A 461,373-nucleotide genomic window follows, 5' to 3' on the forward strand; every position below is an offset into this window, starting at 1 on the left:
ATCAAGCCATTCCTCTTGATCCGAAACCATCGTTGCCATCTCCGTTGACCCCTGCCTCCCCGCCGCCAGCAAACGATCGGGAAAGGCACTAATGGGTTGGAGCGTAATTTCTTGATTCTCTTGATCTGGCTGGGCCAAATAAACGATCCCCCACTCTGCCCCAACGCCTTGGGCTAACAATTGCAACTGCCCTTGGCACAGGGACAAATACTCTGGGCTAACTGGCAACAGTTGCGGTAATGTCGTCATGAATTTCATCCTCCCAAGCCGCAATCCCTAGGGGATATTTCCCAGGAAACCTTGATAAATCAGGGGTTTTGACAAAAAACTTAATTCTTTTTTTACTTTTGGATTGATCGCCTACCTTCATTGGATTGTAGTAGATTTCTTAATACAAAAAATCCAACCCATCGCGAAAACCAGTCAATCTTCACTTGATTTTTTTCAATGGAGCCGATATACTTTGCTCGACATTCTGTAACTCCTGTTACAGCTGTTCTAAAAAAGTAAAGAAGAGGAGGTACTGGGTTGGCAAGAAAGCGTAAACGCAAGAGTCGGCGTCGGCAAGAAGGAAGAAAAATTTTAGAGATTGTCCCACAATATAATATCGAAAGCGGTGATGACAAACCCGTGACTGCAGCCCGCAAGCATATCGCTGCGAATGGGATTATGCCCCCAGCAGTCGTTGTAGTTAAGCGTAATGAGCATACCACTGATCGGTACTTTTGGGCAGAAAAAGGATTATTTGGTGCCCAATATGTAGAGGAGAATCACTTTTTATTCCCCAGTCTACGGGTGCTTTGTAGCAACGCCGATGAAGAAGTATCTGAAAAAGCGACTGTTTCTAGCAAAGCTTAAAGTTCCTTCAAAAATATATCACTTAACCTAACGTTTAGGTGATCTCTAATCCCCTTCTATCAATTTCAATACTCCCTAGTCCCACCCATTTTCGGGTCGGGGCTATTTTTGTCGCGTTTTTGCCATGGTGTTAATGGATAGCTCAATTAGTTTTGTTGGGGACATTTCCTAAGCTTCATGGAGCTGGTAAGGCATCACCTGACGCAGTTGGATCAACTCATCTCGGTGGGCGGTCACCGTAATTAATTGGGTAGGAGTCTCGGTAATCGGTGTTTGTGTGGTGATCTGTAAAATAACTTTTTCTACCTTCCCTGCCTTACGCCAGTAAAAGAGACCTGCCAAGGGAGCCAGGAGACAAATACCAAGGAAGGCAAAGCCAATATTGGGATAGAGCAGTGCTAAGACCAGGGCAATACAAACTAAACCGAGGGCTGCTAATAGGCTCAAAAAAACAGCAATAAAACCACTGGGAGGAACAAAGCCTTCATAGGTGACAATATTATTGACACCATCAACGGTGGTAATCCGATAGGCTCGCTGTTCGAAGTAGGTTTGGAGACGCTCAAAGATGGATTCTTCAGGCTCTTTTGCCAATAGCTCTACTTGTTCGGTGCGATCTTTGATGGAAGCGCGAATGAAGAAAAACAGACCGACCATCAAGAGCAATGTAAGGAGGAGGGTCGAGGTGATTACGGATTGTTCTAACACGGTTTTTACAAGGAGGGCTTGAAGATTCACTGCATATAAATGTATATCGATCATGCTATATTTTGGAAAGTCTCCGGGAAAACCATGAAAAAAATTCGGGTTGTTCTAATTGAAGATCATGATTTAACGCGCATCGGGCTAAGAACTTCTCTACAACAATGTGCGGACATTGAACTTTTAGCAGAGGCGGCCAATGGAGCGGATGGATTGCGTTTGTTAGAAGAGATTCATCCTGATTTAGCGATTGTGGATATTGGTTTGCCTGAGCTTGATGGGATTGAGTTGACCCGAATTTTGAAACAGGAAAAGCTCAAGGATCAGTCCCACGAGGCGCAAACAAAGGTTTTGATTTTGACGTTGCAGGATGATGATGCGGCTGTTTTAGCGGCCTTTGCGGCAGGGGCTGATTCCTATTGTATGAAGGATATTACGTTTGATCACTTGGTAGAGGCGGTCAAAACGACAGACTCAGGCAATAGTTGGATTGATCCGGCGATCGCCCGCATTGTCCTCAATCAAGTGCAAGGGGGAGAATCCCTTTCTGGCTCTACAGTTACGATTCAAGCGACTTCCCCAGAAGATCAACAACTCCTAGAAAGCTGTCCCCTAACGGATCGAGAATTGGAAGTACTCCAATTGATTGTTGATGGTTGCAGCAACTCCGAAATTGCCGAGCATTTATTTATCACCGTGGGTACCGTTAAAACCCATGTCCGCAATATTCTCAATAAGCTTTGTGCCGATGACCGTACCCAGGCTGCTGTGCGTGCCCTTCGTTCTGGTCTGGTCGGTTAAAAAGCGCCTTGGCGGAGATTCATCAAATTATTCAAAATGTCGCAGTTGCAAACAGATAGGACTGTCCGAGTCAAAAATTATGCTTTAAGTTTAGGATTTCATTTGGTGGGCATTGCCGATGCTACCGTGGACAATGCTCACAATCAACAGCAGTTACAGGCTTGGTTGGCGGCAGGGTATCAAGCGGAAATGGTCTGGATGACTAACCTGAAACGCCAGGATATCCAAGCCTGTTTACCAGGGGTGCAGTCGGTCATTTGTGTGGCCCTCAACTATTACACACCCCATGCCCATTCTGAGGCACCAGGCGTAGGCAAGATTTCCCGGTACGGCTGGGGCCGAGATTACCATCGTGTCTTAGGCAAACGTCTAAAAGCTTTCTGCCAGTGGCTCACCAACGAATTTCCGGAGGAACACCACCGTTTCTATGTGGATACCGGGCCTGTCCAGGATAAGGTTTGGGCAGAACGAGCTGGCCTCGGTTGGATTGCCAAAAATAGCAATGTCATTACCAGAGAGTACGGTAGTTGGGTCTTTTTGGGGGAGGTCCTCACCACTTTAGCTTTGACGCCGGATCAGCCCCATACAAAGCATTGTGGTACCTGTACCCGTTGTATCGAGGCTTGTCCAACCGGGGCGATCGCCGCTCCCTTTACCGTTGATGCGAACCGTTGCATCGCCTATCACACCATCGAAAATCGAGCCGAACAACTGCCCCCTCACATTGCCCCACACCTACAGAATTGGGTGGCAGGTTGTGATATCTGTCAGGATGTCTGCCCCTGGAACCAGCGCTTTGCCCAACCCACCAATATTGAAGATTTTCAGCCTTACCCCAAACACCTTGCACCAAAGTTAGCCGAACTTGCCACCTTATCCGAAACAGAATGGGATCAAAGACTCACAGGATCGGCGCTGCGGCGTATTAAACCAGCCATGTGGCGACGCAATGCCCAGGCAAACCTTGACCATCAACCATAGAAAAAACCTCCCCCATAACATGGAGAAGGCGGGACGCTATTTAAGCACACACAATCAAATCAGAAATTAAAGTTCCTATTGACCCATTTGCGCAGCGACTTCTGCGGCAAAGTCTTCTTCTTTTTTCTCAATGCCTTCGCCCAGGACGAACCGTTGGAAACGACGAATTTGGATATTTTCACCAATGGTGGCGATTGACTGCTTCACAAGCTCTTCAACCGTCATATTCTGATCACGAATGTAAGGCTGATCCATCAAAGAAAGCTCTTTTAGGCGCTTAGCAATGCGGCCTTCAACAATTTTTTCTTTGATATTATCGGGTTTACCGGCCAGGTCATCGCGACCCATTTCAATCTCGCGCTCTTTGTCGGCAATTTCAGTCGGAATGTCATCGACTTTCACATACTGAACATTAGGACAAGCAGCGATTTGCATCGCAATCCCTTTGGCCAGATCTTTGAAGATATCACCACGGGCAACGAAATCCGTTTCGCAGTTCACTTCTACGAGAACACCAATGCCACCACCGGTGTGAATATAGCTTTCGATCAGTCCTTCGGCTGCTACCCGACCTGCTTTTTTCTCAGCAGAGGTAATCCCTTTCTGACGGAGCCACTCAATCGCTTTAGTGATGTCCCCATTGGTTTCACCAAGCGCTTTTTTGCAATCCATCATCCCTGCGCCAGTTTTATCGCGCAGTTCCTTGACAAGCTTTGCAGAAATTTGTGCCATGTTGCTGTTCACCAAAAAATTATCAGGTCAATTCAAGAAGATATTACGCTTATTCAGACTCAGATGCATCGGTCTCATCGGCGTACTCATCGATTGCTTCATCGAAGTCTCCGTAGTCACCGTTATCATCAACGGGCTGACCGTGGCGACCAGCATAAATTGCATCGGCCAATTTACCCACAATCAATTTAATAGAACGAATTGCATCGTCGTTGGCCGGAATTGGCAAATCAACGGTTTGGGGATCGCAGTTGGTATCTAGGAGAGAAACAATGGGAATCCCTAATTTTTGGCATTCTTGGATGGCATTGTGCTCCCGACGTTGGTCAATGATCACCACAATGTCAGGGATTTTGCGCATATTCTTAATGCCGCCGAGGTATTTTTGCAGCTTGTCCAGTTCGCGACGAAGCATGGAGGCTTCTTTTTTCGGACGGCGAGCAAGGTTGCCGCTTTCTTCGAGGGCTTCTAATTCTTTGAGACGCTCAACACGAGTTTTAATAGTTTCCCAGTTGGTGAGCATTCCCCCCAGCCAACGCTGGTTGATGTAGAAAGCGCCACAGCGTTTTGCTTCTTGGGCAATGATGCCAGCGGCCTGACGTTTGGTGCCGACAAAAAGGACGTGCTTACCGTTTTCTGAAGCTTCCTTCATGTAGGTGTAGGCTTGTTCAACGAGTTGCGCAGTTTGAACCAGGTCAATGATGTGGACACCGTTACGGGATGTGTAGATGTAAGGTGCCATTCTGGGGTTCCAGCGGCGGGTTTGGTGTCCAAAGTGGACACCAGATTCTAGTAGCTCAGCGAGAGATACAACGGGCATATTCTGTTTACTCCTTTTCGGGTTAAACCTTCATCTGGGGACATTTCATCTGTGCGAAACACCCGAAAGAATCCCAGATGTGCGAGTTTTAAACAACCTTATCAGGGTAGCATAGCTCCGCATTTGAGGGGAGAGGTCTATGGAGAACAGGTTTGGGATGCGTGACAAAAACGACTTAAGGCGATCGCCAACAGCCATTATTTCACCTAGCCTTAGTGTTTGCGTTGGGGATTTGTGGAAAACGAAGGGGCACCCTTGGAATCATGGCCGTCGTCTTTGGGGGCGATCGCCAGAGAACTTCCCATAATGAAAGGTAACGTTACATTGCTTTTTGTTACAAAAAACCGTTTGAGTTTTCAGTTTTTCGGCGGAATTCAATTGATTTCAGCCATTGTGCCGTAATGATTTCAGGGAGTTTTAAATATTGTTAATGTCCCCCAACATCCTTGGAAAGTAGGCCCTATCATTTACATCAATGCTTTTTGCCCAATGGGTTTTAGAGCAGTCCTAAATCACTGGAAACCTTGCAAGCTGGTGATTCGCTCACAGCTTATCTATTTGAATACATCTATTTAGATAGAACCTTTATTACGTCGATTGTCTAGAGAGGAGAATCCTCATGGCAGTAAAGGTTGATAAGGATCCGGTACCAACTTCCTTTGAGAAGTGGGGCAAACCGGGTCACTTTGACCGAACTCTGGCACGGGGTCCAAAAACCACCACCTGGATTTGGAACCTCCATGCTGATGCACATGATTTCGATAGCCAAACAAGTGATCTCGAAGATATTTCGCGCAAAATCTTTAGCGCCCACTTCGGTCACCTTGCTGTAGTCTTTGTTTGGCTCAGCGGCATGTACTTCCATGGCGCAAAATTTTCTAACTATGAAGCTTGGTTAAATAACCCCACTGTTATTAAGCCAAGTGCACAAGTGGTTTGGCCCGTTGTGGGTCAAGGCATTCTGAACGGAGACGTCGGTGGCGGCTTCAGCGGTATTCAAATTACCTCTGGCCTGTTTTACCTCTGGCGTGCTGCTGGTTTTACCAACTCTTATCAACTCTATGTGACTGCCATTGGCGGTCTTGTTATGGCAGCCCTAATGGTGTTTGCCGGTTGGTTCCACTACCATAAAGCAGCTCCGAAACTGGAATGGTTCCAGAATGCTGAAGCCATGATGAATCACCACCTATCCGTATTGTTAGGTTGTGGTTCTTTGGGCTGGACTGGCCACTTGATCCACGTTTCTTTACCGGTAAACAAGCTCCTAGATTCTGGTGTGGCTGCAAAGGATATTCCTTTACCCCACGAGTTCTTTGATGCTTCGGTAATGGCGGAACTGTATCCCAGCTTTGCCCAGGGTCTGAAGCCTTTCTTTACCTTAGATTGGGCTGCATACTCTGATTTCTTAACCTTTAAGGGTGGCTTGAATCCCACTACTGGTAGCCTCTGGCTTTCTGATGTGGCTCACCACCATTTGGCGATCGCTGTTCTCTTCATCATCGCGGGTCACATGTACCGGACTGGTTTCGGTATTGGCCACAGCATGAAAGAGATCCTCGAAGCCCACAAAGGCCCTTTCACTGGCGAAGGTCACAAAGGTCTTTACGAAATTCTAACCACCTCTTGGCACGCTCAATTGGCGGTTAACCTCGCGCTGCTTGGTTCTTTAACCATCGTCATCGCGCACCACATGTACTCCATGCCTCCCTATCCTTACATGGCAACAGATTACGGCACCCAGCTGTCTCTGTTCACTCACCACACTTGGATTGGCGGCTTCCTCATTGTTGGTGCTGGTGCCCACGGCGCAATTTTCATGGTTCGCGATTACGACCCCGCTAAGAACGTTAACAACCTCTTAGACCGCGTAATTCGTCACCGTGACGCGATCATTTCTCACCTCAACTGGGTTTGTATTTTCCTTGGCTTCCACAGCTTTGGTCTCTATATTCACAATGACACCATGCGTGCGTTGGGTCGTCCCCAAGATATGTTCTCTGATTCTGCGATTCAGTTGCAGCCTATCTTCGCGCAGTGGATTCAAAACATCCATACCCTTGCTCCCGGTGGCACCGCTCCCAATGCGATCGCCTCTGCGAGTCAAGTTTTCGGTGGTGACGTAGTGGCAATCGGCAACAAAGTTGCCCTGATGCCCATCACCCTCGGTACTGCTGACTTCATGGTTCACCATATCCATGCGTTTACCATCCACGTCACTGTACTTATTCTGCTGAAGGGTCTTCTCTATTCCCGCAGCTCCCGTCTCGTACCCGATAAGGGTCAACTGGGCTTCCGCTTCCCCTGTGACGGTCCTGGTCGTGGTGGTACTTGCCAAGTTTCTGGTTGGGACCATGTCTTCCTTGGCCTGTTCTGGATGTACAACTCCCTCTCCATCGTGATTTTCCACTTTAGCTGGAAGATGCAATCCGATGTTTGGGGCACAATCCTCCCAGACGGTAGCGTATCCCACGTCACTGGTGGTAACTTTGCCACAAGCGCAATTACCATTAACGGCTGGCTCCGTGACTTCCTCTGGGCACAGTCTTCTCAGGTGATCAACTCCTACGGTTCTGCACTGTCGGCTTACGGCATCATGTTCCTGGCGGGTCACTTTGTGTTTGCCTTCAGTCTCATGTTCCTCTTCAGTGGACGTGGCTATTGGCAAGAACTCATCGAGTCCATCGTTTGGGCACACAATAAGCTCAAGTTGGCTCCTGCAATTCAACCCCGTGCTTTGAGCATCGTTCAAGGTCGTGCGGTTGGTGTTGCTCACTATCTCCTCGGTGGGATCGTGACAACCTGGGCCTTCTTCCTAGCGAGAAGCTTGTCCATCGGTTAACTCTGAAATGGTTTACCGATCGCCAATTTCAGGGGGAGTTGTAAGAGTTGTATTTCACTCGATTCACCTTCCCTCCCAATTGGCTCCTAGTATCTTTCCCTGCGGGAAAATACAGAGGTTACATTTGAAGACCTCACCCTCATTTGTTTAACGAGGAGAACCTCAAGCATAGTTATGGCAACTAAATTTCCAAAATTTAGCCAAGACCTTGCTCAAGATCCCACTACGCGTCGGATTTGGTACGGAATCGCTACAGCACATGATTTCGAGACCCACGACGGGATGACTGAGGAGAATCTTTACCAAAAGATCTTTGCTTCCCACTTCGGTCACCTCGCAATCATCTTCCTGTGGACTTCCGGCACCCTCTTCCACGTTGCTTGGCAAGGCAATTTCGAGCAGTGGATCAAAGATCCCCTGAACGTCCGTCCCATCGCCCATGCGATCTGGGATCCCCACTTTGGTCAAGGCGCAATTGATGCCTTTACCCAAGCGGGCGCTTCTAACCCTGTAAACATTGCATATTCTGGGGTTTACCATTGGTTCTACACCATTGGGATGACCACCAATGCTGACCTCTACCAAGGCGCAGTATTCCTTCTGATCCTCTCTTCTCTGTTTTTGTTCGCAGGCTGGCTGCACTTGCAACCCAAGTTCCGTCCTAGTCTTGCGTGGTTCAAGGATGCTGAATCTCGCCTCAACCACCACTTAGCTGGTTTGTTTGGTGTCAGTTCTTTGGCTTGGACAGGTCACCTGGTACACGTTGCAATTCCTGAGTCTCGCGGTGTTCATGTTGGCTGGGATAACTTCCTTTCTGTGAAGCCTCACCCCGCTGGTTTGATGCCCTTCTTCACTGGGAACTGGGGTGTGTATGCGCAAAACCCTGATACTGCGGGTCATGTGTTTGGCACATCCCAAGGTGCAGGTACTGCGATTCTGACCTTCCTTGGTGGTTTCCACCCCCAAACTGAGTCTCTCTGGTTGACTGACATTGCCCATCACCACTTGGCGATTGCCGTGCTGTTTATCATCGCGGGTCACATGTATCGCACCAAGTTCGGGATTGGTCACAGCATCAAAGAGATCCTCAATGCCCACCAGCCCCCCAGTGGTAAGCTCGGTGCCGGTCACAAAGGTCTTTACGATACCGTTAACAACTCCCTCCACTTCCAGTTGGGTCTGGCGCTTGCTTCCTTGGGTGTAATCACCTCCTTGGTGGCACAGCACATGTACTCTCTGCCTTCCTACGCGTTCATCGCCAAGGATTACACTACCCAGGCAGCCCTATACACCCACCACCAGTACATCGCTGGTTTCTTGATGGTCGGTGCGTTTGCCCACGGTGCGATCTTCTTCGTCCGTGACTACGATCCCGAAGCGAACAAAGACAACGTTCTTTATCGCATGCTGGAGCACAAGGAAGCCCTGATCTCCCACCTCAGCTGGGTATCTCTCTTCCTCGGTTTCCACACCCTCGGACTCTATGTCCACAACGATGTAGTAGTTGCCTTCGGTACCCCTGAAAAGCAAATCCTTATCGAACCTGTCTTTGCTCAGTTTGTCCAAGCGGCTTCTGGTAAAGCACTCTACGGCTTTGATGTACTTCTTTCCAACGCTGATAGCATCGCTTCCAATGCAAGTGCGGCTTATCTTCCCGGCTGGTTAGACGCCATCAACAGCGGTTCTAACTCTCTCTTCCTCAACATTGGTCCTGGTGACTTCCTCGTTCACCATGCGATCGCCCTCGGTCTCCACACCACCACTCTTATTCTTGTGAAAGGTGCGTTGGATGCCCGTGGTTCTAAGCTGATGCCCGATAAGAAAGACTTCGGCTACAGCTTCCCCTGTGATGGCCCCGGTCGTGGCGGTACTTGTGATATCTCCGCTTGGGATGCCTTCTACCTCGCAATGTTCTGGATGCTGAACACCCTGGGCTGGTTGACCTTCTACTGGCACTGGAAGCACCTCGGCATTTGGCAAGGTAACGTTGCTCAGTTCAACGAAAACTCCACCTACCTGATGGGCTGGTTCCGTGACTACCTCTGGGCGAACTCCGCACAGTTGATCAACGGCTACAACCCCTACGGTGTAAACAATCTCTCCGTCTGGGCTTGGATGTTCCTCTTCGGACACCTTGTTTGGGCAACTGGTTTCATGTTCCTCATCTCTTGGCGTGGTTACTGGCAAGAGCTGATCGAAACCATCGTTTGGGCCCACGAGCGCACTCCCCTGGCGAACATTGTTCGTTGGAAGGACAAGCCCGTTGCGCTCTCCATCGTTCAGGCTCGTTTGGTTGGTTTAGCTCACTTCACGGTGGGTTACGTCCTCACCTACGCGGCCTTCCTGATTGCTTCGACGTCAGGTAAGTTTGGTTAATTAAGTTCTTCTGAAAATTAACCTGCTAAAATCTCACCCCTTGTCTTTTAGGCAGGGGGTTTTCGCTTTGCGATGAAAAAAACCCTAGGACAATGGGCCAAATATCCTAGAAAAGGCGGAAATAGTTTGTTTCTGCACAAAGGAAGGAAAAAATAACGCTATGCTGGACACAAACTTGGCAAGCTTAGAATTTTTATGGCGAGTGAGAAAAAATCTGGGTTAGGAATGTTTGGGGGGGTCTACACCCCTTCTATTTTGACCATCCTTGGGGTGATCATGTACCTCCGGTTTGGTTGGGTTGTGGGTAATGCAGGATTGTTAGGCTCCCTCGCCATTGTTACCCTCGCCAATGCCATTACCTTTTTAACGGCCCTTTCGATCTGTGCGATCGCCACGGATAAGGTGGTTCGTGTGGGGGGCGCTTACTACATGATTAGTCGCTCTTTGGGACTAGAAACCGGCGGGGCGGTGGGAATCCCGTTGTATTTCGCCCAGGCCTTTTCGGTGGCCCTCTACACCATTGGTTTCGCAGAGAGTGTTGTCCAAGTTTTTGGCGGCTTAAATCAGCTTTATGTGGCTTTGATTGTGACGATTTTGGTGGGAGTTTTAGCCCTTACGTCCGCCAGCATTGCCATTAAAGCCCAGTACTTCATTATGGCGGCGATCGCCCTTTCTCTTGTTTCCTTGGTTCTGGGTCGCCCCTTGTCCGAAGCTGGAGATATTCTCCTATGGGGTTCTAGCGCTGAGGTGACAGTCCCCTTTTGGACGGTTTTCGCGGTATTTTTTCCGGCAGTTACGGGGATTATGTCTGGCGTAAATATGTCCGGTGATCTCAAGGATCCGATTAAAGCAATTCCCATTGGTACTCTGGCTGCCGTGGGTACTGGCTATGTTATTTACATGCTCATTCCGTTGCTGTTGGCCCAACGGGGAGATACAGCTAGCCTCATTGAGGATCCCCTGGTGATGCAACGCTTGTCTGTTTGGGGGCCAGCAATTTTATTGGGGGTCTGGGGAGCAACGCTCAGTAGCGCAATTGGGAGTATCCTCGGTGCCCCTAGGGTTTTACAAGCCCTCGCCCGGGATGGCGTGTTGCCGCCATGGTTAGGTTTTCTGGGATCTGGTAGTGGGTCGGAGGATGAGCCGCGTATTGGCACCATTGTCACTTTGGGGGTGGCGATCGCCGCTGTTTGTATTGGTGATCTCAACATCATTGCGCCGGTGTTGACGATGTTTTTCTTGACCACCTATCTCGTCCTCAATATTTCCGCTGGTATTGAAACGCTCCTCCAAAGTCCTTCCTTCCGACCGACCTTTAGGGTGCACTGGGCGCTTTCTCTGTTGGGGGCTGTGGGCTGCCTTGGGGTGATGTTTTTAATTAATACGATCGCCACGGTCGTTGCAGCCTTGATCGTGACGATCATTTACTTTTGGCTACAGCGGCGGGAACTCCAAGTCACCTGGGGAGATGTTCGGCGTGGTTTGTGGATGGCCCTGATTAGTAAAGCGATTTATCAAGTGGCGGGAGCTGAAGATAGCAAAAACTGGCGGCCTCACCTCCTGGTGCTTTCTGGGGCACCCCGAAAACGTTGGTCTTTAATCGAGCTAGCAGATGGTTTTAGTCACAATCGGGCCTTGATGACGGTGGCCACAGTGCTCCCCGAAGGTTCCCGTGATCCTGGCCAACAGGTGAAAATGGAAACCACAATCCGTGATTATTTGGCCAAACGGGGTGTGAAAGCTTTGGTGCGCCTCAGTACCGCAGATGATCCCTTTGTTGGCGCCTTAAATTTAATTGAAACCTATGGCCTAGGAGATTTAACCCCCAACACGGTTTTGCTGGGCAGTACAGAATCACCTGAACGATTTGCCGCCTACTGTCATCTTTTGCAGCAGGTTCACATTGCCCAACGCAATATTATTATCTTCCATGAAAATCCAGAGCGGGTTTTTGGTCGTAAAAAACGGATTGATATCTGGTGGGGCGGGGTTCAGAGCAATGGCGGCTTAATGTTGATGCTGGCTTATTTGCTCCGTACCGATATCCGGTGGCGCAGTGCCCAGATTTACCTCAAGCTGGTGGTACAGGATGCCACAGCCGCCCAGGCCGCCCGTTTAAACCTAGAGTCCCTGATTAGTAGTGCCCGCATCAAAGCAGAACCAATGGTTATTATCGCTGGCGATCACTCCTTTGAAGATATCCTGTACCAATCCTCTGCGAGTGCAGATCTTGTTTTCCTTGGCATGGCCCGCCCCCACGAGCCCGCCGATTTCCAGGATTATTACAAAAGCCTTTCCCAACGGGCCCAGAACCTACCAAGCACCGTGTTTGTTCTCGCCGCCCCAGATTTTGCCTTTGCAGAAGTGGTGGGCGCTCCCCGAAAAGTGGGCACTTAAGTCTCTAAAATAATTTTTTGGCTAGTTGCGTATTAACGACATATTTTCAAAAGAAAAATAGCTTTTGTGTGACATTCAAGCAACTTTGCCCCGACAATGGGAACAATTCTGACCAATAGCAAAATTCAGTATGTCTGAGCGGAAAATTACAGTATCTTTTTCAACGCTGCTGTTGATTGTCGGGGCAGTGCTATTGCTATTTTTACTCTGGCAATTACGTAGTCTACTGGTTGTGCTCATGATTGCTGTCGTCATTGCAGCGACCCTTGCACCAGTGATTACCATCGCTGAATCTTTCCGGGTGCCCCGCTGGCTGGCAGTGATCGGTGTGTACCTCGGCTTGATCTCAATTCTCACGGGGGTAGTTTTACTCATTGGCCCCACGGTAGTTGATCAAATTCAAAAGTTGATCCGGAAGCTACCCCTGTATTTAGAAATTGTTGGGGTTTTGGTTCAATCCTGGGCCGTGCGCTTGGGCATGACAGAGCCACAAGTTTTAGAACAATTGAACCGTCTTTTTGATTTGCAAGCGTTGACAGCCTGGGCCTTCCGTTCTTCCCAAGAGCTGCTGATTCGTTCCTACGGCATTACGCGGGGGGTCATTGGGGGCATTTTAAGCTTGATTCTGGCGTTTATGCTCTCTGGTTATATGCTGTCTGGTTCTGACAAATTAATTAAAGGCTTTGTCAGTCTTTTTCCGGCTCCCTGGGATGAACAACTTCTGGAACAGGTGCAGCCCATGAGCGAGCGGATGGGAAGTTATATTCAAGGTCGGATCGTGGTTTCGGGGATTCTCGGCATTGTCATCACCATTGGCCTAAGGCTGCTGGGGATTTCAGAATTAGCCCTCGGTTTGGGGGTGATCGCGGCGGTGACAAATTTAATTCCGTTTTTTGGGCCTGTGCTAGGTGCTGTGCCGGCTTTAATTGTGGCGATCGCCCAGGGAGGATGGACATTTTTATCCGTCCTACTGCTTTTTACCTTGATCCAAAACCTCGAAACCTATGTATTAGATCCGTTATTAGTCGGTTCTTCGGTCAAAGTGAACCCGCTTTATCAGTTGTTGGCGGTTTTGGGAGGGGCCCAGGTGCTGGGAATTTTAGGCGCGGTGATTGTGCCACCCTGGGTTGCGGGAGCCGCTGTACTGCTCGATAATCTTTACCTCAAAACAAAACCATTACCCGTGTCCCTCACCTCAACGGCGACTCCGTCCCTGTCCGACAGCCATAAATCTGAGAAAAATCAAGTCTAGGCAGCAATTATTTTGGCGTTCTCTGACAAATTTGCTCTCCCTTGTTCTATTTTTAAAGTTTTGAAACGGAAAAATTGTTGAAATCTATGTAAATTAATGCTTTCAGCGATCCATATTGAGCAAAGAACGCTTAGAATAATGCAGGAAAACCTTGCAACAAGATAAGTTTGACCCGCAACAGTGCAAAATATCTCTTCTGGGATTCTTGTTTTGCCTGGTTTTTTTACCTATACTTCTCACAATATCTAAAATTCAGGAGATTTTTAATGAATAAAGGCGAATTAGTCGATTTAGTCGCTGAGAAAGCTGGTATCAGCAAAAAGCAGGCAGATTCTGTGATTAGTGCCACCGTAGAGGCAATCATGGAAACCGTTGCCAATGGTGACAAAGTAACCCTCGTCGGTTTTGGCTCCTTTGAACCCCGCCACCGCAAAGCGAGAGAAGGTCGCAATCCCAAGACCAACGAAAAAATGCAAATTCCAGCAACCACAGTGCCCGCATTTTCTGCTGGTAAACAGTTTAAGGAAATGGTTGCCCCTAAATAGAAGTTGGCTTTGGTCGGACAAACTAAAAATGTGTACGGAGGCTTAGATGGTCACAACGTTGACTCTCTGGGCTTTTTTATTTTTTGACTGATCGATATTACTGCGTTGTTAAGCCGCCAATAAACGCTTGAGGGTTGTGGCCACTTGTTCTTGTTCTGGGATGCTGAGGTCGGGGAACATAGGCAAAGACAGCACCTGGTGAGAACATTGCTCAGCAATGGGAAAGGCTCCGGATTGGTAGCCAAAGGTTGCAAACACGGGCTGGAGATGTAGGGGTTTGGGATAGTACACCATCGCAATGATGCCCTCGGCTTGTAGCTGGCTACGGAGGGTATCGCGATCGCCGGCTTGAACGAGGATCGTGTATTGGTTCCAGACATGGGTTCCACCAGGGGTCGCTTGGGGGAGTTGAATGCCTTCGATCCCAGCCAGCAATTCATGGTAACGGTGGGCGATCGCCTGACGTTGTTGATTCCAAAGGTCGAGGTGACGCAATTTAACGGCGAGAATCGTGGCTTGCACCGCGTCTAACCGACTATTTACCCCCAGCACTTCATGTTGATAGCGGACCTTGGAGCCGTGTTCCCGGAGCATTTTGATCTGCCCATGGAGATCAGGATTGTTGGTCGTCACAGCACCACCATCGCCACAACCGCCTAAATTTTTCGTCGGAAAAAAGCTAAAACAGCCAGCATCTCCCCAGGCTCCCACTTGGCGATCGCCCCATTTTGCTCCCGTGGCCTGGGCACAATCTTCAACGATAAACAGGCTATGTTTTTGGGCAATTTCCCCAAGACGGGTCATATCCACAGGTTGTCCAAATAAATGAACGGGGATCACGGCCTTGGTACGGGAAGTAATGGCCGCTTCTAGTTGATCGAGGTCGAGGTTGAAGGTTGCAGCGGTAATATCAACAAAGACAGGGGTTGCGCCACACATGGCAATGGCTTCTGCAGTGGCGATAAAAGTAAAAGTAGAGGTGATCACCTCATCGCCAACGCCAATCCCAAGGGCTTTTAGGGCCAGATAAAGGGCATCGGTGCCGGAGTTGCAGCCGATGGCAGAGTTAACTTGGTGATAAGCGGCAAAATGTTTTTCGAATTCGCTTACTGCTGTCCCCCCGATATAGCGACCGGAACTGAGCACTTCCAAGACGGCGGCATTGGTTTCATCGGCAATGGTTGCATACTGGCGCCCTAGATCAACGGGAGGAATTTGGCTCATGGGTGACGGTGATTTTTTGGGTAGGAATTCGCATAAAAGCGTAAATATAAATGTTATAGGTTATGGGAGTGAAAAAAAAAAGCGCATGGGTGAATTTATTGCCTTAGATCCGGGAGATTTGGGCTGGGCGTTGGGACTAATTGCCTTGGCGATCGCCCTGGCCCGGTGGCAAAAGTTGGGGCTAGAGGGGCAGCTTTTACTCGCAACGGGACGGACAATTTTGCAATTGTTGGTGGTGGGCTATGCCCTGGAAATGGTCTTTGCCTTGGCGCACCCATTGGCGGTGTTAGGGATTGTTTTGGTGATGTTGACTATTGCGGCGATCGCCGCGAAAAATCGGATTAATGATCGGGTTAAATTGCCGTTGATCTGGGGATCAATTTTTATCAGTTTCAGTGTGCCGTTGGCGTATACCCTACTGGTGATTGTGCAGCCGGAGACTTGGTATGACCCCCAGTATTTGATTCCGTTGGCAGGGATGGTCTTGGGGAACGCGATGAATAGTGCTTCCCTGGCGGGAGAACGGCTCAGCAGTCGGATTAAAACCAGTCGTTTGGAAATCGAAACCCAGCTTTGTCTCGGTGCAACTCCCAAACAGGCGATCGCCAGCTACCGTACCGAAGCGATCCGCGCCAGCCTAATCCCGACGATCAATTCTATGATGGTAGTAGGTTTAGTGAGTTTGCCGGGGATGTTTACGGGGCAAGTCTTATCGGGCATTGATCCGCTTAATGCTGCCTCCTATCAAATTTTGATTCTCTTTTTGATTGTGACCATTAACCTCATCTGTACTTCCCTGGTAACCGAGGGCCTTTATCGGCAATTTTTTAACCCCACTGCCCAGCTCACCCTCTAAGTTTTGCTCCTTACCAATCCTTGCTAGACTGAATTTCCATATTTGCCGCGATCCATCTCTCACGGAAAAACGACCATGTTTGCTGCTGCCGCTGCCCGCCCGACAACACCCGCCATTCCCCAAGACCTCTTTGGGGCGATCGCCGATCTCAAACAAGACCTCAACGCCATCATCCTCGCCCACTACTACCAAGAAAATGACATCCAAGACATTGCCGACTACATTGGTGATTCCTTGGGATTAGCCCGCCAAGCCGCCGAAACCGATGCCGAAGTGATTGTCTTCGCCGGGGTACATTTCATGGCAGAAACTGCCAAAATTCTCAATCCCAATAAACTTGTGCTTCTGCCCGATCTCGATGCCGGTTGTTCCCTCGCCGACAGTTGCCCCCCCGCCGAATTCGCCCAATTTAAAGCCAAGCACCCAGACCACATCGTCATTTCTTATATCAACTGCACCGCCGAGATCAAGGCGATGAGCGATATTATCTGCACCAGCTCCAACGCCGTCAAAATCGTCAACCAAATTCCTGCCGACCAACCGATCATTTTTGCCCCGGATAAAAACCTCGGTCGTTACGTGAGTGAACAAACCGGACGGGATCTCCTCCTCTGGCAGGGCAGTTGCATTGTCCACGAAACCTTTTCCGAAAAACGTATCATCGAACTCAAACTCGAACATCCCGACGCGGAGGTGCTCGCTCACCCTGAATGCGAAACTCCTGTGTTAAACCATGCTGACTTTATCGGCTCCACGACCGCCCTACTAAAACGCTCCCAAGAGAGTGCCAGCCAGACTTTCATTGTCGCCACCGAACCGGGCATCATCCATCAAATGGAAAAGGCCAGCCCCAGTAAAACTTTTATCCCGGCCCCTTCTACCAGTAACTGTGCCTGCAATGAATGCCCCCATATGCGCCTTAACACCCTAGAAAAACTTTATTTGGCCATGAAACATAAAGCCCCGGAAATCACTCTTAGCCCCGACATTGCGACGGCTGCCTTGAAACCGATTCAGAAAATGCTAGAGATGAGTGTCTAGAACAAAGGCGTTAGTCGCGGCAAAATAGACGGTAGCAAATTGACAAAAATCCTTTAGAGTAAATTACATTCCCTATTTGGGAAGTAAAACATTTGTAAATCTGTGTAAGTCAAGCAAAAAGATTGCCCATTCCCTTGCTATAAATTGGAATGATAGTAATGGGATGTACTTTCTTAGAGAATCGTGGTTTTTCCCCGATTTTTACGCAAAGATAGTGAAGTGATTGGCCCCCTTGTCCCGGAATTTTCCAAGAAACCTATGAGTATTGATCAAATTGTTGAACAAGCCCTAAAAGACGGCTATCTCACCCCGAGCATGGAAGCGGAAGTTGGACGCATTTGCGATATGTCCTCTGAGCTTTCCATTGAGGAATATATGGCGCTAGATCGCCTGATGGGGGCTTTGCTCACGGGGGAAGTGATTGCTGTCCCCCGGAAACAATTCATCAATGTTATGGAGGAGCTAGTTATTAGCCGCTCCATTGCCCGGGTCGCTGAGATCGAGGCGAGTAGCACCCAAAGTTTGGATGTAGGGGATATTGCGGCCTATGCCCTAAACCGTTTGCCACCGCTCTACGCAACGACGGAAGAGGGAGCGAACTATCAGCGTCAAAAGGCCCGTGAGGAATTGCAGGGTTTAATTAATGAACAGGTGGATGCAGCCCTGTCTCGCTATCTAGACCGACCGGACTTTTTCCCTGAGCGCCAGGCGATCGCCTCTCCGAACCAAGACAAGAGCATGTTAGCCCAGGTTAGTAAGCTCCTGGAAGGCTATGCACCGGGCTTTGAACAGGAAGAGAATGTGTTTTCCTAGGACTGGGGGCTGACACTTAGAGCTAGGGGCTGGAACTTTTTTCTGGGCCGTAGGGTCTTTGCAAGAAGAAGTCCCGTTATGAGTTCTTTGTGAAGAGAGCATGAACCGATCCCTTTCTATCCCCATTCCTTCCCAGCAGGGAGTCGTTCCCAAAAGTGGTGTGTCTCCGGAAAAACTCTCTAACTATGATTTAATTCTCCGTTGCCAGGCGGGTAGTAAGCCTGAGCGGGCTGCTTTCGTGGAATTATTAAAACGTTACCAGTCCCATGTGGATCGACTCCTCTACCACCTCGCTCCGGATTGGCAGGATCGGTCTGATTTATCCCAGGAAGTTTGGATTCGGGTTTATCGCAATCTTCAGCGTTTGAATGATCCCCAAAAATTTAAGGGTTGGCTGAGTCGAATTATTACAAACCTCTTCTATGACGAGCTACGCAAACGTAAACGGGTTCGTCGTCCCCTCTCGTTGGACAATCCGTTTCAGACCCAGGATGGAGAAGTGGCTTGGGATGTGGCTTCTGATGATCCCAGCCCCGATGATGATCTGGCAACCCAGGAATTTTACGAACATTTACGGGAGGCGATCGCCGAACTACCAGAAGTCTTTCGCACAACAATCGTGCTGCGGGAAATTGAAGGGCTCGCCTACGAAGAAATTGCGGAAATCACCGGGGTTTCTCTCGGCACCGTCAAGTCAAGGATCGCCCGGGCCCGGGCCAAGTTACAGGAAATGCTCCAGCCCTATTTGGCAGACTAGATAATGAAAGCTTTTCTCAGCGGCAAACCGATGGCGATCGCCGAAGAGGGGGTGACCTAGAAATGAAAAAAAACCACACTTCTCACCAACACCACACCGATTCTGAAACTCCTATGGGCCATAATTTTGAGCAGTTCCAGCGCCTGAGCGCCTATTTTGATGGGGAGGCCACCCCAGCAGAACGCAAGGAAATTCAGCACCTCCTGGATACTGACCCCCAGGTCAAACAGCAATATCAACAGCTACGGCAACTCAAACAAGCACTACAGTTGCTGCCCATTCCCACCAGCATTTCAGCCCAATATCTCGGTCAACGGGTATTGGCGCGGTTGCGTCGTTCCCAGTTACGCACCCTTTCCCTCTGGGGCAGTGGGGCGATCGCCGCTCTCTTCGTGGCTGGGGTTATGGGTCAGATGCCGCGCCTTAACCTTGATCGCTTTGCTAAAAATGACCCCGATCAGCAACCCACCGCTGCCCTAGTCGAAACGCCTCCCCAGGGAGAAGAAGCCCTTGTGGTCGCTCTGAATCGCCCAGTTCTCCAAATTCCCAAACTGGCCACCACAGAGTCGCCCTAATGTTTCGGCTGATGTTAAGTTTTGCCCACATCGTCCATGGTGAGCTGCCTCGCCGTGGATTTTTGTTTGGGGGGAATTTCGATGTAAAAAAAGCATTATTTTTTTTCTTTTTTCCATCACAAAACCAGGATTCTGTCTTCTGATAGACAGACAACACAAAAAATAAACATGACCATAAAAAGTTTTTACTTTAACCCCTTGGCAGGTTGTAACAAAAATTCATATAATCGGAGGCGAACGCAATAATAAGTATTTTTTCCTAGTCCTATGGATAGCTTGCAAATCCCGTGGCTCACTACGGCGATCGCCTTTCCGCTTTTGGCCGCCCTTGTCATTCCCCTCATCCCCGACAAAGAAGGTAAAACCATCCGCTGGTATACCCTAGGCGTTGCCCTCACCGATTTTGCCCTTTTAGTCACTGCTTTTTGGCAAAACTACGATCTCGGTCGCACAGAATTTCAACTCACTGAAAATTTTGCATGGATTCCCCAATTGGGGTTGAACTGGTCCCTAGGCGTTGACGGTTTGTCAATGCCTTTAATTATTTTGGCGACCCTGATCACCACCTTGGCGACCCTCGCGGCCTGGAACGTCACCAAGAAGCCGAAACTCTTTGCGGGCCTCATCCTCGTGATGCTGAGTGCACAAATCGGTGTTTTTGCCGTCCAGGATTTGCTGCTGTTCTTTATTATGTGGGAATTAGAGCTAGTTCCTGTGTATCTGCTCATTTCCATTTGGGGCGGAAAAAAACGCCTCTATGCGGCCACTAAATTTATTCTCTACACGGCCCTAGGTTCTGTTTTCATCCTCGCGTCTACCTTAGCCCTTGCTTTCTATGGCGGTGACGTGACCTTTGATATGCAAGCCCTGGGATTAAAGGATTATCCGCTGGCGTTAGAATTACTGGCCTATGCTGGATTTCTCATTGGCTTTGGCGTTAAATTACCTATCTTCCCCCTCCACACTTGGCTACCGGATGCCCATAGTGAAGCGTCTGCGCCGGTCTCCATGATCCTTGCTGGTGTGCTCTTAAAAATGGGTGGCTATGGTTTGATTCGGTTAAACATGGAAATGTTGCCGGATGCCCATATTCGTTTTGCTCCCCTGCTGATTGTTCTAGGGATTGTCAACATTGTTTATGGGGCGCTGACCGCCTTTGGACAGACCAACTTAAAGCGACGTTTGGCTTCGTCTTCTATCTCCCACATGGGTTTTGTCCTCGTTGGGATTGCTTCATTCACCGATTTGGGAATGAATGGTGCCGTGTTACAGATGTTGTCCCATGGTTTCATTGCGGCGGCCCTGTTCTTCCTGTCTGGGGTCACCTATGAACGAACCCATACTTTAATGATGGACGAAATGAGCGGTATTGCGCGGTTGATGCCCAAAACCTTTGCGATGTTTACGGCGGCGGCGATGGCGTCTTTGGCACTACCAGGGATGAGTGGTTTCGTCAGTGAACTGACCGTCTTCCTCGGTTTAAGCAATAGTGATGCCTATAGCTATGGCTTTAAGGCGATCGCCATTTTCTTAACGGCGGTTGGGGTGATTTTAACGCCCATTTACCTGCTTTCAATGCTGCGGGAAGTATTCTACGGCAAAGGCTCCCAGGCTCCACTTAGTCTTGCGGCGGGGGAAGATGCCAAACCGAGAGAAATCTTTGTGGCAGTTTGTTTGCTGGCTCCGATTATTACCATTGGCCTTTATCCAAAACTGGCAACGACTACCTATGATCTCAAAACCGTTGAGGTCGCCTCGAAGGTACGGGCCGCTTTACCGTTGTATGCAGAGCAACTTCCCCAAAATGGCGATCGCCAAGCGCAAATGGGTTTAAGCTCGCAAATGCCGGCCCTGATTGCCCCTCGTTTTTAGCAATCATTGGATGCTTTCCATTGATAAGCTCCTTGGGTTAGCACCATAAATTTAGGAAAATAATCTGAAACGGATGGGCTCTAAGTAGCCCATTTTTTTGTCCGAATAAATGCTGCTCAGACTACATATTCTCTAGAGCCATTTAATCTGCCAAAATTTCTGGTCTGCCGTGCGCTGTTCCTTTTCTGTGAGCCAAGCGGGCATCGGACGATAGGTGCCAAAAAGCCGATCCCACCAATCAACACCGATCCCAAAATTATGGTGCCACTGATTGTATTTATGGTGAACGTAATGGACGGGCATCGGTAGCCAAAAACATTTAACCGGGTTGTCATGTTGCAATTGGTGGGCGAAGGCAGCAAAGGCCGCGTAGAAAAAACAGCCCAGAAACCAACTGATTCCTAGGGTCAGAGAATGGAGAAAAAAAGGCAACATCACAACATTAATCCCGAAAACATAGTTGCGAAACTCCCAAAGAAAACCCTGGCCAGTACCGCCAACATGATGTTTGGCATGGCCTTGGCCCAGTTTAGGAAAAATTCGCTTCAGGGGATGCTTGGGGGAAGCATGGAAAATTCGGTGAATCCAATATTCCAGAAAACTACCGAAGATAAAGGCCAGGCTGAAGATGAGTAAAGGCAACAAAATTTCCATAGGTCACACTTGCAGTTCACGCAAAACTTCAATAGAGTAAACAGGCTATGTTGGCTACAACCCTTGCGGTTCGCCATGATTGGGCCAGGGAACATTTGTGAACTTTTGTATTATAGTTGTCTCGGCAAACCTTTGGGTCTCAACAGTGAAGGCCGTAATTTTTTTTTCGTCACGAATCAATGGCTAAATTTTTTTGGGCAGACCGCATTCTCCGCAAAATCTTAAAAAATTTCAGTTGGTTGCTCTGTGGTCAAATTCTGACGGCGATCATCAACTTCTGCTATCTCAGTCTCACGGCCCATGCCCTTGGGGTTGAGACTTTTGGGAGGTTAATTTTACTCCGGGCTTACATTGAGCTTTTGATTGGCTTGACAACTTTTCAGTCATGGCAAGCGTTAATTCGTTATGGCGCTGATTATGTAAAGAATAAGGATTCTAAGGGTTTATGCGAGTTATTTAAATTAACCACTGGCCTGGATCTTCTGGGTTCTTTGGGGGGGTATCTAGTTGCTGTTGCGGCGGCGCCGTGGGTCGGGCCAATCGTGGGATGGGAGCCGCAGACGATCCATGCTGTGCAGCAAGCCAGTATTTTGATGCTTTGTACCCTTGGCTCAACCCCTATTGGTTTACTGCGACTCGATGATCGCTTTGATCTACTCGCGGCCCAACAATTGGTGCCACCGCTTACGCGTCTTGTGGGCACTCTCATTGCCCTCTGGCTCGATGCTCCTTTGATGGGCTATCTTCTGGCTTGGTTATGTGGGGAGGCACTTAATGGTCTTTCGCTATTGGCTTTGGGTTTGTGGCAAGCCCATAAAAAGCAAATTTTGCGTCGTTTGGATTGGTCTTTGCCGGATTTTTTGTTTGGCGATCGCCGTGTTCTAAAATTTTGCTTTGTTTCTAATCTGAATTCTTCTTTACCCCTGGCGATCACCCTGAGTCCGTTGATTGTCGGCGCGGTGGCAACCCCCAGCGCTGTGGCCTTGTTTCGGGCTGGCTACGAATTTTCGACCCCTTTCCGAGAACTCGCTTTAATTTTTACTCAGTCGGTTTATCCTGAATTAGCCCACTTGAGTGCCCAAGGACGCTGGCGCAAATTTCAAAAGCTGCTGTGGAAACTAGGGCGGGTGCTCCAGGGGATTGGTTTTATTTTGCTAATTGCCATTCTGTTGGGGGGTAAAGGGTTACTCTACTACGCGATGGGGGAAGAGTTTACGGCGGCCTATGGCACCTTAGTTTTGCTGATTACCGGCGGTATTTTGATGATGGGGAACTATCTGCTTGAACCAGCCCTGTTTGCGATGGAAATGCCCCATATCTCACTGCGAAATAATGCCACCGCCATTCTTCTTTTCTATCTGCCGTTACTGGTGGTTTTGGCTTACTATTACGGAGCTTTGGGGGCAGGCATGGCGACTCTCATTGCCAATGGTGTTGGGTTTTCACTGAATTTATTCTGTACGTGGCGGGAAGTGCAACGACGTTCGACACCAACGCCGGAATATTTAACCCGTTGATCGGATTTGGGTTTCTAAATAACGAACCCATTGTTCACTGGGATCAAGTTGCGTCTCTCGATTTTGGTTTTGCTTTTGGATATTGTTTTGCAGCCGTTGGCGATCGCCTTTAGAGTCGATCAACTGAGCTAGCTGCTGGATAAAATCTGCTCCGTCTTCAGGTTGAAACAAACAACCATTGACCCCAGGCTCAATCAGATTCCGTGCCCAGTCACAGTCCGGGGCTAAAACGGGGGTCCCCACATAGAGGGATTCTTGCACTGTCCGGCCAAAAGTTTCTTTAAGGGAAGCAGTCACATGAAGATCCACGTTCGCTAAGAGGGCTGGCACCTGCTCGTGGGGCACCTCGCCCAGGATCACCGTCGGTAAGCTTTGGGCAAATTCACTATTGGCGATCGCCTCTGCTAATTCTCCCCGGCCTGCTACCAGTAGTGTGAAATTTTCAGTAATGTTTGCTCGACCAAGTTCCGGTAAATGCTTCAGAATAAAAGCCCAATTTTTATCGGGAGACAGTCGCCCCAAAAAAAGAATTTTGACCCGCTGATCCAGGTCTGGTAAGCCATAATGCTGCTGAAAAAAATTGGTCTGTTTTAGGGCTTGGGGATTCGCAATTTTCGGCGGGCCAATCACGGGCATATAAACCACATTTTCTAGTTGCCATTGCTTTAGGCGCTGTTCAATAAAATGACTGCCTACCAGAGTGACAGAACATTTGCCATAGAGCCGACGGGTTAGGGCTAAAGCGGCCCATTTCGCTGGCCCAATTAACCAAGCCGGGGCATAGTCCTGGAGATAATCGACAAAATTCGTCCGGTAACAGCCGATATAGGGAATATTTCGCGCTTGGGCATAATCCCACCCCGGTAAGGCGAAAAGCGTCGTCCAAAGCCGTTCTGGTTCTTCGACTTGAATCAAATCTGGCTGGAATTCCTCTAATGCGGTTTCAATGTGTCTTAAACTGCTCCGCTTGGGATTGCGTTCCTGGGGAATCCCCAACCAGGCCACACTGGGCAACGGCACAATTGCGACATTTGCAAACAAATCGCCCACATAATCAGCCCAACGGGGATAAATAGCGGCGACTTCCTGGTAACTGGAAACAAAACAGAGCACCTGATGTCCCTGGGCAGATAGGACTTTTAAACGTTCAAATAGCGTGATGCTCACCCCATCGTGGGAAGGCAAAAAGGTGCTCGAAATAATCGCAATTTTCATCGCCACCCTTTAGAGGCTATTGGCCAGGGCCGTGACATCACTATCAGCGATCGCCAACTGCCATTCCCCCAAACCGTTGAGGGTACCCGCCAGATACTGCTGACGACAGGCTTGCCGCTGAATTTTACCGCTAGAAGTTTTGGGGATACTGCCCGTTCGCAAGAGGACAATACCGTAAACTTCCACCGTATGTTCTTCGTAAACAGCCTGGCGAACTGCCCCAACAATTTCCTCTAGATCAAAGTGACGGACATAGCTCCGTTCCAATTCTTGAACCACCACCAGTCGTTCTTCATCGGCGGCCTCCACGGAAAAAGCCGCACCCGCACAGGGACGCAGAGCTGGGTGACATTGCTCCACAGTCAGCTCAATATCCTGGGGATAACGGTAACGGCCCCAAAGAATCATTACGTCCTTCGTACGTCCGGTAATAAAGAGTTCGCCATCTTTTAAAAAGCCGAGATCCCCCGTACGGAGATAGGGGCCTTGGTTATCCACATAGGCTTGGAAGGTTTCTTTTGTGATTTCTGGCCGTTCCCAGTAGCCTTTACCAATCCCTTTACCTGCGGCCCAAATTTCGCCCACTTGGCCTTCGGGAAGTTTGGTTTTGGTTTCCGGGTCAACGATAATCACCTCGTCGTCAAGCCATGTCCAGCCACAACTGACAATGCCCCGACTGCCATCGGTACTGATGATCGCTTGGTTTTGTTCGAGGGCTTCGGGGGCCATATATTGCACCACTGGCGCTTTTTCCTTGGAGCCGCCACTGATGAACAGAGTCGCTTCGGCCATGCCATAGCAAGGATAAAAGGCTTCGCGACGAAACCCGCAAGGGGCGAAGGTCTGGGCAAACTTTTCGAGGGTACTGGCCCGGACAGTTTCAGCGCCACTATAGGCCACATCCCAAGAGTTGAGATCGAGGGTTTTGAGTTGTTCTGGGGTGACTTGGCGAGCAACCAAATCATAGGCAAAGTTCGGGCCACCACTGGTGGTGATGCGGTGCTGGGAGATGATCTCTAGCCACCGGACAGGCTTTTGTACTAGCTCGATGGGAGACATCAGAAAGGCCTCAAAGTTGCCGTAGAAGGGCTGGAGAACACCGCCGATCAAGCCCATATCGTGAAACATGGGGAGCCAACTGGCCATCCGGGTTTCGGGACTGTGGCTAAAGGATTTGTAGATCACGGCGGAGTTATGGAGCACATTACCATGGGTGACCATCACGCCTTTGGGTTTCCCTGTGGAGCCGGAGGTGTATTGCAAAAAGGCGAGGGTGTCGTCGGTAATGTTGGGGGCTTGCCAGTCTGCTGCGAGATCTGCGGGAATTTCATCCATCGCAATTACTTTGACTTGGCTAAATTTGCGCACAAGACCAGCGGCCTGGCGGGGGGCTTTAGTGAGTTTCTTTTGGAAATAGTCAATGAGGGCGCGGGTTGTGAGGATTCCCTTGGCCTGACAATCTTCTACCCGTTCCATGAGCTTTTCGAGGGCATCATCACTGCGACTGGGGTTAATGGTGACGGCGATCGCCCCGGCATAGAGACAAGCGTAAAAACTAGCAACAAATTCGAGGCCCGCCGAGTAGGGGAACACTAACAAAATGCGATTGCCCGGTTCGATAAAGTTTTGCAAATGGGCGGCGATCGCCTTTACCTGGTGCTCTAGTTGGGCATAGGTCAGGGTTGTGAGGTTATCTTCGCCTGAAATAAAGTGATAGGCGGTGCGGTCGGGGGTGCTGTCAACGCGGTGACGAAGCAGATCAACAATGGTTTTCGCAGAATGGGTCATGGTGGGCGATCCCATGGGGTCAGGGTAAAGGAAAGGGATAAAGATTTAGTGTTGGCGGGCGCGGGCCACCAGTCGATCAAAATACCATTGCAGGACGGGGGCCAGCAGGCTATGGAGGCGATAAAGTAGTTGCATTTCCAAGCCAGGGGTAATAACGAATTGTTGTCGCTGAATACCCCGGAGAATGGTGGCGGCAACCCGTTCTGCTGTCCACATTTGGGCGGTCTCTGTAATTAACTTGGTTTCCGGCGGTTTTGTCAAATTTTCGGCGGCCAGTTGGGGGGTATCGGTATCGGGCGGATAGGCGATCGCCACCTGAATCCCCTGGGACTTTAATTCTCCCCGGAGAGATTCGGCCAGACCCCGCAGGGCAAATTTACTCGGACTGTAGGGGGTATAGCCAAACAAACCCACTAGACCCGCTCCAGAGGAAATCATCACAATTTGGCCCTGGTTTTGGGCACTCATTGCTGGGAGGGCAGCGCGAATCGCATACAACGTGCCGAAATAATTTACCGTCATGGTTTGTTCAAAAATCTCCAGGGGCAGTTCCTGAAAATAACCGGGGTGGGCCATGCCCGCTGAGGTGATTAATAAATCCGGCGCTCCAAATTTTTCCATGGCTGTGGCGATCGCCTGTTCAATTTCCAACCGTTGGGCCACATCCGCCGTGAGGGTTAAACATTGCTGCTGGGCATCGGTAAAAGCTTCTTGAATCTGAGTTTGCGCTACCTGGAGCTTAGTGGGACTGCGGGCAATGATTGAAAGATTGACATTCCCCTGTTGAGCTAACTGACAGGCGATCGCCAAACCAATCCCACTCGATCCCCCCGTAATAATTGCGTGTCGCATCTATTCAGCCTCGATTTCAGCCAGAAATTGCTGACCGACTTCCGCAAAAATTGCGAGGGCTTTGTCTAAATGTTCCTGGGTGTGGGTCGCCATCACACTGGTCCGGAGGGCGGCTTTATTACGAGGCACCGCCGGATACACCGCTGCATTCACATAAACTCCCGCCTCTAGCAGCGCCTTACAGAATTGCATACATTTAAAATCATCGCCAATGTGTACCGTAATAATCGGCGTTTGGGCGGTACCCACAGTAAACCCAAGGGACTGTAACCCCCGTTGCCAATATTGGGCATTTTCATGGAGCTTTTGCACCCGCCAGGGTTCGGCGATCAAAATATCCAAGGCCGTGGCAGCCGCAGCCAAGGAGGTGGGGGGTATAGAAGCCGAAAATAACATTGACCGCCCGTTAAAACGAATCCAATCAATCACCTTTGCTTCGGCGGCGACCCAACCGCCAATGGAAGCCAAACTCTTGGAAAAAGTGCCGCAAAGAATATCACTGCTGCCGATTATCCCGAAATGCTCCTCCGTCCCCCGGCCCGTTTTTCCCAAAACACCCAGAGCATGGGCATCATCTACTGCGAGGGTAGCCCCATGGCGATCGCATAATTTCCGAATTTCTGGTAGGGGCGCAATATCCCCCGTCATTGAATACAGACCATCAATCGTGACCATTGTCGCGGACTCTGGCGTCACCTGGATCAATTTTTGTTCTAAATCTTGCAGGTCATTGTGCTGGTATTGAACTACCCGGCAGCGACTCATAAACGCCCCATCGTAAATGCAAGCATGGGCCTCACTGTCGAGGATCATCGTTGTATTTTCGTTCATCAAGGCAGAAATAAAGCCTAAATTCGCCTGATATCCCGTGGTAAAGACTAGAGCATCCTCATGACCGACGAAGGCGGCAAGTTTTCGCTCAAATTCTCGGTGTTGGCGGGTCGAACCATTGAGCAATCGTGATCCCGTTAAACTCGGCCCTTCTTCTAGAGCGGCCTTGGCAGTGGCTTCTCGTACTCGGACATCGGCAGTCAGCCCCAGATAATTATTGGAGCCCAACATAATTAGTTGTCGCCCTTCAAAAATACAGGTGGCCCCTTCATTGCGTTCAAGGGCTCGGAAATAGGGCAGTAGATCATTGGCTCGCAATTGATCCGGCAGGTTAAACTCCCTGGCTTTATCGAGGACATTGCGGCTTGGTTTATAAGCGAGGCGCAACCGTTGGTCGAGATCAATGCCCTCTGCTTCTAGCTGAGTCGCTTGGGGGAGATGTCCGTTTTGGTGATGTTGGGATTCTTGGGGGAGATTAGCTAGAGTCAGGATATCTTGGGCGAGTTGGGCAACGGTAAGATCCTCAAAAAATTTTTCAAGGGGCACTGTTAAGTCGAATTTTTGCTCGATGTAATGCTTGATTTCAACAACTTGCACGGAATCTAGGCCCAAAGCGGCGATGGGTTGATCGTCTTGGATAGTATCAAGGGGCAACGAGAGGGCTTGGGCCAATTGTTCGCGGAGGGGTTTAATTAAGTCAGTGGTCGGCTGGGAGGGTTGTTGTTTCTGGGGAGGATTAAAACTTTGGGCGGAAGCATGATCTACTTCACCCAGGACGCTGCGGCCCACAACCATCAACTCATCGGCCAGAAACGCTTGACGGCAACGGTGTCGTTGGATTTTACCGCTGGACGTTTTCGGGATACTACCGGTTTTAATCAGGATGATGCCATAGGTTTGTAGTTCATGGTTTGCGGCGATCGCCTGACGGATTTTTTGGGCGATCGCCTCGACATCCAGATTTCGGAGAAAAGTTCGTTTTACCTCTTGCACCAGCATTAGGCGTTCTGTACCGTCAATTTCTACCGTGAAGGCCGCCCCGCAATTTTCCCGGAGAGCTGGGTGGGATTGTTGGGCCGTGAGCTCGATGTCGTGGGGATAGTGATTTTTTCCCCGGACGATAATTAAATCCTTGAGGCGACCGGTAATGAACAGTTCTCCTGCGGCGATAAAACCGAGATCACCAGTGCGCAGGAAAGATTTTTGGTGGTGATTGAGAGTTGCCGTAAAGGTTTCTTGGGTGGCAATGGGGGCATTCCAATAACCCTGGGCGACACTGTCCCCCCGCACCCACACTTCCCCAGTCGTCCCTTCAGGACAAGGGGCAAAAGATTCCGGATCAACGATCGCCACCTGGGTGTCATGGTAGGGTTGGCCACAACTGACAAATAGATTTTCTGACTCTGCCGATGAATTGGTGGTAATCGGCGCTCGTTTTTTGTCACCCCCTGTGATGAAGAGGGTCGCTTCGGCCATGCCATAGCAGGGATAAAAGGCCTCTGGCCGGAAACCACAGGGGGCAAATTTTTGACTGAATTTGTCGAGGGTCACCGCTCGCACTGGTTCCGCACCGCTGTAAGCAAGATTCCAACTGCTTAAATCCAGATCGGCTAGATCACTGTCCGTCAGGCGATCAACACATAGATCATAGGCAAAATTTGGCCCACCGCTGGTCGTAGCCTGATACTTGGCGATCGCCTGGAGCCAGCGACGAGGATTAGTTAAAAACGCCACCGGAGGCATCAAAATACTGGGAAAGCCCACGTAAAGCGGCTGGAGTACATGGCCAATGAGACCCATATCATGGAAAAGGGGCAGCCAACCGACCCCGATACTCTTTTCGCTATGGCCAAAGGCGGTTTGAATCAGTCGCTGGTTGTGAAGGATATTCCGGTGGGAAACCATCACGCCCTTTGGTGTCCCCGTAGAGCCAGAAGTGTATTGCAGAAATGCTAGATCATCCCCCTGAATTGCCTGGGGCTTGAAGCCTTGGGGAGCTTGTTCTAAAGTATCCGTCGCCAAAAAGGTTAGATCCTGAAACGGTTCTGCTTGGGCAAATCTTTGTTGAATATCTCCTAACAAAGCCTCGGTGGTCAGGGCAAGTTCGGCCTGGGCATTATCGGCGATCGCCAACAGGCGCGATAATTTTTGGTTGCGCTTCGGCGGATAGACAGGCACCGCAATCACCCCGGCATAAAGACACCCCAGAAATGCTGTGATAAACGCCAACCCAGACGGATACAGCAACAATGCCCGTTCCCCACGCCAGGGGGCCAGATGGGAGGCGATCACCTTTGCCTGGGTTGCTAATTCTTGATAGGTAAGGTGACCAGATTCAGTTTCTCCATTTTCTAAAAAAACATAGGCTTGGGCATTGGGTTGGCTGCGTGCCCGCTCATTGAGGATATCGAGCAACGATGCTTGTGCCTGGATAGAATGCTGGAGAAACGTCATAAAGCAGTAAATCAAAAGCTAAGGGGACGCAACAGTTTGTGGAGCCTGACCTTAAGGAATAATAAAGGAGTTTTCTAATTTTGTTATGCAGAAATATAGCCTAATGTTGTCAATCCCGGTATTTTTGCCCCAGTATTTAGAGCATTGAGAATGAGAATTACCAGTCCCATTTTCACAACCTCAAGTCAATGGGCACAGCTCCTCCGGTTGAATCAGTATCGGCCAGACAGCGGCTCAATCACCGGGAAAGACCATAGGCGATCGCCGATCGCCCCCTAGGTGCCGTAAAATCATAGCGCTAATGGGCTAGAAAAACGAGACAGGGCATTTTCCGACTTGAACTCGCCAGTATCTAGTCGGGAAACGGCTAGGGGATATTTTTTGTATGGACGTAACTGGATTCGAACCAGTGACCCCATCGATGTCAACGATGTACTCTAACCAACTGAGCTATACGTCCGGGTTGCAAACAGTATATAAATGTAGCACTAGCATTTAAGAATATGCAAGCATCTCGGCAAAGAAAAACAGAAGGATTGCTTTATCAGGGATGTTTGATTAAAATGGCATCGATTATTCAGGCTATCGAGTCCCCTTACGATCTTTGAGTCAATCTTTAGATATTCCGACCCTTGACACCCTGGCACAGGAGCTAGCTGCCATTCAACAAACTGGCTCTAAGCGCATTGCTCTTCTCGGTTCTCGGCATGTCCCGATTACCCACCAGCACCTGATCGAAATGATGAGCTATGCCCTAGCCCTAGGGGGAAATCGAATTATCACCTCCGGCGCAACGGGGACAAACTCAGCGGCGATTAAGGGTGTAATGCGGGCTGATTCGAGCCTTTTAACTGTAATTCTGCCCCAGAGCCTCGAAAAGCAACCCCGTGAATCCCGTGTGGAACTCGAAAAGGTCGTGCATTTGGTCGAACATCCCGAGAATGATGAACTTTCTCTGGGAGAAGCCAGCAGCCTGTGTAATAGTGAAATTATCTCCCGCTGCCAACAACTAATCTGTTTTGCGTTCCATGACAGTGACACCCTCCTGCAAACCTGCCAAGAAGCAGAAGAACAGCGAAAACTTGTCACCCTCTTCTATTTCGATTAATTTTTTGTGCTACCCATTTGCCCAGTTGTTTAGGATTAATCCATGAATCTGTCTGTTTCTGCTGTCCTTATCTATTCGTTGATCGGCGCGGTATTTCTGGTTTATCTACCCTATGGGGTGGTGGGCTATGCGCGGGTTAAACTGGCTGGTCAAATGAGCGATCGCCTGGAGATGTTTCGGCGGCCTAGGGCAACGGTAGATCTATTGCCAGATTATGCGCAGCGGGCCAATTGGGCGCACCAAAATGCTTTTGAAGCGTTGGCGGTTTATGGTGTTGCTTGTTTGTCTGCGTTGGTAACGGGGGTGGATTCTCCCTGGGCAAAAATTGCGGCGATCGCCTTTTTGGTGGCGAGAACCCTCTACCCGTTGTTTTATATCCTCAACATTCCGGTGTTGCGTTCGATGATGTTTGCCGTGGGGAATATCGCCAACATTACGCTTTTTGCCTTGAGTGCGATCGCCGTCCAGAGCCTCTAGGAAAATCCCCAGAGCCTCGCACAACGTTTACAGGCCAATGTGAACCTTGAAATTTTTATCTGTTGAATTCAGCTAAGTATCTTTATGGCTTCTACAAATTCCTTTGATGTGGTGAGTGATTTTGATCGTCAGGAAGTGGTCAATACCATTGATCAAGCTCTCCGGGACATCAACACGCGCTATGACCTCAAGGATACCAAGACTACCATTGAGCTGGGAGAAAACACCATCACAATTAATACTGCCAGCGATTTTACCCTCGATGCAGTGCAAACTATCCTGGTCACTAAGGCCGTTAAACGGAACCTGTCACCGAAGCTTTTTGATTATGGCGAGGCAGAATCCGCCAGTGGTGGCCGCGTGCGCCAAGTGATCACCCTGCGCCAGGGCATTTCTAAGGATGATGCGAAGAAAATCACCAAGATGGTCAAAACAGATTTTAAAAAAGTGCAGGCTTCGATCCAAGGGGATGCTGTCCGCATTTCGAGCAAGTCAAAGGATGACCTCCAGGCAGTAATGCAGGCGGTGCGAGATTTGGATTTCCCGATGCCGATTCAGTTTACGAACTATCGCTAATAACCCAAGCCCGTAACGCTGAGAAATTCTAGATTGTAATAGGACAAAACATAGGCGATCGCCAACAATAGACCGCTGGCAAAGTGAAACTTGACCGCAAAAAATTTGCAGTTACTCACCTTGTCGGGTTGGTCATGGTTCAGGCGGACATGGTTGATCAGGCTCAGGGCAAAGGGGGCACTGGCAAACGTGAGGAGCATCCAGGGTGACCAAGTGCCGACAGCCACCAATAGGCAGGTCAAAACTAAAACGGCTCCCAAACTGTAGGTCAATACCTGCGCCCCTTGGTAGGTGCCGAGGCGGACAATGGGTGATTTTTTCCCGGCGGCTAGGTCATCTTCGGCCTGGTGAAAATGGGAGCAAAACAAAATAATACTCGTCGTCAAAGCAACCCAAGTCGAGGCCCAGACCGCATTGAGCGTGAAGGTTTGGGCTTGGCTATAAAAGACTCCCAACCCCGTAATCCAATAGGCGAGAAAACAGACAAACTCGCCAATGCCGAGATAACCCAACCGAAACGGTGGCCCCTGGTAGGTATAGGCGATCGCCGTTGCCAGGAGCAACAAATTAAACACCATCCAATCCTGCTGCAGATAGCTGATTAAGGCAATTCCGGTGATTCCCAGACCCAAAAAACCGAGGGCAATGCCAAAAACCAGTTGGCGATCGCCCGTGAGATTGACCACCGAAGTCGCTTTATTGACATCAATGCCCGTGTCCGCGTCGAACACATCATTACTCAGGTTCATCCAAGCAATTAAGCAAATTGCCGCCCCCAGGAAAAGCCCAAACCGCACCGGGTTAAACACCCCAAATTCCCCATAGGCCGCTGCCGTTGTCACGATCACAGGGGTCACCGCCACCGTATAAATGGGGGGTTTAATCGCCGCAAGCCAAAGACGACGGGTAGCTTTCGGACTAGAGGTGGGTGGGTTTTCCGTGAGCATTAGTGATTAAATGAGCCAATTCTTCAGAAAAGTGTACCTTAACCTTTCCGCAAGGGGGGAGGAGCGAAGCAATGCCCCAATACACTTTAGCTGTGAAAATCTGCTTGCAAATGTTGGGCATAAAAATTTTTAGAAAGACCCTAAAGAACCCCTTTAGAACTAGGGATCGTTGCCGCCCGACGGGGGTCAATTTCTAGGGCCATACGCATCGCCCGGGCAAAGGCTTTAAAGGTCGCTTCAATGATGTGGTGGGAATTAATACCGTCTAGTTGGCGCACGTGGATCGTCATTTGGGCATGGTTGACGATCGCCACAAAAAATTCCCGTACCAATTGGGTATCGTAGGTGCCGACCCGTTCCGTGGGGATTTCTAAACCATAGCTGAGGTGGGGCCGACCAGAAAAATCTAAGGCGACCTGTACTAGGGCTTCATCGAGGGGCGCGACAAAATGACCAAACCGCTGAATCCCTTTGCGCTCACCAATGGCTTTGGCGATCGCCATCCCCAGGGTAATGCCCACATCCTCGTTGGTGTGGTGGTCGTCAATCTCGTAATCCCCTTGGGCCTGGATGTGTAGATCCAATAGACCATGGGAACAGAGCTGATGCAGCATGTGATCGAGGAATGGCACCCCAGTATTCACCTCACACTTGCCAGTTCCATCCAGATTGACCGTTACTTTCACATTGGTTTCACCCGTCACCCGGGCAACGGTGGCAATCCGGGGGGACTCAGAAGAAGCAGGCATCATTAGAATATAACTAGGTTCAAATTCGCTAAGCTATTCTAGCTTAAGGTTGAAACCATTTAGGGAAACCCATACTGAAGACGAGACAGACTACACCATGGACAACAACAACTTCCTGCAACAAATGCTGATGATTGGGATTGGGACCACCTCGATCGTCGCCGAAAAAGTCAAAGAAGCCAGTGACCAGTGGGTAAAAGAAGGGACGATCAACCCAGAGCAGGCCAAAACAATGCTCGATGACATGATGAACCAACTCAAACTCGAACAGGGCAATGCAGAGGCTTATTTCGAGCGGCAGGTGCGGAATATTTTGCGGGATCTTGGGGTACCTCGTCAGTCGGAAATGGATGAACTGCGCGGTCGCATTGATCGTTTAGAGCGGCAGGTGCGCGAACTGGAAAATAAGCAGTGGCGATAGGCCCGGTAAGATAGGAAAGCAATGCACACTGTTTGTAAATCTGGGAGTGAATGAACATCCATGCGAGAAATTTGGCTTAGTTTTGGGGTCATCGTTATCTGTGGGGTTATGTTAATCTTGTCTGCGGTCTTTAATGGGGCCAGTCAAACGGCGATCGCCGCTGAACTCGACTCGACCAGTCCAGTGGTACAAATTGCCGCCAATCCCACCGAGGAACTCAAAGATATGGATATTGATTTATCAAAAGCAGTCACAACCGAATCCGGCCTCCAGTACATCGATGAAGTTGTCGGTGAAGGGGCATCCCCCATGGAAGGGGAAATGGTGACGGTTCATTACACTGGCAAACTGACAAACGGCGACGTGTTTGACAGCTCCGTCAAGCGCAATGAACCCTTTTCTTTTGTGATCGGTGTTGGGCAAGTGATTAAAGGTTGGGACGAAGGTGTCATTACCATGAAGCCTGGTGGTAAGCGCACGCTGATTATTCCCGCGGAACTGGGCTATGGTTCCCGTGGTGCTGGTGGTGTGATCCCCCCCAATGCAACTTTGATCTTTGATGTGGAATTGCTTGGTATTCGCTAGGCTAACCACGATTAATAATGCTACAAAAATCCCCCATGCCAAACGGAAAATGGGGGGTTATTTTTTTGAATTGGCGGTAATGATCAAACGCAAATTTATTCTGTGACGACGGCTGGCGGCAAAATGACTTTCGTGGCGAGACCAAGCCGTTGTAGGAGCCAGATGGCCCACCAGGTAACATCGATTTCCCACCAGCGCCAACCGGCTTTCGCCACATTGGGATAGGCATGGTGGTTGTTATGCCAGCCTTCGCCATAGGTGAGAATTGCCGCCCACCAGAGATTACGGGAATTATCGTCGCTTGCGTGACTGCGGTAGCCCCACACATGGGTGACAGAGTTGATAAACCAGGTGCTATGCCATAGCAACACCGCCCGCACCAGCATCCCATACACGACCCAAGACCAACCGCCGAGGAGATAAAGGGCGATCGCCAAGGGAATTTGTAGCAACAGAAAATTGCGGTTTAGCCAACGATAAAAGGGCTGTTTCGCGAGATCCTGGGCATAGCGGCTGTATTGATCAGCATCAAAAAATTGTTGATCGGGGTAGAAAATCCAGAGCATATGGCTCCACCAAAAACCCCGTTTTGCGGAATAGGGGTCTTTAACTTTATCTTCTGTGTGGGCATGGTGTAACCGGTGGCCCGCCACCCAAAAAATAGGGCCACCCTGGAGAGCCAGGGCACCGATAAACGCCAGGGTATATTCCAGCCATTGCGGGACTTTGAAACTGCGGTGGCTCAGTAGGCGATGGTAACCGAGGCAAATACCGATGCTGCCAAAGAGCCAGTGGAGAAACAGACAAACGGCGATCGCCGACCAAGAAAAAAAGAAGGGGGCCAAACCAAGGGCCAGGAGATGAACCGCGCCGAAAAAGAACACAGCAACCCAGTCTAGGGTTGGTTTTTGGGGGAGTTGTTGCACAGATTGGGTCATGAATTCTCAAACAATAGAACAAGACAATGGGGCGAACCCGGTTGATGATCCGCCCCAGGGGAAACGGTGGCGATCGCTAAATCGCCTTGGAGAAAGTTTTTTCGGTTTTATGTTGTAGGTAGGTGTCAAACACCGCCGCAATATTGCGGATTAAGAGCCGACCGCTGGGCGTCACCTGGAAGCCATCCCCGGAACGGTGAATCAACCCGTCGGCTTCCAAATCATTTAAAGCACTCAATTCGGCTTGGAAATAGTCGTTAAAGTCCAAATCAAAGCCCAGGTGATATTTGTTCTCCAGCGCCGGGGCCGACAGGCGAAACTGGCACATTAATTCCATAATCACGGTGCGGCGAATCAGGTCATCCTGGGTGAGTTGGACACCCTTTTCGATGGGGAGAACCCGTTGATCAATGGCTGCGTAAAAATCTTTCAAGCGTTTGTGGTTTTGGACATACACATCCTGGAGCATACTGATCGAAGTCATGCCAAACCCTAAAAGATCTGATTCCGGCTTCGTGGTGTAGCCTTGGAAATTCCGGTGCAATTCCCCGGCCTGTTGGGCGATCGCCAATTCATCGTTGGGCTTCGCAAAGTGATCCATGCCGATGAACACATAACCGTGGTAGGTGAGGTTGGCGATCGTCATCTTGAGGATTTCCAGCTTTTCGGCGGTGGGGGGCATCGCAGCTTCGGGCATCCGTTTTTGCAGAGGTTTCAACCAGGGCACATAGGCAAAGCTAAAGACGGCGATGCGGTCGGGGTTTAGTTGGATCGTTTTCTGGACAGTTTCCGTAAACGTCGCCAGGGTCTGGTAGGGCAAACCGTAGATCAGATCCACATTGACGCTTTCAAAACCCGCCTCCCGAATCCAGGCCATCACCTCAAAGAGTTTTTCCTCCGGTTGGATGCGATTTACCGCCGCTTGCACCTGGGGATTAAAATCCTGGATGCCGAAGCTGATCCGCTTAAAACCCAGTTGACGCAGGGCAAAAATATACTCGCGACTCACCTCGCAGGGGTTGATCTCGATGGAAATCTCCGCATCGGGCGCAAATTGAAAATTGTCCTGGAGAGTTTGCCACAGGCGCGTCACTTGCTCCAAGTTTAAATAATTGGGCGTGCCGCCACCCCAGTGGAGTTGTTGCACCAGGCGATCGCCTTGGACGAGGGGGGCAACCTGTTGAATGTGACGAATCAGGTAGTCCAGATAGGTAGCCGCCGCCGGTTTGTACTGGGTAATGATCGTATTGCAGCCACAGAAATAGCAGGGCTTTTCACAAAAGGGAATGTGGCAGTAGAGGGAAAGGGGCGTTTTTTTATAATTCCCCATGGCGATCGCCTGGCGGAAAAGATCCCCCTCAAAATCAGGGGTTAATTCCGTTGCGGGAGGGTAACTGGTGTAGCGGGGAACCGCTTGATTATATTTTTGGAGGAGCTGTCCATTAAAGCGGACATTTTGACAGGCTAAATTCATCGGAAAAAGAGATTAATTAAAGTTGATTTTTCAAAAAAAATCCCCTAGCACTTCTAATCTCAGTGAGAAATAATGCTTTCAAACGATACTTAAAAGCGCTCGGAGAAACTCGTAGGAATAGAGGATTAAAACTGGTTCTAGGAAGACGCAATAAGGGCCGGATCATCGGGCTGGCGATCGCGGTTTTCGGTACTGCCCGGGCGGTCTTGGCGAGTTAACAAATCAAAGGTGTGTTCGCCGATGGCAGCCTTTACGTCTGGCTCCAACTCGTGCATCACATCCCGGTTGAGGGCAAAGGCATAATTGGCTTCGTTGATAATCTTTTGGATGGTTTCTTCGTCTAAATTCAACCGATCCAGGGCGTCTCGATACTGCAACTTGAAATTGCGGCGATCGCCTGGGGTCGGCCAATGGTCAAATTCATAAAATCTGGTGCCTTGGCCATCGGGTAACTCTAAAGCCGAGCGGATAATATTCTTTAAACTCTGACCCCCAGACAGATCCCCCATATAGCGCACATAGGCATGGGCAATCAGGAGCAGCGGATCAGTGGCGGCCAGTTCTTGTAAGCGCGCTTGGTAGACTTTACCCGCCGGGAGTAGTTCCAGTTGCCTGTGCCAATGCTCACCGTAGTAAAAGGCAAGATCCTCTTCCAGATGGGGCACTCGGTTCAACTCCGGGAAATAGATTTCCCCTAGAATTTCGTGGTCTTTGTACTGTTCAAAAGCCGTCTCCAGGGTGTAATAGACCGCATACAAATTGGCCATCAATTTCCGGAGGGGTTGCCGCTCCACAATGCCCTTCAAAAAACACTTCATAAAAGCTGTATTTTCTGAGAGGGTATGGGAGGTTTGGGTACCAAAGCGGAGGCGTTGGGATAGGGTCGTCATGGCTGCTCCATGGGGTAAATAAGCGGAAAAATGCTGAGGGGAATTTTTAGTGAACCTCGGCCCGTAGGGCTTCGGCATCCACAGGCTTGGTGAAGAAGATCAAAGCCATATGCCAAACGATGTTGGTGATCCAGGGGATTTTTTGGAAAAACTGAATCACTTTGGGGTTGCCGTTGGTGGCGATCGCCTTGAGGTGTTCATTGGCGGCGGCGCAGGCTTCTAAACGGGGGAAAAACTGCGGATGGTTTGTGTCGAGCACTTCCGGGAAAGCCCGTAGAGACGTTTCGTTGGTGTTGCGAATCACATCCCGATTGTATTGGTGGGCATCAAGGCCAATCATCTCGTAAAAATCAGACCGTTCCAGGGTTGTCAGGGAATGGGTGACAAATACCGTTAACAAGAAAAAGCGCGACCACAAGCGAGATTGCCAAGTTTTCCAGAGGGATTTTTGCGATCGCAATAGGGCTTTAAAAAAGTCTCCGTGGCGGTTTTCGTCCTGGCACCAGCTTTCAAAATACTTAAACAGCGGATAAATATTGTGTTCTGGGTGTTTCTCCAGGTAACGATACACGAGGATATAGCGCCAATAGCCGATCTTTTCTGACAGGTAAACGGTATAAATCACCCACTCCGGCGGAAAGAAAGTATAGGTTCGTTTTTGGGTGAGATATTTCAGGTCTAAACAGAGACCAAAATCCACCATTGATTTGTTGATAAATCCCGCATGGCGTGCCTCGTCCCGGGCCAGCAGGTGAAAAGCTTCGGCCAAAATCGGGCTGCGATCGCGGAGGCGACGGGACAGTTCTTTAAATAAAAGAAAGCCAGAAAACTCAGAAGTACAAGAACGTTCTAAAAAGTCAATGAAAATACTGCGGGTTTTCTCGTCGAAATGATCCCAAGATTGCTCAAAACTTTCGTCACGGATGAAATGATTACGGTTATAATCGGCGCGCAATTCTTCGAGGGCAGCCAAAATTTCTTCTTCGTGGGAAGAGAGCACCATGTTGGCAATTTTATCAAAATCCGTGGTGTAAAAGCGGGGTGTTAGGAGGGTTTCTTGAACTGGTTTTTTAACCCCTGGTCTGAGAAGTTCTGGACTTGGCTGGTCAGTGAGCGTAACCATAGGCTGATTAAAAGGTGTTTTTTAAATCTTTCTGGGACTTATCTTTTCGGAATTATCCTGAAGTTTCAAGAGGGTTTCTCCGGCTAGCCTATAGTTACCTGGGGTAAAAAAATATTGCCTTTGTTAGGATTCCGGGGACATTGAAGAAATGTTAAAGTTTTAGCAATGAAGTATGTTTGGCCAATGACTGACCCCAACCCTTGTAATGATGTTAATTTCCAATGTCCGATCCAATTTGTGGTGGATTTGTTGGGAAATAAATGGTCAATTTTAGTGTTGCGGGAGCTTTTTACAGGCGATCGCCGCACCAATGAACTGCTCAAGGCTTTACCGGGGATCAGTACCAAAACGTTAATGGTACGCCTGCGAGAACTAGAAGCCCATGGCCTGGTGGAACGGCGCATTTACGCAGAGATTCCCCCCCGGGTGGAATATTCGTTAACAGCAAAGGGACGAGAAATTCAGCCTGTGATGACCGCCCTCCATCAAGTTGGCTCCCAATGGTTGGAACAAGAGACTTGCGTTTGTCCTTTGCAGGGGGAAATAGATTCGGTGCAATCGGCTTAATTTTTTAGGACAATTCAAAGAGTTCAGCCACGGTCACAAAGCGATAGCCAGCTTCGGTCAACTGACTCAAAATCAAATCTGTCGCTTCTACGGTGCGTTGGCGATCGCCGCCACCATCGTGCATCAAAACAATCGATCCGGGTTGTACAGCCCCAATGACCCGTGCCGCAATGTCCACAGGACTAGCCTCAATTTCCCAATCAAAAGAATCCACATCCCAAATCACGAGGCGTTTCTGTTGTTGATGGAGATAAAGGGGAAGCAGGAGAAAACGACGACCCCAGGGCGGCCGAAAATCGATCTGGCCCGTGACCCCCAAATTCCGCAGCAGTTGATCCGTTTTGTCCACTTCGTTGGTGATGTAGTCCCAGGAACGGAAGGCCATGTATTTGTGTTCGTAGGAATGGTTACTCAGTTCATGGCCAGCGGCGATGGTTTGGCGGACGGTGTCTGGATAGAGTTCGATATTTTGCCCCACCACATAGAAGGTGGCCTTCGCTTGGTAGTCGTCGAGAATCTCTAAAATCGCTTCGGTATAGGGCGGTGCCGGGCCATCATCATAGGTCAAAGCAACAACTTTCTCTGGGGTGGCGACTTGGTACAGGCCAAAAAAGCTAATCTGTCTGATCAAAGGCAACGCATTTCGCACCAAGATCAAGGCGATCGCCGTGACGAAAAATAAACGAATGACCTTCTGCCAAGCCTTGGGGCGCAGGGGAACAAAACGAACAGCTTTCACAATGGGTACCGCAGGAAAGAAGTGAGCACCTACCTAGCCAAGATAGGCTGCTTTAACCCGTTCATCGGTGAGTAGATCCCGGGCGTTGCCGCTAATTTTAAGGTAACCCGCTTCTAAAACATAGGCGCGATCGCTACATTCGAGGGCCAAACTCGCATTTTGTTCGACTAAAAGAATCGTGGTGCCATCGGCGTGGAGTTGTTGAATTACCTGAAAAATTTCCTTCACAATTTGGGGCGCTAAACCAAGACTCGGTTCATCAAGGAGTAAAAGTTTTGGCCGCCCCATCACCGCCCTGGCGATCGCCAACATTTGTTGTTCCCCACCGCTGAGGGTGCCCGCAATTTGATTTTTCCGTTCTGCGAGGCGCGGGAAAATGGCAAATTGTTTTTCGAGATCCGCCTTAATCCCTAACCGATCCTGGCGCGTGTAGGCCCCCAATTCCAAATTCGTTAAAACTGTTTGCCGCGCTAAAATTCGTCTTCCCTCTGGACTATGGGCAATGCCCGCCCTGACAACGGCATGGGGGGCACTTTTGGTGATCTCGGTGCCATGATACAAAATTCGACCTTGGCGGAGATTGACCAGCCGCGAAATGGCCTTGAGGGTAGTGGTTTTTCCTGCCCCATTTGCGCCGATCAGGGTGACAATTTCCCCGGCATTGACCGTTAAGTGGATATTTTTCAGGGCTTCGATACCACCATAATTGACTGAGACATCAATGAGTTCCAACATTTACTCATCCCCCAAATACGCTTCAATCACCGCTGGATCTGCCTTTACGTCCTCTGGTAAACCGAGGGCAATCAGTTCGCCAAAGTCCAACACCGCCAGGCGATCGCACAGTCCCATCACCAGGGGAATATGGTGCTCAATCAACAGAATCGTCAGGTCAAATTGCGCCCGAATTTGTCGAATCAAATCACTCAAAGCGCCTTTTTCGTTGGGGTTCATCCCGGCAGCGGGTTCATCGAGGAGTAAAAGCTGGGGTTCTAGGGCCAAGGCGCGGGCAATTTCTAAACGCCGCTGATCACCATAGGAAAAATTTTTTGCCTGTTGACGGTATTTTCCAGTTAAGCCCACCAAATCTAGCAATTCCTTCGCCCGGTCGTAGGTTTCTTGCTCAGCTTTTTTCGCTTTGGGTAAACCTAAAATACCTTCAAAAATATTGTTTTTTTGGTGCAGATGACGGGCGATCGCCACATTTTCGAGGGCCGACAAATTTCCAAACAAGCGCAGATTCTGAAACGTCCGCGCAATACCAGAGGCCGCAATTTGGTGGGGAGCCAGACCGTGAATCTTGCGGCCTTGGTACAGAATGTTTCCTTGGGAAGGGGGAATCATCCCGGTCAACAGATTAAAAAAAGTTGTTTTGCCCGCCCCATTCGGCCCAATCAAGCCGAAAATTTCCCCTGGGGCCACCTGAAAAGACACATCATGCACCGCCACCAGGCCCCCGAAGCGCCGGGTCAAATGTTGAACGTTGAGGATGGGGATGGCTAAATCCGGCATAGGCTCGACCGATTAAATCAAGCTTATTTTAGCGGCATCTAGGGGTGAAATTAACGGGATTATTGAGTCGGCGATCGCCAAAAATCTCCCCAGGTGATTGGTCTACCTTATGAAAAATATGTGCCATTCTCATTTATCTAAATGGATTGTTTTGGTTTACTATGATCCCTCAGTAGTCACCTCGTTTTGACATCGGACGATCGAACAGTGAAAAAACTTATTCGCGGCCTGGACAAATTTAAGCAAAGCTATGTTGCGAGCCACCAGGATCTTTTTGAACAACTTTCCCACGGCCAAAAGCCCCGCGTTCTGTTCATTTGTTGCTCCGACTCCCGTGTTGACCCGGCGCTGATTACCCAAACGGATATTGGTGAAATCTTCGTCATCCGCAATGCCGGAAATATTATTCCTCCCTATGGTGCGGCCAATGGTGGCGAAGGGGGCACCCTAGAATATGCTCTCCAAGGCCTCGATATTCGGCAAATTATTGTCTGTGGCCATTCCCACTGTGGCGCGATGAAAGGGCTGCTTAAATTAAATAAACTCCAAGCCGATATGCCTTTGGTTTACGACTGGCTCAAGCACGCCGAAGCCACCCGTCGCCTCGTCCGGGATACTTACCCCCACTGCGAAGGGGAAGAACTGGTCGAAACCCTCGTTGCGGAAAATGTCCTTGTTCAGATTGATAATCTCAAAACCTATCCCGTGGTGCGATCGCGGCTCCACCAGGGCAAACTGAAAATCTATGGCTGGATCTACAACATCGAAAATGGCGAAGTGTTAGCCTACGACGAAACAAAACACGCCTACGTGAAGCCAGACTATAGCCTCATCGACGAAACCCCCTTAACGGAGCGCGAAGCCCTAGAAGGTTGCCCACTTCCCTACACCGTCGCTTCTGGCCAGAGTTTAGCGGGTTGGTACGGCGAAACTGATACCTTCTCCGTGAGTGGTTAGGCTGCCATTGCCGTTGCTCTTTTTTTCTCACAAACAAATTTAATTGAGCAAAACTGAAAAACAATGATGGCTTTGTTGGTTTAAAGTTGGGACTATTCAAGCTCTCTTCATGTCTCAATGTCCTAGCTGTCAATTTCAACATACCGTTAAAAATCACAGTATTCTGCACTTTACCATTATTGACAATGTGTTTTTCGAATCACTATTCTACATATAGTGCTTTAATACAAGTTAATGCACTTTCAACGGAGTGTTATTATGAGCAGGTGACACTCTGCTAACACTACCTGTGGAATGTCGGTTATATTGTCAACATCTATCTTACTGTTTGGGACGCATATTGTTTAATAAAACAATAGCTAAAAAACACCCAGCTATTCCACCAACCAACATGTAGATAAATTGTTTTTGCTCAGTTTCTTGATCATTAGAAACTCTTATTTGTTTCCAGCTTAATCCAGTATCTCGCTCTCTTGATCTAAGAATTGTACATTGTATATCTCCGCTAGGTGGACATTGACGGTAAAGACCTACTCCTGGAACTCTTTCGACTCTTGTATAGCTTACAGGTTCAACTAGTAAAAGACCTGCTATAGCTCCTACTATAGTTGCTGTGCTAATAATTCCAAAACTCCAGTTTATTTTTGGTAAGCTATCTAAGCTCTTGTCTTTATTTACCAGATCTAAATCATTACGTTTTTTGTTGATTTCAAATTCATTTTTTTTGCCCATGAAATTACAAGAAATACATCTGTAAATTTCGCCAGAACATAACGTACTTGCAATACTAATACTTTTGCCGTAGCACGTGGGACATTTTAATTCTTGATGATTCATTTAAGTAAGGGTGAAAATTGTATGGATTTCTTTGACTATTAATTGTTTTTACATACACTAAGTTTTTTGCTGAAAATTGTATACTACTTGGTGATACTTCTTGTGGTGGATTTTAATGTCTTACGTTAGTAGAAATTTCCCTCAACTCATTGAAGATAGCTTTTGAGACGGGCAAATTAATCAAGATTGCGGATCCCAGACAAGATTTCTTGACGAATCAACCCAAGTATAACAACTTCATCCGCGATAATCAGTCGTTGTAGTTCTGAAACTTGAGGCAACAGCTCAGACGGTTCTTTTCGACGTAAAGCCAGGGACCAAACTGAAGTATCAACGATCGTTTGCATCTCTATCGTCGTTGTGTTTTGTAGCTATAGTTGGGATCGTATTCAATCGTTCCAAAAAGCTCGATTAATTTGAGGCGCTTACGCCGCTGAATATATTCTTTGAGGGCAATTTCAACAAGGGCATCGGGCGGTGTTTGATTGCCGAGGGCGAGAGCTTCTTTCAAAAGAGCATCATCAATATTCAAAGCTACAGTCATTCCAGTTGCCTTCAGTTAAATTAAATTCACTCTGTTATTTTTTTTGCCAATCGTCTCTCGAAAAATGCCTGGCTTCTTGTCATGTCTGTGAAATCATTGATGATTTCTAGTGTATCAAGTCCTTTGATAAAGGCGATCGCCGAACTCCAGCTAATAAAAAAGACGGTGCCCATTAACACACCGCCTTGCAAAAATTATGGACTCCAGTTTGAACGATTAGCGAATCTCTGGGGCACGCAGAACCGCAACATCTAAACTAGGTGCCTGTGCCGTCTGCCGAAGACTTGGCACCGATTGGCGCAGGATCGCCGTTAGATTTTCTGTGGTAGAAGCATAGATCTGGGTCACAGCCTTCGGATACAGACCAATCCCAATAATCGGAATCAACAAGCACGCAATCACAAAGACTTCGCGAGGCTCGGCATCGATCAGTTTTTCATGCTCCACAAGCTCTTTGTTTTCTGGGCCGTAGAGGATTTCTCGCAACATCGAAAGCAGATAGATCGGCGTTAAAATGACGCCCACTGCCGCGAGGAAAACAATGATCACCCGGAAAGTAGGGCTATAGGCATCACTGGTGGCGAAACCGACGAATACCATTAATTCAGCAACAAACCCACTCATCCCCGGCAGCGCCAAGGAAGCCATCGAGCAGGTCGTCCACATCGCAAAAATTTTCTTCATTTTTTTGCCGACCCCACCCATTTCATCGAGCATCAGGGTGTGGGTACGGTCATAGGTGGCACCAACCATAAAGAAGAGACTTGCCCCAATGAGCCCATGGGAAATCATCTGTAACATTGCACCACTCGTCCCCAAATCGGTGAACGAAGCCATCCCAATTAGCACAAAGCCCATGTGGGAAATGGAGGAATAGGCGATTTTTCGTTTGAGATTACGTTGGGCAAAGGAAGTGAGGGCCGCATAAACGATATTGACGACTCCGAGGATCACGAGCACTGGGCCAAACAGGGCATGGGCATCGGGGAGCATCCCCGCATTCATCCGCAGTAGGGCATAGCCGCCCATTTTTAGGAGAATTCCGGCGAGGAGCATGTGGGCCGGGGCCGTGGCTTCACCGTGGGCATCGGGGAGCCAGGTATGCAGAGGGAAAATCGGTAACTTTACCCCATAGGCGATAAGCAGGCCACCATAAAGCAGCAGTTGGAGGTTAATGCCAAAGTCTTTCTGGGCGATCGCCGTCATATCAAAGGTGACCGTATCCCCATAAAAGGCCATGGTCAGGGCGGCAATCAGAATAAATAACGAACCGCCAGCGGTGTAGAGGATGAATTTCGTTGCGGCATAGAGCCGTTTTTTGCCACCCCAAATGGACAGAATCAGGTAAACCGGAACCAGTTCTAGTTCCCAGGTAAAGAAAAACAGCAGCATATCCTGCACGGCGAAGACAGCGATTTGACCGCCATACATCAGCAGCATCAGGAAATAAAATAGCTTTGGCTTAAAGCTTACGGGCCAGGCCGCCAAGATCGCCAAAGTTGTGATAAAACCCGTGAGAAGAATCAAGGGCATGGAAAGGCCATCGGCCCCCACTGACCACCGCAGATCGATTGCTTCGACCCAGGTGTAGCTTTCTACCAGTTGCAGATTCGGGTTACCAAAATCGTAGCCCGTGTAAAAGGCCGTCACGATGATCAAAAAGTCAATTAAGCCAATGGTCAAGGCATACCAGCGCACTGTTTTCCCATCTTTGTCGGGGATGAGGGGCAAAAATAATGCCGCAATAATGGGAAATAAAATAATCGTGGATAACCACGGAAAATTTGCAAAGTTCATACAAACTCAAAAAAATTAATGGCTGTTTCTTAAAAAATGCAATATTTATAAATCATTAACGCAGAATAAAGGCGATCGCCAAGCAGAATGCTTTACCCTGTACCATCTTCAAAAAAGTGGGACAGAAGATCTAACGCCTCTAACGTTACTTGTACCATTCCCAAATTTTCTTGACCGACTCTCCGGGGGAACTGCAATACTCCTTAACTTTGACCCCCCCTAAGGTGAAGATCCCCTAGCAATTCAGCCTTGGCATTCCCAAACGCAGCCAGAAAATGCTAGAAATGCTCACTTCTTAACTTTTTATCAGTAGCTTGACCATGACCAACCCTAGTTCTAACCCACAACTCCAGGCCGTCAGTCCCACGGTGTTTGCCCAGCGCGTCGCCACGACCGAATCTTTGCAACTCATTGATGTGCGTGAGCCCGATGAGCTAGAGATTGTCGCCCTCCCAGGCTTTACCAATTTACCCCTGAGTCAATTTGAACAATGGGCTGCCCGCATTGCTGTGGACTTTGACCCCCAGGCAGAAACCTATGTGCTTTGTCACCATGGTGTGCGTTCGGCGCAAATGTGTTATTGGCTGCAACAACAAGGTTTTACCCAAGTGATCAATATTGAAGGTGGGATTCACCTTTACACCCTCTCTGTGGATCAAAGCCTACCGCGCTACTAGGGAAGAATGAGCTATACTAACCCAAACTTAGACCTTAAATCTTTCTTAAGTTAAGCCAAGTTTTTTTACTATTTTTTTATATTTCTTAGTTATTGAAAGCACTACTGTCGGCGTATGGTTGCTCAGAAAATTCTTAATCCCCGTCACCAAAATATTTTTCGAGCAACGGTCAACCATTACATTTCCACAGCGGAACCCGTAGGCTCCAAAACCCTTGTGGAGGAATATGACTTTCAGGTCAGTTCTGCCACCATTCGTAATGTGATGGGCAAGTTGGAAAAGGCAGGTTTTTTGTATCAACCCCACATCTCGGCGGGACGGGTCCCCTCTGATTCCGGCTATCGCTTCTATGTGGACGAACTCGTCACTCCTAATTCCCAGACCCGTAAACGAGCGAGCCAAACGTTACAGGAACAGACCGCTGCAGAGTATTGGGGACTAGATGCGACCCTCCAGCGGGCAACGCAAATCCTGGCGACGTTAAGTGGTTATATTGCTCTAATCACGGTGCCCCATCAAAACCATGCTCGCCTACGCTATCTACAGTTACTCCCCCTGGGGGATCAGAAGGTGATGATGATTGTGGTGACGGATAGTTATCAACCCCAATCGTTGTCCTTGACCCTGGACTGTGACCCCGATGAGCTAGAGATTCTATCGAATTTTTTGAATCACCATCTCCAGGGGCGATCGCTCCAAGAAATTGCCAGCCTTGATCCCCAGGCTTTAGACGAAGACTTTCACCATTGTCAGCTGTTATTGGAGACGATTTTGGGTAAGATTGCCCAGATTGTGCCCAATACGATTGCGACGCCGATTCTAGTACGGGGCATTTCGGAAGTGCTGCGGCAACCTGAGTTTTCCCAAATTGAGCAGTTACAAACCCTATTGCACTTGCTAGAGGCGAAACAAGAACAGCTACTCCCGGTGGTTTTTAATGGTTTACCAGGCGATCGCCCGACGCTCATTCACATCGGCACCGAAAATCCCCTAGAACCCATGAAAACCTGCGCCCTTATTTCCACATATTATTACCAAGAAAAAACGCCCGTTGGTAGTGTTGCGGTGCTTGGCCCGACGCGGATGTTCTATGAAAATGCGATCGCCTTAGTTGAAGCCACAGCAGATTATCTTTCTGAGAATTTAAAAGCCGCTTTTTAAGGTTTAAGAATCGTAGGAAATAAAGATCAAATAATTCAATTTTTTGTTTTTTTTGTTGATGGCGATCGCCACAATCTTTTTAGGGGAGTACCCATAGGGGATTTCATGGACTTTGACTTAGATATTCTTCTCTTTGCCCTAGTGTTGAGTATTGACTGTTTTTCCGTCGCCCTCGCACTAGGAGTACGCCATTTTTCCCGCAAGCGGGCCTTATTTTTTGCGCTCAGTTCAGGTTTCTCCGGTGGCGGTGCTATTTCCCTCGGTTTTCTCCTGGGTAATTTCGCCCAATACATCACTTTCTATGATCAAGGAATTGCTTTTATTCTCTTGATCCTTATCGGTGTTCACATGTGCTACAACGCCTACCGAGAAATGCAGAAGCTCCCAGATGATAAGGATGAACCCAGAAAAATTCATGGTCTTTGGAAAATTCTTTTGGTCTCTAGCATTTCCAGTGTTGATTCTTTGGGGGTTGGTATTTCCCTTGGTTTAATGGGCAAACCCTTAATTCCCTATTCCCTGGGGATCGGGATTTCCGCTTTTTTTGCTACTTATGTGGGCTTATTTTGCGCACAATTAATTTCTAGTCAATTGAAGGAAAAGGTAGAGTTTTTTGGCGGTGGTATTTTGATTGCCATGGGCCTTAAAATGCTCTCAATATAATGATTATTTAGGCCCGATTTTTATAAATCTAAAGTCATCGTTTTCCAAGTAAAAAGCAGATTATTATTTCGCTCAGTCTCACGAGAATTTGGATTTATTTATAGACAATTACTTTTTGGGAAGAATTTTTTTAATAATTTTGTGGAACTCGGAAACAATGAAAAAACTATGATAAATCGACCCACGATTTTTCGTTTATAGTAATAAATGCATTCTTTTCGGGTTGGTGATCGCCACGGCATTTATGGGTTTTGAATTAGACATTATTATTTTCGCCCTTGTCCTCAGTATTGACTCCTTTTCCGCTGCCTTAGCCCTTGGTATTCGTCACTTTTCTGGAAAACGGGCTTTATTTTTTGCGCTCAGTTCGGGGCTTTCTGAAGGGGTGGCGATCGCCCTCGGCTTCATTTTGGGACGTTTTGCCCAGACTATAATTATGGCCTACGATCATTGGGTGGCCTTTGCCCTATTGGTTTTGGTGGGTGGACATATGTGCTACAACGCTTACCAAGAAATGCGAGCCAAGCCAGGCGATGACGATGGTGAATCCGTCAAAATCCATAGCCTGTGGAAAATTTTGTTTATTTCTAGTATCACCAGCATCGACTCTTTGGGGGTGGGCGTTTCCCTCGGCCTCATTGGTAAACCGCTTGTGCCTTACTCCCTCAGCATTGGCTTGGCTGCTTTTTGCGCTACCTATGGGGGCTTATTTTGTGCCAGACTCATTTCCGGGCACTTAGGCGAAAAGGTAGAATTTTTTGGCGGCGGAGTTTTGATCGCCTTGGGCATTAAGATGCTGTCAATCTAATCTATTCCGAATACACTACAAAAGCCCTTCTAATTGACGTCGAATGCGGTCTAATTCTGTATCCGACAAATCGTTTTCTGACGCTGTGGTTTGCTCTGCTGGCTGTTGCTTTCCCTCTGGATCCCAAGCTAAATCTGTCACATTCGCTTCGGGGGGCGTGGCCAATTCGCCAGCGGCAACGTGCTGCCAATCATAATCTGCATCCCGACAAAACTCGATAATGTCTTCTTCATCCATGGCTTCGATGGAGACGGGCGGGAAATCCTGGGCCTCCAACATTAGCCCAAACCGGGTGGCGTCATCTTCATCTTCAAACATTAAAATCTTGTTGCGATCGCCAGTTTGGAGTGTGTGAATCCCTTCATTTTCTGTCCGGGCATTAAACAGCAAGACATACACGCGACTCATGGATTTTCTCCTTAGATGCTTACTAATCGGCTCCTTTTGGGGGAGGGTGATCAAATTGTTTATGATAAGGTAACGGGAAATTTCGCTCAAACCCTTTAAAATGGTACCGCTCGATTGGCAAATTGCGAATCTTCCCATGTTCAACCATGGTTTATTTTTGCTTGGTATCGATCTTAAAGGTGGCGATCGATCGCCATCGCTGTTTCAGGGCCTTTTTGCTTAACAAGCCTTCACAAAACAGCAGTAGTGGAACTTTCCTGGAATCTTTTCTTTCATAGAGCCTAGACGCTCACTTGATCAAGGGAGCCTCTGACGGTATAACCCAACTGGGGAGGGGGACAGCCATGACAAAATTTTATGCACCGACCATTATTGGGGCAACAACGCTCCTGACCATTGCCGCTGGTCTTGGTGGTATTCAAGGGGCGATCGCCGGCCCGGAAACCTTTACGATCGCCGCTAACGGAGCCATTACCTCCAATGAAGTCTTTAACGGGACAATCACCGGCCAGGCTGGGGGGCCAACCAATAGTAACTTTTGTGGCTGGATTGCCAATCGCCCCAACCACACCTTTCGCATTAATGGCAATGGCCTGATGTCTCTCAATCTCAGCGTCGTCGATCCTAACGGTGGCGTTTCCAGACCCTTTACGCTTCTGATCAAAAATGCCGATGATCCCAGTGCAGATCCATTCTGTGCGATCGCCGATCCTTTTAGCGGAATTCCTGCCGAAATTGGCGGTGTTTGGAATCCAGGCCGCTACCAAGTCTTTATCGGCAACTTTGAACAGGCTGGTAATGCAGGTCGCGCTCCCTACGTTTTACAAATTTCCCAGTAGCATCAACAACCGTCGGTTCCCCAAAATAATCCTCTAAAAAACTAATTAAAAAATTGCCCTCCTCTCTTAATTTTGAAAGGGGGGCAGTTTTTATGGTCTTAACCGAATTTTCGTGTTTTAGCGTTTTACCGCAGGCTCAAAGCTCGGTACCACAAGATCACGATTTTGCTTCGTGAGTTGGTTGTAGAGTCGTTCCGTATTGGGGAAGTTTGCCGCCGGTAAAGTCGGGAAGCGACGGAAGGGTACCGTATCCTCACCGAAGTTATCGAGGTACTCCATGCTGTTAACCATCGCGCCGATAAAGGCTTTCAGACCTTGGGAAGCAAGGATTTGGTTATACTTGCGGATTTCCTGCTGATCTAAGGGAGCTCGACCAAGGAAGTGCTTCGTTCCCATTTCAATCACCTTCGTGTTGGGGTAGGGAGTATAGAATTCCTTCTGGTACAGCTCAGAACAACCCAGACCTTCGATGAATTCCTTCATGTTGATCTCGCGGTTGCCCAGCTTACTTTCGAGGGCAGTAAATTGCGCATCGACAACATAGGGTTCGATGTCCCGCTCAAAGATCTGACGGTAAGCCGCGGCGATCGCCGTTTTCAGTTCGACCTTGTTGAAGGTATCCGTGAGTTTAAAGGCCTTCGTTTGCTGACGTTGAACGTTAACCCCTTGCTTGAGGCGAGCATCCACATCCGTCACCGGTAGATTCTTCGTGCTAGAAGTGCCCAACTCAATAAAGCGAGCTGTCTTCTCAACCTGAACCTTAGCTCCCACATCTTCACGGAGCGCACCGGGGCGAGTCTGACGCAGCGAATAGCCACCGGGAGTGAGATAGCGTTCGTAGGGAACTGTATCTTCACCGAAAGCTTCTTCGTACTCTTTACTGTCAATGATCGCATCAACGAGGGCATAGAAACCTTTTTTCGCACAGGTATCAAAGTAGCTGTTGATTTCTTGGCGACCATAGGTGGGACGACCCAACAGACGACGGTGGATGTATTCCACAGCCTTGGTTACGTATAGAGAAGACCAGTAAGTATTCCGGAAAACATCAGATTTTGCCAAGGCCCGGATGAATTCCCGCAGGGTAATTTCACCATTTTCGAGCTTGATCTCTGCCACTTTCTGGCGTTGGCCAGCATAGACCATCCGACCAAAGACCTGACGGTAAGCAGCTTCAATGACCTTTTGGGTCGCACTTTCCGAGAAACTAACGTTGGTAGTCTTACCTGATGGTAATTCGTTATTGAGACGGAATACTTTAGCTCCAAGGCTGCCGGGTTGCGTAGCGCGGGCGCGGGGATTACCCAGTTGGTTGTTAATGCCAGGGCCACGGTGAATCAAGATCCGCCGGGTATCTTTATTAAAGGGAGCAGGGCTGGCGCTGGGACTCCGGGTTGCTTTCGGGAAGATTGCCCCGAACTGAATTTCTAAGGCATCGTTACCAGAGCCATATACGTGCTGATCCGGTAGGGGCTGATTGTAGCTGGCGAAGGTCGTAATAAATTGAGGGACTTTGCGGAAAGGTGCGCTGTATTTGAACAGATCCTGTTGCATGCCCCAGTTACGACATTCCTGGGCTTCTTGGCCTAAACCACGGAGGTAAGGGACGGTTTCTTCCCCGAAATAATCGGCATATTCTTGGGAATCGACCAAAGCATCGACCAGGGCCGCTAAACCACCGCTAGAGACAATAGCAAAGTATTCTTGGACTTCTTCGCGGGAAGAGGGGCCACGACCGAGAATGTGACGGAAAGCAAGTTCTAAAGCTCGGCTGTTGATAAAAGGTTCAAAAAATTGCTTCCGATAAAGGGGAGATTTCGCCAAGCGACGGACAAATTCCTTCATGGAAATGTCGCCATTTTTCACTTGGGATTCAAGGTAAGAAATGGATTGGCTGTAGGCCCGTGTAATGTCTCGTTCAAAGATTTGGCGATAGGCGGCTTTGACGACTGAGTTTTTCTCTAGGGCAGACAAGCCAGGCTTCATCACGAACTTCTGACGCTTTTCGGCGGCGTTGAAGTAGCTCTGGGGCAGTTGTAAACCCTGGGCATCGATGGAAGGCCGTTGGCGCAATTTATCGTTGGGAACTTGGGTCTGCATCTCGGTGATTAACACATCGAAATACTGAACCACGGTTTCTTGGGCTTCGCGATCGCCCCGGAACAGATCCAAAGAAGCCGCTTTCATTTCCTGGATCGCCACGATGGTCGCCGGAATGGAGCAGGCATTCTCGATGACTTCTTTTAGACCACGGGTGTTGACCACGAGGATACTCGGATCACCGGCCACAATGGCATAGGTAGTGTAGCGGAGGAACCAAGCCATATCCCGCAGGGACTTGGTCATGTTGCGGGGGCCGTAACGGGAAACACTGATTGGCCGGAAACCAGCGGGAATCTTACCGCCACCAGAACCGAGAAACAAATTTTTGACACCACCAAAGATCCCTGTGGCACCACTGGCATCCCCGACGGCCATGGAAACGCCGAGATCGCTGTCATCGGTATCGGTTTCCGGTTGGTCGAGGTAAGCAAGGGGGGATCCACCGGCAAAAATCCGGTTCGCGGCACGGGAGACGATGAGCTGGGAACTCAGTTTAATCGCTTGGGCGATCGCCAAACGCTTGAGTCCAGAGTCATAAAACGTTTTCAGTGCCGTTAGTTCTCCAGATTCCAGGTAGCGATCCTGTTGCTCTGCCTGGGAAATGTTGGAGAGGGGAACGGTTTGATATAACTGGGGGCGAGCTAAAGAGCTTCCACCGCTGGCCTTAATCGTCATGGATTTTCAACTATCTCCAATCAAAAATGTTCAATTTATAGCGAAATTGGGGAGAAAGTCAGCAAGAGTTTTCGGGTTCCCTTTGGCGATCGCTTCTCCCAAATGCTTTATTAAATGAGATGTTTATCAGTTAGCTAGACTTTAGGGTAGAACGTTTCCGGCCCGGACACGAAATTTATTAAGAAGTATGTCAAAAATTCAGAAAAACTGGGGATCAAGGTTGCACAATGTGACCTGTACTGTTTTCAAGCCAGTTAATCTATTTGCGACCTTCTCCCTATGACTCACCCTAGCGATCGCCAACAAGCCGTCCGAAATCTCTACAATACCTATCCTTTTCCGCCGGAGCCGCTGTTGGATGAACCGCCCCCAGGGTATAACTGGCGTTGGCATTGGCAGGCCGCCTATAACTTTTGCACTGGACGTAAACCGAGCACCGATAAAATTCGCATCCTCGATGCTGGTTGTGGCACGGGAGTCGGTACGGAATATTTAATTCATTTAAACCCAGCCGCTGAAATTGTCGGCATTGACCTCAGTGAAGGGGCCTTAGAAGTTGCCGAAAAACGCTGTCAACAGTCTGGGGTACGCGATCGCCACACCGCACCAGTCACCTTTAAGCGTTTACCTATTGAGCAAGCAACGGAACTAGAGGGGGAATTTGATCTAATTAATTGCGTCGGCGTCTTGCACCATATGCCCGACCCAATTCAGGGAATTCAAGCCCTCGCGCAAAAACTAGCCCCCGGCGGCATTTTCCATATTTTTGTCTATGCGGAGTTGGGCCGTTGGGAAATTCAACTGATGCAAGAGGCGATCGCCATTTTGCAGGCCGATAAGCGCGGCGACTATATTGACGGAGTTAAAGTAGGCCGCCAAATTTTCGCAAACCTACCAGAAAATAATCGCCTCGTTCAATACGACAAAGAACGCTGGTCTCTAGAAAATCACCGGGATGCATCCTTTGCAGATATGTATGTTCATCCCCAGGAAGTGGACTACAACATCAAGACTTTATTTGAACTCATCGATGCGTCAGGCTTAGAATTTGTTGGTTTTTCTAATCCACAGTTTTGGGATCTAGAGCGACTCGTGGGCAAGGAACCAGAGTTAATCGAGCGGGCAAAAAACTTAGATGAACGTTCCCGTTATCGTTTAATCGAATTGTTGGATACCACCATCAGTCATTACGAATTTTTCCTCTGCAAACCGCCCCTGGCAAAAATGGATTGGTCTGACGATCAAACTCTTACCGAAGCAACAGCAGAGGTTCATCCTTGTCTGAACGGTTGGCCTAGCCAGTCTCTCTTTGACTACGACTACCAACTCGTTAGCCTCAACGACACTGAGTTTCAGTTTATGCAGGCTTGCGACGGCACAAAAACGATTGGTGAAATTTCCCAAGCTCTGGGAGTCGGACTCGATCTAGGGCGATCGCTCCAGGCCAGACAATTGATTATGCTGACACCTAAAATATAAGCAGTGAAGGATGCCTAAAAAGATTCGTGAGTTAAAAAAACTCTTGCGTCGGGCTGGATTTACGATGCGACCTGGCAAAGGAAGTCATACCAACTGGACACATCCAAAATATGCAGGCAGGATCACCTTAGCCGGAAAAGATGGAACAGACGCAAAGCCCTATCAGGAACAAACTATTCTAGATGCCATTCAACAGGTTAACGAAGCAAAAGACGATGGATAAACTCAAATATCAAATGGTAATTCAGTGGAGTGACCCTGATAATTGTTATCTGGTTGGCTTTCCGGATTTTATTGGTCAAACCTGGCGTACCCATGGTGAGAGTTATCAAGAAGCTGTTCAAAATGGTGTTGAATGCCTAGAAAGCTTAATTGAAGACTACGAAGCGGCAGGAGAAACTTTACCAAAGCCCACCGCTGTCTTGGTTGCAGCCTAACCGAAAACCCGGTGTTCGAGGGAGGGCATTTGACGGCGCACTTGGGCTAGGCGATTTGGATTAATTTCGGCGATCGCCACCCCTGGGTGAACACCCGCATCATTCAGCACAGTTCCCCAAGGATCGACGATCATTGCATGGCCGTGGGAATAACGCATGCCGTAATGGTTGCCTGTCTGCGCTGGCGCGATTACATAACAGGTATTTTCAATGGCTCTGGCTTGAATCAAGGTCTGCCAGTGATCTTTGCCGGTATAGGCTGTAAATGCGGCGGGAATGCAAAGAATATCGGCTCCTTGCTTTGATAAAGAACGATATAGCTCCGGAAAGCGCACATCATAACAAACGGATAAACCGATTTTGCCCAACTCCGGCGAAGCAAAGATTTGGGGGAGCGTATCGCCCGCCTGGACTGTGCTTGATTCTTTGTAGGTATTTCCGTCGGGCAAATTCACATCAAACAAATGCACCTTGTGATAGCGGGCCAATTCTTGGCCATCAGGGGAAATCAGCAGGGCCGTGTTAAAGACTTTATTGTCACCGCCAGGCACCGGAAACCCACCACCCAGGAGGGTGATTTGAAATCTCTGGGCCATAGTCTTGAGAAATTTTTCGCTTTTTTGGGCAATGACATCGGCTTGGGCAAGCTTAGCGGCTTCTTCGCCGAGGAAAGAAAAATTTTCCGGAAGCGTCACAAGTTTCGCCCCCTGGTTGACAGCCAACTGAATCAAGTCTTCTGCTTCGCCCAAGTTGTGGTCTAAGTCGGGCTTACTGGTCATTTGGATCGCTGCCGCGAGATAGGATTTCATATGGCCTGAGATGTTTTTAGAAATAGGGATCTGGGAAAACCGTCAACCAGAAGTTTTGATGGTTAAACTGGTTTAATACCATAGCAGAATCTTTCCCCACCAACATGGGGCGATCGCTTCGAGACGGGCTTTGCAGCATACCTTTCTTGAGTGGATGATCAAAAACGGTGGGGGCTGTGAATCATTGGCATGGAAATCTTGCGGCGATCGCATTACCAAAGCACAGATGTCTCGGTTTGAAAACCTTTAGCGCAGAAAATTTTGCCCATGGTGAACATTTTCAGAAAAGATCAGTTAACCTATTAGCATCAAGTTTCTGGATAGCCCTTGACAAAGGTTGCATCCCACCTGGAGTAGTTTTTGCGACTGGCGATGCTAGAGGCGATCGCCATCCATCAGTCGCTTTACTTGGGCACTAGAATATTTGTACTTAACAAAAACCTATGGGTGGGCGAAGTTTACAGATTTTGCTATAACCATGTGGGCAATAAAAGACAAATTCACTAAAATGGCTAAGGATTTGCTCCAAGCTATCTCGTCGGAGAAGCTCATTACAGATTTTGACTAGTTTTAGAGACGGAATAAAACCCCCAAAAGGTAGCAGGAAAGTTCCCATCTACTAGTACAATCAAAACCCACAGTTTTTTCTATCAAACATAGCCTTTGGTAGGGAAAACCTTGACTTCGACAGAATCATTCTGTTTGCTAGAAGTCCCCATTGAATGTCCATTTAGTTGCTTTTTTAAACGAACAAGAGGAAATAGGCATGACCCAAGCGACGAACCCCGTACTGGATCAGACTCGGAATGAGGGTGATATTGATTACAGTGCCCTTGCGGAAGCGCAAATTAAAGAAGGTACCGACTATGTAGAACTTACCCTCCCCACGAAAAAAAGTCGGAAAGCAAAAACCAGTCGTCGTAAGGAAACTGCCACCAAGAAAAAACCCTACACCGAAGACTCGATTCGGATTTACCTCCAAGAAATTGGCCGGATTCGTCTGCTGCGGGCTGAAGAAGAAATTGAGCTGGCCCGGAAAATTGCTGATTTGCTCGAACTAGAGCGGATGCGGGAACAACTCACCGAGCATGAGTCTCGCGTTCCTACGGACAAAGAGTGGGCCGAAGCCGCTGGGATGCCCCTCAAAGATTTTCGGCGTCGCTTGTTCCATGGTCGCCGTGCCAAAGACAAAATGGTGCAATCAAACCTCCGTCTGGTGGTCTCCATTGCGAAAAAATATATGAACCGCGGCCTTTCGTTTCAGGACTTGATCCAAGAGGGTTCTTTGGGTCTGATCCGTGCCGCCGAAAAGTTTGACCACGAAAAAGGTTATAAGTTCTCCACCTACGCGACCTGGTGGATTCGTCAGGCCATTACGCGGGCGATCGCCGATCAATCTCGCACCATTCGTCTGCCTGTTCACCTCTACGAAACCATTTCCCGCATCAAAAAGACCACCAAGATCCTCTCCCAGGAATTAGGCCGCAAACCCACCGAGGAAGAGATTGCTGAGCGCATGGAAATGACCATCGAAAAACTGCGCTTCATCGCCAAGTCTGCCCAGTTACCGATTTCCCTCGAAACGCCGATTGGTAAAGAAGAAGATTCTCGCTTGGGTGACTTTATCGAAGCCGATGGGGAAACCCCCGAGGATCAAGTCTCCAAGAGCCTGCTGCGGGAAGATTTGGAAAATGTACTCGATACCCTCAGTGCCCGTGAGCGTGATGTTCTCCGCCTTCGTTATGGCCTCGATGATGGCCGCATGAAAACCCTCGAAGAAATCGGCCAAATTTTTAACGTAACCCGTGAACGGATTCGCCAGATCGAAGCAAAAGCGCTGCGTAAACTGCGTCACCCCAACCGCAACAGCATCCTGAAAGAATATATCCGCTAGGCCATATTCAGCCTCAATCTTTAAAAGCTGAATACTGAGGACATAAAATTTTAGAATTACCCTGCCAGTCGGTGGGGTTTTTTATTGCTCAATTTTCCTGGAAAAATATTCTGTAAAAAAACCGTAAAAATTTGGATAGTTCACAGTAGCATAGCGGCAACAGCAGTTTAGTGAGTTCCCATGGCAAGCTCTCCTCTGACGATCACGATTGATCCGGCATACGATATTCTTCGCTCGGAAAAACAACCCCTCAGTTATTTTTTTAATCCCAAATCTGTTGCTGTCATTGGTGCCACGGATAAAGAGGGTAGCGTGGGGCGGACGTTGCTCTGGAATTTGATTAGTCATCCCTTTGGCGGGACGGTCTATCCGGTAAACCCGAAGCGCAATAGTGTGTTGGGGATTAAAGCCTACGACAATATTTCCGCAGTCCCCGAAACGGTGGAGTTAGTAGTGATTGCAATTCCAGCACAGTTTGTGCCCCAAGTGGTGCGCGAATGCGTTGATGTGGGGGTAAAAGCCGCAATTATTATCTCGGCGGGCTTTAAGGAAATTGGTGAGAAAGGGAAGGCGCTGGAAAAAGAAATTATGGCGATCGCCGCTGGGAAGTTGCGGATTATTGGGCCGAACTGTTTGGGGTTAATGAATCCCCATAGTGGGTTAAATGCCACCTTTGCCCATGCGATGGCGCAACCGGGTCATGTGGGGTTTATCAGCCAGAGTGGGGCGTTTTGTACAGCGGTGTTGGACTGGAGTTTTCCGGAGAATGTGGGCTTTAGTGCTTTTATTTCGCTGGGGTCGATGCTGGATGTGAACTGGGGTGATTTGATTACCTACCTCGGCGATGACCCGAACACCAAAAGCATTGTGATTTATATGGAGTCGGTGGGTGATGCCCGGTCGTTCCTTTCGGCAGCGCGGGAGGTGGCGATCGCCAAGCCGATTATTGTGATTAAGGCGGGACGGACGGAGGCGGCAGCAAAGGCTTCAGCTTCCCATACGGGTTCCTTGGCGGGGAGTGATGCGGTGTTGGATGCGGCTTTTCGACGCTGTGGGGTGTTGCGGGTGGATCGCATTTCAGAATTGTTTAATTTGGCGGAAATTCTCGCGAAACAGCCCCGCTTACCGAAAAAACCGAAACTAACGATTATCACCAATGCAGGGGGGCCGGGAGTTTTAGCGACCGATGCGATTATTCAGCGGGGCGGAGAACTGTCGGAATTAGCCCCCGAAACGATCGCCGCCTTGGATGAATTTTTACCGAGCCACTGGAGCCACAGTAATCCGATTGATATTTTGGGGGACGCGGAACCGGAACGCTATGCCAAAACCCTCGATGTGGCGATCGCTGACCCGAACAGTGCCGGATTTTTGGTGATCCTGACCCCCCAAGCGATGACTGACCCCACCGCTACGGCGATCGCCCTACAAAAATGTATCGAAAAAACTGATAAACCCGTCCTTGCCAGTTGGATGGGGGGCAACGAAGTGACCGAGGGGGAACTGTTTTTAAATCGCTCCCAAGTGCCCACCTACCGTTATCCCGATTCCGCCGCCTATTTATTCCAATTGTTGTGGCGCTATAAATACACCCTCGAAGGCATCTACGAAACACCGACCCTCGCCCCCGATACTGATGGGATTATTGATCGCCATAATGTCAAAGTGATCCTTGATTCGATTCGCGCCGAAGGTCGGACACTCCTCACGGAATCCGAGTCGAAGAAAGTGTTAGCCGCCTACGGCATTCCCATTGTCGCGACGGGCAATGCCAGCACCCCAGAAATGGCGATCGCCCTTGCCGATGAAATTGGCTACCCAGTGGTTTTGAAACTACTCTCCACCACGATCACCCATAAAACCGATGTGGGGGGCGTGGAACTCAATTTAAACAGTGCGGCGAGTGTCGAGCGTGCCTTTGAGCGGATTGGCCAGAGCGTCACCGAAAAAGTCGGTGCAGAGCATTTCCACGGGGTGACGGTACAACCGATGCTTAACCTCAAGGATGGCTACGAACTCATCCTCGGCAGCAGTATCGATGGGCAGTTTGGGCCAGTGATGGTCTTTGGCACGGGGGGACAACTCGTGGAAGTTTTTCAGGATCGGGCGATCGCCTTACCGCCGTTGAACAGTACCCTCGCCCGCCGTACGATGGAGCAAACCAAAATTTATAAAGCCCTCAAGGGAGTCCGGGGTCGAAAAGCCGTTAATTTAGACGAATTAGAGCAAATTTTAATCCGTTTTAGCCGTTTAATCGTCGAGCAACCCTGGATCAAAGAAATGGACATTAATCCCCTCTTTGCCTCGGGCGATCGCCTTGTTGCCCTCGATGCGCGGCTTGTGTTGCATCCCCTCGACTTAGCCGAAAAAGATTTACCCAAACCTGCCATTCGCCCCTACCCGCTGCAGTACGAAAAACCCTGGACAAGCGCCGATGGACGGGAGTTTATGATTCGTCCGATCCGCCCCGAAGATGAACCGATGCTGGTTAAATTTCACCAAACTCTATCTGAACAAAGTGTTTATTTCCGTTATTTTCACCTCGTCACCCTGCAAAGTCGCATCGCCCACGAACGGTTAACGCGGCTTTGTTTCATTGATTACGACCGGGAAATGGCGCTGGTTGCCGAATACACCGACCCTGATACACAAGAAAAAGAAGTCTATGCTGTGGCCCGTTTGAGTCAACTCCACGGCACCACGGAGGGAGAATTTGCGATGATTGTCAGTGACCCGATCCAACGCCAAGGACTTGGTACCGAATTACTCCGGCGTCTGGTGGAAATTGGTCGCAATGAAGGGCTGACTGCCATTACCGCCGACATTCTCTCAGAAAATAAAGGGATGCAGCGGGTTTCAGAAAAAGCTGGTTTTACCCTCAAGCGCCAAAACTTTGAAGTGGTTAAAGCGACTCTACAACTCAATTAAACAAAGACTATGACCCGTTTTTTCTTAGTTATTGCCCCCATCCTTGCTGGTCTCGCCGTTGCTGCTGGTGCCTTTGCCAGCCATGGCCTTAAAGGAACCCTCGACGCCAATGCCCTTGATATTTGGGAAACTGCCGCTAAATACCAAATGTATCAGGCGATCGCCTTACTGCTGGTGGGCCTATTTTCTGTCCAGGGGGCGTTCCCCCAAAGTTGGCTCAATGGGGCTGGCATTGCCTTTATTGTCGGGATTGTGCTCTTTTCCGGTAGCCTCTATGCCTTGAGTTTAAGTGGAGTGAAAATCTTGGGGGCCATTACACCACTCGGTGGGGCAGCATTTTTGATTGGCTGGATCTGTTTGGCGATCGCCGGTTGGCAGTTAAGCCGCTAAAGAATTTTGGCAAAGCGATTAAGTTTGGACAGATTTTGCGAATTTGCTGTAACTTCGCTCTCAATTCCTCGCTAAGATTCAAGGAACTACGAATTTCTTTAGCAATAGGAGCACCTGGCTGTGTATGGAGCCGACCCCAATGATCCGCATCCCATGGCAGGATTCCCACAGATTTGTTTTATCCGCAACACGGTGACAAATCCGAATATCATCATCGGCGATTACACTTACTACGACGATCCGGAGGATTCAGAAAACTTTGAACGCAATGTTTTGTATCACTTTCCCTTCATTGGCGATCGCCTAATCATCGGTAAATTTTGCGCCTTGGCCAGGGGGGTCAAGTTCATCATGAACGGGGGCAACCACAAAATCGATGGTTTTTCTACCTATCCGTTTCAGATTTTTGGCAATGGTTGGGACAAACTCGCCCTGCAACCTAGTGACTTTCCCTACAAAGGCGATACGGTCATCGGTAATGATGTTTGGATTGGCTACGAAGCCGTGATGATGCCCGGTGTGCACGTGGGAGATGGTGCGATTATTGCCGCCAAATCAGTCGTGGTTAACGATGTCCCTCCTTACACCATTGTGGGTGGTAACCCTGCTAAATGTATTCGACAACGCTTTACCGATGAAGTGATTAAAACCTTACTATCAGTCGCTTGGTGGGATTGGGAGATCGAGAAAATTACCCGCAATTTAGAAAAAATTGTCGCAGCGGATTTAGATGCTCTGCTCAAGTGCGAATAACGGAATCTTTATATAGCTTCTACAATCGTCATGCTCGCTGCAAAAGTTTAGACACAGCTCACGAGCTTCATCATCAAAACTATTGACACTCTTGCCTGAGCTTTCAAAATAAAACCAACAAAAAACCCTGCTAATTTTCTCTATGTTGAAGCAGGGCATCGCAGATTGCAGATAGCTTGAGATTTTAAATTCTATTTAACGGCCACCGACGACAACATTTTTAATGCGCAAGTGCGGGCCGCCAACGCTGACAGGTAAACCTCCTTGGCCACCTTTACCACAGCCGCCGTTGGTATAGAGGGTGTCGTTACCGATCGCCTCAATGTCCTTTAAGGTTTGGAAGACGTTCCCAGAGAGGGTGACATCACTAACAGGTTCGGCGATTTTACCATCACGGATCATGTAGCCTTCCGCCGCCGCAAAGGTAAACATTTCCCCATTGGTTTGACCACCGATCATCCGCACCGCATAGACTCCTTCTTGGATATCTTGGATCATTTCTGCAAAGGGCGTATCGCCCGGTTCAATTGCCGTATTGGTCATGCGCACCAGGGGCGGATAACCAGCTTGAATGGCGCGGGCATTCCCTGTGGGCGCTTCACTCATTTTCCCTGCGGTTTCCCGGGAGTGGAGTCGCTGGGTGAGCACACCGTCTTTGATTAAATATTTGCGTTGGCCGGGCACTCCTTCGTCATCGTATTTCATCGTGCCGGGCAGATCAGGGAGGGTGGCATCATCGATCACATTTAGTTGGGAAATGCCGAGGGGTTTGCCGATGGTCAGGAGTTCCTGCATCCGGGGATTTTCGTAGACAAAATCGGCTTCGGATAGGTGGCCAAAGGCTTCGTGAATAAAGACCCCTGCGAGGTAAGGATCCAGAACAACGGTATATTGTCCGCCTTTGACGGGCTTGGCTTCTAGTTGACGGATCGCTCGTTCTGCTGCGCCTTTAACACGCTCTTCGATTCCAATGAGCGCATCGAAATCACAGCGGGAATTAATCGATTCAAAGCCCTGGCGCACGACACCATTTTCTCCCCTGGCGATCGCCCCAAATCGGCCATTGACATCGAGGCGTTCTTGGATGATGCAACTGCCATTGGAATTGACGAAGTAGGTGGTGACGAAACTATCGCTAATGCTGGCCATCGTCGTTTGAATCCGGGGATCATAAGCCAGCAAAATTTGGTTGTATTTCGCCAACAAATCTCGTTTTTCCTTGAGGGAAATGGTGCGGGGGTCGGTTTTAATCTCTACTGGTACATAGTCCTCGATGGCCCCACTGGGAGCCAGTTGGGTCGATTCTTTGCCCACAAGTTTCGCCTGGGAAACCGCTTCGGCAACGCGATCGCCTAATTCGGCAAGGCCATTGAACGTGACAAAACTCCAACCCCCCTGGTGACAGGCCCGAATCCCGCCGGCGAGGGCAAAACTACGGTTACTGCCGTCGAACTGCGCCCCCCGGAAGGCCAGACTGGTAGATTCACTCTGCTGCACCCGAATTTCTAGGTAGTCCACAGCCTCTTGATGGGTGGCGATCGCCCCCTTGAGGGCATCGGTAATTTGTTGCATGGTGAGGGTCGTCATCGATCTTTACTCCTTAATTTCAGCCGCAATCGTTAAATCTTCTAGGTTCCAGAGGGGGCCACCCAGGGCCGAATGTTGTACCCCTTCAATTTTGTCACGCACCGCCGCGAGGGAATAATTGTTTACCAGATGGATAAACGGTAAATATTCCGCTGCAAGTTCTTGGGTTTTAGCATAAATCTCCTTGCGTTTGTCGAGATCCAGCTCCTGGGCCCCTTGGATGTAGAGATCCGCAATTTCCTGTTCCCAGTCATTGATCAGCCGATCCGTCAGGGGGGTAGTGCCTGGCCGCGCCGCTTGGTTAAACATATGCAAATTCCCCTCCGGGAACCACACATTCGCGCCCCCATTGGGTTCATTCCCTCCTGTCAAGCCCAACAAGAAACAATCCCAATCGAGGGAGTTGCTCAACTTATCAACGAGGATATTAAAACCAATCGGACTGTAGTCCACCTGCATTCCCAAGGCTTCGAGATCTTGCTCAATTTGAGTCGCCATTGCTTCGCGAATTTTGTTGCCCGCATTGGTAATCAAGGAAAAACGCACGGGATTATTGTCGGCATCGATTAATTGTCCCTGGGCGTTGTAGGAAAAGCCCGCTTCTTCGAGGAGCGCCTTGGCCCTGTCTGGGTCATAATCGTAGGTTTTTATTTGATCATTATAGAAAGGAGATTGTACCGAAATCGGCGAATGTTGCACTTCCCCCAAACCCCGGTAAATATTGTTCACCATGCGCTGGCGATCAATGCCATAGGCCACAGCCTGGCGAAACTTCAGATTGTTAAACCATTTCGACTTGATGGGATCGACGAGGGGTTTGCCGTCCCGCTTCCCGGTATTGAGGTTAAAGGAAATGAAACTGGTGCCGTAGGCTTCACCGCCATTGTAGATGGTAAATTTACCCCGGTCTTCTTCCCGTTTCAGGAGCGAAAAATAATCTGGGCTGACCCCTGTAACATCCAAGTCACCAGACCGAAATTGCAGCAAAGTGGTGTCGGTGTTGGGGACGATTTGCCAAACGATTTGATCTACGTAGGGTTTGGGGGTTTGCCAGTAGTAGGGGTTGGGCTGGAAGATTAAGCGCTGACCCACGGCATAGTTAATTAACTGGTAGGGGCCGCTGGAAACCAGGTCTTGGGGAGGCGTACTGACGCCCCAGGTACCCAAAAAGAGCGGATTACCTTCGCTGTCGGTCTGCTCAACGCTTTCGCGGAGGACGTGTTCTGGCAGAATTTCCAGGGCCGTATTGTTGAGGAAAGGCGCAAAGGGTTCGGTGATGGTGAATTTCACCTGGCGATCGCCTACTTTTTCCACCGTCGGCAAGGTTCCGGCAACGCCCACCCGGAGGCCATCACGGGAATTGGTGGGGATTTTTTCATTGAGATAAATCTGGTTGTAGCTAAAGACCACATCATCAACGGTGAGCGGTTCCCCGTCAGACCATTGCAGGTTGTCCCGCAGGGTAAAGGTCAAGCTGAGTTGGTCTTCAGAAAATTCCCAGGATTCGGCAAGCCGTGGCTCCGTTTCCCCCGTGACGGGGTTTTCTGAAACTAAGCCTTCATAGGTAAGGCCAAAAATACTGGGGGACTCTGCCGAGAGGGCCGGGTTAAAGGTTTTCGGGTCACTGAGGACGCTGATCACAATTTGGTTGTCCCCTGCCCCGGTGGCGTTACTGGCTTGGGGATTACAGGCGGTGAGGACAGAGGGCAAAGTCAAGGAAAAGGCGATCGCCGCCACAAATGCCCAAAACCGCTGTAACCGAAATAATTTAGAAAGTTTCAAGACTTTATTCTTCTTCATTGCGCTGCGCCCCATCTAAACGCCCTAGTTCATACACCCCACAGCCAGCACAGGCCATCACTCCCAAACTGATTGCCCAACTGTGGCCGAGGCTCCACTCCACCCCAAAATTACACCCTGCGCCAAATAATAAAAAAGGCACAATGCTCAAGAGCGAGGCCGAAAAAGCACTCTTGGATTCACGAATTTCTTTGTCCTTCTCAAATTCTTCTTCGGAAAAATAGAGCGCTCGCTCGGCCCAATTCATCCAGCGTTCCAGACCATTCAAGATCCCTTCCCGCAACGGAGCAATGCCAATGTAGAGGGCAAAGGCCCAGAGGCAAGCGCCGGCGATCGTGCTGGCTTCGATGGGAATAATAAAGGGGAAAAATTCACGCAACATAGGGGGAGTAAGGGCGACAACTGTGTTTAAAGATTGTATCGATTGTGGTGGCCTTCGGCATCCTCCCCCCATCATCTGTTGCGGCAATGGCGATCGCCCTGGAACCTTAAACCATCTCCAAAGGGGGAATTTCCGAGCGCTGCATCGTCGCCTCTAACTGCACCTCTGCCATATCCGCTTCTACCGCTGCCATCAGTTGCTCCCGGAGGTCAGGCATCACAGCCAAGGCCCTTGTCCAGTCTGGAATGCGGTATACAGCTGGCTCGTGCATATATTTATCAAAGGCTAAAGGAATGATCTGTTCAAAGCTTTCGACGGTCATTTCCTCCCGGTGGCGATCGTAGGGAATACCGTTACAGGTCGCATCGACAAAATATTGACGGATCATATCCTGGGCGACGCGGCGGAACTTCACCTGGAGCGCGATTTGGTGCCCTTCAGAGAAAACAATTGATTCGGTTTCCGTCAGAGTGCGCAGAATAGAGGACAAAATTTCGGTACACATTTTCTGTAGCCCTTCCTGGGGATTGTTGCCCACGGCTTTGTGTTTGTGGTCAAAGAACCCCAGATCCACCTGGGCCACCCGTTTCGGCGCTACGTTGCGATAAACCTCTGCCAATAACCCCACTTCAATGCCCCAGTCACAGGGAACGCGCAAATTTAAGGCCAAATCAGCGGTCATGGCAAATTCGCCGGCGAGGGGATAGCGATAGGACTTGAGGTAGTGGAGGTAGGCATTGCGCCCCAGGACATCTTCGAGGGTTGCCAACAGAGGCGCAACAAAGAGACGCACAACCCGGCCATTCATCGCCCGGTTTTCGAGGCCGAGACGGGTGTAGTAGGCTTTGTTGTAGGCAATACCAAATTCTGGTTCCACGATGGGATAAAACAGCTTGGCCACCAGGGAACGGTCAAAGGTGACAATGTCGGCATCATGGAGGGCGATCGCCCGGGCATCTAGGGACGCCAGACCAAGGCCCAGCCATACCGCCCAGCCCTTGCCCATGTAGTCAAGGAGATTGAGATTTTGGTGGGCGAGCTTTTCTAAGATGCCGCGAATTCGGGCTCCATTCGTCCAAATGACGTTGACCTTTTGGGGCAATTCACGAAAAAACGTCACGGCATGGTGATACTGTTCGACGGTTTCGGCGTGGAGACAAACGTTAACCGTCTGGATGTAGGCACAGCCTTTTAAATGTTCTTTGATCCGGGTAAGGGCAGGCCGTTGAAGTTCTTCATAAAGTGAGGGAATGAGTAACGCCATGGGGCAAATTTCACGAAGATTCATCAGGCGTTTTTCGAGGTAGTCCAGATCGGCATCAAGATCATGGATGGTGGTGATGAATTCTTGGCAAAAGTCCATTGCTAGTCACCTAAATAAAAAGAAAATCTTAAAATTCGCCTTTAAATTAACCCAATTTTTTGGGAGTGGCCGTATCTAAAGCGACGTAAAAATCACTACAATGTCATCCGCATTTGTTGATAGGCTGAGATTTAACTTGAATAAAGGATGAGTCAGCCGTTTTTTCGTCCCCAAGAAAATACTGAAAAAACAGATCAATCGAGTTTTTAAAAATGATGTCTGTTGATCCTGTAATCACGAGGCTCTGGGGTTTAAAAAAACGACGTGGGCTTGTCCCCGATGAGTGAAATTAGCGTGTTTGTCTTGTTACTCCTATGACCATTCCCCAGATTGCAGGTCTTGGCGATCGCCTTGATGAATTTTTTGCGACCCTATATCCTGATCATCCGCCTGCAGCATTAGTTGCGCGTTTGGAGCAGGTACTTGCGCCCCATGTGACGGCGACGACGAAAAATGAAGAGTTATGGGATCAAAGCACGGCCCTGATGATTACCTACGGGGATAGCCTGTACCAAGCCAATACTGACAATGGCCCCAACCCCCTCCAGGTACTTTTGACTTTTCTGCGGGAACGGCTCCAGGGAGTAATTAGCGGTGTGCATATTCTGCCGTTTTTCCCCTACAGTTCCGATGATGGTTTTGCGGTAATCGATTACCGCCAGGTCAATCCACAGTTGGGCAGTTGGCAAGATATCGAGGCGATCGCCAAAGAATTTGAAGTGATGGCCGATCTGGTGATCAACCATGTCTCAAGTGAATCAGACTGGTTTCGGCAATTCCTCGCCCAGGAAAAACCCGGTTGTGACTATTTCATTGAGGTGCCCCCAGATACCGATACCCAGTTAGTGGTGCGCCCCCGCAGTAGCCCGCTCCTGAGTCAATTTGCCACGACAAAAGGCGATCGCCACGTGTGGACCACCTTTAGCCGCGATCAAGTAGATGTCAACTTTGCTAACCCCGACGTCCTCTTTGAATTTATCGATATCCTCTTGGGTTACTGTCAGCACGGCATCCGCTTTATTCGCCTTGATGCGGTGGGCTTTCTCTGGAAAAAATTACAAACCGCCTGCATTCACCTGCGGGAAACCCATCTGGTGATCCAATTGATCCGGGAAATCCTTGCTGTCACCTACCCACGCACCGTGGTGATTACCGAAACCAACGTCCCCAACCGGGAAAACCTCAGCTATTTCGGCAAGGGCAACGAGGCCCACATGATCTACAATTTCAGCCTGCCGCCTTTGCTCCTCAATGCGCTGATTCGGGGCGAAGCCCGGCACCTCAAAACCTGGATGAAAAGTATGCCCCCGGCCCAGGATGGTTGTGCCTACTTTAATTTCACCGCCTCCCACGATGGCATTGGCCTCCGCCCCGCCGAAGGTCTGCTAGAAGGCAAAGAATTCGATCAATTGATCCAAACCATGGCCGAATTTGGGGCCAGAATTAGCTATCGTAGTCTGCCCAACGGCACCGAAAAACCCTATGAACTGAATATTTCTTTATTCGATGCCCTCAAAGGCACAATCACAGGCCCCGACCCCTGGCAGCGGCAACGATTCCTCTGTTCCCAGGCGATCATGATGTCTTTAGAGGGGGTGCCCGCTTTTTATATCCATAGTTTTTTAGCGACCCCTAATGATGATGCCAAGGTGGCGATGACAAACCATAACCGCAGCATTAACCGTCACCAATGGGACTATGACCGACTCCAGAAAAAACTCGCTGACCCTGATTCTGACCAAGCTTGGGTATTAGAGGCACTGACAAAACTCATCCAAATCCGTTGCCAACAGCCTGCTTTCCATCCTAATGCGACCCAATATACCCTTGATTTCCAAAGTCCGGCAGTATTTGGTTTTTGGCGTCAGAGCCGCGATCGCCGCCAGAGTATTTTCTGTTTATTTAACCTAGGCGATCGCCCCACCACTATCCCGGTGGCAAGCCTAAACCTGATTTGCACCGACGACTGGCAGGATCTGTTGGGTCAAGTTGTGTTAGAAGAAGGCACAACGGACATTTCCCTAGCCCCCTATCAAACTGCGTGGATTACCAATGTTCCTCTGCTTCACTGATCTCGACGGCACCCTCCTCAACCACGATGACTATCGCTACGATGCGGCGATCCCGACGATCCAGACCTTGAAAAAAGCGGGAATTCCCATTATTCCCACCACCAGCAAAACGAAGGCGGAAGTGCTTGAACTGCGCGAAGCCCTCGGGTTAAAGGATCCGTTTATTGTGGAGAATGGCAGTGGCATTGTCCTCGAATCTGACGATCCACGGTTTGATTTTTCGGCATTGGATCTAGAGATTACGACCGAGGCAAACCTAACCACCATTACCCTCGGCATTTCCTACGCCCAAGCGCGACAATCCCTCCAGAATTTGGCCCAACAGATCGGGGAACCCTTAACGGGGTTTGGGGATTTAAGTCTGGAAGCATTACAGGATCTCACGCAATTGCCCTTAGAAGCGTTAAGACAGGCGGGCGATCGCCAATTTAGTGAACCTTTTTTGCGACCCCAGACGGATTTAGGGCAACTAGAATCCTTAGCGACAAAAGCTGGCCTGCAAATCCTGGTGGGGAACCGTTTCTGTCATCTTCTGGGGGCGGAAGCCGGAAAAGGGCGCGCCGTGCAACTCCTCCAGCAGGCATGGCAAAAAGCCCATCCCGATCAACCGCCCGTCAAAACCCTCGGCCTGGGGGATAGTCCCAATGATTTGTCTTTACTAGAAGCTGTGGATGTGGCGATCACCGTGCCGGGGCCCCAGGGGGTCAACCCTAAACTGGTATCCCAAATTGAAACAAAGGGCTGGTTCGTAGCTCCAGAGCCCGGCGCTCAGGGGTGGGCCAGAGCCGTGACAGCCCAACTTAATTCTCCGTTTGGCATGGCGGCACCTTAATTAAATTTGCCAAAAAATCATCATTTTCTCCGATTAGGCGATCGCCAACCATTTGCTAGGCTATTCCCGGACATTGCCAAAATACCGCCTATGTTTTTGTTTTTGAAGCAACTGACCAGTTGGGACCGCTGGAATCAATTCCTGGTGAGTCTCTCGATTTTGGCTTTTTTGCCCTTACAGTTTCCCCAGGTGATCAGCAACGCAGCGGTCATTGGTACAGGAAATCCAGCGGCGATCACCACCCTGGGTGTAATTCCTGTGGGTGGTTATGCAGCCGGAATTTTAGGTAATTTGCTGCTGATGAATTTTCTTGCTGGGCAACGGGAATTTTGGGGCACCACCGTCCAGGCCGTCGGGATCGTCACCGCCGACATTGTGATCTTTCAACTGTTTCAGGTGGGTTTCATTCCGGGGTGGTTATTTTGGCCGGCGACTCTGTTTTTGCTAGTGGGGATGGTGCTGAACTACGGCCATTTTCTCGTTGGCGATCGCCCCAGTTGGCAGGCGCAATTTTGGCCCCAATGGCGACGCATTTTACAGTGGCTCGGCATTGCTCTACTCCCCGCATTGGTTGTGCTCCAACTCCACGATGCTTTTTTCCCAAATCTCCCAGAATGGCCAGGGGGCCTTGGAGCGGCATTCCTCTTGAGTGGCTTGATGGTGCAACTAATTCAACGGCAAACCGTAAGCCTACCCAACTTTTTTCAATACCAAAACCGCTGGCGACGGGGGGTAATGGCCCAGAGCACTTGGCTGAAAAGCTGGCTGCGGCGGGGCTGGCGCGGTTTGGCGGGCTGGACGGCAAATCTGTTGTTTATGTTTAACTCCCTGGCTCAGTTTGTGAACTGCTTAATTTATCCCGATGATCTGGCGGCCCTCTCCCTCACAACCCAAGTGCTGTTTGTGGTGGGGAATTTGTTGATGTTGTCCCGCTCCGGCACCCTCCTCATTGCCGGGAAAGACCGGATTTGGTGTGCCAGTACCCTCTGGGATCTGTTGATGCGGGTCGGGATTTTTGCCTGCTTACTCCAGGCTGGCCTCCTCAGCTTGCCGTTATTTTGCGTATTTTGTGGGGCGATCGCCATTTATTTAAGCTTCATTTTTTTGATGACCAAGCGAGTTTACCCAAGCTCTTCCCTGGCAGATACCGCCATTTTTCTGCTATTTGGTCGTTCTCCCCAATGGCAGCCCATTGAAAGTTAAGCCATTGAGATGAAGTGTTCGCCATAACCCAGCAATTACAATAACCTGTGTCCCAACCGTTCTCGGCCAAAGCCCCGTAAAGATCCAGCAAGGCCCAGAAGTGGGGTAAACTTTTAACCCAGTAAACCCAGACAATACAGGGAGACAATCTTGGGCATTGAACTGCGCAGCTATGTTTATCTCGATAGCCTGCAACCGCAACACGCATCCTACATTGGTACAGTCGCCCTTGGATTTCTACCTTTACCAGGAGACTCATCCCTCTGGATTGAAGTGTCCCCAGGCATTGAAATCAACCGCATCACCGATGTGGCCCTTAAATCCACCTCCGTGCGCCCAGGGGTACAGTTTGTCGAACGTTTGTATGGGTTACTCGAAATTCACTCGCCCCGCCAAGGGGAGACCAAGGCCGCAGGCCAAGCAATCCTCGATTCCCTTGGGGTAACGGCCAAGGATTGCCTCAAACCGGAGGTGGTCTCTAGCCAAATTATTCGTAATATTGATGCCCACCAGGCCCAATTGGTAAACCGGAATCGACGGGGGCAAATGTTGCTGGCGGGCCAAACCCTCTATGTCCTGGAAGTGCAGCCCGCAGCCTATGCGGCCCTCGCAGCTAATGAGGCGGAAAAATATGCCCAGATTAATATTTTGCAGGTGACGGCGGTGGGGAGTTTTGGCCGGGTCTATCTTGGGGGTGAAGAACGGGACATTATTGCCGGTTCCCAGGCCGCCCTTGCGGCGATCGCCTATGCCCCTGGCCGACCCCAATCAACCCAGCGTCAAGAATAATTCTGAAACGAACCATGGCATCTCAACCGCTCAATATCCTCAAACAAGGCACCCTGGCATGGCTCCAATGGCGGCAAGCCCACCCCACCGTGATTCCTGACTTGAGCCACGCCAATCTCAGTCGCCTCAACTTGCGGGGAATCGATCTCAGTCGCTGTAATTTGTCCCAGTGTCTCTTTGACCACAGTCGCTTAATTGCCGCTAACCTCCAACAAGCTGACTTGAGTGGTGCCCAGGGGGAATCTCTGCAGCTTGTGGATGCCAATTTGCAGTCTGCCAACGCCAGTAATGGCCACTTTGCCAATAGTAATTTTTCGGGGGCCGACCTCAGTTTTGCTAACTTGATCGGGGCGGACTTGCGCCAATGCTGTTTGCAAGGGGTTAATTTCTACCACACCAATTTGATCGGGGCCAATCTCCGCTACAGCAGCCTCCTAGGGGCAAACCTCAGCCAAGCCCAACTGCATCGCGCTAATTTAAGCGAAACGAACCTGAATGAAGTGAGTTTCAATGAAGCCGATCTCAGCCAAGCCAATTTATTCGAGGCAGAAGTCGGCAAGGGACAGCTTTATAAAGTCAAACTTGTGGGTGCAGATTTGACCCAAGCCCACCTCCACCACAGTTACCTGTTTGGGGCAAATCTCCAGGGGGCGACCCTCCGTAAAACCGATGTACGCTGGAGCAATCTGGCCTATAGCAATCTGGTGGGGGCAGATCTAGAAGGGGTCAATCTGGTGGGGGCAGATCTCAGTCATAGTGATCTGACCGGGGCGTCTTTGGTGGGGGCAAATCTGCGGGGTTGTCTGCTCCAGGGGGCAAATCTCCAGGGTTGCAACTTAGAAAATGCTGACCTAGAAGGGGTTGCTTTGGGACGGGTCAATTTGCAGGGGGCGATCATGCCCGATGGCCAACGGCGTTGTTCAATCCGGTGCTGTCCCGCTGAGGAAAGCTGGAGCATTAAGAACTTAAGCTAGGATAAATGTAGTCCCTGCGGAGTCGAGATCTATGGCTGAATCTGGCGATCGCCTTGGTGAGAATCGTCTACGACAATTACGTCTTTACCTCTATTTGGTGCCGATTCTGGGTTTTGTTCCGGCATTATGGCAGCTCTATGGATCCAAAGGCGATCGCCGTGAACAACAGATTAGTCGCCAGGCGATTATGCTAATGCTGAGCTGGCTAAGCCTCTACCTGGGGTTAGGCTGGGGGAGTGACCATCTGGCGGGAATCGGCGGGTTTCGGATGATGTATCTCAATGCCCTGCTGACGTCTGGATATTTTCTCGGTTGCTTTGTTTTGATGGTACGTGTTTGGCAAAAATCCGCTAAAACACCCCCAACAAGCACTGATCAGATGGCCGACAATTTCGAGGAATATTTTCTGAAGTAAAACTCACCAAAAGTGGAACCTCTGGTTTAGCATAGCTATCAAAGTATTTCGTCCCGCAATTTTTAGTGTGGTCTTTCCGGTGTGAGGAAACCTGTGCCTGCAACAAAATCGTCCCTAGCAAATCAACGTCTATCGGCCAAAGCAACCCAAAACCAAAAAAACGCTAAAGCTAACCCTTTTCAGAAGTCGCCCACAAAAAAACGGCGGCCCCTTTCGACCTGGCACTGGTTAATGATTTGGTGTGGTTTGACGGGCGTTTCAATTGTGTCTGCTACGGCGGGTGCTTTACTGGCGGTGTCCCTCTCCTCAACCCCCCTGCGCCAAACGCCCCTCGCCCCGGAAGAACTCAGCGTCTTCTCCCAGGATGAGGCGATCGCCAAACAATCCCTCCGTTTACCGGAACTGACGCGCCCCGTAAATATTCTGCTGTTGGGGACAAAAGTGCTCACCTCTGAAGTGGATGATGGCACCAATGAAGACCTCGGTTACCATGCCCTCGTGAATTCCTTTGAAGGGCTGGCCGATACGATGTTGCTATTGCGCTTTGACCCCGCCGACAAACAAATCTCTATCCTCTCCATTCCCCGGGACACCCAGGCCAACATCGAAGGCTATGGTCTCTCGAAAATCAACCATGCCAATGCCTACGGTGGTGCTGTCCTTTCCGCTAAAACCGTTGGGGATCTTCTGGGTGGCGTCGAAATTGACCGCTATATCCGCGTCAACGTCCAGGGCATTGGCAAACTCATTGATGCCCTCGGTGGGGTCACAGTCTACGTCCCGAAGGACATGAAATACCAGGACGATAGTCAGCGTCTCTACATCAACCTCAAGGAAGGAGAACAGCACCTCAATGGCGACGAAGCCCTCCAATTTTTGCGGTTCCGCTATGACGAATATGGCGATATTGGCCGTGTTCAGCGCCAACAGACCCTAATCCGTGCCGTTCTAGAGCAAGGTTTAACTCCCAGTAACTTGGTGAAATTTCCCCAGGTCATGTCGATTATTCAATCCCATATTGATACGAATATGAGCGTGCAAGAACTGATTGCCCTCGCTGGCTTTGGTTCTCAGATCGAGCGCAGTAATATTCAGATGGTGATGCTCCCAGGGGAATTTAGCGGCGACGGCAGAAACGGCAGCACAAGCTATTGGTTACCCCACCGCAGCCGCATTAGTCGGGTGATGGCCCAGCACTTTGACATCCAGACCGATTACGCCAGCAATTTAGACTTTCTCTCCCCTGGGGATGTGCGCATTGCAATCCAAGACAGTACCGGGAATTCCCAAGCCGTGCGATCGCTTCTCCAGCGTTTAAACGAAGCGGGTTACAGTCGAGTTAGTATCGCCCAGGACTGGTCAGAACCGTTGGAAAACACGCGCATCGTCGCCCAAAAGGGAGATGATCTAGCGGCTTCCGAAATTCGCGCAAACCTAGGATTTGGGGAAGTGCGGGTGGAAAGTACCGGAGTATTAAACTCTGATATCACGATTCAACTGGGCCGCGACTGGCTCACCCTCGCAAATAATCTCCCCGGTCAAACCACAGTCAATTAGAGCGATTCAACGATCTTAATTGTGGCTGCTGCCGTCGTTGCCTTTTGGCGGGCTTCGGTAGCATCTTTCCCCTTGGCGAGGGCGACCCCCATGCGACGGTAGGGACGAGAATCAGGCTTACCAAATAAACGGAGGTCTGTGTCTGGGATAGCCAAGGCTGCCGCAACGCCAGTAAAAATAATTTGATCGCTATTTTTCTCAGCTAAAATCACCGCACTGGCCGCCGGACTCAGTAATTCAATGGTGGGAATAGGTAGACCCAAGATCGCCCGGAGATGGAGTTCAAATTCATTCAGGTTTTGGGAAATGAGCGTTACCATGCCCGTATCGTGGGGCCGGGGAGACAATTCCGAAAAAATCACTTCGTCTTTGGTGATAAAAAATTCGACCCCAAAAATGCCAGCGCCACCGAGTTTATCGGTAACTTTCCGGGCAATGTCCTGGGCATCTTTCACTTGGGCTGCGGTTAAACCAACGGGCTGCCAGGATTCTTGGTAATCACCCCGCTCTTGGCGGTGGGCGATCGCCGGACAAAAGAGGGTTTCTCCTGCCCATTGGCGGATGGTGAGGAGGGTGATTTCTACCTCGAAATCGATAAATTCTTCGATGATAATTTTGGCGGTGTCACCCCTGGCCCCCTCAATGGCGTAATTCCAGGCCGTTTCTAATTCGTCGGCAGTTTGTACCACGGATTGCCCTTTACCAGAGGAGGACATTACGGGCTTGATCACGTTGGGAAAGCCGATGTCCTGGGCGACGGTTTTGAGTTCTGCGAGGTTGGTGGCATAGGCATATTTGGCGGTACGCAGGCCTAATTCTTCGCTGGCAAGATCCCGGATGCGATCGCGGTTCATGGTGAAGTTAGTGGCGGCGGCGGTGGGAATGACAGTGTAGCCTTGCTGTTCTAATTCGATGAGTTTTTCGGTGCGGATGGCTTCTACTTCCGGCACGATCAGATCCGGTTGATGTTTTTTGATCGCCGCTTCGAGGGCTACCCCATCAAGCATAGAGATGACTTCCCGTTGGTCGGCCACCTGCATTGCCGGGGCGTTGTCATAGCGATCCACAGCGATCACGGTATTGCCTAAACGTTGGGCGGCGATTGCCACTTCTTTACCCAGTTCCCCAGAGCCCAACAACATGATTTTTTTCGGTAATGCGATCGCCATTTTTTCACCTATTGCCAAGAACAAAACAGAGATATCATACCGTTTTTAGCTGTACACGCGCCCCCGCCAGGCCTTGGGTTTTTGTCGGGCTGAGAGAAAAATCCGTGCCACCGCAAAGGGATCGGCGAAGGGAGATAACCAAAATAGCCATGCACTTTTACCGATGCTAAATTGGCGATCGTAGGAGCCGGAAATGGCCAACAGCATCCCGAAGCGCACCAGGAGCAAAAAGACATTTAAGCCCAACCAACCAGACAAAAAGGGGTTGCTTAAACCTTCTTCGATGCCCCCAAACAAAAGCATCGTCAAGGGAATCGGTAGGCCTTGCACCATGGTCAGCAGCCACAGTTGTCCCCAGAGTTCTGTCCGGGAGGTGGCATCTTTTAAATCGAGCGATCGCCCCCACTCATCCCAGGTTTCTCGCATCCCTTCGTACATTCTGACTTTAATAATTTTCGCCCCATCCAGGAAGCCCACCTTATACCCAGCCTTGGCAATATTGCGCGCCAGGGTCACATCATCGCAAAACGATCCCGCCGCCGAGCGGTAGCCCCCTACTTTTTCTAAAACCTCGCGGCGACAGAGAAAACATTGCCCATTAGCCATCACACTGTCTTGATCTGGTTGGCGAATCCCCGCCACATCAAAGCGAAACAGCAAGGTCATCAATAGCGCTGGCTGTAACCACCACTCCCCAGGCGATCGCAAAATAAACTGGGGCGAGAGGGACACTAAATCAAACCCCTCCTCTTCAGCGGCCTGGAGAACACTGGCGATCATGCCTCGCTGCGGTTGGGTATCGGCATCGACTCCCAAAATCCACTCACTGTCTGGGGAACTGTGCTCAAAGCCCCAATTTAACGCCCAGGGACGGCCCACCCAACCCGGAGGAAGGGGATCATCCGTCAGTAGGCGAAAGCGTGGATCCGTTGCAGCTTTGGCTAAAACCTTTTCCCTGGTGCCATCGGTGGAATTACTATCAACGACGAGGATTTCTCGCACTTCATAGCTTTGCTGACTTAGCCCATCCAGGCAGGGTTGAATCCGTTCTACTTCGTTGAGGCTCGGCACCACCACTGTGACAGCGGCTAAATTATCAGAATTTGAAGCTTGGGGAGTCAAAGGCGATCGCCGCACCGCCCCCTTCATTAACCGTGCCAGGACAACTAAAGCCCCACTACCCTGAATGAGCAAGCCAAACAGACAAAGACCACCGATCCATACCGGGGAAAAATCCATAACTCAAGTAATTTCCAGCTAAAAATAAACACAAAAAACCCCCAATTTTAGAGGATGGGGGCAATACGAAAAAAATAGTTAACGACCGGCGCCCACGGGCATTTTCTCAGTCGTGGCATCCACCATCGGCAGCGTTGTCGTTGCTTGGCTTGCTTTGGGGATACTGAAGTACAGCACAGTAACCGGTGCCAAGCCCAGCAGGATTCCCAACAAAATCGGTGGATAAATGCCGCCACCAATGCTCATCATCGTCGCAAAGCCAAAATTCAAAAGATACATGGCGAAGGGCAACATCAACTGTTCCCGGGACAGCTCAAGGGGTTGTTTGCCCCAAAACAGACTGGCAATGCCCATAAACACACAACCGGTTCCAAACCAACCGGAGAAATTTTCGTAGGGCATCCCGAAAAATGGCCCAACCACTTCCCATTCCCAGAAAGGTACAGTAGTTTGGCTCATCCCCGGATCTAGAACAAAATCCCAAGAGGTGAGCAGCAAAGCGCCAAGGGCGATCGCCGCTAAAGAATAAATCCACCGGGGTAAGTTATATTTCTGCAAACCCACCCGCGCGATCAGAAAACTACTAAAGCCCAGATAGAACCAAGACAGAGGAATGGTAAACGGGACTAACCCCGCAATCTTATAGCCCAAACCGCTGGTGTAGTGATAAGCCCCAAACGGAAACCCCGTACTGGTGCCCATTAGTTCCGCTGATACCGACACTGCTAGCGCTGGAATGAGAAAAGACAATAAATATTTTTTCCCCAGCAGGCGATAGGCATAGACAGTGACCGCAGCCATCCCCAGGAGCATGTACATCACACCACCATTGGCCATCGAGAGACGAAAAGCAACCTGGCCAAAATCGGGCAAGCTGGCAATGAAGTCGGCATTTGGTAAAACAAGCAGTAAGCCCGCTAAACCAAAGGCCATGGCCAACCCATGACCCCACAATAAATATTCTTCTGGCTTGAGCCTAATTTTCATAACTGGCGCTGACCTCCTGGCGTCCCTGGGGCGCAAAATTGAACTGAGAAGCGATTGACACTCCCCATAGTTTACAAAAAATTGTAAATAAATCTGTAGATTGGTTACAAAATAACCACTCGTATCGCTCTTATCTGTAATACCCTTGATCTAACCACGTTTTTTGGGTGAAGAAGAGCTTTCCGAAATGTCTGTAGTCTGTAGATTAACCCGTAAATCTTTATTTTCAGTTGGTGCAATGACATGAAACGAATTCTTGTGATCGATGATGATCCTATCTTGCAAAAGATCCTGGAAAATTTACTCACGCAAGCTGGATATCTCGTCGCGGTCGTTCTGTCTGGAAAGCAGGGACTCGATATTTGGCTGGAATTTCAACCGGATCTAATCGTTTCTGATGTGCGTATGCCAGAAATGGATGGTTTTGAATTCTGCCGGTATATTCGTTCTCAACCGACAGGACAGTTGATTCCTTTTCTATTTTTGTCGAGTCAGACTGATGTAGAGGCGCGCGTTGAGGGTCATTTTTCAGGGGCCGACGACTATATCGCCAAACCCTTTGAAATGAAGGAATTACTCGCAAAGATTGAGCGCCAGCTAGCCAGAATAGAGAACATTCGCGCAGAAATGCAACGGCTCGCTGCCCAGGCTAACGTTGAGCAGATGAAGCAAGCCCCAGAACCACTCCCGTTAACCCCCGCCGAGATGCGTGTTTTTTGGGAGGCAGTTCAAGGTTGGACCAATAAGCAAATCAGCGAGCATCTTTATGTCAGTCCGCGCACTGTCCAGACGCACCTCAGTAGTATTTTGAATAAATTAAACCTTGAAAATCGGTCTCAATTGGTGCGGTTTGCCTATGAAAATGGCTATGAAAAACCAGCAAATCATTCCGAGGAAAGCTAATGGGACAGGTTTATGAGTTGGCGGTGTTGCAGCGGGCGATCGCCACTGATCCAGACCGCTGGCGTCCCCTTGTGTTTACCAATGGCTGTTTTGATCTGCTCCACGTGGGCCATGTCCGTTATCTAACCGCTGCGAAACAACTGGGCAAAACTTTGGTGATTGGCTTAAATAGCGATCGCTCCGTGGCAGGCCTTAAACCCCAACCCGACCATTTACCCGATCGTCCCATCATCCCCGAAGCCCAACGCGCTGAACTTTTGACCGCTCTCGCTGTTGTGGATGCCGTCGTGTTATTTGATGAACCCACCGCCACCCAAACCATCGCTGCCCTACAACCAGATATTTATGTTAAGGGGGGTGATTACACGCCAGAAACACTCCCGGAAGCGCCTACCGTCAAGGCCTACGGCGGCAAAATTGAGCTGATCCAGATTGAAATTCCGACCTCCACCAGTGGCATTATCCAAAAGATTCTTAAACAAGAGTCAATATTTCCTACTGTGTCCTGTGATAGTCTGGTTTGATGGTGATTTCCGTCCCACTGGGTAAAGCTTTATCGCTCTGCTTGACTCAATAGTAGATTTCGACGGCGATCGCCCACGCACTACATCCATCACAATTTTTTGACGAAACACATTGGGGAGACACAGTTTACATGGAGGCAACCAGCGATTTACTGCAAGAATTTTCGGCATTATCGGCGAAAAAGCAGCTAGAACAAATCCCCCAACTGATTGACCAAGGGGATGCTGGTTTTGCTTGCTTGAGAGAATTTTTGATGGCGCAACAGGGCCAGGCGGCAACCCCTGTCATGGGGAAAATTTGCCAGGTGCTCACCCAGAATCAAACCGCCGAAAATTTATTGTTCATGCAGCAAGAATTTCCGGAGGGGGTCGTTGAACTCAAGTCAGCGCGAGAGATTGATTACCAGATTATTCAAGACAAATTGATCGAAGAGGAGTTTCTGGAAGCGGATATTTTAACCCTCCAGAAAATGTGTGAACTGGCAGGAGAATCTGCTATGAAACGAAAATGGCTCTACTTTACGGAGGTAGAGCGGTTTCCCGACGAGGATCTGCTCACCCTCGATCAGCTGTGGCAGGTTTATTCTGGCGGGAAATTTGGTTTTTCGGTACAGCGTAAATTATGGAATTCCCTCGGTAAAGACTTCAATGCCCTCTGGGAAAAAATTGCCTGGCGAGATGGGCGAACCTGGGCGCGTTATCCCAAAGCATTTATTTGGAATCTGGATGCACCCAGGGGACATCTGCCCACCTCCAACCAGTTACGGGGCGCAAAAACGATCCTCGCGCTGTTCCAACATCCCGTGTGGACAAAGGACTAGGATTTCACTGAACCCGCTAAAATTCCCCGTACGAAATAGCGTTGTAGGCTGAAGAAAACGCCGAGGGGAACGATCATCGAGATAAAGGCTCCGGCAGTGAGTAGGTGCCAATCCTGACCCCGTGACCCGACTAAATTACTCAGTTGGATCGTGACGGGGGCAACGTCATTTGTGGTGCCTAAATAAACTAGGGCGATGAGCAAATCATTCCACACCCACAGAAATTGAAAGACCGCAAAGGAGGCGATCGCCGGCATCGAGAGGGGGACGATTAATTTCGTAAAAATCTTCAGGTGGGACGCGCCATCCACCGCCGCCGCTTCGATTAAATCCTTTGGTAGTTCGCCGATATAATTCCGCAGAAGATAAATCCCTAAGGGTAAGCCATAGCCCGCATGGGCGAGCCACACCCCCAGAAAACTGTTGGACAAGCCGAAATCTCGATAAGCCCGCAGAATCGGAATCAGGGTCGTTTGTAGCGGGACAACCAGCAAACAAACCACCACGATAAATAAAAATTGTCGCCCCGGAAATTTCATCCAGGCAAAGGCATAGGCGGCAAAACAGGCGATCGCAATCGGAATTACCGTCGCGGGAATGGCGATCGTCAAGCTATTAAAAAAGGCCTGTCCCATCCCCTCCGCTTGGAGCACATCCACATAATTTCCAATGTGATATTGGGTTAGTTCAAAGGGATGTTGAAAAATTGTCCACCAGCCCGTTTCCAGCATTGCATCCCGTCGCCGAAAGGAGCTAATGAGTAACCCCACCGACGGCAATGTCCAGATAAAAGCGATCACCAATAACGAAATATGAATCGGTGTTTTTTGCCAAAATTGAGTTTGCTTTTGCTGTGCCATTAGCGTAATTTCTCCTGTGTTCTAAACCGTCGAATATTACTGATCATTACCGGAATAATTAAGATTAAAAGCACGATGGCGATCGCACTACCACGCCCAAAATTTCGATAATTAAACATCTCTTTAATCATGCGACTGGCAATCACTTCCGTGCCATAGTTCCCCCCCGTCATCACAAAAACAATATCAAATACTTTCAAGACCAAAATAATAATCGTGGTACTGACAACGAGAATCGTGGAACGGATCATTGGGATCGTAATTCGCCAAAAAATTTGCCAACTATTCGCCCCATCAATCCGCGCCGCTTCGATCACTTCTTCGGGAATACCTTTGACTGCTGAAGATAAAATCACCATTGCAAAGCCCGTATAGAGCCAGATCATAATTGCAATCAAAGCAAAATTATTCACCGATTGTTCGACAATCCAGCCCACGGGTTCAAAGCCAAAATTCACCAACAGCGCATTTAAAACACCAATTTGATCATCCCCAGCGGGTTTGTAGGCGTACATAAATTTCCAGATGACACTCGCCCCCACAAAGGAGATTGCCATCGGCAAGAAAATCAAGGATTTAATAATTGGTTCATAGCGCACTTTGTCAACCAGTACGGCAATAATTAATCCCAAACTGACGCTGACACCTGTAACCAAAACAAGCCAAAGCAAATTATTTTTAAACGCAATTAACATTGCCCGGTCAGTGAAGGCAAAAGTATAGTTTTTGAGTCCGACAAAATTTTGCGATCGCCCATCTAGAAAACTCAAATAAAAAGTTTGCACCGTCGGCAAAATTAAATAGGCAGAAAGCAATAATAATGCCGGAGAAATATACACCCACGGCAACAGTCGCTGATTCCAGGGTTTCGGTAGGGCATTAATCGCAATATTCGCTAAATAAAACAGCCCAATCACACCGCCACAACCAATGGCGATCGCCAAGACCACGTTCAGTAGACGCGTCCAGAATTCCATCATGACCTCCATGAAATACTTACAGTCTCGGTTAAAGAAGGATTCAGGGGAATCGAAGTCCCCCTTTGAAGGGGGATTTAGGGGAATGTTACTCAGGCCAACTGTTTTCAATATTGGTTAAAACCGTTTCGGCATCTGCGCCACCGACATAGTCCACCATGCCTGACCAGAACGTCCCCGTTCCTACCGCCCCCGGCATCATATCCGACGCATCAAAGCGGATCACTTCCGCATTCCCCAAAATCTCTGCTTGTTTACGGCTTAAATCTGTGGGATATAGAGCCAAATCGATGCCCTGCCGGGGCGAAAGATAGCCCCCTAGTCCTGCGGCTACCTCGTGGGGCGTTTTACTGGCGAGATATTCCATCAATTGCCGCGCTTCCGGGGTGTCATTAAACATTGCGAACACATCCCCCGCAACGAGGATCGGCAAACCTTGCTCTGGATTAATCTGCGGCAGTGGGAACACATCCACATCCTCATCAAGATTAATGTCCGTCGGTAAAAATGCCTCAATAAAGTTCCCCTGCTTGTGTAGGTAGCAGTTGGGATCGTCGCCAAACAGTCCTTGAATCGAATCTCCGAAAGGCGTACTTAAGGCACTCACTACGCCACCATAGACATAATCTTCGTTGCGGACAATGTCGCCGAAAATGTTGACTGCATTTTCTACCGCCGGATCATTAAAGGGAATTTCGTGGTTAATCCATTGGTCATAGACGTTGGGACCTGCGGTGCGTAGCATAATTTCTTCGACCCAATCGGTGCCGACCCACCCCGTAGCATCACCACTTTCCATGCCGATACACCAGGGGGTTTTGCCTTCGGAAACAATGCGATCGCTCAAGGCCAACATTTCATCCCAAGTGGTCGGAATCTCGTAGTTATTCGCCGCAAACTGCTGCGGGTTATACCAAACCAAACTTTTGACCGAAGCCCGGTACCATACCCCATAGGGCACATTCTCTACACTGCCGAGCTGAATCCACGACTCATCATAGGCCGCCTGCAAATCCTCAAGGCTCATAAATTCCGTAAGGGGAACCAGCCGACCTTCCCGCGCGAAATCCGCCATCAGCCCCGGTTGAGGAAACATCGCTAAATCAGGTGGATTACCAGAATCGACCCGAATCGGTAGGGTCGTCGCAAAAGTATCTGTGCCTTCGTAAACCACTTCAATGCCAGTTTCTTCGGTAAAGGGAGCTAGTGCTGCCTCAATTTTTTCCTGTTGCTCCCCGATCATCACCCCGAAAACGGTGACTTGTTTGGTGTCACTGACTGTACTGTCTCCAGAGGTTGTTTGTTCGCCAACACAACCTGTTAAAACGAGTGCGGAACCAAGTGCGAGGGAAGTAAGCTTAAGTGGAGATTTTTTTTGTAAAAAAAACATTCATAAAAGTTGAATTCAGCAAATAAATTAAAAGAGAAGTTTTATTTTGAATGGGGTTTAAGCGCCCCAAAAATAGCAGATGATTTTATGCAATAACGGTTTCCATTTCGCGATCAAAAAGATACAAGCGTTGGACATTCCATAACACATCAAGGGTTTCTCCCTGTTTAACCGTAGCACGGGGGTCAAAGCGCGCGACGAATTCCCCTTGTTCAGCCGTTGTGAGATAAACAATGAGTTCATTGCCCATCATTTCAATCATATTGATCGTCGCTTGCACAGCGACAGTGGGAATATCAGGGGGTAAATATTGGGGATGATAAATATCTTCAGGACGAATCCCTAGGGTAAGGGGCCGATCCTTGAACGTCACGCCACCATCGACTATAAATTGCGGTAAATACTTTTGAATTGAAATTAAGTTTTCCCCCAGTTTGAGACAGGGTTCCCCTTCATTGGTGGTTTGTTCGACGTCAAAAAAGTTCATCGCGGGACTGCCAATAAATCCAGCGACAAACAAATTATTGGGATTGTTATAGAGATTGCCGGGACTATCGACCTGCTGCAAAATCCCATCCTTCATCACGGCAATGCGATCGCCCATGGTCATCGCTTCCACTTGGTCGTGGGTGACGTAGATAAAGGTGGTGTTGAGGTCTTGGTGGAGTTTACTAATCTCTTTACGGGCCTGGACACGCAATTTTGCATCAAGGTTAGAAAGGGGTTCATCCATTAGAAAGACGGCGGGTTTACGGACGATTGCCCGCCCCACGGCGACCCGTTGCCGCTGTCCCCCAGAAAGTTCTTTGGGTTTGCGTTGTAATAGTCTTTCGATGCCTAATTGGGCAGCGGCACTCTGGACACGCTTGTTAATTTCGGTTTGATCAACTCCCTGCAATTGCAGACTGAACGCCATATTTTCATAGACGCTCATGTGGGGATAGAGGGCGTAGGATTGGAACACCATCGCAATGTCGCGATCTTTAGGGGAGAGGTGATTGACCCGGCGATCGCCAATGCAAATTTGCCCATCGGTAATCGATTCAAGACCCGCCAGCAACCGGAGAGAAGTCGTTTTCCCACAGCCGGACGGCCCCACAAATACTAAGAATTCACCATCTTCGATGGCAAGGTTGAGGTTGTTGACGGCGACAAAATCATCAAATCGCTTCGTCACTTGCTCGAACGTTACGCTAGCCATAGAAAGTTTTGGATTGACAACAATTATTCCCCATTAAAGCGAATAATCCTTCAATTTCCCAAAACTAAAACCACATCATTGGGGCTGTTCGGCTTGCAATTGTCCCATAAACCACTGGGCCACCTGGGCATTGCCGTCTGAGGCAACACGTTCTAGGGCTTCTTCTAATAACGCTTTCGGTAAGTCCTTTAAAACCTGAGATGTTTCAACGGATTCATAGCGTCCAGCCCCATTTAAAACTAAGAGAAAAAACCGTTGAGCCTGGATATCAATCACCCAATATTCAGGGATACCTAACGCAGCGTAAATTTCTTTTTTACGGTCTAAATCATGGAAAATTGTCGTGTCAGAAATTTCACCCACTAAATCTGGCACGCGCCATTCATCTAAGTTTAAATAACGGCGATCACCTTGTTTCCACACAGGATGATTTTTTCCAAGATACAAAACCAAGTCAGGCGCAGCGGCAATTTTTTTTGAGATTTTTTCCAGTTGACAGCCGCCCATTAAATGTCCTGTATTTTCTGAATTGAACGCAAACCAAAAACCAATGAGTAAAGTAAATAGATTATTTACTGAAGCGTGATTAATTCCTTCTGCGCCCATTTCAATTAATAATGAATTTTGATAAAAATACAGCTTTTGTTTATTAAGATCATCGGTGGGCAAATCCCGCTGTTGTTGGTACGCTTCCCACTGGGACGGAACCCAGGGGGCGATCGCCTCTTTCTGGCGGGCATTCTTCATCGAAGCAACCATCGGTTATCCTCCAGAGCATTGATTAGCTCCATTGTAAGATCTGAATTTCGTGCCATCCTTTTAAACTAGGGGGATACAAACTCGATTCAGTCAAAATATATGAGCGCAGATTTTCGCATTGAAAAAGATTCCATGGGCGATCGCCAAATCCCCCACGACGCCTACTATGGCATCCAAACCCTGAGGGCGACGGAAAATTTTCCGATCAGCGGCATTAAACCCCTCCCTACCTATATCGATGCTTGCGTTCTGATCAAAAAAGCGACGGCGATCGCTAATGCGGAACTCGGTTGTATTGAAGCCCAGATGTCCGAGGCAATTGTAAAAGCCTGTGATGAAGTGTTGCAGGGGGCATTACGAGAGCAATTCGTCGTCGATGTGTACCAAGCGGGGGCTGGCACCTCCCACCACATGAATGTTAACGAAGTCTTGGCGAACCGTGCCCTCGAACTTCTCGGCGGCGAAAAGGGCGATTACCAAACCGTTAGCCCCAACGATCATGTGAACTACGGGCAATCCACCAATGATGTGATTCCCACGGCGATCCGCATCGGTGGGTTATTAGCCCTCGAACATTGTTTATATCCAGCTCTCTCTGGGGCGATCGCCACTTTGGATAATAAAGCAGAAGAATTTGCCCACATCGTCAAATCTGGACGCACCCACATGCAGGATGCCGTTCCCGTCCGGCTTGGGGAAGGATTCCGCGCTTGGGCAGAAATTTTAACCGCCCACATGGGGCGCATCGAAACCGCCGCCAAAGATTTAACGGTTTTAGGTTTAGGCGGTAGTGCTTCCGGCACAGGTTTAAACACTCACCCACAATACCGTTTCCGCGTCGCAGAAATTTTAAGTGAACTGATCGGGCAACCTTTGACCTCCGCCCCCCACCTGATGGCAGCGATGCAAAGTATGTCGCCCTTTGTGAATGTGTCCGGTGCGTTGCGTAACCTTGCTCAGGATCTTGTGAAAATCTCCCACGATCTGCGTCTGATGGATTCTGGCCCCAACACTGGCTTTAAGGAAATTCAACTGCCCCCTGTGCAACCCGGTTCCTCGATTATGCCCGGTAAGTACAATCCCGTCATGGCGGAAATGACTTCTATGGTGTGCTTTCAGGTGATGGGCTATGATACGGCGATCGCCTTTGCCGCCCAAGCAGGTCAATTAGAACTTAACGTGATGATGCCCCTGATTGCCTACGATTTAATCCACAGCATCGAAATTCTCGGCAACACCATCAAAGCCCTCAGTGACAAATGTATTGCAGGCATCACCGCCAACGAACAACGCTGTCACAACTACGCTGAAAGCAGTCTGTCCCTTGTAACAGCCCTTAATACCCATATCGGTTATCTCAACGCTGCCGATGTCGCCAAGGAATCCTTGCAAACGGGCAAAACCCTCCGGCAAATTGTCCTCGAACGGGGCTTAATGGATGAGGCGACCCTAGCCCAAGTTCTCGACCTCGAAAAAATGAGTCAATTACCCAGCAATTCATAGGATATAAAAAGGCGATCGCCTCAGGCAAAAAGGAAGGCGATCGCCACTCTAAACCAATGCACTTCAGTAAGATAGATTTAGGTTTTGTTGTGAAGAGGAAATACCATGGTCGCAACACCAATTAGAACAAATATTCCTAAACCAGTGGGAGAACAGCGGGTCGCATTTCATAACCTCAGTTGGGATGACTATCTCAAAATTTTTCAAGCATTACCCCAAGACCGTCATTCCCGCCTCTCCTTTTGTAATGGAACGTTAGAAATCACCGCGCCTTTAGAAGATCACGAATTTGCCCTACGACTCATTGAACTCTTTATTCGACTCCTTGTCCTTGAAATGGGATTAAAAATGAAGACAATGGGTTCAACAACCATAAATCGTAAGGATGTAAAAAAAGGAGCAGAGCCCGACTGTGCCTACTACATTCAAAATCAGCCCCAGGTTGCAGGACGTAATGTTGATTTTGACAAAGATCCGCCGCCCGATCTCATCGCAGAAGTGGATATCACCAACACAGATATTAATAAAAATCAACTTTATGCAGCCATGGGCGTTCCTGAATTCTGGCGATACAATGGCGAAACTCTACGCATATTCACGCTAAACAATGGCGAATATGAAGAATGTGAAACCAGTCCATTATTCTCGATTGTGCAGAAAGAAGATTTATATCGTTTTCTCGCTGAATCAGTTGAGGATGAGATGGAAGCAATGCGTAATTTTCAAGCTTTCTTAAAACAGAAAATGACAGATGAAGACAATTAAAAAGGCGATTTAAAAATCAGTTTTTAGCCACATAAAAAAATGGGCCAGCCCGAAGACTAACCCAAATTGTTCAATGATTTTCAGGTTTTAGATTGCCATTATTGATCCTTCATCCAATTATCATCAATCATCGCATCATCATCAATCACAGGTGCTTTTCCCTGGACATCCGACGGGATCGGCGTATCATCAGAAATCAATTCATCGCCAGAGATAATATCCTTACGGTTTGATTTTCCTTCCGTAAAGGCCCGCGCTGTTTGATCATCGAGAATTTCGCTGCCATCAAGATCATCATAGGAACGACTCGACAACCCAGCACCATTGTCATTGGTCACGACATTGCTGTATCCATTGGGAGACCGTGAAGTTCCTTCGTCTACGAAATCATTTTGACTCGCAAACCCCGTTCCGGCTGGAATCAAGCGACCGATAATCACGTTTTCCTTGAGGCCCCGTAACCAGTCAGATTTTCCTTCAATGGCTGCTTCGGTGAGTACCCGTGTGGTCTCTTGGAAGGAAGCCGCAGAAATAAAGCTATCGGTGTTCAAGGACGCTTTGGTAATCCCTAGGAGCACTGGAGTATAACGGGCCGGTGCACCACCAGTAATGGACATGGCTTCGTTAACTTGTTCTACTTGACGTAGTTCAATTAACTCCCCTGGCAACATTGTGGTATCGCCACCGTCATCGATGCGAACCTTTGCCGTCATCTGACGCACGATCACCTCGATGTGTTTGTCAGAAATGTCAATGCCCTGGGACTGGTAAACCCGCTGCACTTCTTCTACCAAGAACCGTTGAGATTCCCGGAGACCAATCAAAGCCGCTTCGTATATCCCCTTACTCTCAGCGTAGTAATCAAAGAAAATTTCCAGGATTTCGTGGGGATTATTCAAGCCGTCAGTGAGGGGTTCTGCTGGGCCAACCCGTTGACCATCAACTACCATCACACTTTGGTTGAGGCTAACCGGATACTCGCTAATGACACCGTCATCTTCGATGACTTTGACATCCACGGTTTCGTCGTCGAGGTATTCGACTTGGCAGGTGCCAGGGCGACGGGCGAGCACTGCGGCTTCCTTGGGTTTCCGGGCTTCGAGGAGTTCTTCGATCCGGGGGAGACCCTGGATGATGTCCCCAGTTTTTGCCCGCTCAAAGACGAGTAGAACGAGATTGTCACCCCGTTGCACAAGGTCACCTTCGTCGATGTGCAGGACTGCGCCACCAGACACACGGTAGGGCCGGGCGTGACGGAGGACAATTTCTTTGTCGCTGACTTTGAGGACTTGGGCAGAATCTTCGATCACGACGCCTTCGGCAATTTCGGTGCCAGCAACCACCAGGGTATTTTCTTTCACCTTGGCTTTGCCGTCGATGGCGAGGGTTTGGCGATCGCTATCACGCACAATCAACAAACGGCGGATCGCTTCTTGGCCAGAACGGATCCCTCGAACCTCACCGGGTTCTTTACATTGAATTTCCGTGCGGGCCACCACTGCGCCAGGGGCAATTTCCTGGCCATCTTCGACCATGAGTCGGGTCTGGACTTGCCCACCAAAGGGATCACTATCGGAATCACGGCGGAGAATCAAGGACTCAAGAATCACTAGCTGGAGACGTTTTACTTCGTCATCGGTGGGATCATCTTGCAGTTCAATGTCCGCATAGAGGTTCGCGAGGACATCTTCATCTTCCCCTTCAATGGCACCAATTTCGATAATCAGCTGGGTGCTCAGGAGAGAAACACCATCAACGGATTTCACCCGTTCGCCATCTTTAAAGAATAAGCGCTGGACAGCATGGAGTTCGATATTCCGGCCTGCGCCCTGTTCGTTAATGGAACCTTGGGACGGTTCAACGGGGGTATCCTCGACTTGGAATTCCTCGACGGGACGGACAAGGAGCGCGACCCCTTCGGTGCTGATCACTTTTTCGCCGTAGCTCAGCTTGTCGATGGTCACCCCAGGGATCACCTCTTCACCGGGCTGGATCAGTTGTTCGTGATATTTATCGGCGATCGCCTCTTCGGTCAGGTGCAATTCACCCGGCTTAATAATCACTTCCCGGAGAATGTCATTCTTTTCGATGACCTCTGCGACCCCAGCCGACTGAGAGAAAATATCCTTAACGACTTCTGTGCCCGCTTCGACGTACTGGCCATCTTCGACGATACGCAGAGAGCTATCCTTGTTTACCTCGTGGGTTTCCTCTGGGATCCAAAGGAGTGTGCCCCCTTTCAGCACTTCGTAGCCCTGTTTTTTCGTGCCCTTGGCCACTTCTACACCAGAGTATTTGATGATGCCTCCGGTGGTTGTCCGGTAGCGGTCATCAATAAGTTCAGCGATGTTGGCGTTGTTTTGCACCTTCGTGCCGGGGGCTGTTTTCAGGAGGAACTGATCCCCTTTAGAGGTTTCAATGATGTATTGTTCTGAGCCGCCCCCAGTTTCGTGGAGTACCTTCGCCTCATCTAGGAGTACCGAAGCGGTGACAATTTCAATCTCTCGGCTGTTGGGAATGAGTCGTACAACACCACCGGAGAGGGAAACTAATTTTGTTTCAGCGAGGATATCACCCACATTGACATGGGTGCCGTTTTCAACGACGGGTTCAGCCCCAGCCGGCAGATTATAAACATCCCCAGCTAAAACCCACATCAAACCACTTCTTTGGGCGGAGCGGGTTGTGTTGCCTTGACGATCCGTTTTTTCTTCGGCAATGAGGTTATCAAAGAGAACTTCCCCAGCCAGATCGGAGGAAACGTCTTTGGTCGCTCTCTCGGTGGATTTTTGGGTTTTCTGACCCGCACCAACTTCAACGAGCAGATCGCCTTTCTTGACGGAAGCTCCTTCTGCCACCAAGACAAAGGAACCCGGTGAAAGCGCATGGCTTACCATTTTGCCATTGTCGCTGGGCTTCAACACCAGAGTACCGGCTACTTCTACCTGCTCTACTTCATCCCCGTGGGGCGTCCGCATCCGCCGCGTGCTGAGGCCATCTTTAAATTGAATCGTGCCAGCTTTGGAGGCTTTGATCGTCCGGGCGGCTTCCTTGGTAAATACCCCCCCGGTGTGGAAAGTCCGCATGGTTAACTGGGTGCCAGGCTCCCCAATGGATTGGGCCGCAATAATCCCGACGGCCTCTCCCATATCGACCATGTGACCGTGGGCAAGGCTCCAACCATAGCACTTGCGACAGACGGAACGGGCCGCTTCACAGGTTAAAGGCGATCGCACTTCCACTTCAGCTACCGTAGTCGCAATTTTCTTCGCCAGATCAGCATCAATATCTTGATTTCGTTGGGCAATGACTTCCCCAGTTTTGGGATCAACCACATCGGCATTGAGTACCCGACCAAAGAGGCGGTCTTCGAGGGAAATCTGTTCGCGCTCACCATCGGTCATGGCGCGGAGTTTGAGACCCCGGGCGGTGCCGCAGTCTTCTTCGCGAACAATCACATCCTGGGAAACATCCACCAGACGACGGGTTAGGTAACCGGAGTCAGCAGTCCGCAGTGCCGTATCTACCAGACCTTTCCGCGCACCATAGGAGGAAATAATGTATTCCGTGACTGTGAGACCTTCCCGGAAGTTGGTTTTAATCGGCAAGTCAATAATTTCCCCTTGGGGATCCGCCATCAAGCCGCGCATCCCGACCAACTGACGCACCTGGGAGAGATTACCCCGGGCACCACTAAAGGCCATCATGTAAACGGAGTTGAGGGGATTGGTTTCCCGGAAGTTTTTGACCACTTCATCTTTAAGGGATTCAGAGGTGCTGTTCCAGGTGTCAATAACCTTTTGGAAACGCTCAACCTCAGTGATTTCACCACGGGAGTAACGAGCTTCTGTGGTCTTAATCTCCTGTTCGGCACTGTCTAACATCTGCCGCTTGATGGGCGGTACCTGGAGGTCATCGACACTAATCGAGACACCAGCCTGGGTTGCGTAACGAAAACCAAGGGTCTTCAGTTCGTCGGCCATGGTGGCACAGTGGGCAGAACCAAAACTCGTGTAGGCCCAGGACATCAGCTTTTTCAGACGTCCTTTATCGATGATGCGGTTGTAAAAAACGGCGGGTTTTTCCTTGGTCATGGTTTTTTGTGATCTCTGGTGTTAATAACTTAAGAAGAAAAACTTAAAGAAAGCAAAAGGCGATCGCCCTTTTCTTTCCGTTTACAGTCACCTTATACAGGTAGTCCTTCTGGGAGCGTCCGCTCGGTTAGATCAAGGGCATCTTGGATCGTCTTGTTGTAGATGATTCGTCCCGGCGTTGTGCGGATAAACTGGCTAATCATTTCACCCTCTGCCGTTTCCCGAACCTTCCGTTCACGGTAAATTTTCAAAATAGAACCATCCTCTAACGTTTCAGATTCCAACACCCGATCATCCGCCTCATTGGTCTCAACATCGCCGAGGTAGCGCAACCATACATAGGCATGCAAATCCACATCCCCTTGCTCATAGGCCCGCAACGCATCATCCATACTGCTAAAGTAGCGTCCCGCACCCCGCTGTGCCCCTGGATTTTCCGCCGTCAAATAATAACAACCTAAAACCATGTCCTGGGAAGGAGCCACAATGGGTTTACCCGTAGCGGGCGAAAGAATATTATGGCAAGCCAGCATCAACAGACGAGCCTCAGCTTGGGCCTCCAAAGACAAAGGCACGTGCACCGCCATTTGGTCGCCATCAAAGTCAGCGTTAAACGCAGGACAAACCAACGGGTGCAACTGAATCGCGCGACCCTCCACGAGAATCGGTTCAAAAGCCTGAATCCCTAGTCGATGTAGCGTTGGTGCCCGGTTGAGTAGTACAGGGTGACCCGTAATTACTTCAGCGAGCACATCCCAAACACTTTCATCCCCCCGTTGAATCAGCTTCTTTGCCGCCTTAATATTGCTGACAATAGTGCTCTTAATCAGTCGCTGAATCACAAAAGGCTGGAACAGTTCAATGGCCATCTCACGGGGCAGACCACACTGATAAATTTTCAGCTTTGGCCCAACCACGATGACAGAACGACCAGAATAGTCAACCCGTTTCCCAAGGAGGTTTTGCCGGAAACGACCTTGCTTCCCTTCAATAATGTCCGATAAAGACTTGAGGGGACGGTTATTCGCTCCGACAACTGTCCGACCACGACGACCATTGTCAATTAGCGCATCCACCGCCTCTTGCAGCATCCGTTTTTCGTTGCGGACGATAATTTCCGGCGCCAGAATTTCTTGTAATCGAGCGAGACGGTTGTTTCGATTGATAACGCGACGATAAAGATCATTCAAATCGGAGGTGGCAAAGCGGCCCCCATCGAGCTGCACCATGGGACGCAGATCCGGTGGAATGACAGGAATGCTGTTCAGAACCATCCATTCAGGGCGTGCCCCAGTCGCAATAAAGTTATCAATAACGCGCAAACGTTTAATTAACTTCGCTCGTTTTTGACCTTTAGAATTAGCAATGCCTTCCCGTAGTTCCTCAGCAACCGCCTCTAACTCAAGCTCTTGCAGCAAACGCTCAATCGCCTCGGCCCCAATGCCAACTTCCACATCCTCTAACTGAGAATCTTCGCTGTAGAGTTGCTCTTCAATTTCTAACCACTGATCTTCCGTCAATAGTTGCTTATAGCTGAGGTTAGTCGCATTACCCGGATCGAGGACGACATAGGCATTGAAATAAACAATCTGCTCCACATCCCGCAGTGCCATATCCAGCAAAATGCTGAGGTAGCTGGGGATCCCCTTGAGATACCAAACATGGGTAACTGCCGCAGCGAGCTTGATGTACCCCATGCGATGACGACGCACCCGAGATTCAGTGACCTCTACGCCACAACGCTCACAGACAATCCCCCGGTGTCTAACCCGCTTATATTTACCACAGTGGCATTCCCAGTCCTTGGCCGGGCCAAAAATTCGCTCACAAAATAAACCATCCATTTCCGGTTTTAACGTCCGGTAGTTAATGGTTTCTGGTTTTGTGACCTCGCCGACGGTTTGACCATTTGGTAAAGTCCGCTCTCCCCACTGGCGTACCCGTTCAGGAGAAGCAATACCAATTTTGACGTAATCGAAATGTTGCTCTTGTTGACTTTTCATGCCCGTAACTGCTCTTTAAAAACGACTCGACGAATAAAATTTGGCCTATGCAAGCTTAAAAAAGCATGGGGCACATTTGGCAAAATGCTGGCCCCACTACTTTTAAGGATGCTTACTCTGCTGCCTCTTCTACTAAATCCTCTTGATCTTCATTGGTGACTGACTCATAGGTAGGCCGATTAGGGGCGCGACGTTGATTGTCCATCATCAAATCTACTTCCACATCACGACTGGTACCATCATCGGCTGCTTCCACTTTATGAACAGCAATGTCGAGACCCAGGGATTGTAATTCTCGCATTAGAACTTTGAAAGATTCGGGAGTACCTGGGCGAGGAATCGGCTTCCCTTTAACAATCGCATTTAAGGCTTCGTTACGTCCTTGCATATCATCGGATTTCACCGTGAGTAACTCTTGGAGAGTATAGGCGGCTCCATAAGCTTCGAGAGCCCAAACCTCCATTTCCCCGAAGCGCTGACCACCCTGCTGGGCTTTACCACCAAGGGGCTGCTGCGTCACCAGAGAGTACGGCCCCGTAGAACGTGCGTGGATCTTATCGTCAACCAAGTGAACAAGCTTAAGCATGTACGCTTTACCGACAGTCACGGCTCGATCAAAGGATTCCCCAGTCCGACCATCGTAGACTTGGATTTTGCCAGGTTCATCTTCATTAAAGACCCAGTCTTTGTTTGGCTTTTTCGCTGCTTCGCGAATTTTGCCATGTACGGTTTCCCGTGATGCTTCAGCTCCGTGCATTTCGTCGAAAGGCATCATCTTAAAGCGAGCATTGAGATGTTCGCCGGCCCAGCCTAGGAGACATTCAAAAACCTGGCCTACGTTCATCCGGGAGGGAACCCCTAGGGGATTGAGCACAATGTCGACAGGGGAACCATCGGGTAAGTAAGGCATATCCTCAATCGGGAGAATCCGAGAAATAATCCCCTTATTCCCGTGGCGGCCTGCCATTTTATCCCCAACTTGGATTTTTCGTTTTTGAGCCACGTAGACCCGAACCACCATATTGGCACCCGGGGGTAATTCATCGCCCTGCTCACGGGTAAAGACGCGGACATCAACTACACGTCCCTTTTCACCGTTGGGAACGCGGAGGGAGTTATCCCGTACATCCCGTGCCTTCTCCCCGAAAATTGCCCGTAGGAGTTTCTCCTCTGGTGGCTGATCGGACTCCCCTTTCGGAGTGACTTTACCAACCAAAATGTCACCAGATTCTACCCAAGCACCAATGCGAATAATCCCTTGTTCATCGAGGTGACGCAGGGCATCTTCCCCAACGTTGGGAATTTCACGGGTAATCTCTTCAGGCCCCAACTTTGTTTGACGGGCTTCAATTTCGAATTTTTCAATGTGGATACTGGTATACACATCGTCATAGACAAGGCGCTCACTGATGAGGATTGCGTCTTCGTAGTTGTAGCCTTCCCAGGGCATATAGGCGATGGTCACATTTTGACCGAGGGCAATTTCACCACCTTCAGTTGCGGAGCCATCCGCGAGAACCTGACCAGCGACAACATCTTCACCAATGTCTACAAGGGGACGCTGATTAAGACAAGTATCTTGGTTAGAACGCTGATATTTTTGCAGAGGATAAACAATTTCAGCGGCGTCCTCGGTGCCTTCACCGGTTGGTTGCACGCGGATTACGGTAGCGTCAACGAAGGTAACAACACCATCACACCGGGACACAATAACCATCCCAGAGTCACGGGCTGCTTGTGCCTCCAGACCGGTGCCAACAAGGGGACGTTCTGGTCTGAGGAGGGGAACAGCCTGCCGTTGCATGTTAGAACCCATCAGGGCACGGTTTGCGTCATCGTGCTCTAGGAAGGGAATCAGTGAGGTTGCAACAGAGACGATTTGTAGGGGCGAAACTGCCACATAGTCCACTTGTTCGGGAGTGGTGGTCGAGAATTCGCGACGATAACGCACGGGAACTGTTTCACCGAGAATGTTACCGTCTTCATCCCGTGGTACATCGCCGGGGGCAACCCGCAGATCGTCTTCTTCGCCTGCTGTGAGGTAAACAGAGCCTTGGTCAAAGAGGATTTTGCCGTTTTCGACTTTGTAATAGGGCGTTTCGATAAAGCCATATTCATTAACGCGGGCATAGGTTGCTAGGGAACCGATGAGACCAGCGTTGGGACCTTCTGGGGTTTCTACAGGGCAAATCCGACCATACTGGGTGGGGTGAATATCTCGCACAGCAAAGCCGGCCCGTTCACGGGTTAAACCACCAGGGCCGAGGGCGGATAGACGCCGTTTGTGGGTCAACTCAGCGAGTGGATTGGTTTGATCCATAAACTGAGAAAGCTGGGAGGAGCCGAAAAATTCCTTAATCGCCGCAACAAGGGGTTTTGGGTTAACCAAGGAGGCTGGTGTTAGGGTGTCGGCTTCACTGACAGTCATGCGTTCACGAATGATGCGTTCAAGACGGTTTAGACCAACACGTACTTGGTTTTGTAGGAGTTCCCCCACGGACCGGACACGACGGTTGCCCAGGTGATCGATGTCGTCAATGTTTCCGGTATCGAATTCTAGGTTAATAAGATAATCAATCGCCGAGAGGATATCGGTGGGGGTAAGTACCCGTACGGTATCGGGGATGTTGAGCCGTAACTTTTTATTGATTTTGTAACGACCGACTTTACCCAAGTCGTAGCGCTTGTTGTCGAAGAAACGGGATTCTAATAGCTGCTGACCACCGCTGACCGTGGGAGGCTCACCGGGGCGGAGCTTGCGATAGAGTTCGAGGAGTGCTTCTTCTTCGCTGGGATTGCCTTCTTTTTCGAGGGTTTTTTGATAGAAGTCAGCATGGCGCAAGGCGTCAAGGATTTCGCTGTCGGATAGACCCATGGCCTTGAGGAGTACCTGGGCTGAAAGCTTACGGGTTTTATCAATCCGCACCCAGACAATGTTGTTTTTGTCTGTCTCAAATTTCAACCATGCCCCACGGTTAGGAATGAGGGATGCGGAGTAGGTGCGACGACCATGTTTATCGACTTCGGATTTGTAATAAACCCCAGGCGATCGCACAATTTGGTTGACGATTACCCGTTCTGCACCATTGATGATGAAGGTACCACGGTCTGTCATCAGAGGCAGATCCCCAATGAAGACTTCCTGTTCTTTGATTTCGCCAGTTTCTTTGTTGATGAGGCGGGTGGGCACATACATCTGGACACCATAGGTGCTATCCCGACTCTTGGCCTCACTCATGCTGTACTTGGGTTCTTTGAGACGGTATTTTTCCCCAATGAAGTGCAGCTCTAATTTGCCGGTATAGTCGGTGATGGGCGAGAAACTGTTGAGCTCCTCAATTAACCCTTTTTCAAGGAACCAACGAAAGCTTGACCGTTGAATATCAATTAGATCAGGAAGCAGGCTTTGGGTGATATGAGTCATAGGTATTATCTTGGGTCGGGATAACTGGGAGGCAATGGTGCAGCAGATGGCAGGCGATCGCCTTGGGTTAGGTAGAGAGTTTGTGTAGAAGTCAAAAGGCCCTTCAATGATAGTCCGGGACAAAGGCTCCTACAGCAGAATGCGACCTTCTCTGATCCCTAGGTTGACCCCTAAGGTGACGAGAATGCCGACAAAATAAAAAAGATATTTAGAAATGCAGCCGAAACAGCTGGCGGGCATTAGCTGTCGTTTGTTGGGCAAGGGTTTCCAAAGAAGTTTCCCGTAATTGGGCAAGGTATTCTGCCACATGGCGGACAAAGGCTGGTTCATTTCGCTTTCCCCGTTTGGGTACAGGGGCAAGAAAAGGACAATCTGTTTCGATCAAAAGGCGATCATCGGGCACTAGACGAGCGGAATCCCTGACCTGTTCAGCATTTTTAAAAGTCACCACACCACTAAAGCTAACGAAAAAACCAAGGTCAAGAAACCATTGAGTTTCTTCGGGGGTGCCACTCCAACAATGCATTACACCGCGCACGGGTTGATCATTCGCCTGAAACTCTTTGAGGATTGCTAACAATTCTGCCGCTGCATCACGACAGTGAATGATCACCGGCAAATCGAGTTCCGCCGCCAGCTCAAGTTGCGCCCTGAGTACTTTTTCCTGGTGACGGTGATTTTCCGCCTTAAAAAAGTCTAGGCCCATTTCCCCAAGGGCAACGATCCGCGAATCACTCTGGGCCAAGGCCTTGATTTCTGCAGCCATGGTCTCTGTCCACTTATCTGCATCGAGGGGATGCAGGCCGACAGAAAATTTTAGCTCCGGAAACCGATCAACCAGGGCTTGAATTTCAGTGAACTCTTGGGGTTCGACGCAGGAATGAACCAAGTGGGCAACACCAGCGGCACGCCAACGACTGGCGATCGCCTCGATATCTTCTTGGAAAACATCGAAGTTGATGTGCACATGGGTGTCAACAAGTTGCATGGTAAAAGTGACAGCGGCTCCTTCAAATGATTAGCAAATAGGGAAAACCCCAGAGAACGCGACCGCTCTCTCGTCCTAGGCGGCCACTTGTCCAGTTGCTTGTTTAAATTCCTTTGCGAGCCGTGCCTTTTTCCGGGCAGCCGTATTGTGATGGTAAACTCCCCGTTTTACAGCCTTATCAATTTTGCTGTAGGTTGCAGAGAGATATTTTTGTGCTTCTGCCTGGGCATCTGCAGAGGGAGCCGCTGCATATTGTTCAATCGCTTGGAGGCACTTTTTGGTGAGGGTCTTGACCGCAGACTTATAGGATTTGTTGCGGAGACGATTACGTTCAGCAGTTTGGATACGCTTAATCGCAGATTTAATATTAGCCACAGTGGTCTAGGTTAATTTAGGTGGACAGATAAATATAGATGATCAAAAATCTCATTGTAGCAAAAGTTGCCCCACTGAGATCAATCACCGCAGAATTTAGGTTAGGAGTTGGAAGTCTCTAATTTCAGAGGTGAAATTCTACCACGAAAACTGAGGATAAGCGCGGAATGGCTGCCATTGGTTAGGAAAATTCAGTAGAATGAGACAAGATTTTAAGCAATGAGTGATTGATATTTTCTATGCTGCGCATTCTCTATCAGCAGACTGATGCCCCTTCTGAGTTACAACGTATTGCGAACCGCACCTCCCATGATGTAGCTCTAACCCAAGAGGCGGCGGTGAAAGAGATTGTCACAGCGGTGAAAAATAATGGCGATCGCGCGTTGGTTGATTTCACGGCAAAATTTGATCGCCAAACCCTCACCCCCGAAAAATTAAGGGTTTCTGCCGCCGAGCTAGATGCGGCCTACCAACAAATTGATCGTCCCCTGCTAGAGGCGATCCAACTAGCCAGTCGCCAAATCGAAGCCTTTCACCGCCAACGGGTACCCAAATCTTGGGTGCAGTTTGGCCAAAATGATGTGGTTTTAGGTAAACGTTATACGGCTGTGGATCGAGCGGGTCTATATGTGCCAGGGGGCCGCGCGGCCTATCCGAGCACGGTGCTGATGAATGCGATTCCAGCAAAGGTGGCTGGTGTGCCAAAAATTGTGATGGTGACGCCCCCAGGGCCAGATCTCAAAATCAATCCGGCGGTTTTGGTTGCGGCCCAGGAAGCAGGCATTGAGGAAATTTATCGCGTTGGGGGAGCCCAGGCGATCGCCGCCCTCGCCTACGGTACCGAAACAATTCCGGCAGTGGATGTGATTACTGGGCCGGGGAATATTTTCGTCACCCTTGCTAAAAAAATGGTCTACGGTCGCGTGGGGATCGATTCCTTGGCAGGGCCTTCGGAAGTGCTGGTGATTGCAGATAATAGTGCGAACCCGACCCATGTGGCGGCAGATTTGCTCGCCCAGGCAGAACACGACCCCCTAGCAGCGGCGATCCTCCTTACCCCTGACCAAGAATTCGCCGAACAGGTACAAGCAGCGGTAGCCCAACAGTTAGAAAATCACCCCCGTCAAGAGTTAACCGAAAAGGCGATCGCCCACTATGGCCTCGTGGTGGTGGTAGATTCCCTGGAGAAAGCAGCGGAACTCTCTAACCTTTTTGCCCCAGAACACCTCGAACTGGAAGTGGCAGAACCCTGGGAACTATTACCCTTAATTCGCCATGCTGGCGCGATTTTCCTGGGCCACTCAACCCCGGAAGCGGTGGGAGATTATCTCGCCGGGCCAAACCATACTCTACCGACGGCTGGGGCAGCCCGTTATGCCTCGGCTCTGGGGGTAGAAACTTTTATGAAGCACTCCAGTATTATTCAATATTCTGCCAAGGCACTCCAAAACGTTGCCAGCGCCGTACAAACCCTGGCCGAAGCCGAAGGTCTGCCCTCCCATGGGGATTCCGTGCGGTTGCGGACCCAGAAAGGTCAATCTCTAGATCCCTAACCCCAGAAATTTGCGGAGATACAGGCCCCATTGGGCGGCTAATTCAATTTGGGTAAAGGGAATTTCGAGGGTTCCTTGATCCTGGGTTTCGAGTAATAAAAAGGCTTTTCCCTGGCGAGGTAATTTTTCTGGATCGTCTAAGCGATCAATCACTTGTTGATCAACACGTAGGGCAATTTTTTGGATCGAGGCGATCGCCACCGTTTGCAGATCCACCATGCCTCGCCGGGTCGCTTTACCGTAGGTAATCTGACCATTGCGGTAACCCAGAATCGAATACAGATCATATTTCGCTTGATCAAAACCTTCTGCCCACCGTTGATAGGCCTCAATTTTTTGGTATTCGGCCCAACCAGCCCAGGCTAGCCCGATAAATAGCGCCAATAGCGGCAGCCACAATAATCCCCTTTCCATAAATGATTCACACAGAAATTTTGTTTACGATTTTGCTGCTTTGGTTTCGATGAAACGACGTAAACTGAGCAGCGTTACTGTCTGACCCAAATTTAACGGTAACAGAGAAACGCCTTCTAAATGGGACTGGAGCCAGCCATCATCCCAAGACCACCCATGAAAACCGTCAATCCCCTGGCGCAATAGGAAGCGAATCCCGTGGTCATGGAGCGTCTCAACGGTGTGGTGAATCGGCACAACCCCAATCTGGGTCGTAAAGGTCGTCCCCGTTGTCAATTGGGCGGGCAGCTCCGGCCAGCGCTGCAACCAGAGCCATTGTTTAAGTTGTTGGGGTTGGGTTAGGCTCTCGCGGATGGTCTGGCTAGAAGCGTTGATTTCGAGGCGAATGTTACTCTGCTGAAACTGTCCAAACATGCAAAAATTCTGGGCCTTCTCAAGGGAATGCCTATGATTATAACGAGGGATGCTCTGGCCATTGGAAACAAACGACCCCAAGCGCGCGTCTTTAAAGACTGACCTATGTAAATCAGTTTTTCAGTTTAATTATTCAGTAAAGGGATATTTGCCATGTCTACTACTTCAATCTCTCCTGGGAAAACCGGCACCATTACTTGTTTGAGTGCCTTGCTCTTGAGTACGGCGATCGCCCCCTTTGCTGCACTAAATCCAGCCCAGGCCCAGCTTTTTCCACGCCAGTCGAACCGCAACACGACCATTCAACGCCAGGGCCAATATTACGGCCAAACGATCACCATTGCGCGGGGGACGAGTATTCCGGTGATGTACCCTGACGCCGAGCGCATTCTCGTGTCTTCTGAAGAAACCCTTGATTTGACCGTGGAAGTAGCCGCCAACCTGCGGGATCGCAATGGCCAGATTTTAATTCCCTATGGCACAGAAATTGAAGGACAAATTCGACCCGTGCGGGGCGGTTCCCAATTTATTGCTGAACGCTTAATTTTTGATAATAACGACACCCAGCGTATCTATGCTGAATCCCGGGTCAATGACCGAGTTGAAAATATTAACCAAGGTGCCGATGGCGGTGATCTCCTAGAAGGGGCAGCGATCGGGGCTGGGGCGGCAGCGATTATTGCTTTACTCACAGGCGATCGCAGCATTGATTTCGGCGAAATTCTCCTGGGTGGCGGCCTCGGTGCCCTCGGGGGGTGGTTGCTTGGCGGTAATAGCAGCGGTGAAGTAATCGCCTTTGATGCTGACCGTGACCTGGATTTAATCCTCAGCAGTGCCCTAAGCATCGAGCCTTACAACTATCGCACCCCCCAAACCGTGCGCAATGACGATTTTTACTGGGAGTAACTTACTGGGAATAACTGACTTTTGTCAGCCCTGGGGCAGTCCGGTATGATGGATCGAATTCTGACTTTTATCCTGTTGTAACTGTTTTTATGGATATCAACGCCTTTATCCATCAGAGTGCGGGCAATTGGTTCGCCCAGCGCACATTTTATCAAGCCCATCACCCGGAGCCTGATAATGGCAAAGCCAACTTAGCCTTTGAGCTACTGCCCCTCGATCACCCTGAAGTGAGTCGTTTTGCAACGGCGATCGCCCAGGCTCCCAATGAACATTGGCGTGTCTTCCAGAGCAGTTGGGACACCTCCGTAGATTGGGGCAAACCGAAAGCGATTGGCAGTTCTTTATTTGCCTTTGTGATTAATCCCGACCAGCCGACCCAAGGGCAAGCCTTCAGCCTGGATGAGCGTACCTTTGCCCAGGGTCGGTATCGCCTTGGGGAAGATCAAATTCTGATCGTTACCCTGGAAGCGGGAGAAGTGAAAATTATCGAGCGGCAATGGTTTGGCAATGAAAATCTCCGCCTCAGAACCAACATCGTCACGAATAAAACAGGCGTTTTACAGACTGCTTTTTACTCAGAAATTCGTCGGATCATTGAACCCGAAAAAAGTGCAGAAGTCACCGCTGAAGCCAGTAATTAACGAACGCTTTTAGTGCTCGAAAACATTGTCATAAAAAGCAAGATCTAAACTAATAAAGGTGGGGAGACAACGGAGACATTCTTCCATCAGGGGCCAACGGTTTTCGCGCTGGAGCATGGCCATCAACTTGTGCATCATCGGAATGAGATAGCGCACATCGTTTGAGGCGTATTTGAGCTGTTCCACGCTGAGGGCCGCCACATTTCCCCAGTCAGAGCTTTGGGCTGATTTGTCTAGTTCGACGCCCATTAATTCTTTGACCAATGCTTTGAGACCGTGGCTAGAAGTGTAGGTGCGGCCCAATTTGCTGGCAATCTTAGTGCAAAAAAAAGGCCGAGTTTCGATGCCAAAGACATGGCGTAGTTGGGCAAGATCAAATCGTGCAAAATGAAAAACTTTTGTGATTTCAGGGGCTTCCATTAGGGCTTTTAAGTTGGGAGCGGCGGTCTGACCCTGGGCAATGCGAATCGCACTGACATAGCCAGCATCATCACAGAGTTGCACCAGACAAAGGCGATCGCGGTGGGGATTGAGGCCCATGGTTTCGGTATCAACGGCGATCGCCCCAGATTTGAGGTAGCGTTCTAAAATTTCGGGGCTGAGGTCTTGGTCAAAAAGTGCAAATTGATCCATGGTTTCGGTCTAAGTTTAAAATAAAAAAATGACGCAGTCGTTCTAGGGTCGCCCGCTAAAAGGAGGAACCTGGTTGGGCGAGGAAGGCCAATTCGGCCTCGGTGCTGGTGCGGCCCAAAATTTGATTGCGGTGGGGGAAACGCCCAAATCGCTGAATAACGTCAAAGTGGCGCTGGGCATATTCTAAAAAATCGCTGCCCATTTCAGTATTTTTTCCCAGTTGACAAAACAAGGCGAGAGATTGGCATTGATCATCAAGATTTTCGCTGTGCTCAAAAGGAAGGTAGAGAAATACCCGTTGAATTGGCAAAAGATCTTGATCAAATTTCTGGGCGATCGCCTGTTTCGCTAGGGTTAATGCTTGGGGATCTGTGGCGAAGGCTTGGGGATCACCACGAAAGAGATTGCGGGGCACTTGATCAAAAAGCAAAATTAAAGCCAAGCAAGATTCGGGGGCATCACGCCAGGTACTAAATTCTGCGGCGATCGCCCGTTGGTATAAGGGCCCTAGGGTTTCAGCAACGGCATTGTCAAATGCTTGGTTTTTGCGGAACCATTCTTTGCGGGGTTGACCATAATCCGGCGCATCAGGTCGGCCAAACCAAAAATTTAAGACCGTTTGCCAGGGTTCCGCCATCGATAACCGTGCCTCCCACTGAAAATATGCCAGAATCTTACCATTAATGTAAGCAAGGAGAGAGGGTGTGCCGTTCTATCAAAGTTGCGATCGCCTCACGGAACTAGGACAGCAAATTTTACAGACGACCTGGCGCAAATTTCCCAGCCTGAGTCCTGAACAAATTGCCCTAACGTGGTTGGTCTATGACAATCCGGTGGTGGTCAATACCGATGGTGCCCTTTCCCCAGAAGCTTTTTGGGAGCACCCAGTCCGGGGGTTTCAATATCGGGGTGATGTGCGCCTTTATCCGGCGAGTGTGGTGAAACTTTTTTATTTAGTGGCGATCCACGAATGGCTAGAGGGACGAATGCTCCAGGACAGCACCGAGCTAGAGCGGGCGATCCAGGACATGATCGTTGAGTCGAGTAATGATGCCACCAGCTACATTGTCGATAGCCTGACAGGGACAACCAGCGGCCCAGAACTCCCCCCGGAACCCCTGCAAACCTGGAGCCACCAGCGAAATATTATCAATCGCTATTATCAGTCTCTCGGCTGGGAAGAGCTGACGCCGATCAATGTCAACCAGAAGCCTTGGAGCAATGGCCCCTATGGTCGCGAACGGCAGTTTTTGGGGCCAAACTACGAAAATCGCAATCTGCTCACCACCAATGCGATCGCCCGGTTGTTCCATAGCATTATGGGCGGCGTCGCCGTCTCCCGGGAGCGCTGCCAAAGTATGATCCGTGTATTAAACCGTTCCCTTGATCCGGCAGATCTCCAGGAATTTGACGAAGAAAATCAAGTAACAGGCTTCTTGGGGGAAATACTCCCGGACGGTAGTCAACTGTGGTCGAAGGCGGGTTGGACGAGTCGTGCTCGCCATGATGCGGCCTATATCGAAGTGCCGGGGCAGCAACCCTATTTATTGGTTGTGTTCACAGAAGGGGAAGCCAATGCAAAAAATCGCGCCATTCTCCCTTTCCTTTCCCAGAAAATCCTGGGGGCGATCGCCAAGATTTAACACACCTGAATGGTGGTCTCAAGGGAGACGGTGCCTGAAAGGGAATTCGTAATCAAACAATTGGCTTCTGCTTTATAGAGGAGGCGATCGCCCTTGGCGGGGTCACTCTCCGGGGGGATCATGAGGGTTGCGGTAATTTGGTAATGGGTAAATTGGGTCAAACGATCCGCTTTTTCTAGGGTGCCCGCCACGGAACAATGCAAAGATTCCCAAGCAAAATTAGAGGCCCGGGCTGTCCCCCGAAAGCTGAGGATAAAACAATCGGCGATCGCCGCTACCAATAAAGTTTCTGGCGACCAATATCCTGCTGGCCCACCGAATTCTACAGGAGGAGCAGACTCCATGGCGTTCAGGCCAGTACTTTCGAGGGTGACGTTGCTAGTGTTGCTTGCCCTAGCCTGGACGGCGTAATAGTGGGGAAGAGGTTGGCTCGTCATTTTTTACTAAAAAATTATGTATCGATACAATCATGGTAGCGGTGATTTTCTGGGATGCTCTATTGGGGCTGTAATTTGGCCGTGAGTTCCTGGCGTAGTCGGTGCAAAATAGAGTCTCGATCCAAAGATTCAATGATGTTTTTAACGACGACTTTCGGATCAGCGTCCCCCCAGGAACCACCATTGGCTAAATAGGTTTGGGTGCTTTTGCCGATAATTTGGGTCGTGAGTCCGGCGATCGCCCCCTGGGTCACCGCCACAGAAAGATAAGGCATGACCGATAATCCTCCCGTAAGTGGCGCACTAACCCCCAGGGCGGTTTTCAGGGAGCTGAGGCCAAGATTTGCCAGCACTTCCCCAAGGCTAATGCCGCCCATACTCAAGACAATTTTCTGGAGGAGGGCGATCGCCTCCCGTTGGTTTAAGGGCAAACCATACCACTGGGCCAAACGAATAATTAGGGCCACATCTACCACCGCCCCACTAAATACATCCACGACTGTCACGGGATTTAAAGCCACAGCAACCGCTTTGGTGAGCATCGCCCGTTCAATGAGGCGATCCGCTGCCTGGGCGCGCAATAGAAGTTTGCGTTGGGTCAGTTGGCCATGGAGCCGATCCACAAAGAGCATAGAATTGAGCGCTAAAAGGGCTTTTCCCTCCCGGTCGAGGATTTCAAGAATTTTCAACTTGAGATCAATTACATTCGCGGTGCCCCGTTCTCGGAGAATGTGGCGTTGTCCCGTGGCATCGGTAGTGATTTTGGTGATGAGAGGAGCCGCTGAAACCATGACAATTTCTGCGGGGGAGAGCAATTCTTTCACCCGGCGATCACATATAGTTTGGTAAATCAAATCTCGGTCAGTGCTGGGGTATTGATCTACCTTGTTAAAAACCAAGATCATCGGCTTGCCCACATCCCGGAGCTGGGACAAGGCTTCAAACTCGACCCGTGACATATCCCCAGCGATGACAAACAGCAATAAATCCATTTGCTTGGCAATCAGTTTAGCGAGCTGTTCGCGGGTTTCGCCGTTCACTTCGTCAATACCTGGGGTATCGATCAACTCTAAACGTCCTTGACCTTCCCGAAAAAAAGTCGCCCGTTGAATTTCGCTATTGGCGATCGCCTCCGTCTGCAATGTCCAAGGCACCTGCTGAATATCCGTCGTGACACCATGGAGGGCCCCGGTCTGAAAAACCTCTTTCCCTAACAGTGCATTTAAGACCGAGGATTTGCCGCGTCCCACCAAACCAAAGGCCGCGATTTGCAGACGAGTTTGTTCTAATTTATCCAGCATCTGTGAAAGCTGGGCAATTTCCCCCTCTAAACCCTGTTGTTCTGTCTGGGTGAGATCCAGATGTTGCAATGCCTGGCGGAGTACATCCTGGGCGTGTTGGTAATTGATTTCCGTTTGAATCTCTGAAAAGTTGGCGATCGCCCCTTCCAAATCCGTCTGTGACCAGTCCACCATCGCTTTAATACAACTTTTCCATGACTATCTAGGGACAATCTCAGTTATTCAAACACATCTTTCAACGCTGTTCTGGCCGCCAAATGATTTCTCGTAGAAGTCAAAATTTCCACCTCCCGCCGCAATCTTTCCTGGGTGTCTTGTAATTCCAAGAGGGCTTGTTGCTCCTCCGCAACGCCATACAAACTACCCGCAATCCAAAAAGACAATTCCCGTGGCAGATCCGGCAATTCCTCCGGTAGCTCTAGATCTTGGCCGGCGAGCTTAGCCGATAAACCCACCACATCCATTAACACCTGTTTTGCATCCACCGCCAAAGAAGATAAATTGCCTGTCGTTGGATCATCTTCGATCCATTCCACCAAACCGACCCGGTAGGGCTTTTCACGGACATAATCTAAAACCCGAAATCGCTGTTGGCCAATCGTCAACATTTTCATTCGGCCATCGGGTAATTTTTCACAGTGGACAATTTCTGCGCAACAACCCACATTGGCGATCGTGCCATCCACAGGATTGACCATTAATACCCCAAAACGTCGATCATGCTCCAAAATCGTGTTCATCATAATGCGGTACCGAAACTCAAACACATGGAGCGGTAAAGGCCGCGATGGAAACAGCACCAATTCCGGTAACGGGAAAAGCGGTAGTTCTCGGACAGCAACGGAAAAAGAGGTCATGGGCGGTGACAAATACGATCTGTTTATACTGTAGCGGATATACAAAACCTAAGGGAAACGGAAAGGGTCTTCCCCGAAATAAATTCAGAAAAGACCCAGATTGAATATCATTCAAAGATGACTTTTTTAAGGTTGAAAAATATTGGCCTTAGCCTAGAGTTTCACTTCGATATCTACCCCAGCCGGTAGGTCGAGCTTCATCAAAGCATCGATGGTTTTAGAAGAGGGCTGGTAAATGTCAATAATGCGACGGTGAGTCCGGGTCTCGAAGTGCTCCCGGGAATCTTTATCGACGTGGGGAGAGCGGAGCACACAATAAATTTTACGTTTCGTGGGAAGAGGAATTGGGCCGATCGCCGTTGCGTTGGTACGGTTAGCGGTATCAACAATTTTTTCGCAAGATGTGTCGAGTAAGCGACGGTCAAATGCTTTCAAACGAATCCGGATTTTTTGCTGTTGCAGAGTTGCCATTGTTTTTATTTGTCAAGGTGCAGGATAGATTACAAATCACACGTCGAAAAAGCGGCTGTGTAATTTTACCAAGCTAGGTTTTGAGTCTGAATGGGGAGTAGGCGTATGGTTTAAACCCGCTCCCCACCAGTGAATTCAGCCGTTAAGCTTACTTCAGGATCTTAGAAACGGTACCAGCACCGATAGTGCGGCCACCTTCACGGATCGCAAAACGCATCCCTTGCTCAATGGCAATGGGGTTGATGAGTTCTACGGTCATCTTGATGCGATCGCCAGGCATAACCATTTCAGCGCTAGAGCCATCATCGGCGGTGAAAGCAGAGATGGTACCAGTTACGTCAGTTGTCCGGACGTAGAACTGAGGACGATAGTTGGGGAAGAAAGGCGTGTGACGACCACCTTCTTCTTTAGTCAAAACGTAAACCTCAGCTTCGAAGTTGGTATGGGGGGTGATAGAACCGGGCTTAGCAAGGACCATGCCGCGCTCGATATCATCTTTTTGTACACCACGGAGGAGTACACCAACGTTGTCCCCAGCCATCCCTTCATCGAGGGTCTTCTGGAACATTTCAACACCAGTAACGGTGGTGCTGCGGGTGTCTCTAATCCCAACGATTTCGATGGTTTCGCCAACTTTAACGCGACCACGCTCGATCCGACCGGTGGCAACGGTACCACGACCAGTAATGGAGAAGACGTCTTCTACGGCCATCAAGAAAGGCTTGTCAACATCCCGCTCAGGCAGGGGCATGTATTCGTCAACGCTGTCCATCAGGGCCAAAATTTTGTCAACCCACTTGTCTTCGCCACGCTTGACGTTGGGGTTAGCAACGAGGGCTTCTACTGCCTTGAGCGCAGAACCAGTGGTGATCGGAATATCATCGCCAGGGAAGTCATATTCACTGAGCAATTCACGAACTTCAAGTTCAACCAACTCAAGGAGTTCTTCGTCATCAACTTGGTCTTCTTTGTTCAAGAAAACAACAAGGCTAGGTACACCAACCTGCTTGGCCAAGAGGATGTGTTCACGGGTCTGGGGCATCGGGCCATCGGCTGCAGAAACCACAAGGATACCGCCATCCATCTGTGCTGCACCAGTGATCATGTTTTTCACATAGTCAGCATGACCAGGGCAGTCAACGTGAGCATAGTGACGATTTTCTGTCTCGTACTCTACGTGGGCAGTGTTGATGGTGATACCACGCGCTTTTTCTTCAGGAGCCGCGTCGATATCTTCATAGCTCTTCGCTTTACCGCCACCTTGAGCCGCTAAGGCCATAGTGATCGCTGCGGTTAGCGTTGTTTTACCGTGGTCAACGTGGCCAACAGTACCAATATTGGCGTGGTCTTTGTTTCTTTCAAACTTAGCGCGTGCCATGAGTTTCGTTATTCCTTAATCGTTAAAAGTTTGCGTTCCCTTTGTTTTTTGCGATGATGGCTTCAGCCACATGGCGAGGCACCTCATCGTAGTTGCTGAATTCCATCGAAAAGATACCACGTCCTTGGGTTTTTGAACGGATATCGGTAGCGTAACCAAACATTTCTGCCAGTGGAACCTTTGCAGAAACCTTAGCCAGGCCTTCTTCGGAATTCATACCTTGGATGTTGCCCCGACGGGCATTGAGGTCACCCATGATGTCACCAAGGAATTCCTCAGGGACTTCGACCTCAACCTGCATGACAGGTTCTAGCACCACGGGAGAGGCCTGGTCAACGGCATTACGGATTGCGATAGAACCGGCAATCTTAAACGCCATCTCTGAGGAATCCACGTCGTGGAAAGAGCCATCAAGCAGGGTGGCTTTGAGATCAATCATCGGGTAGCCTGCGATGATACCAGATTCGCATGCTTCTTTCATCCCCTGTTCTACAGACGGGATGTATTCACGCGGAATGGCACCACCAACAATCTTTGATTCAAACGCAAAGCCACTGCCTTCATCTCCAGGTTCAATCTGGATGACAACATGGCCGTATTGGCCTTTGCCGCCACTCTGACGGATAAATTTACCTTCGGCATCTGCTTTCTGGCGAATTGTCTCCCGGTAGGCGACTTGGGGTTGACCGACATCTGCCTCAACTTTGAATTCTCGCAGCATGCGGTCCACAAGGATTTCGAGGTGAAGTTCTCCCATCCCTGCGATTACTGTTTGGTTGGTCTCCGGATCGACACTGACACGAAAGGTCGGGTCTTCATCGGATAGGGCTTGGAGCGCTTTAGAGAGCTTCTCCATATCTTGTTTGGTCTTCGGCTCGACGGCGACGGAAATGACAGGTTCTGGAATGTAGAGGGATTCGAGGATGATCGGGTCATTTGCCTCGCAGAGGGTGTCACCAGTCATTGTGTCACGCATGCCGATGACGGCACCGAGATCGCCGGCACGAAGTTCGTCAACTTCAATCCGTTCATTGGATTTGAGGACAATTAGACGAGAAATTCGTTCTTTTTGGTCTTTTGTGGAGTTGTAGACATAGCTGCCTTTTTCGATAACGCCGGAGTAGACACGGATAAAACTGAGTCTACCGTAGGGATCAGAGGCGATCTTAAAGGCCAAAGCGGCAAAGGGGGCTTCGTCATCGGCTGGGCGATCGCCTAGGGTGCCATCGGGGAGTTCCCCTTGGATGGGGGGGACATCTAGGGGGGAGGGCAGGTAATCGACAACGGCATCAAGGAGGAGTTGTACACCTTTGTTTTTAAAGGCAGAGCCACACAGCAAGGGAACAATCGTCCCGGCAATGGTTCCTTGCCGGAGTGCGGCCATGATTTCTGCTTCGGTAAAGGCTTCTCCTTCTAAATATTTTTCCAGGAGGCTTTCGTCACTTTCGGCGATCGCCTCGATCATAATCGTGCGATATTCAGCGGCTTTATCTTGTAATGCTGCGGGAATTTCTGTGATTTCAATGTCCTGACCAATATCATCTTTGTAGATATGGGCCCGCATTTTCACCAGGTCAATGATGCCTTGAAATTCGCTTTCGCTACCAATGGGAATCTGAATCGCGATGGCATTGGCTTTGAGGCGATCGCGGATTTGCTCATAAACTTTAAAGAAATTTGCGCCGGTGCGATCCATCTTATTGACGAAGGCAATCCGGGGCACGCGGTACCGGTCAGCCTGACGCCAAACGGTTTCTGATTGGGGTTGCACACCACCAACGGAACAAAAAACTGCGATTACACCATCGAGCACCCGCATCGAGCGCTCTACTTCAATAGTGAAATCAACGTGTCCAGGGGTGTCAATAATATTAACTTTGTGGTTACGCCAGCTCGTGCTGATCGCGGCAGCGGTAATTGTAATGCCCCGCTCCCGTTCTTGTTCCATCCAGTCGGTCACTGCGTTGCCATCGTGAACCTCTCCGATCTTGTGGACAATCCCGGAGTAGAACAAAATTCTTTCAGTTGTCGTGGTTTTACCCGCATCAATATGCGCGGCAATGCCAATGTTACGGACTTGTTCTAGGGCGATGCTACGTGGCACGATGACCTCCTGCAAACTGATTTTCTAAAGGCGATCGCACAATCAAAAAAAATCTCTTTAAAGTGTGCACGCCGAAAAATGATGATGAAAACAGTTGCTTAATACTTCTTAGCAATGGCGACTCATTATTATAGTCTTGCTGTTTCGTTTCGTCTAGCACCGGGGGATTTTTTGTTGTGAAAAACAAACTGAAATCTTCCCCGGCATAGATTGTTTTTAGTAGCGGTAGTGGGCAAAAGCCTTGTTCGCTTCCGCCATCCGGTGGGTATCTTCCCGCTTCTTGATGGCGCCGCCCGTTTCGTTGGCTGCATCCATCAATTCGTTGGCAAGCTTGATCGCCATGCTTTTACCGGAGCGTTGCCGAGCATAGCCGATTAACCAACGGAGGGCCAAAGCAGTACCCCGGCCTTGGCGGACTTCCATGGGCACCTGGTAGGTTGCGCCACCAACACGACGGGCCTTAACTTCCACGAGGGGAGTCAGGTTACGGATTGCTGTTTCAAAGACTTCGATGGGATCGCTGCCAGTTCTTTCTTTGATGATGTCGAGGGCATCGTAAACAATCCGTGCTGCCAAGGATTTTTTGCCGCTTTTCATCACACGGCGGATAGTCATGCTGAGAAGACGGTTGTTGTACACGGCATCAGGCGGCACAACACGCTTTTTAGTAACTGAGCGACGAGACATACTTTTCTATGCTTTTACAGATAGAGGGTTTTCTTAGGGTGGTTGCGCTAGGTGGCCTAGGCGCGATTTTTAAAATAGGGGCAGCAATTTTATATAAAGGGAACACTCCACCAGTAGTCGTGAGCTTTGGGAGGTTCGCAACAAGCTTAAATAAATTCAATGGAGAATCTAAATTCTAGGAAAAATTGGCGATCGCAACTCTTGCCAATCATTCAACCGGATAGATTACTCTTTAGGACGCTTAGCACCATATTTGGAGCGGCCTTGTTTCCGATCCTTAACGCCAGTCGCGTCGAGGGTACCACGGACAATGTGATAACGGACACCAGGTAAATCCTTCACACGACCGCCCCGGATGAGGACGACGGAGTGTTCTTGGAGGTTGTGACCGATGCCAGGAATGTAAGCGGTTACTTCAAAGCCAGAAGTCAAACGTACACGAGCCACCTTCCGAAGCGCAGAGTTCGGCTTCTTGGGGGTAGTGGTATACACACGGGTGCAAACGCCACGACGCTGGGGGCATTGCTTAAGAGCGGGGGACTTAGTCTTTTTCTTGAGCTTGTAGCGCTCTGAACGAATAAGCTGTTGGATAGTTGGCATGGACAATTGCCCTACGCGGATGGTTTAACGTAGGTCATTAACATTGACAAATTACAATCTTAGTGACAAAGATCGGCTACTGTCAAGGTTCTTTCTGAAAGGACTGACCACAGTTGCAGGTTTTGATTGTGTGGGGATTTTTAAACCGAAAGCTTCCCCCCATTAAATCTTCGGAGTAGTCAATGCTGAGGTCTTTGAGCTGCTCGACATCATTGTGATTAATCAAGATGTTGATATTGCGGATCGTTTCTTGGCGATCGCCGCTCTGGGGTTCAGCATCTAGAGAAAATTGGTAGATGTAGTCTAAACAGCCGCCAGACTGCACAGTGATCCGGAGATAACTATCAGTCGCTTGACGACTACGCTGGATACGTTTAATTTCTTGGGCGGCGCTCGGAGTGATTTGAATCATTTCAAAAAAAGAAAAGCCAATGGTAACCAAGCTCTACTGGCGAGCATAGTCATCCTGGAAGCGAATAATATCATCTTCGCCCAGGTACTCACCATTCTGCACTTCGATCAAGATCAAGGGCACAACGCCAGGATTTTGGAGGCGATGCTTGGTACAGGCCGGGACGTAGGTGGATTGGTTTGGGGTCAGGAGTTCAGTTTTGTCGCCACATTCAACGTGGGCCGTTCCAGACACAACGATCCAATGTTCACTACGATGGTGGTGCATCTGGAGACTGAGGCGATGACCGGGTTTCACTTCGATGCGTTTGATTTTGTAGCCTGGCCCTTCATCGAGAATCGTAAAAGTACCCCAGGGTCGAGAATCAGTGGGGCATGGTTGAGTTGGGGCCGTGGTGGTAGAGCTGCTGGATTGTCCCGTCAAGATCATGGGCACTCAAAAACCGTAGATGACAACATAAATACTTGCCTCCCATTATGCGTCAGGGACGGCAATTGTGTTGAAACCAATTCTGGAGAAGTTGCCGACATTCCATTGCTGCGATCCCACCAAGAACTGGGAAAGAATGATTAGAAAAGGGAGCATCGGGAAAATTAGCCATACTGCGTAGAGCGCCTGCTTTCGGATCATCAGCACCATAAACGACTTGCTTAAGACGGCTGTGAATCATCGCTCCGGCACACATGGGACAGGGTTCGAGGGTGACATAGAGGGTGCAGTCCTGGAGATGCCAATCTTGGCGCATCTGGCTGGCAGCACGGATCACCAGCATTTCGGCGTGGGCGGTGGGATCTTGGGTTTTTTCTTTACGATTACCACTCTGGGCAAGGCATTGATTTTTGCCATCAACAATCACAGCACCGACGGGGATTTCTCCGGATTGTCCGGCAACTTTTGCGAGGGCGATCGCCTTTTGCATCCAGTGATAATGGCGTTGATATTCTACTTGGGTAATCACTGGCGTAGTAATACGTTTAGTTCGCCTTTTTGTTCAAGGGCAAATAAATCTGTGCAACCGCCGATGTGGGCATTGTTAATGAAAATCTGGGGGACAGTACGCTTGCCATTGGCCCGCTCTGCCATTTTTTTACGGGCAATCTCATCCCCATCAATTTTGTATTCCGTGAAATGTACCCCTTTAAAAAAGAGCAACATTTTCGCTGCAATGCAGTAGGGACAAGTCCGCCAAGTATAAATTTCAACCTTGGCATGAATCCCCGTTGCTTTTTTTCCAAATAGCGACTTTAGGCAATCAAACATTTTTTGACATTCTCCCATACCCTTAATTATTGCTCTGCCGCCAATTATGCCCATTCACACTCAACATAGGACTGACAAAGTCAATGGACTTAAGGTTAAACTTTAGAATACTTTAAACACTGCTGATCCTAAGGGAAAATTCTATCTGAGCCATGCGAGCGAGTGGCATGATGACCGGATCGATATATTTCTAGATCAGCCACAATATATTTTTAATCACCTTTCTCTGGACATTAACTCAACAGCAAAACTATGAGCACTTCAACCCTCACCCGTGACTACAAGGTCGCCGATATTAATTTGGCAAGCTGGGGCCGCAAGGAAATTGCGATCGCCGAAGGCGAAATGCCCGCCCTCATGACCATCCGGAAAAAATACAGTGCAAGCAAGCCCTTAGCTGGGGCAAAGATTATTGGCTGTATCCACATGACCATTCAGACGGCGGTGCTGATTGAAACCCTGGTCGAACTGGGGGCCGAAGTGCGTTGGTCATCTTGTAATATTTTCTCTACCCAAGACCATGCCGCAGCGGCGATCGCCGAGGCAGGCGTACCCGTCTTTGCGTGGAAAGGGGAAACCGAAGAAGAATACATGTGGTGCATTGAGCAGACCTGCCGCACCCCTGACGGCGAACTTTGGGATGCCAATATGATCCTCGACGATGGTGGTGACCTGACAGGCTACATCCACACTACCTATCCCGAAATGCTCTCCCGCATCCATGGCGTCACCGAAGAGACCACCACTGGCGTCCATCGTCTCTACGAAATGCTCGAAAAGGGCGAACTAAAAATCCCCGCCATTAACGTTAACGACTCCGTTACCAAAGCGAAAAACGACAACAAGTATGGGTGCCGCCACAGCTTAAACGATGCGATTAAACGCGCCACTGACCACCTCCTCGCCGGGAAAAAAGCCCTGGTGATTGGGTATGGCGATGTGGGCAAAGGCTCGGCTGCGTCCCTCCGTCAGGAAGGCATGATCGTCAAGGTCACTGAAGTTGACCCCATCTGCGCGATGCAGGCTTGTATGGATGGATTTGAAGTGGTTTCACCCTTCGTTAACGGCATCAACAATGGGCCAGAAAGCATCAATAAAGATCTCTTGGCGAATACGGATCTCTTGGTGACGGCCACCGGTAACTTTAATGTTTGCGATGCCAACATGCTCGCTGCCCTAAAGCCCAGTGCAGTGGTTTGCAACATTGGTCACTTTGATAATGAGATTGACACTGCTTACATGCGGAAAAACTGGCAGTGGGAAGAAATCAAGCCCCAAGTCCATAAGGTTTATCGTAGTGATGACCCCCAGGACTTTTTGATTCTCTTGGCGGAAGGTCGTTTGGTTAACCTGGGGAATGCGACGGGGCACCCCTCCCGGATTATGGATGGTTCGTTTGCTAACCAAGTTCTCGCGCAAATGTTCTTGTTCGAGCGCCAGTTTGCTAACCAAGATCCCAGTGAACGCAAGATTACGGTTGAGGTGTTACCGAAGCATCTTGATGAGGAAGTGGCTCGCTACATGGTGCAAGGTTTTGGCGGCGTGATCACCCAACTCACCCAAACCCAAGCGGATTACATCCATGTGCCTGTGGCAGGGCCTTTCAAAACGGAAAGCTATAAGTACTAAAGCTTGATTTCTTTTTAACTTGAATAACCATGACAGGGGTTGACCCAGATCAACCCCTTTTTGAGGGCGGGTTTTAACCTAAAAATGTATTGATCACTTTGCCCGTGAGCGTTTTTTGCCACCAGGGAGTATTGGTTTGGGGACAGTGGAGATTTTCGTGGTTAACCTGCCAGGTTTTGCTGGGGTCAAAGAGGATTAGGGGTTGGCAATTTTCGGGAGTAATCGCCTTTATTTCCTGACCTAAGCATTTCTGGGGATTGGTACTGAGGGCTTGCCAAAGTTGGAGGGGTTGCCATTCTTGGGAGACAACAAAATTTTGCCAGAGGATTGGCAGGGCAATTTCTAAACCAATCACACCGGGAGGGGCTTCGGCAAAGCTGACGGTTTTTTCTTCGTAGAGATAGGGTTGGTGGTCAATGGCGATCGCCTCAAGGACCCCAGTTTTCACGCCCTCGATTAAAGCCTGTTGATCTTCGGGATTACCAAGGGGTGGATCTAGGCGGAGATTCGGGTCATAGGTACTGAGGGCCTTCGTATTCCAGAGCAGATGCATCCAAGAAACACTGGCAGTAATTGGCAATCCTCGCTGTTTGGCTTCCGCAATTAAGGCGACCCCCCGGGCGGTGGAGATGCGCATAAGATGGACAGGGGTTTTCAGTTCGGCCACCAGTTCACAGATCGAGGCGATCGCCGTGGTTTCTACTGAGACTAATTCCTCCACGAGGCCATAGGCTAAACTCACTTTGCCGTAGCGGGCCGTTCCCCCGTTATGGAGGGCTAAATTTTGCGGGTAGAGGGCGATGGGTCGGTGATGGGGGCGTAAATATTCAAGGGTACGCCGCAGCAGAAGCCAATTGCTTAGTGCTTGGCCGTCGCTAAATCCGGCAATGTTTGCGGTCGCGAGTTCTCCTAATTCCGTGAGACTTTCCCCTTGGCATTTTTTCGTCAGGGCAGCCCAGGGTAAAAAATTTGGTTTGGGGCCGGGTAATTGCTGGATGAGTTGTTGAAAGCTTTGCAGTTGGCCAAGATTATCGAGGGGAGGCTGAGTCTTCGGCAAAATCCCCATTTGGGTAAACCCCCCGGCGAGGGCACCTTGGGCGAGTTGCTTTAATGTTTCACGGGCTTCGTACCCAGGTTCACTACTGTGGCTATAAAGATCCACTAAACCGGGCACCAAGATCAGGTCTTCGGCTTCGATGGATTCTACTGCGGCGGGGAGATCTGACAATTGGGGGGCGATCGCCTGGAGCTGACCATCCTTAAACCAGACATCTTGGCGATGATCCAAGTTGGCCACGGGATCCAGAACCCGCACCTGCCGTAAAACAACGTTATCCATTGCCGCGCTTACCACCGAAATATTCCCCTTCCATGAAAATCCGTCCCCCATTCTACTGTTTCTGCCCCAAATCCCCCTGGACTTTGTGAAATTCAACAACATTTACGACAAAAGCGAATCGGTCTCACTATGATGATTTTGTGGTGATTTTGGAGTGAATCAAAAATGAGTGCATTGCGAGTGGGCATTGCGGGGCCAGTGGGGTCAGGGAAAACAGCCCTTTTGGATGCCCTATGTAAGGCCCTACGCGACCAATATGCGATCGCCGTCGTCACCAATGACATTTACACCAAAGAAGACGCCCAGTTTTTAACCCGCTCCGGCGCACTCCCCCCAGAACGCATTATGGGAGTTGAAACAGGAGGCTGTCCCCACACGGCGATCCGCGAAGATGCGTCCCTCAATTTGGCGGCGATCGCCGAACTCGAAGAAAAATTTCAGCCCTTGACCCTGATGTTCGTTGAAAGTGGGGGCGATAATCTGGCGGCGACCTTTAGCCCGGAACTCGTGGATGTGACGATCTATGTGATTGACGTGGCCGCAGGCGACAAAATTCCCCGTAAAGGTGGCCCTGGAATCACCAAATCGGATCTGTTGGTCATTAACAAAATCGATTTAGCCCCAGCAGTGGGCGCTGACCTAGACGTGATGGATCGCGATGCAAAAAAAATGCGGGGGGATAAGCCCTTTATTTTCACCAATCTCAAGACCCAAACTGGCTTAGAAGCGGTGCTTGATTTCATCAAAAAACATATTCTTGAGTAGTGTAAAAAACAAAATAATACTAATTTAAAGAACTAATTTTTTTGTCTTCCAAATGAATTTATAAGTATTTTTAAAATTGCTTTTGATGGCATTTTCACATAATCATCCAACTCAAACAATGGTGGCTTTTTAGGCGATTTGAAAAGTAAAAGAAGCCTCTTCTAATAATGTCTTACTTTTTTGCCTGGTTTATCGGTTTTTGGTTCATTCTCTTTGGGGGAATGCTCCTCAAAGCAACTATTGGTCAGCAACTACGTCCTTTGCTGAGCTACCGTAAGCCTCCCCTGGGCCAAATTCGCCCTGGTGAGAAAATTTATTTTCAGGGACAATATAGCGTTGGCAAAAGTATTCTTTCTCCCTTAACAAAAACGACCTGTCTAAGATGGCAATTGACGGTGATAGAAACGCGAGGAAAACAGTCGAGACGCCTCATCGATCAAACTTCTCAAAGCACTTTTTTTGTCGCCGATCAACAACAAATCCTAGAAGTGCTCCCCCGTCAGCAACGCTCTGGCACGGCGATCGCCATCGGGAAAAGTCGAGTTGTGCTGTCGTCTCCCCAGCAGGAACTGGATAACTACGTGGGCCTCGGCAAATGCCATTACCAAGTGCAGCAAAACATTTTCATGCCCCTCAAAGATCCCCAGGCGATCGCCTTTTTAGAAGCGAATCACATTAACCCCAGAGGCCCCCTAGGAAATCATCGGGGGCTGGTTTTGCGGGAATACATTTGGGTGGCGGGGGATCCGGTTTATATCTATGGCAAGCTGATCCGGCGCGATCGCCAGCACAAAATCCTCATCCCTTGGGTGATTACCCACCAACCCCGCGCCCGTATCGTGATCATTTTGGGGAGCTTAGGGCTAATTGGTTTGGGTTTATTAATTGCAGGGATTACGGTGATTCTTCAGGGGGGGTTGCCGCTTTAGGGGGAAGCTGCACCCAGAGGCTCCGGGGTACCGCCGCAAACTGGGCCGTGGTTATTTCCTCTAGCAATTCTCCGTCTAAGAGTAGAGCCTGGGGCGACATGGTGGTTACTGTTAACTCGGCGGTGCGCCAAGATTGGATATGGGGATGATCAGCGGGATTGTCTTGGAGAGCTGCCTGGAACAATTCGTAGGACGCACTGAGCAAACCAAAAAGCTCTCCCTCGTCAGCCATGGTGAGAACGGTGACATCGAGTAGGGCATCTTGACCTGATGCCCCGCCTGTTCCCTGGGCCAAAATCGAGGTACTGGGCGCTAAGTTCGCTACGGTGATCGCGAGCACGTCGTCAAAGGTTTGTTGGCGATCGCCAAAATCGAGGGTCGCCTGGAAGGGTTGCAGCTTTTGCAGTTGTTGTACTGCCGTGGACAAATAGGCAAAGAAACCAAACCGTTGTTTACTATCCCGGTCAGTTTCGCCAATGGTCGCCGCCTCTAGGCCAATCCCAGCCAAAAGAATCATCGGTTGACCATTGCAGGTGGCGCAGTCGATCTGTTGGGGCTGTCCCTGCAAAATCACATCACAGGCTTGGTCGATAGCTGTGGGAATATCTAAGGCCGCCGCGAAGGCATTGGCCGTCCCCCGGGGAATAACGGCCAGGGGAATATTACTGTGCATCAAAACTGTCGCCACCGCTGAAACAGTGCCGTCGCCCCCAGACGCAATGATGAGATCAGCTCCCTGGGCGATCGCCGTTTCTGCCAAGGCCGTCGCACTTTCTTCGGGGGAGGTAAATTGAACCTCAAGCTCAACCTGATCGAGGAGCTTGGCTCGAATTTGTTCCAGTTCCTGGGGGGCATGGCCCGCACCGGATACCGGATTAAAAATGAGATGCACTTTTTTCATAGCGTTCTACGAGGGGATATGAAAAGTTCGCCCTAGACTTCCTAGAGTACCGTGGCGATCGCCGCTTGGAGTTGTTCCTGGGCGAGGTCAGTAATGATAAAAACCTCCTGGACCGATTTTCCCTTGCGGGCAATGACCTTAAAGCCCCCTTGCAATGGCACAGACACCCGCAGTTTCAACCGGGGAATATTGCCTCTGGTTCGACTGAGAGCTCCTGGGGTGATCGTGCGAATCCCCTCACAGTTAACTAATTTTTCGAGCACTGGGATCAACCCCTCAATGTGGGTCGAATGATTCCAAACGAGTCTTCCTTTTTCCTCTGATGCCATCTATGCCGCCTCAAGGGGAGCCATGGTCAAACCTTCCCGTCGCAATTGTTGGTGATAAAGTTCCGCTGGTTCCTGGGGGCCGACCCAGACAATGGCCTGACCATCGAAATGCACTTGATTGGTTAAATTCCAAGCTTGATCCGCCGTCATATTCGGGATGTAGGTCATTAAACAATGGGCAACATGCTCAAAGGTGTTGAAATCATCGTTGAGGACAATCACCTTAAAGTTTGGGTAAGGCTTACGGACTGTTTGGCGATCGCTTTCTTTGAGAATGCCGGGAGCAGGGGCCATGGTAACCGAATCAATCCTTTGGGATAGACGAAGAACGTTAAAACAAATGTGTAAAAAAATTTATGACAGAAGCATTTGGTTTAGTAACCAGAATCACTTCCTCTGGGGGCAAAAGTTGCGCCGATAATGCCCTTTATTCTAGAGAGAACCCCCCTGCTTGACAAGATGTGGGTGGCCCATTGACTCGGTTGGCGACATTTCTCAGAAAAAAGTTAACGTAAAACCTTGCGCTTTCAAAAATTCGGTGCTACATTGTATAACTGTGTTGAAAAGCACGACGGGTCGTTAGCTCAGCGGTAGAGCACTCGGCTTTTAACCGATTGGCCCAGAGTTCGAATCTCTGACGACCCATTTTTTAGGAAGTCCTGCAAGCATCATGTTTGTGGGACTTCCCATTTTTTGCTCTACATGGCCTTTGGGAAAGGTTCCGGTATGATGGGCTGTGTTTGTGTTTTGAGTAAGCTATGGTTTGGCAGCGTCCGGATAATCGGTTCTTCGATCAACTGCGTCCCTTTAAGTTTGAGCTAGATTTCACAAAATTTGCCCAGGCTTCTGTTTTAACAAGCTGTGGCGATACCAAGGTTTTATGCACGGTTTCCGTGGCGGAAGGGGTGCCGCTATTTTTACGGGATAGTGGCCAAGGCTGGCTCACCGCAGAATATCGGATGATGCCCGGCGCAACCCCAGAACGGCAACGGCGCGAGTTTATGAAATTATCGGGGCGCACCCAGGAAATTCAACGCCTGATCGGCCGCAGTTTACGGGCGGCAATCGATCTCAAGGCTTTGGGCGAGCGGACAATTACCATCGATGCGGATGTGCTCCAGGCCGATGGGGGAACACGGACCACGGCAATCACAGGGGGTTATGTGGGCTTGGCGATCGCCTGTGAGCGTTTAGTCAAGGCAGGCATCCTAGGGAAATCGCCGATTATTGCCCCAGTGGCGGCCATTTCCGTGGGTCTCATCGCCGGGCAAGCTTACCTCGATTTGAATTACCTCGAAGATGTGGCGGCGGATGTGGATTTCAATGTGGTGATGATCGGCGGCCAGGCGTTAAATCTCATCGAAGTGCAGGGCACCGCCGAGGCAGGCAGTTATAACCGCGCCCAACTGAATCAAATTCTCGATATTGCAGAAAAAGGGATTCAAACCATTATGACCCTACAAACAAAAGCCATTCACTAATGGATTTTTTGGGAAAAGGCGATCACTTATTTTTGACCCTACTTTGGATTCTGTAGTTGTTGCCGGAGAGCTTGAACTGCTTCTAGCCAGGGAGCCTGTTGCTGCTGGCCGTAGAGGGAATGGGCATAGTCCAACAGGGGCATCGCGGCGGCACGTTGATTATTTCTGATCAGAAGTTGGGCCGCTGCAAAGTAGGCATTGGCGTAGGTTGGATCCCGCTCACTACTGGCCCGAAAAGCGGCGAGGGCTTCCGAAAAATCCCCCCGCTGGGTGAGCAAACGTCCCTGGAGATAATGCACAGCGGCGAGGTTCGGCTGATTTTGCAAGAGATCTTGGATCAAGGGTTGGGCTGCTTCGGGGCGATCGCCGGCGAGGTACAGCTCCGCCAGTTGGATGGTAGCGTCAGGAAAATTGGGAGCCAGTTCACGGGCCCTTTGCCACGCTTGGATCGCGGCATCCCGGTTGCCCTGGTGACGCTGAATTAAGCCGAGATTGTAATGGGCGATCGCCAAATTAGGATCTAAAGATAAAGCCCGCCGCAGATAGGTTTCTGCCTGGGGCCAATTTTGACTATCAATGAGCACTCCCCCTAGATTGCCATAGGCCACCGCAAAATTAGGCTGAAGGGCAATGGTTTCGCTAAAAGCCTGGGCTGCGCCTGGTAAATCACCCCGTTGCCCCAGGGCTAAACCCAGATTGTAATGGGCCTGCCACAGGAGCGGATCAAGGGCGATCGCCTGTTGAAATTGCGCGATCGCCCCGTCTAAATTTCCCCGTTGGATGAGGGCTAATCCCTCACTGAGCTTAGCTTTGGCTGCCGGAGTTGTTGGGGTAATGCTCGGCCATGCTTGCGGCACTGAAGTCTGGGGAACGTCTTGGGCGATCGCCCCTCCCCTCGGCCAACCCACCAAGATCAGCGCGATCAAAACATTGCGAAGCGTAAACAAATTCAGCACAGATTTACAGATATTTATCCAACTTAAACTTAAACGCAAAATACCTTACGAGACATATCAGTTTTACGCGGCAGGCTGCCAAACGGCGTTAGGCTTACCACTAGGGCGTATCTTGTCCCTCTTACCCAAGAAGATTAGCTTTTCCCATAAGTTCCAGCGTTTTTCAGCGGATCATCTCCTACTTCCCCGCAAATATTGCCCCATTGCGCCCCCTGCTTCAATCACGAGACGAGAAAATCATGACCAGAACGACCGAAAATATCCGTAACATCGCGATCATTGGCCCCTATTCTGCGGGTAAAACCACCCTCCTCGAAAGCCTACTTTTTCTCACCCAAGCCACTACTCGCAAAGGCCGCATCGAAGACAAAAATACCGTTGGCGACAGTAGCCCCGAGGCCCGTGACCATACTATGAGCGTCGAACTGTCCATCGCCAGCACAAAATATCAAGATATCGAACTGACCTTTCTCGATTGCCCCGGCTCCATTGAATTTCTCCAGGAAACTTACAATGCCCTTGTGGGCGTCGGCACCGCTGTGATTGTTTGTGAGCCAGAAACCGAAAGAATTCTCACTCTGTCGCCCCTGTTTAAATTCCTCGACGATTGGAATATTCCCCACATCGTTTTTATCAACAAAATGGATCGGGCCAAGAATAACTTCCTCGATGTCCTCGCTGCCCTCCAGGAAGCCTCGAACCGTCCCTTGGTGCCCCAACAGTACCCCATCCGCAAGGATCAGCAAACCCTCCTGGGCTACATCGACTTAGTTTCAGAACAAGCCTATCACTACCATCCCGACTGTCCAGCAGATCCAGTCCCTTTCCCGGAAGAACTGCACATTGAAGAAAAGATCACCAGGGAAGAAATGCTAGAAACCCTGGCCGACTTTGATGATGAACTTTTAGCAATGCTCCTGGAAGAAGTAGCCCCTTCTTCAGAAGAAATTCTCCAGGATCTCCGCAAGGAACTCAGCGCAGATCAAATTGTGCCCGTGGTGTTTGGGATTGCCAGCGAAGATTATGGTGTCCGACCACTCCTCGATATTTTGGTGCAGGAGGCCCCGGCCCCTGTGGATACCACCGCCCGTCGGGAACTCAAAGCTTCCCCCCAGGAAACCGTTGTGCAGGTTTTAAAGAACTTCTATACGCCCCAGGGTGGAAAACTATCCCTAGTGCGGGTTTGGCAAGGGGAACTCCAGGAAGGGATGCTCCTCAATGGTCTCCGACCAGCGGGAATTTACCAACTGATGGGACACCAACAAAAGCCGATCCAAAGGGCGATTACCGGAGAAATTGTTGCCCTGGCTCGCCTGGAGGATGTCAAGGTCGGCGAAACCCTCAGTAGTGGTGATAAACCCCTGAAGCCGCTCCGGACAGCCACGGTGATGCAACCGGTTTATGCTTTGGCGATCGCCCCAGAAAATCGCAAAGATGAAGTCAAGCTGAGTAATGCCCTCAACAAACTAGTCGATGAAGATCCATCCCTGGCCTGGGAACAACATGGTGACACCCACGAAGTCATCCTCTGGGGCCAAGGGGATATCCATCTCCAGGTGGCCCTCGAACGTCTCCGCCGCAAATATAACCTACCGATGACGACCCATTTACCACGGGTGCCCTACAAAGAAACAATCCGCCATGGTGGTAGCTCCCATGGTCGTTACAAACACCAAACCGGGGGCCATGGGGCCTTTGGGGATGTGTACCTCGAAATTAAACCGCTCAATCGGGGCACGGGTTTTCAATTCCACGAAACCATCGTCGGTGGCGTTGTCCCCAGACAGTACATTCCTGGGGTGGAAATGGGAGTGCGGGAATACTTAACTCAGGGGCCTTTGGGTTTCCCGGTGGTGGATGTGGATGTGACCCTCACCAACGGTTCGTATCATGCCGTAGACAGTTCTGAGCAGGCTTTTAAACAAGCGGCGCGCATTGCGATGACGGAAGGGATGCCCCTCTGTGATCCTCAGTTGCTAGAGCCTATTCTGCTGATCAATATCTATATTCCCAATGAATTTACCTCCAACGCCTTGCAGCTCATCAGCAGTAAACGGGGTCAAATTCTCGGCTACGAAAGTTTGACCGATTGGCGCGGTTGGGACCACATTACGGGTTATTTCCCCCTCGCTGAAATGCACAATTTAATCATCGAACTGCGATCGCTCACCTTTGGGGTCGGCTTTTTTGATTGGCAATATGACCACCTCCAGGAGGTACCGGATAAAGTTTCGGAGCAGGTCTTGGCAACCCTAAAAGATCATTAAATCTAATTATTGCCAAAAAGTTATTGCCAAAAAGTAATGAATCCCTGGTGTGTGTGGCATTGGGGATTCTTTTTGGGGGCGATCGCCTCTGGGGATCTCGCTATACTAAAACAAAGTTCCGTAACCCCTGGAGGTACGCCCCATGTGCATTTGCGTGGACTGTGAATATGTTGACCGCTGCGAAACCTACCATGTCGTTGAAACCCAGCACCAACAACCCCACCTGACCGACCAGCCTGATTTTTCGCCCATCGAACCGACGATCAACGTCAATATCCGCTCCGAAGGGGAAATGATCGAAATGGAATGGGATGTGGTGGGTTGCGCGAGTTTTTCCCAAGAAAAAGGAAAATGGGCACGGCTCCGACCGGGGGAGGCAATTCCCACTTGAACAATCGCTTAACCCTTGGCAAAAGTCCACGGGTTTTCTCCAGTAAAATATGGGCGTGAACATCGCTGTGAGGAAACATCCGATGAAGATAAAGGGTTTTGTTTGGGCCTGTGCCTTGGCGGGAATGCTCCTACCGGGGTCAAAGGCGATCGCCCAGGCCAATATGAAAAATGGCTTTCTCAATGTTCAGATGCGAGAAGCCCTCTGCGGGCAAAACTGGCCCCGGGCGATCCAAGTCCTCGACACCATGAAGCGCATTAGTCCCAAAGATCGGTCTAGTCTGGAGCGATACCGGTCTTTCCTCGTAAATTTCCGCAATAACAATACCCGCATTGCCGCTTGGCCCGCGTCTGATTATTGTGCGGGGACGGTGGAGACGCTGCCGAATCCCAATGCAACCAACCCCAACTCCAGTTCAGGCAGCAACCCCAACATGCGCACCGATACGGTGCCGACTTTTTAGGGTTATTTAAGTTAGCAAAATCAATCGTTAGTTTTTTTGGGCGATCGCCTCAAAATGGGTTTCGGCACCATGGGCGAAAATAATTGTGCTGTAGAGGTGCCAGGCCGGATCCCAATAGGTATCTTGGTGAGTTTCCTGGCGGAATAGATTCACCTGAGGTTGGATTTTGCGCAACAGTTCCGGAAAGTCACGGGCATTATTCGCAAAACTTTTAAAGTCTGACCATTTTCGACTATGGCTAAGATGCTCAGCAAGACGATGTTGCAGTTGATTCCAGTTGCGGCGGTTACTGAGCTGTTCGATGGGATTTTGGGTGGCTTCGAGAAAAGATAATCCCTGCTGGAATTGGTAATGCTGGTCATTTAGCCGGAGAATTAGTTGGCGATCGCCCCAATGTAAATCGCAAAATTGGGCATAATCAAGGACTTTTGTTTTGTAATAGGGTTTGCCGCGACCGTCTTTTTCTAGGGATTTTTCAAAAATTGGCAACATGCCCGTTACCCATTGGGAAATTTCTGGCCAAGGCACTGTGTATTCAACGGTCTGCTGGGTTTCATCAAGGCCCCGGAACACCAGATGGGGATCGAGTTGCTCAATAGTCTGGACTTGGATCACCTGAATATTTTGCAACTGGGCCAAAGAGAGACAAAAACTGAGAATATTGCCTTGGATGAGGGCTTTCTTTAAAAAACGCAGTTCCCCCAGGGCACCTGTGCGAAATAAACGCCAAGATTTCAGGGGCAGCTGCAATCCCGCCGAGTAGGCATCGGTGCGTAATATCGTCGCGAAATATTGGGCGGCCGTTTTCTTTTGTTTGGGGCTAATGGGCTCTAACACTATCAGGCCATAGGCTTCTCCGCCGGGGGCGGCCTTCTCCTGGGCGATCGCCGCCTGGGTGAGAGCTAATTCCCGTGCTTCGAGCCGGGCCAAACCTTGCCGCGCTTGGGTGACCACCTTGGGCACAGAAACGCCTTTGAGTAACCGTCGATAACCTTTTTCGGCCTTCTGCCATTGTTCCGTTGCTTCACACCAGCGGGCCACATACAAACGAAACCAGGGATTTTTAGGGTCTACCTTTTGCCATTGCAACAGCAGTTGGCGCATCTGGCCATAGTCCTTTGCCGCAAGGGCGACCTGAATTTGTTTGAGGATCGGAACAGACTGAACCATGGCAACATAAAAAAGGCGATCGCCTCTGACATTCCCTTCATTCTAGCCACTCTCCCCCACAAAAAAAGGGGCATAATTGCCCCATTTCCAAAAATGAACTTTGCAAAAATTGCCAAATAATATTTAGGCCATCCGAGAGTAGTATTCCACCACGAGTAGCTCGTTAATTTGGAGTGCAACCCATTCCCGTTCGATGATGCCGTTAACCTTACCGGTTAGAGTTGGCTTATCAAATTCCAAGTGGCTGGGAATATTCGCTAAACCAGGAAATTCCATGTTCGCTTCGACCAATTTCCGAGAGCGATCGCGGTCACGCACGGTGATCACATCTCCAGGACGACATTGGTAACTCGGAATATCCACAACCCGGCCATTAACCAAGATGTGACCATGGTTTACCAACTGGCGCGCCCCAGGAATGGTACCAGCCATCCCCAGACGGAAGACAGTATTATCCAAGCGCATTTCTAACAATTGCAGAATGGTCTGTCCCGTAGAACCAGTCGTCCGCCGCGCTTTACGCACATAACGAATGAGCTGTTTCTCAGATACACCATAGTTGAAGCGTAGCTTTTGCTTCTCTTCCAAACGAATTGCATATTCAGAACGCTTGCGGCGACCCTGGCCATGCTGTCCCGGGGGATATTCCCGACGGGCGCTTTTACGGGTTAAACCCGGTAGTTCTCCGAGTCTACGGGTGATGCGTAGACGTGCTCCACGATAACGAGCCATAAGGTTTTCTTTCTCCTTACAAGTAAAAAATGGATGTAGAAATAAAGACCTCAAACCGCTTACTACGGCTCTTTTTGAGATTTTTACCCACGGGAGGGAGGTCGAAACTTGACGTCCCACGGGCTGTAAACATTCCAAAGTTCGACTGTCTTTCCAATAGAGACAATCGAGGATTTTAGAAAATTCCACAATTTAACAAGCATATCATGCTCCCACTCGAAACAGTGAATAAATTGCCTTTTCGGGGCGATCGCCAGAGGTGAATGCTTGTCGAAACCTAAAAACTATGATTTACTTGTAAGAGTGCCCAAACGGGGGTGTGGCGGAATGGTAGACGCTGCGGACTTAAAATCCGTTGACAGTAAAATGTCGTGAGAGTTCAAGTCTCTCTACCCCCATCAAAAGTCAAATTCGTACTTTCAGATTAATATTTGTGTCACGACCCTCAGTGCTTTTCAAAGGAAACTGGGCCGATTCTGAGCTGTACGGTATCAGATAAATCACTGGACAATGTGATCCGATGAAGTTCAAATAATTCCAAGAACGAAATATTTTAGAAACGCTCAATACTACCGAGAAATACAGGTTCTACCCGAATGGCCTTGATGCTAGAAGGGCGAACAACCATAAATTCTCCCTGCATATTCTTAATCGGCACATTGATAAAGTCGTCGGCCTCAGCCTTGGGAATTAGAACACTGCTGTACCATTTTTGAAATTCTTTGATGTCGCTAAAGCGAACTTCCTCGCGGTGACCACCTTCGATCAGGAAAAAAATAGCGTATTCGTCTGCTTGTCTGGGCATAGGGTCTTGTACTCAGCAGGGGTCAAATTCAGGAAAACCAAAGGGTAATTGATTCTTGACCTAGTGTATCTCAGGTTGTGGGATCTGCCATAGGGCTGTGTTTCTCATTGGCAGTACATATTGATGTTTTCACCGGTTTCGGCGAGGAAGGTGAGGGCTCGGAAGCGGAGTGCGACCAGTTCGTTGTAGAGGGGGTTGAGTTTGCACAGGGGCGGAATACTAAATAAAACGCGCCCTAAAAGGCTCACATCGCGGGCAAAGGGACATTGGGCGGGAATCAAGCGACAGACAAGGTGAGCGGCTTCGGGGGTCGTGAATTCGATGGCATTGAGCCAAAATCGTAGGGATTGGAATAAATCAAAGCGTCGGTTGCGAAAAAGGCCAGAATAATGAAGATGATGACGATTACTAGGAGAAGAGTGCATTGAGATGAGCCCTTGATAAAAATGATGGGTGTGCGGAGCGATGATGGGAAAATTTGGTGTAGGGGATTTTGGGGCGATCGCCAAACAAATGCCGACTTGTTTCAGGGGTTAACTCTATTTTAGTATCGATAAATTGGCTTGGAAAAAACGTGATTGAATTGACAATTTTCCGGCAAATCGAGATTTTTTCTGGGATTCTCCGCTGTTTTTTGAACTTTAAGCGCGTTTTGAGGTCTGGGGTTTGATGTTCTCGCCTGAGGCGATCGCCGTTGTGTTGCCTGCCCTGTGGATTTCCCTCAAGGTGGCCGGATTCGCCACGATTTTATCGACGTTTTTTGGGGGAGGGTTGGCCTATGGCGTTGTGCGCTATCAGTTCTGGGGGAAATTTTGGCTAGAGGCGATCGCCACTTTACCCTTGGTGATGCCGCCCACCGTCGTTGGCTTCTATTTACTACAACTCTTGAGTCAACAGGGTTTACTGGGATTCTGGTTAGCTCGATGGTTTCAAATTCGCCTAATTTTTTCCTGGCAGGGGGCCACCATCGCAGCGACGGTCATGGCTCTGCCACTTATGTTTAAAACCACCAAAGCAGCCCTACAAAGCGTCAATCCTATTTATTTGGAGGCAGCGGCGACCCTGGGGCAATCGGAATGGCAAATTTTTTGGCGGGTGTGGCTGCCGTTAGCAAACCGTGGCGTTTTAGTGGGAATTTTGCTGAGTTTTACCCGGGCCCTCGGTGAATTTGGCGCAACCCTGATGGTAGCTGGCAATATCCCTGGGTTAACCCAAACGATGCCCATGGCCATTTATGAAGCGGTGCAAACGGGCGATCAGACCCTTGCGGCCATATTTGTGGCGATTTTGACGGGGATTTCTTTCCTCAGCCTATTAATGACCCAATACCTAGAATCTCGTACCGCGACTAAACCACAGTTTTTCCGGTAGTAATCCCTTGGGGAAGAAGAGAAAAAATTTATGATTTTTCTGGTCAAAGTGACTTAAAGATGCTAGATTTGTGTGAGTGTCTAAACCGCTTGCGGGTGTAGTTTAGTGGTAAAACCTCAGCCTTCCAAGCTGATGATAGGGGTTCGATTCCCCTCACCCGCTTAGTTTACAGAAAACCGAAAGCTGCCATTGTCCGAGAAGGAATTCTGGGTTAGATAATTTATGTTGGCCCAGACTAAATTTTGCAACTAGGCAGGGCCAAACTCAACCTACTTGCCGCTATAGGAAGCCATGGGTTCTTTGATAAAGCGAATGTAGAAGTGTCGAAAAGTAGACTTGAGAATGCGGGGCAGGGCAAAGTCGATGGGCATCAGGGCTTCGGGGAGTTTCCAATCGGCGATCGCCAACTGTTGCGGCGTCGCTAGGGGAAAGTGAATGTTTGCCAGATCACTACAGAGTCCTAGTTCCATGGATTTCGCCACCGTCGGCACTAATTCCGGTTCAACGCCTAAAATATCCACCATCGCCCGGTCTAGGGCAAAAACGTCCGTAGAAGCCCCCAATACGCCCAATTGCTTCGGTTCGCCACCACTGGGGCCATTGCCTTCGTGACCAATAATCCCATCAAGGATCGTCAAATCCGGGGCGATCGCCTGGGCCGTTTCGATGAGCATCGTTGCAAACTGTTCGGGATCTTTGCCCGCTTCCATGTGCCACCAAGCTTTCATTTTCCCAGGCACACAGCCAAACAAATTTTTCACGCCCAAAGTCAGGGTGAGTTGCACGTGGGATTTTACCTTGGGCAGATTAATCACCACATCCGCCTCCATCGCTTCCTTCGAGAGGCGTAAATTTTGGTAGTTGTCCCCTTCCGTGCGGTACCGTTTGCCGTGGAATTCCACCAGGGGAATCCCCAACTCTTCGAGCAAGGGTAAATAGCCGTTATTTTTCGCGACTCCCTGGGCCGACCCAAAAGCCGGACTGTCACCAATAAAGGGTTTGCCGCCTGCTTCTAAAACCATCTGGGCGACGCAGTAAACCACTTCCTTACGGGTAATGCATTCTTTGGTCGGCCGTGCCCCGGTGAGCATATTCGGTTTTAGCAAAACGCGATCGCCTGGTTTCACAAAAGCCGCCATCCCCCCCCAAGGCTCCAGCAAAGTTTCAAGGGATTGGCGCAGTTCGGGCAGTTCGTAGGCTTGGGCCGCAAGTAAGCTAACGGTAGACATGGCAAATGAACGGAGATAATGGGCGACAAAAAAGCATTCCCCATAGATTAACGTAGGAAATGCCAGGACGTTATGTTTATCTCAGCAGTAATAACGGTAATGCCGGAAATTTTGCCAATTATTTACCGAGGGTCAGCTCATCTTTATTCCCCAAAATGCCCTGGGGCCGCCATACCATCAGCACCATCAAAATTAGACCAATCACCATAATCCGTAATGCGCCGAGGCGGGCATCGTCCACCAAATTTAACTGGGGCAACACAAACCGCGTCAGGGAGTCGTAGGCAAAGAAAATGAGCGCACCAATTAAAGTACCGGGATTCGTGCCAGCACCGCCCAACACCACAATTGTCCAAGCGTTGAAGGTGACTAACGGATCAAAATTAGCCGGATAAACATTGGTCAACTGCCACGCATAAAAAGAACCCGCTCCACCGGCGATCGCCCCACCGAGCATAAAGGCCTGCAACTTATACCAAAAAACATTTTTACCAAGGGCACGGGGGATTTCCTCATCTTCGCGAATCGCCTTCAGCACCCGACCCCAGGGGGATTGCACCAGATATTCCAGACCGGCATAAACCAAAGTCAAGGCGACCACCGACAGCAACATCAGCCCTGCTTTGTAGTTGTAATTTTGGAGGGCAATGCAGCCGTTGATAAACAAACTGGTGATGATGCCGCTCCCAAGGATGCCCCAGACAATCACCCCTAAACCAGATTTTTCCTGTTTTTTGAGTTTTTTCCAGCGCCAGCGCAACCCCCGCCACAGTTGCCATGCCGCAAAAATTGCAATGATCGTCAACCAAAAGATCAAAGAAATCTTACCCACCTGATTCGGTCGAAAACTTCCCAGGGGCAACGGATAACCCTGCACCCCAAAGGCTCCCCTGGTTAACCATTCTTCGTTGAGGGCCACCAACCGCACCAATTCAGACACCCCAATGGTCACAATTGCCAAATAATCTTCCCGCAGCCGCAGGGTTGAGAGGCCAATGAGCAGCCCCAGTAAAGCCGCGACCCCAGCCCCAATGGCGAGAGAAAGCAGTAAGGGCACGCCTTGGCTGGAGAGTAAAACTGTGGCATAGGCACCGACGGTCATAAAAGCCACATGACCAAAGTTAATCAGGCCCGTAAAGCCCCATTGCAAATTGAGGCCCAGACAAAAAATGCCGTAGGTTGCCGCTGAGATGGTGAGATAGACGAGATAGCCGACCATAGTGATTTGTGATTTTTTTTATAGGGATGGAGATTAAAAAGCTTGTTTTAAGAAGACGAAGGAAAGCCTCAAACTGCCCCATCATATAGCATCCATTCCCCCCGGTTTGTAAACTGGGCACCGGGTTGATCAATGGCGATCGCCCCCCAATGATTTTGATCCGGCTCCCCCAAAAATAACGACCAAGGTTGCGGGGCTGGGGTAATGAGTTGGGGTGTGGGTTTTAGGTGCACTTCAACGGCGTCTAATCCCCCCTGTAAGCCTAAACCGGTGCCCTTTAGGTAGGCTTCTTTTGCTGTCCAGAGTTGTAAAAAGGCCGATTGTCGCGCTGTTTCTGGGAGCTGTCGCAGGAAATCAAATTCTGCTGCCGTAAAAAATCGTTTTGCAAGCCCTAAAATGTCACTTTTTCGTCTTTTTGCTTCTAAATCCACCCCTAAGTGACCTTGGGGAATATCCAAGCTAACGGCACAAAGGGCTAATTTTTTTGTGTGGGATAAATTAAACGCAATGTCCGGCAACAGCGGTTTCCCGTGGTCACCATAATCAAAGGCGATCGCCCTGGGATCTCGCTGGAGATAAAACCCAAGGATTTGCCTTAAACCAGCCCGTGCCAGAATAAAACGCCGTTGCAAGTCTAGGAATTTAAACTCCTTGGCTCGCCGTTGTTCGTCATCGCTCAAGAGCCACCACAGTGCCTTCGACTGTCCCAGTTTTTCCAGGGAAATTAACCAATATTCCACCGACACTGCCATGGACGGTCTATCAAAAACTCAGTTTAGAGAGGGCCTGATCGCGGCTATCCCGTACCGAAGCCGCAGAGCGATGCAATTGTGCCAGTTCAGCATCGGTCAAAGGGATCTCAACAATTGCTTCTACGCCCCGGCACCCCAACCGACAGGGCACCCCCAAGAACAAATCCGTCAAACCATACTGACCTTGAAGATAAACCGAGGCAGGTAACAGACGAGATTGATCCTGAATGAGGGACTCAATCATGTGACAAACAGACGAAGCCGGAGCATAGAAAGCACTGCCCGTTTTAAGGAGGGACACAATCTCTGCGCCACCATTCTGGGTGCGTTCGATCAATCCTTGAATTTTAGTGGCATCCATCAACTCAGTAATTGGGATACCACTCACCGTACAGTAGTGGGGTAATGGCACCATCAAATCCCCATGGCCCCCAAGGACGAGGGTTGAAACATCCCCAGTACTGACCCCTAGTTCCATCGCAATAAAGGCGCGTAAACGGGCTGAATCTAGGACGCCCCCCATCCCCAACACATGGTTCATTGGCAAACCCGTCACTTTCCAGGTGAGGTAGGTCATCACATCCATCGGGTTTGTCACCACGATAAAAATGGCTTGGGGGCTGCGCTCCATGGCTTCCCTTGCGGCATGGACAACGATCTTGGCATTGTAATGGAGCAGATCTTCTCGGCTCATGCCGGGTTTGCGGGCCAGCCCAGCGGTAATCACCACGATGTCGGAACCTGTTGTATCAGCATAATCATTGGTGCCGAGAATGGTTTTATGGTGCCCTTCTAAACCCTGGGCTTCGTATAAATCAAGGGCGATGCCTTGGGGTAGACCTTCAACAATATCGAGCAAGACCACATCGGCGAGGTTTTTTTCGATGACCCGTTGGGCTAGGGTACTACCGACTTTCCCGGCACCGATCACCGTCACTTGGGGTGCTTTACAGGAAATGGAAGGGACGGCGATCGCAGACATGGGACTATTCCAAATTTAGACAGCTTCGAGTTGATCGAGACGGAGCCAAACACTGGGGGTTGGGGTATAGAAACGCACAAAGGCGTATTCATCGTCGAGATCGAGAATTTCGCCTTGGCTTCCGAAAAAGTAGGCGGGTAAACGGGAATCACTCGCTTTCGCTTCGAGGCTATTGGTGAATTGTTCTTTAATCACCCGCACAAGGCTTCCTTTCTTTAGTTTAGCCGCCATAATTTTTGCTTCTCTCCTAATTGTGATGAATTTTATTTTAGAGGTTAATGGGGTTGAACTTCCCCAGAGAAATTGTTGATCTTTTCAAACTCAAACGCCCCCGCCAGGGAGCCCCAGAGGATTTCATCGGTGACCGGATCACGACCGCGATCGATACTGATCAAGGCGTTATCGGTGATTTCAAAGCTGTTATCGAGGTAGCTCTCTTTGTTATAACGCACAACCCGGCAGCCTTTTCCGGCCTGGACAGTACCCTTAAAGCTCGTCCCACTCCAGGTGACGATCATGTCGCAACCGGGCATCGGGTCTAGATCAGCCATGTCAAAGTGCTGCATCATGGCAGGGTTGCGGGCAGCACCCATATATTTGGTTTTGGCGTCATCTTTGGGTTTGTAATGCACCAGTTCCATGTGGTCATCGACGGGTTTGATGTGAAACAGGCGCAAACGATAGGGGGCAGAGGTATCGGAGCTGTAGGCCTGTTCGAGGTAGAGGCCATAGCCATCGAAAAATTGATTGGGCAGGGGGCGCATACAAACTTTGATGTGAGCCCAGAGGGGCGGATTGGCGAGGGCCTGGGCTTCGTTAGAAAACTCCCCTGCCATCCAGCGGGCAAGGGTATGGGCATCGGTAGAGTGGGACATAGGAAATTGCTTTGATAATTTGATAAATGGTTTGGTAAAGGATTTTCTAAAAAGATTGGGGTCAGCTTTGGGGGCTGATTGTCTAAGCTTAGGAAAAAGGGGGACAGCTAGGCAACATTCGTCGTCTTGACTTTCCCCAGCAGAAATTGACGGCTTAGGTGGGGCGATCGCCCCTTGGGGAGTGCGGCATCCTCCCTTTCCTTTTCGTCGACCATCTCAGACAATAAAACATCTTGAGGTTTAATTTTTGCAATCGTTACATCGTTACCCGTCCAAATAAGCCCCCGTACACCAATAAGATTTAGGAAGTGAATGGTCAAAGCAATTGAACAGGTTCGTCGAGATTTAGCCACCATTAGTGAGCGGGTAGTGGGGGTACGTGAAGCCCTGACCAGCGCCTATGGCGATTACCTCAATTGCCTCGGAGATAGCCTCAAACGTCAATTGGTTCTCGCCAGTTACCAACTCTGCACCCAGATTTATCCCCAAAAGTTTTTGCAACTTTCCCATAGTCAGCGGCAAGCTCTACAACAGGAACTACGTCAATTGGGAATTGATCTCCAGACACGCCTACACACCCTCCTAACGGAGCCAGAGGATCAGCCGAGTGAAGCGGAATCAGAAGTCATGGCCGAATTTTTTGTTGATGCTGGCGATATGGAAAATAGCGAGGATCTTGATCAAGAATTGTTTGAAGTTTTTGAAAGCCTCGATCAGGCGATCGCCACCGATGAGCCGCCAGAAGACAAAATAGATAAAGATGATCAACTGCCAGCCCAACTCGAAGACAAAGAAAAGCGGCGGGAATTGTCCCAGTTGGCAGAGCGCATCGCCGATAGTTTGGCCGAAATGATGCAGGGGCCTGCGGTAGAAGTCTCCACTGATGAAAATAGCCCAGATTATTGGCTCGAATGGTGCAAAACCACTGAAAAACGTATTCGTCGCACCCTTAACCAAGTCTCCCAAACGGTTAATCACCAGCTCCAGGACGCCAAGATTCTCCCGGAAAATATCCCAACCACCGTCCTCGATATGGCGATCCAAGCCGATAATCAACAGCATGGCGGTCAGATGCCAAGCCATTTAGTAAACGTCGTCATTGAAGCTGAACTGGGTAAGAAAAAGAAGAAGAGGAAGCACCGTACCCACCTGACGGCTGTGCACCTCAAAGTTTCAGAAGTTGAGTTTACGGAACCGGAAGTTTCGGCCCAGCGCCGCCGTCTCCGGGAACAAGTTGATAAGCTCCGTAATTTGCAAAAGTATTACCAAAAGGCAAAACAGGATTTGGCGATCGCCGAAGCAGAGGCCGCCTGGCGCGCCAGTTGGTACGAAAATTCCTAGGCGACCGGGGCGAATTTCCAGCTCAATTCCTGGCCAGCCCAAAGGGGCACAAGACTTGATTCCGGAAAAGGCAGCGCGTCGGGAATCTGCCAAGGGGTTTTCGTTAAGGTGATTCTTTCCGTATTACGGGGCAGTTGGTAAAAATCTGGCCCATAGAAACTGGCAAAGCCTTCAAGTTTATCCAGGGCGTCTGCTGCTTCAAACACCGTGGCGTATAGCTCTAGGGCATGGAGCGCCGAATAACACCCCGCACAGCCACAGTCACTTTCTTTGCGATCGCGGCCATGGGGCGCACTATCGGTGCCGAGGAAAAACTTTGGATTGCCAGAGGTTGCCGCTTCTAAAAGTGCTTCCCGGTGGGTCTCTCGTTTCAAGATCGGTAAACAGTAGAAATGGGGCCGAATGCCGCCCTGGAAAATACTGTTGCGATTGAACAGCAAATGTTGGGGTGTAATCGTCGCCGCCACTTTTTCATCGCTCGCCAGGACAAATTCCACCGCATCTTTGGTGGTGATGTGCTCTAAAACAATGCGTAGCTGCGGAAAGCGTTCCTTCAAGGGACGGAGATAGGTTTCGATAAAAACTTTTTCCCGGTCAAACACATCCACCCGATGATCGGTCACCTCTCCATGGAGTAGCAGGGGTAGATCAACCGTTTGCATCGCCTCAAACACCGCATCACATTTGCGGATATCTGTGACGCCAAGGTCAGAGTTGGTTGTGGCACCAGCGGGATAATATTTCACCGCTTTCACAAACCCGGATTCTTTCGCGGCCTGAATTTCAGCAGGACTGGTATTGTCCGTGAGGTAGAGGGTCATCAGGGGTTCAAAGGTTCGCCCTGGGGGAATGGCAGCCAAAATGCGATCGCGATAGGCAGCGGCCTCAGCAACGGTACGCACGGGGGGCTTGAGGTTGGGCATCACAATGGCCCGGGCAAATTGGCGCACCGTATCGGGCAAAACAGCCTTGAGCGCTTCTCCGTCGCGGAGGTGCAAATGCCAGTCATCGGGGCGAGTGAAGGTGAGTGTTTCCATTATTTCAAGATAAATTGGTCAAAAAAGGGGGAAAAGCGGCGATTTAACGCTAAAAACTAGATTTTAGGCTTCAAGGCAGCGGGTAAACAACGACGTAGCAGTTCGGGGGTAATCAAACCCTGGGGATAAAAAATTGTCCCCAGCAGCAAAAGCAAACCGAAAAAGATCAGCCGCGCATCTCCTAGACCCCGCAGCACTTCTGGGAGGGCCGTGAGGACAATGCCCCCCAGAATCGGCCCTAAAAAAGTACGACTGCCCCCGACCAACACAAAGGCTAGGTAGGTGATGCTGGCATCAAAGGTACCCTGGCGCGCATTCCAGGTGTTGAGAAAATGGGCGGCGATCGCCCCGACAACACCCGCTAAAATTGCCCCCAGCACAAATGCCAAGACCTTATATTGAGTTGGGTTAATGCCCATGGCACTGGCGGCGAGTTCGTCCTCACGGATGGCGTTAAAGGCGCGGCCTACTTTGGTATTTTCTAGACGCCACACCAAAACGCCCACGATGATTAGCAATGGCCCCACCAACCACAGATAACCGAGGGGACTGCGAAAGGGTTGGGGAATGCCAAAAATCCCCACAGCGCCCCCGGTAATTGGCAAATTTAGCGACAATACCCGGACAATTTCCACTAAGGCGATGGTGGCGATCGCCAAATAAATCCCCCGCAACCGCAACACAGGCACGCCAATGATCAGAGCAACTATTCCAGAGGCTAACCCCGCCAAGACCATTTCCCCCAGGAGCCAAGGCAGTGGAAAGATAGTCCCCGTAAAGGCGATCGCCTGGGTCGAGAGGATCGCCGCAATGTAACCCCCCAGGGCATAGAAACCCGGTGTCGCCAAAGAAAGCTGCCCCGCCATCAGTGGTAGGTAAACCGAGATCCCCAACAGTGCCCCCAGAAGCGTAGAAACGATCAAATAGCCATAGGTACTCAAAAATGCCGCCATCTCACACCTTTTGAATCGTTTTTTGGCCCAATAACCCCTGGGGCCGGAGCAGCAACATCCCAAACAGTAACGCAAAGGCGATCGCCTCCCGATACCCTGAAAAATCCGCTGGAATGAACGCTTCTGCCATGCCGATAATTAAACCGCCCAGCACCGCTCCCGGAATATTTCCCAAACCCCCTAGAACAATTACGCCTAATCCCTTCAAACCATAGCTAATGCCAAAATAAGGCCCCGCAATGCTCACGCTAGAACCCACCAATGTTCCCGCCAGTCCTGCCAAGGCACCGCTCACAAAAAACGTCACCCGCACCACCTGTTCCGTATTAATCCCCAAGAGACTGGCGGTTGTGCTATCCTCTGCCACCGCTTGGATCGCTTTCCCAAATTTCGTTCGGGTCATGCCGTAGGTCAACAGGGTCACAACCAGTGCGGACACCGTCAAGATAATGAGCTGTACTGTCCGGATCAGAATCGGTCGCTCTGGAGAGCCAAAGTTAATCGACTCCGGCAAACCACCGTAAATATCCGCTGGAAACGTATAAATCTCTGCGCCCACCAACAGCTGAATCCCATTCACAATCACCACGGCAGCCCCCAGACTGGAGACCAAACTCAGGAGGGGATCGGCGCCCCGGAGGCGTAAAGGACGAAACGCGAGCCATTCTACTAACATCGAAACGCAGCCCGCGAAACCGCAGCCAATTAACAACGCCAAACCAAAGGGTAGGGCAAAGGGTAATTTCACCTGGGCCAAGAAGCCATTGAAGCCAAATTGTCCCCCAGCAAAGAGATAAGTGAAGTAAGCGCCTAGGGTAAAAATCGCTCCGTGGGCAAAGTTAATAATGCCAAGAATCGAAAAAACGAGGGTATAACCCAGGGCAAAAATCGCGTAGACACTACCAATGGAAAGACCATTGAGAAGTTGCTGGAGGAACAGGGTAAGATCCATGTTGTCAGGCGAAGAACGGCACGGTGGTTTCTAAATAGTAATACCACCAATGGGAAAGTCCTGCCCCATTCTCAACGCCATCATCCTGAGTAACCCCTAGCAAATAACGGCGATCGCCAAAAGCACCCGTATCAAAGCATGATTTGGATTCCGATAATCATTGGCTGTGGCACAGCAGGCATTATTTGTTTCACCTGGCAGCAGCGCCAAAAGCAACAAGTCCGACAAATGCTTTACTCCTACGGTGAACATCCCAGTGACGAGCTTCTCTTTGCGCCCCTTTCTTCCCTCCGCCGGGAACTAAAAAGCCTCTACGAAGAAAAACAAGAACTCCAGGCAGAGTTAGACCAATGGTATCGGGTGATCGAAAATGCCCCCTTTGGGTATCTGCGGGTTGACATGGATAATCAACTCATTTTGTGCAATCCAAAGGCCCGACAGCTCCTGTGCTTGAATCGTTGGCAGCCAGGGCAAATTCGTCTCTTGCTGGAATTAGTCCGCTCCTATGAGTTAGACCAGCTCATCGAAACCACCCGCAGCGCTCGCACCGCCCAAAGCCAGGAATGGGAATTTTTTCCGAGCCATGACGCCCAAACCCGTGCTGAAGGCCCCAACCAACCGATACACCTGCGGGGAAGCACTATCCCTTTAAGTCGTGGCGATGTGGCGGTTTTTTTAGAAAACCAAGAGCCGATTCACATCCTGAAACGTTCCCAAGAAAAATTACTGTCTGATCTGACCCACGAATTACGGACGCCCCTAACGGCGATGCGGCTCCTCGCAGAAACCCTAGAACAGCGCCTAACGGGCTTGGAATTGAAATGGGCTGGTCAAATTCTTAAGGAAATTAATCGTTTGTTTTACCTTGTCCAGGACTGGCTAGAACTGAGTCGACTAGAGTCCCACCCCCACCAAGTTTTGAGCTACCAAACCTTTGATCTGGTGCAGTTGATTAACGATGCTTGGGAAACCCTCACCCCCCTCGCCCAACAAAAACAAGTCACGCGACAATATCAGGGGCCAGACACATTAAAAATGACCGCCGATGGCGATCGCCTGACTCAGGTTTTTCTCAATCTTTTTGACAATGGCATTAAATACAATCCCGTTGGGGAGGCCATTTTTGTTACTGTATCTCCCCCTGAAGTCGATTCAGACTTCGTTACCGTAGAAGTGATCGATCAAGGCGTTGGCTTTGATCCAGAAGACTTGCCATTTGTGTTTGAGCGCTTGTACCGGGGCGACCAAGCAAGAACAAGACCGGGAGATAATACCGATTTGCGCCAGGGGAGTGGGCTAGGCTTAGCGATCGTGCAGCAAATTATTACTGCCCACGGCGGCTCAATTACCGCCCGCAATCACCCCAAATATCGAGGCGCTTGGCTAACCTTCACCCTACCGCTGCAACTGCCTAATGAGGATCTTGATATTTAATTTTCTCCCACAGGATCGTGAATAGATAAACAACGATCAAGAAATAAATTTGCACTGGCATATGATCTTCCCCCACATATCTGAACTAGATGGTGTCTCTCTGTGCTGGACAGAGACAATCAACTGCAGCGAAAAGTTGCATTCCGAAGCACCAACTTTCCCGGTGGTTAATCTTTATGCCACAGGTAAAATTGTTTTTTTGTTCCCCATAATCCGAAATTACAACTGGAAATTACGCTAAGTCCTCAGATTTTTCCCAAAGGGATCAACCTGAGACTATTGTTCGCTTTTCTTTACAGCTTTAATATTCCCATTCTTCGCTTTTTACACACACATTCAATGAAAATAAAAGCCAAAATTAGGCCGTATTTTCCCGAACCAATTAAGATCTAAAATAGATCGACCCACTTAAGGGGGACTCCCCAAGGCAGCACCTAAATGGCATTCTGCTTGGGCTTAAGGGGTTATTACTCTGTGTAGAAAACTAAAGTTTCAAAAAATTTAATTATCCCTATCCAATTTCATCCTAACATCTAACCCCCCCCTCCATTCAAGGGGGAATTTCCAGGGTAAGGTCTTTTGAGGGGCTAATGAAACTCATTTATGCCCACAATGATCACCCTTGTTCCTAGGAAAAATATCGTTCATTTGTACCCAATTATGAGGGTAAATCAATAGATTTTGGCGCGGTTGTCCTGGGCAACAATCCGTAAACTTCTATGGCAGACCCTGATTTTTGAAATATTTTCTGTATCATTAAATACAAACATTGCAGTGATTAGGCTGGCTAATCATCTATGCTCTGTATCTCAAATACTCGTCTCGGAGAAAATCCTGATGCAACGCACCCCTTCCCTTGATTTATCTAGTATTCGCTACTGCCCCAACACAACGGAACACCCCTTTGATACGGCTTTTGCTCCGGCCCAAGCAAACAGTGATTGGGTTAAGTTAGCCCAAACCCCTGAGGCGATCGCCGAAGAAGAATATGCGCTTTTGTTATGTCCCCACGGAGAACAATCCTGGGTCGCTTGGCTCCCGTCCCAAGGGGAAGTTATGCTCCACCAAGATCAACTGTGTCGCTTGATTTAGGGCCAGACTGATCGGCGAGTTTCCCTCCGAATGACAACGGTTTTTCTTGGCCACGGTGATGGCGCAAAATAAAATCGGTTGTCCTTAGCGTTTCCCTGTACAATTGCAGCCAACAAGGGCGATCGCCCCCAGGCAATTTCAGGTAATAGCAGGATTTATGAGCAGTTCGGAAAAGGTTTCGGTCGGGATTGTCGGCGCGTCGGGCTATGGTGGTATGCAACTCGTCCGTCTGCTGAGTGATCATCCCCAAGTGGAGCTGACCTATCTAGGGGGCAACAGCAGTGCCGGAAAACCCTACGCAGAACTTTATCCCCATGTCGGCCACCGCATCAAAATGATCGTTGAGCCCATTGATCTCGATGTGATTGCCAGCCGTTGCCAGGTGGTTTTTCTCGGTTTGCCCAATGGCTTGGCCTGTGACCTTGCCCCCCAACTGATCGAACGGGGCTGCAAAGTCCTTGACCTCTCAGCTGACTATCGCTTCAAGGATCTCGACACCTATCAGGCTTGGTATAAAACAGAACGCACCGACCAAGATACGAATGCGATCGCCGTTTATGGTCTGCCAGAACTTTACCGGGATGACATTCGCCGCGCCCAACTGGTGGGTTGTCCTGGTTGTTATGTTACTGCCAGCCTCTTAGCCCTGGCGCCCCTTTTCAAACAGGGCTTGATTCAGCCAGAAACCGCAATTATTGATGCCAAATCCGGCACATCCGGCGGGGGTCGCCAAGGGAAAATAAATTTACTCTTAGCCGAAGCCGATGCTTCCCTGGGAGCCTATGGAGTAGCCTCCCACCGTCACACTCCAGAAATTGAACAAATTTGTAGCAAACTCGCCAGCCAAGATATTCGCGTGCAATTTACGCCCCACCTCATCCCGATGCCCAGGGGTATTCTGGCGACGGTCTACGCAACCCTCCGGGATCCGGGTTTGGTGCGCGATGATTTACTGACCATTTACAGCGCCTTTTATCGAGCAGCTCCCTGTGTAGAAGTTCTACCCAACGGTGTCTATCCCCAGACGAAGTGGGCCTGTGGCACAAACCTCTGCTATTTGGGAATTGAGGTAGACCACCGTACGGGCCGCGTCATTGTGATGTCCGCCATTGATAATCTCCTGAAAGGACAGTCGGGCCAAGCCGTCCAGTGTATGAATATCATGCTGGGCTGGGAGGAAACGGCGGGCTTACCGCAGTTGGCGTTTTATCCTTAAATTTTTCCTTGTAAAACGTCAAAAATTGGACAGGGTTTCTGGGACTGAAATGAACTTTGGTGGGGTTTAAAGGTACTCCAGGAAAAGGGAGCTTGTTTGGCCGCAGAAAGCCACAGGAGTCGTTTGGCGCGGGTCATGGCCACATACAGCAGTCGGTATTCTTCTTCGGTTTTAAGCTGTTGGGCTTCTTGCCAAAGAGTCGCAATCGTCGCTGGCGATCGCCCCTGGTCTTGGCCATGAACAAAATGACGGATTTGGGCCCGGGCCACCTGCGCCAGGTTGTAATCACCAAGGAATTGCGCCCCACTAGGCACCCAACTCATGCCGGGAATTTCAGAATCGTGTAAAAAAGGAATAAAGACATAGTCCCAATCTAAGCCCTTCGCCTTGTGCATGGTGATCACCGTAATTTGCTGCGGGCGAGTGTAGCGGGCGTCGGTGTCGAGTTCAATGCCTTCAAAACCATCCCGGAGGAGCATCTCAAACACTTCGAGGCTCTGGCGTAGATTTTTTTGGCCCTGGGTTTGCTGGGCGATGCGTTCGGCGAGTTTTTGCACCGTGGCGAGTTCGACATCGCGATAGTCTAGGGTCATCGCCAAAAAGGGTAAGAGTTGGTAGTGGGGCAGTTGCCAGCGGGCCTGGAGCAGTTGAACACAGAGGGTTTGGGCGGCCTGGGCGAGGCCAGAGGAGAGGTGCGGATCGAGGGGGCCTGGATAGAGAAATTTTTCGGGATAGGTGGCGAGACGGGCTAAATCCTGGGTAGGAATTTTTTGGCGATCGCCTAAAACATCGAGGGCACCCTTCAGGCAGTCAGGAGAGTGGGGCCGTTCCAGAAACCGCAGAATTTGATAAAGCTCTAGCACCAGATGGTTGGCATCATTACCGCTGCGGGCGTCATAAAGGCGAATCGTCGTTGGCTGAAATCGCGCCCTTAATTGCTCAATGACAAATTTGGCCTGACGTTGTTTGCGCACGAGAATTGCTGCACTGTGGTCTGGATTTTCGGTTAATAAAGTTTCGAGGCGATCGCCAAGTTGTTGCACCGTCGCGTAAATATCCTGGGGGTAATGGCGTTCTACTCCTGCCCCAGTGGGATCAGGATTGGCATTTTGTTGGGGGTCATGGCTGGGCACCGGGAAAATTTCTTGCCAGCGAAACGCAAACCGATCCGGCGGCGACAGGGTGTGGCTGGCCCAGTGGAGCATCTGATTCGCCGCAGTGATAATTGGCAGGCTAGAGCGGCCCGCGTAGTGAATTTCGGCACAGTTTACGGCCTGACAAAAGCGATTGAAATAAAACGGGTCAGCGGGGGTAAAGGTGGAATTGATCGCCTGATTTGGATCGCCCACCCGCACGAGGTTACATTCTCCAGATTCGGGAGCTGTGGCCAGGAGGCGAATCAATTGCTCTTGGAGGGGGCTAGAATCCTGGGCCTCGTCTTCAAAAATCCCGTAAATTTGTCCCTGCCAATATTGCTGTAACTCCGGCTGTTGCAGCACCCGGATGGCCCCTAACACCAGATCGTCGTAGTCAAGGACATTGTTCTCCTGGAGCAGTTGTTGGTAATTCTGATAAATGCCAGCGGCGATCGCCAAGGATTGGTAGGGATCGTCCAGGATTTTTCCCAGTTTGGCTACGGCCTGGGGCGAGAGATTAGAACTTTTACTTTCATGGATCACCGTATGGGCAAGGTCTGGCAAAATTTCTGTTCTGAGGGCAAAACGGCGGCGCAATTGCTCCGTTTTTTCCTGATCAGAGCGTGCCCCCTGACAAAGACGTTCATATTGTTCCCCATGGGCTTGAAGCCACTGCTCAACGGCGGCGCGGAGGATTGGGTGATTCGCAGGAATATCCTGGAGAGAAAGGCTATCTAGATCGACGCCAGAAACCTCCGGGTGCCGACTGGCAATTTGCAAGGCTAAACCATGGATTGTTTGTACCGAAAAACCCACGATAGGTAACTGGGCGGCCTTGAGGTGGGTCAGAATTTTTTGCTTAATCCCCTCGGCTGCGGCTCGCGTAAAGGTCACAATGACTAACTGTTGGCCGTGGTGCAAAGACTGCCGGGCAAGGGTGAGGACAGCGGCGACGGCTAGGGCATGGGATTTTCCGGAACCGGGAACGGCGGCGATCGCCATTTCTCCAGACCGCCATTGGGCCAACGCATCTTGGCCAGGGCGGAGGCCAGCGGCCAGTTGCGTTAAAAATTGCTGTTGATGCACACTAAGGTGGTTCATGGGTCTCACTTACTGCCTGGAATTTTTGTAGCGGAACGAACAAAATAGCGGGATTTTAAATTAGTTTTCGTTATCAGTAGTTATTTTTTGCATTAGTAAAAACATTAAATAAGAAATCATAATGTCGTGTTAACCAGAGATTTGCCCAGCGGTGCCTAAAGGTGGTCACAGTAAGCGCCTGGAAGAATTTTTGGGATGACGGAGAGGGGGATTTCCTGTCAATTCAGCCTCGGATTGTCGCTGAAGGCCAACTTTTTTCGGAAATTCATGGGCTATAAAACATAGAGCAATTTATCTGATGAACCTGCAATGTGACGCGGCACCTAAAACCCAGTTTCAGATTATCTCTGCTAAACAATGGGTGCTGTCTGTGATTTTTAGCTTTTCTTTTATTCTGTATGCATTTACCGAAATTCACAGGATTATTATCTACTTTGGGCGCTTCCCTGGTGATGGGCCTCGGCGCGGCAGCCGTTAACCTCGCTCCCTTTCAAACTAAGGCGATCGCCACCAGTGCCGACCCAGTCAAAACAGTGAGCCTCAACGCCCAACGGGAAACCCTAGCCGAAAATCCCCTGTGCCGTTTAGCGAGTACCCTGGATAAGGCCCCGGAAGCACAACTCGTGGCCGATACAAACCCGGAACAACTCACGCCCCAGGTCTCTAAGTGGTGGGCCTTTAATTTATTTCAGCGATTTACCCAAAGTCTGGGCCTCGATTCTTTACTTCAGTTAGAAGTGCCGCTGGCCGCTGCCCCCCTCGTCGCGGTGGTGCCTACGCCGGAAGCAATACCCCAAGCTGCTGCTGAGTCTGGGGCACAGCTGATTAGCTACGACGCAGACCGCCCCGCCACCAACCCCCAAAGCCATCAACTTTGGCTCCAAAATAAGCCCGTTGCCACCATTCGCTCCCAACAGGAGGCCGAACGGTTGGCCCAACGCCTTGAACAACTGGTGGCGATGGCGGAATTTCAAGCCACGGCGATCGCCCCGACGTTACATGAAGACAAACCGGCGATCGCCTTTGGTGATGACATTCTTTTAGTTGTGGACGAAAAAATTACCCATGAGGACGTTCTCAACCATGAGATCCTCGCCATTCAGTGGGCGAATAATCTTCGCCTCGCCCTCGGTGTGCCAGCTCTAGATATGGTCACTGCCCAGCAGCAAATGTACCAGCTCGAAGAAACAGGTCAATCCCTCGAAGGACTAGCCTCCTGGTATGGCCCCTACTTTCACGGTCGCCTGACGGCCAATGGGGAAACCTACGACCAATACGCTTTGACGGCGGCCCACCCTTCAATGCCCCTGAATACCTACCTCAAGGTCACCAACCTCAACAATGACCGGAGTGTAATCATCCGCCTCAATGACCGTGGCCCCTATATTCCGCCCCGGAGCCTGGATCTATCCCTTGGTGCCGCCCGCTGTCTCAATAGCGTGGAAACGGGTGTCATTCCCTACAAGGCCACGATCATGGAACAAAAATCGCCCGAACCAGAGGCGATCGCCCCTGATATGATCTAGGTCTATCTTGAGTGCTGCCTAGGCCCGTTCCCTGACCATGCCAATTATTGAAGTCGATTCCCTCAGTAAAATTTATCCCGTCGCCCTCAAGCAACCCGGTTTTAAGGGAACCCTCAAACACTTTTTCCAGCGGCAATACCGACAAATTAAAGCCGTTGAGGAGATCACCTTTAACATTGAACCCGGCGAAATTGTGGGCTTTTTGGGGCCAAACGGGGCCGGCAAAACCACGACCCTCAAAATGCTCACGGGGCTAATTTATCCTTCCACGGGGGTAGTACGTGTGGCAGGGGCGATTCCTTTCCAGCGGCAGCGGGCGTTTCTCAAGCAGATCAGCCTAGTCATGGGGCAAAAACAACAGCTCCTTTGGGATTTGCCTGCCCTCGATTCCCTCCGCATCAATGCCGCCGTTTATGACATTCCCGAATCTGTTTTTGAGGAACGCCTAGCAGAACTCAGCGCGATGCTCTCCCTAGAAGGGAAGCTGACCCAACCCATGCGCAAACTCTCCCTAGGAGAACGGATGAAGGCGGAACTCCTGGCCGCCCTATTGCACCATCCCCAGGTGCTCTTTTTGGATGAGCCGACCCTCGGTTTAGATGTAAATGCCCAGGTGGCGGTACGGGACTTTCTGCGGGAATATAACCAGCGTTACGGGGCGACAATTCTTTTAACCAGCCACTATATGGCGGATATTACGGCCCTCTGTGAGCGGGTATTGCTCATCTACCAGGGAAAACTGATCTACGATGGCAATTTAGAAAAGTTACTGGATCGCTTTGCGCCCTATCGAGAAGTGCGGGTCGAATTAACAGAAACCTATTCCCGCGAAGCCCTGAGTTTTTTTGGGGAAGTGGAACACATCGATGGTCAAGCGGTACGTTTTTTGGTAAAGCGAGAAAATTTGACCCAGAGCATCGCCAAAATCTTAGAAAATTTGCCCGTAGCGGATCTCAGCGTCAATGATCCCCCCGTTGAAGAAGTAATTGGCCGGGTGTTTAGTGAAGGCATCGTCGCCTAGGGGCAAAGTACAGCATTTTTTCGGTGATATTTTCAAAAAGGCGATCGCCTTTTTGATTTCTAGAAAACAAAGGGCTTAGGGCAGTAACCCAGAGACTAAATTTTTCTAACGTTCCCCCCCATCGGCCAAAGGGTGAAACCTACCATAGGAGTAGAAGTAGCGACCACTACCGTAAGGGTCAGCCTTTTCCCAGCATTACTACCTATGACTATTGCATCTCCAGGCGATCGCCATCTGCCCTATGCAGGGTTGACGGCCGAACAAGTTCAGGCGAATCGTGCCGAATATGGCGCCAATGTTTTAACACCGCCCCAACGGCGTCCCTGGTGGCAACTTTTTTTAGAGAAATTTACTGATCCGGTGATTCGCATTCTGATGATCGCGGCGGCGATCGCCCTTGCGGTGGGGGTGTTGCGGGGCGAATATGCCGAAGGTCTGGGGATTATTGTCGCGATCTTGTTGGCTACCGTCGTTGCTTTTTTTAATGAGTTTAAAGCGAACCAAGAATTTGCCCTCCTCAACCATGTTTACGATCAAGTCATGGTCAAGGTAATTCGCGAGGCCCAGTATCACAGTCTGCCGCGCCAGGATTTGGTGGTGGGCGACATTATCTACATCGAACAGGGCCATGAAGTTCCCGCCGATGCCAAAATTCTTGAAAGCGTTTCCCTTCACATTGATCAAGCAAAACTCACGGGGGAATCAGAACCCGTTAACAAATCAGCCCAAGCGGATCCTTTCCAAGTAGAAGCCGAGCAGTCCGCTTACCCGTTTAATTGTGTCTACCGCAGTACCATCGTCACCCAAGGCCATGGTTTTTGTGAGGTCATTGCCGTTGGCGATCGCACTGAAATTGGTAAGTTAGCCCAAGCGGTGGCCACCGTTGAAGATGATCCCAATACGCCCCTCAATCAACAACTCGAAACCCTGAGTAAAGCAATTGGGGTGGTGGGCTTAACTGTCGCCATCTTGACGTTTATTGCCCTATTGATCCGGGGTCTCCTCACCCAAGAACTGAGGCTAACAGGCTCCCAGGGTTACGTGATGGCCTGTTTACTGGGGGCGATCGCCATGATGTCAGCACCCGTGTGGCTGCCGGTGCTCGAAGATGGCCAAGAACTACTCGAACGCTTGGGGAAGTTACCCGAAGTTTTCGCTGTTCCAGCCCCGGCGGCCCTAAAAAATACCCCCTTGATGTTGCTTGGAGGTAGCCTCTGGTTAGGGGGAAGTCTCGGCTATGGTGTTGCTACCCACTGGCTATCCCCCACAGTGAGAGAATGGCTTCCCCTAGATGTGGGGCTGGCCCTCCTCAATTACTTCATGGTGGCCGTGACGATTATCGTGGTAGCTGTGCCAGAAGGACTGGCCATGAGTGTCACCTTGTCTTTGGCCTACAGTATGCGCCGCATGACTGCCGAAAATAATCTGGTGCGGCGGATGCATGCCTGTGAAACCATTGGCGCAACCACCGTGATCTGCTCCGATAAAACCGGGACATTGACCTGTAATCAAATGCATGTCCATGAAACCTGTATCCCTGGACTGGTGGAGGCTGAACCGGCGCAGGCCACCCATGTTCGTCAGGTGCTCGCCGAGGCGATCGCCGCCAACAGTACCGCCGACCTAGAGTACGCCACCCAAGCGCTGCCCACGGTCATTGGGAACGCCACAGAGGGAGCCCTTTTACTCTGGCTCGATCAACAAAACCTTGACTACCTCGACTACCGTTACAATTTTGACCTCAGTTCCCAGGGGGCATTTTCTGCCGAAAAAAAGTACATGACCAGCCTCGGCAAATCGCCCATTTTGCAGGAGGAAGTTCTCTACGTTAAAGGCGCTCCAGAAGTCGTACTCAAACGCTGTGATTATCAATTAAGTGCTGGTGGGGTTATGCCCCTCACCGAACGGGCTGCCATTATCAAAACGCTCCAAGACTACCAAAGCCGGGGGATGCGGACCCTGGGTTTTGCCTACCGTCCCCTGGGGGATCTCAAGCATTTTAAAATCACTGAAATCGAACGGCACCTGGTATGGCTTGGTTTTTTTGCGATTATTGACCCCCTGCGGGACGATGTCCCCGCCGCCGTTAAAGCCTGTCTCCGTGCCGGCATTCAGGTCAAAATTGTTACCGGTGATAGTCCCCAAACGGCGAGGGAAATTGGCCGACAAATTGGCCTCTGGCACCAAACCGAAGAGGTTAACTTTAAAGCCTTGCACCTGACGGGGCCGGAGTTTGCCGCCATGGATGATGACACCGCACGGGAAGCCGTGAAGTCCTTAAAGATCCTCTCCCGCGCTTGCCCCCTAGATAAATTACGCTTGGTGAAGTTGCTCCAACAATCGGGAGAAGTGGTTGGTGTGACGGGAGATGGGACGAATGATGCGGCGGCCCTCAAACAGGCGCAAGTGGGGCTTGCTATGGGAAGTGGTACGGCGATCGCCAAGGAAGCCAGTGACATTATTCTTTTAGATGATTCCTTTAGCAGCATTGTGAATGCGGTGCTCTGGGGGCGATCGCTCTATGAAAATATTCAAAAATTTCTTCTCTTTCAGCTCACCATTAACGTGGTAGCCCTGGGGACAGCTCTTTTGGGGCCATTTATTGGCATTGAGCTTCCCCTAACGGTGACCCAAATGCTGTGGGTCAATTTGATTATGGATACCTTTGCCGCCCTGGCCTTAGCCACGGAACCGCCCAATCCAGAAGTCCTAGGGCGATCGCCCCGTCAAGCCGAGGCATTTATCATCACCGGGGCCATGGCCAAACAAATTGCCTTCTTAGGGTGTGGATTTCTGGTGCTGATGGTAGGCATTTTGGAGTATGAAATGCGCGATGGCACCATCAATACCTACGAGCTTTCCGTCTTTTTTGCGATTTTCGTCTTTCTGCAACTGTGGAATTTATTTAATGCCCGCTGTTTTGGCCTCTCGATTTCTGCGTTTACAGGGCTCTCAAAAAATCCAGCTTTTAGCGCGATTATTGCCACCATTTTTATCGGTCAAGTGGCCATGGTGCAGTGGGGGAGCAGTGCCTTTCGTACCGTCCCCCTGGCCTGCCGCGATTGGCTGTGGATTATCGGAGGAACCTCTTTTGTGTTGTGGTTCGGGGAAATTTGGCGCAAAGGGCAAGGCTCGTCTCAATAATTTTGACTACTGCCGCCAGCCAAACCAGCTCCGCCACCGTTGGAAGCGATCACCCTGGCGTTTTTGGGCCATGTGCTGCGCTAATTCTGCCCGTTGGGCGGGGGTGAGCACTTCACGAATGTCTAACATCTGCCGGAAATGGAGATCTGCTAAATCTTGGCGTAGGTTTGTAATGGTACGGTGTTGGGCCTCTAATTGATTGCGGGAAGTCGTGCTATTGCGCATTAATGTCCGCATGGTATTTTTTGCCTGTTGAATTGCTGCCCGTTTGGCCCCCATTTGGCTACGGTAATTGGCGCGGATTCCTTGGATTTGTTGTCTCTGGGCGGTACTGAGGTCAAGCCGATCAACGAGATCTGCTTCCCGCTCATCCCCTTGGCTCATGAGGACTGGTGCTGGGGCAACGGTGAAGTGGGTGTCTTTCGTGGTTGAGTCGGCGATCGCCATTTCCCCTGTCAACGAGAGGGCCACCGCAGAAGCCATTAATACTTGTTTTTTAAACATGATTAAAATTCATCTCCAAAACTAATCACAGATTCCGCTAGGACGGCATTAGCCCAGTGTTGAAATTTAGGAATGTTTTGCGAAGCACTAGGGATCAGTATTGACAACAAAATCAACGTACTCGTAGGACAGTTCCTGTTCCTGGTAAAGGTGCTCCCCAAAGGAATAAGACCAGCTTTCTTCAAGAAAAGCCTCCAGTTCTTCATCGGCTCCCCCGGCGATCGCCTTTGGCTGGGGTTGTTCAACTCTCCCCCAATACTGTTGCGGCATCACTTCCGGCAGCGACCCAAATTCCTGGTGCAGTTGTCCATGGCCAACCACGAGCACAAGCCCGGCAGCAATCACTGTCGGAATCCACCATTTCCCCTGGGACGAAGCTGTCAGGTTTGACGGTTCTGTTTGGTTGAGTCGCGCCAAAAGCCTTTCTTCATGATCCCCTGGTGGCGGTGGACCGTAGGGTTCATGGTTCTTTAAAAACCGGATTAAGTTGTCATGGTCATGGAAATTCATAGACTGACTCCTTGGGTTTCTAAAAACTGACGCAGCGATCGCCGGGCATGGTGGAGGCGAGATTTCACCGTTCCTGGCGGAATCCCAAGAATTTCAGCCACCTCCTTTTGGGGCAAATCCTTGAGATCATGGAGCACCAAGACCGCCCGGTGTTCCAAGCTTAGCGACTGCAAACCTCGCTGCACCAAATCTTGATAATAAATTTGACTCAGCCCCTCCGGCCCCGGATCTGCTACCGCACCAATTTGCGCCTCTAAGCCTGTGATTAAGGTCATCTGCTTCGCAAAGCGTCGCCGTTGATCCGTCGCCACATTCCAAGTAATGCGGTACAACCAGGTGGCAAAATAGTCCGGATTTTTGAGGCGCGGGAGCCCCTGCCAGGCCTTTAAAAAAACCTCTTGAACTAAATCATCCAAGAGCGCCACCCCACAGAGTTGATACAGGGTAGACCGTACCTTTTGGTGATAGCGTCGGTACAGGATTCGGAAACTTTGGCGATCGCGCCGCCCCCGAATAGACCCTATTTTCCCTTGGCAAAGACAAACCAATTCCCTATCCGAAATGGCAGTAGGGTGGTCAACAGCTTGATCGGGCATATCCCTCTCCAGTCATCGCACGTCTTTTTAGACTGAACCTTTACCCAAAAAGTTCAACCGGCTCAAAAAAAACTTGAACCAAGGTATTGCCAAATCCAAAAACTGTGGCTACAATGTTAAACCGTTGGAACACAACGCGCCACACAATCCTCAGTAGCTCAGCGGTAGAGCGGTCGACTGTTAATCGATTGGTCGCAAGTTCGAATCTTGCCTGGGGAGTACAAAAATTAAATCAATCGATAATCTCGCTAATCGAACCATGGAACTGCGGCTTTCATCGGTTTAAGTCAGGATTCACAAAAAACTGTAGGCTGCTGTTCTGCTTTATGGCTTCAGTGGGATTTATGCTGAATTTGAAGGATAAGGGTAGTCTAGTAGAAGGTTTTTGATTTCCGCCTACAGCACGATGACATCACCCTCTTCCCAACGCCTCAAACCGAAATCCTTTGCGGATTTAGTGGCCCAATTGCGTAATTTTCCCAAACCCCAAAGCGAAGATTCTGTACTGCTGCGGGCCTTGGTACAGCTATTGGTGGTTGTCGGCATTATTGCGACGGATGTGGCCTCAGAAGGAAACATGATCTGGTTTGGCTGGCCGATCAGTATTTTAGCGGTACCCTTAACGCTCCTGGGGGGAGTCTGGAGTTGGCAAAACCGTCAGAAGGCGAATGTGGGGGCAAAATTTTTTATTGCCATTGGCATGTTGGGCATGCTGTTGCTCTTTTTCCGGAATCTGTATGCCAATTTAAACGATACGCGTTTGGTGCTGGCAGAGCTCCTCATTCAACTGCAAATTCTTCACAGCTTCGATTTGCCCCGCCGAAAGGATCTGGGTTATTCGATGGTGATCGGCCTTATTTTGTTGGGGGTGGCAGGCACTGTTTCTCAAACGCTAACCTTTGCGCCCTGGTTAATTCTATTTTTGGCGATCGCCCTCCCTGTTCTAGTTTTAGATTACCGTTCACGCCTTGGCCTAGCTGGCTTGGAGACGATCCTTTGGCCGCAGCGCTCCAGTGCCCGTAAAGGTCGCGCTGACCTCCTGAGAAATTCTCCCCTGTCACCCAAACGCCTGGGCGCAATTTTGGGGATCACCTTGGTATTGGGCTTGGGACTCTTTAGCATCATGCCCCGTTTTCCTGGCTATCAACTCAGCACCTTGCCTGTGAGTTTGCCCGCCGATGCCCCTGAAAATGAACGTTTTAGTCCGACTAACCTTAGCCTCGTCAATCCCGGTTATGAGAATCCTGGCAGCGAAGGAAATGAAAACGCCGATGGTGCGACCTTTGGGAATAGTCCGGGTACTGGGGCAGGCACGGGTGAAGGCAGTAGTCCCAGCGAAGGTCAAGGGGAACTCGATAAAACTCAGTATTACGGTTTCAATAGCAAAATCAACCAAAATCTCCGGGGTGAGATGGAAAAGGTGCTGGTGATGCGGGTGCGATCGCAGGCTCCTGGTTTTTGGCGCGTGATGTCCTTTGACCGTTACACAGGCCAGGGCTGGGAAGTCACCAATGCCGATGATTTGCAACTCACGGAGCGTTCCCGCTGGGCAGGACGTTTTTTCCTAACGCCTTTTATCCCCAACCCAGTGGAAAAGAAAAAAATTATCCAGAGCTATACCGCCGTTTTGTCTTTGCCGAACATTGTCCCGGCGATGCAGTATCCGACGGAGCTTTATTTTCCCACGGCGGAGATTGGTCAAGATCCAGAGGGCAATTTGCGATCGCCTTTGGGACTTTTAGAAGGTCTAACCTATACCGTTGTTTCTAAAGTACCCTACCGTAACCGGACGGAATTGGCGGCAGCAGGGACAGATTATCCGCCCTTTGTCACCGAGAAATATCTAGATGTCCCCCCAGAGATAAAAGCGGAGGTACGGGCCGTTGCCGAGGAAATTCTCTCCCAGGCCAATAGCCCCATCACTTCCCCCTACGAAAAGGCCCTCTATCTCGCCCAAGGTTTGAAACAACGCTTCCCCCAAGCCCAAGAAATTCCGTTCTTCGCAAACGATGAAGATCTCGTTGAAGCTTTCTTGTTCAAATACAAGGGGGGCTATGCCGACCATTACGCCACAGTCCTTACAATCATGCTGCGTTCTATTGGGATTCCGGCCCGGTTTGCAACGGGATTTGATCAAGGGGATTTCAATCCATTTACGGGCTATTACCTCGTCCACAATACCGATGCCCATGCTGTTACAGAAGCCTATTTTCCGGGCCAGGGTTGGTTTGCGTTCAATCCACTGCCGGGTTATGAAGTTGTACCGCCTTCCTTTGAGGATGGTGGTGCTTTTGGCGTATTGAGATCATTTTGGCGTTGGGTTGCGGGTTGGGTGCCGTCGCCGATTCTTGGCTTCTTTGAAGGGTTATGGTTTACCACCCTGAAAATACTAGGCTACGTGGTTTCGCGGTTGTGGGGCTTTGTTTCCAGTGGCCTCGTTGGGGCCATTACGGGGACGATCGCCGTTGCTGTCGCCAGCATGGGCGGTTGGTTTGTCATTAAACAAATTCGCAACTGGTTTCAACGACGCCGCTTTGCTCGATTACCAATGATGGAACAGCTCTACCAACAAATGCTCCTGCTGCTCCAAAACAAAGGGCACCAAAAACAACGTACCCAAACCCCCTGGGAGTTTTTGCGGACGATTCAACCGCAATATCGTCCTGAAACCTTAGAAATTTTGACGGAACTGACCGAAGCCTATGTCAACTGGCGCTATGGTGAGCAACCTGCCAATACAGACTACCTCCGGCAGCAACTCAAACGTCTACGACGTTCCTTTTATCGAGGTCAATCCTAAAACGGAGAGGGGGGGATTCGAACCCCCGACTGAGTTGCCCCAGTAACGGTTTTCGAGACCGCCGCATTCAACCACTCTGCCACCTCTCCAGGGGCCTAAACTATTCTAAGCACAATTCAGGGTCTTGGCTAGTCCGATTGCCATAAAGAACCCAAAAGTTATTTACACCCAAAATAGACGGGAAAAAACCTAAAGAAGTTAAAAAGATTACATTTCCCCAATGATCCCCGCGCTAGGTTAGCAATACCCTCCGATTGCTTATCAAGCTAGACCGTCCTCACCCAGTGGCGGTTTTTTATTGTCCAAGGGCTGGCCCCCCCGACCGGAAAATTAAGGCACAATAGTTAAACGTTGCCCGCCCTCACCTTTTATTTCTCCATGAGTCAGCCCCACATCGTCATTATCGGCGGCGGTTTCGCCGGACTCTATACGGCGCTCCGTCTGTTGCAATTTCCCTGGGAGACCTCCCAGCGGCCAGACATTACCTTAATCGATCGCCAGGATCACTTTGTCTTTAGTCCCCTCCTCTACGAGCTGATCACGGAGGAAATGCAACCCTGGGAAGTGGCCCCCACCTACACGGAATTGTTGCGCCATGGCCCGGTGAAATTTGTCCAAACTCAAGTACAAACCGTTGACCCGGAGCAAAAAACCGTCGTCTGCGGCGATCGCCAAATCACCTATGACTACCTCGTCATTGCTGCTGGGGGCGCAACAAAATTTGTGGATTTACCTGGCATCAAGGAATACGCTCTGCCCTTTAAAACCCTCAATGATGCTCTCCGCCTCAAGGAAAAATTACGGGCTTTGGAAACCAGTGCGGCGGAAAAAATTCGCATTGCCATCGTTGGGGGTGGCTACAGTGGCGTGGAATTAGCCTGTAAATTAGCGGATCGCTTAGGCGATCGCGGCCGGTTACGGATCATTGATCGTGGCGATGAAATCCTCAAAAATGCGCCTCAATTTAACCAATTAGCCGCTAAGGAAGCCCTGGAAGCACGGGGAATTTGGGTAGACTATGCCACGGAAGTCACCGAAGTCACCGCCGATAGCCTGAGCCTGCGCTACAAAGGGGAAGTAGATACCATTCCCGCTGATCTCGTTTTGTGGACTGGCGGAACGGCGATCGCCCCTTGGGTAAAAGATCTCGCCCTGCCCCACGCAGACAATGGCAAACTTGATGTCAATGCCCAACTCCAGATCCAGAACCACCCGAACATTTTCGCTCTTGGGGATGTCGCCCAAGCAGAAGACAATTTACCGATGACGGCCCAGGTGGCGATTCAACAGGCCGATGTCTGCGCCTGGAATTTGCGGGGCTTGATTACAAATAAGCCTCTTTTGCCGTTTAAGTTCTTTAATCTCGGTGAAATGCTCACCCTAGGCGAAAATAATGCCACCCTCAGCGGTTTGGGCCTAGAACTCGAAGGCAATCTCGCCCATGTCGCCCGTCGCTTGGTCTATCTCTACCGTTTGCCGACCTGGGAACATCAAGTGCAGGTGGGCCTCAATTGGCTCGTGCAACCCCTCGCAAAATTATTGGCTCAGTAGACGAAACAAGCAAAATGATGGCAACACAACCAAAGGTTATTTTTTTCGATGCGGTGGGGACGCTCTTTGGCGTCAAGGATGGGGTCGGGGCGACCTATGCCAAAATTGCCCAACGTCACGGGGTAACGGCGGATCCGGAGCGTTTAGAACAGGGGTTTCGTCACTCCTTTAAGCGTAAACCTGCCCCGGCATTTCCAAATATTGATGCTGAGTTGATCCCGAAACAGGAATTTCTGTGGTGGGAGGCGATCGCCCAGGAAACGTTTACTGCTACCGGAGTGATTGAACAGTTTCTTGATTTTCGTGCTTTTTTTACGGATTTGTACCAGCATTTTGCGACAGCGGAACCCTGGTTTATTTTCGCGGAAACCTTGGCTTCGGTGCAGACTTGGCACGCCCAGGGCATTGAGTTGGGTTTAATTTCAAATTTTGACTCCCGCCTGTTGCAGGTGTTAGATGCCTTAGAACTAGCCTCCTATTTCCAGAGTGTGACCATTTCCTCCCTAACCGGAGCAGCGAAACCAGACCCCAAAATTTTCCAAGCAGCCCTCGCTAAACATAGTTGTCAGCCAGAAGAAGCGCTCCACATCGGCGACAGTCGCCTGGAAGATTACGAAGCAGCAAAACGGTTGGGAATGCAGGCGCACCTCATCGAACGGGATCAGCCTTTTCCTTACAGTCGTCAGCCTTAACTCCCACTCCCCCCTCTAACTCCCCTCAAGGGACACCCCTCTAACTCCCCTCAAGGGGAGAATGTTGGTTAATAGGTTTGCCAGACGCGGGACAGGGCTGGTGGTTGCGGGGAATAGAGCGATCGCCAATTTTGCCAAAGGGAGATAAACCAGCGTTTTACTTCCGTGCTGGAGGGGCCCCGGTAGCGACAGAGCACGCCTTTGGGTAATTGTGTGATCCCGCCCAAGCCCTGCTGAATGGTGGCCATGGTTCGTCGTAACTCCGTAATTTGGGCCTCGCTAATCTCTAAACCCACCAAAGCCAGGCTTCCCACCACCGGCTGATTATTCAGGCCATTCCAGGCAGCAAAGACTTCTGGATTTCCCGGTAGCCATTGGCGATCGCCCCAGAGCAGTTCATCATCTTGCCAAATTTCTGTCAGCCCCCGCCAGTTACCAGAGATGAATTTTTCGCCCCGGGCCGTGCGCCCAAACCGAAGAACTTCCCAGCCACACCACACCGCACCGGGAGCCAGATTGACCCGCAGGCTCTGGTGATATTCTGCCCCGTCGAAAATAATCATTTCTTGGGGAAAGTATTCCAAAATGCTGCCCGGAGCCTGGTTAATAATGCCGTCCTGTTGCGCCGTTTCCCCGTTAGTACGATAAAGTTTGTTGGCCGCCGCCGTTGTGAGGAAAACATGACTTTCTGGCTTCAGTTCGAGATCCAGAGATAGGCGATCGCCGCCGACAATGCCCCCTGCCGTGTGGAGCAAGACCGTGTGACACACTCGATTTCCTTCCGGATAAAAAGGCCGCTGGATGCGAAACGGCGCTTGGGTAAAACAGCGTTGCATTTCCGTCTTGCCCTGGCGTTGCCCGTAAATTAAGCCCACCTTGCCGTGCCAGGGCTGCGCTTTGTGAATCACCTGTTGTTGATCTTGCATTTTTGTCTGAAATTGATGGGATTAGGGGGACTAAAAATTGCTGCCAAAACAGCCCCCAACAGCAGTCTATTTTCCCGATCATCCCACTGATCCGGGCAGGCCCAACGGCGATCGCCAAATATTTTGTTCCTAAAACAATGGAGCAAACAAACCTCAAGAATCCTAATCACACTTCCGCCCCCGTATAGTTGCCGCTCACAGACAGATGCTTTATCTTTGAAAAAATTTTACGAATTTCCCATTCTTTCAGAAACATAAGGAGTCCCTATGTACATCGTCCAGATTGCTTCGGAATGCGCCCCCGTCGCGAAGGTAGGTGGACTTGGAGATGTGGTTTACGGACTCAGTCGCGAGCTTAGTCTGCGCGGTCATTGTGTCGAAATCATTTTGCCCAAATATGATTGTCTCCGTTACGACCACATTTGGGGGATGCACGAAGCCTATCGGGATCTTTGGGTACCCTGGTTTGGCGGTGCGATCCACTGCACCGTTTTCTATGGCTGGGTCCATGGCCAACAATGTTTCTTTATCGAACCCCACTCCGGTGATAACTTTTTCAGTCGGGGCTTTTTTTATGGGGCCTTAGACGACCACATGCGCTTTGCCTTTTTTAGTAAAGCGGCCCTCGAATTTTTACAAAAATCCAACAAACGCCCCGATATTATCCACTGCCATGATTGGCAAACAGGTCTGGTTCCGGTGATGCTCTTTGAAATGTACAAGTGGCATGGCCTGTGGAATCAGCGGGTGTGTTACACCATCCACAACTTTAAGCACCAAGGTATCGCGGGCGCTGACGTCCTGTGGGCGACGGGTCTCAATAACGAGGGCTACTATTTCCACTACGATCGCCTCCGGGATAACTTTAATCCCTTTGCCTTAAATTGCATGAAAGGGGGCATCGTCTATGCCAATGCAGTGACGACCGTTTCTCCCCACCACGCCTGGGAAGCCCACTACACCGATATTGGTTGTGGTCTGAGCCATACCCTCCATCTCCACCAAGACAAGTTTAAGGGAATTCTCAACGGCATCGACTACAGCACTTGGAACCCAGAAGTAGACCACAATATCGAGCTGCAATACAGTTGGGATAGCCTCGAAAATAAAGCGAAAAACAAAAAAGCCCTACGCGATCGCCTATTACTTGAAGACAATGACCGACCGATCATCGCCTACATTGGCCGTCTCGATGACCAAAAAGGCGTTCATCTCGTTCACCATGCCATGTACTACGCCTTGAATCGGGGAGCCCAATTTGTCCTCCTTGGTTCTGCCACCGAAGGCTCGATCAACTCCTGGTTCTGGCACGAGAAATTCCACCTCAACGACAACCCCAACTGTCACATCGAGCTGGGCTTTAACGCCGAACTGTCCCACATGATCTATGCCGGGGCTGATATGCTTGTCGTCCCCAGTAACTACGAACCCTGCGGTCTGACCCAACTCATCGCCCTGAAGTATGGTGTGGTGCCCATTGTCCGTGGTGTCGGTGGCCTCGTGAGTACCGTGTTTGACCGGGATCATGATGATAAACATCCCCCCGAAGAACGCAATGGTTATGTCTTTTACCAAACGGATAACCACGCCCTCGAATCCGCCATGGAACGGGCCATTGGTTTATACACCGTGTACCCAGAGGAGTTCCGGAAGCTGCAAATCCAGGGGATGAAATATGACTATTCCTGGAACAACCCCGGCAATGAATACATCGATCTCTACGAGTTTATCCGCGCCTAAGGGGGCTGATCAAAAGCGTTTCGAGGTTTGACGACGAAAACCCACCTGGGAAGTTTGTCCCCAAAGCCTGAACCGAGGTTCCTAACAATTCCCAGGGAAGTCGTTACCATGGTAGGCAAGTTTTTCCTTTGTCCGTGCCTATGGATGCCTTTAGCCCCTATCCGCCTGAGTGGATCAAAAATGCCAGTCACGCCCTCAGTTTCCATTGTCCCAGCTGTGAAGCACTCCCCCATGATGCGAAACGGGCTTGGTTAAATCGCTATGCCCCCGTGACTGATGCGCTGCACCGTCGCCGCTGGCAGGAGTTTTATGAATGTCAATGTGGCACCGTTTGGTGGGCCTGGAGTAGCGATCGCCCTCCATCTCGTTACCAAACAGATGACCGGGGTGAAAATGACGAATTTCGCCAGGGCTTGTTTTAGAGGAATCGTGAAAGTTTGTTCCGGGGCGATCGCCGCTTGCCGAGGGATACCCCTTACCATGATAATGTTGGCTACCCATCACACTGGGGACGCAAACGCCAACGGAACACCATGCAGTTTTCAAAGATTCTCATCGCCAATCGCGGAGAAGTTGCCCTACGCATTATCCACACCTGTCAGGAGCTCGGCATTGCCACAGTTGCCGTCCACTCCACCGTAGATCGCCAAGCCCTCCACGTTCAGCTCGCCGATGAGAGCATTTGCATTGGCCCGCCCCAGAGCAGCAAAAGCTATCTCAACATTCCCAATATTATCGCTGCGGCCCTCAGCAGTAACGCCGACGCAATTCACCCAGGCTACGGTTTCCTCGCCGAAAATGCCAAGTTTGCAGAAATTTGTGCCGACCACCAAATCACCTTTATTGGCCCTTCCCCAGAAGCAATGATCGCCATGGGGGACAAATCCACTGCCAAAAAAACGATGCAGGCGGCAAAAGTCCCCACCGTACCCGGTAGTGCTGGGTTGGTGGCCTCCGAAGAACAAGCCCTAGAAATCGCCCAACAAATTGGCTACCCCGTGATGATCAAAGCCACGGCGGGTGGTGGTGGCCGGGGGATGCGCCTTGTGCCCAGCGCCGAAGAATTGCCCCGTTTGTACCGAGCGGCCCAGGGGGAAGCAGAAGCAGCCTTTGGGAATGGCGGCGTTTACATCGAAAAATTTATTGAACGGCCCCGCCACATCGAATTTCAGATCCTCGCGGATCAGTACGGCAATGTAATTCACCTCGGCGAACGGGATTGTTCGATCCAGCGACGACACCAAAAACTTCTCGAAGAAGCGCCCAGCGCGATCCTCACCCCCAGACTGCGGGACAAAATGGGGAAAGCAGCGGTCAAAGCGGCGAAATCCATTGATTATGTCGGGGCGGGAACAGTGGAATTCCTCGTGGATAAGAATGGGGATTTCTACTTTATGGAAATGAATACCCGCATTCAGGTGGAACACCCGGTCACAGAGATGGTGACGGGACTAGATCTGATCGCCGAGCAAATTAAAGTTGCCCAAGGCGATCGCCTCAGTTTGAATCAAAATCAAGTGAACTTAACTGGTCATGCCATCGAGTGCCGGATTAATGCCGAGGATCCCGACCATGATTTCCGACCGACCCCAGGCAAAATCAGTGGCTATCTTCCCCCCGGTGGCCCTGGGGTACGGATGGATTCCCACGTTTACACCGACTATGAAATTTCCCCCTACTACGATTCTTTGATCGGTAAATTAATCGTTTGGGGGCCCGACCGAGACACCGCCATTCGCCGCATGAAGCGGGCACTCCGAGAATGTGCGATTACTGGAGTATCGACCACCATTAGCTTCCACCAAAAGATTTTGAATCACCCGGCTTTTTTGGCGGCCGATGTCGATACAAACTTTATCCAGCAGCACATGTTGCCCTAGGGGCGATCGCAAATAGTCTCTAACCTTGAGGGCAATCCCCATAAGCGACGATTGGGGAAGTGCCCTTACTTTTTCGCGATGACTTGCACCAAAGTCTGGTCTTGGTCTGCGTAGATCATGATTTGGGAAGCGCGCTCTTGCTTTTGAAAGCCAAACATCGATTGCCCGTTGACGTCCATGGTCATTTCTTGAGTCCAACCGTTTTTGGCCATTTCTGCGGTGTATTTGTCTTTGACAGCGGCTACACTTTCATTAGTAACAAAGGTGACAGAAACCCCTTCCGGTAAATCCATCGCCATTCTAATTTCCGCATTTTTATCGAAATAAATGTCCTTGGGGAAGGTGTCGGGGAGTTTGACATTGTCGCCGCTGCTGACAGACAGATTCCCTTCGTTGGTTTTGATATCGACGGATTCTTTGGACATATCGATATCGACTTTTTCGCCGGAGCCAGCTTCAATCGCTTTTTCAAAAATTATTTCCTGAACCATACCGCAGCCACCGAGGCTGAGGGCACAGAGGAAGAAGGCAGGGAGAATCAACTTTTTCACGGCTTTTGTCCTTAAATTTTGTTTGTTGATCATTGGCTTGTGGTACTTGCCATGGCCCTTTGGGTTATGTGCTTTGGTTTTAAGGGCAATGGTCAAAACAAACCGCCAATAGTAATTTATAGTGGGCACCCAGGCAGACTGATGCAGTTTCGGAAAATCCCAGGCCATTGTCCCTATTTTCAATGGGTTCGGTAAAAATCAAGGTCGCAGTTAAGTTAAATTAAGTCTTAACGCAATGAATTTTTGGTGAATGCGATGTCTTGGTTAGCTGTGACAAGTTTGGGGCTCAATCTGCTGTTGGGCGCGATGACTTTATTTTTTATTTTCCGCATTGTGCTCACTTGGTATCCCCAGGCGGAATTAACGAAACTGCCCTTTAGCTTGGTGGTATTGCCGACGGAACCGCTTTTGGCCCCGACCAGAAAGCTGGTGCCGCCCCTGGGAGGCATTGATATTTCTCCGGTGATTTGGGTCGGGATCGTCACCCTCCTGCGGGAGGTACTCTTGGGTCAGCAGGGTCTATTGGTGATGCTATTGCGTTAGGTGGATTGAAGGGGCGAGCCGTTGGAACCCCAGGCTTTTGATCCACGTCTAGCGAGGTAATGCTGGAATCAAAAAAGGATATTCGATATGTGGCGACGGTGCTTATTGGCGTTAACGGGGGCTTGGGGGATGGGACTGGCGATCGCCCCGGTGATGGCCCAACCGTTACCAAAACAAGCCATTTTTGAAAATCTCCAGTTGCGCCCTAATTTTGCCCCCAATCCCCAGCTATTACGGGGGGTCAGTGGGGGAAGTGAACCCGCCGCAGAATTTTTAGGAATCGAGGATACCCCCACGGGGTCTTGTGTTGGCTTTATCGATAACCATGCCGACCATCGCCTCAGCCTCATGACATTTTTTAATGATTTAGAACTGAGCGTTGAAAGTGCCGGAGATACGGTGCTCGTGGTCAAAGGCCCCGGTGGTGTATGGTGCAATGACGATGCGGTGGGTCAAAATCCGGCAATTCGCGGCGAATGGCAAAAAGGACTGTATCAAGTCTGGGTTGGCTCCCGGGGACAACGGCAATATTATCCCTATATTTTAGAAATTCACCATCGGAAGTAGTTGATCCCTAAGTTGGGAGATCAGGTAATGGGGGATAATGGAAACATTATCTTGATGTTGCACTAGAGAAAACATTGTGGCTATCGGAATTGGTTTACTTGGCTTAGGAACGGTTGGCACGGGCACCGCAGAAATTTTGCTGTCGCCCCAAGGCCGCCACCCGCTGTTGGGGGAAGTGGTTTTGAAACGGGCAGGGGTGCGCTCCCTAGACAAGCCCCGCAACATTGATTTACCAGCGGGTTGCCTAACCACTGATCTAGAGGCCATCGTCAAAGATCCAGAGATTCAGGTGGTGGTTGAGTTGTTGGGCGGCCTGGAGCCAGCGCGGACTCTCATCCTGGCGGCGATCGCCAATGGGAAACATGTGGTCACCGCCAACAAAGCAGTGATTGCCAAATATGGCGAAGAAATTTACACCGCAGCGAACAAAGCGGGGGTCTATGTGCTCCTTGAGGCGGCGGTGGGCGGTGGCATTCCGATCATCAAACCCCTCAAGCAATCTTTAGGAGTGAACCGCATTACCCGTGTCATTGGCATTATCAATGGCACCACCAACTATATCCTCACCCAGATGGCCCAGCACGGGGCGGACTTTGGGGAAGTATTAGCGGAAGCCCAAAAATTGGGTTATGCCGAAGCCGATCCCAGTGCCGATGTGGATGGGGGCGACGCGGCGGACAAAATTGCGATTCTTGCTTCCTTGGCCTTTGGGGGACGAATTCGGCGCGAAGATGTCTACTGCGAAGGGATTCGTTCCATTAGTGCGGCAGATATCAGTTTTGCGAAAAAGCTCGGTTTTGTGATCAAATTATTGGCGATCGCCGAACGACCAGACCTCGAAGAAGATGCCCTACAGTTGCGCGTTCACCCGACTTTAGTACCAGAAGATCATCCCATCGCCAGCGTCAATGGTGTCTTTAATGCGATCCTCGTGGAAGGGGAACCCCTCGGCCAGGTAATGTTTTATGGCCCTGGGGCTGGGGCTGGGGCAACGGCCAGCGCCGTAGTTTCTGACATTGTCCATGTGGTGGGTCTGTTGCATTCTGACCAGGTGATCCAAAAACTCAACCCTCTCCTGGGCTGCACCCACGAGCATTACAGCAAAATTTTGCCCATTGATACCCTAAAAACGCGTTTTTATGCGCGCTTTTTGTCGCGGGATTTGCCCGGTGTGATCGGCGATCTGGGGACTTGCTTTGGGCAGCACCAAGTGAGCTTGGAATCAGTCGTGCAGATTGGTCTTCAGGATGATTGCGCTGAGATCGTCGTCGTGACCCATGATGTCCATGAGGCAAATTTCCGGGAAGCCATGCGAGAAATCGAAGGCCTAGAGGCGATCAAGGAAGTGCCGAGTATTCTCCGCGTCCTTTAGTAATCATTCAACTGCAAAATTCTTGATCCTCCACATTTCTGGAGGATTTTTTATAGCATGTTGTTTAATGCGATGATCAATCGCTTTTCATCTTCTACGGCTCCAAAGAGCAATTACGGAAGAGAAAATAATAGTGAAAATCTCCTCGGATTAAAGGCATTCTAGCGAGATTGTGTATCAATAAAAATTTAAAGCACTGTGATCTGGGGAAGTTCCAGATCACAGTGCTTTTACTATAAATATATTTTCTTGTCAAATATTATTGCTTTTTAATACTAATTTTTTTTGCCCTTCTGAACCAGTAGAAATAGAGATAACAAAGATAGCTAAAACCCATGGCTAATTTGTTGAAACCTTCAAATAGGAAAAAAACATGTCTAATAAAAAAGAAAGTTGGGTTAAAGATGACGGACGAGTCGTTGGAAAAGATACTACGCGCTACTTCAGCGACGGTTCTTCGAAGACGACTCACCAAAAAGCCTTCAATCATCTTGGCTTTAATCATGCCACAGAGATTACAGGCGAAACACATAATCATGCTGATGGTACCAGTACCCACCGAAGCCGTTAGATGATTTTGCTGGGGTGGTAGACTCTTCTGCCACCCCTTTTTTCCTTATTCAATTTTTCATCATGAAAAAATTATTTATGTTGTCATTAGCCTTACTAGAATTACTTGTGGCGAGCACTGCTGAAGCTGTCCCTCTTACTTCGGGACAAGTACCGAATGTCGTTCCACGCCACGCTTCTTCGCCTGTGCACTATAATCGCATCCAGCCACGAGGCTGGACGAGCCTAAGTCACTGGGGAGAGGCGATCGCAATCGGCACTGATGGATTCATTGAGATGAAAGACCTCAAGATGACTTGTGAAGTGGATGGTCAACGCCAAACTATTGTTAGTGGCCTGAGCAATGTTGGTGCTGGCCGCTACCTCATCGACCCTTGGTATGGAGGTGATAATCAAGGAGCGATTACGATTACTAAGACTCCGGAAGGTTATCTGAAAATCCCGGTCAAACAGGGACACATTTCTCACTGGTGGAGTAGCAAACGGCCCAGAATTATCAATGGCCGCAATTGCCGCGTCGAATCCACCATCAAAGCAAGCCCAGGGGTCTATTTTTCAATTGGGGGCGATTGGTGGATCGATCAAAGTAGCGGTTGGGCCGGAGATATGGTTAATAATGTCTATATGGGAAGATCTTCCTGGTTCGACTACAATGGAGGTTGGCAGGAAGTAGTGTTTCAATAAGAAATAAAACTCTGTTCTCAGGAATGATTTAATTTGATTAAATCATTCCATTGTCAAAAACAAAAACAATCTTAATTTTCACAAGCGTAAGAAAAAATATAAAACCCCATGAATTTTGTTCTATAGACTGAGTTTCGTCGACAAAAAAATATTTAAAAAACACAAACATCAAAGCCGTCTCCAGCACAAAAAACAATGTTCTATTTAACCAAATTAGGTTGTCAAGAGTTTGAAAAAATAATCAATCAAACCATAAGCAAAAATCCAGAAGATATCAATAACAGAGAAGGTTTTTGTAATGATTTAGAAGAAAAGTTAAGAGAAGAGTTTGATATCAAAAAAGGAGCCAGCTCTTTTACCCTCAACAAATTTCTCTTCAATGGTGGTTACGTAAATGAGTATGTTGCAAAAGCGCTAGCTAAAAAATACAGTTTAGAGCTCAAGCAGCATTTCTTCCACAAACAAGACAGCTTAGATCTAAAGAATAATCCATTCGTCTTAAAGGTAGAAGAAGAAATCTATGATAATAATCCTTCAGAAGAAGATGTCAGAACAAAAGGGGAAATAAGAATCCTTTACGATGAAACAAAAGAAAGCAAAGAGGAGAAAATTTTTGCTGAAGATAGAATAGAGCTAATCAATAAATATGTTTGCATCAAACGGGATAATGTTTTAAGGAAGATGGAGAATGGCGAGATTCAAGAATTGTCATATGTCTCTATTATTTATCCTGGTAGCTACTATGTCGAAAAAGCATGTAGTAAAGATGGTGCTGTCACTCTCCCCATCGACTTTGAAGCAGGAAAAGTTTTATTGGTGTCCGAATATCGTCATGTTCAACGTCATCGTCTAGAAAGAGTGACCATGACCGAAGTACCGAGAGGATTTCGAGAACCTCAGGATAAAAATTCTCGGAATACGTCAACAAGAGAAATGAGAGAAGAAACACCTACAAAGTCAGAAACAATTAAAGAAGAAGACCTAATTTTTTTAAAAAAAGTTGTTCCAGATAGTGGAAAATTATGTGACACAGTCGATCTTTATTTGCTTGAAACCAGCCAAGAAAATATTGATAATAATCAAACAATTTTGCGGGTTAGTATTCTGGATTGTTTTTGGGTAGATATTGAAAAATTTTATGCATCCATTGTAAATAAAAAACCGATTAAAATAGACAGTTACTTTGCAGAACAAAAACAGGAAATTGATTTATATATAGAATGCTCTTTTACGATTCAAGTTGCTTTCTTGGCATTGCCAGAAATTTTCAAAAAGCTCTATGACTTAAATAAACGTGATTTAATAACGGGACTTCGTTTGGTCTTGGGATTAAGGTAAACTCTGTTATGTTTACAAGTTCAGATTTCTGGAAGCTATGATCCAATGGCGATCGCCTAATTATTCACTATTCTCCGCCGCTAGAATTACATCAGCATAAATATCCGCCACTGCCCACTCAAATTCAATACTGGGAATCACCAGCGTATCGTCAACACCAAAATCTCGATACCCCCACATTTCTCCCGTTTGCCGTTGATAAAGTTCTACATAAATATGCTCAGAATCAAGCAAAATATATTCCTCTAGGCTGGGAATTTGTCGATAATATTTCAACTTTTCTTTGCTGTCATAACTTGAAGTGCTGGGCGATAAAACTTCAACAATTACTTTCGGATACTGAATCCATTTACGGGCTTTGAGATCTTCCGGATGACAACTGACCACCAGATCCGGATAAAAATAACGCCGATTCGCTTTGCCTTGCACTTTCACATCAGATACATTTACTCGGCAACCTCGCTTTTTCAAATGAGGCCGTAAGAGGCTATAAAAATTGAGTGCAATATCATTATGGGGTAAAGTACCTCCGGTCATTGCAATAACTTCACCATCAATATATTCATAGCGAAGTTCCTGCCGTTCTTCCCACTGGAGATATGCCGCAGCAGTCATTTTTTCTGGAAACTTAGGTGTTGCAATCATCGTTATTTTCCTCATTCTAAGCTGAGTCACTTAGTGAAAAACTAGCGGCCCATTTTTTGCTTCATTTGCCGAATTTGTTCGTCCATTTCCCACTTTTGGAACTGGGCTTCGAGGGGATCGGTGGCACTGTTGTAGGTTTGGCGATCGCCACTGGTACCACTAAAACTCTCCCAACTGCTGGTGTAGGCATCCTCCACCTTTTGAGACGCTTGCAGTTCATCCATTTTTTGCTTCACTTCCTGGCGTTTCTGCTGGAGCTGCACCAAAAGAGACTGGGCCTGTTCAATGCGTTTTTTGGTGCCTTGCATTTTGCCCCAGAGTTGATTCCCCTGGCGGAGGAGGGCCGCTTCCCTGGCCTTGGCGGCGCTGGCGAGATCCGGTCTCCGACCCGCTTCGGCCTGTTGTACCCGCTGGTGCCAATGTTGGATATCCTGGGCCACCTGGGCGATCTGTTGCTCCACCTGGGTCAGTTGCCGTTGTAGATCCTGGGTGAGGCGGTTGGCTTCTCGTTCTTGTTCTTGGAGTTGCTCGGCGATCGCCTGGAGTTCTAACTGGGGATGTGCCTTGAGAAATTCCTCTAATCGCGTCTCAAAAAACTGCCCAACTTCGCTAAAAAGACCCATAATTCCGCCGTTTTCACAATTGCTGACTTTAGGTTAGCTTTTTTTAGGGAGGTCTGCTACAATCATTTATCGTCACGCCAGGAGAGATGGCTGAGTGGTCGAAAGCAGCACATTGCTAATGTGCCGAGTCGTGTACGCGGCTCCGAGGGTTCGAATCCCTCTCTCTCCGTACCAAAATCAACTAGATATATTCCCCTGTATTTCCCGCAACTCCCTACGATTGACGGGATTTTTTAGTATTTACCCGGTGCCTTGGGCTTTCAGAAGAAATGTGTGGAGTTCTATCGATTTATAAATTCCCCAGGGGCGATCGCCAGAAAATCAAAGGGAATTCGCTATTTATTAAAGACAGATCATCCCGTTGTCCGTTGAAGGATTTTTCCCATGAAACCGACCCACAAGTTTCAGGTCAAAGCCGTTTTACCCCCTGTCCTGGAACCCCTACGCCGCCTCGCCCATAACATCCACTGGGATTGGAATGTCGCCGCAAAAAGTCTCTTTGTTCGCCTCGATCCAGACCTATGGCAGCAGACGAGCCACAATCCGGTGGCGATGTTGGGTCGCGTTGACCAAGCCCGCCTCGATGAACTAGCCAAGGATGATGGTTTTATCGCCCACATGGAACGGGCCATTGAACAGCTCGATGACTACCTCCAACAACACACTTGGTACCACAAAGCACGGGGCGAAACCAAAGGCAAAGAATGCTATGCCTATTTCTGTGCGGAGTATGGCCTCAGCTACTGCCTGCCGATCTATTCCGGGGGGTTGGGGATTCTTGCGGGGGATCACCTCAAATCCGCCAGTGATCTCGGTTTACCCCTAGTGGCCGTTGGTTTACTGTACCAGGAGGGGTATTTCGCCCAGTATCTCAACCATGACGGCTGGCAACAGGAAGAATATCCGATCAATGATTTCTACAATATGCCCCTCCATTTAGAAAAAGATGACCAGGGAAATGAACTGATCATTGAGGTGGAATTTCCGGGGCGGATGATCTACGCACGGGTTTGGCGCATCGATGTGGGGACGGTGCCCCTCTATATGTTAGATACCAACATTGAGCAGAATACCAACCCCTATGACCATGACATTACCGATGAACTGTATGGAGGCGATCGCGATCTCCGGCTCCACCAAGAGATCCTCCTGGGTATCGGCGGCGTGCGCATGCTCGAAAAACTAGGCTACAAACCGACGGTCTATCACATGAACGAAGGCCACAGCGCCTTTTTGATCCTGGAGCGTATCCGCAAACTCATGCAAGAGCAGGGCTTAACCTTCCGCCATGCCCAACAGTTTGCCCTCTCGACCCAAATGTTTACGACCCATACCCCGGTTTCTGCTGGGTTTGATCTCTTTTCCCCGGAGCAAACCCTGCATTATGTGGGTCACTATGCCGAAAAATTTGGCCTCTCCCCAGACCGCTTCCTGGGCCTGGGTCGGGAAAATACTGGGGATCTAGAAGCGCCCTTTAATATGGCGATCTTTGCCCTCAAACACAGTGCTTTTATCAATGGTGTGAGTCAACTCCATGGCCAAGTTTCCCGGGAAATGTTCCATAGCTTGTGGCCTGATTTTCCCCGCGACGAAGTGGGGATTACCTCGATCACGAATGGTGTCCATGCCCGCAGCGTCACCGCCCCCGCCACCCAAGATCTCTACGACCGCTACCTTGCCCCCACCTGGGATGAAGCCCCCGCCGAAAGCCATATCTGGGAAAAAGTGAGCACCATTCCCAACGAAGAACTGTGGCGTAACCACGAGCGTCAACGCTCCGATTTGGTTGTCTATATTCGACAGCACCTCGCCAAGCAACTGCAAAAACAAGGGGCCACTGAAGCGGCGATCGCCAAAGCCCGCCAGGTACTCAAGCCCAACCTCCTGACCATTGGCTTTGCCCGTCGCTTTGCCACCTACAAACGGGCTAACCTCTTTTTGTATGACATTGAACGCATTAAAAAAATTATCCTCGGCAATCCAGAGCGTCAAGTGCAATTTGTCATTGCCGGGAAAGCCCACCCAAAAGATATTCCGGGGAAAGAACTAATCCGCAACATCATCCATACCGTCCAGGAAGAAGGCCTCGAAGATTACGTCGTCTTTTTACCCAATTACAATATTCACATTGCCCGCAAAATGGTGTCTGGGTGCGATGTGTGGCTTAATACCCCCCGACGACCCCGGGAAGCGTCTGGTACTTCCGGGATGAAAGCGGCGATGAATGGCTTGCCGAATTTAAGCGTCCTTGATGGTTGGTGGGATGAGGCCGACTACACTCGCACCGGTTGGGCGATCGGCCACGGGGAAATTTACGATGATCAAGATTACCAAGACCGGGTAGAAGCCAGTGCCCTATATGAACTGCTAGAAAAAGAAATTGTGCCCTTATTCTATACGCGCAACAGTTTCGATGTCCCCGAAGGTTGGGTCAATAAAATGAAGGAGGCCATTCGCCTCAATTGCCCCATGTTTAATACATCGCGGATGCTCCGGGACTATGCCCAGAAGGCTTATTTTAAATTGAGCGATCGCCATTTTGAACTCAGCGACAATCACTACCAAGCCGTCCAAGAACTCGCCGATTGGAAATCCCAACTCTTTAAAGCCTGGTACAATATCCGCGTCGAAGCCTTTGATGTCGGGGAGTCCGCCGAAATCGACATTCAACAGCCCGTTCATGTTAAAGCAATCCTCGATCTCGCGGCCCTGACCCCAGACGATCTGGCTGTGCAAATTTACCTCGGCACTATCAATGACCAGGACGAACTCATTAACGGCGAAAGTTACGCTATGACCTTCCAGGGCCTGACCACCGATCAAAAAGCAATCTACCAAGGCGTCGTGCAATACAAAAAAAGTGGCTACCAAGGCATGGCCCTACGCATCCTCCCCCACCACCCTCACCTAGATGATGCCACCGAACCCCGGCTCATCCGTTGGGCCTAGGACAAACCGTCCAAGAGACGATGCCAATGGCAATTTACCCCTATACTGGGGAAGAACTTTCCCTGAGAGAGTTTACGTTTCTTAAAATTATCGGGCAATCATTAAAGCCCGAATGCCTTGTGAGACAATAGTCTAAGCTATTAAACTAAGCAAGAATCCATTTATTAAAACAGCAATAATATGAGCGTCGTTAGTCAAGTTATCCTGAGAGCCGATGACGAACTCCGCTATCCCAGCAGCGGTGAACTCTCGGGGATTAAAAACTTTTTAGCCACTGGGGCGGTACGGATCCGCATTGCGGAGGCCCTTGCCGACAACGAAAAGAAAATCGTTGACCAAGCCCAAAAGCAACTGTTTAGCATCCACCCAGAATATCGAACCTCGGGCGGGAATGCAGCCACCACGAAGCAATATAACCAATGTCTGCGGGACTACGGTTGGTACCTACGTCTGGTCACCTACGGTATCCTCGCTGGCGACAAAGATCCCATTGAAAGGATTGGTTTAATCGGGGTGAAGGAAATGTACAACGCCCTCGGTGTACCGGTGCCTGGGATGGTTGATGCGATTCGCTGCCTCAAGGATGCCGCCCTTGGTGTGCTTGATTCAGAGGAAGCAAGAATTGCTGCTCCTTATTTTGACTTCATTACCCAAGCAATGTCCTAGGGTTGAGTTCTGGGATTGCGGTCTAATTCAATTCAATTATTCCGTCAGGGATCAGGGTTGTTTGCGCACCCTGATTTTTTATTGCTTTCGAGCCACCCCTCTGCTCCCTTCAAGGGGAGAATGGCATCCTCCGGCCTGACGGCCACCTCCCTCAAGGGAGAATTCCTTCCGGCTTTCGGGCAGTTTCCCCAGGGAATTACCCCTTCCGGCTTTCAGCCACCTTCCCCAGGGAAGGATGGTTGTTGGGTATCCTAGCAATTGACAGATTTGTCCGTGGGTAAAGAATAGAGATGACAGCATCACGAACCCAAGATTATGGTTTTCCTTGGATTTCCTTGGGACTTTTTTGTTTGGCCTATGGGGTGTTTGGTTGGCTGGTGGGGGAAATGATTCCCGCGTGGCAGGCATGGCTCTTAGGGCATCAGACATGGTTTTTCTGGCCTATTGATCAGGCGATCGCCTTGAAGATGGCCTGGGGATTTGGCGGGGGACTCGTGCTGCTTTTGATGGTGGTCTTAGTGGCTCCCCTACGAATCATGCAATTGTTATTTGGGACTTGGTTGCGCTCCGATGCCAAGGCCTTTACGTCGGTCTTAGCCTGGGCCTTTGCGGCGGTCTTGATTATTTGTTGGCTAGAGCAATTTGTCCGCTTTTTTGTGTTGCTTTCAGCGGGGATTTTGTGTCACTTAGATTTACAGATTCGCGGTTATCGGGTGTGGCAGGTGTTCCTCATTCTCAGTGGGATGGGCCTGGGGAGTTTTGCCTTGGGGGGATATTTATTTTCTCAGTTTCAAATTGAGATCGCCCAATTCTGGTCTATTTTCCAAGCCGCTTAGATATTTTCCCTGGGAAGTCAATTTTTTATTTGCGACCTTTCTCCAGGGAAGAGATCTCTCTATCCTATGGCATCTCCCCAAGGGGAAATTGGTTTAGGCTTGGGCAAGAATCGGCGGAATGCAGGGTTTGCCGCTGGGGGTGGCGAGGCTGGGGCTTGAGGTTTCGGTGCGACAGTGAATTTCGGCAGCGAGAATTGGGGGTTCAAAGGAGGCGATCGCCGCTTCAACGGTTTGGAAAGTCACCCCTTGGGCGAGAATTGGCGGAATGCAGGGTTTGCCACTGGGGCTACTCACCAAGACGGGGGTCGAGTCCGTGCGGGGTTGGATGGTGGCGGCCAGGATCGGCGGTTCTAGGGTATCCGGGACGGTGTGATCCTTCAGGCTTGCTGTTTCTGCTGGGGCCGGATTTTTTGCCGCTGCAAGTTGCGTTTCCAGGGTGGCAATTTTGCCTTGATACTCTTGCTGTAAGGTGGCGATCGCCTCCCGCAACCGTTGCTCATGGTTGGTTTCGCTGGTTTGTAGATCCCGTCGCAGTTGACTCAGTTCTGTTTCTAAAGTGCCCAGCCGATTCAGGTCATCTTTTTTGACGAGGTAAAACGCCCCCGCACCAACACCACAACCAATCACAAAGGGAATAATCCACATAATTTCAATACACTCCAGGCAAAACCACTAAAAAAACAGATCGATTGTGACCTTTTTGCTGTATTTCAAGGCAATCGGCTTTTGATTTTAGCGAATTTTTCTGGATTTAGGCTGATTCGCTCGCATTCAACCCCTGTAAAGCTTGCATTAACCCCTTTTGACTGGCCATGCCATAGACATAATTGAGGTAACTTTGGAAAGCTTGGGCATCCTCCGGATTAAGGGCGATCGCCCCCAAAAGATCAAGGCTCGTGGTGCCATCGGTGGGCGGCGTAATCACAACCAAATCTGGATCGAGGGGATGATCATATTGCCAGAACTGTTTAATATCAATGGTTTCCGGGTTCTGTTGCGGTTGGACTGTCTCAAGTTCAGCCTGGTCATGGCTGGGTAAATTGGTCGCAGTTGCCGTGGCGAAATGTTGCCGTCGGTAGTCCCGGAGTGCATCGAGGATTTGTTGTTTGGTGCGGCCCCGCAGTTGAAAAATCACAAAGGGATCTTCGTTAAAGCGATCGCCGAGTTGATAATAAACCGCGCCAATGTGCTTACAGGGGTTGGCTTTATCGGGGCAAGTACAGCGGGAGTGGATATCTGCCAGGGTAAAGGGAAACAAATTCAAACCATTTGCCGTGAAGACCTGCTCAATGGCCACCGGCATTTCCCCGGCTAGCAGTTGGGCCGAAAAGAGTGCCTTTTGGGCTAAACTTTCCACCACATAGCCCCAAGCTTCGTCACTAAAGGGGTCTAGTTTTAAAGAAACGCGGTAGGGTTCTGGTTCGCTCCCTTGCACGAGGGCGATCGCCTGGGCTTCGACGAAATCAATTTGCAGCACATTACCCGCTTTGGCATAGATGCGCGCCCGTTCGAGGCGTTTTTTAAAGCGGTAAGAATCCAGTAATTCTAGCCACCGTTGTACCCACCAACGCTGTTGATCGAGGGTTTCTACCATGATCTAATGTTCCTCTGAGAATATGCGCACATCACCTTTTTCTCTCCCAATCGTTTCCCAAGAAAAGGGCTACGGATTCAAATTGCGGGATTTGTAAAACGTTTCCAGACTATCTTGATCCCCCACAAAGCGCCAATGCCAAGGCTCGTAGGCGATGCCCTGGGGATTATCTCGCGGGAAAGACAACTCAAAACTATAACGGGCGGCATTATTTTGGAGCCACTGAAACGCCGCTGTATTTTCAAAATTTTCCTGGAGGTGGGTCGCTGGCAAATTTCCATCCCCCAGATCAATGGCATAGCCCGTATGGTGTTCACTGTAGCGGGGGGGCGCACTCACCTCGGCCCGTTTGGTAGTGTCCTGGGCGCGCTGTTCTTTAATGTCAAAAAATAAATATTGTTGCTCTTCGATGGTGCGAAAGGCTGAGAGTAACGCTAAGTTGATCCCGGCTTGTCTCGCATCAGCCTGCATTTGAAGAAACTTTTCGGCGGCGGCGGGGCGTAATTTCAAGCGACCATCGGCACTCACGGCGACCAGTTCACTGACCTCGGCTTCGGGGTAGGGAAAATGACCGAGAATTTGTTCGCTGGTTTCGGTATCATTGCTGCCTGATTCGGACGGAGAAACATCGCTGGCAAGATCCTCTGGGGCAGCGGGATCTGGGGTGGCCTGGAAAAACTGGCGCGAGGCGATCGCCCCAAACCCGACAATGAGGATTCCCCCCAACCCCAACAAGAGGCGTTGCTTGGGGCTAGATCCTGTGGTTTTTTCGCTTTGTTCTGGATCTTCATCCCGCACGACCTCAGGAATATCAATGTCATCCAGGACAGAGAGGTCATCAAATTCTTCGGACACGCTCAATTCCTACCGCTGCACTCCCTAAATATTTTGTGGTTCTATCTTATGTTGCTTTTTGAAGAATAGGAAAGTTCTCCGGCACAATCATCATCTGGTGTTAGGCTCAAACAAGGATCAAAGGTTAGGGACTCTATGGCAGAATTGCTGCTGCAATTGGCGCTCATCTACGGCAAGTTGGGGCTAGGCATTGGGGGCGGTTGGCTCCTGGGGAAATATCTCCCTGCATCCCTGGGGCACAATCTGGGCAAAGGTCTGTTTTGGTTTGGCATTCCCTTGAGTGTGTTTGGCTTTGTGCGCCAGGTGGATTTGACAGGCACTCTCTGGTTTGCGCCGGTCGTTGCTTGGTTGGCAATGGGACTCTGTTTTGGGGTGGCTTGGCTCTGGTTGCGTTACCGTACCCCCGATTTATCGCTCCCCTCCCAGGGCAGTTTCCTGTTGGTTTCGAGCATTGGCAATACGGGCTATCTGGGCTATCCGATCAGTTTGGCGATCGCCGGGCCAGAAACCTTTGCCTGGGCTTTGTTCTACGACTTACTGGGCAGTCTGTTGTGGGGCTATGGGGTCGGGGTGATGGTGGCCACCTACTACGGCCAGGGGGAAAATCAAACTTGGGGGACGCGCCTGAAAAATATGGGTACCCAGGTAGGCATCAACCCTTCCCTCTGGAGTTTGGTGTTGGGTTTGGCCTGTAAGCCGCTCGTTTTTCCGGAACCTTTGGAATGGAGTTTAGAAATCGCTTCCTGGGTAGTCATTGGTTTGGCGATCATCTTGATCGGGATGCGCCTAGGGGAATTGGAACCGGGGCAAGAAATACCGCCAGTGCGCAGTAGTCTTTTGATCAAAATGGCGATCGCCCCGTTCCTGTTCGGCTTGATCTTGCCCTTTTTTAATCTGCCTAACGTCATTTGCCTGGTGTTGGTGTTGCAGATCGCGATGCCGCCCGCCTTTGCCACCCTGATCGTCAGCGAAACCTATGCCCTTGATCGCCAGTTAGCTGTTAGTTCCCTGGCCACTGGCACCCTACTTTTGTTGGGAACACTGCCCATTTGGCTCTTGTGGTTTCGTTAGCTGAGTGTGCGACATTGCCCTTGGTGCCGCAAGAGATGATCACACAGCACGAGGGCGACCATCGCTTCCACCATCGGTACGGCACGGGGTAACACGCAGGGATCATGGCGGCCTTTCGCGGCGAGGGTTGCTTCTTCACCGGCTCGTGTGGCTGTCTGTTGTTCTTTCCCAATGGTTGCGGTGGGTTTAAAGGCGACCCGCAGGACAATGTTTTCGCCGTTGGAAATGCCCCCTTGGATACCGCCAGAACGGTTGGTTTTAGTGCGAATCTGGCCCTGGTCATCCACGGTAAATTCATCGTTGTGTTCTTGGCCCGTGAGCAAAGTTCCCGCAAAGCCAGAACCAATTTCAAAACCTTTGCTGGCCGGGAGCGACATGGCTCCCTTCGCCAAATCTGCCTCGAGCTTATCAAATACAGGCATCCCCAAACCGACGGGCACCTTGCGAGCCACACATTCAACCACCCCCCCGATGGAATCCTTTTGCTTGCGAATCTCATCGATCAGGGCAATCATTTTTTCCGCCGCCGCCGCATCGGGACAACGAACAATATTGCTTTCTACTTGCGCAAGGGTGACTTGATTCGGGTCAATATCAACGGCTTCACAGTCTTTGATCCGCTTGACATAGCCGATAATTTCTACCCCGGCTACCTGCTGGAGGATTTTTTTGGCGATCGCCCCCGCTGCCACCCGACCGATAGTTTCCCTCGCCGAAGAGCGACCACCCCCTTCATAGTTGCGAATGCCATACTTCGCATCGTAGGTAAAATCCGCGTGGGAAGGACGATATTTTTCCTTCATCTCCGAATAATCCTTGGAACGTTGATCTTTATTGCGCACCAAAATTGAAATGGGCGTTCCCGTTGTTTTTCCCTCAAAGACCCCAGACATAATCTCACAGCGGTCGGCTTCGTTCCGGGGGGTTGTAATGCGACTTTGGCCCGGACGACGGCGGTCTAATTCCGCCTGGATTTCCGCTTCAGAAATTTCCACGAGGGGCGGACAACCATCAATCACGACGCCAACGCCACCCCCATGGGATTCACCGTAGGTTGTAATCCGAAATAAATGTCCGAAGCTGTTGCCCATAGGTCTGATCGCAATGATGAAAGAGAAAGATTTGTGCCGAAATTTCAGAAAATTTCGAGACTGTATTGTAACCCAGTTCCCCAACCCTACCGCCTGTCATAACGTTAATTCCCCTCACTAGCCCAGAATAATTTTTCTGGGGAACGACCGCAGTTTCCTATAATTTTTCCAGTTCTATCTCTCCCCACCCATTGCCCATGGCTTCCCGTAGTAAAGCTCTCCAGTACTACATCTTGGTGCGTTTGCTCCTGGCTCCCTTGATGTTGTTAACCATTATCACCGTCGTTTTTCTGCTGCTCCGGGCCACCCCAGGCGATCCCGCTGATGCAATCCTCGGCAACCGTGCCCCTGAAGCGACCAAAGTCCTACTCCGGGAACAACTAGGCTTAGATCTGCCCCTCTGGCTACAGTATGTCCGTTACCTCGGCAGCCTATTGCAATTTGACTTGGGGACATCCCTCACCAGTCGCGGCTTACCGGTGTGGGAGGTGATTCAGCAGCATTTTCCCGCAACCGTAGAATTAACCTTGTTTGGCATGATTGTTGCGGTGGTGGTGGGGGCTGGCGTGGGGATGATTGCGGCCTCCCGCCAAGGCACTTGGTTTGATGTGGGCGGGCGATTATTCGGGATTGTCACCTACGCACTGCCTTTGTTCTGGATGGGAATGGTGGTGCAACTCATTTTTTCGGTGCAGTTGGGGTGGTTTCCCCTGGGGACACGCTTTCCGTTGGATGTGCCCCCCCCGCCCACCTTGTCGGGCCTCTATACCCTCGATAGTCTGCTCACGGGAAGTTTTTTGCAACTCAGAACAGCTTTGTACTATTTGGTGTTGCCCTGCTGTACGTTGGGAATCCTCTTGAGTGGTATTTTTGAGCGCATTGTGCGGGTTAATCTGCGCCAAACGTTGCAATCGGACTATGTCGAAGCGGCGCGGGCCAGGGGTATTCCTGAACGAAAAATTCTCTGGAACCATGCCCTGAAAAATGCTCTGATTCCAGTGATCACGGTCTTGGGTTTAACCTTCGCGGCTTTGTTGGGAGGAGCGGTTTTAACGGAAGTGACATTTTCCTGGCCAGGTTTGGGGAATCGTCTTTATGAGGCAATTTCCCTGCGGGATTATCCAACGGTCCAGGGGATTATGGTGTTTTTCGGGGCGATTGTGGTGGTAGTCAGTCTGGTGATTGATATTGTGAATGCATTGATCGACCCACGGATTCGTTACTAACTAGCCCCAGAGGAAGCGCAATGACCAAAAGGGCAGCAGCAACACAAGGATCAGCCAATCCCAATGGTGGAAGCGCAGTTGATGCCAACGGACAAGGTGCTGGTTTGGACTGGTGAAGCCCCGGATATCCATTGCCGTTGCCATTTGTTCGGCCCGCATTAGGAGATTTTCGAGGAGTTTTTCGGAGACCATCAGCCACAGTTGGGCACTCTGTTTGAACCCTAGGGTCTTCCAGGCGATCGCCCTTGTGCGGACTGAACGCGTTAAATTCTGAATTTCCTCCAACACGAGGGGAATAAACCGGAGCGAGAGGGTCAGGGTGAGCAAAATTTCTGTCACCGGAACCTTGAGTCGGCGCAGCGGCCCCAGGAGAAACTCTAAACCCGTGGTAATTTCTTCCGCTGCCGTGGTCAACAGATAGAGATTGGTGCTGTAGAGCAACGTGAAAATTTGTGTACTGAGCTTAATGCCCAGATCGAGTTTGAGGCGCGTGACGGAGATAAATTTAAACTGCCACACCACATATTCATAGTTTTGCTGAATATCTAGATCCTCTGCCGGTAAACGGGGCTGATGATCAAGCACCAAGCCATCGGGGGTGATTAATGTAACCCCAAACAACACCAAACAAAAAATTAACAGCAACCCCATCTGCTGTTTCCAGACCCGCAGGGGAATTAATGCCGTTAGGGTGATCGCGATTAATAACCCCACCAAACCCAAGCGCCACAGGTTGTTCGCCAAAATCGGCCCAATCAAAAAACTCATCAACCAAGCGAGTTTCACCCGGGGGTCTAGTCGGTGAAGCCAGGTTTGGGGCTGCTCCAGATATAACCCAATGGGCAGCGATCGCATCAAATCCATCGTGGTGAAAATTCCGTAAAAAAATCAACTTCCATTATGTAATAAGCCTTAAAATTTCCCGCCCTCAGAAGGGAGTATGCTGGATCCTAGGGATAAAAGCCCATTTGAAAAACCCCGTTAACAGTCGTCCCATGATTAGAAAAATTCTCTTCGCTGATTCTGGCACTGGGCAAGTCCAGGATATGTTGAAAAACTTGCTCAAGCTCCCTGCCTTCAAAGACACTAGCATTAATATTCTCCATGTTGTGAAGGAAGAGCTGACTCCCGACATCGAACAAAAAGGCTACGAAACCGGTGGTAAGCTCCTCGCCCAAGCGATCCAAGACCTCAAGCTCGATCCTGGCAACGTCAACACCATCCTGCGCCAAGGGGATCCTAAAGACGTGGTCTGCAAAGTCGCCGATGAGATTGATGCCGACCTAATTTTGATGGGCTCCCGGGGACTCAAACGGCTACAGTCGATCCTCGCTAATTCTGTGAGTCAATACGTCTTCCAGCTCACCAACCGGCCGATGCTCCTGGTTAAGGATGACATCTATGTGCGCACGGTCAAAAAAGTTATGGTCGCCATCGATAAGTCCGATGCGGCGATGTATGGTTTGGATCTAGCCCTGCAAATGCTGCGGGACTATAGTGGCTGCGAACTGCTACTCCTGCGGGTTAACCCTGATTTACCAGGGAATCTTTCCCTTTCCCAAGCAGAAATGGACGCGAATCCGGCCCTCGCCCCAGCGATTCAACGGGCTAAACAAATGGGCATTGCGTACAAAACGTTAGTCGTTGGGGGTCGTCCTGGGGCCACGATCTGTAATGTCGCCAAAGACCAAAACATTGACTTGTTAATCCTCGGTTCCCCAGACCGCCGTCCTTCCATTGCTAAGAGTATGCCTGACCTGGATCGCTTGCTGGGCACGTCTCTATCGGACTATGTGCGGGTCAATGCGCCTTGTCCTGTGCTCTTAGCTCGGACTGATGCCAGCTAAAAAGAAACCCGATTCACAGCCATAAAAAAGGGGGCGATCGCCAAGGATCTGTCCCCCATTGTTTTTTATCGTGTTTTTTTAAAATGGTTTTTCTTAGGAAGCCGTTTTGTTGGTCTGGATATAAAGGATCAACAAAAAAACGGTGGGTACGAGTACAAAAAGAATCGTTGCAATGAAACCGAGATCGTTAACTTGCATTGAATAATCGCCTCTTCATCGAGCTAGATCACAATGATATCAAGAATATCACCTCTAGCTCCTTACCAGGGGCGATCGCCACGGGGATTCCCAAAGAATATCTTCCTAAACAAAAAACCAAAGAGGCTGCCCTTAGGGTTTGGTTTTTACAACAACATCCCCATGGGCCAAGGTTTGGCAAGCAAGGCGATAGCTGGGGGACTTACGCTTGAGACGCCGCTTCTCAAAATCAGTCTTGGGCGACAGGTTTTCCATCCCCTCCAGAATCTCGACAATGCAGGTTCCGCATTGGCCAACACCACCGCAATTCATCAATTTTCCGCCGAAAGTGTACAAATCCACGCCATTTTGCAGGGCTTTTTCCCGTAAATTTGCACCATCTGCCGCAATCACGTCCTTATTTGCCGGAACGTAGGTGATATTAGCCATGAACCCTCCTGTGTTGAATAAATGATCAATTCTATTTTAACAAGGTTAAGTTTTTATAAGAAAAATTACGAACCCAACGCTGTTTTCTCGATCCTAAGGCCTCTCCCTTGGGCAAATCAAAGCGGGTATGATAATCCAGAGCGACATCACCCCTCACCCATCTGTAATTTCCATGGAAGAACTGCTTTATCTCGAAGTCCCTACCCCCGACACTGACAAAGTTTGCCATTGGCTACAGACCAGTTGGCAACCCCGACACGGAGAGAAGCAGCAGACCCCCACAGGCATTCGCCTAGTCGCCAATGGGGCCGAACTCTCGATTTTCACCTGGAATGTGCAGCGTACCACCTACTTAAAAGTATTTGCCTGGGCGTCAGGATTTCCCCAGCCCCAGAGTCTTTGTCGCCAACTCAAATCAGATTTAGAACAGGCTTTCCCCAATCAGTACCCAGCCCCCCCTGAAATTCAGCCAGGCCAATCCATTTTTGACGCTTTGGCCGCAGATTATCCGAAAACAGTCGAATATTTCCAGAAATTTCCCCAGGGAGAGTTTGACTTGCAGCGGGCCTATTGGTGGGAAAAACGCTGGCGGGAAACGGTGAAAAATCCCCAAGCGCCCCAATCCGTTATTTTTGAAAAAAATCAGCCCGCCGATCCCCAGTTCGCCCAATATGATTTGGTTTACATTGGTGGCGCTTTAGGGGTGATCCATGCTGCCGTTATGGCACGACTGGGTTACAAGGTGTTGCTAATTGAGCGGTTGCCCTTTGGGCGGATGAACCGAGAGTGGAATATTTCTCGCAGTGAACTCCAAAGCCTGATTAATCTGGGCTTGTTTGATGAAACAGAAATTGAAACCTTAGTTGCCCGTGAATATAAAAACGGATTTAACAAGTTTTTTGATGGGAATAATCCGCCCCACCTCAAGGCGAATATTCTCTACACGCCGACGGTGCTGAATATTGCCGTAGCTTCGGAACTGTTGCTCGAAAAATGTGGTGAAAAACTACGGGCTGCTGGGGGCGAAATTTGGGATCAGACGGAATTTGTGCGGGCAGATATTGGCCGAGAACGGGCGCAGATTTTCACGAAATCATTGGCGACCGGGGAAGAAAAAATTGTTCAGGCGCGGCTGCTGATGGATGCGATGGGGACGGCTTCTCCCATTGCGGCGCAGTTGAACCAGGGACGTCCTTTTGATAGCGTTTGTCCGACAGTAGGGGCCGTGGTAAAGGGGTTTGATCCGGCGGTGTGGGATAGCGAATATGGGGATGTTTTAAATTCCCATGGGGATATTTCCCGGGGCAGACAGTTAATTTGGGAATTGTTTCCGGGTCAGGGGGACGAGATGACCATTTATCTGTTCCATTACCACGAGGTAAACCCAGAGAATCCGGGGTCTTTGTTGGAAATGTACGAAGACTTTTTCAGCATTTTGCCGGAGTATCGCCGCTGTGACATGGCACAACTCACCTTTGAGAAGGCGACGTTTGGTTATATTCCGGGTTATTTCAATGTGGGCGCAGGCGATCGCCAAGTGGCCTTTGATCGACTCCTCGCCATTGGGGATGCGGCTTCCCTCCAGTCTCCGCTGGTCTTTACGGGGTTTGGTTCCCTGGTACGCAATTTAGACCGTCTGACAAAACTGCTGGATATTGCTCTCCAAAAAGATCTCCTCGACCAGCAGAATTTGAGCAAGATCCGCGCCTACCAAAGTAATATTGCGGTGACTTGGCTCTTTTCTAAGGGGATGATGGTGCCGACGGGGATGAAGTTACCGCCCCAACGGATCAATGCCATGTTGAATACCTTCTTTGGGCTTTTAGCGGATTCCCCCCCAGAGGTGGCCGAGACCTTTATTAAAGACCGCACCAGTTGGCTGATGTTCAATAAGCTGGCCCTGGTTGCCGCCCGCCAAAATCCGGCATTGCTGGTGTGGATTTGGCAAATGGCTGGGGCGAAGGACTTTATCCGCTGGGTCGGTGCTTATTTTGCCTTTAGTTTTGATGCGGTGTTGAGTCTGCTGTTGATGGGTTGGTTACCCCAGTGGCTCGAAAACTCGGAAGCTTGGCTATCGGAAAAATACCCTTCCCTCTGGCTGAGTCTGCTCAGTTTGAAATATCGGCTCACCGTCGGCACCTAAAATGTTATTGACCTTGGCAACGGATTAGCGGCATTTACGATGATTACAGTGCAAGTGGGCGATCGCCTTTTTGAAAATATTACGGGGATCATTTTTGATAAAGATGGCACCCTCGCCGACTCCCAAAACTACCTGCGGGAACTGGCCCAAAAACGCGCCCGGTTGATCGATGCCCAAATTCCTGGGGTGGGAGAACCGCTCCTGATGGCCTTTGGGATGGTGGATGGAGTGCTGGACCCGACGGGCTTAATGGCGGTGGGCAGTCACCCAGAAAATGCGATCGCCGCCGCTGCCTACATTGCCGAAACGGGGCGCAGTTGGTTTGAGGCCCTTGACATTGCCAAAAAAGCCTTTGCCGAAGCAGAAGAAATCCTTGGCGATCGCAGCGACACCTCACCGCTGTTTACCGGCAGCCTAGAGGTGCTGAAATTTTGCCACGATGCCGGGTTGAGGCTGGGCATTCTCTCCATGGACAGCACCGCCAATGTGGAAATTTTTGTGGAAACCTACCAGTTGCAAGACTATATTCAGTTAAAAATGGGCGCAGAATTTGGCCTCAAACCCGATCCAGCCTTATTTTTGCAAGCCTGTGCAACCTTAGGCACTGAGCCACGTCAAACCCTAATGATTGGCGATGCCCCAGGGGATATTCAAATGGCCAAGGCGGCAGGGGCCGCGGGCACCGTGGGAATTTGTTGGGGAGATGCTACCCAAGCGCACCTAGAAACAGCGGATGTGGCGATCGCCAACCTCGATGAAGTGAAAATTTTGCGGGGCTAAAACCAATGCACGGGAATCGACGACAGTTTTTAACCTATGGGGGCTTGGCCCTAGGGAGTTTACTTATTTCGCGTGGGATTATTGCAAAATCTCAGGCGATCGCTAATCCTGCACCGACTGCACTTAATGCCCCAGCCCCAGGGGAGACGCGCCTGGTGGTGATTAGCGACCTGAACAGCGCCTATGGTTCCACGGATTATCTGTCCCAAGTGAAACGGGCGATCGCCTTGATTCCCGATTGGCAACCGGATCTAGTGCTCTGTGCAGGCGATATGGTCGCAGGCCAAAAAAGCAGCCTCACCCCAGCCCAGCTCGCCGCCATGTGGCAAGCCTTTGAACGATACATTGCCCAACCCCTGCGCCAAGCAAACATTCCCTTCGCCTTCACCCTAGGAAACCACGATGCTTCCGGCTCCCTGCGCAATGGGCAATACGCCTTTGCCGCAGATCGTCAGGCGGCCAGTCAATATTGGCGCAACCCTGCCCATACTCCGACCCTAGACTTTGTTGACCGTCGTCATTTCCCTTTCTATTACAGCTTTACCCAAAACAATATTTTTTATTCTGTGTGGGATGCTTCCACCGCCCGCATTAGTCCAGCACAGTTGGCTTGGATCGAAGCCAGTCTTGCCAGTGACCAAGCCCAACGGAGTCGTTTACGGTTCGCTCTAGGCCATTTATCCCTTTATCCTGTCGCTTCGGGCAGCCGCTCAGAACCAGGAAATTATCTCCATGATGGCGATCGCCTCCAGGCTCTGCTCGAAAAATACAACGTCCACACCTACATCAGCGGTCACCAACACGCTTACTATCCCGCTCACCGGGGGCAATTGGAACTGCTCCATACAGGTGCTTTAGGAGATGGGCCGCGTTCTCTAGTTCAAGGCAATCTTTCCCCCTACCGGAGCCTCACGATGATTGATATTCCCAGGGGCGGCACAAACTTGCGCTACACCACCTACAACATGGATCGCCTGACTGTGGTTGATCACGGCACTTTACCTGGCAGTTTGAATACTCCGAGGGGACATTTGCAACGCCGCGATTTACGGGCCACTTGAGCAAGATGTCTGGCGATCGCCAACCTGGATGCGCTAAAAATTACCTAGATTGTTGGGATTTGAGGAGAAAAACAAATGCAAGTTTGGTTAACGAGTGTTGTCGTCCTGTTTATCGCAGTGCAAATTTTTCAGCTAATCAAAGGATTTTTTGTGCCCTTGCCTTTCTACATTTTGGGGGGCGCTTTTTTGGCGATCGCCTCCAACTATGACAAAGGCATCATGACCGTCTTCAAATCAAAGGAATCACCCGACGACCAAAGCAACACCAAATCCTAATCGCTAAGGCAATCTGCGCGAAAAACTTATGTTAGCTTGAAGGCAAGGCAAGCGGTAAAGCCCCAGGTGAGAAAAAACCATGACCCCACAAACATTGGCAAAACCCATTTCCCCCGAAGCCTATTTAGCCCAAGAGGAACAGGCAAGCGATCGCCACGAATATATCCAAGGAGTGATTAAACCCATGGCTGGTGGGACACCAACACACCATAAACTCGCGTTCAATACGGCGATTACTTTAAAAATTGCCCTCAAAAAACAAGCCTATGAAATCTTCCATGCAGATCAGCGACTCTGGATTCCTTCCCAGCAAATTTATACCTATCCCGATGTGATGGTCACTGGCAAGCCCTTGGTATTGCAAGAGGGGCGAAAAGATACCGTTTTAAATGCCTGCCTCATTGCAGAAGTGCTTTCCCCTGCGACAAAAAACTATGACCGCAGCGAAAAGTTCCATTACTATCGCTCTATCCCAGAGTTTCAAGACTATCTGCTCATCGAACCGGAGCAGTTATTTGTGGAGCATTACCATCGCCAAGGCCCGAAACAATGGAGCCTCACGGAATATACGGCCATTGATGAAGTGATTCACCTTGTTTCTATCGACTGCGATCTGGCCCTAGCCGACATTTACGAAGACATCGAATTGTAATTTTGCTTATTCGCCATGGCAAATGTGTGGGAATGCGGTAAGTTAGGCGATCGCCACCAATCATCAAACTAATGCAAAGTCTTAAGGACGGGAACTTAACGCTGTCATAGCCCTCTAAGATGGAACTAGGTAACTATGCGCAGCCCCGAACGAAAATTCCCATGAACAGCAGCACCCCTTGGATCCTTTTGGGAACAGTCCTCCTCCTCGGCTCCGGCACCCCCGGACTGTCCCAGACCGCCCCTGAAACAAGCAATAACGCCGCCAACGCGATCCAACGGTATAACGCAGGGGTTGATGCCCTCACCCAAGGGAATTTTGAAGGGGCGATCGCCGAATTTTCATCGGCCATTAACCTCGACGAATCTGACCCCGACGCCTACTACAATCGCGGCTATAGCTACCATGTCCTCGGAAACTATCAGGCCGCCTACGATGACTACAGCCAGGCGATCCAGCTCAAACCCGAATTTGCCGACGCCTACGGGAACCGCTGTTACGCTGCCTATTTGCTCGACAACTATGAACAGGCGATCGCCGATTGTGACCAAGCGATTATCCTCAAAAATAACAATCCAGATTTTTTCATTAACCGGGGCAACGCCTACGACGATCTCGCGCTCCAGGCCCGCAACGCCAACCAAACCGAACTCGCCAACGGTTACCATGCCAAGGCGATCGCCGACTACAATGCAGCTCTGACCCTCCGACCCAACTATTTCAAGGCCTACTACAATCGCGCCCTGGCCCACAACCGTTTTGAAAATCACACCGCCGCCCTCCAGGACTACACCGCTAGCATTACTGGCAATCCTGAATTCGCCGAAGCCTACTACAACCGCGCCATTACCCACTACAAACTCGATAATCTCGAACAGGCGATCGCCGATATGACCCAAGCCGTCTCCCTTTTCGAGCAGCAAAACCAAGCCACAAACCAAACCCAAGCCCTCAAAATTCTCGAAAGCCTCCAAGGTCAGCTCTGAAATTCCCCAATCGCTCCGATAAAATAAAGGGCAAATATTGTTAACAATCGTGGCGCAACCTAATATATATAGATTGTCGGGCCACACCAAGGAGAATCAAAAAACGCATGGGTAGAGTAGTCGGCATCGATCTAGGAACCACAAATTCCGTCGTTGCAGTGATGGAAGGCGGCAAACCCCTTGTCATTGCAAATTCCGAAGGAGCCAGAACCACCCCCTCCGTCGTTGGCTTTAACAAGGATGGCGAACTCCTCGTCGGCCAAATGGCGCGCCGTCAAGCCGTACTCAACCCCCAAAACACCTACTACGGCGTCAAACGTTTCATGGGTCGCCGCTACAGCGAACTCACCCCCGAATCCAAACAAGTCCCCTATACCATTCGCCGCACCGAAACCGATACCGTCAAAATTCGTTGTCCCCGTCTCCGCCAAGAATTCGCCCCCGAAGAAATTTCTGCCAAAATTATTCGCCGCCTTGCCGACGAAGCCGAACGTTACCTCGGTGAACCCGTCACAGGCGCCGTGATCACCGTACCCGCCTACTTCAACGATGCCCAACGCCAGGCAACCCGTGATGCCGGACGTATTGCCGGTCTTGAAGTGCTGCGAATTATCAACGAACCCACCGCCGCCGCCCTTGCCTATGGCCTAGAACAACAAGGCAGTTCCTCCATCCTCGTCTTTGACCTGGGGGGCGGGACCTTTGATGTCTCCGTCCTAGAAGTGGGCGATGGTGTTTTTGAAGTGAAAGCCACCAGTGGCGATACCCAGCTTGGTGGGAATGATTTCGATAAAAAAATTGTTGATTGGCTCGCTGAAAAATTCCTCGAAGCGGAAAATATTGATCTCCGCAAAGACCGCCAATCCCTCCAACGACTCACGGAAGCTGCTGAGAAAGCCAAAATTGAACTGTCTGGGGTCACCGTCACTGAGATCAATCTTCCCTTTATTACCGCCACCGAGGAAGGCCCGAAGCACCTCGAAACCCAACTCGACCGTGCCACCTTTGAGGGCCTTTGTGGAGAATTGATCAGTCGTTTGCGTCGCCCCATTAAACGTGCCCTCCAGGATGCAGGCATTAGCCCTGTGCAAATTCGAGAAGTAGTTCTTGTGGGGGGTTCTACCCGTATTCCCCTCGTGCAGGGTCTCGTGCGGAGTTTCATTGACCGCGAACCCAATCAAAACGTCAACCCCGATGAAGTAGTGGCAGTGGGGGCAGCGATCCAAGCGGGGATCCTCGGTGGAGAAGTCAAAGACATTTTGCTGCTTGATGTAACGCCTCTGTCCTTAGGGCTAGAAACCATCGGTGGTGTGACGAAAAAGTTGATTCCCCGGAATACGACCATTCCGGTGCGGCGTTCAGATATTTTTTCGACGGGAGAAAATAACCAAACCGTTGTCGAGATTCATGTGGTTCAGGGGGAACGGGAAATGGCCCAGGGGAATAAATCCCTCGGTCGTTTTAAGTTAACGGGAATTCCGCCAGCGCCCCGTGGAATTCCCCAGGTGCAGGTGTCCTTTGATATTGATGCAAACGGTATTTTGCAGGTGTCGGCGCGGGATAAAACCACCGGACGGGAACAGAGTATTACGATCCAGGGTTCTTCGACGTTAACGGACAGTGAAGTGAACCGGATGATGCGGGATGCAGAGCAATTTGCCCAAGAGGATCGAGAGCGACGGGAGAAGGTTGAAAAACGCAACCGGGCCAAAGCTTTAACGGATCAAGCCCAACGCAGATTGAAGGAAGTCACCCTTGATTTTGGTAGCCAGTTTGCGAGTTATTATCGTCGCCGCATTGAGAGTTTGTCCCAGGAAATTTTAGAGAGCCTCAAACAAAATGACGATCGCCGTTTGGATCGCGCCCAGGCGGATTTACAGGATGCGTTGTATGAGCTTAACCGCGAGGTGCGTCTCCAGTATGACCAAGGGGAAGATGATTCTTTCTTTGACACGATTAAGAAAACCTTGATCGGTGACGATGAGGATGATCTGTACTATGATTCCCGTTCTAACTACCGACCAGGGGCTGGCTACCCACCCCAGCGGGGCTATGATGCGCCACCACCCCAACGCAACTATGACTATGCCCCCCGGCCACCCCAAAGACCGCAACCGACCCGCAATTATGACTATGGAGCTGCCCAACCGCGCCAAAATTATGGGGGCGATCGCCCACTAGATGACCGCTATGGGAATGGTACTGCCCCCCGTCGTCCCGTGGAACCACCCGCTTCTCGCCCACCCCGGCCTACCAGTCGCGATCCCTACGAACAACGGAACGTCTCCCGCAAGTATTACAGCCAAGGCCAAGGGCGCAATATCCCCTACGAAAATGATTGGGACGAGGACGATGAATGGTTCTAGACAGTTGTTTTACTTCGTAATTCCGGCATAATAAACATCACATCTGGGAACAGTGCGCCATTATCTAAGGAGAGAATTCCTCACTCTGTCGCCTAAATATGAACAATTTGCGTAACTATTATGAAATTTTAGGCGTTCCTCGTAATGCCTCTAGTGATGAGATTAAGCGCTCCTTTCGACGGTTAGCGCGGCGCTATCATCCGGATGTCAACCCAGGGGATAAGGTAGCAGAAGAAAAGTTTAAGGATCTCAACGAGGCCTACGAAGTGCTGTCCGATGATGGGCGGCGATCGCAGTATGACCAGTTCACCCGGGCCATGGGGGGAAAATACAGTCGCCCTGGTTTTAATCGCACCAATCGACCCCAGCGCAACGATTTTAGCCAGTTCGCCAATATTGGCAGTGTCAATCCCTTTGGGCCAAAAGACCGACAGCAGACCACCGCCCGGGTTCGGAGCAATAGCTACGAAGATTTTCGCCCCGGCACCACAAAAACAACTAAAGTGGCTACCCCAAAATCCCCTGCCAAACGGGATGTGGAAGCACGTCTCACCCTGCCCCTAGAGAAAGCCTATCGGGGGGGACGGGAACGGATTCGCCTCGAAGATGGGCGATCGCTCGAAGTTGATATGCCGCCCCACATGGTCGATGGCCAGCGCATTCGGTTGCGTAATCAGGGTATCAATGGCGGTAACTTATATCTCAAAATTACTGTGGCCCCCCATCCTTTCTTTGAAGTGCAAGGCGCTGATATTTACTGTCAAGTGCCCCTCAGCCCCAGCGAAGCTATTTTGGGTGGTTCCATCGAAATTCCGACCATTGACGGCTTAGTAAAAATGACTGTGCCCAAGGGGGTTAAACCGGGTCAGCGATTACGTTTGGCGAATAAAGGGTATCCCCGTAGCTCCGGCTCTCGTGGTGATCAACTAGTAGAAGTCCAGCTCGTTTTACCACCAGAAATTACCGAAGAAGAGCGGGCTTTGTACGAAAAACTACGGGAAGTCGAAAGTTTTAATCCCCGCAAAAATATTTATCAGTATTCGTAAATTTGTAAAATGCTCAATCAAGGCTGGGTCTACCGGGATCGCGTGAAGCCCTCCCAAACGGGCCTAGCGGTCTTGGATTTTTATGCAGAATTTTATCGCCATTCAACGCGACAAGAATGGGCGAAACGAATTGAAAATCAACAAATTTTTGTAGACGGCAAACCGGCCACTGCCACACAACGTTTAGCAAAGAATCAACGGCTAGAGTATCATCGCCCCCCTTGGGAAGAGCCAGATGTGCCGTTAAATTTCCAAATTTTGCACCAAGACCCCCATTTTTGGATCATCGATAAACCAGTGGGTTTACCGGTGCTGCCCGCGGGAAATTTTTTAGAAAATACGTTGTTAGCGCAACTCAAAAGGCAATTTCCTGACGAAACACCAGTGCCGATTCATCGCTTGGGACGGGGGACTTCTGGGTTGATGATCCTGGGGCGATCGCCTTTGGGGCGACAATCCCTAACACGCCAATTACGAGAACATCAAATCACAAAAATTTATCGGGCCGTCATTCCAGCAGGTGATTATCCTGATCAAATCACCATCACCACACCCATCGGCAAAGTCTTTCATCCTAGCCTGGGGACAATCTTTGCCGCCACAGCAGATGGTTTATCTGCCCATAGTGAAATGCGAGTTCTAGAACGTCTAGCAAAAGTTTCACGGGTTGAGGTGCAAATTTTCACTGGACGCCCCCATCAAATCCGGATTCACATGGCAGCAATGGGCTTTCCCCTAGTCGGCGATCGCCTTTATCTTCCAGGGGGCTTACCGGCTATTCACAAAGATGCCAATCACAGTCCTTTGCCAGGGGATTGTGGTTATTCTCTTAATGCTTATTACCTAAAGTTTCAACATCCCCACCAGGACAAACCAATCGATTTTTTCTCGCAGCTTCAGGCGTCTTGTCTAGATTTCTGATTGCAATTGCACAGCCAAGGGAGTGAGCTGGATCGTTTCAAAAGGCATATCAATCCCTGCTGCGGTTAAAGCGGTAAAAACTTTTTCTCGGAGGGCAAAGCGTTCGGGAATATGGGTGCGCTCATTGCGTAACCAAACCTGAAGTTGGAGTGCCACATTATAGTCATTGAGAGCCGTTACCACCACTTTAGCGGGCGGTGTGTCGGTAAATATGCTGCGATCATCGACCAAAGACAAGAGGATCTGTCGTACCCGCTCTAGATTTTCATGGACAGCGACGGTGACATCAATATCGAGGCGTAACTGCGGAAAATTAGTGTAGGAGATCACCGTTGAATTGATCACGACAGAATTAGGCACCGCTAACATCCGGCCATCAACGGTCACAATGCGCGTGCTCCTTAGGGTGATTGTTTCGACGCGGCCATAGAGGCCATTAATTTCCACGAGGTCATCAATCACAAAGGGCCGATCCCAAAAAATGAGCAGCCCAGAAATCAAGTTAGAAAGGGCATCCCGGGCAGCAAAACCGACCGTTAATCCCACAAGTCCCAGGCTGGTGACGATTGCGGCCATGTTAATCCCAACTGCGTTGAGGGCTTGGATCGCGCCAAAGGTCAAAATGGCGTAGCGAACGAGGGTTCTTAAGAAACTGGCGGAGGTTTTATCGAGTTTTGATTTTTTGAAGGACGCATAGAGGGGCACATCAACAATCTTCCAAAGGCAGTAGAACACCGCGAAGGTAATGAGGGCAACGACGAGGTTGATCAGGCCCCGGGCAATTTGGTCACCGATAACCTCTAGGTTAAAAACGTTTTGGAGGCGATTGGCGATGCTGGTGAACAGGGTTGACATGGTGCTGCGTAGTGGCAATGACTTTAGTGTAATGGGGCGATCGCCTCTCAAGAAACGGACAGAAAAGATTATTTGCAGCTTTAGTTTCCGCAAGCCTTGTCTTTTTTAAGAACGGTGCTATATAATCAAAAAGTGATTAAGCAATAAATCGATTGAGCGATTTGCTTAGTCCCCAGTACTTTAAACTGGTACATGCAATTATGACTACACTTCTACAACAGCAAGGCTCTGCCAATCTTTGGGAGCGCTTTTGCCAATGGGTCACCAGCACAGAAAATCGTTTCTATGTAGGCTGGTTTGGGGTTTTAATGATTCCCACGCTGTTAACCGCAACGATTTGTTTTGTCCTGGCATTTGTCGCCGCGCCCCCGGTTGATATTGACGGGATTCGCGAACCGGTTTCTGGCTCTTTGCTGTATGGCAACAATATTATTACCGCTGCCGTTGTGCCGAGTTCTAATGCCATCGGTCTGCACTTTTACCCCATTTGGGATGCGGCGAATCTGGCTGAGTGGCTTTACAACGGTGGCCCCTACCAACTAATTGTGTTCCACTTTCTGCTTGGCATCTTTGCCTATATGGGGCGGGAATGGGAACTGTCCTACCGCTTGGGGATGCGTCCGTGGATTGCGGTTGCCTATTCTGCTCCGGTGGCGGCGGCGACGGCGGTACTCTTGGTTTATTCAATTGGCCAAGGATCTTTTTCGGATGGATTACCGTTGGGCATCTCTGGCACCTTTAACTTTATGTTTGTGTTGCAAGCTGAGCATAATGTGTTGATGCATCCTTTCCATATGCTGGGGGTTGCAGGTGTCTTTGGTGGTGCATTGTTTTCTGCAATGCACGGTTCCCTCGTGACTTCTTCTTTGATTCGGGAGACCACAGAAACGGAGTCCCAGAATAGTGGCTATCGCTTTGGCCAAGAGGAAGAAACTTACAATATTGTGGCGGCCCATGGTTATTTCGGACGTTTGATCTTCCAATATGCTTCTTTTAATAATAGTCGCGCCCTCCACTTTTTCCTTGCTGCTTGGCCAGTGATTGGTATCTGGTTTGCCTCTTTAGCAGTGGCTTGTTTTGCCTTTAACTTGAACGGGTTTAATTTCAACCAATCTCTGTTAGATTCCCAAGGACGGGTGATCAATACTTGGGCGGATATCCTCAATCGGGCAAATCTGGGGATTGAGGCCATGCACGAACGTAATGTTCATAATTTCCCCCTCGATTTAGCAGCCGGAGATCAAGCGCCTGTCGCCCTCCAAGCCCCGGCAATTAATGGCTAACTGGAACTTTGAATTTGGGATTGCAGTGGCATGATGATTGCTTTGAATAATCTTGGTTTGCTCTGAATCCTGAACGAAAAATATACTCTAAATGCTCTTAGCCTCTGCCATTAAAGTAGAGGCTTTTCTTGAATTTTAAGAAGATTTAATTATTAATCCTACAAAGCGAATTTTTCCTGAGAAATTAACTAAACTATTGAATAAAAAACGGAAAAATACAATGAAAACTTTGCGTTTTATTCTTAAAAACAAACAATTCAATGTGCAAATGAGCAGTGGTCAAAAGTCCTCACATTTTCTGATCGGCATTCTCATTAGTGCCTTGGCGATCGCCACCTTGGTTTGGCCCATTGTCCCTGTGCAAGCAGCCCCCAATCCTCCTGATTTTGCCCGTGCGGTGCAAGCCATCGAAGATCTCGACCAAATGCGCTCTGAGTTGGCCAAAACCATTGACCCGACTGCAGACATCACGCCGCAAACCATGCAGGAAGTTTGTAAACCAGTGGGGATGAAAGCGAGGCAACTGAGTCAAGACAATGGTTGGCAAGTCAAGCAGGTGGCTAAAAAATATCGCAATCCAGACCATGCCCCCCAAAATCTCCAGGAAACCATGGCGATCGCCAAATTTACGCAACACCCCGAACTCCTGAGCTATAGCCAAATCCAAGGCGATCGCCTCCACTACTACCGCCGCATTAATGTCGAAAGCAGTTGTCTCGCCTGCCACGGCCCGAAGGACAATCGCCCCAATTTCATCAAAGCCAAATATTTAGATGATCTCGCCTACGACTTCAAAGCTGGCGACCTACGGGGACTGTATTCCGTCATTATTCCTAGCCTAGAAGCGGCCCAGACTAACCCTGAGTAAACCCCTCACCCCAGATTCAGCCAATGTTTTTTCTTAAAAAAGGATTGATTCTCCTCAGCCTAAGCTTGTTTCTCTTGGTGAGTAGCGGCGTTTGGGCAAGACCCAGTTTCGCCAGTATCCGCCAACAGGAAGAAGCCTCTGGACAAATCCTTTATCAGTCTCGCCAATCCATCCAAGACAATCACGGTCAAACTTGGCAGGTGGTGCTGTTTAAACGGGTTAAAGATGGTCGTGTTGATACCGTTGACCTACGCCTTGTGGCCTACCCCGGCCAGGCGACTTTTATCCATCCGGGTTCTTTGAATTTATCTGCTCCCAATCAAGCGATCCTCACAGCACCAGATCAATTTGCCACCGAAGCCCCTGCGCCCAATGTGGGTCAATTTGATTTAAAAGAGATTTTGCCCCAGTTGCCCACCGATCAAAAAGTTCAACTTAGCTTGCCCCTCAAGGAACAGACGACCATCGAGATTCCCCCGGCAGTTCTCTTGGAGTGGCGACTTATGGCCTAGGCTGAAATTTTTGTACAGGTAAACAACTCCGGACAAAGGGGAGGTCTGGGGAGACTTCGTAGCGACGATTACTTTTTTATCTTGGTTTTGCCTTTTATATTGTCTTTATGAACTTTATGAATTCTTAGAATTCACAGCATCTTAAACATTTGATGAAGTCACCTTGGCTTAGTAGTGGTAAATTTCAACTTCAGTGGGGACAAAGCTCGACACCAGCGAACCTCTCCTTGCTGGACGACATAGATGGTTGTCCTACGCTTGATTCAAAAAGGTGTGACGGATAAAAACTGACTATGGCAACTGTATTCCCCCAAGAACGACGTTTTTTAGAATTAGCCCTTGCCCAGGCGATCGCCCGCCATCAGTTGACCGTCGTTTACCAGCCCCAAGTCAATCCTCAAACAACGATGGTGACGGGATTTGAAGCCCTACTCCGGTGGGATCACCCCCAGTTCGGTTCGATTTCTCCCACGGTATTTATCCCCATTGCCGAAGAAGTGGGTCTGATCCACGAGCTTGGGGACTGGGTCTTGCAGCGGGCCATAAAACAGTTAAAAAAATGGCATCAACAGTCCCAGCAAACCTTTCGGATGGCCGTTAATATTTCGGTACATCAGGTCACGGCTCCTCACTTCTTTGAGCGGCTCCAGAATCTCTTGGTGTCCCATCAAGTTGCGCCCCAACATCTAGAGCTAGAGATCACGGAGTCAGTTTTGATTGAGGATTTTCAAAATATCTGCGCCGTTTTAGCATCACTGCAAAAATTAGGTGTCAAGATTGCCATTGATGACTTCGGTACAGGCTATGCTTCTTTTAATTACACCAGGTTGTTTGGCTGGGATACCCTGAAGTTAGACCGCTGCTTCATTAAAAATTTACATTGCAATAAAGTGAATTCGGCGATCACCAAAAATCTCATTAATATGTCCCATGATCTGGGGTTTAAGGTGGTTGCTGAGGGCATCGAACATCCAGAAGAATTGGCAATGCTCAAGCAGTTTTGTTGTGATGAAGTTCAGGGATATTACTTTAGTCGCCCCCTCATGCCAGCTCTACTCGAAATTCAGCAGATTACGGGTGGTCATTTGATGCCTGGGGCGAGCGCCTATTTAGCTGCCTGAGTTAAACATAGATCCGTTGCTGTAAAGCCTCGTGACAGATCACTTGTTCGATTAAGTGTGACGGTGATTACTCAAAATTGATCAGCAAAATTTTTCAGAGAATATAGATTCAGCGGCAAGATCACGGCAATGTGCATCGGTAAATGGTAACGCCCACTATGATTTGATTAGGCTGAAATCGTGCTGGGCGATGATTTCATGCTTTTTCCCAGGAAGAGATCTACGTTGATGTCTAGGAGCGTCGGGAATAGGAAATGTTTAAGCTTGGGACAATTAGCCAATTTTTTTCGCTGTTGTATTTGGGATTAATGCCTGGGGCAATCGCCGCGCCGCCGGATGCGAGTCAAATTGTCTCCCTCACGGGCGATCGCCTCATGATGCAGCAGGGTAGTCACCGTCAACAAGCAGCCCAGGTGGGCGATCGCCTCGAAAACCACAGCCAAAGTTTGATCGTGCCGGGTAATAACCACTCCTTTGCGCGTCTTGTCCTTGTGGGCGATCGCCAAACCTATGACGGACTGCTTTTACAAACTGGCCCCGCCCCCCAACAGACCCAATATCGGTTTCCCTGTGTGGTTGAAGGGGGCACCATCACCCTGAGTTGGCAAAAAGGTCAGCAACGGGGCTGTGCTGAAGGTCTCCGCATTCGCCCAAACCCTGAGGGGCGATCGCCGACCCAACGTCTCAAAATCTTTGCCTATCAAATGCTGCTTTCGCCCGCCGCTGCCAGTGCTATCCCCACCGATTCAGAACTCGTCATTCAGCCCAGTGGAGAGACACCGATCTGTGTTCGCGTCACAACCCAAGACAAGCGCCAAATCGTTGAAGTGTTGTGGGGCGAAATTATCCTCAGCAGCCCCAATCACCCCCAGGGTCTAAAAATCCGTAAGGGGACGCAATACGACCAAGGCGAACTTCAGTTTTTTGATCCGGATACTCGTCTCGCAAGCCCCGCAATGCAAGCATTCTTTTCGGCTGCAGCTTGGTCAAATGCAGCAACTTCTACACCTTTGTCCGGCGAGATTCAAAATCACATTGACGTGATCCGCACGGCTTTTGCCACAGCACAGTGAAAAAGATTCACTTTAGTCCTCGGCATTTTGACCATACTGAAACAACATAAAAACTTCATCAAATTTTCTTTTTTATTTCAACACTTTTAAGTTATTCTTCGGCAAAACCAAATAAATCAGTCAAGCTGAATCTTCTCTTTGGGAAAATCAGTGGTCAAAAAAATTTCATAGAAAAATTTGTGAATAAATCTGCGCCCATATCTGACTAAAGGCTCTTTAGTCAAGCATTTAAGGATTTTTTGGTTTTTGTGATGCCGGGGCCAACATCTTCATTATTTCTTCAATAAAAGGCCTAAATCGCTTCTCTAACTCTTCATGGAAATAGCGATGATCGTCTGCAATTAATGGGTAATTTATACCAAGCAAATCAAAGCAAAACTAAATCGCTATTTATTTATATGCATTGATAATCAACTTTTTGCTCCCCTCAATTGAGAAGACCCATCTCTTCCCATCCCCTACTAGCAAATTTTTGTTTGAGGAATTTTTAAGTGAACAATCAAGTTTGGCGATCGCCAAAGTGCAAAACCCCCAGAAAAAATACAATCCGTAAGCTCGCTAGTCCCTTGGTGATTGCGGGCCTCATGGCCGCCGGTCAATTCCAGCTCATCCCCCAGGCGATCGCAATTGGCACAGCAGCAGATACAGACATCATTAACAAAGCCACCGCGACTTACAATGATCCTGCAAATCCAGGGGTTCCTCTAAACGCAGAATCTAATACTGTCACTGTTACCGTTGCAGAGGTCGCAGGTTTAACTAACGTTCCCGCAGGGATTGTTGATGAAAATGGCGGTAGTATCAACTCCAATGACATTGTCAATTACGACTTTTTATTGACAAATACAGGAAACGCGACAAATGATATCGAGATTCCATTCGCTGCCATCACAAACCCTGATGGAAATCTAAGCGTTACTGGTTTTCTCGTTGACCTCAACAATGATGGGGATTTCGATGATACTGGTGAAAGTAATTCAGGAAATCCGTTTACAACTGACGTCACAGCGACAGGTATTGCAGCTGATGCTTCTGTTAAGGTTCGTGTTATCACCACTGTAAATTCCAGCCTGGGAGCAAGTGAGCCTGTCGCGATCCAACTTGGTAATACCCCGCCTAATGATAATAGTGCTGGGACTCAAAACCAGTCCTATGATGCTGATGGTACAGTTGATGATGTTTTCACAACCGCAACTACACCAGTTAATGGACAAAGAGAAGCTGCAGCCCTCCAAAGTAGCGCAACCTCTCAGTCTGTTACACCATTAGCATTAGCGACAGTTCTCAAAACCCGTGCTGCCTATAATCCAGCAACTCCAGCGACAACCGATGACACAATTACCTATCGTTTAGATTTTCGGGTTGAAAGTAGTTCTCCCAATTCTTCCTTTACCCCAGCGAACCTAGAAGGTACAACCATTCAGCTTTCTACTGCGGCTAATGGTTCTAACCCTGTCGATGTACAGCGCATTCTCGTCTCTGATGCGATTCCTGAGAATACAGAACTGACAAATACCCCACCAACTGCTCCGGTAGGCTGGAAAGTTGTTTATAGTACGAGTGCGACCACAACTCGAACAGTTGGTGGGAGTACAGCTACTGCCCCCGCAGCTGCAGTCTGGCAAACAGTGGCTCCAGCTAGTTTGGCATCAGTCGAACGGATTGGTTGGATTTATGTTGGTCCGAGTAATGTTGCTGACAGTACAGTTTCTGGCCCAACTCTTGCAGCTGGTAGTACCACCACTGGCGATGCGAATGGTTTCCGTTTCCAAGTTGTTACCAGTGGTCTAACAGCAGGTGGAACGATCGCCAACATTGCCCAAGCCTTCGGTGAAACGGTTGGTGATCCGAACAACGAAGTTGTTTACGATGAATCTGGTGACCAAAACCCGAACAACTTTAACGACGATGACACACCTCCAGATCCCACCGGGACGAACTATGATCCTGTAAATGATACTGGTGTCGCAGATCCCGCTAACCAAGACACAGATAACAACAACAACAACACAGGTACTGGCCCAGAAGGTGAAGCAAATGTCTTAGCGATTACACCTCCAGGGGCAATCCTAAACGGCCCGCTAAATCAACCTGGCGCTGTTGGCCCGACAAACAACAACGATGACTTTGTCAATAAGTCTAGTCTTGCTATTGAAGGCGGCGGCACCCAAACAGCAACTCCAGGACAAACCTTCAATCCGGCACCAGTTGTTTTTAACAATACCTTCCAGAACCCATCAAGCAACGCTGGAGAATTAGACACAGTTCGTCTACTTCCCCTTGCCCCGAATAATACTGCCGTTCCAGCCACAACTCCCGCGCAAGAAGCGACAGATATTCCTGATGGCACTCGTGTAACGATTACAGTGGGTTCCAGTAGTGCTGCTTATGATTATGACGATGCTACTGGTTACACATATGTCGCCAGCTCTGGGACTGGGCCGAACTTTGATGGGACAGCAAACACCCTAAAATTTGACAATATCAGTCCTGGAGTTTCCATCAACTACACAGTCACCATTGATCTACCGGCAGGTTCCCAATTGTCTGCGGATCGTTTCAGTGCAAACGGTGTAAGTCGTGCCGGTTATTCTGTTCCAGTTGTTGCTTTTGTCGATAACAATAATTCTGGCGCATTTGAGTTCTCAACAACGCCTTCGTCAAATAATGACAACGTTTTCAACATCAAGATTGACCGCTTGTACCTTGGCCACCTCGCCTTATTAAAAGAACAGCGAGTGCTGGATACGGATGGCACAACAGAAATTGAAACGTGGACAACTGACCCAATTAATGATGTTGAACCTGGGCAATTCATTGAGTACCGTATTTCCTACGTAAATTTCTCAACACCCTCTACTACAGGTTCATCTGGAAACGTCACTCTTGGCATCAGTAATTTGGTGATTACGGAGGATGGCACAACTGGAACCTTTGTTGCTGGTGGTGCTGGAACTGCGAATAACTGGGCCTTACCATTATCGACTCCCTCAACGACTCACCAACAGAATACTTCTGCAACTCTAGGAACACTACAGTATTTCAATGGTGTGACTAATCTGGGCAATTTAGACCCAGCAGATGGAGCGACGGTAACACGCTACGTCAATAGTGTTGGCACTTTGACACCTGACACAGCAGTGACACCGGGTACTGCTTCGACTTACCAAGGCAGCTTCATTTTCCGTCGTGTTTTGAACTAATTCTCTATGCCCTCAAGTTTCCATGCTTCGATTACTACCGTCGAGGCATGGACAGGGGGCTACTGTAAAAATTTCATGTTGCTAGTAGACAAAGGTCTTTTGACGATGAAACGTTCCTCCCTACCTTTCTTTGGAGTTGGTCTCGCTCTTACTCTGAGTTTTGCTCCCCTTCATATTTCTCCTCTGACTCCCCAGCCTGTCCTCGCCCAAACCCAGCAAAACCTTGATGTTGAGCTAGCTGGCCACCTGCGGGTAATCGAAAAAAATTGGCGTGGTGAACAAAAAGTTGCCTGGCGTAGCCTAGAGGGTGGTTTTATGCGGCCCGCCCCCAGGGTCAAACCCGGTGACACCATTCGCTACACTGTCAGCGGCAACAATCGCACCGAACAACCCATTTCCGGTCTCGTCCTTACCGATGATCTGCCCGCCAATACCGTCTATGTGATGGGGTCAGCAGCCTCTGTGGGTGGCGCAACAATCACTTACAGCATCGATGGTGGCAAAACCTACAGTGCCAACCCGACGATTCGCGTCACCTTGCCCGATGGTCGTGTGGAAACACGCCCGGCCCCAGCGGAACGCTATACCCATGTGCGTTGGACCTTCCAAAATGCTGTCCCTGCAAGGGCTAGCGTGAATGGCCAGTACCAAGTCCGCGTTCAATAAACGTCAAACATTCACTGGTCTTTACTTTTTTGGAGGCCTTCGTCGGCCAGAGTCTTTTTAATGCCTAATTTTCTTGACCATTCACGACTAATCCTCAAGCGATCGCCAGCGGCGATCGCCCTAGTTAGCGTTGGCTTGAATTTAGGTATGCCTTTGGTTTTGGCCCAGTCCCCAGAGACGACAGACACCGTTACCCTCTTTAACCGGGCCGGAGCCAGTTATCAGACGGGTGATACGACTTTTAGCGTCAACACCAATCAAATCGTCCTTGATTTTGACAATTCGCGACTGCTTACAGATCCCTTGGGTCGAGTGGTCGGTTGTGCCGGGGAACCCCTCGCCGACTACCGTGGCTTTTTGATCGCGTTATACGAAGCAACTGGCCCTTTACAAACAGAGCTTGGCCCTTTACTCGTCCTTGAGCCTTCCCCTACTGGCATTCCGCCTTTCCCCCCAGGCATCGTGAATGTTAACCCTGAGAATAAAAACCCTTTTGACTTAGGCGAAACCGAGGCTCTAGGAAACCCAGACTTGCGGGGCCAGTTTAATTTCTTACTACGCAATGACCAGATTGCTGTTGATGCTACATATATTTTGCTGATTCGGCCACCGCTTGGCTCGTTCCTGGATGAGCGCCGGATCCAAATTCGGATTACAGCAGTTGCGCCAAATTCTTTTACCTATGTAGCCAACGCCCTCGATGGTCTTCCCCTGAGTCTGGATAATCCTTCGATGATGAATCAGGAGATCACCATTCCCCGTGCCGAAAGAAATGCCCTAGTCGTGTTCACTACATTCTTTGCAACTCTTTGTCAGAACGAAGCGATCGCCATCCAGAAAACCGCCGACCGCGCCACCGTTACACCTGGAGGTATTGCTGTTTATCGCCTGAGTATCAATAATCTCAGCACAAGCAGTTTAGAAAATGTTGAAGTACGCGATCGCCTTCCCCTCGGCTTCCGACTTATCGAAGATTCCGTGCAAGGGATCATCGGCGAAAATCCGGCGATTCTGGAAACCCAGGTGAATGGTCGAGATATTACCTTTACATTTCAAGAGCCCTTACCCGGTGGAACCCCTCCCGAAAATAACCCCCTGGCCCGCATTGTCTATGCCGTAGAAATTACCCCCGATGCCCTGCGGGGTGATGGGCGCAATATTGCCTTTGTCGAAGGCGATCGCCAAGACAACAATTTCACTGTCCGGGATGGCCCCGCTGTTTACAACGTGGGGATTCGCAACGGCTTAATTTCCGACCTCGGCACAATCATTGGGCGAGTCTTTGAAGACAAAAATTTCGATGGGGAACAACAGTACGGTGAACCCGGCATCCCCAACGCCGTCGTCTTTATGGAAAATGGCAACCGCATTGTCACCGATGAAAATGGCCTGTTTTCCGTCGCTAATGTTCTTCCTGGTTGGCATGCAGGGGTCTTGGATCTGACCAGCGTCCCTGGTTATGCCCCCGCCCCTAACGAAAAATTCATTGCCGAAGACCGCACCTACAGCCGCACAGTGCGCCTTGAACCCGGTGGCATGGCCCGGATGAACTTTGCCGTAACGCCTTTAATCCCTGGAGAAGACGAATGAAAAAACGCTTCTCCGTTCCCCTAACAACATTAATTTTGGCCCTCAGCGGTTGGTTTACTGAAGTAACGGCCCAAACGCCAACAGTGACAACGGCTGAAATCAGTGGGGTTGTAACCACCCAGACGCCAACAGGCCCCCAGGAAACTGAGTTTCAAGCGATCCTCAATAAACCGTCTGCAGCAAGTGAGATCCAGGGAGAAATCCTACTGGCCCAATCATCCCCGACTGTACCCGTGGCGACTGAATCGCTAGACAGTCGGGAGACCCTGACGCCGGTTATTGAGTCTACTCCAATGCCAACGGCGATCGCCCAACCCACCGTGCAATTTATTAGCCCTGGGTCGGGGGCAATTTTAGAGAAAAATGCCAGTGCCGTCGTGATCGAAGTGCCCACAGGCAGCACCACCACCCTCAGCGTTAATGGTGTCGAAATTGACTCGAATCAAATTGGCCAACTGGAAACCAACGGTAGCACGGGGATGGTGCGTCAAACCTGGTACGGGGTGATTTTTAGTCCTGGGGAGAATACCCTCAAGGCGACGGCCACCCTCAATGGCACCACGGTTAGCAATGAAATCCAAGTGCAAGCGCCGGGGGATGTGGCAAATTTACAGCTCTCGACCGTTGAAACGCGGGTGCCCGCCGATGGGCGATCGCCCGTGACGATCCAGGGGATATTGCTCGATAAAAATGGGAATCGGGCCAGTGGGGGCGGTCGGATTACCCTCGAAGCCACCGCCGGCGAATTTCTTGGGGAAGATGCCGGGCCTGAAGCACCGGGTTTCCAAGTGGATGCCAAGGATGGGGAATTTACTGCCACCCTCCAATCCTCCCTTGACAGTGGCCCCGTCCAAATTCGCGCCCGCCTCTTTGAACTAGAAGCCTATACCCAAGTCCAATTTAAAACTGCCCTCCGTCCTAGCCTGTTGACGGGGGTAATCAACCTCCGGGTCGGGGCAGACAATACGGACTATTTCAGCAGCTATCGCGATTTCCTCAACCCTGATGCTGACGGCGATACCGTCATTGATGTGGATGGCGCAGCCTTTGCCACAGGTACGATTGGGGATTGGCTCTTCACCGCAGCTTTCAATGGCGATCGCCCCCTAAATGAAGCCTGTGAAACCTGTACCAATCGCCTCTTTCGCGCCGACCAAGTTTCCGAACAACCCTATCTCACTTACGGCGATAATTCCACCGTCCGCAACCTGACCCCCTCCCAGGACAGTCTCTACCTCCGCCTCGAACGCACTCCGGATATTGAAGGCGCGACTGACCCCGACTACGTCATGTGGGGGGACTACGGCACAGGTCAGGAATTTGCCACCAGCTCCCAAGAATTCACCGCCCTCAGTCGCCAACTCCACGGTGCAAAGCTAAACTACAACCTTGGCGATCTGCAAATTTCTGCCCTCTATAGCCAGGGGGGCGAAGCCTTCCAGCGGGATACTCTCCTCCCCGATGGCACGAGCGGTTTCTATTTCCTCACCCAGCGCCTCGTTGTCCCCGGCAGCGAAGAAGTCTACTTTGAACTCGAAGAACTCGAACGGCCCGGCACGGTGATTTGGCGCGATCGCCTATTCCGGGGCCGAGATTACGAAATTGACTACGACCGAGGCAGCATTGTCTTTAGCGATCCGGTGCTGCGCACAGAAATAGGCGACAACGGCGAAATTCTTGTGCGGCGGATTGTTGTCACCTACCAAAATGAAAGCGGTGAAGACAATAAAGTATATGCCGGACGACTACGCTACCATTTCAACCGCGACCCAGGGCAAGCCAGTTGGATCGGGGCGACCTACTTCCGTGAAGACCAAGGAGAGCGAGATCTCGAAGTTTATGGGGTTGATGCTCAAATTCACCTCAGTGAAAACTACAAATTTATTGGTGAATACGCCCAGAGCCAAAATAGTTCCGCCGAATTAGGGAATGTTTCTGGTTCCGCTTACCGCTTTGAATTGGATGCTAAATTTGCCGATGGTTTTACCGGGCGGGCCTACTATCGCCATGCCGACACCGGTTTTGCCAACCGTTCCACCATTAGTTTTGTCCCCGGCCAGACTCGCTATGGCGTTGACCTGAATGCCCAGCTCTCCCCCAGCACCCAACTGCGTTTTAACTACGACCACGAAAAAAATCAGGGGGTGAATATTCGCCCCATCGTTACCCTCGGTGATCTGATCAACGCCGGCCAAGAGGGGATTCCCACTGGACTGGTGGACAACGAACTCACCACCATCACCGCCGGCCTTGCCCAGCGTTTCGGCAAAGCGAATCTGAATGTGGATTTGTTATTCCGCGATCGCCTTGATTATCTCAACCCTGAAAACGACGGTAGCTCTACCCAACTGCGTACCAATTTCACAACGCCCCTCAGCGATCGCCTTAAACTGCGCCTCCTCAACCAAACCACCCTCTCGGCGGAATCTGATGCCGTATTTAGCGATCGCAGTCAAATTGGCCTGGACTGGAAGATCGCCCAGGGCGTCAACCTAAACCTGAACCAAAACTGGTACCACAGCGGTACCCTCGCTGGCCAAAGCACCACCAGCATCGGCCTTACTGGCGAATACAAACCCTGGCACAACACCATCCTCAGTGCCCGTTATGACATGGAACGCTTTAGTACAGGGATGCAGGATGCAGCGACCTTTGGCATTAAACATAACTGGGCTGTCTTCAAAAATTTTGACCTCGATTTTGCCTATGAAAAAGTTGTGGGTAATCTTTTTGTGGGTAGTGATGGCGCAGTGGGTCAAGGGGCATCCCGTTCGACCGGCCTACGTGGGGGCGATAGTCTTAGTATCCGGGGCCGCTATCGAGGTGGGGGCGATGGGGAAAATTTCCAAGCCGAAGCGGGCTACGAATTCCGCAATACCAACGGCAGCAGCACCAGTAACATCACAGCTTCTGTCCGGGGCAAACTATCGCCGTCTCTGACAGCTCTCGCTAATTTTGACCGGCGTTTCGCCGCAGGCCAAGCGACCCGTGGTTTACCCCCCACCACAGAACTGCGTGTTGGTCTCGCCTACCGCAATCCCTACGAGGATAAATTTAACGCCCTCCTCCGCTATGAATATCGCAAAAATCCGAACACCATCCCCGAAACCCTCCTCACGGGCAGGGGGAACGACGTCACGGAACATCTCTTTGCCGCCGAGGCGATCTATGCGCCTAACTACCGTTGGGAATTTTACGGCAAGCTTGGTTATCGTCACTCCACCCTCAAGCTCGCCGAGGATTTTGAAACAACGACTTCTGCGACCCTCGCCCAACTCCGGGCCACTTACCTCCTCAACCGACAGTTTGATCTGACTGGGGGAATTCGTTGGATCAATCAACATTCAGCAGGCTATAGCGAAATGGGTTGGCTCGCGGAGGTGGGCTATTATGCGACGCCAAATCTCCGCTTTGCGGTGGGCTACAGTTCTGGTCGGGTGAACAATGATCGGGATTTCTCTGGCAGTCGCTCGGATGGGGGTTTGTATGCGGGGGTTACTCTCAAGCTGGACAGTTTGTTTGATTTTGGTCGCCAGCAACCCGTTGCTGCTGTGCCAGAAACCCGCAAATTAATGGTCGAAGCCCCCAAGCCTGATGCTAATTTACAAGCGGCTTTAAAAACACCCCTGCGCTTAGATGTGTCCCAGGCCATTGATTTTGAGCGGGGGAAAACCAGTGTTTCCCTGGAAGGACAAATGGTGCTCGATAGTTTGGTCACTGTTTTGGGTCAATATTCAGACCTAAAATTGGATATCCAAGGCATCCTCCCGCCCCTGGCTGAACTGACCCCCGATAATCTCGAAGCCCGTCGTCTGCAAACCGCCCGCCAATATCTCCTCAGTCGCGGGATCAGTGGCGATCGCCTGACGCTCCGATCCCTAGGCAACAGTTCCCAAAACAAAGTTCCAGAACAGCCGATTACCTTTACCCTGAGTGGTACTGCTGCTACCTTCCAGGCCATTTCTACCCAGCTCGGTGGCAATCCCATTGTGGGTAACTTAATCAACACAGAATTACCCCAATTAGCGACTTTACCGCCTGATCTCCCCCAAAACACCACCAGTACAGTGAATCGCAATTCTCGCCAGGAACGGCCCCAAAGTTTTTCATTGAACTTATCCCAGGCCACCTTTACCCCCGATGATACAAATCTCCAAGTCCAAACCTATAACCGCACCGATGCTGACCTCAACCCCAACTTTACCTATCTGCCCTACTGGATCCTCGGTTTTGTGCCACTTGCTGATCCCGATACCCTCCTCCTTGCCGAGGTTACGCCGATGAATCCGATCACCGAATTTGTCACGAGCTTGATGCCAGAATCTGACCCCATTGCAGAGATCCCGACAGAACGGCTCCTCACCCGCAGCGAACCCCAGCCCAGGCCCCAACCAGAGGCGCAAATTCTGGGCGATCGCCGTTTGGATGAATCAGCAGCCAATGAGTTGATCACGAATAGCACCACCGAACCGCTGATCTTAGGCGATCGCCGTTTAGATGAGTTGAGCGAGAGTGAACTCCAGGCCCTCGCCCCCGAAATTTATGATGCGGTCTTTGGGGGTGAGATCCAGGCCCGCCGCCTCGATACCGACGACAGTTTCCTCTTTGGTAATGCCAATACCGAACCACTAATCCTTGGCGATCGCCGTTTAGATGAAAACACTCCTGAGCTTCCCGCCCTCGAACCCACCTCGAACTTCCTCAGTGCTAGAGAAATTCGTCGTTTAGAATCAGCGCTTTATTTCCTCCTCAGTGAAGATCTAAGCAACCTAGATAATCTTTTCCAAATCAGTGGCCGCCAACGTAGCCGCCAACTTGGTCAAACCATTGACTTAGATCGTCTCTGGAATGCCAATACCTCCCCAGATTAATTCTTCTAAAAAAATCCAATGAGCTTAACTTTGTCAAATCATAAAATATTTCCCTGGATCAAACTACTTTTCTTCCCATAGAGGCCATGCAATAAACAATATCCCTTAAGTCTTTTGTTTTCGTATTCTCATCGCAATACCCTCCTTAAAACTCCATGGCAAAGAGTACCAATTTCCAAAAAAATCTTAAAGTAATGTGCTTTAAATCTCTTATTAAAGTACTATTACTGCCCCTATCCTTTCTTGTTGCCATAGGAGATTTTTGCCGATTTGTAGTTTTGAAAAAAAATCCCAAAGAACAACCTCTTCAAAATTCTTTCCCTACCAATCCAGTTCGGAAAAAAACACAAAAAAGAAAACATCAAACCCAGCGCTTTCTATTTAATTTTTTCGTTACATTAATCCTGACCATCCAACTATCTGGCTTACATCTTTTATTCCACATACAGCCGGCGATCGCCTCTGGCCCCCTGAGTATTGAACCCCTCACCTGGGATATCATCGGCCTAGATAGTAATAATCCCAATGATGGTCCCGACAAATTTCTCGTGGGCGCCAGGGTTTGCAACCTCAGTACTACGACAGCAGCCCAAAACCTCAGAATTCGCTTTGTTCGCGAAGGTGCTTTTAATCCTCTTATCAGTGTGAGCACCACAGGACTTTACAAAGATCAATGGCTTGTGCCGAGCCTGCCTCCATCAACTACAAGTACACCCCCCCTAAACCATCACCAACAAACAAGCAGGCCCAAAAACTGCTTCGATGCCTACTATGTTTTGACCTTAACTCGTACTTCGGATATTTATAATCGAGTCCAACGTTACCGTATTGAAGCTTTCGCTGATAACGCTGCCACTGTCGATACCAATAGTTACCCCGATCCTTACCAAGGCACTATTAATGAGTACGATACAGGGCACCCCCGCCAGATTTATATCGAAAAAATTCTTTCCCAAGCTCGTAATAGTGTGACTGGTTTCACTCAACTCGCTCCCGCAACGGCGGCCAGTATTTTTGGGATCAATGCCAATGATCTTGATACTGCGAGTGGTGGTGGTAGCAGCTACAGTGTGGAAGTGGGGGGAACCTATGCCTTTGAGCTCACTACTCAAACCGCAACGGCCTATCCCCAGTTAACCGTCAGTTCCGACTTTCCCAATGCTGTCTTTCAAATCCTTGATGTTCAGACAGACTACAGTAACGTTGGCGGCAACCCTGACAATTCCAGTATCTATGCCAATGCCTGTGGTTGGATTAGTGATCCCATGGTACCGGGCTACCTAGAAAGTTCTAGTGTCTGTGAGTATTCAGCAGTTACGCCGGGTGGAACGCCGGATCAATATCCTAGTAGTGCAGGAAAAGTTGGTAACACCGTTAGAACGCGCTATCTCTTCAAGATTCTTGGGGGCAATGGTAACTACACAATTAACCACCTGATCCTTGATTTTTCTGGTGGTAGCTTTCACTACAATGGCGGCTTTGGGTCAGGTCTTGGGGTTGTCGATTTTAATGTCACAAACCCTAGCGCTGATTTAGTAATCAACAAAAGCCATATTGGCAACTTTACACCGGGAGACAACATCTATACTTTCCAAGTGACCAACAATGGCTTGGATACAGCCCGTAGTGATCTTGTTATCACAGACACATTACCCCAAGGTTTTATTTTCAATCCTTCCAATTCCAACATTGGCGTAGAAAGTCAATCAGGGACGATTGTCGGTTGGACTTGTATCGGTGCAGGAACACGTAATATCACCTGTGCCAATCCTAATGACTTAGCAAATGGAGGAGTAACAACCTTAAGTATCCGTGTTAATGTTGCTGAAACTGCCGCAGCGAATACCTTTAACCAAGCAACAGTAAGTAGTCCAACCACCGATCCTAATCTTGCCAACAATACAGATATTGACCCCACGAGCATTATCCAAGCCACAAATCTGAAACTCACAAAAGCAGATAGTAGTCCTGATGCGGCCGCAAATCCAGCCAGTAATAATGCCCCGGTGGTTCTCTCTGGATCTCCGATTACCTATACCTTCACTGTACAAAATCAGAGTAGCCTAACAGCGGCAGCGCCAGTGATCATTACCGATACGCTACCGGAGGGACTTACTTTTAGCTTGGCTGATAATCCGAATATTCCTACGGTCTGGAATTGTACGATCGATGGTCAAAATCTAACCTGTACCTACGTTTCTGGTACTAATCCTATCCCTTTACCCGGCAATACAACTGCGACGGCTTTACCCTTGGTTTTTCGGGCAAATGGTGGTGTGATTACTTCGGGTACTAGCGCCGTTGTCAGAAACACAGCGACCGTTACCAGTGCCACGACAGAAGCAAATAGCAGTGATAACACCAGCAGCGATGATTTTCTGATTACATTGCCAGTTTCTGATTTGACGATTACAAAAAATGATTTTGAGGCAGCTTTTACTTACAATCTTTCTGGTCAAACTTATACCGGAGAAAATTTAACCTATGAAATCGCTGTAAGAAATAATGGCGTTGCACCAACTGTCGGCCCCATCGCCATCACTGAAACTTTGCCGAACAGCAATAACAATATTATTGAATTAGCTTCAACAACCTTTGCTGGAGTAGGGCCAGATGGTTCAGTTATTAACTGGACTTGTAACCAAGGGATTAATAATCCAGTTTTACCCGCAAGTGGAACAACTTGTGCTGTTGGCAATAGCGGACTTTTTACATTTGTCTATCCTGGAACTTTAAATCCTGGTCAGACTGCAACATTGCGCCTAATTGTGCGAGGAAGACAGACAAATACAGTCCCAGGGACGAGTACTGCGCTGATTAATACGGTTGGAGTTTATAGCGCTAATGACGGGGTAACACAATCAAAGACAGCAACTGAATCTACACCTGTTTTGATTGGTAATAATGACAAATACAACATTGGGATTCGGAAGCAATTAACTCAGATTAACGGAGTCACTCCAAGTCCTGCTTGTACTTTATCTGGTGGAACTAGCAATTATGGAACCACCGAAAGCTGTACGGCGACAGTAAGCCCCGGCAATCCCATTCAATATACTGTTACGGTCGCTAATAATAATAACGGTGGGCCAGATGGTGTTAATGTGGCTATTTCAGACTTTATCCCGCCTGAAATTAACATAACGGGGGTAACTTGTTCTGCAACTGGTAGCCAGGGCCAAACCTTAACAGTCTGTGATAATCAAGTTGCTAATTCAGGGCGCACAAGTCCCATAGCCGTCAATTTTAATTTAGTGCCTAATACTAATCCCCCAAGATATCAAGTTGATAAAACAGCTTTTTTAAACAAAGGTACGGGGATTGTTACTTATACATTCACTGGCAGCATTAAAACTCTAGCTCAATTACAAGCATTAGGTATTGTCAACAGCAATATTGTTAACCGAGTTAGCGCACCGAAGACTGATGGAACTTTTGTTGATACAGATTCAAATGATAATCTTTCTTCTACTTCGATTCGTTTAAATGTTACTGATCTGAGTATTACCAAAACAGATGCAGTGGATGGAACAACAGATCCTGGTACGACGAATTTCACGACTGGAGGAGAAGGTGTTTATACTCTGAGGGTGAACAATCTGGGCACTAATGCTACGGTTGATGACATCAATGTGGTAGATGATGTGCCGGATCGTTTTCAAGTACTTGAGGCATCTGGAACAAACTGGAATTGCCTGGTTGAAAATCCAACCCCTGCTAATCCTATTAGTAATCCGGCAGCAGATAGCATTAATAACAATATTGTGCGTTGCGCTCGTAGTACGGCTATGGCGGCTGGTACTTCTAGTACGATCAGGATTCGTGTCAAGCCCATTGCTACTTGGATTCCCGCCGGAACCGAAACGTTACCACTTAGTTTTAATAATATTGCCCAGGTCACAACAACGGGGGATACGAATACGGCGAATAATGGTTATGCACCAGGTACAACGACTGGATTAGCAGAATTTTTTGGCTATGAACAAACTCTAGTTGTGGCACCAAATTTCGATCTCAAGGTTACGAAAAGTGTCCCTGGCGGTAGCTTTGCTATTGGACAGACGTCTTCTTATCGGTTGGATATTCTTAACAATGGCCCAACGGAGGCGATCGCCTCGACGACAAATCCGATTACTGTAACGGATACCTTGCCGACAGGTTTTACTTTTATTTCCGGCACCGGATCCGGTTGGACTTGTACTGCTTCCGGTCAAAATGTGACTTGTACGCGAAGCAGCAACCTCGCAGCAGGCGCAACAACATCGATTAACCTAAATGTTTTCGTCGATGGTACTGCCACTAATCCCACTTCAAATACTGCGCAAGTAAACCTAACAGGAGAACCCAGCGCCAATATTGTTTTAAATGATAATAATTCCAATAGTCGAAATCGTCATACCATCTCAACAGCCGTTCAACAGGCCGCAGACCTCAGCATCACTAAAACATTAATTTCGACGATCACAAATACCTCTCCCCCCCCAGAAACTATTCCTGGTTTAGTTGCCGGAGAACAAGCAGTCTACGAACTAGAAATAACGAATAATGGCCTTTCTAATATTTCTGATGGCGAAGCGATCACTGTTATAGATAATTTGCCAAGCAACTTGAATTTTGTTTCCGGTTCTGGCGATGGCTTTAGTTGTAATGCCTCTGGTCAAGCTATTACTTGCACGAAAACTAACGGCCTAACAGTCGGCCAAAACGCTACGATCACTTTAGTTGTCAATGTAAATAGCGCCGCCACTGGCACTATTACGAATTTAGCTAGCGTCGATGCTGCGACCACTCCAGATCCCAACCCCAATAATGACAATAGTAGTACAACAGATCCTGTACAAACCCGCAACCTTGATTTGGCGCTCACCAAAAGCCACCTGGCTAGTAGCTTTGCCATTGGTCACCAAGGAACCTATAGCTTAGAAGTGAAAAATGTCGGCAATATCACCATTACAAATCCGATCACCATTACAGACACGCTTCCTCTGGAGTTGTCCTATAACAGTGCAGTTGGTCAGGGCTGGAGCTGTAGTGTTACAACCCAAGGAAATACCAGTACCCAAGAGGTCGTCACTTGCATAAGTAATGATGATTTGGCCCCCGGTCAAACAAATACCGTTGATATTGTTGTAGATATCGGCCCAACTACACCAACAGGGACTAATTCCATCACCAACAGTGCCATCGTCACAACGCCGGGAGATGCTGATACGAATAATAACACTGACACCGATCCCACCAGTATTACAGGCAGTGCAGATCTGTCTGTTGACAAAGCTCATAGCGGCAATTTCACAAAAGAAGCCCAAGGAGTTTATACATTGACCGTAAAAAATGAAAGCGCCAGTACAGCCGACGCAACAGGGATACAGTTAATCGATCAGTTGCCTGATGGTCTTTATTATGTTTCGGGCACAGGCACAGATTGGACTTGTCCGCTTGTGAGCTTTACCGCCCCAGGCCCGCCAACCCCCGAAGATCTGAGGGATATTGAATGCAGTTACAACGGAACCCTTACCCCAGGAGCCACGGCACCAACCTTGACGATTACGGTGTATGTCCAAGACACCGCCCCCAGTACTCTCGAAAATTTTGTTACAGTCTTTGGCGATCAACCCGATCCCAATGACGACAATAATACGGATTTAGACCGGACAACGATTACTGATGGTGTTGCTAACGCTCCTGATTTAATTCTTGTAAAACGTATTACTGCGGTTATCAGCGAAAACAATACTACAAATTACACTGTGTATAGGGATGATACGAGTAGTGACAGTACCGCAGCTAATGATAATGCGCCGTTTTGGCCTGGTTATAGTGCGGGCAATCAAAGTAACACCTTCACAGTGGGAGAGTTAGGCCTTGAGGCTAAACCGAATGATACAGTTGAATACACTATTTATTTCCTCAATCAAGGCAATGCCCCGGCCAGCAATATCAAAATTTGCGATCGCCTATCCCAATACTTAGATTATTCGCCAGATGCTTACGGTTCATCTATGGGTATTAAACTGAACTTTAACAACAGTGAAACCAATTTAACGGGCGTTGCTGATGTTGATGCGGGACAATTTTTCGGCCCTGACCTTACCCCTAGCGGATGTATTCGTCCAGACAACCTACAACCCATGACCGCCGCCGATAATCCAAATGGAACCCTGAGAGTTGAGCTAGCTAATGTTGACCCCGCGACTAGCCCTGCGACTCCAGCTAATTCCTATGGCTATATCCGCTTCCGGGCTCGTGTGAAATAATTCAGCCGCCAAAAAAGGCCCCAGCACATCCTTCTCTGGGGAAGGTGGCCGAAGGCCGGAAGAGGTCTAAGGAGAAACAAACCGTTTGCGGAGTGATTCGGCCCGTTTTTTCGCTGTTTTATTCTCTGGTTCTGCTTTTAGGGCAAGTTCATAGGTTTCCAGGGCTTTCGCTGTCATTTGCTTTTTTTCGTACACATTGGCCAGATTGTTTAAAGCTGTGACGTAATCCGGGACTTCCTTTAGGGCTGCTTTGTACTGGCGAATGGCGAGGTCGTATTGTTCCTGGGCAAAATAAGCATAACCAAGGGCGTTATATACTAATGCCTGATTTTCTGGTTCCAACTCGTCTTCTACCTTCAGTGCTTTTTGGAGCAGTTGGGCCGCTTGGACGTAGAGTTTTTTGTCGAGATAGAGACTACCCAGTTCGTAATACTCCTTTGCAGTGCCAGAGCCTTGCTTGAGCTTGGTTTGTAGCTTAGAAAAGGTGTTTTCAACGCGGCGGGTCTTAATAACTTGACGGAATAGGAAAAAGGCTAATCCCCCTAGCAGAGCAACGAGGATAGACAAATAAAAGATTGGCAGAAACTCTTGATCCATAACAGGAAATGATTGATAGCAGGTTTTATAAAAAATTTTTATTGTTCCCTAAGTCTGCTGCGGCAAAATCAACAGAAACTTAAGCCCTGCTAGTGTATCAGGTCTTTAGGGGCGTCCCCAATGATTGATACGTTCCGTTAACCATCCGCTGCTTTGCCGTGGTTTCTTGTTGGGTTTAGCTGAGGCTTTGGTAATACAACTATAGATCTTAGTGAAAAGCACAAAAAAAGGTGCATTACTCTTAAGCAATACACCTTATCTGATTAGTTTCAAATTCCTATCGACTTAATTTGTCTAGGATCACTATCAGAGATTAATTAGGAGCATTACCCTCTACAAGAACAACGTCGCCAGTGCTCGGATCAAAAACAACAAAAGACTGACCACCATCGCCGATATTGTTTGCTTGAGCAATACCAGGATTAGTATCGTCGCCACCTTCAAGGACAGGATTCGGTGCTACGTTATTTGCATTAAGTGCTTCAGAGGCAGCAATGCTGTTGACTGTAATGTCTCCAGAACCACCCAGTGCATAAGCTTCAGTCGTGGCCTGGCCAGGGCCTGCAACATCTACCAGAACAAATGTTCCACTTCCCGGAACTGGGTTCCCATTAACAACATCTTGATTTTCCTCAAGAGGATTACCCATTCCATCTGTTGCCACTTCTTGCAGAATAACGTTTCCAATGTTGCTCCGGACAGCAACAGCAGCAGATTCCTTACCGACAGCGGCAGCAACAGAAAGGCTAGTCAGATCACCAGCATCAAAAGTGGCAGCGGCACCGGCGGCGATCCCACCTTCACCAGCTTGGGCAGTGGAAGCGAGACCGAGGGAGAGCGCACTAGCGGCGGCTAAAGCAAAAGAAAATTTTTTCATGGATTTAGGATATTTCTAAGTTGAGTTGATTGTTTTGTCATGCCTAGCAGTGACCTAATTGATAGGAAAAAATCACTGCTAGTTCTGAAGACGTAAATATATGAGCAGAAAAGCGAACAATAAAGGATAAAGTATCTAAAAGCCATCACGACTTTTAGCATTTAATCTTGTCCTCTTAGACAATATACCCATTTATCATAAAAATACAACAGCATTTGAGCTTGGTGTTCATATCTTAAATTTTTGTCTTTCCCAAAAAAATGATTTCTTGCTGTGAGTCCATCTAAGATATTGCTTTTTTCAGCAAATTTAGCTATCTTCTGGCGAGAGACATCATTGATACTGTTGTTTTGATAAGGTTAGCTTGTCGATAACTCAAATTTAACATTGTGAAATATTATCGAGTAATCTCTGCCTTGAATTTTATCGATTGGCACAGCAAAATGGTGTTGAGCTAAAAGCAAAGCCCAACTTCAGGCCCAGTTGTATTGCGCCGTGCTACTTTTGTGTTTCTGTTGTAGATCTTTCTAGTGACCATCTATTTTTTACAATCCACAGCAAAATGACCTTGCCTAGATCTCGCCCCATTCTCCGTAGCCTTCTTTGTGCGATGGCCTCCACTCCTTTCGCCACCCTCGCCGCCGCAATGGAAGCGACTAATGTCAGCGTTGATAATTCCCTTGAGCAGGTCAATTTATCCCCCACTTCTGCACCAGAAGCCCAAGCAGTCCAGTCTCCAGCAGAAGTTTCAACCGTAGTTCAGAATACTGTCCCTGGGCCTAATCCAAAGCAGCAACTCATTGCCCGCGCCCCTGCCACCACAGCACAAGATGAATCAAAGCCATCAGCCGAAGCTCCTCCAACAGAACAACTAATTGCCCAAGTCCCTACCACAGGTAGCTCTGGAGCCCCAGCAACAGGTCTCTCGTCGGCTGAGTTAATCCAGTTAGCCCAGCTCCTTTCGCAGCTCGGCGATCTCTCCGCACTCCAAGAACAACTCAGTAATATCCAACAAGAGTTGGGTGAAATTCGATCGGTGGTTCGTGATCTCCAACAGGAGAGTGTCATTAACTCTCAGGCCCCCCCTCGCTTATCTGAACCAATACAGCAGCAAGAGAGGGTTGCGACGAATCAAGAAAATTCGCGTCCTGTAGCAACATCGTCACCAGTTCCTAGTACAGAAGCCAGCACAGAAACAGACAGTGACGTCGCGCAAATTCCTGTTCCAACGCCAGATCCAACTTTAGAAGAAGAGACACCAGCCCCTGAGACTGACGATTTTCTTCAAAAAATGCCTCTCAACCGTGTTAATCCCTTAATCACGACACAAAATCTGGATGGAACACCGATTTCTCATTTTTCCGATTGGGAAATTGCCGCATCTGGCCTCCTGTCCGATTCCACAACGAGCGATGTGAATGTAGACGGCTTTGCTCGGCTGGATTCTGACATTTTCCAAGGAACAACCGCTGATAATGTGGCGGTGACAGATTTTCGGGGAACTTACGTACGCCTGCGATCTGCCGCCCAAGACCGGGAAGTGGAAACTGAGATTGATCAGCCTGTAACTCTGGGGGGCTATTTATACCAGTTCACCCTCACAGGAGGATGCGACATTCTTGATCCCGGAGGAGGAAACAGTGACGAGACTTGTAGTTTTTTACCCCCAGTTGCCTTCGATCCCCAAAGCTATGACCCAGATACCCTTCTTCCTAGTCGGCTCCTAGATTCGGGTATTGCTTTTGGTGGGGTCGTTTCAGAAGAAAACTTAGCCTTTATCAAGCAACCTGGTTTCCAACGGGGATTACCCGGTCAAGAAGTCGGTATTGAACTAAACGTACCCAATTCTGGAATTGTTGCCGTTGGCCCAGAGACAGGTCGCCAGGGCCAAACCATTCGTCGCGAAAATTTAGATAATACCTACAGTGTTGGAATTGCCAATGTACGGCAAGTGCTCAAGCAAAATGACCAGGAAGCCGTTTTAGGGCGAACAGTACGCGGGTTTGCAGCGATTCCCAACGATGAAGATTTTGGCCTCGATAGTGCAGTGCAGCTAGCAACCTTACTCTTGCCGGATGTTGACCCAGCCCTAGAAGGGGGAGATGCACCACCAAATCCGAATGTTAACGCTAACTTGTTTAGCGCTGCGAACAATTCTCGCTTACCTGCCAATAGCTTCACGGCTTATCAAGGGAGTGTTTCCCGTGCAGAAAGTGTTACAGATCTAAGTACTCCGCCAGAGGATATTCCCGCAGCAACCTCGAACAGTTTTTGGGTCGGTCTTTCTCCTGTGGTTGATCGTGAGATTGAAATCTTAGAAGATGGCAGTCGTTTTAAGGATTTTAGTGGGCCGCGTCTGGTGGCAGCCGCTTATGGTGAAGGGGGAGCCACAGATGCAGATAATCTGAGTGCTCAAGTAGCAGCGACATTACTCAACGAGGTTGGTGGTGTTGATCAGCAGCTATTATTGGACTTTGATGATATTCAGGATGCCTATACTCAAATTGGCTTGGCCTTTTTTGAGCGGGATGCAACACAAATCATCAAAACTCGCTACAGTGAGCGAACAAATTATGTGCCTCACCTTAGCTTTACAGGCAACCGCACAGATAATCGCAACCGGACTCGTTACTATCTAGGAGCTTTAATTGATTACACAGCCGAAGATACCCAAGATTGGCTCAAGGCCTATGTCGGAGGGGATTATCGCTATCAAAATGTGAATGCTGGGGTGCGCGCAGAAGTGGGTGGTATTGGCTACCTCAATCCTGATAAAGACTACTACAGTCGTCTCTGGGGCAATGTTGCAAAAACTTTTTCGGCAAATAATGGCAATTCGTTTACTTTAGCGGCAGGCTTGGATTACGCGATTGACCAAGATCAGCAGATTGGCGATATTTTTGTGGGTTCGACCGGGAGTCGAGCAACGGTAAGTGCGGCGGCCCGACTTGGGGGAGTGACTTTATCGGCAGATCAAAACTTCGGTGGTCTTTTGCCCAACTCTGATGAAAGTAACTTGACGCTCAGATTAGGAACTCAATTAGGAGATAACTTCTCTCTGTCTGGTTATTACACACCTTTTGATGAGGATACTGTGGTTGCTAGATATGGTGTGAACGCAGGGATTAAATTTGGATCTTTTTACAATAGTCCCAGCTTAGTCTTTGGTTGGAGTCAGGACGAGTATAAGTTTGCCACAGGAAAATTTACGGATGATCGTTTCACGGTCTCCTTTAGCACGGGTCAGCCTAATGCTCCTTTTGTGACGGGCACTCGCCGCTAGTTACTTTTGAGACTAAGTTGCTATTGGGGTAGACCCCAATAATTGATACGTTCCGTTAACCAATTGCTATTTTGCCAATCGGTTACTGTTTTCTGGAGGGCTTGACTCAGGCTTTGGTGTTGTCTTCCCTTGGGAAAGGCGATCGCCAGGGGATTCCCTGTGAGCCAAGCGGGAAAGAGTTGATATTCGGAGTATTCTTGTACCCAACCCGTGAGGACGGAGTGATCCCCTGCAAAGAGGGCGGTTTCGTTATTTTCGAGGTAATTTAACGCCTCCTCGTAGGAGTTGACGCCAATGAGAGTGACTTCAGGAAAATAGGCCCGCACGGCGGCGATCGCCTCGGAACCTTCGAGGACAACGACCCGTTGATCACTGATTTGATTTAGGGATTGGATCTCGCGATCCCGTGTCACGAAGCCAATGCCATCGAGGTAATAGTAGGGACTAAAATTCACGAGCCGTTGACGGGAAGCATTAAGACCGAGTTGGGCAATGACGAGATCCACTTCCCCGGTCAGCACCGCATCGAGGCGTTCTTGGTTGGTGAGGGGAATCAATTCTACTGCTTGGCGATCGCCTAATAATTCCGCCGCCAGTTGGTGCGCAATATCGATTTCCAAGCCCTGTAAATTTCCCGCTTCATCCCGAAATCCCAAGGGCCGCACATTTTCCTTGACCGCGACCCGGAGAATTCCCCGTGCTTGGATGGTTTCGAGGGGAGTGGCTTGGGTTAAAGATGTTGACCCGAAAAAGAAGCTAGCGGCGATCGCCAACCCATATCCAAATACTCCACCGCGCGCCATGAGTTCCCCCTAACAAAAAAACCCCAGAATGGCTACTCTGGGGGCTAATTCAATTCTTCACTTTTAATAATGCCACAACCGACGAAATGGTGTTACTGTCTAGGCACTTTTTGCCACTTCAACCACCTGGGCAAAGGCTTGGGGGTCAACAACAGCCAGTTCAGCCAGCATCTTCCGGTTGATCTCAATGTTCGCTTTTTTGAGTTGGTGGGTAAGTTTGCTGTAGCTCAGACCATTCAACCGAGCTGCGGCATTAACCCGCACGATCCACAGACGACGAAAATCACGCTTTTTCTTGCGGCGATCGCGGTAGGCATTCCGGAGTGCCTTCATGACCTGCTGGTTTGCAGTGCGGAAGAGCTTGGAGTGGGAACCCCGGAAACCTTTCGCTAACTTAAGGATTTTTTTACGACGCTTACGGGCGACGTTACCGCGCTTTACTCTTGGCATAAACTTTACCTATATATAATTTAAGTAATAAAACTCTCGATTTTTCAGAAACCAGACAGTTTCTACCGTTCGTTGTCTCTAGGCGTAGGGAAGCATCAGACGAACATTTTTCTCATCGCTCTTGTCCACGAGGGCCATCCCAGACAGACGACGACGCTTCTGTTCTGAACTCTTATGGTTCAAAAGGTGATTCTTAAACGCTTTGCGACGGGCGATTTTCTTGCCGCTGCCAGTCAGCTTAAATCGTTTCGCAGCTGCACGGCGAGTCTTTAATTTAGGCATATAAGTTTCTATAAATCGACACAGCTTACAATAATACCTCGTTTATGCCAAATCCTTCAAGGCCCATGGCAGTTTGATTTGGTTTACAAATCTAGTCCCGAATCATTAGCTACCTAAATGATGAACCCTAGCAAGTTCGCCTAAAATTCGATAATGTGAAGCGATGTAAAGTTGTCCTAAAAAGCACCGTGACTAACCTAGAAGCCGTCTCCGATCAAGTCCGTACCACCACGACCCCACCGCCCCGTCAACGCTCTGAACTCGCCCATCTTTGGGGTGATACCCTCGGTGTTTTTTGGGGGGACTGGTTAAAGTTGCGGGTGCGCCTCAAACAGGTGGCAGCAACGGGCTTGGTTTCGCCACTCATCTATATTTTGGCCTTTGGTCTGGGACTCGGTAGTGCCCTAGATCAAGCGATTACTCCCCCCGCCGGGGATACCTACCTAGAATTTATCTTGCCGGGGATGGTTGCCCTGTCTTCGATGACCATTAGTTTTGGGGGGACGACCTTCTCGATCTGTGGCGATCGCCTCTACAGCAAAACCTTTGAAGAACTGCTCCTGTTGCCTGTCCATCCCCTCGCCTTACACCTAGGGAAAATGATGGCTGGCATCCTGCGGGGACTGATGACGGCAGGGTCGGTGCTGATTGTGGCAATCCTCTTTACGGGCAAAGTTTTTAGCTTTATCAATCCTCTGTTCATTCTGTTGCTGCTGTTGAACTGCGCTGTGTTTGCGGGGTTAGGAGTGATTGTCGGACTGCGGGTCAAATCCCTGGAAAGTGTGGGGATTTTTAATAATTTCTTGATCGTGCCGATGTCTTTTTTGGGGGCGACCTTTTTCGACCCGGAAACCTTACCCCGTCTGTTCCGGGCGATTGTCTATTGCATCCCGCTGACCTACACCACCACCGGACTGCGGGCGGCGGCCTATTTGCCCCTTTCGGAATTTCCCTGGCACGCGATTCCCATTTTGGCAGGGGTGGCGATCGCCCTAGCGTTTGTGGGGGCTTACCAATTTTCCCACCAGCGGGATTAAAACCATGACCTGGCAAACGGTGACGGGCTTGCTTACACGGGGTCATCAAGTGGCTTCGGGGCAAGCGAAAAATAGTCCCTACGAAGCGGGTACCATTGCCCTGCAAACACCTCATTTTCGTAACCTGGGCCTAGATTTATCCGGTTATTTTCCGGGTACTCTCAATATTTCCATTGCGCCCAAAACCTTTACTCTGATTCAACCCCGTTATACGTTCACAAATCTGCAATGGCACCCGGATTTTTCCCCAGAGACCTTTTCTTTTAGTCCCTGTTACATTGAGCACCGCCAGCAGCGGTATGATGGCCTAATTTATTACCCGCACCCTGAAACGAAACTGGGCCATTTCCAAGCGCCTGCCACCCTCGAAGTCCTTGCCCCTTTGATTCCGGATCTCACCTATGGCGATCGCCTCCAATTATCGCTGCACCAGGCCGAGGTCAGGATAGAATAGGCGGCAAAGACGGCTGCACCGTTGATTTCTCTCCTCCCGCATCCATCCCCCCTAACCCCTTTGAAATCTATGCAACTGTCCCCTTCTCCCAGTGGTGAATACTTTTGCCTGCAAACCCTTGATCTATATGACGACGCCGAATGTCAGTCCCTCGGTACCCAAGCTGCCGCTGGTCGTCGGGTGCAAATGCTCAATAAAGAAACAGACCAGGCTGTGCGGGTGATGACCGTCGAAGATGGCTATTGTACCTGGCTCAAAAAAGCAGATTTACAACACCTCGAAGTCGCCGAAGAACCCTACGAATTTGTTCCCGTTGATCGCCCGGAAATCGAAGCGCGCATGGAAAATATTTTGATCTTTGCCCACGCTGCGAAACGAGTGAGTAATACCTATCTGTGGGGGGGCACCACCGCGCCGAATTATGATTGTTCTGGGTTTATCCAGGCGGCCTATGCTTCCCAGGGGATTTGGTTACCGCGCAACTCCTATCAACAGGGGGATTTCGTGGAGCCTATTTCCCAAGAAGAACTGGAACTCGGCGATTTGATTTTCTTTGCCAAAGAGCAACGCATTGATCACGTCGCCCTGTACCTCGGAGAAGGCTATTATATCCATAGCTCCGGCATCGAGATGGGCCGCAATGGCATTGGCATCGATCGCCTCTGGGAGCCGTGGGACATGATTAGTCGCGCCTACCACCAGACCCTCTGTGGCTTTGGTCGTGTCATGGAAAGTTACGCCCCACCGTCCTTAGCCTGTCAAATTTAACCACCATTGATGTCTAGCCCAGCCCCGATTACCGAAGCGCCTGCCACCACCCAAACCCTATCGATTGTGGTGCCCATCTACAACGAAGTGGAAAGTCTGCCGCACCTGATCCAGGCGATCGCCTCGGTGATGCAAGCCCACAACTATGCCTACGAAATTATCTGTGTGGACGATGGCTCGAAGGATGGCTCCACGGCACTCTTAAAAAAATTAGCCACCGAACGGGAAGATCTACGGGCAATTATTTTGCGGCGTAACTACGGCCAAACTCCAGCAATGGCAGCGGGATTCCAACACGCCCAAGGGGAGATCATTATTTCCCTAGATGCAGATTTACAAAATGATCCGGCGGATATCCCCAACCTGCTCCAAAAAATGAACGAAGGTTATGATCTCGTCAGCGGTTGGCGCAAGGAACGACAGGATAACCAGTGGACGCGGCTTCTCCCTTCAAAAATTGCCAATGCCCTGATCCGTCGGGTAACGGGGGTCAATCTCCATGATTATGGCTGTTCCCTCAAGGCTTACCGGACGGAAATTTTGGCAGATCTGAATCTCTATGGGGAATTGCACCGCTTCATCCCCGCCCTAGCGTTTATTGAGGGAGCGACTATTTCTGAAATTCCCGTGCGGCACCATGCCCGCCAGTTTGGCAGCAGTAAATACGGCCTAGACCGGACGTTTCGGGTGCTGCTGGATTTGCTGACGGTGTGGTTTATGAAAAAATTCCTCACCCGCCCGATGCACGTTTTTGGCTACCTCGGCATTATTTTTATGCTCGTTGGTTTTATTTTGGGGGGCTATTTATCGTTCCTCAAGCTCTTTTTGGGCCAAGCGATTGGCGATCGCCCTTTGTTGCTCCTGGTAGCGATCCTTTTATTAGCCGGGGTGCAACTCTTTGGTTTTGGCCTCTTGGGGGAACTGTTGATCCGCACCTACCACGAATCCCAGGGGCGGCCCATCTACCGGGTTCGTTCAATTGTCGGGCAGTCTAAACATTTTGCCTCTCACTAAAAAAACTCTCCATTCCAGAGACAGAACAGAGAGTTGAGTGATTTTTATTTAAAAAATCCTGGGCAATCTAGGCCGCAAACTTAATCTTCAGGAAATCTTCCTCTATCTTTGCCCCAGAGGGTTTTAACGCTGCGAGGGCTTGGGGTAAGACTAAATTCCGGCGGTGGTTGCCGATGCGGATATTCAGTTCATCGCCCGTTTTATTGAGCTGGATTTGCTCCTTGGGAATGCCGGGAAGGTAAAGTTCGAGGCTGTAACCGCCATCCCCTTGGATCATCCGCACCGTATCTTCTTTGTAATAGACCTGGGTCGGATCTTCCTCGCCATAAAGGGTTTCCTTGAGTCGTTCGAGGGCCGCCAAACCGCATAATTCCTCCTGGTAGAGGGGCACTTCCTTCACGGGGAGGGGGTGGAAATTGTCATGAATTTCCTGCTTATAGGTCTGTTGATTGTCTTTCCAGTTGGCGAAAAATGGATCATTCACACTGTCGGGGATAATCCGGTTGGCCACCACCATATCTGTCGAAACGTTGTACAAACTCAGGTAAGCATGGGCGCGGAGAGATTCTTTAATCACCATCCGCTCTGGATTCGTCACGAGCCGCACGGAGGTAACGGTGTTATCGGTCAGTACTTTTTCGAGGGCTTCGATCTGCTCATAAAATTCATAGGGCGCATCCATTACTTCTTTGTTAGGCAACGAAAAACCCGTGAGGGGCTTCCAGATGGGTTCAACGAGGGGATGCAAGGCCACAGACATTCCCTGGAGGGGCTTATAGAAACGGCGCATATACCAGCCGCCCACTTCCGGCAGACTCAATAAACGTAAAGCTGTGCCTGTAGGGGCCGAGTCGATGATTAAAACATCATAGGTGCCTTCGTCGTAGTGGCGTTTCATGCGCACCAGGCCAAAAATTTCATCCATGCCCGGCAGAATTGCGAGTTCCTCTGCCTGGACACCATCAAGGCCGCGCGCTTGGAGGACTTCGGTAATGTAGCGTTTCACTGCGCCCCAGTTGCCTTCCAGCTCCCGCAGGGCATCGAGTTCTGCGCCCCAGAGGTTTGGTTTCACTTCGATGGGGTCGTGGCCAAGCTCTATATCAAAACTATCGGCGAGGGAGTGGGCGGGATCGGTACTGAGCACTAGGGTACGATAGCCCAACTCGGCACAGCGGAGTCCTGTAGCTGCTGCGACAGAGGTTTTGCCGACGCCTCCTTTTCCCGTCATTAAAATTACGCGCATGGTTGCGTTTGTCCTTTGCTGAGAGGTTTTTACATTTCTTTACTGATTATCTCCCATTGCCTTGGGTTTTCGCTATGGCTGGCTTTTTGGGGAAAGGCGATCAAGGGAAAAAGGCGATCGCCTTTATCAGAAACAGTATGGCAACAAAAAATCCCCAACTTTTCTAAAAAATTGAGGATGCATCCTAGAAAATATTATGAATCTAGTGGTTATCTGGTGCAGACATATCAAAGCGAATGCCCGCTTTTTTCCAGAGGCTAATGGCATAACGGAGTCGATCCACGGGCGCAATCAAACTCATCCGTACATAACCTTCCCCACCAGCCCCAAAGGCACTGCCTGGAGTCACAACAACCCCGGTAGTTCGCAACACATAAAGCGCAAAATCCGTGGAATTCATACTCGGCGGACAGGGAACCCAGAGATACATCGTCGCTTTGGAAGGTTTAATATTCCAGCCAATTTCCCCCAGGGCTTCGATCAGCGCATCACGCCGTTCCCGATAGCGTTCCTGCACCCCTTGGATGTAACTGTCTGGTAGTCCCAATGCTGCTTCTGCGGCCTTTTGAATCGCCGAGAAAATGCCATAGTCCAAGTTGGTTTTTAGGGTGCGTAGACCTTGGATGATGTCCGCATTGCCGACGACGAAACCAACGCGCCAACCGGCCATGTTGTAGGTTTTGGAGAGAGTATGAAACTCCACGCCGATCTCGTTCCCTCCAGGAATTTCGAGCAAACTGGTGGGCTTGTAACCATCAAAAGAAAGCTCGGCGTAGCACAGGTCATGGACGAGCATCACCTGATACTTGTGCGCCCACTCCACCACTTCTTCAAAGAAAGACCGAGGCGCAGTAGCAGTGGTGGGGTTGCTGGGGTAGTTGAAATAGAGGATTTTGGCTTTTTTCGCCACTTCTTCCGGGATGGTGCTGAGATCAATCACCCAATCCTGTTCCGGCTTGAGGATAATTTCGTGGATCTTCGCGCCAGCAATTAATGGGCCGCGAAAATGAGCCGGGTAAGCGGGACTCGGCACCAATACCGTATCTCCCGGATTCACGTAGGCTAGGGCCAGGTGAGCAAGACCTTCTTTCGATCCCAATAGAGGCAGAGCTTCACTATCGGGATTGAGTTCAACGGCATAGCGGCGTTTGTACCAAGTGGCGATCGCCTTACGAAAGCTAGCAGTCCCCTCAAAGGGCGGATACCCGTGAAATTGGGCCGTCTCAAAGGCGGCGATCGCCGCATCAATGGCTTCTTGTGGGGCGAACCCATCTGGATTACCCATCCCCAAATCAATTAAATCAATACCCTGTTCCCGTGCCCGTGCTTTCAGTTCATCTAACCGGGCAAACACATAGGGCGGTAAAGCACTGAGACGATCTGCTCTCGTAATCCAATCTACACTCATCGAAGCCGGAAAAAATAGATAAAGGTATAGCCTATCATCATCGCACCGATAGTCCCCAGGATGTATTTTTCCTTAAAGAATTGCCGCCGAATTCGCTTACCATGGGTCTGCTCACCCTTTTAAAAACCTATTCCCTTGAAACGCCGTCCCCGTTCTAGCTATTTCCAGTTATTGCCCTATCTCAAGGCCGAGCGGCTCACCATTGGCCAAGCCCTCATTTGTACCGTCGGCTTCACCGTCTTTTGGCCGATTTTGGCGATCCTGGCGGGTGACATGGCCAACGACATTGGTGCAGGGAATATCCAGGGCATCGTCAACTTAGCAGGCCAGGCAGCGATCATCTTTCTCATCCGGGGGGCGGTGCAATACGGCCAAGATACCCTAATGGCCAAGGCCGCCCTAAAAATTGCCCTCCAACTCCGCACCCAGGTTTATGGCCACCTCCATCGTCTCAGTTTGAATTACTTTGAGGGAGCAAAAACTGGCGATCTCTCCTACCGTCTCACGGAAGATGTAGACCGAGTTGGGGAAGTAATCAACAAAATTTTCCATCAGTTTGTGCCCAGCATTTTGCAGCTAATCGTGGTGCTGGGCTATATGTTCTATGTCAACTGGCAACTCACCCTGGCGGCTTTGATCATTGGGCCATTGATGGCGATTTTGATTGGTTCTTTTGGGGAGAAACTCCTGGATTTTTCCCGCCGCAGTCAAACCCGCACCTCCAACCTTTCCTCTCTATTAACTGAAGTGTTTAATGGGATTCGTCTCGTGCAAGCCTTTGCCGCTGAAGATTATGAGTTGCAACGGTTCACCGAGGAAGCCGAACAAAACCGTCGCGCTAAATTCCGCACTGCCCAGATTAAAGCCCTGCAATTTGTGGTGGTGGGTTTCCTGGAAGCGATGGCGGTGATTTTTCTGTTTTTCTTGGGGGGCTGGCAAATTGCCCAGGAAAATTTAACGGCGGCAGAGTTCGTCAGCTATGTGGCCGCAGTGGCCTTGCTGATTGACCCGATCCAAATTACCACCAGCAATTTCAACGAGTTTAAGGAAGGGGAAGCCTCCGTTGATCGGGTATTTGAACTGATGGCCGTGCAGCCAACGGTTTTAGAAGCAGCCGATGCCCAGACATTGCCCGCTGTGACGGGAAAAGTAGACTATCAGAATGTTTCCTTTGCCTACGAAGCAGATAAACCCGTCTTAAAAAATATCAATTTGACAGTGCAACCGGGAGAAATGATCGCCTTAGTGGGATCGTCGGGGGCGGGCAAAACGACGTTGGTCAATTTACTGCCTCGTTTTTATAATCCGGTGGCCGGAAAAATTTTTATTGATGGCATTGATACCAGCACCGTCACCCTCAAAAGTTTGCGCCAGCAAATCGGCATTGTTCCCCAGGAAACGGTACTTTTTTCCGGAACGATCGCCCAAAATATTGCTTTCGGTCAAACGGAATTTAGCTTGGAACAGGTAGAGGCGGCGGCAAAAATTGCCAATGCCCACCAATTTATCTCGGAATTCTCCCAGGGTTACCACACCTATGTGGGGGAACGGGGTGTTAATCTCTCTGGTGGTCAACGGCAACGGGTGGCGATCGCCAGAGCTGTTTTACTCAATCCCCGCATTTTAATTTTGGATGAGGCCACCTCTGCCCTCGATGCCGAATCCGAAGCTCTGGTGCAGGAAGCCTTGGAACGGATTATGCAAGACCGCACCGTGTTTGTAATTGCCCACCGCCTCGCCACTGTCCGCAGCAGCGATCGCATTATCGTTTTAGACCAAGGGGAAATTGTCGAGTCGGGCACCCACGAGGAGTTGCTCGCCCACCAAGGTCGCTATGCTCAATTCCATGCCCAGCAGTTTGCCTAAAGGGTGAGGGCAATTTTGCCGGTGCTGGAACCCTTCTCAATTAGGGTGTGGACTTTTGCCGCTTCAGCCAGAGGAAACGTTTGGCCTAGGTGAAGATTGAGTTTCCCGGCCTCAAACCATTGGGTACATTGCCGCAGAATATCGGCCTGGTGCATTTGTCCGGCCACATCCCCAGTAAGCATGGGCGTTAGCATCAGTTCTAGGCTAATCCGTAAATTTTTTAAGCGTGCTTGTTTGAGATTGCCAAGCTGAAAATCTGGTTCAAGGATCGTCACCAAATCCCCGTAGGTTTTCACAGCGGGCACCGTTTCCCAAAAGACTTGACCGCCGACAGTATCAAAGGCCACATCAACCCCAGCCCCATCGGTTAACTTGTGTATCGTTTCGGCCACATCCACGTCGCGGTACAAAATTGCTTCATCGGCCCCATATTGCCGGGCCAACCTCGCTTTGTCGGGGGTACTCACTGTGGTAAAGACCGTTGCGCCCCACAGTTTTGCCAGTTGAATTGCCACATGGCCCACGCCACCCGCCCCGCCATGGATCAGTACTGTCTGGCCAGACTGCAACCGGGCGCGATCGCCGAAAGCTTCCCAGGCCGTGATCAAGACGAGGGGAGCTGCTGCCGCCGCCGCAAAGGATAAATTTTCTGGTTTTTTCGCAATGAATCGGGCATCGACCACCGCATATTCGGCGTAATTTCCGGTGCCTGCTTTCCCCAATCCGCCGTCGCAGAAATAGACAGCATCACCCACGGCAAAATTTTCGACATCACGGCCCGCCGCCTCAATTATCCCGGCCCCGTCACAACCGAGAATTGCCGGGAGGGGATCATCGTAAAACGTGCCTCGACTACGGACTTTTGTATCAATGGGATTCACCCCCGCCGCCTGGAGTTTTACAAGGACTTGCGTGGGGGTTGTGATCTGCGGTTGCGGCACCTCAATAAGCTGAAGAACATCGGGGCGCCCCGCTGCGGTCATGGCGATCGCCTTCATTGCGGATTTTTAAAAACTAAACTGCGATTTCAATCTAAATCAGATCATAACGGTGACAAACCATCGCAAACACCGCCGCCATCAGGGTAATCCCCAAGGCGATCGCCGGATGTTGCCCCTGGCCCACCGCAAAGGAAGTGGCCACCCCAGCCCCTAAACCAGCTACAAGGCCAGCTTGGATATAGTCTTTTTTAGTATTGCCGTTATACATAGGAATTAATCTTGAAATGGACGAATTAAAGCGTTTTAAAAGGATTTTCCAACGGGAATTTCGCCCTTCAAATTAACACCCGAACTTTGCGGCCTCAGCGACCACGCAATTAAGGTTTAGATTTAGCGACATTTCTTAATAAGCGCGGCGATCCTTTAAAATATGTAGCGAAAGAAACCTTAAAATAATTGTTAAAATCCCCCCTATGACCACCTCCTATAAAGTAGAGATTAAACATCGCGGCAACACTTACACCATCGACGTTCCAGAAGATCAAACAATCCTCGATGTTGCCCATGCCAACAATATTGATCTCCCCACCTCCTGTGGTGCTGGGGTCTGTACGACCTGTGCGGCACTGATTACCGAAGGCAGCGTCAGTCGTGAAGAGGGGATCGGGCTTTCTCCTGAGCTACAAGACGAAGGCTATGCCCTGCTCTGCGTTGCTTACCCCCGTTCTGACGTCAAGCTAGAATCAGATAAGGAAGAAATGGTCTACGATCGCCAATTTGGTAAGAGCGCCTAAGTTCTTTCTCCACTTCAACCCATCCAATTCGGGGAGTGATTCCCCATTTTTTTTAGCTGAGATCCGTATGGTTACTGTGAAACCGCTGCCTCACAAACAGTTCAAGTATGTATTGTCCCGTTGGCGTCGTTGGATCCGGTATTGGTACCTCAAAGTGTTACGGCAAGAAGGCACACCAGAGGCGATCGCCAGGGGTTGGGCTTGCGGGGCATTTGCCGGGAGTTTTCCGCTTTTCGGTCTCCAGACAATCATTGGTCTACTCTTGGCCACGGTTTTTAATGGCAACAAACTGACGGCGGCGGCGGGTACCTGGGTGAGTAATCCCCTGACCTATGTGCCCATTTTTTACTTCAACTTCCAGGTGGGAGAAGTGCTGCTCCAACAGCCGATCACCTTTGATGAAGCCCAGCTAGAATCCTGGTCTGACTTGAGTCTGGCGGGGATGAATTTTATCAGCACCCTATTTATCGGCTGTACGGTGGTTGGTGTGGGTTTGGCGGTGGCGGTCTATTTTCTCTCCCTCTGGCTAATATATCGTTGGCGATCGCTCCGGGCGACCCGGCAGTTCCAGCGGCGACAACCACCCCATGACCATCATCGATAGAAAATTACTCAATCAACATCTCAAGGATTTTCCTGGGGCCTTGTTCCCCGACAAGCGATTCCTCAAGCCAACATTTCTTTTCTTTCCAAGCCCATGGCATTCCTGAACTTTGCAAAACCCGGTTATCCCCTCGTCCTGGCGGCCTTTAAGGACAATCCAGAACAGGGACACCGTCAACTCATTAACGCCCTCCATTGGTTGGAGCGATCGCCGGATTTGCTTTGGAGTCGCCTGGCAAAGGAGCAGATGGTCGCGGAATTTTGCGTCCAAGATCCGCGCTTAAGCCAGACCCTCTGGGGCCTCGATTTTCCGAATCCGGTGGGACTTTCGGCGGGCTGTGATAAAGATGCAATGGCGGCAGGGATGTGGTCGCGCTTTGGTTTCGGGTTTGCGGAAATGGGTGCAGTGACGCTCCATGCCCAACCGGGAAATCCCCTGCCAAGGCTGTTTCGTTTACCCGCTGACCAAGCGGCCCTTAATCGTTTGGGCGCAAATAACCTAGGGGCCGCCGTGATGGCCAAAACCCTAGGGGAAAGTTGGCAAATCGAACCCCGCACTATTCCCATCGGCATTAACCTCTGTAAGTCAAAGGTGACGCCCCTTGAGGCCGCGGCCCAGGATTATCTGGGGAGCTTTGAGGCATTGCAAGCGGTGGCCGATTACTTTGTGGTGAATGTGAGTTCTCCCAATACCCCAGGCTTGCGATCGCTCCAAGGTGGAGAACAAATTCAACCGATCCTTGAAGCACTTCAGCAAGCCAATCACAAACAACAGCCGATTTTTATCAAAATTTCTCCGGATCTCGACTGGGAGGCGATCGCCAATATCGTAAAAATTGCCCAGGACTATCAACTTGCTGGGATTATTGCCACCAACACCACCACCAGACGGGACGGCCTCAAGACCCAAATCCTCGAAAAAACTGGCAATCCCGTCACCGAGGAAGCGGGGGGGATCAGTGGCGCGCCCGTGCGTCAACGTTCCACTGAAGTAATTCGTTTTATCTACGAACAAACCCAAGGCAGCTTGCCGATTATCGGTGTTGGGGGGATTTTTACCGCTGACCATGCCTGGGAAAAAATTACGGCTGGCGCGAGTTTGTTGCAGCTTTATACGGGCTGGATTTACAAAGGCCCTTGGATTATCCCCAATATCCTCCGGGGTCTGCTGGAAAAATTAGAGACCCACAACCTCAATCACATTTCCGAGGCGATTGGGATGGCCAACAAGCACAACTAGCAAATTACTGTTGACTGCCATCTGTCTATGGCAAGATAGGAGTGATTTTTTCGGACATGATTCTATGTTTCGTCGCTCCCAACGTCGTCATCCGTTCAAGACTTATATTGCGGAACCCTTGGTGAATGCTTTGGCCCCCTGGTGGGGGATCGATTGGTGGCTCATGACAGTCACCGTTGGCCTCACGGTCTTGGCTGGTCTGGCGATCCGCAGTGCCCAGCTCAATATTGGTTCGACGGACTGGTGGCAACATTGGGTCACTGGTGGTGTGGGTCTAGGGGTTTGTTTGGCGATCGCCCGTTCCCGTTACCAAACGATGATTGTCGGCCATTGGTTAGTCTATGGCCTGAGTATTCTGTCCCTGATCGCTGTGTTGTTCATTGGGGTGAGTGCCAACGGTGCCCAGAGCTGGATTAATGTTGCGGGCTTCCACGTGCAACCCTCGGAATTTGCCAAGGTGAGTTTAATTCTTTCCCTGGCGGCGACTCTCCACCAAGATACGGCGGCACGGTTGCCCATGTTACTAAAGGTGTTTATGATTGCGGCGATCCCTGGCAGTCTAATTTTGCTCCAGGATCTTGGCACCTCGCTAGTTTTCGGGGCGATCACCCTGGGGATGCTCTACTGGGCCAATGCCAATTTTGGCTGGATTCTCCTGATTATCTCGCCCATTGTGTCGGCTATTTTGTTTGGGGTTGCTTTTCCCGTCTGGCTGATTTGGTTTGGCTTAATGGGCCTGACGGCTTGGTTAACCCTCCCTTGGCGCTGGCTCGGCACCGTTGGGGCAATGGCGGGCAATGCGATCGCCGGGGTCGGGGCTGGCATCCTCTGGAATATGCTCCAACCCTACCAAAAAGACCGTCTCACCCTTTTCCTCAATCCAGAGCAGGATGCCCTTGGGGGCGGCTATCACCTCATCCAATCGCGCATTGCCATTGGCTCTGGTCAACTATGGGGCACGGGTCTTTACCATGGCTCCCAAACCCAGCTTAACTACGTCCCGGAACAACACACGGACTTTATTTTTTCGGTGGTTGGCGAAGAATTAGGCTTTATGGGGGCGATCGCCGTGATGTTTTTATTTTGGCTGTTGTGCCTACGCCTGATCCGCATTGCCTGCAAAACCGAGGATAATTTCGGTTCCCTGATCGCTGTCGGGGTGCTGTCGATGGTGTTGTTCCAGGTCTTGATTAATGTCGGTATGACCATTGGCATTGCGCCCATTACCGGGATTCCCCTCCCCTGGCTGAGCTATGGTCGATCCTCTCTCCTCACCAATTTCATCGCCATTGGCCTGGTGCAGTCCGTCGCCAACCGTACCCCCTAGAGATCCCTGAAGGCATCTAGTACCGCTTCGAGGGCGATCGCCGCATGGGTGAAATGGGTGCCCCCCTGGCAAAAGACAACATAGGGCTCCCGCAGTGGCCCATCCGCCGATAACTCCGAGGTACTGCCATCAATAAATGTTCCCCCAGCCATTACTAAATCACTAGCATAACCCGGCATTGGTGCTGGCACCGGATCGAGGTAAGAACCGATGGGTGAAAATTTTTGCCAAGCCCGACAAAAGACCAACAATTTCTCCGGAGAACCCAACCGAATCGCCTGAATTACATCCTGGCGTTTTTCTAGGGGGTGGGGCTGCACCTCATAGCCCAGATCAGCAAACACCGTGGCCACCAAATGAGTGCATTTCACAGCCTCAGCTACCATCTGGGGCGCAAGAAATAATCCCTGATATAACAGCCGATTTTGATCATAGGTTGCCCCCCCGTGACTCCCAATGCCCGGTGCAGTAAGCCGACAGGCCGCTTTTTCAACCAGATCTGCTTTACCCGCTAAATAACCGCCGCCCGTGACAATGGTGCCCCCCGGATTTTTGATGAGTGATCCCGCCATGAGATCCGCACCCACAGCGGTGGGTTCCTGGGTTTCGATAAACTCTCCATAGCAATTGTCCACAAAGCAAACGGTGTCCGGATTTTGGGCTTTGACAATTTCAACAATGCACTGAATCTCGGCCGTAGAAAGACTTTTGCGCCAGGAATAACCACAGGAACGTTGAATCAATACCAGCCGTGTTTTTGGCTTTACTGCCGTTTTGAGGGTTTCCCAATCGATTTCTCCCGTGAGAGTGAGTTCTAACTGCCGATAACCAATGCCAAATTCTGCCAGGGAACCTTGACCTTCTTCCCGCAAACCAATCACTTCCTCAAGGGTGTCGTAGGGGGCCCCTGCTACGGCGAGCATTTCATCCCCTGGGCGCAATACCCCATACAAAGCGGCGGCGATCGCATGGGTTCCCGAAACCAACTGCACCCGCACCAGAGCCGCTTCTGCCCCCATCACCTCGGCGTAAACCTGATCGAGGGTATCCCGCCCCAGATCCCCGTGGCCGTAACCGCTGACACTGCTGAAATGGTGGACGCCCACCCGATAATTTTGAAAAGCTCCCAAAACTCTGCGGAGATTGGTTTGGGTTTGTTTGTCAATGGCTTGGAAGGTAGGGGTCAGGGCGGCGATCGCCCGGCGAACAATCTCAGCAGAATTCATAAAAAAACGAACAGCAAAAAATTAAGAGCGAGCCAATCATACCAAGCCCCAAACTTCTAACCTAGGGAATGGACGCCCCGATAATTCCGCGCTAAAATTCAGCAAATCTTGATTAAATTCGTAAATAAATGTTAAATTTAAATCTGATTTAACGAAGAAAATACCCGGTTACATCTAAAAGTAAAGTTTAGAAAACACCCAAGCGCTATTTCAGCCCAAAGTTCCGAATTTTCAAGATTTTTGTGCTTCGCTTTGAAAGACTTCTCCGACGATAGGCACCGTCTTTCTAAAGTGTTCTTATCTTCCCTTTGCTGAGCCGTGCTTGTGTTTATCATGTAGGACAGTGGAAAAAATACGGAGCCTCCGCATACCATGTCCCACAGTACAATTTCCAGAAAGGATATTTCATGACTGTTGCCACTTCCCAAAAACTCCCCCTAGATTGGACAACGATTATCTACTTCAGCTTGATCCATCTAGTCGCCCTCCTTGCCTTTTTACCCGGTAACTTTAGTTGGCAAGCCGTGGGCGTCTTTTTATTGTTTCACTGGATTACCGGCGGCATTGGAATTACCCTAGGGTTCCATCGCCTCGTGTCCCACCGTAGCTTTGAAGTACCAAAGTGGCTTGAGTATTTCTTGATTTTCTGTGGCACCCTCGCCTGTCAGGGGGGGCCGATTGACTGGATTGGGCTACACCGCATCCACCACAAACATTCTGACAACACACCCGATCCCCATGACTCGAACAAAGGCTTCTGGTGGAGTCACATCGGTTGGATGCTGTTTGAGATTCCCGCTCGTAGTGACATTGATCGCTACATCAAAGATATCAAAGACGATCCTTTCTACAATTTTTGCCAAAAATACATGGTTCTCATCCAGGTGGCCTTGGGTTTAGCCCTTTATGCCTGGGGAGAAGCCTGGGTCGGTAACGGCTGGTCTTTCGTGATTTGGGGCGTGTTTCTCCGCCTTGCCGTGGTTTTCCACTGTACCTGGTTTGTGAATAGTGCCACCCATAAATTTGGCTATAAAAGCCATGAGTCCAACGACCACTCGAAAAACTGCTGGTGGGTTGCCCTTGTCACCTACGGCGAAGGTTGGCACAACAATCACCATGCCTATCAATATTCCGCGCGCCATGGCCTCAATTGGTGGGAAATTGATATGACTTGGATGACAATTCGTTTCCTACAAGCCTTGGGATTGGCCAAAAATATTCGTCTCGCTCCGGCTAAGTAACAAAAATAACGACCATCCTGGAAAGTTAAGTTGTTGTAGATGTCCTTTGAAAAGGGGGCATCTTTTTATTTTTTTGGCAAGACTCATTACTTCTTGGATATTGAAGAATCTATGCCGCCCCAAAGCCTCGCTCCAACGCCGTGAACAGCGGCGTCATTTAGGGGCAAGATCAAGGTAATTTCAAGGGTCTTAGGGGAGTGAGGGCGGCAAAAATATTTGGCAAAATCAGCCTTTATCCCCTAAGATAGGTTATTAAGAAAGGTAAACTTTTCTCACATTTGTCTAGATTCACTATCATTTTTTGCCTAGAACCTAGACGAAAGTAAGGTGTTTCATCAAATAAACACCCGAAATTATATGTAATTTTTTGTTGCTTACTATTTTGGAGACTTCGTCCTTATGACTATTGCAGTCGGACGCGCGCCCCAGGAACGAGGCTGGTTTGATGTCCTCGATGACTGGTTGAAGCGAGATCGATTTGTCTTCGTCGGTTGGTCCGGTATCCTCCTGTTCCCCTGCGCCTTCATGGCTCTCGGTGGCTGGTTGACTGGTACCACCTTCGTTACTTCTTGGTACACCCACGGATTAGCCTCTTCTTATCTCGAAGGGTGTAACTTCCTGACTGTTGCTGTATCCAGCCCTGCTGACAGCCTCGGTCACTCCCTCCTTTTCCTCTGGGGCCCCGAAGCCAACTGGAACTTTGCCCGTTGGTGCCAACTCGGTGGACTCTGGAGCTTTGTTGCCCTCCACGGTGCTTTTGGTCTGATCGGCTTCATGCTGCGTCAGTTTGAAATTGCCCGTCTGGTGGGTATCCGCCCCTACAATGCGATCGCCTTCTCTGGCCCCATCGCGGTATTCGTCAGTGTATTCCTGATGTACCCCTTGGGTCAGTCTAGCTGGTTCTTTGCCCCCAGCTTTGGTGTCGCTGGTATCTTCCGTTTCATTCTGTTCTTACAAGGTTTCCACAACTGGACGCTCAACCCCTTCCACATGATGGGTGTTGCGGGGATTCTCGGTGGTGCGCTGCTCTGTGCGATCCACGGGGCAACGGTAGAGAACACTCTGTTTGAAGACAGTGACCAAGCGAATACCTTCCGAGCGTTTGAGCCGACCCAGGCAGAAGAAACCTACTCGATGGTGACCGCGAACCGTTTCTGGTCTCAGATTTTCGGGATTGCGTTTTCCAACAAGCGTTGGTTGCACTTCTTCATGCTGTTTGTGCCGGTGACTGGGCTATGGATGAGTTCTGTGGGGATTGTGGGTTTAGCATTGAACCTGCGTGCCTATGACTTTGTATCCCAGGAAATCCGCGCGGCGGAAGACCCCGAATTTGAAACGTTCTACACGAAGAACATTCTGTTGAACGAAGGTATGCGTGCATGGATGGCACCGCAAGACCAAATTCACGAACAATTTGTATTCCCTGAAGAAGTTCTACCCCGTGGTAACGCGCTCTAAGAACATTTTTCAAAGATTCAATTGTTTAGCCCTTACCCTCCAAGTTGGAGGGTTTTTTCTTGGAACTTTTACTTCGGAATTTTAAAGAGTGGGCTGCCATTTGCCATGGAAGCTGGGGGGAATAATTTCAGAAAATTCTAGGATACAAAGGGGTTCAGCCTCCAGGCGATCGCCACCGTAGATTCTGAGTTCACTCCGGTTAGCTGGGGCATTAAAGACAACGGTTAAGAGCCAGATTTCATCGGGATTCTGGGGATTTTGGACGGGGATGGGTTCAGAGGGATAATGGTTGGCGCCCATATCTGCCATGGTAAAGGTTTCTGTACGGTGGTCAAAAGCGGCGATCGCATTAATGATCTCGTGACCAATATCTGATTCTCGGCGGTGGACACCCATAAAGGTTTTGGGCCAAGGCTGCCCGGTTTGGGATTCGAGGGTGATCGGAAATTCACAGGAGCGATCGCAAATTTCGTAGGCTTCAATGACCTTGGCTGTTTTCGGTGCCAGTCGGTAGCGCCAGAGGGTGCCCTTTGTATAGGTTTGAATTTTACCTTGGGGAATTTCGACGAATTGTTGGTTGCTGGCAAAATCTGGAAACCGCACCATTTCCAGCACAATTTCGCCATGATCATCAACATAGCCATTGGTAAAGTGCCACTGGAACCAAGCCTCCTGTTGGCAAAAGCTGATCGGTTGGAGGCTGTGGCGATCAATGATCACAATCGTCGTTCCCAGTTCTGGCCGCCATTGAAGGGCATCGCTAACGGTTTTTAGGCCCAATAGTGTCGGCACCATTTGGAGACGTACCGGCGGAATACAAAACACGAGGTAATCTCCGGCCAAGACAAAATCATGCACCAGCGGCAATCCTTTTAAGCCTGGTACAGAAAAATGAGTCTGCTGTGAAATTTCGCCCTGGGGGTTACAACCGTAAAGCTGGAATGTCGCCTTGGGACCGAAGGTCACGCCAAAATTGTAAATTTCTCCAGTTTCAGGCTGAATTTTGTGGTGAGCCGAAAAGGTATCACTAGAGTGGGCAAAGCCAAGATCCATCTCTCCCAAGGTTTTAAGAGTCTGGGCATTGAGGCCATAGGGTTTCCCCCCTTCCCACAGGGCTAAAAGGCGATCGCCTAGGGGCAACACAGAAGTATTGGCCGAATTTTTGGCGGGCTTCCCCCACCGCTGCCAAATTTGTCCCGGCGCGAGGGTGCCATAGTTGGGATAGAGTAAGGTTTCTGCTGCTGCTTCCTGCTGAAAGTAGGGGGTTTCTACATAGCGATATTGGGCCTGGGCACCTGCTTCTGTAAAGTACACCCCTAGAATGCCACCATCGCCGTCAAACCAATGGCCCATGGCCTGCCCTCCCCGTGTCAAACGTCCGGGGCCATTGCGAAATAAACTCCCCCGCAATCCTGGTGGAATTGCCCCCTCTAGAACGGGCAGAGGCGTTAAATCAAACGGTTGGGCGGGGTTCGCAAAAAGTCGTGACCAAGCCGGTTGGGTCGATAGTTGTGGAGAATTTGGCGCAGCAACCATAGTCAGTTTTACCCTCAAGCAATGTTAACTATTGTAAATCGCCTTCTCCCCTTTCTTGGGGTTGCATCCTGGGGTTTGTGCATAAAATGAGGGAGATTTTAATCTTTTTTTGAAAAAATCTGAACCATGCAAACATCGAAATTTAATTTGGCGATCGCCCTTTCCCTGGTGGCGATCGCAACCTTCACCGGAGCCTGCCAAGACACCACTGCCCCCACCGATGGCAACGGCGAAACCAGTACAAATACTGGTACTGAGGGCCTGAAGTTAGGCTCCCTGACGCCAACCACTGGCGACCTTTCCTCCATTGGGCAAAATATGCCGATCGCCGTAGAACTGGCCGTGGAGACGATTAACGCTTGCGGGGGCGTCAATGAGCAACCCGTTACCCTCATCCAAGAAGATTCCCAAACAGACCCCACCGCCGGAGGAGCAGCGATGACAAAGCTGGCGGAAGTCGATAGAGTCGCCGGGGTTGTGGGGGCCTTTGCCAGTAGTGTGTCTAGTGCCGCTGTTGATGTTGCGGTGCGAAACCAAGTGATGCTCGTTTCCCCCGGCAGTACCAGTCCTGTGTTTACAGAACGGGCCGCGAATGGTGATTTCGATGGCTATTGGGCTAGAACTGCGCCCCCCGACAGCTACCAAGCCCCTGCTTTGGCTGTTTTAGCGCAAAAACAAGGCTTTGAACGGGTTTCTACCGTGGTGATTAATAACGATTATGGTGTGGGCTTTGAGCAAGAATTTATCAAAGCCTTTGAAAACCTTGGGGGCACCATTGTCAACAAAGATAATCCGGTGCGCTATGACCCGAAAGCCGCCACCCTCGATAGTGAAGCGGCAGCCGCTTTTGCCGGGGAACCCGATGCCGTCCTTGGGGTGCTCTACGCAGAGACTGGTAGTTTATTGCTCAAAGCCGCCTATGAACAGGGCTTGAGCGAAGGGATCACTATTCTATTAACCGATGGCGTCTACAGCGAAGACTTTACCCAACAGGTAGGTACGACCGCCGCTGGTCAGTCAATTATTGCGGGGGCTCTAGGGACGGTTCCCGGTGCGGATGGCCCGGCCTTAGAAGCTTTTACAGCTCTCTGGCAAGAAAAAACAGGTAAGGAGGTTACGGCCTATGTGCCCCATTCCTGGGATGCGGCGATCGCCATGATGTTGGCCGCCGAAGCAGCGGATGTAAATACTGGCGAAGGCATTAAAAATTACCTCCGGGAAGTTACCAGTGGGGACGGCCAAGAAGTGAGTGATCCCTGTGAGGCGATCGCCCTCGTCCGTGAAGGCCAAGCGATTAACTACCAAGGTGCCAGCGGGAACGTTGACTTTGATGAAAATGGTGACGTGGCTGGAAACTACGACGTTTGGACCGTTAATGAAGATGCCAGTCTCTCGGTGATTGATACCGTTAACCCCCTAGAAGCCCTCTAGGGTTATCTGGAATACAACACAAAAAAAGGGGGAGCATTTCCCCCAGTTTATCCCCATGAAAATCGAATGTTCGGGCTTTGATTAACAGCCCAAAGAGTCAGCCGTGGCAATGCCCGTCACCGGATTAACCCCTGTAGCCACCGCACAGAGCTTCTTCTGTTGTGGCCCGTCTAACACGGCAAAACTAAAATCTGCGCCATCAATCTTGGCATTCTCAAAGGTAGATCGCAGGAGAATTGCCTCCACAAAAATCGCATCGGTCAAATCGGCCCCAGTAAACTTGGAGAGATAGGCGATGCCATTGGTAAAATCGGCCCCGTGGAGGTTGGTCGTTTCCAGTAACGTGCTGTTAAAAACAGCTCCCCGGAGATCACTGCCGCTTAAATCTGCGTTGGTAAGGTTCACCTGGGAAAATTCAACCCCCTGGAGGTTTTGCCCCGCAAAATTGCTGCCGGCGAGATCTTCACTGTCGATCGCCGACCGGGATGTGGCCGCAGGACTGGCCCCATAGGCTGGTGTCCCCCAACAAAGCCCGAAAATGACGAAACCCAAAACAACAATGCGCGCTAAAACCTTCATAACCCTCAACTCGCCTGACATTTAACAAAATTTTTCCAAAGGATATTCTAAAAGATTCTCGGAAAGGGAGGAAATCCGATAGAGTTTTTGGAAAACCTCTCTAGCACGTTTGCCTCGAATCTATGACAACTCCAAATTGGTCTGCTCTCCTCCAACAACTCATCAATGGCGAATCCCTAAGCCAAACCCAAGCCTCTCAACTCATGGAAGGTTGGCTACAAGAGGCGATTTCTCCAGCCCTATCTGGAGCTATACTTGCGGCCCTACAAACAAAGGGGGTTTCGGCTGATGAGCTGACGGGGATGGCCCAAGTCCTCAAAGCCCAATCCCGACAGCAACAGCTGTTAAGCCATGGGCAACCGGTGATTGATACCTGCGGCACCGGGGGAGATGGTTCTTCTACCTTTAATATTTCGACGGCGGTGGCCTTCGTGACGGCAGCCGCTGGGGTGAAAGTTGCTAAACATGGTAATCGCTCAGCTTCGAGCAAAGTCGGCTCTGCGGATGTTTTAGAAGCCCTGGGGGTCAACCTTGGCGCTCCTACAGAAAAAGTCCATGGGGCCCTTGATGCGGTGGGCATTACGTTCCTGTTTGCCCCTGGCTGGCATCCGGCGATGAAAAGTGTGGCCCCGATCCGCCGCGAACTCAAGATTCGCACGGTGTTTAATCTGTTGGGGCCGTTGGTCAATCCCCTCCAGCCCACAGGCCAGATTATTGGTGTTTATGATTCACAATTTATTGAACGGATGGCCCAAGCGCTCAATCAACTGGGAACCCCTAAGGCGATGGTGCTCCATGGTCGGGAAGGCTTAGATGAAGCGGGCCTTGGGGATAAAACGGATTTGGCCCTTGTAAATGGTGGTGCAGTCACGACTAGCGTTTTAGATCCCGTCACTTTGGGTTTAACGCCTGTTTCCTTGCAAGCGTTGAAGGGCGGCGATGTGCCTGTAAACCAGGAGATTTTAACGAATATTCTCCAGGGGAAAGGAACCCAGGCCCAACGGGATGCGGTGGCTTTGAATGCGGGGTTGGCGCTCCAGGTGGCGGAAGTGGTGCCTTGGGGGGATCATCTCGCGGGCGTTCAAAAAGCTCAAACGGTAATGGCTAGCGGGGCAGCTTGGGACAAACTCCAGACCTTAGTCAATTTCTTAAAATAATTTTTATGGCGATCGCCGCCCTGGAAAATCTAGTGCCCAATGGTTGTGACTACCACAGCTAAATTTTCACTGGATAAATTTTCACCGAAAAACCATATACCAAGGATGAATCCCCTTTTTTTATGACTGCCCAAGCCGACATTTTGACCCGTGCTGTTCTTTTGAATTCGCAGCGGCGACCCGCCCCGGAGGCTCTCACGGCACAGTTGCTTGGCCTGGAAAAAACAGCCAAACGGGAGAAGCGGACTTATCCTTTTGTTGCTCTCTTGGGTACCTGGCAGCTCACCTTTATTACGGGCACCAAAAAAGCCCAAAAACAAGCGGGAAAAGTGCTGGGTCAGGGACGCTATTTACCCCAGTGGGTCACAGTGGCGATCGCCTATGACGCTCTGACGGATCAAGACTCAACAACGCCCTGGCAGCGGGGCAGCGTTACTAACAACGTTCACTTGGGGCCACTGCATTTATCCTTAACTGGCCCAGTGAAATTTCATACTCAAAAACGGTTACTCGCCTTTGATTTTACGCAAATAACCGTAAGCTTGGGTGGGTTGAGGCTTTATCGAGGCCAAATCCGGGGCGGTGAAACGGCCAGGCAAGATTTCTACGCAACAACCATTGGGAAACAGGCCTTTTTCAGTTACTTTTACGTCTCCCCCGATGTGATTGCGGCCCGTGGTCGTGGCGGTGGTTTAGCCCTCTGGGTTAAAGCTGAAACGAGTTAGACAGTTACTTTTACGGCTAATTTAACGGCCCAACTTATTTGGAATTCCCTCGCAGCCCCCAGGAACCGTGGCCCGACTTTTTTCGCCGCACCAAGCACAGCAATAATAACGTAGCTCTTCACTCATGCGCTTTACGTTTGTAAAGTCAACATTTTCCACCACAGCCCCCGTATATTCGCCAGTGCGGTAGTTGGGTAACTTTGCTTTAATGCGGGGACTCGCCGTTTCAAAGGGGCCATAAAAGAAAATTGTGCCTTTCACGTCCGCCAGCCGCAGATTTGCATCCACCAAAATGGTGCGAGAAAGATTTGCCCGGACTAGGTCGCAGTTTTGTAAGTTCGCCCGGACTAAATTGGCTTCACTGAGCTCTGTCCAGCGCAGATCCATGTTGGCGAGATTTGCCCCTGCCAGCATTACCCCTAAATCGATCACGCGGACGCCCCATTCTCGGTCTTCGGCATAGCTACCCGTGCCATCGAGGATCGCACGCCCCAAACGACCATCCCGCTTCAGGGGGGTCAAAAATCGGGATTGGGAAAGAAATCGCAGAATTTTTGCTTTCCCACCAGCATCGACACTGCTCAAAATGGCGGCGGTTCTCCCTTCGGCGATCGCCCTTTCTTGGGGCCAGTCTTCTAAAAGTCCTTCTTCGTTCAGGGCGAGGTCAGAAATCCCTTGGAAATAGGTGTCAATGGTTTGCTGCTGGGTAATGCGGTTTTGTTGGATGGTCAAATCACGGGAGATCACGTATTGTTCCCAGGCGACATAAACGGCCAGCACAGCAATCATAATTTGCCCCAAAGCCCCTACCCAGTCCGCCCAGGAGCCAAATTCATCCCAGACAATCTGGTTGAGCCAATGGCTCACCAATCGATAGAAACCGAGAAATCTCAACAAACTGGCGATCGCCACCACAAAAGCCACTACGCCAATGAGGGTGCGACGTTCTTCGGGGGTCAAAAAAGTCCCTAGCCAATTTTTCAGGGAAGGCAAAATAATCCGCAGCGAGAGTAAGAGGGTGACGAGGGTGCCGGATAGTCCGAGCCAAAGCCAATGGCTTAATAACCCCAAAATCGTCACGGCGATCGCCGTTGAAATGAGCCAAGGACTACCAGGATCAATTTTGCGCAGATAAAAGTGCCGTGCCGCCAAATCCGAACGGGGTGGTGGAATTTGTATCGGTTGAGATCCCGCCTGCTCCGAGGCCGTTGTTAATTCAGATTTGGGAGACTTTCCCTCAAGCTCAGTCCCCTCAGATGCTGGATTTGGTTTCCCTTGGCTCATAAACCCCTGAAAACAGAATTTTTAAGCAATTGTAGCGGATTCTTTCTCTAGCAATCCCTAGAAAAATTCCCCCTTTCGTGACAGAAAGAGGGAACACCATATCTCAAAAATAGAACCGAAATTCAGGCTTTAGAGATTATTCAAGACCACTTTAGCTGCGGCCAAGGTTTTTTCAATATCTTCATCGGTGTGGGCAAGGGAGGTAAAACCAGCCTCAAACTGAGAGGGGGCAAGATAAATTCCCTGTTCCAACATCCCACGGTGATAGCGGCTGAACTTGTGTAAGTCCGATTTCTTCGCATCTTCGTAATTACGGACAGGTTCTCCCGTGAAAAACATGCCGAACATACCACTGATGTTACCACCCGTGACTTCATGACCCGCTTCCCGGGCAATGCTCAACAAGCCATCAATTAACTTTTTCGTGATGGTTTCCAATTGCCCATACATGCCAGGACGTTGGAGTAACTCAAGGGTTTTAATACCCGCTGTCATCGCCAAGGGGTTCCCTGAGAGAGTGCCTGCCTGGTACATCGGCCCCGCCGGAGCCACCATGGACATAATGTCTTTGCGGCCACCATAGGCTCCCACAGGCAGCCCGCCACCAATCACTTTACCCAGGGTGGTGAGATCTGGGGTTACGCCAAATTTTTCTTGGGCACCACCATAGGAAATTCGGAAGCCTGTCATCACCTCATCAAAAACCAGTAAGGCGTCATGTTCCTTGGTAATTTCCCGCAATCCTTCGAGGAAACCGGCATCGGGAACCACAAACCCAGAATTACCGACTACGGGCTCTAGGATCACCCCGGCAATTTCACCGGGGTTTTCTGCGAATAATTTTTTAACCGCTTCAAGGTCATTGTAAGGGGCAGTCAATGTGGCGGCAGTGGTGGTTTTGGGCACACCAGGAGAATCAGGTAAACCGAGGGTTGCCACCCCAGATCCGGCCTGCACCAGGAACATATCAGCATGGCCATGGTAGCAACCTTCAAATTTGATGATTTTTTCTCGCCCCGTGAAAGCTCGCATCAAACGTAACACCGACATGCAAGCTTCCGTACCGGAATTCACAAAGCGCACCATTTCAATGCTGGGAACTGCATTGATCACCATTTCAGCCAAGATATTTTCTTTGAGGCAAGGGGCACCAAAGCTTGTTCCTTTTTCGAGGGTTTCCCGGAGTGCTGCATTAACTTCATCATTGGCATGGCCGCAGATGGCTGGCCCCCAAGTGCCCACATAGTCAATGTACTCGTTGCCATCGACATCCCAAACGCGGGAGCCTTTGACGCGATCAAAAACAATGGGCTGTCCGCCAACGGATTTAAAGGCCCGCACCGGGGAGCTAACACCACCAGGCATCAGCTTTTGGGCGGCACTAAAAATCTCTTCGGATTTGGTTGTGTTTAAGGCTGTAGTCACCAAACGTTTTCTCCTTGTCGCAAATTTTCTTAAAGCTTATTTTTGTTAAAATGAGTGGCTCTGATGGCTTTGTGGAAAGCATCCCAATGCAGGGAGCCATTATAACGGATTATCATTTTACGCAGTAACGGTCCCTAAAATGTTTTCCGCTGGAATTCTTGTCGCCTGTGGTTAGTGGGGATTTCCTAGTTTAGTTTATTGTCTTCAACTCCTGGAGTTTTACGCTTTTATGTCCGCGATCGCCGTTCACTTTATGCCCAATGATGTTACTGTCACCGCCACCGCAGGGGAACCGATGATCGAAGTAGCACGGCGGGCTGGGGTGGCGATCCCCACAGGCTGCTTGATGGGCTCATGCCATGCTTGCGAAGTGGAATTAGACGATGGTACAAATCTCTGTGCTTGCATTAGTGGCATCCCTGGCGATCGCCCTGAGATCACCATTCATCTCTTCAGTGATCCCGTTTGGTAAATTGCAGCAGTCTTAGAACAGACCTTCCAAAAAGCCTGTGTTGTAAGGGTTAGAGCTATTCTAATTCTCCCTTTAATCTGTCTGAAGCGTATCATTTTATACAGAATGTTAGTGGTAAACATTTTAAAAACCAGGGTGCCTTAGAATAACCGCAATCAGTCCTTAAACTTGCGTTGGGATTTGATTTTTTGAAAACATCTTTGCTCTGAATAAATGTCAGCAAGTCCTCAATGGTGAAAACCCCAAATCCCATCACCATGAAAACTTTAAGGCCCTTAGGTGCCAGACCGAGCTTGGTGCAGCTTCAGACCATAGATGATTTTTCGGCAACTTTCGTTGATGGCTTTTCAAAAGGTTACTTCTGCTACCATTAGCGAATTTTGCCTGTGTTATTCCATTGAGTGAATGCCTAAACAACATCTCAAACTAATGCCTAAGTCAACTTTTCAACAACGTGGATGGGCACGGGAAGACATGCGGTCTCCCCACACAACAGATAACAGTGTGGTGCTTCGTTTTGCCCGTCAGCTCTCCCGTCATTTCTCCCCTGCCTGGCTTGCCTGTATTCCCTTAGCGGCGATTATCACCGTCGTTTGGGGAACTGCAGCAATGGCACAATCCGACGCCGTCGATGCCGCAGGTCAAGTCCAAATTATCCTAGACACGATCTTCCTGTTGATTGCGTCCGTCCTTGTTATTTTCATGAATGCAGGGTTCGGAATGCTTGAAGCTGGTTTTTGTCGTCAAAAAAATGCGGTCAATATCCTCTCCAAGAACTTGATTGTCTTCGCCGTTGCCACCATTGCTTACTGGGCAGTTGGTTATGCCTTTATGTATGGCGATGGAAATACTTTTATCGGTCTGAAGGGCTTTTTCTTCAACGGTAGTAGTATTCCCTACAGTGGAGATGGTAGTGAATGGTACATCGAAGAAGTTATTGATGGTGAAACAGTTCAAATTCTTCAGTTCGTACCGGAAAGTGTCTCCTTCCTGTTCCAGGTTGCCTTCGCCGCCACCGCTGCCACCATCGTCTCTGGGGCTGTCGCTGAGAGGATTAAATTCGACGCTTTCTTGATTTTCAGCTTCCTTTTAGTGGCGATTTCCTATCCCATTACAGGTCACTGGCAGTGGGATGGCGAATGGCTGTCTGCACTCCCTTTCCTCGGTGTGGATGAAGAAGGGGCTGCTTTATTTGGTTTCCATGATTTTGCTGGTTCAACCATTGTTCACTCCGTTGGTGGTTGGGCTGCCCTTGTGGGTGCTGCAGTAGTCGGGCCTCGCCTCGGCAAATACCGTGATGGTCAAGTCCACGCCATTCCTGGTCACAACATGAGTATTGCGACCTTAGGCTGTCTAATTCTTTGGATTGGCTGGTTTGGTTTTAACCCCGGTTCTCAATTGGCAGCAGATGCTGCGGTGCCTTACATCGCAATCACTACAAACCTTTCGGCTGCAGCTGGGGGAATCACCGCAACCGCAACCTCTTGGATCAAAGATGGGAAGCCAGACCTGTCTATGATTATTAACGGTATTTTGGCTGGTCTCGTTGGGATTACAGCCGGTTGTGATGGCGTCAGTTTCTTTTCTGCTGTGATCATCGGGGCGATCGCCGGTGTACTCGTCGTCTTCTCTGTGGCCTTCTTCGATGCTATTAAAATCGATGACCCCGTTGGTGCGACCTCTGTACACCTCGTCTGCGGTATCTGGGGAACTCTTGCCGTTGGTCTGTTCAAGATGGATGGAGGTTTATTCACTGGCGGTGGCATCCAACAGCTGATTGCCCAAATCGTCGGTATCCTATCCATTGGTGGCTTTACCGTCGCCTTTAGCTTTATTGTTTGGTATGCCCTATCGGCAGTCCTTGGTGGAATTCGCGTCGAAAAAGACGAGGAACTCCGGGGTCTCGACATTGGTGAACACGGCATGGAAGCTTACAGTGGCTTTGTTAAAGAGTCCGATGTTATCTTCAGAGGGACTGCCACTGGTTCCGAAACCGAAGGATAAATCCTCCCAGGAAATCCTTAAAACAATCTAAAGAAATTTTTCCTAACCTTCCTTACCCAAGGGAGGTTTTTTATGTGAGTTCACATTTTGTTACGTTACCCAATCAATACTTAAGCCGCTCAAAAAGTCTGACCTAGAGAAGGAAAGTCTCTGAGTATATCGACTCATTAATCCGGTCTTTCCACTTGGTTTCCTGAGTTGATTTTCTGCGGAATTTTGGAAATTCAGAGATCTAACCTTAGGGGGAGTCCACTGAAAAACGGCTCTGCTCAACCCTGCAAATGCCCTACTCTTCTTCTGTCTAGCCCAAGCACTCCCTGAGAAAATTAGCGGTGATCGCCTATAAACATGAAGTTTTGTGACAGATCTTTTTACAAGATGTAATGTTTAAATGCCGGCAGACGTTGTATAACATTTACCTAAGATTAAGAGTCACTCGCAGTACTCCTTAGAAACCCCATAGGTTCCAAGGAACTAGCATGAACTTTATCTGGTAACTTTGAGAATCTGAAAAATTCAATGAATGTAAAGTTTCTTAAATGCCAAGGTGAAAAACAAGCAAAAATAGCTGACACTCTTAATTGGCTTTGGGGATTAAGTTTCCAACTCGAAAACAAAACCTTTTATCGACTCTAGGATTTTGTTTTCAGCAAGAGAGCCCCTCAGCACTTGCTTCACTCTTGTTAGTAAGCAAACCGCACAAAATAAATCCCACTCATCAAAATATAAGTAGGAGATAAAAACATGTTTGATATTTTTACCCGGGTTGTTTCTCAGGCTGATGCCCGAGGTGAGTTCATTTCTAGCGACAAGCTCGAAGCTCTCAAAAAAGTTGTTGCCGAAGGTACCAAGCGTTCTGATGCCGTAAGCCGCATGACCAACAATGCGTCTTCCATCGTTACCAACGCTGCTCGTCAACTCTTCGCTGACCAGCCCCAACTCATCGCTCCCGGTGGAAATGCTTACACCAACCGTCGCATGGCTGCTTGTCTTCGCGACATGGAAATCATCCTCCGTTATGTAACCTACGCAACCTTCACTGGTGATGCGTCTGTACTCAACGACCGCTGCCTCAATGGCCTCCGTGAAACCTACGTTGCGCTTGGTGTTCCCGGTGCTTCCGTTGCTGCTGGTGTACGTGCAATGGGTAAAGCTGCTGTAGCGATTGTTATGGATCCCGCTGGTGTAACTCCCGGTGACTGCAGCTCTCTCCAACAGGAAATCGAACTCTACTTCGAAACTGCTGCAAAAGCTGTTGAATAATCTTTTTTAATTCAACTCTGACATTTTTCGTTTTAAGTCTTACCGATACTGTAAGGCGCCCTTTTAAAGAAAATTATTGATAATCCATAGGGAGATAATCTGACAATGAAAACCCCTCTTACCGAAGCAGTAGCACTCGCTGATTCTCAAGGCCGTTTCCTCAGCAACACTGAGCTCCAGTACCTCTATGGTCGTCTTCGTCAAGGTGCCTTCGCCCTTGAAGCGGCTCAAACGTTGACTGCAAAAGCTGACACCCTCGTTAATGGTGCTGCTCAAGCGGTTTACAGCAAGTTCCCCTACACCACCAGCACTCCTGGCAACAACTTCGCTGCTGACCAGCGCGGTAAAGACAAGTGTGCTCGTGACATCGGTTACTACCTCCGCATGGTTACCTACTGCCTAGTTGCTGGTGGTACTGGCCCCATGGATGAGTACCTCATCGCTGGTGTTGACGAAATCAACCGTACTTTCGATCTTTCTCCCAGCTGGTATGTTGAAGCTCTCAAGCACATCAAAGCAAACCATGGTTTGACTGGCGATGCTGCTACTGAAACTAACAACTACATCGACTACGCAATTAACGCCCTCAGCTAATTTTGCTTAGTCTAGGCCCGGATGGGTAAGTGGTTTTCAGCTTAAGTGTTGGGTTCTACTTACTTCTCCGGGTCTTGCTCTATCTAAAAACATTGGTTTAACAAGGAGTATTAGGCAAATGCCAGTTACTGTCGCTGCCTCTCGCTTGGGAACCGCTGCGTTTGACCAATCACCCGTCGAACTGCGCGCTAACTATTCTCGAGATGATGCACAAACCGTCATCCGCGCCGTTTATCGCCAGGTTTTAGGCAATGACTATGTCATGTCTTCTGAGCGTTTAACAGCTGCGGAATCTTTGTTCACGAATGGGTTTATTTCTGTGCGGGATTTTGTCCGTGCTGTGGCCCAGTCTGAGCTATATAAAGAAAAGTTTTTATACAACAATTTCCAAACCCGTGTGATTGAACTGAACTTCAAGCACTTGTTGGGTCGGGCTCCCTACGATGAAGCGGAGGTGATTGAGCACCTCGATCGCTATCAAAATGAAGGGTTTGAAGCTGATATCAATTCTTACATTGATAGCGCTGAATATACGGAAAACTTCGGGGACAACATTGTGCCCTACATCCGTAGTTATGTTGTTCAAACTGGACATCGTACCGTTGGTTTTACCCGGATGTTTAGTCTGCAACGGGGTTATGCCAACAGCGATCGCGCTCAAATTGCGGGGAATGCTTCTCGCTTAGCCCAAGAGCTCGCTCGTAACACTACCTCTGCGGTGGTTGGGCCTTCTGGTGTTAACGAAGGTTGGGCTTTCCGGTCTGCGGCTGATGATTATCATCCTGGTCAATCCCTTGGTGGTTCCACTGGCTTGAGTGCGGATGACCAAGTTGTTCGGGTTGAAGTTGCTGCGTTGTCTACGCCCCGTTATCCTCGGATTCGCCGTAGCAGTCGCGTTTTCTTCGTACCGGTCTCTCGTCTGTCTCAGAAGCTGCAAGAAATTCAGCGGATGGGCGGTAGAGTCGCCAGTATTTCACCTGCTGGCCAGTAAAGGTTAGAGGTCTCGTTTTCGCGTGATCTCTAAGTTGTTACCGGAGTGGGTAATTGATGAAAATCAGGGACAAAATTTGAGAGGGGGTCTAAGCTTCTCGATTTTGTGCCTGGTTTTGGCGACTTTACCTTAAGCGTTTATTGTACATAAATCTTTTACGGAGTTCCAAGAAAGAACCATGTTGAGTCAATTTGCGAATGGAACGGAAGCGGCTTCGCGTGTTTTTACCTACGAAGTGCAAGGGCTGCGCCAAACAGAAGAAACAGACAATCAAGAATATGCCTTTCGTCGCAGTGGTAGTGTTTTTATCAATGTGCCCTATGCTCGGATGAATCAAGAGATGCAACGGATTTTGCGTCTAGGCGGCAAGATTGTTTCGATTAAACCTTATACGGGTGCGACTGCTTCTGACGAGGAATAATTTTGTTGTTTCTTTCTGTCGCTGAATAAGCTTAATAACATTGTTGTTTTGAATATTTTTTCTAGACGGGGTAGCAGTGCTTTGGTTTCAGTGCTGTTGCTCCGACTTGCTGTGGGGGCTATTTAAAGGAGAATTTATGTCGGACTGGCAGATGGCTGAGGCCTGGACCCTAGAGGAGGCGATCGCCAATATCCAACAAACGGAAGATACAGGTAAACGCTATTATGCGGCTTGGTGGTTTGGCAAGTTCCGGGTGCAGGATGAGCGGGCCGTAAATGCGTTGCTAGCAGCGTTAAAAGATGAGACGGATCGGTCGCCGGATGGAGGTTATCCCCTACGTCGAAACGCAGCAAAGGCGTTGGGCAAGCTGGGCAATCTGGCAGCGGTGCAACCGTTAATTGAGAGTTTAGAAAGTCCTGATTATTATGTGCGGGAGTCGGCGGCCCAATCGTTGGAGATGTTGGGAGACCGGCAGGCAATTCCTGCGTTACAAGCGCTACTCGCAGGTGGCGTTGCGGCGGCAGTCAAGGCTGAGGGCAAACCCCATTTAGTGCAGCCCTATGAAGCGGTGATTGAGGCGTTAGGGACGATTGGTGCCACGACGGCGATCGCCGAGATTGAGCCGTTTTTAGATCATGAATTCGCAAAAATTCGCTACGCAGCACTACGGGCCTTATATCAACTGACCCAAGAAGCCCATTATGCTGAACAGTTGATGGAAGCCCTGAACGGAAATCAGTTACAGTTGCGACGGTCTGCGCTGTTAGATTTGGGTGCTATCGGCTATGTTCCGGCGGGTCAGGCGATCGCCAAAGCCTATGCCGAAAATAGCTTAAAGTTAATTTCCCTCAAGGGCATTCTCGAATCCCATTTACAACGGACCGCCGCAACCCTCGATGCGGACAGTTTACAATTGCTCGAATTAATGGATAGTCTGCTCTAGGAACCTTTAAACCAAATCCCTACATTTTTTGCGATCGCTAACTTCTGAACCCATGACCGTCGACGTTTTAATTCGTGCCGTTAACAACCCCACCTCAGCCCAAGACCTGGTCAAAAATGTGGCCCAACTCGCCGCAACAAAAGATGAACAAGCTATCCCAACTCTAGTAGAAGTGCTGAAATTTAATAATCCGGGGGCGGCCGTCGCGGCGGTCAATGGTTTGATCAATATTGGCGAGGCCGTTGTACCCTACCTCCTCGAAAATGTCGATGGCTATAACTACGGGGCGCGGGCATGGATGCTACGAATCTTTGCCGGGATTGGTGACCCCAGAGCCTTAGACCTGCTAATTGAGGCGGCGAATAAGGATTTTGCCTTTAGTGTGCGGCGCTCTGCGGCCAAAGGGTTAGGAAATATTCAGTGGCATAAAGTGCCAGATTCTGAGCGAGAATTGCAGCAGCAAAAGGTCTGTGACTGTCTATTCCTGGCCCTTGAAGACGGAGAATGGGTGGTTCGCTATGGGGCGATCGCCGGACTAGAGGGTCTGTCGCAAGCCATTCCAGAAGCTAAAAAAATCGTCATCAAAAACAAACTCACCGAATTTCTCACCACAGAACCAGAAGCCGCAATCCGTGCCCGAATCCAAAAAGCAATCCTGAGTCTTCCGTGACATACTCCCGACGCTGAATCAAAGATTACAGCGCGGGCTTCTTAAATCGCTTTAAGAAATTCCTGCTTCAAAGCCTCCCTACTGGGCGTAGCTCCACAGGATTGAACGGTCTGTCCAACCGCTACACTTCGACATGCTTCGACAAGCTCAGCAACATGCTCAGTGCTAGCTAGTCCACGATTGCGAATTACTTGACCACTGGCCACATCTCGATTGGTGGTGTAGCCACATTCTGGGCATTCATGCCGACGCATGGACAAGTCTTTTTTCACCGCTACACCACAGGATGGGCATTCCTGACTCGTGCCATTAGCAGCAACCTTTTGGAAATGCACACCACGCTTAAAGCAGACCCATCTCAATGTCTCGAGGAACTGCCCCCAACCAGCATCCAGACAATGCTTCCCCAGCATTCCTTTTGCCAGTCCTTTTAGGTTCAACTCCTCCGCAAATATCATCCCTGCTTGGTCGCAGAGATGATGGGCTAACTTACGGTGAAAATCTTTGCGTCGGTTCGCAATTCGTTCATAGAATCTGGCGACTCGTTGACGAGCTTTTTGCTGGTTCTTTGAACCTTTCTGCTTTCTGGCAACGGCACGGTTCAGCACTTTCAGCCTGTGTTGTGCATCCACAAAGAATCGGGGTCTCCCAATCAACTCGCCTTCTGATGTCGCAACAAAATGACTTAACCCCACATCAATCCCAATGGCATAACCACCAATCGGGGGATCTGGAATCTTTACGTCGCTTTGGATAACTAGCTGGATATACCAACCAGAAGCGCGTTTAACTACCCGTGCTTGTTTCACCTCAAACCCATCAGGGAGCGGGCGGTGCATCACGGTCTTAACCCAACCAAATACAGGCAACTTAATTTGATTGTCACCAATTGGGTTTTTGCCCAACTGCGGGAAGTTAAAGCTGCGAAAACGCTTCTTAAACCGTGGGAATCCGAACCCACTATTCCACAATGCATTAAACGCCTTTTCCAGCCTGCCCATCACATCCTGAAGCACTTGAGAATGCACCGCTTGCAGAAAAGAATTAGTTTTCCTTGCGGCGGTCAAATTGCGCTTTTGACTGTAATAGGTCGGCTTTTCTGAATCCATTGGGTAAATAAATTCCCGCTGAATACTGCAAGCATTAATCGGGCACTTACGGGACTGAATCCAATCACGACGCTCCGCCAAGGCGTAGTTATAGACGCGCTTGCACGTGTCCAACCATTCATCCATTTTGATGGCTTGGTCGGCAGTCGGATAGACTCTGTACTCGTAAGTCAGGTTAATCATACCTGTACCATAGTAAGACTTAGGGAAATCGCACACTTTTTCTAAGACGCTTAACTAGGAGTTTGCTGCTTCCCGCTGGTCAGTCGCTCGCTCCTCATCCCGACGTTGATATTTCACATACAACGCGGGGCTTCCCCGCTGTTAAGCTAAGCAAAAAAAATCCCCCTGACCCAGGAGGATTTGTGGGAATGTCATTCTCCAAGCGAAACTACTTCACAAATTGGGGCATCATATCCGCCGCTGTGAAGATGCCTGTTAAACCTTGCTTTTGCAACCAAACCCCCGTTTTGAGATAACCGAAAGCGGGGCCACAAACATTGGCGGCCATGCTAGTTTCATCCCCAAGGGTAAACGTATGGGTCGCAATCTTGCCTTCAAAGGTACGGCCCGTCAATTGCACATTGGTGCTGAGGGGTTTTTTCGGATTGCGCGTATCTACCACACCGCCGACACTAACTTGATCACGGGAACAAATCCCGGCCAATTCCAGCATGAGATCATCGGCATGTTCCATATTTTCGAGGGAAATAATGCCATTGGTTTCATCCAATAGGGCTTCAACCTCTGCATCGCTCATGGCCCGCGCTTTGTCCACATCATAACCAGGCATGTGGGCAATATCTTCCCGGATGGTCGCCCGGTAAGCTTCCCAGTTCGCAATACCCACCCCGAAGGTGATTTTAACGCTGTGAACCTCTGCATAGCTTTGGGCCGCGATCGCCGCCGCCGCCGTCAACAAACCAGGCGTCGCGCCGCAACCCGTCATGTAGGTAATACCTGCATTTTTCACCTCGTCTTTGAGGGAGAGGATTTGTTCCATCGCACTGGTGCGCTTCAGGGCATCCACCAACACTCCTTGCCAACCAGAAGCAATAAATTGCCGGGTCACATCAGCCATAAACGTGTTGGGTAAATTCGGCAGAGCGAGAAAAAAACCATCCACTTGAGCATTAGCGATCAAATCGGCAATACTGTTTTGACTGAGGACGCCATATTCTGGCACATGACCCACGGAACCCTGCTGATTGTAAGTGCTGATGCAGGCTTGGGTATCAAGGCCTTCAGGATTATAGATATAACCTTTATGGTCGGCAGCGGCGACGAGGCGCATTTCTGATTTTGGAGCTAGTAATCGGGCTGCAGCTTGACCGAGGCCCCCAAAGCCCAGGACACCCATGCGAATAATATTACTCATAGTGATTTTCGATAAACGTCAAAATTTTGTCTGTTAGTCCAGCATAGACTGTCTATTATCGGCAGAAATGGCCTTAAATCCCACGAATTTTCTTGAAGACTTCTTCCACGGCGGGTGGCAATTGGCGCATAATTTTGCCTTTTTCTCGGTCAACGCTAACCAGGGTCACTTGACCGGTGAAGTACAGTTCTTGCCCGTCTGGGGATTCAATGCGGTAGTCCCACTCCATACGGACGCCTTTCATTTCTTGCATGCGGGTTTTGATAATCGCGGTCATCCCCATCTTCAGAAAACTATGGTAGCGGGTTGATAGGGCGATCACGGGTAATTCGCAACCCAGTTGAACCAGATCGGCGTAGTCGAGGCCAATGGATTGGAGACAGGCGATCCGGGCTTCCTCTAACCATTTAATGTAAGTGCCGTGCCAAACGACGCCAGCATAATCGGTGTGATGAGGATAAACCGTAATTGGATAGTCAAACCAGGGTTCACTGGTGGCATGTAAGGTCGGGGAACGGGCGATCGCCGTTGTGGGGAGTTCTTCTTGTTTAGGGGCAACCATAAAATATCAATCCTTCTTCCTAAGCGCACAGCATCAAAAATTTTAAAGGGTCTGACCCCGTTGGAGACGTTTCATGTGGTTAAACAATCGCCAAGAATAGTCGCGGGAAAGGCCAGCGGTCATTGCCCCCCGCATCACAATATAAAAATACCAATCGTCTGGGGGAACTTCCTGGGGCGTTTTATTGACGACGACGTAGGTACGCACCGAGGGGAACCGCTGGCCTTGGCATTCAACGGTCACCTGGGTTTGGCGATAACCATTGGTGGGGACTTCCTCCCGCAGATCAAGCTTTTCACTGACTCGCCAGGGCAAATGGTAGAGAACGCCTTCCACATGACTGCCTGCGTGGGGCACCACATCCAAAACACCACAGCTTTTGCGTTTGGGAGAAAGACGATTAAACGCCAGACGATAATTTTGTAAAATGCCCCGGCCCACAACGAATTGGTGGGCATCCTCCTCGATGGTGCGGGCCAAATCGACAGGACACATACAAGACCCATAGGCGAAATAATAGAAAGCCCTGTCTGTGTGGGTGATGGTGCGGGGTTGGGACGCTGTGTGGGTTTGGAAAGGGGGCGCAGAAGGGTCAAAGGACATGGGCCGCTACCTCAAGGGAATAAAAGCCTGGGGTTTACGCTACAAGGATTTAGCCAGGAGGCCAAGCTAGGGGGCGATCGCCGAGGAGATGCAGATGGAGATGGAATACCGTTTGGCCCCCATCTTCACCAGTATTAATCACGACACGGTAGCCTTTATCGAGGTTTTCCTGACGGGCAATCTTTTTAACGGTCAATAATAAATGACCCAAAAGCGCTTGATCTGTATCATCGGCCGCCGTCAGCATGGGAATTGGCTTTTTGGGAATCACCAAGATATGCACAGGGGCTTGGGGGTTGACATCACGGAAAGCCAGGGCTAGATCGTCCTCATAGACAATATCCGCCGGAATTTCTCGCCGAATAATTTTGCCAAAAATCGTATCGCTCATGGGCTATCGCCTTGTGAAAGTCTCTGGGGAGTTATTTTATCGGGTTGCTCGCCTGGGGCGCTTGAGTATTAAGTTCAGTGAAGCAAATCCCCGCTACCGCAAACAAACCGAAAAAGATATTAAGATTCTTGCTTAATGCAAAAAAGCACAGTAGGATATGGGCCTTAACCTTATCGGTTCCACTTTTTCGTTCACCATCGACCTAAATAGGGCCTCTAGGTTTGCCGGTGAAATTTGGTTCTTTTTATCCTAACCAATCTGGGGTTGCAAAAACAGAAACAGCACACCATAAGGGAAAAACACTCCCTATAATCGGGGAAACTTATAAAGGCTGGAGTATTGATGAGCAGAGCGTGGGTCACCTTTTTTTCACTGAGTTCCCATCTCCCTAGGCGAAATCTAACCCCTTGTGATCTCTACTACAGACTTATCAAAAATTCACCTTTAAGATAATGTTTGTTTGTCTCAAAGTCCTTTAGGATAATTTCAATTTTCCCCTCACCCCAGTCAACGCATATCCTCCTCTCCCTCACCGCTAAGTATTAGTGAAATTTCCATAAGTTATGGAGCGCAAAACCATATATGACGCCGATCACCTACTCAAAATTTATTCACTTCCTGCAAGAAGAACTGGCTATCCCTGGGGAATCTATTTCTGTGATGGAACGCCATCGGAGTAATACCTCTGCCCATCATCCTTTACCCATGGTGCTGTGGCAGTATGGCCTGGTGACCCTAGAGCAGTTAGACCGCATTTATGAATGGCTGGAGACAGCGTAAAAAGAATTCAAGCTGAATTGGATTGACCCAATCACAACGGATGATACGTGATGCAGGTTCTCGCACGAGTGGGGCCTGCTTTTTAGTGAAAAAACCCTTGGGGAGATGCTGTTTCAATTTTGTAACGGCCCAGGGCAGCGGCGGTTAACTGTGGTTAAGCTAGGGGCAAATTAGGTTGAGAATTTAAGGGCCTATGCTTGCTGCACAATCGACCTCTTCGCCGATCATTGACCAAATGGCGATCGCCACCTTTAATTTGACGAAACAGTTTGACCGACAGGTGGCTGTGAGTGATGTGGAACTTCAGGTACAACCGGGGGAAGTGTACGGCTTGATTGGCCCTAATGGTGCCGGGAAAACCACATTAATTCGCATGCTGGCCACGGCAGAGGAACCCACCCTCGGCGAAATTTATATCCATGGCGATCGCCTCCTGCGGGACGACAGCAACCCCCACCTCAAGCAGCGCCTCGGCTATCTCCCCGATGATTTCCCCCTCTACGATGACCTCAATGTTTGGGATTATCTAGACTACTTCGCGCGTCTTTATAATCTCCACCAACCCCGTCGTCGGCGTCGTTTAAGCGAAGTCCTAGAGCTGGTGCAACTTACCCACAAGCGAGACGATAAGATCGCCACCCTTTCCCGGGGGATGAAACAACGCCTCAGCCTGGCCCGCACCATTATTCACGAACCGCTGTTATTGCTCCTGGATGAGCCGGTGTCGGGTTTAGATCCCATTGCGCGGATGCAGTTTCGTGAAATTATTAAGGTGCTCCAGGAAGCTGGCATGACCATCCTGATCTCCTCCCATGTCCTCAGTGATTTGGCAGAACTCTGTTCTTCTGTGGGCATTATGGAATTGGGTTATCTCGTCGAGAGTACCTCCCTAGAGGATTTGTATCAGCGGCTTTCCCGGCAATATTTAGTGGTTAGTACCCTGGATAACCTAGACGGACTCGTGGGGGAACTAAAGCAGCAGCCCCTGGTTCGGGGTTGGGAAAGCTGCGCCCCCAACCGTTTGCAAGTAGAATTTGCGGGAACTCCCGCAGAAAGCACGGCACTTTTAAAAGATCTCATCGCCGCGGGAATCCCAGTGTCTGAGTTTTATGGCAAAACGGAGGATCTAGAAAGCATTTTCCTGAAGCTGGGCCACCAACAAACAACCTAGTAGTGGTCGCTTAAATTTATGTTTGCCTACATTTTTTAATCGTTTATTGATCTCCATCTCCAAAACATCATGGTTTTTCATCAATGGCTAGACCGCATCGGTGACTGGAATCCTCAACTTTTTCGGGAGCTAAAAGGCCGACTGTCTAAAAAAGCCCTCGGTTTAGTGGCGATCGCCTCTTTTTTCACGCAGGGAATATTTTATTTAAGTCTGAGAATCGCCCTCCCCAGTGCTGGGATTAGCACCACCAACCATTACTGCATTGGTCGCGCCCCGGCAGACTTTGATTCCAATAGCCATTTAATCCATAGCCAAAACTTTTGTGTGGCTGATGCGACGGGAAATTTGAACCTAAATTGGCCCCTGTGGTGGACTGACCTATTTATCACCCTCAGTGTGGTGGGATTTTTCGTGGCGCTGTTGGGGGGCGTTTATTTACTAATCCAAGATTTGGGCAAAGAGCAAAAGGCAGGCACATTAAACTTCGTCAAATTGAGTCCCCAGTCGGCCCAGGCGATCGCCATTGGCAAGATTTTAGGGGTTCCCAGTCTCATTTATGTCGGTCTGGCCTTGGTTTTCCCCTTACACTTTTGGGCCGGACTCAGGGGCGGCATTCCGTTGCCATTAATCCTGCTTTTCTACGGTGTGATCACAGCTAGTTACGGCTTTTTCTACAGTGGTGCGGCGCTGTATAGTTTGGTGAATCCAACCCAACCCGCCCTGAAAGCTTGGTTAGCGACGGGGGGACTTTTTTACTTGATGATGGGGAGCACGACGTTTCTCCTCCAGGAAAATAGCCACGTCGGCAATCTCATGGATGGCGTCAATTTGTTTAATCCGCTGCATATGTTGGTGTATTTGGGTCAAGCCAGTGCCGCTGCGGAACAACTGCTTACGTTTAATTACGATAGCCTCGCCGATGTTTCTTTTTTCCGGGTTTATCTTTGGGAGAATGGGGCGATCGCCGCTCTGATTTATCTGTTGCTTTACGGAGTAGGGATCTACTGGTTTCTCCAAGCGTTCCGCCGGAAATTTCATTATCTCAATGGCACCCTTCTTAGCAAGAAACAGAGTTATGGCCTAACGGCGTTGCTTACCATTTTTGGGCTTGGCTTTACGGTGCAATCTCCCCTGGGGGCGATCGCCAACCACAACGATTGGTTATTTAATTTTCTACTGCTTTCCCTGGCCGGTAGTTGTTACTTATTTGCGCTGATGGCGGTGCTTTCGCCGTCGTTCCAGTCCCTCCAAGATTGGAGCCGTTACCAAAAAGGAGAATGGCAAGATTGGTTCTTTGGGGAACGAAGTCCTGCCATTGGTGCGGTGATGGTGAATGTTGTCATTGTCACCGGGGCGATCGCCTTGGCTGTGGCTGTAATTGTCGCTCCCCCTTACAAAATCTCCTTTGCGCTTGGGGTGGTGATGCAGGGCTTAATGGTTGTTCTGCTTTGTGTTGTGGCCCAGCGGGTACTCCTGAAAAAAGGCAAGCGGCAAGGCATCGGCGCCACGATTCTCGTCACCAGTGGGGTGATTTTGCCCTTCATTTTCCTCGGCATTAACGGCGTTAACCCAGAATTGCAGGCGGCCCCTTGGTTCTGGACAATTATTCCGATGGTCGCCACTGAAAACGCCAGTTTAGCCAGCATTTTTCTCACCATTTTGGGCCAAATGGGGGCGATCGCCGTGCTGCATCGGGTTGTGGGTCGCCGGATTCAGCAGCTTAGCACCTCAGAGCTAAAGCAAACCCTGACCCCAGCAGGTTAATCCCTAAATTACCTGAAGTCTCGTCGGCCGAAAATACTTCTCCCTTGCTACGAACCATAATCCCAGGTATCAACCATGGATAGAATCCTCAACCTCCTCGGTGATTGGAATCCCCAACTTTTTCGGGAATTAAAAGGCCGCTTCACCCGTAAAAATGTGGCGATCGCCTTTGGTCTTGCTTGCTTTACCCAATTCCTCCTGTACCTTTTCTACTTGGGAGAATTGCCAAATGCCCTGATTGATCAACCCTACAACCGTTACTGTACCGGCCCGGAAGATGACTACTGGCAGTCTACCTATCAATGTTTGAGGGATGGCAACGACTGGCTGATTAACTGGCAATTGTGGCATTTTGATGTGTTTGTGGCCCTGACCCTGATCGGCCTGGGGATTCTCTTAGTGGTTGGTAGCCATCTAATTGGGGCCGATGTCGCGAAGGAAGAACAACGGGGCACCCTGGGTTTTGTGCGCCTCAGTCCCCAACCCGTCTCAAAAATTTTGCTGGGGAAGCTGTTGGGAGTGCCTAGCCTCATTTACGTTGGCCTAGCTTTTGTTCTGCCCTGGCACCTGCGGTTAGGCGTTCAAGGTGGTGTTTCCCTGGGTTGGCTAATGGTGCTTTATGGGGTGGCGATCGCCGCTAGTTTCACTGCCTTTACGGGGGCGGTTCTATGGAGTTTCGTGGGGCGCGAACTGTTGGGGGGCTTTCACACCTGGCTCTATAGTGGTGGCCTTGGTCTGTATCTCTTTGGGATGTCTGTGGCTTGCTTTGAGGATAATTTTCCCAGCTATACCCCCTTTGATTGGGTGCGGCTGTTCTATCCGGGCAATATCTTTTATTACCTCGTTGACCAAAATTCCCTCGCCCCGGAAACCATCGGTTATTTCTTGCCCCATAACTGGTTTCAGACCCAATGGTACGGCTCTTCCCTTTGGGTGATCGGGCTGGGGGGCCTTGGGTTTATGGCGATCCATTATGCTCTTTTAGGGGCCTTGGCTTGGCAAGGGATTCGGCGGCGTTTTTATGATCCCCAGGCCACGATGATCACGAAGGCCATGGGTTGCGGGGTCGCCATTAGCAGCACGATTTTTATGACTGGGTTTGTTTGGGCTGGCGATCGCCCCGAACGTCTTTTTGCCAATTTTCAAACCCTACAAGGCTTCTATTGGGTGGTGATGTTGGGGTTAATTCTTTTGTTAACACCGACCCGGCAGCGGGTACAGGATTGGGCAAGATTTCGGCATCAGGATGTTGCTCGTCGACAGTTTAAATGGGTCTTTTTCAGAAATGATCGCTCTCCAGCCCTAGGGGCGATCGCCTTGATGTTGCTCCTCACCACGGGCTACCAAATGGCTATTGTCCTCTTGTCCCCCCTGCCCAGCCAAAAATTGCTCGTGATCGCAGCTTTAGGACTCCAGGGAGGTTGCCTTTTCCTCCTCGCTGCTTTAACCCAATGGATCTTTCTCCGTCGTCAAAAACGAGCTATTTGGTTCGGCGTTGTCGTTATCGGGCCTAGTGTTGTCCCTTTTATCTTGTTTATGGTCTTCCATGGACGCTTTACCTTGTCCATTACCTTCGGCCTCTTTTCGGCGTTTCCCCTCAGTGCCGTTGCTCTAGCCATACCCAGCATGGTGATCTGGAGTGCGATCGCCCAGTGGGGCATGATTCTCGGCTGTCTTTGGGGACTACAACAACAGATCCAACGCCTCGGACAATCCGACCTGAAAACTTTTCAGCCGACCCCTACCGAATGATCTAAAACATGTTATTCTTGTATTCCTGTATGGGCACGTGGCTCAGTGGATAGAGCATCAGATTCCGGTTCTGAGGGTCGGGGGTTCGAATCCCTCCGTGCTCGTGAAAAAAAAGAAAAAACATTAACGACTTGTCTTCCGTAAGGTGCAGGTCGTTTTTCTTAAAGGCCCCCAGGTCTAAGGGAAATTGATATACTGAGGGTCAATCCGCTACTGTGCACCTTTTTCGCAATTTATATGGCTGAACCGATTCCGCCGATCACCTTACCACCGATTACTGATCCCGCCATTGAGGGACAATGGTTAGAAAAATCCCTACAGCATTGGCTTGATACGGAGTTTTTACCAGAACCGGCCAACGAAAAAATTGCCAATCGCGCCCGGGAAATTTACGTGCGTCAACGTCTCGAAGGGGAAAATGACCTTGGTTCCCTCGTGATTGCTATCGTCACAGAAATGCGATCCTTCAACTTTAAAGAATCGTTTTATGGCGAATTTGCGGTGGCCAATGCCGTGAGTGATTTAATCCTTGATAGTCTGGGCATTGACCGCTGCTGTGGTAACTAAAGCTTCCCATGCTCAGCCCTCAGGGAGCTACAGAGTCACATCTTAAGCTTTATCAGCTTAAGAAGATCTTCTTCTATCTTCCCAGATCCCTTAATCTTTCGTACCGATTAAAGATTTCGTTTGTAATCTTGATAGCTGTGTGATTGTGGCTTGCTAAACATAGCGCATACAGCACTGAATTTGTTGAATTGCGCATGAGTACAGGCTTGCTAACATGTGGAAAAAGTGCTTTTAATTGCTGTGTATACAAGCGGGCTAACCATTCAGCCTGAATTGCCTCACGATTCGATGTAGATTTTGTTGGATTTCCAAATAAATCTAGTTGAACTCCTGGTGTTTCTCTGTAGATCTCGGTAATCCAGTTTGTACTACCCATAACCTTACTCAATTGTTCTATCACTTCTGGTTCTGGATTTTGATCCCTAGGGAGTAAACGAGTCACACCCATCACCGAGAAGTTGATGAAAATATCACAGGTCTTAGTATCTGCCAATTTTCTTATTGTCTCCCAGTCTATTTGTAAACCATAGGGGTCTAAAAAAACAAATGCTCGTTGTTTTGATGCATAGGGAAGTTGTGGAATGATCTCATTACACAAGACCTGATTACAGTTCCCTTTACGTACTTCGATTACACAATTTAAAAATTCTTCACGCAGCCTTTTCACACGAGCTATACGTTGAGGAGAAACATCTATAAACCAGTATCCATCGAAACGGGGTTCTGTTTGCAAGGCGCGTAAAGGAGAACCATCGATATAGCGCTGTTCTTCCTCAGTAATAATATGTTTGTTATCTGGTAGTAAAGGCAGTGCTTGCTGATGATTTTTACTATTTTGTTGTCCTTGTTCTCTTGCTAAAGGTCTAACAGAGCCAGCAAAAGCATCAATATAATAATATGCTTTAAGCCAACTTTTTTTCTGTTCATTCATGATAACCGAGTAAGCTTTGAGGTACTTCCCCAGTAAATCCAACTTTTCCTCTGACCAACGTCCAATGATATCCTCACCCTCACTTCCAAGACGATTCATAGTCAAGCTCTCTTTATTGTGCAGAAATCAAATGTCTTTGTTCTAATTCATCAGATTTAAGATACTTAGAAATCTTTTGTTTTGGCCATTTATCAAGATGTTTATACCAAGCAGATGGCATTTCATCCCAAATTTTATTGTCAAGCATTCTACCACCAGCTTTGGAGTGATGTCCCCCCCACTGTTTGAAGAAGAATGCAACATCAGCTTTTCGTGTTTGGTATAAAATATTGCGCACCCACTCTGGATTCATAGGGCGATGTTGATGCCCAGACTCGCCACCAACAATTACCCAATTAATCCCTTCTAGATTTAAGCTCAACGAGCCTAAAAGAGGTTCACACGAAAGAAAGCGTACTTGTGCAGGTACTTGTCTCAAAGCATCAATTCTATGAGTATATTTTTGATTTTCTACGGATACACCAATCCAAACATTTTTAGGCCATTCAAGTTGAGATGCTAATTTTGTCAAATTCTGGTCACGTTTAGTCAGGATCTGATACACGTGCCATGGAGTTTCTTTCATCACTGTGAAAATTTCTTGCAAATAAGAAAAGGGAATATCTTTATGGAAAAGGTCACTCATGGAATTAACAAAAACTCGACTGGGTTTTCGCCACTTTTTTGGCTGACTTAATCGTTCTGGATGCAGTGTCAACCTGAAACCTTGTGGAAAGCTCTTAGGAAATCTCCCTGTAAGTGTCTCAGCATAACAGTACTGACAACCCGGACTCACCTTATTACATCCAGTCGTGGGATTCCATGTTTTATCCGTCCATTCAATACCAGTGTTAGTACTTGACATTGCGCTGATACATACCTCACAAGATTGGTCACAAATCAAATTATAGAACTTTTGTTTTATCCGATTTTAAGGTTTGATATAGTTTTTAGTACTAGCTATGTATTAGACAGTATTAAGTAACAATAAATTGTCTCGTTACAAACTTATCAAAAGGTCGTCTGTAGAGAATTCGATGCTGTATCTATACTATGAGGTTTTACTGGCTTGACCAGAATTAGGAATATCAAACAGCACCTGACTCATATAGCGCTCGGCCCAGTCAGGGTTAAAAGCCTTTTCTAAAACACGGCGCGTTTTGTCATTCCGCTGCTGTTCTTGGCAATAGTGCCGTTGTCCAGCCAGATAAATGGCCTGGTCAGTCGCAGAAAGCTTTTCTAAACCCAAGGCCAACTGACAATGAATCGTCAGAAATTCCCGCACCCGTTCCAAAAACTGCTGTTCTTCGCTGGGATTGCTGGGACGAATAAAGAGGCAAAATTCCGAAAAAATTGCGCCCCATTCCGGGAGATCACGGGGCTGGGAAAAATTTAAGTTGTCTTGATTTTGTCGTAGTCGTGTTTGGTAAGCCGTAGACAAAGTTTTATCGGCACTGGTCGGGGATAAATCGGCGATCGCCGCACTGACCCCACGGGGATTACCGACTAAATCACAGCCAAACATTGGTAGAGCATATTCCGCGCGGGGAAACATCACACAATGGAGAATATCGAGGTTTTCGCCCACTTTGGCCATTTCCAGGTGCATTTTGCGGAAGTGCTGGCTCTGGTAGCAGGTATTTTCGATGGTGAGCCGTTCCTCTTCTAATTTCCCTTCGATGTAGCCGAGGCCCTCCGGCAGGGTAAAGGGTTCTAGATCTAAGTGTTGATGCCAGGTTTCGAGGATGACACCAGCGAGCTGTTCGATGAGGGGATAAAATTTTGGCTTGGTTGCAGGGGCAGTCATGGGCGAAAAAGCAATCTTAAAAGGTGGTTTAAAACAATGTTCTAGATCCCTGTAGGTAACGCGAGCGGTGACCTAGACCCAGAATTTAGAACCAAAGATATACTGGAACCGCCGCAAATGCGGCACAATTGTCCCATAAATTAATGTTTGTGAGGGGTACGCCCATGTTCGGCTTAGGTTGGCCTGAAGTGTTGATTATTTTAGGGGTGGTGGTGTTGATCTTTGGCCCCAAAAAAATCCCTGAAGTGGGCAGTGCCCTAGGAAAAACCCTGCGGGGCTTCAAAGAAGAAATGGAAACTCCAGAGACAGAAGAGGATTATCTTGACTCCGACCAACGTTAGGCTTAGTTATTTGGGGTTGGCGAAATTTTAAGTGCACCATGATTGAAGTTGAGCAGCTTGGCAAAACCTATGGCCAGACAGAGGCGATCGCCGATCTCAGTTTTCGGGTAGAAACAGGGGAAATTGTCGGTTTTTTGGGGCCAAATGGCGCAGGGAAAACGACCACGCTCCGGATCCTCAGTGCCTATCTACCAGCGACAACGGGCACGGCGAAAATTGCGAGCTACGATGTCCACACAGAATCCATGGCAGTGCGGCGACACCTGGGCTATCTCCCGGAAAATCCGCCCCTCTATCCCAATATGACCGTGGCTGGCTATCTCAATTTTGTCGCACAGCTCAAGGGGGTCAGTGCTGGCGATCGCCCCCACAAAATCCAAGCTGCCCTCGCCCAGTGCCAATTACAAACCAAAGCCAACCACCACATCCGTAATCTGTCTAAGGGCTATCGGCAACGGGTCGGCATTGCCCAGGCGATCGTCCATGATCCGCCGGTGATCATTCTTGATGAACCCACCGTTGGTTTAGATCCCGCCCAGATGATCGAAGTGCGACACCTGATTAAATCCTTAGGCGGCGATCACACTATTTTGTTATCCACCCATCTCCTATCAGAAGTCAGTCTCACCTGTGACCGGGTGGTAATGATTAACCAAGGCCACCTCGTCGCCACCGATACCCCCCACAATCTCCAGAATCATTTCCTCAATTACCACGGTTACGAACTAGAGACCGACGGCGAACTAGCGCAAATCCAACGTCTCCTCGATCCCTTATCTGGTGTTATTCATATCGAATCTTTGGCACCAATGAATCCCCGTCGTCCCCGCTTCCGACTCACCACTGCGGACAATCCCGAATGGGGCAAAGACATTGCCAGAATCCTTGTCAATGCCGGGGTCGGTCTCTATGAAATGCAGCGACTGCGCCCCAGCCTTGAGGACGTTTTTTTAGAATTATTAGACGCTGAGGCGGACGATCCGATGTCTGAACAACTCCATGCTGATGCTGAATAATATTGTGGCGATTTTTCGCCGGGAACTACAGAGCTACTTTACGGCTCCCCTTGCCTATATTTTTGCGACGTTGCTGTGGTTTTTGGGGGGATTTTTCTTCCTAACGCTCCTGATCGGCCCCCAGGGGATTGTTACCTTTGTCGCGACCCAAGAACAGATGGGCGTTGCCTTACCACCCATTGATGTGGCCACGGAATTTCTCCAGGCTTTTTGGGGCATCCTGGGCATTTTAGTGTTGTTTCTGTTGCCGTTGCTCTCCATGGGTCTCTATGCTGAAGAACGCAAACAGGGCACTTTGGAACTTTTAGCGACTTCCCCGGTAACGAACTGGGCGGTGGCAGTGGGCAAATTGTTGGGAGTCGTGACCTTTTTTTCGGTATTGTTCTTGCCCATGGTGCTGTGGGAACTGATTGTCTTAGTGAATGCAGCCCCAGCTTTTCCCCTCAGTCTTTTCCTTTTAGCGCATCTGGGCTTGTTGCTCTTGGTGGCCGCTATTTTATCTTTGGGGATGTTCGTGTCATCTTTAACAGACAGTTCTCTGATTGCGGCGGTCTTGACCTTTACCCTAGTGCTGATGTTGTGGCTGTTGGATATGCTGGGCGATCGCCTGTCGGGGCCGTTGGGCAATGGCCTCAAACATCTCTCTTTACTAAAACATTACAACAATTTCCTCGAGGGAATTTTCGATAGCAGTAGCCTGGTCTTACTCCTCAGCTATAGCATTCTGGGGGTTGTCCTCACGGCCCAATCCATTGAAGCTTTGCGCTGGACACGGCGTTGATGGTTTCTTGATATTGTTAACAGAGCATCATGTTTCCACAGCAACGATTTTCACGATATTTCATTTGGTTAGGCTTGGCTCTGGTGGTCGCGGGCGCTGTTGTCCTGGGGGCCACGGGAGAAGGCTTCGCCTATGGCTTGATTCTGGTTGGGTTATTGTTGTTGGGTTGGGGGGTCAGTCATTTTCCAGGTCTGGGAACGGGGCTACAACGGTTCTGGCGCAAGCGATCTACCCAGATGGGGACGAATGGGGTTGTCGGGGCGATCGCCATTTTGCTCATTTTTTGTCTGACGAATTTTTTAGCTATCCAGATTCCTCTCCGCATTGATCTCACAGAAAACCAAATCCACACCCTCTCTAGCCAAACCCAAGGGGTGCTGCAAAATCTATCTCAACCTCTAACCCTGTGGCTCTTTCAGGAAACGGACGATGCGAATTTAAAGCCCTTTTTAGACAATTATCAACGGCTCAATCCCAATAATTTTCGCTATGTTTTTGTCGATCCAGACCGTAATATCGAGGCGGTACAGCGATTCCAGGTCGAGAGTCGCGGCGAAGTCCACCTTGAATATGGCGATAAAACCCAACTGCTGAAAGTGCTAGCTCAGGGGGAACCCCTCACAGAAAGCCAACTGACCAATAGCATTCTGCAAATCCAAGGCGATCGCCAACCCCACCTCTACGTCCTCCAAGGCCACGGCGAACCGCCCCTCGATCAAATTCCCGGAGGGCTAGGGCAGATGGCCCAACTTTTGGCCACCCAAGGTTATGCAGTCTCTCCGCTAAATTTCACCCAAACGCCTACGATTCCCCCAGATGCCGATCTGATTGCAGTCATTGGCCCCCAAACGCCATTTCTCCCAGGAGAAGTTGCCCTCTTGGAAACTGCCCTTGCGAATAACCAAAGTCTCCTCCTTCTGCTTGATCCCCAGACAGACCCCCAGTTAAATTCGCTTCTGGACAAGTGGGGCCTCAGCCTCGATCAACGGCTCATTCTCGACCAAGGGAACCGGGCGGACTTCCTCGGTTTAGGACAATCGACCCTCGTATTAAATCAATACGGTGACCATCCGATCACCACGGCCCTTGCTGGACAAAACTCTATCTATCAAGCGGTGCGCCCCATTTTCAGCGACACCACAGAGGCGATCGCCGCCACCGCAATCCTCAGTACCGATGACCAGGCCTGGGCCGAAAGCCAACCCGAAATCCCGGATCCGACCTTTAACCCCCCAGGCGATCGCCCCGGCCCCCTGACCTTTGGCTGGGCCCTGGAAAAAATAGATTCCCAAGCTACAATAAAGGCAACTCGCCTTGTGGCAATTGGTAACACCACCTTTGTAACCAACGGTTGGCTAGAACAATACCTAAACAGCGACCTCTTGCTCAATACCGTAAATTGGCTGGCCCAAACGGAAGAGGCGCCCCTCGCAATCCAACCGAGAACCCCCCAAGAGCGACGTCTAAATCTCCGTCGTTGGCAAATTGCAACCCTTGCCTGGTTTGCCCCCATCCTATTTCCCCTTGGTGGTTTAGGCGGCGCAATCTTTTGCCTTTGGCGACGCCGTTAGAAAAATATGTGAGATGACCGATAAATTTACGTAAACTTTGAGAAAACAACATTAAAACATTATTAATTTTCGGGAATGATAGTCTAAATTACAGAAAGTGATATTATCGATTTGCATTCCCCCGTACAGACACCCACAATAGAGGAAAGAATTCATCATGGCGAACGCACCTGTATCCCCAGTGGTGCTCGTAATCTTAGATGGCTGGGGCTACCGTCAAGAAGCTAACGCAAATGCCATTGCGGCTGCCAATACACCAAATGTCGATGCCTTTTTCGCTACATACCCTTCGACATTAATCCATACATCCGGAAAAAGGGTGGGGCTGCCAGATGGCCAAATGGGGAATTCTGAAGTCGGTCACTTAAACCTTGGGGCAGGACGTGTCGTCCCCCAGGAACTGGTGCGTATTTCCGATGCCATTGAAGACGGTTCCTTCCTCCGTAATGACGTCCTCGTTAAAGTTTGCCGAGAAACCCGCCAAGCCGGAAAAAAATTACATCTCATTGGTCTTTGCTCAGATGGTGGTGTCCACTCCCATCTCAATCACCTCCTCGGTTTGTTAGACCTAGCCAAGGTTAACGGCATTGCCGATGTCCATATCCATGCCATCACCGACGGGCGCGACACCAATACCACCGAGGGAATTAATTATCTTCAACAAATCCAAGCGCACATCGATAAATTTGGGGTCGGCTCGATCTCGACGATCAGTGGCCGCTACTTTGCCATGGATCGCGATCGCCGCTGGGATCGCGTCAAGCAAGCCTATGACGTGATGACCCAAAACGGTAATCTCGACCAACGTTCCTTTGCTGAGATCCTCCAAAGCCACTACGACAACGGTGTGACCGATGAATTTATCCCGCCTGTGCGTCTTAAAGAAGGCGCCATTGAACCAGGCGATGGGGTGATTTTCTACAATTTCCGACCCGACCGCGCCCGCCAACTCTCCTATGCCCTAGTAGACAAAAATTTCCAAGGGTTTGAGCGGGAACTGATTCCGGATCTCAATTTTGTCACCTTTACTCAATACGACGCCAATTTGCCCGTACAGGTCGCTTTTGCACCCCAAAACCTGACGAAAATCCTTGGGGAAGTGATTGCGGACAATGGCCTGAAGCAATTCCGCACCGCAGAAACAGAAAAATATCCCCATGTTACTTACTTCTTCAATGGTGGCTTAGAGGTTGCCTTCGAAGGAGAAGACCGAGAGTTGATTTCTAGCCCCCAGGTGGCGACCTACGACCAAAAGCCGGAAATGTCCGCTAAAGCAGTGACGGATGCGGCCTGCCAAGCCATCGAAAAAGGTATTTATAGTCTGGTGGTGATTAACTATGCCAATCCGGACATGGTCGGCCATACTGGAAAACTTGAAGCGGCGGTACAGGCCATTGAGACTGTTGATCATTGTTTAGGCCGTTTGGTAGCAACCATCGGCAAAATGGGCGGCACGACATTAATCACCGCTGATCACGGCAATGCAGAATATATGGCCGATGAAAAAGGGAAGTCTTGGACAGCGCACACAACTAACCCTGTGCCATTTATCTTGATTGAAGGGGAACGCCGTAAGGTGGTAGGTCATGGTGCTGATGTGGTGTTGCGGGAAAATGGCTGTTTAGCAGATGTCGCCCCGACAATCCTCGATATTCTTGGCATTGACAAACCACAGGAAATGACGGGTCAGTCTCTCATTGCTCCGGCCCCCTATGCCGTGACTCGACGTCGATAAATCGGTTATCCTAAAGTTTCCCCGCTGAAATCAAACATTTATTCGTTCGTCATTGATCTATGTTGGAATCTATTTTGCAAATTGTGTGGATGGTCTCCGCTGTTGGCCTTATTCTGCTGGTCTTACTCCATAGCCCCAAGGGAGACGGTTTAGGGGGCATTGGCGGTCAGGCGCAGATGTTTACCAGTACAAAAAGTGCCGAAACAGCTCTCAACCGTGCCACTTGGATTTTGTGCATTACCTTTATGAGCTTGACAGTCATTCTGAGTGCGGGTTGGTTAACACCAGTCGTTGGTCAATAGGATTCCTTTGGCTAGGTTGGACGATATTTTTCGTGCTTGGCGGCGTCACCTTTGGGGGTGGCGTTTTTGGTTTGGTATCCTTGGGGGCCTGGCGATCGCCTTAGGGATTCAGTGGAGCAGCTATGGTTTAAGCTCAGACTTACTCACGCGGTTACCCCAAGCCCAAATTCATCCTTTGCCAGAAGTGCTCCAAGGGACGCCAGACCCGATAACTGCGGCAGATTACTTTGAGGCCGTCACCCCTTCCCCCCTGGGTCATTTGATCTGGTCGGAGTTTCCGGTGAAGGTTTATGTGGCTCCCCTTGATCCGGCAGCCAGTCCAGCGGCCCAACAACGTCAACAGCAATGGCAACGGGCTACTTTTGCGGCGATCGCCCAGTGGCAAGCATACATACCGTTGTTAACTGTAGAAACAATAGAGACTGCGGATATCATCATCCAGCGCCAAGCTCCCCCAGTTCAAAGGGAGACCGACCCAGAAACAGGCGAAATTCGTTATTCCTTGGGCCGCAATGCTGAAACTCGCTACGAATTTTATATCGATGACCAAAATATCCTCCGCCACCGCATGACCATCCTGCTGAATGATCACCAAGGGGCGATCGCCACCCAAAACACCGCCTGCCATGAATTGGGCCACGCCCTTGGTATCTGGGGTCATAGTCCCAATGCTGTAGATGCGCTTTTCCCAAGACAAATGGGCACCCAAGCAAGGATCTCTGCCGCTGATATCAATACCCTCCGCAAAATTTACCAACAACCGACCCGCTTAGGTTGGCCAATGCCCCCTTTTGCCAATAAAAAACTCGCTGATCCCTACAGCCTTAAAGAAGGTCAATAATTTTCTTTTGTGAAGTATTATGAAGGCTTTTTCTGACTTTACAGTGGGCAGATGCCTATCCTATAGTTAAAGGCTAGAGAAAATTTTGAGGCAATCTACATGGCAAAAAAGAAACGTAAGACCACTGGCAAAAATGCTGTTACCCTATCCCTTACGTCCCAAGCCATCGATCGCCTTGCAGAAATGGCTCAAAAATCTGGCTTTTCCCGGTCTGCCTTTGTCGAGAATCTAATGGCGGGTACTGTCTCAATCACGGCACCGGAAGCAGAAAAGAATCTTTTGGTATCCGTTGAAAACGAGGCCGAAGACACCGCAAAAGTACAAGTAGATTTGGCCGAAACCACCGCCGCTAATACCAAACCAACGGTCCCTGATCCCGATGCAGAATTAGCAGAAAAAGTTGCCTCTCAAGCGAAGGTTATTGCTGATCTAGAAGCTAAATTAGCAGAGGCTTCTCCTCCCCTTAAACGGCCAGTGGCTCGTCCCAATACTGTCGAAAAATCAGCCCCGGCAGTCACCGATCAGTCTCCAAAAATCGCGGCCCTCGAAAAGCAAATTGCTGATCAAAAAAATCAGATTCAAGACTTAACAAAACAGTTAAATGAATCAGCAAAAAATCTTGGGGCGACCAACGAAAAAAATAAAGCATTGCAACAAGAACTTGACCAAGTCACGACCCAGTTTGAGAAAATTCAAAGCGAGAACAAAACCCTTGCCCAAACCCTTGAATCTCAGAAAGCAGAGATTGCTCAACTCCAGCAACAGGGGGTAGCGGCACGACAAGCCCAAACTGAACAAACCCAACTCCAGGAACGCCTTACGGCTCTGCAACAAGAAACAGCAACACTGCAACAGCAACTCCAGGCAGCCAGTACCGCTGAGGCAACGCTACAAAGCCAAATGACCCAGCAACGCCAGGCGATCGCTCAACTCGAACAGGCGCTACAGTCTAGTCGAGCACAAATAGCCGCCCAAGCTGACCAAGCCCAGGCGATCGCCAGTCTGAAACAGGCCCATGCGGATTTGCAGCAACAATACAAATTGCAAGGCGATCGCCTCCGCACCTTAGAAGCCCAGACTCACCAAGCGACAGGCGTTGCCAGCATCGGCGAATTCTATCTCAACCGTTGGCGTAAATACTAAAATGCGAATTTTTGTCCTTAGATGATCTCAAAATTTCAGTTCCCAGTGGATTCAATAATCTGCTGGGAACCTTTTTGGGTGTTTGGGGGGCTGATAATTGTTCCAAACTGAATGGAGCAAAACCACTCAATTTTAATCCTGGGAAATAATCTTGATTTTCCAAGTCAAAGCGGATGATCGGACTCGAACCGACGACATTCAGCTTGGGAAGCTGACGTTCTACCACTGAACTACACCCGCGTAATTCGATTTAACAGTATATCCTGAACTTTTTCCCGGTAGCAAGCTTTTGACCATGGCGGCGCGAATGGCCTGGGTTTGACCAAAGATGCTGTACATCATTGCTTCGCGATAAAGACGTTGAGCCGGACTGGTGAGTAAATTTCCTGCTCCCCCGGACCAAGTAAGGGCAATTTGGGCGAAGGTTTGGGCCATTTGGATCACGCTTAGACGCAACGCTAACTGGGTTTGGAAACTTTCTGTTTGGGGTTCCTCAATAGCACGAAACAATTGATCATGGAGTGTCTGCCAATGATCTTCTAGGGCCGCTAAATCATCAAATTCAGCCGTTGCTAACCAATCGAGCACCCCCCGCGCGCAACCGAGGGCGAAAAAGCCATGGTTTAGAATCTGTTGGCGATCGCCTTTGTGAATCGTGCCGGGGGGCTGGATCACCAGAACATCTGTGGCAGGAACTAACCAATTTTGGAGTTTGACTGTCACCGTTTGACTCACTCCCATGGCGGCGAGGGGGAGGGGTTGACTACAAAAAATTTCTCCCTGCTCTGATGGCTGTGATGTTTCGAGGGGAATCAGGCCATACCATTCTGAACCGTCGGGTAATGTGGCTCCGGCGATCGCCTGTTGAAAAAAACCATAGCCCGTCACCCAAGGAATCGTTCCCGTTAAGCAATAACGATCACCCTGGGGAATTGCCTGTACTGCCGGTTCACCCCGCCGCCGGAGATGGGAAAAACCCACACCAATCCGCACATCCCCCCTGGCCATTTGGGGTAATAACCGCTGCTGCTCAGAGTTGCCGAACCGGGCAATGCGACTGGCCGCACTCTGGTGTTGGGTTTGCAGAAAAGCTAAAGTGCCCGAAGCCGCCGCCATTGCCACTGTGGCTTGGTAATATTCCATCGTGCTCAGCCCAGAACCCCCTAAATTTTCGGGCACCCGGAGCGTCAGGAGGTGGCGATCGCCTAGACCATCAAGGGCTCGACCGAGAGCCAGGGGATCTTGATCCAGCTTTTCCGCCTGGGGCGCGATCGATAAACGGAGATATTCTGCTAAATTTTCCCAGGTAAACTGACCCATTGATCAAAAATAATTTAACCCTACTTTTTTACAGAGTCCCTGACCATTAGCATCCTCAATTTTGCGGTTGCCCTAATTCCAAAAGGAAACTAGAAGATGGCGGTACAATAACTAAAAATCTTAACCTAACACCCTTAACTTCCCCGTCAATCCACTCACCCAACCACCTATTTCCCAGGTTCCTATGGCACTCATCATTAGTACCGTCAACATGAAAGGGGGCGTTGGTAAAACCACCCTCACCGTCAACCTCGCCGCCTGCCTTGCCCGTCACCACAAAAAACGCGTACTTGTTGTTGATCTCGACTCCCAGATTAGTGCCACCCTCAGTTTGATGCCTCCCCAGGATTTTGCCCGGATCCGCAAAGGCCGCCGTACCATTAGCCATCTCATCGAAATGGCCATCAAGCCGACCCTCAAACAAAGCCTGGACATCAACGACATCATTTGCCCTTACATTGCCAACGTCCAGGGCCTAGACCTCCTTCCCGGTGACATTGAGCTTTATGACGAATATCTCGTCTCGGAAATGCTCCACCAAAAAGCCCATAAAGATCCCAGCCTAGACTTTCAAGCCATCTGGAACAATTTTGAGCTGGTCTTAATTCGTAAGATCCTGGCCCCGGTAATGGATAAATATGATTTCATCATTATGGACTGTGCCCCCGGCTATAACCTGGTAACCCGGAGTGGTTTGGCCGCCAGCGATTTTTATATTTTGCCTGCCCGCCCCGAACCTTTGTCTGTGGTGGGAATTCAACTACTGCAACGGCGAATCCGTGCCCTACGGGATAGCCATCAGGATACTGACCCCAGAAATATCGATCCGATTAAATTAGATCTATTGGGCATCGTTTTTATTCTCTCTGGTGGGAGCCTGCTCAATCGCTACTATAACCAAGTGATGAAACGGGTTAGTGATGACTTTACCAGTACGCAAATTTTTAAATACAAAATCCCCATGGATGTGAATGTCGCCAAGGCCCTGGATACATTTCAGCCGGTCGTTGTTTCGATGCCAAATACGGCTGGAGCGAAGGCATTTATGAAACTCACAGAAGAGTTCCTGGCGAAACTCAAGGAAGCAGGGGGCCTCGCAGAGCAGCGTCCTTCTCGAATTAACCTCGCGGACATTGAATAGACCTGGGCAAGCTCCCATTTTTTGGGGTATGGTCTTTAGCGGATGGTATTTATTCCTACAAATCTTGAAGTGCTATGACAGATCTGGCTGTACTTAAAACAAAAATTGACGCGATCAAAGGTAAACGAACAGTATTACTCAAGCTGCTTGAAAATCCGAATATTGGCACTCTGCGGCTCGATGTTAACCAAGCCCTCGAAGAATTAGATGAATTGATTGCGGAGTTGGATCAAACCCTGTAGGCCATGATCGCTAGGCACCTTTACGGATGAAATATTGGTACGAAACGATCGCCGTTAGCCAGAGAATCTTGCTGGAGTTGTGGCGACGGCGACGGAGCTTAATTTTTTGGATTTTATTTCCAGTTTCTCTGCTGTTCCTCAATGGATTTATTTTGGCGGAGCGGGCAGGTTTGAGCTTGGCTGAAGCCATGGAATTTGCCGCCCCCTCAACGCTGGTAGGAGCAGCTTTATTTTTTAGCTGCTTGGGGGGGAGTATCGCGACGGTCGTTTCGGAACGGGAACAGCACACCCTCAAGCGTTTATTTATTTCTCCGTTGAGTGGGACGGCCTATTTTCTAGGAATTTTCCTAGCCCATTGTTTGATTGGGATTGGTCAGGCATTACTGGTCTTTGCGATCGCCATTTTTGTGGGGGCGACCTTCACGGGGTCGGTGCTGGTGGGCATTGGGATTATTTTCCTAAGCATCATCGCCTATGTGGGGGTTGGCTTTATTCTGGGCACTCAACTGGCGAAACGCACAGAAGATGTGAACGCTTTAGTCGCGACCTTCGGCGTGCCGTTATTGATCCTTGGCGGTGCTTTTTTACCGACTTCCCTCTTCCCGGAGGCTTTGCTCAATGCGGCCCAATACAATCCGATTTTTCACATGAATGAAGCTTTGGTGGGTCTTTGGGCTGAGGGGGAAACTATCGGGGCGATCGCCAATCATCTGTGGTTTTTGAGCATCTTTGCCCTGGCGATGATTGGGGGCGGCTGGCTGTCCTACCGGCGGATGATCCAAGTGGAGCGGCAATTGTAGACTTTAAGAAATTTTTTCAGTGACCGCTTGAACCCATTGGGACAAATTTACGACGGGAATCCCCTGCTGTGTGGCGCTAGATCGCTCAGGGGCGGTGTTATAACCCCAGTCCGCGAGAAACAGTTTCAAGGTACTTAATTCAGGTTGCTGTTGGACTTTTTCTAAGGTTTTGAGGCGATCTTCAATAAATAAAAAAGTCTCTACCTCTGGAGAAAGCAATTGTTTTAAGGTGACGGTTTTGGGCTGTTTCTGCTCTTTGCCAAAAATCTGGGCCGCCGGGAAATCGACGTTTTGGTGCTGGAGTAACTGTCGCGTAAACCGGGCTTCCTTCGTCGTGATGATGTAAGGTGTTGCGTCATTTTGCTGCAATAAATTTTGCAGTAAAGCCACCATTCCCGGATAAAAATGATGTCGCCCCAGCCATTGATCTAACTGGGTTTGTAGTTGGCGATCGCGCACCTGATCAAGGGCTTCCATTAACTGGGCAGCACTGAGATTTTCCTGCTGTAGAGTTCGTTGAACAATGGCTGACCATGCTTGCCAAAGTTGAACCATGGGAATGCCCTGCTGCAGCGCCCGCAAAAGAATAATCATTTCCCAACCTGTTTCGATCAGAGGGCGTAGATCATTGAAACTCCCCTGCAAGGTTGCCGTTGGGGTTATGGGTTCGTCCGGCCAAATCTTTTGGTAGCCAAGCGAAGCGGAATGGAAATATTCAGGACGCCCGTCACAGATCACCCCATCGAAGTCAAAGGCGATAATTGTTTTTGCTGCCATTAGTCAGGGATTTGAGCCTTCATGCGTTCGAGGGTCAGATTCATCTGGTCAAACATTTGTTGGGGGGTCATGCCAAACTGACCAAGCTGGGTTTTCATCTGCTCAACGGCCATTTGAGCCATAAAGTCATCGGAGAGTTCAAAGCGCTTCATGAAAATTTTGTAGCGATCCATGACGCTTTCCATCTGATCGATGTACATTTTTTTGCCTTCTCGGTCGAACTTACCAAAGTCACTGCCGAGTTGGACTAAGTTTTGGTAGTCTTCAAATAACGTTTTGGCTTCCTGCTGGACAATTTCTGAATCAAAAAATCCCATCATTACTCCTATGCACTGCTGCGGCTTGGATAAGTTGCTCTACCATAGGGGGTGAGTGTCTTCCTTAAATTTTAGTGGAGGCATTTCCCGTCGCAAAGTATGGTTTTCCACATCTAAATGCCATGAAACAGGCGATCGCCAAATTTTTGACCCAGCCCAAAGACCGAAAAGTTGCTGTCGGTCTCGCCCTCCTTGGTTCGGTAACGCCCCTCTCCGGCGTCCACAAATTTTATGTCGGGCAACCAGTCTGGGGCGTTGTGTATATTCTCCTCTGGTCAACGCCGATCCCCCAAATTGCCTGTGCCATCGAAGCGGTCTGGTACCTACTGCAAGATTTTGACTCGTTCCAAGCTCGGTTTGGTCTAACAAAAGCTCCAGCGTCTGACCAGGCGATCGCCGCTGTCCAACAAACTGCTGCCATTGCCGAAGCGCTCCGGGAACTCGAAAAACTTCGGGTGGAAGGTTTGATCACCGAATATGAGTTTGAGCAAAAACGCCGCCAGCTCTTGAATTAACAATCTAAACATGGGCGCGGAGAGAGGTGCTTATTGTGTATAATACCCAGACGATGGTGACTTAAGCATGGATATAAAGTAGAAAAAAAATGACAAGTTCCCAACAACGGGCCGCCTTGCAACGCCAGATCTGGCAAATCGCGAATGATGTACGCGGCTCAGTCGATGGCTGGGATTTTAAACAGTATGTGCTGGGGGCGCTGTTCTATCGCTTTATCAGTGAAAACTTTACTGGCTACATCGAAGCCGGTGACGACAGCATCCATTACGCTGAGCTGCCCGATAGCGTGATCACGCCCGACATTAAAGAAGATGCGATTAAAACGAAGGGCTATTTTATTTATCCTAGTCAATTGTTTGCTAATATTGCCGCGAGTGCTAATACAAATGAAAGCCTAAATACTGACCTAACAGCAATTTTTGTGGCGATTGAGAGTTCGGCGAATGGCTACCCTTCTGAGAGGGATATCAAGGGGCTATTTGCGGATTTTGACACCACTAGCAACCGTCTCGGCAATACGGTTAAGGATAAAAACCTGCGGTTGGCGGCGGTGCTGAAAGGGGTGGCGGGACTGGATTTCGGGAATTTTGATGCCAGCCATATTGATTTGTTCGGTGATGCCTATGAGTTTTTGATCTCGAACTATGCGGCGAATGCAGGGAAATCGGGGGGCGAGTTTTTTACGCCGCAGCATGTGTCACGGTTGATTGCTCAGTTGGCGATGCACGGGCAAACCAGCGTGAATAAAATTTATGATCCTGCCTGTGGTTCGGGTTCGCTGCTGTTGCAGGCTAAAAAGCATTTTGATGCTCACCTGATTGAAGAAGGTTTTTACGGGCAGGAGATTAACCACACGACCTATAACTTGGCGCGGATGAATATGTTTTTGCATAACATCAACTACGACAAGTTCAACATTCAGTTGGGTAATACGTTGACTGATCCGCATTTTGGGGATGAAAAGCCCTTTGATGCGATTGTTTCTAATCCGCCCTATTCGGTGAAGTGGATCGGTAAGGATGATCCAACGCTAATTAATGATGATCGCTTTGCGCCTGCGGGGGTACTTGCGCCAAAGTCTAAGGCTGATTTTGCGTTTGTGTTGCATTGTTTGAGTTATTTATCGAGTAAGGGACGGGCGGCGATTGTTTGTTTCCCCGGTATTTTTTATCGAGGTGGCGCTGAGAAGAAAATCAGAAAGTATTTGGTCGATAACAACTATGTGGAAACGGTGATCGCCCTTGCGCCGAATTTGTTTTTTGGGACGACCATCGCGGTGACGATTTTGGTGTTATCGAAGCATAAGCTGGATACTAAAACCCAGTTTATTGATGCGAGTGGGTTGTTTAAAAAGGAAACGAAAACGAACACCCTGACGGATGAGCATATTGGGAAAATTTTGGGGGTGTTTGAGAGTAAGGAAAATGTTGATTATTTTGCGAAATCTGTGACCTTTGAGGAGATTACGGCGAATGATTACAATTTGTCGGTGAGTAGTTATGTGGAGCCGGAGGATACGCGGGAGAAAATTGATATAAACGAGCTTAATGCTGAGTTAAAAACGACGGTAGCGAAGATTGATCGCCTGCGGGCTGAGATTGATGAAATCGTGGCGGAGATTGGGGAATGAGTGATATGAATTTTCTGGAAAGGTTGTTGGATGGGGCGGCGGTGGAGTGGAAGCCATTGGGGAATATAGCAACATTACAGCGCGGTCGAGTAATGTCAAAAGGTTATCTAGTTAATAATGCAGGAAGCTATCCCGTATTTAGTTCCCAAACTGCAAATAACGGCATAATCGGTAAAATCAATACATTTGATTTTGATGGGGAGTTTATTAGCTGGACAACTGACGAAGCTAATGCAGGCACTGTTTTTTATCGAAATGGAAAGTTCTCGATTACAAACGTTTGTGGGCTAATAAAAATCAATGACGAATTAAACCTTAATTATAAGTTTTTATTTTATTGGTTAACAATTGAGGCGCAAAAGCATGTTTACTCCGGCATGGGTAATCCTAAGCTAATGAGTCATCAAGTTGAAAAAATTCCGATCCCTATACCATGCCCCGATCGCCCCCTTGCCATTCAAGCGGAAATCGTGCGGATTTTGGACACTTTTACAGAACTGACTACAGAACTGACTGCACGCCGAAAACAATATAACTACTACCGCGATCGCCTGTTGAATTTTAAAGAAGGTGAAGTGGAGTGGAAGACGTTAAAGGAAGTGGCTCTTGATTTTGGTCGTGGAAAATCAAAACATCGTCCGAGAAATGATCCGAAATTATATGGTGGAAATATTCCATTTATTCAAACAGGTGATATTAGAAACGCATCTCACATTATTCAGACATACAGTCAGACATATAGTGAGATCGGTTTAAAACAAAGTAAATTGTGGCCTAAAGGAACTTTGTGCATTACTATCGCAGCCAATATTGCAGAAACCTCAATTCTAGGATTTGATGCTTGTTTCCCTGATAGTGTTATTGGTTTTGTTGCAAATCCAGAGAAAACCACATCAGATTATGTGGAATATCTCTTGTCATCCCTTAAAACTAAGCTGGAGAAAAAAGGGCAAGGAAGTGCTCAAAGCAATATAAATTTAGGTACATTTAAAAGTCTTAGATTTCCTTTTCCTCCCCCTGAAGAACAAGCCCGCATCGTTGCAATCCTCGACAAATTCGACACCCTCACCACCTCCATCAGCGAAGGCTTACCCCGTGAAATTGAACTGCGGCAAAAGCAATATGAGTATTACCGCGATCTGTTATTAAACTTTCCACCCCCTCTAACTCCCTCTTAATCGGAGAATCTTGTCCCCTCCCTTCATAGGGGAGGGCTAGGGAGGGGTAAAACACTCTCAGGACACAGCAAAATGAAGCAAATTTTCAACAAAACCGAATACAAAACCCGCCGCCAAACACTCCGCAACAACATGACCGAACCCGAAAAAAAACTATGGCAAATCCTGCGCGGCAAACAAATGGGCGTAAAATTTCGCCGACAGCACGGCATCGGGCACTATATTGCTGATTTTTATTGCCCCGAATTAAAAATTGTCATCGAAGTCGATGGCGACAGTCATAAATCAGCCGAAGCACAAACCTATGACGCGATCCGCACTGATTTTATGGCTTCATTAGGTATTACTACTTTACGATTCACCAATGACGAAGTGATACACAATATTGAGGGCGTTCATCAGCAGCTTACGCAATACTTACCCCCTCTAGCTCCCCCTTAAGAAGGGGGAGAACAAGAAAGCTTGTCCCCTACTCTTTTCAGGGGAGGGCTAGGGAGGGGGTCAAGGCGATCATGCTGGCACAAATAAATAGAAACTATCCTGAACATCAGCTTTTACAGTTACAGATAACATAAAAATAAAAACGATGATTAATCAATATCAAGTCCGTTTATTTCACAATGGACGCAATCAAACCCTAAACATTCCCCACGCCTTTGAAATGCCGAGTGATGATGTGGTCATTCGCAAAGAAGGCGAGAAATTGATTATTGAACCTTGTAAGAAAAAGTCCTTATTAGAATTGTTGGCGACCCTGCCAGACATTGATGAAGACTTTCCAGATATTGATCAAGGCTTACCGCCCCTTGATGATATTCAATTTTAGCAATGACCTATCTCTATCTGTTGGATACAAATATCATTTCAGATTTGGTCAAGCATCCATCTGGAAAAATCGCCCAACGCATTGCCGAAGTTGGCGAGGCGAAGATCTGCACAAATATCGTTGTTGCCGCAGAGTTACGGTTTGGCGCAGAAAAAAGTGGATCACTCCGTTTAAAACAACAAGTCAATCAAATCCTTGAAGTGATGCCCGTTTTGCCCCTTGAGTCACCCGTTGAATTTTATTACGCCGAGATTCGCACCTATTTAGAAAGGGAAGGAATACCAATTGGTGCAAATGATTTACTGATTGCAGCCCATGGGTTGGCTTTGAATTTAACCGTGGTTACCGCAAATCAACGTGAATTTTCGCGTGTGCCAAATTTGGCTGTGGAAAATTGGCTCTGAGCCATCCAAACATAATTTCATCTAAAAAATCAAATCATGACCGACTATAAGGCGATCGCCGAATCCAATAACTTTATAATTCTCGATAAATACAGCAAAAAATTAAGAGTTAAGGAAAGCTACCAAAGCGAATACGATTTAGAGAGCGAATTTATTCAGGATCTAATCCAGCAAGGTTATGAATACCTGCCCAACGTCACCAATCCCCAAGCAATGCTAGCCAATGTGCGTGAGCAATTGCAAACACTCAATGATGTGCAGTTTACCGATAGTGAATGGCAACGTTTTGTCGAAACCTATTTAGATAAACTAAGCGACGGTATCACCGATAAAACTCGCAAAATTCATGATGACTATATCCATGATTTTGTCTTTGATAATGGTCGCATTCAAAACATCTACCTACTTGATAAAAAGAACCTTGCCCGTAATAAAGTCCAAGTCATCAAGCAAATTCAACAAAAAGGAACCCAAGCCAATCGCTACGATGTAACCATTCTGGTCAACGGTTTACCGCTAGTACAAATAGAACTAAAAAAACGCGGTGTAGCAATTCGTGAAGCCTTTAACCAAGTCCATCGCTACAGCAAAGAAAGCTTTAATACAGAGCATTCCTTATATAAATATTTACAGCTATTTGTGATTTCTAATGGCACTGATACCCGCTACTTTGCCAATACCACCCAGCGGAATAAAAATAGCTTTGACTTCACCATGAACTGGGCGAAAGTCGATAATAGCCCGATTAAAGATCTAAAAGACTTTACCGCCACCTTTTTTCAAAAAAACACCTTGCTCAATGTGCTGTTGCAGTACTCGGTGTTTGATGTGAATAACACTCTACTGGTGATGCGCCCCTACCAAATTGCCGCTACCGAGCGTATTTTATGGAAAATCAACAGCCCCTATGAAGCCAAAAACTGGAGTAAACCCGAAAGCGGTGGCTATATCTGGCACACCACAGGCTCCGGCAAAACCCTAACCAGCTTCAAAGCGGCACGGCTGGCGACGGAGTTGGAGTTTATCGATAAGGTGTTTTTTGTAGTTGATCGTAAAGACCTCGACTACCAGACCATGAAGGAATACCAACGCTTTTCCCCCGATAGCGTCAATGGTTCTGATAGCACTGCGGGGCTGAAGCGAAATTTGGAAAAGGATGACAACAAAATCATCGTCACCACCATCCAGAAACTCAATAACCTGATGAAGTCCGAAAGTGACCTAGCTAGCTATAACCAGCAGGTCGTATTTATTTTTGATGAATGCCACCGCAGCCAGTTTGGGGAAGCCCAGAAGAACTTACAGAAAAAATTTAGGCGATTTTATCAGTTTGGATTTACTGGCACGCCGATTTTTCCCAAAAACGCTTTGGGCGCAGACACCACCGCCAGCGTATTCGGGCGTGAATTACATTCCTATGTGATCACCGATGCAATTCGTGATGAGAAAGTACTGAAGTTCAAGGTGGACTACAACGATGTGCGCCCACAATTTAAAGCCATTGAAACCGAGCAAGACGAGCAAAAACTGAGCGCCGCCGAAAACAAAGAAGCCCTGTTACACCCAGAGCGTATCCGTGAGATTGTTCAATACATCTGAAGAACTTCCGCCAAAAAAACCACCGCTTGCAAGCTGGCAGCAAAGGCTTTAACGCGATGTTTGCGGTGAGCAGTGTGGACGCGGCCAAGCTGTATTACGAAACCTTTAAGCAGTTGCAAAAAGACCGCGATAAACCCCTAAAAATCGCTACTATTTTTTCCTTTGCCGCTAATGAAGAACAGGCAACCGTGGGCGAAATTTTGGATGAAAGCTTTAATGTCTCCGCCATGAACAGCAGCGCTAAAGAATTTTTAAGTGCTGCTATTAATGACTATAACGCCCTGTTTAAAACCAATTTCAGCGTTGATAGCAACGGTTTCCAAAACTACTACCGCGATCTGGCCAAGCAAGTCAAAGCCCAAGAAATCGACCTGCTAATTGTGGTGGGGATGTTCCTGACGGGGTTTGATGCGCCTACCCTTAACACTTTATTTGTGGACAAAAACCTGCGCTATCACGGTTTGCTGCAAGCCTATTCCCGCACTAACCGGATTTATGATGCTACTAAGACCTTTGGCAATATCGTCACCTTCCGCGATTTAGAACAAGCCACCATTGATGCTATTACCCTGTTTGGCGATAAAAATACCAAAAACATGGTGCTGGAAAAAAGCTATCAGGAATACATGGAAGGCTTTACCGATTTAGTGACGGGTGAAGCACGGCGTGGCTTTGGGTCGGTAGTGGCAGAATTAGAGCAACGTTTCCCCAACCCTGACGAAATTGTTTTAGAAAAAGACAAAAAAGACTTTGCTAAGTTGTTTGGCGAATACTTGCGCGTTGAAAATGTACTGCAAAACTACGATGAATTTGCCAGCCTAAAAGCCTTACAACAGGTCGATATAAATGACCCGGCGGCGGTTGAAGCCTTTAAAGCAGAACACTATTTGAGTGATGAAGACTTAGTGACCCTGCAAGCTATCAAGGTTCCTGGCGATCGCACCATTCAAGATTATCGCTCCACTTACAACGATATCCGCGACTGGTTACGCCGCGAAAAAGCTGCTGAAGCCCAACAGAAATCCACTATCGATTGGAATGATGTAGTTTTTGAGGTGGATTTACTGAAATCCCAAGAAATTAACCTGGATTACATCCTGGAGCTGGTCTTCGACCACAACAAGAAAACCAAGAGCAAAGCTGACCTCGTTGACGAAGTACGCCGAGTTATTCGCGCTAGCCTTGGTAACCGTGCCAAGGAGAGTCTATTGGTCGATTTTATTAATCAAACTGATCTTGACCAAATTGATGATAAAGCTAGCGTGGTCGAAGCTTTCTATGCTTTTGCCCAAGCTGAGCAGCAACAGGAGGCGGCAAAGCTGATTACCGCCGAGAGCCTAAATGTGGAAGCAGCTAGGCGTTACATCACCACCTCTTTAAGGCGGGAGTTTGCTAGCGCACATGGCACTGAGCTCAACGCCATTCTGCCCAAGATGAGTCCACTGAATCCACAGTATCTGAGCAAAAAGCAAAGCGTGTTCCAGAAAATCGCTGATTTTGTTGAGAAGTTCAAAGGTGTGGGGGGACAGGTTTAGGCTAATTTTTGACTCCATCTTGGGCGATCGCCTGTTGTTTAATCAAGCGTTGCACCGCCATCAATGCTCGGTTCAGTTCTACATTTTGGCGTTGGGGATTTTCCAGATAAGCCCTTTGCTCCTGCTCGATCATCAACACATCCTGTTCCACAAGGCCATCGAGTAACCCCTTTGCCGCATTGAAACAGAGATCCTTTACCCAACGGCGAAACGGCACAGGTAGCTTATGGAGTCGCCAAAAGGCATTGAGGGAAGTGAAATGCAATAGATAAGCACGGGTGCGGCTGCTGTGGGTCGGACAAAACAAGCACATAATCTTAAAATCATTCCCCAAGGTCGCGCTCCAGTTGGGATAAACATAGCTCACATCCAACGGTTCCGGGTGGAGCTTGCGCAGGGCCGGAAAAAACAATTGGGAGATCGACCAAATCTTATCAATTTTGTAATAGCTCTGGGCTTCGTAGTGGGCATCTACCCGCTGCTCAGTCACCTGGATATCCTCTAACTTTGCCGAGGCCCACGCTTGATAATTGTCGTGGAGGTGACCGTGGTACATATCCATCAAGTTTTCAATGAGATAGGAAAAATGTCCCTCACAGTCAATGGTCGTCACGCTGACAATGTAATTTAAATGCTCCCATTCTGGAATCGGCAACGGTTGAATAGCTTCGTCGGTTAAACGTTCGGGATCCCCCGGAAAGACCCAAATAAAACCATCCTGTTCCCGCACGGGGAGGGTGCGAATCTTACAAGCGGGCCGCTTTTGATTTTCCGCGAGATAGGGCACATGGGCACAGGTTCCAGACGCATCAAACTGCCAACCGTGGTAGGCACATTCCAAGTTATCCCCAACCACTTGACCAGAACTGAGTTTCACTTGGCGGTGGGGACAGCGGTCTTCGAGGGCTTGGACTTGACCAGCTTGATCCCGGTAGAGCACAAAATCTTCATTCCAGAGGGTAAACCCCAAGGGCTGATCTGTTAACTCGGCGCTGCGGGCGGCCACATACCAATGGTTTTTGTTGATGCCACAGGCGCGCACATCAAGCTTTTGGGGGGTCACAGAACTCGAACTAACAACGGCTTGGGGGTGGCGATTGTGCATGGGGAAGAGGCGTACCAGAGGATATTTTAATTCTCAAATTTAAACAAAAATCCTGACAAAATTCATCTTTCCTCACAAATTTGCAATTCTTATTTTTCCCGCAAAAATTCCCCCAATGATTCCCCATGGTTTCCCCAATCTATTTCATTTTTTCCACAACTTTCCCCAGGTTTTCCACAGCTCAAAACGATTTTCTTGGGGCTTGGCATTGGTCTGGGGAATTCTCTTTTTGAACCTAAGATCCACACTGCAAGGGCGCACAAATGTAAAGAACCGTAAACAAAATGCGCCTGAAACCCTTGATTTTTCGTAGATGACCAAAAGGCGATCGCCTTGGCGTAACATTTTGCAATATTGACAAACCCACCCCTCCATAGACAACAATAGGGCGACGACAGACGAAACTGAACAAAACGCCAAGACCCTTTTTTAGCAGTTCCGAAATCCGTTCCTTCGTCCCTCGCTAGTTTGATTTTTCAGTCCCGCAGATTCCGACAGAGCTAAAGTTAATGATGAACCCCACCGTGAGCATTTTGGCCGAAATTCCCGAAGCCCTACATCAATCCCTAACCGACTACCTAGAAACCCATCCCAATTGGGATCAAGACCGGGTTTTTGCGGCGGCATTGTCCCAGTTTCTGCTCCAAACCGGGGAAGGACAAACCCCACGGGAAGCAGAGAATTACCGTACCTGCGCCAGAGTATACTTAGAAACGCTCTTTGAGCAGTCGAAGTCCTACTAAGTATTTTGTGAGGTTATGGGTCAAGACAAACCACTCGTCATTCCCCAGTTGATTGTGGGACTGGGAAATCCAGAACCAAAGTACGATCACACACGCCATAACATTGGTTTTGAATTTGTCGATCGCCTCGCCGCAGATTGGGGTGCGACCCTCCAGGACAATCGAAAATTTCAAGGGGTTTGGGCAGAGGTGCGCCGCAACGGCCAGAAACTCGGTTTGCTCAAACCCACCACCTACATGAACCGTTCTGGGCAGTCTCTACGGGCTGTAATTGATTGGTACAAAATTCCCCCGGAATCGATGCTGGTGGTCTATGACGATATGGATCTCCCCCTAGGGCGACTGCGGTTGCGCCTGCAAGGATCAGCAGGGGGCCACAACGGGATCAAATCCATTATTTCCCACCTCGGCACCCAGAAATTTCCCCGCTTACGTATTGGCATCGGCAAAACCCAACTCAAAGGAGACCGACCGACTATTTCCCACGTGCTTGGGAAGTTTGCACCAGCAGAAAAGCCTGTTTTAAATGATGTCCTAGGGCTTGCGGAAGAAGCATTGGCCCTGAGTCTCCGGGAAGGGGTGGAGAAGGCCATGAGCCTCTATAATGCCCGCAGTGTTGAATCGAGTCAGTCATAAGGGTATTGCAAGAATTTTGAAAGAAAAGTTATCGCGGCTCAAGCCCTATTTGCGTTGGTTTATTGTTGGCCTGACGCTCTTTTTTTTGTTGGCAACCCTCCGGAACCATTGGCAAGAGATAGCCCAAATTCGTCTGGATCGCCGGGGGTGGCTCTTGGTGGGGGCAAGTGTCTTAGTAACGACAGCATCCCATGTGTGGTCGGCGTTGGTGTGGGGAAGGATTCTCGCTATCTTTCGGGTACCCCTTGGTTATGGGGAGGCGATCGCCTTATATCTGCGGACGAATATGGCGAAGTATTTGCCGGGGAATATTTGGCATTTCTACGGGCGAATGACCCGCATTGTGGCGGTGGGTAGCCCCTGGGGCGTAGCGAGTTTAGCGGTGCTATTGGAACCCCTTCTATTGGCAGCGGCGGCGGCGGTCGCCATGGTCTTAGGGTTGGGGCTTAGCCTCGCGCAACTGGAGCAATTGCCGCTTTTAAAACTATTGGTGCCCCTGGGCTTGATTGGTGTCCTCGGTGGCATTCATCCATACTTTTTCAATCCTGTCATCCAAAAAGTTTCCCAAGGGAAAACCCAGGATCATGACCCGGTACAGTTGAACATTTATCCCTGGCAACCCCTGCTGGGAGAACTGGTTTTCATTGGCTTACGGGGGACAGGATTTCTCTTAACTTGGTGGGCGATCGCCCCCCTGAGTGCTTTCCAGATTCCCCAACTGCTGGGGGTCTTTAGTGGGGCGTGGTTGGCCGGATTTATTATTCCTGGGGCACCGGGGGGATTGGGGGTATTTGAAGTGGTCGCCCTGGCCCTTTTAGAAACAGTGGGAAATACAAATGTCGGTGTTGGCAGCCTGTTAACCATCGTGGCCTTGATGCGGGGGGTTAGTATTCTGGCAGAAATTTTGCCCCTGGGGATTTGGGGTTGGCGATCACCCGTCCAAAAGTTGCCCCCAAAGCTTTGATATAGTGAGACCTCAAAGTCTGCGCAATACTTTTTGATTGTTATGGAACCTTTACCCTTGCCTTCCCACATCCACTACGAAACGATCCTGCAAATTTTGGAGCGCAAAGCCCAACGGGTCGCTGCCAAAGATCCCATGACCCAGACCCAAATTCAACAATTGATCCTCACCCTGCGCAAGGCTTTTTCTCAACAAAAGCAACTAGAGCGCAGTTGTGACCAGCTCCGTATCCCCTACGAGTACCATTGGTCCCTCAGCAATCAAACGCCAGACCACAGCCCAGAAGCATAGAATCTCAACGCTCCACCGTTTTTTGGGCAAGCTGGGTTGGCATTTTCCCGCTGGGCCTGGAGGACTCCCCTTTATAATGGATTTTGAACAAAAAATTCATAGCATAAACAGTTTTTTGATTTCGGTAGACCGAATTCGTTAGGCCAAAGTACCGGATCAGGAGCAAAGGTGGGTTAGGTTGCAAGTAGATTTAAATCAAGTTTTTCCGTTTCAGTTAGATCAATTTCAAAAACAGGCGATCGCCGCCCTCGATGCCGACAGATCCGTGGTGGTCTGTGCGCCGACTGGCTCCGGTAAAACTGTCATTGGCGAATATGCGATCCACCGGGCCCTCGCCATGGGTCAACGGGTTTTTTATACCACTCCCCTGAAGGCGCTCTCTAACCAGAAATTCCGGGATTTTGGCGAAACCTTCGGCGAAAAACAAGTGGGTTTGATCACGGGCGATATCATCATCAATGCCCAGGCGACCATCGTCGTCATGACCACGGAAATTTTCCGAAATATGCTCTACGAAACCCCCATTGGTCAGGTGGGCACGTCCCTAGAAAATGTTTCAACGGTCGTCTTGGATGAATGCCACTACATTAGCGATCGCGGTCGCGGCACTGTCTGGGAAGAATCAATTATTTATTGCCCCTCAGAAATTCAGATTGTTGGCCTGTCGGCGACCATCGGCAACCCAGAAATTTTTACCGCCTGGATTAACAAAACCCGCCAAGCGGCCCATGAAGACCACCCCAACAGCAAAGAACACCGCTGCGAATTAGTCGATTCTGACCACCGCCCCGTACCTCTAGAGTTTCTTTACAGCAATAAAAAAGGCTTGTACCCGCTTCTGGATCAGGGGGGGAGCAAAATGAATTCGCGTCTGCGATCGCGCACCAATGCCCCCCAAGGTAAGCGCAAAAAACGCCAACGGGAAGATTGTCCTAGTTTATTTGCCATTGTGCGCCAACTCCGCCAAAAGGATCTCCTGCCCGCGATTTACATTATCTTTAGTCGGCGGGGCTGCGATCGCTCGGTGACCCAACTCAACGACATCACCCTCGTTTCCCCAGAAGAAGCCAAACTCTTGGAAGCGACCCTGCTGCACTTTTTCTTAGATAACCAAGGGAAGCTCCAGGAAAAGCTCCTCAATCAATGTGATGACACCCCAGAATTTAAAGCCCTGGTGCTGGATTTCATCGCTAAAAATCCCTTTTCTACCGAAAAGCTAGTGGACTATCTCCAGGAAAATCTCCCCCTGCGCGAACAGCTTTGGCAATACCTCGCCCAACAGTCAAAATTTGCCCGTCCCGAACAGGTGGAACCTCTACTGCGGGGCATTGCCGCTCACCATGCGGGGATTCTGCCAGCCTGGAAAGAACTGGTCGAAAAGCTGTTTGAAATGGGCCTCGTGAAATTGGTGTTTGCGACGGCGACTTTGGCTGCAGGGATCAATATGCCCGCCCGCACCACGGTAATTTCTGCCCTCTCGAAACGTACCGATGAAGGGCACCGGATGTTGACGCCTTCGGAATTTTTGCAGATGGCGGGTCGCGCGGGTCGTCGGGGCATGGATAAAGTGGGCTATGTGGTCACTGTGGAAACGCCCTTTGAGGGAGCAAAAGAAGCCTCTCGCCTTGCCCTCTCTAGTGCAGAACCGTTGCGCAGTTGGTTTACGCCTTCCTACGGTATGGTGCTTAATCTGTTGCAGAAACATAGCCTGGAAGAATCGAAGGAACTCTTATCCCGGAGTTTTGCGGAATATCAGGTACAACAACAACTCAGCCCGGAACAGGAGGCGATCGCCGAACTGACCACGGAAATTGCTCGCCTCGACATTGACCTCGCGGCCTTTGATGAACGGCAGTTTGAACGCTACAGCAAACTCAAGGAACGGCTCAAGGAAGAAGAACGGCTATTGGGGATTCTCCGGGAGCAGGCGGAACTCGAAAACCGTAAACTGCTGGCCCCTTTGTTGGATCAGCTTCCCCTCGGCTCTATTTTGCACCTCAAAGGGAAAAACCTGCGGGTCAAAGAAGCGGTTCCCGCCGTCCTTGTAGAACAAACTGAGGAACAGCAGTTTCTGTGTTTGGGCACCGATAAGCGTTGGTACCTAATTAAAGAAACGGACGTGGTTGCCCTCAATGAAGGTCTTTTTCCCGCCGATCAACTGGCGCAAATTCCGTTACCCATTGATCAAAATCTCACCCTTGGGAAAAATGGCAAAATTGATGCTGAAGCTTTTCCCCTCGTGGCGGCGATCGCCGATTACCTTCTGCCCCTCACCGAAGCCCCTGAAGTAGAAGCCCAAAAACAACGCTTTGCCGCTGTCCAGGCCAAATTTGCCGCTTCTCCCCTGAGCCAGCAGGACAAACCCGGCAAACTCCTCAAACGTCACCAGCGACGCAAAGACCTCCGCAAAGAATTAAACCGTCGTCAAACCCTCTACCGTCAACATGCCAACAAACGTTCCTATTACTGGCAAGATTTCCTGAACCTGATTGAAGTCTTACAAGAATTTCGTGCCCTCGACGGCTATACGCCAACGGTTTTAGGGCGTACTGCGGCAACAATTCGTGGGGAAAACGAACTATGGTTGGCGCTGTGTCTGCTTTCGGGCCAATTAGATCACCTCGCGCCGGAACATTTGGCCGCCGCTATCTGTGCGATCATCAGCGAACCGCCCCGGGGTGATAGTTGGACAGATTATTCTCAACCCAATGCCGTTTTAGAAGTGCTGGGCATCCGCAAAAAAGACCAAGGCCATAACCCCGTTAGCCTGTGGGAACTGCGTCGGCAACTGTACCAAGTGCAAAAACATTGCGGTGTGACCATGCCCGTTTGGCTTGAAAGTAAATTTATTGGCCTCGTGGAGCAGTGGGCCTTGGGGGTCGAGTGGACAGAACTCTGTGAAAATACCAGCCTTGATGAGGGAGATATTGTGCGGATGTTGCGGCGCACGGTCGATGTCCTCTGGCAAATCCCCCAAATTCCGGAGATTAAACCTGTTCTCATGCGCACTGCCAAAGAGGCGATCGCCAAAATGAAACGCTTCCCCGTTTAAAATGATAAACAAATCTTTAATTCCAACCATCTTTCCCGTTAGCTTACTTTTCCTGTTGTTTATGGATAAGGCTTGGGCAGATCTCATGCCTACTGACGGATTAACTAGATATGAAGATTATAGGCAAGAACTTATCACTGTTGGTTGGATACCTAGTCCAGATCCAATCTTAAACAGAGATGTTGACGGAATGCCAGAAGTAATTTGTGGAACTAAAATTTGTAGTGCAAGCTTTATTTCTGCAGATAAAAAACAAGGCATAAGTATAGTTCTTTGGCCTGCATATCTTCAAAGTTATAACCAAAGAGCTTTGTATGTGGCACCACAGTTTGAAATATACGATTGTTCTGTAGAAAGTATGTCCGTCGAGAACTTTTACTGTGAATGATTTATGTGCATTATATCGAGCACTTTCCAAAAGATAAGATATGCTAGTTTGACTGTACGTATTGCTTGACTGCTATAACTTCCAGTCCAGATAAGTCCTATTTTAGGGAATCTCCAGATGATCGCCAAAATGAAACGCTTCCCCGTTTAGGTTTCCCCTTGCGGAAGCCAATCATCTGTGAGTAATTGCCCCAAATGAGAAAGGCCGGAATTTTCCCATTTCTACAAAATGTCTAAAGGGTTGTTATGGTTACGATTCGTCCGTTTCAAACTCAGGATATTCCGGCGATCGCCCAACTGTTCCACGACACTGTCCATACCATCAATGCCCAGGACTATTCCCCGGCCCAACTGCGAGCCTGGGCACCCGATGACTTGTATTTCCGCGATTGGGAAACCCGTTGTCATGCTTGCTTTACTTACGTTGCCGAAGAGGATAAACAAATCCTTGGGTTTGCGGAACTTTCGCCAGCGGGTCACATTGGCTGTTTCTATTGCCACAAAGACCACCAACGGCGGGGTATTGGTCGCCAACTCTATCAGGCACTCCTCGCCCAAGCAGACCAGTTACAACTCAGCACCTTAACCGTCGAAGCTAGTATTACCGCGAAACCTTTTTTTGCAGCCCTGGGGTTTCGGATTCTCCAAGAGCAACAGGTTCAACGCCACCAACAAACATTAACGAACTACCGGATGGTCAAGCAGCTTCGTTAAAATTTTCCACAAAAAAACCCCTAGGAAATAGGGGAAATGGTTTGGCGATCGCCATTGTTTCGCCACTTTGTAAAGTTAGTCGAGGTAGCCGATCAAAGTCGCCATATCATCGGTTTCGTTGGGGGCCACGGGGCGATTCCCCATAATGACGATGGTGTCGCTGACCTGGAGGTGGCTGGCCATAATCGGGCGATTCCCGGAAACGGTCATCGTGCTAGAAATATCCATCGTGCCCGCAGTCACAGGGCGATCTGCACCAGAAGAACGAAAGGTACTGGTGACCTTGAGGTGGCTGGGTTCAATGGGGCGATTATTGGGGAGGCCTAATTTGGTAGGCTCTTTTACAGAGAGAGCAACCACCTCGTCTTTTTTCGCCGTGCTACGGGAACGGGTGGGACTTTTAGTTGTGCTATCGTTCGTGGAAGTCGAATTTTCGGTGGTCATGGGATTTCTCCTTGAGGTATCTGAGCCAACACCTACTGAATCGAAATTTTAAGTAGGATTATGTTTTAAGAAGTTTGTCGTTACTTTAATTATCTCAAATGATGGGACAAAGATTCTTCGCTAATCTTAGACACATTTCGTCATAAATCCGCAACATTGTTTCTAAAGTATCTCATTAATTTAAGTTATGTCTAACGGGAGTAATGTTTTGTTTCGTCTCCATGCCCCTTTTGAACCTACTGGTGATCAACCGCAGGCGATCGCCAAATTGGTGCAATCCTTAGAATCCCAAGCGAAATATCAGACCCTCTTGGGGGCGACGGGTACGGGCAAAACCTTTACGATGGCGGCGGTGATCGCCCAGATGCAGAAACCCACCCTCGTTTTGGCACACAATAAAACCCTCGCGGCACAGCTTTGTAACGAGTTGCGGCAATTTTTTCCCTACAACGCCGTGGAATATTTCATTAGTTATTACGACTATTATCAACCGGAAGCCTACATTCCCGTCACCGATACTTATATTGAAAAAACCGCTTCGATCAACGACGAAATTGATATGTTGCGCCACTCCGCCACGCGATCGCTGTTTGAACGCAAGGATGTGATTGTGGTGGCTTCCATTAGTTGCATTTACGGGTTAGGGATTCCGAGTGAATATTTAAAGGCGGCCCTGTCTCTCAAAGTGGGGGAAGAATTGGATCAGCGGGCGGTACTGCGGCAACTTGTGACCGTGCAATATAACCGCAATGATACCGATTTAAGTCGCGGCAATTTTCGGGTGAAGGGCGACATTTTAGAAATTGTGCCTGCCTATGAGGATCGGGTAATTCGCGTCGAATTTTTTGGCGATGAAATTGATGCGATTCGCCTGTTAGATCCTACTACTGGAGAGATTTTACAAAGTCTTGATCAGATTAATATTTATCCAGCGCGTCACTTTGTTACGCCCCAAGAACAGTTGGCGATCGCCTGCGAACAAATCAAAGCCGAATTAGATAGTCAACTCACAGTTTTAGAAGCAGAAAATAAACTCCTCGAAGCCCAGCGTTTAAAGCAGCGAACGAGTTATGATCTCGAACTTTTACAGGAAGTTGGTTATTGTAATGGAGTCGAAAATTATTCCCGTTTCTTAGCGGGTCGAGAAGCTGGATCACCCCCCGAATGTTTAATTGATTATTTCCCTGAAGATTGGCTGTTAGTGGTTGATGAATCCCATGTCACCGTACCCCAAATTCGCGGGATGTACAATGGTGATCAAGCCCGCAAAAAAGTCTTAATTGATCATGGATTTCGGTTACCCAGTGCCGCCGATAATCGCCCCCTAAAATCAGAAGAATTTTGGCAAAAAGTGCATCAATGTGTCTTTGTTTCCGCGACCCCTGGTAATTGGGAAATTGAACAATCAGAAGCACGGGTAATTGAACAAGTCATCCGTCCCACAGGCGTTGTCGATCCAGAAATTGATGTGCGCCCCACCGACGGACAAGTGGATGATCTATTAGGGGAAATTCGTAAGCGGGAAAAATTAAAAGAACGGGTTTTAATTACCACTTTAACAAAACGAATGGCGGAGGATTTAACGGATTATTTCAGTGACCAAGGGGTAGCGGTTCAATATCTCCATTCTGAGATTAAATCCATCGAACGAATTGAAATTTTGCAGGCGCTCCGCAAAGGTGAATTTGATGTTTTAATTGGGGTGAATTTACTCCGAGAAGGTTTAGATTTACCGGAGGTTTCTCTCGTGGCGATCATGGATGCCGATAAGGAAGGGTTCCTGCGGGCAGAACGGTCTTTAATCCAAACCATTGGGCGGGCTGCCCGCCATGTAAAGGGTCGAGCCATTCTCTACGCCGATAATCTCACCGATAGTATGGCAAAGGCGATCGCCGAAACAGAACGTCGCCGCGCTATCCAAATCGCCTACAACAAAAAACACAACATCACCCCCCAACCGATCAAAAAGCGGGACGAAAATGCAATTTTATCTTTTCTCGATATTTCCCGCCGCTTAAATGCCCAGCAATTACAGCAAGTTGTTGAACACATGGAGGAAGTCCCCCTCGAAAAAATTCCCGATGTGATTAAGCAGCTAGAAGAGCAAATGAAAGAAGCCGCCAAAAATCTCGAATTTGAACAGGCCGCTCTACTCCGCGATCAAATTAAAAAACTCCGCCATCAACTTTTAGGGAGTCACGATAACTAGCAAACAAAAAAGCTGGAGAGAATTTCTCCAGCCCTGAGGATGTAATGTTATGCAATCAAAAAATGGTTTACTCGTCTTCTTCTAGACCAAAGACACGGGCGACAATTTTCTGGACTTTGTAACCAGAATCAATCGACTCGAGGGGATCTTTCCGCAGACGGTGTCGCAGACAGAGGGTAACGACCCGGCGAATATCATCCACGGTCACTTCGGTACGTCCTTCATAGGCGGCGAGGGCTTTGGCGGCGCGGTTAGTAACGATATCACCCCGGAGACCATCCACATCCGCTTCGGAACAAACTTCGGAGATCTTCACCTTTAGTTCTCGATCAATGGTGACCTGGGGTAAAAGTTCCTGGGCGCGGACAAGGCGTTCCTGTTCTGCTTTTTGCTCGGCGTCGTATTGTTGCAGAAATTCTGTGGGATTTTGGTCAAAGGCCGAACGACGTTCGACAATTTCAACGCGCTGTTCGGGATTGCGTTCGGTGCGGATCTCAGCGTGCATCCCGAAACGGTCGAGAAGTTGAGGGCGCAGTTCTCCTTCTTCGGGGTTACCGGAACCAACGAGGACGAAACTGGCAGGGTGACGAATGGAAATCCCTTCCCGTTCAACGGTATTCCAGCCGCCAGCGGCAGAGTCGAGGAGGACGTCTACGAGGTGATCATCGAGGAGGTTAACTTCATCCACATAGAGGACACCCCGGTTTGCTTTTGCCAACAGGCCGGGTTCAAAGGCTTTTACCCCTTCGGAGAGGGCTTTTTCGATGTCGATGGTGCCACAAACCCGGTCTTCTGTTGCGCCGAGGGGCAGGTCAATCATCGGCACTTTTTTGCGGGCGACTTCGATTGGTTCGTTGTTTTCGAGTTTTTGCCGCACTTCATCGCCCATGAGTTCGGGGTTTGTGGGGTCACTGTTAAAGGGATCGTTGGCAACCACTTCGATTTCGGGCAGGAGATCGGCTAAAGCACGGATGGTGGTGGATTTTCCGGTACCGCGATCGCCCATGATCATCACGCCGCCGATCTTGGGGTCGATGATGTTGAGTTTGAGGGCCAGTTTCATTTCATCTTGGCCGATTACCGCCGTAAAGGGGAACACCACACGACGTTTTACTTTTTCTTGGGGAGGAGCTTCAGCCGTTACTGTCATATCAATAGAAACTTTTGTAAGGGAACGTAATTTTTTATCTTAAAAATTCACAATTTATGATTGCTGATCACCCATCGTAACAGGTGCTGGGACGATAATGTAACCGGAGTGGCGATCGCCAAGGGTTTGGTTTTTCGCCTGGCCCCAGTACCACCAGTAGGCGCCCACATAGGCACAAACTAAGGCATCGATGCGGTCTTCGATTTCCTTGAGATCAGTGCCTTTGGCCGTTGGGATCGGTTGAACGAGATCGTCCCAGCGGTGATTTAAGCTCAATTGCGGGGTAAGAGTCGTCAATACCGCTTCAATCAGACCCACCAAACGTTGTAATTCCTGGCGGCGATCGCCTAACTTTCCTTTTTTGTATTTGATAATTCGATCCAGTTGAAATAGACGCACCATCGCCGGGTGGGGAAACACCTCAATCTGGTAACGGCCCGGTTTTCGAGCATCAATTTCTGGGACATGGCCAAAGCCTAAGGCCTCAAGATCAAAGCCCAATTGGGTGGTACGGGGCGCGAAGGGGCGGTTTAAATTCGCTGGATAACAACCCGCGTGGTATTTCCCAAAATATTTGTGGGTGAGGCGATCCGGGAGGCGCGTTCCCGTTTCATTGGGGATAACTGTCGGTGCATCCACCGCAACGAGGCCCATTGTTTCTTTCGGGAGCAGTTGATCAACCCAAGTGACGATCTCGCGGGGATCAAGAAGCAGGTCAAACTGGGCGATCGCCAATTGCTGATCTTGTATTTCTAAACAACACAAACCACTGGCACCGGACGTCCAACCAAAATCAACCCCCAGAAATTTCACTTAATTACCCACATCAAGACCTTCGGGGAGAATTGTCCCATCAAAAATCGCGTTGTGGAAATTTACTTGATCCACCGTTGCATCCAGCAGCACGGCCCGGGTCAGATTCGCACTGGTGAAATTTGACCAATAAAGCTTACTACGGAAAAGTTGAGCCTCACTCAGATCCGCCCCCCGCATGGTTGTCCAGGCCATTTGCACCTTCCGGAGTACCGCCTGGCGCAGTTTAACGTTGGTAAAGTTGGCGCTATTGAGTTTCGCCTGGCTAAAGTCTGCGTGGTCGGCGATCGCCCCAGTGGCATTGACCCCGTGCATAATTGCGTGGGAAAGGTTGGCTCCCTTTAAATTCGCGCCGATCAAAATCGTGCTGGTGAGGTTCGCATTGGCAAGGTTGGCCCCTTCTAGGTTGGCCTGGGTTAAGTTCGCCCGCCCAATAAAGGCATCCGTTAAGGTCGCGTTGGTCAGGTTGGCTTCCCGCAAAATCGCTTCGTTGAGGGTGGCACAACTGAGATCCGCTGAGACCAGTTGAGCATTGGTTAAATTGGCTGCCCGGAGTCCCCCATAGGTGAGTTGGGCGGTGGTTAAATTCGCGTCGGTCAGGTCACAAGAAATTAAATTCGCTTCACTGAGATTGGCTTGGAGACTGCTATTGGTAAGATCTGCCTCCCGAAAATTTGCCTGCTTAAGGGATGCCCCCGTGAACACAATCCGGGACAAATGACTTTCCCGCAGATTGATCCCATCAAAGTTGCCGCCCCCCAAAAACGCCCCTTCAAGGTCTACTTCCCGGAAATCCCGTTCTCCGGCCGCATAGCGTTTTAATAATTCTCCCGCATCCATTCGTTTCAAAATGGTATTCCTCCTGAGACTGTGATTGGGCCAAGGCTGTGACCCAAGACATGGCGAATATGAACTTTATGAGTTTTATGAATCTTTGGTCTGCTTTATCGCATTGTAGAGTTAGTGGTCTGGGGATTGGCGATCGCCGCAATGAAACGATAATTGTCAGATGAAATTTTCCCCAATAAAAATCCCACAGACGATCTGGAGTTGTAATCAAGCATCGATCTATGGGGAACCTAATGGAAATGGGCCGAGGCCACAAAAGTCGGTTTTATTCGAAGGTTTCTGTGGGGGTGATGAGCGAACTTTCCTCCGGAGTTCCATTAACAGCAGAGGTTTCGGCTTGTTTTTTCTGACGCCAATATTCCTGTAGTCGGGAGCGATAATCGGCAGCCGCGTTATTAATGTTGGAGTTTGTGCTCTCGCGGAATTGTTCTGGATCCTTATTGCCTAAGCGCATCATGTGGATCAAATCATAGGGATTGAAGCCATCTGTGTTGCCATAGAGGGAAGAATTTTCGCTTTGCTGATAGTTTCCTTCGAGATCGCTGGCAGTTTGGGCTTGGCTCGGCGCGAAGGGCACACTGGCGATCGCGACACTAAAACCACAGATGAGAGTTAGTAGAGCAGGTTTTTTCATGGGCTTATCGGCAATGGAGTTGCGCATAGATCGTCTTTGATGACCATTGTGCCGCAAAAAAGTTTCAGGCGTGAGGATAATTACCCTCGGTTTATGGTGAAATTTTGGCTTTGGCGCACCGACAAAAAACGTCCCCCCACGGGAGACGCCTCGGTGGTCTAATTGGGCAGTTAGAAAAATGTGTCCTAGGATGCAGGACGCAGTTCATCCCCAAAAAACCAAGTGGCGGTTTTATCATCAAAGGTCACGATCGCCCCAATGCCGCTACCGTCGGTGACGCGAAAGTCTGTGATGGTGCCTACTTTACCGAGTTTATCGGCGAGATCTTTACCAACACGATCCCGCAAACGGTAGATTTGTACTTTTTGCCCGATTTCCATGCCAATTATTGCTGTACTAATAAAGGTTTAGTTAGATTAAATCATTCATCAGTGTATCGGAAACTGGTCGCAAAGATGAATTTTAGCTGGATTTGCCAATCGTCACGGCTAGTACGGCGGAGTTGGATTTGTTCGATAAATTCCCGCAGGTAAAAGCGCCGCTCGGCTTCGGATAGGTCATACCAAAAAGATTCGAGGGTGATGGTTTTGGCGATCGCCCCCAGGTTAGCGGGGGGAAGTTGGTTTAGTTGGGTTTGCAGTTGGCTAATTTCGCTACGCAGCACATAGCGGCGTTGGGCAGCCGTTTCTGGGTCAAAAATGCCCTGGGCCGTGAGATCCGGGAGGGCGGCAATGAGGCTTTCCTTTTGTTGAATCTCCTGTTGAATCTGGCCCTGTTGCTGATCTAGGGAGGGGCCTTGGTATTGCTGGGCGATCGCGGGGAACTCCTGGCAAATGCTTTGTACGGTGGCCCGGAAAATTTTGTCGTAGGCGATCGCCCGGCATTTGGGCTTGCGGGGGCAGGCGAGGGGACGCAGGTATAAATAGGTTTTGGAATGATTACGCCGACTGACACGGCTAATGGTGAGGGCACTGCCACAGGTTTGACATTGCACCAGCCCGGCCAAACAGCGGGGGGCACTGGCACTGCGGGGGGCGAGGGGACGATTACGGCGCAGGAGGCGATCAATTTGGGCGGCTTCGTTGTCGGTGAGGATTGCGGCGTGGGTTTTGGGAATGGTTGTTCCGTCACAGTAATGGAGCTGACCCCGGTAGACAGGATTGCTTAACCAGTTGCGCCCGGTGGATACGGCAATTTTTTTCCCAAAGCGCTGTTCTAGGTGACGCACGGCCCCCCGCAGGGAACCGAAGAGAAGAAAATGTTCACAAAAATCTTTGACCACGGGGGCGGTACTGCGGTCGATGAGGTAACGGTCTTGGCCTCGCTTGTAACCGTAGGGGGCTTTGCCTGGGGGTGGCAGAAATTGGCGGCGGTTTTTGGCGTGGCCCCGTTGAATTTTTTGTTGTCTGAGGCGATCGCCAATGGTTTGAAAGAGTTGGCCCAGGGCTTTTTGATCCAGCGGTTGATCGCTTTGGTAATCTTGCTCGGTAGCGATAATCCCCACACCATAATTTTCGATGTGCTGGAGGCGATCGCCAATCTCGCTGAGGTTATCCCCCAATTCATCGAGGCGACGTAGTAGTAAATAATCAGGGCGATCGCCGGCGTCGAGATCCGTGAGTAACTGGGTGAGCTGTTGCCGTTGCCCCCAATCGCTATAAATGCGATCGACCTCGACCCCCCATAGTTCTGGTTCTGGGGCGGCATCCAGGAGTGGGTCACTGTAGCTGTAGACAAAAATTGTCATCCGCCTTGAACCCTCCTTCGGTTTAGCTTTCCTCTGGGTTGGCGGATTGGCTGTGGCGAATTAAATCTTCGGGGCTAAGTTGATCGACAAAGGCGCGAAATGCTTGTCGTTCTTCTTCATCGGCATCTCGGTCTACGGGAATTGAGGCCTCAGAAATCACTTCTTCGACGACCCAGATCGGGCTTTCGGTGCGTAGGGCAATGGCGATCGCATCACTGGGGCGACAGTCAATTTCTTGGGTTTCTTCCCCCTGGGAGGTACAAAGCACCGCATAGAAAGTGTGTTCTTCTAGGGCATGGATAATAATTTTATCGAGGGTGAGATCCCAAGCTTCCAATAGATCCGCAAAGAGATCATGGGTGAGGGGCCGTGGCGGTGTTTTTTGCTCCAAGACATTCATAATTGAGCGGGCTTGATCCTGGGCAATATAGATCGGTAAGGCACGCCGTTCCGAGGCATCCTTCAGGAGAATGATCGGGCTCCGAGTAATGGCATCAAGGGCAATGCCAGCAACGTGCATTTCAATCATGGATCTGGGCCTCGGGGTAGGGATGGCAACGGGAGCAATATTTGATTCCCTTACTAACTAGTATCCTACAGCTTCGATATTCTGGGGGGATGTTGGGCCTGATTTTCGGTCAATTCCCGCTACAATCGAATGGCCCTTTTACTGCGATCGCATCACGCCCTGTGTTTACTGGATTGATTCAAGCCCTTGGTACCGTTAAAGCCCTTGGTGGCGATCGCTTTGCCATCGATATCCAGGGCCATGGGGCCAGTCAAGTGATGTCGGATCTGGCCCTCGGTGATAGTGTAGCCGTAGATGGCGTTTGCCTGACCGTCGAAACCATTGCCGAACAGGGGTTTGTTGCTACGGCCTCCCCCGAAACCCTAAAACGCACCATCCTCGGTGATGCCGTTTCCCGCTCCAATTGGGTGAATATTGAAACGTCCCTGCGGGTGGGCAGTAAGATCGGTGGTCATTTTGTGTCAGGCCATGTGGATACCATTGGCGCTTTAGAGAAGGTTGTCGAAACTGCCCGTGCCTGGGAATTGTGGTTTACGGCGATCGCCGATTACCAGGCAACCTGGGATATGAATATTTCCCCTTGTTTGGTGTCCAAGGGAAGCATTGCGGTCAATGGCATTAGTCTAACGGTGGCCGAATGCGATCGCCTGGGCCAGTGGTTCAAAGTGGCAGTGATCCCCCATACTTACGCCGAAACGAATTTGGCCTACCTCAAGCCGGGCAGTTGGGTGAACCTAGAGGGGGATATCCTCGCGAAATATGTCCAGCGATTTGTCAGTTACCAACGGGAGCAAAAAGCCCCGGACATTGGCCTCGACTTCCTCCAGGAACACGGTTATTTATAACGACTGAATTGCCAGTTTTTTCTGGTGGGGCGTAACCTGGGTTTCTTCGCCCACAACGCTCGGTAATTGTGCCTCGGCTGCTTGGGTGCGGGGCCGCATCCGAATTAGGTAATAGCCTTTTTCTCCCAGGGGATCACAGGTTAAATTTTCGGTGATTTTTTGCCAACGCAGGGGAAAACTGGCGCGGTTATAGAAGGTGAGATAAAAATCAAAGCTCTGTAGCCAAGGTGATTGGATGGTAATTTCTAAACGTTCTGCTGCATCTAAAGCGCCGTAGAAAAACTGGGTATCGGTGGCGCCAACGGGCAGAAATTCTCCTTTGACAAAAGCTTCTGGTAAGACATCCCGAAATTTAAATAGCGTAAAAATATAGTAGTGGAGCAGACAAAAATAAGGGTTTGTTTTCTGGGCTAGGGTTTGATAAAAATCATTATTTTGGGGCGAAACGACCAAGGTCGCTACGGTTAGATCTAGGTCTGTTTTAACTGTCGGAAAGCGGGGATTCACCTTGGGGTGGTAGTAGCGTAAACCGACGGTATATTTGCCCTTGGGTAAGGAGATCTTGAGTTCTGTTTGGCTGGGGTCATCGGTGAGTTGCGTGAAATTCAACACCGTACGATAGCCCGGAAAGTCGTAGATACAACCGACCCAAGCTTCTGTAGATTGACGAATCGTTTCGAGGTTAATGGTGAGTTCTTTTTCGACAGAAAGTGGCCCCAGGGTACCGATAATGGCGTGGGTATTCCAGCGGGGCGCTTTGGTCATTAAAACGGGTAAGCTGAGGAATTTTTGGAGGGATTTTTCTCCAATAATGCGCCATTCTTTTGCATTTTTTTTATTCAGCGCTAAATACAAAGTGTAGAGATTGCCAATTAGGAATTTATTGACTTTATAAAAGCCAAAGGAAAAGATTGCTAAGGGCAGTTCTAACCAGGGTTTACGCGCCATTATTTATCAGAAAAATTGTGTCCTAGATTCTACCGTAGTGGGCGATCGCCCTTTGGGTTTGCCAGGCCCAGAGCTGATCCCCATAGGAAAAATGCCACCATTCGTTGGGGTGAATCACGAAGCCTGCCTGTTCCATGGCCTGCCTAAGCAATTGGCGATTGTGATGGTACTGCTGTTCTGGGGGCGTGGTGGCGGCAGCATAAAAATCTGGGTAGGAGCGATCGCCAATGTCGTCAATCTCTCCTCCCATCGGCAGAGGTTCTTGGACGAGGTTCACCAAACGCACATCCAGGGCCGCGCCGGTGCTGTGGGGTGGCGGTGTCGCTGGATCGCGGCTCGGTACGGCCCAAAATTGCAACACCTGCTCCCAAATCTGGGCTGTTTCGGGGGGAGTTAGGGGGCGATCGCCTTTTAGCTGGGCGAAAGTGTAGTCCACCATAAATTGCTGCACCGGGATCGGTCGGTAGGCATCGAAGATTTGAATTTGGAACTCTGGATGGGCAGCCCGCAAAAAATCCTGGGCTTGGATGAGTTTGTCGAGGACTCGACGGCGTAAAAAATAAGGCGATCGCCCCCCATAATCAGCTCCCAAAGCCATGTAGGGGTGGGGCGTCACCAAAGAAAAAAGACCTGCGGGGATTGGCACCAGGGGGTCATCACTTGTTGCGATGGGGATCCGTTGATAGGGTTTGGTCATGGGACGGGGCAACTTAGGACAACGGTAGGCGATGGATCGCGTCATTAGTCCCAATCACCATCATCATTAGCGACTTATCCAGGCGATGCTCTGGCCCAGGGTTAATTTCAAAATGCTCTTCATTGCCCACTGCTAACACATTCACCCCGTAGTTGGCCCGTAGGGACAGTTCCGCTAGGGTTTTATCATGGAAAGCCTCTGGGATTTTAATCTCAACAATGCTGTGTTCTTCGTCAATATCAAAGCGGTCGAGGATTGACGGTTTTGTGAGGGTCATCGCGAGGGCGGCCCCAGCTTCATATTCTGGGTAAACAATGCGGTCGGCCCCCACCCGTTTTAGGAGCTTGCCATGTACCTCCGAGGAGGCCTTAGCCACCACATGTTCGACGCCCCCTTCCTTCACGTTTAAGGTTGTGACAATGCTTTCTTGGAGGTAATTCCCAATCGCCACAATGACAGTGTCAAATTCAAAAATACCCGCCTGACGCAGGGCCATCACCTCGGTGGAATCCAATTGCATTGCGTGGGAGACGAGTTTTTCGGAAACCACCTGGGCGACTAATTTCGGGTTGATATCGGTGCCGAGGACTTCGTAGCCCATGTTATGTAATTTTGTGCAGACGGCGCGACCAAATCGTCCCAGGCCAATGACCGCAAACTGACGACTTTCTTCCTGCCGAAAACCCTGAAAGAGAAAATTCCAATTCCGTAAATTCACCGTTTGTTTTACTCCAAAACCCAAATGGTTGTTAACTCGTGGCTAATGTGATTGCGAAAGGTTCAAAATGCTGTGGAGGCGATCGCCGCATCTTAACCGATGATCCTACTCGAATTTCAAGCGCTAGTGAAGCCTTGGGACATTCCTCTGGCCGAGGTGCTGCGGCTCAACCCACCAATAAATTTTCTTCGGGATAGCTAATGCGGCGTGGGGTGATTTCCCCGACGATGGCCGACATCAGCAAGAGTACCCCGACCCGACCACAGTACATGGTGGCAATTAGGGTCAGTTGACCGACAGCAGAAAGGCTGGCAGTAATCCCCGTGGACAGGCCAACGGTGGCAAAGGCCGAAATCACCTCAAACAAAATCGCAATCAATTCGATCTCAGGGTTGCTGATGGAAATAATCGCTGTAGCAATGGTAATCACGGTGGCAGAACCGAACACAACGGCGATCGCCTTAAAAACGATACTCTGGGCAATTTCACGGTCAAAAACAGTGACACGGGTTTGACCATAGAGCACGGATTTGGTGCAATTCGCCAGGATATTAATGGTGGTTGTTTTGATCCCGCCCCCGGTGCCACTGGGACTCGCCCCAATAAACATCAAACCCATGGTGATAAACAGTCCGGCGGTACTCAGCTTGCCGATGTCAATGCTATTAAACCCAGCGGTGCGGGTGGTCACCGATTGAAACCAAGCGGCGATCGCCTTATCACCCCAACTCATCCCCGCAAAGGTGGTTGGATTGGCCCATTCCACAAACAAAAAAGCCACAGTCCCCAGACCCAGGAGCCAGAAGGTGGTAGAGGTGACCACTTCAAAATTCAACGAAAAGGTAAAGCGTCGGCTTTTGCGCTGGAGACGGTGCCGCAACCACAGATACATTTCGATGATCGCCTCATAACCAATGCCACCAAAAATGATCAAGCCAGAGATCGCCCCGTTCACCAGGAGAGAATTTTGATAGCCCACTAAACTATCCGCAAACAAACTGAAGCCCGCATTGTTCCAGGCGCTGATGCTGTGAAAAATTGCGAGCCATAACCCCTCACCAGGATCAAAATCTCGACTAAACCGCCCAAAAAGCAGGAAAATCCCCGTCAGTTCCCCAATGAGCGTGGTAGCGATAATCGAACGAATCAAATTTCGACTACCTTGGTTGTAGGGTTGGTCAAAGGATTCTTTAATGGCAAATTTTTGGGCCAAGTCAAACCGACGCCCCAGCAGCAGCATGAGAAATGTCGAGAGGGTCATGTAGCCTAGTCCCCCCAGTTGGATCAACAGAAGAATAACTCCCTGGCCAAAGTTGGAAAAGGCTGTGCCTGTATCCACCACAATTAATCCTGTAACACAAACGGCGGAAGTCGAGGTAAATAGGGCGACGAGGGGACTATTCCATTCCCCGGAGGCGGTGGAAAAAGGCAACATTAAAAGCAACGTACCCAATAGAATAGCTCCGAGAAAGCCGAGGCAAATGGTTCTGGCGATGGTCATGGCCGATCAAGATTACAAAAAAGCATTTATAAAAGATCAAAAAAATGAAATGGCATTAGGCGCGCCACTGGGCAAGCTGTTGGCGGAGGGCCAAGCGGAGGCGCACCAGGAGAGGATTTTGTCGCTGGAGTTGGATATTGCCTGGGTATTGGCCTTGGTAATCAAAGAAATGATTAACCTCCTGGAGAATGGTGGCAAACCGGAGCAAAATCGTTTCGGTGCGGTATTCCTGAAAGAGGGCTTGGGCATTGGTGGCGGCTGGGGGATTGTTGAGGGCGGCCAAAAGGCGATCGCCATCGTATTCGACACAATAGGTACTGATTTTTTGACAATTGAAGCCCGGATCTAAGTAATCTGCTAAAGCACCGTTGACGCTACTAAAAACTTGGCAACCACAGGCGATCGCCTCTAGGGGGGGCAAACCAAAGCCTTCACTCACCGCATTATTCAGCCAATATTCCGCAGAATCATAGAGATAAATTTTACTGCGATTAAAGAGGGCCGCAAGGTCTGGCACGAAGGAATTTATCACTTCTACGCGACATCGTTGCTGGAGGTAGGGCACCAGTTGCTGGAGCACATAGCTAGAAGTTTTACGGGTTTGCACCAATACATCAATATCCCGTTCTTGCTGCCAGTTCTCGAACTCCGGGGAAATTTGATTGGGTAGATAAAACAAAGGATTATTCGGTGCCCGTTGTCCCCAATAGCCTAGGGAATTGCGACTCACCGCCCAAATGGGAATGCGACTGGGGAGCTTAAACCCATAGCCGGTGCTGTGGGCATGGTAAACCACCGGATGCGATCGCAGTTGTTTGACCAGACGCGGAATATCAAAGCCCCAACTGATCACAAAAATAGCTTCCTGGGGCTGCACCTGGGGCAGCAGTTCCGGTAAATAAAGGTGATCTGGGGATTTTTCTCGGTAGGTGACTAAATGGGCGGATTGCAGTTGTTGGGCCAGTTCACAGGTCTTGATTTCGGCAAAGAGGCCACCGCTGGCAAATTTTTTACTGACACCGGGGACGAGGAAATAAAGCGATCGCATAGTAGCCATTGGAAGAGTCTCTAAAAATATACTGTTTATCTGGAAAAATACTCGGCAGGGCCAGAAATCCCCTTAAAATCAGAGGGTCAGTGTTCCTTGGTAAGTTCGTCATGACCCCTCCTCTGCTTCAGGTTCAAGATCTACACATCGCCTATCCTGCCCAGGGTCAAGCTTTACAGTGGGCCGTTGCTGGGGTGTCTTTTCAGGTGAATCAAGGCGATCTCCTCGGCCTCGTGGGCGAATCCGGCTGCGGTAAATCCACCATTGGCCGCGCCCTGTTGCAACTACTGCCACGGGGTTCCCAGGTAACTGGCAATGCCACTTTTCAAGCAAAACCAATCCTCAATTTACAGGGCGAAGCCCTACGCCACTACCGGGGCGAAGTAGTGGGGTTAATTTTCCAAGACCCAATGACCAGGCTCGATCCCCTGATGACCATCGGCAACCACTGCCTCGAAACCCTCCGTTGCCACCGCCCCGACCTCAGCGCCCAAGCCGCAAAACAAAAAGCCCTCGAAACCCTGACGGCTGTGCGCATTCCCGAAAACCGCTGGCATCAATATCCCCACGAATTTAGCGGCGGGATGCGTCAACGGGTGGCGATCGCCCTAGCCCTGCTGCTCGATCCCAAATTCATCATCGCCGACGAACCGACCACTAGCCTCGATGTCACCGTTGCCAACGAAATCCTCCAGGAACTGACCCGTCTCTGCGCCGAACGGGAGATGGGCTTGTTGCTGATTTCCCACGATCTCGCCATGGTCGCCGAATATTGCACGGACATTGCCGTGATGCACCAAGGTCAAATCGTCGAAACTGGCCCCGTTAAACAAATCTTCAATGACCCTCAGCATCCCTACACCCAATCCCTCCTCGAAGCCGCCCTCCACCTCCACAGCGATCAAGAAATTTCCCCTCACCAAGAGAAACAAGCGATCCTCTCCCTCGAAAACCTAGAGCAACATTACACCCTGGAGATCAACCTGTTTCAACGGCTAATCACGGGCAAAAAAACCCAGGTGATCCGCGCTGTCGATGGGATTAACCTTGACATCTATGAAGGGGAAATTTTGGGCCTTGTCGGGGAATCCGGCTGCGGCAAATCCACCCTCTCCCGGACAATTTTGCAACTGATCAAACCTACGGGTGGCAGAGTTATCTTTGCAGGGAAAGAATTAAACCGACTGTCAGTGGGACAAATGCGACCGGAGCGACGGCACCTCCAGATGATTTTTCAAGATCCCCATGCTTCTTTGAATCCGTTGATGACCGTGGGGGAAAATATCGGTGATCCGCTCCACATTCACCAGTTAGCGACGGGGCCAGCGGTTAAAGAAAAGGTCTTGCAAATGCTCGAAAAGGTCGGTCTAACGCCCGCTGAGGAATATTATGCTCGCTATCCCCGGCAACTGTCTGGGGGGCAACAGCAACGGGTGGGCATTGCCAGGGCTTTGATTACCGAGCCGCGCCTTGTGATCTGTGATGAACCCGTGAGTATGCTCGATGCGAGTATCCAGGCTCAGGTTTTAGATTTAATGCAAGCCCTAAAAGCGGAGTTTAACCTAACTTATCTATTCATTACCCATGATCTGTGGGTGGCGAAATTTTTGTGCGATCGCATTGCGGTGATGAACCAGGGCAAAATCGTTGAATTAGGCCAGACTACCGACATTTTCAATTATCCCCAACACCCCTACACTCAGAAACTTCTGGGGGCTGCCCCCCTCCTCCACTCCGCGTAATCATCTTGCTTATTCAATTGTGGTCTGGGGTACGGGCCAGCTCCGGGACAGGATGGCTCAAAAACGTAAAGTAAAAAGAAGCCCCATAACTCTGGGGATCGAGTTCACCGGGGGTAAACCAGTCTGGCGGTGGATCACCGGCCAGCTCACCATTGCTCTCAACCCAAATTTTGCCACCCATGAGATTCACCAGACGTTTGGCGATCGCCAACCCTAAGCCACTACCCCCGTAGCGACGACTAATGGAAGCATCAGCCTGGATAAAGGGTTGAAATAGTTGATTGAGTTGCGCAACCTGAATGCCAATGCCCGTATCTAAAATTTGAAAACTCAGTTCCTCCGTTGGGGGGTCGCTCAGGGACGGCACCGTGTGGCTTGTGATCACCAATTGCACAGATCCCGTTGCCGTAAATTTGAGGGCATTACCCAAAAGGTTAAACAGAATTTGCCGCAGCCGTAAATCATCCCCCATCAAAATATTGGGAATCGAATCCGCCACACAATATTGCAAATCAATATCCTTTTGGTCGGCCTGTACTTTCAGGAGGGTGAAGACAGATTTCAACAGTTCCTGAAACGAAAAACAACGGGCTTCTAAGCGGAGGCTGCCCGACTCAATCCGAAGAAAATCAAGGATATCGTTGATGATATTCAGTAGGGTTTTACCACTGTCTTCAATAATGGCGACCAATTCTGCTTGATCGTCCTTGAGATCCATAGTCAGTAGCAATTGGGCCACACCAATTACCCCATTTAGGGGCGTGCGAATCTCATGGCTCATGTTGGCGAGAAATTCACTCTTTTCCTGGGCCGCCATTTCTGCGGCTTGTTTAGCTTGGATAAGGTTTAGTTGTCGTTTCAGGGCTTGATTATATTTAACCAAGAGATTTTCCCGCTGCTGATGGGCCAATTCTTTCTGGGTCGCCAGCTCTTCGAGGCGTTGATTTTGGCTGGCAAGGGTTTGATTCATCGCCTTGAGATCGGCTTTGGCTTGCTTTTTTTCGTTTAGTACCGCGATTAACATCAACGTCATCAGGCCAATGCAGGCAATAAAAAATTGCGAAAGCAGCAGGGAATTACGTAACGACTCCCCCACAAAGGTGCCATAGCCCTGGACGGTGCTAATCGCCACCATCAAAACGATCATCACCATCAGGAGTGTTGCGCCAACTTCTTTAAACTGAAAGGTTGTCCACACCAGGAGAGGGGCAAGGAGATATTCACCGTGGTAGCCGTTGATCACCAGGTGACTAATGCCGAGGGTCAGGGCGGCGATGCTGATGGCCGCTAACCAATATTTTTTGAGGTGATGGATAAATTCACGGTAGCCATGCTGGGTGGCAATAATTAGAGGCGCAAAAATGAGAATGCCAAAGCTGTCACTGAGAAACCAAGTCCCAGCAATTTCTGGATACAGCGACCAAGGGGCTTTTCCGGCCAGGCAAACGATGAGGGCACAGGCGATCGCCACGGGGAGGTGGCTCAGGATGCAACTGTAGAGGATAAAATTTTGGGTCGTCTCCGGTCGGTCTAAAAAATAACGGTGTTGGTTGCGACATTGTAACCAATAGGCCGCTAGGACTTTTCCGGCGGTGGCGATCGCCGTAATGCCGAGGGTCATCAACAAATTAGGCACACTGAGCCAAGCTTGGTAAATGACGATCTCTGCGACCAAAATGCCCCCCAAGACCCCCCACCACATGGGTAGTCCCCACACGACCAGGAAGCCCACCGCTAGCCCCCCCGGAATCCAAATGGGCGTCGAACCTGTTTCTGGGTAAACCGTAAAATTGTGAGAAAACAGGGCCGTAACACAATAGGCGATCGCCACGACCACGTGCTTCCACCAAGGTTCCGGTTGATGAATCAAAAAACGGGAAGACAAACGAGATAATGACGACAAAACCATCACAGAGAAAAGATTAGGGAAAATAATTGGCTACCGATGACTAGATTCTATTGTGGGGTGTGCTCGAATCGTTCATGACACCTATGCAATGAATCTCTAAGTACCTCGTCACCGAGCCAATCCCCCAGTATTCTAGACGCGACAAAATTTGCGGTCATTATCAAATTGTGGTTCCTGCCAAGAGTAAGCAAAATGACTCACCTGGGTAATGTCCGGGAAGCTAGCTTTGATGGCGGCCATTTGATCCTTGAGGGAAGGGCGATTATCCTGGGCACGGTTCCAATCTCCCGCCAAGGCCGGAATAATCTTTGTCCCCGCTGGCGCAAACTGACGCACCCGGTTAATTTCGTCAACGATGCAACTGCTGTTGCCACAGACGGCATAGGCCATGGGGTGCCACTCCATCGAACCAGGAAATTTATCCCAAGGTTGGAGGCGAGAATCAAAACCCCGTTGGCCGACGGGTTGATTACCCCCCGGAAAAAATACGGCCCCCGCAGGAATATTGCGACTTTGGGCCTGGGCGGCGGCGCTGTTTACAAAATCCACAACCCCTTGGGCCGCATGGCTGACAGTGAGATACCAAAGTTCAGCGACAAGGCGTTGATGGAGAACATTGACGTCTAGATCGGCTTCATCCCCCAGGATTTTTCGACCCTGCCACCGGGGCGTGCCTTCTTCGGGGTATTGGGCTAAAACTGCCGCCACATCCCCGACGGTAATGTTGCCCTGGCGGAGATATTTTTCGATGAGGGTTAGACCCTGACGATTTTCGGCGCGGTCGTAGAGGGCTTGGGCTGAGGCGGGGCTATAGATCCACAGATCTGCCACGGAAGCAGCCACGGAGCGGGCACCGGTGCCCCGGGGGTAGCGGATGTAATCAAATAAAATGCCATCGGGTTGCCGTTGGAGCATCTGATTGACAAGATTTTTATAGTCGGCTTGGGCGATCGCATTGTAGGGATCAGCGAAGGCTTGGGCACCATCTTGGACAAAGTCGAGGCTAGTTTCACCATAACCATTACGGGCCATGGCACTTTGGCGATCGCCCCGATTTCCATAGACATAGCCGTAGTTCATCCCAAAGAGCCAAGCATAGACCTCTAGACCACGCGCTCGGCCTTTCTCGATGATTTCAGCCATCACATCGCGATTTTCGAGGCCGGGGGTTTGGATACGGGATGGCCAGGGGGTATTGTTTTGGTTTTTGGGTAACAGGGCCTGGCTATCGGCAAAGACTTCGAGATAAAGCTGGTCGTAGCCTTTATTGACAATGTCGTCGAGAATCCGCTCAATCATCCCGGCTTTTGTGTCGCAAGGATAGACACGGAGCCACATGGCCTGGTGCCGTGGCCAGTAGGTTTGACGGCAACGCTGCAGTTGATCTTTGTGTTGTTGTAGGAGCGCTTGGTACTCGGCTTGGGCGCTACGATCACCTTGGATCGCGGCGGCGCGCCGTTGATCTTTCGCGGCGATCGCCCCAGCATTGAGGCGACAATATTCGTCTAGTTGATTATTGACTTGGGCCTGGGCGGTGAGGGGATCGATACCGAGGGAAAGGCCACCCAAACCAAGGGCGAGACAAAAGGCCTGGAGACGGTGACGCCAAGGTTGCTGCCGGGCCTGGGTAATTTTTCTGGGGCAAGTTCCCGTTGATGGTGGCCGCTGATCCATAAAATACTCACACTTGAAATAATGACAAAATAACTAGAAATCGGAATCGTGGCGATCGCCTTTTGCCGTCTTAAGGATAGCCAAAATTTCCAGGGACTACACGGCCCCGTTGCAAAGCCAAGAATTCAAACGCGCCACAATTGTTCCCCAAGGTCAGGCTAGGGGCGCTGGGGGGATGGGATTTCCATGGTGTCCGGCAGTTCAAACCCGGAGAGGTCTAGGTTTCCGGGTAAAGATTCTTGGGCATATTGGAAAGAACCGGGCAAAATTTCTTCAAAGAAAAACAAGGATAATTCTTCGGTGAGGGCCGCTCCAAGGCTTTCGCCTAATTTGTCGCCCAGATTGAGGTTCGTCACTCCTGTAAGGCTAACATCCGGTACGGTAATCTGCCGGGCGATCGCCTGCTCCTGCCAGGGCACCGTGAGGTTTAAATTCACCTGGATATTTTGCACCGCTAGTTGATCCACCGTAAATGTCGTGGTGGGTTGGCCATCGGCCGTGGTGGAAGCTTGGATCTGTGGCTCTAGTTGTTCGATCAATTGGGCGATGTTGACATTGGGTAGGGCACCCACAAGGCGCGGATCCGGCAAGTCATTTAGATCACCTTCGATGTTCACTGTGACCCCTTCGAGGTTGGCGATCGCCACCTGGAGGGGTTTGCCTTGCAGTTGGGGGTTTTGCAGTTCGATGTGACGAATTACCAATAGATTTTCCCCAGAAAAGCCCGGCACATTCGCAAAGGCCAAATCATGGAACATCACCCGACGTTGGAGGAGTTGCACCTCGGTCTGCCCCACTGCTGCCTCAATGCCCGTGCTCTCAGTGAGTTCGCTTTCGAGTTCCGTTTCCAGGCGCTGGCCTAACCAGTTTTCCGTTGCTAGCAAAGCTCCACCCCCCACTACACCGAGGGCCAAAATTGAACTCGCAATGATCAGGATGGGTTTTTTCATCAAAATGCTCCGTTATGCCAGACAGACCGAGTAGAACGATTCTTTGCCCAAGGGTAACATCACCAAGATTCTCCAGATTCGAGGGCGGGCCAGTCTCCGTTTGTGGCTGCGGTTGGCAACACCTGACAGTCTTGGCTCACTTTACGGCTTTCTTGTTGGGAGTGGGGGTCAAGGGCGATCGCCTCAAACCTCAACGCCAAAGCACCGGGGGGAATCGAAACCACTTGGCGACAATAAAGCCGTCCTTCGGGGCCTGGGGTAAAGGTCATTAGTTGAAATGGCCCGGCTAAAAGTTCCCGTGTTTGGCGATCCTGGAGCCACAGTTGTCCATGGAGGCGATCGCCCCCGGCGGGTAAACTCAATTCAACAACGGCTAAATCTGCCACCTGGTAAGCCGTTTTATCAAGGTGAAGCTGGGGTTCTGGAATCGGTAATGGTGGTGGATCAGTTTGTGTTTCTGGAGCGAAAGGCATTTCCGACTCAGGGAATTCGGCAGTTGTTTCTGGGGTAGCTTCCGGTACCTCTTCTGGGCTTTGGACTTCAAGTTGCTCATCCCAGAGGCTATCAACAACAATTTCCAAGCGGGGCGATGGTGTCGGTGTTGGGTTCTCTGCTTCTAGGGTTGCTTCAGGGGGGACTGTCGGCGGTTCCGGCTCCGGCATTAACCAGGTGGAATCTTCCCCATCCACGGCCAGGGCATTTAACCGGGTAAAAAACCGTGAATTCCAATCCAAATCCTCTGCCGGATGCGTTTCTGAAGCTTCGGCAGCAGGGGGATTAGAGTCTTGTGCAGCAGTATCTTTGTCTGTCTTTGGTGCCGCTGTCTGGGGGTCATTATCTTCTGAGGCTTTTAGGGCATGATCCGACGAGCTTACAGGTGCTTCATCGGTCGGTTCAGTTTGGTCTGACGGGGGAACATCAGGTACAGTTGCCTTGGCAGTGAAGTTGGGCAATTGCAGGCCCGTGGTTGACTTTTGACCTTTGGTTTTGAGCTTGGGGGGCAGAATGGTCGGGGTTTGCTGACTTTGGGGCTGGGGACTAGGAGCCACGGCCTCAGGGGTAGGAAGCTTGAGGGGTTTAGGTGTGGGCGTAGTTGGCGCTGGGGAGTCTGGTTTTGGGGGCGCGGTTGCTTGGAGTTGACTGGCGATCGCCCCATAATCTGCCATGAGGCTAAAGGTTTGCTGGGCGAGTAATACCTCTGCCTCTGTGTGTAGGGTGATTTCTCCGACCAGGAGCAGAGTTGTTAGAGGCCCATCGATGGTAATGGTTTGGCTAAAGGCACAGGGAAAATCATCAAGGGCGATCGCCGCCGTTAAGGTGGTTACCACTGTGGCTGTCTGGGGATCCCGAAGGGTAAACGTTAGGGTGCTAGGCTCAGAAATTGGTTGGCGATCGCCAGCGGCGGGATTGGGTTGAATGTCTCCCCGGAGTTCCGGTGCATGAGTTGTGTCCCAAGGATAAACGGTCTGCGCCAGGACAATCTGATAGGGGAGTGGGGCCGGAGGAATATCCAAAGTGGGCGGCGCGGGTGGTGCAGCGGCAATTTGAGCTTGGGCCACTTGATCCATTTCTGCCCAAATCGGCTCTAATTCTTCCCTGAGCAGCTCATCTAATGCCGTGAGGGAATTTTCTAGCAGGGCGGTGGCGTGTTCCTCTTCATCTGGTTCTGGGGATGCTGGGGGTGTGGATGTTTTTGACGTTTCTAACAGAGTGGGAGCCTCATCTACTCCGGCTAATTCTTCTAACGTTTCATGGTTTGCTGCACTTTGGTCAGCGTCGGCCAAAGAATTCATCACGGGTGTTGCTGCTGTTTCCTCCCGTGGAGGGGGAATGTCGTCGCTTATTTTTTGGGTAGACTGATCTGCTGTTTCTGGGTGACTGTCTGCTAAGGAAAACGTTGTTTCAAAGGAAAAGACATTGGGGTTTGGGGGCAGCGGCAACGGCTTAAATGTTGGCTGGGTGACCTGGAGCGTGAGACGTTTTTCCCAGGGGTTAGTCACCTCAAGGCTCCGGCAGATGATCACCCATTCTCCAGTGCCGAGGTGTTGCAGGGGCATGATCGCAAATAAGCCCTGGTCGGTGGTGACATCTATGCGCTGCGACCTTTGTCCTTGGGGGAAGCAAATCTCACAGTGAATTTCTACTTGGGCGTCGCCCCGGGCAGCTAGACGATACTCCCCAGGCGCTAAGCTCAGGGTCTCGGTCTGGAGGATGTCCCAATTGCGATCGCCTTTTTTTTGTAGCAGAAATTGCCAGTGCACCATCGACGCCTCCTCTGGGATTCTAATGTTTTGCCTGCTGAATTTTTTGACGCCACGACTCAAGATTTCCCAGCAGATCTGCTTGGGCCAGGGTTTCTTGGGCCTTGGTCTGGAGCCACTTGAGTTGTACCTGCTGGTTGGCGGCTTCTTCATCGCCGAGCACCAAACAGGCGATCGCCCCACTACGGTCAGCCCGTTTAAATTGCTTCCCAAAGGCACTACCACTGAGATCAAGCTCCACCGAGAACCCCGCAAAACGCAACTTATGGGCCAAAATCACAGCGGCGGCCTCGGCCTGTTCTCCTTTGGAAACGAGGTAAAAATCAAGTTGGGGGCCGGGGGCTTCTCCCAATTGTTGTAACAGGATCACCAAACGCTCTAAACCAATGGCCCAACCTACTGCTGGCGTTTCGGGGCCACCCAATTCCGCCACGAGGCCATCATAACGCCCGCCTCCACAGACCGTGGCCTGGGCACCGAGGTCGCTGGATTGGATTTCAAAGGCGGTGTGGGTGTAGTAGTCTAGGCCCCGCACGAGGCAAGGGTTTAACACATAGTCAATGCCCAGGGCCGTGAGGGAAGCTTGCACTTGGTCAAAATGTTTTTTTGAGTCATCCCCCAGATAATCCAGGATACTGGGGGCATTTTGGGCGATTTCCTGGGTTTTTTTATCTTTGCTATCCAAAATGCGCAGGGGATTGCGCTTGAGCCGCTCCTGGGAATCGGCATCGAGATCCGCCTTAAAAGGGAGTAAGTAATCCACCAGAGCTTCACGATACCGTTGGCGATCGCCGCCATTCCCCACCGAGTTTAATTGCAGGCTGAGATTTTTCAGGCCCAGTTTCTGCAAAATTTCCGTGGCGATCGCCATCACTTCCACATCGGCGCGGGGATCCGCACTGCCAAGCACCTCGACCCCCACCTGGTGAAATTGCCGTTGACGGCCCGCCTGGGGTCTTTCGTAGCGAAACATTGGCCCTGTGTACCACAGCCGCTGCACACCACCTTGGGCAAACAATTTCCGCTCAATATAGGCCCGGACTGCCCCTGCTGTCCCTTCAGGCCGGAGGGTAATCGGGCGATCGCCCCGGTCTGTGAAAGAATACATTTCCTTACTGACCACATCCGTCGCCTCACCAATCCCCCGCTCAAACAGGCTGGTCTGCTCAAAGATGGGCGTGCGGATCTCCTGGTACATCGCCCGGCCGAGGCAATCGCGCACCACCGCCTCCACCTGCTGCCAGTAGGCGATCTCCGGCGCAAAAATATCCTTTGTTCCTCGTAAAGCTTGAATTGTTGCCATTATGTCTAGAAAAAAGTACCAATCCCAGCTTATCGGGATGGGGCGTTGTTATTGTTCAGCAGAGGTAAAACTACCATGTATCCTGCCCCAAATGCTGTCAAAATCATGGCGATCGCCGCTACCAAGAGCACCCAAGCACTCACCCCAGCATCAAAATCCGTCCTACTCTCAAACTGCTCCGGGGGAACCGTCGTAAACTGCCGTACAGGTTCTGGTGTCGGTAGAGCCGCGATCACATTACTCGCAGTTGGCTTTCCCTGTGGGGGACGGTGGTGGGGCGTAACCGGTGGCAGTGGCTCGATGCCAAAATCGTGGCGGTTGACCATTTCCTTGAGGCGCTCTGTAGATTGCACTACCTGATGCACCTGGTTATATAGCTTCCGGTTGTGAACCCGTAACTGTTGATTTTCCTGCTGGAGGGCTGTCATCTCCGCTTGGGTGGCCCGGAGTTTCTCGGCCAGTTGTTGATAAACAGAAATGGGTACCGAAGCACCACTCTGGGGTAGGGGCGTAACGTTATCGAAGCTCGGAGAACTAGAAGGATTGGCAATCATGGTCAGCTCACACCAAAAAGAGCAAATATCCCTACATTATGATCGAATTCCAGGATTGTCATCTGTCGTGGGGAGCCAATCTACCTCAGGGGCCGTAGGTTTCCGACAGGGGACGGGCGTAGGGTTGTAAGGTACCCTGGTTTACCGTCAAAATTTGTGAATGCTTTAGCCAGTCTGCCCCAAAGGAATTGAGGTGAGTGGTTGTAATCAGGGTTTGGAAACGGGTTTGAATCGTGTCTAGCAGTTGATTTTGGCGGGAGGGATCAAGCTCAGCCAGGACATCATCTAAAAGCAACAGGGGCGGTTCTCCGATGATCGTCTCAATGAGTTGCAGCTCGGCGAGTTTGAGCGCTAAAACCAAGGTGCGTTGCTGCCCCTGGGAGCCATAGAAGCGGGCGGGGGTGCCGTTAATGGAAAATTCGATTTCGTCCCGGTGGGGGCCAACCATGCTGCTGCCCTGGTGTTGTTCTGCTTGGCGGCGTTGTTCTATTTTGTCGAGGCAGGCCTGTTGCACATGGTGGGGGTCATCCCGTTGCCAGGGAATATTGGGGCAGTAGGTGATTTCTAAGGTTTCGGTTTGGCTACTGATATCACGGTGCCAAGCTTGGGCCAGGGGCATCAGCCTGAGCAACCCCCGCGATCGCCTTCTGGTGACCCGCGAACCTGTAGCTGCCAATTGCAGATCCCAGAGGGTCAACTGTTGGGTCAAATCAGTGGGGATCGCCGCTTGGTTCCGGTGGAGTTTTTTGGCCGTCCTTAAGAGGGCATTGCGTTGCTTCAGCACCTGTTGATACTCCTGCAAAATCCGGGCATAGACAGGTTCTAACTGGATCAAAAGATTATCAATCCATTGGCGACGACAGTCAGGCCCACCCCGCACGAGGTCTAAATCAAGGCAGGAAAATTCCACGGCATTGAGGGTACCGAGGCCATCGAGTTGGCGACGGAGGGTTTCGCCATTGAGCTTGAGGGTGCGTCCCCCCTGGTTGCGGAGCAAAAGATCAAAGTCAACGGTGCCATAGCCGCGCTGAATTTGGGCTTGGATGCGGGCGGTGGCTTCCCCTTGTTTCACTAGGTCGGCGTCCCGGCTGGTGCGGTGGGTTTTAAGGCTGGCGAGCAGTTCGACGGCTTCGAGGAGGTTTGATTTTCCCTGGGCGTTGTTGCCGATCAAGATGGTTTTTTGGGCCGAAAAATCAACGTACTGATGCTGGTAGTTGCGAAAATTACGGAGGTGCAAGGTTTGCAAATACATTCTTTTTCTGTCGCCCAAGTCCCGAAACAGAACCCTGATTTTAGCGTGTTATGCCCAGGTTAAGGCAGTGGCGATCGCCTGGGGAATCGCAAACCAAAAATTGAGCCTGATTAATCACAGAAACGGTAATTAATGTGACCGCCGGCTTCGGCCATGACAGATGTCCAGGCGTAATCCTGCTGAAAGGGAATATAAAGCCAAGTTCGCCCGGTGGTGTCTTCACTGAGGTAGGCGGGCGATCCTGTCACCATAATCTGACTGCCGTTGCTGAGAAAGCCCACAACTGGCGCTGAGACAGTGGGTTCCTGCCTAACATTAAGACCCGTCCCCAAATCACTCTGAACGATCAAACAACCGCGAGAGGGTTGATCATTTAAGGTGGCTGTACTGGTGTGTTGGGCAACGATTTGATCATTGACGAGGCAGCGATATTGCACCTGACCTGTGCCAATGGCTTTCACTAAACTATTTAAGCGATATTCAAAAACGGGTTCTTGCTCTGCTGCTGTGGCGGCTTGGGTGCAGGTATATTCGTAGTCCATGTAGCCCCCCAGTTCCAGATTAGAAAACCCCGCACTAAATGACCAGTTGTCGTCTTCTGTTTCGTTGGGTCGCCAGGGTTCCCAGCCGGGTTCCGGATTGGCGATCGCCCCTGGGGTCGCACCCAGCCAACACCCGATCGCCAAACAAAATAGGTAAGGTTTGACTCGCACCATGTTTTTTCTTCCTTCCCTTGCAGATGACTTTGTTTCCACATTAGAAGGAAATCTTAGATCTGAAGCCCAGAACCGCAGATAATGTCCGGAGCTTAGGACAAAGTCAGGGCGGTGGCGATCGCCCAACCATCCACGAGGCACAGCAGCACCGTAAACCCCAGCAAAATCATGTACATCCACGGTTGAGACAGGGGCCGCACATCGCTGGTATCAATATTGGTTTGTGCTTCAATCAAGCCCACCATCTTCGCAAAACCTGCCACCCGCATCGGTAACAAATAAGCGCGATCGCGTTCTGGGGTGACGAAATAATAAACCAAGCCCCCTTGACCCGTGGTGCGCATTTTCAGTTGGTCGATTTTTTCCCAGGGCAATGACCAGCCCTTACGGGTCAGCCAGCGGAACCAAGTCGGATAGGTGACGGTAATTCCGGTTTCATCCAGACAGACTTTTTCACTGAGGGCACCGTAAAGAAAAATCGCCCCCAACCCCAAACCAACCCAGAGAAGTGCTGGCGAAACAGGGGCTTGGGTGACGTCCGCTAAAAACGGAATCGGGACTGTGAGTGAAACATAGAGACTCAACAGGGTAATGCGGATGAGGGGTGAAAGATTAAAAGTGGTCGCCATCGTCATTGCACCAAAATTGCTTGATTTCCTAAAACGTTTGGTTGAGCCAATCACGAATTAAAGGATTGACCAGTTCCGGTGTGTCGTCATGGGGGCAATGGCCGGACTCTAGGTAATGTTCCACGAGGCTAGGACAGTGTTGTTTAAACTTTGCGCCCCGCTCCCGCGCCCGAATCCAGGGATCTTTTTCACCCCAAATCATCAATAACGGTCGATCTAGTGCTTCCAGGAGATGATCGACTTTGGCTCCTTCTGGGGTGTTAAAAACCGCCGCGAAAACCTTGGCTGCCCCCGGATCATTGGAAGGGCGCTGAATTTCGTCGATCAAACGTTCGGTCACCGCCCCTTGGTTGACGTAAACCTTTTGCAGAGTTTTACGGATGGTGGCGCGCCGTTTGGTGTATTGGAAAATAAGCTGGGTCGAAAGGGGACTAAACAGAACTTTGCGGAGGGCTTTTTTCCAGGGTGAAGGTTGGGCCTTAACTTGGTCACTGAAGGGGCCAGCACTGTTGAGGAGAATAAGACCTTTAGCAACCTCTGGACATTGGGCTGCTGCACAAAGAGACGCATAACCTCCCAGGGAATTCCCGGCTAACACCACGGGTTCACCAATGACTTCGTTAATAAAATCCCGCAGTTGATCCCGCCACAGAGCGCCGCTATAAACAATGGGAGCCTTTGGCGATCGCCCGAAGCCGAGTAAATCAATCGCCCACACCGAAAAATCCCCTTGTAGTACCGTAATGTTTTTGCGCCAGTGGTCTGTGGAAGCCCCAAAGCCATGGACTAAGAGTAAGGGAGGTTTTCCTTGGCTGGTGCCGGCCTGGACATAGTGGATGTTATAACCCCGCCATCGCCAAAACTGACTGGGGGGATTTTCAGCGAAAACATGGGGGGAAACGGTCGCACTCATCGGAGATTTTTTTGTAAATAAATGTTAACTACTGCCATTGTATCGTTTTCTTCCGGGGGGTTCTGGGACGATCGCCGGGTGAGGTTCCCGTGAAATTTGTGCTATAACCTAAGCGACGGTTTTTGATTGTGACATTGTTTACTGCGGCAAAAACTCAACAGTTGCCGAGACAGTAAAAGTTCATCTTTTCCCTTGAATCCAATATTGCCTAGGAGGTTTCTTCATCATGTCTACCGGTGTGATCGAACAACGTTCCACTTCGACCATCCGTAAACCAGCCCCCCGCTACCGGGTACTGCTCCATAACGACGACTTTAACTCCATGGAACATGTGGTACAGACCTTGATGCAAACGGTGGCCGGTCTGACCCAACCCCAGGCGGTCAGTATCATGATGGAAGCCCACACCAACGGCATTGCCTTGGTGATCACCTGTGTGCAGGAACATGCGGAATTTTATTGTGAAACCCTGAAAATGCACGGCCTCACCAGCACCATCGAGCCGGACGAGTAGAGATATTTTGCTTTTTTAATCAAGGCGATCGCCAGATTGCGGCCCAGAAACAGATTAAATAGAAGGTGGCAAACCTCAACGACTTTTTCCCTTGAAACGATTTTGGCATCTCTGTAAAACCACCCCAGTACCCCTGCGGCTGGGACTTTTTTTCTTGAGTTTGGGGATCATCTGGCTTCCCCTCGCGGCCCCGTTGTACCTGATTTTTCGCGCCGACGAAAACCTGACCACCATCCTGACCATGGGACTGTTGTTTGTGGAATTTTTGTTTTACCTGCCCTTTTGGGTGAAGCAAGTCCACGGGGAAACGCAACCCTTCCGGCGCTATGGTTTGGTGTGGCAACGGGCGAATGGCGTGGATTTGGTTACAGGTTTGGCCTATGGCCTGGGGTTCACCTGGGCTTTGCTGATTTTTGAAGATCTGTTGGGTTTTATCGAGATTATTCCGCCTACAACGGCCTTGATTCGCATTGTGATCGAAGGAGCCTTGAGCGGTCTGGGGGTGGCCCTCGCAGAAGAATTGGTCTTTCGGGGCTGGGTTTATGACGAGCTAGAGCGGGACTATGGCTCAAAAATAGTGCTTTGGGGCAGTGCGATCGCCTTTGCGGTTTTACATTTCCTGAAACCCCTCCCGGAGATGATCCGAACGCTCCCGGTATTTCCCGGTTTGGTGCTATTGGGATTGACTTTAGTTTGGGCGAAGCGATCGCGCTTTGGTCGCCTCGGCAAACCCATCGGTCTCCATGGGGGCTTAGTTTGGGGCTATTACATTTTTAATGTGGGGGGTTTGATCCAATCCAAAGAAGGCGTTTCCCCTTGGCTAACGGGCGTTGACGGCAATCCCCTTAGTGGCCTGTGGGGCATTCTCTTCCTCGCAGTATTGGCCTGGCTTATGGCCCGCGCCGCCCAAAAATCCCAAAAACCCTCTCCCCTAGAGGGGAGTTAGAGGGGTGGCCCTAGAGGGGAGTTAGAGGGGTTTTAAACTGGAGAGAACTTAGAAAAATGTCTCTACTGCGCTTTGTGACCTTTCCCGAAGAATTTCGGCGGTTCCGCTAGGGTAAAGACTTCGGTGTGGGTGGCGATCGCCTCGCGGACATGGCGAAAAGTTTGCAACATCCCCAACAGCGTTAAGCCATCGATAATCTTGAAGCCACCGGTGGTTTGCTCAGCCAAAAGTTGATCCACGGCTTCCGGGTCGGGGCGCAGATTCAAATCCCCATCGGTGCAGATCGCAAAACCCCAGGGGGAGCCGTAGCTCGAAATGGGTGTCGAGTAGGAGGAAACATTAGTGTAAACGGCCTTGAGGGTGTTCACCAGCCGCGCATGGAGCCGCAGATTCGCCGGAGCCGTGGGGCCAGCCTGTACTGCCACAACCCCACCGGGCGCGAGCACATCCTTCAATTGCGTGAAATATTCCTTGGTAAAGAGCTTAAAGGAAGGGCCTTCCTCGATGGGATCAGACAGGTCAGAAATGATCACATCCCACTTCTCGGTGGTGGTTTCTAAAATCTTAAAGGCATCTTCAATGCGCAGATCGAGGCGTGGATCATCAAAGACCCCCTGGTGCATCTCTGGTAAAAATTCCTTACAGGCTTCTACTACTTCGCCATCGATATCGACCATCATCACCTTTTCGACGGACTGCCAGCGCAGCACTTCGCGCACCGTTGCCCCTTCCCCAGCACCGAGAATTAACACTTTTTTCGGCGCACCGTGGGCAATCATCGCCGGATGAACAAGGGGTTCATGGTAGAGAAATTCATCGCCGGTACAGGACTGCCATTTTCCATCCAGCACCAGGGCTTTACCATAGGCACCGCTTTCAACGATCGCCATCTCCTGAAATTGGGTTTGTTTATAGGCCAAAATCTTGGTGATCCCGTGACTATAAATATCCCAGGGCGTAATGTACTCGTTAATCCAATAGTCGGCTTTGACTTCGCTACCTGCCATAATTTTTCCCTTCTGACAATTGACCGGATACCAGTATCGCAGACTTTTTCATTTTTTTAGTGATCGCCCCCCAAAACCTTGTCCGGTAAGCTTTTTAAAACTTTATGCTTCCTAAAACTCTGGGGATTGAACCCGCGTCAGTGACTCCCTAGGCCAAAAGGCGATCGCCAAAAAGACAATCAATGCATTGATCCGTAAACTTGCCGTGAATAACCATTGGGAATTAACTTCATTTCTGCTATCTCGAACCCACAGCTTTCCATAAAAACTGAAAGTACAATATTTTTAGAAAAAGTACATTACTTTTTAGCCAAAATGGAACTATTTTTTTTGGCATCAAAACTATTTTACGATTGCTAGAATAATGCTATTGTGAACTGGTTTTTCACGATTTAAGTCAGTCCTTCAAAAAAAGATTACTTCTTGAACCATCAACAATCTAAATGCCTCCCATGATGCCCTGAATGTCGCCTAAGATTTTTAGCAGTCAAATCAAATTAAACTGGTCACTGCCTTGATATTTGGCTGAAAATTCCCCCCTGAATTTACCTCGACTTTTGCAAAGATTAACCTTCATTTAACCTCCCTAAAAACTTTGCTTAAGGCTGATGGACTTTTTGGAGAGAGGAGAGAAAAAACAAACATAAATTCTGCATTGATTTTCTGTAGTTATGGTATAAACATCTTGAAAAGTTTTGTGAATCTCAATTCATTTTTTCGAAGATTTACAAATTCATCAGAGCTTCAGAGAGTTTAAGCCTAGAAAAATCGCTCTAATCTTAATCTCTGACTAGCAGTCAATGCCTGAAAGCCTCGATCTCGCTAAAAAGTTTTAATCCATCGCTCACTTACGCTTAATTGCACAGTACACAATAGAGGAAACTATGAAACAGAGCGCTACTCGCCTCCGTACCTTATCTTTGGGTCTTGCTGGCCTCACCCTTACCGCTGCACTTGCAGCTTGTAATACTACCCAAACACCGACTGAAGGCACTGGCACAACTGATGCTCCTGCAGATAGTGCGTCTGGTTTGTCTGGCGATGTCCTCATTGATGGTTCTAGTACCGTTTTCCCGATTACCGAAGCCATGGCCGAGGAATTCCAAATCGCAAACCCCGATACCCGCGTAACCGTTGGGGTTTCCGGGACTGGTGGTGGCTTTTCTAAGTTCTGCGCTGGCGAAACCGATATTTCTAACGCTTCCCGCCCGATTTCCACCGAAGAAATCGAAGCTTGTGAACAGGCTGGCATCGAATATATCGAAATTCCCGTTGCCTATGATGCGATTTCCGTTGTTATTAACCCCGAAAACGACTGGGCCACTTGTTTAACCACCGAAGAATTGGCTAGCATTTGGTCTCCTGATTCTCAAATTAACAACTGGAGTCAAGTACGGGAAGGCTTCCCGGATGCTCCCCTCACTCTCTATGGGCCAGGGACTGACTCTGGGACTTTCGACTACTTCACCGACGCCATCAATGGTGAAGAAGGAGCTAGCCGGGGTGATTACACTGCCAGTGAAGATGACAACGTTGTTGTCCAAGGGGTTGTTAATGATCCCAACGCCATGGGCTACTTCGGTTTGGCTTACTACGAAGAAAATGCTGACAACTTGAATGCGGCGGCCATTGATGACGGCGATCCCAGCAATGGTGATGGCTGTGTGGCTCCTAGCACTGCGACGGTAGACGACTCTACCTATCAGCCTTTGGCTCGCCCGATTTTCATCTACGTCAGTGCAGCGTCTTTGGATGAGAAGCCCCAGGTTCAAGCTTTCATGGACTTCTACTCGGCTGAAGAAAATTCTTCCCTCGTTTCTGAAGTTGGCTATGTTGCCCTCAATTCTGAACTCTACGCCAAGGCCCAGGAACGCCTTGCTGCTCGCACCACTGGTTCGATCTTTAATGGTGGTTCCACCGTCGGTGTTCGATTGGGTGAAGTTCTCTAGGTTTTATTTTTAGGTTTCGCTGGGGAGTGGGGCAGATTCATTCAGAAAAGGCCCGACTCCCTTTATGCTTTGAATGAATGCCGCTGTTTTTGTAGTGGCATCGCTGATAAATCAAAATCATAAGTATTTAAAAATTATGACAACTAGTCCTTTTCCCCCCCTTGCTGATGCGGGACTCTGGCGGACAACACGGACATTTAGTAAATGGAGCCAACGTTTAATCGTGGGGCTTTTTGGTTTATTTGCCCTGGTGTCAGTGTTAACCACGTTTGGGATTGTCATCACATTGGTCGTCGATGCGGCGGGCTTCTTTAATGAGGTTTCCCTGTTTACTTTCCTAACGGATACCCGCTGGACGCCGCTATTTGTCGATCCACAATTTGGTATTTTTGTGCTGGTTTCTGGCACCCTGATGACGACGGCGATCGCCATTTCCGTGGCCTTGCCGTTGGGTCTGTTAGCCGCTATTTGCTTAAGTGAATATGCTTCCCCTGGGATCCGAAAATGGCTCAAGCCCGCCCTCGAAATTCTGGCAGGGGTGCCCTCCGTTGTCTATGGTTATTTTGCCCTGTTATTGGTGACCCCAGCGCTACGGGCGATTATTCCAGGGCTTTCTCCCTTTAATGCCTTGAGTGCCGGTTTAGTGTTAGGGATTTCAATTTTGCCCTTGGTTGCCTCCCTCAGTGAAGATGCAATCTATGCCGTGCCCGATAGCCTACGTCAAGGTTCCTACGGACTGGGGGCCACCAAACGAGAAACCATCGTGAATGTCGTCTTACCCGCCGCCTTGTCCGGGATTGTTTCTTCCTTTATTTTGGCTATTTCTAGGGCCGTCGGAGAAACGATGATTGTGACCATTGCCGCTGGTTTAAACCCGACCCTCACCCTCAATCCCACGGTGCCCATCGCCACCATGACTGCTTTTATTGTTCAAGTTAGTCTTGGGGATGCCCCGGCTGGCAGTTTGGCTTTTAAGACCATTTATGCCGTTGGTTTATCTTTATTCTTAATCACCCTGACCCTAAACATCCTCAGTTACTGGGTTGTGCGTCGCTATAGACAGAAATACGAATGAATAGTAACCCTCCCAATTCCCAAAATACGAACACCCTGTTCGATACTCGTCTTAAAACCCGTTACCGCTGGGATACCGCATTTCAAACTCTCAGTTGGATCGCTGTAATTTTAAGCATTGTGGTGCTGACCGTTCTCTTGATCGACGTTTTCTTCGATGGTCTGCCGCGCCTCGATTGGAAATTGTTAACTTCCTTTCCCTCTAGACGCCCCGAAGATGCCGGCCTCAAATCAGCCCTTGTCGGGACAATTTGGTTGATGATCCTAACTGCCATAATCACCTTTCCCATCGGTGTGGGTGCGGGGATCTTCCTAGAGGAATTTTCCGCTGAAAATACTTTCACGAAAATCATTGAAGTCAACATCAACAATCTCGCTGCCGTTCCTTCAATTATTTATGGTCTTTTGGGGCTACAGGTTTTTGTCCGGCTCCTTTCTCCAATGACAGGGGGACGCAGTGTTTTAGCTGGTGCTTTAACCCTCAGCCTATTGATCTTGCCGATCGTAATCGTTGCAACCCGCGAAGCCCTCAAGGCTGTACCCGATAGCCTCAGGCAAGCTGGTCTAGCCCTCGGAGCGACCAAATGGCAAGTGGTGCGCGAACAAATTTTTCCCCTCGCCCTACCGGGGATTTTAACAGGGACTATCTTGGCCCTTTCCCGTGCAATCGGTGAAACAGCCCCACTGATTACCCTAGGGGCCTTGACCTTTATCGCTTTCTTGCCTTCTTTATCCCTAGAAGGGCTCCAGACGCCATTTACGGCGCTGCCGATTCAAATTTTCAACTGGGTTTCCCGCCCCCAAGAAGAGTTTCACACGGTGGCAGCAGCGGGGATTATTGTTTTGATGGTGGTATTATTGGCGATGAATGGCACAGCTATTTTTCTCCGGAATAAATTCCAGAAATAAAGCTCTAAAACAAAATTGAGATTGATAAATTAGATCCTCCATACCCTGGAGGATTTCTTTTTGCGCTATTCGACGAAAGCTTTTATTTTTCTTCCGGCAAGAGCCATGTCCGCAATCCCAAAATGAGCAAAAAGGCCATGACATCAGCGGTAATGAGAAAAGCAATCCAGTTTTGATCCATGGTGACTGAGCTCCGGTGTCCTAGATATTGTTTTTGGGCTATGCAATCTAGGTAAACTATACTGTTATATCTATGGATTGGGGCAAAGAAAAACCTCAAAAATTTTGAGGGCTGTGATTAGATTTTGTTATTTATTGGGGGGTGGGGTTAGCCAACTGAATGAACATCGCCCCCTGGATTTGGCGATCGCCGGTTTGAAGTTGGAGAAAGCGGGCCGTTAAACCCCGGTCTTGGAAGATCCGCAGATTGAAGCGACGACTAAACCCCTGGGCAAAGCCATTCAGGAGGGGCGGAGGGAGGGGTTGATCATTCACTGCCCCTTCAAAGTCTGTGAGTTGGAATTGGCTACCAGATGCGAGGCCGAGGGTAAAACTGAGTTGGAGCGTCGCCCGCTCTGCTTCGCCTGTTTCGGGATTGATCTGAAACATTTCTCCGGTGAACTGGAGACGGTTTTCGCCGAGGAAATCGACGGTGGCATTTTCTAATTGGAAACGGGGTGGATTGGTGCTGCCGGGACGGGTGAGCAGACGATTAATGAGAGGTTGTATCAAGGCCGTAACTTGTGGAGACGTTAAGGCTTGATTGAGATCAGTTTCGGTGAGAACAAAGCGCACGCCTGCCTGGAGGGGCTGATCCAAAACACCGGGGCCAGGTTTGCCACTGCGAACTTTAGCCAGGTCAAAACTGAGGGGATCGGTTTCAAGTTCTAGCACCTCAAAACGTAGGCCAGGAAAAAGTTCAACGCCACGACTAGCAATCTGAACGCGGTCAATTTTGCCCTTGAGAAGTTGGTGACTAGGAACATTATCGACCCGCACTTCAAAGGTTTCTGCGGCTTGGAGGCGATCGCCAATGCGTTTACCGCTGACTTCCTCTAGGATCAAGCCCACTGGGGAAAGGGCCGTCAGAAAACCGGACATTAAGATTGCGAGAAATTCCATGGTGCGCCCCAGGCTGATGGTTCGTCCTTAACTTTAGCTGAAAATTTCTAAGAGACAAGCAATTTTAAATCCGCATTGACCGCAGACACAGTCGCTTGCCGCTGGTCATTGGTGGTGTGGCTCAGTTCAATTTGGAAATAAGATTCCGGGAGATAGGGTAAGCGTTCTGACCATTCAATGACCGTCAGGCCAGGGTCACATTCTTCGCCCTCCCAGTAGGTTTCGGGATAGAGACCATCGACTTGTGCAGGTTCAAGACGGTACAAATCCAGGTGATAGAGGGGAATGCGTCCGGTGTGGTATTCGTTCACCAGGGTAAAAGTCGGACTGGCGATCGCCTCGGTAATTCCCAAGCCGAGACCGATGCCCTGGGTGAGGGTCGTTTTTCCGGCCCCCAGATCGCCCTTGAGCAAGATTACTGAATTTTCTGGCAACCTTTGCCCTAGCTTTACCCCAAGAGCTTGGGTGGCGGCTGCATTTTCTAACAGAATAATTTCTGCCATTGCTCGCCTCAAATTACCAATTGTCTTGATAGTCTTCGAGGAGCTTGAGCAGATCCCCTTGGCCGGCGGTGGGGATCAGTTGGGCCAGGGTGACAAAAGCTTGTTTACCACCCAGGGGAACTTGGATCGAGCGTAAAACATCCATCACTTTTGCTTCGTCCACTGCACGGTCTTCAATGGCCGGGAAAATTTTCTCAGCGACGGTGGTGTGTAAATGGGCATCGGCTAAATATAAATGCCACCCAGACACATCGATATAAATATTTTCGCCAATCTCTGCGGCGAGTTTTTCGATTTGAATTGTGCTAGCCATTGGAAGCCTCCGAATAATCGGCGATCGCCGTAATGTAAAGCAGGTGTAACCCTAGAATGCCCAGCCAAACAAGGCTAAACGGTTTTACCCAGGGGCGCTCTACCGTCGTTTGAATCATGGCAGTAAACCAAATGGGCGAATTAATCGCGAGGTAGACCATCACATGGACAATAAAATTCATCCGGTCTTCGGCGCGACGGAATTCAGGATCAGTTTTACGGTCAGGTTTGCGCGGCCAACTGCGAGGCATAGGTTTTACCCATCACATTTACGGAACACAGGTGATCCTATCACAAGGATTTTCTTCAGGCTTGCCGGGTATAATCGCCGGATTTGCCCCCGGTTTTTTTCAGCAGTTGAATTTCAGAAATCACCATCCCTTTATCCATTGCCTTCGCCATGTCATAAAGGGTTAAGGCCGCTACGGAAACCGCTGTCAACGCCTCCATTTCGACCCCCGTTTCGGATTTTGTCGTCACACTGGCCTCGATGCGATAACCGGGTAAGTTTGCGTCGGCAATAAAATTGACCGTCACCTTTTTAATCGGTAGCGGGTGGCACATAGGGATTAAGTTCGAGGTTTGTTTCGCTGCCATGATCCCAGCAATGCGAGCTGTACCTAAAACATCGCCCTTGGGGGCATCTCCCGCTTGGATCGCCGTAAAGCAAGCGTGGGTCATAGTGATTATCCCCGTGGCGATCGCCTCCCGTTTCGTCACATTCTTTTCAGAAACATCCACCATCTGCGCTTCACCGTGGGCGTTGAGATGGCTCAGGGGAGGGAGGGAAATCTTTTTTTCAGAAAACTCTTGCATTTACCCAAAACGTCTGTTAGATTAGATGACTGTTGGTCAAACAACACAACTCTTCTCCATGGGTCTGTAGCTCAGCGGATTAGAGCAGCTGACTACGGATCAGCAGGTCGGGAGTTCGAATCTCTCCAGGCTCGTAAGAAGAGAAAACAGCCCTCCTAGGTTAGCCCAGGGGGGTTTGTTGTGGCAAGAATCTGAAGAGTCGTGATGTTTTGTTGACAAGCCCAGAGGGAAACGCAGAATATGACAAGAGACCAGTCAAACTGCACTCTTTCAAACAAACTCATTTCCCTCCGTCATGACCAAATTTTTAAACTATTGCCTATCTGTGGCTTTGGCGATCGCCGTTTGTTTTGGCGTGACCCAACCGGCCTCGGCTTTACCGCAACCGAGCTTTACCCTCGCCTCCCTCGCCCAAGGGGATGCGATCACTGATCCCGAAGCCATCCTCCGCTACGCCCTGCCCATTGAAAATCAGCCCATTCGCCGCCTCCAGGACAGCATGGAATTTATGTCCAAGGATCTACGGGCGAAACGCTGGGGGCCGATTGCAGCCAATGCCAAGAAAGCCAGCCGCGTCCTCTCCATTAGCCAAGATGGCATCCTCGAAGATGTTGTCCCCAGTTTTAAGGAACAGGCCCAAACGCTCCTGAGCGAAATGGAACAGGATGTCGCCACCATGAGAGAGGCGATCGCCGCCAAAGACCGTGAAGTGATCTGGACAAAACGTCGGGAAATCCTCAACAAAGTCGGTACGATCGAAGAAAATATGATCGCCGAATATCCGACCACGATCCCCGAAAACTATGCCAATCTACCGCGCTTATTGGGTCGGGCCACCGTCGAACTCGAAACTACCCAAGGGGACATTACCGTTGTCGTTGACGGTTACAACGCCCCGATTAATGCCGGAAACTTTGTTGATTTGGTGCAGCGGGGCTTCTATGATGGCCTACCGTTTAACCGGGCTGAAGATCTCTACATTCTGCAAACGGGCGATCCCGAAGGTGATGCCGATGGTTTCATTGACCCGAAAACCAATGAGTACCGTGCCATCCCCATGGAAATTATGCTCACTGGTGACCACGAAGCGACCTATGGGGCAACCCTAGAAGACCTCGGCATTTACCTAGCAGAGATCAATCTTCCTTTTAATGCCTATGGTGCCTTAGCCCTGGCCCGCCCCGCCGATGATGCCAATGGTGGTTCTTCCCAGATTTTCTTCTTCAAATTTGATAATGAATTAGCGCCGCCCGGATTTAACTTAATGGATGGTCGTTACTCTGTGTTTGGCTATACCGTCACTGGCCAGGATGTTCTCGAAAGCCTCAGCAAAGCTGACAAGATCATTACGGCTAAAGTTGTTAATGGCTCTGAAAATTTAGTTGTCCCCAACTAGATTGATCACCCTTTAATTTTTCGATTTAAAAAAACACCCTTTACCAACAACGGTTTGGGGTGTTTATCCTTTTGCAGGTTAGTTTTTAAAAGTTATGCCATCGTGTCAGCATTATATTGATTAGGGCCTGGTTGACTGTCGGAAGCAAAGAAGACAATTAAGACAATTACACCAATAAGCGGTACAAATCCAATTAAGAGCCACCAACCACTGCGGCCAGTATCATGCAAACGCCTGATGCTAAGGGCTATTCCAGGTAAAATAAAGGCTAAGGAATAGATAATACTAACCAAAGAGGCGATCACCCCAAGAAATGTTTCCTGGAAAACACCCAAGACAAGGGAAATCAAAAGGTTGATGATAAAAACATACCAGAATTCTTTGCGGCGGGCTCTACCACTAAAGTTTGTATAATTTTGCCAAGCCTTAATGTAATAATCGATAAATTCTTCAAATATACTTTTATCCATTGTTTTATTATTGTATTAACAATTGATTGGGCTTTTATTCTACATAAAAGATTCATAAAGAATTCAAGTCAATGCTAAAAGTCAACATTTTGTAATTATTAAATTGACACAAAAACAACAAGGTGACGGAAGCGTGAATTAAATGCTTTTCTATGCAATATACCTTTGAAATACAAGATGTTCTGGGCTAATGATCGCCTTCAAAAATTTAAAGACTCTTGATATTTCTGATGACAGAGGTCAATGCCTGTTAGCATCTGTAGAGATTATCTAGACATGCCTTTGGTCATGATTGTTTTAGCAGAACTTGCAGAAGCGGCGATTTCAACAAACTTGCAACAGTTTGTGTTGGTTTTATCGATCTCCCTAACCGTTGCAACCTTTTCACGGATTTTTAGTTGGTTGCGTCAGATCCCCTATACCCTCTTGTTGGTGATTGTGGGGCTGGGTTTGGCTTTTATTAATGTGCGTTTAGTGAATCTTTCGCCGGAGCTAATCCTTGAAATTTTCCTCCCACCGCTCTTGTTTGAAGCTGCTTGGAATATTCGTTGGCGCGAACTCCAGAAACAATGGTTGCCGATTGCGTTGTTTGCCTTGGCTGGGGTGGCGATCGCCATCTTTGGGATTGGTTTTGCCCTCAGTCAGTGGACGAGCTTGGCCCTGAGTTCTGCCTTGCTAGCGGGGGCGGCCCTCTCGGCGACGGATCCGGTGTCGGTGGTGGCTTTGTTCCGGGAGTTGGGGGCCAGTAAAAAACTCACGATGGTGATGGAAGGGGAAAGCCTCTTTAACGATGGAGTCGCAGTCGTGGCGTTTCTGTTGCTGGTGGGAATTCCCCTCGGTACCCAGACCTTTTCGATGTCGGCGACGGTGGCAACTTTCCTGGTGTTTGTGGGCATTGGTGTCGGCTTCGGTTGTTTGATTGGTTTTGGCATTTCTTTCTTAACCCAACGATTCGATATTCCCCTCGTGGAGCAATCTTTAACCCTGGTATCGGCCTATGGTACTTACCTTTTGACGGAGGAATTGGGCGGTTCTGGGGTGATTGCGGTGGTGACTGTGGGGATGATTTTGGGGAATTTTGGCTCGAATATTGGCATGAATCCCCGTACTCGCCTAGTTGTTTCGGAATTTTGGGAATTCCTCGCGTTTTTTGTGAATTCGATTGTGTTTCTGCTCATTGGTGATCAGGTCAATTTTGGCACCCTAGGGGAAAGTTTAGATGCAATTTTTGTGGCGATCGCCGCTGTGTTGGTGACGCGGGCCATTTCCGTCTATGGCTTGGGTTGGCTCTCCAATCAATTTAGTAATAATCCCTTGAGCTTCTCTGAACAAACGGTGCTGTGGTGGGGCGGTCTGCGGGGATCAGTTTCCATTGCCGTGGCCTTGAGCGTGCCTGTGGTGCTCGGCGATCGCCAAGAAATTATCAACATCATTTTTGGGGTGGTGCTATTCACCCTTCTGGTACAAGGCCTGACAACCCAGTGGGTTTTAGAAAAACTCGATTTGATTGGTGATCAACCGATTCGTCAGAAATATTCCGAGTATCTTGCCCGCCGCGTCGCCCTCAAACGAGTATTAAATTACCTCGACCAGTTAAACCTCGCTGCCGATGTGGACGAAGAATTTTACCGCTATGAACGGGATCTCGTCGAAGGGGAATTAGAAACCATCGAAGAAAAAATTGAAAAACTCAAAGGCAGTCATCCCCAACTGCAAGAACTAGATATGAAGCAGTTGCGCGATACCCTCCTGGATATTGAAGCGGACACCTATGCCGAATTTATCCGGGTGGGCCGTTTAAATAAAGATCTTTCGCCCCTCCTCCAGGAGACCTTGATCAAAGCCACCGAAAAAACAATCCAAAGTTAACCCCCCTTCGCAAAACAGATCATCACAATAAACGACAGGGCCAACCCAGGGCTAAGGAGGGTTGCCAGGGTTAAAAGTTCTTCGCCGGACATAAAAATACCTGTAATTGTGGGGATTCCTTTTCACGTTAAAGGGTTTTTCTGGCGATCACCCACGGGTTCACAGAAATTTAATTGTCTTTGCTCCAGCTCACACTGCCGCCGCCGCCAAAAAGCCTGTGTTACACTCTCCAACAGCATTTTTCGGGAGAGAAAAGCCCATGACCGTCGGGATTTGGGTACTGGGGGATCAACTGTGGGCCACCCAAGCCGCCCTCCAACAACGGGAAGACCAACGCTCAAGAACGCCGGTTTTGTTGATCGAAGCGGCAGACTATGCCCGCCAACGGCCCTACCACGGTCAAAAGTTGGTGCTGGTCTGGTCGGCCATGCGTCACTTTGCCCAGGAGCTAGAACAGGCCGGGTGGTCTGTCCATTATGCGATCGCCGCTGATTTGCAAAGTGCTTTAATCGACTGGATCACCGCTGAAGGAATTACGGAATTGTGGGTGATGCAGCCTAGCGATCGCCCCTTCGAGACCTTGATCCAGACCTTAGATCTCCCCTGTTCCCTCAAGTTCATTCCCAATAATCACTTCCTGTGGTCGCGGGCAGAATTTCACACCTGGGCCAAGAATCGTAAACGCCTCGTCCTCGAAGATTTTTATCGGGCGGGTCGCAAACGGTTTAATATCCTGCTCGATGAAGCGCAGCAGCCCCTTGGGGGTCAGTGGAACTTTGATAAGGACAATCGCAAGCCTCCTAAAAAAGATCTCAATCCTCCCCAACCGCTGACCTTTGCGCCCGATGAACTGACCCAAGCCGTGATCAACCGGATTAAAGATTTAGGTCTTGTCACCTACGGGCAGCTTGAACCTTTCCGTTGGGCCGTGACCCGCACCCAAGCCCTCCAGGTCTTTGAGCATTTCCTCGCTACGGGCTTAGAAAAATTTGGCACTTTCCAAGACGCGATGGTCACGGGGGAATATACCCTCTGGCATGGTCTGATTTCGCCCTATCTCAATCTGGGTCTGTTGCATCCCTGGGAATTGATCAAAAAAGCAGAGGCAATCCGGGAACAAAAGGCGATCGCCCTCAATAATCTCGAAGGTTTTATCCGGCAAATTTTGGGCTGGCGGGAATATCTCCATGGCCTTTACCATTACGTGGGCGCTGATTATGCCCAGAAAAACCATTTCAACCATCAACAACCCCTACCCGATTTTTACTGGGACAGCCGCAAAACCGATCTCAACTGCCTCAAACAAGTCTTACAACAAGTAGAACAAACGGGCTATGCCCACCACATCCAACGCTTGATGATCCTCAGCAATTTTGCCTTAATCTTGGGGGTCAAGCCCCAGGCCCTAGAAGCTTGGTTCCACGCCGCGTTTATCGACGCCTACGATTGGGTAATGCAAACTAATGTCATCGGCATGGGGCAGTTTGCTGACGGGGGAATCCTTGCCAGTAAGCCCTACGCCGCCTCGGCCAACTACATCAATAAAATGAGTGATTACTGCCGCGACTGTCGCTACCACAAAGGCGATCGCCACGGAGAAAATGCCTGTCCTTTTAATACCCTCTACTGGCACTTCCTCGACCGCCACCAAGGTCAACTCCGCAGCCAAGGTCGGATGAATTTAATCCTCAAAAATTTAGAACGGCTCTCCCCAGATGAATTGCAGGCCATCCGCGCCCAGGGCCAAACTTGGCAAAACCGCCTAAAGCCCGCTCCACAAGGGGAACTACCATAGGCGATCGCCACCGATTGTTCGCCATAACCACTTCATAAAAATCATAAAAATCAGGGAACTTTTTTTGCCCATTGATATCTTTCTTTATATTTTTCTTAGAAAGAAAAGTACATCAATATTGCTTTTTTGAAAAATTAGTAAAAATCGAAAAAAACACGGGAAAATCGATCAAGGCGCGACTACAATACCCCATAATGACAACATCTTTTGTGTGAGGCGATAGAAAGTAGATATGGCAGTTGCACCTCGACCCTGGCAGGTTTCCCCCTCCCGTCCGCAAAAATCCAGACCCCTCAAAATGGTAGAGTCCAAGGTTCGCAGCTTGCCAGCGCGGCCAGAACAGCCCTCTACAACCCCTTTGGTACAAACGCTCCGAATCAGTAAGCAGGTGACCCAATGGGTGGCGATCGCCGCCGTGACAACGGCCATGGGTTTATATGCCGGAAAAGCCTATTACCAAAAGGGCTGGAGTGAAGCGTTTAGTCACCTCCTCCAACTCCAAGACTACGAGGCAGATCTCATCGCCACCAGTGCCAGCCTCGGAGAATTTTTCCAGCACCAGGCAGAGCAACCGACCGCAGGACTTGTGGCGCCAACCCCAGCCCACAGCGTTTATGTCAAAACGCCTGCCCAGGTCTCTCTCCCCGCTGCGCCCCAAGATACTCTCCCCCACGTCCGCGAACAATCTCCCATTGGCTATTAATCATTGGTTTCTTGGTAGAGTGTTGAGCAGATTTGCCCTTAGCAATCAGGGGTCAAACCGATGACCATGCCTTCCCCCCACTCCCACCAACAACGACGGCAACTGTATCGGCGCAAGCAACAAGCCATCCGGTCTCGGCCGCCCGCACCGAAGCTGCTCCAACGGCGTTTATTCCTCGTCTGGGGCATTTTTGTGGTGGGGTTATTGGCTTTGGCTGTCCGGGTGTTCTACTTACAGATCATTGACTACGACAAGCTAGGGGCGATCGCCCAGTCCCAGCATCAGATCACCCTCCGCCCCTATATTCCCCGACGGACTATTGTTGACCGCGAAGGCAATATTCTAGCCCTAGACCGCATTTCCCATACCCTTTACGCCCACCCCGTCGGTTTCCGACTTCCCCAGGAGCTAGTAGACAATCTCCCGGAGGCGATCGCCCCCACAGACCTCCCGAAGGCCGTTGCCCATTATCTCGCTCCTATTTTGGGGGATGTTTCCCCCGCAGACCTAGAGACCACCTTACGCCGCCAAAAAAGCGGGATCTTGTTGCGGGCCAGCCTCGACGCCACCAAGGTCAGCGCCATTCGCCAATTACGTATTGATGGCCTGGAACTGGTGGAACGATATGGTCGGTTCTATCCCCAGGGGGACGCGACCGCAGAAATTACCGGCTATGTCCAAAAAGACGACCACCTGGGCCGGGCTGGCATTGAACTTGCCCAGGAAAGCTTAATCCAACGGGAGCCCATTTCCCTGAGTCTCCGGCGCAATGGCAATGGGGCGATCCTGCCGGGGAACCTCCAGGCAGAGGCGATGAAATATGATGACTGGGAATTGGAACTGTCCCTCGATCTCCCCCTCCAAAAGGCCGCCCGCCAAGCCCTACAAAAACAGATGGCTGCCTACAAAGCGAAACGGGGTGTTGTCATTGTCATGGATGCCCAGTCTGGGGAACTGCTGAGTCTGGTGACAGAACCCAACTACGATCCCAACAATTACGCCCAAGTTCAGCCTGAAAATTATGGTGTTTTTAAAAATTGGGCAGTCACAGATCTCTATGAACCGGGGTCTACCTTTAAACCGATCAATGTCGCCCTCGCCCTCGATGCTGGGGTGATTACCCCCAACACGTCGGTGAATGATCCGGGATCAATTCAGGTTGGCCCCCACCGGATGAAAAACTACAACGGTGCCGGAAACGGTGTGATTGATGTGGCGGGGATTTTGCGGGTTTCTAGTAACGTGGGGATGATTCGGTTGATGCAAAATCTGTCCCGGGATGATTATTATGACCGACTGCAAAGCTTGAGACTCACTGAACCCACAGGCATTGATCTACCGGGGGAAGTAACAGGCACCCTCAAGAGTCGCGAAAAATTTACCGCTAGCCCCGTCGAAGCAGCCGTGAATTCCTTTGGCCAAGGGTTAACTGTGACGCCCATCAAGCTGGTGCAACTCCACGGGGCGATCGCCAACGGTGGCACCCTCGTCGAACCCCATCTGGTGCGGGGACTATTCAACAGCCAAGGGGAACCCCAAACCGTCACTCCCAAAGCAGAAATCCCCAATAGTGCCCAGCAGCTTGCGGCAACCACGACTGAACCGGAAAACCCACAAATTTTTTCCCCGGCAGTGGCGAGAACTGTACTCGACATGATGGAAACCGTTGTGGACGATGGCAGTGGCGAAAAATCAAAAATTGCCGGCTATCGGATTGGTGGGAAAACAGGCACGGCCCAAAAAGCGCGCAACGGCCAATATATTCCGGGAGCCTACATCACAAGCTTCGTCAGTATCTTCCCCATCGATAATCCCCGCTATGTGGTCTTTGCCGCTGCCGATGAACCCACAGAGCCCAATTCCTTTGGGGGGACTGTCGCCGCTCCCGTCGTCCATGATGTGCTCCAGGCCCTAATTGTCCGCGAAAAAATCCCTCCTACTGGCCCTACAGTGGTACCAGAAGATTCCACAGAAACATCCCCCTAAGGAAAAACCAATTACAATTCCCGACACCGCGATAATTGCAGGAATTTCTGGAGAAATTCTGTGTATCCCGCAACCGCTGGTTCCTTGAAGGGATACACTAATAGAGCACACAGGTTAAACTAATGTGCTGGCACGCTTTGACCCAGGCTGCTCACCTTTATCTGCATTTTGTATCGACGCTATGAGCCCCCGCAAACTAACCGACCATGATAAAGAAGAATTACTCGTTGCCTACCGTGAAACGGCAGAAACGACTTCTACTTTGGCGTCCCGCTATGGCGTGAGCAGCTCTACCATTAGTCGCTTTCTTAAGAGTCGTCTCAGTGCCAGTGAATATGAGGAATTGATCCAACGCAAACGCCTGGGTCGTGGCAACCGTGGGACAAAATCAACCCCCGACCCGGAGCCATCGACGGCTAAAACCGTGGAAAAACCAAAGCTAGTCAAACGGGTTGAGACAGCTCCAGAATCTACCGATACAGCCGAGGAAACGCCACCCAAAACGGAACGGCGGCGCACCAGACGTAAATCCCGTGACCCAGAGCCAGAGGCAATCCCAGAGCTGGACACCTCCGACGCAGTGACCGCATTGGCCCTAGAGGATTCTGAGCCTGAACCGGAAGCTGCAACCTTTGAGGAGATCGAAATTAATCCGGATTTACTCGCCCTAGCCCAGGAAATTCAGTTGGGCGATCGCCAACAGGCTCTCAAGGAATTATTGGGGGAAGACATCGGTGATGACGATGAATTTGATGATGAAGATGATGAGGAATTTGATGATGAAGACGACGACGATGAAGAATTTGATGTGACCCCGGTCGCCCCCTCGGAAACGGTGGAAATTTTGCCCCTCGAAGCAGCCCAGTTCCCCCGCAATTGCTATGTGGTGACGGATCGTTTGTCGGAGTTGATCGCCCGGCCAATGCAGGATTTTCAGGATTTAGGGGAAATTCCCGACGAAGAAATTAGCCAAAAAACCCTCCCCATTTTTGATAACCACCGTGTCGCTAAACGGTTTATCCGGGGGCGCACCCAAAAAATCATCAAAATTCCCAATGGCGACCTTTTCCTCAAAACGAGCGGTTGTCTCGCGGCCAAGGGCATTACCCGCCTACTGCTCGATGGCAAGGTTTATCAGCTCCGTTAGGATCAGCGATTACGTCTCAAGGCCGCAAATCCGTGGAAAATAAGCCCCGGATCGTAATTCAAAATAGGTAACTGTTGGGCCAGCCACGCCCCATCTCCCCCGGTGCTGAAGATCTGACCCTGGGGAAATTCGGCTTGCCAAGCGCGAATAAAATCTTTGACCCCAGCGAGGACTGTGTAGGTAATGCCACTGGTGATCGCCCCGGCGGGATCATTGGCCCAACGGGGGGGCAATTGCGTCGGTAAATGGACTTTGGGTAAGGCGGCAGTGTGCTGGGTGAGGCTTTGAAACTGGAGGTTTAAACCCGGTAGAATCGCACCACCGATCCATTGGCGATCGCCGTTGGCCGCTGAAAAGGTTAAGGCCGTTCCCCCATCAACCACTAAACAGGGAAAGCCATACCGTTGTCCGGCCCCCCAGACCGCCAGGGCGCGATCAATCCCCAATTGGGGATAGAGATTTTCGAGGGGAATATCGGCCAAGGTAATGGGCTTGGCAGTGGGAAAATGAGCCTGTATCCAAGTGGTTTGTTGGGGGACGACCGAGGCCAGATAGTGCAACTGTTTCACACCAGGGGGACAAGTGCCATGGGCTGTGTGGTGCACCGTTTGCAAGGTATCTCCCGTAAATGTCGCCCAATGGAGCCGGGAGTTGCCAATCATTAAGGCCCACCATTGATCCATAACCCTGGCCTAACTCGGAAACTCCGTAGGCTGGACGGTTAACTGCCGCATTTTACCCCGGCGCTTGAGATCAATGGGTAAATCAGCACCGATGCTACTCCGTTCTACGACATCCTGGACATCAAAGGCGGTCAGGACGGGTTGATCCCCCACCTGCTTGAGGATATCTCCCACCTGGATATTGGCGATCGCCGCCGGAGAATCTGGGGCAACCTCAATCACCAACACACCTGTTTCCTGGTTTAAATCAAGATCCTGGGCCATGGCAGGCAGGGTTTCCCGCAATCGATTTTTCCCTTCTCCGTCCAATGCCAGCATCCGAATCCCCAGGTAAGGGTGAGTCGCTTTCCCCTCCGTAAAGAGTTGCTGGGCAATGCGTTGGGCGGTTTCGATGGGAATGGCAAATCCCAGACCTTGGCCATCGGCGCGAATCGCTGTATTTAAGCCAATCACTTCCCCCCGCACATTGAGGAGGGGGCCACCGGAATTACCAGGGTTAATGGCGGCATCGGTTTGGATAAAGCGTACCCGTTTGTCCGGAATGCCGACCTGGGCACTGGGGCGGTCAAGGGCACTGATAATGCCGACGGTGACACTGTTGTCAAAACCGAGGGGATTACCAATGGCGATCGCCCATTCCCCTGGGGTCAGACCCGCCGCATTCCCTAACGTTGCGGTGGGTAACCCCGTGGCGTCGATTTTAATCACGGCAATATCCGTTAGCTCATCAACACCCATCACTTGTCCTTCAAAGACCTGGCCATCTTTGAGAGTCACCTTTACCTTAGAGCTATTTCCCACCACATGGGCATTGGTCACCAGTTGGCCGTCACTACTGAGAATAAAACCGGAGCCCGTGCCCTGGGGTTGGCGATCGCCGTCAAAGGTGGGAAAGCCCTCTTCTAATTGAAAAAACTTCTTAAATAATGGTGTGGATGATGCCGAGGCCTCCGTCTGATCCAGGGCATCAATGCGCACGACGGTCGGCCCAACGGTTTTGACCGCTTCAGCAATAAAATTTACCGAGTCTTGGTTGAGATCCAGCGCAGCCAGGGATTGCTCATATTGACGAAACTCACCATAGGCCTGCAAAGATGCATTTAGCTGTCTTTGGAACCAATAGGCATGGCCCAAAAACCCCAGGCTTCCCCCGAGGATAAGGAAAGTCGTGTAGAGGCTCCACTGACGAAAAGATTGATTTAGCATGGGTGTGAGGAGACTGGAGGCGCAAAGATAAACGCAAGCTTGCCTTAAAATTATGGCAAAAATCTTGCTTGATTCCCTACTTTAACCAGCCCAGAAAACCTCTTTTGTTAATTGCGGTCAATTTTTAAAAAACTTTTTAAAAAAATCGGCTGCTAACTGCCTGAATACTCCTGCCACCCCAAGGAATATCTAGATTCAGAAAAAATCTCCCCAGTCACTTTCGCCAACAAAAAACCAGAGCTTGCTGACTCTGGCACAATATCAACCCCCGACAACTCGCCAAATTGTTACTGGCTGGTATGTTGGTAAACCTGGATTGAGGTACGGCTCGAACTTTGAATGTGGGACTCCTTGGGGTGGCTCGGATCGATCTGAGCGCCAGTTTGGATAATTCGCAGTTGTTGCACCTGCACCTGGGCCGGTTGTCGGCTGAGATCCGCGAGCGTTGGGAGGTGGATATTTTTGGGTAAACAGACACGGATCTGGGGATTGAGTTCTTGGGTATGGAGACGCCATCCCTCTGGACAGGTCATTTCTGTGGGGGTGGCGATCGCCGCTGGGGCACCAGACAACAGCACCATCAACCCCAAAGACAGACTATCCAACAACTGTACGCCGATACCTTGTGTTGATTTCATGGTTTTGCTCCATTGCAAAGGAGAATAAATTGAGAGATTAGGGACTAACCTCCACGGGGTTGTAGTGGCGGCCCCCCAGAACCTATGCAGTTCGTTCCCCAAGGCCGTCAAGATCGCTACCGAATTTGTCCTGGGCTGTCGGTGAAAATTTTGTCTTTTGTTGCAATCTAAAAGGCTTCTGGGAAAAGCTCACTATACTAATGGAGCAGATTTTCGGGCGGCGGAAAAATCCTGAAAAGTGCCCCAATGCTGTTGTGATTGTTTGAAGTCAAGTATTACTGAGGGAGAAAGCTGTGATGTTCCAGGTTTTGCGTCGTTATCTGAGTGCCAGTGTGGGCCTTGGTTGTCTCATGGGGCAAATGATCTGTGCACCAGCCCAAGCTAATCCAGTGGGAATTCAGTTCCAAGGGGATGCCAATGCTGTCTTTGTGGCCCAACAGCTCGGCTTTCCTCCTGTGCCTCCCAATACTGGGATTATCGGCCCTTTTTCCGATGATCAGGGTTTAATTTATCTGGATGCCCAAGGACGAATCAGTTATTTTTCGCCGAGTCAGGTGACGGTTTTTTTCGCCCAGGCCAACGCCAATAATGACCCCAAAATTCTCTATGCCTTGACCCCCACTGCCACCTACAGAATGCAAAATAATCAGGCGATCGCCGTTGACCCAAACACTATCGAAGCGGCGATTACCCCCTGGCCCTATTCGGGGGTGATGGTGAATGTTTTAATCGCCTACCTCCAGCAATACCAAGCCCAGCTAATGGTGAGTGGAGGCGTTACGGTTTCCGCCGAACAGCAATCCTATGTCAGTTCAATGCTCCACAACACCAGCATGAATATTTTGAATAATATTGGCAGTGAAGGTTGCACTGAACACTACGAAGATGTTTACTACCTCGGCTGCTGGTAAGGTGAGTACATCGCGTTCGGCCCCAAGCACAATCATTTGTTTGTCATTGGGTGCAGAGCGGCAAATATCGCTATCGTAAAATCGCAACACATTTTTGGTAATGGGCTCCCAACTCCTCAGCCTCGTCCCAGCAGATGCCTATAAGCTTCTGGTGGTTTTATTTTTGTCGTTTCTCATTGGCCTCGAACGGGAGGAACACAAACTCAATAAGGGCTATGCCTTTGGGGGCGTGCGCACCTATCCGCTCATTGGTCTGATTGGTTATAGTGTCGCTTTTTTGGCCCAAACCCAAATGCTAGCAGTGATCGGCGGTTTGGCGGTGATTGGTGGCTTTATGATGATTTCCTACTGGCACAAGGCGGAAACGTCACGGGTCGGTCTTACTTCGGAGATGGCGGGTTTGGCGACCTATATTCTGGGGGCGCTGGTCTACCACGGGCATTTTTGGGTGGCGTCTTCCTTGGCGATCGCCAGTTTGATTTTGTTGGAACTGAAGACGTTTCTCGAAGGATTGGCCGAGCGGTTTTCTGAGGAGGATATTTTCACCTTCACCAAATTTCTGCTGCTGACCATCGTTATTTTGCCCATTTTGCCCAATCAAGCCCTGACTACCTTTGATCTCAACCCCTTTAAAACTTGGTTGGTGGTGGTGGCCGTGAGTACCGTTTCCTACGGCAGTTTTCTGCTCCAAAGGCTCATTAAAGGTCAAGGTAGCATTCCCCTGGCGGCTCTTTTGGGGGGAGCCTATTCTTCGACTGTGACCACCGTCGCCCTGGCGAAACGTTCTAGCGTCGATCCCGCAAATTCCCAGCGTTATGTGGGAGGCATGGTGATGGCTTCGGGGATGATGTATTGGCGCTTAATTCTGCTATTGGAATTGTTTAATGGGGCTTTGTCGGAACGGCTGATGGGTTCGTTTTTCCTGTTAGGGTTGGTGGGAGTTGTGGGGGGCTTGGCGATCGCCCTCCGGAAAAAAAATGGGACTGATCCCCAGGCGATCGCCGCGACCCATCCCCAGGGCAACCCCTTGGAATTGAAGGCGGCCTTTAGTTTTGCGCTACTCTTTGTGGTGATCTCCCTCTTGACCCGGTACATCGTCGATTATTTAGGCGATCGCGGTGTGTATTCCTTTGCGGTGATTATGGGGATCACCGACGTAGATCCCTTTATTCTGAGCTTGACCCAATCGGCGGGCCAGTCCTTGTCTTTACCCCTAGCCAGTATTTCGATTTTGATTGCGACGGCGAGTAACAATGCGGTCAAAGGAATCTATGCCCGCTCCTTTGGCGATCGCCAAACGGGCCAACAAAGTTTATATTTTTTGCTGGGCTTTAGTGTGTTGGGCTTACTGCCCATTTTGACCCAGCTATTTTGAAGTCATCTTCACCGCTTGGGAGGGGATAGAGGGGTAGGTTTCTAACCTTTGAAATTAATCAACTGGTCGGGAGCCACGGCCCCTTTTTCTGTAATGATCGCCGTGATTAGGTGGGCCGGGGTCACATCAAAAGCCGGATTATAAAATTGCACCCCTTCCGGGCAGATGCGCGTATCACCAATTTGATAGACTTCCTTAGGATCCCGCTCCTCAATGGGAATTTGCTTACCATCGCTGAGGGAAAAATCCACCGTTGATAAAGGAGCCGCCACGAAAAAAGGAACATTGTGGGCCTTCGCGACGATCGCCAAACTGTAGGTGCCAATTTTATTCGCTGCATCGCCATTGGCCGTAATCCGGTCGGCTCCCACCACCACTGCATCGATGCGATCCTGTTGCATACAGTGGGCCGCCATGTTGTCACAAATTTGCGTCACCGGAATCCCTTCCTGGACGCATTCCCAGGTAGTGAGCTTGGAACCCTGGAGCCGGGGTCGGGTTTCGTCAGCATAGACCATCCCTAAACGATTTTCCCGCCAAGCTGAACGAATCACGCCCAAAGCTGTGCCATAACCCGCTGTGGCTAAACCACCCGCATTGCAATGGGTGAGGATGGTTAATTTTTCGGGGATTTCGGGAAGAACCGCCAACCCCTGATCACCGATCGCCTGGCAGGTGGCGAGGTCTTCATTGTGGATCGCCTTGGCGGTATCAAGAATTAAATTTTGCAACTCAGGAATATTACCAGTCGCCTCTTGAACCGTTGCCATTACCCGATCAATGGCCCAAAAAAGATTGACTGCGGTGGGACGGGTTTGGCGGAGGGTTGCGGCGATCGCCTCTAGTTTTTCCAGAAAAATGGTGCGGTCTGTGGTTTGGATCTCCTTTGCCCCCAGGTATAGACCATAGGCCGCCGAAACCCCAATCGCCGGCGCTCCCCGGACAATCATTGTGCGGATCGCCTCAGCCATGGCCTGGTAGGTTTTAATTTCGACGACTTTACAGGCGAGGGGGAGCAGGGTTTGATCCACGAGGAGAACGCGGTCTTCTTGCCAAACGATGGGGTTAATGGAGTTGCTCATTAAACTGGGAAAATTCCAACGGTGAAAAATCTTCCCTATTGTGGCCTGAGGGCGGACGAAAAAAAATACATTCGGTAAATTTCTCCGGCGATCGCCTTGCATCTCCGCTACCATGGCCATGTAAGGTAACTAAAACCCCCTAACGGCTTGGAGAAGCGGGAAAATGAGTGAATTCGCTGATTTTATGAGCATCATGCACGATGACCTTGGCGAACATTATCAACGCATCATGATGACCTATAAGGGGAATATCACCCCCGATACAGCGTTCCAGGCGGCGGCACTCCTCACGGCAGCCCAGAGTAACGCGACTTATACGAGTCAGCTCCAGGGGGAAATTGAGTCCCTCCGCAAAACCTTGATCGCCATTGAAAAATCCCGCCGGGATTCCCAAAGTTAAATCCAGTTAATTTCCTGGACGACAGTGACTATTCACTAAGGCGATCGCCGTAATTGAGGCTGTCACGGCCCGCAGGATCGAATTTCCCAAGGAAACGACTGGAATACCTTTGGCGATCGCCTGTTGGATTTCCGTTTCTGTCCAGCCCCCCTCCGGCCCGATCAGTACCGTAATTGCTGGCGGGAGCGTTTTAGGTAACGCATCGAGGAGATGCAGCGATTTCTCCCGTGCGCCACAGAGATAGGTTTGCTCTGGGGAAAGGGTTTCTAAAAGATTGAAAAAAGGTTGGGGTGCAGCAATTTCTGGCACAATCGCCCGTTCCGATTGTTCTGCGGCTTCGGTGGCAATTTTGCGCCAGCGTTTTAACTTATTCTCACTCGGTTTTAAAATTGTCCGCTCAGAAATCACCGGATAGATCTGCGTCACCCCCAATTCTGTACAGCAACGCACCACTTCATCGAAGCCATTTTTCGGTAAAGCTGCCACTAATTTCACTGGAATCGGGCATTCTGTTTGGAGATGCTGGGATTCGATTAATTGAATCTGCTCAGTCTCTGTCAGTTCACCAAGCCAAGCTTGGCCTAAACCATTTAACACAACCAGGCGATCGCCCGCCCGCAACCGTAGCACACTTAGCAGATAATGCCGTTGTTCTGTCGTTAAATTAACCCTAGAAAGATCAGTAAATTGCGCCTCAGAAACCACCAAACGCTGCATTAAATTAACCGTCTCCGCCCTATTTTTTCGAGCAATAGCACCATTGAAATCTCACCTTTTATCTCTTTGGGTAGATTTCTGTTAGTATTCTTACCTAACACAGGCCGATTGAAATAAAAGTTTATATTTTCCCCAACCCCAGCGAACCCATGGTCAATACCCAACTCCCCAATCTCACCCCCCAGACAGACAAGCATAAAGTGGTGATTATCGGTGGCGGTTTTGGTGGTCTTTATGCCGCGAAAACCCTCGGTAAATATGAGGCTGCCGTGGATGTCACCCTGATCGACAAACGGAACTTCCACCTGTTTCAACCGCTGCTGTACCAAGTGGCAACGGGAACTCTCTCTCCGGCGGATATTGCCTCACCCCTGCGCGGTGTCCTCAGCGGCAACAAAAACACCCATGTGCTCCTTGATGAAGTTGTAGACATTGAGCCCGATAGCAAAACGGTGGTGATGAACGAAGGGATCGTCAACTATGACAGTTTGATTGTCGCCACGGGGGTCAGCCACCACTATTTTGGGAATGACCATTGGAAACCCTACGCACCGGGCCTGAAAACCGTTGAGGATGCCCTCGAAATTCGCCACCGCATCTTTATGGCCTTTGAAGCGGCGGAAAAAGAAACAGATCCGGCACTCCAACAGGCTTGGTTGACCTTTGTGATCGTGGGTGGTGGCCCGACGGGGGTAGAATTGGCCGGGGCGATCGCCGAAATTGCCTATAGCGTTCTGAAAAAAGATTTCCGCAAAATTGATACCACCCGCGCCCGGATTATTCTCCTAGAAGGGATGGATCGGGTCTTGCCCCCCTACGATCCAAGTTTGTCGGCAAAAGCGCAAAAATCCCTGGAAAATCTGGGTGTGCAGGTACAAACCAAGAGCCTCGTGACGAATATCGAAGACCACCTTGTCACCTTTAAGCAGGGCGATGACCAGCTTGAAATTGCTGCAAAAACCATTGTCTGGGCCGCTGGGGTGAAAGCGTCTGGCATGAGTAAAGTCCTCGAAGACCGTTTAAGCGCGACCCTAGACCGAGCTGGTCGGGTCATCGTCGAGCCGAACCTGAGCGTTGCGGGCTACCCCGATGTATTCGTGATTGGGGACTTGGCCAACTTCCCCCACCAAAATGAACGGCCTTTACCTGGGGTTGCACCGGTGGCGATGCAAGAAGGGGAATATGTGGCAAAACTGATCAAACAACGGGTCAATGGTCAGGAGATGGCGCCTTTTCGTTACATGGAATTGGGTAGCCTAGCCGTGATCGGCCAAAATGCCGCCGTTGTGGATCTCGGTTTTGTGAAATTCTCTGGGTTCCTGGCCTGGTTAATTTGGATCTTCGCCCACGTTTACTACCTGATCGAGTTTGATAACAAGATGGTGGTGATGCTCCAGTGGGGTTGGAACTACTTTACTAGAGGTCGGGGGGCTCGTCTGATCACCGGAGAAAAGGATCTCGTCTCTGGATTCAAGCTCTACCAAGAAACTGCTGATAAGGAAACGAAGGTCAACATCAAAGTCGAAGCCTAATAAATTCTTAACCCATTAACCTGTAGGGGCGTTCCATGGAACGCCCCTGTTTTTCGTTGAGTATGTTAGTGATTTTGGGGTGGATGGTGTTGGGGTTGGGCGATACTATGGAGAAATTATTGTTTTTTCTTGTGGGCTGAGTGACCGATGGCAGTAACCCGTGATTCTCTCCAGGCGTTTGTGGATTACTGTAATGCCTATATCCAGGGGGATGAAAAGTCAGAGGCACAGACATTTTTAACGCGATTTTTCCAAGCCTTTGGCCATGCTGGGATCAAGGAAGTTGGGGCCGAGTTTGAGGAGCGGGTCAAAAAAGCGAGCAAGAAAGATAAAACAGGTTTTGCAGATTTGGTCTGGTCGCCCGCCCCTGGGGTAAAGGGAGTCGTGGTGGAGATGAAAAAGCGCGGGACAGATCTGGCGCTGCATTATTCTCAGCTCGAAAAATATTGGCTGCGGCTCACCCCGAAACCACGCTATTCGATTCTCTGTAATTTTGATGAGTTTTGGGTCTATGACTTTAACAACCAGGTCGATGAGCCTGTAGACCGGGTCAAGCTAGAAGATCTCCCGAATCGGGTAGGGACATTTTCGTTTATGGAGATCGGTGGTCGGGAGCCGATCTTTCGGAACAATCAGGTCGAGGTGACGGAACGCACGGCCAAGCGCATGGGGGAATTTTATCGGCTGGTGCGATCGCGGGGCGAAAGGGAAAAGTTTGTTTATTTCACAGAAGCGCAACTGCAACGGTTTACCCTGCAATGCGTCCTAGCGATGTTTGCCGAAGACCGGAACCTCCTGCCACGGGATCTATTTGTGGGGTTGGTGCAGGACTGTTTAGCGGGGCGAGATAATGCCTACGATGCCTTTAGTGGGTTGTTTCGGGCGATGAACTTGCCGGGGATCGTGCCCCAGGGTCGTTACAAGGGGGTGGATTATTTTAATGGGGGTTTATTTGGGGAGATTCAGCCGATTCCGTTAGAAAAGAGCGAGTTAGAAATTCTCGATGTGTGTGCGCGGGATAATTGGGCGAATATCCGACCGTCGATTTTTGGAAATATTTTTGAGAGTGCCATTGATGCGGATGAGCGCCACGCCAGGGGAATTCATTACACTTCTGAGAAGGATATCCGGCAGATTGTGCGCCCGACGATCGCCGACTATTGGGAAGGGAAAATTGACCAAGCGACGACCTATGAAGATCTCGAAAAGCTGAAGCAGGAATTACGGGAATATCGGGTATTGGATCCGGCGTGCGGTTCGGGAAATTTCCTTTATGTGGCGTATCAGGAGTTGAAGCGGCTGGAACGGGTTTTGCTCAACAAAATCTATGAGCGGCGCAAACGGTTCCAGGGGGAAGTTTTACAGCAGGAAGAAATCGGGATTGTGACGCCGTTGCAGTTTTTTGGGATGGATACAAATCCGTTTGCGGTGCAGTTGGCGCGGGTGACGATGATGATCGCCCGGAAGATTGCGATTGATAAGTTTGGGTTGAATGAGCCTGCTTTGCCGTTGGATTCTTTGGATCAAAATATTGTCTGCCAAGATGCGCTGTTTAATGACTGGCCAAAGGCTGACGCGATCATCGGGAATCCGCCTTTTCTTGGTGGTTCAAGAATTCGTTTAGAGCTTGGAGATAAGTATGCAGAAAAAGTATTTCAACAATTTTCTGATATGAGAGCACAAGTAGATTTCGCAAGCTACTGGTTCCGAAAAGCACATGATTATCTAGATAAAACTGGTCGAGCTGGTTTGGTTGCAACTAACTCTATTAGTCAAGGAAAAAGTAGATCTGTATCCTTAGATTATATATCTAATAATGGAGGAGTAATTCATAATGCAATATCGACTCAGCCATGGTCTGGAGAAGCTGCAGTTTATGTCAGTATAGTAAATTGGTGTAAACAAGAAGCTGATATTTATTGGCTTGATAACAAACAGGTTGCAAGCATAAATTCCGCGCTTAAATCTAGCATAGATTGTTCCCTATCTATTCATCTCAATGCAAACTCAAAATTTTCTTTTATTGGATGTCAGCCTAATGGCAAAGATTTTTTCATAGAAGAATCACTAGCTAGTGAATGGATTAAAACAAAAGCATTTAATTCTGAAGTAGTCAAAAAAACTTACTCAGCACAAGATTTAGTGAATTCATTATTTTTAGAGCCTCAAAAATATATTATTGACTTTGCTGATCGAAATCTAGAAGACATAATTAAGTATAAAATCCCTCTTGAGCATATAAAAAAATACGTCAAACCAGTAAGAGAAAAAAATAGGGAGTCTGTACTGCGAGAAAAATGGTGGAGATTCAAACGAACCAATTCTTCAATGCGTAAGGCATTAAAAAATCTCAAGTATTATTTTTGTGTTCCATGCCATTCAAAGTGGTTTATTTTTTTGATTGCAAAACAAGAATGGTTACCAAATAATTCCGTCGCAGTGGTAGCTTCGGATGATTTTTATGTGTTGGGAATTTTGACATCGGATGTCCATCGCCAATGGGTCAAAGCTCAAAGCTCATCATTGGGGGAGACACTCCGCTACACTCCGAATACTTGTTTTGAAACCTTTCCCTTTCCCCAGATGGCGATCGCAAAACTCACCCAACAGATCCACCAAGCGATGATCGATCTCCATGACTACCGCACCGCCCAAATGGAAGCCAAACAATGGGGGATCACCAAACTTTACAACGCCTTTTTCGACGAACCCGCCAGCCAACTCCATAAACTCCACAAAAAGCTCGATGCCCTTGTGCTCAAAGCCTACGGCTTCAAAAAAGACGACGACATTCTCGAAAAACTGCTCCACCTAAACCTTGCCCTGGCCGAAAAAGAAAAAAATGGCGAAAATATAGTTGGCCCCTGGGCGATCGATAACCCACCAAAATAATTAGTTCAACCAAACTCTATAATCTAATAAAACGTTTTATTTCTCAATTTATAATTCGGAATTATGGCTAAAAATGATTATCGATCAAATTAAACATAAGCTTAAAAAAGGACAATTTGAATTTAGTCGTCATGCTTTTAAACGGGCAGTCGAAAGAAATATCAATGAACAAGAGTTAAAAGAAATAGCCGACACCATAGAAATCATTGAAGATTACCCTGACGATAAATATTCCCCTAGTTTTCTTTTGCTTGGATTTACCTATAATAATCGCGCTTTACATTTACAAGTTTCAAAATTGGAAACCAATTTATTAAAAATAATCACCCTATACGAACCAGATTTAAACGAATGGGACAATTACAAAATAAGGAGAAAGTAAAAATGTTTCAATGTCATGTCTGCCAATCTCAGCATTCAAAACAAGAAGTGACCAGTGAAGTTTTTCAAATCAACGGTAAATTTTATTTAGTTGAAAATATCCCTGTGGAAGTCTGCCAACAGTGCGGAGAAGAAACTTTTAGTCGTGAAACAACAGAAAAAATCCGCAAAATGCTCCATGAAGATCAACAGCCAGCAAGAACAATCACAATGGACGTTTTCTCCTATCAAGCCGCCTCTTAAACCTTGCTTTAATCTGTAAAACATTTTATAGAAAGCATCAGTAATGCCTTAGAAGAAACTATTTACAAGTAAAAGCCATGACTTCACTACAGATTTCAGCCGAATCTTTACAGGGTATTTCTACCCTTGCCGCACAACTAAACCTTTCTGTCGATGATTTTTTTAAACAAATTATTCAAGGCAAATTAGCTATTATCGATGCTGAAGAATTAGAAGATTTATTAGATGTTCATGATGCGATCGCAGCCGAAACCAACCCAGAAAATCAAGAACGCATTTCTTTAGAGGCAGTTAAACAAAGACTAGCTTTTTAAAGCCGTTGACTAACTTTTTTCAAACGTAGAGCATTCGTCACTACCGAAACAGAACTAAAGGCCATGGCCGCCCCCGCGATCATCGGGTTCAGGAAAATCCCCCAAGCACTGAGAATCCCCGCAGCGATGGGAATACTGGCGACATTGTAGAAGAAGGCGAAAAAGAGATTTTGTTTGATATTGCGGAGGGTGGCGCGACTCAGTTTAATCGCTGTTAAAATCCCTGCCAAATCCCCAGAGATAAGGGTGAGATCACTGGCGGCGATCGCCACATCAGTACCCGTGCCGATGGCAATCCCTAAATCCGCCTGGGCCAGGGCTGGAGCGTCATTAATGCCATCCCCCACCATGGCGACCACTTCCCGCTGATTTTGGAATTGTTGCACCACAGCAGCCTTTTGGTCGGGGCGCACTTCTGCCTGTACGTGATCAATGCCCACCTGTTTGGCGATCGCCGCGGCGGTGCGGGGATTATCTCCGGTGAGCAGGACAACCTTCAGACCCAATTTTTGTAACTGTTTGACGACGTTGGGGCTAGTGGGTTTAAGCTGGTCAGCTAAGGCAATAATGCCCGCGAGTTGGTGGTCAATGGCGACCCAAATTACCGTTTTCCCTTCGTTTTGCCAGGCTGTTGCCTGGGCCTGTAACTGTTCTGTGTCAATGCCTAGATCCCGTAGCCAATGGGCCGTACCAATGTAGATATTTTGCTGCTGAATTGTGGCCTGTACCCCTTGCCCCGTTTGGGATTGAAAATTTTCTAGGGAAACGAGGGGCACATTCTTTGCTTGGGCGTGCTGAAAGACCGCTTCCCCCAAAGGATGCTCGGAGGATTGTTCCACGCTGGCGACCCAAGACCACAGTTGCGCCTCATCAATCAGGCTGCGACAGTTGGTGACGCTGGGTTTCCCCTGGGTGAGAGTGCCCGTTTTATCGAGGACAATGGTGCTGAGGTGGGCGGCAAGTTCCAGACTTTGGGCATCTTTAATCAAAATGCCATGCTGGGCACCAACCCCCGTACCGACCATGATCGAGGTAGGCGTCGCTAAACCCAGGGCGCAAGGACAGGCAATGATCAAAACACTCACTAAAGTCCTGATTGCCAGGGAAAGATTACCGGCGATCGCCCAAATAGAAAAAGTAATCAGCGCAATCATCAGCACGGCGGGCACAAACCAGGCCGTGACCTGATCCGCTAACTTTTGGATCGGTGCTTTGCTCCCCTGGGCTTCCTGGACGAGGCGAATAATCTGCGCCAAAACCGTATCTTCCCCCACATGGGTCGCCTTTAGGATCAAACGACCCGTTTTATTCAAGGTTGAACCAATCACGCGATCGCCAACGGTTTTTTCCACGGGCAACGATTCCCCCGTCACCAAAGCTTCATCCAAGGTGGAATCTCCTTCTAAAATTTCGCCATCCACCGGAATTTTTTCCCCCGGTCGGATCAACAGGCGATCGCCCACCTGCACCTCTTCTACGGGAATATCAACGGTATGTTCTCCCCGCAGCACCCGCGCTGTTTTCACCTGGAGGCCCATAAGTTCACGAATTGCCGCCGCCGTTTTCCCCCTGGCCCGTCGTTCTAAAAAGCGCCCCAAGAGGATCAGGGTAATAATGACCGCCGCACTTTCAAAATACACATCCCCCGTCAAACCCCAAGTCTGGAATTGGGCCGCAAACACCGTCGCCAGCACCGAATAGCCATAGGCCACCCCCGTCCCCAGAGCCACCAGGGTATTCATGTCAGCGGTGCGATTTTTGAGACTTTTCCACGCCCCTGTAAAAAAGCCCTGGCCCGGCCAAACCATAATCGGCGTCGTTAAGGCCCACTGCAACCAAGGATTGTGCCACCAATGGGCGATCCCCGGAATATTGACCCCCAGCATCATCGGTAGACTGCCGATTACTAGCACCGCACTTAAGGCTCCCGCCAACCAAACCTTGCGGCTGAGTTGGCGCAGTTGCCGCGCCTGTTCCCGTTCCTGTTGGTCTAACTGACTTTGGCGATCGCCTGTCATGAGGGGAATTGCTTCATAGCCCGCATCACTGACCACCTGCTGGAGGGTTTCGCCATTGAGTTGGCTGCCGTCAAATTCCACCCGCAGTTGCTCGGCAGCAAAATTTACTTGGGCAACCTGTACCCCGGCGGTGTTCTGGAGGGCGGTTTCAATGGTGGTGGCACAGGCAGCGCAGCCCATCCCTTTGATCTGAAACTGGCGGGTTTCCATGGCGAACTTTCCTCGATGATTCAAGTGCTGGCTCCAGGATAAAAGCTCTAGTGCACTGGAGAGTCAAGGCCGCAATTTCACGTTTTATGAAGCGGGTAGAATTTCCAATTGGCCCATCATGCCGAGGTCTTCATGGTCGAGAATGTGACAGTGGTAAACCGTCTTCCCTGCAAAATCCCGGAAAGCGATTCTGATTTTGACCGTTTCCCCGACCCGCACCAATACCGTATCCGCCCAGGCAATATTTTCTTCCGGTACACCGTTGCGGCTCACCACTTGAAAGCCATTCACATGGACATGGAAGGGGTGATCCATTGTGCCCGTATTCACAATTTCCCAATCCTCCACATCGTTCAAGCGGACGGTGGTTTGGGGTTGATCCCGGTAGGCTTCCCCATTGATCAAAAAAGCCATTCCCTGTCCTGGTACCATGCCATGGTTCAGGGTAAAACGACGGGTTCGGCTCGGCTCCGGTAAAGGTTCAACGGAAATTAATTGGGCGGGAATTTGCACCGGGGCGAAGGTTTGAGCACTGGGGGTAAAATCGGCGATCGCCACGGTGGCATTGTTGTATTGCTGGCCCATCATCCCCATCTGGGTGCGTTGATAAGGAAGGTTGAGTAAATGGATCGGCGTTTTCGGTAGATCCTGGGTTTTGATGAGCACCTCCGCCCGTTGACCTGGGGTTAAAAGTAATTCATCCCGCTCCAGGGGTTGAGAAAAAGCACCACCATCTCCAGCAATTTGCATTAACTTTTGGCCATAGAGTTGGAGACGATAGAACCGCGAGGGGGACGCATTTAGCAAACGCAGCCGCACCAGGTCTTTGGTCACAGCGATTTCTGGGTGAAAAAGGCCATTGACCGTAATTAGATTCCCTTCTCGACCCGCCATCAAATTCATGTGGGAGCCCATCATTCCTTGGGGTGGGCGATCGCGGTTAAAATCCTGGAGGACAAAAAATTCCTCTTGGGTGGCGCGGATTTCTGGCAGTTCATCCAAGTCCCCCCGCACAACGATCAGCCCAGCTAACCCCTGAAATAACTGTTCGGCGACAAAACCATGGTGGTGGGGGTGGTACCAGTAAGTGCCAGCCCGCTGTTGGGGATGAATTTCCAGTTCGTAGTGAAAAGTTTCCCCTGGTTCGATGTGGAGGAACACATTATCTTGGTTGCCTTCTGGGGAAAGATGCAGTCCGTGGAAGTGTAGATTTGTCGGTTGATCGAGGCTATTTTTAAAGTGAATAATTAGGCGATCGCCCGGTTGAACTTCTAGGCGGGGGCCAGGGATTTGACCGTTGTAGGTCATCATGTTGCGCGTGGGTTCTCCCCCAAGGATTACATCTTCATAGCGGGCTTCGAGGTTAATTTCCAGGGAACCCCCTTCACTGCGATAAATCTCTGGTATGGGGGCGGCTAAAGGACTAGAGTTTCGGCTTCGGAGGAGACTACACCCCTGCCAAAGCAATGCTCCCGTTGCGCCCAAGGCCGTTAAACCGAGAAACTCACGCCGCTTAATGCCCATTGTCTGTAACCCTTAATTACCTGGATATTCCTGAAAGACAGAAGTCGTGCCATCTTCATGGAGTGCCAAAACTTGGTAGGGCTGTTGGCGATCGCCCGCTTCCATCCCCGGAGAACCGATGGGCATTCCTGGCACCGTTAACCCAAGCACATCGGCAGGAGGATTTGCTAAAAACCGTTGAATATCGGCGGCGGGAATATGACCCTCAAACACGTAACCATTGGCAATGGTGGTGTGACAAGACGCAAGTTCTGGGGTGATGCCAAATTGTTCTTTGATGGCGCTGATATCCGGCTGGATGTTGTCTGTAAAGGTGAAACCATTGGCTTTAGCATGGTCAACCCAAGCACCACAACAACCGCAGGTGGGCGTCCGGTAAACCTCTGCGGCGATCGCCTGGCTGGGCACCGGCGTTTGACTTTCCACAAGGCGGCGTTGATCTCCCTGGGCCTGGGATTGACTAAAGGCGGCAACTCCCCCGATACCAAGCAAAAAGGCGATCGCCCCGACAGCAAACCAAGATTTTTTCACCATTACTAACACCGCAAATACAATTTACTTTCATCATAGACTCTCCCCTCAGCTAGAAAGTCAACGGGGTCAGGCGATTCAATAAGATATTGAAAAATAAGTTTGGTTTTCGTGATGGATCTTTTGACAAATAACTGGCTCGTGGCGATCGCCTTGAATTCGATCTTGATCTTGATCGCCTTTTTAGTGCCGAAAAAATTACTGACTCCCTGGGGTTATCTCCACGCTTGGCTGTTGGGGGTGCTGGTGTGGGGTTGTCTCGGTTGGCAGGGCTATGGGGTGGTGATGTTTTATTTCCTCGTGGGGGTAGGGGTGACAAAAATTGGCAAAAACATTAAAGAAGCCGCTGGGATCGCTGAAGGTCGGGGTGGTTTGCGGGGGCCAGAAAATGTTTGGGGTTCGGCCTTAATTGGCACCATTTGCGCCCTGGGCACTCTAATTGCGCCAGAAACGATTCAACCTCTACTCTTGCTCGGTTATGTCGCTAGTTTCTGCACAAAGCTCTCCGATACAAGCGCCAGTGAAGTGGGTAAAGCCTACGGGAAACGCACATTTTTAATCACCACTTTCCAAGCTGTCCCTAGGGGTACAGAAGGGGCCGTGAGCTTAGAAGGAACCTTGGCGGGAGTGGTGGCTTCGGTGGCGATCGCCTTGGTGGGGTATGGGGTCGGCTTAATCGATCCTCTGGGAATCTTCTGGTGTGTGGTAGCGGCTTTTGTGGCAACGAATATCGAAAGCGTGATCGGCGCAACGGTTCAAGAAAAATTTGCGGTTCTTACCAATGAGGTGGTGAACATTCTCAATACTTTGGTGGGAGCAACGGTGGCGATCGCCTTAGCTTCGTTATATTGGGCGGTAACTTCTTAGATTTTAAATCCTCTTTTTTAAAAATTATTTTGTGCAGTACCGATGACGACTTTTAACCCAGAAACCCAAATCACCAAGCCTTCTCCCCTCTCGAAAACCAAATTTCTTTCCATTGGCATCTCCGCCCACGGCACCATTGCAATTGGTATCTCTGCCCACGGGATCGTTGCGATTGGGGTCGCGACCCACGGCATTATTTCCCTAGGAGTTGTGGCGATGGGGGTGATCTCCTGTGGCCTGGTTTCCATGGGAGCCTTGAGTGTGGGGGCCGTTTCCATGGGGCTTTATTCCTTTGGGCGGCAAAATATGACCCTCAACGAACCCCACCAGCACAGTTTACCGAGCGAAAACTCAACAATGCCCACCGCTGCACCGCTGGCAGAACCCAGCCATGACCACAGCCACTAGGGACTATTTTTGCGGTTGGCTTTCAGGGCGATAATTTCTTCGCAACTCACCCGCTTCAGGTTCATATCCCGGCCATTGCTAAACACATTGCGATTCAACGTCCAGGTTTCCTGGGAGTTTTGCACATCGTTCTCAATGTTGGTGACAACGGCGGCGCTTAGGGTTTCTGTGTCCAAGACCCCGGCAATTCTCTGGTTATAGGAAGTGTAATAGCCCGCTTCATCGTTGGTAATCGTCGCTTCCAGGGTGCCACTGACATCGTTTGTGGGTTCTACGAGCAGTTCGGCGATCGCCTGGATGGTTTGCTCTTCGGTGCGGTAGCAATAGGCCCCGGCCTCTAGGGTCGTTTTATTGGTGATCTTGGGGGCGGCACTGTCGGCGGGCGCACTTTGGATCGGCTCCCCCTGCACCACCAGATTATCTTTGGGGGGGCTATTGTTATTTTTCGCGTTAGGAACTTGGGGCGCATTTTCTACGGGGATTTCTTCCGTTGGCAGAGGTTGAGACTCAGGGATAACGGCCTCCTCTGGGGAATTTTCACCACCACCACAACTACTCAGCAGCATCAAAGTCAGCAGCAGAACTGGCCCCAAAAATTTTGTCCTGTGTTGGGCAGAGAACAACGCAACCATAATTTTCCCAAGGTAAATCGTGACTCTATTTTATCGAGCGGCATGGGCCGAGAGCGGCGAAGTCGGGGAAATATTTAGGTTTGGCCCAGGGCAGCCCGTTGGATTTGGGCGGCCACCTGGAGAGCGTACAGGCTTTGTTCTGGCTGAATGTAGAGGGGTTTGCCCGCGGTTAAATGATCCAGCACTGCCACCGTATCCTGCAAGAAAACGCCGCGCCGACTGCCCGCATCGAGGTTTGTCTGGCGATCGCCTTGGGTGAGAATGCCTTGGTTGCCGTTGAATTCCAAAGTGCCTTTTTCGCCATAGAGACTAAAACGGCGATCGCCTTTGGGGATCAAGACTCCTTTACCGTAGGTGAGGTGGGCAATCACACCACTTTGAAACTTCAGTTGCGCCGTACAGAGACAATTTTGATAATAGCCGGGCAACTCCGCCGGGAGAAATTGGGCCGCCCCGGTGACTGTTTCGACCGTGCCAAAGAGATCTAGCAATCGGTTTACCCGTGACAGGGCCGCCACAAACGGAAAACCATAATCCTCGTAATGGTATGTCCAGTGGGGTAGGGTTTTCGCTTTGGGAGCAAGGGTAATGTAATGGCCATAGGCGATCGCGCCCAGTTCCGGTAAGGTCTGCCGAATCGTTTGGTGCAGTCCCCCCAACAGTTCAATATGCTCCACATGGAGGAGTCGTTTTTTCGCCTGGGCCAGTTGAATCAATTCAGCCGCTTCGGTGGGATCCAAGGACAAAGGATATTCCACAACTACGTGTTTCCCCGCTTCGAGGGCCGCCCGCACCACTGCCCCATGGCGTCGGTTGACCGTACACACGACGATTAAATCGAGATCGTCCCGCTGGATTAGATTTTCCCAAGAGGCGATCGCCGCTAAATCATAGTTACTAGCGAACTGTTCCCGTGCCGTTTGCCATTGACCCGCCACGGCCATTAGTTCTGCCCGTCCATCCCGTAAAAAGGCCTCTGCCCGCCGTTTCGCTGCGTAACCAGTACCGACAATGCCCACTCGAAATTTTGCCATCGCCTAACGCTTTTTCCTCAAACTGCTGTGTGCTTGCTGGGGCAGGTATTTTCCCGGAGCCCCCAAACGGGTTTAATGGAAACTGAAAACCCTAGTTGCAAAATTACATTACCGCAATGGCAAGTTACGAAGTTACTCTGAAAACCCCCGAAGGCGAATATACCGTCAGCGTTCCCGATGATATGTATATCCTCGACGAAGCCGAAAACCAAGGGATCGATATTCCCTATTCCTGCCGAGCCGGGGCTTGTTCTAGTTGTGCCGGAAAACTGATTTCGGGCACCGTTGACCAGAGTGATCAAAATTTCCTCAGCCCTGAACAGGTGGCCGCAGGTTATGTGCTCACTTGCATCGCTTACCCCACATCTAACTGTGTGATCGAGACTCACAAAGAAGAAGATCTCTACTAATTGGGCGATCCAGCGGCGATCGCATAAGTATTCCTGATGCAGTTTTAAAGGAAGATGACAAGGGGCGATAACCACATTCCATGACTTAGGTCGCTGAAGCACTCGGATTTGCAAGCTATAGGGATTCTTCTATTGCCCTAATTTTGTTGCCTCAAAAAACATAAGCCAGTCTTATATAAAGTGTGTGGGCTAACTTCATTCCTAATGCGACATTCGTTCTCTTTTGTTTTCCTTTATCATCAGAAAATGATCCATCAATTTCAGAAGGCATTTAGTGGGTTGCCCAAGGCTTAGGCCCAAGCACACTCTCGAATGGCCGGATGAAATCCTTGTAAACACCCTGTTACACCAGAGGAAACACTAATGGCTACATATAAGGTTACACTCATCACTCCCGACGGCGAAGTATCCTACGACGCTCCCGATGATGAATACATTCTAGACTCCGCCGGTGATGCTGGTTATGACCTTCCTGCATCCTGCCGTGCCGGTGCTTGCTCCACCTGTGCTGGTAAGATCGTTTCCGGTACTGTTGACCAATCCGAACAGTCCTTCCTCGATGATGATCAAATTGAAGCAGGTTACGTTCTGACCTGTATTGCTTATCCTCAATCTGATGTCACCATCGAAACTAACAAAGAGGAAGAACTCTACTAGAATTTCTCGGCCCACCTTGGGCAATTAGATAAATAGAACATTTAGAAGTGTTTCCCCTGGGAAGCGCTTCTATTTTTTTGCGACTAGGGTTCAAGCACAAAAAAATCCCCGACGGATCGGGGACTTAGGGATATTACTTCATTGAAAACTGCACACAGATTTAGCGCAGGGGGCTTAATTCTGGGGCTTGTAAAGTGGCGATGGGTTCGCTGGGTTGCTTGGCGATCGCCTGGGCCTGACGCACACTGGTATTGAGGGTTTGGGTTTTCGCATCGTACATTTGCATCAGCAGTTTCGGATAGAGTCCCACGCCGATAATCAAAACGGTAAAACAAGTGGCGATAAAGATTTCCCGGGGTCGCGCATCTTCATAAATGGCATTGCTCGGTAATACGCAGTCATTCCCAAAACACACGGGGGCATTGCCGGCGATCGCCACATTGGTCGGTTGACCGAGATCGCAACTGAGATCCATCTCGCGGGTGTAGAACATTTCCCGGAGCATCGAGAGCAGATAAATGGGCGTGAGGATTACGCCGACGGCAGCAAGGAAAACCGTAATTGTACGGAAGGTTGCGCTATAGGTATCGCTGGTGGCGAGGCCCACAAATACCGAGAGTTCCCCCACAAAACCACTCATGCCCGGTAGCGCCAGGGAAGCCAAAGCCCCCACCGTAAACATCGCAAAAACCTTGGGCATAACCTGACCGAGACCCCCCACTTCCGCGAGGACCATCGTCTTCGTGCGATCATAGGTCACCCCAGCGAGGAAAAAGAGCACCGACGCAATCAGACCGTGGGAGAGCATTTGCAGCATCGCCCCATTGATCCCTAGATCCGTAAAGGAGGCAATGCCAATCAGGACAAATCCCATGTGGGACACAGAGGAGTAGGCGAGGCGACGTTTCATGTTGGTCTGGCCAAAGGAACTAAACGCGCCATAAACAATATTGACCACCCCCAAAATCACCAACAGGGGCGCAAACCGCACGTGGGCATCGGGCAACAGTTCCATATTGAAGCGCATGAGACCGTAGCCCCCCATCTTCAGCAGGACGCCAGCCAGGAGCATGGAAACGGGAGAGGAAGCTTCGCCATGGGCATCGGGCAACCAGGTGTGGAGGGGAAAAATCGCTAACTTCACGCCAAAGGAAACTAACAGCCCAGCATAGAGCCACATTTGTAATCCCAGAGGATAATCCTGTTGGGCGATCGCCTCCAGGTCAAAATTCGGGCCACCGGGAAGATTTAAGCTCAGGGCCAGGGCCGCAACGAGAATGAAAATAGAAGCTGCGGCTGTGTAGAGGAGAAACTTCATCGCTGCATAACGACGGCGTTTTCCACCCCAAATACAAACGAGGAGATACACAGGGATCAGTTCGATCTCCCACATTAGGAAGAATAAAAATAAATCCTTGGCGACAAATACCCCAATCTGCGCCGAATAGAGCAGCAGCATCAAGGCATAAAAAAGCCGGGGGCGTTGATTAACTTGCCAGGCCGAAAACATCGCGAGGGTCGTCACAAAACCAGCGAGGAGAACAAGGGGCGCGGAAATTCCATCTACCGCCACGCTCCACTGAATTCCCAAGGACGGCAGCCAACGATAACTTTCTGCCAATTGAAACTCCGTCGCCTGGGGATCGAAATGTTGCCAAAAGGCAAAACACATCAGCGCAAAATCGACTAAACCGACGATTAGGGCGTACCAACGTACAGTTTTTCCTTCTTTATCAGGAAGCAACGGGATCAATAGGGTCGAAAGAGCTGGCAGGGCAATGATTGCCGTCAACCATGGGAAATCTGGTGCCATGAGTTGTTCGCTTCTATATGTAGAAATGTTTAGAATCCCAGCATCATACCAAAGAGGTGTGCTTTCTCCGCAAAATGTCGCAATCCCCCTGCCCAAATCCTCCCTTGAGGGAGGTGGTCGAAGACCGGAGGGTGTTCTCAATCAGTTATTGATAACCCACCCGTAGCCCCTCCCAGGAGGGGATAATTAGCCGGTGCACTGGAAAGTTCTAAAAATCCTCCCTTGAGGGAGGTGGTTGAAGACCGGAGGGTGCCATTCTCCCCTCGTAGGGGAGTTAGAGGGGTGTTCTCAGTCAACCCACCCGTAGCCCCTCCCAGGAGGGGATAATTGGCCGGTGTTCCGGAAAAGCAAAAAAATTCTCCCCTCATAGGGGAGCTAGAAGGGTGTCCCTAGAGACAGTACCAAGCAGGATTCGATTGATTATTACTAGCCCATCATGAATAATGTTGGGTGATTCAACCGCAGCAAAGCAAAGTCCGTGCTAGACATTAAACTCCTCCGCGAAAATCCGACCCTTGTCCAAGAACGCCTCGATGCCCGTAAAGCGGGAGAATACGATATTCAACCAATTCTTGATCTAGATATTCAACAACGCACCCTCGAAGGCGATCGCAGCCAACTCCAGGCCCGCAGCAATGAGATCGGTAAACTCATCGGCCAAAAGATTAAGGGCGGTGCCGATCCCAGAGGCGAAGAAATTGCCACCCTCAAAGCGGAGGGGAATGAAATCAAACAAAAGCTCGCCGACCTCGAACCCCAGGAAAAAGAACTCAAAGCCCAAATTTACAATCTGCTGTTAGCGCTGCCGAATCTGCCGGATCAAAGCACCCCCGTAGGCACCAACGAAACTGAAAATGTCGAAGTGCGCCGCTGGGGAGAAGAACATAAGCCCACCAATGAAAACATCTTGCCCCACTGGGAAATTGGTGAACAGCTCGGTATTCTCGAATTTGCCCGGTCAGTAAAAGTCGCCCAAAGTCGCTTTGTGAGCCTCGTCGGTGCAGGAGCAGCCCTAGAACGGGCTTTGATCAACTTCATGTTAGATCAGCAAATTGCGGCGGGTTACGTAGAAGTCATGCCCCCGGTGTTGATCAATAGTGATTCCCTTACTGGAACAGGACAACTGCCAAAATTTGCCGAGGAAAGTTTCCGCTGTGCCGACGATGATCTCTGGCTAACTCCCACGGCTGAAGTGCCCGTCACAAATCTCTACCGTGATGAAATTCTCGAAGCGGAAAATTTGCCCATTTACCATTGTGCCTACACCCCTTGTTTTCGGCGGGAAGCAGGTAGTTATGGCAAAGACACCCGTGGGCTAATTCGGCTGCATCAGTTTAATAAAGTCGAACTTGTAAAATTTGTCCATCCTGAAACCTCGGCGGCAGAACACGAAAAACTCGTTGCCAATGCCGAAGCGATTCTCCAAGCCCTCAAGCTGCCCTATCGCGTTCTTGAACTCTGTAGTGGCGATCTCGGTTTCAGTGCCGGGAAATGCTATGACCTGGAAGTGTGGCTTCCCTCCGCAGACACCTACCGGGAAATTTCTAGTTGTTCTAATTTCTATGATTTCCAAGCGCGACGGGCGGGGATTCGCTTTAAGGAAGCAGGGAAAAAAGGCACTCAGTTTGTCCATACCCTCAACGGTTCTGGGTTGGCGATCGGTCGCACCATGGCGGCAATCCTCGAAAATTATCAACAACCGAACGGAACGGTAGCTGTACCGGAGGTGCTGCGGCCCTACCTTAAGCGTGATTTTCTCTAGTCCATACGAGGTCACTGGTGCAACAACTGATTCTCTGGCAACTGATTAATTCAAACTTTCCCCTTGGAGCTTATAACTATTCGGAGGGTTTGGAATATTTGGTAGAGTCGGCTGGATGTTCTGAGATAGGAAGCTTTCAGGATTGGTTGGGGTTGCACCTGCGTTATGGTTCGATCCGCGCTGAAGTGAGCGTTGTGCTGCGGATTGTACAGGCGATCGCCGCTGATGATTTGACCCCATTGCAGTATTGGAATAGTTGGTTGAATGGGACGCGGGAAACCAAGGAGCTCCGGCAACAAAGTATCCAGATGGGCAATAGTTTATTGAAACTGTTGGGGGATTTAGACGAAAACAAACGACCACAGTTAGGGGCTTGCCGGGAGCAGATCGGCAAAAACTGCCATTATGCGATCGCCTTTGGGATTGCTGTGGCTCTTTGGGACATTGAGCCGCACCAGGCCGTTTTAGGTTATCTCCATAGCTGGCTGAGTAACTTGGTGAGTGCGGGGGTAAAGTTGATTCCCCTCGGACAAACCCAAGGCCAACGGATCATCTACCAGTTACAACCCCTAATCACCGAGATCGCAGAGACTTTGGTGACGCAAAAAGAGATGGATCTTTATGCCTGTACCTGGGGTTTAAGTTTGGCGAGTATGAACCATGAAACCCAATACACTCGCCTTTTTCGGAGTTGACCCCCAGGGGTTAAGATAAGGGGCATTCTTTTTTTCGGTGAATGGCTCAATGACGATGCACCTCAAGCTCGGCTGGCTCTACCCCACCCTCATGGGCACCTATGGCGATCGCGGCAATGTGATTTGCCTAGAAAAACGAGCCCAATGGCGACAGATTACCGTTGAAGTGATCCCCCTCGATAAAGAAGCGCCCCTAAACGTTTGGGAAGAGGTCGATCTGATTGTGGGCGGCGGCGCCCAAGACCGCCAGCAGGAGATTGTCATGCGGGATCTCCAAGGGGCCAAGGCAGAACAATTAAAAGCCCTCATCGAAGATCAAGTGCCAGGCGTCTTCACCTGCGGCTCACCACAACTGCTCGGTAAATATTATGAACCCGCCCTCGGCCAACGCATCGAAGGTCTCGGCATTTTAGATCTTGTCAGCAAACATCCGGGCTTTGGGGTAAAACGTTGCATCGGGAATGTCGCCTTTGAAATCACCGCTGAACCCCTCGCCACAGAATTAAAGGCCAAACTCAGCGATCGCCCCATTGCCATCGGCTTTGAAAACCACGGTGGGCGTACCTACTTAGGAGAGGTGCAACCCCTAGGCAAAGTCCTCAAGGGCTACGGTAATAACGGCGAAGATGGTTGGGAAGGGGCATTCTACCAAAAGGCGATCGCCACCTATGCCCATGGGCCACTGCTACCGAAAAATCCGTTCCTGGCCGATTGGCTCCTCGAAAAAGCCCTGGAACGGAAGTACAACACCGAAATTCACCTTGATCCCCTCGACGATCAACTGGCCCACCAAGCGCGCCAGACCATGTTCCAGCGCCTCACATTGTCTGTATCGAGCAGCCCCATTTAAGCAACCCCGTTTAAACTTAGCAAGTAGACCCTTCTCACCAGCACTGCCTGACAAAACCAATGGAGAAAGATGCGAAAAGCCCCTTGATCCTGATCATTCCCTGCACCCTGTTAATGACTGTATTTTTCAGTGTTTGGACGATCTGTGTGGTGGCGATCGCCTGTGTGGTGGCCTGGTATCTCTGGCAACAGTACCGCTGGCAGCAACTCTCAATCACCCTCACCCCCGATTTCCGTCGCCTGATCGAAGCCAACCAAGGGAAAATTACCGTAGCCGACTTAACCCTTGCTACGGGCTTATCGGGGAATGATGTCCGTTGGTTTCTCGAACGCAAAGCAAAGGAGTACGCCGCCCAGGCTGTGGTTTACCAAAAAACAGGCATTGTCTATTACTTTTTGACGAGCGGTGCCCTGGGCAGTATGTTCAATGGCAGTGATCCCGAAATCCCAGAGCCAGACCCCCAGGAACCCACGCCTCCAACACCTTTGGCTTCAAAATCACCGCCAGCACCGATGATTCAAACGGAACTCGCGAAACGTTTTTCCGTACATCCCAGCACCCTCCGTAAACGCCGGGGCCGTGATAATTTTGCCGAATGGAGTCAGGCTAAAGATCCCGATAATATTCCCTGGCGCTACGATCCCAATACCCGTCAGTTTTCGCCCCAGCAATAACTCTGTTCGTTTTTACCCCCATAATTTAATTCATTCTCCCATGCCCGATCTGCACCAACATCGCCAACAGTTTCCTGCCCTCGCCCACAAAACTTACTTTAACTACGGTGGCCAGGGGCCGTTACCCCAGTCGAGCCTTAATGCCATCCTCGACAGTTATCACCAGGGCGATCGCCAAGGGCCTTTTTCCCTCGCCCAGGGTCAATGGGAAACGGGCATCATTCAAGAATTGCGGGGGGCGATCGCCGCTGAACTCCAAGCTCAACCCCAAAATATTGCCCTCACCGAAAATGTAACCGCTGGCTGCAACATTGCCCTCTGGGGAATCAACTGGCAACCGGGGGACGAAATCCTCCTCGGTGATTGTGAACATCCAGGCATTGTCGGCATTGTCCAGGAGATTGCGGCCCGCTTCGACGTGAAGATTCACATTTGTCCCCTCTTTGACACCCTCAATGGGGGTGATCCTACAGCGGCGATCGTCCAACATTTAACCCCCCAAACTCGCCTCTTGGTGATCAGCCATCTTTTTTGGAATACAGGCCAGATATTGCCTTTAAAGGAAATTTGTACCCTCTGCCATGGCCAAAATACCCTGGTGCTGGTGGACGCGGCCCAATCCTTCGGGATGCTACCCCTTGATTTGCCAGCCTTGGGGGTCGATTTCTATGCCTTTACGGGTCATAAGTGGTGGTGCGGCCCGGCTGGGGTCGGCGGACTTTATATCTCCACCGAGGCGATCGCCCAGCATCGACCGACCTTTATTGGCTGGCGGGGGGTAACCCAGTGGGAGACAACAACTGAAGTGGCCCTCGCCCAGGATGCCCGCCGTTATGAAGTCGCAACTTCCGCTTATCCTCTCTACGTTGGCTTAATGGAGGCGATCCGCTTCCATCAACAATGGGGTGATACGGCCAGCCGTTATCAACAAATCTGTGATCGCAGTGCCTACTGTTGGGAAAAACTCAACGCGATCCCCCAGGTGCAATGTCTCAAGGCTACGCCACCCGCTTCGGGGTTAGTCTCCTTTCAAGTCGATACCGCCCAAAGCCACAGTGATATTGTCAAAGCCCTCGAAGCCCAGGGGTTTTGTCTCCGGACGATCCGCTTCCCGGATTGTATCCGCGCCTGTACCCATTACTTCACCACCCCCGCAGACATCGACCAATTGGCGATCGCCCTCACCACCCTCACCTGAGGCTCCCAAAACCTTTTAGATGAAACAGCGCTATATCTACTCATTATTGTTCCTATTACCTGGCTTCTCTGTCTCTCTACTGGGTACTTGGATCATAATGGGTACTGTCCTCGGAATACTCTGGTTATATGTCTTTGGCGACAATCCATGGCCAACGTGGATAGAGCCGCTGATATCTGTCTTGTTTTTGTTAATATTCTCTGGCTCATGGCTAATAATTACCGTAGCGGGCTATCGTGTCGGCAAAAAATTAGAGGCGAGGTCAGGGTTTAAAAGCAAACACCTTTGGCTATCTCTATGGGCAACCTTACTACCAATCGCGATTATTTTGCTCCATCAGTTAGGTAATGGCAACCTCGGCCCCAAATCTCCACAAGAACGTTGTCACGACTATTGTCTTTATCATGGCTATCAATCCAGCAGCACATCGCCACAGAACTCTGGCGGACAAACCTGTAGTTGCCTGGGACAGTATGGTGCGGTGGAAAGAATACAGCCGATTGATCAATTGCCACGCTGAAGGGCGGAAGCGGTCAAGGCAAAATCCCCAATTCCTGTAAACAGCGACGGGTAACCTCCAGGCGAGCGGAACCATCTTGGGGACTATTGATATCAATGTTGGTCGCAAAAAAGTACACATCATCGCCCCGTTCCACATAGCCCACATACCAACCAATATTCTGAACTCCGGGGTTCCCAAAACCAAACCAGCCTGTTTTGGCTCGAATCGTGTAATTGGGGGTTTGTTCAGCGATCATGATTTCCTTGACCATGGCGATCGCCTTTTCCGAAAAAGGTAATTCATTGGCATAGAGACGGCGCACAAAGTCCACTTGACCTTGGGGGGTGATTTGTAATGTGCCATTCAGCCAAAACTGATCAATATTCTCTAGAGCGCCAATGGTTTGATTGCCATAGGCGATCGCCTCGATCCACTGTTTCATCCGGTCATGGCCCGTCCGCCGTGCGAGGACTTGGTAAAACCACACCGCCGAATGTTTAAAGGCTTCCTTGAGATTCAGATCCCGATTCCACACCGGTAATTCCCGCGTAATCCCATCCCAGGTGAGTAACGCCAGCTCATTGGGGATTACCCCCGTTTCGAGGGCAATCAAGGAATTGGGAATTTTAAAAGTTGACGCGACCGGAAAAGCGGTGCGGTTGCGGTGGGCATTGTACTGAAAAGTCCGGTTGGCTTTCAGATCGTAGATTAGAATCGATCCCTCCAGCCTTAAGGCTTGGAAATGCTGCTGGAAATCAACCGTCTCCGATACTGTGGTAAGGGACGGGGGCGCTGCTGCCAATCCTGGTGAATCGCTAGACAGGGTGTATATCCCCATGAAGGATAAGGAAGTTCCTATCAGCAATGCTACGGTTCGGAAGGGGATCAAGGCAGGCATAATTGCACAGGGTAATCGCTTATCACTTCATCCTAGGGCCAAAGAGTTACGTTGAATTTGGTTTCATGCCTTGTTTGTCGATGTTCCCAAAGAATCATTCAAGGCGATCGCCTACAATCAAACTTTGAAGATTCCATTGGTTTGTCGTTGCTATGAATTATCTGATCGCCGTATTCCCAGACCGTATGACCGCCGAAGAAGCCTATACCCAACTGGAAAAAGCTAAAGTTCCCACCAAACATCTAGCTATTGTTGGTCAAGGCTACCAAACCGCCGATGAATTTGGCTTTATCGATCCCTCTAAGCAGGGGCGCAAGCGAGCAAAATTGATGGCCTATTGGCTAATCCCCTTCGGCTTCTTTGGGGGTTTTGTCTTCGATTACATTACGGGGTTAGATACCTTCGCCTGGGCTGGCACACCGGGTAATCATATTGTCGGGGGTCTCGCTGGAGCTGTTGGCGGGGCCATGGGGAGCTATTTCGTCGGCACAACCGTTGGTTTGGCGGTGGGGAGTGGCGATGCCCTGCCCTATCGCAATCGCCTCAATGCAGGGAAATACCTTGTGATTTATAAATATGAGTTGAACAAATACCGCGATTTGGTGACCCGGCTTCTCCAGGAACAAAATCCGGAAAATCTCCAGGGCTATTCAGAATCTGGAGGGATGTAAGCATTTGCCATGGCCGACACCCCTTCACCCAAAAAATTAGCGGCCCTTGCCGTTGGTGAGCAGGGAGAGCTTTTTGTAGAGCAGCACCTCGAAAGCCAAGGTTGGCAAATTGTCGCAACCCGTTGGCGCTGTCGTTGGGGAGAATTGGATCTGGTGGCGTTCCATGCCCAGACAAAAATTCTTGCTTTTGTAGAGGTAAAAACCCGACAACAGCACAGCTTGGATTATCAAGGTTTACTGGCGATCACCCCCAGCAAACAACGCAAAACCGTCCGGGCAGCTCTGCAATTTCTAGGCAATTTTCCCCAATATGAAACCTACGGTTGTCGCTTTGATGTGGCCCTTGTCACCTACAGCAAAACTGCAACCTTTCCCCAGGGTTTCCGCCTAGCTACTTACTTGGAAGGGGCATTCGAGGCCGATGCATTCTAGAATGTAGGGTGTTTTCCGTGATTCTTAAAGCCCTGTGGCGATCGCCCCATGACCACTTCTGAACTTAGCCCCACCTCCGCACAAAATTTACCTACCGTTGGCCCATTTACCATGTTTCGCCTGGGACTTTTTAACCTGGGTTTGGGTCTGATGGCGGTGTTAACCCTAGCGGTGCTCAACCGGGTGATGATTAGTGAACTGGATATTCCGGCGACGGTGACGGCAGGGGCTTTGGCAGTACCACAATTTATGGCTCCAGCGCGGGTCTGGTTCGGGCAACTGTCCGACAGCAAAAAGATTTTTAAGCTCCACCGCAGTGGCTATGTCTGGATTGGGACGGTGTTGTTCGGTTCGGCAATCTTTGTGGCGGTACAAATCGTCTGGCAGTTGGCCCTAGCGGTACGAGAAAATGGCGGCTGGGCCTGGTCTGGAGAGATGTTGCTGTGGGCGATCGCCCTGGGGGCAGTGCTCGGTTTCTATGGCCTGGCCCTCAGTTCTACATCCACCCCCTTTACGGCGCTGTTGGTGGATATTTCCGATGAAAATAATCGCTCAAAAATTGTGGCGGTGGTCTGGTCGATGTTGTTGCTGGGGGTTGTGATTGGCGGGATCAGTGGCAGTATTTTCCTCGATCAGGTACAACAAGCCGGGGTCATCCTGGGGGCCAATGCCGGAGCAATCATCACCCAAGGGGAAAAGCTCCTGAATACGCCCATCGAAAGTTTACAGGGGCCAATTAATTCTCTTTTTCTAGTCGTGCCGGCGATCACCTTTGGTTTGGGGCTACTCGGTATCCTTGGGATCGAACGCAAATATTCTCGCTTTAGTCGACGGACTGCCCCCACAACGCGGGAAGACCAAATCACCTTTCGGGACTCCATTAAAGTCGTCCGTAGCAGTCCACAAACAGCCATTTTCTTTAACTTTCTGGTAACTTTTACAATCAGCCTATTTATGCAAGAAGCCGTGCTGGAACCCTATGGCGGTGAAGTGTTTGGGATGTCCATCGGCGAAAGTACCCTGCTCAATTCCTACTGGGGGATCGGTGTTCTCGTGGGCTATAGCGTGACCGGATTTTTGGTGGTGCCGCGCCTAGGGAAGAAAAATACTGCCCGTTTAGGTTGTTTGCTCACAGCGGCTTGTTTCTTTTTAATCATTTTGGCCGGGTTCACCCAACAGCCCCAGATCCTCAGATATGCTCTCGTTCTCTTTGGGATGGCCACGGGGATCGGTACCATTGGCGCGATTAGTTTAATGCTTGATCTCACCGCCGCCGAAACCGCTGGTACTTTCATTGGCACCTGGGCGCTGGCCCAAGCGATGTCCCGGGCGATCGCCACTTTAATGGGGGGAGTCGTGTTAGATATTGGGCGGGCGATTTTTCAAACCCCCCTCTTGGCCTACAGTTCTGTTTTTGTGCTCCAAGCCGTGGGGATGTTCAGTGCCATTTTTATTCTCAATAACGTGAATATCCGTGAATTCAAAGAAAATACCAGGCAGGCGATCGCCACGATCCTCGAAGGAGAACTAGATGGCTAGACAAAGTGTCTATCTCTCGCTACCGTTAGGAAAACCATCTGAACAGTCATCGTTCCAGAACTAACCATGCGAATTCTAGTGACCGGCGGCGCAGGGTTCATCGGCTCCCATCTCATTGATCGCCTGATGACCGAAGGCCATGAAGTCATTTGCCTCGATAACTTTTACACAGGCCGCAAGCATAACCTTTTGCAGTGGATTGGCAACCCCTACTTTGAAATGGTGCGCCACGACATCACCGAACCGATCCGCCTCGAAGTGGATCAGGTTTACCACCTCGCTTGTCCTGCCTCACCGATCCATTACCAGTTCAACGCCATCAAAACCGTTAAAACCAATGTCATGGGCACCCTAAATATGCTGGGGTTAGCCAAACGGGTCAAAGCGAGAATTCTGTTGGCGTCTACCTCTGAAGTCTATGGCGATCCAGATGTCCATCCCCAGCCCGAGACTTACCATGGCAATGTGAATCCAATTGGGGTTCGCTCCTGTTACGACGAGGGGAAGCGGATGGCGGAAACCCTGGCTTTTGATTACCACCGCTCTAATAATGTTGATATCCGTGTCGCCCGAATTTTTAATACCTATGGCCCCAATATGTTGCCGAATGATGGGCGGGTAGTGAGTAATTTTATCGTCCAAGCCTTGCAAGGCAAACCACTGACGGTCTATGGGGATGGTTCCCAAACCCGGAGTTTTTGCTACGTAAGTGATTTGGTCGAAGGTTTGATTCGTTTGATGAACCGAGACTTTATCGGCCCTGTCAATTTAGGGAATCCCGATGAGTACACGATTTTGGAGTTGGCCCAAACGATTCAGAATATGGTCAATCCTGATGTTGAGGTGGCCTTTGAGCCGCTGCCCCAGGATGATCCGCGTCAACGGCAACCGGACATTACCCGTGCTAAAACCTACTTGGATTGGCAGCCAACGGTGCCCCTCAAGGTGGGCTTAGAAAAAACGATCGCCTATTTCCGCGATCGCCTCGCAGAATAACTAACGGACAACAACACGAGAAATTCACTAGAAATTGCGATGAAAGTTTGTGTAATTGGAACGGGTTACGTGGGCTTGGTCACAGGGGTTTGCCTGGCGCACATGGGCCATGATGTCGTCTGCATCGACAATAATGAGCAGAAAATCAAGCTCATGCAGGCGGGGCGATCGCCGATCTATGAACCCGGTCTAGCGGAACTGATGCAGCAGAAAATGGCCACCGGACGCTTGCAATTTAGTACAGACCTCAGTTTTGGTGTCAATCATGGGGAAATTCTGTTTATCGCTGTGGGTACCCCAGCCTTGCCAACGGGGGAAAGCGACACCCGCTATGTGGAGGCCGTGGCGAAGGGCATTGGTGAACATTTACCCGCCGATAGTTACAAAGTAATTGTTAACAAATCAACGGTTCCGATTGGGTCGGGGGACTGGGTGCGGATGATTGTCCTCGATGGAGTCAAACAGAAACAAAACGGCCATACGGTGCAGTTTGATGTGGTCAGTAACCCCGAATTTCTCCGGGAAGGGTCAGCAATTTTCGATACTTTTAACCCCGATCGCATTGTTCTAGGTAGTAGCAACTCCAAGGCGATCGCCTTGATGAAACAGCTTTATGATCCCCTCATCCAAGGGCAATTTAGCGCGCCAGAACACCCCAAACCGATTCCGGTGGTGGAAACTGACCTAAATTCCGCCGAAATGATTAAATATGCCGCCAATGCTTTCCTCGCAACGAAAATTAGCTTTATTAATGAAGTGGCGAATGTGTGCGATCGCGTGGGAGCAGACATTCTCCAGGTGGCGAAGGGCATCGGCCTCGATAGTCGCATTGGCAATAAATTTCTCCAGGCAGGCTTGGGTTGGGGCGGTTCTTGTTTCCCGAAAGATGTGGCCGCTTTAGTACACACTGCCGAAGATTATGGCTACCAGGCGCAACTCCTCGCAGCGGCAGTGACGGTGAATAATCGGCAAAAATTAATCGTCGTCGAAAAACTCCAACAGGAATTGAAAATTCTTAAGGGGAAAACCATTGGTTTGTTGGGGTTAACCTTCAAGCCAGACACCGATGATATGCGCGATGCTCCATCCCTGAAGCTGATTGCAGAACTTAATCGTCTAGGAGCACGGGTAAAAGCCTACGATCCGATTGTGTCCCAAAATGGCATTGGTCACGGCCTATCAGGGGTGATCATCGAAGATAGCCCAGAAATGTTAGCGGACACCTGTGATGCTTTGGTTTTAGTCACAGACTGGCAAGAATTCTTGCACCTCGACTATGGACAATTAGGCGATCGCCTCCAAAATCGGTTGATCATCGATGGCCGGAATTTCCTCGACCGAGACGCCCTCGAAACCCTGGGGTTCCGCTATGTGGGCATTGGCCATTAAGTGTTTTAAGCTTCAAGTTGAGGTTTGTGACATCAGTTCTGTGGCAGTTTCGCGCATGGCCAGGGCAATATCCTGCAAATCCTCGCGGTTCGTGAGGTAAGTATCTAGGGCATTCATCGGATCGAGGGATTGACCAATGCCCAGTTCCGGTAGACGGGGCCGGGACAGTTGGCTCACCAGTTCCGCTTGAATGGAAGCTTGATGGGCGGCTTTGAGGGCTTTTCTGAGGGCACGTTGGTCAATGAGTTCTGTCTGTTCGGGGCGAATTTTGTAGATGAGGCGGACAACGGTATCGGTGATCGAAACCTGTGCAATTTCGTTGAGAATCGCAGTTTCTGGCTCGTCTGCGTCGCTCACATCAATTTTGATCGTGCGGAACGCCCGGGCCGGGAGGGGCACAAATTCCCAATCCGCTTGACCTTTGCGGAGGTTGATTAAAACATAGCCCTTTGCTTCTTTTTCCTCGCTAAAATCAACCCGTTCAATGCTGCCAGGATAGATAATCGGGGGATCATTGCTGGGGTTGAGGTTTTGGTGGCGGTGCACGTGGCCGAGGGCTACATAATCGAGTTCAGAACGATTTAAGAAGGCCACTGGAATGTTAAAGCCTTTGCCCACAGCGAGGAAGCGCTCGGCCCCCAGGTTGGCGCGGTCGGCCATCAGATGACCCGCCAGGATCGCGGGAATTTCGGGATCGAGGCGACGAATTTCTGCTTCGAGGATCGGTTCGAGTTTCTGAAGGAGGATCTGGTGAATTTCGTTGAGGGTTTTGCCTTCGGTTTGTTGCCGGGTGAGGAGGGTGGCTTGGTTCAGCCAGGGCAGGGTAATGATTTGCAGGGGGCCTTTGGGCAGTTCGAGGGTGTGGGTGCGGAGGCGATCGCCCACGATAAAACCAGGCACCGCCAGGGTGCGATAGATATTTAAACTAGCGCCCCCATTGCCTTGGGAATATTGGTCATGGTTGCCGACGACAAGCACCGCCGGGATATTGTGGGCGACAAGGCGGCGAAATTGGCCCGCAAAGGCTTCGTGAATGTAGGGGGCGGGGGTGGCATCGGGGAAGGCATCCCCAGCAAAAATAACAAGGTCTACGGGGTCGGCGATCGCCCGGTCGATACAAAGCCCTAGGGTCTGCTCAAAATCTTCGAGGCGGGAATTGAGTCCGGTTTCTGGGTTCACCCGGCCATGGGAAAAACCGCTGCCCATATGGATATCGGCGAAGTGAAGAATTCTGAACATGGTGGCGGTGGTTTATTGTTTGATTTCTTACAATGGAAGGCGATCGCCCCTCCCATCACCCCCAATCATAATATGAAGCGTCACCGTGAGTCCGCCACCACTGTCTGTGAACGTCCTTCCCTCAAACGCCCCCGGCAACTGCAATGCCAGGCGATCGCCAATGATGATGTGGGTTATTTGCAAGCTTTTTTGCGGGCTGCTGGATTTTTACCCCGTTCGGCGGTGATTGACGGCATTTTTGGGCGCACCACGGAAGCGGCGGTTCGGTCATTTCAACGGGCGAATAAATTGCCGAAAACGGGCACCGTTGATCCCCGCACCTGGCGAACCATTGAACGTTATCAACAATTATTTTTAGCTTCTCCCGCGACGGCTGAACCTCCCTCCGAACAGGCCCCGGAACCCACTTCCCTTTTGCAACAAGATCGGCCCGAAAAACTTCTGTTGCGCCGGGGGGCTGGCTTTGAAATTTCGCCCCAACAGCAGGCCGTATATTATCTGCAAAAATTGCTGCAACGGGGTTTATTTATCCCAGAAACGGCCAAGCTGGACGGAAAGTTTGGTCGGCAAACGGAAAATGGGGTGAAGTTTTTTCAGGTGCGCCAAAAATTGGTGACCGATGGCATTGTGGGACTGTCCACCTGGGAAGCTTTGGAAAAATTCGTTTGGGATCAAGAGGTGATCGCCAAAAAATATGCTGATTTGCAACATTTTGCCAGTGGGGAATTTCAAGCCAGTGACCGCAAATATCCCATCCTTCACTTGGGCGATGGTTTAGCGACGCCTCAACTCCACGCCTCGGTGCGCTATTTACAACGCTTGCTGCAGCGGTTGCTGTCCCTGGAGCATTTCCCCATTGATGGTCACTTTGGCCCCCAAACTGAACAGGCGGTTAGACGCTTTCAGATGATTGCGGAATTAACCATTGATGGCGTCGTTGGTGCTCAAACTTGGATGACGCTTTTGAATCAATGGGTGGAAGTTTATCTACCCCTACGCCCCCTCAGAAGCTATGGCGATCGCCTGATTGCCTCCTTAGAAAATCATCCCCATCAGGATGCCGCCCGCAAAACGATTCCGATGCTTTTAGAAACCTGCCAACGTTGCGGGATCATCGAACCGACTCAAGTGGCTTATATTCTCGCTACGGCGGGCTATGCAGGGAATTTTGGTGCCAGTCTTGTGGAGCCGACCCCAGACCCAAACCTCGAAAGTCGCCGCGATTTGGGAAATATCCAACCGGGCGATGGACTGCGCTACCAGGGCCGGGGCTTCGTAAAAATTGCGGGTCGGTTAAACTATACCCGGTGGGGCGATCGCACCGGGGTTAACCTTGTCGATCACCCAGACTTTGCTGCCGAACCTCACCTCGCGGCGATCATCCTCGTGCTGGGGCTACGCGACGGTTCGTTTACGGGCCAAAAATTAGACGATTACCTCAATGGCGATCGCCAAGATTTTTACCATGCCCGGCGCATTGTCGCGGATCTCGATCCCGCCGCCGCAATAATTGCCCAATCTGCCATTGATTTCTTCAAGGTACTCCATTGAAACAGTTACTCAATCTTCTGATCCCCGAACCCAAAAAAGCCCAAGTGGGCCTCCCCCGTCGCCGTAAAAAAAGCAAAGTCAAAATCAAAACCGCCGCTGAAATTGCGATTATGCGGCAATCGGCGCGGATTGTCGCCACCGTCCTTAAGGAAATGAGTGAGATCATCAAGCCGGGGATGACGACCCTCGAAGTGGATGCCTATGCCGAACAGCGGATCCGCGAAATGGGCGCGACACCGAGCTTTAAAGGCTACTACGGTTTTCCCGGTTCGATCTGTATCTCGATCAACGATGAAGTTGTCCATGGCATTCCCCGGGCCGATAAACGCATCCACCAAGGGGATATCGTCAAAGTCGATACGGGGGCCTTCTTCAATGGCTACCATGGCGATTCTTGTATTACCGTCGGCGTTGGCAAAAAGATTAAACCAGAGGCCAAACGGCTAATGCAGGCAGCCGAAGAAGCGCTCTACAAAGGCATTGAGCAGGTAAAAGCAGGCAATACGCTCCTGGATATTGCCGGGGCCGTGGAAGACCATGTGCACAGCTACGGTTACCAGGTGGTGGAAGATTTTACAGGCCATGGGGTCGGCCAAGCGCTCCATGAGGAGCCATCGGTGTTTAACTTCCGTACCCGTGACCTGCCCAATGTCATCCTAGAAGCGGGCATGGTGTTGGCGATCGAACCGATTGTCAATGCTAAAACCAAGGAAACCATTACCCTCGAAGACAAATGGACGGTGATTACCCCCGATAAGTCCCTGTCGGCCCAGTTTGAACATACGGTGCTGGTGACGGAAACGGGCTACGAAATCCTCACGGATCGCGATCTGGTGTAATTACCCAAAAAGCGAAAAAACTCAATACAATGGGCGGCAATGTGTGTGGAATGTTGGTATGTTTTTTCCCTTCTTTATTGCCCAAGCGCCGCCCCCAGTTGAAATTGTCCGTCCCCAGGAAGTACGAGTTTTACCAGGGCAGTTAGACCAAATCCCTGTGTTTAATAGCAACAGCCCAGAAAAGGTGTTGGGGGAAGGAATTCTGCTGTCCACATTTCCCGCCACTGGCAAAACCCATCCAGATGCCCACCTAGATTTTTCTTTTTCGGGACGGTTTGATCTGTTTGCCCACCACGTCGCCCAGGGTTCCCCGGAGGATCTACGCAGTCTGCACATTGGGGCGATCGCCTACAATCCGAGCGATCAACCCGTTACCCTTTATTTTCTCAATGGAGCCAGTTATTTAAGTCAACCGGATGCCCCTTTTATTGCCCTTGATCCCCAAGTGCCGAATCCGAGGGGGAATGTTTACGCCGGGCCGGGCAGTCGGGTAATGGATAATCTGCTGCGCCGTCGTCTCCAGGAACAGTTTCCGAAGCAGTTGACCATCGCCCCCCAGAGCTACCAGATGATTTTTGATCTGCCGATTCCGGTGCGGGAATTGGAACCGCCCCTCAATGGTCGCTCGACCTACCTGGAGTTAACCAGCACTGGCCCCGTGTATGTGGCGAGTTTAGCCCTCTTTGAAAAACCCGATGGTCAAGGTGATTTCCGGCCTCCCACCCTGGCAGAATGGCAAGCGCTCTTAGAAATGGGGGAACTCTCTAGCCCCCGCGATCGCCCTCCCTCCGTTCCCGGTGCTCCAGGGGGACTAATCTATGGTCGGGTGGCTGGCGTTTCTGAAGGCAGCACTTGGAAAACCCAAATTTATGACAGTCCCACCTGGGATCTCACGATTCCTGCCCCAGGGGAAGCCTTTTCCTATGGCATTAGCACCCTCGTCGGCGGCACCCATGGCACGGGCCAGATCCAAACGGCAGAAATGTTGCGTCGCTATCCTGATACCGCCTATGCTGCTCACGGCAACTATGGGGTGCTCTACGATTTGACCCTGCCCCTCCACAATCCCACCGAGGCAACCCAAACCGTGGCGATCGCCCTTGAAACTCCTATCAAACAAGATGCCACCGACGAGGCTTTGCGCTTTTTTGATCCCCTGCCGACGGCGACCTTTTTCCGGGGGCCAGTGCGGGTCAACTACAAAGACGATACGGGCCGCTTGCGTACCGATTATTTCCACCTCGTGCAAAAGCGTGGCCAAGCCGGAGAACCCCTCGTCACCTTGGAAATGCCCCCAGGCGATCGCCGTTTAGTGAATATCCAACTGCGCTATCCTCCCGATGCCACACCGCCCCAGGTATTAACTGTTAAAACAGAATAGTTTAATGAAAATTACTAATTTTGAGCCAGCCTTTACGTCGGAAAAAAAGGAGTAAATAACTGGTGATCGCCCCCATAATTCCCAAACAAAAAAGATAACCCAGTGGCCAATTCAACTCTGGCATATTCCAGGGTGACTTTTCAGTATTGAAATTCATCCCATAAATCCCAGCAATAAAAGTCAAGGGAATAAAAATCGTCGAAATCACCGTTAGCAGTTGCATCACTTCATTCATGCGATTGCTCACTGCGGATAAATAAACATCCATTAGCCCAGACGCTAATTCTCGGTAGGTTTCGATCACATCAATGATCATCACTGTATGGTCATAACAATCCCGAAGATAGCGCTTTACATCTTCCCTAACCAGTGGATGGCCGTCTCGAATTAACGTATTGAGAGCATCCCTTTGTGGCCAGATCGCCCGGCGTAAAGCTAATAATTCCCGCTTTATTTGATGGATTTCGGTCAGGGTTGCCGGGGTTGGGGCGACGACAACTTTGTCTTCTAAATCTTCAAGGCGATCGCCTAAGGTTTCAAGCACCGGAAAAAAACCGTCAATTACCGCATCCCAAAGGGCATAGGCCAAAAAATCGGCCCCCTGGTGCCGCATTAAACCCTGATTTAAACTAAGGCGATCACGTATTCTCCCAAAACAATCCGCTTCAGACTCTTCCTGCACCGTCAAAAGATAATGCGCCGATAAAACTAAACTCACCTGCTCCAACCAAAAACCAGGATGATTCGGCTTGAGCATCACCATCTGAGTGATAATCAATAATTGATCCTGTTGTTCCTCTATTTTGGGCCGCTGAGGGACATTTGCAACATCTTCTAAAATCAGTGGGTGTAACCGAAAAGTTTCTCCTATTGCCTGAAATGTATTTGCATCACTCACTCCCCCAATATCAATCCAAGAAACAGAGTCTGTTTGTAGATAAGGATGACATTTTTCTAGGGAAATATCGTCGATTTTCAAGTAATGATTATCATCATAATCGATTAAAGTAATCCGGGGCTGAGATACTTTTTGGGGAATCCGTAAAGTCCCTTGAATACTGCCAGGTGAATGATAAGAATAACTAAATAATTTTTGATTTTTCCTACTTGCCTGACTTGAAAAACGATATTTCTTAAAGAGATTTTGATGCATATTTAGCACAACCGGAGCTATTTCAAGATAAAAAATAAAGGCGGGTTCACATTGATTGTGTTTACGCCTTTATTTTGTCATCAACTATTGCACTAGACCAATGCTTTATCTCTGACCAACTTATCCCAACCAAGATCCTTGAGGTTGTTGTTGCGGCGCAAAGGTCGCGTCACCAACTCTAGAATGTCCCGCGCATTGGTAAAGCCGTGAATCTGGGCAAAGGTAAATTCCACTGACCACTTCGTATTGATTCCCCGCGCTTCCAAAGGATTCGCATGGGCCATGCCTGTAATCACCAAGTCCGGTTGCAGGGCGTTAATCCGTTGAATTTGGTTGTAATTGTCGGGTTTTTCGACAATTTTGGGGATCGGCGTTCCCATTTCTTGGCAGGTGCGCGCCAGGAAATCCAGTTCTGCTTTTTGGTAACGCTTGTCCATGTAGGGAATGCCAATTTCAGCGACGGTCATACCACAGCGAATTAGGAACCGGGCAAGGGAAATTTCGAGTAAGTTGTCCCCCATAAAAAAGACCGATTTGCCGCGAATGAGCTGGAGATAGTCTTCTAAACTCTCCCAGATTTGTGCTTCCCGTTCTGCTAAGCCCTGGGGTTCGATGTCCAGCACGGAGCAGATTTTTTCTACCCAAGCTCTAGTGCCGTCGGGGCCAATGGGGAAAGGAGCACCAACGAGCTTACATTTGCGGCGACGCATCAGGGTAGTGGCAGTGCGGCTGAGAAATGGATTCACTCCCGCCACGTAATAGCCTTCTTGCACAACGGGTAATTCTGTATAGAGCTTGGTGGGGAGCCAACCAGAGACTTTAACGCCCTGCTTCTTCAGTTCGTGTTCCAGGTTTGCCGCCACGGGATCGGGTAAAGAGCCAAACAAAATTAAGGGATGATGCTCTTTTTGTTCCGTTTGCACAGGGGGCGCGTCTTCTTTTTTCTTGAGGCCCAAATTTAAAAGTTTTTGGAAGCGAGTGGCGGCAGCGGCATCTTCTTCTTTTTCTTTTGCTGGGGCCGGGGGTTCGCTGGGACAACGATTCGCCATTGCTGCGAGGACGGTATCTTCACCTTGGGTGAAAGCATAATCTAGGCCATTGGCACGGGCGACCACGATGGGAATGCCGATTTCTTCTTCGAGGCGCGGCGAAAAGCCTTCGAGATCCATTTTGATAATCTCGGTGGTGCAGGTACCGATAAAGACAATCACGCTGGGATTGCGATCGCGCTTGATTTGTAGACAGAGCCGTTTGAGTTCGTCGTAATCGTTGAGTTGGGCAGAAATATCACCCTCTTCGAGTTCGGCCATGGCGTAGCGGGGTTCGGCGAAGATCATCACGCCCATGGCATTTTGTAAGAAATAGCCGCAGGTTTTGGTGCCGATGACTAGGAAAAAGCTATCTTCAATTTTCTGATAAAGCCAAGCGACGCAACTGATCGGACAAAAGGTGTGATAATTGCCTGTTTCGCAATCAAAGGTTAAGTTCGGGGTTTCTTGAGCAACGGTCATAAAAGTTTTCCTAAATAAATTTGCAAATAGTTATGGAAATGGTGAATTAGAAATGGGGTGACACGATTGTTGCTCAGGGAATGCCCCCCAAAGAAATGAAGGGCAAACGGTGAGAAATTATTCGGTGGGTAAAACGGTTGGACTTGGGGGCGTAATCATTGGCTTTGCGGCCGCTCCTTTTTCCTCTAGGTTTCGGAGTTCCAAGAGTGGGTCAAAGTTTAGCCCTAAAACATCAACAATCGTGTCAAAATTCGCTTCAACTAAAGAAAACAGATAAAGACTTTCGGCGAGGCGGGGTTCCTTGGCGCTGATGGCACCGAGAATCACGGAACCTTGGGGGCGTCGGCCACCGTCGGGGGTCGCCACAGATTCGCCGCGATCCATCAGGATATTTAGCCAGTCTTGGTTATTTTCAAAATAATCTAGCCATTTGGTTTTGATGCTGGGTTTAATTTGCTCGAAAAAGCTCACAATATTTACTCTCCTCGTAAATCCACTGCAAGGGTTGTTTGACATTGGCGATCGCCTTTTTTGATCATTAGTGCCGTTTAGGGCGATCGCCTCTATTTTGAAGCAAAATTTAACCCATGAGGATGATCCAGGTGAACGATTGTCGGATCAGCGATTTCGAGACCAAGCCCAGCATCCTCTGGCCTAGACCATCATCAGATCCAGCTCATCCTCCTGGGTCTTTTCGACGGGCGGATTGAGATAATAATCCGAAAGCAAACTAAACAATTCCCGATCCGAAGCTTCGCTGGGCACAACTCCCTCTGGAGCCGCTAAGACTTGATCAGCAATATTGAGATAAAAATCACAGACATAATCCAACATCGAGTCCCCTTCTGCCATCTCAAAGAGGGTCTTTCCCTTCACCCGCGACACCCGGATATCTTCGATGAGGGGCAACACTTCCAGCACAGGCATCGGCACATGGCTCACATATTTTTCGATCAAATCCCGCTTCGAGGTGCGGTTCCCAATTAAACCAGCCAGCCGGAGGGGGTGCGTCCGGGCTTTTTCTCGCACAGAAGCCGCAATGCGATTCGCCGCAAACAACGCATCAAAGCCATTGTCCGTCACGATCAAACAGTAATCTGCGTAATTGAGTGGTGCCGCAAAGCCCCCACAAACTACGTCTCCCAACACATCGAACAAAATCACATCGTATTCATCGAAGGCATTGAGTTCTTTGAGGAGTTTGACCGTTTCCCCGACCACATAACCACCGCAGCCTGCCCCAGCCGGAGGTCCGCCTGCTTCCACGCAATCGACGCCGCCATAGCCTTTGTAAATTACATCTTCTGGCCAAATGTCTTCGTAGTGAAAATCTTTTTCCTGGAGAGTATCGATGATCGTCGGGATCAAAAAGCCCGTCAAAGTGAAGGTGCTGTCGTGCTTGGGGTCACAGCCAATTTGGAGAACCTTTTTACCGCGTTTGGCGAGGGCGACGGAAATATTACAACTGGTGGTAGATTTGCCGATGCCACCTTTGCCGTAAACCGCGAGGGTCATTGTCATGGGATTGCGTGCTCCTAAAAAATTCCGTTAGCTGCATTATTGGCAATCCTTGGGGGAATGGAAAGGTGCAACGGTTTGGGATCTAGCATTCAAACAGACTTATAGAGACTTGGAAGCTTTTATAGACATTCAAAATTTTAAAAATCAGTAAAAATCTCTAAATATTTTACAAAGATAATATTTATGTCTTTAGTTTATATAAATAAAGACAATACACAAAAAATAGATTTACAAATAAACCTGAGTATAAATGCGGGTTCTATCCAAAAAGGCGATCGCCAAATTTGATGCCCCCACATAATCCCCGCAGTAGGCCAACAGCCCTCCATAGACGAAAGCCAGCTTCTGTCTTTTGTAAAATCTGAGATTCAAAACAATGTTTGTGGCAACGATCCTTCTGGGCTACCCTAGGCATTTGCTAACGAAACGTAAATTTTTTGCTGTTTGATACAAAACGCAACCTTGCCGAAGATTAGGCAATAAAAAAGACGACCACCTCACAGGGCAGAACGTCTATCTCACTGGACGGCGATCGCCTGATGCAGATGTCATACAGCACTCAGTTACCGTCATGTTGAAACTTGCAAGGCAAAAAAAATTTAAGCGATGCGCTGTACCGATTTCAGGGCAAATCCCCGTTGTTTTAATTGGCTACTGAGGGCAATTTCATTTTCGACGCGATCGACGAACATCACCCCATCGAGATGGTCAATTTCATGCTGAATCACCCGGGACAACAGCCCAGAAGCTTTAATTCTTTTGGGTTTGCCCTGCTCATCCCGATAGCTCACTTCAATTTCGTCCGGGCGGATCACCCCAAGGTAAACCCCTGGAATGCTCAGGCAACCCTCTTCCATAGAACAAAGCTGTTTACCTGTTTTTTTAATTTCAGGGTTGATTAAAACCAGTGGTGCATTGGCCGGATTTTCTGGATCGGTATCAATGACAATGATGCGTTTGTTAACACCAACTTGGGGCGCAGCCAGACCGATTCCCTGGGAAGAATACATGGTTTGCAGCATTTCCTTCGCCAGGGTGCGGATTTCGTCATCCACTTTGGCGATGCGTTTTGCTTTTTGGCGTAGCACTTTGTCGCCGAGGTAATGGAGTTCTAAGGGAGGAGTATCTTGCTTCCCTTTTTCGACAGATATACCAACAGTCATAAATTTTCTAAAGTTTTAGGGTAACGACAATTTTTCTTGATATCATGTGCTTCCATTTTAACAAGGATTCCTATGGCTTCCTGTAATTGGCGGATTGCGGAGTTACCCGGCCTGAGCAAAGAACAACAGACCCAACTCGCCGCCCAAGGGATTCGCACCACCCATCAGCTTTTGTTAGCTACTCGCACATCCCAGGCAAAACAACAGTTAGCCCGTCGCCTCAAAATTCATCCCAATTACGTTTTGAAATGGGTGGCCCTGGCGGATTTGGCGAGAGTACCGAGTATTGGCACACAATATTGCGGCCTAGTATTGCACAGTGGCGTGGCATCGGTAAATCAGCTCGCCCAAACACCCTTTTCGCGACTCCACCAAAATATTATGAAGTTACAGGTGGCGAACCTCCAGCGCAAGGATTTGGCGCCGCCCCTGGGGTTGGTCAAGCAATGGGTGACAGAAGCACGACAGTTCCTCTAGGCATTGGACTAGGGCTTTGCTCTGGGAGGGAAAACACTGTAACCCAGAATCATTAAGCCTTGTGTGTTCTTAATCGGGTTTTAACGACAAAGGGTTGAAATCCCCGCCCCTTGGGGCGTAATTAATGCTCTATAATCATAAATCATATCGTTGACACGGCAACGGATAGCGAAAACCAAGCTAAATACATACAAAGTATTTTTTGTAACCGTGATTTTTGTCCTCGGGAACCGGGGAGTCCGCCTATCGCCAGAATATAAGACTCGCTATTCCTCGGAATAGAAAGCTGTTCTTTGGGTAGGAAGCCCCGCTGCTTGCGGCGGGGTAGTTCACAATTGCACCTCTTAAGATCGAAGTGGTGAGATTGATTTGGGCATAAATGATGCAGCCACCCCAAACACAAAGTTTTGGCGATTGGGCACATAAGGCGATCGCCAAGCATTACAAAAAAATCCTCAGCCACGAAGCGGGGGTTTTAGCCGACCGTGATCCGGAAGAATTGCACCAAATGCGGGTGGGGATGCGACGCTTGCGGAGTGTGTTGTTAGGGTTTGCCCCTGTCCTGGTTTTACCGGAGGCTTTGACCCCGAAACAGGTGGGCCGTTATGGTCGGGTTCTGGGGAAGTTGCGGGATGTGGATGTGATGACTCTGACTTTTCGGGAGCGATATCTGCCCCAACTGCCGACCGTTGAAGTCACAATTCTCGAAATTGCCCTCAAAAAATTAGCCAAGCGTCGTCAAAAACAACTGACTAAGGTGCGGAAATTTCTCAACTCGGCCCGTTATGGGGAATTCAAAGGGGCGACCCAGGCTTGGTTGGATCAACCCCAATATCAGGCGATCGCCTCGGTGGATATTCAGCTGATCTTGCCGGATTTACTCTTGCCCCAACTCAGCGAACTGTTGCTCCATCCCGGTTGGTGGGTCGGTTATAGTCCGAAGAAGCTCTCGAAAAAACAATTAGAAACACTTTTTGCAACCGACAGCCCAATTCTCCATGACCTCCGCAAGGCCGCCAAGCGATCGCGCTATACCATGGAAATTTTTGCGCCTTTTTATGGCGAAGATTATGCCGGTCAGCTCCAGGCGATTAAGAAAGTCCAAACCCTCATCGGTTTGCTCCAGGATGATGCAGTACTACAAACATTTTTAGAAAAAGCCCTCGGTAAAACGTTCGATCAGGAGTTGCCTACCCTCTGTCAAATTTTCCACGATAATCGCCACCAAACTTGGCACCAGTGGACAAAACTCCAGCACCAATTTCTCGATGCCGAATACCGCTATCAACTACACCAAACCCTCTGCCAACCGGAGCCTAGGCCACCCGTCGCTCAAAAATCAACGTCGAACTAACCCATTCACCCCGGTCATTGTAATTGCGCATGATCCGTTGTCGTTCGTTGTCGCTGACGAGCCAACCTGCTTCCACAAAAAAAGCTTGCCGCTGGGCCAATTGGGGCGGCACATTCATCGAAGTCCCATCGGGTAATAGCACCAGATTGCGGGGCGTCCTGCCTTCCGTAAAATGAATTGTGTTGCCTTGGATCTGTCCTTTGGAGGCGATGGTTTGGTGTTCTAATTCGAGGGTCTGGTGGAGATAATCGCCTTCTTTGCTGAGGGTTAAGCGGCTCTGGTGCACCTTGGGGGGATCAAGGTCGGGGGTGTAAACGTGGTATTCCGCTTCCCAGGTACCCAAAAGTTGTTCCACAGTCAGTGGTGGTCGTTCCTGGGCATTGCTTCCCTCGCGAAATTCTCGGATAAAGACCAATTTATTGAAGGTAAAGGCATCGCCATACATTTGCACCATCCGCATCCGGCGATCGCCTTTGATAAATCCATATTCGGCGATAAACGATGAGATGGACGAGAGACACATGGAACCTTTCGAGAAAGAGCCCGTATCGAAAAACATCGTGTGCCGCCCCAATCCGGTAAACTCCTGGGACATATTGCTGGTGGGTTCGCTGTCATAGCCGCCATTTTCAAAGCGCCGCAGGGTAAACAGCACCTTATCCCGGTTCCCGTCGATGAGTGATAGGGTCAAAATAGAGGGGACTTCCGTAGTGATCTCGCCATCTAGATTGACCCCCGCAAAGGAACCGCGCCAGTTCCCCAGATTTTTTAGAAAATTTTCCCACTGACTGGCCATCGTTATGTTTCCCTGACTAAACTGCACGGTCTTCTATTGTGCCGGAGAAAGAAAAGGGAAAGCAACTCCATCATGGATCCATGCGGGAAGGTCAAGGTTAACAATGCTTCAGCATGGCTCTAATTCCTTCACCTAATGTAAGACATTATCCCCTTGATTTAATTACTTTTAGTTGCACCTTAACTAAAAAATATTTGACTAAAAAACAACAATAAAATCACAAAAAATAGTCTTTACAAAATCTAAAATTAAACTTTGCTTAGTTTCTTTTTAACTCAATCAATTCTCTTTCCATTGTATCGTTGGGGTCGTGGTATTAATCAGATAAATATTAGGTAATGAACTTAAATAGTGGTGTGAAAAGCTTAGTGGCATCAATGGTGAAGCCCAAGCTACAAACTGGTTTCAAGTTAGCTCTCTTATCCACTCTTGCCGGCCTTCCATTGGGCACGCTAATCTTTCCGCCCCAAGCGATCGCCCAAAACGCAACTATTCGAGGTGAAGTTGTTTTCACATTAACGGATCTCGCCGGCGCAGAAATGCTCGCTGTCACAAAAGATGGTCGCCACGCCCTTGTGGTCGGCGCAAAAACAGCGACCTTAGTGGCGATCGAAGATAATGCCTTAACCGTTGAAGGGACTTGGACCCTAACGGATGAATTTTTGCCCGCAGGTTCTGCGGACGCCGAACTCACTGGAGTTTCCATTAGCCCAGACGGGGCCTTCGCACTCATCGGGGTCAAAGACGCAGATGACGCAAATCTGGATACCTTTGACGAAATGCCAGGCAAGGTCGTGGCCCTCTCTCTCCCCGATCTAGAACCCCTTGGGCACGTAACTGTAGGTCGCGGCCCAGACTCCGTGGCGATCGCCCCGAACGGTCAGTTTGCCGCCGTCGCCAATGAAGATGAAGAAAACGAAGAAGATCTGACGAACCTAGAAAATGGTGCTGGAACCGTTTCGATCATTGATCTCCGACGTGGCCCCAATCGCATGACCCAGGTCGAGGTGCCCATTCCCCCCGACAATATTCCCTTTTTCCCCCACGACCCACAGCCTGAGACGGTTCGCATCGCGGCTGATAGCTCTTTTATTGTCGCCACACTACAAGAAAATAATGCTGTCGCTCGCATTGAAATTCCCTCTCCTTTGCCCAGACGTCTAACCCCTGATATCTTTTCGGTGCAAAACTTTGATGTCGGCGTTCGTACGGGTTTCGGTTTAGTTCAAGATAAAGTTGGAGAAGGAAGCTGTCGTTCTGGCAGCTATGACCTATCCCTCAGACAAGAATTCACCTCTGCCCGTGAACCCGATGGCATTGCCATTACCCCAGATGGTCGCTACTTTGTCACCGCCGATGAAGATAATTTGACCAATGTCAATAACCAGTCCTACGAAGGAATTCCCTTAAGTCCCCATGGTACCCGCAGTATTAGTGTCTTTGACGCAACCACGGGTGAACTTTTGGGAGATAGCGGCAATTCCATCGAAGAAAGCATCATTGCCCTCGGCTTGCCCCAGCGCTGTAACAGCAAAGGCCCGGAACCTGAGGTTGTTTCTGTTGGTGTTGTAAATGGTCGTACCCTGGCATTCGTGGCGATCGAGCGTTCAGATGCGATCACAATCCATGACATTTCCAACCCTAGAAATGTTCAGCTGCTCGATACAGTCGTTCTCAACCCTGATGTTGTTCGGGCCGATCAAGAGGCTGGGTTTGAGCCAGAAGGGATTGAATTTATTCCTGCAACGAATCAAGTGATCGTCTCCAACCCAGAAGGCAACGCCATGAGCTTGGTAAACATCAATGTGATGCCACGCTAGGCTTTTTCTTGCGTTGAGTTTAAACAAATAAATATTTAGAATTAGAAACTCAAAACCCTGTGTGAGAGGCTTAGAAGCTAACACAGGGTTTGTTGATGAAGATGAATTTTAAAGGCGTTTAAACACTAAAAGTCAAACGTTCATCTTTCACATCGACTGTAATGGCACTGCCTGCTTTAAATTCACCCTTGAGAATCCCTTTGGCGATCGCCGTTTCGACATATTTCTGGACGGCCCGCTTGAGGGGTCTCGCACCATAGACCGGGTTATAGCCCACCTCGGCAATGAAATCATAGGCTTCTGGGGTGAGTTGAATGCTGATCTTTTGTTCGGCAAGGCGTTCGGCGAGGCGATTCACCTGAAGTTGAACAATGGAACGCAGTTGATCCTTTTGTAGACCATGGAAAATAATCAGTTCATCGATGCGGTTGAGAAATTCCGGCCGGAAGTTTGCATTCATCGCGTCCATTACCCGATTGCGCATTTCCTCGTAACGGGCATCATCCCCGGCAATATCGAGGATAAATTGGGAACCGATATTACTGGTCATGATGATCACCGTGTTTTTAAAGTCCACTGTCCGCCCCTGGGAATCGGTCAAACGGCCATCATCTAGGATTTGCAGCATCACATTAAACACATCGGCGTGGGCCTTTTCAATTTCATCAAAGAGAATCACCGAGTAGGGACGGCGGCGAATTGCTTCCGTTAACTGGCCCCCTTCTTCATAGCCCACATAGCCTGGAGGCGCTCCCATTAAACGGGAAACGGCGTGTTTCTCCATGTATTCGGACATATCGATCCGCACGAGGGCTTCTTCGGTATCAAAGAGGAATTGGGCGAGGGCTTTGGCGAGTTCCGTTTTCCCCACCCCCGTCGGCCCCAGGAAAATAAAGCTAGCCGTAGGACGGTTCGGATCAGCAAGTCCGGCGCGCGATCGCTGGATCGCTTCGGCAACGGCGGTAACGGCTTCTTCTTGGCCGACAACCCGACGGTGGAGTTCTGCTTCGAGGTGGAGCAGCTTTTCTTTTTCCGATTCGATTAATTTACTAATCGGGATACCTGTCCATTTTGAAATGATTTCAGCGATATCCGACTCGATCACTTCTTCGCGCAACAGAGATTCTCCAGTTACCTGTTGGGCCGCAAGATTGCTCTCGATATCTTTGATTTTCTGTTGCAGTTCCGTCAACTTCCCGTAGCGCAACTCTGCCGCCTTATTGAGGTCATAATTGCGTTCGGCCTGTTGAATTTCTAGGTTGGTTTTATCGATTTCCTCCTTGAGAAAGCGAATTTTGTCGATAAATTCTTTTTCCGATTGCCACTGGGCGTTGAGTTGGGACTGCTCTTCCTTGAAATTAGCCAGTTCTTTTTCCAGCTTGGCGAGTCGCTCAAGGGAAACTTCATCTTTTTCCTTTTGGATGGAGAGTTTTTCCATTTCCAACTGGAGAATTTTCCGGTCAATTTCATCCAATTCTTCTGGCTTGGAGGTGATCTCCATCTTCAGTTTGGCGGCGGCTTCGTCCACTAGATCAATGGCTTTGTCCGGTAAAAAGCGATCGCTAATGTAACGGTTGGAGAGCATCGCGGCAGCAACGAGGGCTGTATCGGCAATTTTGACCCCGTGGTGCACTTCGTAGCGTTCCTTCAGACCCCGCAGAATCGAGATGGTATCGACCACATTCGGTTCGTTGACCATCACCGACTGGAAGCGCCGTTCCAAGGCCGCATCTTTTTCGATGTATTTGCGGTATTCATCGAGGGTCGTCGCGCCAATACAGCGCAGTTCACCCCGGGCGAGCATGGGTTTGAGCAGGTTCCCGGCATCCATTGCCCCCTGGGTTGCGCCAGCGCCGACAACGGTGTGGATTTCGTCAATAAAGAGAATAATTTGCCCTTCGGAATCGGTGACTTCCTTTAAAACAGCTTTGAGACGTTCCTCAAATTCGCCGCGATATTTTGCCCCGGCAATCAGCGACCCCATATCCAAGGCGATCAGGGTGCGATCTTTTAGGGATTCGGGGACATCACGGTTAACGATCCGCTGGGCTAATCCTTCGGCGATCGCCGTTTTCCCGACCCCTGGTTCCCCGATTAAAACCGGATTATTTTTCGTGCGGCGGGAGAGAATTTGAATCGTGCGGCGAATTTCATCATCGCGACCAATGACCGGGTCTAGTTTGCCGTTGCGGGCGAGACTCGTTAAATCACGGCCATATTTGTCTAAGGATTCGTATTTCCCTTCCGGGTTTTGGTCGGTCACCTTTTGATTACCTCGAATTTGCGTAATGATCGTCTTTAATTTATTTTCTGTGAGGTCAAATTCTTTGTAGAGATTTTTGCCAAAACGGTCATCTTTGGCATAGCTCAAGATTAAATGTTCAACGGAAATAAAGTCATCCCCAAAAGATTTTCGGTGTTGATCGGCGCGGTCTAAAAGGAGGTCTAAACTCCGCCCTAAATAAACCGATTCGCTCGGTTGGGATATTTTCGGTTGCTGGGCAATAAAGGTTGCGGTGCGGTCTCGCAATTTGGCGAGGGGAATCTCTGCTTTGGTAAAAATACTTTTCGCGAGGCCGTCTTGCTCTAGCAGTGCCTGTAGCAGATGTTCAGATTCGATCTGCTGCTGCTGATTTTGTTTGGCAAGATCCGGCGTTTGGGCGATCGCCTGCCAGGCTTTTTCGGTAAATTGATTCGGGTTAGTGGGTTGCATAGGACAGAACAATAAATATTAAGATAAAGTCCCATCGCTTCTCCGAAAAGAAACCCTAGAACTTACTCATTTATTGTATTTTTGTCTGGAGAATTTGACAGTAGGGGAATCCGTCTCGAAAAGTCCAGATTCCCCATGGCCAAAAAGCGTTTTCAAAAAAATGGCCTGCCAGATTTTTTCTCAACATCAACGCCCAGGGTAAGACCTAAGCATTAAGGGCTGCCAGGAGTTTTTCGCCCATGCCTTTGCAACCCAGGAGAGTCATGCCCTCAGACATAATATCGCCAGTGCGGAAGCCTTGATCAAGCACCGTCTGCACCGCCTGCTCAATTTTTGCCGCTGCTTCCGGTTGGTCAAAAGAATAGCGCAACATCATCGCTGCACTGAGCACCATCGCCAAGGGATTCGCCTTATCCTGACCGGCAATATCTGGCGCAGACCCATGGACGGGCTCGTAAACCCCTGGGCCATCCGCCCCCAAACTAGCCGAGGGCAACATCCCGATACTCCCCGTAAGCATGGCGGCCGCATCGGAAAGGATATCCCCAAACAGATTCCCCGTAACAATGGTGTCAAACTGCTTGGGGGCGCGGATAAGCTGCATGGCGGCATTATCAACGTAGAGATGGGACAGTTCCACATCGGGATAATTTTCGGCCATTAGATTCAGGCGATCGCGCCATAGTTGCGACACATCCAGAACATTCGCCTTATCCACAGAACAGAGACGTTTACCCCGTTTTTGGGCAATTTCAAAGGCGACTTTCGCAATGCGATCCACTTCCGATTCGTCATAGACCATGGTATTGAAGCCCCGTTTCTCGCCCGTTTCTAAAGTGACGCTGCCTTTGGGCTTCCCGAAATAAATACCGCCAGTAAGTTCCCGCACCACCATGATATCGACCCCTTCAACCACGTCCCGCTTCAGGGTAGAGGCATCAATGAGCTGGGGCAAAATCGTGGCCGGACGCAAATTTGCAAACAGACCCAGGCCCGCCCGCAAACCCAATAGACCCGTTTCTGGCCGTTGCGTCCGGGGCAGGTTATCCCACTTGTAGCCACCAATGGCCGCAAACAATACCGCATCGCTGGCTTTACAAGCATCTAGGGTCGCTTGGGGGAGGGGTTCCCCGGTGGCATCAATGGCCGCGCCCCCCATCAAAGCTTCGGTAAAAACAAACTCTAGATCAAATTGTTGGCCAATGGTTTTTAAAACGTCCACTGCCACGGCCAAAATCTCGGGGCCAATGCCATCGCCAGGGAGGAGGGTGATCCGGTATTGCTGGGTCATAGGAGGGTGTTGATCTAGATATTTTTGCAACTGTTTATGATAGCGGGTTTTGGGCGGCCCCAAGGGGCAAATGTTAAACTAGAGACGTTATTTGACCCGGTGTGTCGCCCTGTGAATCGCTCCAATTCTTCCGGTGTTCTCTACCTCTTTATTACTTGTCTCGTCTGCTTTTTATTGCTCTGGATTTTGCGGGGGTTTGGGGTGCCGCCCTTTACGCTACTGCCGGGGGGCATTATCAATATCATGTTGCTCCTGACGCTCCTTTCTGGGATCCTCTATGGGCTGGAGTGGACAAAGAATTACTAACAAACCATGGCAAGATTAATCGTCGTTGGGGGTGGTGCGGCGGGTTTTTTTGGGGCGATCGCCGCTGCCCGGACGAACCCAAAGTTAGAGGTGATTATCCTCGAAGCGGGTAAAACATTTCTCAGTAAAGTAAAAATCTCTGGGGGCGGCCGCTGTAATGTCACCCACCATTGCTTTGATCCCGTGGAATTAGTCAAGGCCTATCCGAGGGGCCAGCGGGAATTACGGGGGGCCTTCAGTCAGTTTCAACCCCAGGACATGATTGCTTGGCTCAAGGCCGAAGGGGTCAATCTCAAAACCGAAGCCGACGGACGAATGTTCCCGGTGACGGACGATTCCGAAACGATTATTCGCGCTTTTCTCGCAGCGGCAACTAGGGCAAAGATTCAATGCCGCACCGGGGCTGTTGTGCAAAGCATTATTCAAGATGAAACAGGACAATTTCAGGTGAATCTCAAGGGAGGCGATCGCCTTTTTGCCGATTTCATTTTGTTAGCAACGGGAAGTCATCCTTCCGGGCATCGATTGGCCACTACCTTGGGCCACAAGATTATTCCGCCGCAACCATCGTTATTTACGTTTCAGATTAATGATCCCCGTCTCCAAGGTTTAGCGGGAGTGAGTGTGCCTGGGGCGACCGTCAGCATCAAGTTAGATAAAAAGAAAAAACTCGAACAAATGGGGCCACTCCTGATCACCCATTGGGGCCTCAGTGGGCCAGCGGTTTTAAAACTCTCGGCTTGGGGGGCGCGCACGTTAGCCGAACATCGTTACACAATGCTTCTCACAGTGAATTGGCTCCCGGACATCAATCCGGAAACCCTCCGTCAAGACATCCAAACTTTTAAAACTCAACATCCCAAAAAGAAAATAACGACCCTCGCCCCAGTGGATATTCCCAAGCGCCTATGGCAAAGTTTGACCCAAGCTGCGGGGATTAGTCCCGATCAAAATTGGGCGGATTTATCAAAGAAACAATTAAATGTTCTCTGCCAAGAATTAACCCAGGGCCAATACAACATCCAGGGGAAAGGCGTTTTTAAAGACGAATTTGTGACCTGTGGCGGCGTTTCCCTCAAGGAAGTGAACTTCAAAACCCTCGAAAGTCGCCGCTGTCCTGGCCTCTTTTTCGCCGGGGAAGTGCTCGACATTGATGGGATTACGGGGGGCTTCAATTTCCAGAGTGCTTGGACGACCAGTTGGCTCGCGGGTCAGGCGATCGCCCAAAATATTCATTAAGATCGCAACAACCTCATTCTTTTTTAAACCATGGTCCAAGCCGCGCCTCACCCCCAGCACATGACCTTTACCGACCTCGCCCAGGCTGCCATTCAGCTAATCCGAAACCAGGGTTGTGAGTACGGCGAAATTCGTCTTTGTACCTATCGCAAGCAGCGACTCTGGGCCCAGGATCGTTCCCTCAAACGCTTCAGTGATAATGTGAGCGCTGGTTTTGGGGTGCGGGTCCTGTGGCAGGGGGCCTGGGGATTTGCCGCGAGTCACCGGCGGACAACCGCAGAAATTGTGCGCGTTGTGCAGTTGGCCATTGATATTGCTAAAGGCAGTCGTCTCAGCCAACGGGAACCGATTCGCTTGGTGCCAGTGCCAGCCTACTGCGATCGCTACGAAACGCCGATTCAAATTGATCCCTTCGCGGTATCCCTCACGGAAAAGACAGACCTCCTCCTCGATTTAACGGATCGGTTCTTAGGCCATGATCCCCAGATTAAAAAAGCCTATGCCTATTTGAGCTTTACCCAAGAGGATAAAATTTTTGCGTCTACGGAAGGGTCGTTAATTGAACAACGGCTCTATCGCAGTGGCGCCGGGATGGGTTGTACGGCAGTAGCCAATGGGGATGCCCAGGGTCGCAAATACGAGCGATCGCCTTTGAACCTCGGCTACGAACACATCGAACCGGAAACCCTCCGGAACAATGTCGCGCGCGTCGCCCAGGAAGCTATTGAGAAAGTCCACGCCCCCGAAGCCCCCAGCGGTGAAACCACCTTGATCCTCAAGCCGAGTCATCTCTGGTTGCCGATCCATGAATCCGTCGGCCATCCCACGGAGTTAGACCGGGTCTATGGCTATGAGGCAAATTTTGCCGGGACGAGCTTCGCCACAACAAATCATCTCAATCAACTGCAATACGCAGCCCCCTGGGTCAATTTCAAGGCCGACCGCACCCAACCCGGTGGCCGCAGCACCGCTGGCTATGATGACGAAGGAGTCAAGGCCCAGGCATGGTACGTGGTCAAAGATGGTATTTTGACGGATTATCTCACCGACCGGGAAACCGCCCATCGCCTTGGTCGCCCGAAAAGTAATGGCTGTGCCTTTGCCGATAGTTGGGCCAGTGTTCCCATGGTGCGGATTCCGAATCTGGGCCTTGAACCTGGGGAACCAGGGGGCGATCGCACAGCAACCCTCGCGGCAATGATCGCCGATACCAAAGATGGTTATCTCATCGACGGGGATGATACTTTTTCCATTGACCAACAACGGCGGAATTTCCAGTTCGGCGGCAATGGCGTCTGGCGGATTAAAAATGGCCAGCTTCAAGGCATGGTCAAAAATCTTACCTACCAAAGCATGACCACAGAATTTTGGAATAAAGTCGAGGCGATCGCCCCGGCCTCGGAATTAGAACAGCGCGGCACCGATATGTGCGGCAAAGGCGAACCGATGCAGATTGCCCAAATGACCCACGCCTGCGTCCCCATCCGGGTGGGGAACATCACCATTGGTCGTTAAGCCGACGAAATTACGCCGGACGTCGTGGGTAAACGATCAAGGTCAGCCCACGCTTTGGCTTACTTTTGTCAAGGAATTTCGACATCCGCCTTTGATTTTAAGTATTTATGCGGGGAAACAACACCTGCTAAGATTTGTAAAATATGACTTGCAATTTTCCTGGCTTTTTAGAAACCAGCACTCCATAATCTATGGCTGAAAGGGTGCAAAAAATTCTCGCCCGTTGGGGCATTGCGTCACGGCGGGGCGCAGAAAAACTCATTCTCGCTGGACGGGTGACCCTCAATGGCAAACCTGTTCAATTGGGTGATCAAGCCGATCCAGAAGGCGATCGCCTCTGTGTTGACGGTAAACCCCTCAAGGCGACCGAACGCCCGCGACATTACTATTACCTCATTCACAAACCCAAGGGAGTCGTTTCCACCTGCGCTGATCCCAAGGGACGATCGACGGTTTTAGATTTGCTGCCCCCACCGCTCCGACAGGGAAAGGGGATCCATCCCATCGGCCGCCTCGATGCCCAATCCACAGGGGCGTTGCTGCTGACCAACGACGGTAATTTCACCCTGGCCTTGACCCACCCCCGCTACCACATTCCCAAAACCTATCGCGTTTGGCTCAAGGGAAAAGTACCAGAGCATGTCCTCGATCAGTGGCGTCAGGGGGTAATGCTGGGCGATCGCCGTACCTTGCCCACCCAAATTCACCTCAAAACCATTACCCAAGATAAAACCTGTATTGATATCATGCTTACCGAAGGGCGCAACCGCCAGATCCGTCGGGTCGCTGAACAGCTCGGTTTTCCTGTGGTAAAACTCCATCGTCTCGCCATTGGTAACCTACACTTGGGCGATCTGCAACGGGGCCAAGCCCGTCCCCTAACGAAAGCGGAGATCAAACAGCTCCGATCCCAATATAATTCTAATTTCCCATTCCATTCATCCGCCCCAGTCCGGGAGTACCAAGCATGAAGGAGACAGCGATCCATTCCCCCATCCCCCAGCAAGAATATCTCGCCCAAATTGGTGTCCAGTTGCAGCAACAACGCCTCGCCAAAGACTGGTCCCTCGCCTTTGTGTCCCGTAAAACGAACATTCGTCGGGCACTCCTTGAAAATATTGAAGCGGGTCGCCTAGAGCAACTCCCAGAACCGGTTTATCTCCAAGGTCTCCTGCGCTGCTATGCGGAATGTCTTGGCCTCGATGGCACGGCGATCGCCCAGGAATTTCCCCAAGCCGAAACCCAGAACCGTTGGCATATTCCCCGTTGGAGCCAATTTATTTACCATTTCCAGTTGCGGCCGAGTCATCTGTACCTTGCCTATTTGTTGATCATTGTTGCCACGGTGCAATCCCTGGGCAACATCGTCCGCAACCAAAACCCCAGTCTGACGCCCCAACTTGATCCAGCCCTCCTGGAGAGCACAACCCCAGCCCGCCAGGAACGTAACACAGCCCAGACCACAGCACTATCCCCGTCAGTCACCGCCCCGATCGACTCCAACAACAATGGGGCAGATGTACCAGAGTCCGTGGTGGTGGATATTCGCGCCCAGGAAATGGCCTGGATGCGCGTCGAAATCGATGGTCAAACGGCCTTTGAAGGCACCCTCGCCAAGGGCACCCAAAAACAATGGATCGCCGATGAAAGTGTGCGCGTCCGTTCCGGCAATGCGGGGGCCGTTTACATCACCATCAACAACCAGCAACCCCACCGTTTAGGGGAACCCGGTGCCGTCGAAGAATTTACTTACCAGGCTAAAGCAGACAACAACAAGCCCAAAACCCAAGCGTCTTCCTAGAGTTAACCCTCTAGCTCTGTGCTGAGTTGGTAGATATGGCGGCGGGATAAATTCAGCTGTTGGGCGAGGGTGCGGCTAGCCCCAGAACGACTCATGCCCTGTTGCATTAACGCCTGAAGTTGGGCCAAAATTTCAGCATCGGTCAGTGCCTCGTGGTCAGTTTGTGGGCTCGCTCCGGCCAAGATCAGGGTAAATTCTCCCTTGGGGTTGTGCTGCTGGTAATGGGTGAGGGCTGTTTCGAGGGGGCCGCGCCAAAATTCTTCATGGAGTTTTGTCAGTTCTCTCGCGCAGACAAGGGGGCGATCGCCTTCAAAATGTTCCAGCAAATCCGTTAAGGTTTTTACCAATCGGTGGGGCGCTTCGTAGAAAATTAGGGTGCGGGGTTCTTGGGATAACTCCGTTAGTAACTGGTGGCGATCCTTCTTTTTGGGAGGTAAAAAACCTTCAAAGACAAATTTTTCCGGCGATAATCCAGAGGCAATTAAGCCCGTGAGTCCGGCACTAACCCCAGGAATGGGTACCACCGTAATTTCTGCGTCGATCGCACTGGTGACCAACTCAAAGCCCGGATCGCTGATCCCCGGTAATCCGGCATCACTCACGAGGGCAATATTTAGCCCACTGCGTAATTTTTCGAGGAGTTGCGTCTGCCGTTGGTGACGGTTGTGGTCATGGTAGCTGATTTGGGGGGTGGTAATTTGGAAATGCTTGAGAAGTTTGCCGGTGTGTCGGGTGTCTTCGGCGGCGATCAGATCGACGTTTTTGAGGGTGGCGATCGCCCGGAAAGTCATGTCATCGAGATTGCCGATGGGGGTGCCCACCAAATAAAGGGTGCCGGAGGTCGTCATGATTTACGTGAGAAAAATTAGGGACTGGGACAAACTAAAAAGGAATGGTTTCTGGGGCCAGGAGCCAATCGCGGATCGTTAGGGCCGTCGCTGGGGCCAGGAGGACACCATTGCGGTAGTGACCCGTGGCCAGGAGGATATTGTCGTAATCCGCTAACCCTTTGAGAACGGGAGCGCCTTGACCGTTGGGCCGGGGCCGTTTCCCTGACCAATGCCGGAGAATTTCTGCATTTTTTAAAAGCGGATAGAAGGCGATCGCCTTTTGGAGCACTTGATCAGCGAGGGTGGTGTCTGGAGTAATTCCACCCGTTTCAGCGGGAAATTCCACCGTCGCCCCCACCCAATATTCCCCTTGGCCCAGGGGTACCACATGGATATCTTCAAAGCTAACCACGGGTTGAAAAGGGCTTTGCGGTTCAAGATTTTTTGGCACGCGCAGGTGAAAAGCTTGCCCCAACACTGGCCCCAGGGACAGGCTTTCGGTTAGATGTTTCGTAATTTCCAGGGAACCCAGACCCGCTGAAACAATGAGCCAATCGCAAGGATAGCTGTTTTGATCTGTGCTAATTTTTTGACAATGTTGATCCGTGATATCCAGTCTGGGCTGAGAAATTCCAAAGTGGCAGTGCGCACCATTCTGTTGGGCGACGGCTAGTAAGGCTTCGGTGAAGGGGACGGGCTGCACCTGGAAATCCTGGGGCGAAAAAACGCCGCCAGCGGCTTCCTTGGCTTGGAGGTGGGGACAATGTTGTTGAATGATTTCTTGATCCCAGATCGCTAACTGCCAGCCCGATGCTTGGCGCAATTCCCGGAGGCGATCGCCTTTTTCTAGTTCCTCTGGTTCCCGCAATAATTTCAAAATGCCGTGGGGATTGTGGGGTACTGGCTGACCTGCGGCGGCAAGTTCCTCTAAAAGTCTCGGAAAGCGTTCCATACTGCGGCGGCGTAATGTCCAGGCACGTCCTTTCGTTTTGCGACTGATGATCCCCATCAGCACCCCCAAGGCAGCCCCCGTCGAGCCCCTGGCGGGTTGGGCTGTGTCCAAAACCGTAATCTCGAACTGATCCAGTTGACTCAATTCATAGGCGATCGCCGCCCCAACGACCCCTGCACCCAAAATCACAACCCGTTTTACCATCACTTAATCCCTGACCTTGGCAATAACCGTGCGGTGACGGACGGTATTTTCTTGGATGAAGGGCGCTTCAAACCCAGCCCGCTGCAACTCCTCGGCCACATCAAGGCTGAAATACTGATCCAAATAGGGTTCTGTACTTTTGAGCAACGTCAAAATATAGGGGGGCATTTTTTTATAAACTTCTGCCTGGGGATTCATGTCCATCATTGCAAAATAGCCGCCCGGTTTCAGGAGTCGTTTCGCTTCCCGGAAAATGGCGATCGCCGCTGTTTGGGGAAGCTCATGGAAAATCAAAGAACAAGACACCAAATCAAAAGATTGCCCAGGCAGTTGGGTGTCCTCTCCGGGCGCGTGGCACCAAGTAAACTGATCAGCGTGATTGGCGGTGCGATATTTTGCCACTGCCAGAAAATAGGGCGACAAATCCACCCCTGTTAACTGAGCATTGGGGAAAACCTGCTGCAGCGCCTCCGTGCTCATGCCCACACTGCAGCCAATATCAACAATTTTTTTCGGGGTAATATCGATATTGAATTTCAAAATTTGGTGATAACTATCCCGCAACAACGCATCCCCTTGGACGTTCGGTTCCCCAAACAAGGTTGAATGGACAGAATAGGCCGCCGACTCGACCTCTAGGGCCGACTCCCAACCCAAATTTCCGGCTTCATAGGCATGGAAGGAACGCAGGTAGTATTCGGGATAAGCTAAATCTGGATTTTCAACCGCCGCGAGATCTGCTTGCCAATCCCGTTTTTGTAGGGTCGCCACAGTTTCTCGCCAGGGCACCCCTAACTTTTCGGCCCGTTGAATCATCATTGCCCTAGCACGGTTTTTTGCCAGGGCGGCGATTGGTCGGATCGCTAAAAGGCCGTTGACTAGCTTGACACGGAAATCAGTGGGTTGGCGAGGCGGTCTTACGGTCATCGTCGAAATGAATACAACAGGGTTTGTGGGCGTAATCTATTTTACAGGTGATCTTCCCTGGGGAATTTTTGGGGGCGATCGCCTTCGTGATTCACACCATTGGCCCCTAGCACTCTCTCTAGGCTCTCCGGTTACCCACCATGTACAGTCCGATAAATAAAAGCTAAAGTGGGGGGTGAGCAGTAAATATTTTCGGACTAAGGAATGATTTTTAACTCTGACTTCTTTTCCGCCGACGTTGACGAACAAGCCGCAAACAATTTAATGGAATACTTGCAACAGCAAAATCCGGACGTACTTGCACGGGTGGCCCAGTCCGCTAGCTCGGAGATAAAAGATATCATCGCCCACAATGTCAGAGGCTTAATCGGTGTCTTACCCCCAGATGATTTTCAAGTGAGCATCACCACCGACCGCGAAAATTTAGCAAATCTCCTGGCGTCCGCCATGATGACGGGCTATTTCCTCGGTCAGATGGAACAACGCATGAACCTAGAATCGAGCTTAGTGGAATCGGGTTCTCTCCATACGGACTTAGATTTTGAATAGTCGCTGGCAAAATTTGCCCAAAAAAAAGATGGTCTAAAAAAACCACCTCAAATAATCAAATTGTTTGATTCCGGTTCACAAGGGAAACTTTTCCCTTATTTTTATGCCTTAAACCAGATTGAGTTTTTTGCGGGCTGCCTCTACCCGTTCCTCGGCATTGGTTTGTACTGTGTCGAACTGTTCAATCACTTCACCGGGGAATTTTTCGAGGGCCTGGAGGGAAAGGGAAATGCGATTATTATTTTCTTCGATGTCCGTGATCAGCACTCGCACCGTCTGGCCGATACTAAAAAGGGCTTCGAGTTGGTCAACGGGCTTGGCGCTAATTTGACTGCGGTGGAGCAGCCCGGTCATGCCATCGAGTTCAATAAAAACGCCGTAGGGTTTAATGTTCACCACGGTGCCACTGACTAAAGCCCCAATCGACAGGCGACGCATCACTTCGGCTTGGGCGGCATAGCGCTGGGACAGAACCAATTTGCGACGTTCTTGGTCAAACTCCAGGAAATTAACCGTTAGGAGTTGCCCCATTAGATCATCGATATTTTTATCGACTAGGTGAGAGTTGGGAATAAAGCCCCGCAGTCCTTGAACATCACCAGTGACGCCGCCCCGGTTACTGCCTGTGACGCGCATTTGGACGGAGTTGCCTGCTTCGGCGGCTTGGGCGAGATCTTCCCATACCCGCTGTTCAGCTAATTTGCGGCGGGACAGGGTGACTTGGCCCTCGGCATTTTGGCCCCGGACAATCAAAAATTCAACGGTTTCGCCCACGGGCAGAGCTGTATGGGCATCTGTTTCACCTGCCAGGAGTGCGTCCCGGAGAGGAGAAAACCCAGGTGATTTTCCACCAATATCCACGAGGACGCCATCGGATAGATGTTCAAAAATTTTTCCTGTGACCACTTGTCCCTGTTCGAAATGGTAGTCATGTTCGGTGAGGGCATGCTCAAAGTCGTCCATGGAAAAGGCGATCGCGGGATTAGGCTCTGCAGTCATTGTGAATAAATGTCTGATACGAAAAAAGTTTGGAATAGGCTTAATCCTATCGTACTCCGGTTCTTTCGTAGCGTCAGGGTCGGAAGCTAGGCGGGATTAGGGGAGATGGGACATGGCTCGTAAAAGTTTTGGTCGGCCTGGAGCATGGCTGTAAATTTTTCGGCGGGCACCGGCGGACTAAACAAAAACCCCTGGATCTCGTCACAATGTTGCGCCTTGAGGAATTCTAATTCGGCCATGGTTTCGACCCCCTCGGCGACGGTGGTCAGTTCGAGTTGTTTCGCCATCATGATGATGTGTTTGACGATGGTGGAGTTGGTAATGTTGTGGGCGACGTTGCGGACAAAGCAGCGGTCTATTTTGAGGATATCGAAGGGGAAATTTTGGAGATAACTCAGGGAGGAGTAGCCTGTCCCAAAATCATCAATGGCAATGGGAAAACCGGAGTTTTTTAGGGCTTGCAGATGGGCGATCGCCAACTCCACATCCGAGATCAAAATACTTTCGGTCACTTCCAGTTCGATTTGGGCCGGATTAATCCCATACTGCTGGGTAATTTCGACCAGATTTTCGACCAGTTGAGCTTGATAAAACTGCCGTCCTGATAGATTAACAGCGATTTTAGGATCAGTAATTATTCCCCCTTGCATCCACTGTTGAGCCTGGTGACAAGCAGCTCGAAAGACCCATTCCCCAATGCTGGTGATCAAACCATTTTTTTCAGCGAGGGGAATAAACTTCGCTGGTGAAACCATACCTAAGGTGGGATGAAACCAGCGAATGAGCGCTTCTGCACCAACAATTTTGCCAGTCGTTGTATTAATTTTAGGTTGGTAATACAGGGTCAGTTGATTGTCTTGGATCGCGTCGTAGAGATCCGCATCAAGCAGTAGATTTTGGTGATTGGCATTAATTTGCGCTTCTTGGAAATGGAAATAATAGTTTGTGTTGCCCCGTTGCCGCGCCGTTTCCATCGCCTCTTTTGCTTGGTTGAGGTACTTATCAAAGTTGTATTCCCGGTAAGGCATGGTAATCATCCCGATGTACCAATTGATCAAGATCTTTTGCCCATTGACCGTCAGGGGGCTGCCAAAGGCTTCTAGGATCTGCTCTGCCATTTGATTGAGTTCGGCCTCATCCACCGCACAACTAGGGGGATAAATCACCACAAAATCTGTGTAATTTAAACAGGCTAAATAAGCATCTTCAGCCACCACTGTTACTAACTGGCGCACAATATGTTTGAGGACAGCATTACCAAATTGATAGCCAAATAATTCGTTGATTTTTTCAAAGCGATCAATGCTTAAGTAGAAAATAGGAATTTGCCACGACTCATGGGGTTTGAGTTGCTGCTGAACGGACGGTTCCCACTGTTTTAGGAGGCGGTTGAGGTCATCCCGGAGGGCGAGTTGGTTGGGAAGCTGGGTAATGGGATCGTGGGTAACGGCGTAGTTGATTTGTTGGCGATCGCCGGCCTGTTTTTTTTGCTGAAAATACCCCTGCCAGGAGCGATGTTTCCGCAAACGTGTTTTGATGGCGTCAAGTAACTCGTAGGTGGTAAAGGGCTTTGTGAGGTAATCATCGGCCCCCAAGTTCATCCCTTGGCGAATGTTTTCTTTCGTACCTTTGGCCGTTAAAAAGATGAATGGAATCGTTTCGGTTTCTGGATCTGCTTGGAGCACTTCTAAGACACCATAACCGTCCATGCCCGGCATCATGATGTCGCAAATAATTAGATCTGGACGATTTTCAATGGCAATGCCGACGCCAATCTGCCCATTTTCTGCTTCTAGTACCTGATAATCTTCGGCGATGAGCAGGGTAACGATGAGCTCTCGGATCGAATCTTCGTCTTCAATAACGAGAATGGTGGGGGAAAGTGAGGAGGCAACCATAGTAGATGTTTCTCATGGGACTTGATGCGTCAGTCAGGCTTTACTCACGAAAGAGCAGGGAATTTTAACGCGGAATGTGGTGCCAGAATTCACGAGACTTGCGACCATAATCGTACCATTGTGTAAGTCAACGTAACGTTTCACAATGTGTAACCCTAAGCCTGTGCCTGGAATTTTGCCAACATTTTGGGCCCGGTGAAAGGGTTCAAATAGATGGGGTAAATCGGCTTGGGGAATGCCAATTCCCCGATCAGTGATGGTGATGCTGATTTGGCGATCGCCACAACAAACTACTAGGCTGACGGCTTCACCGGGAAAAGAGTATTTGAGGGCATTCGAGAGTAAATTAGACAGAATATGGCGAATAATCTTGGCGTCTAGGACGGGGAAGAGGCGGCGATCGCCTTGGTATTGGGGAACGAAATCAAACTGGATCGGGTGGGTATGGCCAAACACCACTTGCAACTCTTCGATAATGTCCTGGCACAGCCCTTCAAAATGCACGGACGCTGGCTCTAGGGTGAGTTGTCCTGCATCGACGCGACTGACCGAAAGGACATCGTCAACGAGGGTTTGGAGCCGTTGGGCCGCCCCTTTAATTCGCTGTAGATGCCGCCGTTGCGCTTCTGGGTTGAATTTGTGGGCGTATTGTTCGAGGAGTTCAGTAAAGCCCAAAATCGAAGTCAAAGGGGTGCGGAATTCATGGGAGGCAATGTCAATGAAGCGGGTTTTCAGTTGATTGAGTTCTTTTTCGCGCATCAGGGCATTGTGCATATCTAGCTCTACCTGTTTGCGATCGCTAATGTCACGCATCACCCCAATCACCCAAAACTGATCCGAATCTTGCGCAGTAATATCCTTAGGAACTCCTCGGTCTTGGATCCAAACATAGGAGCCGTCATGGTGCTGAAACCGATAGTCCAACTCGTAGGCTTGCTGTTGGGCGAAGGCTTGTTCGAGGGTGGCCAAAACTTTCGTTTGATCGTCCGGATAGATCCGCTCTAGCCAAGTTTGACAATCATTACCCATTTCCGCCGCCGAATACCCCAAAACCCGCGTAAAATCCCCGTACCAAACCATTGCACCTGAGGTTAAACAGCGTTCATAGACGATGTCGCCAAGGGCTTGAATTAGAGCAGGATTATATTGCATGGGCAGGGTGGGATAAGACGCACAGAAAAAAAAGAAAAATCAGACGAGAAATGATGGGGGATTGCTGATCCTTAAACGGCAATCAATTTGAAAAGTTTGATAAGAAAGCCTCTGGAAATTAGTGTAATACTGATTAAATAAACTCATGGATGCTTTGCAACTAAGCTTTAAGGTTGGGCAATGGTAATGGTTCGGGAAAAAAATTTTTGGGAAGAAAAATATCAAACGGCTCAACATCGCTGGGATCTCGGCCAAGCAGCGCCACCGCTCCAGGATTTTTTCGCAAAGACAGCGCCATTACCCCAAGGGGAATGGGGGGTTTTGGGTTGTGGCCAGGGCCATGATGCTGTGTTTTTAGCAAAACAGGGGTTCTCAGTAACGGGGGTTGATTTTGCCCCAGCGGCGATCGCCGCCGCGAAAGCCTTAAGTCAAGATCATGGTGTTACCCTTACTTTACTCGAAGAAAATATTTTTGATCTCAAAAAAAGTCATAAAAGTCACTTTGATTATCTGTTCGAGCATACCTGTTTCTGTGCGATCGCCCCAGAGCAGCGTCCCGATTACGTTAGCTTGGCGGCCACAATTCTTAAACCAGAGGCCAAACTCTACGGTATTTTCTACACCCACAACAAAACGGGAGGCCCGCCCTTTGGCACAACCCCCCCAGGAAGTAATTCAGTTGTTTTCCCCACAATTTAAGATTCTTGCCCTCGATCCGATTCAAAATTCTGTGCCGAGTCGGCAGGGAGACGAACATTGGGGCATCTTCCAGAAAAAATAGGCGATCGCTTTAGTGCATCACCATCCCACCATCCACATTAAACGTTTGACCTGTAATGTAAGCAGCGGCTGGATCAGCGGCGAGGAAACGAATCATTCCGGCAATTTCTTCCGGTTGACCATAGCGGCCCAGGGGAATGTACTTGAGAATTTCATCGGCTTCGAGGCCTTCGGTCATGTCAGTGGTAATAAAACCAGGGGCCACGGCATTAACCACGATATTTCGACTGGCCAGTTCCTTAGCGACAGTCTTCGTAAAACCAATCACTCCCGCTTTGGCGGCGCTGTAGTTGGCTTGACCGGGGTTTCCCATTAGTCCGGCCACAGAGGCGATGTTAATAATCCGGCCCCGGCGTTTTTTCATCATCGGTTTAGTGACGGCTTTGGTGCAGAGAAAGACGCCCGTGAGGTTGAGGTCAATGACAGCTTGCCAGGCATCGAGCTTCATGCGCATCAGTAGGGTATCTTTTGTGATCCCGGCGTTGTTGACGAGGATATCAATTTGGCCCCATTGGGCGAGGGTTTTTTCGACGAGATCGTTGACTTGATCTTCCTGGGACACATCGGCTTGAAGGGCGATCGCCTCGCCTCCGGCGGCCTGAATTTCCGCGACCAATGCCTCGGCGGCAGCACTGGAACGGGCGTAGTTGATCACCACCTTTGCACCTTCTGTGGCGAGGGCGATCGCCGTGGCTTTACCAATCCCCCGAGACGCCCCGGTGACGATGGCCACTTGATCCTTCAGACGTTGTTGCGCGGCGGGTAAAAGCTCCATTGCCTATCTCTCCAAAAGTCTTTGCGTTTTGATGACTGGGTTATCATAGGAGTTAGGGTCGTGCGATCGCAACAATTCCCCTCGCAATCTCGTTTCGGAGCTATTTTCCATGGCTGTCAAAAAACAATTTTCCAGTTTTGAAGCAATGTTACAGGCCGCTGAAAAGCCTGTTTTAGTCGATTTTTATGCAACCTGGTGTGGCCCCTGCCAAATTATGGGCAAAACCCTCGAAGAAATCAGTCCCCAAATGGCCAATGAAATTCAAATCGTCAAAGTAGACGGCGATCGCTATCCGGCCCTTGCCTCCCACCACGGTGTCCATGCCTATCCCACCCTCGTGCTCTACAACAAAGGACAATTAGTTTCCCGCATCGAAGGGGCCGTTGCCGCGCCACAACTGATGCAACAAATCCGCCGCGCCCTCCAAAATTAAGCCTTCAATATCACTCTCCTGGTGGCGAGCTTAACGGTTACTGCTCAAAATATTCAATCTAAATCCCAGGGAATATTTACATTTCTTGACCCGGCCGGGTCTTTTTTTGTGAGCAAAAAATCACATCGTAAACTTATGAGAAGAAAGGCTTTTTTCCCCTTCCATTAGGGTTTCGATTTACGTTACAGTCAGAGATAAGGAAATCAAATAAAGTCACAGAAAAATTTTTTGCCAGTAATCCAAAAATTGGGGAATTTTTCGGGACATAATCGAGATTTTTGGCAGTTGATAGAGATTTAGGGAGCGCAATATGGTGTGGCAAAAGTTAAGAAAATTCGCAGGGCATTTCGTGGCGCGGCCAGTGGCGCTGCTGCTGGGTTTAGGCCTGACGGCGATCACCCCAAATTTAGCCCAGGGAGCAACCCTCGAACACCGTGCCCTGAGTCGGAGTGAAAACTTTTTTGCATCCCTAAATACCCGCTTGATTGCCCAGCAGCAAAGTGCCGTTTTCGTTTATGGAACTTCTCCCGTTGCCCAACAATTAGGCCAGGACTACATGGTGCTCCAGGTGAATGACAACAACCGGGTGCAAGGGGTCTTTTACCAAGTGAATTCGGAATATGCTTGCTTTTCGGGCGCGATTAACAACGGTAAGTTAGATTTAGCCGTCCTCGATCCCTACGAACAGGTGGCCTACGATTACCAACTGGATTATGTGGCTAAGGGGTTTGTCGCCGCTGGTGGCGATCGCCCGACGTTGCAGATGGTTCCGGCGGGTTTCCAACCGATCAATGTTCCTAGTGAGCTAGATTATGCCCTGCTCAAAGAATGTGCCGATTTCCAGACGCCAACTAAGGCCGTTGTTGATATTTAACACGCTTTTGAACCTTAAGATTCAGTCCCCCTAGATGAAAAAATTTAGGGGGATTTTTGATCGAGAAATTGGGCGAGGCTTAATCCTTGAGGAGGAGATAGTAAAGATTACCCGGATCGTTGACGAGACCGGCGCGGGTTTGGGTGTTTGGCCCAGTACCGAGGAAAATATCAACCCGGCCAGCCCCTTTGATCGCGCTGCCTGTGTCTTGATCGAGGACATAACGACTGACGGGGAGTTTTAACCAGTCTCCATTGGCCCGCTGGTAGGGGAGTTGGGTCGCAATAAAGGCGATCGCCCCTGGGGGAAAAATGCTTTTGTCGGTGGCGATCGACCGCTCTGCTAAGACGGGAACCCCGATACTACCGATGGGCGGCGACCCGAAGGTTTCCCGGAAAAAGATAAAGCGATTATTGCGGGGAATGTAATTACTGAGTTCTGTGGGATTCGCCTCAAAATAGTCAATTAATTTAGGGAGGCTCAATTCTTCTGGCTGAAAAATCCCTTCATTAATCAACTCCTTGCCCAAGCTGACATATTCATAATCGGTACTGCCATCAAAACCAATGGTCATGGTGCGGCCATCGGTCAGTTGCAACCGGGCGGAACCTTGCACCTGAATTAGATAGGCTTCGAGGCGACTTTTTAGCCAAACCAATTCATGTCCCCGCAAAGGACTATTGCTGGAGGGAATACCATCACGGCCTTCTAAGGCTACACGACCGGGGTGGGGTTGCGACCAAGTTTTAAAACCGGGGGGCTGACGATAGAGGGGATATTGAAATTCGTTAGTTTTAACGGGGCTGGCAACGTAGGCTGGTTCAAAGTAAGCGGTAAAGTCCACCTGGCCCGTGCCATCTTTACCCACAGACCGATAGAAGACAAATTCCCGCTGGATCGCTTGGTGTAATTGTCGGGGGTCGGGATATTGTTGCACCAACTGCCGAAAGCGCACTAGCGATCGCCGCACCTTTTCCCGACTGAAGCCGGGGACTTGTACCGCTGCATAATCCGCTTGGGCAGTATTGGTATCGATGTAGCGCAGGCTATGGTCAATGGCGTTAAGTAACTTTTGGCGTTCTTGGTTTTGCCACAGACCGTAATCCGGTAAGGTGATCGCCCCTGGATTTGTGGTCGGTTGGAGTACCTGGGCGAGGCCCGGTTGACTGACCAAACTTGCGCTGGCTCCCAGGGTGGCAATGGTTAGACTTGACCAAAAAATTTTCATAACATCTTCTTTCCTTAGACGCCCCACAGAATCTTGCCATTGTAACTTGAAGCCTAGAAATCTCCCGATTGCGTCCGGCCATAGGCGATCGCCACCTATGTTTTAGATAAAAAAAACTTATTCAATTCATCAAAAAGATAGTTTTCCCAATGGAGACAATTGGTAGGGGGCTATGGTTAGATGTTAATCAATACAAAATAAAATTTTCATAGATATTAAACTATGCTCCTGTTGCACTGACAACTTAACTCACACCCAACAGGCTAAGCAACGAATCCTTTATGGTTTGTTTAAGTGCTTTGCTCATCACTGATCTGAAAAATGCGTAACCATGCAGATAACCAACAAAATTCACTTTAGGAATATCCGCGGCGATATTTTTGGCGGGCTAACGGCGGCGGTCATTGCGTTGCCCATGGCCCTCGCCTTCGGGGTGGCATCCGGTGCCGGGGCCGAGGCCGGTCTCTGGGGTGCTGTGCTTGTGGGCTTCTTTGCCGCCCTCTTTGGGGGAACCCCCACCCTCATTTCTGAACCCACAGGGCCGATGACGGTGGTTATGACCGCTGTGATTGCCCATTTCACAGCCAGCGCCGCTACTCCAGAAGAAGGTTTGGCGATCGCCTTTACCGTCGTGATGATGGCGGGGATTTTCCAAATTATTTTTGGCTCCCTCAAACTCGGCAAATACGTCACCATGATGCCCTACACCGTGATTTCTGGCTTCATGTCAGGGATCGGGATTATCCTGGTCATTTTGCAGTTAGCGCCCTTCCTGGGACAGGCGAGTCCGGGGGGCGGCGTCATCGGCACGCTCCAAAATTTACCCACACTGCTGAGTAATATTCAACCGGGCGAAACAGCCTTAGCTTTAGGCACCGTGGCGATCATCTGGTTTATGCCAGAGAAGTTTAAAAAGGTAATCCCGCCCCAATTGGTCGCCCTTGTCTTGGGAACGGTAATCGCCTTTTTTGTTTTCCCGCCAGAAGTAAGCGATCTCCGTCGCATCGGTGAAATTCGAGCCGGGTTCCCAGAGCTGGTAAGACCGAGCTTCAGTGCAGGGGAATTCCAGAGGATGATTCTCGATGCGGCAGTGCTAGGGATGCTCGGTTGTATCGATGCCCTCTTGACTTCGGTCGTTGCCGATAGCTTGACCCGGACAGAACATAATTCCAACAAAGAATTAATTGGTCAGGGTCTAGGGAACCTCTTTTCCGGCTTGTTTGGCGGGATTGCCGGGGCTGGGGCCACCATGGGGACTGTGGTGAATATCCAGTCCGGTGGTCGATCTGCACTGTCTGGATTGGTGCGGGCCTTTGTCCTGTTGGTTGTGATCCTGGGGGCTGCGAGTTTGACGGCAACCATTCCCCTGGCTGTGTTAGCGGGGATTGCCTTCAAGGTCGGGGTTGACATTATTGACTGGAGTTTCCTGAAACGGGCCCACGAAATCTCCCCCAAAGGTGCCTTTATTATGTACGGCGTCATTTTGTTGACGGTCTTAGTTGACTTGATTGTTGCCGTGGGTGTGGGTGTCTTTGTGGCTAATGTGCTCACCATCGAACGGATGAGTAATCTCCAGTCCGAAAAAGTCCAAACGGTCAGTGATGCTGACGATAATATCCGCCTGACTACCACCGAAAAACGCTGGTTGGATGAAGGTCAAGGCCGCGTTCTTTTGTTCCAACTCAGTGGGCCGATGATCTTTGGGGTCGCAAAGGCGATCGCCAGGGAACACAATGCGATGGGTGACTGTGACGCTCTCGTCTTTGATATCGGTGAAGTACCCCACATGGGAGTGACCGCTTCCCTAGCCTTAGAAAATGCCATTGAAGAGGCCCTCGACAAAGAACGCCAGGTTTATATCGTCGGTGCTGCGGGCCAAACCCGTCGCCGTCTGGAAAAACTCAAGCTCTTTAAGCGGGTTCCCCCCGATAAATGTTTAATGTCGCGGGAAGAAGCCCTCAAGAATGCCGTGCTCGGAATCTATCCCCATTTGGCGGATGGTGTGACGGCTCCTAGTTCAGAGATGGGTTAAGGCCCTGATCTGCGGTGGGTTCCTGGCTATCTTGGTCTAACCTTCCGGCTTATCTTAGTGCGGTATGGTCGGCAGATAGCCCTCTCCGGGTTCGATGCAACCTATCCCTTTTCACTTTTGTCCCATCCCTGCAATATTTGCGATCGCTTTTTACCACAACGTTTGAGGCAAAAATTCTATGCTAAGTCCCACAATCTTTTCTGGTAGTCTGCCAGGATTGACGGATTTCGTTCCTTCCCTGTCCCTGGCGACAACCCCGGAAGCTGACTATGGTTCATTTGTTTTAACCGGCGTTTTAATGACCCTGGTCGTGATCTATGCCATGAGTAAGTTGGGGGGAGAACTCTCCAAACGGGTCGGCTTACCCCCTGTATTAGGGGAACTGGTCGGAGGTGTTCTAGTTGGGGTCTCGGCGCTCCACCTCATTGTCTTTCCGGAAACAGGGGCCACGGCGGCCGACTCAAGTTTAATGCTGTTTTTGCAGCAGCTTGGTGGTTTAGATGGCACTGCCCTTGAGCATATTTTTGCCAGCCAAAGCGAAGTGATCTCGGTATTGGCAGAGCTTGGGGTCATTGTGCTGTTATTTGAGATTGGCCTGGAGTCAGATCTCCGGGAGCTGAGTAAAGTGGGTTCCCAGGCTGCGGTGGTCGCGATTGTCGGGGTGGTGGCACCTTTCCTCTTGGGGACGGTAGGCCTAGTGACGTTGTTCCATACGCCGATTATCCCTGCTATTTTTGCGGGGGCCGCCCTCACGGCCACGAGTATTGGCATTACCTCTAAGGTGCTGTCGGACTTGGGTCAGCTAAAGTCCACCGAAGGCAAAATTATCGTTGGTGCGGCGGTGATTGACGATGTGCTGGGGATTATTGTTCTAGCGGTCGTCGCGAGTTTGGCCAAGACCGGGGAAGTGGATCTCCTGAATGTGGTCTATCTGATTATTGGGGCCAGTGCTTTTCTGTTGGGTTCGATTCTGCTCGGTAAATTCTTTAACCAAGGTTTTGAGGCGATCGCCGCCAAACTAAAAACCCGGGGCGCGCTGTTGATTCCGGCCTTTGCCTTTGCGTTGGTGATGGCGATTATTGCGAACCTCATCCATTTAGAAGCCATTTTAGGGGCCTTCGCGGCGGGTCTCGTGTTGGATGAAACGGATCTCCGTAAAGAGTTAGACCGTCAGGTGATGCCCATTGCCGACTTTTTAGTGCCGATCTTTTTTGTAACCGTGGGAGCAAAAGCAGACCTTGGTGTTCTGAACCCCTTTGAGTCTGCCAACCGCGCCGGATTAGTGATTGCTGCGTTCCTCATCGTTGTGGCGATTGTCGGGAAGGTAATCACGGGCTGGGCCGTCTTTGGTCAACCGGGGGTGAATCGCTTGGCCATTGGTTTTGGGATGATTCCCCGGGGAGAAGTGGGCCTCGTTTTTGCGGGCATTGGTTCTGCCAGTGGTGTGTTAGATAAGCCCCTAGAAGCAGCGATCATTGTGATGGTGATCTTGACCACTTTCTTGGCACCGCCGCTCCTCCAGGCTGTTTTAAATAAGCCCCAGGATCCGGATGTGCCTGCCGACCGGGAAGCCCTTGAGAAAAGTTTGTCGGTGTAGGAAATCATTAATGGGGGATTGTCGTCAGGGACATCCCCCACTCGGACGGAGGGAATTCAGCCATGTCGATGTCTATGCTCGAAGCCTGTGTGTTTGCAGTAATCTTCATTGGGTTTTTCGGCATCATTTTCAAAAAAAATCTGATTATGAAAATCCTGGCGATGGATGTGATGAGTACGGGGGTGATCGCGTATTACATTCTCGTGGCAGCCCGGGGGGGAATTTTTGCCCCCATTGTGGATGCTGACCAGGGGGCGATCACCTATGCCGATCCGGTGCCCCAAGCGGTTATTTTGACGGCAATTGTGATTGGCTTTTCGATTCAGGCCTTGATGCTCGTGGGCGTGATGAAGTTGTCACGGGATAATCCGACCTTAGAAACCAGCGAAATCGAGAAAAGCCACACGCCATGATCGACGACATCACAATTATTTGGATTTTGTTGCCGTTTGTTGTGGGGTTCAGTATTTATCTCTTGCCCCGCTGGAACCGTTACTTTGCTTTGGCGATCGCCGCTCTATCGGTGGTCTATAGTATCGGTCTGCTTTGGAGTCTAGAGCCTTTTACCCTAGAACTCTTGGATAGCTTCGGCGTCACCCTGATGTTCGATGAACTGAGCGGCTATTTCATTTTGATGAATGGGCTGGTGACGGGGGCTGTACTTCTTTATTGTTTTGACAAACAGAAATCACCGTTTTTCTACACCCAACTGGTGATCCTCCATGGGGCCGTGAATGCAACATTTTGCTGTGCCGATCTGATCAGTCTGTATGTCGCCCTAGAGTGCATTGGGATTGCTGCATTTTTATTAATCACCTATTCCCGGAGCGATCGCTCCCTTTGGGTCGGCCTGCGCTATCTCTTCATTAGCAATACCGCGATGTTGTTTTATCTCATTGGTGCGGTATTGGTCTACCAAGCGAGTAATTCCTTTGCTTTTTCGGGTTTGGCGGTGGCCCCCAAGGAGGCGATCGCCTTAATCTTTTTAGGCTTACTGACCAAGGGGGGCATTTTTGTCTCTGGTCTGTGGCTCCCCCTCACCCATGGAGAATCAGAAACCCCCGTATCTGCCCTTTTATCAGGGGTTGTGGTTAAAGCTGGCGTTTTTCCCCTGGCCCGCTGCGCCCTATTAGTGCCAGAGCTTGATCCTGTGGTGCGATTATTCGGTGTGGGTACGGCTCTGTTGGGGGTTGGCTATGCGGTTTTTGAGAAAGATACAAAACGAATGTTGGCTTTTCACACCGTTTCCCAATTGGGTTTTGTGTTGGCTGCGCCAGCGGTGGGGGGGTTTTATGCCCTCACCCATGGCCTCGTTAAAGGTGCTCTCTTTCTCACGGCGGGACAGTTATCCAGTCGCAATTTTAAGGTTTTGCGCGAACAGTCGATTCCCCGGGCCTACTGGTGGGTCTTGGTGTTAGCCTGTGCTTCGATCTCTGGCTTGCCCTTTTTGGCGGGCTACAGTTCTAAAATTCTGACGATGAAAAATATCCTGCCTTGGCAAAGCCTTGCCCTCAATGTGGCGGCGGTGGGGACAGCGATTTCCTTTGCGAAATTCATTTTTCTCCCGAAAAAAACAGACCCCAGCCTCAAAATTTTGCCGAATTTTTATGGCGCGATTGTGCTGCTCCTGGGGGGGTTGTTTGTGACCAATAGTTTTTACCTGGAAGCTTATCAACCCAGTAATATCCTCAAGGCGTTAGTCACCATCGGCATCGGTTGGCTGGCCTATGGGCTAATTTTCCAGCGGATTACGGTCAAGCTGCCCCGGGTCGTGGAGCAATTTGAACATCTGGTGGGGGTGATGAGTCTTGTGTTGACGGGTTTGTTTTGGCTGGTGTTAGCTTAGGACAACTCTCAGTGGTCGTTAGTTTAGGGAGGAGATAACCATGAATGAATTGACCATTGGCTGGGTAATTTTTCCCTTTGTGGTGGGCTTTAGTATTTATTTACTGCCCAAAATTGATCGTTATCTGGCGATTTTCGTTTCTGTTTGTTCGTTAATCTTTGGTTTTGTCCAAATTTTTCAGCCGGAACCCTACAGCCTCAAGCTCCTGGGAATGTATGGGGTAGATCTGCTGGTGGATGACCAGAGCGGCTATTTTATTTTGACCAATGCGGCGGTGGCGATCGCCGTGACGGTGTACTGCTGGAAAAGTAACAAAAGTGCTTTTTTCTTTACCCAGTTGGTGGTTTTGCACGGGGCCCTCAATGCTGTTTTTGTCTGCGCCGATCTGATTAGCCTCTATGTTGCCCTGGAGGCCATTAGCATTGTGGCTTTTTTGTTGATGACCTACCAGCGCACCGATCGTTCCATTTGGATTGGTCTCAGGTATTTATTCCTCAGCAATACGGCGATGCTGTTCTATCTCATTGGGGCGGTGCTAGTTTACCAAGCAACAAAATCCTTCGCTTTTGCGGGTCTGGCCGAAGCCCCCAGCGAGGCGATCGCCCTAATTTTCCTAGGCCTACTCACCAAGGGAGGCGTCTTTATTTCGGGACTCTGGTTGCCCTTAACCCACTCCGAAGCAGAAACCCCCGTATCGGCGATGTTGTCCGGTGTCGTGGTTAAAGCGGGTATTTTCCCTCTCCTGCGCTGCGGCATTTTGGTGCCAGACCTGGATCTGTGGCTGAGACTATTCGGGCTGGCCACTGCTCTGTTGGGAATTACCTTTGCCATTCTCGAAACCGATGCCAAACGTTTACTGGCCTTTAGCACCATCTCAAAATTAGGGTTGTTGCTCTCAGCACCGGCGGTGGCGGGTTTGGCGGCCCTCTCCCATGGTTTAGTGAAATCTTCTTTATTTTTGATGGCGGGGCAATTGCCCACCCGCAATTTTCAGGAACTGCGCCAAACTAAAATCGCGAGCAGTCTGTGGCTGCCCTTGGCGATCGCCTGCCTGTCGATGGTCGGGATGCCGTTACTGGTTGGCTTCAGCTCAAAGGCCCTACTGCTTAAAAATATTGCGCCCTGGCAGGAAATGGGTCTGAATATTGCCGCCGTGGGGACAGCCCTGGCCTTCGCCAAATTCTTGTTTATTCCCCATGATGCCGCGACGAAATTTACTGCAAAAAGTGTGACCTTTTGGGGGGCGATCGCCTTTTTATTAAGCGGTGTCATCCTCGGCAATGGTTTTTATCTCGAAGCCTATGAATTTTCTAATATCCCCAAGGCCTTGATCAAAATTGCCCTTGGCTGGGTGTTGTACTGGCTGATTATGAAACGTCTCGAATTCAAGCTGCCCCGGATCTTTGAAGAATTTGAGCAGCTGATCGGCGGCATGAGCGTTGTCTTAACTGGATTATTTTGGATGGTGACCCTATGATCGGCATTCTCGATATTTTTCTGATTTTAATGATCTGGTTTCTGCTCACGGCAGACCTGAGTGCCGCCAATATTCTCATCGGCGTGATTATTGCGATCTTGATGCCCGGTAAACGCTTTGATGCGGCTCAGATCAAAGATTGGCTCCATGTGTTTTGGGAAATTATCATTGCGATTCCCCAGGCCTATTTTGAAGCCTTTGAAATGATTTTTCGCCCCCATCTCTATGAAACCGTCACCATGGAGCGGGTGAAGCCAAATCGGACTCCAGGCTTAATTTTTCTCGATATTTTTCTGATTACCTTTACCCCGAAAACAATTGTGCTGCATTATCACAAAGACGGTTGGTACGAAGTTCACCGTGTGCAAAGGAGGAAACTCAAATGACCTGGATTTTTGGGGCGATGATCGGCGCGTTACTGCTGCCAATTTATGAAGCAATACAGGATCAAGATATTTGGCAAAAGCTCCTGGCCTTCGCCAGCATTGCCAGTAAGACCTCGGTGATGATTTTGGTGATTTCGGTGCTGCGGGATGACTGGACGGTCGGGGTTGTCGGTGTCCTAATTTTGTGCGTCGGCAATGCGGCGTTAATGCTACTAGCTCACATTTTGAGGCGGGTGAATTTACCATGAGCACTTTGATCAATATCCTCAGCTACGGCTGCATCATTGTGGGGGTGATCTTTTGGTTTTGGGGCACGGCTCCCCTGCTGGGTAATCGTTCTGTGTTGTTTAAATTGCATACTCTGTCGGTCTCTGACACCTTGGGTTCGATGGCGATTATGGCGGGGCTACTGCTAAAAATTCCTAGGGAATGGCCCCTGCTGATTTTGGCAATTATTGCCCTCGCTATTTGGAACACGGTACTGGGGTATGTGCTGGCCTATTGTTCGAGTCGTGGAGGCGGTGATGAACGGATCTAATTTTGACTGGTTTGTGGGGGCGATCGCCTTGTTATTGCCCGTGACGGGGGGATTATTAGTCGCCCAAAAAAATCCTTACTATGCGTTGGTGATTCGGGGAATCCTGGGGGCGATCGCCGCGCTCCTTTATGCAATGTTCGGGGCGGCGGATGTGGCTTTAACCGAAGCCTTGGTGGGGACGATGCTGTCCATTACCCTCTATGCGGTGGCCGTGCGTTCTTCGATGAGTATGCGTTTAGGGGTTTTGGCCACTGGCACAGATACCGTTAATCTCATCCAAAAAATTAATCCTCTGCTCAAGCAGGTACTGGGCAAATATCATTTACGCCTGGAACCCGTGGTATTTGAAGATACCCAAGCCCTGGGTCAAGCCCTGGCGCAGAAAAATGTGCACTGTATTTTGCAGGTGGATGGCGATGGGCACCTTCATGTCCTGAAAACCCGTGTACCACGGCTCTATGAAATCTTTAAAACCTCAGCCCTGACGGATGTGATCGAACTGCAACTGCTAGAGCCACAGCCTACCCCTGAAGTCGTTGGGCCGTCGTCGCCGCAATCCCTTATGGAGAATCATCAATCATGAAGTGGGTTTACCTTGCCTTTGGTATTTCTTTATTTGTGAAAATGCTCGTCTTCCCGAATTTTGCGATGGAAGGGGAGATTGGGGCGATCGCCGAAGTGGTGGCCGCCGAAGCGGGGGTACCCAATGCCGTATCGGGGATTATTTTGCGCAATCGCCTCTACGACACCGGCTTTGAAGTGATGGTTTTCACCCTGGCGATCATGGGCGTGCGTTTTTTACTGGCCGACGAACACCCCTCGAAGGAAGTTAAGCAATTTACCGATTCCCCTTCCATTGTCCTGGCGCGGTTGGGGGCGACCATTGCGGCCCTGATTGGGATTGAACTGGCCATTCGGGGACACCTCAGCCCTGGGGGTGGTTTTGCCGCTGGTGTTGCGGGGGGGACGGCCATTGGTTTGGTGGCGATCGTCTCTTCGCCTCAATGGATGGATGCCATTTATAAAAAGTGGAATGCGGCGATTCTCGAAAAAATTTCGGTACTGGTCTTTTTTCTCTTAGCAGCATTGTCTCTGATGGGCTTCCAGCTCCCCCACGGTGAATTTGGCACGTTATTTAGTGGTGGTTGGATCACGATCCTCAATATCATCGTGGCGGTCAAGGTTGCCCTGGGTTCCTGGGCGGCGATTTTAATGTTTATTCGCTATCGCGGTTTACTGTAGCCCACGGGATCAACGTAAAACCATGGTTTTTTGCTGGGATTCTAGGAAGCTGGTGATCCATTGTTTGAGGTGATGGGTTGCCCGACAATCATCTTCGTTGTAGCGGACAATGGCCTCTAATAATTGGCGATCGCCCGTTTCTAACCATTGGTCATACCAGCATACGGTTTGATCGCCGCTGACCCCCTGTTCGCGCCATTGGTAACCGAGGCAATTGGCCAGGGCCTTGAGGGAATAACTTTCTACGGGAAACACGAGATATTTTGTCACCCATTGGTGAATATCCATTAGGCGACCCACAATTTTTTGGAGTTGCTGGGGCGGTGTGCCGTATTTTTTCCCCAGGCGATTGAGGGTGTCCCGTTCATAGGGGGAAAAATGAAAAATCGGTGCTTCGGGAAATTGCGTGACAAATTCCACAAATTCTTGCCAAATTTTGCCTTCTTCCTCTAAAGTTTCTGCCACAAAACCGTAAAACTTTTCCCTTTGGTTTTGGTGATCGACCAGATACACCCCCAGGAGATAATCAACGTTGCGGTCGGGTTCTGCTTCGATATCAAAAAAAAGTTCGACGCTTCCCTGGGGAATGGGCTGGGTTTTGTTGGGACGATTGATGCGCCAGACGACTTCTTGGTGGACGATCGCCCGCGCCTGTTGTTGGAGTTGCATGGCGATATCGGCGCCTAGGTGTTGGCCCAGATGTTTGGGGGAGGTTTGGGCGAGGGATTCGAGGGTATTGACGCCGATGCCCTGGAGGGATTCGTAGCGGTTGGGGGTGACGCCGGGCACGAGGGATAAATGGTTATCCGCTTGGGCGATCGCATAGCAATGGTTGTGCCAAGAGCAGAGGTGACAGCGTTGCCGGGAAATAAAGACTTCTGGCTCTAATTCGGGTAATAGGAGGTTAATGCAGTCGGTGATCGTCTCCTGGAGTTTGTCGGCCCAGAGGTCTACGTCAACGCGGTGGGGACGGCGAGCCCGCAAAATGAGTTGGGTTAAGCGGGGCGATCGCCCTTGGATGGCCTCTAATAGAAAAGTGTGGAACATCGCCACCAGCTTGTATTCTGGCTTTGGTTTTTGGCCTAATTTGACGCTGATCGGTCGATAATGCCACTTGCCCCAGCGAGAAGGGCCTGGCTGTCGCAAGAGAACCGTGGGTTTTCCCACCAGGGTTAACTGTTCAATGGGTGTATCGGGCCATTGGTCAAAGTGATACAGTAAGACCCCCCGATAAATGCATTCGACCCCTGCGGCCATCAGTGCTTCTGTTTCGGCAGCACAGGTTTCCCAATCGGCGGCGGCGGGTTCGTGGTAGGGGCGTTGACCCAGATATTCCTGAATTTGGCGCTGGTTTTCCTTGCGTAATTTTTGGAGAAAATCTTTTTCCGATGTCTGCTCAGTGCGATCGCCATACAGGTCTAAAAAAGCCCGACGTTCACACCGCTTAAAATTCAACAACAGATCATCGCTCAGTAACATGTAGCACTCGGAATAAAAGAATCTCCTTGGAAAATAACATATCCCCCTGACCTCAGGCTGAGTAAATCTTTGCGGACTCCTTTAACCTAGGGGAGATTGGTGAAACAACAGGAGCGATAAAAAGAAATCCAACATAAAAATACCGATCCAAGTCGTCACCACCGCTGAGGTGGCAGAGCGGCCCACCTGCTGCGTACTGCCGACGGTGGTCAGCCCCCAACTACAGCCGATAATCCCTACCAACAGACCAAACAGAATCCCTTTGACGCCGACATTAATCAGGTCTCGGGGCTGGAGAAAAGTTTGTACAGACGTTAAAAAATTAATGGGGGCAAGATCATAGAACTGATAGGCGGCTCCGGTACCCCCGATCACCCCCACCACCAAGGCAAAGACCGTTAAAATCGGCAACATCAAACAGCAGGCCACCACCCGGGGCATCACCAAATAATCAACGGGATTAGACCGGAGCATATACAGAGCATCGATCTGTTCGGTAATTTTCATCGAGCCTAATTCCGCCGCAAAGGCCGACCCCACCTGGCCTGCAATAATGCTCGCGGTCAAAATCGGGGCCAGTTCTCGACAAAAGGCGATCGCAAACGCCCCCCCGACAAAACTTTCGGCCCCAAAGGTGGTGAGTTCCCTTGCAGTTTGGATCGTGAAGATCATGCCCCCAAAAAAAGCGACCAGCAGCACTGGCACCAACGCCTTCGGTCCCGCCGTTAGCATTTGTTCCGTGATCTGGTCACGCCGGAGTTTCCCACGCAGGAGACGCCATAGCACCTGGCCCAGCATTAAGCCTGCGCAGTAAAGCCGATACCAGAGACTCGGATCGCGTTTTTCCTCGATGGGTTCCATCTACTTTTGGCGATCGCCTTCAAAATGATGCGACTCTGACAAACTGAACGATCTCCAAACCTGCCTTAAAGCTCGAAATTAAAGCCAGCTTCCTTGAGCCGTTGATATTTAGCCTCATCAAAGGAGTAAAGCCGTGCCGCACGGTGGGCGACCCCAGTTTGCAACTCATCTAATTTAATCAGGAGATCCATTTTAAGGATTTTGCGCCGGAAGTTCCGTTTATCTAACTGGGTTCCTAAAATCTGCTCGTAGAGTTTTTGGAGTTGGGTCAAGGTAAATTTGCGGGGCAGCAGCTCAAAGCCAATGGGTTCATAGCGGAGTTTACCCTGGAGCCGTTGGGTCGCCACATCAATGATTTGCTGGTGATCAAAAGCGACATTGGGCAGTTCATCCAGCGAGAACCAAGCCACAGCATCGGCATCCGTTTGGGCATGAATTGGGTGATCCTCTAGGTTAATCAAAGCATAGTAGGCCACGGTAATCACCCGATCGCGGGGGTCACGATCCGGAGCCCCAAAGGTGTAAAGCTGCTCTAGAAATATTTTTTCGACGCCCGTTTCTTCCCGGAGTTCGCGCATGGCCGCTTCTTCGAGGGATTCATCAAGGCGTACAAACCCCCCCGGTAAGGCCCATTCCCCTTTAAAGGGTTCAACGCCCCGCTGAATCAGCATCATTTTCAGAGTATGGGTGGCGTCGAGGCCGAAAACAACACAGTCAACGGTAACGCTCGGTTTTGGATATTCGTAAGTGTAAGACATAGGATTTATGGGTTTTATGGGTTTCTTTTAAAAAGTAGAAGTAATGGTTAGCTCGCTTGGGCCTGGGGAATCAGGTTTTCGCGGTAGACATGGAAGCCCCCCTGTCGGAGTGCCAAGAGGGCCTGGTGATCGTCCTCGACCCAATAGTCTTGCCCAAGGCGAATAAAGGTGCGATCGCCGCCCCTCCCAACGATCACGATCACCGGGATCCGCCCCCGCTTCTTCTTATCCCCAGCCTGCTGTGACAAAATTTGCTTCAGTCGTTGCTGACTTTGGGTGTGATGAAGCTCACTCGGAGAGAGGCGAATCATCAACATTCGCACCTCTTCAATGGGTTCGAGATCGTCCACAATCAGTTGCGTTCGATCCTCTTTCTGTTGCACTTTGCCCCACACAATGACACGGCTATCAAGCTGTAAGAGTTGCTCAACTTTCTGATAAGTGCGGGGAAAGACAATCCCTTCTACTTGACCCGAAATATCTTCTAATTGAATAAAGGCCATAGGTTCATTGTTGGCCTTCGTAAAAATCTTGCGCATGTCCGTGAGAATCGCCACGGCGCTGACTTTTTTATTGATGTGGTTGGCGATCGCCGTAAGGCTAATGGGTGATAAAATCGGCGAAATCGTTGACCGCAGCTTTTCTAAAGGATGCTCAGAAACATAAAATCCCAGCAATTCTTTTTCTTGCCGGAGCTTTTCTTCTAAGGTTAAATCAGCCACCTTGGGCAACACAGGGGCTTCATCAAATGCCGCTGCCGTATCTCCCAGACTTTCAAATAAATTCGTTTGACCACTGGCCTTTTCTTTCGCTTTCAACTGTGCCCAATCCATCATTAAATCCAGACCCTTCAGCATTGCCTGGCGATTATCATGGAGTGAATCCAGTCCACCACAGGTAATTAAAGTTTCTAGGGCGCGGCGGTTCACAACACGCAAATCTAACTGAGAACAGAGGTCAGACAAACTTAAAAAAGGCCCCGCTTTCCGGGCCGCTAAAATGGCATTGATCGCATTTTCACCAAGGTTTTGAACCGCTGACAAACCAAAACGAATCCCTTGACCTACGGGCTTAAAATCCAGGTCTGACTCGTTAATATCCGGTGGCAAGACCAGGATACCCATGCGCTCGGCATTTTCCCGGTACTTGCGGACTTTATCTTTATTTCCACTGCTGGCACTGAGCAGTGCCGTCATGTATTCAACGGGATAGTTTGCCTTCAGGTAAGCAGTCTGGTAGGTGACGTAGGCATAGGCCGTTGAGTGGGATTTATTAAAACAGTTAGCCGCAATAAGACCCTGACCCAATAAGAAATTATGGTCTTGACTGAGTCCAATATCATAGGTCGGCGCATGGCCAATAAACTTACGGCGAATGATTTTAACCAAAACTGCGAGAACCTTAGGTCGAGATCAACCCTATTCTATATAAAAAAAGTCATATTTTTCAGTTTTGTCTTGGCACACTTTCAGCCGACAGCGACCCACTTGATCCCGTTACTTCATCTTTTTTGTAAAGCAAGTCTCCGCATTTTCACGGAGTCACAGAGGACAAAGGGCCAATTGTTCTATTTTTTAGTTTGCGCAAGCCACAAGGCAATAAAAAATTCCCTTTTTCGATAGTTTGGCTTTAAATTTTAAGCATTGCTATGGTGACATCATAAACAAACTTTTTCTAATCTTTAAAAAAGAGACAGGGTGACTCCATGAAAACTTTTCGTTTTTAACAAAAATGGGGGTCAGCCACGGGAGATGGCGAAGGGAGACGACGGCATTGAAGTTGCTGGAGAGGTTTGGGGCGCAAAGAATTTTCGCAAACCCCATTTAATTAGGCGCTCAACGACAACGGCTGCAATCAAAATCAGAAAAATAAAGGGCACTAGCAAAAGTAAGCCAAGGAGAGGACTTTCCCCTGCTTTTGTTTCAGGAACCACCGCCGGGGCAGTCGCAAGGGGGCTGGGCTGGGTTTCCTGAAGTTGGATTTTTTCTGGTGTCTGGGAGGTGACTTCGGGCATGATGTTAGTAGTCATCTCTTGTTCTAATGCAGCACTCATACGTTTTGCTCCACAAGCCTTATAATGTCCTTTGTCAGTTTACTGATAATAGCCCCCAAGGGTCACAGCGGCAAACGTTGAAGGATTTTGTGCCTGTGCCAGATATTTATTCTGTGGGTCGTTTGGATTTGGATAGCGAAGGGCTTTTATTATTGACCAATGATGCTCCTTTGAAGCATTATCTTTGCGAACCGAAATTTGCTCACCCTCGCACCTATTGGGTACAGGTGGAGAATATTCCAGACGGGCAGGCATTAGAACAGTTGCGCCAGGGGGTAATGGTGCAAGGGAAAAAAACCCGGCCGGCGATCGCCAATCTCTTGACCCCTGAACCAACCGTCCCCGCACGAGAACCCCCGATCCGCTTCCGGAAAAATGTCCCGACGGCCTGGTTAGAACTGACCTTAACGGAAGGGCGAAATCGTCAGGTGCGCCGCATGACCGCCGCAGTAGGCCACCCCACATTACGCCTTATGCGCGTCGCCATGGGTGCAGGGCCAGCGAGATTAACCCTCACTGGTCTAGGGCCGGGGGAATGGCGGCATTTAACGACGGCGGAGATTGGAGCCTTACAAAACCTGGTAAAAAAAGCCAAGCCAAACCAACGATCGCCCCACAAAAAAACAGCCAGCCGCAAACCGAAGGGAAAACGCCGCTGACTATTTTGATCTTGAAAGATGTTTGGAACGAAAACGAAACTCGAAGATTTGCTGGTAGTTGCCCACCAGATCCCTATTGAGAGGGGCGCTTAATAAGCGAGGGTCTCTAGGGTTTCCTTGAGGTAAATGGTGACTTGCTGATCGACGCTGAGGTTCTCAAGGGCGAGGATTTCGCAATGGTTTGCATACCAGCGCTTGAAACCAGAACTGCGGGCGATCGCCTGCTTCAGGCTGTCCCAAATGGCGTGATCTGGGGATGCTTCAGTGTAGGCAGTGGTCGAGTGCGGCATTTTTCACCTCAGGAATAACGCTCTGTATTTCATACTGTAACGCAATCGCCCAGAAAAGTAATGCTATCTAGTACACCGTTAGGGGAAATTTCTAGATAAAAATTTTGGCGCTAAATAGAGAGGAATTCGGGCAAAAGCAGCATTTTTTGCGCTTAATCGTCCATTTGCCAGGGTTCCCGGAGGTTATTCTCATCGAGAATTTTTTTCGGGCGCATCACCAAGAGGACTTGGCCTAAAATTTTGGCGATCGGTGCTTCGGCAAACCAACCCAATTCCACTTTGCCGTCGGCATCCACCGCAAAGTAGCTGTTGTCATTCCAAACAGTTTGTTGACGATCGAGCAAAATCAAAACGGGTTCCGGCTTACCGGGAATGGGCTGAGGCAGTTGATCGGTTTGGTGGAAGATCACTACCGGATCCCCCGCCGTCAGTACATTTTGCCAACTGGGTAGCGGCACCAGACTTGTCGCTGCAGCAACTGTCACGAGATTAAAAGGAGACGCTTGCTTGAGGGGAGACACGCTCAACAGGCGATCGCTTTCTAACGGTAAAGATCCCGCCACCGGAATTAGCAGGGGAACATTGGTGTCTTCGTCGTAACGGTAGAGGGGGAGGAGCGGGGCCGCCTTGGTGGGGCTGGTGGTGAGGTCACTGAGGAGTTGCTCGATTTTTTGCCGGGCGGTGGCAGAATGGGCAAATTTTAACCCCTTGGCGATGAGGCGGGTGCGGTCTTGTAAATCTTTTTTTTGCTTGGCGGAGCGCCAGGCTTGGTAGGCAACGGCATCCCCAGGGTGTTCCGTGAAACCATCGGGAATTTGGGGTAAGCGGGCAAACTCTTGCATCGCCCGGGCCAGTTCCTTTGCTCCATCAAATTCAAGGCTTTTGGCCTGGCACACCTGGGCGGCGATCGCCCTTTGGCTATGACTCAAGATCCGTAGCTCATACAGCACATCAGAACGGGGGCCACGGCAATAGGCCAGCAGATCTTCGGGCACACCACTACTTGCGATGCTTTGGTACACCTGGGCCGCCACAATGATCATATTTTGCTGGGCCGTCTGGAAACCTGTCTGCTCGAAAATTTCCTGGGCGCTATGGCCTGACTGCTGGAGTTGTTGGCAACCAACGCCCCACTCCACCCAAGTCCCTTCCTTGTGGAGTAGTGACCGGAATAAAGCGTCCGTTTCTTCAGGGGAGAGTTTGTGTTCTGGAGATTGCGGTTGTCCAATCATAAAGCCGAATCAAAAGTGGAATAACGTAAAATGATAGGTAAATCAGTATTTGCCCGATAAACTTAATCATAAAGCGAGACTGTTCTAAACCGATCCTTCCCCCAGTTCCTATGAATTTTCCTGCCCGTCGGCAACCCCTCCGCCAAGCACCCCACCGTGCGCATCCGTTTCAAGATTGTGCCTTGGGACTCGTTTCCACTAAGAGCTTTCCGGCAATTGTGGGCACTGCGGACATGATGCTCAAGTCAGCGGCAGTTACCCTTGTCGGCTATGAAAAAACTGGAGGCGGCTACTGTACAGCCGTGGTTCGGGGGAAAACAGCAGATGTCCGCCTGGCCGTCGAAGAGGGGGCACGCACCGCTGCTCAGTTTGATCAATACGTTTCTAAATTAGTCATTCCCCGACCGTTGCCAAACCTCGAAGCCATTTTTCCCATTGGCAGTCACTTGGCAGAAATTGCCCAACAGCAACGGGGCTATAGTCGCCTGAGTAATCGTTCTATCGGTCTCCTAGAAACCCGTGGTTTTCCGGCGATGGTGGGGGCTGCCGACGCGATGTTAAAGTCCGCTGATGTACAACTGGCCTCCTATGAAACCATCGGTGATGGGCTATGTACGGCGATTATTCGCGGTACTGTTTCCAATGTGGCGATGGCCATTGATGCGGGGATGCACGAAGCGGAACGAATCGGCGAACTCCACGCGGTGATGATTATTCCGCGACTGCTAGAGGATCTAGAACACACGCTGCCGGTGGCGGAATACTGGCTAGATAAAGCAGAGCCAATGCCAGACCTTGTGAAGGAAAAAGCGCCCCAGCGCATCGCCTTACCGGAACTAGAACCCGTGTCGGCTCCTTTGGTCATTGAGGCGGAACCAGAAATTGAAAAGGCCGTTGAAGTCGAAATTGTAGAACCTTTTGATCCGGGCCAGGGCTATTAATTCTGAGACAGGGCTGCTATGGTGACCCTGATGTTTTTTTAACGAACTAATGAGGCTGGTATCCTTCGGCTATGGCTGTTTCCTCCTGGGAACGGTGGTGAGCTATTGGGGTTTGGGACGGTTTTGGCCGCCTTTGCAACGCTGGCTGCTGCTACTGGCTAGTGTCTTGTTTTATAGCCTGCTACAACCACAGTTTTTACCATTGCTAGTGGGTCTGACGGCCTTGAACTTTTTTTGGGGTAAACTCCTCGTGCGCCAAGGCCCATCGGGCGATCGCCCCCAGTCTTTGCGGCAAGCTTTTCGATTGTGGCAATGGCAGCCGGGGTACTGGCTGGGCCTGGGGATTTTTCTGAATCTAGCGGTGCTCTTTGGGTTTAAATATATTCCTTTTACCCTGGAGAATCTAGTGTGGCTCTGGCCCTGGCCTGGACTAGAACAATGGGCGATCGCTTTCCCAGAAACTCTGATCGCGCCCCTGGGGATTTCCTTCTTCACCTTCGAATGTATCGCCTATTTAGTAGATGTGTACCGGGGTGCTCCCGCGGCCCAATCCCTATTGACATTTAGCAGCTATAAATTATTTTTCCCTAAACTCCTGTCGGGGCCGATTACTCGCTTTCATATTTTTTCTGGGCAAAGCCGTAGAACCGCAGGCTTATTACTCGACGAAGGGATCGAAGGATTATGGCTCATCGCCAGCGGGGCCGTGAAAAAAGTCCTCATCGCCGACAATCTGGGGGTTTTTGTGGAACTTTGCGCCAATAACCTCGAACGGGCAGGCAGCGGTGATCTATGGCTTTTTATTCTGGCCTATGGCCTCCAGCTTTATTTTGACTTTAGCGGCTATGTGGATCTGGCTCTGGGCAGTGCTAAGTTGCTCGGTTTCCAGCTCCCCACAAATTTTGATTTTCCTTATTTTTCAACGAGTTTGGCAGAATTTTGGCGACGTTGGCACATCAGTTTAGGGGATTGGCTACGCAACTATCTGTATTTTCCCCTGGGGGGATCCCGACGCGGGTTGGGGCGCACCTGTGCCAATCTTTTTGTAGTGATGTTTTTAGCCGGATTGTGGCATGGGGCCGCCTGGGGTTACGTTATCTGGGGTTGTCTCCACGGTTTGGGTCTAGGGATTCATCGATTGGGACAATGGTTTGCGAATCGTTGGCTGTGGTTAGAGAATTTCTGGGCGTCGCTGCCGGGAATACTGGGGGCATGGCTCTTGACCCAGGCGTTCGTGTTTTTGAGTTGGATTCCCTTCCGTTTACCAGATGGCCTCCGTGCTGTCTTGCTTTTGCGACATCTGTGGCATTATCCGGGGGATCTGCAATTTACCCAAAAAATTTATTTGGAAGGGCTTGGTTTAGGAAGACCTGATTTTTTGGTGCTGTTGGGTTTGCTCCTATTGGGCATGGGAGGAGCATATCTAGTGCAACGCCAGTGGCAACTCCAACTGAATTGGGGCCTTAAAGTGGCGCTGATTCCCCTCTGTTTCTACGGTATTTTGATTTTTGGGCCAGAGGGGAATATTCCTTACATTTACTTTGATTTTTAAGATTTCCAGTCGGTTTGGGATTGCTGGAGGACGTATTGGGAAACAGCCTGGATTTCTTCGGGGCTGAGTTTGTCACCGTAGGCGGACATATTGCCTTTCCCCTGGGTAACGAGATTGGCGATCGCCTCTACAGAGGTATAGCCATTTTTCGCCATGGCCCGTTTTTTGAGATTTTTGCCGCGCCGGACAATGTTGCCACCGTTGAGATGACAGCCGGCGCAATGGGCCTCAAAGATCTGGGCGCCCTGCTCGAGATCAGCACCAAAGGCAGGGGTCGCCAGGAGGGGCACCAGCAACAGAACGATCATCACAAAGACAATGACTTGGACAAGGCGTTTATTCATCGGTAGTTTGGGCGAGGATTAGTGTGCGTCGGTTCTATTCTAAAAACAAGCCGATACCGTTGTTAACCCGTCCGGCGGTAGTGGGGTGGCGATCGCTTAAATTAGCACCAAGGGCGAGGGCCGAAGATCCACCTCCATCTAAATTCAAGGCATCCGTGGCTCCCAGACGGCGGAGAATATTCGCCCATTCGTTGAGGGTTGCCCCGGCCGTTTCTTCTGCCGCGCCGTGGAGGGTCACCAGCAATATTTTGTTGTCTCGGGTTTTGGCGATCGCACTGCGGGAAGCTGACTGGATATTGAAGGCCGTACTAAACTGTTCTGCCTGGCCATTGAGAACAACCTGACCATTTTTCAGAAGGAGCGGCCCACCACCGACAATATTCGGTAACGTCGCAAAACTATTGGGGGTAAATCTGGGTCGCCGTTCTAGGGTCACCCCCACGGGAAATTTGGCCGCCCCGGTGCGAAAGGAGCGGAAGACCAACAAATAACCACCCTGGGGAATTTCATAGCTATTTTGGCCCGCTTTCCCCGCCGTTTCCTGGCGAATGACCTGGTCGCGGCCCCCGGAGGTCATCACCGTCAGCACAATTTCATTATCAACGGCTGTGGTGTAACGACTGCCCCAGGCGCGGTCATACAGGGCGGCCCCGGCTTTCACATAGCCGCTATTGATCAGTTCAACCCCGACCTGTTCGCCATTGCCCGCAACAATATCGGTTTCGACTTTGAGGCGGTCAAATTCCCAGCGGCCCGCATTATCCCAGGCCACCGCCCCCCGATTGAGAATCGGCCCTGAACGCAAAGCTCGATTGCCTTGGACAATTCCCAGGGGATATTGGTTATTGCGGTTAAAAAAGCCCGCATTAATGGCGGCGATCGCCTGATTGGTGTCTGCCTGGATCAACAGGGGCGCTAACCCTACGATTGTGTTGTTATCTGGGGTGATTGGCTTAAGCTGGAGTTGCCGTTGGGCCGGGTCAATTTCGAGCCAAGTCACCCGCACAGGCCCAGAACTGGCCGCAACATTTTCCTGTCGCCACTGCACCCCAGGGAGCCATTGCACAGACCGATTTTGATTTTCTGGTTGCGATCGCAAATCGACCACTAGGCGGGGGGGATTCGCCAAACTAAAGACCTGGATCTCTGGGGCCCCCGCTTTAAAGACAAGTTCCGTTAAACCGTTGCTATCGTTGAGGGTAAACGGCAGTGCATTCGCCGTTAATTGCGCCCTAAGCCGTTGGGCCGTCACTCCATAATCACTCTGGAGCCGCAGTTTTGTGGGGCTCACCTTTTGCCAGAGTACAGGCCGGTCTAGATCAATGACCAAGCGCGTGCCCCAGGTCTGTTGCCCCTGGCGGACACTCAAAATTTGCCCCTTAGGCGTCGTCAGCTCAAGGACATTGCCGTTGGGCCGAGCCTGCCACCGTTGTGCTGCGGCCAAAGCGGTCACATCGAGGTAACGGTAGGGAGCGGCAAAGCGAATCGGCAATTGGTAGGGAGTATTGTCAAACCAGGTGACTGGTTGTTGTCCCAAATCGAGGCCATTCCCCAATTCCATCCCCAGGGTTTTTTCCAAGGTCATCGACTCAATCCCCAGACGCACTGTGCCATTTTCTGACCACTGAGCCCAGGCTCCCCGGAGGGTTTGCCCATTGAGGCGAATTTGACTGCCCTTGGCTTGGATTTGGGTATTAAGGCTCACGGGATTGGCGCTCGCCCGCGGACTTGCCAAGTCTCCCACCAGCAAATTAGGTGTCCCAAAACTCAGCCCAAAACAACCCACTGTCCCCAAGAACCATTGCCAACGACGTAATCCCATCAAAGCCTACTCTTTCCTTACAACATCAACAAACACTGACTTTATCCCAGGGGAAATGTTTCACGCCCCCCAAACGACTGCCCTTTAACGGTATTCCCTATTGTTAAATGAATTTATTTCCTATAATATTGCTACGCTGTCTTTAGCGCAGATTTTGTCAAGTTAAAAATTAAAGAGCGTTAACGTCATCCCCTGGGGAAATGCAGTCGCTAAAATCCTGCCCAAAGCCACGAATGATCAGCAGTGGATAGAGATCATCGTCCCCAAAACTTGACGTCCGACAAAATATCGCTATTCTAAATAAGCCCAACGGAGATTTCTAGTCAAGCATTTCCAGTGGGTTCGTGTAGAGGCCAGTCGTCCCCAAAAATACGTCCCCTCCCCACAGCACACCAGGTTTTTTCTACCCTAAAATTCCTAACCTATGGACCGAGACATAATGAACCATCAAGGCACCTTCTCCCAAAACAATCATCAAGAAACAACAAACTACTACACCGGTCCCCGTTGGCTTGTGGAAGAACGGGATGCCTGTGGTGTTGGCTTTTTGGCCTATAAAGATGGTCGCAAAACCCATAAATTAATTGAACAAACCCTGACGGCCCTCGGCTGCATGGAGCACCGGGGTGGTTGTACCGCCGACCGTGAATCCGGTGATGGTGCAGGGGTGATGACGGCGTTGCCCCACGAATTATTTGCTGAATGGTTCCAAGCGGAAGGGATTACCCAGCCAGCCCCCGAAACCTACGGCGTTGGGATGGTGTTCCTCCCCCAGGCTGAAGCAGAATGTGCAGCGGCAAAAGCGTTAGTTGAAGATGTGCTAACCCGTCGTCAATTTAAAATTTTAGGGTGGCGGGATGTACCTGTGGCCCCAGAAACCCTAGGTATTCAGGCGCGGGAAAACCAACCCCAGATGAAGCAGGTGTTTGTGGTCTCGGAACAGGGGTTAACTGGCGATGAACTGGATAAAGCCCTTTATATTGCCCGCTCGGAAATTGGGAAGCACCTCACTGATGTTTTCTATGTGTGTACTTTGTCCTGTCGCACTATCGTTTATAAGGGCATGGTACAGTCAGAAGTCTTGGGTAAGTTCTACAAGGATTTAACCAACCCGCTGTATAAGAGTGAATTTGCGGTTTACCACCGTCGCTTTAGCACGAATACCATGCCTAAATGGCCTCTGGCGCACCCGATGCGTTTGTTGGGTCACAACGGGGAAATCAATACACTCATCGGGAATATCAACTGGATGAAGGCCCGGGAAAATATCCTCGAAATTCCCGGTTGGGACAAGGATGATATTGAAGCCCTCCACCCGATTGTCAATACCGATAATAGTGATTCTTTCAATTTAGACAGTGCGATGGAGCTGTTGGTTCGGGCTGGGCGATCGCCCATGGAAGCGGCGATGATCCTCGTGCCAGAAGCCTATCAAAATCAACCCAGCCTCAAAGAACACCCGGAAATCACCGATTTTTATGACTACTACGCGGGTATGCAAGAACCCTGGGATGGCCCGGCCCTCCTCGTATTCAGTGACGGTAAAACTGTCGGTGCAACCCTAGACCGGAATGGTTTACGCCCGGCCCGCTATTGCATCACCAAGGACGGCTATATTCTTGTGTCTTCGGAAGCGGGGGTTGTGGATGTCCTCGACGAAGATATTGTGGAAAAAGGTCGCCTCGGCCCTGGCCAGATGGTCGCCGTTGATTTCCAAACCCAAGAACTCCTCAAAAACTGGGAAATCAAACAGCGGGTTGCTGAATCCCAACCCTATGGCACCTGGCTCAAGGAAAATCGTCAAGTCCTCGAATCCCAAGATTTCGTTGGCGATCGCCAGCAAAACGAAACCGATCTGCTCCGGCTCCAAACGGCCTTTGGCTACACCGCCGAAGACGTCGAGATGATCATCAATGCCATGGCGGAGATGGGCAAAGAACCGACCTTCTGCATGGGCGATGACATTCCCCTGGCGGTACTGTCCGACAAGCCCCGTCTGCTCTACGACTACTTTAAGCAACGCTTTGCCCAGGTCACCAACCCTCCCATCGACCCCCTGCGGGAAAGTCTGGTCATGTCCTTGAATATGTACCTCGGCGAACGGGGTAATCTCTTGGATTGCGGCACTAAAGATGCCAAGGTGCTCAAACTGAATAGCCCCGTCCTCAACGAAGCAGAACTGCAACGGGTCCGGGATAGCCAACTGGGGGCCACGACCCTGGCAACGACCTATGCGATCGCCAATGGCCCCGATGGTCTCCGGGGTGCCCTCACAAGCCTCTGTGCAGCGGCGGAAGCTGCCGTTCGGGCTGGCAATAAAATTATTATCCTGAGCGATCGCACCGACGGCACCGTCGATCAAGACCACAGTTTTATTCCACCTCTCTTGGCAGTGGGGGCAGTGCATCACCACCTCATCAGCGTTGGCCTCCGCTTGAGTGCCTCCATTGTGGTCGATACCGCCCAATGTTGGAGTACCCATCACTTTGCCTGTCTCGTGGGTTATGGAGCCTCTGCCGTTTGTCCTTACCTCGCCTTAGAAGCCGTCCGTCACTGGTGGCATATTCCCCGGGTCCAGAAGCAAATGGCCGCCGAGCAAATTCCGGCCATGACCATCGAAAAAGCCCAGGACAACTATCGCCATGCCATTGAAGCGGGGCTACTAAAAATTCTGTCCAAGATGGGGATCTCCCTGCTTCAGTCCTACCATGGTGCCCAAATCTTTGAAGCGATTGGCCTCGGCATGGAAGTGATTAATGTCGCCTTCAAGGGCACCACGTCCCGGGTGGGTGGCATGACCCTCGCCGACCTATCCCAGGAAGGGATTGCGTTCCATAGTCGTGCTTTCCCTGAACTTTCCGGCAGTAAACTGGCCAATTATGGCTTTGTGAATTACCGCAAGGGGGGTGAATATCACATGAATTCCCCTGAAATGACCAAGGCCCTCCATAAGGCGGTGGCAGCTTACAACGACGATCAGCAAGAAGCCTTTGATCACTACGGCAACTATCAGGATTATCTAGAAAATCGCCCGGCGACGGCACTCCGGGATTTACTTGATTTCAAGAGCGATCGCCAAGCCATTGACCTTAGTGAAGTCGAGTCCGTAGAAAGTATCGTCAAACGCTTCTGCACCGGTGGGATGTCTTTAGGTTCTCTTTCCCGGGAAGCCCACGAAACCTTGGCGATCGCCATGAACCGCCTCGGTGCCAAATCCAACTCCGGCGAAGGGGGCGAAGATCCCGTGCGCTTTAAGATCCTTGATGATGTGAATGCGAGCGGTGATTCCCCGACCTTGCCCCACCTCCACGGCTTGCGCAATGGCGACACCGCCAACTCTGCCATCAAACAAATTGCCTCCGGCCGCTTTGGGGTAACTCCTGAGTATTTGATGAGTGGTCGTCAGCTAGAGATCAAGATGGCCCAAGGGGCGAAACCTGGCGAAGGGGGACAACTACCCGGCAAAAAAGTCAGTGAATACATCGCCATGCTGCGAAATTCTAAGCCCGGTGTGACCCTCATTTCCCCGCCCCCCCACCACGATATTTACTCCATCGAGGATCTCGCCCAGCTGATTTACGATCTCCACCAGATCAATCCTGCCGCGAAGGTTTCCGTAAAGCTGGTTGCCGAAATTGGCATTGGAACCATTGCCGCTGGGGTTGCGAAGGCTAATGCCGATGTCATTATGGTTTCTGGCCATGACGGTGGTACTGGTGCCTCGCCCCTCAGTTCCATTAAGCACGCAGGTTGCCCCTGGGAATTGGGTGTGACCGAAGTGCACAAGACCCTCATGGATAATCAATTGCGCGATCGCGTCATCCTCCGGGCCGATGGTGGTCTAAAAACCGGCTGGGATGTGATCATGGCTGCACTCATGGGAGCCGAAGAGTACGGTTTTGGTTCCATTGCGATGATTGCCGAAGGCTGCATCATGGCGCGGGTTTGCCACACTAACCAATGTCCCGTTGGGGTCGCAACCCAACAACAACGCCTCCGCGATCGCTTTAAGGGCATTCCTGAGCACGTGGTTAATTTCTTCTACTTCATCGCCGAAGAAATTCGTGCCATCTTGGCCAAACTCGGCTACCGGAGTCTCAATGAGATTATTGGCCGCGCCGATTTGCTCAAGCCCCGTGAAAACGTCAAGCTCACGAAGACCAGTGGTCTCGTCCTAGATTGCCTGACCAACCTGCCCGATGTCCGCGACAATCGCGATTGGCTGAATCACGGTGATGTGCACAGTAATGGCCCTGTCCTAGACGATGAGATTTTGGCAAATGCGGCGGTCCAACAGGCCATCCGTGAACAAGGCTCCCTGAGTCAAGAGCTCAAGATCATCAACACTGATCGCTCCGTCGGTGCCCGGGTTTCCGGTTTTATCGCCAAGCAGTACGGCAATGAAGGTTTTGAGGGAGAACTCAAATTCAACTTTAAAGGCTCTGCTGGTCAAAGTTTTGGAGCCTTTAATCTCTTGGGAATGACCATGCACCTCGAAGGGGAAGCCAACGACTACGTGGGTAAAGGGATGAATGGCGGTGAAATTATCATCGTTCCCCCAACCCAGTCCCAATATGCAGCGGCAGATAACGTAATCATCGGCAATACCTGTCTCTACGGGGCGACTGGGGGCACCCTCTATGCGAATGGTCGTGCGGGCGAACGTTTTGCGGTGCGGAATTCAAAAGGTAAAGCCGTTGTTGAAGGTACTGGCGACCACTGTTGCGAATACATGACCGGTGGCGTAATTGTGGTGCTAGGTGATGTGGGTCGTAATGTGGGCGCAGGGATGACTGGTGGCCTCACCTACATTCTCGATGAACACAACACTCTCCCCGAAAAGATGAATACAGAGATTGTGAACATTCAACGGGTCGGTACCGCAGCAGGGGAAAAACAATTGAAGGATCTGATCACAGCCCACGCCGAGAAAACCGGTAGCCCGAAAGCCAAGGCAATTCTTGCAAATTGGGCTAGCTATTTACCCCAGTTCTGGCAAGTGGTTCCTCCTTCTGAGGCTGATAGCCCTGAAGCCAATGTTAATGCGGCGGCAAAGCAACTCACTTCTGTTTAATGTGAATTATGTGAATTACGCCTAATTAACCCGTAAATCTCCCGGTAATCATCGGGGGATTTTTTTTGGCGATCGCCTACCCTTCCATCTACAAAAAAAGCGCACCATCAAAGTACGCTTGCTGAGTCAAAAATCTTGGTGAACCTGGGGGACGGACGTTACGACATTATTAGACCAAGGCGGCTGGACGACAAGATTCTTCCCGCCATTGCTCCAGGTCAGTGAGGGAGCGATCGCGATAAACGCCATACCGTTCTTTCTTGCTCCGTACGCGCTCTGCTAGGGGCGGAATAATCCCAAAATTGGGGGGCATCGGTTGAAAATGCTTGGGAGAAGCACTATGGATAAACTCGAAGAGAGCGCCCATCATGGTGGTTTCCGGCAAGGTCAAAGGTGTTAATCCTTGGGCTAACCGCGCGGCATTGGTTCCGGCGAGCCATCCCCCTGCTGCGGCTGCTGTATAACCTTCGGTGCCAATCAACTGGCCAGCGGCGAGGAGGGTCGGGCGTTTTTTAAATTGCAGCGTTGCTTCGAGCAACTCAGGGGAATTTAAAAACGTATTGCGGTGCATCACGCCCATGCGGACAAATTCAGCATTTTCTAACCCAGGGATCATCCGGAACACCCGCTTTTGTTCGCCCCAACGAAGATTGGTTTGGAAACCCACCATATTCCAGAGTTGACCTTGTTTATCTTCCTGGCGCAATTGCACCACTGCATAGGGACGTTTGCCTTTATTTTCGGGGGCGCGAAAATCTCCAAGGCGGGCATCAAAAAGACCCACAGGTTTTAGGGGGCCAAAACGCATGGTATCTTCACCACGGCGAGCTAATTCTTCGATGGGAAGACAGCCTTCAAAAAATTTCGCGGTCTCCAGTTCAAAATCTTTCAATTCTGCTTGCTCTGCTTCACAAAGGGCAGCCCGAAACGCCTGGTACTGGGCTGGATCCATCGGGCAATTGAGATAGGCAGCTTCTCCCTTGTCGTAGCGAGAGGCGAGAAAGGCAATGTCTTGGTTGATGCTTTCACCAACAATAATCGGACTGGCGGCATCAAAGAAGCTCATATATTCCAAGCCCGTGAATTGTTGCAGTTCTGTGGCGAGGGCAGCGGTGGTCAGAGGCCCAGTCGCTAAAACGGTAATTCCTTCGCTGGGGATTTGGTCTAGGGGTTCCCGGCGAAAGGTGACGAGGGGATGTTCGGCAAGCTTTTGGGTGAGATCTTGACTAAAAACGCCCCGGTCAACGGCTAAGGCTCCCCCCGCAGGAACCCGGTGTTGGTCGGCGGTGCTGATGATCACGGATTGGAGGCGACGAAGTTCCTCGTGAAGCAATCCGGCGGCGCGATCGCTGGAGGCCGCCCCAAAAGAATTACTACAAACCAATTCAGCGAGGTCGGCGGTATGGTGGGCTGGACTTTTTTGGACGGGGCGCATTTCATAGAGAGTGACCGGAACCCCGGCTTGGGCAATTTGCCAGGCGGCTTCTGTGCCAGCGAGGCCACCACCAATTACAGTTACAGAAGGCAGGGTCTTAGTCATGGGCGGTCAAGGTCAAATAGAGTTAGGAGCGGTATTCTATCTTACATTTTGGCTTTGGGGTTTAACGATGGGGGAAGACAAAATAAAACCACCCCGGAGGATGGCTCGTGGCAAAAATTTAAGGAAAAACTTAGGGGGCGATCGCCACCGGTCTAGCCGCAGGAATATCTTGATTTACCGGGGCCGGCTCTGGTTCATCTGTTTCCGAGCCAGTTTCTTGCATTGCCAGACGATAGCAGGGGATCGTGTCCGATAAAATAGCACTCGCCATCATCCCCGTATGAATTTCTAAGATCGCCTGGGGGAGGGCTTCAAACATTAGCCGTTGCCCGGGAAAAACAACCCGCTCAAAATACCAATCTTCAACATTTGTAATACGCGCAACTTGAATTTGACTGGTTGCATTTACATAGCAGCAAAGTAGAGCTTTGTTGTCATCATTTGGGATGGGATCAAGAATTTGAGCCATGGGATTCCTGGGTAAATATTTAAATAGTCTTTTATATCTCTCGATGATAAGCTAACACCGATTGATCCCCAATGGTTGTAACGTCTACTACAAAGACATAAGCTAAGCAAAATAGTTCTTCTTGAAAGTTTGATATTTCTTTATCTATTCGCATTTTGGCAAGATGTTTTCCGAATTTTTCTTTTGTAATTTAAGTAACAATTTTTGATATAAAACCTTATTCTTAAAAGTGTTTCTGGATCCCCAAAAGAATCTTAAGAAAAAATTAAGTTCTTTAAGCTACAAAATAACGCTTGGGGCCACGACGAAAGCCAATGGGCAAAACTCGACAAATCATCAGGAATTCCATCACCACAGGTCACGAAGGTGAAAATTCTCTGAATTCGTCCCGAGAGTCTAGGTATCGATCCGGCGATCGCGGTAATATCGACTGATCAAATCCGTTGTTTCGCCGCTTGTTTCACCATGCCTGAGTTAGAATCTCCCCGCGCCAGGGAACCTTTGAGTAGCCTGATTCTTTACCGTGCCTTTAAGTGGGGCTTTGTGAACCCGGTGTTTCGGACGTATTTTCGGGGCCGGGTGTATGGGATTGAGCATGTGCCCAGGGAGGGGCCATTTATCGCGGTGAGTAACCATGCCAGTAACTTTGACCCACCGATTTTATCCAATTGCCTCTGTCGTCCGGTGGCTTTTATGGCGAAGGAAGAATTATTTCAGGTGCCAATTCTCAAGCAGGCGATCACTCTCTATGGCGCTTACCCAGTGAAGCGGGGAGCTGGGGATCGGGGGGCGATCCGCGCGGCGATCAAAGCCCTCGAACAAGGTTGGGGCGTAGGTATTTTTCTCCAGGGCACTCGGACTCCAGACGGTACGATCACCGATCCTAAACCTGGTGCAGCCCTCATTGCGGCGAAAGCCCAGGTTCCCCTATTACCCATTAGTCTTTGGGGCACTGAGAAAATTTTAGTCAAGGGAAAGAAAATGCCCCAATCGGTACCCTTAACCGTGCGCATTGGTGAGGCGATCGCCCCGCCCCCGGCCGTGAAAAAAGAATCCCTGAACCAAGTAACCCAAACCTGTACCGAGGTTATTAATCAACTGCACCACCTAGGTCGTTGATCTGGTGATCCAAATCACGCTACGTAAGTGATGCAAACCCCCTAAATCGATGGCAGGGTTTGTTAGTCTAACGGTAGCTATTCTTACTATCTTGCTTGTTTTACCAATAGAAATGCTGGTCGCATCGAAGCTCTAGGGCAGTCTTAGCATCGCCAAAAACCAACGATCTCAGGCAAGACCCCCTTCCCACGTCAATTCATTTAATATTTACGTAATATTTACGAGCCATGGCCCAGGCCCAGACGGAATTTAAGATCAAGTTTTGGGGGGTGCGTGGCAGTATTCCTTGCCCCGGGCGAGAAACCGTCCGCTACGGGGGCAACACCTCCTGTGTAGAGATGTGCGCGGGAAATCAACGCCTAATCTTTGATGGCGGTACGGGACTGCGCCTGCTGGGTGAAGCGTTGGTCGCTGAATCGGTACCGATTGCTGCCCATTTATTTTTCTCCCACTCCCATTGGGATCACATCCAGGGGTTTCCTTTTTTTACGCCCGCTTTTCAGCCACAAAATCGTTTCAATATCTATGGCGTCACTGCGGACGACGAGATCCCGATTCAAAAACGGCTCCATGACCAAATGCTCCATCCCAACTTTCCGGTGCCTCTCCAGGTGATGCGGGCGGAGCTAAACTTTGTTGCCTTAGCCCTGGGGGAAACGGTGTCCCTCGGAGAAGTACGAGTCACCAATGGGCCTTTGAATCATCCCGGTGGCGCGGTGGGCTATCGGGTCGATTGGCAAGGTTTGGGGGTCGCCTACATCACAGACACGGAACATTACGGCGATCGCCTCGATGATCAAGTGCTACGGCTCGCCCAGGGAGCCGATGTCCTCATCATGGATGCGACCTACACGGACGAGGAATATCATGATCCGCGCCATAGCAAAGTGGGCTGGGGCCATAGTACCTGGCAAGAGGCGGTGAAGGTGGCCCAGGCCGCCAACGTTAAGCAATTAATTTTGTTTCACCATGATCCAAGCCATGGTGATGATTTCCTCGATGGCGTCCAAGCAGCGGCCCAGGCTATTTTTCCCCGAACGGCGATCGCCCAAGAAGGAAAGACCATTATTTTGCAAGCCTCCGGAGAAGGAAATCCTGGGCTGCCTGGGTCGGCCCAAGCACTATCCGTCTGATATCGGTATAAAATACGGTCAAATGTTTCGGACTGTAAAGCGTGCGGGTAATCTCATCAACAACTGAAGCGTTAACACCCACTTGCATTGCCCTGGGCAATTTTGACGGGGTTCACCGGGGACACCAGCGGGTCATTGCCCCGGCGGTTACCCAAGCAAGGGCGCTGTCCCAAGGGGTTGTGGTAGGCGATCGCCTTTCAAATTCTCCTAAAATCCACGCCACCGTTGTCACCTTTGACCCCCACCCCCGGGAGTTTTTCTCTGGGAACCCCCAACATCTCCTCACGCCCCTCCCAGAAAAACAAGCCTTTCTAGCGCAGTTTGGGATCGAACAATTGGTATTGCTCCCCTTCGACCGGGAACTCGCGGCCCTCTCTCCCCAGGAGTTTGTCGCTGAAATCCTCGTCAAACAGTTACAAACCCAGTCCATTAGTGTCGGGAGTGATTTTTCCTTTGGTCGGGGGCGGAGTGGCAGTGCCACTGATCTCCAGGCGATCGCCAAAAGCTTTGGGATTGATGTTCATATCACGCCCCTGTGCCGGGAAGCCGAAACAAGAATTAGCAGTTCTGCCATTCGCGAAGCCCTGGCGACGGGACAAATTCAATACGCAAATCAACTGCTCGGTCGTCCCTATTCCCTCCAAGGCACCGTAACCCATGGTCAAAAATTAGGCCGTCAAATCGGTTTTCCCACCGCCAATCTCCAGGGAGAAGCGACGAAATTTTTACCGAAATACGGAGTCTATGCGGTGCAAGTCACCAGCGATGTTTTGCCCACCGCCCAATGGGGCATACTAAACATTGGGTGTCGCCCCACGGTCACAACCACTGCCCTGCCGACGGTGGAAGTGCACCTCTTGGATTATCACCAGGATCTCTATGGGGCCAACTTGAAGGTTGATCTCCTCCATTACCTGCGTCCAGAACAAAAATTTGCCTCCCTCCAGGCCCTCCAAAATCAAATTCACCAGGATGGCGATCGCGCCCGTACCCTGCTCACCACCACCTCCAATCAGCATGAAAGAACGCATTCGTGACCTCACCGATAACCTCTCGAAAACCATCGTCGGTAAAGAGGATGCCATTCGTCTTGTCCTTGTGGCGATGTTAAGTGGCGGCCATGTGCTCCTCGAAGACGTCCCCGGCGTTGGCAAGACCCTTTTAGCAAAATCCCTCGCCCGTTCCGTCAATGGACGCTTTCAGCGGATTCAATGCACCCCCGATCTCTTGCCCAGTGACATTACAGGCACCAATATTTGGAATCCCAGTAGCCGCGAATTTGAATTTTTATCCGGCCCTGTGTTTGCCAATGTCCTCCTCGCCGACGAAATTAATCGGGCCACCCCCCGTACCCAGTCCGCACTCCTCGAAGTAATGGAAGAGCAACAGGTGACCGTCGATGGTGAAGCCCGTAAAGTACCTAAACCTTTCTTCGTGATTGCGACCCAGAACCCCATCGAATATCAGGGCACCTTTCCGCTCCCAGAAGCCCAGATGGATCGTTTTATTCTTTCGCTTACCCTCGGCTATCCTGGCTTTTCTGAGGAGGTAGATATGCTCCAACTCCACCAATCCCGCATTGCCCCAGAGGAACTCAAGCCCTGTATTTCTCTAGAGGAGATGCGTGAACTCCAAGGTCTTGTGAATCAAATCCACGTCGAAAAATCGATCCAGGAATATATCGTCAAAATTGTCCAAAAATCCCGTAATTACGAAGGGATTATTCTGGGGGTGAGTCCCCGGGGCACGGTGGCTCTCCAACGGGCGGCCCAGGCCTATGCGTTCTTGGCGGATCGAGATTTCATTACGACCGATGACATCAAATACCTTGCACCGTTTGTTTTAGCCCATCGGGTGATTGTCACTGGTGGCAAAGGCGCGAAGGACGTGATCAAGACTTTGGTGGCGACAATTACTGACCCTTCCACGCCCAATAGTGATTACAGTTTGCCGACGACCTAAAATCACCATGTTAAGATTAGTAACGTTTTGTGTTTTTTAGGATTAATGGGGCAACTGGATGTTCGGCAAAATTTCCCTGGGTAGTGTGGGTTTAGTGGTGGGAGGTATTCTCTCGGTGGTGGGTTTCGCGGCCTATGGCTTTGGTAATGCCACCTTAAATTTGGCGGGGATGTTCTACGGCATCCCGATTCTTTTGGGCGGGTTGGCCCTCAAGGCAGCGGAAATTAAACCGATCGCCTACAGCAAAGCGCTTTCACCGGAATTAGAAGCACTGCGGGACAGCCAAGCAACGGCAACTCAACAGCAAATCAGAAAAGATGTGACCCGGTATCGCTATGGTCAAGATTGTCATTTAGATGATGCCCTAGAACGCTTAGGATTAAGCCCGACGGACGAGGAACGGCCTCTATTACACCACATCCGCGAGGAATCCCGGGAAGGACGCTATGCGTTGGTACTGGAATTTAAGTCGCCGTTATTTTCCCTAGAAGATTGGCAGACCCGCCAGGAGAAAATTGAACGGTTTTTTGGCCCCAACGTGACGGCGGCGATCGCCCAACCCACAGAAGATGAAATTGAACTGGCATTGATTCGTGCTGAGTAGCCGATGGGGACGATCCATTTATAAAACTTTACGATGTTGCTAAGTATTGCAAAGGAAATAAAGCAAAGGCTCAGCTTTGGGCAAAACTAGGGACAATTACGCTAAAAAATCCAAAATTTATTTAATCGTTATTTAGGAGTCAAGATTTATGTCCCTTGCCCTTACCCTTGCCGCTGCTGTGCCCACCACCATGGCCTGGAGCCCCAAAGTCGCCGTTGTGATGGTGATCTGCAATGTTTTGGCGATCGCCATTGGGAAAGCCACCATTAAGCACCCCTCCGAAGGCCCCGAATTGCCGATGCCTGATATGTTCGGTGGTATGGGTCTCCCTGCGCTCTTAGCAACCACGAGTTTCGGACATATCCTCGGTGTTGGGGTGATCCTCGGCCTAGGTAGCATGGGTGCCATCTAAGAAACCTGTGTTTGCTGGTTTGATTTGAGCTTGTCATTATTTAAAATTCGTCGTTTTGTCTTTTGTTTTGGAGAAGGTTGTTGGATCCCCGGAGTTTTTCTGGGGATTTTTGTTGTGGGGTGGTTTTAAAAAATCCAGAGGCGATCGCCGTTAGTGAGCAACAACTCCGAACAACGCCAGCAAATTAGCTGTTTTAAAATAAAAGGCTAAACCTCCATTGCAACTGCCAGTCCAAAGTTGACCGCCCCTATGCTCGCCGAAATTAAAAGCCTTGCCGAAACCTTAGCGCCCCGTTTAATTGAAATCCGTCGCCATATCCATGCCCACCCTGAACTGAGCGGCGAGGAGCAACAGACAGCGGCCTATGTGTCTGGGGTTTTGTCTTCCTGCGGCATTGCGGTACAGGAGTCCGTGGGAAAAACAGGGGTGGTTGGTAACCTCCGGGGCCAAGGCACCGATCCGCGCACCCTAGGGATCCGCGTCGATATGGATGCGCTGCCGATCCAAGAATGTACAAAATTAGATTACGCTTCTACCCGCATGGGAGTGATGCACGCCTGCGGCCATGATGTACACACAACGGTGGGTCTGGGAGCAGCGATGGTCTTGGCCCAACTTCCGGAGGCGATCGCCGGTAATATTCGTTTTTTATTTCAGCCCGCCGAAGAAATTGCCCAGGGGGCGAAATGGATGGTTGATGACGGTGCCTTGGTGGGGATCGATGGGGTGATTGGCTTACACGTTTTCCCGACCATTCCCGCTAAAAACATTGGGATTCGCTATGGTGCCCTGACGGCTGCCGCCGATGATTTAGAAATTTTTATCTACGGTGAATCGGGCCATGGGGCGCGACCCCACCAAGCCATTGATGCGATTTGGATTGCTGCCCAGGTGGTCACGGCCCTACAACAGTCGATCAGCCGCACCCAAAATCCCCTGCGACCCATCGTCCTCACCATTGGCAAAATTAACGGGGGCCGGGCCGCCAATGTCATCGCCGATGAAGTACACATGACTGGCACCGTGCGATCGCTCCACCCAGAAACCCATGCGGATTTACCCCAATGGATTGAAAATATTGTCGCCAACATCTGCAATACCTACGGCGCGAAATATAAGGTCAACTACCAGCGGGGGGTGCCTTCGGTGCAAAATGATCCCGGTTTGACGAAAATCCTTGAACAGGCGAGTCGGGAAGCCCTAGGCGATCGCCATGTAGAAATTTTGCCGGAGCCTTCCCTGGGGGCCGAAGATTTTTCTATGTACCTCGAAAATCTCCCCGGGACGATGTTTCGCTTGGGGGTCGGCCACCAAAACCGCTTGAACTATCCCCTGCACCACCCCCTCTTTGACATTGATGAAAGCGCAATTCTGACAGGGGTCGTTACCCTCGCCTACACGGCCCACAAATATTTCCAAGCCACAGCCCCGGCCCCAAGCCACCAATCTCTGGAAAACATCCCACAATAGAGGGGATTATTTTTCGAGGTAACAGCAGCTATGGCTTTTCCCCAACGCGATCTCCGTCAAATCCACCGCCGCCTTGTGCCGATTATGGTCGCGCCTCTGTTGATTACGGTGTTGACGGGATCCCTGTTTCAAGTGGCTTCTTTGACGGGCAATACGGCGGATTTTTATTGGTTACTAGAGCTCCACCGGGGACATTTTGGCCCTGTGAATTTAGAGGTGATCTATCCTTTTCTCAATGCCCTGGGCTTGCTTTTGCTCCTGGCCAGTGGGGCGATGATCTGGTGGACGACGCGACCACGGCAGCGGCAACGCCCTTAAAAATTGGTAGGATTGGAAACATTCGCAGATTGATCGTCGGGTATGACCATAAAAATTGCTCACCTTGGGCCAGCGGGCACCAACGCCGAAGCAGCGGCACAGACCTATCAAGGATGGTTGCAGCGGGAACAATCGCCGGCTGTGGATCTAGTACCCTGCCAAAGCATTGCCCAGAGTTTGTATGCCCTCGCCCACGATGAGGTGCAGTTAGCGGTGATCCCGGTGGAAAATTCGATTCAAGGGTCGGTGGCGATCGCCTTAGATTTGGTCTGGGAATTGCACCCTTTATCCATCTGCCATCAAATTATTCTCCCCATCCACCATGCCCTAATTTCCTTCGCCCCAGACTTTAGCGAGATCAAAGAAGTCCGCTCCCACCCCCAGGCCTTGGCCCAATGTCAACGGTGGCTGGAAAAACATCTGCCCCATGCGGCCCTCATTGAAGCGAATTCAACCACGGCGGTCTTGGGTAGCCTCAAGGACAATCCTCACCTAGGGGCGATCGCCGCGCCCCGGGCAGCACATCTTTACCACTTACCCATCGTGGTGGATGCCATTGGTGATTTTCCGCAAAATTGCACCCGGTTTTGGGTTTTAGGGAAGAACGTCCAAACGGCTGGGGATGTGATTTCCCTTGCCTTTACCCTGCCCGCAAAAATTCCTGGGGTTCTCGTGAGTGCCCTAGAGGTCTTTGCCCGCCGCAAAATTAACCTCAGCCGCATTGAATCGCGTCCCACGAAACGCTCCCTGGGGGAATATTTATTTTTTGTCGATCTCGATGGTTGTCTCACAAATCCCGATGTTCAGGCAGCCCTGACGGAACTCCAGACCCACACAGAAATTTTAAAAATCCTCGGCAACTACCGCACGATTCCTTTAGTTTCCCTGGGGGCGATGCCCGCCCCTGATTTTCAGGCGTAGGATGCTCGTTTTTTGTTTGAAAAATAGGTGAATTACGGACAAACGACCCCTTAACTAGCGATGGAGGGAGAATTCACCGGAGCTTCGGAAGAGACAGTCGCCGTCCCATTCAGACCAGGGTTAGTTTGGCTAGGTAGGCGCTGCTCAATCATGGCGATCGCCCTGGTCACACTTTCGGGGAAAATCACCACCAAAGCCTCCTGGGGCGCTTCATCGAGGGCAACATTCAAGGCCCGTTGTTCATCAAGAATGGTTTCGTATTGGCAATTGGGATTTTCTTCTTGAATCCCCTGGCGGATTAAATCTGCCACTTCCCCTGCGTGGCGGCCCCGTTTGTCATCGTCTTCTTTAACGATAATTCGGTCAAAAACCGCAGCGGCAATGCGCCCCAACAAAATTAAATCCTCATCGCGGCGATCGCCAGGGCCACCCACCACCCCGATTCGTTCGCCGGGCCAGTTTTTCACAAAGGCACCCACGGCCTCATAGCCCGCCGGATTATGGGCATAGTCCACCAGCGCATGGTGTGTTCCCAAATCAAAAAGATTCATCCGCCCTGGGGTCTGGGCTGCCGAAGGCTTAAAGGTGCGTAACCCCTGGCGAATATGTTCAATATCAACGCCCTGGGCAAAGGCGGCCAAACAAGCAGCGAGGGCATTGGCGATCATAAACGGAGCCATGCCCCCCATTGTCACTGGCGCGTGCTTCACATGCTCCACTTGTAGCTTCCATTCTCCTTCTAACAACGTCAGATAACCATTGTCATAAACCGCCGCCAGTCCACCCCGTCGTATGTGCTCTAAAACCAAGGGATTATCCGGCTGCATCGAAAAATAAGTGACCTTACCTCGCACCTTTTCGGCCATGGCGGCAACGAGGGGATCATCCGCATTCAGAACCGCATAGCCATCGGGACTAACTGTTTCAGCAATCACGCCCTTGACCTGGGCCATTTGTTCAATGGTATTGATATCCCCTAGACCTAGGTGATCTGCTGCGACATTAAGGACGACTCCTACATCACAGCGATCAAAGGCTAAACCAGCCCGTAAAATACCGCCCCGGGCTGATTCCAGGACGGCCACTTCCACCGTTGGGTCTTGGAGAATCATCGCCGCACTTTGGGGGCCAGTATTATCACCCTTTTGGGCGAGATAGTCACCGATGTAAACCCCATCTGTGCTGGTATAGCCCACGATTTTTCCTGTTTGGCGATAGATATGGGCCGTTAAACGGGTAGTGGTAGTTTTGCCATTGGTTCCCGTCAGGGCAATGATGGGAATCCGGCTGGGGGCACCATCAGGATAGAGCATATCCAGTGCTGGGGCCGCCACATTTCGGGGTAAACCACGGCTTGGCGCCACGTGCATCCGAAAACCAGGAGCCGCATTGACCTCCACAATCACCCCATCGGTATCGGGGAGAGGCTGAGTAATGTCTTCAGTAACCACATCAATCCCGGCAATATCCAAGCCAATAATTTTGGCCACCCGCTCAAAGAGCCACACATTGTAGGGGTGGATATCATCGGTACGATCAACGGCAATCCCCCCGGTACTGAGGTTCGCCGTGGCTCGCAAATAGGCAATTTCTCCGTCCTGGAGTACGGTGTCCAGGGATAAGCCTTGGCGATCGAGCACTTTTAGGGCTGTTTGGTCGATGACGATGCGGGTGAGGACATTATCATGGCCGTCGCCCCGATTTGGATCGCGGTTTGTTTCTTCGATGAGGGTTTCAATGGTTGAGTGACCATCCCCGACCACATGGGCTGGTACCCGTTCGGAGACAGCAACGAGCTTACCGTTAATAACCAATACCCGGTGGTCACTGCCTTTGTAGTAACGTTCTACGATGACGGAGCGGGTTTTTGAGGCTTCGCCGGCGAGATCATAGGCGTGTTCTGCGTCGGCCCAGGTTTTGATATCAATGGTAATGCCACGGCCATGGTTGCCATCGAGGGGTTTAATCACAATGGGATAGCCACCGACATCTTCAATGGCATCCTCAAGGTCATCTAAATAGCGAATCACGGTACCACGGGGCACGGGGACACCCGCATCGGCCAAGATATTTTTGGTGCCTTCTTTGTCACAGGCTAATTCAACGGCTAAAATGCCAGATTGGTCGCTGAGGGTGGCTTGCAGTCGTCGCTGATGTAGGCCATAGCCCAGTTGAATCATGGAACGGGCACTGAGCAATGACCAGGGAATCCCACGGGATTCGGCCTCTTTGACGATGGTTTCGGTACTGGGGCCGAGGGCTGAGCTGGCACAGAGATCTGTTAGATCGGCGAGATCCTGCTCTAGTTCTTTGGGAGAATAGCGCCCAGTATCAAGGATGGATTGACAGAGGCGTACGGCGGCCCGTCCAGCATAACGTCCGGCTTGTTCGTAGATATATTCAAAAACGACATTGTAGACACCATGATCACCAGTGGCCCGGGTGCGACCAAACCCAACGGGCATACCCGCTAATTCTTGGAGTTCGAGGGCGACATGTTCCACGATGTGACCCATGAGGGTTCCTTCCCGGACACGGCTTAAAAAACCACCCCGGCAACCGGGGGAGCAGTGGTGTTCGACGAGACTCGGGAGGGTTTCGCTGAGGGCTTCGTAGAATCCGCTAATTTCGTTGGAGGGGATTTCCGCAATTTCTTCGAGATCGAGACGCATGACGATCAACTTTTTGCGTCGAATACTCCAATAATTGGGGCCTCTGAGGGTTAGGGTCTTGAGGATTCTCATAGGTTGGCGTGGTTGAAAGTCTGGTGGGGCTGGGCGCAAATGCCGCTGGGTGGACGATAAGCGGCGTTAGACCAATGCTATCCGCAGCAGTGGCCTGTCAAGGGGAAATGGTGAACTGGAGTATGACATTTGGCGATCGCCCTAGAATTGCTAATTATTCTAGGACAATTTGTTCGTGGATTATTTGTCGGTTAGTGACCATCATTTAAAGGTTTCCGGACATTGGCCGATGGTTTTTGAGGTCGTAGCGATCGCCATGGCAGAGAATATGCAGATGCAAATTATGGAGACTCAGCGGTTCCGATGTATCGACACGGGACTGATTTGTGTGGGTCAAATCCTGGGCATCAACAATGGTGACTGTCCCCCGGCCCAGGACTTCTAAGTACCCTTCCTGTTCAAAGACCGCCGCCGTATCTTCGTCAATGCCGATCCCCAGGCGGTCTGGATGCACGGCGATCGTACTCAGGAGACGCACCATGCGATTGCGGTTATGAAAATGCTGATCAACGATAATTTCTGGAATCATCCCCAGGCCCATGGCCAAATCCACCAGACCCCGGTTGGGAGATTCGCCGCTACTGCCCCCAGCGATCATATGGTGGCCCATCACCGCGGCCCCGGCACTGGTGCCAGCGAGGGTGATTTCACCGCTGTGAATCCGTTGACGGATGCGTTCCATTAATGGCGTATCTGCAAGTAGACCACAAAGGCGAAGCTGGTCGCCGCCCGTCATAAAAACGCCAGTACAATCTTCAACAAATTCTTGGTAATAGCGATCTTCAGCATGGATGCGATCGCGCACGTCCAAGACCTTAACCTTTGCGACGCCCATATCCTCAAAGATCCGTTGGTAGCGATCGCCAATCAGTAACGGTTCGCGGGATGCCGATGGAATAATGGCGATCGCCGCCCCAGTGCCCCCAGACCGTCGGAAAAACGAAGCGAGAATTTCCTTACCATGAACCTTATCTTCCGCTCCCCCAATGACAAGGATGGAACTCTTAAAAGAAGTTTGCTGAGCAAGAGAAGTTTCTGACGGCATTAGTTTAATCTTGAGGACAGGTGAGAGGCGAAATTCCAGATCCGTTTGCACTTGGTGAAGCCACCATGGGGGCCGAGCCATTGACCAGATTCCTGCGGTCTGAACCCTTACCAAAAGAACCAGAGAAATCCAGAAAAATCCCCACAATTATTGCATAGTCCTTGTCATTCTCAAATTAGCTGATTATTCTTTTTTAGGTCAAAAAACCATCACTTTCACTCCCCCTTTTTCTATGGCTTTACATTTCGATCTTGTGACCCTTTTTCCGGATTTTTTTACCTCGCCGCTCCAGTCCGGCCTCCTGGGAAAAGCTTTAGGGAAAGGCATTGCCACCGTTAACTTCACTAACCCCAGGGATTTCACGACCGATAAACACCGGAGCGTTGATGATGAACCCTATGGGGGCGGTGCGGGGATGTTATTAAAACCAGAACCTCTCTTCGCCGCAGTCGAGTCTTTACCCGTGCAACCTAAGCGGGAAGTGATCTTGATGACGCCCCAGGGACAACGGCTCGACCAACAACTTTTGGCGGAATTAACCACCTATGACCAGTTGGTTCTAATCTGCGGCCATTATGAAGGGGTTGATGAGCGGGTGCGGGAGCATTTGGTAACCCGGGAAATTTCCTTGGGCGATTTTGTCTTGACCTGTGGCGAAATTCCGGCGTTAACGTTGCTCAACGGCGTGATTCGCTTACTGCCGGGCACGGTGGGCAAAGAAGCATCCCTGAAAGCCGATAGTTTCCAGGTGCCGCTGTTGGACTATCCGCAATATACGCGCCCCGCTAAGTTTCGGGAGTGGGAAGTACCGGCGGTCTTGCGGTCTGGTAATCACCAAAAAATTGCGGAATGGCGTTTGGCCCAGCAAATCCAACGCACCCAGGCCCGGCGGCCAGATCTGTGGGAAGCGTGGCAGGCTTCCGAGGGGGAGGTTCAGGAATGATTGTGAGTCTTTATCACCGATTATTGGGCATGATGTTGGCGATCGCCAGCCAATTTGAGGGCCATGACACCTCGCCCCTGCTCCTTTCAATGCAGGCCCTGATGAACCAATACAGCGAAACCGGCACACCGGGCAGTTGGCGGCCCCCGTTCACCGAAGAGCCTTTAGAAAATGCGTTGTTGTTGTTGCCACTGTTGGTGTTTTGCCATGAAGATCCCCAGGATTTAGGCGATCGCCTGGGAAAATTTGACCTGCCCCCGGCGCAGTACCCTATGGTGTTGGATTTGGCCGGGGCCTTGAGTGCTTGTTTCCGAGAAAAACTCACCCCTGGGACATTCCGCATCCACATCGCGCAATATTCCCCGGTCGGCACACTACTACCATCCCCCTGGACTCCCCAACAGACCTGGACAAGATTCAGTCGGACGATTCGAGCCGAAAAACAGCTTGATCAGGCAACGCGACAACTTTTGCTAATCTATGGGGCGATCGCCTATGGTCACGGGCGTTGGTCAGAGAGTTTCGCCCTAGTCCGGTCAGAATCGAGTATTATCAGCCTTTGGGTCGCCATTTTTATCGGTGTCCTCCGGGGCGATCGCCATTTACCCCTATGTTTACGGCTACATCATGATTTAGAGGCAATGGAAATCCAAGTCTTACGGTTTTGGAGCCGCTGGTCGGGACTTCCCCCGGAAAATCAGTTACAGTTGGAGCAGGTACCCCTTATTGCAAGTCAGTCCGTTCTCCAATATCGTCCCCAGCTTCAACTTATTTCCCAACGCCACCTTGTTTAGCATCCCGCGATCGATTGCATCTTTCTGCACTGGGTGGACGTCTGAATGAATCGCATCTTTTTTCAATTTGCATATGAATTTTTGGTCTAATTCCAAACAGCATCGGGGCCAAGGGCAATCTCCCACCCGGCGGAAATCGCCTAGTCAACTTTCTGCTTCGGTATTGGCAGTGGTGGCGGTTACATCCTTGACTAGCGTGATTGGCGATCGCTTTTATAACCAGCCGCAACTGGCGGTGGATACCATTGCCCCGAAGACGATCACGGCTCCCAGCGATGGTGAATTTGAGGATACCAAGACCACTGAGGCAAAACGCCAGGAAATTCGCCAGGGCGCAATCCCCAGTTTGAAGCGAGATCCAGAAGTTACGCCAACTATCAAGCAAGACCTTAAAACCCTCCTCGATGACATTAGCCGAGTCCGTACCATTTCTGGCGAATTTCCCTTTCTCGATCCCCAAATTTTATCGATTCCGAGCCAAACAACACTCCGCCAAGCCAGTGCTGCCCAGTGGGAAACAGTATTGGCGATCGCCGATCAACTCGAAATTTCTCCCCTGCCGCCCCTTGATACCCTGCTGCCCACAGATGCAAATTTGGCGACCCCAACCCGGGAACTCTACGCCTATGCCGGGGGAGCTGGCCCTGCGGCAGTGCAAAGGGTGATCACGACGATCATGGTGGCCCGGGAAGGCTATCAACAGGCGATCGCCGAAGCCCAAACCACCTTTAACACCGACCTGTTTCAAACCCACCAAACCTTTTTACTCCGCCTGTCTGACGCAGAATGGGAGCAAGTCCGTAATGATATTCTCCAGGCTGGCGATCGCATTTTGACCCAAGGGATTCCCCCAGGCATTTCCCCAAGCCTCCTCCAAGAAACTATCCAGGTACAACTCGAAAACGATAGATCCGGGCGCGCCTTTGCCATCGACACTTTAAGCCAAACCCTGCGCCCCAACCTGATCGAAGACCGCGAAGAAACCAAACGCCGTTCCGAGCAGGCAGCCCTCGCCGTAGAACCCGTCGTTGTAAGCATTGATTCGGGCGAGGTAATTGTCACCAAGGGAGAGCAAATTAGCCAAGAAGATTTTGTGCTACTCGATGGCTTTGGCCTCAGCGATCGCCAAATTAACTGGTTGGGTCTCGGCGGTTATGCGCTCCTGGTTAGCGGTGGCGTTGCCATAACCATCCTTGTCGTTACCAAAACCAAGAAAAACCTGCGGCGGCGTGATTGGGTGCTGCTGCTGCTCATTAGCCTGAGTACCCCCCTCCTGGGCCTAACGAAATTTCCCTACAACAACAACTTACCAGCCGTCGGATTACTCACCGGTAGCCTCTACCATCCCCACATTGCGATCACCCAAGTGGCCCTCTTATCCGGGATTACGGGCATTAGCAACGAAAACATTAAATGGGATCACCTCATTGCGGCCACCGTCGGCGGAATCATTGCCGCCCAACAGAGCGGTAAACTGCGATCGCGCGAAGAACAAGCCAGCCTTGGCTTCACCATTGGGGCCATGCAAGCTGTCGTCAGCCTCGCCTGGAATCTCATTGCCAGTGCCAGTGCCGAGACCCTCTGGTATGTCCTCTTGCCAGAAGCATTAATTTTTGGCTTCTCTGGCACCGTCTGGATTATTATTGCCCTCGGACTATCCCCCTATCTAGAACGCTTCTTTGAACTGCTAACCCCCATTCGCTTAGCTGAACTTTCCAACCCGAATCGTCCTCTGCTCGCCAAGCTTGCTAAAGAAACCCCTGGAACCTTCCAACACACGCTATTTGTCGCCTCCCTCGCCGAAGCTGCTGGTCGCCAATTAGGCTGTGATGTGGAATTAATCCGCGCCGGAACCCTCTACCATGACATTGGCAAGACCCACGACCCCGAAGGCTTTATTGAAAATCAGCAGGGTGGCCCCAATAAACATGACCAACTCAGTCCCTATGAAAGCGTCGAAATTATTCGCAAGCACGTAACGGAAGGGGAAAAAATGGCCAAAAAACACAAGCTACCCAAGGCAATCCGTGACTTCATCCCAGAACACCAAGGGACGATGCAAATTTCATATTTTTATCACCAGGCCCGTGCCCTTGCCGAAAAAGAAGGCCACCCCCCAGACAGTGTGGATGAACAGTTATTCCGTTATGCTGGCCCGATCCCCCAATCAAGGGAAACAGGGGTGGTAATGCTGGCAGATAGTTGTGAAGCAGCCCTACGTTCCTTGAAAGAAGCGACCCCAGACCAGGCGGCAATTATGGTCAATCGTATATTTCGGGCCCGTTGGCAAGATGGTCAATTAGCTGAATCTGGCATTGCAAAAAATGAGTTGCCGTCCATTGTGGATGTTTTTGTAAAAGTATGGGAGCAGTACAACCATAAGCGTATTGCTTATCCCCAGGCCGTATTGGAGTCTCGCCGTTAACCCCAGGACAGAAATTGTTAAGATCTGTAAATAAGTACTCTAGGCTGACCCATGGAATTGACATACCTCGACAGTAATAGCTGGCTCATTGAGATGGCCGGAAAACGTATTTTGCTAGATCCTTGGCTAGTGGGTTCGTTGATGTTTGGGAATACGCCTTGGTTATTTAAAGGCGATCGCCCCCAGGATCGTCCCATTCCCGAAAATATAGATTTAATACTCCTATCCCAAGGGCTACCAGACCATGCCCACATACCTACCCTAGAGCAGTTGGATCACGCCTTACCCGTTGTCGCTTCCCCTAATGCGGCCAAGATCGTGGAGTCTCTGGGTTATCAAACCATCCACACCCTAGAGCATCACCAGAAATATACTATTGATAATTTAGAAATCTTGGCTCTGAAAGGGTCTCCGGTGGGGCCAACCACTTTGGAAAATGGCTACCTGCTCAAGGATCTCAGCACTGGCCAAACGCTCTATTACGAACCCCACGGCTACCATTCCCCGGAGTTGAAGCAGTACGCTCCGATTGACGTTGTGGTGACGCCATTGATTAACCTCACCCTGCCCCTCCTCGGCCCCGTGATCAAAGGTCAAGCCAGTGCCCTACAGGTTTGTGAATGGCTAAAACCCCAGGTCATTTTGCCCACCGCCGCTGGTGGAGATGTCAACTTTGAAGGGCTGGTGATGAAATTCCTCAAACCCCAAGGTACGGTCGCTGACTTTAAGCAGATGCTCCATGAAAAACAACCCGATACCCTGGTTTTGGAGCCGACGCCAGGGAGTCCTTGTACGGTTTTGGCTTAAAAAATAACCCCATCTAAAGTCCTGCCCGAATCCTGAATAAGCTATACTAAAAAGCTGCTCACATATCCGTAGCGATCGCCTAGTTTTGACTATGAAAAATCCTTCCCTGCGCCAAGAACCTCGATACGCGCCTGCCTCCGTGATTGCCCTCGAGCAAAAGACATCATTATTAGAATGGCTAGAAGAAAACGGTCGCATTATTTACCGCGAGAAAAAAGACGACTTGATCGATGAGATGGCAGACGATCAAGACTTATCTGAGCTGATGGATGAAGACGGCTTTGAAGATGATGATGACGATGATACTGATCTCGATTAAACAGAATACCCAAAAATGAATCTCTAAATTATCTCGTTGACCCCCCCAATACCATAAAGATATTAGGGGGTAGTTTTTTTATATTCAATTATCGTTTTTACTTAAAATCGGGATCAAAGTTTGTCGATAGGCTCTCCACTGCTGTTTTGAATCAGGTGTTGAACTTTTTCCTTTTTCTAACAAAATAACGCCTTCTTTAAAATCAACAATGCCATATTCATTTTGATCAACAATTTGATCAATTACCCCAACATAATCTTTCAATCGTTGCCAATCCTCATCGAAAGCGACTTGATAACGCACTAGACGCCATAGATCTGCCACAATAAAATCAACTTTTTCGATGTTTTGTTGATCGTTTTCAATTTCGATGCCGGGTAAACGAATAATTTCTCGACGACTAGATAGATGAGGAATGATGTAGGTTGTTGCGGAGACGCTTGCATCCTGAGGAATACGGCCAATCATGCCCTGAATATCAACACTGCGAGACCATTGCTCAATCGGGGACACATAAACCCAAGGTTGTAAGGAATCCGGAATCATAAAGTAAAGTGTCCGGTTAGGATTAGCTGTGATGGTAAAAGCGATAGATAAGGTTAAACAAGTAATCCAGAATTTTTTAAAAAATGGGCTGATTTGTCGGGGATGACGGGGCTGGTTTTTCCGGAAAAAATTATTAAAGCCTTCCCCAGACCACCATAGAATTACCCCATAACAAATACCTGGTACAACGGCAAGGGCATAGCGAATATTAATCGAGAGAACAGACATCCCTTTTCCTAACAGAAGTTTGAGCAAGGGAAATCCGGCGATCGCCCAAGCACTCGGAGCCACTGCCGGGACAAAAGCAAATGGCAAAAATTGTCCTGCGAGATATTTAATTGTCCGATCAAAAGGAGTAACCAGTTCCCTAAGAAGTAACAATGGATTGGAGAGCATTGCCAATAAAATATCAAAGGTGGAAGCCTCTGCCGCGTCTGTATATTGCCCAAATCGTTCGAGCATAAATCGCTTAGAAATATCCTCGGAAAAGATCGGCATAATTAAATTAGTTAGCAGCAGAATATACCCAAAACTAAACAAACAGACCGCCGCTCCGATTTTTGGAAAACGACGACTAAGGATCATATAGGCGCCCACCCCGAAGAGAACAATACCGCTATCTTCACGGATCATGACGATCAAAGGACACATAATTCCAAAGAGCCACCACCAACGTTTTTCCATGGCTAAAAGCAACGTAAACATAAAAAGAGGCAACTGGAAATTATCGTGAAAATTACATAAAGTTGGGCCAATTACAGCATTTGCACCGTAATAGCTATAGGTAATCCAACGGGCAGGAACTGGATCTAGATAATGTCGTGCTAATAGGTACAGAACAAGACCCGCTGCCGATAGCATGGTAACTAGAAGTACGGCTAGGGTTGCAGCATGGGGAAAAAAGAAATAAATCGGCAACCACAGAAGTAGAGCAGGAGTGAAGTGTTGCCCAAGGCGATGGTAGCTGACATCTGGGACTTCCCCTGCATGAACAACATTGGTAGATAACTGTGAAGAGAGGCTACTTTGAAAAAAACGGCCATGGGCTCCATTCCACATAACCTGATTGAAGATGCCTTGGTCATAGGAGGAATAGAATGTGAAATGACGGTGCAGCACCAAAGCCATACAGATGATAAAAAAGATGCCGCTAACAATCAGGATAGGCCGCCATTCTTCCTGTTTAAAGGGGGTTTTGACGGGTCTGATGTCCTCAAGATTGACCATAGAACACTGCCTAACAATGAATCTCCAAAATCTTATCAGAGTTAGGAATCGTCGGAATTGATGGCTAAAGTGTGGCGGTCATGAGGAGATTGAAAGCGATGAATATCGATACCGAGGGGAATAATGCCGCTGGGGTTGAGAGGGAAGAGGGAGGTGTAATATTCTTGCTGGATTGTTTTGAGGGGGCAGGTAGCAGAAACACCTGGCAGTTGATAGATATCTCGTAGATAGCCCCAGAGATTTTTGTAATCGCAGATGCGGCGGCGATCGCATTTAAAGAGACCATGATAAACGAGATCAAAGCGAATCAAGGTGGTAAACAGGCGGATATCGCAGAGGGTGAGTTGGTCGCCTAGAAGGTAGCGGCGATCGCCTAGGCGTTGGTCTAACTGATCCAAAGTTTGAAAAAGTGCCGTTGCCGCTTGGTCATAGGCGGCTTGGGTGCGGGCAAAGCCACATTTATAAACGCCATTATTAACAGTGTGATAGATGAGGTCATTGAGGCGATCGCCTTCTGGTCGTAATGGTTCTGGATATAAGTCTCGCTCTGGGAATTTCGCAAACCGATTAAAGGCATCATTGAGCATCACAATAATCTCTGCGCTCTCGTTATTGACAATTTGGTACGTTTGGCAATCCCACAGCACTGGCACAGAACAGCGGCCACTGTAACCCGCCTGGCCCAATTGATAAAGCTCTTTCATGCTGCGGCAGCCCGTGGGGTCATTTTCCAGACGCCAGCCCCCCACTGACACATCGGCGATCGCCACACTCAGATCCACCACATCCTCTAGACCCTTGAGGATGCGGGTAATGGCTGTCCGGTGCGCCCAGGGACAAGTAAGGCCAATGTAGAGTCGATAACGGTTTGGCTCTGCCGGAAACTGCTCTGAACCGACCCAATGGCGAAATTGACTTTCGACCCGCTGAAAATTGCCCGTTGGGTCGCTGGGGGCCAATTGAGACATCAGGGTTTGCCACAGGCGATGCCAAACAAATTGTGCCGTTTGAATCAGAAACTTCGGGGGAACTGCCATAAAGCGATTACTTATTCCAGAGTTGCGCCAATTGTTGGGTTTTGAGTCCTGCTTCGATGGCTTCTAGCACCCTGGTCATGCCTGTGGTGTTGATAATTTCATATTTTCTGTCTGCTTTTTTACAGGCTTCCATGGCCCGCTCTGTCATGGAATGGCTAGCGTAGCCCGTGATAATGAGAATGAGGTCAACATTGGTAACCTGAGCTTCCCCCTGGGCAGAAAGTTGTAGACCATCCTGTTCGCTATACCATTGCAATTCCACCTGGGAACTGCGCAGGCGATTCTTTACGGCGGTTTGGAGGCGATCATGTCCGCCAAAAACTAAGACTTTTCCAACTAAGTCTGCATACAGTTCCGGGCGTTTATCCGATTTGCGGTGGCGGGATTTGGGTTGAATATTGGGATGGTGTTCTGTACGGGAACGGTTTTCGAGGGCTTTGTTATAGATAAAATTCAGGGTTTGTTCATGGGTTCCCCGCAGTCGCGCCACGGGGCCTTCTTCGCTGTGTTCGTTTATTTGGTTAATCAGGGCGTCAACCACTTCTTCGAGAGAACCTATTTCCTTGAGGTCATCCACATAGCCTTTGATGGCGATCGCCGCATCGGTGGCACTAAAAAAGTCTTGTTGTTCAAAGATCATATCGAGCAGATCGTCCCGGAGATCCGACTGCCAGCGTTGGACTTTTTCCCGCGCTTTTTCTTCTAAAAGTCTTTCTTCCCGGAGAACAAGCTGGGCATCGACAATTTCTGTGGCTTTTTCGGGTATTTCTGCTATTTCACGGCGAATATCATCGGCTTTTTCTTGTAATTGTTGGATTATGTCGGCATGATGATATCCCTCCGCCCGGTAGGTGCTGATCATCTCTTCGACTTTTTTGAGCAGGGGGTGCAGTTTTGCTTCCCGTTGGCGCACAATATCTTGGTATTGTTCGTCCCGCTGCTGCTGTAATTTTTTTTCTTCGAGGTGGGTCTTCGCCGCAGATAACAAATTTTCAACGGAGGCCTCTAGGTTTTCGAGTTCGATATCCATGGGAATTTAGGGGAGTTATGAATTTTATGATTTTTTGGGCTAGCTATAGATCTTAGCTAATCGTTTGGGGGGATAGGCGATTTAGGGTACCTTTCACGAAATTCCCGAAAAATTGCGATCGCTGATTTTGCTCAAAAACTCGCTTAAGAATCTGGCCGAGTTTCTCGAAATTAAGAGATTCAGAGGCAGTTTGGGGGTTTTGTTCTTGGAAATACTGGATTAAACTCAGCCCCGCAATGTGGGTTAGATAGGCAGCACTGACTCCCTGGACAGCACCCCCGGCAAGGTAGGTGATCGCGTTGGTTTTGAGCATCCCGCCGACGGCTTGGGTGGAGAGTTCCACAAGGCCAAGTTGGATCATTTGTTTGCCGAGGGTGGTGGCGATCGCCTGGGCCTGACCCAGAGAAAGACGCTGTTGATAGACCGCTCCCACATCCATAATCATTTGTCCTGTTACGGCTGCCGTGGCCAGTAAATCTAAAGCAGCGACGGGATTGGCAAAGGTCGCCCCAGCCGCCAACCACTGATATTTTTCGAGGATCGGTAAAGCCCGTTCCCGTCGGAATTGATTGAGGGTTTGCTTGGCATTGTGCTGGGTGAGCCGTGCGGTGCGCCAGATGGTTGACCACAGCAGTTGTTGTTGGGTTTCGGGCCGACTGAGGAGAGTTTGGAGTTGATGTTGTAGGGGGGCAACGACTGGATCCGGGCGTTCAAAATGTTCGGTGGCGGTGCCATCGGCTTGGATTTTTTTAACTTTGATGGCCTGAGGCGCGGCGGTGATGGGGAGGATATTTTGGGGGGCGATCGCCGGCTGACAATGGTTCCGCAGTTGGTTCAGGATCAATTCCCGTTGCTCCGGCTGATATTGATCTTGCTTGTTGAAGGCGATAAGGATTGTCTGGCGAGCTTGGTGCCAATGGTTGAGGGTTTGCCATTGGGAGGCCATCAAATCCCCATTCACCAGGAAAATCACCAGGTCGGCGGCAAAGACTTGGTTTTGGGCCGCTTGGTCATAGCTGGCGAGGTCGGTAAATAGGGGCGGTGTTTCCTGGAGGGTATAAGTTGGTGCGGTGGCTTGGAGCTGCTGAAGAAGAGTTGTTTTTCCGGTGCCCCGACCACCGGCGATCGCCACGGTGAAGTGGTCCCGTTGAAATTCTTGATTAAGGTTATCCAGGGTTTGCCTGAGGGTTGTGAAATCTTGATCGGGCACTTCTTGCTGGAGCGCCATCACCCACTGTTGGGCGTTTGCAATGGCTTGGTCAACGTCTTTTCGTTTGAGGGGATGCTGGGGATTGTCCTGGGGGTGTTGGGGCTGTTTTTTCTGCCAAAGCAGGAGGCCACCCCAGGCGATCGCCCCCCAAAATAACCATTCGCCAAGGTCGAAAATATTGCCCTGCCAGCGACCCAAAACTGCGAAAAATAAGGCTAAACCTAAACCGCCAACAAGAATGGGTTTTTGCATTGTTCTTACCCCGCCACATACAACAATTCGTCTATCTATGCTACTGCGAAAGGTGCTGGCCCTTAAGGGTAGGGGGCGATCGCCAGGGATCTTTCAAGAAATATTAAGGGTCAAGCTTGGCTCATATTGGGAGGGATTTCCAAAAAAACAAGGGAAACTAGATAATAGTCTCGATTTACTG

434 protein-coding genes, 10 tRNA genes and 1 pseudogene (1 of these 445 only partly in view) are annotated in these 461,373 nt (G+C 50.0%); 247 read left to right on the forward strand and 198 right to left on the reverse strand.

Annotation, left to right across the window (positions count from 1 at the left end; translation table 11 throughout):
- On the reverse strand, positions 1-249 hold the beginning of the coding sequence (locus tag AWQ22_RS09940) for a sensor histidine kinase KdpD (RefSeq protein WP_065710986.1). The gene continues 1,068 nt to the left of window position 1, outside the view; 249 of the gene's 1,317 nt are visible here — the first part of the coding sequence; its start codon is at positions 247-249; its stop codon lies off the left edge, out of view.
- A 279-nt stretch (positions 250-528) separates the two neighbouring features.
- On the opposite strand from AWQ22_RS09940, the gene AWQ22_RS09945 reads away from it, so the two are divergent.
- Entirely contained in the window at positions 529-858 is a 330-nt protein-coding gene (locus AWQ22_RS09945) for a DUF3155 domain-containing protein (protein ID WP_030006452.1), read from the forward strand.
- A 168-nt stretch (positions 859-1,026) separates the two neighbouring features.
- Here AWQ22_RS09945 and AWQ22_RS09950 read toward each other — a convergent pair whose 3' ends face one another.
- Positions 1,027-1,620, reverse strand: a complete 594-nt coding sequence (locus AWQ22_RS09950) for a cofactor assembly of complex C subunit B (protein WP_030006453.1) — start codon at positions 1,618-1,620, stop codon at positions 1,027-1,029.
- Between the two features lie 30 nt (positions 1,621-1,650).
- Between AWQ22_RS09950 and AWQ22_RS09955 the strand changes: the two genes are divergently transcribed.
- Both AWQ22_RS09955 and queG read left to right on the forward strand, forming a co-directional pair.
- On the forward strand, positions 1,651-2,361 hold the full coding sequence (locus AWQ22_RS09955; RefSeq protein ID WP_030006454.1) for a response regulator transcription factor: 711 nt from the start codon (positions 1,651-1,653) through the stop codon (positions 2,359-2,361).
- 36 nt (positions 2,362-2,397) lie between these two features.
- Positions 2,398-3,342: a tRNA epoxyqueuosine(34) reductase QueG gene (gene queG / locus AWQ22_RS09960; protein ID WP_065710987.1), complete on the forward strand. Its 945-nt coding sequence runs from the start codon at positions 2,398-2,400 to the stop codon at positions 3,340-3,342.
- A gap of 75 nt (positions 3,343-3,417) precedes the next feature.
- On the opposite strand, the gene tsf is transcribed toward queG, so the two are convergent.
- Together tsf and rpsB are read right to left on the reverse strand one after the other, a co-directional pair.
- Complete coding sequence (gene tsf / locus AWQ22_RS09965) at positions 3,418-4,074, reverse strand: translation elongation factor Ts (protein ID WP_012307568.1); 657 nt, start codon at positions 4,072-4,074, stop codon at positions 3,418-3,420.
- 49 nt (positions 4,075-4,123) lie between these two features.
- Positions 4,124-4,894: a 30S ribosomal protein S2 gene (gene rpsB / locus AWQ22_RS09970; RefSeq protein WP_012307569.1), complete on the reverse strand. Its 771-nt coding sequence runs from the start codon at positions 4,892-4,894 to the stop codon at positions 4,124-4,126.
- Between the two features lie 157 nt (positions 4,895-5,051).
- Between rpsB and AWQ22_RS16740 the strand changes: the two genes are divergently transcribed.
- From AWQ22_RS16740 to AWQ22_RS09995, 6 genes are all read left to right on the forward strand, one after another.
- Complete coding sequence (locus tag AWQ22_RS16740) at positions 5,052-5,201, forward strand: hypothetical protein (RefSeq protein WP_157094610.1); 150 nt, start codon at positions 5,052-5,054, stop codon at positions 5,199-5,201.
- Between the two features lie 312 nt (positions 5,202-5,513).
- Positions 5,514-7,733 carry a photosystem I core protein PsaA gene (gene psaA / locus AWQ22_RS09975; RefSeq protein WP_012307571.1) on the forward strand — a complete coding sequence of 740 codons (2,220 nt, stop codon included), beginning with the start codon at positions 5,514-5,516 and terminating at the stop codon, positions 7,731-7,733.
- A 174-nt stretch (positions 7,734-7,907) separates the two neighbouring features.
- Complete coding sequence (psaB, locus tag AWQ22_RS09980; protein WP_012307572.1) at positions 7,908-10,109, forward strand: photosystem I core protein PsaB; 2,202 nt, start codon at positions 7,908-7,910, stop codon at positions 10,107-10,109.
- Between the two features lie 195 nt (positions 10,110-10,304).
- Positions 10,305-12,506: an amino acid permease gene (locus AWQ22_RS09985; protein WP_065710988.1), complete on the forward strand. Its 2,202-nt coding sequence runs from the start codon at positions 10,305-10,307 to the stop codon at positions 12,504-12,506.
- 130 nt (positions 12,507-12,636) lie between these two features.
- Positions 12,637-13,758, forward strand: a complete 1,122-nt coding sequence (locus AWQ22_RS09990) for an AI-2E family transporter (protein ID WP_065710989.1) — start codon at positions 12,637-12,639, stop codon at positions 13,756-13,758.
- Positions 13,759-14,024: 266 nt separating this feature from the next.
- Entirely contained in the window at positions 14,025-14,303 is a 279-nt protein-coding gene (locus AWQ22_RS09995; RefSeq protein WP_012307575.1) for an HU family DNA-binding protein, read from the forward strand.
- A gap of 108 nt (positions 14,304-14,411) precedes the next feature.
- On the opposite strand, the gene AWQ22_RS10000 is transcribed toward AWQ22_RS09995, so the two are convergent.
- Positions 14,412-15,527 carry a DegT/DnrJ/EryC1/StrS aminotransferase family protein gene (locus AWQ22_RS10000; protein WP_065710990.1) on the reverse strand — a complete coding sequence of 372 codons (1,116 nt, stop codon included), beginning with the start codon at positions 15,525-15,527 and terminating at the stop codon, positions 14,412-14,414.
- Positions 15,528-15,612: 85 nt separating this feature from the next.
- On the opposite strand from AWQ22_RS10000, the gene AWQ22_RS10005 reads away from it, so the two are divergent.
- The 6 genes from AWQ22_RS10005 to AWQ22_RS10030 all read left to right on the forward strand — a co-directional run bounded on the left by AWQ22_RS10005 (position 15,613) and on the right by AWQ22_RS10030 (position 21,441).
- Positions 15,613-16,383, forward strand: coding sequence for an ABC transporter permease (locus AWQ22_RS10005; RefSeq protein WP_030006459.1), 771 nt, complete (start codon positions 15,613-15,615; stop codon positions 16,381-16,383).
- 75 nt (positions 16,384-16,458) lie between these two features.
- Positions 16,459-17,424, forward strand: coding sequence for a quinolinate synthase NadA (nadA, locus tag AWQ22_RS10010; protein WP_065710991.1), 966 nt, complete (start codon positions 16,459-16,461; stop codon positions 17,422-17,424).
- Between the two features lie 258 nt (positions 17,425-17,682).
- On the forward strand, positions 17,683-18,237 hold the full coding sequence (locus tag AWQ22_RS10015) for a late competence development ComFB family protein (RefSeq protein WP_030006461.1): 555 nt from the start codon (positions 17,683-17,685) through the stop codon (positions 18,235-18,237).
- A 100-nt stretch (positions 18,238-18,337) separates the two neighbouring features.
- Positions 18,338-18,994 carry a sigma-70 family RNA polymerase sigma factor gene (locus AWQ22_RS10020; protein WP_012307580.1) on the forward strand — a complete coding sequence of 219 codons (657 nt, stop codon included), beginning with the start codon at positions 18,338-18,340 and terminating at the stop codon, positions 18,992-18,994.
- Positions 18,995-19,056: 62 nt separating this feature from the next.
- Complete coding sequence (locus AWQ22_RS10025; protein ID WP_157094611.1) at positions 19,057-19,569, forward strand: anti-sigma factor; 513 nt, start codon at positions 19,057-19,059, stop codon at positions 19,567-19,569.
- Between the two features lie 267 nt (positions 19,570-19,836).
- Positions 19,837-21,441 (forward strand): NAD(P)H-quinone oxidoreductase subunit 4, encoded by a 1,605-nt coding sequence (locus tag AWQ22_RS10030; protein ID WP_065710993.1) that lies wholly within the window; start codon positions 19,837-19,839, stop codon positions 21,439-21,441.
- Positions 21,442-21,573: 132 nt separating this feature from the next.
- Here the strand turns inward: AWQ22_RS10030 and AWQ22_RS10035 are convergent, their stop codons facing one another.
- Entirely contained in the window at positions 21,574-22,095 is a 522-nt protein-coding gene (locus tag AWQ22_RS10035) for a sterol desaturase family protein (RefSeq protein ID WP_065710994.1), read from the reverse strand.
- Positions 22,096-22,274: 179 nt separating this feature from the next.
- On the opposite strand from AWQ22_RS10035, the gene AWQ22_RS10040 reads away from it, so the two are divergent.
- Positions 22,275-23,612, forward strand: a complete 1,338-nt coding sequence (locus tag AWQ22_RS10040; RefSeq protein ID WP_065710995.1) for a lipopolysaccharide biosynthesis protein — start codon at positions 22,275-22,277, stop codon at positions 23,610-23,612.
- Here the strand turns inward: AWQ22_RS10040 and AWQ22_RS10045 are convergent.
- Genes AWQ22_RS10045 through AWQ22_RS10060 form a run of 4 tightly spaced genes read right to left on the reverse strand, consistent with a single transcriptional unit; the run spans position 23,601 to position 30,752 of the window.
- Positions 23,601-24,827, reverse strand: coding sequence for a glycosyltransferase (locus tag AWQ22_RS10045; RefSeq protein ID WP_065710996.1), 1,227 nt, complete (start codon positions 24,825-24,827; stop codon positions 23,601-23,603). The two genes, AWQ22_RS10040 and AWQ22_RS10045, sit on opposite strands and share 12 nt — an antisense overlap.
- A 9-nt stretch (positions 24,828-24,836) precedes the next feature.
- Entirely contained in the window at positions 24,837-26,615 is a 1,779-nt protein-coding gene (locus AWQ22_RS10050) for a fatty acyl-AMP ligase (protein ID WP_065710997.1), read from the reverse strand.
- Between the two features lie 45 nt (positions 26,616-26,660).
- On the reverse strand, positions 26,661-27,467 hold the full coding sequence (locus AWQ22_RS10055) for an SDR family oxidoreductase (RefSeq protein WP_065710998.1): 807 nt from the start codon (positions 27,465-27,467) through the stop codon (positions 26,661-26,663).
- A complete protein-coding gene (locus AWQ22_RS10060) occupies positions 27,468-30,752 on the reverse strand; it encodes an aminotransferase class I/II-fold pyridoxal phosphate-dependent enzyme (protein ID WP_065710999.1) in 3,285 nt (1,094 codons plus the stop codon). It abuts the gene before it with no gap.
- Positions 30,753-30,902: 150 nt separating this feature from the next.
- Here AWQ22_RS10060 and AWQ22_RS17290 point away from each other — a divergent pair, with 150 nt between their 5' ends.
- The gene (locus AWQ22_RS17290; protein WP_257784297.1) at positions 30,903-31,031 is read left to right on the forward strand and encodes a hypothetical protein; all 129 of its coding nucleotides are present in this window, start codon (positions 30,903-30,905) and stop codon (positions 31,029-31,031) included.
- A gap of 107 nt (positions 31,032-31,138) precedes the next feature.
- On the opposite strand, the gene AWQ22_RS10065 is transcribed toward AWQ22_RS17290, so the two are convergent.
- Positions 31,139-31,212: transfer RNA gene (locus AWQ22_RS10065), tRNA-Val, on the reverse strand.
- Between the two features lie 144 nt (positions 31,213-31,356).
- Between AWQ22_RS10065 and AWQ22_RS10070 the strand changes: the two genes are divergently transcribed.
- The 3 genes from AWQ22_RS10070 to AWQ22_RS10080 all read left to right on the forward strand — a co-directional run bounded on the left by AWQ22_RS10070 (position 31,357) and on the right by AWQ22_RS10080 (position 32,913).
- A complete protein-coding gene (locus AWQ22_RS10070; RefSeq protein ID WP_012307590.1) occupies positions 31,357-31,860 on the forward strand; it encodes a hypothetical protein in 504 nt (167 codons plus the stop codon).
- Between the two features lie 42 nt (positions 31,861-31,902).
- On the forward strand, positions 31,903-32,337 hold the full coding sequence (locus AWQ22_RS10075) for an MAPEG family protein (RefSeq protein WP_012307591.1): 435 nt from the start codon (positions 31,903-31,905) through the stop codon (positions 32,335-32,337).
- 84 nt (positions 32,338-32,421) lie between these two features.
- A complete protein-coding gene (locus AWQ22_RS10080) occupies positions 32,422-32,913 on the forward strand; it encodes a YajQ family cyclic di-GMP-binding protein (protein ID WP_012307592.1) in 492 nt (163 codons plus the stop codon).
- On the opposite strand, the gene menA is transcribed toward AWQ22_RS10080, so the two are convergent.
- Together menA and hisB are read right to left on the reverse strand one after the other, a co-directional pair.
- Positions 32,910-33,860 carry a 2-carboxy-1,4-naphthoquinone phytyltransferase gene (gene menA, locus AWQ22_RS10085; protein ID WP_065711000.1) on the reverse strand — a complete coding sequence of 317 codons (951 nt, stop codon included), beginning with the start codon at positions 33,858-33,860 and terminating at the stop codon, positions 32,910-32,912. The two genes, AWQ22_RS10080 and menA, sit on opposite strands and share 4 nt — an antisense overlap.
- Positions 33,861-34,000: 140 nt before the next feature.
- Positions 34,001-34,612: an imidazoleglycerol-phosphate dehydratase HisB gene (hisB, locus tag AWQ22_RS10090; protein WP_062434959.1), complete on the reverse strand. Its 612-nt coding sequence runs from the start codon at positions 34,610-34,612 to the stop codon at positions 34,001-34,003.
- 94 nt (positions 34,613-34,706) lie between these two features.
- Here hisB and AWQ22_RS10095 point away from each other — a divergent pair, with 94 nt between their 5' ends.
- The gene (locus AWQ22_RS10095; protein WP_012307595.1) at positions 34,707-35,030 is read left to right on the forward strand and encodes a phasin family protein; all 324 of its coding nucleotides are present in this window, start codon (positions 34,707-34,709) and stop codon (positions 35,028-35,030) included.
- Between the two features lie 60 nt (positions 35,031-35,090).
- A complete protein-coding gene (locus tag AWQ22_RS10100) occupies positions 35,091-35,615 on the forward strand; it encodes an FKBP-type peptidyl-prolyl cis-trans isomerase (RefSeq protein WP_030007856.1) in 525 nt (174 codons plus the stop codon).
- 95 nt (positions 35,616-35,710) lie between these two features.
- Here AWQ22_RS10100 and AWQ22_RS10105 read toward each other — a convergent pair whose 3' ends face one another.
- The 4 genes from AWQ22_RS10105 to acsF form a co-directional block, all read right to left on the reverse strand.
- Positions 35,711-36,553, reverse strand: a complete 843-nt coding sequence (locus tag AWQ22_RS10105; protein ID WP_065711001.1) for a fatty acid desaturase — start codon at positions 36,551-36,553, stop codon at positions 35,711-35,713.
- A 76-nt stretch (positions 36,554-36,629) separates the two neighbouring features.
- The gene (hemN, locus tag AWQ22_RS10110) at positions 36,630-38,027 is read right to left on the reverse strand and encodes an oxygen-independent coproporphyrinogen III oxidase (RefSeq protein ID WP_065711002.1); all 1,398 of its coding nucleotides are present in this window, start codon (positions 38,025-38,027) and stop codon (positions 36,630-36,632) included.
- 137 nt (positions 38,028-38,164) lie between these two features.
- On the reverse strand, positions 38,165-38,917 hold the full coding sequence (locus tag AWQ22_RS10115) for a heme oxygenase (biliverdin-producing) (protein ID WP_065711003.1): 753 nt from the start codon (positions 38,915-38,917) through the stop codon (positions 38,165-38,167).
- 46 nt (positions 38,918-38,963) lie between these two features.
- The gene (gene acsF / locus AWQ22_RS10120) at positions 38,964-40,040 is read right to left on the reverse strand and encodes a magnesium-protoporphyrin IX monomethyl ester (oxidative) cyclase (RefSeq protein WP_065711004.1); all 1,077 of its coding nucleotides are present in this window, start codon (positions 40,038-40,040) and stop codon (positions 38,964-38,966) included.
- A gap of 165 nt (positions 40,041-40,205) precedes the next feature.
- On the opposite strand from acsF, the gene AWQ22_RS10125 reads away from it, so the two are divergent.
- Positions 40,206-40,607 carry a helix-turn-helix domain-containing protein gene (locus AWQ22_RS10125; RefSeq protein WP_030007861.1) on the forward strand — a complete coding sequence of 134 codons (402 nt, stop codon included), beginning with the start codon at positions 40,206-40,208 and terminating at the stop codon, positions 40,605-40,607.
- Between the two features lie 4 nt (positions 40,608-40,611).
- On the opposite strand, the gene AWQ22_RS10130 is transcribed toward AWQ22_RS10125, so the two are convergent.
- Genes AWQ22_RS10130 through AWQ22_RS10140 form a run of 3 tightly spaced genes read right to left on the reverse strand, consistent with a single transcriptional unit; the run spans position 40,612 to position 42,858 of the window.
- Complete coding sequence (locus tag AWQ22_RS10130; protein WP_065711005.1) at positions 40,612-41,346, reverse strand: polysaccharide deacetylase family protein; 735 nt, start codon at positions 41,344-41,346, stop codon at positions 40,612-40,614.
- A 33-nt stretch (positions 41,347-41,379) separates the two neighbouring features.
- Positions 41,380-42,081, reverse strand: coding sequence for an ABC transporter ATP-binding protein (locus AWQ22_RS10135; protein ID WP_012307604.1), 702 nt, complete (start codon positions 42,079-42,081; stop codon positions 41,380-41,382).
- Positions 42,082-42,858: an ABC transporter ATP-binding protein gene (locus AWQ22_RS10140; protein WP_030007864.1), complete on the reverse strand. Its 777-nt coding sequence runs from the start codon at positions 42,856-42,858 to the stop codon at positions 42,082-42,084.
- A 207-nt stretch (positions 42,859-43,065) separates the two neighbouring features.
- Between AWQ22_RS10140 and AWQ22_RS10145 the strand changes: the two genes are divergently transcribed.
- On the forward strand, positions 43,066-43,815 hold the full coding sequence (locus AWQ22_RS10145; protein WP_012307606.1) for a carbonic anhydrase: 750 nt from the start codon (positions 43,066-43,068) through the stop codon (positions 43,813-43,815).
- A 321-nt stretch (positions 43,816-44,136) separates the two neighbouring features.
- Here AWQ22_RS10145 and AWQ22_RS10150 read toward each other — a convergent pair whose 3' ends face one another.
- The 4 genes from AWQ22_RS10150 to AWQ22_RS10165 form a co-directional block, all read right to left on the reverse strand.
- Complete coding sequence (locus AWQ22_RS10150; RefSeq protein ID WP_157094612.1) at positions 44,137-44,652, reverse strand: hypothetical protein; 516 nt, start codon at positions 44,650-44,652, stop codon at positions 44,137-44,139.
- Positions 44,653-44,828: 176 nt separating this feature from the next.
- Positions 44,829-44,999, reverse strand: coding sequence for a hypothetical protein (locus AWQ22_RS10155; RefSeq protein ID WP_198166482.1), 171 nt, complete (start codon positions 44,997-44,999; stop codon positions 44,829-44,831).
- A 2-nt stretch (positions 45,000-45,001) separates the two neighbouring features.
- Positions 45,002-45,196: a type II toxin-antitoxin system VapB family antitoxin gene (locus AWQ22_RS10160; RefSeq protein WP_065711007.1), complete on the reverse strand. Its 195-nt coding sequence runs from the start codon at positions 45,194-45,196 to the stop codon at positions 45,002-45,004.
- Between the two features lie 216 nt (positions 45,197-45,412).
- Entirely contained in the window at positions 45,413-46,993 is a 1,581-nt protein-coding gene (locus AWQ22_RS10165) for an NAD(P)H-quinone oxidoreductase subunit 4 (RefSeq protein ID WP_065711008.1), read from the reverse strand.
- A gap of 320 nt (positions 46,994-47,313) precedes the next feature.
- On the opposite strand from AWQ22_RS10165, the gene AWQ22_RS10170 reads away from it, so the two are divergent.
- From AWQ22_RS10170 to AWQ22_RS10185, 4 genes are all read left to right on the forward strand, one after another.
- A complete protein-coding gene (locus tag AWQ22_RS10170) occupies positions 47,314-47,670 on the forward strand; it encodes a rhodanese-like domain-containing protein (RefSeq protein ID WP_030007866.1) in 357 nt (118 codons plus the stop codon).
- Between the two features lie 114 nt (positions 47,671-47,784).
- On the forward strand, positions 47,785-48,831 hold the full coding sequence (gene hrcA / locus AWQ22_RS10175; protein WP_065711009.1) for a heat-inducible transcriptional repressor HrcA: 1,047 nt from the start codon (positions 47,785-47,787) through the stop codon (positions 48,829-48,831).
- Positions 48,832-48,936: 105 nt separating this feature from the next.
- On the forward strand, positions 48,937-49,494 hold the full coding sequence (locus AWQ22_RS10180; RefSeq protein WP_065711010.1) for a manganese efflux pump: 558 nt from the start codon (positions 48,937-48,939) through the stop codon (positions 49,492-49,494).
- Between the two features lie 226 nt (positions 49,495-49,720).
- A complete protein-coding gene (locus tag AWQ22_RS10185) occupies positions 49,721-50,302 on the forward strand; it encodes a manganese efflux pump (protein WP_232321335.1) in 582 nt (193 codons plus the stop codon).
- Between the two features lie 15 nt (positions 50,303-50,317).
- Here AWQ22_RS10185 and AWQ22_RS10190 read toward each other — a convergent pair whose 3' ends face one another.
- Complete coding sequence (locus AWQ22_RS10190) at positions 50,318-50,710, reverse strand: DUF3110 domain-containing protein (RefSeq protein WP_012307615.1); 393 nt, start codon at positions 50,708-50,710, stop codon at positions 50,318-50,320.
- A 344-nt stretch (positions 50,711-51,054) separates the two neighbouring features.
- On the opposite strand from AWQ22_RS10190, the gene AWQ22_RS10195 reads away from it, so the two are divergent.
- Positions 51,055-51,549, forward strand: coding sequence for a hypothetical protein (locus tag AWQ22_RS10195; RefSeq protein WP_012307617.1), 495 nt, complete (start codon positions 51,055-51,057; stop codon positions 51,547-51,549).
- A 117-nt stretch (positions 51,550-51,666) separates the two neighbouring features.
- Here the strand turns inward: AWQ22_RS10195 and AWQ22_RS10200 are convergent, their stop codons facing one another.
- The gene (locus AWQ22_RS10200) at positions 51,667-54,327 is read right to left on the reverse strand and encodes a phycobilisome rod-core linker polypeptide (RefSeq protein WP_030007871.1); all 2,661 of its coding nucleotides are present in this window, start codon (positions 54,325-54,327) and stop codon (positions 51,667-51,669) included.
- A 279-nt stretch (positions 54,328-54,606) separates the two neighbouring features.
- Here AWQ22_RS10200 and AWQ22_RS10205 point away from each other — a divergent pair, with 279 nt between their 5' ends.
- The 3 genes from AWQ22_RS10205 to AWQ22_RS10215 are packed head-to-tail and all read left to right on the forward strand — an operon-like array spanning position 54,607 to position 56,243.
- Positions 54,607-55,806: a class I SAM-dependent methyltransferase gene (locus tag AWQ22_RS10205; protein WP_065711012.1), complete on the forward strand. Its 1,200-nt coding sequence runs from the start codon at positions 54,607-54,609 to the stop codon at positions 55,804-55,806.
- Positions 55,807-55,816: 10 nt separating this feature from the next.
- Positions 55,817-56,029: a type II toxin-antitoxin system HicA family toxin gene (locus AWQ22_RS10210; RefSeq protein ID WP_030007873.1), complete on the forward strand. Its 213-nt coding sequence runs from the start codon at positions 55,817-55,819 to the stop codon at positions 56,027-56,029.
- Positions 56,022-56,243 (forward strand): type II toxin-antitoxin system HicB family antitoxin, encoded by a 222-nt coding sequence (locus AWQ22_RS10215; RefSeq protein WP_030007874.1) that lies wholly within the window; start codon positions 56,022-56,024, stop codon positions 56,241-56,243. Before AWQ22_RS10210 ends, AWQ22_RS10215 begins: the two co-directional genes overlap by 8 nt.
- Here AWQ22_RS10215 and AWQ22_RS10220 read toward each other — a convergent pair.
- Positions 56,240-57,052 (reverse strand): carbon-nitrogen hydrolase family protein, encoded by an 813-nt coding sequence (locus AWQ22_RS10220; RefSeq protein WP_012307621.1) that lies wholly within the window; start codon positions 57,050-57,052, stop codon positions 56,240-56,242. The genes AWQ22_RS10215 and AWQ22_RS10220 overlap by 4 nt on opposite strands.
- A 766-nt stretch (positions 57,053-57,818) precedes the next feature.
- Here AWQ22_RS10220 and rpoD point away from each other — a divergent pair.
- The 4 genes from rpoD (at position 57,819) to AWQ22_RS10240 (ending at position 63,017) form a co-directional block, all read left to right on the forward strand.
- Positions 57,819-58,946: an RNA polymerase sigma factor RpoD gene (gene rpoD / locus AWQ22_RS10225; RefSeq protein ID WP_012307623.1), complete on the forward strand. Its 1,128-nt coding sequence runs from the start codon at positions 57,819-57,821 to the stop codon at positions 58,944-58,946.
- A 180-nt stretch (positions 58,947-59,126) separates the two neighbouring features.
- On the forward strand, positions 59,127-61,874 hold the full coding sequence (locus AWQ22_RS10230; RefSeq protein WP_065711013.1) for a bifunctional acetate--CoA ligase family protein/GNAT family N-acetyltransferase: 2,748 nt from the start codon (positions 59,127-59,129) through the stop codon (positions 61,872-61,874).
- A gap of 9 nt (positions 61,875-61,883) precedes the next feature.
- Positions 61,884-62,264, forward strand: coding sequence for a DUF423 domain-containing protein (locus AWQ22_RS10235; protein ID WP_065711014.1), 381 nt, complete (start codon positions 61,884-61,886; stop codon positions 62,262-62,264).
- A 120-nt stretch (positions 62,265-62,384) separates the two neighbouring features.
- Entirely contained in the window at positions 62,385-63,017 is a 633-nt protein-coding gene (locus tag AWQ22_RS10240; RefSeq protein WP_071925386.1) for a Vat family streptogramin A O-acetyltransferase, read from the forward strand.
- Between the two features lie 195 nt (positions 63,018-63,212).
- On the opposite strand, the gene AWQ22_RS10245 is transcribed toward AWQ22_RS10240, so the two are convergent.
- From AWQ22_RS10245 to AWQ22_RS10260, 4 genes are all read right to left on the reverse strand, one after another.
- A complete protein-coding gene (locus AWQ22_RS10245; protein WP_157094613.1) occupies positions 63,213-64,604 on the reverse strand; it encodes a TldD/PmbA family protein in 1,392 nt (463 codons plus the stop codon).
- Between the two features lie 6 nt (positions 64,605-64,610).
- On the reverse strand, positions 64,611-66,404 hold the full coding sequence (locus AWQ22_RS10250; RefSeq protein WP_065711015.1) for an ABC transporter substrate-binding protein: 1,794 nt from the start codon (positions 66,402-66,404) through the stop codon (positions 64,611-64,613).
- Positions 66,391-66,786: a hypothetical protein gene (locus AWQ22_RS10255; RefSeq protein ID WP_065711016.1), complete on the reverse strand. Its 396-nt coding sequence runs from the start codon at positions 66,784-66,786 to the stop codon at positions 66,391-66,393. Before AWQ22_RS10255 ends, AWQ22_RS10250 begins: the two co-directional genes overlap by 14 nt.
- 106 nt (positions 66,787-66,892) lie before the next feature.
- Positions 66,893-68,149, reverse strand: a complete 1,257-nt coding sequence (locus AWQ22_RS10260; protein WP_065711017.1) for a glucosyl-3-phosphoglycerate synthase — start codon at positions 68,147-68,149, stop codon at positions 66,893-66,895.
- A gap of 314 nt (positions 68,150-68,463) precedes the next feature.
- On the opposite strand from AWQ22_RS10260, the gene AWQ22_RS10265 reads away from it, so the two are divergent.
- From AWQ22_RS10265 to AWQ22_RS10295, 7 genes are all read left to right on the forward strand, one after another.
- Entirely contained in the window at positions 68,464-70,221 is a 1,758-nt protein-coding gene (locus AWQ22_RS10265; protein ID WP_065711018.1) for a sugar phosphorylase, read from the forward strand.
- Positions 70,202-71,053, forward strand: coding sequence for a mannosyl-3-phosphoglycerate phosphatase (locus AWQ22_RS10270; RefSeq protein WP_065711019.1), 852 nt, complete (start codon positions 70,202-70,204; stop codon positions 71,051-71,053). Before AWQ22_RS10265 ends, AWQ22_RS10270 begins: the two co-directional genes overlap by 20 nt.
- A 90-nt stretch (positions 71,054-71,143) precedes the next feature.
- Positions 71,144-72,256, forward strand: a complete 1,113-nt coding sequence (locus tag AWQ22_RS10275; RefSeq protein ID WP_065711020.1) for a hypothetical protein — start codon at positions 71,144-71,146, stop codon at positions 72,254-72,256.
- A 150-nt stretch (positions 72,257-72,406) separates the two neighbouring features.
- On the forward strand, positions 72,407-73,045 hold the full coding sequence (locus AWQ22_RS10280; protein WP_012307634.1) for a hypothetical protein: 639 nt from the start codon (positions 72,407-72,409) through the stop codon (positions 73,043-73,045).
- A 14-nt stretch (positions 73,046-73,059) separates the two neighbouring features.
- Positions 73,060-74,019: a pentapeptide repeat-containing protein gene (locus AWQ22_RS10285; RefSeq protein ID WP_065711021.1), complete on the forward strand. Its 960-nt coding sequence runs from the start codon at positions 73,060-73,062 to the stop codon at positions 74,017-74,019.
- 31 nt (positions 74,020-74,050) lie between these two features.
- The gene (locus tag AWQ22_RS10290) at positions 74,051-74,434 is read left to right on the forward strand and encodes a hypothetical protein (protein WP_030006703.1); all 384 of its coding nucleotides are present in this window, start codon (positions 74,051-74,053) and stop codon (positions 74,432-74,434) included.
- A gap of 231 nt (positions 74,435-74,665) precedes the next feature.
- Positions 74,666-75,991, forward strand: coding sequence for an LCP family protein (locus AWQ22_RS10295; protein ID WP_315862015.1), 1,326 nt, complete (start codon positions 74,666-74,668; stop codon positions 75,989-75,991).
- Here AWQ22_RS10295 and purT read toward each other — a convergent pair.
- The 3 genes from purT to cruF form a co-directional block, all read right to left on the reverse strand.
- Positions 75,988-77,160, reverse strand: coding sequence for a formate-dependent phosphoribosylglycinamide formyltransferase (gene purT / locus AWQ22_RS10300; protein WP_065711023.1), 1,173 nt, complete (start codon positions 77,158-77,160; stop codon positions 75,988-75,990). The two genes, AWQ22_RS10295 and purT, sit on opposite strands and share 4 nt — an antisense overlap.
- A 45-nt stretch (positions 77,161-77,205) precedes the next feature.
- Positions 77,206-78,399, reverse strand: a complete 1,194-nt coding sequence (cruG, locus tag AWQ22_RS10305; protein ID WP_065711024.1) for a 2'-O-glycosyltransferase CruG — start codon at positions 78,397-78,399, stop codon at positions 77,206-77,208.
- A 78-nt stretch (positions 78,400-78,477) separates the two neighbouring features.
- A complete protein-coding gene (cruF, locus tag AWQ22_RS10310) occupies positions 78,478-79,386 on the reverse strand; it encodes a gamma-carotene 1'-hydroxylase CruF (protein WP_065711025.1) in 909 nt (302 codons plus the stop codon).
- A 243-nt stretch (positions 79,387-79,629) separates the two neighbouring features.
- On the opposite strand from cruF, the gene AWQ22_RS10315 reads away from it, so the two are divergent.
- From AWQ22_RS10315 to AWQ22_RS10325, 3 genes are all read left to right on the forward strand, one after another.
- Positions 79,630-80,289: a response regulator transcription factor gene (locus AWQ22_RS10315; RefSeq protein WP_065711026.1), complete on the forward strand. Its 660-nt coding sequence runs from the start codon at positions 79,630-79,632 to the stop codon at positions 80,287-80,289.
- Complete coding sequence (locus AWQ22_RS10320) at positions 80,289-80,813, forward strand: adenylyltransferase/cytidyltransferase family protein (protein WP_065711027.1); 525 nt, start codon at positions 80,289-80,291, stop codon at positions 80,811-80,813. Before AWQ22_RS10315 ends, AWQ22_RS10320 begins: the two co-directional genes overlap by 1 nt.
- Positions 80,814-80,944: 131 nt before the next feature.
- On the forward strand, positions 80,945-81,634 hold the full coding sequence (locus AWQ22_RS10325; RefSeq protein ID WP_012307644.1) for a GUN4 domain-containing protein: 690 nt from the start codon (positions 80,945-80,947) through the stop codon (positions 81,632-81,634).
- Here AWQ22_RS10325 and AWQ22_RS10330 read toward each other — a convergent pair.
- The 5 genes from AWQ22_RS10330 to AWQ22_RS10350 form a co-directional block, all read right to left on the reverse strand.
- Complete coding sequence (locus tag AWQ22_RS10330) at positions 81,631-82,494, reverse strand: carbohydrate ABC transporter permease (protein WP_012307645.1); 864 nt, start codon at positions 82,492-82,494, stop codon at positions 81,631-81,633. The genes AWQ22_RS10325 and AWQ22_RS10330 overlap by 4 nt on opposite strands.
- Positions 82,494-83,582, reverse strand: a complete 1,089-nt coding sequence (locus tag AWQ22_RS10335) for a carbohydrate ABC transporter permease (protein ID WP_232321339.1) — start codon at positions 83,580-83,582, stop codon at positions 82,494-82,496. The genes AWQ22_RS10330 and AWQ22_RS10335 overlap by 1 nt, the downstream gene beginning before the upstream one ends.
- On the reverse strand, positions 83,560-84,861 hold the full coding sequence (locus tag AWQ22_RS10340; protein WP_065711028.1) for an ABC transporter substrate-binding protein: 1,302 nt from the start codon (positions 84,859-84,861) through the stop codon (positions 83,560-83,562). Before AWQ22_RS10340 ends, AWQ22_RS10335 begins: the two co-directional genes overlap by 23 nt.
- An 85-nt stretch (positions 84,862-84,946) precedes the next feature.
- Positions 84,947-86,062, reverse strand: coding sequence for an ABC transporter ATP-binding protein (locus AWQ22_RS10345; protein ID WP_065711029.1), 1,116 nt, complete (start codon positions 86,060-86,062; stop codon positions 84,947-84,949).
- 75 nt (positions 86,063-86,137) lie between these two features.
- Positions 86,138-86,821, reverse strand: a complete 684-nt coding sequence (locus AWQ22_RS10350) for a Uma2 family endonuclease (protein ID WP_065711030.1) — start codon at positions 86,819-86,821, stop codon at positions 86,138-86,140.
- Between the two features lie 99 nt (positions 86,822-86,920).
- On the opposite strand from AWQ22_RS10350, the gene AWQ22_RS10355 reads away from it, so the two are divergent.
- Positions 86,921-88,324 (forward strand): aspartate ammonia-lyase, encoded by a 1,404-nt coding sequence (locus tag AWQ22_RS10355; protein ID WP_065711031.1) that lies wholly within the window; start codon positions 86,921-86,923, stop codon positions 88,322-88,324.
- 105 nt (positions 88,325-88,429) lie between these two features.
- Positions 88,430-89,089, forward strand: a complete 660-nt coding sequence (locus AWQ22_RS10360) for a Uma2 family endonuclease (RefSeq protein ID WP_065711032.1) — start codon at positions 88,430-88,432, stop codon at positions 89,087-89,089.
- Between the two features lie 98 nt (positions 89,090-89,187).
- On the opposite strand, the gene AWQ22_RS10365 is transcribed toward AWQ22_RS10360, so the two are convergent.
- From AWQ22_RS10365 to rpsT, 5 genes are all read right to left on the reverse strand, one after another.
- Complete coding sequence (locus AWQ22_RS10365) at positions 89,188-93,183, reverse strand: DNA-directed RNA polymerase subunit beta' (RefSeq protein ID WP_065711033.1); 3,996 nt, start codon at positions 93,181-93,183, stop codon at positions 89,188-89,190.
- Between the two features lie 92 nt (positions 93,184-93,275).
- A complete protein-coding gene (locus AWQ22_RS10370) occupies positions 93,276-95,186 on the reverse strand; it encodes a DNA-directed RNA polymerase subunit gamma (RefSeq protein ID WP_012307653.1) in 1,911 nt (636 codons plus the stop codon).
- A 112-nt stretch (positions 95,187-95,298) separates the two neighbouring features.
- Positions 95,299-98,610, reverse strand: coding sequence for a DNA-directed RNA polymerase subunit beta (gene rpoB / locus AWQ22_RS10375; protein WP_012307654.1), 3,312 nt, complete (start codon positions 98,608-98,610; stop codon positions 95,299-95,301).
- A 208-nt stretch (positions 98,611-98,818) separates the two neighbouring features.
- Positions 98,819-99,598 carry a TatD family hydrolase gene (locus AWQ22_RS10380; RefSeq protein WP_012307656.1) on the reverse strand — a complete coding sequence of 260 codons (780 nt, stop codon included), beginning with the start codon at positions 99,596-99,598 and terminating at the stop codon, positions 98,819-98,821.
- 75 nt (positions 99,599-99,673) lie between these two features.
- On the reverse strand, positions 99,674-99,973 hold the full coding sequence (gene rpsT, locus AWQ22_RS10385) for a 30S ribosomal protein S20 (protein WP_012307657.1): 300 nt from the start codon (positions 99,971-99,973) through the stop codon (positions 99,674-99,676).
- Positions 99,974-100,212: 239 nt separating this feature from the next.
- Between rpsT and hisD the strand changes: the two genes are divergently transcribed.
- A complete protein-coding gene (hisD, locus tag AWQ22_RS10390) occupies positions 100,213-101,526 on the forward strand; it encodes a histidinol dehydrogenase (protein WP_065711034.1) in 1,314 nt (437 codons plus the stop codon).
- On the opposite strand, the gene AWQ22_RS10395 is transcribed toward hisD, so the two are convergent.
- Both AWQ22_RS10395 and AWQ22_RS10400 read right to left on the reverse strand, forming a co-directional pair.
- Positions 101,515-101,940: a hypothetical protein gene (locus tag AWQ22_RS10395; RefSeq protein ID WP_065711035.1), complete on the reverse strand. Its 426-nt coding sequence runs from the start codon at positions 101,938-101,940 to the stop codon at positions 101,515-101,517. The two genes, hisD and AWQ22_RS10395, sit on opposite strands and share 12 nt — an antisense overlap.
- A 24-nt stretch (positions 101,941-101,964) precedes the next feature.
- Positions 101,965-102,354: a hypothetical protein gene (locus tag AWQ22_RS10400; protein WP_012307660.1), complete on the reverse strand. Its 390-nt coding sequence runs from the start codon at positions 102,352-102,354 to the stop codon at positions 101,965-101,967.
- Between the two features lie 153 nt (positions 102,355-102,507).
- Between AWQ22_RS10400 and AWQ22_RS10405 the strand changes: the two genes are divergently transcribed.
- Together AWQ22_RS10405 and AWQ22_RS10410 are read left to right on the forward strand one after the other, a co-directional pair.
- Positions 102,508-103,260 (forward strand): hypothetical protein, encoded by a 753-nt coding sequence (locus AWQ22_RS10405; RefSeq protein ID WP_030006684.1) that lies wholly within the window; start codon positions 102,508-102,510, stop codon positions 103,258-103,260.
- 89 nt (positions 103,261-103,349) lie between these two features.
- The gene (locus AWQ22_RS10410; RefSeq protein ID WP_065711036.1) at positions 103,350-103,901 is read left to right on the forward strand and encodes a phycobiliprotein lyase; all 552 of its coding nucleotides are present in this window, start codon (positions 103,350-103,352) and stop codon (positions 103,899-103,901) included.
- 9 nt (positions 103,902-103,910) lie between these two features.
- Here AWQ22_RS10410 and AWQ22_RS10415 read toward each other — a convergent pair whose 3' ends face one another.
- Positions 103,911-104,534 carry a ribonuclease H-like domain-containing protein gene (locus AWQ22_RS10415; RefSeq protein WP_065711037.1) on the reverse strand — a complete coding sequence of 208 codons (624 nt, stop codon included), beginning with the start codon at positions 104,532-104,534 and terminating at the stop codon, positions 103,911-103,913.
- A 55-nt stretch (positions 104,535-104,589) separates the two neighbouring features.
- Positions 104,590-105,171 carry a DUF924 family protein gene (locus AWQ22_RS10420; RefSeq protein ID WP_065711038.1) on the reverse strand — a complete coding sequence of 194 codons (582 nt, stop codon included), beginning with the start codon at positions 105,169-105,171 and terminating at the stop codon, positions 104,590-104,592.
- A 67-nt stretch (positions 105,172-105,238) separates the two neighbouring features.
- Here AWQ22_RS10420 and AWQ22_RS10425 point away from each other — a divergent pair, with 67 nt between their 5' ends.
- On the forward strand, positions 105,239-106,177 hold the full coding sequence (locus tag AWQ22_RS10425) for a serine hydrolase (protein ID WP_065711039.1): 939 nt from the start codon (positions 105,239-105,241) through the stop codon (positions 106,175-106,177).
- On the opposite strand, the gene AWQ22_RS10430 is transcribed toward AWQ22_RS10425, so the two are convergent.
- The 12 genes from AWQ22_RS10430 to grxC form a co-directional block, all read right to left on the reverse strand.
- On the reverse strand, positions 106,174-106,614 hold the full coding sequence (locus AWQ22_RS10430; RefSeq protein WP_065711040.1) for an OsmC family protein: 441 nt from the start codon (positions 106,612-106,614) through the stop codon (positions 106,174-106,176). The genes AWQ22_RS10425 and AWQ22_RS10430 overlap by 4 nt on opposite strands.
- Positions 106,615-106,673: 59 nt before the next feature.
- Positions 106,674-108,089: a GTP-binding protein gene (locus AWQ22_RS10435; RefSeq protein WP_065711041.1), complete on the reverse strand. Its 1,416-nt coding sequence runs from the start codon at positions 108,087-108,089 to the stop codon at positions 106,674-106,676.
- Positions 108,090-108,133: 44 nt separating this feature from the next.
- Entirely contained in the window at positions 108,134-108,772 is a 639-nt protein-coding gene (locus AWQ22_RS10440) for an LON peptidase substrate-binding domain-containing protein (protein ID WP_012307668.1), read from the reverse strand.
- Between the two features lie 153 nt (positions 108,773-108,925).
- Positions 108,926-109,234, reverse strand: coding sequence for a 30S ribosomal protein S10 (gene rpsJ, locus AWQ22_RS10445; RefSeq protein ID WP_198016669.1), 309 nt, complete (start codon positions 109,232-109,234; stop codon positions 108,926-108,928).
- A gap of 157 nt (positions 109,235-109,391) precedes the next feature.
- Positions 109,392-110,621 carry an elongation factor Tu gene (gene tuf / locus AWQ22_RS10450; protein ID WP_065711042.1) on the reverse strand — a complete coding sequence of 410 codons (1,230 nt, stop codon included), beginning with the start codon at positions 110,619-110,621 and terminating at the stop codon, positions 109,392-109,394.
- A 22-nt stretch (positions 110,622-110,643) separates the two neighbouring features.
- Positions 110,644-112,725, reverse strand: a complete 2,082-nt coding sequence (gene fusA / locus AWQ22_RS10455) for an elongation factor G (RefSeq protein ID WP_065711702.1) — start codon at positions 112,723-112,725, stop codon at positions 110,644-110,646.
- A gap of 216 nt (positions 112,726-112,941) precedes the next feature.
- Positions 112,942-113,412, reverse strand: a complete 471-nt coding sequence (rpsG, locus tag AWQ22_RS10460) for a 30S ribosomal protein S7 (RefSeq protein ID WP_012307671.1) — start codon at positions 113,410-113,412, stop codon at positions 112,942-112,944.
- A gap of 225 nt (positions 113,413-113,637) precedes the next feature.
- Entirely contained in the window at positions 113,638-114,012 is a 375-nt protein-coding gene (gene rpsL, locus AWQ22_RS10465) for a 30S ribosomal protein S12 (protein ID WP_012307672.1), read from the reverse strand.
- Positions 114,013-114,094: 82 nt separating this feature from the next.
- On the reverse strand, positions 114,095-114,424 hold the full coding sequence (locus tag AWQ22_RS10470) for an iron-sulfur cluster assembly accessory protein (protein WP_062436632.1): 330 nt from the start codon (positions 114,422-114,424) through the stop codon (positions 114,095-114,097).
- A 33-nt stretch (positions 114,425-114,457) separates the two neighbouring features.
- A complete protein-coding gene (locus AWQ22_RS10475) occupies positions 114,458-114,853 on the reverse strand; it encodes a phosphomannose isomerase type II C-terminal cupin domain (protein ID WP_062435131.1) in 396 nt (131 codons plus the stop codon).
- Between the two features lie 52 nt (positions 114,854-114,905).
- Positions 114,906-115,382: a tRNA adenosine(34) deaminase TadA gene (gene tadA / locus AWQ22_RS10480; RefSeq protein WP_198166484.1), complete on the reverse strand. Its 477-nt coding sequence runs from the start codon at positions 115,380-115,382 to the stop codon at positions 114,906-114,908.
- Positions 115,379-115,684, reverse strand: coding sequence for a glutaredoxin 3 (gene grxC, locus AWQ22_RS10485; protein ID WP_065711704.1), 306 nt, complete (start codon positions 115,682-115,684; stop codon positions 115,379-115,381). Before grxC ends, tadA begins: the two co-directional genes overlap by 4 nt.
- Positions 115,685-115,936: 252 nt before the next feature.
- Here grxC and ahcY point away from each other — a divergent pair, with 252 nt between their 5' ends.
- Complete coding sequence (gene ahcY, locus AWQ22_RS10490; RefSeq protein ID WP_065711043.1) at positions 115,937-117,313, forward strand: adenosylhomocysteinase; 1,377 nt, start codon at positions 115,937-115,939, stop codon at positions 117,311-117,313.
- A gap of 73 nt (positions 117,314-117,386) precedes the next feature.
- Here ahcY and AWQ22_RS10495 read toward each other — a convergent pair whose 3' ends face one another.
- Entirely contained in the window at positions 117,387-118,652 is a 1,266-nt protein-coding gene (locus tag AWQ22_RS10495) for a dihydroorotase (RefSeq protein ID WP_065711044.1), read from the reverse strand.
- Positions 118,653-118,817: 165 nt separating this feature from the next.
- On the opposite strand from AWQ22_RS10495, the gene ureG reads away from it, so the two are divergent.
- The gene (gene ureG, locus AWQ22_RS10500) at positions 118,818-119,417 is read left to right on the forward strand and encodes an urease accessory protein UreG (RefSeq protein ID WP_012307679.1); all 600 of its coding nucleotides are present in this window, start codon (positions 118,818-118,820) and stop codon (positions 119,415-119,417) included.
- 167 nt (positions 119,418-119,584) lie between these two features.
- Complete coding sequence (locus AWQ22_RS10505) at positions 119,585-120,346, forward strand: hypothetical protein (RefSeq protein ID WP_065711045.1); 762 nt, start codon at positions 119,585-119,587, stop codon at positions 120,344-120,346.
- Here AWQ22_RS10505 and AWQ22_RS10510 read toward each other — a convergent pair.
- From AWQ22_RS10510 to clpS (AWQ22_RS10520), 3 genes are read right to left on the reverse strand one after another with little or no spacing between them, the layout of a single operon-like run.
- The gene (locus AWQ22_RS10510; protein WP_030006669.1) at positions 120,312-121,247 is read right to left on the reverse strand and encodes a YegS/Rv2252/BmrU family lipid kinase; all 936 of its coding nucleotides are present in this window, start codon (positions 121,245-121,247) and stop codon (positions 120,312-120,314) included. The two genes, AWQ22_RS10505 and AWQ22_RS10510, sit on opposite strands and share 35 nt — an antisense overlap.
- A 41-nt stretch (positions 121,248-121,288) precedes the next feature.
- On the reverse strand, positions 121,289-121,576 hold the full coding sequence (locus AWQ22_RS10515) for a DUF2103 domain-containing protein (RefSeq protein WP_012307682.1): 288 nt from the start codon (positions 121,574-121,576) through the stop codon (positions 121,289-121,291).
- Complete coding sequence (gene clpS / locus AWQ22_RS10520) at positions 121,577-121,870, reverse strand: ATP-dependent Clp protease adapter ClpS (RefSeq protein WP_012307683.1); 294 nt, start codon at positions 121,868-121,870, stop codon at positions 121,577-121,579.
- A gap of 279 nt (positions 121,871-122,149) precedes the next feature.
- Here clpS (AWQ22_RS10520) and AWQ22_RS10525 point away from each other — a divergent pair.
- Together AWQ22_RS10525 and rph are read left to right on the forward strand one after the other, a co-directional pair.
- Positions 122,150-122,221: transfer RNA gene (locus AWQ22_RS10525), tRNA-Lys, on the forward strand.
- A gap of 113 nt (positions 122,222-122,334) precedes the next feature.
- Positions 122,335-123,057 (forward strand): ribonuclease PH, encoded by a 723-nt coding sequence (gene rph / locus AWQ22_RS10530; protein ID WP_065711046.1) that lies wholly within the window; start codon positions 122,335-122,337, stop codon positions 123,055-123,057.
- A 38-nt stretch (positions 123,058-123,095) separates the two neighbouring features.
- Here the strand turns inward: rph and AWQ22_RS10535 are convergent, their stop codons facing one another.
- Positions 123,096-123,983 carry a lipopolysaccharide assembly protein LapB gene (locus AWQ22_RS10535; RefSeq protein WP_232321343.1) on the reverse strand — a complete coding sequence of 296 codons (888 nt, stop codon included), beginning with the start codon at positions 123,981-123,983 and terminating at the stop codon, positions 123,096-123,098.
- A gap of 269 nt (positions 123,984-124,252) precedes the next feature.
- On the opposite strand from AWQ22_RS10535, the gene AWQ22_RS10540 reads away from it, so the two are divergent.
- The 3 genes from AWQ22_RS10540 to AWQ22_RS10550 all read left to right on the forward strand — a co-directional run bounded on the left by AWQ22_RS10540 (position 124,253) and on the right by AWQ22_RS10550 (position 127,134).
- The gene (locus tag AWQ22_RS10540) at positions 124,253-126,280 is read left to right on the forward strand and encodes an elongation factor G (RefSeq protein ID WP_065711048.1); all 2,028 of its coding nucleotides are present in this window, start codon (positions 124,253-124,255) and stop codon (positions 126,278-126,280) included.
- 142 nt (positions 126,281-126,422) lie between these two features.
- Positions 126,423-126,671, forward strand: coding sequence for a Ycf34 family protein (locus AWQ22_RS10545; protein ID WP_030006665.1), 249 nt, complete (start codon positions 126,423-126,425; stop codon positions 126,669-126,671).
- Positions 126,672-126,753: 82 nt separating this feature from the next.
- Positions 126,754-127,134 (forward strand): hypothetical protein, encoded by a 381-nt coding sequence (locus AWQ22_RS10550; protein WP_157094614.1) that lies wholly within the window; start codon positions 126,754-126,756, stop codon positions 127,132-127,134.
- 27 nt (positions 127,135-127,161) lie between these two features.
- On the opposite strand, the gene AWQ22_RS10555 is transcribed toward AWQ22_RS10550, so the two are convergent.
- Together AWQ22_RS10555 and rpsD are read right to left on the reverse strand one after the other, a co-directional pair.
- Positions 127,162-128,304 carry a hypothetical protein gene (locus tag AWQ22_RS10555; protein ID WP_065711050.1) on the reverse strand — a complete coding sequence of 381 codons (1,143 nt, stop codon included), beginning with the start codon at positions 128,302-128,304 and terminating at the stop codon, positions 127,162-127,164.
- A gap of 123 nt (positions 128,305-128,427) precedes the next feature.
- Positions 128,428-129,036, reverse strand: coding sequence for a 30S ribosomal protein S4 (rpsD, locus tag AWQ22_RS10560; RefSeq protein WP_030006662.1), 609 nt, complete (start codon positions 129,034-129,036; stop codon positions 128,428-128,430).
- A gap of 313 nt (positions 129,037-129,349) precedes the next feature.
- Here rpsD and AWQ22_RS10565 point away from each other — a divergent pair.
- Positions 129,350-129,434, forward strand: a tRNA-Leu gene (locus AWQ22_RS10565).
- Between the two features lie 155 nt (positions 129,435-129,589).
- Here AWQ22_RS10565 and AWQ22_RS10570 read toward each other — a convergent pair.
- A complete protein-coding gene (locus tag AWQ22_RS10570; protein ID WP_012307691.1) occupies positions 129,590-129,841 on the reverse strand; it encodes a hypothetical protein in 252 nt (83 codons plus the stop codon).
- A 104-nt stretch (positions 129,842-129,945) separates the two neighbouring features.
- The gene (locus AWQ22_RS10575) at positions 129,946-130,266 is read right to left on the reverse strand and encodes a Mo-dependent nitrogenase C-terminal domain-containing protein (RefSeq protein ID WP_071925387.1); all 321 of its coding nucleotides are present in this window, start codon (positions 130,264-130,266) and stop codon (positions 129,946-129,948) included.
- 244 nt (positions 130,267-130,510) lie between these two features.
- Between AWQ22_RS10575 and modB the strand changes: the two genes are divergently transcribed.
- Positions 130,511-131,212 carry a molybdate ABC transporter permease subunit gene (modB, locus tag AWQ22_RS10580; RefSeq protein WP_065711052.1) on the forward strand — a complete coding sequence of 234 codons (702 nt, stop codon included), beginning with the start codon at positions 130,511-130,513 and terminating at the stop codon, positions 131,210-131,212.
- Between the two features lie 91 nt (positions 131,213-131,303).
- Positions 131,304-131,374 (forward strand) — tRNA-Gly (locus AWQ22_RS10585).
- Between the two features lie 107 nt (positions 131,375-131,481).
- Here AWQ22_RS10585 and AWQ22_RS10590 read toward each other — a convergent pair.
- From AWQ22_RS10590 to AWQ22_RS10615, 6 genes are all read right to left on the reverse strand, one after another.
- Positions 131,482-132,441, reverse strand: coding sequence for a DUF362 domain-containing protein (locus AWQ22_RS10590; protein ID WP_065711053.1), 960 nt, complete (start codon positions 132,439-132,441; stop codon positions 131,482-131,484).
- 118 nt (positions 132,442-132,559) lie between these two features.
- The gene (locus AWQ22_RS10595; RefSeq protein ID WP_065711054.1) at positions 132,560-133,660 is read right to left on the reverse strand and encodes a branched-chain amino acid ABC transporter permease; all 1,101 of its coding nucleotides are present in this window, start codon (positions 133,658-133,660) and stop codon (positions 132,560-132,562) included.
- 68 nt (positions 133,661-133,728) lie between these two features.
- A complete protein-coding gene (locus tag AWQ22_RS10600) occupies positions 133,729-134,412 on the reverse strand; it encodes a 4'-phosphopantetheinyl transferase superfamily protein (protein ID WP_065711055.1) in 684 nt (227 codons plus the stop codon).
- A gap of 10 nt (positions 134,413-134,422) precedes the next feature.
- Positions 134,423-135,394, reverse strand: coding sequence for a malate dehydrogenase (mdh, locus tag AWQ22_RS10605; RefSeq protein WP_065711056.1), 972 nt, complete (start codon positions 135,392-135,394; stop codon positions 134,423-134,425).
- A gap of 15 nt (positions 135,395-135,409) precedes the next feature.
- Positions 135,410-135,625 carry an NAD(P)H-quinone oxidoreductase subunit O gene (locus tag AWQ22_RS10610; protein ID WP_012307699.1) on the reverse strand — a complete coding sequence of 72 codons (216 nt, stop codon included), beginning with the start codon at positions 135,623-135,625 and terminating at the stop codon, positions 135,410-135,412.
- Between the two features lie 44 nt (positions 135,626-135,669).
- On the reverse strand, positions 135,670-136,269 hold the full coding sequence (locus AWQ22_RS10615; RefSeq protein WP_065711057.1) for a chromophore lyase CpcT/CpeT: 600 nt from the start codon (positions 136,267-136,269) through the stop codon (positions 135,670-135,672).
- 312 nt (positions 136,270-136,581) lie between these two features.
- On the opposite strand from AWQ22_RS10615, the gene AWQ22_RS10625 reads away from it, so the two are divergent.
- A complete protein-coding gene (locus AWQ22_RS10625) occupies positions 136,582-137,610 on the forward strand; it encodes a hypothetical protein (protein WP_030006653.1) in 1,029 nt (342 codons plus the stop codon).
- On the opposite strand, the gene pyrC is transcribed toward AWQ22_RS10625, so the two are convergent.
- The 3 genes from pyrC to AWQ22_RS10640 are packed head-to-tail and all read right to left on the reverse strand — an operon-like array spanning position 137,607 to position 140,552.
- Entirely contained in the window at positions 137,607-138,647 is a 1,041-nt protein-coding gene (gene pyrC / locus AWQ22_RS10630) for a dihydroorotase (RefSeq protein WP_065711059.1), read from the reverse strand. The genes AWQ22_RS10625 and pyrC overlap by 4 nt on opposite strands.
- 56 nt (positions 138,648-138,703) lie before the next feature.
- The gene (locus AWQ22_RS10635) at positions 138,704-139,600 is read right to left on the reverse strand and encodes a branched-chain amino acid ABC transporter permease (RefSeq protein ID WP_065711060.1); all 897 of its coding nucleotides are present in this window, start codon (positions 139,598-139,600) and stop codon (positions 138,704-138,706) included.
- 1 nt (position 139,601) lies between these two features.
- Positions 139,602-140,552 (reverse strand): branched-chain amino acid ABC transporter permease, encoded by a 951-nt coding sequence (locus AWQ22_RS10640; RefSeq protein ID WP_012307704.1) that lies wholly within the window; start codon positions 140,550-140,552, stop codon positions 139,602-139,604.
- A gap of 138 nt (positions 140,553-140,690) precedes the next feature.
- On the opposite strand from AWQ22_RS10640, the gene AWQ22_RS10645 reads away from it, so the two are divergent.
- The 3 genes from AWQ22_RS10645 (at position 140,691) to argC (ending at position 144,294) form a co-directional block, all read left to right on the forward strand.
- Complete coding sequence (locus AWQ22_RS10645) at positions 140,691-141,986, forward strand: PAS domain-containing sensor histidine kinase (RefSeq protein ID WP_065711061.1); 1,296 nt, start codon at positions 140,691-140,693, stop codon at positions 141,984-141,986.
- An 837-nt stretch (positions 141,987-142,823) separates the two neighbouring features.
- Complete coding sequence (locus tag AWQ22_RS10650) at positions 142,824-143,078, forward strand: hypothetical protein (RefSeq protein ID WP_065711062.1); 255 nt, start codon at positions 142,824-142,826, stop codon at positions 143,076-143,078.
- A gap of 157 nt (positions 143,079-143,235) precedes the next feature.
- Positions 143,236-144,294 (forward strand): N-acetyl-gamma-glutamyl-phosphate reductase, encoded by a 1,059-nt coding sequence (argC, locus tag AWQ22_RS10655; RefSeq protein ID WP_012307707.1) that lies wholly within the window; start codon positions 143,236-143,238, stop codon positions 144,292-144,294.
- On the opposite strand, the gene AWQ22_RS10660 is transcribed toward argC, so the two are convergent.
- Positions 144,291-146,531, reverse strand: coding sequence for an ATP-dependent helicase (locus AWQ22_RS10660; protein ID WP_065711063.1), 2,241 nt, complete (start codon positions 146,529-146,531; stop codon positions 144,291-144,293). The two genes, argC and AWQ22_RS10660, sit on opposite strands and share 4 nt — an antisense overlap.
- Before the next feature lie 398 nt (positions 146,532-146,929).
- Here AWQ22_RS10660 and AWQ22_RS10665 point away from each other — a divergent pair, with 398 nt between their 5' ends.
- The 3 genes from AWQ22_RS10665 to AWQ22_RS10675 all read left to right on the forward strand — a co-directional run bounded on the left by AWQ22_RS10665 (position 146,930) and on the right by AWQ22_RS10675 (position 152,222).
- Positions 146,930-148,057 carry a septal ring lytic transglycosylase RlpA family protein gene (locus tag AWQ22_RS10665; protein ID WP_232321345.1) on the forward strand — a complete coding sequence of 376 codons (1,128 nt, stop codon included), beginning with the start codon at positions 146,930-146,932 and terminating at the stop codon, positions 148,055-148,057.
- A gap of 37 nt (positions 148,058-148,094) precedes the next feature.
- Positions 148,095-149,078, forward strand: a complete 984-nt coding sequence (locus AWQ22_RS10670) for an ATP-binding cassette domain-containing protein (protein WP_030006646.1) — start codon at positions 148,095-148,097, stop codon at positions 149,076-149,078.
- Positions 149,079-149,282: 204 nt separating this feature from the next.
- The gene (locus AWQ22_RS10675; protein ID WP_065711064.1) at positions 149,283-152,222 is read left to right on the forward strand and encodes a calcium-translocating P-type ATPase, PMCA-type; all 2,940 of its coding nucleotides are present in this window, start codon (positions 149,283-149,285) and stop codon (positions 152,220-152,222) included.
- A 6-nt stretch (positions 152,223-152,228) separates the two neighbouring features.
- Here AWQ22_RS10675 and AWQ22_RS10680 read toward each other — a convergent pair whose 3' ends face one another.
- From AWQ22_RS10680 to AWQ22_RS10690, 3 genes are all read right to left on the reverse strand, one after another.
- Positions 152,229-152,705 (reverse strand): Spy/CpxP family protein refolding chaperone, encoded by a 477-nt coding sequence (locus AWQ22_RS10680; RefSeq protein WP_198166485.1) that lies wholly within the window; start codon positions 152,703-152,705, stop codon positions 152,229-152,231.
- Between the two features lie 108 nt (positions 152,706-152,813).
- Positions 152,814-153,236, reverse strand: a complete 423-nt coding sequence (locus AWQ22_RS10685) for a hypothetical protein (protein WP_065711066.1) — start codon at positions 153,234-153,236, stop codon at positions 152,814-152,816.
- Complete coding sequence (locus tag AWQ22_RS10690; RefSeq protein WP_030006642.1) at positions 153,233-153,832, reverse strand: sigma-70 family RNA polymerase sigma factor; 600 nt, start codon at positions 153,830-153,832, stop codon at positions 153,233-153,235. Before AWQ22_RS10690 ends, AWQ22_RS10685 begins: the two co-directional genes overlap by 4 nt.
- 147 nt (positions 153,833-153,979) lie before the next feature.
- Between AWQ22_RS10690 and AWQ22_RS10695 the strand changes: the two genes are divergently transcribed.
- Both AWQ22_RS10695 and AWQ22_RS10700 read left to right on the forward strand, forming a co-directional pair.
- Positions 153,980-154,051, forward strand: a tRNA-Asn gene (locus tag AWQ22_RS10695).
- A 187-nt stretch (positions 154,052-154,238) separates the two neighbouring features.
- On the forward strand, positions 154,239-156,632 hold the full coding sequence (locus AWQ22_RS10700; RefSeq protein WP_065711067.1) for a DUF3488 and DUF4129 domain-containing transglutaminase family protein: 2,394 nt from the start codon (positions 154,239-154,241) through the stop codon (positions 156,630-156,632).
- 2 nt (positions 156,633-156,634) lie between these two features.
- On the opposite strand, the gene AWQ22_RS10705 is transcribed toward AWQ22_RS10700, so the two are convergent.
- Positions 156,635-156,721 (reverse strand) — tRNA-Ser (locus AWQ22_RS10705).
- A gap of 289 nt (positions 156,722-157,010) precedes the next feature.
- Between AWQ22_RS10705 and AWQ22_RS10710 the strand changes: the two genes are divergently transcribed.
- Entirely contained in the window at positions 157,011-158,183 is a 1,173-nt protein-coding gene (locus tag AWQ22_RS10710) for an NAD(P)/FAD-dependent oxidoreductase (protein WP_065711068.1), read from the forward strand.
- Positions 158,184-158,197: 14 nt separating this feature from the next.
- The gene (locus AWQ22_RS10715; RefSeq protein WP_065711069.1) at positions 158,198-158,875 is read left to right on the forward strand and encodes an HAD-IA family hydrolase; all 678 of its coding nucleotides are present in this window, start codon (positions 158,198-158,200) and stop codon (positions 158,873-158,875) included.
- Between the two features lie 68 nt (positions 158,876-158,943).
- Here the strand turns inward: AWQ22_RS10715 and AWQ22_RS10720 are convergent, their stop codons facing one another.
- A complete protein-coding gene (locus AWQ22_RS10720; protein ID WP_065711070.1) occupies positions 158,944-159,801 on the reverse strand; it encodes an urease accessory protein UreD in 858 nt (285 codons plus the stop codon).
- A gap of 267 nt (positions 159,802-160,068) precedes the next feature.
- Between AWQ22_RS10720 and glgA the strand changes: the two genes are divergently transcribed.
- The 3 genes from glgA (at position 160,069) to accC (ending at position 163,421) form a co-directional block, all read left to right on the forward strand.
- Positions 160,069-161,541 (forward strand): glycogen synthase GlgA, encoded by a 1,473-nt coding sequence (gene glgA / locus AWQ22_RS10730; RefSeq protein WP_062435226.1) that lies wholly within the window; start codon positions 160,069-160,071, stop codon positions 161,539-161,541.
- Between the two features lie 140 nt (positions 161,542-161,681).
- Positions 161,682-161,963, forward strand: coding sequence for a hypothetical protein (locus AWQ22_RS10735; RefSeq protein WP_030006632.1), 282 nt, complete (start codon positions 161,682-161,684; stop codon positions 161,961-161,963).
- 111 nt (positions 161,964-162,074) lie between these two features.
- Positions 162,075-163,421: an acetyl-CoA carboxylase biotin carboxylase subunit gene (accC, locus tag AWQ22_RS10740; protein ID WP_030006631.1), complete on the forward strand. Its 1,347-nt coding sequence runs from the start codon at positions 162,075-162,077 to the stop codon at positions 163,419-163,421.
- Positions 163,422-163,486: 65 nt separating this feature from the next.
- Here accC and AWQ22_RS10745 read toward each other — a convergent pair whose 3' ends face one another.
- A complete protein-coding gene (locus tag AWQ22_RS10745; protein WP_030006630.1) occupies positions 163,487-163,972 on the reverse strand; it encodes a hypothetical protein in 486 nt (161 codons plus the stop codon).
- 255 nt (positions 163,973-164,227) lie between these two features.
- On the opposite strand from AWQ22_RS10745, the gene AWQ22_RS10750 reads away from it, so the two are divergent.
- The 6 genes from AWQ22_RS10750 to AWQ22_RS10775 all read left to right on the forward strand — a co-directional run bounded on the left by AWQ22_RS10750 (position 164,228) and on the right by AWQ22_RS10775 (position 169,046).
- Positions 164,228-164,515 carry a YggT family protein gene (locus AWQ22_RS10750; RefSeq protein WP_012307731.1) on the forward strand — a complete coding sequence of 96 codons (288 nt, stop codon included), beginning with the start codon at positions 164,228-164,230 and terminating at the stop codon, positions 164,513-164,515.
- A gap of 87 nt (positions 164,516-164,602) precedes the next feature.
- Positions 164,603-165,082: a hypothetical protein gene (locus tag AWQ22_RS10755; protein ID WP_041443575.1), complete on the forward strand. Its 480-nt coding sequence runs from the start codon at positions 164,603-164,605 to the stop codon at positions 165,080-165,082.
- A 76-nt stretch (positions 165,083-165,158) separates the two neighbouring features.
- The gene (locus AWQ22_RS10760; protein ID WP_030006628.1) at positions 165,159-166,454 is read left to right on the forward strand and encodes a homoserine dehydrogenase; all 1,296 of its coding nucleotides are present in this window, start codon (positions 165,159-165,161) and stop codon (positions 166,452-166,454) included.
- Between the two features lie 373 nt (positions 166,455-166,827).
- Complete coding sequence (locus AWQ22_RS16745) at positions 166,828-167,025, forward strand: hypothetical protein (RefSeq protein ID WP_157094615.1); 198 nt, start codon at positions 166,828-166,830, stop codon at positions 167,023-167,025.
- A 185-nt stretch (positions 167,026-167,210) separates the two neighbouring features.
- Positions 167,211-167,708 carry a hypothetical protein gene (locus AWQ22_RS10770; RefSeq protein ID WP_157094616.1) on the forward strand — a complete coding sequence of 166 codons (498 nt, stop codon included), beginning with the start codon at positions 167,211-167,213 and terminating at the stop codon, positions 167,706-167,708.
- Positions 167,709-167,903: 195 nt separating this feature from the next.
- Complete coding sequence (locus AWQ22_RS10775) at positions 167,904-169,046, forward strand: NUDIX domain-containing protein (RefSeq protein ID WP_065711075.1); 1,143 nt, start codon at positions 167,904-167,906, stop codon at positions 169,044-169,046.
- 60 nt (positions 169,047-169,106) lie between these two features.
- On the opposite strand, the gene AWQ22_RS10780 is transcribed toward AWQ22_RS10775, so the two are convergent.
- Positions 169,107-169,691, reverse strand: a complete 585-nt coding sequence (locus tag AWQ22_RS10780; RefSeq protein ID WP_065711076.1) for a Uma2 family endonuclease — start codon at positions 169,689-169,691, stop codon at positions 169,107-169,109.
- A gap of 41 nt (positions 169,692-169,732) precedes the next feature.
- Positions 169,733-170,314 carry a TIGR04376 family protein gene (locus AWQ22_RS10785; RefSeq protein ID WP_065711077.1) on the reverse strand — a complete coding sequence of 194 codons (582 nt, stop codon included), beginning with the start codon at positions 170,312-170,314 and terminating at the stop codon, positions 169,733-169,735.
- A gap of 80 nt (positions 170,315-170,394) precedes the next feature.
- On the opposite strand from AWQ22_RS10785, the gene AWQ22_RS10790 reads away from it, so the two are divergent.
- From AWQ22_RS10790 to AWQ22_RS10805, 5 genes are all read left to right on the forward strand, one after another.
- Positions 170,395-170,483, forward strand: a tRNA-Ser gene (locus AWQ22_RS10790).
- 215 nt (positions 170,484-170,698) lie between these two features.
- Positions 170,699-173,263 (forward strand): alpha-glucan family phosphorylase, encoded by a 2,565-nt coding sequence (gene glgP / locus AWQ22_RS10795; protein WP_065711078.1) that lies wholly within the window; start codon positions 170,699-170,701, stop codon positions 173,261-173,263.
- 180 nt (positions 173,264-173,443) lie between these two features.
- On the forward strand, positions 173,444-173,929 hold the full coding sequence (apcD, locus tag AWQ22_RS10800) for an allophycocyanin subunit alpha-B (RefSeq protein ID WP_012307741.1): 486 nt from the start codon (positions 173,444-173,446) through the stop codon (positions 173,927-173,929).
- 120 nt (positions 173,930-174,049) lie between these two features.
- On the forward strand, positions 174,050-174,184 hold the full coding sequence (locus tag AWQ22_RS17295; RefSeq protein ID WP_257784298.1) for a hypothetical protein: 135 nt from the start codon (positions 174,050-174,052) through the stop codon (positions 174,182-174,184).
- 35 nt (positions 174,185-174,219) lie between these two features.
- A complete protein-coding gene (locus AWQ22_RS10805) occupies positions 174,220-174,765 on the forward strand; it encodes a hypothetical protein (RefSeq protein WP_065711079.1) in 546 nt (181 codons plus the stop codon).
- Between the two features lie 93 nt (positions 174,766-174,858).
- Here the strand turns inward: AWQ22_RS10805 and AWQ22_RS10810 are convergent, their stop codons facing one another.
- The 3 genes from AWQ22_RS10810 to AWQ22_RS10820 all read right to left on the reverse strand — a co-directional run bounded on the left by AWQ22_RS10810 (position 174,859) and on the right by AWQ22_RS10820 (position 177,214).
- On the reverse strand, positions 174,859-175,410 hold the full coding sequence (locus AWQ22_RS10810) for a hypothetical protein (protein ID WP_065711080.1): 552 nt from the start codon (positions 175,408-175,410) through the stop codon (positions 174,859-174,861).
- A 106-nt stretch (positions 175,411-175,516) separates the two neighbouring features.
- Complete coding sequence (locus AWQ22_RS10815) at positions 175,517-176,359, reverse strand: SWIM zinc finger family protein (RefSeq protein ID WP_065711081.1); 843 nt, start codon at positions 176,357-176,359, stop codon at positions 175,517-175,519.
- A gap of 69 nt (positions 176,360-176,428) precedes the next feature.
- Entirely contained in the window at positions 176,429-177,214 is a 786-nt protein-coding gene (locus AWQ22_RS10820) for a D-alanyl-D-alanine carboxypeptidase family protein (protein WP_198166486.1), read from the reverse strand.
- 135 nt (positions 177,215-177,349) lie between these two features.
- Between AWQ22_RS10820 and AWQ22_RS10825 the strand changes: the two genes are divergently transcribed.
- Positions 177,350-178,285, forward strand: a complete 936-nt coding sequence (locus AWQ22_RS10825; RefSeq protein WP_065711082.1) for an AEC family transporter — start codon at positions 177,350-177,352, stop codon at positions 178,283-178,285.
- Here the strand turns inward: AWQ22_RS10825 and aroC are convergent.
- Positions 178,282-179,376 carry a chorismate synthase gene (aroC, locus tag AWQ22_RS10830; protein ID WP_065711083.1) on the reverse strand — a complete coding sequence of 365 codons (1,095 nt, stop codon included), beginning with the start codon at positions 179,374-179,376 and terminating at the stop codon, positions 178,282-178,284. The genes AWQ22_RS10825 and aroC overlap by 4 nt on opposite strands.
- A gap of 197 nt (positions 179,377-179,573) precedes the next feature.
- Between aroC and AWQ22_RS10835 the strand changes: the two genes are divergently transcribed.
- The gene (locus AWQ22_RS10835) at positions 179,574-180,602 is read left to right on the forward strand and encodes an ABC transporter permease (RefSeq protein ID WP_065711084.1); all 1,029 of its coding nucleotides are present in this window, start codon (positions 179,574-179,576) and stop codon (positions 180,600-180,602) included.
- Here AWQ22_RS10835 and AWQ22_RS10840 read toward each other — a convergent pair whose 3' ends face one another.
- Entirely contained in the window at positions 180,603-181,466 is an 864-nt protein-coding gene (locus tag AWQ22_RS10840) for an energy-coupling factor transporter transmembrane protein EcfT (protein ID WP_065711085.1), read from the reverse strand.
- A gap of 131 nt (positions 181,467-181,597) precedes the next feature.
- Here AWQ22_RS10840 and AWQ22_RS10845 point away from each other — a divergent pair, with 131 nt between their 5' ends.
- Positions 181,598-182,449: a universal stress protein gene (locus AWQ22_RS10845; protein ID WP_065711086.1), complete on the forward strand. Its 852-nt coding sequence runs from the start codon at positions 181,598-181,600 to the stop codon at positions 182,447-182,449.
- A 93-nt stretch (positions 182,450-182,542) separates the two neighbouring features.
- Here the strand turns inward: AWQ22_RS10845 and psbM are convergent, their stop codons facing one another.
- Both psbM and AWQ22_RS10855 read right to left on the reverse strand, forming a co-directional pair.
- On the reverse strand, positions 182,543-182,647 hold the full coding sequence (gene psbM / locus AWQ22_RS10850; protein ID WP_012307751.1) for a photosystem II reaction center protein PsbM: 105 nt from the start codon (positions 182,645-182,647) through the stop codon (positions 182,543-182,545).
- A 132-nt stretch (positions 182,648-182,779) separates the two neighbouring features.
- Positions 182,780-183,076 (reverse strand): 2Fe-2S iron-sulfur cluster-binding protein, encoded by a 297-nt coding sequence (locus tag AWQ22_RS10855; RefSeq protein WP_065711087.1) that lies wholly within the window; start codon positions 183,074-183,076, stop codon positions 182,780-182,782.
- A gap of 172 nt (positions 183,077-183,248) precedes the next feature.
- On the opposite strand from AWQ22_RS10855, the gene AWQ22_RS10860 reads away from it, so the two are divergent.
- The 9 genes from AWQ22_RS10860 (at position 183,249) to AWQ22_RS10900 (ending at position 193,307) form a co-directional block, all read left to right on the forward strand.
- Positions 183,249-185,219, forward strand: coding sequence for a flavin-dependent dehydrogenase (locus AWQ22_RS10860; protein WP_065711088.1), 1,971 nt, complete (start codon positions 183,249-183,251; stop codon positions 185,217-185,219).
- Positions 185,220-185,258: 39 nt separating this feature from the next.
- Positions 185,259-185,999 (forward strand): HAD family hydrolase, encoded by a 741-nt coding sequence (locus AWQ22_RS10865; RefSeq protein ID WP_065711089.1) that lies wholly within the window; start codon positions 185,259-185,261, stop codon positions 185,997-185,999.
- 5 nt (positions 186,000-186,004) lie between these two features.
- On the forward strand, positions 186,005-187,060 hold the full coding sequence (locus AWQ22_RS10870) for a metallophosphoesterase (protein ID WP_065711090.1): 1,056 nt from the start codon (positions 186,005-186,007) through the stop codon (positions 187,058-187,060).
- 75 nt (positions 187,061-187,135) lie between these two features.
- A complete protein-coding gene (locus AWQ22_RS10875) occupies positions 187,136-187,336 on the forward strand; it encodes a hypothetical protein (protein WP_012307757.1) in 201 nt (66 codons plus the stop codon).
- Positions 187,337-187,415: 79 nt separating this feature from the next.
- Complete coding sequence (locus tag AWQ22_RS10880) at positions 187,416-187,988, forward strand: Uma2 family endonuclease (protein ID WP_065711091.1); 573 nt, start codon at positions 187,416-187,418, stop codon at positions 187,986-187,988.
- Positions 187,989-188,149: 161 nt separating this feature from the next.
- The gene (locus AWQ22_RS10885; RefSeq protein WP_065711707.1) at positions 188,150-188,974 is read left to right on the forward strand and encodes a tetratricopeptide repeat protein; all 825 of its coding nucleotides are present in this window, start codon (positions 188,150-188,152) and stop codon (positions 188,972-188,974) included.
- Between the two features lie 107 nt (positions 188,975-189,081).
- Positions 189,082-191,340: a molecular chaperone DnaK gene (dnaK, locus tag AWQ22_RS10890; protein WP_065711092.1), complete on the forward strand. Its 2,259-nt coding sequence runs from the start codon at positions 189,082-189,084 to the stop codon at positions 191,338-191,340.
- 98 nt (positions 191,341-191,438) lie between these two features.
- Positions 191,439-192,386 (forward strand): DnaJ C-terminal domain-containing protein, encoded by a 948-nt coding sequence (locus AWQ22_RS10895; RefSeq protein ID WP_030006610.1) that lies wholly within the window; start codon positions 191,439-191,441, stop codon positions 192,384-192,386.
- Positions 192,387-192,395: 9 nt separating this feature from the next.
- Complete coding sequence (locus tag AWQ22_RS10900; protein ID WP_065711093.1) at positions 192,396-193,307, forward strand: RluA family pseudouridine synthase; 912 nt, start codon at positions 192,396-192,398, stop codon at positions 193,305-193,307.
- Here AWQ22_RS10900 and AWQ22_RS10905 read toward each other — a convergent pair.
- Positions 193,296-194,162, reverse strand: a complete 867-nt coding sequence (locus AWQ22_RS10905) for a mechanosensitive ion channel family protein (RefSeq protein WP_065711094.1) — start codon at positions 194,160-194,162, stop codon at positions 193,296-193,298. The genes AWQ22_RS10900 and AWQ22_RS10905 overlap by 12 nt on opposite strands.
- 200 nt (positions 194,163-194,362) lie before the next feature.
- Here AWQ22_RS10905 and psbA point away from each other — a divergent pair, with 200 nt between their 5' ends.
- The 10 genes from psbA (at position 194,363) to AWQ22_RS10955 (ending at position 215,606) form a co-directional block, all read left to right on the forward strand.
- Complete coding sequence (gene psbA, locus AWQ22_RS10910; RefSeq protein WP_030006608.1) at positions 194,363-195,445, forward strand: photosystem II q(b) protein; 1,083 nt, start codon at positions 194,363-194,365, stop codon at positions 195,443-195,445.
- A 220-nt stretch (positions 195,446-195,665) separates the two neighbouring features.
- Positions 195,666-196,313 carry a DUF3365 domain-containing protein gene (locus AWQ22_RS10915; protein WP_084449049.1) on the forward strand — a complete coding sequence of 216 codons (648 nt, stop codon included), beginning with the start codon at positions 195,666-195,668 and terminating at the stop codon, positions 196,311-196,313.
- A gap of 23 nt (positions 196,314-196,336) precedes the next feature.
- Positions 196,337-196,825 carry a DUF3122 domain-containing protein gene (locus AWQ22_RS10920; protein ID WP_065711095.1) on the forward strand — a complete coding sequence of 163 codons (489 nt, stop codon included), beginning with the start codon at positions 196,337-196,339 and terminating at the stop codon, positions 196,823-196,825.
- Positions 196,826-197,118: 293 nt separating this feature from the next.
- On the forward strand, positions 197,119-197,946 hold the full coding sequence (locus AWQ22_RS10925) for a bifunctional diguanylate cyclase/phosphodiesterase (RefSeq protein ID WP_065711096.1): 828 nt from the start codon (positions 197,119-197,121) through the stop codon (positions 197,944-197,946).
- A gap of 308 nt (positions 197,947-198,254) precedes the next feature.
- Positions 198,255-199,019 (forward strand): hypothetical protein, encoded by a 765-nt coding sequence (locus AWQ22_RS10930; protein WP_065711097.1) that lies wholly within the window; start codon positions 198,255-198,257, stop codon positions 199,017-199,019.
- 566 nt (positions 199,020-199,585) lie between these two features.
- Positions 199,586-202,222, forward strand: coding sequence for a hypothetical protein (locus AWQ22_RS10935; protein ID WP_157094617.1), 2,637 nt, complete (start codon positions 199,586-199,588; stop codon positions 202,220-202,222).
- A gap of 6 nt (positions 202,223-202,228) precedes the next feature.
- The gene (locus tag AWQ22_RS10940; RefSeq protein ID WP_084448989.1) at positions 202,229-202,888 is read left to right on the forward strand and encodes a DUF11 domain-containing protein; all 660 of its coding nucleotides are present in this window, start codon (positions 202,229-202,231) and stop codon (positions 202,886-202,888) included.
- A 60-nt stretch (positions 202,889-202,948) separates the two neighbouring features.
- A complete protein-coding gene (locus tag AWQ22_RS10945; RefSeq protein WP_084448990.1) occupies positions 202,949-204,478 on the forward strand; it encodes a DUF11 domain-containing protein in 1,530 nt (509 codons plus the stop codon).
- The gene (locus tag AWQ22_RS10950; RefSeq protein ID WP_065711099.1) at positions 204,475-209,349 is read left to right on the forward strand and encodes a hypothetical protein; all 4,875 of its coding nucleotides are present in this window, start codon (positions 204,475-204,477) and stop codon (positions 209,347-209,349) included. The genes AWQ22_RS10945 and AWQ22_RS10950 overlap by 4 nt, the downstream gene beginning before the upstream one ends.
- Before the next feature lie 155 nt (positions 209,350-209,504).
- The gene (locus tag AWQ22_RS10955) at positions 209,505-215,606 is read left to right on the forward strand and encodes an S-layer family protein (RefSeq protein ID WP_084448991.1); all 6,102 of its coding nucleotides are present in this window, start codon (positions 209,505-209,507) and stop codon (positions 215,604-215,606) included.
- A gap of 66 nt (positions 215,607-215,672) precedes the next feature.
- Here AWQ22_RS10955 and AWQ22_RS10960 read toward each other — a convergent pair whose 3' ends face one another.
- Positions 215,673-216,203, reverse strand: a complete 531-nt coding sequence (locus AWQ22_RS10960; protein WP_012307776.1) for a tetratricopeptide repeat protein — start codon at positions 216,201-216,203, stop codon at positions 215,673-215,675.
- 313 nt (positions 216,204-216,516) lie between these two features.
- Positions 216,517-217,080 carry a hypothetical protein gene (locus AWQ22_RS17125; RefSeq protein ID WP_065711101.1) on the reverse strand — a complete coding sequence of 188 codons (564 nt, stop codon included), beginning with the start codon at positions 217,078-217,080 and terminating at the stop codon, positions 216,517-216,519.
- A 610-nt stretch (positions 217,081-217,690) separates the two neighbouring features.
- Here AWQ22_RS17125 and AWQ22_RS10970 point away from each other — a divergent pair.
- Positions 217,691-220,363, forward strand: coding sequence for a hypothetical protein (locus tag AWQ22_RS10970; RefSeq protein WP_157094618.1), 2,673 nt, complete (start codon positions 217,691-217,693; stop codon positions 220,361-220,363).
- A 20-nt stretch (positions 220,364-220,383) separates the two neighbouring features.
- On the opposite strand, the gene AWQ22_RS10975 is transcribed toward AWQ22_RS10970, so the two are convergent.
- The 3 genes from AWQ22_RS10975 to rpmI form a co-directional block, all read right to left on the reverse strand.
- Positions 220,384-221,166: a transporter substrate-binding domain-containing protein gene (locus AWQ22_RS10975; RefSeq protein ID WP_065711103.1), complete on the reverse strand. Its 783-nt coding sequence runs from the start codon at positions 221,164-221,166 to the stop codon at positions 220,384-220,386.
- A 99-nt stretch (positions 221,167-221,265) separates the two neighbouring features.
- Positions 221,266-221,616 carry a 50S ribosomal protein L20 gene (gene rplT, locus AWQ22_RS10980; protein ID WP_012307780.1) on the reverse strand — a complete coding sequence of 117 codons (351 nt, stop codon included), beginning with the start codon at positions 221,614-221,616 and terminating at the stop codon, positions 221,266-221,268.
- 78 nt (positions 221,617-221,694) lie between these two features.
- Positions 221,695-221,898, reverse strand: a complete 204-nt coding sequence (gene rpmI / locus AWQ22_RS10985) for a 50S ribosomal protein L35 (RefSeq protein WP_065711104.1) — start codon at positions 221,896-221,898, stop codon at positions 221,695-221,697.
- Positions 221,899-222,086: 188 nt separating this feature from the next.
- Between rpmI and AWQ22_RS10990 the strand changes: the two genes are divergently transcribed.
- The 4 genes from AWQ22_RS10990 (at position 222,087) to AWQ22_RS11005 (ending at position 225,171) form a co-directional block, all read left to right on the forward strand.
- Complete coding sequence (locus AWQ22_RS10990) at positions 222,087-222,935, forward strand: ABC transporter permease (protein WP_030006594.1); 849 nt, start codon at positions 222,087-222,089, stop codon at positions 222,933-222,935.
- A 4-nt stretch (positions 222,936-222,939) separates the two neighbouring features.
- On the forward strand, positions 222,940-223,389 hold the full coding sequence (locus AWQ22_RS10995) for a hypothetical protein (protein WP_065711105.1): 450 nt from the start codon (positions 222,940-222,942) through the stop codon (positions 223,387-223,389).
- A 69-nt stretch (positions 223,390-223,458) separates the two neighbouring features.
- On the forward strand, positions 223,459-224,157 hold the full coding sequence (locus AWQ22_RS11000; protein WP_030006592.1) for a C40 family peptidase: 699 nt from the start codon (positions 223,459-223,461) through the stop codon (positions 224,155-224,157).
- 9 nt (positions 224,158-224,166) lie between these two features.
- Positions 224,167-225,171, forward strand: a complete 1,005-nt coding sequence (locus AWQ22_RS11005; protein ID WP_065711106.1) for a glycosyltransferase family 2 protein — start codon at positions 224,167-224,169, stop codon at positions 225,169-225,171.
- A gap of 67 nt (positions 225,172-225,238) precedes the next feature.
- On the opposite strand, the gene AWQ22_RS11010 is transcribed toward AWQ22_RS11005, so the two are convergent.
- Together AWQ22_RS11010 and AWQ22_RS11015 are read right to left on the reverse strand one after the other, a co-directional pair.
- Positions 225,239-226,414: a TRC40/GET3/ArsA family transport-energizing ATPase gene (locus AWQ22_RS11010; protein WP_065711107.1), complete on the reverse strand. Its 1,176-nt coding sequence runs from the start codon at positions 226,412-226,414 to the stop codon at positions 225,239-225,241.
- A 202-nt stretch (positions 226,415-226,616) separates the two neighbouring features.
- Positions 226,617-227,822, reverse strand: coding sequence for an aspartate aminotransferase (locus AWQ22_RS11015; protein WP_065711108.1), 1,206 nt, complete (start codon positions 227,820-227,822; stop codon positions 226,617-226,619).
- Between the two features lie 135 nt (positions 227,823-227,957).
- Between AWQ22_RS11015 and AWQ22_RS11020 the strand changes: the two genes are divergently transcribed.
- Positions 227,958-229,688 carry an ABC transporter ATP-binding protein gene (locus AWQ22_RS11020; protein WP_065711109.1) on the forward strand — a complete coding sequence of 577 codons (1,731 nt, stop codon included), beginning with the start codon at positions 227,958-227,960 and terminating at the stop codon, positions 229,686-229,688.
- On the opposite strand, the gene AWQ22_RS11025 is transcribed toward AWQ22_RS11020, so the two are convergent.
- Together AWQ22_RS11025 and AWQ22_RS16950 are read right to left on the reverse strand one after the other, a co-directional pair.
- Positions 229,685-230,686, reverse strand: coding sequence for a zinc-dependent alcohol dehydrogenase family protein (locus tag AWQ22_RS11025; protein ID WP_065711110.1), 1,002 nt, complete (start codon positions 230,684-230,686; stop codon positions 229,685-229,687). The two genes, AWQ22_RS11020 and AWQ22_RS11025, sit on opposite strands and share 4 nt — an antisense overlap.
- Before the next feature lie 34 nt (positions 230,687-230,720).
- Positions 230,721-230,897, reverse strand: a complete 177-nt coding sequence (locus AWQ22_RS16950) for a hypothetical protein (RefSeq protein WP_012307791.1) — start codon at positions 230,895-230,897, stop codon at positions 230,721-230,723.
- A 205-nt stretch (positions 230,898-231,102) separates the two neighbouring features.
- On the opposite strand from AWQ22_RS16950, the gene AWQ22_RS11030 reads away from it, so the two are divergent.
- The 4 genes from AWQ22_RS11030 (at position 231,103) to rodA (ending at position 234,593) form a co-directional block, all read left to right on the forward strand.
- Positions 231,103-231,423, forward strand: a complete 321-nt coding sequence (locus AWQ22_RS11030) for a 2Fe-2S iron-sulfur cluster-binding protein (protein ID WP_012307792.1) — start codon at positions 231,103-231,105, stop codon at positions 231,421-231,423.
- A 67-nt stretch (positions 231,424-231,490) separates the two neighbouring features.
- The gene (locus tag AWQ22_RS11035; RefSeq protein ID WP_012307793.1) at positions 231,491-232,027 is read left to right on the forward strand and encodes a DUF2062 domain-containing protein; all 537 of its coding nucleotides are present in this window, start codon (positions 231,491-231,493) and stop codon (positions 232,025-232,027) included.
- Positions 232,028-232,120: 93 nt separating this feature from the next.
- Positions 232,121-233,266, forward strand: a complete 1,146-nt coding sequence (locus tag AWQ22_RS11040) for a quinone-dependent dihydroorotate dehydrogenase (RefSeq protein WP_065711111.1) — start codon at positions 232,121-232,123, stop codon at positions 233,264-233,266.
- Positions 233,267-233,330: 64 nt separating this feature from the next.
- Positions 233,331-234,593 (forward strand): rod shape-determining protein RodA, encoded by a 1,263-nt coding sequence (gene rodA, locus AWQ22_RS11045; protein WP_062435339.1) that lies wholly within the window; start codon positions 233,331-233,333, stop codon positions 234,591-234,593.
- Here the strand turns inward: rodA and AWQ22_RS11050 are convergent.
- The gene (locus tag AWQ22_RS11050; RefSeq protein WP_065711112.1) at positions 234,590-235,819 is read right to left on the reverse strand and encodes a methionine gamma-lyase family protein; all 1,230 of its coding nucleotides are present in this window, start codon (positions 235,817-235,819) and stop codon (positions 234,590-234,592) included. The genes rodA and AWQ22_RS11050 overlap by 4 nt on opposite strands.
- A gap of 407 nt (positions 235,820-236,226) precedes the next feature.
- Between AWQ22_RS11050 and AWQ22_RS11060 the strand changes: the two genes are divergently transcribed.
- Positions 236,227-237,060 (forward strand): acyl-CoA desaturase, encoded by an 834-nt coding sequence (locus AWQ22_RS11060; RefSeq protein WP_065711114.1) that lies wholly within the window; start codon positions 236,227-236,229, stop codon positions 237,058-237,060.
- A gap of 399 nt (positions 237,061-237,459) precedes the next feature.
- Positions 237,460-238,518 (forward strand): photosystem II D2 protein (photosystem q(a) protein), encoded by a 1,059-nt coding sequence (gene psbD, locus AWQ22_RS11065; protein WP_012307174.1) that lies wholly within the window; start codon positions 237,460-237,462, stop codon positions 238,516-238,518.
- An 81-nt stretch (positions 238,519-238,599) separates the two neighbouring features.
- Here the strand turns inward: psbD and AWQ22_RS11070 are convergent, their stop codons facing one another.
- On the reverse strand, positions 238,600-240,054 hold the full coding sequence (locus AWQ22_RS11070; protein ID WP_065711115.1) for a carotenoid oxygenase family protein: 1,455 nt from the start codon (positions 240,052-240,054) through the stop codon (positions 238,600-238,602).
- Positions 240,055-240,180: 126 nt separating this feature from the next.
- Between AWQ22_RS11070 and AWQ22_RS11075 the strand changes: the two genes are divergently transcribed.
- Positions 240,181-241,485, forward strand: coding sequence for an ABC transporter substrate-binding protein (locus tag AWQ22_RS11075; protein WP_065711116.1), 1,305 nt, complete (start codon positions 240,181-240,183; stop codon positions 241,483-241,485).
- Positions 241,486-241,566: 81 nt separating this feature from the next.
- Here the strand turns inward: AWQ22_RS11075 and AWQ22_RS11080 are convergent, their stop codons facing one another.
- The gene (locus AWQ22_RS11080; RefSeq protein WP_012307801.1) at positions 241,567-242,064 is read right to left on the reverse strand and encodes a pentapeptide repeat-containing protein; all 498 of its coding nucleotides are present in this window, start codon (positions 242,062-242,064) and stop codon (positions 241,567-241,569) included.
- Between the two features lie 122 nt (positions 242,065-242,186).
- Between AWQ22_RS11080 and trpD the strand changes: the two genes are divergently transcribed.
- The gene (trpD, locus tag AWQ22_RS11085) at positions 242,187-243,221 is read left to right on the forward strand and encodes an anthranilate phosphoribosyltransferase (RefSeq protein WP_065711117.1); all 1,035 of its coding nucleotides are present in this window, start codon (positions 242,187-242,189) and stop codon (positions 243,219-243,221) included.
- Between the two features lie 122 nt (positions 243,222-243,343).
- Positions 243,344-243,946 carry a hypothetical protein gene (locus tag AWQ22_RS11090; RefSeq protein WP_065711118.1) on the forward strand — a complete coding sequence of 201 codons (603 nt, stop codon included), beginning with the start codon at positions 243,344-243,346 and terminating at the stop codon, positions 243,944-243,946.
- A 21-nt stretch (positions 243,947-243,967) separates the two neighbouring features.
- Here the strand turns inward: AWQ22_RS11090 and AWQ22_RS11095 are convergent, their stop codons facing one another.
- Together AWQ22_RS11095 and hemL are read right to left on the reverse strand one after the other, a co-directional pair.
- Positions 243,968-245,230, reverse strand: coding sequence for a pentapeptide repeat-containing protein (locus AWQ22_RS11095; protein WP_065711119.1), 1,263 nt, complete (start codon positions 245,228-245,230; stop codon positions 243,968-243,970).
- A 129-nt stretch (positions 245,231-245,359) separates the two neighbouring features.
- Positions 245,360-246,658: a glutamate-1-semialdehyde 2,1-aminomutase gene (gene hemL / locus AWQ22_RS11100; protein WP_030007293.1), complete on the reverse strand. Its 1,299-nt coding sequence runs from the start codon at positions 246,656-246,658 to the stop codon at positions 245,360-245,362.
- 226 nt (positions 246,659-246,884) lie between these two features.
- Here hemL and AWQ22_RS11105 point away from each other — a divergent pair, with 226 nt between their 5' ends.
- The 8 genes from AWQ22_RS11105 to AWQ22_RS11140 all read left to right on the forward strand — a co-directional run bounded on the left by AWQ22_RS11105 (position 246,885) and on the right by AWQ22_RS11140 (position 254,013).
- Positions 246,885-247,127 carry a 2Fe-2S iron-sulfur cluster-binding protein gene (locus AWQ22_RS11105; RefSeq protein ID WP_012307806.1) on the forward strand — a complete coding sequence of 81 codons (243 nt, stop codon included), beginning with the start codon at positions 246,885-246,887 and terminating at the stop codon, positions 247,125-247,127.
- A gap of 474 nt (positions 247,128-247,601) precedes the next feature.
- Positions 247,602-249,131, forward strand: a complete 1,530-nt coding sequence (locus AWQ22_RS11110) for an ammonium transporter (RefSeq protein WP_041443948.1) — start codon at positions 247,602-247,604, stop codon at positions 249,129-249,131.
- Positions 249,132-249,875: 744 nt separating this feature from the next.
- Positions 249,876-250,394, forward strand: coding sequence for a phycocyanin subunit beta (locus tag AWQ22_RS11115; protein ID WP_062435379.1), 519 nt, complete (start codon positions 249,876-249,878; stop codon positions 250,392-250,394).
- A gap of 105 nt (positions 250,395-250,499) precedes the next feature.
- Complete coding sequence (cpcA, locus tag AWQ22_RS11120) at positions 250,500-250,988, forward strand: phycocyanin subunit alpha (protein WP_012307809.1); 489 nt, start codon at positions 250,500-250,502, stop codon at positions 250,986-250,988.
- A gap of 118 nt (positions 250,989-251,106) precedes the next feature.
- A complete protein-coding gene (locus AWQ22_RS11125) occupies positions 251,107-251,979 on the forward strand; it encodes a phycobilisome linker polypeptide (RefSeq protein ID WP_012307810.1) in 873 nt (290 codons plus the stop codon).
- Positions 251,980-252,157: 178 nt separating this feature from the next.
- Positions 252,158-252,400 (forward strand): phycobilisome linker polypeptide, encoded by a 243-nt coding sequence (locus AWQ22_RS11130; RefSeq protein ID WP_012307811.1) that lies wholly within the window; start codon positions 252,158-252,160, stop codon positions 252,398-252,400.
- A 136-nt stretch (positions 252,401-252,536) separates the two neighbouring features.
- A complete protein-coding gene (locus tag AWQ22_RS11135) occupies positions 252,537-253,343 on the forward strand; it encodes a HEAT repeat domain-containing protein (protein WP_065711120.1) in 807 nt (268 codons plus the stop codon).
- A 52-nt stretch (positions 253,344-253,395) separates the two neighbouring features.
- Positions 253,396-254,013, forward strand: coding sequence for a HEAT repeat domain-containing protein (locus AWQ22_RS11140; RefSeq protein WP_065711121.1), 618 nt, complete (start codon positions 253,396-253,398; stop codon positions 254,011-254,013).
- 41 nt (positions 254,014-254,054) lie between these two features.
- On the opposite strand, the gene AWQ22_RS11145 is transcribed toward AWQ22_RS11140, so the two are convergent.
- From AWQ22_RS11145 to AWQ22_RS11165, 5 genes are all read right to left on the reverse strand, one after another.
- Positions 254,055-255,305 (reverse strand): RNA-guided endonuclease TnpB family protein, encoded by a 1,251-nt coding sequence (locus AWQ22_RS11145; protein WP_084448992.1) that lies wholly within the window; start codon positions 255,303-255,305, stop codon positions 254,055-254,057.
- A gap of 208 nt (positions 255,306-255,513) precedes the next feature.
- Complete coding sequence (locus tag AWQ22_RS11150; protein ID WP_065711122.1) at positions 255,514-256,500, reverse strand: saccharopine dehydrogenase-like oxidoreductase; 987 nt, start codon at positions 256,498-256,500, stop codon at positions 255,514-255,516.
- A 73-nt stretch (positions 256,501-256,573) separates the two neighbouring features.
- Positions 256,574-257,062, reverse strand: a complete 489-nt coding sequence (locus tag AWQ22_RS11155) for a thioesterase family protein (protein ID WP_065711123.1) — start codon at positions 257,060-257,062, stop codon at positions 256,574-256,576.
- Between the two features lie 42 nt (positions 257,063-257,104).
- Positions 257,105-257,665 (reverse strand): gamma-glutamylcyclotransferase family protein, encoded by a 561-nt coding sequence (locus tag AWQ22_RS11160; RefSeq protein ID WP_041443592.1) that lies wholly within the window; start codon positions 257,663-257,665, stop codon positions 257,105-257,107.
- Between the two features lie 49 nt (positions 257,666-257,714).
- The gene (locus tag AWQ22_RS11165) at positions 257,715-258,056 is read right to left on the reverse strand and encodes a histidine triad nucleotide-binding protein (protein WP_012307820.1); all 342 of its coding nucleotides are present in this window, start codon (positions 258,054-258,056) and stop codon (positions 257,715-257,717) included.
- Between AWQ22_RS11165 and AWQ22_RS16755 the strand changes: the two genes are divergently transcribed.
- The 7 genes from AWQ22_RS16755 to AWQ22_RS11195 all read left to right on the forward strand — a co-directional run bounded on the left by AWQ22_RS16755 (position 258,055) and on the right by AWQ22_RS11195 (position 264,090).
- On the forward strand, positions 258,055-258,192 hold the full coding sequence (locus AWQ22_RS16755; protein ID WP_157072221.1) for a hypothetical protein: 138 nt from the start codon (positions 258,055-258,057) through the stop codon (positions 258,190-258,192). The two genes, AWQ22_RS11165 and AWQ22_RS16755, sit on opposite strands and share 2 nt — an antisense overlap.
- Before the next feature lie 446 nt (positions 258,193-258,638).
- Positions 258,639-258,836 (forward strand): DUF2949 domain-containing protein, encoded by a 198-nt coding sequence (locus AWQ22_RS11170; protein ID WP_012307821.1) that lies wholly within the window; start codon positions 258,639-258,641, stop codon positions 258,834-258,836.
- Positions 258,837-259,029: 193 nt separating this feature from the next.
- Positions 259,030-260,007 (forward strand): ABC transporter ATP-binding protein, encoded by a 978-nt coding sequence (locus AWQ22_RS11175; RefSeq protein ID WP_065711124.1) that lies wholly within the window; start codon positions 259,030-259,032, stop codon positions 260,005-260,007.
- A 69-nt stretch (positions 260,008-260,076) separates the two neighbouring features.
- Complete coding sequence (locus AWQ22_RS11180; RefSeq protein ID WP_065711125.1) at positions 260,077-261,771, forward strand: hypothetical protein; 1,695 nt, start codon at positions 260,077-260,079, stop codon at positions 261,769-261,771.
- A 75-nt stretch (positions 261,772-261,846) separates the two neighbouring features.
- The gene (locus AWQ22_RS11185; RefSeq protein ID WP_065711126.1) at positions 261,847-263,523 is read left to right on the forward strand and encodes a hypothetical protein; all 1,677 of its coding nucleotides are present in this window, start codon (positions 261,847-261,849) and stop codon (positions 263,521-263,523) included.
- 31 nt (positions 263,524-263,554) lie between these two features.
- Positions 263,555-263,627: transfer RNA gene (locus AWQ22_RS11190), tRNA-Arg, on the forward strand.
- Positions 263,628-263,760: 133 nt separating this feature from the next.
- Entirely contained in the window at positions 263,761-264,090 is a 330-nt protein-coding gene (locus AWQ22_RS11195; protein ID WP_012307825.1) for a hypothetical protein, read from the forward strand.
- A 73-nt stretch (positions 264,091-264,163) separates the two neighbouring features.
- Here AWQ22_RS11195 and AWQ22_RS11200 read toward each other — a convergent pair whose 3' ends face one another.
- The 3 genes from AWQ22_RS11200 to AWQ22_RS11210 all read right to left on the reverse strand — a co-directional run bounded on the left by AWQ22_RS11200 (position 264,164) and on the right by AWQ22_RS11210 (position 266,867).
- Positions 264,164-265,120, reverse strand: coding sequence for a three-Cys-motif partner protein TcmP (locus tag AWQ22_RS11200; RefSeq protein ID WP_065711127.1), 957 nt, complete (start codon positions 265,118-265,120; stop codon positions 264,164-264,166).
- 13 nt (positions 265,121-265,133) lie between these two features.
- Positions 265,134-265,925 carry a DUF5131 family protein gene (locus AWQ22_RS11205; RefSeq protein WP_065711128.1) on the reverse strand — a complete coding sequence of 264 codons (792 nt, stop codon included), beginning with the start codon at positions 265,923-265,925 and terminating at the stop codon, positions 265,134-265,136.
- 186 nt (positions 265,926-266,111) lie between these two features.
- Positions 266,112-266,867: a phycocyanobilin:ferredoxin oxidoreductase gene (locus tag AWQ22_RS11210; protein ID WP_065711129.1), complete on the reverse strand. Its 756-nt coding sequence runs from the start codon at positions 266,865-266,867 to the stop codon at positions 266,112-266,114.
- Between the two features lie 164 nt (positions 266,868-267,031).
- Here AWQ22_RS11210 and tatA point away from each other — a divergent pair, with 164 nt between their 5' ends.
- The 8 genes from tatA (at position 267,032) to AWQ22_RS11250 (ending at position 274,597) form a co-directional block, all read left to right on the forward strand.
- The gene (tatA, locus tag AWQ22_RS11215; protein ID WP_041443593.1) at positions 267,032-267,208 is read left to right on the forward strand and encodes a twin-arginine translocase TatA/TatE family subunit; all 177 of its coding nucleotides are present in this window, start codon (positions 267,032-267,034) and stop codon (positions 267,206-267,208) included.
- 38 nt (positions 267,209-267,246) lie between these two features.
- On the forward strand, positions 267,247-268,224 hold the full coding sequence (locus AWQ22_RS11220) for an ABC transporter ATP-binding protein (RefSeq protein ID WP_065711130.1): 978 nt from the start codon (positions 267,247-267,249) through the stop codon (positions 268,222-268,224).
- On the forward strand, positions 268,214-269,005 hold the full coding sequence (locus tag AWQ22_RS11225; RefSeq protein WP_198166554.1) for an ABC transporter permease: 792 nt from the start codon (positions 268,214-268,216) through the stop codon (positions 269,003-269,005). Before AWQ22_RS11220 ends, AWQ22_RS11225 begins: the two co-directional genes overlap by 11 nt.
- A 29-nt stretch (positions 269,006-269,034) precedes the next feature.
- Positions 269,035-270,576: a Gldg family protein gene (locus AWQ22_RS11230; protein WP_065711132.1), complete on the forward strand. Its 1,542-nt coding sequence runs from the start codon at positions 269,035-269,037 to the stop codon at positions 270,574-270,576.
- Positions 270,577-270,733: 157 nt separating this feature from the next.
- On the forward strand, positions 270,734-272,311 hold the full coding sequence (gene gpmI / locus AWQ22_RS11235) for a 2,3-bisphosphoglycerate-independent phosphoglycerate mutase (protein ID WP_065711133.1): 1,578 nt from the start codon (positions 270,734-270,736) through the stop codon (positions 272,309-272,311).
- Between the two features lie 59 nt (positions 272,312-272,370).
- Complete coding sequence (secG, locus tag AWQ22_RS11240; protein ID WP_012307832.1) at positions 272,371-272,613, forward strand: preprotein translocase subunit SecG; 243 nt, start codon at positions 272,371-272,373, stop codon at positions 272,611-272,613.
- A 7-nt stretch (positions 272,614-272,620) separates the two neighbouring features.
- Complete coding sequence (locus AWQ22_RS11245) at positions 272,621-273,454, forward strand: matrixin family metalloprotease (RefSeq protein ID WP_232321347.1); 834 nt, start codon at positions 272,621-272,623, stop codon at positions 273,452-273,454.
- Positions 273,455-273,553: 99 nt separating this feature from the next.
- Positions 273,554-274,597 (forward strand): hypothetical protein, encoded by a 1,044-nt coding sequence (locus tag AWQ22_RS11250; RefSeq protein ID WP_065711135.1) that lies wholly within the window; start codon positions 273,554-273,556, stop codon positions 274,595-274,597.
- A gap of 168 nt (positions 274,598-274,765) precedes the next feature.
- On the opposite strand, the gene AWQ22_RS11255 is transcribed toward AWQ22_RS11250, so the two are convergent.
- Both AWQ22_RS11255 and AWQ22_RS11260 read right to left on the reverse strand, forming a co-directional pair.
- A tRNA-Gly gene (locus AWQ22_RS11255) sits at positions 274,766-274,837 on the reverse strand.
- Positions 274,817-275,917 carry an acyl-CoA dehydrogenase family protein gene (locus AWQ22_RS11260; RefSeq protein ID WP_071925388.1) on the reverse strand — a complete coding sequence of 367 codons (1,101 nt, stop codon included), beginning with the start codon at positions 275,915-275,917 and terminating at the stop codon, positions 274,817-274,819. The genes AWQ22_RS11255 and AWQ22_RS11260 overlap by 21 nt, the downstream gene beginning before the upstream one ends.
- A 184-nt stretch (positions 275,918-276,101) precedes the next feature.
- Here AWQ22_RS11260 and AWQ22_RS11265 point away from each other — a divergent pair, with 184 nt between their 5' ends.
- The 3 genes from AWQ22_RS11265 to AWQ22_RS11270 all read left to right on the forward strand — a co-directional run bounded on the left by AWQ22_RS11265 (position 276,102) and on the right by AWQ22_RS11270 (position 278,100).
- The gene (locus AWQ22_RS11265) at positions 276,102-277,058 is read left to right on the forward strand and encodes a ParA family protein (protein ID WP_012307837.1); all 957 of its coding nucleotides are present in this window, start codon (positions 276,102-276,104) and stop codon (positions 277,056-277,058) included.
- A gap of 74 nt (positions 277,059-277,132) precedes the next feature.
- Complete coding sequence (locus AWQ22_RS16955) at positions 277,133-277,300, forward strand: hypothetical protein (protein WP_012307838.1); 168 nt, start codon at positions 277,133-277,135, stop codon at positions 277,298-277,300.
- Between the two features lie 26 nt (positions 277,301-277,326).
- The gene (locus AWQ22_RS11270) at positions 277,327-278,100 is read left to right on the forward strand and encodes an ABC transporter permease (RefSeq protein WP_065711136.1); all 774 of its coding nucleotides are present in this window, start codon (positions 277,327-277,329) and stop codon (positions 278,098-278,100) included.
- 3 nt (positions 278,101-278,103) lie between these two features.
- Here the strand turns inward: AWQ22_RS11270 and AWQ22_RS11275 are convergent, their stop codons facing one another.
- Positions 278,104-278,877: an HAD family hydrolase gene (locus tag AWQ22_RS11275; RefSeq protein ID WP_065711137.1), complete on the reverse strand. Its 774-nt coding sequence runs from the start codon at positions 278,875-278,877 to the stop codon at positions 278,104-278,106.
- Positions 278,877-279,194 carry a DUF1825 family protein gene (locus AWQ22_RS11280; RefSeq protein WP_012307841.1) on the reverse strand — a complete coding sequence of 106 codons (318 nt, stop codon included), beginning with the start codon at positions 279,192-279,194 and terminating at the stop codon, positions 278,877-278,879. Before AWQ22_RS11280 ends, AWQ22_RS11275 begins: the two co-directional genes overlap by 1 nt.
- A 122-nt stretch (positions 279,195-279,316) precedes the next feature.
- Between AWQ22_RS11280 and AWQ22_RS11285 the strand changes: the two genes are divergently transcribed.
- The 8 genes from AWQ22_RS11285 (at position 279,317) to AWQ22_RS16965 (ending at position 286,882) form a co-directional block, all read left to right on the forward strand.
- Positions 279,317-279,709, forward strand: a complete 393-nt coding sequence (locus tag AWQ22_RS11285) for an SHOCT domain-containing protein (RefSeq protein ID WP_030007317.1) — start codon at positions 279,317-279,319, stop codon at positions 279,707-279,709.
- Positions 279,710-279,825: 116 nt separating this feature from the next.
- Positions 279,826-281,340, forward strand: a complete 1,515-nt coding sequence (locus AWQ22_RS11290) for a type I restriction-modification system subunit M (protein ID WP_232321349.1) — start codon at positions 279,826-279,828, stop codon at positions 281,338-281,340.
- On the forward strand, positions 281,337-282,518 hold the full coding sequence (locus AWQ22_RS11295) for a restriction endonuclease subunit S (protein ID WP_198166488.1): 1,182 nt from the start codon (positions 281,337-281,339) through the stop codon (positions 282,516-282,518). The genes AWQ22_RS11290 and AWQ22_RS11295 overlap by 4 nt, the downstream gene beginning before the upstream one ends.
- 72 nt (positions 282,519-282,590) lie before the next feature.
- On the forward strand, positions 282,591-282,959 hold the full coding sequence (locus AWQ22_RS11300) for an endonuclease domain-containing protein (protein WP_065711139.1): 369 nt from the start codon (positions 282,591-282,593) through the stop codon (positions 282,957-282,959).
- 145 nt (positions 282,960-283,104) lie between these two features.
- On the forward strand, positions 283,105-283,344 hold the full coding sequence (locus AWQ22_RS11305; RefSeq protein ID WP_065711140.1) for an antitoxin: 240 nt from the start codon (positions 283,105-283,107) through the stop codon (positions 283,342-283,344).
- A gap of 2 nt (positions 283,345-283,346) precedes the next feature.
- Positions 283,347-283,748 carry a type II toxin-antitoxin system VapC family toxin gene (locus tag AWQ22_RS11310; RefSeq protein ID WP_065711141.1) on the forward strand — a complete coding sequence of 134 codons (402 nt, stop codon included), beginning with the start codon at positions 283,347-283,349 and terminating at the stop codon, positions 283,746-283,748.
- Between the two features lie 36 nt (positions 283,749-283,784).
- Complete coding sequence (locus AWQ22_RS16960; RefSeq protein ID WP_198166489.1) at positions 283,785-285,347, forward strand: HsdR family type I site-specific deoxyribonuclease; 1,563 nt, start codon at positions 283,785-283,787, stop codon at positions 285,345-285,347.
- A 26-nt stretch (positions 285,348-285,373) separates the two neighbouring features.
- Positions 285,374-286,882: a type I restriction endonuclease subunit R gene (locus tag AWQ22_RS16965; RefSeq protein ID WP_198166490.1), complete on the forward strand. Its 1,509-nt coding sequence runs from the start codon at positions 285,374-285,376 to the stop codon at positions 286,880-286,882.
- A 1-nt stretch (position 286,883) separates the two neighbouring features.
- On the opposite strand, the gene AWQ22_RS11320 is transcribed toward AWQ22_RS16965, so the two are convergent.
- Positions 286,884-287,987 carry an aromatic ring-hydroxylating dioxygenase subunit alpha gene (locus tag AWQ22_RS11320; protein ID WP_065711142.1) on the reverse strand — a complete coding sequence of 368 codons (1,104 nt, stop codon included), beginning with the start codon at positions 287,985-287,987 and terminating at the stop codon, positions 286,884-286,886.
- A 512-nt stretch (positions 287,988-288,499) separates the two neighbouring features.
- Between AWQ22_RS11320 and AWQ22_RS11330 the strand changes: the two genes are divergently transcribed.
- From AWQ22_RS11330 to AWQ22_RS11360, 7 genes are all read left to right on the forward strand, one after another.
- Positions 288,500-288,730 (forward strand): DUF2811 domain-containing protein, encoded by a 231-nt coding sequence (locus tag AWQ22_RS11330; RefSeq protein WP_030007319.1) that lies wholly within the window; start codon positions 288,500-288,502, stop codon positions 288,728-288,730.
- A gap of 15 nt (positions 288,731-288,745) precedes the next feature.
- Complete coding sequence (gene pth / locus AWQ22_RS11335; RefSeq protein ID WP_065711144.1) at positions 288,746-289,366, forward strand: aminoacyl-tRNA hydrolase; 621 nt, start codon at positions 288,746-288,748, stop codon at positions 289,364-289,366.
- A gap of 16 nt (positions 289,367-289,382) precedes the next feature.
- Positions 289,383-290,330 (forward strand): hypothetical protein, encoded by a 948-nt coding sequence (locus AWQ22_RS11340; protein ID WP_232321350.1) that lies wholly within the window; start codon positions 289,383-289,385, stop codon positions 290,328-290,330.
- Positions 290,331-290,372: 42 nt separating this feature from the next.
- Positions 290,373-290,621, forward strand: coding sequence for a DUF5340 domain-containing protein (locus AWQ22_RS11345; RefSeq protein ID WP_041443595.1), 249 nt, complete (start codon positions 290,373-290,375; stop codon positions 290,619-290,621).
- Between the two features lie 178 nt (positions 290,622-290,799).
- A complete protein-coding gene (locus AWQ22_RS11350; protein WP_062435450.1) occupies positions 290,800-293,673 on the forward strand; it encodes an RNA helicase in 2,874 nt (957 codons plus the stop codon).
- A gap of 61 nt (positions 293,674-293,734) precedes the next feature.
- Positions 293,735-294,061 (forward strand): hypothetical protein, encoded by a 327-nt coding sequence (locus AWQ22_RS11355; RefSeq protein ID WP_143596775.1) that lies wholly within the window; start codon positions 293,735-293,737, stop codon positions 294,059-294,061.
- 245 nt (positions 294,062-294,306) lie between these two features.
- Complete coding sequence (locus AWQ22_RS11360) at positions 294,307-294,774, forward strand: GNAT family N-acetyltransferase (RefSeq protein WP_065711147.1); 468 nt, start codon at positions 294,307-294,309, stop codon at positions 294,772-294,774.
- Positions 294,775-294,849: 75 nt separating this feature from the next.
- Here AWQ22_RS11360 and AWQ22_RS11365 read toward each other — a convergent pair whose 3' ends face one another.
- Positions 294,850-295,218: a hypothetical protein gene (locus AWQ22_RS11365; RefSeq protein WP_065711148.1), complete on the reverse strand. Its 369-nt coding sequence runs from the start codon at positions 295,216-295,218 to the stop codon at positions 294,850-294,852.
- Positions 295,219-295,405: 187 nt separating this feature from the next.
- Here AWQ22_RS11365 and uvrB point away from each other — a divergent pair, with 187 nt between their 5' ends.
- Positions 295,406-297,427 carry an excinuclease ABC subunit UvrB gene (uvrB, locus tag AWQ22_RS11370; protein ID WP_065711149.1) on the forward strand — a complete coding sequence of 674 codons (2,022 nt, stop codon included), beginning with the start codon at positions 295,406-295,408 and terminating at the stop codon, positions 297,425-297,427.
- Positions 297,428-297,494: 67 nt separating this feature from the next.
- Here the strand turns inward: uvrB and bchI are convergent, their stop codons facing one another.
- From bchI to AWQ22_RS11405, 7 genes and pseudogenes are all read right to left on the reverse strand, one after another.
- Entirely contained in the window at positions 297,495-298,577 is a 1,083-nt protein-coding gene (gene bchI / locus AWQ22_RS11375) for a magnesium chelatase ATPase subunit I (protein WP_065711150.1), read from the reverse strand.
- A 54-nt stretch (positions 298,578-298,631) separates the two neighbouring features.
- Complete coding sequence (locus AWQ22_RS11380) at positions 298,632-299,390, reverse strand: DUF429 domain-containing protein (protein WP_065711151.1); 759 nt, start codon at positions 299,388-299,390, stop codon at positions 298,632-298,634.
- Positions 299,391-300,230, reverse strand: a complete 840-nt coding sequence (locus AWQ22_RS11385; protein WP_065711152.1) for a pentapeptide repeat-containing protein — start codon at positions 300,228-300,230, stop codon at positions 299,391-299,393.
- A gap of 274 nt (positions 300,231-300,504) precedes the next feature.
- Positions 300,505-300,873 (reverse strand): hypothetical protein, encoded by a 369-nt coding sequence (locus AWQ22_RS11390; protein ID WP_143596776.1) that lies wholly within the window; start codon positions 300,871-300,873, stop codon positions 300,505-300,507.
- A 185-nt stretch (positions 300,874-301,058) separates the two neighbouring features.
- Entirely contained in the window at positions 301,059-301,253 is a 195-nt protein-coding gene (locus AWQ22_RS11395; RefSeq protein ID WP_012307858.1) for a DUF2862 domain-containing protein, read from the reverse strand.
- A gap of 677 nt (positions 301,254-301,930) precedes the next feature.
- Positions 301,931-302,620: pseudogene (locus AWQ22_RS17435) on the reverse strand (recombinase family protein); the annotation flags it as partial.
- 22 nt (positions 302,621-302,642) lie between these two features.
- Positions 302,643-303,149, reverse strand: a complete 507-nt coding sequence (locus AWQ22_RS11405) for a bifunctional nuclease family protein (protein WP_030007331.1) — start codon at positions 303,147-303,149, stop codon at positions 302,643-302,645.
- 161 nt (positions 303,150-303,310) lie between these two features.
- Between AWQ22_RS11405 and ribE the strand changes: the two genes are divergently transcribed.
- Positions 303,311-303,994, forward strand: a complete 684-nt coding sequence (ribE, locus tag AWQ22_RS11410; protein WP_065711712.1) for a riboflavin synthase — start codon at positions 303,311-303,313, stop codon at positions 303,992-303,994.
- Here the strand turns inward: ribE and AWQ22_RS11415 are convergent.
- The 5 genes from AWQ22_RS11415 to AWQ22_RS11435 form a co-directional block, all read right to left on the reverse strand.
- Positions 303,989-304,942 carry a DUF6208 family protein gene (locus AWQ22_RS11415; RefSeq protein WP_065711154.1) on the reverse strand — a complete coding sequence of 318 codons (954 nt, stop codon included), beginning with the start codon at positions 304,940-304,942 and terminating at the stop codon, positions 303,989-303,991. The genes ribE and AWQ22_RS11415 overlap by 6 nt on opposite strands.
- Before the next feature lie 22 nt (positions 304,943-304,964).
- Positions 304,965-305,639, reverse strand: a complete 675-nt coding sequence (locus AWQ22_RS11420) for a M15 family metallopeptidase (protein WP_065711155.1) — start codon at positions 305,637-305,639, stop codon at positions 304,965-304,967.
- A 13-nt stretch (positions 305,640-305,652) separates the two neighbouring features.
- Entirely contained in the window at positions 305,653-306,357 is a 705-nt protein-coding gene (locus AWQ22_RS11425) for a TrkA family potassium uptake protein (RefSeq protein ID WP_012307864.1), read from the reverse strand.
- Positions 306,358-306,523: 166 nt separating this feature from the next.
- Positions 306,524-307,858 (reverse strand): TrkH family potassium uptake protein, encoded by a 1,335-nt coding sequence (locus tag AWQ22_RS11430; RefSeq protein WP_065711156.1) that lies wholly within the window; start codon positions 307,856-307,858, stop codon positions 306,524-306,526.
- A 55-nt stretch (positions 307,859-307,913) separates the two neighbouring features.
- Positions 307,914-308,915: a glycosyltransferase gene (locus tag AWQ22_RS11435; protein ID WP_232321354.1), complete on the reverse strand. Its 1,002-nt coding sequence runs from the start codon at positions 308,913-308,915 to the stop codon at positions 307,914-307,916.
- Positions 308,916-309,028: 113 nt separating this feature from the next.
- Here AWQ22_RS11435 and AWQ22_RS11440 point away from each other — a divergent pair, with 113 nt between their 5' ends.
- Positions 309,029-310,648: an ABC transporter ATP-binding protein gene (locus AWQ22_RS11440; RefSeq protein WP_315862446.1), complete on the forward strand. Its 1,620-nt coding sequence runs from the start codon at positions 309,029-309,031 to the stop codon at positions 310,646-310,648.
- A gap of 13 nt (positions 310,649-310,661) precedes the next feature.
- Here the strand turns inward: AWQ22_RS11440 and AWQ22_RS11445 are convergent, their stop codons facing one another.
- The 10 genes from AWQ22_RS11445 to AWQ22_RS11490 all read right to left on the reverse strand — a co-directional run bounded on the left by AWQ22_RS11445 (position 310,662) and on the right by AWQ22_RS11490 (position 322,809).
- Positions 310,662-312,557, reverse strand: a complete 1,896-nt coding sequence (locus tag AWQ22_RS11445) for an MASE1 domain-containing protein (RefSeq protein ID WP_065711159.1) — start codon at positions 312,555-312,557, stop codon at positions 310,662-310,664.
- A 132-nt stretch (positions 312,558-312,689) separates the two neighbouring features.
- Entirely contained in the window at positions 312,690-314,231 is a 1,542-nt protein-coding gene (locus AWQ22_RS11450; RefSeq protein ID WP_157094619.1) for a hypothetical protein, read from the reverse strand.
- A gap of 158 nt (positions 314,232-314,389) precedes the next feature.
- Positions 314,390-315,181: a hypothetical protein gene (locus AWQ22_RS11455; RefSeq protein ID WP_065711160.1), complete on the reverse strand. Its 792-nt coding sequence runs from the start codon at positions 315,179-315,181 to the stop codon at positions 314,390-314,392.
- Positions 315,182-315,240: 59 nt separating this feature from the next.
- Complete coding sequence (locus tag AWQ22_RS11460) at positions 315,241-317,445, reverse strand: hypothetical protein (protein WP_065711161.1); 2,205 nt, start codon at positions 317,443-317,445, stop codon at positions 315,241-315,243.
- 19 nt (positions 317,446-317,464) lie between these two features.
- Positions 317,465-318,745 (reverse strand): histidine--tRNA ligase, encoded by a 1,281-nt coding sequence (hisS, locus tag AWQ22_RS11465; protein WP_065711162.1) that lies wholly within the window; start codon positions 318,743-318,745, stop codon positions 317,465-317,467.
- 29 nt (positions 318,746-318,774) lie between these two features.
- The gene (locus tag AWQ22_RS11470; RefSeq protein WP_065711163.1) at positions 318,775-319,299 is read right to left on the reverse strand and encodes a hypothetical protein; all 525 of its coding nucleotides are present in this window, start codon (positions 319,297-319,299) and stop codon (positions 318,775-318,777) included.
- Between the two features lie 85 nt (positions 319,300-319,384).
- On the reverse strand, positions 319,385-320,551 hold the full coding sequence (gene recF / locus AWQ22_RS11475) for a DNA replication/repair protein RecF (protein ID WP_065711164.1): 1,167 nt from the start codon (positions 320,549-320,551) through the stop codon (positions 319,385-319,387).
- Positions 320,552-320,661: 110 nt separating this feature from the next.
- Entirely contained in the window at positions 320,662-321,267 is a 606-nt protein-coding gene (locus tag AWQ22_RS11480) for an SH3 domain-containing protein (protein WP_157094620.1), read from the reverse strand.
- A 92-nt stretch (positions 321,268-321,359) separates the two neighbouring features.
- Positions 321,360-321,902, reverse strand: coding sequence for a hypothetical protein (locus tag AWQ22_RS11485; RefSeq protein ID WP_041443603.1), 543 nt, complete (start codon positions 321,900-321,902; stop codon positions 321,360-321,362).
- Positions 321,903-321,924: 22 nt separating this feature from the next.
- The gene (locus AWQ22_RS11490; RefSeq protein ID WP_065711166.1) at positions 321,925-322,809 is read right to left on the reverse strand and encodes an alpha/beta fold hydrolase; all 885 of its coding nucleotides are present in this window, start codon (positions 322,807-322,809) and stop codon (positions 321,925-321,927) included.
- Positions 322,810-323,035: 226 nt separating this feature from the next.
- On the opposite strand from AWQ22_RS11490, the gene clpS (AWQ22_RS11495) reads away from it, so the two are divergent.
- Both clpS (AWQ22_RS11495) and AWQ22_RS11500 read left to right on the forward strand, forming a co-directional pair.
- On the forward strand, positions 323,036-323,323 hold the full coding sequence (gene clpS / locus AWQ22_RS11495; protein ID WP_012307878.1) for an ATP-dependent Clp protease adapter ClpS: 288 nt from the start codon (positions 323,036-323,038) through the stop codon (positions 323,321-323,323).
- A gap of 91 nt (positions 323,324-323,414) precedes the next feature.
- Positions 323,415-324,269: a type II CAAX endopeptidase family protein gene (locus tag AWQ22_RS11500; protein ID WP_065711167.1), complete on the forward strand. Its 855-nt coding sequence runs from the start codon at positions 323,415-323,417 to the stop codon at positions 324,267-324,269.
- Between the two features lie 62 nt (positions 324,270-324,331).
- On the opposite strand, the gene AWQ22_RS11505 is transcribed toward AWQ22_RS11500, so the two are convergent.
- Positions 324,332-325,276, reverse strand: a complete 945-nt coding sequence (locus AWQ22_RS11505) for a spermidine synthase (RefSeq protein WP_065711168.1) — start codon at positions 325,274-325,276, stop codon at positions 324,332-324,334.
- Between the two features lie 884 nt (positions 325,277-326,160).
- Here AWQ22_RS11505 and AWQ22_RS11510 point away from each other — a divergent pair.
- The 3 genes from AWQ22_RS11510 to pstA all read left to right on the forward strand — a co-directional run bounded on the left by AWQ22_RS11510 (position 326,161) and on the right by pstA (position 329,208).
- Positions 326,161-327,225 (forward strand): PstS family phosphate ABC transporter substrate-binding protein, encoded by a 1,065-nt coding sequence (locus AWQ22_RS11510; protein ID WP_030007350.1) that lies wholly within the window; start codon positions 326,161-326,163, stop codon positions 327,223-327,225.
- Positions 327,226-327,361: 136 nt separating this feature from the next.
- Complete coding sequence (pstC, locus tag AWQ22_RS11515; RefSeq protein ID WP_012307882.1) at positions 327,362-328,300, forward strand: phosphate ABC transporter permease subunit PstC; 939 nt, start codon at positions 327,362-327,364, stop codon at positions 328,298-328,300.
- Positions 328,297-329,208, forward strand: a complete 912-nt coding sequence (gene pstA / locus AWQ22_RS11520) for a phosphate ABC transporter permease PstA (RefSeq protein WP_065711169.1) — start codon at positions 328,297-328,299, stop codon at positions 329,206-329,208. The genes pstC and pstA overlap by 4 nt, the downstream gene beginning before the upstream one ends.
- A gap of 312 nt (positions 329,209-329,520) precedes the next feature.
- Here pstA and AWQ22_RS11525 read toward each other — a convergent pair whose 3' ends face one another.
- Genes AWQ22_RS11525 through moaC form a run of 5 tightly spaced genes read right to left on the reverse strand, consistent with a single transcriptional unit; the run spans position 329,521 to position 331,961 of the window.
- Positions 329,521-330,330, reverse strand: coding sequence for a DUF2993 domain-containing protein (locus tag AWQ22_RS11525; RefSeq protein ID WP_012307885.1), 810 nt, complete (start codon positions 330,328-330,330; stop codon positions 329,521-329,523).
- Positions 330,331-330,377: 47 nt separating this feature from the next.
- Entirely contained in the window at positions 330,378-330,833 is a 456-nt protein-coding gene (gene tsaE / locus AWQ22_RS11530; RefSeq protein ID WP_065711170.1) for a tRNA (adenosine(37)-N6)-threonylcarbamoyltransferase complex ATPase subunit type 1 TsaE, read from the reverse strand.
- 13 nt (positions 330,834-330,846) lie between these two features.
- Positions 330,847-331,146 carry a DUF3181 family protein gene (locus AWQ22_RS11535; RefSeq protein ID WP_065711171.1) on the reverse strand — a complete coding sequence of 100 codons (300 nt, stop codon included), beginning with the start codon at positions 331,144-331,146 and terminating at the stop codon, positions 330,847-330,849.
- Positions 331,139-331,396, reverse strand: a complete 258-nt coding sequence (locus tag AWQ22_RS11540; protein ID WP_012307888.1) for a 2TM domain-containing protein — start codon at positions 331,394-331,396, stop codon at positions 331,139-331,141. The genes AWQ22_RS11535 and AWQ22_RS11540 overlap by 8 nt, the downstream gene beginning before the upstream one ends.
- Before the next feature lie 55 nt (positions 331,397-331,451).
- Entirely contained in the window at positions 331,452-331,961 is a 510-nt protein-coding gene (gene moaC / locus AWQ22_RS11545; protein ID WP_062435523.1) for a cyclic pyranopterin monophosphate synthase MoaC, read from the reverse strand.
- 60 nt (positions 331,962-332,021) lie between these two features.
- Here moaC and AWQ22_RS11550 point away from each other — a divergent pair.
- Positions 332,022-332,095 (forward strand) — tRNA-Arg (locus AWQ22_RS11550).
- Positions 332,096-332,256: 161 nt separating this feature from the next.
- Positions 332,257-333,357 carry a peptidylprolyl isomerase gene (locus AWQ22_RS11555; protein WP_065711172.1) on the forward strand — a complete coding sequence of 367 codons (1,101 nt, stop codon included), beginning with the start codon at positions 332,257-332,259 and terminating at the stop codon, positions 333,355-333,357.
- Positions 333,358-333,449: 92 nt separating this feature from the next.
- Here AWQ22_RS11555 and AWQ22_RS11560 read toward each other — a convergent pair whose 3' ends face one another.
- Positions 333,450-333,827: a DUF805 domain-containing protein gene (locus AWQ22_RS11560; protein WP_198166491.1), complete on the reverse strand. Its 378-nt coding sequence runs from the start codon at positions 333,825-333,827 to the stop codon at positions 333,450-333,452.
- A 288-nt stretch (positions 333,828-334,115) separates the two neighbouring features.
- Between AWQ22_RS11560 and AWQ22_RS11565 the strand changes: the two genes are divergently transcribed.
- The 5 genes from AWQ22_RS11565 to AWQ22_RS11585 all read left to right on the forward strand — a co-directional run bounded on the left by AWQ22_RS11565 (position 334,116) and on the right by AWQ22_RS11585 (position 341,327).
- Positions 334,116-335,696, forward strand: a complete 1,581-nt coding sequence (locus AWQ22_RS11565) for a Na+/H+ antiporter (protein WP_030007358.1) — start codon at positions 334,116-334,118, stop codon at positions 335,694-335,696.
- A 259-nt stretch (positions 335,697-335,955) separates the two neighbouring features.
- On the forward strand, positions 335,956-337,491 hold the full coding sequence (locus tag AWQ22_RS11570; RefSeq protein ID WP_065711173.1) for a cryptochrome/photolyase family protein: 1,536 nt from the start codon (positions 335,956-335,958) through the stop codon (positions 337,489-337,491).
- Between the two features lie 232 nt (positions 337,492-337,723).
- Positions 337,724-338,194: a hypothetical protein gene (locus tag AWQ22_RS11575; RefSeq protein ID WP_065711174.1), complete on the forward strand. Its 471-nt coding sequence runs from the start codon at positions 337,724-337,726 to the stop codon at positions 338,192-338,194.
- Positions 338,195-338,254: 60 nt separating this feature from the next.
- Positions 338,255-340,180, forward strand: a complete 1,926-nt coding sequence (locus AWQ22_RS11580; RefSeq protein WP_065711175.1) for a penicillin-binding protein 2 — start codon at positions 338,255-338,257, stop codon at positions 340,178-340,180.
- Between the two features lie 181 nt (positions 340,181-340,361).
- The gene (locus AWQ22_RS11585) at positions 340,362-341,327 is read left to right on the forward strand and encodes a hypothetical protein (protein WP_065711176.1); all 966 of its coding nucleotides are present in this window, start codon (positions 340,362-340,364) and stop codon (positions 341,325-341,327) included.
- A 2-nt stretch (positions 341,328-341,329) separates the two neighbouring features.
- On the opposite strand, the gene AWQ22_RS11590 is transcribed toward AWQ22_RS11585, so the two are convergent.
- From AWQ22_RS11590 to AWQ22_RS11600, 3 genes are all read right to left on the reverse strand, one after another.
- On the reverse strand, positions 341,330-342,010 hold the full coding sequence (locus AWQ22_RS11590) for a pantothenate kinase (protein WP_071925389.1): 681 nt from the start codon (positions 342,008-342,010) through the stop codon (positions 341,330-341,332).
- 9 nt (positions 342,011-342,019) lie between these two features.
- Complete coding sequence (locus AWQ22_RS11595) at positions 342,020-343,216, reverse strand: HhoA/HhoB/HtrA family serine endopeptidase (RefSeq protein WP_065711177.1); 1,197 nt, start codon at positions 343,214-343,216, stop codon at positions 342,020-342,022.
- 287 nt (positions 343,217-343,503) lie between these two features.
- Positions 343,504-343,854 (reverse strand): hypothetical protein, encoded by a 351-nt coding sequence (locus AWQ22_RS11600; protein WP_065711178.1) that lies wholly within the window; start codon positions 343,852-343,854, stop codon positions 343,504-343,506.
- A 296-nt stretch (positions 343,855-344,150) separates the two neighbouring features.
- Between AWQ22_RS11600 and AWQ22_RS11605 the strand changes: the two genes are divergently transcribed.
- Together AWQ22_RS11605 and AWQ22_RS11610 are read left to right on the forward strand one after the other, a co-directional pair.
- Positions 344,151-344,765 (forward strand): hypothetical protein, encoded by a 615-nt coding sequence (locus AWQ22_RS11605; RefSeq protein ID WP_065711179.1) that lies wholly within the window; start codon positions 344,151-344,153, stop codon positions 344,763-344,765.
- 100 nt (positions 344,766-344,865) lie between these two features.
- Positions 344,866-346,140 carry an MgtC/SapB family protein gene (locus AWQ22_RS11610; protein ID WP_065711180.1) on the forward strand — a complete coding sequence of 425 codons (1,275 nt, stop codon included), beginning with the start codon at positions 344,866-344,868 and terminating at the stop codon, positions 346,138-346,140.
- 41 nt (positions 346,141-346,181) lie between these two features.
- Here the strand turns inward: AWQ22_RS11610 and mtnA are convergent, their stop codons facing one another.
- Positions 346,182-347,222 (reverse strand): S-methyl-5-thioribose-1-phosphate isomerase, encoded by a 1,041-nt coding sequence (mtnA, locus tag AWQ22_RS11615; protein ID WP_065711181.1) that lies wholly within the window; start codon positions 347,220-347,222, stop codon positions 346,182-346,184.
- Between the two features lie 163 nt (positions 347,223-347,385).
- Here mtnA and AWQ22_RS11620 point away from each other — a divergent pair, with 163 nt between their 5' ends.
- Positions 347,386-347,622, forward strand: a complete 237-nt coding sequence (locus AWQ22_RS11620; protein ID WP_012307905.1) for a hypothetical protein — start codon at positions 347,386-347,388, stop codon at positions 347,620-347,622.
- 6 nt (positions 347,623-347,628) lie between these two features.
- Here AWQ22_RS11620 and AWQ22_RS11625 read toward each other — a convergent pair whose 3' ends face one another.
- Complete coding sequence (locus AWQ22_RS11625) at positions 347,629-348,339, reverse strand: 16S rRNA (uracil(1498)-N(3))-methyltransferase (protein ID WP_065711182.1); 711 nt, start codon at positions 348,337-348,339, stop codon at positions 347,629-347,631.
- Between the two features lie 149 nt (positions 348,340-348,488).
- On the opposite strand from AWQ22_RS11625, the gene AWQ22_RS11630 reads away from it, so the two are divergent.
- The 5 genes from AWQ22_RS11630 to AWQ22_RS11650 all read left to right on the forward strand — a co-directional run bounded on the left by AWQ22_RS11630 (position 348,489) and on the right by AWQ22_RS11650 (position 353,701).
- Positions 348,489-349,871 (forward strand): NAD(P)/FAD-dependent oxidoreductase, encoded by a 1,383-nt coding sequence (locus tag AWQ22_RS11630; RefSeq protein ID WP_065711183.1) that lies wholly within the window; start codon positions 348,489-348,491, stop codon positions 349,869-349,871.
- A 147-nt stretch (positions 349,872-350,018) separates the two neighbouring features.
- Positions 350,019-352,763 carry a DNA methyltransferase gene (locus AWQ22_RS11635; RefSeq protein WP_065711184.1) on the forward strand — a complete coding sequence of 915 codons (2,745 nt, stop codon included), beginning with the start codon at positions 350,019-350,021 and terminating at the stop codon, positions 352,761-352,763.
- 73 nt (positions 352,764-352,836) lie between these two features.
- On the forward strand, positions 352,837-353,145 hold the full coding sequence (locus tag AWQ22_RS11640) for a DUF4258 domain-containing protein (RefSeq protein ID WP_065711185.1): 309 nt from the start codon (positions 352,837-352,839) through the stop codon (positions 353,143-353,145).
- Positions 353,115-353,387 carry a YgiT-type zinc finger protein gene (locus AWQ22_RS11645; protein ID WP_232321356.1) on the forward strand — a complete coding sequence of 91 codons (273 nt, stop codon included), beginning with the start codon at positions 353,115-353,117 and terminating at the stop codon, positions 353,385-353,387. Before AWQ22_RS11640 ends, AWQ22_RS11645 begins: the two co-directional genes overlap by 31 nt.
- A gap of 77 nt (positions 353,388-353,464) precedes the next feature.
- The gene (locus tag AWQ22_RS11650) at positions 353,465-353,701 is read left to right on the forward strand and encodes a hypothetical protein (RefSeq protein WP_065711187.1); all 237 of its coding nucleotides are present in this window, start codon (positions 353,465-353,467) and stop codon (positions 353,699-353,701) included.
- Here AWQ22_RS11650 and AWQ22_RS11655 read toward each other — a convergent pair.
- The 3 genes from AWQ22_RS11655 to AWQ22_RS11665 form a co-directional block, all read right to left on the reverse strand.
- Entirely contained in the window at positions 353,698-355,929 is a 2,232-nt protein-coding gene (locus tag AWQ22_RS11655) for a cation-translocating P-type ATPase (RefSeq protein WP_065711188.1), read from the reverse strand. The genes AWQ22_RS11650 and AWQ22_RS11655 overlap by 4 nt on opposite strands.
- An 84-nt stretch (positions 355,930-356,013) precedes the next feature.
- Positions 356,014-357,453 (reverse strand): multicopper oxidase family protein, encoded by a 1,440-nt coding sequence (locus tag AWQ22_RS11660; protein ID WP_065711189.1) that lies wholly within the window; start codon positions 357,451-357,453, stop codon positions 356,014-356,016.
- A 12-nt stretch (positions 357,454-357,465) separates the two neighbouring features.
- The gene (locus tag AWQ22_RS11665) at positions 357,466-357,987 is read right to left on the reverse strand and encodes a DUF411 domain-containing protein (protein WP_065711190.1); all 522 of its coding nucleotides are present in this window, start codon (positions 357,985-357,987) and stop codon (positions 357,466-357,468) included.
- Between the two features lie 111 nt (positions 357,988-358,098).
- On the opposite strand from AWQ22_RS11665, the gene AWQ22_RS11670 reads away from it, so the two are divergent.
- Positions 358,099-358,851, forward strand: coding sequence for a TIGR00297 family protein (locus tag AWQ22_RS11670; protein ID WP_065711191.1), 753 nt, complete (start codon positions 358,099-358,101; stop codon positions 358,849-358,851).
- A 42-nt stretch (positions 358,852-358,893) separates the two neighbouring features.
- Complete coding sequence (locus AWQ22_RS11675; RefSeq protein WP_062435579.1) at positions 358,894-359,259, forward strand: hypothetical protein; 366 nt, start codon at positions 358,894-358,896, stop codon at positions 359,257-359,259.
- On the opposite strand, the gene AWQ22_RS11680 is transcribed toward AWQ22_RS11675, so the two are convergent.
- On the reverse strand, positions 359,256-359,891 hold the full coding sequence (locus AWQ22_RS11680; RefSeq protein WP_157094621.1) for a hypothetical protein: 636 nt from the start codon (positions 359,889-359,891) through the stop codon (positions 359,256-359,258). The genes AWQ22_RS11675 and AWQ22_RS11680 overlap by 4 nt on opposite strands.
- A gap of 74 nt (positions 359,892-359,965) precedes the next feature.
- On the reverse strand, positions 359,966-360,925 hold the full coding sequence (locus tag AWQ22_RS11685) for a Gfo/Idh/MocA family protein (RefSeq protein ID WP_065711193.1): 960 nt from the start codon (positions 360,923-360,925) through the stop codon (positions 359,966-359,968).
- Positions 360,926-361,041: 116 nt separating this feature from the next.
- Between AWQ22_RS11685 and AWQ22_RS11690 the strand changes: the two genes are divergently transcribed.
- Positions 361,042-361,335: a ferredoxin gene (locus tag AWQ22_RS11690; protein WP_012307921.1), complete on the forward strand. Its 294-nt coding sequence runs from the start codon at positions 361,042-361,044 to the stop codon at positions 361,333-361,335.
- Positions 361,336-361,698: 363 nt separating this feature from the next.
- Entirely contained in the window at positions 361,699-361,992 is a 294-nt protein-coding gene (gene petF1, locus AWQ22_RS11695) for a ferredoxin PetF1 (protein WP_012307922.1), read from the forward strand.
- A gap of 160 nt (positions 361,993-362,152) precedes the next feature.
- On the opposite strand, the gene AWQ22_RS11700 is transcribed toward petF1, so the two are convergent.
- Entirely contained in the window at positions 362,153-363,805 is a 1,653-nt protein-coding gene (locus AWQ22_RS11700; protein ID WP_065711194.1) for an NAD(P)H-quinone oxidoreductase subunit 4, read from the reverse strand.
- Between the two features lie 478 nt (positions 363,806-364,283).
- Here AWQ22_RS11700 and serS point away from each other — a divergent pair, with 478 nt between their 5' ends.
- The 5 genes from serS (at position 364,284) to AWQ22_RS11725 (ending at position 368,984) form a co-directional block, all read left to right on the forward strand.
- A complete protein-coding gene (gene serS / locus AWQ22_RS11705; RefSeq protein ID WP_065711195.1) occupies positions 364,284-365,567 on the forward strand; it encodes a serine--tRNA ligase in 1,284 nt (427 codons plus the stop codon).
- A 17-nt stretch (positions 365,568-365,584) separates the two neighbouring features.
- Positions 365,585-366,262, forward strand: a complete 678-nt coding sequence (locus tag AWQ22_RS11710; RefSeq protein WP_065711196.1) for an urease accessory protein UreF — start codon at positions 365,585-365,587, stop codon at positions 366,260-366,262.
- Positions 366,263-366,317: 55 nt separating this feature from the next.
- Positions 366,318-367,112, forward strand: coding sequence for a type 1 glutamine amidotransferase (locus tag AWQ22_RS11715; RefSeq protein ID WP_065711716.1), 795 nt, complete (start codon positions 366,318-366,320; stop codon positions 367,110-367,112).
- A 113-nt stretch (positions 367,113-367,225) separates the two neighbouring features.
- Positions 367,226-367,786, forward strand: a complete 561-nt coding sequence (locus AWQ22_RS11720) for a hypothetical protein (RefSeq protein WP_232321360.1) — start codon at positions 367,226-367,228, stop codon at positions 367,784-367,786.
- A 40-nt stretch (positions 367,787-367,826) separates the two neighbouring features.
- Positions 367,827-368,984 carry an aminotransferase class V-fold PLP-dependent enzyme gene (locus AWQ22_RS11725; RefSeq protein ID WP_065711198.1) on the forward strand — a complete coding sequence of 386 codons (1,158 nt, stop codon included), beginning with the start codon at positions 367,827-367,829 and terminating at the stop codon, positions 368,982-368,984.
- Positions 368,985-369,517: 533 nt separating this feature from the next.
- Here the strand turns inward: AWQ22_RS11725 and blaOXA are convergent.
- The gene (gene blaOXA / locus AWQ22_RS11730) at positions 369,518-370,324 is read right to left on the reverse strand and encodes a class D beta-lactamase (RefSeq protein ID WP_232321361.1); all 807 of its coding nucleotides are present in this window, start codon (positions 370,322-370,324) and stop codon (positions 369,518-369,520) included.
- A gap of 212 nt (positions 370,325-370,536) precedes the next feature.
- Between blaOXA and AWQ22_RS11735 the strand changes: the two genes are divergently transcribed.
- From AWQ22_RS11735 to AWQ22_RS11755, 5 genes are all read left to right on the forward strand, one after another.
- On the forward strand, positions 370,537-371,055 hold the full coding sequence (locus AWQ22_RS11735; protein ID WP_012307932.1) for a hypothetical protein: 519 nt from the start codon (positions 370,537-370,539) through the stop codon (positions 371,053-371,055).
- Positions 371,056-371,064: 9 nt separating this feature from the next.
- On the forward strand, positions 371,065-371,487 hold the full coding sequence (locus tag AWQ22_RS11740; RefSeq protein WP_065711200.1) for a YraN family protein: 423 nt from the start codon (positions 371,065-371,067) through the stop codon (positions 371,485-371,487).
- A gap of 48 nt (positions 371,488-371,535) precedes the next feature.
- Positions 371,536-373,026, forward strand: coding sequence for a BCD family MFS transporter (locus AWQ22_RS11745; RefSeq protein ID WP_065711201.1), 1,491 nt, complete (start codon positions 371,536-371,538; stop codon positions 373,024-373,026).
- Positions 373,027-373,092: 66 nt separating this feature from the next.
- Positions 373,093-374,022 (forward strand): UDP-glucuronic acid decarboxylase family protein, encoded by a 930-nt coding sequence (locus AWQ22_RS11750; protein ID WP_065711202.1) that lies wholly within the window; start codon positions 373,093-373,095, stop codon positions 374,020-374,022.
- Between the two features lie 39 nt (positions 374,023-374,061).
- On the forward strand, positions 374,062-375,411 hold the full coding sequence (locus tag AWQ22_RS11755; RefSeq protein WP_065711203.1) for a UDP-glucose/GDP-mannose dehydrogenase family protein: 1,350 nt from the start codon (positions 374,062-374,064) through the stop codon (positions 375,409-375,411).
- 12 nt (positions 375,412-375,423) lie between these two features.
- Here the strand turns inward: AWQ22_RS11755 and sbcD are convergent, their stop codons facing one another.
- Complete coding sequence (gene sbcD / locus AWQ22_RS11760; RefSeq protein WP_065711204.1) at positions 375,424-376,650, reverse strand: exonuclease subunit SbcD; 1,227 nt, start codon at positions 376,648-376,650, stop codon at positions 375,424-375,426.
- Here sbcD and AWQ22_RS11765 point away from each other — a divergent pair.
- Genes AWQ22_RS11765 through AWQ22_RS11775 form a run of 3 tightly spaced genes read left to right on the forward strand, consistent with a single transcriptional unit; the run spans position 376,618 to position 380,421 of the window.
- The gene (locus tag AWQ22_RS11765; RefSeq protein ID WP_198166494.1) at positions 376,618-378,201 is read left to right on the forward strand and encodes a peptidoglycan-binding protein; all 1,584 of its coding nucleotides are present in this window, start codon (positions 376,618-376,620) and stop codon (positions 378,199-378,201) included. The genes sbcD and AWQ22_RS11765 overlap by 33 nt on opposite strands.
- The gene (gene map / locus AWQ22_RS11770; protein WP_065711206.1) at positions 378,198-379,040 is read left to right on the forward strand and encodes a type I methionyl aminopeptidase; all 843 of its coding nucleotides are present in this window, start codon (positions 378,198-378,200) and stop codon (positions 379,038-379,040) included. The genes AWQ22_RS11765 and map overlap by 4 nt, the downstream gene beginning before the upstream one ends.
- Positions 379,041-379,098: 58 nt before the next feature.
- Positions 379,099-380,421, forward strand: a complete 1,323-nt coding sequence (locus tag AWQ22_RS11775) for a DUF3370 domain-containing protein (protein ID WP_065711207.1) — start codon at positions 379,099-379,101, stop codon at positions 380,419-380,421.
- Between the two features lies 1 nt (position 380,422).
- Here the strand turns inward: AWQ22_RS11775 and corA are convergent, their stop codons facing one another.
- From corA to def, 5 genes are all read right to left on the reverse strand, one after another.
- Positions 380,423-381,574, reverse strand: a complete 1,152-nt coding sequence (corA, locus tag AWQ22_RS11780) for a magnesium/cobalt transporter CorA (protein ID WP_065711208.1) — start codon at positions 381,572-381,574, stop codon at positions 380,423-380,425.
- Positions 381,575-381,666: 92 nt separating this feature from the next.
- Positions 381,667-383,085 carry a ferredoxin:protochlorophyllide reductase (ATP-dependent) subunit N gene (locus AWQ22_RS11785; RefSeq protein WP_065711209.1) on the reverse strand — a complete coding sequence of 473 codons (1,419 nt, stop codon included), beginning with the start codon at positions 383,083-383,085 and terminating at the stop codon, positions 381,667-381,669.
- 117 nt (positions 383,086-383,202) lie between these two features.
- Positions 383,203-383,556, reverse strand: coding sequence for a DUF5331 domain-containing protein (locus tag AWQ22_RS11790; protein WP_012307942.1), 354 nt, complete (start codon positions 383,554-383,556; stop codon positions 383,203-383,205).
- 183 nt (positions 383,557-383,739) lie between these two features.
- Complete coding sequence (gene bchL / locus AWQ22_RS11795; protein WP_012307943.1) at positions 383,740-384,606, reverse strand: ferredoxin:protochlorophyllide reductase (ATP-dependent) iron-sulfur ATP-binding protein; 867 nt, start codon at positions 384,604-384,606, stop codon at positions 383,740-383,742.
- Between the two features lie 599 nt (positions 384,607-385,205).
- Positions 385,206-385,769: a peptide deformylase gene (gene def, locus AWQ22_RS11800; RefSeq protein WP_065711210.1), complete on the reverse strand. Its 564-nt coding sequence runs from the start codon at positions 385,767-385,769 to the stop codon at positions 385,206-385,208.
- Between the two features lie 72 nt (positions 385,770-385,841).
- Here def and AWQ22_RS11805 point away from each other — a divergent pair, with 72 nt between their 5' ends.
- Both AWQ22_RS11805 and AWQ22_RS11810 read left to right on the forward strand, forming a co-directional pair.
- A complete protein-coding gene (locus AWQ22_RS11805; protein ID WP_012307945.1) occupies positions 385,842-386,246 on the forward strand; it encodes a DUF4332 domain-containing protein in 405 nt (134 codons plus the stop codon).
- Positions 386,247-386,625: 379 nt separating this feature from the next.
- On the forward strand, positions 386,626-387,600 hold the full coding sequence (locus tag AWQ22_RS11810) for a CHAD domain-containing protein (RefSeq protein ID WP_065711211.1): 975 nt from the start codon (positions 386,626-386,628) through the stop codon (positions 387,598-387,600).
- Here AWQ22_RS11810 and AWQ22_RS11815 read toward each other — a convergent pair.
- Positions 387,563-388,396, reverse strand: coding sequence for a DUF3598 family protein (locus AWQ22_RS11815; RefSeq protein ID WP_065711212.1), 834 nt, complete (start codon positions 388,394-388,396; stop codon positions 387,563-387,565). The genes AWQ22_RS11810 and AWQ22_RS11815 overlap by 38 nt on opposite strands.
- 443 nt (positions 388,397-388,839) lie before the next feature.
- Here AWQ22_RS11815 and AWQ22_RS11820 point away from each other — a divergent pair, with 443 nt between their 5' ends.
- A complete protein-coding gene (locus AWQ22_RS11820; RefSeq protein ID WP_157094622.1) occupies positions 388,840-390,216 on the forward strand; it encodes a choice-of-anchor I domain-containing protein in 1,377 nt (458 codons plus the stop codon).
- A 118-nt stretch (positions 390,217-390,334) separates the two neighbouring features.
- On the opposite strand, the gene clpB is transcribed toward AWQ22_RS11820, so the two are convergent.
- Complete coding sequence (gene clpB, locus AWQ22_RS11825) at positions 390,335-392,929, reverse strand: ATP-dependent chaperone ClpB (protein WP_065711214.1); 2,595 nt, start codon at positions 392,927-392,929, stop codon at positions 390,335-390,337.
- Between the two features lie 205 nt (positions 392,930-393,134).
- Positions 393,135-394,220 (reverse strand): 3-isopropylmalate dehydrogenase, encoded by a 1,086-nt coding sequence (leuB, locus tag AWQ22_RS11830; RefSeq protein ID WP_065711717.1) that lies wholly within the window; start codon positions 394,218-394,220, stop codon positions 393,135-393,137.
- 36 nt (positions 394,221-394,256) lie between these two features.
- Here leuB and AWQ22_RS11835 point away from each other — a divergent pair, with 36 nt between their 5' ends.
- The 5 genes from AWQ22_RS11835 to AWQ22_RS11855 all read left to right on the forward strand — a co-directional run bounded on the left by AWQ22_RS11835 (position 394,257) and on the right by AWQ22_RS11855 (position 399,081).
- Positions 394,257-394,526, forward strand: a complete 270-nt coding sequence (locus AWQ22_RS11835) for a hypothetical protein (RefSeq protein ID WP_198158652.1) — start codon at positions 394,257-394,259, stop codon at positions 394,524-394,526.
- Positions 394,527-394,532: 6 nt separating this feature from the next.
- Positions 394,533-395,765: an NAD(P)/FAD-dependent oxidoreductase gene (locus AWQ22_RS11840; RefSeq protein ID WP_065711215.1), complete on the forward strand. Its 1,233-nt coding sequence runs from the start codon at positions 394,533-394,535 to the stop codon at positions 395,763-395,765.
- A gap of 30 nt (positions 395,766-395,795) precedes the next feature.
- A complete protein-coding gene (locus AWQ22_RS11845) occupies positions 395,796-397,280 on the forward strand; it encodes a TldD/PmbA family protein (RefSeq protein WP_065711216.1) in 1,485 nt (494 codons plus the stop codon).
- 191 nt (positions 397,281-397,471) lie between these two features.
- Positions 397,472-398,251: a pseudouridine synthase gene (locus AWQ22_RS11850; protein WP_012307953.1), complete on the forward strand. Its 780-nt coding sequence runs from the start codon at positions 397,472-397,474 to the stop codon at positions 398,249-398,251.
- Positions 398,248-399,081 carry a RodZ domain-containing protein gene (locus AWQ22_RS11855; RefSeq protein WP_045441842.1) on the forward strand — a complete coding sequence of 278 codons (834 nt, stop codon included), beginning with the start codon at positions 398,248-398,250 and terminating at the stop codon, positions 399,079-399,081. The genes AWQ22_RS11850 and AWQ22_RS11855 overlap by 4 nt, the downstream gene beginning before the upstream one ends.
- A 2-nt stretch (positions 399,082-399,083) precedes the next feature.
- Here the strand turns inward: AWQ22_RS11855 and rsmI are convergent, their stop codons facing one another.
- Genes rsmI through AWQ22_RS11870 form a run of 3 tightly spaced genes read right to left on the reverse strand, consistent with a single transcriptional unit; the run spans position 399,084 to position 401,994 of the window.
- Entirely contained in the window at positions 399,084-399,929 is an 846-nt protein-coding gene (gene rsmI / locus AWQ22_RS11860; protein ID WP_065711217.1) for a 16S rRNA (cytidine(1402)-2'-O)-methyltransferase, read from the reverse strand.
- A 34-nt stretch (positions 399,930-399,963) separates the two neighbouring features.
- Entirely contained in the window at positions 399,964-401,067 is a 1,104-nt protein-coding gene (locus AWQ22_RS11865) for an FAD-binding oxidoreductase (protein ID WP_065711218.1), read from the reverse strand.
- 3 nt (positions 401,068-401,070) lie between these two features.
- On the reverse strand, positions 401,071-401,994 hold the full coding sequence (locus tag AWQ22_RS11870; protein ID WP_065711219.1) for a class I SAM-dependent methyltransferase: 924 nt from the start codon (positions 401,992-401,994) through the stop codon (positions 401,071-401,073).
- Between the two features lie 7 nt (positions 401,995-402,001).
- On the opposite strand from AWQ22_RS11870, the gene AWQ22_RS17130 reads away from it, so the two are divergent.
- Positions 402,002-402,154 carry a hypothetical protein gene (locus AWQ22_RS17130; RefSeq protein WP_217833101.1) on the forward strand — a complete coding sequence of 51 codons (153 nt, stop codon included), beginning with the start codon at positions 402,002-402,004 and terminating at the stop codon, positions 402,152-402,154.
- A gap of 44 nt (positions 402,155-402,198) precedes the next feature.
- Positions 402,199-402,543 (forward strand): DUF760 domain-containing protein, encoded by a 345-nt coding sequence (locus AWQ22_RS11875; protein WP_012307958.1) that lies wholly within the window; start codon positions 402,199-402,201, stop codon positions 402,541-402,543.
- A 108-nt stretch (positions 402,544-402,651) separates the two neighbouring features.
- Here AWQ22_RS11875 and AWQ22_RS11880 read toward each other — a convergent pair whose 3' ends face one another.
- The 3 genes from AWQ22_RS11880 to AWQ22_RS11890 all read right to left on the reverse strand — a co-directional run bounded on the left by AWQ22_RS11880 (position 402,652) and on the right by AWQ22_RS11890 (position 406,592).
- Positions 402,652-403,542, reverse strand: a complete 891-nt coding sequence (locus tag AWQ22_RS11880; RefSeq protein WP_065711220.1) for a S1 RNA-binding domain-containing protein — start codon at positions 403,540-403,542, stop codon at positions 402,652-402,654.
- A gap of 86 nt (positions 403,543-403,628) precedes the next feature.
- Positions 403,629-405,440: a bifunctional diguanylate cyclase/phosphodiesterase gene (locus AWQ22_RS11885; protein ID WP_065711221.1), complete on the reverse strand. Its 1,812-nt coding sequence runs from the start codon at positions 405,438-405,440 to the stop codon at positions 403,629-403,631.
- Positions 405,441-405,473: 33 nt separating this feature from the next.
- Complete coding sequence (locus AWQ22_RS11890) at positions 405,474-406,592, reverse strand: HAMP domain-containing sensor histidine kinase (RefSeq protein WP_065711222.1); 1,119 nt, start codon at positions 406,590-406,592, stop codon at positions 405,474-405,476.
- A gap of 180 nt (positions 406,593-406,772) precedes the next feature.
- On the opposite strand from AWQ22_RS11890, the gene AWQ22_RS11895 reads away from it, so the two are divergent.
- The gene (locus AWQ22_RS11895; RefSeq protein WP_232321365.1) at positions 406,773-407,291 is read left to right on the forward strand and encodes a methyltransferase domain-containing protein; all 519 of its coding nucleotides are present in this window, start codon (positions 406,773-406,775) and stop codon (positions 407,289-407,291) included.
- Positions 407,292-407,382: 91 nt separating this feature from the next.
- Here the strand turns inward: AWQ22_RS11895 and fabG are convergent, their stop codons facing one another.
- Positions 407,383-408,147 (reverse strand): 3-oxoacyl-[acyl-carrier-protein] reductase, encoded by a 765-nt coding sequence (fabG, locus tag AWQ22_RS11900; RefSeq protein ID WP_065711223.1) that lies wholly within the window; start codon positions 408,145-408,147, stop codon positions 407,383-407,385.
- A 109-nt stretch (positions 408,148-408,256) separates the two neighbouring features.
- On the opposite strand from fabG, the gene AWQ22_RS11905 reads away from it, so the two are divergent.
- Together AWQ22_RS11905 and AWQ22_RS11910 are read left to right on the forward strand one after the other, a co-directional pair.
- A complete protein-coding gene (locus AWQ22_RS11905; protein ID WP_012307964.1) occupies positions 408,257-408,580 on the forward strand; it encodes a co-chaperone YbbN in 324 nt (107 codons plus the stop codon).
- Between the two features lie 310 nt (positions 408,581-408,890).
- Entirely contained in the window at positions 408,891-409,454 is a 564-nt protein-coding gene (locus tag AWQ22_RS11910) for a hypothetical protein (RefSeq protein ID WP_065711224.1), read from the forward strand.
- Positions 409,455-409,533: 79 nt separating this feature from the next.
- On the opposite strand, the gene AWQ22_RS11915 is transcribed toward AWQ22_RS11910, so the two are convergent.
- Positions 409,534-410,682 carry a murein transglycosylase A gene (locus AWQ22_RS11915; RefSeq protein WP_065711225.1) on the reverse strand — a complete coding sequence of 383 codons (1,149 nt, stop codon included), beginning with the start codon at positions 410,680-410,682 and terminating at the stop codon, positions 409,534-409,536.
- Between the two features lie 331 nt (positions 410,683-411,013).
- Here AWQ22_RS11915 and AWQ22_RS11920 point away from each other — a divergent pair, with 331 nt between their 5' ends.
- From AWQ22_RS11920 to AWQ22_RS11965, 10 genes are all read left to right on the forward strand, one after another.
- On the forward strand, positions 411,014-412,714 hold the full coding sequence (locus tag AWQ22_RS11920) for a SulP family inorganic anion transporter (RefSeq protein ID WP_065711226.1): 1,701 nt from the start codon (positions 411,014-411,016) through the stop codon (positions 412,712-412,714).
- 178 nt (positions 412,715-412,892) lie between these two features.
- Positions 412,893-414,311, forward strand: coding sequence for a cation:proton antiporter (locus AWQ22_RS11925; protein ID WP_012307968.1), 1,419 nt, complete (start codon positions 412,893-412,895; stop codon positions 414,309-414,311).
- Between the two features lie 62 nt (positions 414,312-414,373).
- Positions 414,374-414,724, forward strand: a complete 351-nt coding sequence (locus AWQ22_RS11930; protein WP_315862417.1) for a cation:proton antiporter subunit C — start codon at positions 414,374-414,376, stop codon at positions 414,722-414,724.
- On the forward strand, positions 414,724-416,157 hold the full coding sequence (locus AWQ22_RS11935; RefSeq protein ID WP_065711718.1) for a cation:proton antiporter: 1,434 nt from the start codon (positions 414,724-414,726) through the stop codon (positions 416,155-416,157). The genes AWQ22_RS11930 and AWQ22_RS11935 overlap by 1 nt, the downstream gene beginning before the upstream one ends.
- A 40-nt stretch (positions 416,158-416,197) precedes the next feature.
- Complete coding sequence (locus AWQ22_RS11940) at positions 416,198-417,634, forward strand: cation:proton antiporter (RefSeq protein ID WP_065711228.1); 1,437 nt, start codon at positions 416,198-416,200, stop codon at positions 417,632-417,634.
- Positions 417,631-418,020 (forward strand): cation:proton antiporter, encoded by a 390-nt coding sequence (locus AWQ22_RS11945; RefSeq protein WP_030006875.1) that lies wholly within the window; start codon positions 417,631-417,633, stop codon positions 418,018-418,020. Before AWQ22_RS11940 ends, AWQ22_RS11945 begins: the two co-directional genes overlap by 4 nt.
- Positions 418,017-418,268: a hypothetical protein gene (locus tag AWQ22_RS11950; RefSeq protein WP_012307973.1), complete on the forward strand. Its 252-nt coding sequence runs from the start codon at positions 418,017-418,019 to the stop codon at positions 418,266-418,268. Before AWQ22_RS11945 ends, AWQ22_RS11950 begins: the two co-directional genes overlap by 4 nt.
- Before the next feature lie 5 nt (positions 418,269-418,273).
- A complete protein-coding gene (locus AWQ22_RS11955; RefSeq protein WP_041443973.1) occupies positions 418,274-418,558 on the forward strand; it encodes a monovalent cation/H(+) antiporter subunit G in 285 nt (94 codons plus the stop codon).
- Positions 418,545-419,141 (forward strand): DUF4040 domain-containing protein, encoded by a 597-nt coding sequence (locus AWQ22_RS11960; RefSeq protein WP_012307975.1) that lies wholly within the window; start codon positions 418,545-418,547, stop codon positions 419,139-419,141. The genes AWQ22_RS11955 and AWQ22_RS11960 overlap by 14 nt, the downstream gene beginning before the upstream one ends.
- Positions 419,138-419,800: a Na(+)/H(+) antiporter subunit B gene (locus AWQ22_RS11965; RefSeq protein ID WP_012307976.1), complete on the forward strand. Its 663-nt coding sequence runs from the start codon at positions 419,138-419,140 to the stop codon at positions 419,798-419,800. The genes AWQ22_RS11960 and AWQ22_RS11965 overlap by 4 nt, the downstream gene beginning before the upstream one ends.
- A 9-nt stretch (positions 419,801-419,809) precedes the next feature.
- Here AWQ22_RS11965 and AWQ22_RS11970 read toward each other — a convergent pair whose 3' ends face one another.
- The 5 genes from AWQ22_RS11970 to AWQ22_RS11990 form a co-directional block, all read right to left on the reverse strand.
- Positions 419,810-421,279 carry a TM0106 family RecB-like putative nuclease gene (locus AWQ22_RS11970; RefSeq protein WP_065711229.1) on the reverse strand — a complete coding sequence of 490 codons (1,470 nt, stop codon included), beginning with the start codon at positions 421,277-421,279 and terminating at the stop codon, positions 419,810-419,812.
- An 81-nt stretch (positions 421,280-421,360) separates the two neighbouring features.
- On the reverse strand, positions 421,361-422,140 hold the full coding sequence (locus AWQ22_RS11975) for an ABC transporter permease (protein ID WP_012307978.1): 780 nt from the start codon (positions 422,138-422,140) through the stop codon (positions 421,361-421,363).
- 65 nt (positions 422,141-422,205) lie between these two features.
- Positions 422,206-422,898, reverse strand: coding sequence for an NrtR DNA-binding winged helix domain-containing protein (locus tag AWQ22_RS11980; protein ID WP_012307979.1), 693 nt, complete (start codon positions 422,896-422,898; stop codon positions 422,206-422,208).
- 47 nt (positions 422,899-422,945) lie between these two features.
- A complete protein-coding gene (locus AWQ22_RS11985) occupies positions 422,946-424,286 on the reverse strand; it encodes an OB-fold nucleic acid binding domain-containing protein (RefSeq protein WP_065711230.1) in 1,341 nt (446 codons plus the stop codon).
- 350 nt (positions 424,287-424,636) lie between these two features.
- Positions 424,637-424,951 (reverse strand): hypothetical protein, encoded by a 315-nt coding sequence (locus AWQ22_RS11990; RefSeq protein ID WP_065711231.1) that lies wholly within the window; start codon positions 424,949-424,951, stop codon positions 424,637-424,639.
- Here AWQ22_RS11990 and AWQ22_RS11995 point away from each other — a divergent pair.
- Entirely contained in the window at positions 424,939-425,610 is a 672-nt protein-coding gene (locus AWQ22_RS11995) for a pseudouridine synthase (protein WP_065711232.1), read from the forward strand. The two genes, AWQ22_RS11990 and AWQ22_RS11995, sit on opposite strands and share 13 nt — an antisense overlap.
- 89 nt (positions 425,611-425,699) lie before the next feature.
- Here the strand turns inward: AWQ22_RS11995 and AWQ22_RS12000 are convergent, their stop codons facing one another.
- On the reverse strand, positions 425,700-425,900 hold the full coding sequence (locus tag AWQ22_RS12000) for a hypothetical protein (RefSeq protein WP_012307983.1): 201 nt from the start codon (positions 425,898-425,900) through the stop codon (positions 425,700-425,702).
- A 152-nt stretch (positions 425,901-426,052) separates the two neighbouring features.
- Positions 426,053-427,132: a RuBisCO accumulation factor 1 gene (gene raf1 / locus AWQ22_RS12005; RefSeq protein ID WP_065711233.1), complete on the reverse strand. Its 1,080-nt coding sequence runs from the start codon at positions 427,130-427,132 to the stop codon at positions 426,053-426,055.
- A 110-nt stretch (positions 427,133-427,242) separates the two neighbouring features.
- Here raf1 and AWQ22_RS12010 point away from each other — a divergent pair, with 110 nt between their 5' ends.
- On the forward strand, positions 427,243-428,073 hold the full coding sequence (locus tag AWQ22_RS12010; protein ID WP_012307985.1) for a BMC domain-containing protein: 831 nt from the start codon (positions 427,243-427,245) through the stop codon (positions 428,071-428,073).
- Positions 428,074-428,122: 49 nt separating this feature from the next.
- Complete coding sequence (locus AWQ22_RS12015) at positions 428,123-429,625, forward strand: MBOAT family protein (protein WP_065711234.1); 1,503 nt, start codon at positions 428,123-428,125, stop codon at positions 429,623-429,625.
- Here AWQ22_RS12015 and AWQ22_RS12020 read toward each other — a convergent pair.
- A complete protein-coding gene (locus tag AWQ22_RS12020; protein WP_065711235.1) occupies positions 429,622-429,969 on the reverse strand; it encodes a c-type cytochrome in 348 nt (115 codons plus the stop codon). The two genes, AWQ22_RS12015 and AWQ22_RS12020, sit on opposite strands and share 4 nt — an antisense overlap.
- 34 nt (positions 429,970-430,003) lie before the next feature.
- Positions 430,004-431,791, reverse strand: coding sequence for a phosphodiester glycosidase family protein (locus tag AWQ22_RS12025; RefSeq protein ID WP_065711236.1), 1,788 nt, complete (start codon positions 431,789-431,791; stop codon positions 430,004-430,006).
- Between the two features lie 439 nt (positions 431,792-432,230).
- Between AWQ22_RS12025 and gltB the strand changes: the two genes are divergently transcribed.
- Positions 432,231-436,865 (forward strand): glutamate synthase large subunit, encoded by a 4,635-nt coding sequence (gene gltB / locus AWQ22_RS12030; RefSeq protein WP_065711237.1) that lies wholly within the window; start codon positions 432,231-432,233, stop codon positions 436,863-436,865.
- A 169-nt stretch (positions 436,866-437,034) separates the two neighbouring features.
- Here gltB and trmFO read toward each other — a convergent pair whose 3' ends face one another.
- Complete coding sequence (trmFO, locus tag AWQ22_RS12035; RefSeq protein WP_065711238.1) at positions 437,035-438,405, reverse strand: FADH(2)-oxidizing methylenetetrahydrofolate--tRNA-(uracil(54)-C(5))-methyltransferase TrmFO; 1,371 nt, start codon at positions 438,403-438,405, stop codon at positions 437,035-437,037.
- Between the two features lie 130 nt (positions 438,406-438,535).
- Positions 438,536-438,874 (reverse strand): DUF1830 domain-containing protein, encoded by a 339-nt coding sequence (locus AWQ22_RS12040; protein WP_030006887.1) that lies wholly within the window; start codon positions 438,872-438,874, stop codon positions 438,536-438,538.
- A 465-nt stretch (positions 438,875-439,339) separates the two neighbouring features.
- On the opposite strand from AWQ22_RS12040, the gene AWQ22_RS12045 reads away from it, so the two are divergent.
- The 9 genes from AWQ22_RS12045 (at position 439,340) to pheA (ending at position 446,813) form a co-directional block, all read left to right on the forward strand.
- Positions 439,340-439,993 (forward strand): 1-acyl-sn-glycerol-3-phosphate acyltransferase, encoded by a 654-nt coding sequence (locus AWQ22_RS12045; RefSeq protein WP_065711239.1) that lies wholly within the window; start codon positions 439,340-439,342, stop codon positions 439,991-439,993.
- A gap of 227 nt (positions 439,994-440,220) precedes the next feature.
- A complete protein-coding gene (locus tag AWQ22_RS12050) occupies positions 440,221-441,126 on the forward strand; it encodes an MBL fold metallo-hydrolase (protein ID WP_065711240.1) in 906 nt (301 codons plus the stop codon).
- A 41-nt stretch (positions 441,127-441,167) separates the two neighbouring features.
- Positions 441,168-442,163 (forward strand): bifunctional riboflavin kinase/FAD synthetase, encoded by a 996-nt coding sequence (locus AWQ22_RS12055; protein WP_012307994.1) that lies wholly within the window; start codon positions 441,168-441,170, stop codon positions 442,161-442,163.
- The gene (locus AWQ22_RS12060; RefSeq protein ID WP_065711241.1) at positions 442,144-443,088 is read left to right on the forward strand and encodes a MoxR family ATPase; all 945 of its coding nucleotides are present in this window, start codon (positions 442,144-442,146) and stop codon (positions 443,086-443,088) included. Before AWQ22_RS12055 ends, AWQ22_RS12060 begins: the two co-directional genes overlap by 20 nt.
- A 58-nt stretch (positions 443,089-443,146) precedes the next feature.
- A complete protein-coding gene (locus AWQ22_RS12065; protein ID WP_030006889.1) occupies positions 443,147-443,692 on the forward strand; it encodes a DUF2854 domain-containing protein in 546 nt (181 codons plus the stop codon).
- A gap of 148 nt (positions 443,693-443,840) precedes the next feature.
- Positions 443,841-444,104 (forward strand): photosystem I reaction center subunit PsaK, encoded by a 264-nt coding sequence (gene psaK / locus AWQ22_RS12070; RefSeq protein WP_065711242.1) that lies wholly within the window; start codon positions 443,841-443,843, stop codon positions 444,102-444,104.
- Positions 444,105-444,353: 249 nt separating this feature from the next.
- On the forward strand, positions 444,354-445,574 hold the full coding sequence (locus tag AWQ22_RS12075) for a M20 family metallopeptidase (RefSeq protein ID WP_030006890.1): 1,221 nt from the start codon (positions 444,354-444,356) through the stop codon (positions 445,572-445,574).
- Positions 445,575-445,604: 30 nt separating this feature from the next.
- Positions 445,605-445,892 (forward strand): hypothetical protein, encoded by a 288-nt coding sequence (locus AWQ22_RS12080; protein ID WP_030006891.1) that lies wholly within the window; start codon positions 445,605-445,607, stop codon positions 445,890-445,892.
- A gap of 42 nt (positions 445,893-445,934) precedes the next feature.
- Positions 445,935-446,813 (forward strand): prephenate dehydratase, encoded by an 879-nt coding sequence (pheA, locus tag AWQ22_RS12085; protein ID WP_065711243.1) that lies wholly within the window; start codon positions 445,935-445,937, stop codon positions 446,811-446,813.
- A 50-nt stretch (positions 446,814-446,863) separates the two neighbouring features.
- On the opposite strand, the gene cphA is transcribed toward pheA, so the two are convergent.
- Together cphA and AWQ22_RS12095 are read right to left on the reverse strand one after the other, a co-directional pair.
- Positions 446,864-449,557, reverse strand: a complete 2,694-nt coding sequence (cphA, locus tag AWQ22_RS12090; protein WP_065711244.1) for a cyanophycin synthetase — start codon at positions 449,555-449,557, stop codon at positions 446,864-446,866.
- Positions 449,558-449,762: 205 nt separating this feature from the next.
- Entirely contained in the window at positions 449,763-450,602 is an 840-nt protein-coding gene (locus AWQ22_RS12095) for a cyanophycinase (RefSeq protein WP_012308002.1), read from the reverse strand.
- A 232-nt stretch (positions 450,603-450,834) separates the two neighbouring features.
- Here AWQ22_RS12095 and trmD point away from each other — a divergent pair, with 232 nt between their 5' ends.
- The 5 genes from trmD (at position 450,835) to AWQ22_RS12120 (ending at position 455,890) form a co-directional block, all read left to right on the forward strand.
- Positions 450,835-451,545, forward strand: coding sequence for a tRNA (guanosine(37)-N1)-methyltransferase TrmD (gene trmD / locus AWQ22_RS12100; protein ID WP_030006894.1), 711 nt, complete (start codon positions 450,835-450,837; stop codon positions 451,543-451,545).
- A 2-nt stretch (positions 451,546-451,547) separates the two neighbouring features.
- Positions 451,548-452,339 (forward strand): hypothetical protein, encoded by a 792-nt coding sequence (locus AWQ22_RS12105; RefSeq protein WP_232321367.1) that lies wholly within the window; start codon positions 451,548-451,550, stop codon positions 452,337-452,339.
- A gap of 73 nt (positions 452,340-452,412) precedes the next feature.
- Entirely contained in the window at positions 452,413-454,764 is a 2,352-nt protein-coding gene (locus tag AWQ22_RS12110) for an HD family phosphohydrolase (protein ID WP_065711246.1), read from the forward strand.
- Positions 454,765-454,815: 51 nt separating this feature from the next.
- Positions 454,816-455,571 (forward strand): MBL fold metallo-hydrolase, encoded by a 756-nt coding sequence (locus AWQ22_RS12115; RefSeq protein WP_065711247.1) that lies wholly within the window; start codon positions 454,816-454,818, stop codon positions 455,569-455,571.
- Between the two features lie 91 nt (positions 455,572-455,662).
- Positions 455,663-455,890 carry a DUF3134 domain-containing protein gene (locus AWQ22_RS12120; protein ID WP_065711248.1) on the forward strand — a complete coding sequence of 76 codons (228 nt, stop codon included), beginning with the start codon at positions 455,663-455,665 and terminating at the stop codon, positions 455,888-455,890.
- Positions 455,891-455,974: 84 nt separating this feature from the next.
- Here AWQ22_RS12120 and AWQ22_RS12125 read toward each other — a convergent pair whose 3' ends face one another.
- The 4 genes from AWQ22_RS12125 to AWQ22_RS12140 are packed head-to-tail and all read right to left on the reverse strand — an operon-like array spanning position 455,975 to position 461,192.
- On the reverse strand, positions 455,975-457,663 hold the full coding sequence (locus AWQ22_RS12125; protein WP_065711249.1) for a DUF2079 domain-containing protein: 1,689 nt from the start codon (positions 457,661-457,663) through the stop codon (positions 455,975-455,977).
- 41 nt (positions 457,664-457,704) lie between these two features.
- Entirely contained in the window at positions 457,705-458,700 is a 996-nt protein-coding gene (locus AWQ22_RS12130) for a glutathione S-transferase family protein (protein ID WP_065711250.1), read from the reverse strand.
- A gap of 7 nt (positions 458,701-458,707) precedes the next feature.
- Positions 458,708-459,730, reverse strand: coding sequence for a DUF2325 domain-containing protein (locus AWQ22_RS12135; protein ID WP_012308010.1), 1,023 nt, complete (start codon positions 459,728-459,730; stop codon positions 458,708-458,710).
- Between the two features lie 52 nt (positions 459,731-459,782).
- A complete protein-coding gene (locus AWQ22_RS12140) occupies positions 459,783-461,192 on the reverse strand; it encodes a DUF697 domain-containing protein (RefSeq protein ID WP_065711251.1) in 1,410 nt (469 codons plus the stop codon).
- Positions 461,193-461,373: the final 181 nt, after the last annotated feature.

Source organism: Picosynechococcus sp. PCC 7117 (genome assembly GCF_001693275.1).
GTDB lineage: Bacteria > Cyanobacteriota > Cyanobacteriia > Cyanobacteriales > MRBY01 > MRBY01.

Bases quoted from the DNA above. Each gene is read 5' to 3' on its own strand.
- AWQ22_RS11160 (WP_041443592.1), bottom strand. From the start codon at position 257,665: ATGTCCTTTGACCCTTCTGCGCCCCCTTTCCAAACCCACACAGCGTCC.
- pstA (WP_065711169.1), top strand. From the start codon at position 328,297: ATGAATAGTAACCCTCCCAATTCCCAAAATACGAACACCCTGTTCGAT.
- AWQ22_RS10380 (WP_012307656.1), bottom strand. From the start codon at position 99,598: ATGCAACTTGTTGACACCCATGTGCACATCAACTTCGATGTTTTCCAA.
- AWQ22_RS10875 (WP_012307757.1), top strand. From the start codon at position 187,136: ATGCAAGTTTGGTTAACGAGTGTTGTCGTCCTGTTTATCGCAGTGCAA.
- AWQ22_RS11480 (WP_157094620.1), bottom strand. From the start codon at position 321,267: ATGGTGCGAGTCAAACCTTACCTATTTTGTTTGGCGATCGGGTGTTGG.
- AWQ22_RS11630 (WP_065711183.1), top strand. From the start codon at position 348,489: ATGGTCAATACCCAACTCCCCAATCTCACCCCCCAGACAGACAAGCAT.
- AWQ22_RS10920 (WP_065711095.1), top strand. From the start codon at position 196,337: ATGTTTTTTCTTAAAAAAGGATTGATTCTCCTCAGCCTAAGCTTGTTT.
- AWQ22_RS10410 (WP_065711036.1), top strand. From the start codon at position 103,350: ATGGATATCAACGCCTTTATCCATCAGAGTGCGGGCAATTGGTTCGCC.
- AWQ22_RS11295 (WP_198166488.1), top strand. From the start codon at position 281,337: ATGAGTGATATGAATTTTCTGGAAAGGTTGTTGGATGGGGCGGCGGTG.
- AWQ22_RS11885 (WP_065711221.1), bottom strand. From the start codon at position 405,440: ATGGTTGCCTCCTCACTTTCCCCCACCATTCTCGTTATTGAAGACGAA.
- AWQ22_RS12075 (WP_030006890.1), top strand. From the start codon at position 444,354: ATGCTCGCCGAAATTAAAAGCCTTGCCGAAACCTTAGCGCCCCGTTTA.
- AWQ22_RS10165 (WP_065711008.1), bottom strand. From the start codon at position 46,993: ATGAACTTTGCAAATTTTCCGTGGTTATCCACGATTATTTTATTTCCC.
- purT (WP_065711023.1), bottom strand. From the start codon at position 77,160: ATGGCGATCGCATTACCGAAAAAAATCATGTTGTTGGGCTCTGGGGAA.
- AWQ22_RS11965 (WP_012307976.1), top strand. From the start codon at position 419,138: ATGAAGTGGGTTTACCTTGCCTTTGGTATTTCTTTATTTGTGAAAATG.
- psaA (WP_012307571.1), top strand. From the start codon at position 5,514: ATGGCAGTAAAGGTTGATAAGGATCCGGTACCAACTTCCTTTGAGAAG.
- AWQ22_RS11855 (WP_045441842.1), top strand. From the start codon at position 398,248: ATGAAGGAGACAGCGATCCATTCCCCCATCCCCCAGCAAGAATATCTC.
- secG (WP_012307832.1), top strand. From the start codon at position 272,371: ATGTTGGAATCTATTTTGCAAATTGTGTGGATGGTCTCCGCTGTTGGC.
- AWQ22_RS12010 (WP_012307985.1), top strand. From the start codon at position 427,243: ATGAATTTTCCTGCCCGTCGGCAACCCCTCCGCCAAGCACCCCACCGT.
- AWQ22_RS12040 (WP_030006887.1), bottom strand. From the start codon at position 438,874: ATGGCTCAAATTCTTGATCCCATCCCAAATGATGACAACAAAGCTCTA.
- AWQ22_RS10575 (WP_071925387.1), bottom strand. From the start codon at position 130,266: ATGCACTCTTCTCCTAGTAATCGTCATCATCTTCATTATTCTGGCCTT.
- AWQ22_RS11155 (WP_065711123.1), bottom strand. From the start codon at position 257,062: ATGGTTGCCCCTAAACAAGAAGAACTCCCCACAACGGCGATCGCCCGT.
- trmFO (WP_065711238.1), bottom strand. From the start codon at position 438,405: ATGACTAAGACCCTGCCTTCTGTAACTGTAATTGGTGGTGGCCTCGCT.
- AWQ22_RS11265 (WP_012307837.1), top strand. From the start codon at position 276,102: ATGGCACTCATCATTAGTACCGTCAACATGAAAGGGGGCGTTGGTAAA.
- pheA (WP_065711243.1), top strand. From the start codon at position 445,935: ATGACCATAAAAATTGCTCACCTTGGGCCAGCGGGCACCAACGCCGAA.
- AWQ22_RS10015 (WP_030006461.1), top strand. From the start codon at position 17,683: ATGAGTATTGATCAAATTGTTGAACAAGCCCTAAAAGACGGCTATCTC.
- gltB (WP_065711237.1), top strand. From the start codon at position 432,231: ATGAACCATCAAGGCACCTTCTCCCAAAACAATCATCAAGAAACAACA.
- AWQ22_RS10930 (WP_065711097.1), top strand. From the start codon at position 198,255: ATGCCTGGGGCAATCGCCGCGCCGCCGGATGCGAGTCAAATTGTCTCC.
- AWQ22_RS10270 (WP_065711019.1), top strand. From the start codon at position 70,202: ATGTTCCTCTGCTTCACTGATCTCGACGGCACCCTCCTCAACCACGAT.
- AWQ22_RS11060 (WP_065711114.1), top strand. From the start codon at position 236,227: ATGACTGTTGCCACTTCCCAAAAACTCCCCCTAGATTGGACAACGATT.
- AWQ22_RS10475 (WP_062435131.1), bottom strand. From the start codon at position 114,853: ATGATCTTGACGGGACAATCCAGCAGCTCTACCACCACGGCCCCAACT.
- AWQ22_RS10945 (WP_084448990.1), top strand. From the start codon at position 202,949: ATGCCTAATTTTCTTGACCATTCACGACTAATCCTCAAGCGATCGCCA.
- AWQ22_RS11725 (WP_065711198.1), top strand. From the start codon at position 367,827: ATGCCCGATCTGCACCAACATCGCCAACAGTTTCCTGCCCTCGCCCAC.
- dnaK (WP_065711092.1), top strand. From the start codon at position 189,082: ATGGGTAGAGTAGTCGGCATCGATCTAGGAACCACAAATTCCGTCGTT.
- AWQ22_RS11095 (WP_065711119.1), bottom strand. From the start codon at position 245,230: ATGAGCCAAGGGAAACCAAATCCAGCATCTGAGGGGACTGAGCTTGAG.
- AWQ22_RS11655 (WP_065711188.1), bottom strand. From the start codon at position 355,929: ATGGAAACCCGCCAGTTTCAGATCAAAGGGATGGGCTGCGCTGCCTGT.
- AWQ22_RS09985 (WP_065710988.1), top strand. From the start codon at position 10,305: ATGGCGAGTGAGAAAAAATCTGGGTTAGGAATGTTTGGGGGGGTCTAC.
- AWQ22_RS17290 (WP_257784297.1), top strand. From the start codon at position 30,903: ATGAGAATTACCAGTCCCATTTTCACAACCTCAAGTCAATGGGCACAG.
- AWQ22_RS11850 (WP_012307953.1), top strand. From the start codon at position 397,472: ATGGCTGAAAGGGTGCAAAAAATTCTCGCCCGTTGGGGCATTGCGTCA.
- AWQ22_RS11080 (WP_012307801.1), bottom strand. From the start codon at position 242,064: ATGAAGGTTTTAGCGCGCATTGTTGTTTTGGGTTTCGTCATTTTCGGG.
- AWQ22_RS10625 (WP_030006653.1), top strand. From the start codon at position 136,582: ATGGTCAAAGCAATTGAACAGGTTCGTCGAGATTTAGCCACCATTAGT.
- AWQ22_RS11185 (WP_065711126.1), top strand. From the start codon at position 261,847: ATGGATAGAATCCTCAACCTCCTCGGTGATTGGAATCCCCAACTTTTT.
- AWQ22_RS10295 (WP_315862015.1), top strand. From the start codon at position 74,666: ATGATTTGGTGTGGTTTGACGGGCGTTTCAATTGTGTCTGCTACGGCG.
- AWQ22_RS10650 (WP_065711062.1), top strand. From the start codon at position 142,824: ATGCAACGCACCCCTTCCCTTGATTTATCTAGTATTCGCTACTGCCCC.
- AWQ22_RS16950 (WP_012307791.1), bottom strand. From the start codon at position 230,897: ATGTATAACGGCAATACTAAAAAAGACTATATCCAAGCTGGCCTTGTA.
- AWQ22_RS10805 (WP_065711079.1), top strand. From the start codon at position 174,220: ATGACAGCATCACGAACCCAAGATTATGGTTTTCCTTGGATTTCCTTG.
- cphA (WP_065711244.1), bottom strand. From the start codon at position 449,557: ATGAGAATCCTCAAGACCCTAACCCTCAGAGGCCCCAATTATTGGAGT.
- recF (WP_065711164.1), bottom strand. From the start codon at position 320,551: ATGTATTTGCAAACCTTGCACCTCCGTAATTTTCGCAACTACCAGCAT.
- AWQ22_RS11665 (WP_065711190.1), bottom strand. From the start codon at position 357,987: ATGGTGAAAAAATCTTGGTTTGCTGTCGGGGCGATCGCCTTTTTGCTT.
- AWQ22_RS11880 (WP_065711220.1), bottom strand. From the start codon at position 403,542: ATGACTGCAGAGCCTAATCCCGCGATCGCCTTTTCCATGGACGACTTT.
- rpmI (WP_065711104.1), bottom strand. From the start codon at position 221,898: ATGCCTAAATTAAAGACTCGCCGTGCAGCTGCGAAACGATTTAAGCTG.
- AWQ22_RS12120 (WP_065711248.1), top strand. From the start codon at position 455,663: ATGAAAAATCCTTCCCTGCGCCAAGAACCTCGATACGCGCCTGCCTCC.
- AWQ22_RS10265 (WP_065711018.1), top strand. From the start codon at position 68,464: ATGACCATTCCCCAGATTGCAGGTCTTGGCGATCGCCTTGATGAATTT.
- AWQ22_RS10260 (WP_065711017.1), bottom strand. From the start codon at position 68,149: ATGGACTTTTGCCAAGAATTCATCACCACCATCCATGATCTTGATGCC.
- AWQ22_RS10095 (WP_012307595.1), top strand. From the start codon at position 34,707: ATGGACAACAACAACTTCCTGCAACAAATGCTGATGATTGGGATTGGG.
- AWQ22_RS10345 (WP_065711029.1), bottom strand. From the start codon at position 86,062: ATGGCTAGCGTAACGTTCGAGCAAGTGACGAAGCGATTTGATGATTTT.
- AWQ22_RS11535 (WP_065711171.1), bottom strand. From the start codon at position 331,146: ATGGCTAGCACAATTCAAATCGAAAAACTCGCCGCAGAGATTGGCGAA.
- AWQ22_RS10950 (WP_065711099.1), top strand. From the start codon at position 204,475: ATGAAAAAACGCTTCTCCGTTCCCCTAACAACATTAATTTTGGCCCTC.
- uvrB (WP_065711149.1), top strand. From the start codon at position 295,406: ATGTCTAACGGGAGTAATGTTTTGTTTCGTCTCCATGCCCCTTTTGAA.
- AWQ22_RS10255 (WP_065711016.1), bottom strand. From the start codon at position 66,786: ATGTTGCGTGAATTTTTCCCCTTTATTATTCCCATCGAAGCCAGCACG.
- rpoD (WP_012307623.1), top strand. From the start codon at position 57,819: ATGACCCAAGCGACGAACCCCGTACTGGATCAGACTCGGAATGAGGGT.
- AWQ22_RS11740 (WP_065711200.1), top strand. From the start codon at position 371,065: ATGGCCGACACCCCTTCACCCAAAAAATTAGCGGCCCTTGCCGTTGGT.
- AWQ22_RS11320 (WP_065711142.1), bottom strand. From the start codon at position 287,987: ATGCACAATCGCCACCCCCAAGCCGTTGTTAGTTCGAGTTCTGTGACC.
- psbM (WP_012307751.1), bottom strand. From the start codon at position 182,647: ATGCAAGTTAACGATCTCGGTTTCATTGCAACGATTCTTTTTGTACTC.
- pyrC (WP_065711059.1), bottom strand. From the start codon at position 138,647: ATGGAAACACTCACCTTCACTCGCCCCGATGACTGGCATTTGCACCTC.
- AWQ22_RS10395 (WP_065711035.1), bottom strand. From the start codon at position 101,940: ATGGAAAGGGGATTATTGTGGCTGCCGCTATTGGCGCTATTTATCGGG.
- rplT (WP_012307780.1), bottom strand. From the start codon at position 221,616: ATGCCAAGAGTAAAGCGCGGTAACGTCGCCCGTAAGCGTCGTAAAAAA.
- AWQ22_RS12025 (WP_065711236.1), bottom strand. From the start codon at position 431,791: ATGGGATTACGTCGTTGGCAATGGTTCTTGGGGACAGTGGGTTGTTTT.
- AWQ22_RS11025 (WP_065711110.1), bottom strand. From the start codon at position 230,686: ATGAAGGCGATCGCCATGACCGCAGCGGGGCGCCCCGATGTTCTTCAG.
- AWQ22_RS10825 (WP_065711082.1), top strand. From the start codon at position 177,350: ATGGCAGAATTGCTGCTGCAATTGGCGCTCATCTACGGCAAGTTGGGG.
- apcD (WP_012307741.1), top strand. From the start codon at position 173,444: ATGAGCGTCGTTAGTCAAGTTATCCTGAGAGCCGATGACGAACTCCGC.
- raf1 (WP_065711233.1), bottom strand. From the start codon at position 427,132: ATGATTGGACAACCGCAATCTCCAGAACACAAACTCTCCCCTGAAGAA.
- AWQ22_RS10785 (WP_065711077.1), bottom strand. From the start codon at position 170,314: ATGGGTCTTTTTAGCGAAGTTGGGCAGTTTTTTGAGACGCGATTAGAG.
- AWQ22_RS11305 (WP_065711140.1), top strand. From the start codon at position 283,105: ATGATTAATCAATATCAAGTCCGTTTATTTCACAATGGACGCAATCAA.
- AWQ22_RS10660 (WP_065711063.1), bottom strand. From the start codon at position 146,531: ATGAACCACCTTAGTGTGCATCAACAGCAATTTTTAACGCAACTGGCC.
- AWQ22_RS11420 (WP_065711155.1), bottom strand. From the start codon at position 305,639: ATGACCAAACCCTATCAACGGATCCCCATCGCAACAAGTGATGACCCC.
- argC (WP_012307707.1), top strand. From the start codon at position 143,236: ATGAGCAGTTCGGAAAAGGTTTCGGTCGGGATTGTCGGCGCGTCGGGC.
- AWQ22_RS12135 (WP_012308010.1), bottom strand. From the start codon at position 459,730: ATGGATATCGAACTCGAAAACCTAGAGGCCTCCGTTGAAAATTTGTTA.
- AWQ22_RS11280 (WP_012307841.1), bottom strand. From the start codon at position 279,194: ATGGGATTTTTTGATTCAGAAATTGTCCAGCAGGAAGCCAAAACGTTA.
- AWQ22_RS11145 (WP_084448992.1), bottom strand. From the start codon at position 255,305: ATGATTAACCTGACTTACGAGTACAGAGTCTATCCGACTGCCGACCAA.
- AWQ22_RS10610 (WP_012307699.1), bottom strand. From the start codon at position 135,625: ATGGCGGCTAAACTAAAGAAAGGAAGCCTTGTGCGGGTGATTAAAGAA.
- AWQ22_RS11680 (WP_157094621.1), bottom strand. From the start codon at position 359,891: ATGGTTGCGTTGTTCTCTGCCCAACACAGGACAAAATTTTTGGGGCCA.
- AWQ22_RS11735 (WP_012307932.1), top strand. From the start codon at position 370,537: ATGAATTATCTGATCGCCGTATTCCCAGACCGTATGACCGCCGAAGAA.
- AWQ22_RS10645 (WP_065711061.1), top strand. From the start codon at position 140,691: ATGATTTGGATTCCGATAATCATTGGCTGTGGCACAGCAGGCATTATT.
- AWQ22_RS10055 (WP_065710998.1), bottom strand. From the start codon at position 27,467: ATGCGACACGCAATTATTACGGGGGGATCGAGTGGGATTGGTTTGGCG.
- AWQ22_RS11945 (WP_030006875.1), top strand. From the start codon at position 417,631: ATGATCGGCATTCTCGATATTTTTCTGATTTTAATGATCTGGTTTCTG.
- AWQ22_RS12140 (WP_065711251.1), bottom strand. From the start codon at position 461,192: ATGCAAAAACCCATTCTTGTTGGCGGTTTAGGTTTAGCCTTATTTTTC.
- AWQ22_RS11580 (WP_065711175.1), top strand. From the start codon at position 338,255: ATGACCATGCCTTCCCCCCACTCCCACCAACAACGACGGCAACTGTAT.
- AWQ22_RS11470 (WP_065711163.1), bottom strand. From the start codon at position 319,299: ATGATTGCCAATCCTTCTAGTTCTCCGAGCTTCGATAACGTTACGCCC.
- grxC (WP_065711704.1), bottom strand. From the start codon at position 115,684: ATGTTTGATTGCCTAAAGTCGCTATTTGGAAAAAAAGCAACGGGGATT.
- AWQ22_RS10835 (WP_065711084.1), top strand. From the start codon at position 179,574: ATGGCTTCCCGTAGTAAAGCTCTCCAGTACTACATCTTGGTGCGTTTG.
- AWQ22_RS09995 (WP_012307575.1), top strand. From the start codon at position 14,025: ATGAATAAAGGCGAATTAGTCGATTTAGTCGCTGAGAAAGCTGGTATC.
- AWQ22_RS12080 (WP_030006891.1), top strand. From the start codon at position 445,605: ATGGCTTTTCCCCAACGCGATCTCCGTCAAATCCACCGCCGCCTTGTG.
- AWQ22_RS10325 (WP_012307644.1), top strand. From the start codon at position 80,945: ATGGAGGCAACCAGCGATTTACTGCAAGAATTTTCGGCATTATCGGCG.
- trpD (WP_065711117.1), top strand. From the start codon at position 242,187: ATGACAACTCCAAATTGGTCTGCTCTCCTCCAACAACTCATCAATGGC.
- AWQ22_RS10845 (WP_065711086.1), top strand. From the start codon at position 181,598: ATGATTAGAAAAATTCTCTTCGCTGATTCTGGCACTGGGCAAGTCCAG.
- AWQ22_RS11640 (WP_065711185.1), top strand. From the start codon at position 352,837: ATGATTATCGATCAAATTAAACATAAGCTTAAAAAAGGACAATTTGAA.
- AWQ22_RS10955 (WP_084448991.1), top strand. From the start codon at position 209,505: ATGGCAAAGAGTACCAATTTCCAAAAAAATCTTAAAGTAATGTGCTTT.
- AWQ22_RS11030 (WP_012307792.1), top strand. From the start codon at position 231,103: ATGACCACCTCCTATAAAGTAGAGATTAAACATCGCGGCAACACTTAC.
- AWQ22_RS10775 (WP_065711075.1), top strand. From the start codon at position 167,904: ATGTTCTATTTAACCAAATTAGGTTGTCAAGAGTTTGAAAAAATAATC.
- AWQ22_RS11175 (WP_065711124.1), top strand. From the start codon at position 259,030: ATGCTTGCTGCACAATCGACCTCTTCGCCGATCATTGACCAAATGGCG.
- glgP (WP_065711078.1), top strand. From the start codon at position 170,699: ATGAAACCGACCCACAAGTTTCAGGTCAAAGCCGTTTTACCCCCTGTC.
- AWQ22_RS10540 (WP_065711048.1), top strand. From the start codon at position 124,253: ATGACCAGAACGACCGAAAATATCCGTAACATCGCGATCATTGGCCCC.
- AWQ22_RS10170 (WP_030007866.1), top strand. From the start codon at position 47,314: ATGACCAACCCTAGTTCTAACCCACAACTCCAGGCCGTCAGTCCCACG.
- AWQ22_RS11365 (WP_065711148.1), bottom strand. From the start codon at position 295,218: ATGACCACCGAAAATTCGACTTCCACGAACGATAGCACAACTAAAAGT.
- rph (WP_065711046.1), top strand. From the start codon at position 122,335: ATGGTTTGGCAGCGTCCGGATAATCGGTTCTTCGATCAACTGCGTCCC.
- AWQ22_RS10360 (WP_065711032.1), top strand. From the start codon at position 88,430: ATGGTCGCAACACCAATTAGAACAAATATTCCTAAACCAGTGGGAGAA.
- AWQ22_RS11170 (WP_012307821.1), top strand. From the start codon at position 258,639: ATGACGCCGATCACCTACTCAAAATTTATTCACTTCCTGCAAGAAGAA.
- AWQ22_RS10635 (WP_065711060.1), bottom strand. From the start codon at position 139,600: ATGGCGGCATTTTTGAGTACCTATGGCTATTTGATCGTTTCTACGCTT.
- AWQ22_RS10275 (WP_065711020.1), top strand. From the start codon at position 71,144: ATGTTTTTGTTTTTGAAGCAACTGACCAGTTGGGACCGCTGGAATCAA.
- psbD (WP_012307174.1), top strand. From the start codon at position 237,460: ATGACTATTGCAGTCGGACGCGCGCCCCAGGAACGAGGCTGGTTTGAT.
- AWQ22_RS10720 (WP_065711070.1), bottom strand. From the start codon at position 159,801: ATGCAAGATCAACAACAGGTGATTCACAAAGCGCAGCCCTGGCACGGC.
- AWQ22_RS11700 (WP_065711194.1), bottom strand. From the start codon at position 363,805: ATGGCACCAGATTTCCCATGGTTGACGGCAATCATTGCCCTGCCAGCT.
- psaB (WP_012307572.1), top strand. From the start codon at position 7,908: ATGGCAACTAAATTTCCAAAATTTAGCCAAGACCTTGCTCAAGATCCC.
- AWQ22_RS10495 (WP_065711044.1), bottom strand. From the start codon at position 118,652: ATGGATAACGTTGTTTTACGGCAGGTGCGGGTTCTGGATCCCGTGGCC.
- gpmI (WP_065711133.1), top strand. From the start codon at position 270,734: ATGGCGAACGCACCTGTATCCCCAGTGGTGCTCGTAATCTTAGATGGC.
- AWQ22_RS10670 (WP_030006646.1), top strand. From the start codon at position 148,095: ATGCCAATTATTGAAGTCGATTCCCTCAGTAAAATTTATCCCGTCGCC.
- AWQ22_RS10370 (WP_012307653.1), bottom strand. From the start codon at position 95,186: ATGAAAAGTCAACAAGAGCAACATTTCGATTACGTCAAAATTGGTATT.
- AWQ22_RS11510 (WP_030007350.1), top strand. From the start codon at position 326,161: ATGAAACAGAGCGCTACTCGCCTCCGTACCTTATCTTTGGGTCTTGCT.
- AWQ22_RS11980 (WP_012307979.1), bottom strand. From the start codon at position 422,898: ATGTCTTACACTTACGAATATCCAAAACCGAGCGTTACCGTTGACTGT.
- tsaE (WP_065711170.1), bottom strand. From the start codon at position 330,833: ATGGCAGAAATTATTCTGTTAGAAAATGCAGCCGCCACCCAAGCTCTT.
- AWQ22_RS11125 (WP_012307810.1), top strand. From the start codon at position 251,107: ATGCCAGTTACTGTCGCTGCCTCTCGCTTGGGAACCGCTGCGTTTGAC.
- AWQ22_RS10545 (WP_030006665.1), top strand. From the start codon at position 126,423: ATGTGCATTTGCGTGGACTGTGAATATGTTGACCGCTGCGAAACCTAC.
- hemN (WP_065711002.1), bottom strand. From the start codon at position 38,027: ATGAATTTAGCCTGTCAAAATGTCCGCTTTAATGGACAGCTCCTCCAA.
- AWQ22_RS09990 (WP_065710989.1), top strand. From the start codon at position 12,637: ATGTCTGAGCGGAAAATTACAGTATCTTTTTCAACGCTGCTGTTGATT.
- AWQ22_RS11775 (WP_065711207.1), top strand. From the start codon at position 379,099: ATGTTTTTTCCCTTCTTTATTGCCCAAGCGCCGCCCCCAGTTGAAATT.
- AWQ22_RS11485 (WP_041443603.1), bottom strand. From the start codon at position 321,902: ATGACGATGGCGACCACTTTTAATCTTTCACCCCTCATCCGCATTACC.
- AWQ22_RS10880 (WP_065711091.1), top strand. From the start codon at position 187,416: ATGACCCCACAAACATTGGCAAAACCCATTTCCCCCGAAGCCTATTTA.
- AWQ22_RS10040 (WP_065710995.1), top strand. From the start codon at position 22,275: ATGGCTAAATTTTTTTGGGCAGACCGCATTCTCCGCAAAATCTTAAAA.
- AWQ22_RS11625 (WP_065711182.1), bottom strand. From the start codon at position 348,339: ATGCAGCGTTTGGTGGTTTCTGAGGCGCAATTTACTGATCTTTCTAGG.
- AWQ22_RS11990 (WP_065711231.1), bottom strand. From the start codon at position 424,951: ATGAGTGCTGCATTAGAACAAGAGATGACTACTAACATCATGCCCGAA.
- AWQ22_RS11230 (WP_065711132.1), top strand. From the start codon at position 269,035: ATGTTTCCACAGCAACGATTTTCACGATATTTCATTTGGTTAGGCTTG.
- AWQ22_RS10245 (WP_157094613.1), bottom strand. From the start codon at position 64,604: ATGACGACCCTCACCATGCAACAAATTACCGATGCCCTCAAGGGGGCG.
- AWQ22_RS10680 (WP_198166485.1), bottom strand. From the start codon at position 152,705: ATGGCTTCTGCGGTGGCCCTCTCGTTGACAGGGGAAATGGCGATCGCC.
- AWQ22_RS10405 (WP_030006684.1), top strand. From the start codon at position 102,508: ATGTCTACTACTTCAATCTCTCCTGGGAAAACCGGCACCATTACTTGT.
- leuB (WP_065711717.1), bottom strand. From the start codon at position 394,220: ATGACCCAGCAATACCGGATCACCCTCCTCCCTGGCGATGGCATTGGC.
- AWQ22_RS10315 (WP_065711026.1), top strand. From the start codon at position 79,630: ATGAAACGAATTCTTGTGATCGATGATGATCCTATCTTGCAAAAGATC.
- ureG (WP_012307679.1), top strand. From the start codon at position 118,818: ATGAGTGCATTGCGAGTGGGCATTGCGGGGCCAGTGGGGTCAGGGAAA.
- AWQ22_RS10550 (WP_157094614.1), top strand. From the start codon at position 126,754: ATGAAGATAAAGGGTTTTGTTTGGGCCTGTGCCTTGGCGGGAATGCTC.
- AWQ22_RS10115 (WP_065711003.1), bottom strand. From the start codon at position 38,917: ATGACGACCCTATCCCAACGCCTCCGCTTTGGTACCCAAACCTCCCAT.
- AWQ22_RS11015 (WP_065711108.1), bottom strand. From the start codon at position 227,822: ATGAGTGTAGATTGGATTACGAGAGCAGATCGTCTCAGTGCTTTACCG.
- AWQ22_RS11135 (WP_065711120.1), top strand. From the start codon at position 252,537: ATGTCGGACTGGCAGATGGCTGAGGCCTGGACCCTAGAGGAGGCGATC.
- AWQ22_RS10435 (WP_065711041.1), bottom strand. From the start codon at position 108,089: ATGGTGGACTGGTCACAGACGGATTTGGAAGGGGCGATCGCCAACTTT.
- AWQ22_RS10975 (WP_065711103.1), bottom strand. From the start codon at position 221,166: ATGGCGCGCGGTGGAGTATTTGGATATGGGTTGGCGATCGCCGCTAGC.
- AWQ22_RS11525 (WP_012307885.1), bottom strand. From the start codon at position 330,330: ATGGAATTTCTCGCAATCTTAATGTCCGGTTTTCTGACGGCCCTTTCC.
- AWQ22_RS11140 (WP_065711121.1), top strand. From the start codon at position 253,396: ATGACCGTCGACGTTTTAATTCGTGCCGTTAACAACCCCACCTCAGCC.
- AWQ22_RS11600 (WP_065711178.1), bottom strand. From the start codon at position 343,854: ATGAAATCAACACAAGGTATCGGCGTACAGTTGTTGGATAGTCTGTCT.
- AWQ22_RS10940 (WP_084448989.1), top strand. From the start codon at position 202,229: ATGCCCTCAAGTTTCCATGCTTCGATTACTACCGTCGAGGCATGGACA.
- AWQ22_RS10075 (WP_012307591.1), top strand. From the start codon at position 31,903: ATGAATCTGTCTGTTTCTGCTGTCCTTATCTATTCGTTGATCGGCGCG.
- AWQ22_RS10060 (WP_065710999.1), bottom strand. From the start codon at position 30,752: ATGACGTTTCTCCAGCATTCTATCCAGGCACAAGCATCGTTGCTCGAT.
- AWQ22_RS10205 (WP_065711012.1), top strand. From the start codon at position 54,607: ATGACTCACCCTAGCGATCGCCAACAAGCCGTCCGAAATCTCTACAAT.
- corA (WP_065711208.1), bottom strand. From the start codon at position 381,574: ATGCATCAAAATCTCTTTAAGAAATATCGTTTTTCAAGTCAGGCAAGT.
- AWQ22_RS11960 (WP_012307975.1), top strand. From the start codon at position 418,545: ATGAACGGATCTAATTTTGACTGGTTTGTGGGGGCGATCGCCTTGTTA.
- AWQ22_RS10925 (WP_065711096.1), top strand. From the start codon at position 197,119: ATGGCAACTGTATTCCCCCAAGAACGACGTTTTTTAGAATTAGCCCTT.
- AWQ22_RS11090 (WP_065711118.1), top strand. From the start codon at position 243,344: ATGACTGCCCAAGCCGACATTTTGACCCGTGCTGTTCTTTTGAATTCG.
- bchI (WP_065711150.1), bottom strand. From the start codon at position 298,577: ATGACAGTAACGGCTGAAGCTCCTCCCCAAGAAAAAGTAAAACGTCGT.
- clpS (WP_012307878.1), top strand. From the start codon at position 323,036: ATGTCTACCGGTGTGATCGAACAACGTTCCACTTCGACCATCCGTAAA.
- AWQ22_RS11005 (WP_065711106.1), top strand. From the start codon at position 224,167: ATGTCTAGCCCAGCCCCGATTACCGAAGCGCCTGCCACCACCCAAACC.
- AWQ22_RS10200 (WP_030007871.1), bottom strand. From the start codon at position 54,327: ATGACGATTAAGGCCAGCGGTGGAAGCTCTTTAGCTCGCCCCCAGTTA.
- cpcA (WP_012307809.1), top strand. From the start codon at position 250,500: ATGAAAACCCCTCTTACCGAAGCAGTAGCACTCGCTGATTCTCAAGGC.
- glgA (WP_062435226.1), top strand. From the start codon at position 160,069: ATGTACATCGTCCAGATTGCTTCGGAATGCGCCCCCGTCGCGAAGGTA.
- AWQ22_RS11720 (WP_232321360.1), top strand. From the start codon at position 367,226: ATGACTGTATTTTTCAGTGTTTGGACGATCTGTGTGGTGGCGATCGCC.
- AWQ22_RS11765 (WP_198166494.1), top strand. From the start codon at position 376,618: ATGGATATCGGCGAAGTGAAGAATTCTGAACATGGTGGCGGTGGTTTA.
- AWQ22_RS10840 (WP_065711085.1), bottom strand. From the start codon at position 181,466: ATGGATTTGATGCGATCGCTGCCCATTGGGTTATATCTGGAGCAGCCC.
- pth (WP_065711144.1), top strand. From the start codon at position 288,746: ATGGGTCAAGACAAACCACTCGTCATTCCCCAGTTGATTGTGGGACTG.
- AWQ22_RS11845 (WP_065711216.1), top strand. From the start codon at position 395,796: ATGGTCCAAGCCGCGCCTCACCCCCAGCACATGACCTTTACCGACCTC.
- AWQ22_RS11050 (WP_065711112.1), bottom strand. From the start codon at position 235,819: ATGAATTCTGCTGAGATTGTTCGCCGGGCGATCGCCGCCCTGACCCCT.
- AWQ22_RS10590 (WP_065711053.1), bottom strand. From the start codon at position 132,441: ATGTCTACCGTTAGCTTACTTGCGGCCCAAGCCTACGAACTGCCCGAA.
- AWQ22_RS11995 (WP_065711232.1), top strand. From the start codon at position 424,939: ATGCAGCACTCATACGTTTTGCTCCACAAGCCTTATAATGTCCTTTGT.
- AWQ22_RS10415 (WP_065711037.1), bottom strand. From the start codon at position 104,534: ATGGATCAATTTGCACTTTTTGACCAAGACCTCAGCCCCGAAATTTTA.
- AWQ22_RS10150 (WP_157094612.1), bottom strand. From the start codon at position 44,652: ATGAATCATCAAGAATTAAAATGTCCCACGTGCTACGGCAAAAGTATT.
- AWQ22_RS11310 (WP_065711141.1), top strand. From the start codon at position 283,347: ATGACCTATCTCTATCTGTTGGATACAAATATCATTTCAGATTTGGTC.
- AWQ22_RS11660 (WP_065711189.1), bottom strand. From the start codon at position 357,453: ATGGGCATTAAGCGGCGTGAGTTTCTCGGTTTAACGGCCTTGGGCGCA.
- AWQ22_RS12020 (WP_065711235.1), bottom strand. From the start codon at position 429,969: ATGAATAAACGCCTTGTCCAAGTCATTGTCTTTGTGATGATCGTTCTG.
- AWQ22_RS11690 (WP_012307921.1), top strand. From the start codon at position 361,042: ATGGCAAGTTACGAAGTTACTCTGAAAACCCCCGAAGGCGAATATACC.
- AWQ22_RS12095 (WP_012308002.1), bottom strand. From the start codon at position 450,602: ATGCCGTCAGAAACTTCTCTTGCTCAGCAAACTTCTTTTAAGAGTTCC.
- AWQ22_RS11395 (WP_012307858.1), bottom strand. From the start codon at position 301,253: ATGGAAATCGGGCAAAAAGTACAAATCTACCGTTTGCGGGATCGTGTT.
- AWQ22_RS11910 (WP_065711224.1), top strand. From the start codon at position 408,891: ATGGTGTGGCAAAAGTTAAGAAAATTCGCAGGGCATTTCGTGGCGCGG.
- nadA (WP_065710991.1), top strand. From the start codon at position 16,459: ATGTTTGCTGCTGCCGCTGCCCGCCCGACAACACCCGCCATTCCCCAA.
- AWQ22_RS10005 (WP_030006459.1), top strand. From the start codon at position 15,613: ATGGGTGAATTTATTGCCTTAGATCCGGGAGATTTGGGCTGGGCGTTG.
- rodA (WP_062435339.1), top strand. From the start codon at position 233,331: ATGTTTCGTCGCTCCCAACGTCGTCATCCGTTCAAGACTTATATTGCG.
- psbA (WP_030006608.1), top strand. From the start codon at position 194,363: ATGACTACACTTCTACAACAGCAAGGCTCTGCCAATCTTTGGGAGCGC.
- mdh (WP_065711056.1), bottom strand. From the start codon at position 135,394: ATGTCTGCGATCGCCGTCCCTTCCATTTCCTGTAAAGCACCCCAAGTG.
- AWQ22_RS11390 (WP_143596776.1), bottom strand. From the start codon at position 300,873: ATGAAAAAACCTGCTCTACTAACTCTCATCTGTGGTTTTAGTGTCGCG.
- AWQ22_RS11605 (WP_065711179.1), top strand. From the start codon at position 344,151: ATGTTCCAGGTTTTGCGTCGTTATCTGAGTGCCAGTGTGGGCCTTGGT.
- AWQ22_RS11895 (WP_232321365.1), top strand. From the start codon at position 406,773: ATGGTAATGGTTCGGGAAAAAAATTTTTGGGAAGAAAAATATCAAACG.
- AWQ22_RS10665 (WP_232321345.1), top strand. From the start codon at position 146,930: ATGCATTTACCGAAATTCACAGGATTATTATCTACTTTGGGCGCTTCC.
- AWQ22_RS11195 (WP_012307825.1), top strand. From the start codon at position 263,761: ATGGCTGAACCGATTCCGCCGATCACCTTACCACCGATTACTGATCCC.
- AWQ22_RS11300 (WP_065711139.1), top strand. From the start codon at position 282,591: ATGAAGCAAATTTTCAACAAAACCGAATACAAAACCCGCCGCCAAACA.
- AWQ22_RS10510 (WP_030006669.1), bottom strand. From the start codon at position 121,247: ATGAAAAAAGTGCATCTCATTTTTAATCCGGTATCCGGTGCGGGCCAT.
- AWQ22_RS11035 (WP_012307793.1), top strand. From the start codon at position 231,491: ATGGTTACTGTGAAACCGCTGCCTCACAAACAGTTCAAGTATGTATTG.
- AWQ22_RS11330 (WP_030007319.1), top strand. From the start codon at position 288,500: ATGAACCCCACCGTGAGCATTTTGGCCGAAATTCCCGAAGCCCTACAT.
- AWQ22_RS10440 (WP_012307668.1), bottom strand. From the start codon at position 108,772: ATGACCTCTTTTTCCGTTGCTGTCCGAGAACTACCGCTTTTCCCGTTA.
- AWQ22_RS10190 (WP_012307615.1), bottom strand. From the start codon at position 50,710: ATGAGTCGCGTGTATGTCTTGCTGTTTAATGCCCGGACAGAAAATGAA.
- AWQ22_RS10430 (WP_065711040.1), bottom strand. From the start codon at position 106,614: ATGACGAGCCAACCTCTTCCCCACTATTACGCCGTCCAGGCTAGGGCA.
- AWQ22_RS11225 (WP_198166554.1), top strand. From the start codon at position 268,214: ATGCTGAATAATATTGTGGCGATTTTTCGCCGGGAACTACAGAGCTAC.
- AWQ22_RS10810 (WP_065711080.1), bottom strand. From the start codon at position 175,410: ATGTGGATTATTCCCTTTGTGATTGGTTGTGGTGTTGGTGCGGGGGCG.
- rpsL (WP_012307672.1), bottom strand. From the start codon at position 114,012: ATGCCAACTATCCAACAGCTTATTCGTTCAGAGCGCTACAAGCTCAAG.
- AWQ22_RS11970 (WP_065711229.1), bottom strand. From the start codon at position 421,279: ATGTTACTGAGCGATGATCTGTTGTTGAATTTTAAGCGGTGTGAACGT.
- AWQ22_RS10025 (WP_157094611.1), top strand. From the start codon at position 19,057: ATGAAAAAAAACCACACTTCTCACCAACACCACACCGATTCTGAAACT.
- AWQ22_RS10855 (WP_065711087.1), bottom strand. From the start codon at position 183,076: ATGGCTAATATCACCTACGTTCCGGCAAATAAGGACGTGATTGCGGCA.
- AWQ22_RS11915 (WP_065711225.1), bottom strand. From the start codon at position 410,682: ATGAAAATTTTTTGGTCAAGTCTAACCATTGCCACCCTGGGAGCCAGC.
- AWQ22_RS10000 (WP_065710990.1), bottom strand. From the start codon at position 15,527: ATGAGCCAAATTCCTCCCGTTGATCTAGGGCGCCAGTATGCAACCATT.
- AWQ22_RS10420 (WP_065711038.1), bottom strand. From the start codon at position 105,171: ATGGCGGAACCCTGGCAAACGGTCTTAAATTTTTGGTTTGGCCGACCT.
- def (WP_065711210.1), bottom strand. From the start codon at position 385,769: ATGACTGTTGGTATATCTGTCGAAAAAGGGAAGCAAGATACTCCTCCC.
- AWQ22_RS17130 (WP_217833101.1), top strand. From the start codon at position 402,002: ATGAATACAACAGGGTTTGTGGGCGTAATCTATTTTACAGGTGATCTT.
- AWQ22_RS11840 (WP_065711215.1), top strand. From the start codon at position 394,533: ATGGCAAGATTAATCGTCGTTGGGGGTGGTGCGGCGGGTTTTTTTGGG.
- AWQ22_RS16745 (WP_157094615.1), top strand. From the start codon at position 166,828: ATGTCTAATAAAAAAGAAAGTTGGGTTAAAGATGACGGACGAGTCGTT.
- AWQ22_RS11210 (WP_065711129.1), bottom strand. From the start codon at position 266,867: ATGACTGCCCCTGCAACCAAGCCAAAATTTTATCCCCTCATCGAACAG.
- AWQ22_RS11150 (WP_065711122.1), bottom strand. From the start codon at position 256,500: ATGAGTAATATTATTCGCATGGGTGTCCTGGGCTTTGGGGGCCTCGGT.
- AWQ22_RS10050 (WP_065710997.1), bottom strand. From the start codon at position 26,615: ATGACCCATTCTGCGAAAACCATTGTTGATCTGCTTCGTCACCGCGTT.
- AWQ22_RS10400 (WP_012307660.1), bottom strand. From the start codon at position 102,354: ATGTTTGGACAGTTTCAGCAGAGTAACATTCGCCTCGAAATCAACGCT.
- AWQ22_RS10555 (WP_065711050.1), bottom strand. From the start codon at position 128,304: ATGGTTCAGTCTGTTCCGATCCTCAAACAAATTCAGGTCGCCCTTGCG.
- blaOXA (WP_232321361.1), bottom strand. From the start codon at position 370,324: ATGGGGATATACACCCTGTCTAGCGATTCACCAGGATTGGCAGCAGCG.
- AWQ22_RS11745 (WP_065711201.1), top strand. From the start codon at position 371,536: ATGACCACTTCTGAACTTAGCCCCACCTCCGCACAAAATTTACCTACC.
- AWQ22_RS12015 (WP_065711234.1), top strand. From the start codon at position 428,123: ATGAGGCTGGTATCCTTCGGCTATGGCTGTTTCCTCCTGGGAACGGTG.
- AWQ22_RS10780 (WP_065711076.1), bottom strand. From the start codon at position 169,691: ATGATTGCAACACCTAAGTTTCCAGAAAAAATGACTGCTGCGGCATAT.
- AWQ22_RS10595 (WP_065711054.1), bottom strand. From the start codon at position 133,660: ATGGTCGGCTATCTCGTCTATCTCACCATCTCAGCGGCAACCTACGGC.
- AWQ22_RS10815 (WP_065711081.1), bottom strand. From the start codon at position 176,359: ATGGTAGAAACCCTCGATCAACAGCGTTGGTGGGTACAACGGTGGCTA.
- cruG (WP_065711024.1), bottom strand. From the start codon at position 78,399: ATGGATTTTTCCCCGGTATGGATCGGTGGTCTTTGTCTGTTTGGCTTG.
- AWQ22_RS10320 (WP_065711027.1), top strand. From the start codon at position 80,289: ATGGGACAGGTTTATGAGTTGGCGGTGTTGCAGCGGGCGATCGCCACT.
- rpsG (WP_012307671.1), bottom strand. From the start codon at position 113,412: ATGTCTCGTCGCTCAGTTACTAAAAAGCGTGTTGTGCCGCCTGATGCC.
- AWQ22_RS10365 (WP_065711033.1), bottom strand. From the start codon at position 93,183: ATGACCAAGGAAAAACCCGCCGTTTTTTACAACCGCATCATCGATAAA.
- tatA (WP_041443593.1), top strand. From the start codon at position 267,032: ATGTTCGGCTTAGGTTGGCCTGAAGTGTTGATTATTTTAGGGGTGGTG.
- pstC (WP_012307882.1), top strand. From the start codon at position 327,362: ATGACAACTAGTCCTTTTCCCCCCCTTGCTGATGCGGGACTCTGGCGG.
- modB (WP_065711052.1), top strand. From the start codon at position 130,511: ATGTTCTCGCCTGAGGCGATCGCCGTTGTGTTGCCTGCCCTGTGGATT.
- AWQ22_RS11040 (WP_065711111.1), top strand. From the start codon at position 232,121: ATGGCATTCCTGAACTTTGCAAAACCCGGTTATCCCCTCGTCCTGGCG.
- AWQ22_RS11555 (WP_065711172.1), top strand. From the start codon at position 332,257: ATGACCAAATTTTTAAACTATTGCCTATCTGTGGCTTTGGCGATCGCC.
- AWQ22_RS11110 (WP_041443948.1), top strand. From the start codon at position 247,602: ATGCGGTCTCCCCACACAACAGATAACAGTGTGGTGCTTCGTTTTGCC.
- AWQ22_RS11115 (WP_062435379.1), top strand. From the start codon at position 249,876: ATGTTTGATATTTTTACCCGGGTTGTTTCTCAGGCTGATGCCCGAGGT.
- AWQ22_RS11250 (WP_065711135.1), top strand. From the start codon at position 273,554: ATGGCAAAAAAGAAACGTAAGACCACTGGCAAAAATGCTGTTACCCTA.
- AWQ22_RS10180 (WP_065711010.1), top strand. From the start codon at position 48,937: ATGGACTTTGACTTAGATATTCTTCTCTTTGCCCTAGTGTTGAGTATT.
- AWQ22_RS11180 (WP_065711125.1), top strand. From the start codon at position 260,077: ATGGTTTTTCATCAATGGCTAGACCGCATCGGTGACTGGAATCCTCAA.
- AWQ22_RS10330 (WP_012307645.1), bottom strand. From the start codon at position 82,494: ATGGCACAGCAAAAGCAAACTCAATTTTGGCAAAAAACACCGATTCAT.
- AWQ22_RS10860 (WP_065711088.1), top strand. From the start codon at position 183,249: ATGGAAGAACTGCTTTATCTCGAAGTCCCTACCCCCGACACTGACAAA.
- mtnA (WP_065711181.1), bottom strand. From the start codon at position 347,222: ATGAGCAACTCCATTAACCCCATCGTTTGGCAAGAAGACCGCGTTCTC.
- fabG (WP_065711223.1), bottom strand. From the start codon at position 408,147: ATGGAGCTTTTACCCGCCGCGCAACAACGTCTGAAGGATCAAGTGGCC.
- AWQ22_RS10080 (WP_012307592.1), top strand. From the start codon at position 32,422: ATGGCTTCTACAAATTCCTTTGATGTGGTGAGTGATTTTGATCGTCAG.
- AWQ22_RS11635 (WP_065711184.1), top strand. From the start codon at position 350,019: ATGGCAGTAACCCGTGATTCTCTCCAGGCGTTTGTGGATTACTGTAAT.
- hisS (WP_065711162.1), bottom strand. From the start codon at position 318,745: ATGGCAACAATTCAAGCTTTACGAGGAACAAAGGATATTTTTGCGCCG.
- moaC (WP_062435523.1), bottom strand. From the start codon at position 331,961: ATGCAAGAGTTTTCTGAAAAAAAGATTTCCCTCCCTCCCCTGAGCCAT.
- AWQ22_RS16960 (WP_198166489.1), top strand. From the start codon at position 283,785: ATGACCGACTATAAGGCGATCGCCGAATCCAATAACTTTATAATTCTC.
- AWQ22_RS11750 (WP_065711202.1), top strand. From the start codon at position 373,093: ATGCGAATTCTAGTGACCGGCGGCGCAGGGTTCATCGGCTCCCATCTC.
- AWQ22_RS11345 (WP_041443595.1), top strand. From the start codon at position 290,373: ATGGAACCTTTACCCTTGCCTTCCCACATCCACTACGAAACGATCCTG.
- AWQ22_RS11595 (WP_065711177.1), bottom strand. From the start codon at position 343,216: ATGCTAAATCAATCTTTTCGTCAGTGGAGCCTCTACACGACTTTCCTT.
- AWQ22_RS10675 (WP_065711064.1), top strand. From the start codon at position 149,283: ATGACTATTGCATCTCCAGGCGATCGCCATCTGCCCTATGCAGGGTTG.
- AWQ22_RS11950 (WP_012307973.1), top strand. From the start codon at position 418,017: ATGACCTGGATTTTTGGGGCGATGATCGGCGCGTTACTGCTGCCAATT.
- clpB (WP_065711214.1), bottom strand. From the start codon at position 392,929: ATGCAACCCACTAACCCGAATCAATTTACCGAAAAAGCCTGGCAGGCG.
- AWQ22_RS11810 (WP_065711211.1), top strand. From the start codon at position 386,626: ATGATGCAGCCACCCCAAACACAAAGTTTTGGCGATTGGGCACATAAG.
- AWQ22_RS10220 (WP_012307621.1), bottom strand. From the start codon at position 57,052: ATGAAATCCTATCTCGCGGCAGCGATCCAAATGACCAGTAAGCCCGAC.
- AWQ22_RS11620 (WP_012307905.1), top strand. From the start codon at position 347,386: ATGAGTGAATTCGCTGATTTTATGAGCATCATGCACGATGACCTTGGC.
- AWQ22_RS11075 (WP_065711116.1), top strand. From the start codon at position 240,181: ATGCAAACATCGAAATTTAATTTGGCGATCGCCCTTTCCCTGGTGGCG.
- AWQ22_RS10755 (WP_041443575.1), top strand. From the start codon at position 164,603: ATGTGGCGACGGTGCTTATTGGCGTTAACGGGGGCTTGGGGGATGGGA.
- AWQ22_RS10210 (WP_030007873.1), top strand. From the start codon at position 55,817: ATGCCTAAAAAGATTCGTGAGTTAAAAAAACTCTTGCGTCGGGCTGGA.
- aroC (WP_065711083.1), bottom strand. From the start codon at position 179,376: ATGGGCAACAGCTTCGGACATTTATTTCGGATTACAACCTACGGTGAA.
- menA (WP_065711000.1), bottom strand. From the start codon at position 33,860: ATGCTCACGGAAAACCCACCCACCTCTAGTCCGAAAGCTACCCGTCGT.
- AWQ22_RS17125 (WP_065711101.1), bottom strand. From the start codon at position 217,080: ATGAAAAAATTTTCTTTTGCTTTAGCCGCCGCTAGTGCGCTCTCCCTC.
- AWQ22_RS10155 (WP_198166482.1), bottom strand. From the start codon at position 44,999: ATGCAAACGATCGTTGATACTTCAGTTTGGTCCCTGGCTTTACGTCGA.
- AWQ22_RS10215 (WP_030007874.1), top strand. From the start codon at position 56,022: ATGGATAAACTCAAATATCAAATGGTAATTCAGTGGAGTGACCCTGAT.
- AWQ22_RS11645 (WP_232321356.1), top strand. From the start codon at position 353,115: ATGGGACAATTACAAAATAAGGAGAAAGTAAAAATGTTTCAATGTCAT.
- AWQ22_RS11590 (WP_071925389.1), bottom strand. From the start codon at position 342,010: ATGGATCAATGGTGGGCCTTAATGATTGGCAACTCCCGGCTCCATTGG.
- AWQ22_RS10020 (WP_012307580.1), top strand. From the start codon at position 18,338: ATGAACCGATCCCTTTCTATCCCCATTCCTTCCCAGCAGGGAGTCGTT.
- AWQ22_RS11890 (WP_065711222.1), bottom strand. From the start codon at position 406,592: ATGCAATATAATCCTGCTCTAATTCAAGCCCTTGGCGACATCGTCTAT.
- AWQ22_RS11675 (WP_062435579.1), top strand. From the start codon at position 358,894: ATGACGACTTTTAACCCAGAAACCCAAATCACCAAGCCTTCTCCCCTC.
- AWQ22_RS10700 (WP_065711067.1), top strand. From the start codon at position 154,239: ATGACATCACCCTCTTCCCAACGCCTCAAACCGAAATCCTTTGCGGAT.
- AWQ22_RS10735 (WP_030006632.1), top strand. From the start codon at position 161,682: ATGGATGCCTTTAGCCCCTATCCGCCTGAGTGGATCAAAAATGCCAGT.
- AWQ22_RS10470 (WP_062436632.1), bottom strand. From the start codon at position 114,424: ATGATTCAAATCACTCCGAGCGCCGCCCAAGAAATTAAACGTATCCAG.
- AWQ22_RS11975 (WP_012307978.1), bottom strand. From the start codon at position 422,140: ATGGAACCCATCGAGGAAAAACGCGATCCGAGTCTCTGGTATCGGCTT.
- AWQ22_RS11360 (WP_065711147.1), top strand. From the start codon at position 294,307: ATGGTTACGATTCGTCCGTTTCAAACTCAGGATATTCCGGCGATCGCC.
- AWQ22_RS11610 (WP_065711180.1), top strand. From the start codon at position 344,866: ATGGGCTCCCAACTCCTCAGCCTCGTCCCAGCAGATGCCTATAAGCTT.
- AWQ22_RS11585 (WP_065711176.1), top strand. From the start codon at position 340,362: ATGAGCCCCCGCAAACTAACCGACCATGATAAAGAAGAATTACTCGTT.
- AWQ22_RS12050 (WP_065711240.1), top strand. From the start codon at position 440,221: ATGGCCCAGGCCCAGACGGAATTTAAGATCAAGTTTTGGGGGGTGCGT.
- AWQ22_RS11445 (WP_065711159.1), bottom strand. From the start codon at position 312,557: ATGGTTTTGTCGTCATTATCTCGTTTGTCTTCCCGTTTTTTGATTCAT.
- AWQ22_RS10195 (WP_012307617.1), top strand. From the start codon at position 51,055: ATGACAAAATTTTATGCACCGACCATTATTGGGGCAACAACGCTCCTG.
- AWQ22_RS11460 (WP_065711161.1), bottom strand. From the start codon at position 317,445: ATGGTGCACTGGCAATTTCTGCTACAAAAAAAAGGCGATCGCAATTGG.
- AWQ22_RS10715 (WP_065711069.1), top strand. From the start codon at position 158,198: ATGATGGCAACACAACCAAAGGTTATTTTTTTCGATGCGGTGGGGACG.
- AWQ22_RS10690 (WP_030006642.1), bottom strand. From the start codon at position 153,832: ATGCCCGATCAAGCTGTTGACCACCCTACTGCCATTTCGGATAGGGAA.
- AWQ22_RS11565 (WP_030007358.1), top strand. From the start codon at position 334,116: ATGATTGTTTTAGCAGAACTTGCAGAAGCGGCGATTTCAACAAACTTG.
- tsf (WP_012307568.1), bottom strand. From the start codon at position 4,074: ATGGCACAAATTTCTGCAAAGCTTGTCAAGGAACTGCGCGATAAAACT.
- AWQ22_RS11865 (WP_065711218.1), bottom strand. From the start codon at position 401,067: ATGGTAAAACGGGTTGTGATTTTGGGTGCAGGGGTCGTTGGGGCGGCG.
- AWQ22_RS10230 (WP_065711013.1), top strand. From the start codon at position 59,127: ATGGCAAGCTCTCCTCTGACGATCACGATTGATCCGGCATACGATATT.
- AWQ22_RS12110 (WP_065711246.1), top strand. From the start codon at position 452,413: ATGAATTTTTGGTCTAATTCCAAACAGCATCGGGGCCAAGGGCAATCT.
- AWQ22_RS11755 (WP_065711203.1), top strand. From the start codon at position 374,062: ATGAAAGTTTGTGTAATTGGAACGGGTTACGTGGGCTTGGTCACAGGG.
- AWQ22_RS11870 (WP_065711219.1), bottom strand. From the start codon at position 401,994: ATGACCGTAAGACCGCCTCGCCAACCCACTGATTTCCGTGTCAAGCTA.
- AWQ22_RS10685 (WP_065711066.1), bottom strand. From the start codon at position 153,236: ATGAATTTCCATGACCATGACAACTTAATCCGGTTTTTAAAGAACCAT.
- AWQ22_RS12045 (WP_065711239.1), top strand. From the start codon at position 439,340: ATGCCTGAGTTAGAATCTCCCCGCGCCAGGGAACCTTTGAGTAGCCTG.
- AWQ22_RS10900 (WP_065711093.1), top strand. From the start codon at position 192,396: ATGCTCAATCAAGGCTGGGTCTACCGGGATCGCGTGAAGCCCTCCCAA.
- AWQ22_RS11070 (WP_065711115.1), bottom strand. From the start codon at position 240,054: ATGGTTGCTGCGCCAAATTCTCCACAACTATCGACCCAACCGGCTTGG.
- trmD (WP_030006894.1), top strand. From the start codon at position 450,835: ATGGCTTTACATTTCGATCTTGTGACCCTTTTTCCGGATTTTTTTACC.
- AWQ22_RS10885 (WP_065711707.1), top strand. From the start codon at position 188,150: ATGAACAGCAGCACCCCTTGGATCCTTTTGGGAACAGTCCTCCTCCTC.
- AWQ22_RS10640 (WP_012307704.1), bottom strand. From the start codon at position 140,552: ATGGATCTTACCCTGTTCCTCCAGCAACTTCTCAATGGTCTTTCCATT.
- AWQ22_RS10140 (WP_030007864.1), bottom strand. From the start codon at position 42,858: ATGCCGGATTTAGCCATCCCCATCCTCAACGTTCAACATTTGACCCGG.
- AWQ22_RS12000 (WP_012307983.1), bottom strand. From the start codon at position 425,900: ATGCCGCACTCGACCACTGCCTACACTGAAGCATCCCCAGATCACGCC.
- AWQ22_RS10125 (WP_030007861.1), top strand. From the start codon at position 40,206: ATGAAGTATGTTTGGCCAATGACTGACCCCAACCCTTGTAATGATGTT.
- AWQ22_RS11415 (WP_065711154.1), bottom strand. From the start codon at position 304,942: ATGGCGCGTAAACCCTGGTTAGAACTGCCCTTAGCAATCTTTTCCTTT.
- AWQ22_RS11490 (WP_065711166.1), bottom strand. From the start codon at position 322,809: ATGAGTGCGACCGTTTCCCCCCATGTTTTCGCTGAAAATCCCCCCAGT.
- hisD (WP_065711034.1), top strand. From the start codon at position 100,213: ATGCTGCGCATTCTCTATCAGCAGACTGATGCCCCTTCTGAGTTACAA.
- clpS (WP_012307683.1), bottom strand. From the start codon at position 121,870: ATGGCCCCTGCTCCCGGCATTCTCAAAGAAAGCGATCGCCAAACAGTC.
- AWQ22_RS11105 (WP_012307806.1), top strand. From the start codon at position 246,885: ATGTCCGCGATCGCCGTTCACTTTATGCCCAATGATGTTACTGTCACC.
- AWQ22_RS10750 (WP_012307731.1), top strand. From the start codon at position 164,228: ATGTCTTGGTTAGCTGTGACAAGTTTGGGGCTCAATCTGCTGTTGGGC.
- AWQ22_RS10160 (WP_065711007.1), bottom strand. From the start codon at position 45,196: ATGACTGTAGCTTTGAATATTGATGATGCTCTTTTGAAAGAAGCTCTC.
- AWQ22_RS11560 (WP_198166491.1), bottom strand. From the start codon at position 333,827: ATGGATAAAAGTATATTTGAAGAATTTATCGATTATTACATTAAGGCT.
- AWQ22_RS16740 (WP_157094610.1), top strand. From the start codon at position 5,052: ATGCGTGACAAAAACGACTTAAGGCGATCGCCAACAGCCATTATTTCA.
- AWQ22_RS16755 (WP_157072221.1), top strand. From the start codon at position 258,055: ATGGGCTATCGCCTTGTGAAAGTCTCTGGGGAGTTATTTTATCGGGTT.
- AWQ22_RS12060 (WP_065711241.1), top strand. From the start codon at position 442,144: ATGAAAGAACGCATTCGTGACCTCACCGATAACCTCTCGAAAACCATC.
- AWQ22_RS11205 (WP_065711128.1), bottom strand. From the start codon at position 265,925: ATGTCAAGTACTAACACTGGTATTGAATGGACGGATAAAACATGGAAT.
- AWQ22_RS10995 (WP_065711105.1), top strand. From the start codon at position 222,940: ATGACCTGGCAAACGGTGACGGGCTTGCTTACACGGGGTCATCAAGTG.
- AWQ22_RS11930 (WP_315862417.1), top strand. From the start codon at position 414,374: ATGTCGATGTCTATGCTCGAAGCCTGTGTGTTTGCAGTAATCTTCATT.
- AWQ22_RS10505 (WP_065711045.1), top strand. From the start codon at position 119,585: ATGTCTTACTTTTTTGCCTGGTTTATCGGTTTTTGGTTCATTCTCTTT.
- AWQ22_RS11785 (WP_065711209.1), bottom strand. From the start codon at position 383,085: ATGACCGTTGCTCAAGAAACCCCGAACTTAACCTTTGATTGCGAAACA.
- AWQ22_RS10960 (WP_012307776.1), bottom strand. From the start codon at position 216,203: ATGGATCAAGAGTTTCTGCCAATCTTTTATTTGTCTATCCTCGTTGCT.
- AWQ22_RS11925 (WP_012307968.1), top strand. From the start codon at position 412,893: ATGCTAAGTCCCACAATCTTTTCTGGTAGTCTGCCAGGATTGACGGAT.
- AWQ22_RS16955 (WP_012307838.1), top strand. From the start codon at position 277,133: ATGACAGATCTGGCTGTACTTAAAACAAAAATTGACGCGATCAAAGGT.
- AWQ22_RS10100 (WP_030007856.1), top strand. From the start codon at position 35,091: ATGCGAGAAATTTGGCTTAGTTTTGGGGTCATCGTTATCTGTGGGGTT.
- AWQ22_RS11355 (WP_143596775.1), top strand. From the start codon at position 293,735: ATGGATAAGGCTTGGGCAGATCTCATGCCTACTGACGGATTAACTAGA.
- AWQ22_RS12065 (WP_030006889.1), top strand. From the start codon at position 443,147: ATGTTCGGCAAAATTTCCCTGGGTAGTGTGGGTTTAGTGGTGGGAGGT.
- AWQ22_RS10915 (WP_084449049.1), top strand. From the start codon at position 195,666: ATGAAAACTTTGCGTTTTATTCTTAAAAACAAACAATTCAATGTGCAA.
- AWQ22_RS12125 (WP_065711249.1), bottom strand. From the start codon at position 457,663: ATGGTCAATCTTGAGGACATCAGACCCGTCAAAACCCCCTTTAAACAG.
- AWQ22_RS11905 (WP_012307964.1), top strand. From the start codon at position 408,257: ATGGCTGTCAAAAAACAATTTTCCAGTTTTGAAGCAATGTTACAGGCC.
- rpsD (WP_030006662.1), bottom strand. From the start codon at position 129,036: ATGGCTCGTTATCGTGGAGCACGTCTACGCATCACCCGTAGACTCGGA.
- AWQ22_RS11270 (WP_065711136.1), top strand. From the start codon at position 277,327: ATGAAATATTGGTACGAAACGATCGCCGTTAGCCAGAGAATCTTGCTG.
- AWQ22_RS11450 (WP_157094619.1), bottom strand. From the start codon at position 314,231: ATGGATCAGCGGCCACCATCAACGGGAACTTGCCCCAGAAAAATTACC.
- AWQ22_RS10340 (WP_065711028.1), bottom strand. From the start codon at position 84,861: ATGTTTTTTTTACAAAAAAAATCTCCACTTAAGCTTACTTCCCTCGCA.
- AWQ22_RS11685 (WP_065711193.1), bottom strand. From the start codon at position 360,925: ATGGCAAAATTTCGAGTGGGCATTGTCGGTACTGGTTACGCAGCGAAA.
- AWQ22_RS11455 (WP_065711160.1), bottom strand. From the start codon at position 315,181: ATGAAAAAACCCATCCTGATCATTGCGAGTTCAATTTTGGCCCTCGGT.
- AWQ22_RS11385 (WP_065711152.1), bottom strand. From the start codon at position 300,230: ATGGATGCGGGAGAATTATTAAAACGCTATGCGGCCGGAGAACGGGAT.
- ahcY (WP_065711043.1), top strand. From the start codon at position 115,937: ATGAGCACTTCAACCCTCACCCGTGACTACAAGGTCGCCGATATTAAT.
- AWQ22_RS10710 (WP_065711068.1), top strand. From the start codon at position 157,011: ATGAGTCAGCCCCACATCGTCATTATCGGCGGCGGTTTCGCCGGACTC.
- AWQ22_RS11220 (WP_065711130.1), top strand. From the start codon at position 267,247: ATGATTGAAGTTGAGCAGCTTGGCAAAACCTATGGCCAGACAGAGGCG.
- hrcA (WP_065711009.1), top strand. From the start codon at position 47,785: ATGGTTGCTCAGAAAATTCTTAATCCCCGTCACCAAAATATTTTTCGA.
- AWQ22_RS11670 (WP_065711191.1), top strand. From the start codon at position 358,099: ATGGATCTTTTGACAAATAACTGGCTCGTGGCGATCGCCTTGAATTCG.
- rpoB (WP_012307654.1), bottom strand. From the start codon at position 98,610: ATGACTCATATCACCCAAAGCCTGCTTCCTGATCTAATTGATATTCAA.
- AWQ22_RS11540 (WP_012307888.1), bottom strand. From the start codon at position 331,396: ATGCCTCGCAGTTGGCCGCGCAAACCTGACCGTAAAACTGATCCTGAA.
- queG (WP_065710987.1), top strand. From the start codon at position 2,398: ATGTCGCAGTTGCAAACAGATAGGACTGTCCGAGTCAAAAATTATGCT.
- AWQ22_RS11010 (WP_065711107.1), bottom strand. From the start codon at position 226,414: ATGCGCGTAATTTTAATGACGGGAAAAGGAGGCGTCGGCAAAACCTCT.
- AWQ22_RS10035 (WP_065710994.1), bottom strand. From the start codon at position 22,095: ATGGAAATTTTGTTGCCTTTACTCATCTTCAGCCTGGCCTTTATCTTC.
- petF1 (WP_012307922.1), top strand. From the start codon at position 361,699: ATGGCTACATATAAGGTTACACTCATCACTCCCGACGGCGAAGTATCC.
- AWQ22_RS11505 (WP_065711168.1), bottom strand. From the start codon at position 325,276: ATGGCAGGTAGCGAAGTCAAAGCCGACTATTGGATTAACGAGTACATT.
- AWQ22_RS11165 (WP_012307820.1), bottom strand. From the start codon at position 258,056: ATGAGCGATACGATTTTTGGCAAAATTATTCGGCGAGAAATTCCGGCG.
- AWQ22_RS09955 (WP_030006454.1), top strand. From the start codon at position 1,651: ATGAAAAAAATTCGGGTTGTTCTAATTGAAGATCATGATTTAACGCGC.
- AWQ22_RS10250 (WP_065711015.1), bottom strand. From the start codon at position 66,404: ATGAAGAAGAATAAAGTCTTGAAACTTTCTAAATTATTTCGGTTACAG.
- AWQ22_RS11260 (WP_071925388.1), bottom strand. From the start codon at position 275,917: ATGGGTCAGTTTACCTGGGAAAATTTAGCAGAATATCTCCGTTTATCG.
- AWQ22_RS11000 (WP_030006592.1), top strand. From the start codon at position 223,459: ATGCAACTGTCCCCTTCTCCCAGTGGTGAATACTTTTGCCTGCAAACC.
- psaK (WP_065711242.1), top strand. From the start codon at position 443,841: ATGTCCCTTGCCCTTACCCTTGCCGCTGCTGTGCCCACCACCATGGCC.
- bchL (WP_012307943.1), bottom strand. From the start codon at position 384,606: ATGACAATGACCCTCGCGGTTTACGGCAAAGGTGGCATCGGCAAATCT.
- rsmI (WP_065711217.1), bottom strand. From the start codon at position 399,929: ATGACGACCTCCGGCACCCTTTATTTGGTGGGCACCCCCATCGGCAAT.
- AWQ22_RS11200 (WP_065711127.1), bottom strand. From the start codon at position 265,120: ATGAATCGTCTTGGAAGTGAGGGTGAGGATATCATTGGACGTTGGTCA.
- AWQ22_RS12130 (WP_065711250.1), bottom strand. From the start codon at position 458,700: ATGGCAGTTCCCCCGAAGTTTCTGATTCAAACGGCACAATTTGTTTGG.
- AWQ22_RS11405 (WP_030007331.1), bottom strand. From the start codon at position 303,149: ATGATTGAAATGCACGTTGCTGGCATTGCCCTTGATGCCATTACTCGG.
- AWQ22_RS10870 (WP_065711090.1), top strand. From the start codon at position 186,005: ATGCACGGGAATCGACGACAGTTTTTAACCTATGGGGGCTTGGCCCTA.
- AWQ22_RS11715 (WP_065711716.1), top strand. From the start codon at position 366,318: ATGCACCTCAAGCTCGGCTGGCTCTACCCCACCCTCATGGGCACCTAT.
- AWQ22_RS11650 (WP_065711187.1), top strand. From the start codon at position 353,465: ATGACTTCACTACAGATTTCAGCCGAATCTTTACAGGGTATTTCTACC.
- rpsB (WP_012307569.1), bottom strand. From the start codon at position 4,894: ATGCCCGTTGTATCTCTCGCTGAGCTACTAGAATCTGGTGTCCACTTT.
- AWQ22_RS10570 (WP_012307691.1), bottom strand. From the start codon at position 129,841: ATGCCCAGACAAGCAGACGAATACGCTATTTTTTTCCTGATCGAAGGT.
- AWQ22_RS11835 (WP_198158652.1), top strand. From the start codon at position 394,257: ATGATAGCGGGTTTTGGGCGGCCCCAAGGGGCAAATGTTAAACTAGAG.
- AWQ22_RS10970 (WP_157094618.1), top strand. From the start codon at position 217,691: ATGGCCTCCACTCCTTTCGCCACCCTCGCCGCCGCAATGGAAGCGACT.
- AWQ22_RS10515 (WP_012307682.1), bottom strand. From the start codon at position 121,576: ATGGCATCAGAGGAAAAAGGAAGACTCGTTTGGAATCATTCGACCCAC.
- accC (WP_030006631.1), top strand. From the start codon at position 162,075: ATGCAGTTTTCAAAGATTCTCATCGCCAATCGCGGAGAAGTTGCCCTA.
- AWQ22_RS12115 (WP_065711247.1), top strand. From the start codon at position 454,816: ATGGAATTGACATACCTCGACAGTAATAGCTGGCTCATTGAGATGGCC.
- AWQ22_RS11435 (WP_232321354.1), bottom strand. From the start codon at position 308,915: ATGGCTACTATGCGATCGCTTTATTTCCTCGTCCCCGGTGTCAGTAAA.
- AWQ22_RS10895 (WP_030006610.1), top strand. From the start codon at position 191,439: ATGAACAATTTGCGTAACTATTATGAAATTTTAGGCGTTCCTCGTAAT.
- sbcD (WP_065711204.1), bottom strand. From the start codon at position 376,650: ATGTTCAGAATTCTTCACTTCGCCGATATCCATATGGGCAGCGGTTTT.
- AWQ22_RS11275 (WP_065711137.1), bottom strand. From the start codon at position 278,877: ATGGCAGCAAAAACAATTATCGCCTTTGACTTCGATGGGGTGATCTGT.
- AWQ22_RS10290 (WP_030006703.1), top strand. From the start codon at position 74,051: ATGGCTGAATCTGGCGATCGCCTTGGTGAGAATCGTCTACGACAATTA.
- acsF (WP_065711004.1), bottom strand. From the start codon at position 40,040: ATGGTTACGCTCACTGACCAGCCAAGTCCAGAACTTCTCAGACCAGGG.
- AWQ22_RS17295 (WP_257784298.1), top strand. From the start codon at position 174,050: ATGGCATCCTCCGGCCTGACGGCCACCTCCCTCAAGGGAGAATTCCTT.
- AWQ22_RS10285 (WP_065711021.1), top strand. From the start codon at position 73,060: ATGGCATCTCAACCGCTCAATATCCTCAAACAAGGCACCCTGGCATGG.
- AWQ22_RS10350 (WP_065711030.1), bottom strand. From the start codon at position 86,821: ATGGTTGCTTCGATGAAGAATGCCCGCCAGAAAGAGGCGATCGCCCCC.
- AWQ22_RS11570 (WP_065711173.1), top strand. From the start codon at position 335,956: ATGACCGTCGGGATTTGGGTACTGGGGGATCAACTGTGGGCCACCCAA.
- AWQ22_RS10865 (WP_065711089.1), top strand. From the start codon at position 185,259: ATGATTACAGTGCAAGTGGGCGATCGCCTTTTTGAAAATATTACGGGG.
- AWQ22_RS11575 (WP_065711174.1), top strand. From the start codon at position 337,724: ATGGCAGTTGCACCTCGACCCTGGCAGGTTTCCCCCTCCCGTCCGCAA.
- AWQ22_RS11875 (WP_012307958.1), top strand. From the start codon at position 402,199: ATGATTTTTAACTCTGACTTCTTTTCCGCCGACGTTGACGAACAAGCC.
- AWQ22_RS11815 (WP_065711212.1), bottom strand. From the start codon at position 388,396: ATGGCCAGTCAGTGGGAAAATTTTCTAAAAAATCTGGGGAACTGGCGC.
- AWQ22_RS10600 (WP_065711055.1), bottom strand. From the start codon at position 134,412: ATGGCAGTGTCGGTGGAATATTGGTTAATTTCCCTGGAAAAACTGGGA.
- AWQ22_RS11285 (WP_030007317.1), top strand. From the start codon at position 279,317: ATGAAACAGGCGATCGCCAAATTTTTGACCCAGCCCAAAGACCGAAAA.
- AWQ22_RS11940 (WP_065711228.1), top strand. From the start codon at position 416,198: ATGAATGAATTGACCATTGGCTGGGTAATTTTTCCCTTTGTGGTGGGC.
- AWQ22_RS10045 (WP_065710996.1), bottom strand. From the start codon at position 24,827: ATGAAAATTGCGATTATTTCGAGCACCTTTTTGCCTTCCCACGATGGG.
- hisB (WP_062434959.1), bottom strand. From the start codon at position 34,612: ATGATGCCTGCTTCTTCTGAGTCCCCCCGGATTGCCACCGTTGCCCGG.
- AWQ22_RS11805 (WP_012307945.1), top strand. From the start codon at position 385,842: ATGGCTTCCTGTAATTGGCGGATTGCGGAGTTACCCGGCCTGAGCAAA.
- AWQ22_RS11920 (WP_065711226.1), top strand. From the start codon at position 411,014: ATGCAGATAACCAACAAAATTCACTTTAGGAATATCCGCGGCGATATT.
- AWQ22_RS09950 (WP_030006453.1), bottom strand. From the start codon at position 1,620: ATGATCGATATACATTTATATGCAGTGAATCTTCAAGCCCTCCTTGTA.
- AWQ22_RS10615 (WP_065711057.1), bottom strand. From the start codon at position 136,269: ATGTCCCACTCTACCGATGCCCATACCCTTGCCCGCTGGATGGCAGGG.
- AWQ22_RS10105 (WP_065711001.1), bottom strand. From the start codon at position 36,553: ATGACCCAATCTGTGCAACAACTCCCCCAAAAACCAACCCTAGACTGG.
- cruF (WP_065711025.1), bottom strand. From the start codon at position 79,386: ATGAAAATTAGGCTCAAGCCAGAAGAATATTTATTGTGGGGTCATGGG.
- AWQ22_RS11130 (WP_012307811.1), top strand. From the start codon at position 252,158: ATGTTGAGTCAATTTGCGAATGGAACGGAAGCGGCTTCGCGTGTTTTT.
- AWQ22_RS10905 (WP_065711094.1), bottom strand. From the start codon at position 194,162: ATGTCAACCCTGTTCACCAGCATCGCCAATCGCCTCCAAAACGTTTTT.
- AWQ22_RS10030 (WP_065710993.1), top strand. From the start codon at position 19,837: ATGGATAGCTTGCAAATCCCGTGGCTCACTACGGCGATCGCCTTTCCG.
- tuf (WP_065711042.1), bottom strand. From the start codon at position 110,621: ATGGCACGCGCTAAGTTTGAAAGAAACAAAGACCACGCCAATATTGGT.
- AWQ22_RS10355 (WP_065711031.1), top strand. From the start codon at position 86,921: ATGAGCGCAGATTTTCGCATTGAAAAAGATTCCATGGGCGATCGCCAA.
- AWQ22_RS11430 (WP_065711156.1), bottom strand. From the start codon at position 307,858: ATGACCATCGCCAGAACCATTTGCCTCGGCTTTCTCGGAGCTATTCTA.
- AWQ22_RS10235 (WP_065711014.1), top strand. From the start codon at position 61,884: ATGACCCGTTTTTTCTTAGTTATTGCCCCCATCCTTGCTGGTCTCGCC.
- AWQ22_RS10135 (WP_012307604.1), bottom strand. From the start codon at position 42,081: ATGTTGGAACTCATTGATGTCTCAGTCAATTATGGTGGTATCGAAGCC.